393 protein-coding genes, 11 tRNA genes, 3 rRNA genes, 1 other RNA gene and 6 pseudogenes (2 of these 414 only partly in view) are annotated in these 461,373 nt (G+C 44.0%); 149 read left to right on the plus strand and 265 right to left on the minus strand.

Annotated elements, in window-relative coordinates:
- A protein-coding gene (locus JMX03_RS10395; RefSeq protein ID WP_201596620.1) for a glutamine--tRNA ligase/YqeY domain fusion protein crosses the window boundary here: on the minus strand, positions 1–32 show its start. 1,696 nt of this gene lie to the left of the window's left edge; only the first 32 of its 1,728 coding nucleotides appear in the window; its start codon is at positions 30–32; the stop codon falls past the left edge of the window.
- A 238-nt stretch (positions 33–270) separates the two neighbouring features.
- Between JMX03_RS10395 and JMX03_RS10400 the strand changes: the two genes are divergently transcribed.
- Positions 271–786: a peptidylprolyl isomerase gene (locus JMX03_RS10400; protein ID WP_201596622.1), complete on the plus strand. Its 516-nt coding sequence runs from the start codon at positions 271–273 to the stop codon at positions 784–786.
- Positions 787–1,047: 261 nt separating this feature from the next.
- Complete coding sequence (locus JMX03_RS10405; RefSeq protein WP_201596624.1) at positions 1,048–1,887, plus strand: UDP-2,3-diacylglucosamine diphosphatase; 840 nt, start codon at positions 1,048–1,050, stop codon at positions 1,885–1,887.
- Between the two features lie 40 nt (positions 1,888–1,927).
- Here JMX03_RS10405 and orn read toward each other — a convergent pair whose 3' ends face one another.
- Positions 1,928–2,545 (minus strand): oligoribonuclease, encoded by a 618-nt coding sequence (orn, locus tag JMX03_RS10410; protein ID WP_201596626.1) that lies wholly within the window; start codon positions 2,543–2,545, stop codon positions 1,928–1,930.
- 282 nt (positions 2,546–2,827) lie between these two features.
- Between orn and rsgA the strand changes: the two genes are divergently transcribed.
- The 4 genes from rsgA (at position 2,828) to secB (ending at position 5,564) form a co-directional block, all read left to right on the plus strand.
- Positions 2,828–3,931 (plus strand): ribosome small subunit-dependent GTPase A, encoded by a 1,104-nt coding sequence (gene rsgA, locus JMX03_RS10415; RefSeq protein ID WP_201596628.1) that lies wholly within the window; start codon positions 2,828–2,830, stop codon positions 3,929–3,931.
- Between the two features lie 127 nt (positions 3,932–4,058).
- Entirely contained in the window at positions 4,059–4,511 is a 453-nt protein-coding gene (locus tag JMX03_RS10420; RefSeq protein ID WP_201596630.1) for a rhodanese-like domain-containing protein, read from the plus strand.
- 239 nt (positions 4,512–4,750) lie between these two features.
- On the plus strand, positions 4,751–5,014 hold the full coding sequence (grxC, locus tag JMX03_RS10425; RefSeq protein ID WP_201596632.1) for a glutaredoxin 3: 264 nt from the start codon (positions 4,751–4,753) through the stop codon (positions 5,012–5,014).
- A 97-nt stretch (positions 5,015–5,111) separates the two neighbouring features.
- Positions 5,112–5,564: a protein-export chaperone SecB gene (gene secB / locus JMX03_RS10430; protein WP_201574164.1), complete on the plus strand. Its 453-nt coding sequence runs from the start codon at positions 5,112–5,114 to the stop codon at positions 5,562–5,564.
- Between the two features lie 187 nt (positions 5,565–5,751).
- On the opposite strand, the gene adk is transcribed toward secB, so the two are convergent.
- From adk to JMX03_RS10460, 6 genes are all read right to left on the minus strand, one after another.
- A complete protein-coding gene (gene adk, locus JMX03_RS10435) occupies positions 5,752–6,405 on the minus strand; it encodes an adenylate kinase (RefSeq protein WP_201577113.1) in 654 nt (217 codons plus the stop codon).
- A 202-nt stretch (positions 6,406–6,607) separates the two neighbouring features.
- Complete coding sequence (gene ccmI / locus JMX03_RS10440) at positions 6,608–7,891, minus strand: c-type cytochrome biogenesis protein CcmI (RefSeq protein ID WP_201596634.1); 1,284 nt, start codon at positions 7,889–7,891, stop codon at positions 6,608–6,610.
- Positions 7,888–8,397, minus strand: coding sequence for a cytochrome c-type biogenesis protein (locus JMX03_RS10445; protein ID WP_374220355.1), 510 nt, complete (start codon positions 8,395–8,397; stop codon positions 7,888–7,890). Before JMX03_RS10445 ends, ccmI begins: the two co-directional genes overlap by 4 nt.
- 62 nt (positions 8,398–8,459) lie before the next feature.
- A complete protein-coding gene (locus JMX03_RS10450; protein ID WP_201574162.1) occupies positions 8,460–9,119 on the minus strand; it encodes a DsbE family thiol:disulfide interchange protein in 660 nt (219 codons plus the stop codon).
- 1 nt (position 9,120) lies between these two features.
- On the minus strand, positions 9,121–11,142 hold the full coding sequence (locus JMX03_RS10455) for a heme lyase CcmF/NrfE family subunit (protein ID WP_201596636.1): 2,022 nt from the start codon (positions 11,140–11,142) through the stop codon (positions 9,121–9,123).
- 352 nt (positions 11,143–11,494) lie between these two features.
- Positions 11,495–12,826 (minus strand): hypothetical protein, encoded by a 1,332-nt coding sequence (locus JMX03_RS10460; RefSeq protein ID WP_201596638.1) that lies wholly within the window; start codon positions 12,824–12,826, stop codon positions 11,495–11,497.
- 421 nt (positions 12,827–13,247) lie between these two features.
- On the opposite strand from JMX03_RS10460, the gene mrdA reads away from it, so the two are divergent.
- The 9 genes from mrdA to scpB all read left to right on the plus strand — a co-directional run bounded on the left by mrdA (position 13,248) and on the right by scpB (position 22,373).
- The gene (gene mrdA / locus JMX03_RS10465; protein ID WP_201574159.1) at positions 13,248–15,224 is read left to right on the plus strand and encodes a penicillin-binding protein 2; all 1,977 of its coding nucleotides are present in this window, start codon (positions 13,248–13,250) and stop codon (positions 15,222–15,224) included.
- A gap of 43 nt (positions 15,225–15,267) precedes the next feature.
- Positions 15,268–15,975 carry a 16S rRNA (guanine(966)-N(2))-methyltransferase RsmD gene (rsmD, locus tag JMX03_RS10470; RefSeq protein ID WP_201596640.1) on the plus strand — a complete coding sequence of 236 codons (708 nt, stop codon included), beginning with the start codon at positions 15,268–15,270 and terminating at the stop codon, positions 15,973–15,975.
- Positions 15,976–16,171: 196 nt separating this feature from the next.
- Positions 16,172–16,600: a 50S ribosomal protein L13 gene (rplM, locus tag JMX03_RS10475; RefSeq protein ID WP_201596642.1), complete on the plus strand. Its 429-nt coding sequence runs from the start codon at positions 16,172–16,174 to the stop codon at positions 16,598–16,600.
- Positions 16,601–16,610: 10 nt separating this feature from the next.
- Entirely contained in the window at positions 16,611–16,997 is a 387-nt protein-coding gene (rpsI, locus tag JMX03_RS10480; RefSeq protein WP_201574156.1) for a 30S ribosomal protein S9, read from the plus strand.
- Positions 16,998–17,261: 264 nt separating this feature from the next.
- Complete coding sequence (locus JMX03_RS10485) at positions 17,262–18,380, plus strand: lysophospholipid acyltransferase family protein (protein WP_201596644.1); 1,119 nt, start codon at positions 17,262–17,264, stop codon at positions 18,378–18,380.
- 222 nt (positions 18,381–18,602) lie between these two features.
- Positions 18,603–19,694: an LpxL/LpxP family acyltransferase gene (locus JMX03_RS10490; RefSeq protein WP_201596646.1), complete on the plus strand. Its 1,092-nt coding sequence runs from the start codon at positions 18,603–18,605 to the stop codon at positions 19,692–19,694.
- Between the two features lie 125 nt (positions 19,695–19,819).
- On the plus strand, positions 19,820–20,905 hold the full coding sequence (trpS, locus tag JMX03_RS10495; RefSeq protein WP_201596648.1) for a tryptophan--tRNA ligase: 1,086 nt from the start codon (positions 19,820–19,822) through the stop codon (positions 20,903–20,905).
- Between the two features lie 75 nt (positions 20,906–20,980).
- Positions 20,981–21,802 carry a segregation and condensation protein A gene (locus JMX03_RS10500; RefSeq protein ID WP_201596650.1) on the plus strand — a complete coding sequence of 274 codons (822 nt, stop codon included), beginning with the start codon at positions 20,981–20,983 and terminating at the stop codon, positions 21,800–21,802.
- A 25-nt stretch (positions 21,803–21,827) separates the two neighbouring features.
- Complete coding sequence (gene scpB, locus JMX03_RS10505) at positions 21,828–22,373, plus strand: SMC-Scp complex subunit ScpB (protein WP_201596652.1); 546 nt, start codon at positions 21,828–21,830, stop codon at positions 22,371–22,373.
- Between the two features lie 79 nt (positions 22,374–22,452).
- Here scpB and JMX03_RS10510 read toward each other — a convergent pair whose 3' ends face one another.
- The 19 genes from JMX03_RS10510 to JMX03_RS10600 all read right to left on the minus strand — a co-directional run bounded on the left by JMX03_RS10510 (position 22,453) and on the right by JMX03_RS10600 (position 44,713).
- Positions 22,453–23,121, minus strand: coding sequence for a GNAT family N-acetyltransferase (locus JMX03_RS10510; RefSeq protein WP_201596654.1), 669 nt, complete (start codon positions 23,119–23,121; stop codon positions 22,453–22,455).
- A gap of 156 nt (positions 23,122–23,277) precedes the next feature.
- A complete protein-coding gene (locus JMX03_RS10515) occupies positions 23,278–24,489 on the minus strand; it encodes a DegT/DnrJ/EryC1/StrS family aminotransferase (RefSeq protein ID WP_201596656.1) in 1,212 nt (403 codons plus the stop codon).
- 311 nt (positions 24,490–24,800) lie between these two features.
- Positions 24,801–25,766, minus strand: coding sequence for an ATP-grasp domain-containing protein (locus JMX03_RS10520; RefSeq protein ID WP_201596658.1), 966 nt, complete (start codon positions 25,764–25,766; stop codon positions 24,801–24,803).
- 2 nt (positions 25,767–25,768) lie between these two features.
- A complete protein-coding gene (locus JMX03_RS10525) occupies positions 25,769–26,368 on the minus strand; it encodes a sugar transferase (protein ID WP_201596659.1) in 600 nt (199 codons plus the stop codon).
- A gap of 1 nt (position 26,369) precedes the next feature.
- A complete protein-coding gene (locus tag JMX03_RS10530; protein WP_201596660.1) occupies positions 26,370–27,512 on the minus strand; it encodes a glycosyltransferase family 4 protein in 1,143 nt (380 codons plus the stop codon).
- Positions 27,499–28,569, minus strand: a complete 1,071-nt coding sequence (locus tag JMX03_RS10535) for a glycosyltransferase (RefSeq protein WP_201596661.1) — start codon at positions 28,567–28,569, stop codon at positions 27,499–27,501. The genes JMX03_RS10530 and JMX03_RS10535 overlap by 14 nt, the downstream gene beginning before the upstream one ends.
- A 2-nt stretch (positions 28,570–28,571) precedes the next feature.
- Positions 28,572–29,639: an EpsG family protein gene (locus JMX03_RS10540; protein WP_201596662.1), complete on the minus strand. Its 1,068-nt coding sequence runs from the start codon at positions 29,637–29,639 to the stop codon at positions 28,572–28,574.
- A 19-nt stretch (positions 29,640–29,658) separates the two neighbouring features.
- Entirely contained in the window at positions 29,659–30,738 is a 1,080-nt protein-coding gene (locus tag JMX03_RS10545; RefSeq protein WP_201596663.1) for a glycosyltransferase family 4 protein, read from the minus strand.
- A complete protein-coding gene (locus tag JMX03_RS10550; RefSeq protein ID WP_201596664.1) occupies positions 30,735–31,706 on the minus strand; it encodes a glycosyltransferase family 2 protein in 972 nt (323 codons plus the stop codon). Before JMX03_RS10550 ends, JMX03_RS10545 begins: the two co-directional genes overlap by 4 nt.
- The gene (locus JMX03_RS10555; RefSeq protein ID WP_201596665.1) at positions 31,703–33,214 is read right to left on the minus strand and encodes an oligosaccharide flippase family protein; all 1,512 of its coding nucleotides are present in this window, start codon (positions 33,212–33,214) and stop codon (positions 31,703–31,705) included. The genes JMX03_RS10550 and JMX03_RS10555 overlap by 4 nt, the downstream gene beginning before the upstream one ends.
- Positions 33,215–33,778: a GNAT family N-acetyltransferase gene (locus JMX03_RS10560; protein WP_201596666.1), complete on the minus strand. Its 564-nt coding sequence runs from the start codon at positions 33,776–33,778 to the stop codon at positions 33,215–33,217.
- The gene (locus JMX03_RS10565; RefSeq protein WP_201596667.1) at positions 33,778–34,761 is read right to left on the minus strand and encodes a hypothetical protein; all 984 of its coding nucleotides are present in this window, start codon (positions 34,759–34,761) and stop codon (positions 33,778–33,780) included. The genes JMX03_RS10560 and JMX03_RS10565 overlap by 1 nt, the downstream gene beginning before the upstream one ends.
- Complete coding sequence (locus tag JMX03_RS10570; RefSeq protein ID WP_201596668.1) at positions 34,745–35,941, minus strand: ATP-grasp domain-containing protein; 1,197 nt, start codon at positions 35,939–35,941, stop codon at positions 34,745–34,747. Before JMX03_RS10570 ends, JMX03_RS10565 begins: the two co-directional genes overlap by 17 nt.
- Positions 35,942–35,943: 2 nt before the next feature.
- Positions 35,944–37,044, minus strand: coding sequence for a DegT/DnrJ/EryC1/StrS family aminotransferase (locus JMX03_RS10575; RefSeq protein ID WP_201596669.1), 1,101 nt, complete (start codon positions 37,042–37,044; stop codon positions 35,944–35,946).
- Positions 37,041–37,919: a glucose-1-phosphate thymidylyltransferase RfbA gene (gene rfbA, locus JMX03_RS10580; RefSeq protein WP_201596670.1), complete on the minus strand. Its 879-nt coding sequence runs from the start codon at positions 37,917–37,919 to the stop codon at positions 37,041–37,043. The genes JMX03_RS10575 and rfbA overlap by 4 nt, the downstream gene beginning before the upstream one ends.
- The gene (gene rfbB, locus JMX03_RS10585; protein WP_201596671.1) at positions 37,919–38,977 is read right to left on the minus strand and encodes a dTDP-glucose 4,6-dehydratase; all 1,059 of its coding nucleotides are present in this window, start codon (positions 38,975–38,977) and stop codon (positions 37,919–37,921) included. The genes rfbA and rfbB overlap by 1 nt, the downstream gene beginning before the upstream one ends.
- Positions 38,978–39,033: 56 nt before the next feature.
- Positions 39,034–40,992, minus strand: a complete 1,959-nt coding sequence (locus tag JMX03_RS10590; protein WP_201596672.1) for a polysaccharide biosynthesis protein — start codon at positions 40,990–40,992, stop codon at positions 39,034–39,036.
- 24 nt (positions 40,993–41,016) lie between these two features.
- Positions 41,017–43,257, minus strand: coding sequence for a polysaccharide biosynthesis tyrosine autokinase (locus JMX03_RS10595; RefSeq protein ID WP_201596674.1), 2,241 nt, complete (start codon positions 43,255–43,257; stop codon positions 41,017–41,019).
- A 337-nt stretch (positions 43,258–43,594) separates the two neighbouring features.
- On the minus strand, positions 43,595–44,713 hold the full coding sequence (locus JMX03_RS10600; protein ID WP_201596676.1) for a polysaccharide biosynthesis/export family protein: 1,119 nt from the start codon (positions 44,711–44,713) through the stop codon (positions 43,595–43,597).
- A 620-nt stretch (positions 44,714–45,333) separates the two neighbouring features.
- Here JMX03_RS10600 and rluB point away from each other — a divergent pair.
- Entirely contained in the window at positions 45,334–46,248 is a 915-nt protein-coding gene (gene rluB, locus JMX03_RS10605; protein WP_201596678.1) for a 23S rRNA pseudouridine(2605) synthase RluB, read from the plus strand.
- Between the two features lie 122 nt (positions 46,249–46,370).
- Here rluB and JMX03_RS10610 read toward each other — a convergent pair whose 3' ends face one another.
- The 3 genes from JMX03_RS10610 to JMX03_RS10620 form a co-directional block, all read right to left on the minus strand.
- The gene (locus JMX03_RS10610) at positions 46,371–46,934 is read right to left on the minus strand and encodes a hypothetical protein (RefSeq protein WP_201596680.1); all 564 of its coding nucleotides are present in this window, start codon (positions 46,932–46,934) and stop codon (positions 46,371–46,373) included.
- 74 nt (positions 46,935–47,008) lie between these two features.
- Complete coding sequence (locus JMX03_RS10615) at positions 47,009–47,626, minus strand: hypothetical protein (RefSeq protein ID WP_201596682.1); 618 nt, start codon at positions 47,624–47,626, stop codon at positions 47,009–47,011.
- Between the two features lie 142 nt (positions 47,627–47,768).
- Positions 47,769–48,539 carry a hypothetical protein gene (locus tag JMX03_RS10620; RefSeq protein WP_227695640.1) on the minus strand — a complete coding sequence of 257 codons (771 nt, stop codon included), beginning with the start codon at positions 48,537–48,539 and terminating at the stop codon, positions 47,769–47,771.
- A 147-nt stretch (positions 48,540–48,686) separates the two neighbouring features.
- Between JMX03_RS10620 and JMX03_RS10625 the strand changes: the two genes are divergently transcribed.
- On the plus strand, positions 48,687–49,289 hold the full coding sequence (locus JMX03_RS10625) for a LysE/ArgO family amino acid transporter (RefSeq protein WP_201596684.1): 603 nt from the start codon (positions 48,687–48,689) through the stop codon (positions 49,287–49,289).
- 145 nt (positions 49,290–49,434) lie between these two features.
- Here the strand turns inward: JMX03_RS10625 and JMX03_RS10630 are convergent, their stop codons facing one another.
- The 3 genes and pseudogenes from JMX03_RS10630 to nadC all read right to left on the minus strand — a co-directional run.
- Positions 49,435–50,817, minus strand: a complete 1,383-nt coding sequence (locus JMX03_RS10630; RefSeq protein WP_201596686.1) for an NAD(P)-binding domain-containing protein — start codon at positions 50,815–50,817, stop codon at positions 49,435–49,437.
- 276 nt (positions 50,818–51,093) lie between these two features.
- Positions 51,094–51,735, minus strand: coding sequence for a MarC family protein (locus tag JMX03_RS10635; protein ID WP_201596688.1), 642 nt, complete (start codon positions 51,733–51,735; stop codon positions 51,094–51,096).
- Positions 51,736–51,967: 232 nt separating this feature from the next.
- Positions 51,968–52,531: pseudogene (gene nadC, locus JMX03_RS10640) on the minus strand (carboxylating nicotinate-nucleotide diphosphorylase); the annotation flags it as partial.
- Here nadC and JMX03_RS15180 point away from each other — a divergent pair.
- Positions 52,531–52,629 (plus strand): annotated as a pseudogene (locus JMX03_RS15180) (carboxylating nicotinate-nucleotide diphosphorylase); the annotation flags it as partial. The pseudogenes nadC and JMX03_RS15180 sit on opposite strands and share 1 nt — an antisense overlap.
- Before the next feature lie 35 nt (positions 52,630–52,664).
- Here JMX03_RS15180 and JMX03_RS15035 read toward each other — a convergent pair.
- Entirely contained in the window at positions 52,665–52,847 is a 183-nt protein-coding gene (locus tag JMX03_RS15035; RefSeq protein WP_265090502.1) for a hypothetical protein, read from the minus strand.
- 324 nt (positions 52,848–53,171) lie between these two features.
- Complete coding sequence (locus JMX03_RS10650) at positions 53,172–54,221, minus strand: NUDIX hydrolase (RefSeq protein ID WP_201596690.1); 1,050 nt, start codon at positions 54,219–54,221, stop codon at positions 53,172–53,174.
- 487 nt (positions 54,222–54,708) lie between these two features.
- Here JMX03_RS10650 and nadA point away from each other — a divergent pair, with 487 nt between their 5' ends.
- From nadA to JMX03_RS10665, 3 genes are all read left to right on the plus strand, one after another.
- Positions 54,709–55,848, plus strand: coding sequence for a quinolinate synthase NadA (nadA, locus tag JMX03_RS10655; protein ID WP_201596691.1), 1,140 nt, complete (start codon positions 54,709–54,711; stop codon positions 55,846–55,848).
- A 1-nt stretch (position 55,849) separates the two neighbouring features.
- Positions 55,850–57,709 carry an L-aspartate oxidase gene (gene nadB, locus JMX03_RS10660; RefSeq protein WP_201598053.1) on the plus strand — a complete coding sequence of 620 codons (1,860 nt, stop codon included), beginning with the start codon at positions 55,850–55,852 and terminating at the stop codon, positions 57,707–57,709.
- Positions 57,710–57,806: 97 nt separating this feature from the next.
- Positions 57,807–58,748 (plus strand): phosphatidate cytidylyltransferase, encoded by a 942-nt coding sequence (locus JMX03_RS10665; RefSeq protein ID WP_201596692.1) that lies wholly within the window; start codon positions 57,807–57,809, stop codon positions 58,746–58,748.
- A gap of 72 nt (positions 58,749–58,820) precedes the next feature.
- Here JMX03_RS10665 and JMX03_RS10670 read toward each other — a convergent pair whose 3' ends face one another.
- Positions 58,821–59,621 (minus strand): SDR family NAD(P)-dependent oxidoreductase, encoded by an 801-nt coding sequence (locus tag JMX03_RS10670; RefSeq protein WP_201596693.1) that lies wholly within the window; start codon positions 59,619–59,621, stop codon positions 58,821–58,823.
- Between the two features lie 121 nt (positions 59,622–59,742).
- Here JMX03_RS10670 and JMX03_RS10675 point away from each other — a divergent pair, with 121 nt between their 5' ends.
- Entirely contained in the window at positions 59,743–60,654 is a 912-nt protein-coding gene (locus tag JMX03_RS10675) for a lysine exporter LysO family protein (RefSeq protein ID WP_201596694.1), read from the plus strand.
- Positions 60,655–60,680: 26 nt separating this feature from the next.
- Here JMX03_RS10675 and JMX03_RS10680 read toward each other — a convergent pair whose 3' ends face one another.
- The 5 genes from JMX03_RS10680 to JMX03_RS10700 form a co-directional block, all read right to left on the minus strand.
- Positions 60,681–61,322, minus strand: a complete 642-nt coding sequence (locus JMX03_RS10680) for an OmpA family protein (RefSeq protein WP_201574120.1) — start codon at positions 61,320–61,322, stop codon at positions 60,681–60,683.
- 89 nt (positions 61,323–61,411) lie between these two features.
- Positions 61,412–62,608: a hypothetical protein gene (locus tag JMX03_RS10685; RefSeq protein WP_201596695.1), complete on the minus strand. Its 1,197-nt coding sequence runs from the start codon at positions 62,606–62,608 to the stop codon at positions 61,412–61,414.
- Between the two features lie 323 nt (positions 62,609–62,931).
- Positions 62,932–63,546, minus strand: coding sequence for an OmpA family protein (locus tag JMX03_RS10690; protein WP_201596697.1), 615 nt, complete (start codon positions 63,544–63,546; stop codon positions 62,932–62,934).
- A 65-nt stretch (positions 63,547–63,611) separates the two neighbouring features.
- Entirely contained in the window at positions 63,612–64,865 is a 1,254-nt protein-coding gene (locus JMX03_RS10695; protein ID WP_201596699.1) for an FAD-dependent monooxygenase, read from the minus strand.
- Positions 64,866–65,063: 198 nt separating this feature from the next.
- Positions 65,064–66,359 (minus strand): FAD-dependent monooxygenase, encoded by a 1,296-nt coding sequence (locus JMX03_RS10700; protein WP_201596701.1) that lies wholly within the window; start codon positions 66,357–66,359, stop codon positions 65,064–65,066.
- 532 nt (positions 66,360–66,891) lie between these two features.
- Between JMX03_RS10700 and JMX03_RS10705 the strand changes: the two genes are divergently transcribed.
- A complete protein-coding gene (locus JMX03_RS10705) occupies positions 66,892–67,983 on the plus strand; it encodes a PhoH family protein (protein WP_201577100.1) in 1,092 nt (363 codons plus the stop codon).
- A gap of 399 nt (positions 67,984–68,382) precedes the next feature.
- Positions 68,383–69,003: an rRNA maturation RNase YbeY gene (ybeY, locus tag JMX03_RS10710; protein WP_201596703.1), complete on the plus strand. Its 621-nt coding sequence runs from the start codon at positions 68,383–68,385 to the stop codon at positions 69,001–69,003.
- Between the two features lie 62 nt (positions 69,004–69,065).
- On the opposite strand, the gene JMX03_RS10715 is transcribed toward ybeY, so the two are convergent.
- Together JMX03_RS10715 and JMX03_RS10720 are read right to left on the minus strand one after the other, a co-directional pair.
- On the minus strand, positions 69,066–69,941 hold the full coding sequence (locus tag JMX03_RS10715; protein ID WP_201596705.1) for a mechanosensitive ion channel family protein: 876 nt from the start codon (positions 69,939–69,941) through the stop codon (positions 69,066–69,068).
- Between the two features lie 149 nt (positions 69,942–70,090).
- Positions 70,091–70,978 (minus strand): energy transducer TonB, encoded by an 888-nt coding sequence (locus JMX03_RS10720; RefSeq protein WP_227695642.1) that lies wholly within the window; start codon positions 70,976–70,978, stop codon positions 70,091–70,093.
- A gap of 458 nt (positions 70,979–71,436) precedes the next feature.
- Here JMX03_RS10720 and JMX03_RS10725 point away from each other — a divergent pair, with 458 nt between their 5' ends.
- A complete protein-coding gene (locus tag JMX03_RS10725) occupies positions 71,437–72,228 on the plus strand; it encodes a hypothetical protein (protein ID WP_201596707.1) in 792 nt (263 codons plus the stop codon).
- A 120-nt stretch (positions 72,229–72,348) separates the two neighbouring features.
- Here the strand turns inward: JMX03_RS10725 and JMX03_RS10730 are convergent, their stop codons facing one another.
- The 17 genes and pseudogenes from JMX03_RS10730 to rplU all read right to left on the minus strand — a co-directional run bounded on the left by JMX03_RS10730 (position 72,349) and on the right by rplU (position 92,205).
- Entirely contained in the window at positions 72,349–73,167 is an 819-nt protein-coding gene (locus JMX03_RS10730; RefSeq protein WP_201596709.1) for a ferredoxin--NADP reductase, read from the minus strand.
- Between the two features lie 203 nt (positions 73,168–73,370).
- A complete protein-coding gene (locus tag JMX03_RS10735) occupies positions 73,371–74,849 on the minus strand; it encodes an NADH-quinone oxidoreductase subunit N (RefSeq protein WP_201574112.1) in 1,479 nt (492 codons plus the stop codon).
- 3 nt (positions 74,850–74,852) lie between these two features.
- Complete coding sequence (gene nuoM / locus JMX03_RS10740; protein WP_201574111.1) at positions 74,853–76,481, minus strand: NADH-quinone oxidoreductase subunit M; 1,629 nt, start codon at positions 76,479–76,481, stop codon at positions 74,853–74,855.
- A 1-nt stretch (position 76,482) separates the two neighbouring features.
- Positions 76,483–78,357 (minus strand): NADH-quinone oxidoreductase subunit L, encoded by a 1,875-nt coding sequence (nuoL, locus tag JMX03_RS10745; protein WP_201596712.1) that lies wholly within the window; start codon positions 78,355–78,357, stop codon positions 76,483–76,485.
- 4 nt (positions 78,358–78,361) lie between these two features.
- Complete coding sequence (nuoK, locus tag JMX03_RS10750) at positions 78,362–78,670, minus strand: NADH-quinone oxidoreductase subunit NuoK (protein ID WP_058368358.1); 309 nt, start codon at positions 78,668–78,670, stop codon at positions 78,362–78,364.
- A gap of 98 nt (positions 78,671–78,768) precedes the next feature.
- Complete coding sequence (gene nuoJ / locus JMX03_RS10755; RefSeq protein WP_201596714.1) at positions 78,769–79,479, minus strand: NADH-quinone oxidoreductase subunit J; 711 nt, start codon at positions 79,477–79,479, stop codon at positions 78,769–78,771.
- Positions 79,476–80,024, minus strand: coding sequence for an NADH-quinone oxidoreductase subunit NuoI (gene nuoI / locus JMX03_RS10760; RefSeq protein WP_201596716.1), 549 nt, complete (start codon positions 80,022–80,024; stop codon positions 79,476–79,478). The genes nuoJ and nuoI overlap by 4 nt, the downstream gene beginning before the upstream one ends.
- Before the next feature lie 27 nt (positions 80,025–80,051).
- Positions 80,052–81,038 carry an NADH-quinone oxidoreductase subunit NuoH gene (gene nuoH, locus JMX03_RS10765; protein WP_201577096.1) on the minus strand — a complete coding sequence of 329 codons (987 nt, stop codon included), beginning with the start codon at positions 81,036–81,038 and terminating at the stop codon, positions 80,052–80,054.
- Between the two features lie 49 nt (positions 81,039–81,087).
- Positions 81,088–84,195 carry an NADH-quinone oxidoreductase subunit NuoG gene (gene nuoG, locus JMX03_RS10770; protein ID WP_201596718.1) on the minus strand — a complete coding sequence of 1,036 codons (3,108 nt, stop codon included), beginning with the start codon at positions 84,193–84,195 and terminating at the stop codon, positions 81,088–81,090.
- Positions 84,196–84,204: 9 nt separating this feature from the next.
- Positions 84,205–85,628 (minus strand): annotated as a pseudogene (gene nuoF, locus JMX03_RS10775) (NADH-quinone oxidoreductase subunit NuoF).
- The gene (gene nuoE / locus JMX03_RS10780) at positions 85,625–86,134 is read right to left on the minus strand and encodes an NADH-quinone oxidoreductase subunit NuoE (protein ID WP_201574105.1); all 510 of its coding nucleotides are present in this window, start codon (positions 86,132–86,134) and stop codon (positions 85,625–85,627) included. Before nuoE ends, nuoF begins: the two are co-directional and overlap by 4 nt.
- 130 nt (positions 86,135–86,264) lie before the next feature.
- Positions 86,265–88,040, minus strand: coding sequence for an NADH-quinone oxidoreductase subunit C/D (gene nuoC / locus JMX03_RS10785; RefSeq protein ID WP_201596720.1), 1,776 nt, complete (start codon positions 88,038–88,040; stop codon positions 86,265–86,267).
- An 83-nt stretch (positions 88,041–88,123) separates the two neighbouring features.
- Complete coding sequence (locus tag JMX03_RS10790) at positions 88,124–88,792, minus strand: NuoB/complex I 20 kDa subunit family protein (RefSeq protein ID WP_201596722.1); 669 nt, start codon at positions 88,790–88,792, stop codon at positions 88,124–88,126.
- 93 nt (positions 88,793–88,885) lie between these two features.
- A complete protein-coding gene (gene ndhC, locus JMX03_RS10795) occupies positions 88,886–89,509 on the minus strand; it encodes an NADH-quinone oxidoreductase subunit A (protein ID WP_201596724.1) in 624 nt (207 codons plus the stop codon).
- A 794-nt stretch (positions 89,510–90,303) separates the two neighbouring features.
- Positions 90,304–90,993 carry an outer membrane lipoprotein chaperone LolA gene (gene lolA, locus JMX03_RS10800; RefSeq protein WP_201574101.1) on the minus strand — a complete coding sequence of 230 codons (690 nt, stop codon included), beginning with the start codon at positions 90,991–90,993 and terminating at the stop codon, positions 90,304–90,306.
- A 537-nt stretch (positions 90,994–91,530) separates the two neighbouring features.
- Positions 91,531–91,788 (minus strand): 50S ribosomal protein L27, encoded by a 258-nt coding sequence (gene rpmA, locus JMX03_RS10805; RefSeq protein ID WP_201574100.1) that lies wholly within the window; start codon positions 91,786–91,788, stop codon positions 91,531–91,533.
- 105 nt (positions 91,789–91,893) lie between these two features.
- Positions 91,894–92,205: a 50S ribosomal protein L21 gene (gene rplU / locus JMX03_RS10810; protein ID WP_201574099.1), complete on the minus strand. Its 312-nt coding sequence runs from the start codon at positions 92,203–92,205 to the stop codon at positions 91,894–91,896.
- A 490-nt stretch (positions 92,206–92,695) separates the two neighbouring features.
- Between rplU and JMX03_RS10815 the strand changes: the two genes are divergently transcribed.
- The 10 genes from JMX03_RS10815 to argB all read left to right on the plus strand — a co-directional run bounded on the left by JMX03_RS10815 (position 92,696) and on the right by argB (position 109,876).
- Complete coding sequence (locus JMX03_RS10815) at positions 92,696–93,721, plus strand: polyprenyl synthetase family protein (RefSeq protein ID WP_201574098.1); 1,026 nt, start codon at positions 92,696–92,698, stop codon at positions 93,719–93,721.
- Between the two features lie 763 nt (positions 93,722–94,484).
- Positions 94,485–95,876, plus strand: a complete 1,392-nt coding sequence (locus tag JMX03_RS10820) for an efflux RND transporter periplasmic adaptor subunit (RefSeq protein WP_201596725.1) — start codon at positions 94,485–94,487, stop codon at positions 95,874–95,876.
- Positions 95,877–95,911: 35 nt separating this feature from the next.
- Positions 95,912–99,142 carry an efflux RND transporter permease subunit gene (locus JMX03_RS10825; RefSeq protein ID WP_201596726.1) on the plus strand — a complete coding sequence of 1,077 codons (3,231 nt, stop codon included), beginning with the start codon at positions 95,912–95,914 and terminating at the stop codon, positions 99,140–99,142.
- Positions 99,139–100,977: an efflux transporter outer membrane subunit gene (locus JMX03_RS10830; RefSeq protein ID WP_201596727.1), complete on the plus strand. Its 1,839-nt coding sequence runs from the start codon at positions 99,139–99,141 to the stop codon at positions 100,975–100,977. The genes JMX03_RS10825 and JMX03_RS10830 overlap by 4 nt, the downstream gene beginning before the upstream one ends.
- A 229-nt stretch (positions 100,978–101,206) precedes the next feature.
- Complete coding sequence (gene hemB / locus JMX03_RS10835; RefSeq protein WP_201574094.1) at positions 101,207–102,214, plus strand: porphobilinogen synthase; 1,008 nt, start codon at positions 101,207–101,209, stop codon at positions 102,212–102,214.
- 326 nt (positions 102,215–102,540) lie between these two features.
- Positions 102,541–104,574 carry a UvrD-helicase domain-containing protein gene (locus tag JMX03_RS10840; protein WP_201596728.1) on the plus strand — a complete coding sequence of 678 codons (2,034 nt, stop codon included), beginning with the start codon at positions 102,541–102,543 and terminating at the stop codon, positions 104,572–104,574.
- Between the two features lie 236 nt (positions 104,575–104,810).
- Positions 104,811–106,214: a magnesium transporter gene (locus tag JMX03_RS10845; RefSeq protein ID WP_201596729.1), complete on the plus strand. Its 1,404-nt coding sequence runs from the start codon at positions 104,811–104,813 to the stop codon at positions 106,212–106,214.
- A gap of 87 nt (positions 106,215–106,301) precedes the next feature.
- Positions 106,302–106,766 carry a dUTP diphosphatase gene (gene dut / locus JMX03_RS10850; protein WP_201596731.1) on the plus strand — a complete coding sequence of 155 codons (465 nt, stop codon included), beginning with the start codon at positions 106,302–106,304 and terminating at the stop codon, positions 106,764–106,766.
- A gap of 138 nt (positions 106,767–106,904) precedes the next feature.
- Complete coding sequence (locus JMX03_RS10855) at positions 106,905–108,833, plus strand: phosphohexomutase domain-containing protein (RefSeq protein ID WP_201596733.1); 1,929 nt, start codon at positions 106,905–106,907, stop codon at positions 108,831–108,833.
- A gap of 131 nt (positions 108,834–108,964) precedes the next feature.
- Positions 108,965–109,876: an acetylglutamate kinase gene (argB, locus tag JMX03_RS10860; protein ID WP_201598055.1), complete on the plus strand. Its 912-nt coding sequence runs from the start codon at positions 108,965–108,967 to the stop codon at positions 109,874–109,876.
- Between the two features lie 86 nt (positions 109,877–109,962).
- On the opposite strand, the gene JMX03_RS10865 is transcribed toward argB, so the two are convergent.
- Complete coding sequence (locus JMX03_RS10865) at positions 109,963–110,328, minus strand: Spx/MgsR family RNA polymerase-binding regulatory protein (RefSeq protein WP_201596734.1); 366 nt, start codon at positions 110,326–110,328, stop codon at positions 109,963–109,965.
- A gap of 207 nt (positions 110,329–110,535) precedes the next feature.
- On the opposite strand from JMX03_RS10865, the gene leuS reads away from it, so the two are divergent.
- From leuS to JMX03_RS10900, 7 genes are all read left to right on the plus strand, one after another.
- Positions 110,536–113,250, plus strand: a complete 2,715-nt coding sequence (leuS, locus tag JMX03_RS10870; RefSeq protein WP_201596736.1) for a leucine--tRNA ligase — start codon at positions 110,536–110,538, stop codon at positions 113,248–113,250.
- A gap of 70 nt (positions 113,251–113,320) precedes the next feature.
- On the plus strand, positions 113,321–114,031 hold the full coding sequence (locus JMX03_RS10875) for an LPS-assembly lipoprotein LptE (RefSeq protein WP_227695644.1): 711 nt from the start codon (positions 113,321–113,323) through the stop codon (positions 114,029–114,031).
- A gap of 88 nt (positions 114,032–114,119) precedes the next feature.
- A complete protein-coding gene (gene holA, locus JMX03_RS10880) occupies positions 114,120–115,196 on the plus strand; it encodes a DNA polymerase III subunit delta (RefSeq protein WP_201596738.1) in 1,077 nt (358 codons plus the stop codon).
- Between the two features lie 255 nt (positions 115,197–115,451).
- Positions 115,452–116,786 carry an efflux RND transporter periplasmic adaptor subunit gene (locus JMX03_RS10885; protein ID WP_201596740.1) on the plus strand — a complete coding sequence of 445 codons (1,335 nt, stop codon included), beginning with the start codon at positions 115,452–115,454 and terminating at the stop codon, positions 116,784–116,786.
- An 89-nt stretch (positions 116,787–116,875) separates the two neighbouring features.
- A complete protein-coding gene (locus JMX03_RS10890) occupies positions 116,876–118,873 on the plus strand; it encodes a MacB family efflux pump subunit (RefSeq protein ID WP_201596742.1) in 1,998 nt (665 codons plus the stop codon).
- Between the two features lie 442 nt (positions 118,874–119,315).
- A tRNA-Lys gene (locus tag JMX03_RS10895) sits at positions 119,316–119,391 on the plus strand.
- Positions 119,392–119,679: 288 nt separating this feature from the next.
- A tRNA-Lys gene (locus JMX03_RS10900) sits at positions 119,680–119,755 on the plus strand.
- Between the two features lie 53 nt (positions 119,756–119,808).
- On the opposite strand, the gene JMX03_RS10905 is transcribed toward JMX03_RS10900, so the two are convergent.
- Positions 119,809–120,603 carry an MBL fold metallo-hydrolase gene (locus tag JMX03_RS10905; protein WP_201596744.1) on the minus strand — a complete coding sequence of 265 codons (795 nt, stop codon included), beginning with the start codon at positions 120,601–120,603 and terminating at the stop codon, positions 119,809–119,811.
- A 286-nt stretch (positions 120,604–120,889) separates the two neighbouring features.
- Positions 120,890–122,977, minus strand: coding sequence for a catalase (locus JMX03_RS10910; RefSeq protein ID WP_201596746.1), 2,088 nt, complete (start codon positions 122,975–122,977; stop codon positions 120,890–120,892).
- A gap of 407 nt (positions 122,978–123,384) precedes the next feature.
- On the opposite strand from JMX03_RS10910, the gene JMX03_RS10915 reads away from it, so the two are divergent.
- Together JMX03_RS10915 and ppc are read left to right on the plus strand one after the other, a co-directional pair.
- Positions 123,385–124,212, plus strand: a complete 828-nt coding sequence (locus tag JMX03_RS10915; protein ID WP_201596748.1) for a dienelactone hydrolase family protein — start codon at positions 123,385–123,387, stop codon at positions 124,210–124,212.
- A 73-nt stretch (positions 124,213–124,285) separates the two neighbouring features.
- A complete protein-coding gene (gene ppc, locus JMX03_RS10920; RefSeq protein WP_201596750.1) occupies positions 124,286–127,054 on the plus strand; it encodes a phosphoenolpyruvate carboxylase in 2,769 nt (922 codons plus the stop codon).
- Between the two features lie 114 nt (positions 127,055–127,168).
- Here the strand turns inward: ppc and JMX03_RS10925 are convergent, their stop codons facing one another.
- The 13 genes from JMX03_RS10925 to JMX03_RS10980 form a co-directional block, all read right to left on the minus strand.
- Positions 127,169–127,792, minus strand: a complete 624-nt coding sequence (locus tag JMX03_RS10925) for a DUF938 domain-containing protein (protein ID WP_201596752.1) — start codon at positions 127,790–127,792, stop codon at positions 127,169–127,171.
- A gap of 1 nt (position 127,793) precedes the next feature.
- The gene (locus tag JMX03_RS15410; protein ID WP_265090476.1) at positions 127,794–127,994 is read right to left on the minus strand and encodes a hypothetical protein; all 201 of its coding nucleotides are present in this window, start codon (positions 127,992–127,994) and stop codon (positions 127,794–127,796) included.
- A 14-nt stretch (positions 127,995–128,008) separates the two neighbouring features.
- Positions 128,009–128,257 (minus strand): NADPH-dependent FMN reductase family protein, encoded by a 249-nt coding sequence (locus tag JMX03_RS15415; RefSeq protein ID WP_265090477.1) that lies wholly within the window; start codon positions 128,255–128,257, stop codon positions 128,009–128,011.
- Positions 128,258–128,280: 23 nt separating this feature from the next.
- Complete coding sequence (locus tag JMX03_RS10935; protein WP_201596754.1) at positions 128,281–128,688, minus strand: OsmC family protein; 408 nt, start codon at positions 128,686–128,688, stop codon at positions 128,281–128,283.
- A gap of 120 nt (positions 128,689–128,808) precedes the next feature.
- On the minus strand, positions 128,809–130,137 hold the full coding sequence (locus tag JMX03_RS10940) for a hypothetical protein (RefSeq protein ID WP_201596756.1): 1,329 nt from the start codon (positions 130,135–130,137) through the stop codon (positions 128,809–128,811).
- A gap of 119 nt (positions 130,138–130,256) precedes the next feature.
- Positions 130,257–130,371, minus strand: a 5S ribosomal RNA gene (gene rrf / locus JMX03_RS10945).
- 116 nt (positions 130,372–130,487) lie between these two features.
- Positions 130,488–133,344: ribosomal RNA gene (locus JMX03_RS10950) — 23S ribosomal RNA — on the minus strand.
- Positions 133,345–133,699: 355 nt separating this feature from the next.
- A tRNA-Ala gene (locus JMX03_RS10955) sits at positions 133,700–133,775 on the minus strand.
- 7 nt (positions 133,776–133,782) lie between these two features.
- Positions 133,783–133,859 (minus strand) — tRNA-Ile (locus JMX03_RS10960).
- Positions 133,860–134,018: 159 nt separating this feature from the next.
- Positions 134,019–135,557: ribosomal RNA gene (locus tag JMX03_RS10965) — 16S ribosomal RNA — on the minus strand.
- The 16S, 23S and 5S rRNA genes sit together here with 2 tRNA genes alongside, the layout of an rRNA operon.
- A gap of 748 nt (positions 135,558–136,305) precedes the next feature.
- A complete protein-coding gene (locus JMX03_RS10970) occupies positions 136,306–136,788 on the minus strand; it encodes a hypothetical protein (RefSeq protein ID WP_201596758.1) in 483 nt (160 codons plus the stop codon).
- A gap of 240 nt (positions 136,789–137,028) precedes the next feature.
- Positions 137,029–137,931 (minus strand): CDP-diacylglycerol--serine O-phosphatidyltransferase, encoded by a 903-nt coding sequence (gene pssA, locus JMX03_RS10975; protein ID WP_201596760.1) that lies wholly within the window; start codon positions 137,929–137,931, stop codon positions 137,029–137,031.
- Positions 137,932–137,941: 10 nt separating this feature from the next.
- Positions 137,942–138,826, minus strand: coding sequence for a 23S rRNA (adenine(2030)-N(6))-methyltransferase RlmJ (locus JMX03_RS10980; protein WP_201596762.1), 885 nt, complete (start codon positions 138,824–138,826; stop codon positions 137,942–137,944).
- Between the two features lie 128 nt (positions 138,827–138,954).
- Between JMX03_RS10980 and JMX03_RS10985 the strand changes: the two genes are divergently transcribed.
- Positions 138,955–139,710, plus strand: a complete 756-nt coding sequence (locus tag JMX03_RS10985; protein ID WP_201574075.1) for a 2OG-Fe(II) oxygenase — start codon at positions 138,955–138,957, stop codon at positions 139,708–139,710.
- 41 nt (positions 139,711–139,751) lie between these two features.
- Positions 139,752–140,969 carry a succinyl-diaminopimelate desuccinylase gene (dapE, locus tag JMX03_RS10990; RefSeq protein WP_201596764.1) on the plus strand — a complete coding sequence of 406 codons (1,218 nt, stop codon included), beginning with the start codon at positions 139,752–139,754 and terminating at the stop codon, positions 140,967–140,969.
- Between the two features lie 82 nt (positions 140,970–141,051).
- Here the strand turns inward: dapE and JMX03_RS10995 are convergent, their stop codons facing one another.
- The 7 genes from JMX03_RS10995 to JMX03_RS11025 form a co-directional block, all read right to left on the minus strand.
- Positions 141,052–141,519 (minus strand): GyrI-like domain-containing protein, encoded by a 468-nt coding sequence (locus tag JMX03_RS10995; RefSeq protein ID WP_201596766.1) that lies wholly within the window; start codon positions 141,517–141,519, stop codon positions 141,052–141,054.
- Between the two features lie 72 nt (positions 141,520–141,591).
- On the minus strand, positions 141,592–142,143 hold the full coding sequence (locus JMX03_RS11000; RefSeq protein WP_201596768.1) for a GyrI-like domain-containing protein: 552 nt from the start codon (positions 142,141–142,143) through the stop codon (positions 141,592–141,594).
- A 66-nt stretch (positions 142,144–142,209) separates the two neighbouring features.
- Positions 142,210–142,419 (minus strand): Fe-S cluster assembly protein IscX, encoded by a 210-nt coding sequence (gene iscX / locus JMX03_RS11005; protein WP_201574071.1) that lies wholly within the window; start codon positions 142,417–142,419, stop codon positions 142,210–142,212.
- A gap of 161 nt (positions 142,420–142,580) precedes the next feature.
- On the minus strand, positions 142,581–143,108 hold the full coding sequence (locus JMX03_RS11010; RefSeq protein WP_201596770.1) for an acyl-CoA thioesterase: 528 nt from the start codon (positions 143,106–143,108) through the stop codon (positions 142,581–142,583).
- 140 nt (positions 143,109–143,248) lie between these two features.
- Entirely contained in the window at positions 143,249–144,649 is a 1,401-nt protein-coding gene (locus JMX03_RS11015; protein ID WP_201574069.1) for an NAD(P)(+) transhydrogenase (Re/Si-specific) subunit beta, read from the minus strand.
- On the minus strand, positions 144,646–144,984 hold the full coding sequence (locus JMX03_RS11020; RefSeq protein ID WP_201598058.1) for a proton-translocating transhydrogenase family protein: 339 nt from the start codon (positions 144,982–144,984) through the stop codon (positions 144,646–144,648). The genes JMX03_RS11015 and JMX03_RS11020 overlap by 4 nt, the downstream gene beginning before the upstream one ends.
- A gap of 100 nt (positions 144,985–145,084) precedes the next feature.
- A complete protein-coding gene (locus JMX03_RS11025; RefSeq protein ID WP_201596772.1) occupies positions 145,085–146,254 on the minus strand; it encodes an NAD(P) transhydrogenase subunit alpha in 1,170 nt (389 codons plus the stop codon).
- 410 nt (positions 146,255–146,664) lie between these two features.
- Between JMX03_RS11025 and yaaA the strand changes: the two genes are divergently transcribed.
- Positions 146,665–147,465, plus strand: coding sequence for a peroxide stress protein YaaA (gene yaaA / locus JMX03_RS11030; RefSeq protein ID WP_201596774.1), 801 nt, complete (start codon positions 146,665–146,667; stop codon positions 147,463–147,465).
- 230 nt (positions 147,466–147,695) lie between these two features.
- On the opposite strand, the gene groL is transcribed toward yaaA, so the two are convergent.
- Positions 147,696–149,345 carry a chaperonin GroEL gene (groL, locus tag JMX03_RS11035; RefSeq protein WP_201596776.1) on the minus strand — a complete coding sequence of 550 codons (1,650 nt, stop codon included), beginning with the start codon at positions 149,343–149,345 and terminating at the stop codon, positions 147,696–147,698.
- 111 nt (positions 149,346–149,456) lie between these two features.
- A complete protein-coding gene (locus tag JMX03_RS11040; RefSeq protein ID WP_201574065.1) occupies positions 149,457–149,747 on the minus strand; it encodes a co-chaperone GroES in 291 nt (96 codons plus the stop codon).
- Between the two features lie 587 nt (positions 149,748–150,334).
- On the opposite strand from JMX03_RS11040, the gene JMX03_RS11045 reads away from it, so the two are divergent.
- Positions 150,335–151,093 carry a DUF3108 domain-containing protein gene (locus JMX03_RS11045; RefSeq protein ID WP_201596778.1) on the plus strand — a complete coding sequence of 253 codons (759 nt, stop codon included), beginning with the start codon at positions 150,335–150,337 and terminating at the stop codon, positions 151,091–151,093.
- 106 nt (positions 151,094–151,199) lie between these two features.
- On the opposite strand, the gene JMX03_RS11050 is transcribed toward JMX03_RS11045, so the two are convergent.
- The gene (locus JMX03_RS11050) at positions 151,200–151,745 is read right to left on the minus strand and encodes a hypothetical protein (protein ID WP_227677631.1); all 546 of its coding nucleotides are present in this window, start codon (positions 151,743–151,745) and stop codon (positions 151,200–151,202) included.
- A 48-nt stretch (positions 151,746–151,793) separates the two neighbouring features.
- The gene (gene wrbA / locus JMX03_RS11055; protein WP_201596780.1) at positions 151,794–152,411 is read right to left on the minus strand and encodes an NAD(P)H:quinone oxidoreductase; all 618 of its coding nucleotides are present in this window, start codon (positions 152,409–152,411) and stop codon (positions 151,794–151,796) included.
- 214 nt (positions 152,412–152,625) lie between these two features.
- Here wrbA and JMX03_RS11060 point away from each other — a divergent pair, with 214 nt between their 5' ends.
- From JMX03_RS11060 to JMX03_RS11070, 3 genes are all read left to right on the plus strand, one after another.
- Entirely contained in the window at positions 152,626–154,230 is a 1,605-nt protein-coding gene (locus tag JMX03_RS11060) for a YihY/virulence factor BrkB family protein (RefSeq protein ID WP_201596782.1), read from the plus strand.
- A gap of 104 nt (positions 154,231–154,334) precedes the next feature.
- On the plus strand, positions 154,335–155,969 hold the full coding sequence (locus JMX03_RS11065) for a DUF2254 domain-containing protein (protein ID WP_201596784.1): 1,635 nt from the start codon (positions 154,335–154,337) through the stop codon (positions 155,967–155,969).
- A 66-nt stretch (positions 155,970–156,035) separates the two neighbouring features.
- Positions 156,036–157,307, plus strand: coding sequence for a cation:proton antiporter (locus JMX03_RS11070; protein ID WP_201596786.1), 1,272 nt, complete (start codon positions 156,036–156,038; stop codon positions 157,305–157,307).
- A gap of 121 nt (positions 157,308–157,428) precedes the next feature.
- Here JMX03_RS11070 and JMX03_RS11075 read toward each other — a convergent pair whose 3' ends face one another.
- From JMX03_RS11075 to JMX03_RS11085, 3 genes are all read right to left on the minus strand, one after another.
- Positions 157,429–157,947 carry a DUF2127 domain-containing protein gene (locus tag JMX03_RS11075; RefSeq protein WP_406947722.1) on the minus strand — a complete coding sequence of 173 codons (519 nt, stop codon included), beginning with the start codon at positions 157,945–157,947 and terminating at the stop codon, positions 157,429–157,431.
- Positions 157,940–159,121 carry a dihydroorotase gene (locus JMX03_RS11080; RefSeq protein WP_201598067.1) on the minus strand — a complete coding sequence of 394 codons (1,182 nt, stop codon included), beginning with the start codon at positions 159,119–159,121 and terminating at the stop codon, positions 157,940–157,942. The genes JMX03_RS11075 and JMX03_RS11080 overlap by 8 nt, the downstream gene beginning before the upstream one ends.
- 84 nt (positions 159,122–159,205) lie before the next feature.
- Positions 159,206–160,282 carry an aspartate carbamoyltransferase catalytic subunit gene (locus JMX03_RS11085; protein WP_201574059.1) on the minus strand — a complete coding sequence of 359 codons (1,077 nt, stop codon included), beginning with the start codon at positions 160,280–160,282 and terminating at the stop codon, positions 159,206–159,208.
- 353 nt (positions 160,283–160,635) lie between these two features.
- Here JMX03_RS11085 and JMX03_RS11090 point away from each other — a divergent pair.
- The 3 genes and pseudogenes from JMX03_RS11090 to JMX03_RS11100 all read left to right on the plus strand — a co-directional run bounded on the left by JMX03_RS11090 (position 160,636) and on the right by JMX03_RS11100 (position 163,441).
- Positions 160,636–161,384 (plus strand): annotated as a pseudogene (locus tag JMX03_RS11090) (IS5 family transposase).
- A 145-nt stretch (positions 161,385–161,529) separates the two neighbouring features.
- Positions 161,530–162,513 (plus strand): class 1 fructose-bisphosphatase, encoded by a 984-nt coding sequence (locus JMX03_RS11095; RefSeq protein WP_201596789.1) that lies wholly within the window; start codon positions 161,530–161,532, stop codon positions 162,511–162,513.
- A gap of 118 nt (positions 162,514–162,631) precedes the next feature.
- Positions 162,632–163,441 (plus strand): TrmH family RNA methyltransferase, encoded by an 810-nt coding sequence (locus JMX03_RS11100; RefSeq protein WP_201596790.1) that lies wholly within the window; start codon positions 162,632–162,634, stop codon positions 163,439–163,441.
- 103 nt (positions 163,442–163,544) lie between these two features.
- Here JMX03_RS11100 and JMX03_RS11105 read toward each other — a convergent pair whose 3' ends face one another.
- The 8 genes from JMX03_RS11105 to JMX03_RS11140 all read right to left on the minus strand — a co-directional run bounded on the left by JMX03_RS11105 (position 163,545) and on the right by JMX03_RS11140 (position 171,379).
- Complete coding sequence (locus JMX03_RS11105; protein WP_201574056.1) at positions 163,545–164,477, minus strand: electron transfer flavoprotein subunit alpha/FixB family protein; 933 nt, start codon at positions 164,475–164,477, stop codon at positions 163,545–163,547.
- 103 nt (positions 164,478–164,580) lie between these two features.
- On the minus strand, positions 164,581–165,330 hold the full coding sequence (locus JMX03_RS11110) for an electron transfer flavoprotein subunit beta/FixA family protein (RefSeq protein WP_201574055.1): 750 nt from the start codon (positions 165,328–165,330) through the stop codon (positions 164,581–164,583).
- Between the two features lie 418 nt (positions 165,331–165,748).
- Entirely contained in the window at positions 165,749–166,321 is a 573-nt protein-coding gene (locus JMX03_RS11115; protein WP_201596791.1) for a DUF421 domain-containing protein, read from the minus strand.
- Between the two features lie 373 nt (positions 166,322–166,694).
- Positions 166,695–166,907: a cold-shock protein gene (locus tag JMX03_RS11120; RefSeq protein WP_058368296.1), complete on the minus strand. Its 213-nt coding sequence runs from the start codon at positions 166,905–166,907 to the stop codon at positions 166,695–166,697.
- A gap of 347 nt (positions 166,908–167,254) precedes the next feature.
- Positions 167,255–167,680: a hypothetical protein gene (locus JMX03_RS11125; protein WP_201574054.1), complete on the minus strand. Its 426-nt coding sequence runs from the start codon at positions 167,678–167,680 to the stop codon at positions 167,255–167,257.
- A gap of 300 nt (positions 167,681–167,980) precedes the next feature.
- Positions 167,981–168,997 (minus strand): ketol-acid reductoisomerase, encoded by a 1,017-nt coding sequence (gene ilvC, locus JMX03_RS11130; protein WP_201596792.1) that lies wholly within the window; start codon positions 168,995–168,997, stop codon positions 167,981–167,983.
- 169 nt (positions 168,998–169,166) lie between these two features.
- On the minus strand, positions 169,167–169,667 hold the full coding sequence (ilvN, locus tag JMX03_RS11135) for an acetolactate synthase small subunit (protein ID WP_201574052.1): 501 nt from the start codon (positions 169,665–169,667) through the stop codon (positions 169,167–169,169).
- On the minus strand, positions 169,667–171,379 hold the full coding sequence (locus tag JMX03_RS11140) for an acetolactate synthase 3 large subunit (RefSeq protein WP_201577067.1): 1,713 nt from the start codon (positions 171,377–171,379) through the stop codon (positions 169,667–169,669). The genes ilvN and JMX03_RS11140 overlap by 1 nt, the downstream gene beginning before the upstream one ends.
- Positions 171,380–172,459: 1,080 nt before the next feature.
- Here JMX03_RS11140 and JMX03_RS11145 point away from each other — a divergent pair.
- Complete coding sequence (locus JMX03_RS11145) at positions 172,460–172,960, plus strand: DUF4124 domain-containing protein (RefSeq protein WP_201596793.1); 501 nt, start codon at positions 172,460–172,462, stop codon at positions 172,958–172,960.
- 57 nt (positions 172,961–173,017) lie between these two features.
- Here JMX03_RS11145 and JMX03_RS11150 read toward each other — a convergent pair whose 3' ends face one another.
- Positions 173,018–174,793, minus strand: a complete 1,776-nt coding sequence (locus tag JMX03_RS11150) for an NAD(P)H-hydrate dehydratase (protein WP_201596794.1) — start codon at positions 174,791–174,793, stop codon at positions 173,018–173,020.
- A 158-nt stretch (positions 174,794–174,951) separates the two neighbouring features.
- Between JMX03_RS11150 and queG the strand changes: the two genes are divergently transcribed.
- Entirely contained in the window at positions 174,952–176,199 is a 1,248-nt protein-coding gene (gene queG / locus JMX03_RS11155; protein WP_201596796.1) for a tRNA epoxyqueuosine(34) reductase QueG, read from the plus strand.
- Between the two features lie 134 nt (positions 176,200–176,333).
- Here queG and lysM read toward each other — a convergent pair whose 3' ends face one another.
- The 6 genes from lysM to JMX03_RS11185 all read right to left on the minus strand — a co-directional run bounded on the left by lysM (position 176,334) and on the right by JMX03_RS11185 (position 181,000).
- A complete protein-coding gene (lysM, locus tag JMX03_RS11160; RefSeq protein ID WP_201574048.1) occupies positions 176,334–176,843 on the minus strand; it encodes a peptidoglycan-binding protein LysM in 510 nt (169 codons plus the stop codon).
- A gap of 400 nt (positions 176,844–177,243) precedes the next feature.
- Positions 177,244–177,480 (minus strand): acyl carrier protein, encoded by a 237-nt coding sequence (gene acpP, locus JMX03_RS11165; RefSeq protein ID WP_195206327.1) that lies wholly within the window; start codon positions 177,478–177,480, stop codon positions 177,244–177,246.
- Positions 177,481–177,775: 295 nt separating this feature from the next.
- A complete protein-coding gene (gene fabG, locus JMX03_RS11170; RefSeq protein WP_201574047.1) occupies positions 177,776–178,504 on the minus strand; it encodes a 3-oxoacyl-ACP reductase FabG in 729 nt (242 codons plus the stop codon).
- Complete coding sequence (gene fabD, locus JMX03_RS11175; RefSeq protein ID WP_201596798.1) at positions 178,501–179,469, minus strand: ACP S-malonyltransferase; 969 nt, start codon at positions 179,467–179,469, stop codon at positions 178,501–178,503. The genes fabG and fabD overlap by 4 nt, the downstream gene beginning before the upstream one ends.
- 436 nt (positions 179,470–179,905) lie before the next feature.
- Positions 179,906–180,088 carry a 50S ribosomal protein L32 gene (gene rpmF / locus JMX03_RS11180; RefSeq protein WP_199507791.1) on the minus strand — a complete coding sequence of 61 codons (183 nt, stop codon included), beginning with the start codon at positions 180,086–180,088 and terminating at the stop codon, positions 179,906–179,908.
- A gap of 318 nt (positions 180,089–180,406) precedes the next feature.
- On the minus strand, positions 180,407–181,000 hold the full coding sequence (locus JMX03_RS11185) for a YceD family protein (RefSeq protein WP_201596800.1): 594 nt from the start codon (positions 180,998–181,000) through the stop codon (positions 180,407–180,409).
- A gap of 162 nt (positions 181,001–181,162) precedes the next feature.
- Here JMX03_RS11185 and JMX03_RS11190 point away from each other — a divergent pair, with 162 nt between their 5' ends.
- Together JMX03_RS11190 and JMX03_RS11195 are read left to right on the plus strand one after the other, a co-directional pair.
- The gene (locus tag JMX03_RS11190; protein ID WP_201596801.1) at positions 181,163–181,936 is read left to right on the plus strand and encodes an elongation factor P hydroxylase; all 774 of its coding nucleotides are present in this window, start codon (positions 181,163–181,165) and stop codon (positions 181,934–181,936) included.
- 356 nt (positions 181,937–182,292) lie between these two features.
- Complete coding sequence (locus JMX03_RS11195) at positions 182,293–182,913, plus strand: L-threonylcarbamoyladenylate synthase (RefSeq protein ID WP_201596802.1); 621 nt, start codon at positions 182,293–182,295, stop codon at positions 182,911–182,913.
- A 132-nt stretch (positions 182,914–183,045) separates the two neighbouring features.
- On the opposite strand, the gene rplQ is transcribed toward JMX03_RS11195, so the two are convergent.
- The 33 genes from rplQ to JMX03_RS11360 all read right to left on the minus strand — a co-directional run bounded on the left by rplQ (position 183,046) and on the right by JMX03_RS11360 (position 202,991).
- On the minus strand, positions 183,046–183,405 hold the full coding sequence (gene rplQ, locus JMX03_RS11200) for a 50S ribosomal protein L17 (RefSeq protein ID WP_201574042.1): 360 nt from the start codon (positions 183,403–183,405) through the stop codon (positions 183,046–183,048).
- 19 nt (positions 183,406–183,424) lie between these two features.
- Positions 183,425–184,432 (minus strand): DNA-directed RNA polymerase subunit alpha, encoded by a 1,008-nt coding sequence (locus tag JMX03_RS11205; RefSeq protein WP_201574041.1) that lies wholly within the window; start codon positions 184,430–184,432, stop codon positions 183,425–183,427.
- An 80-nt stretch (positions 184,433–184,512) separates the two neighbouring features.
- Entirely contained in the window at positions 184,513–185,154 is a 642-nt protein-coding gene (rpsD, locus tag JMX03_RS11210) for a 30S ribosomal protein S4 (RefSeq protein ID WP_201574040.1), read from the minus strand.
- Positions 185,155–185,202: 48 nt separating this feature from the next.
- Complete coding sequence (rpsK, locus tag JMX03_RS11215) at positions 185,203–185,592, minus strand: 30S ribosomal protein S11 (RefSeq protein WP_058368279.1); 390 nt, start codon at positions 185,590–185,592, stop codon at positions 185,203–185,205.
- Between the two features lie 20 nt (positions 185,593–185,612).
- Complete coding sequence (gene rpsM, locus JMX03_RS11220; protein WP_201574039.1) at positions 185,613–185,969, minus strand: 30S ribosomal protein S13; 357 nt, start codon at positions 185,967–185,969, stop codon at positions 185,613–185,615.
- A 259-nt stretch (positions 185,970–186,228) separates the two neighbouring features.
- Positions 186,229–186,345 carry a 50S ribosomal protein L36 gene (gene rpmJ, locus JMX03_RS11225; protein WP_025644371.1) on the minus strand — a complete coding sequence of 39 codons (117 nt, stop codon included), beginning with the start codon at positions 186,343–186,345 and terminating at the stop codon, positions 186,229–186,231.
- A gap of 31 nt (positions 186,346–186,376) precedes the next feature.
- Positions 186,377–187,708: a preprotein translocase subunit SecY gene (secY, locus tag JMX03_RS11230; RefSeq protein ID WP_201577064.1), complete on the minus strand. Its 1,332-nt coding sequence runs from the start codon at positions 187,706–187,708 to the stop codon at positions 186,377–186,379.
- Between the two features lie 19 nt (positions 187,709–187,727).
- The gene (gene rplO / locus JMX03_RS11235) at positions 187,728–188,168 is read right to left on the minus strand and encodes a 50S ribosomal protein L15 (RefSeq protein WP_201574038.1); all 441 of its coding nucleotides are present in this window, start codon (positions 188,166–188,168) and stop codon (positions 187,728–187,730) included.
- Complete coding sequence (rpmD, locus tag JMX03_RS11240) at positions 188,168–188,347, minus strand: 50S ribosomal protein L30 (RefSeq protein WP_201574037.1); 180 nt, start codon at positions 188,345–188,347, stop codon at positions 188,168–188,170. Before rpmD ends, rplO begins: the two co-directional genes overlap by 1 nt.
- Before the next feature lie 20 nt (positions 188,348–188,367).
- Complete coding sequence (gene rpsE / locus JMX03_RS11245) at positions 188,368–188,883, minus strand: 30S ribosomal protein S5 (RefSeq protein WP_201574036.1); 516 nt, start codon at positions 188,881–188,883, stop codon at positions 188,368–188,370.
- Between the two features lie 2 nt (positions 188,884–188,885).
- Positions 188,886–189,236, minus strand: coding sequence for a 50S ribosomal protein L18 (gene rplR, locus JMX03_RS11250; protein WP_201574035.1), 351 nt, complete (start codon positions 189,234–189,236; stop codon positions 188,886–188,888).
- Between the two features lie 11 nt (positions 189,237–189,247).
- Positions 189,248–189,781: a 50S ribosomal protein L6 gene (gene rplF, locus JMX03_RS11255; RefSeq protein ID WP_201574034.1), complete on the minus strand. Its 534-nt coding sequence runs from the start codon at positions 189,779–189,781 to the stop codon at positions 189,248–189,250.
- A 236-nt stretch (positions 189,782–190,017) separates the two neighbouring features.
- Positions 190,018–190,416 (minus strand): 30S ribosomal protein S8, encoded by a 399-nt coding sequence (gene rpsH, locus JMX03_RS11260; RefSeq protein ID WP_201574033.1) that lies wholly within the window; start codon positions 190,414–190,416, stop codon positions 190,018–190,020.
- An 11-nt stretch (positions 190,417–190,427) separates the two neighbouring features.
- Positions 190,428–190,733, minus strand: a complete 306-nt coding sequence (rpsN, locus tag JMX03_RS11265; protein WP_201574032.1) for a 30S ribosomal protein S14 — start codon at positions 190,731–190,733, stop codon at positions 190,428–190,430.
- Positions 190,734–190,745: 12 nt separating this feature from the next.
- Positions 190,746–191,273 carry a 50S ribosomal protein L5 gene (gene rplE, locus JMX03_RS11270; RefSeq protein WP_201598079.1) on the minus strand — a complete coding sequence of 176 codons (528 nt, stop codon included), beginning with the start codon at positions 191,271–191,273 and terminating at the stop codon, positions 190,746–190,748.
- Positions 191,246–191,620, minus strand: a complete 375-nt coding sequence (rplX, locus tag JMX03_RS11275; protein WP_201596803.1) for a 50S ribosomal protein L24 — start codon at positions 191,618–191,620, stop codon at positions 191,246–191,248. Before rplX ends, rplE begins: the two co-directional genes overlap by 28 nt.
- A gap of 8 nt (positions 191,621–191,628) precedes the next feature.
- On the minus strand, positions 191,629–191,997 hold the full coding sequence (rplN, locus tag JMX03_RS11280) for a 50S ribosomal protein L14 (RefSeq protein WP_010196702.1): 369 nt from the start codon (positions 191,995–191,997) through the stop codon (positions 191,629–191,631).
- Positions 191,998–192,180: 183 nt separating this feature from the next.
- The gene (gene rpsQ, locus JMX03_RS11285) at positions 192,181–192,456 is read right to left on the minus strand and encodes a 30S ribosomal protein S17 (protein ID WP_201574029.1); all 276 of its coding nucleotides are present in this window, start codon (positions 192,454–192,456) and stop codon (positions 192,181–192,183) included.
- Positions 192,453–192,650, minus strand: coding sequence for a 50S ribosomal protein L29 (gene rpmC, locus JMX03_RS11290; RefSeq protein WP_201574028.1), 198 nt, complete (start codon positions 192,648–192,650; stop codon positions 192,453–192,455). Before rpmC ends, rpsQ begins: the two co-directional genes overlap by 4 nt.
- A complete protein-coding gene (gene rplP, locus JMX03_RS11295; RefSeq protein ID WP_201574027.1) occupies positions 192,650–193,063 on the minus strand; it encodes a 50S ribosomal protein L16 in 414 nt (137 codons plus the stop codon). Before rplP ends, rpmC begins: the two co-directional genes overlap by 1 nt.
- Positions 193,064–193,066: 3 nt before the next feature.
- Positions 193,067–193,792, minus strand: a complete 726-nt coding sequence (rpsC, locus tag JMX03_RS11300) for a 30S ribosomal protein S3 (RefSeq protein ID WP_201574026.1) — start codon at positions 193,790–193,792, stop codon at positions 193,067–193,069.
- Positions 193,793–193,795: 3 nt separating this feature from the next.
- Positions 193,796–194,125, minus strand: a complete 330-nt coding sequence (rplV, locus tag JMX03_RS11305; protein ID WP_021813373.1) for a 50S ribosomal protein L22 — start codon at positions 194,123–194,125, stop codon at positions 193,796–193,798.
- 10 nt (positions 194,126–194,135) lie between these two features.
- Positions 194,136–194,411: a 30S ribosomal protein S19 gene (rpsS, locus tag JMX03_RS11310; RefSeq protein ID WP_025644410.1), complete on the minus strand. Its 276-nt coding sequence runs from the start codon at positions 194,409–194,411 to the stop codon at positions 194,136–194,138.
- A 12-nt stretch (positions 194,412–194,423) separates the two neighbouring features.
- Positions 194,424–195,254, minus strand: a complete 831-nt coding sequence (rplB, locus tag JMX03_RS11315) for a 50S ribosomal protein L2 (protein ID WP_201574025.1) — start codon at positions 195,252–195,254, stop codon at positions 194,424–194,426.
- 11 nt (positions 195,255–195,265) lie between these two features.
- The gene (rplW, locus tag JMX03_RS11320) at positions 195,266–195,616 is read right to left on the minus strand and encodes a 50S ribosomal protein L23 (RefSeq protein ID WP_201574024.1); all 351 of its coding nucleotides are present in this window, start codon (positions 195,614–195,616) and stop codon (positions 195,266–195,268) included.
- Positions 195,613–196,215, minus strand: a complete 603-nt coding sequence (gene rplD / locus JMX03_RS11325; protein ID WP_201574023.1) for a 50S ribosomal protein L4 — start codon at positions 196,213–196,215, stop codon at positions 195,613–195,615. The genes rplW and rplD overlap by 4 nt, the downstream gene beginning before the upstream one ends.
- A 14-nt stretch (positions 196,216–196,229) precedes the next feature.
- Complete coding sequence (rplC, locus tag JMX03_RS11330; RefSeq protein WP_201596804.1) at positions 196,230–196,868, minus strand: 50S ribosomal protein L3; 639 nt, start codon at positions 196,866–196,868, stop codon at positions 196,230–196,232.
- A gap of 48 nt (positions 196,869–196,916) precedes the next feature.
- On the minus strand, positions 196,917–197,228 hold the full coding sequence (rpsJ, locus tag JMX03_RS11335; RefSeq protein ID WP_169393475.1) for a 30S ribosomal protein S10: 312 nt from the start codon (positions 197,226–197,228) through the stop codon (positions 196,917–196,919).
- Positions 197,229–197,608: 380 nt separating this feature from the next.
- Positions 197,609–199,219, minus strand: coding sequence for an Rne/Rng family ribonuclease (locus tag JMX03_RS11340; RefSeq protein ID WP_201596805.1), 1,611 nt, complete (start codon positions 199,217–199,219; stop codon positions 197,609–197,611).
- Between the two features lie 173 nt (positions 199,220–199,392).
- Positions 199,393–200,091, minus strand: a complete 699-nt coding sequence (locus JMX03_RS11345; RefSeq protein ID WP_201596806.1) for a Maf family protein — start codon at positions 200,089–200,091, stop codon at positions 199,393–199,395.
- A gap of 237 nt (positions 200,092–200,328) precedes the next feature.
- Positions 200,329–200,814, minus strand: coding sequence for a rod shape-determining protein MreD (mreD, locus tag JMX03_RS11350; RefSeq protein ID WP_201596808.1), 486 nt, complete (start codon positions 200,812–200,814; stop codon positions 200,329–200,331).
- A gap of 36 nt (positions 200,815–200,850) precedes the next feature.
- Positions 200,851–201,819: a rod shape-determining protein MreC gene (gene mreC / locus JMX03_RS11355; protein WP_227695648.1), complete on the minus strand. Its 969-nt coding sequence runs from the start codon at positions 201,817–201,819 to the stop codon at positions 200,851–200,853.
- Positions 201,820–201,962: 143 nt separating this feature from the next.
- Positions 201,963–202,991 carry a rod shape-determining protein gene (locus JMX03_RS11360; protein WP_201574018.1) on the minus strand — a complete coding sequence of 343 codons (1,029 nt, stop codon included), beginning with the start codon at positions 202,989–202,991 and terminating at the stop codon, positions 201,963–201,965.
- Between the two features lie 943 nt (positions 202,992–203,934).
- Here JMX03_RS11360 and gatC point away from each other — a divergent pair.
- From gatC to JMX03_RS11385, 5 genes are all read left to right on the plus strand, one after another.
- A complete protein-coding gene (gene gatC, locus JMX03_RS11365; protein WP_201574017.1) occupies positions 203,935–204,249 on the plus strand; it encodes an Asp-tRNA(Asn)/Glu-tRNA(Gln) amidotransferase subunit GatC in 315 nt (104 codons plus the stop codon).
- Positions 204,250–204,316: 67 nt separating this feature from the next.
- Complete coding sequence (gene gatA / locus JMX03_RS11370; RefSeq protein ID WP_201596810.1) at positions 204,317–205,813, plus strand: Asp-tRNA(Asn)/Glu-tRNA(Gln) amidotransferase subunit GatA; 1,497 nt, start codon at positions 204,317–204,319, stop codon at positions 205,811–205,813.
- Complete coding sequence (gene gatB / locus JMX03_RS11375; protein WP_201596812.1) at positions 205,813–207,321, plus strand: Asp-tRNA(Asn)/Glu-tRNA(Gln) amidotransferase subunit GatB; 1,509 nt, start codon at positions 205,813–205,815, stop codon at positions 207,319–207,321. The genes gatA and gatB overlap by 1 nt, the downstream gene beginning before the upstream one ends.
- 112 nt (positions 207,322–207,433) lie before the next feature.
- A tRNA-Pro gene (locus tag JMX03_RS11380) sits at positions 207,434–207,510 on the plus strand.
- Positions 207,511–207,824: 314 nt separating this feature from the next.
- On the plus strand, positions 207,825–208,070 hold the full coding sequence (locus JMX03_RS11385) for a hypothetical protein (RefSeq protein ID WP_201574011.1): 246 nt from the start codon (positions 207,825–207,827) through the stop codon (positions 208,068–208,070).
- A gap of 427 nt (positions 208,071–208,497) precedes the next feature.
- Here the strand turns inward: JMX03_RS11385 and JMX03_RS11390 are convergent, their stop codons facing one another.
- Positions 208,498–208,800, minus strand: coding sequence for a monooxygenase (locus JMX03_RS11390; RefSeq protein ID WP_201596814.1), 303 nt, complete (start codon positions 208,798–208,800; stop codon positions 208,498–208,500).
- A gap of 212 nt (positions 208,801–209,012) precedes the next feature.
- Between JMX03_RS11390 and JMX03_RS11395 the strand changes: the two genes are divergently transcribed.
- Positions 209,013–210,101, plus strand: coding sequence for a DUF1853 family protein (locus JMX03_RS11395; protein ID WP_201596816.1), 1,089 nt, complete (start codon positions 209,013–209,015; stop codon positions 210,099–210,101).
- Between the two features lie 58 nt (positions 210,102–210,159).
- Here JMX03_RS11395 and JMX03_RS11400 read toward each other — a convergent pair whose 3' ends face one another.
- From JMX03_RS11400 to JMX03_RS11430, 7 genes are all read right to left on the minus strand, one after another.
- On the minus strand, positions 210,160–210,693 hold the full coding sequence (locus JMX03_RS11400; RefSeq protein WP_201596818.1) for a DUF2726 domain-containing protein: 534 nt from the start codon (positions 210,691–210,693) through the stop codon (positions 210,160–210,162).
- Positions 210,694–210,992: 299 nt separating this feature from the next.
- Positions 210,993–212,228, minus strand: a complete 1,236-nt coding sequence (locus JMX03_RS11405) for an SPOR and LysM peptidoglycan-binding domain-containing protein (protein ID WP_201596820.1) — start codon at positions 212,226–212,228, stop codon at positions 210,993–210,995.
- Positions 212,229–212,432: 204 nt separating this feature from the next.
- The gene (gene folC / locus JMX03_RS11410) at positions 212,433–213,815 is read right to left on the minus strand and encodes a bifunctional tetrahydrofolate synthase/dihydrofolate synthase (protein ID WP_201596822.1); all 1,383 of its coding nucleotides are present in this window, start codon (positions 213,813–213,815) and stop codon (positions 212,433–212,435) included.
- 207 nt (positions 213,816–214,022) lie between these two features.
- On the minus strand, positions 214,023–214,970 hold the full coding sequence (gene accD / locus JMX03_RS11415; RefSeq protein WP_201596824.1) for an acetyl-CoA carboxylase, carboxyltransferase subunit beta: 948 nt from the start codon (positions 214,968–214,970) through the stop codon (positions 214,023–214,025).
- 282 nt (positions 214,971–215,252) lie between these two features.
- On the minus strand, positions 215,253–216,077 hold the full coding sequence (gene trpA / locus JMX03_RS11420) for a tryptophan synthase subunit alpha (RefSeq protein ID WP_201596826.1): 825 nt from the start codon (positions 216,075–216,077) through the stop codon (positions 215,253–215,255).
- A gap of 116 nt (positions 216,078–216,193) precedes the next feature.
- Entirely contained in the window at positions 216,194–217,468 is a 1,275-nt protein-coding gene (trpB, locus tag JMX03_RS11425) for a tryptophan synthase subunit beta (RefSeq protein WP_227695650.1), read from the minus strand.
- A gap of 136 nt (positions 217,469–217,604) precedes the next feature.
- Entirely contained in the window at positions 217,605–218,276 is a 672-nt protein-coding gene (locus JMX03_RS11430) for a phosphoribosylanthranilate isomerase (RefSeq protein WP_201596828.1), read from the minus strand.
- A 203-nt stretch (positions 218,277–218,479) separates the two neighbouring features.
- Between JMX03_RS11430 and JMX03_RS11435 the strand changes: the two genes are divergently transcribed.
- Positions 218,480–220,111: a cryptochrome/photolyase family protein gene (locus JMX03_RS11435; protein ID WP_201596830.1), complete on the plus strand. Its 1,632-nt coding sequence runs from the start codon at positions 218,480–218,482 to the stop codon at positions 220,109–220,111.
- A gap of 103 nt (positions 220,112–220,214) precedes the next feature.
- Here the strand turns inward: JMX03_RS11435 and JMX03_RS11440 are convergent, their stop codons facing one another.
- The 4 genes from JMX03_RS11440 to JMX03_RS11455 all read right to left on the minus strand — a co-directional run bounded on the left by JMX03_RS11440 (position 220,215) and on the right by JMX03_RS11455 (position 224,134).
- A complete protein-coding gene (locus JMX03_RS11440) occupies positions 220,215–220,655 on the minus strand; it encodes a roadblock/LC7 domain-containing protein (protein ID WP_201596832.1) in 441 nt (146 codons plus the stop codon).
- A 99-nt stretch (positions 220,656–220,754) separates the two neighbouring features.
- Positions 220,755–221,285: a GTP-binding protein gene (locus tag JMX03_RS11445; protein WP_201598083.1), complete on the minus strand. Its 531-nt coding sequence runs from the start codon at positions 221,283–221,285 to the stop codon at positions 220,755–220,757.
- 129 nt (positions 221,286–221,414) lie between these two features.
- A complete protein-coding gene (locus JMX03_RS11450) occupies positions 221,415–222,839 on the minus strand; it encodes a hypothetical protein (RefSeq protein ID WP_201596834.1) in 1,425 nt (474 codons plus the stop codon).
- Positions 222,840–223,363: 524 nt separating this feature from the next.
- Entirely contained in the window at positions 223,364–224,134 is a 771-nt protein-coding gene (locus tag JMX03_RS11455) for a DUF4230 domain-containing protein (protein ID WP_201596836.1), read from the minus strand.
- Between the two features lie 549 nt (positions 224,135–224,683).
- Between JMX03_RS11455 and JMX03_RS11460 the strand changes: the two genes are divergently transcribed.
- Positions 224,684–226,402 carry a proline--tRNA ligase gene (locus tag JMX03_RS11460; protein ID WP_201596838.1) on the plus strand — a complete coding sequence of 573 codons (1,719 nt, stop codon included), beginning with the start codon at positions 224,684–224,686 and terminating at the stop codon, positions 226,400–226,402.
- A 111-nt stretch (positions 226,403–226,513) separates the two neighbouring features.
- On the opposite strand, the gene queF is transcribed toward JMX03_RS11460, so the two are convergent.
- From queF to JMX03_RS11480, 4 genes are all read right to left on the minus strand, one after another.
- Positions 226,514–227,383 (minus strand): NADPH-dependent 7-cyano-7-deazaguanine reductase QueF, encoded by an 870-nt coding sequence (gene queF / locus JMX03_RS11465; protein WP_201596840.1) that lies wholly within the window; start codon positions 227,381–227,383, stop codon positions 226,514–226,516.
- 102 nt (positions 227,384–227,485) lie between these two features.
- Complete coding sequence (locus tag JMX03_RS11470) at positions 227,486–228,259, minus strand: ABC transporter permease (RefSeq protein ID WP_201577055.1); 774 nt, start codon at positions 228,257–228,259, stop codon at positions 227,486–227,488.
- A 32-nt stretch (positions 228,260–228,291) separates the two neighbouring features.
- Positions 228,292–229,254 carry an ABC transporter ATP-binding protein gene (locus JMX03_RS11475; protein ID WP_201596842.1) on the minus strand — a complete coding sequence of 321 codons (963 nt, stop codon included), beginning with the start codon at positions 229,252–229,254 and terminating at the stop codon, positions 228,292–228,294.
- A gap of 269 nt (positions 229,255–229,523) precedes the next feature.
- Positions 229,524–230,180 (minus strand): c-type cytochrome, encoded by a 657-nt coding sequence (locus JMX03_RS11480; protein ID WP_201596843.1) that lies wholly within the window; start codon positions 230,178–230,180, stop codon positions 229,524–229,526.
- A gap of 372 nt (positions 230,181–230,552) precedes the next feature.
- Between JMX03_RS11480 and JMX03_RS11485 the strand changes: the two genes are divergently transcribed.
- A tRNA-Arg gene (locus JMX03_RS11485) sits at positions 230,553–230,629 on the plus strand.
- Positions 230,630–231,704: 1,075 nt separating this feature from the next.
- Here the strand turns inward: JMX03_RS11485 and JMX03_RS11490 are convergent.
- Positions 231,705–232,073, minus strand: coding sequence for a hypothetical protein (locus JMX03_RS11490; RefSeq protein WP_201596844.1), 369 nt, complete (start codon positions 232,071–232,073; stop codon positions 231,705–231,707).
- Positions 232,074–232,108: 35 nt separating this feature from the next.
- Here JMX03_RS11490 and JMX03_RS11495 point away from each other — a divergent pair, with 35 nt between their 5' ends.
- Positions 232,109–232,933: an SIR2 family NAD-dependent protein deacylase gene (locus tag JMX03_RS11495; RefSeq protein WP_201596845.1), complete on the plus strand. Its 825-nt coding sequence runs from the start codon at positions 232,109–232,111 to the stop codon at positions 232,931–232,933.
- On the opposite strand, the gene JMX03_RS11500 is transcribed toward JMX03_RS11495, so the two are convergent.
- The 5 genes from JMX03_RS11500 to JMX03_RS11520 form a co-directional block, all read right to left on the minus strand.
- A complete protein-coding gene (locus JMX03_RS11500; RefSeq protein ID WP_201596846.1) occupies positions 232,896–233,906 on the minus strand; it encodes an adenosine deaminase in 1,011 nt (336 codons plus the stop codon). The genes JMX03_RS11495 and JMX03_RS11500 overlap by 38 nt on opposite strands.
- Positions 233,907–234,000: 94 nt before the next feature.
- Positions 234,001–234,531, minus strand: a complete 531-nt coding sequence (locus JMX03_RS11505; protein WP_201596847.1) for a TPM domain-containing protein — start codon at positions 234,529–234,531, stop codon at positions 234,001–234,003.
- A gap of 142 nt (positions 234,532–234,673) precedes the next feature.
- Positions 234,674–235,849 carry a TPM domain-containing protein gene (locus tag JMX03_RS11510; protein WP_201596848.1) on the minus strand — a complete coding sequence of 392 codons (1,176 nt, stop codon included), beginning with the start codon at positions 235,847–235,849 and terminating at the stop codon, positions 234,674–234,676.
- A gap of 65 nt (positions 235,850–235,914) precedes the next feature.
- Complete coding sequence (locus JMX03_RS11515) at positions 235,915–236,550, minus strand: TPM domain-containing protein (protein ID WP_201596849.1); 636 nt, start codon at positions 236,548–236,550, stop codon at positions 235,915–235,917.
- Between the two features lie 6 nt (positions 236,551–236,556).
- Positions 236,557–237,168, minus strand: coding sequence for a LemA family protein (locus tag JMX03_RS11520; protein ID WP_201573990.1), 612 nt, complete (start codon positions 237,166–237,168; stop codon positions 236,557–236,559).
- 1,068 nt (positions 237,169–238,236) lie between these two features.
- Here JMX03_RS11520 and JMX03_RS11525 point away from each other — a divergent pair.
- Positions 238,237–239,799, plus strand: coding sequence for an alanine/glycine:cation symporter family protein (locus tag JMX03_RS11525; RefSeq protein WP_201573989.1), 1,563 nt, complete (start codon positions 238,237–238,239; stop codon positions 239,797–239,799).
- Positions 239,800–240,085: 286 nt separating this feature from the next.
- Here the strand turns inward: JMX03_RS11525 and JMX03_RS11530 are convergent, their stop codons facing one another.
- Entirely contained in the window at positions 240,086–240,712 is a 627-nt protein-coding gene (locus JMX03_RS11530; RefSeq protein ID WP_201596851.1) for a fasciclin domain-containing protein, read from the minus strand.
- A gap of 94 nt (positions 240,713–240,806) precedes the next feature.
- Positions 240,807–241,397, minus strand: a complete 591-nt coding sequence (locus tag JMX03_RS11535) for a fasciclin domain-containing protein (RefSeq protein WP_201596853.1) — start codon at positions 241,395–241,397, stop codon at positions 240,807–240,809.
- A 668-nt stretch (positions 241,398–242,065) separates the two neighbouring features.
- Between JMX03_RS11535 and metH the strand changes: the two genes are divergently transcribed.
- From metH to JMX03_RS15375, 4 genes and pseudogenes are all read left to right on the plus strand, one after another.
- Positions 242,066–245,845 carry a methionine synthase gene (metH, locus tag JMX03_RS11540; protein WP_201596855.1) on the plus strand — a complete coding sequence of 1,260 codons (3,780 nt, stop codon included), beginning with the start codon at positions 242,066–242,068 and terminating at the stop codon, positions 245,843–245,845.
- Between the two features lie 115 nt (positions 245,846–245,960).
- Positions 245,961–246,197 (plus strand): hypothetical protein, encoded by a 237-nt coding sequence (locus JMX03_RS11545; protein WP_201573985.1) that lies wholly within the window; start codon positions 245,961–245,963, stop codon positions 246,195–246,197.
- Complete coding sequence (locus JMX03_RS11550) at positions 246,194–246,589, plus strand: type II toxin-antitoxin system VapC family toxin (protein WP_201596857.1); 396 nt, start codon at positions 246,194–246,196, stop codon at positions 246,587–246,589. The genes JMX03_RS11545 and JMX03_RS11550 overlap by 4 nt, the downstream gene beginning before the upstream one ends.
- Positions 246,590–246,703: pseudogene (locus JMX03_RS15375) on the plus strand (vitamin B12 dependent-methionine synthase activation domain-containing protein); the annotation flags it as partial.
- A gap of 116 nt (positions 246,704–246,819) precedes the next feature.
- Here JMX03_RS15375 and JMX03_RS11560 read toward each other — a convergent pair.
- The 3 genes from JMX03_RS11560 to JMX03_RS11570 form a co-directional block, all read right to left on the minus strand.
- Entirely contained in the window at positions 246,820–247,608 is a 789-nt protein-coding gene (locus JMX03_RS11560) for a reverse transcriptase family protein (protein ID WP_227695930.1), read from the minus strand.
- Between the two features lie 139 nt (positions 247,609–247,747).
- Complete coding sequence (locus JMX03_RS11565; protein WP_201573982.1) at positions 247,748–248,056, minus strand: helix-turn-helix domain-containing protein; 309 nt, start codon at positions 248,054–248,056, stop codon at positions 247,748–247,750.
- Positions 248,057–248,099: 43 nt separating this feature from the next.
- A complete protein-coding gene (locus JMX03_RS11570; RefSeq protein ID WP_201596861.1) occupies positions 248,100–248,246 on the minus strand; it encodes a hypothetical protein in 147 nt (48 codons plus the stop codon).
- 663 nt (positions 248,247–248,909) lie between these two features.
- On the opposite strand from JMX03_RS11570, the gene JMX03_RS11575 reads away from it, so the two are divergent.
- Positions 248,910–249,077, plus strand: coding sequence for a hypothetical protein (locus JMX03_RS11575; RefSeq protein ID WP_201596863.1), 168 nt, complete (start codon positions 248,910–248,912; stop codon positions 249,075–249,077).
- 199 nt (positions 249,078–249,276) lie between these two features.
- Here the strand turns inward: JMX03_RS11575 and JMX03_RS11580 are convergent, their stop codons facing one another.
- Entirely contained in the window at positions 249,277–249,945 is a 669-nt protein-coding gene (locus JMX03_RS11580) for a class I SAM-dependent methyltransferase (protein ID WP_201596865.1), read from the minus strand.
- A 144-nt stretch (positions 249,946–250,089) separates the two neighbouring features.
- On the opposite strand from JMX03_RS11580, the gene JMX03_RS11585 reads away from it, so the two are divergent.
- Complete coding sequence (locus JMX03_RS11585; protein WP_201596867.1) at positions 250,090–250,506, plus strand: GIY-YIG nuclease family protein; 417 nt, start codon at positions 250,090–250,092, stop codon at positions 250,504–250,506.
- 41 nt (positions 250,507–250,547) lie between these two features.
- The gene (locus tag JMX03_RS11590) at positions 250,548–250,922 is read left to right on the plus strand and encodes a hypothetical protein (RefSeq protein WP_201596869.1); all 375 of its coding nucleotides are present in this window, start codon (positions 250,548–250,550) and stop codon (positions 250,920–250,922) included.
- Between the two features lie 199 nt (positions 250,923–251,121).
- On the opposite strand, the gene JMX03_RS11595 is transcribed toward JMX03_RS11590, so the two are convergent.
- The 7 genes from JMX03_RS11595 to JMX03_RS11625 form a co-directional block, all read right to left on the minus strand.
- Positions 251,122–251,262 (minus strand): DUF2256 domain-containing protein, encoded by a 141-nt coding sequence (locus JMX03_RS11595; protein WP_201596871.1) that lies wholly within the window; start codon positions 251,260–251,262, stop codon positions 251,122–251,124.
- Positions 251,263–251,274: 12 nt separating this feature from the next.
- Positions 251,275–251,436, minus strand: a complete 162-nt coding sequence (locus JMX03_RS11600; RefSeq protein WP_201596873.1) for a DUF2256 domain-containing protein — start codon at positions 251,434–251,436, stop codon at positions 251,275–251,277.
- Between the two features lie 74 nt (positions 251,437–251,510).
- A complete protein-coding gene (locus JMX03_RS11605) occupies positions 251,511–257,639 on the minus strand; it encodes a DNA repair ATPase (RefSeq protein WP_201596875.1) in 6,129 nt (2,042 codons plus the stop codon).
- 314 nt (positions 257,640–257,953) lie between these two features.
- Positions 257,954–259,975 carry a flotillin family protein gene (locus JMX03_RS11610; protein ID WP_201596877.1) on the minus strand — a complete coding sequence of 674 codons (2,022 nt, stop codon included), beginning with the start codon at positions 259,973–259,975 and terminating at the stop codon, positions 257,954–257,956.
- A 114-nt stretch (positions 259,976–260,089) separates the two neighbouring features.
- Complete coding sequence (locus JMX03_RS11615; RefSeq protein ID WP_201596879.1) at positions 260,090–260,752, minus strand: OB-fold-containig protein; 663 nt, start codon at positions 260,750–260,752, stop codon at positions 260,090–260,092.
- A gap of 225 nt (positions 260,753–260,977) precedes the next feature.
- Entirely contained in the window at positions 260,978–261,958 is a 981-nt protein-coding gene (locus JMX03_RS11620) for a PD40 domain-containing protein (protein ID WP_201596881.1), read from the minus strand.
- Positions 261,959–262,213: 255 nt separating this feature from the next.
- Positions 262,214–262,702, minus strand: coding sequence for an META domain-containing protein (locus JMX03_RS11625; protein ID WP_201596883.1), 489 nt, complete (start codon positions 262,700–262,702; stop codon positions 262,214–262,216).
- Between the two features lie 365 nt (positions 262,703–263,067).
- Here JMX03_RS11625 and map point away from each other — a divergent pair, with 365 nt between their 5' ends.
- Positions 263,068–263,862: a type I methionyl aminopeptidase gene (gene map, locus JMX03_RS11630; protein WP_201573970.1), complete on the plus strand. Its 795-nt coding sequence runs from the start codon at positions 263,068–263,070 to the stop codon at positions 263,860–263,862.
- Between the two features lie 204 nt (positions 263,863–264,066).
- Complete coding sequence (gene glnD / locus JMX03_RS11635) at positions 264,067–266,796, plus strand: [protein-PII] uridylyltransferase (RefSeq protein WP_201596885.1); 2,730 nt, start codon at positions 264,067–264,069, stop codon at positions 266,794–266,796.
- Between the two features lie 40 nt (positions 266,797–266,836).
- Here the strand turns inward: glnD and JMX03_RS11640 are convergent, their stop codons facing one another.
- Complete coding sequence (locus tag JMX03_RS11640) at positions 266,837–267,511, minus strand: hypothetical protein (RefSeq protein WP_201596887.1); 675 nt, start codon at positions 267,509–267,511, stop codon at positions 266,837–266,839.
- A 190-nt stretch (positions 267,512–267,701) separates the two neighbouring features.
- On the opposite strand from JMX03_RS11640, the gene dapC reads away from it, so the two are divergent.
- From dapC to JMX03_RS11680, 8 genes are all read left to right on the plus strand, one after another.
- Positions 267,702–268,952: a succinyldiaminopimelate transaminase gene (dapC, locus tag JMX03_RS11645; RefSeq protein ID WP_201596889.1), complete on the plus strand. Its 1,251-nt coding sequence runs from the start codon at positions 267,702–267,704 to the stop codon at positions 268,950–268,952.
- A gap of 130 nt (positions 268,953–269,082) precedes the next feature.
- Positions 269,083–271,065 carry a DUF294 nucleotidyltransferase-like domain-containing protein gene (locus tag JMX03_RS11650; protein ID WP_201596891.1) on the plus strand — a complete coding sequence of 661 codons (1,983 nt, stop codon included), beginning with the start codon at positions 269,083–269,085 and terminating at the stop codon, positions 271,063–271,065.
- A gap of 17 nt (positions 271,066–271,082) precedes the next feature.
- Positions 271,083–271,688, plus strand: a complete 606-nt coding sequence (locus JMX03_RS11655; RefSeq protein WP_201596893.1) for a 3'-5' exonuclease — start codon at positions 271,083–271,085, stop codon at positions 271,686–271,688.
- A 135-nt stretch (positions 271,689–271,823) separates the two neighbouring features.
- Positions 271,824–273,815 carry a D-alanyl-D-alanine carboxypeptidase/D-alanyl-D-alanine-endopeptidase gene (locus JMX03_RS11660; RefSeq protein ID WP_227695656.1) on the plus strand — a complete coding sequence of 664 codons (1,992 nt, stop codon included), beginning with the start codon at positions 271,824–271,826 and terminating at the stop codon, positions 273,813–273,815.
- 72 nt (positions 273,816–273,887) lie between these two features.
- Positions 273,888–274,388, plus strand: coding sequence for an ABZJ_00895 family protein (locus JMX03_RS11665; protein WP_201596897.1), 501 nt, complete (start codon positions 273,888–273,890; stop codon positions 274,386–274,388).
- 121 nt (positions 274,389–274,509) lie between these two features.
- Positions 274,510–275,040 (plus strand): DUF421 domain-containing protein, encoded by a 531-nt coding sequence (locus JMX03_RS11670; RefSeq protein ID WP_201596899.1) that lies wholly within the window; start codon positions 274,510–274,512, stop codon positions 275,038–275,040.
- A gap of 72 nt (positions 275,041–275,112) precedes the next feature.
- Complete coding sequence (rlmH, locus tag JMX03_RS11675; protein ID WP_201596901.1) at positions 275,113–275,601, plus strand: 23S rRNA (pseudouridine(1915)-N(3))-methyltransferase RlmH; 489 nt, start codon at positions 275,113–275,115, stop codon at positions 275,599–275,601.
- Between the two features lie 89 nt (positions 275,602–275,690).
- A complete protein-coding gene (locus tag JMX03_RS11680) occupies positions 275,691–276,572 on the plus strand; it encodes a DODA-type extradiol aromatic ring-opening family dioxygenase (protein WP_201596903.1) in 882 nt (293 codons plus the stop codon).
- A gap of 141 nt (positions 276,573–276,713) precedes the next feature.
- On the opposite strand, the gene JMX03_RS11685 is transcribed toward JMX03_RS11680, so the two are convergent.
- The gene (locus JMX03_RS11685) at positions 276,714–278,207 is read right to left on the minus strand and encodes an amidase (protein ID WP_201596905.1); all 1,494 of its coding nucleotides are present in this window, start codon (positions 278,205–278,207) and stop codon (positions 276,714–276,716) included.
- A 144-nt stretch (positions 278,208–278,351) separates the two neighbouring features.
- Positions 278,352–281,678: a DNA translocase FtsK gene (locus JMX03_RS11690; RefSeq protein WP_201596906.1), complete on the minus strand. Its 3,327-nt coding sequence runs from the start codon at positions 281,676–281,678 to the stop codon at positions 278,352–278,354.
- Positions 281,679–282,139: 461 nt separating this feature from the next.
- On the opposite strand from JMX03_RS11690, the gene trxB reads away from it, so the two are divergent.
- From trxB to JMX03_RS11705, 3 genes are read left to right on the plus strand one after another with little or no spacing between them, the layout of a single operon-like run.
- Entirely contained in the window at positions 282,140–283,174 is a 1,035-nt protein-coding gene (trxB, locus tag JMX03_RS11695; protein WP_201596907.1) for a thioredoxin-disulfide reductase, read from the plus strand.
- The gene (aat, locus tag JMX03_RS11700) at positions 283,175–283,969 is read left to right on the plus strand and encodes a leucyl/phenylalanyl-tRNA--protein transferase (RefSeq protein WP_201596908.1); all 795 of its coding nucleotides are present in this window, start codon (positions 283,175–283,177) and stop codon (positions 283,967–283,969) included.
- A gap of 15 nt (positions 283,970–283,984) precedes the next feature.
- Positions 283,985–284,434: a MerR family transcriptional regulator gene (locus JMX03_RS11705; RefSeq protein WP_201596909.1), complete on the plus strand. Its 450-nt coding sequence runs from the start codon at positions 283,985–283,987 to the stop codon at positions 284,432–284,434.
- A 17-nt stretch (positions 284,435–284,451) separates the two neighbouring features.
- Here JMX03_RS11705 and rimI read toward each other — a convergent pair whose 3' ends face one another.
- Positions 284,452–284,955 (minus strand): ribosomal protein S18-alanine N-acetyltransferase, encoded by a 504-nt coding sequence (gene rimI / locus JMX03_RS11710; RefSeq protein WP_201596910.1) that lies wholly within the window; start codon positions 284,953–284,955, stop codon positions 284,452–284,454.
- A gap of 122 nt (positions 284,956–285,077) precedes the next feature.
- On the opposite strand from rimI, the gene JMX03_RS11715 reads away from it, so the two are divergent.
- The gene (locus tag JMX03_RS11715; protein ID WP_455233747.1) at positions 285,078–286,025 is read left to right on the plus strand and encodes an IS256 family transposase, variant Zn-binding type; all 948 of its coding nucleotides are present in this window, start codon (positions 285,078–285,080) and stop codon (positions 286,023–286,025) included.
- 191 nt (positions 286,026–286,216) lie between these two features.
- On the opposite strand, the gene tuf is transcribed toward JMX03_RS11715, so the two are convergent.
- The 9 genes from tuf to JMX03_RS11760 form a co-directional block, all read right to left on the minus strand.
- On the minus strand, positions 286,217–287,407 hold the full coding sequence (gene tuf / locus JMX03_RS11720; RefSeq protein WP_201573650.1) for an elongation factor Tu: 1,191 nt from the start codon (positions 287,405–287,407) through the stop codon (positions 286,217–286,219).
- Between the two features lie 413 nt (positions 287,408–287,820).
- A tRNA-Thr gene (locus JMX03_RS11725) sits at positions 287,821–287,895 on the minus strand.
- A 121-nt stretch (positions 287,896–288,016) separates the two neighbouring features.
- A tRNA-Gly gene (locus JMX03_RS11730) sits at positions 288,017–288,090 on the minus strand.
- A 99-nt stretch (positions 288,091–288,189) separates the two neighbouring features.
- A tRNA-Tyr gene (locus JMX03_RS11735) sits at positions 288,190–288,273 on the minus strand.
- A 67-nt stretch (positions 288,274–288,340) separates the two neighbouring features.
- Positions 288,341–288,416 (minus strand) — tRNA-Thr (locus JMX03_RS11740).
- Positions 288,417–288,597: 181 nt separating this feature from the next.
- Positions 288,598–290,094 carry an anthranilate synthase component I family protein gene (locus JMX03_RS11745; RefSeq protein ID WP_201596911.1) on the minus strand — a complete coding sequence of 499 codons (1,497 nt, stop codon included), beginning with the start codon at positions 290,092–290,094 and terminating at the stop codon, positions 288,598–288,600.
- Between the two features lie 500 nt (positions 290,095–290,594).
- Complete coding sequence (locus tag JMX03_RS11750) at positions 290,595–291,803, minus strand: FHA domain-containing protein (RefSeq protein ID WP_201596913.1); 1,209 nt, start codon at positions 291,801–291,803, stop codon at positions 290,595–290,597.
- Between the two features lie 275 nt (positions 291,804–292,078).
- On the minus strand, positions 292,079–292,939 hold the full coding sequence (locus JMX03_RS11755; RefSeq protein ID WP_201596915.1) for an RsiV family protein: 861 nt from the start codon (positions 292,937–292,939) through the stop codon (positions 292,079–292,081).
- A 221-nt stretch (positions 292,940–293,160) separates the two neighbouring features.
- Positions 293,161–294,771, minus strand: coding sequence for a peptide chain release factor 3 (locus tag JMX03_RS11760; protein ID WP_201596917.1), 1,611 nt, complete (start codon positions 294,769–294,771; stop codon positions 293,161–293,163).
- Between the two features lie 451 nt (positions 294,772–295,222).
- Here JMX03_RS11760 and JMX03_RS11765 point away from each other — a divergent pair, with 451 nt between their 5' ends.
- From JMX03_RS11765 to JMX03_RS11815, 11 genes are all read left to right on the plus strand, one after another.
- Positions 295,223–295,636 (plus strand): organic hydroperoxide resistance protein, encoded by a 414-nt coding sequence (locus JMX03_RS11765; protein WP_201573948.1) that lies wholly within the window; start codon positions 295,223–295,225, stop codon positions 295,634–295,636.
- A 342-nt stretch (positions 295,637–295,978) separates the two neighbouring features.
- Positions 295,979–298,933 (plus strand): DNA polymerase I, encoded by a 2,955-nt coding sequence (gene polA / locus JMX03_RS11770; RefSeq protein WP_201596919.1) that lies wholly within the window; start codon positions 295,979–295,981, stop codon positions 298,931–298,933.
- 345 nt (positions 298,934–299,278) lie between these two features.
- Entirely contained in the window at positions 299,279–299,692 is a 414-nt protein-coding gene (gene nikR / locus JMX03_RS11775; RefSeq protein ID WP_201596921.1) for a nickel-responsive transcriptional regulator NikR, read from the plus strand.
- 95 nt (positions 299,693–299,787) lie between these two features.
- Entirely contained in the window at positions 299,788–301,413 is a 1,626-nt protein-coding gene (locus JMX03_RS11780; protein ID WP_201596923.1) for an ABC transporter substrate-binding protein, read from the plus strand.
- Between the two features lies 1 nt (position 301,414).
- Positions 301,415–302,353 (plus strand): ABC transporter permease, encoded by a 939-nt coding sequence (locus JMX03_RS11785; RefSeq protein WP_265090478.1) that lies wholly within the window; start codon positions 301,415–301,417, stop codon positions 302,351–302,353.
- Positions 302,354–302,408: 55 nt separating this feature from the next.
- The gene (locus tag JMX03_RS11790; protein WP_201596925.1) at positions 302,409–303,296 is read left to right on the plus strand and encodes an ABC transporter permease; all 888 of its coding nucleotides are present in this window, start codon (positions 302,409–302,411) and stop codon (positions 303,294–303,296) included.
- A gap of 26 nt (positions 303,297–303,322) precedes the next feature.
- Positions 303,323–304,246 (plus strand): ABC transporter ATP-binding protein, encoded by a 924-nt coding sequence (locus JMX03_RS11795; protein WP_201596928.1) that lies wholly within the window; start codon positions 303,323–303,325, stop codon positions 304,244–304,246.
- Complete coding sequence (locus JMX03_RS11800; RefSeq protein WP_201596930.1) at positions 304,236–304,844, plus strand: ABC transporter ATP-binding protein; 609 nt, start codon at positions 304,236–304,238, stop codon at positions 304,842–304,844. Before JMX03_RS11795 ends, JMX03_RS11800 begins: the two co-directional genes overlap by 11 nt.
- A gap of 244 nt (positions 304,845–305,088) precedes the next feature.
- On the plus strand, positions 305,089–306,249 hold the full coding sequence (locus tag JMX03_RS11805; RefSeq protein WP_201596932.1) for a hypothetical protein: 1,161 nt from the start codon (positions 305,089–305,091) through the stop codon (positions 306,247–306,249).
- Positions 306,250–306,551: 302 nt separating this feature from the next.
- A complete protein-coding gene (locus tag JMX03_RS11810; protein ID WP_227695663.1) occupies positions 306,552–307,004 on the plus strand; it encodes a hypothetical protein in 453 nt (150 codons plus the stop codon).
- 208 nt (positions 307,005–307,212) lie between these two features.
- Positions 307,213–307,998, plus strand: a complete 786-nt coding sequence (locus tag JMX03_RS11815) for an SDR family NAD(P)-dependent oxidoreductase (RefSeq protein WP_201596933.1) — start codon at positions 307,213–307,215, stop codon at positions 307,996–307,998.
- Positions 307,999–308,206: 208 nt separating this feature from the next.
- Here the strand turns inward: JMX03_RS11815 and JMX03_RS11820 are convergent, their stop codons facing one another.
- Positions 308,207–309,508 carry a right-handed parallel beta-helix repeat-containing protein gene (locus JMX03_RS11820; RefSeq protein ID WP_201596934.1) on the minus strand — a complete coding sequence of 434 codons (1,302 nt, stop codon included), beginning with the start codon at positions 309,506–309,508 and terminating at the stop codon, positions 308,207–308,209.
- 142 nt (positions 309,509–309,650) lie between these two features.
- On the opposite strand from JMX03_RS11820, the gene JMX03_RS11825 reads away from it, so the two are divergent.
- Positions 309,651–309,968, plus strand: a complete 318-nt coding sequence (locus JMX03_RS11825; RefSeq protein WP_201596935.1) for a hypothetical protein — start codon at positions 309,651–309,653, stop codon at positions 309,966–309,968.
- Between the two features lie 97 nt (positions 309,969–310,065).
- On the opposite strand, the gene hemH is transcribed toward JMX03_RS11825, so the two are convergent.
- Positions 310,066–311,085, minus strand: coding sequence for a ferrochelatase (gene hemH / locus JMX03_RS11830; protein WP_201596936.1), 1,020 nt, complete (start codon positions 311,083–311,085; stop codon positions 310,066–310,068).
- Positions 311,086–311,447: 362 nt separating this feature from the next.
- Between hemH and metX the strand changes: the two genes are divergently transcribed.
- The 3 genes from metX (at position 311,448) to JMX03_RS11845 (ending at position 314,441) form a co-directional block, all read left to right on the plus strand.
- The gene (gene metX / locus JMX03_RS11835) at positions 311,448–312,770 is read left to right on the plus strand and encodes a homoserine O-acetyltransferase MetX (protein WP_227695932.1); all 1,323 of its coding nucleotides are present in this window, start codon (positions 311,448–311,450) and stop codon (positions 312,768–312,770) included.
- Positions 312,767–313,378, plus strand: coding sequence for a methionine biosynthesis protein MetW (gene metW / locus JMX03_RS11840; protein WP_201596939.1), 612 nt, complete (start codon positions 312,767–312,769; stop codon positions 313,376–313,378). Before metX ends, metW begins: the two co-directional genes overlap by 4 nt.
- 481 nt (positions 313,379–313,859) lie before the next feature.
- Entirely contained in the window at positions 313,860–314,441 is a 582-nt protein-coding gene (locus tag JMX03_RS11845) for a tetratricopeptide repeat protein (protein WP_201573934.1), read from the plus strand.
- 153 nt (positions 314,442–314,594) lie between these two features.
- Here the strand turns inward: JMX03_RS11845 and JMX03_RS11850 are convergent, their stop codons facing one another.
- On the minus strand, positions 314,595–315,191 hold the full coding sequence (locus JMX03_RS11850; protein WP_201596941.1) for a peroxidase-related enzyme: 597 nt from the start codon (positions 315,189–315,191) through the stop codon (positions 314,595–314,597).
- Between the two features lie 273 nt (positions 315,192–315,464).
- Between JMX03_RS11850 and trhO the strand changes: the two genes are divergently transcribed.
- Positions 315,465–316,526 (plus strand): oxygen-dependent tRNA uridine(34) hydroxylase TrhO, encoded by a 1,062-nt coding sequence (gene trhO / locus JMX03_RS11855; protein ID WP_201596943.1) that lies wholly within the window; start codon positions 315,465–315,467, stop codon positions 316,524–316,526.
- A 269-nt stretch (positions 316,527–316,795) separates the two neighbouring features.
- Here the strand turns inward: trhO and serA are convergent, their stop codons facing one another.
- On the minus strand, positions 316,796–318,022 hold the full coding sequence (gene serA, locus JMX03_RS11860; RefSeq protein WP_201573931.1) for a phosphoglycerate dehydrogenase: 1,227 nt from the start codon (positions 318,020–318,022) through the stop codon (positions 316,796–316,798).
- Positions 318,023–318,529: 507 nt separating this feature from the next.
- Here serA and JMX03_RS11865 point away from each other — a divergent pair.
- Positions 318,530–319,975, plus strand: a complete 1,446-nt coding sequence (locus tag JMX03_RS11865; protein ID WP_201596945.1) for an FAD-binding oxidoreductase — start codon at positions 318,530–318,532, stop codon at positions 319,973–319,975.
- A gap of 91 nt (positions 319,976–320,066) precedes the next feature.
- Here JMX03_RS11865 and JMX03_RS11870 read toward each other — a convergent pair whose 3' ends face one another.
- The gene (locus JMX03_RS11870) at positions 320,067–320,702 is read right to left on the minus strand and encodes a BLUF domain-containing protein (protein ID WP_201596947.1); all 636 of its coding nucleotides are present in this window, start codon (positions 320,700–320,702) and stop codon (positions 320,067–320,069) included.
- Positions 320,703–321,318: 616 nt separating this feature from the next.
- On the opposite strand from JMX03_RS11870, the gene JMX03_RS11875 reads away from it, so the two are divergent.
- Complete coding sequence (locus JMX03_RS11875; protein WP_201596949.1) at positions 321,319–322,956, plus strand: carbon-nitrogen hydrolase family protein; 1,638 nt, start codon at positions 321,319–321,321, stop codon at positions 322,954–322,956.
- A 190-nt stretch (positions 322,957–323,146) separates the two neighbouring features.
- Positions 323,147–323,716 (plus strand): protein disulfide oxidoreductase, encoded by a 570-nt coding sequence (locus tag JMX03_RS11880; RefSeq protein ID WP_201596951.1) that lies wholly within the window; start codon positions 323,147–323,149, stop codon positions 323,714–323,716.
- A gap of 164 nt (positions 323,717–323,880) precedes the next feature.
- On the opposite strand, the gene ald is transcribed toward JMX03_RS11880, so the two are convergent.
- Positions 323,881–324,996: an alanine dehydrogenase gene (gene ald / locus JMX03_RS11885; RefSeq protein ID WP_201596953.1), complete on the minus strand. Its 1,116-nt coding sequence runs from the start codon at positions 324,994–324,996 to the stop codon at positions 323,881–323,883.
- Between the two features lie 473 nt (positions 324,997–325,469).
- Between ald and ileS the strand changes: the two genes are divergently transcribed.
- The 3 genes from ileS (at position 325,470) to JMX03_RS11900 (ending at position 329,802) form a co-directional block, all read left to right on the plus strand.
- The gene (gene ileS, locus JMX03_RS11890) at positions 325,470–328,319 is read left to right on the plus strand and encodes an isoleucine--tRNA ligase (protein WP_201596955.1); all 2,850 of its coding nucleotides are present in this window, start codon (positions 325,470–325,472) and stop codon (positions 328,317–328,319) included.
- Positions 328,312–328,965 carry a signal peptidase II gene (lspA, locus tag JMX03_RS11895; RefSeq protein ID WP_227695677.1) on the plus strand — a complete coding sequence of 218 codons (654 nt, stop codon included), beginning with the start codon at positions 328,312–328,314 and terminating at the stop codon, positions 328,963–328,965. The genes ileS and lspA overlap by 8 nt, the downstream gene beginning before the upstream one ends.
- 225 nt (positions 328,966–329,190) lie before the next feature.
- Positions 329,191–329,802 carry a hypothetical protein gene (locus tag JMX03_RS11900; RefSeq protein WP_201596957.1) on the plus strand — a complete coding sequence of 204 codons (612 nt, stop codon included), beginning with the start codon at positions 329,191–329,193 and terminating at the stop codon, positions 329,800–329,802.
- Positions 329,803–329,942: 140 nt separating this feature from the next.
- Here the strand turns inward: JMX03_RS11900 and JMX03_RS11905 are convergent, their stop codons facing one another.
- Positions 329,943–330,554, minus strand: coding sequence for a glutathione S-transferase family protein (locus tag JMX03_RS11905; RefSeq protein ID WP_201596959.1), 612 nt, complete (start codon positions 330,552–330,554; stop codon positions 329,943–329,945).
- Between the two features lie 136 nt (positions 330,555–330,690).
- Here JMX03_RS11905 and JMX03_RS11910 point away from each other — a divergent pair, with 136 nt between their 5' ends.
- Complete coding sequence (locus tag JMX03_RS11910; protein ID WP_201596961.1) at positions 330,691–331,299, plus strand: O-acetyl-ADP-ribose deacetylase; 609 nt, start codon at positions 330,691–330,693, stop codon at positions 331,297–331,299.
- 98 nt (positions 331,300–331,397) lie between these two features.
- Here JMX03_RS11910 and JMX03_RS11915 read toward each other — a convergent pair whose 3' ends face one another.
- From JMX03_RS11915 to JMX03_RS11930, 4 genes are all read right to left on the minus strand, one after another.
- A complete protein-coding gene (locus JMX03_RS11915; RefSeq protein ID WP_201596963.1) occupies positions 331,398–331,877 on the minus strand; it encodes a hemerythrin domain-containing protein in 480 nt (159 codons plus the stop codon).
- 152 nt (positions 331,878–332,029) lie between these two features.
- A complete protein-coding gene (locus JMX03_RS11920; RefSeq protein WP_201596965.1) occupies positions 332,030–333,448 on the minus strand; it encodes a dihydrolipoyl dehydrogenase in 1,419 nt (472 codons plus the stop codon).
- A gap of 201 nt (positions 333,449–333,649) precedes the next feature.
- Entirely contained in the window at positions 333,650–333,904 is a 255-nt protein-coding gene (locus JMX03_RS11925; protein ID WP_201596967.1) for a hypothetical protein, read from the minus strand.
- Between the two features lie 147 nt (positions 333,905–334,051).
- A complete protein-coding gene (locus tag JMX03_RS11930) occupies positions 334,052–334,711 on the minus strand; it encodes a DUF1294 domain-containing protein (protein WP_201573919.1) in 660 nt (219 codons plus the stop codon).
- A gap of 152 nt (positions 334,712–334,863) precedes the next feature.
- Here JMX03_RS11930 and JMX03_RS11935 point away from each other — a divergent pair, with 152 nt between their 5' ends.
- Together JMX03_RS11935 and JMX03_RS11940 are read left to right on the plus strand one after the other, a co-directional pair.
- Positions 334,864–335,373, plus strand: coding sequence for an FKBP-type peptidyl-prolyl cis-trans isomerase (locus tag JMX03_RS11935; RefSeq protein WP_201596969.1), 510 nt, complete (start codon positions 334,864–334,866; stop codon positions 335,371–335,373).
- A 49-nt stretch (positions 335,374–335,422) separates the two neighbouring features.
- Positions 335,423–336,463: an aldo/keto reductase gene (locus JMX03_RS11940; RefSeq protein WP_201596971.1), complete on the plus strand. Its 1,041-nt coding sequence runs from the start codon at positions 335,423–335,425 to the stop codon at positions 336,461–336,463.
- Between the two features lie 113 nt (positions 336,464–336,576).
- On the opposite strand, the gene JMX03_RS11945 is transcribed toward JMX03_RS11940, so the two are convergent.
- Entirely contained in the window at positions 336,577–337,377 is an 801-nt protein-coding gene (locus tag JMX03_RS11945) for a lysophospholipid acyltransferase family protein (RefSeq protein ID WP_201596973.1), read from the minus strand.
- Positions 337,378–337,919: 542 nt separating this feature from the next.
- Here JMX03_RS11945 and hflX point away from each other — a divergent pair.
- Positions 337,920–339,386, plus strand: a complete 1,467-nt coding sequence (gene hflX, locus JMX03_RS11950) for a ribosome rescue GTPase HflX (RefSeq protein WP_201596975.1) — start codon at positions 337,920–337,922, stop codon at positions 339,384–339,386.
- 37 nt (positions 339,387–339,423) lie between these two features.
- On the opposite strand, the gene JMX03_RS11955 is transcribed toward hflX, so the two are convergent.
- A complete protein-coding gene (locus JMX03_RS11955) occupies positions 339,424–340,074 on the minus strand; it encodes an IS1595-like element ISPssp3 family transposase (RefSeq protein WP_201574297.1) in 651 nt (216 codons plus the stop codon).
- Between the two features lie 73 nt (positions 340,075–340,147).
- Positions 340,148–341,029 (minus strand): IS982 family transposase, encoded by an 882-nt coding sequence (locus JMX03_RS11960; protein ID WP_201594757.1) that lies wholly within the window; start codon positions 341,027–341,029, stop codon positions 340,148–340,150.
- A 428-nt stretch (positions 341,030–341,457) separates the two neighbouring features.
- On the opposite strand from JMX03_RS11960, the gene JMX03_RS11965 reads away from it, so the two are divergent.
- From JMX03_RS11965 to JMX03_RS11975, 3 genes are all read left to right on the plus strand, one after another.
- Positions 341,458–341,892 (plus strand): CidA/LrgA family protein, encoded by a 435-nt coding sequence (locus JMX03_RS11965; RefSeq protein WP_201573915.1) that lies wholly within the window; start codon positions 341,458–341,460, stop codon positions 341,890–341,892.
- Positions 341,893–341,914: 22 nt separating this feature from the next.
- Positions 341,915–342,604, plus strand: coding sequence for an LrgB family protein (locus JMX03_RS11970; RefSeq protein WP_201596977.1), 690 nt, complete (start codon positions 341,915–341,917; stop codon positions 342,602–342,604).
- A gap of 384 nt (positions 342,605–342,988) precedes the next feature.
- The gene (locus JMX03_RS11975; RefSeq protein ID WP_201596979.1) at positions 342,989–343,795 is read left to right on the plus strand and encodes a lytic transglycosylase domain-containing protein; all 807 of its coding nucleotides are present in this window, start codon (positions 342,989–342,991) and stop codon (positions 343,793–343,795) included.
- A gap of 166 nt (positions 343,796–343,961) precedes the next feature.
- On the opposite strand, the gene tsf is transcribed toward JMX03_RS11975, so the two are convergent.
- The 8 genes from tsf to JMX03_RS12015 form a co-directional block, all read right to left on the minus strand.
- A complete protein-coding gene (gene tsf / locus JMX03_RS11980; protein WP_201596981.1) occupies positions 343,962–344,837 on the minus strand; it encodes a translation elongation factor Ts in 876 nt (291 codons plus the stop codon).
- 299 nt (positions 344,838–345,136) lie between these two features.
- Positions 345,137–345,928, minus strand: a complete 792-nt coding sequence (rpsB, locus tag JMX03_RS11985) for a 30S ribosomal protein S2 (protein WP_201596983.1) — start codon at positions 345,926–345,928, stop codon at positions 345,137–345,139.
- Between the two features lie 397 nt (positions 345,929–346,325).
- Positions 346,326–346,775, minus strand: a complete 450-nt coding sequence (locus JMX03_RS11990) for a chemotaxis protein CheX (protein ID WP_201573910.1) — start codon at positions 346,773–346,775, stop codon at positions 346,326–346,328.
- 50 nt (positions 346,776–346,825) lie between these two features.
- Positions 346,826–347,275: a chemotaxis protein CheX gene (locus JMX03_RS11995; protein WP_201573909.1), complete on the minus strand. Its 450-nt coding sequence runs from the start codon at positions 347,273–347,275 to the stop codon at positions 346,826–346,828.
- A gap of 30 nt (positions 347,276–347,305) precedes the next feature.
- On the minus strand, positions 347,306–347,668 hold the full coding sequence (locus JMX03_RS12000; RefSeq protein WP_201573908.1) for a response regulator: 363 nt from the start codon (positions 347,666–347,668) through the stop codon (positions 347,306–347,308).
- Positions 347,669–347,683: 15 nt separating this feature from the next.
- Positions 347,684–349,927: an ATP-binding protein gene (locus JMX03_RS12005; protein ID WP_201596986.1), complete on the minus strand. Its 2,244-nt coding sequence runs from the start codon at positions 349,925–349,927 to the stop codon at positions 347,684–347,686.
- A 12-nt stretch (positions 349,928–349,939) separates the two neighbouring features.
- Positions 349,940–350,812, minus strand: coding sequence for a transporter substrate-binding domain-containing protein (locus tag JMX03_RS12010; protein ID WP_201573906.1), 873 nt, complete (start codon positions 350,810–350,812; stop codon positions 349,940–349,942).
- Positions 350,813–351,124: 312 nt separating this feature from the next.
- Positions 351,125–352,384: a multidrug effflux MFS transporter gene (locus JMX03_RS12015; RefSeq protein ID WP_201596988.1), complete on the minus strand. Its 1,260-nt coding sequence runs from the start codon at positions 352,382–352,384 to the stop codon at positions 351,125–351,127.
- Positions 352,385–352,887: 503 nt separating this feature from the next.
- Here JMX03_RS12015 and JMX03_RS12020 point away from each other — a divergent pair.
- On the plus strand, positions 352,888–354,003 hold the full coding sequence (locus JMX03_RS12020; RefSeq protein WP_227695679.1) for an ABC transporter substrate-binding protein: 1,116 nt from the start codon (positions 352,888–352,890) through the stop codon (positions 354,001–354,003).
- A gap of 145 nt (positions 354,004–354,148) precedes the next feature.
- On the opposite strand, the gene JMX03_RS12025 is transcribed toward JMX03_RS12020, so the two are convergent.
- Positions 354,149–354,961 (minus strand): crotonase/enoyl-CoA hydratase family protein, encoded by an 813-nt coding sequence (locus JMX03_RS12025; protein ID WP_201596990.1) that lies wholly within the window; start codon positions 354,959–354,961, stop codon positions 354,149–354,151.
- A gap of 228 nt (positions 354,962–355,189) precedes the next feature.
- A complete protein-coding gene (locus JMX03_RS12030) occupies positions 355,190–358,801 on the minus strand; it encodes an ATP-binding protein (RefSeq protein WP_227695688.1) in 3,612 nt (1,203 codons plus the stop codon).
- A gap of 362 nt (positions 358,802–359,163) precedes the next feature.
- Between JMX03_RS12030 and cysM the strand changes: the two genes are divergently transcribed.
- The 6 genes from cysM to JMX03_RS12065 all read left to right on the plus strand — a co-directional run bounded on the left by cysM (position 359,164) and on the right by JMX03_RS12065 (position 367,598).
- Positions 359,164–360,147, plus strand: a complete 984-nt coding sequence (gene cysM, locus JMX03_RS12040) for a cysteine synthase CysM (protein ID WP_201596992.1) — start codon at positions 359,164–359,166, stop codon at positions 360,145–360,147.
- 24 nt (positions 360,148–360,171) lie between these two features.
- Positions 360,172–360,996, plus strand: coding sequence for a 3'-5' exonuclease (locus JMX03_RS12045; protein WP_201596994.1), 825 nt, complete (start codon positions 360,172–360,174; stop codon positions 360,994–360,996).
- A 218-nt stretch (positions 360,997–361,214) separates the two neighbouring features.
- Positions 361,215–362,756, plus strand: a complete 1,542-nt coding sequence (gene rlmD / locus JMX03_RS12050) for a 23S rRNA (uracil(1939)-C(5))-methyltransferase RlmD (protein ID WP_201596996.1) — start codon at positions 361,215–361,217, stop codon at positions 362,754–362,756.
- Between the two features lie 617 nt (positions 362,757–363,373).
- On the plus strand, positions 363,374–365,920 hold the full coding sequence (locus tag JMX03_RS12055; protein WP_201596998.1) for a RelA/SpoT family protein: 2,547 nt from the start codon (positions 363,374–363,376) through the stop codon (positions 365,918–365,920).
- Between the two features lie 86 nt (positions 365,921–366,006).
- Positions 366,007–366,939, plus strand: a complete 933-nt coding sequence (gene mutM, locus JMX03_RS12060; RefSeq protein ID WP_201597001.1) for a bifunctional DNA-formamidopyrimidine glycosylase/DNA-(apurinic or apyrimidinic site) lyase — start codon at positions 366,007–366,009, stop codon at positions 366,937–366,939.
- A gap of 215 nt (positions 366,940–367,154) precedes the next feature.
- On the plus strand, positions 367,155–367,598 hold the full coding sequence (locus tag JMX03_RS12065; protein ID WP_201597003.1) for a hypothetical protein: 444 nt from the start codon (positions 367,155–367,157) through the stop codon (positions 367,596–367,598).
- Between the two features lie 185 nt (positions 367,599–367,783).
- Here the strand turns inward: JMX03_RS12065 and typA are convergent, their stop codons facing one another.
- The 4 genes from typA to JMX03_RS12080 form a co-directional block, all read right to left on the minus strand.
- Positions 367,784–369,631: a translational GTPase TypA gene (gene typA / locus JMX03_RS12070; protein ID WP_201597005.1), complete on the minus strand. Its 1,848-nt coding sequence runs from the start codon at positions 369,629–369,631 to the stop codon at positions 367,784–367,786.
- A gap of 319 nt (positions 369,632–369,950) precedes the next feature.
- Positions 369,951–370,229 (minus strand): hypothetical protein, encoded by a 279-nt coding sequence (locus tag JMX03_RS15040; protein WP_227695690.1) that lies wholly within the window; start codon positions 370,227–370,229, stop codon positions 369,951–369,953.
- 44 nt (positions 370,230–370,273) lie between these two features.
- Positions 370,274–371,266, minus strand: a complete 993-nt coding sequence (locus JMX03_RS12075; protein WP_227695698.1) for an IS4 family transposase — start codon at positions 371,264–371,266, stop codon at positions 370,274–370,276.
- 122 nt (positions 371,267–371,388) lie between these two features.
- Positions 371,389–372,666: an OmpA family protein gene (locus JMX03_RS12080; RefSeq protein ID WP_201597007.1), complete on the minus strand. Its 1,278-nt coding sequence runs from the start codon at positions 372,664–372,666 to the stop codon at positions 371,389–371,391.
- A gap of 640 nt (positions 372,667–373,306) precedes the next feature.
- On the opposite strand from JMX03_RS12080, the gene JMX03_RS12085 reads away from it, so the two are divergent.
- A complete protein-coding gene (locus tag JMX03_RS12085; RefSeq protein WP_201597009.1) occupies positions 373,307–373,951 on the plus strand; it encodes a pilus assembly FimT family protein in 645 nt (214 codons plus the stop codon).
- A gap of 35 nt (positions 373,952–373,986) precedes the next feature.
- Here JMX03_RS12085 and JMX03_RS12090 read toward each other — a convergent pair whose 3' ends face one another.
- The 17 genes from JMX03_RS12090 to coaD all read right to left on the minus strand — a co-directional run bounded on the left by JMX03_RS12090 (position 373,987) and on the right by coaD (position 392,401).
- The gene (locus JMX03_RS12090; protein WP_201597011.1) at positions 373,987–374,760 is read right to left on the minus strand and encodes a pyridoxine 5'-phosphate synthase; all 774 of its coding nucleotides are present in this window, start codon (positions 374,758–374,760) and stop codon (positions 373,987–373,989) included.
- Between the two features lie 211 nt (positions 374,761–374,971).
- Positions 374,972–375,787 carry a DNA repair protein RecO gene (gene recO, locus JMX03_RS12095; RefSeq protein WP_201597013.1) on the minus strand — a complete coding sequence of 272 codons (816 nt, stop codon included), beginning with the start codon at positions 375,785–375,787 and terminating at the stop codon, positions 374,972–374,974.
- A 141-nt stretch (positions 375,788–375,928) separates the two neighbouring features.
- On the minus strand, positions 375,929–377,092 hold the full coding sequence (gene era / locus JMX03_RS12100) for a GTPase Era (RefSeq protein ID WP_227695706.1): 1,164 nt from the start codon (positions 377,090–377,092) through the stop codon (positions 375,929–375,931).
- Positions 377,093–377,276: 184 nt separating this feature from the next.
- Positions 377,277–378,074, minus strand: coding sequence for a ribonuclease III (rnc, locus tag JMX03_RS12105; RefSeq protein WP_201597015.1), 798 nt, complete (start codon positions 378,072–378,074; stop codon positions 377,277–377,279).
- Positions 378,075–378,255: 181 nt separating this feature from the next.
- A complete protein-coding gene (locus JMX03_RS12110; protein WP_227677620.1) occupies positions 378,256–378,672 on the minus strand; it encodes a DUF4845 domain-containing protein in 417 nt (138 codons plus the stop codon).
- Positions 378,673–378,806: 134 nt separating this feature from the next.
- The gene (gene lepB / locus JMX03_RS12115; RefSeq protein WP_201597017.1) at positions 378,807–379,709 is read right to left on the minus strand and encodes a signal peptidase I; all 903 of its coding nucleotides are present in this window, start codon (positions 379,707–379,709) and stop codon (positions 378,807–378,809) included.
- Between the two features lie 138 nt (positions 379,710–379,847).
- Positions 379,848–381,698, minus strand: coding sequence for a translation elongation factor 4 (gene lepA / locus JMX03_RS12120; protein WP_406947724.1), 1,851 nt, complete (start codon positions 381,696–381,698; stop codon positions 379,848–379,850).
- A 397-nt stretch (positions 381,699–382,095) separates the two neighbouring features.
- Entirely contained in the window at positions 382,096–383,325 is a 1,230-nt protein-coding gene (locus JMX03_RS12125; protein WP_201597021.1) for a capsule biosynthesis protein, read from the minus strand.
- Positions 383,326–383,474: 149 nt separating this feature from the next.
- On the minus strand, positions 383,475–386,033 hold the full coding sequence (locus tag JMX03_RS12130; protein WP_201597023.1) for a capsular polysaccharide biosynthesis protein: 2,559 nt from the start codon (positions 386,031–386,033) through the stop codon (positions 383,475–383,477).
- Between the two features lie 60 nt (positions 386,034–386,093).
- The gene (locus tag JMX03_RS12135) at positions 386,094–387,872 is read right to left on the minus strand and encodes a polysaccharide biosynthesis/export family protein (protein WP_201597025.1); all 1,779 of its coding nucleotides are present in this window, start codon (positions 387,870–387,872) and stop codon (positions 386,094–386,096) included.
- A gap of 55 nt (positions 387,873–387,927) precedes the next feature.
- Positions 387,928–389,034 carry a capsule biosynthesis protein gene (locus JMX03_RS12140; RefSeq protein ID WP_227695708.1) on the minus strand — a complete coding sequence of 369 codons (1,107 nt, stop codon included), beginning with the start codon at positions 389,032–389,034 and terminating at the stop codon, positions 387,928–387,930.
- Positions 389,012–389,683 carry an ABC transporter ATP-binding protein gene (locus JMX03_RS12145; protein ID WP_201597029.1) on the minus strand — a complete coding sequence of 224 codons (672 nt, stop codon included), beginning with the start codon at positions 389,681–389,683 and terminating at the stop codon, positions 389,012–389,014. The genes JMX03_RS12140 and JMX03_RS12145 overlap by 23 nt, the downstream gene beginning before the upstream one ends.
- A 64-nt stretch (positions 389,684–389,747) precedes the next feature.
- Positions 389,748–390,473 carry an ABC transporter permease gene (locus JMX03_RS12150; RefSeq protein WP_227695722.1) on the minus strand — a complete coding sequence of 242 codons (726 nt, stop codon included), beginning with the start codon at positions 390,471–390,473 and terminating at the stop codon, positions 389,748–389,750.
- Positions 390,474–390,781: 308 nt separating this feature from the next.
- Positions 390,782–390,858: transfer RNA gene (locus tag JMX03_RS12155), tRNA-Met, on the minus strand.
- Positions 390,859–391,050: 192 nt separating this feature from the next.
- Positions 391,051–391,405: RNase P RNA component class A (gene rnpB / locus JMX03_RS12160), an RNA gene on the minus strand.
- A gap of 83 nt (positions 391,406–391,488) precedes the next feature.
- Positions 391,489–391,737: a YfhL family 4Fe-4S dicluster ferredoxin gene (locus tag JMX03_RS12165; RefSeq protein WP_201597033.1), complete on the minus strand. Its 249-nt coding sequence runs from the start codon at positions 391,735–391,737 to the stop codon at positions 391,489–391,491.
- A gap of 139 nt (positions 391,738–391,876) precedes the next feature.
- Positions 391,877–392,401: a pantetheine-phosphate adenylyltransferase gene (gene coaD / locus JMX03_RS12170; protein WP_201597035.1), complete on the minus strand. Its 525-nt coding sequence runs from the start codon at positions 392,399–392,401 to the stop codon at positions 391,877–391,879.
- 183 nt (positions 392,402–392,584) lie between these two features.
- Between coaD and smpB the strand changes: the two genes are divergently transcribed.
- The 5 genes from smpB to JMX03_RS12195 all read left to right on the plus strand — a co-directional run bounded on the left by smpB (position 392,585) and on the right by JMX03_RS12195 (position 398,483).
- Entirely contained in the window at positions 392,585–393,061 is a 477-nt protein-coding gene (gene smpB / locus JMX03_RS12175; RefSeq protein ID WP_201573844.1) for an SsrA-binding protein SmpB, read from the plus strand.
- Positions 393,062–393,428: 367 nt separating this feature from the next.
- On the plus strand, positions 393,429–395,894 hold the full coding sequence (locus JMX03_RS12180) for a YgiQ family radical SAM protein (RefSeq protein ID WP_201597037.1): 2,466 nt from the start codon (positions 393,429–393,431) through the stop codon (positions 395,892–395,894).
- A gap of 314 nt (positions 395,895–396,208) precedes the next feature.
- Positions 396,209–397,156, plus strand: coding sequence for an IS256 family transposase, variant Zn-binding type (locus JMX03_RS12185; protein ID WP_455233748.1), 948 nt, complete (start codon positions 396,209–396,211; stop codon positions 397,154–397,156).
- Positions 397,157–397,255: 99 nt separating this feature from the next.
- Complete coding sequence (locus tag JMX03_RS12190; protein WP_201597039.1) at positions 397,256–397,663, plus strand: hypothetical protein; 408 nt, start codon at positions 397,256–397,258, stop codon at positions 397,661–397,663.
- A gap of 319 nt (positions 397,664–397,982) precedes the next feature.
- Complete coding sequence (locus JMX03_RS12195) at positions 397,983–398,483, plus strand: hypothetical protein (RefSeq protein ID WP_227695732.1); 501 nt, start codon at positions 397,983–397,985, stop codon at positions 398,481–398,483.
- A 38-nt stretch (positions 398,484–398,521) separates the two neighbouring features.
- Here the strand turns inward: JMX03_RS12195 and JMX03_RS12200 are convergent, their stop codons facing one another.
- Positions 398,522–399,646, minus strand: coding sequence for a hypothetical protein (locus JMX03_RS12200; RefSeq protein ID WP_201597043.1), 1,125 nt, complete (start codon positions 399,644–399,646; stop codon positions 398,522–398,524).
- Between the two features lie 70 nt (positions 399,647–399,716).
- On the opposite strand from JMX03_RS12200, the gene JMX03_RS12205 reads away from it, so the two are divergent.
- Entirely contained in the window at positions 399,717–400,202 is a 486-nt protein-coding gene (locus JMX03_RS12205) for a winged helix-turn-helix domain-containing protein (RefSeq protein WP_201597045.1), read from the plus strand.
- 44 nt (positions 400,203–400,246) lie between these two features.
- Positions 400,247–400,753: an IS630 family transposase gene (locus JMX03_RS12210; protein WP_192992684.1), complete on the plus strand. Its 507-nt coding sequence runs from the start codon at positions 400,247–400,249 to the stop codon at positions 400,751–400,753.
- A 241-nt stretch (positions 400,754–400,994) separates the two neighbouring features.
- On the opposite strand, the gene ligA is transcribed toward JMX03_RS12210, so the two are convergent.
- From ligA to JMX03_RS12225, 3 genes are all read right to left on the minus strand, one after another.
- Positions 400,995–403,109 carry an NAD-dependent DNA ligase LigA gene (gene ligA / locus JMX03_RS12215; protein ID WP_201597047.1) on the minus strand — a complete coding sequence of 705 codons (2,115 nt, stop codon included), beginning with the start codon at positions 403,107–403,109 and terminating at the stop codon, positions 400,995–400,997.
- Positions 403,110–403,332: 223 nt separating this feature from the next.
- On the minus strand, positions 403,333–404,352 hold the full coding sequence (locus JMX03_RS12220; protein ID WP_201597049.1) for a cell division protein ZipA: 1,020 nt from the start codon (positions 404,350–404,352) through the stop codon (positions 403,333–403,335).
- 218 nt (positions 404,353–404,570) lie between these two features.
- Positions 404,571–408,527 (minus strand): AAA family ATPase, encoded by a 3,957-nt coding sequence (locus JMX03_RS12225; RefSeq protein WP_201597051.1) that lies wholly within the window; start codon positions 408,525–408,527, stop codon positions 404,571–404,573.
- A gap of 279 nt (positions 408,528–408,806) precedes the next feature.
- On the opposite strand from JMX03_RS12225, the gene JMX03_RS12230 reads away from it, so the two are divergent.
- The gene (locus JMX03_RS12230; protein WP_201597053.1) at positions 408,807–409,106 is read left to right on the plus strand and encodes a DUF4298 domain-containing protein; all 300 of its coding nucleotides are present in this window, start codon (positions 408,807–408,809) and stop codon (positions 409,104–409,106) included.
- Position 409,107: 1 nt separating this feature from the next.
- Here JMX03_RS12230 and JMX03_RS12235 read toward each other — a convergent pair whose 3' ends face one another.
- Positions 409,108–409,911 (minus strand): sulfite exporter TauE/SafE family protein, encoded by an 804-nt coding sequence (locus JMX03_RS12235; RefSeq protein WP_201598113.1) that lies wholly within the window; start codon positions 409,909–409,911, stop codon positions 409,108–409,110.
- Between the two features lie 269 nt (positions 409,912–410,180).
- Between JMX03_RS12235 and JMX03_RS12240 the strand changes: the two genes are divergently transcribed.
- The 4 genes from JMX03_RS12240 (at position 410,181) to JMX03_RS15200 (ending at position 413,046) form a co-directional block, all read left to right on the plus strand.
- On the plus strand, positions 410,181–411,116 hold the full coding sequence (locus JMX03_RS12240; RefSeq protein WP_201597055.1) for a biotin--[acetyl-CoA-carboxylase] ligase: 936 nt from the start codon (positions 410,181–410,183) through the stop codon (positions 411,114–411,116).
- A gap of 37 nt (positions 411,117–411,153) precedes the next feature.
- Positions 411,154–411,876 carry a pantothenate kinase gene (locus JMX03_RS12245; protein WP_201597057.1) on the plus strand — a complete coding sequence of 241 codons (723 nt, stop codon included), beginning with the start codon at positions 411,154–411,156 and terminating at the stop codon, positions 411,874–411,876.
- A 134-nt stretch (positions 411,877–412,010) separates the two neighbouring features.
- A complete protein-coding gene (locus JMX03_RS15195; protein ID WP_201597059.1) occupies positions 412,011–412,505 on the plus strand; it encodes an IS630 family transposase in 495 nt (164 codons plus the stop codon).
- The gene (locus JMX03_RS15200) at positions 412,432–413,046 is read left to right on the plus strand and encodes an IS630 family transposase (protein ID WP_201597061.1); all 615 of its coding nucleotides are present in this window, start codon (positions 412,432–412,434) and stop codon (positions 413,044–413,046) included. The genes JMX03_RS15195 and JMX03_RS15200 overlap by 74 nt, the downstream gene beginning before the upstream one ends.
- Before the next feature lie 129 nt (positions 413,047–413,175).
- On the opposite strand, the gene JMX03_RS12260 is transcribed toward JMX03_RS15200, so the two are convergent.
- The 14 genes from JMX03_RS12260 to JMX03_RS12325 all read right to left on the minus strand — a co-directional run bounded on the left by JMX03_RS12260 (position 413,176) and on the right by JMX03_RS12325 (position 433,877).
- Complete coding sequence (locus JMX03_RS12260) at positions 413,176–414,363, minus strand: isovaleryl-CoA dehydrogenase (protein ID WP_201597063.1); 1,188 nt, start codon at positions 414,361–414,363, stop codon at positions 413,176–413,178.
- A gap of 66 nt (positions 414,364–414,429) precedes the next feature.
- Complete coding sequence (locus JMX03_RS12265; RefSeq protein ID WP_201597065.1) at positions 414,430–415,350, minus strand: hydroxymethylglutaryl-CoA lyase; 921 nt, start codon at positions 415,348–415,350, stop codon at positions 414,430–414,432.
- A 36-nt stretch (positions 415,351–415,386) separates the two neighbouring features.
- Positions 415,387–417,498 carry an acetyl/propionyl/methylcrotonyl-CoA carboxylase subunit alpha gene (locus JMX03_RS12270; RefSeq protein ID WP_201597067.1) on the minus strand — a complete coding sequence of 704 codons (2,112 nt, stop codon included), beginning with the start codon at positions 417,496–417,498 and terminating at the stop codon, positions 415,387–415,389.
- 149 nt (positions 417,499–417,647) lie between these two features.
- Positions 417,648–418,466, minus strand: coding sequence for an enoyl-CoA hydratase/isomerase family protein (locus tag JMX03_RS12275; protein ID WP_201597078.1), 819 nt, complete (start codon positions 418,464–418,466; stop codon positions 417,648–417,650).
- Positions 418,467–418,662: 196 nt separating this feature from the next.
- Positions 418,663–420,273, minus strand: coding sequence for a carboxyl transferase domain-containing protein (locus JMX03_RS12280; protein ID WP_201573804.1), 1,611 nt, complete (start codon positions 420,271–420,273; stop codon positions 418,663–418,665).
- A gap of 199 nt (positions 420,274–420,472) precedes the next feature.
- On the minus strand, positions 420,473–422,242 hold the full coding sequence (locus JMX03_RS12285; protein ID WP_201597080.1) for an AMP-binding protein: 1,770 nt from the start codon (positions 422,240–422,242) through the stop codon (positions 420,473–420,475).
- Positions 422,243–422,746: 504 nt separating this feature from the next.
- Positions 422,747–423,961 carry an FAD-dependent oxidoreductase gene (locus tag JMX03_RS12290; protein WP_201597082.1) on the minus strand — a complete coding sequence of 405 codons (1,215 nt, stop codon included), beginning with the start codon at positions 423,959–423,961 and terminating at the stop codon, positions 422,747–422,749.
- A gap of 205 nt (positions 423,962–424,166) precedes the next feature.
- Positions 424,167–424,886, minus strand: a complete 720-nt coding sequence (locus JMX03_RS12295; protein ID WP_201598116.1) for an amino acid ABC transporter ATP-binding protein — start codon at positions 424,884–424,886, stop codon at positions 424,167–424,169.
- A gap of 302 nt (positions 424,887–425,188) precedes the next feature.
- Positions 425,189–425,860: an ABC transporter permease subunit gene (locus JMX03_RS12300; protein ID WP_201573797.1), complete on the minus strand. Its 672-nt coding sequence runs from the start codon at positions 425,858–425,860 to the stop codon at positions 425,189–425,191.
- Positions 425,857–426,603 carry an amino acid ABC transporter permease gene (locus JMX03_RS12305; protein WP_201573795.1) on the minus strand — a complete coding sequence of 249 codons (747 nt, stop codon included), beginning with the start codon at positions 426,601–426,603 and terminating at the stop codon, positions 425,857–425,859. Before JMX03_RS12305 ends, JMX03_RS12300 begins: the two co-directional genes overlap by 4 nt.
- 100 nt (positions 426,604–426,703) lie before the next feature.
- Positions 426,704–427,681 (minus strand): glutamate/aspartate ABC transporter substrate-binding protein, encoded by a 978-nt coding sequence (locus JMX03_RS12310; protein ID WP_201597083.1) that lies wholly within the window; start codon positions 427,679–427,681, stop codon positions 426,704–426,706.
- Positions 427,682–428,045: 364 nt separating this feature from the next.
- The gene (locus tag JMX03_RS12315; protein WP_201573791.1) at positions 428,046–428,531 is read right to left on the minus strand and encodes a hypothetical protein; all 486 of its coding nucleotides are present in this window, start codon (positions 428,529–428,531) and stop codon (positions 428,046–428,048) included.
- A 540-nt stretch (positions 428,532–429,071) separates the two neighbouring features.
- Positions 429,072–430,670, minus strand: a complete 1,599-nt coding sequence (locus JMX03_RS12320; RefSeq protein WP_201597085.1) for a DUF262 domain-containing protein — start codon at positions 430,668–430,670, stop codon at positions 429,072–429,074.
- 255 nt (positions 430,671–430,925) lie between these two features.
- On the minus strand, positions 430,926–433,877 hold the full coding sequence (locus JMX03_RS12325) for a valine--tRNA ligase (RefSeq protein WP_201597088.1): 2,952 nt from the start codon (positions 433,875–433,877) through the stop codon (positions 430,926–430,928).
- Positions 433,878–434,169: 292 nt separating this feature from the next.
- Between JMX03_RS12325 and JMX03_RS12330 the strand changes: the two genes are divergently transcribed.
- A complete protein-coding gene (locus JMX03_RS12330; RefSeq protein ID WP_227695734.1) occupies positions 434,170–435,267 on the plus strand; it encodes a formate/nitrite transporter family protein in 1,098 nt (365 codons plus the stop codon).
- On the opposite strand, the gene JMX03_RS12335 is transcribed toward JMX03_RS12330, so the two are convergent.
- From JMX03_RS12335 to JMX03_RS12355, 5 genes are all read right to left on the minus strand, one after another.
- Positions 435,264–435,746, minus strand: coding sequence for a YbjQ family protein (locus JMX03_RS12335; RefSeq protein ID WP_201597089.1), 483 nt, complete (start codon positions 435,744–435,746; stop codon positions 435,264–435,266). The two genes, JMX03_RS12330 and JMX03_RS12335, sit on opposite strands and share 4 nt — an antisense overlap.
- Before the next feature lie 89 nt (positions 435,747–435,835).
- Entirely contained in the window at positions 435,836–436,285 is a 450-nt protein-coding gene (locus tag JMX03_RS12340) for a YbjQ family protein (protein ID WP_201597090.1), read from the minus strand.
- Between the two features lie 198 nt (positions 436,286–436,483).
- Complete coding sequence (locus JMX03_RS12345; protein ID WP_201573754.1) at positions 436,484–437,041, minus strand: YecA/YgfB family protein; 558 nt, start codon at positions 437,039–437,041, stop codon at positions 436,484–436,486.
- A 172-nt stretch (positions 437,042–437,213) separates the two neighbouring features.
- Positions 437,214–437,459 carry a PA3496 family putative envelope integrity protein gene (locus JMX03_RS12350; protein ID WP_201597092.1) on the minus strand — a complete coding sequence of 82 codons (246 nt, stop codon included), beginning with the start codon at positions 437,457–437,459 and terminating at the stop codon, positions 437,214–437,216.
- A gap of 150 nt (positions 437,460–437,609) precedes the next feature.
- Positions 437,610–439,148, minus strand: coding sequence for a hypothetical protein (locus JMX03_RS12355; protein WP_201597094.1), 1,539 nt, complete (start codon positions 439,146–439,148; stop codon positions 437,610–437,612).
- A gap of 303 nt (positions 439,149–439,451) precedes the next feature.
- On the opposite strand from JMX03_RS12355, the gene serB reads away from it, so the two are divergent.
- From serB to hemJ, 6 genes are all read left to right on the plus strand, one after another.
- Entirely contained in the window at positions 439,452–440,663 is a 1,212-nt protein-coding gene (gene serB, locus JMX03_RS12360; RefSeq protein ID WP_201573748.1) for a phosphoserine phosphatase SerB, read from the plus strand.
- A 270-nt stretch (positions 440,664–440,933) separates the two neighbouring features.
- Positions 440,934–441,938 (plus strand): DUF368 domain-containing protein, encoded by a 1,005-nt coding sequence (locus JMX03_RS12365; protein ID WP_201597096.1) that lies wholly within the window; start codon positions 440,934–440,936, stop codon positions 441,936–441,938.
- A gap of 231 nt (positions 441,939–442,169) precedes the next feature.
- On the plus strand, positions 442,170–442,559 hold the full coding sequence (aciT, locus tag JMX03_RS12370) for an AciT family ciprofloxacin tolerance protein (RefSeq protein WP_227695736.1): 390 nt from the start codon (positions 442,170–442,172) through the stop codon (positions 442,557–442,559).
- Positions 442,560–442,905: 346 nt separating this feature from the next.
- Complete coding sequence (locus JMX03_RS12375; RefSeq protein WP_201597098.1) at positions 442,906–443,412, plus strand: SCP2 sterol-binding domain-containing protein; 507 nt, start codon at positions 442,906–442,908, stop codon at positions 443,410–443,412.
- 200 nt (positions 443,413–443,612) lie between these two features.
- Positions 443,613–444,803, plus strand: a complete 1,191-nt coding sequence (bioB, locus tag JMX03_RS12380; protein ID WP_201597100.1) for a biotin synthase BioB — start codon at positions 443,613–443,615, stop codon at positions 444,801–444,803.
- A gap of 133 nt (positions 444,804–444,936) precedes the next feature.
- On the plus strand, positions 444,937–445,371 hold the full coding sequence (gene hemJ / locus JMX03_RS12385) for a protoporphyrinogen oxidase HemJ (protein ID WP_201573730.1): 435 nt from the start codon (positions 444,937–444,939) through the stop codon (positions 445,369–445,371).
- Positions 445,372–445,499: 128 nt separating this feature from the next.
- Here the strand turns inward: hemJ and JMX03_RS12390 are convergent, their stop codons facing one another.
- From JMX03_RS12390 to JMX03_RS12410, 5 genes are all read right to left on the minus strand, one after another.
- Positions 445,500–446,369: a hypothetical protein gene (locus JMX03_RS12390; RefSeq protein ID WP_227695738.1), complete on the minus strand. Its 870-nt coding sequence runs from the start codon at positions 446,367–446,369 to the stop codon at positions 445,500–445,502.
- Between the two features lie 168 nt (positions 446,370–446,537).
- A complete protein-coding gene (locus tag JMX03_RS12395; RefSeq protein WP_201597102.1) occupies positions 446,538–447,029 on the minus strand; it encodes a hypothetical protein in 492 nt (163 codons plus the stop codon).
- Positions 447,030–447,142: 113 nt separating this feature from the next.
- Positions 447,143–447,859, minus strand: coding sequence for a ribonuclease PH (rph, locus tag JMX03_RS12400; protein WP_201573719.1), 717 nt, complete (start codon positions 447,857–447,859; stop codon positions 447,143–447,145).
- A 245-nt stretch (positions 447,860–448,104) separates the two neighbouring features.
- Positions 448,105–449,829 carry an AMP-binding protein gene (locus tag JMX03_RS12405; protein WP_406947748.1) on the minus strand — a complete coding sequence of 575 codons (1,725 nt, stop codon included), beginning with the start codon at positions 449,827–449,829 and terminating at the stop codon, positions 448,105–448,107.
- 525 nt (positions 449,830–450,354) lie between these two features.
- Positions 450,355–452,082 carry an AMP-binding protein gene (locus JMX03_RS12410; RefSeq protein WP_201597106.1) on the minus strand — a complete coding sequence of 576 codons (1,728 nt, stop codon included), beginning with the start codon at positions 452,080–452,082 and terminating at the stop codon, positions 450,355–450,357.
- A 618-nt stretch (positions 452,083–452,700) separates the two neighbouring features.
- Here JMX03_RS12410 and parC point away from each other — a divergent pair.
- Positions 452,701–455,013, plus strand: coding sequence for a DNA topoisomerase IV subunit A (gene parC, locus JMX03_RS12415; protein ID WP_201597108.1), 2,313 nt, complete (start codon positions 452,701–452,703; stop codon positions 455,011–455,013).
- A 79-nt stretch (positions 455,014–455,092) separates the two neighbouring features.
- Positions 455,093–455,683 (plus strand): hypothetical protein, encoded by a 591-nt coding sequence (locus tag JMX03_RS12420; RefSeq protein WP_201597110.1) that lies wholly within the window; start codon positions 455,093–455,095, stop codon positions 455,681–455,683.
- 264 nt (positions 455,684–455,947) lie between these two features.
- On the opposite strand, the gene JMX03_RS12425 is transcribed toward JMX03_RS12420, so the two are convergent.
- Both JMX03_RS12425 and JMX03_RS12430 read right to left on the minus strand, forming a co-directional pair.
- A complete protein-coding gene (locus tag JMX03_RS12425; RefSeq protein ID WP_201597112.1) occupies positions 455,948–456,484 on the minus strand; it encodes an REP-associated tyrosine transposase in 537 nt (178 codons plus the stop codon).
- An 89-nt stretch (positions 456,485–456,573) separates the two neighbouring features.
- Positions 456,574–457,176, minus strand: a complete 603-nt coding sequence (locus JMX03_RS12430) for a hemerythrin domain-containing protein (RefSeq protein WP_227695741.1) — start codon at positions 457,174–457,176, stop codon at positions 456,574–456,576.
- A gap of 257 nt (positions 457,177–457,433) precedes the next feature.
- On the opposite strand from JMX03_RS12430, the gene JMX03_RS12435 reads away from it, so the two are divergent.
- Complete coding sequence (locus JMX03_RS12435; RefSeq protein ID WP_227695743.1) at positions 457,434–458,270, plus strand: Cof-type HAD-IIB family hydrolase; 837 nt, start codon at positions 457,434–457,436, stop codon at positions 458,268–458,270.
- Between the two features lie 34 nt (positions 458,271–458,304).
- On the opposite strand, the gene JMX03_RS12440 is transcribed toward JMX03_RS12435, so the two are convergent.
- The 3 genes and pseudogenes from JMX03_RS12440 to JMX03_RS12450 all read right to left on the minus strand — a co-directional run.
- Positions 458,305–458,949: a hemerythrin domain-containing protein gene (locus JMX03_RS12440; RefSeq protein WP_201597114.1), complete on the minus strand. Its 645-nt coding sequence runs from the start codon at positions 458,947–458,949 to the stop codon at positions 458,305–458,307.
- Positions 458,950–459,267: 318 nt separating this feature from the next.
- Positions 459,268–460,415, minus strand: a pseudogene (tnpB, locus tag JMX03_RS12445) (IS200/IS605 family element RNA-guided endonuclease TnpB).
- A gap of 210 nt (positions 460,416–460,625) precedes the next feature.
- Positions 460,626–461,373: the end of an AbgT family transporter gene (locus JMX03_RS12450; protein ID WP_320158306.1), read on the minus strand. The gene runs 872 nt beyond the window's last position; only the last 748 of its 1,620 coding nucleotides appear in the window; its start codon lies beyond the right edge, outside the window — the gene reads right to left on this strand; it ends in the stop codon at positions 460,626–460,628.

Below are 461,373 nucleotides of genomic sequence, written 5' to 3' on the forward strand. Positions count from 1 at the left end.
TTTTGTGCATAGTTGTTTGGGTGCTCACTCATCGGGCATTGCTCCTAGCGCAAGTTTTCAGTATATAGAGCGTGCCATCACGCCTTATAGAAAATTAAAATAATAAATCAAAAATAAAAGATAAAGTTGCGTTATTCTATCAGCTTTTGCAAACGCATTAACAGCCTGATACATGACAGACGACAAAAAAGCCGTTAGACTAGCCATAACTTTTTATCATCCACTCACCACAGTGCCATTTGAGGCGCGACAATTACAAAGGATCACAACATGGTAGACATGCCACCATTAGTAGAACTTGACACCAGTATGGGTGCTATCGTTATCGAACTTAACGAAGAAAAAGCGCCAAAAACGGTAGAAAACTTCTTAAACTATGTAAAGTCTGGTCATTATGACGGTACTATTTTTCATCGCATCATCGATGGTTTTATGATTCAAGGCGGCGGTATGGACGCTGAGATGAATGAAAAATCCACCAATGCACCGATTGAAAATGAAGCTGATAACGGTCTAAAGAATGACGCTGGCACCATTGCTATGGCGCGTACGCAAGACCCACATTCAGCGACCAGTCAGTTCTTTATCAACGTAAAAGATAACGATTTCCTCAACCATTCTGGCAAAAACATGCAAGGTTGGGGCTATACAGTATTTGGTAAAGTCACCAGCGGTATGGACGTCATTGAAAAAATGCGCGGCGTGCCTACTGGTCGTTTCGGTATGCATGCTGATGTGCCAAAAGAAGCCGTCGTTATCAACTCAGCGACCATCGTTACTCAATAATTATTAATAAGTCCTATCTGACTCTCAACTTATTATGACCTATCGTAGGCTAGCGCTTTTAGCGAAACACTGCGACATATTTTTCAAAGTATCTTCCAGAAATTCTATTTAAAGAATTTCTCTTGCGAAACTAAAATTGCAGTGCAATTTTTTAACGTTTCTCAGGGCTAAAACCACAGCCTACAGCAATAGTTTTAGAGTAGTTGAGAGTGTAGTAAGTCTTATAAACTTATAATAAATAGATGATAAGGATCATGACAAATGCAAACGTTTAATCATTTAATAACGACCCGCCCTCATGATGTGCGGCAAGTGTTGATTAGCGATTTGCATTTATCGCCTGAAGAGCCTGCCTTAGTGCAGGCTTTTTTAGCCCTGCTTGATGATTGTCTTGCTCTGCCTGCTCTCAAGCGCCTATTTATTTTGGGTGATTGGTTTGAGGTATGGCTTGGCGATGACGTTTATTTGTCATTGTCAGATGACGCGCGCCAAACCCATTGGCTAACCCCGCTCATCGTTAAATTAAAAAAACTGCGAGTAGCTGGCTGCGAGATTTTGGTGATGCATGGCAACCGTGATTTTCTGTTAGATCAGCCATTTTGTAATTTGTTCGGTGGCGAGCTTATTTATGAGCCATACACTTTAACTGTTGGACAGCAGAATTATCGCTTAGAACACGGCGATGCGTTATGTGTTGATGATAAGAAATATCAGTTTTTTCGCAAAATCATGCGCAATCGGTTAACCCAGTGGTACTTGTTGAATAAATCACTAGAAAAACGCTTGGCTATCGCAGATAAAATGCGTAAAAAAAGCCAACAGAATAATGCCAATAAAGCAGCCTATATTATGGATGTCAATGAAGATGCAGTGATACAAGCAGTGGCTGATAGCGATGCGTTACTACATGGTCATACTCATCGTCCAGATATTCATCAAGCGACCAGTAATAAAAAACGCTACGTGCTGGGCGACTGGCGACTGCTAGATAGCGATACACGCCAGCCAAAAGTCAGCGCGGTAATTGGAGCGGTTATAGCAGAAGACTCAGACAATGATGATTCTGAGTTTGGACTATTTGAATTTAGATATTCAGTGTAGGGTACGACCTGCACACCCTACAACCCTTCTTAGCTTAGTCTTAAGGCATTAGCTTAAAGAAATGCTGACGATAATGCTTAAGCTCACGAATAGAATCACGAATATCGTCTAAGGCTAAATGACTACCGCCTTTTTCAAAATTCTTTAAAATATCGGGACGCCAGCGGAAGCATAGCTCTTTGATTGATGACACATCCAAATTACGATAATGGAAGAATCTTTCTAGCTCAGGCATTTGCCGTGCCAAAAAGCGGCGATCTTGGCAAATAGAGTTGCCGCACATTGGCGACTTGCCGCTATCTACCCACTTATTAAGAAACTTAATGGTTTCAGCTTCGGCTTCGGCCAGTGTCACCGTACTACGGCGCACACGATCAACCAATCCTGACTGCCCATGTTGCTTGGTGTTCCAGTCATCCATTTGGTTTAGCTTTTGATCTGATACCTTGATGGCAAACACTGGCCCTTCTGCCAAAACGTTTAAATCTTCATCAGTGACAACGGTGGCAATCTCGATAATCTCATCATTTAAGGTATCAAGACCTGTCATTTCAAGGTCAATCCATACCAACCCTTTTTTACCTTGGTTTTTAATTTTGATCTTATTGGGATGGTCATCGGTATTTGTATTAGTACTTATATTAGTGTTGCTACTCATCTTGTGTCCTGTAATTAATAAATCTTATAATCATTCCCCCCATTCTCAGCTGACTAAATGTATTGGCGTAGGCTGTGGCTTTAGCCCAGCATTTTGCTTTCGCAAAGACTTAAGCTGGGCTAAAGCCACAGCCTACAATCATACTAAGTTGAGAATCAGGTGATCATTTATATTTCTGACGGCTAAAGGTTACAAAACCCCTATCTGATGCAGTCGCTTTAGGCTGTATGTTAGCAAATTTTCACGCTACACTTAGCAATATTTTCATAATAGGCATCAACCATGGCATTAATCCGGCAACGTAAACTGACCAAACAGCAGATTCGTCGCATCGATAAACAACAACAATCCAATCAAGACAGCATCGATGAGGGCTTGATGGACGGTATTGTCATGGCACATTACGGCAAACAACTAGAAGTGCAGATGACCAGCTTACCGGCTGTCATACCTGTACAACCTGAGATTGCTCCAGATGACCCTGAGCCTTTCTGGCAAGCGCTTGAACTAGGTGATATCTGGCGTTGTCATGTACGCACCAATCTACCCATGCTGGCAACTGGCGATCATGTACGCTGGACGGCAGATCCCAACACTGGGTTTGGACGTATTGAGTCTGTACAGCCGCGCACCTCCTTAGTATCAAGACCTGACCGTTACCATAAGCTCAAGCCAGTTGCCGCCAATGTCGATATTCTTGCCATTGTCTTTGCGCCCTTGCCTGCTGCCGCTCCTACTTTAATAGATCGCTATCTGGTGGTCTGCCACCATGCCGGCGTACAGCCATTATTGGTATTGAATAAAGCAGATTTATTGGCACAAGAAGGGTATGCAGACACTGAGGAGCTGCTGAGGCAATATGCTGCCCTTGGTTATGATAGCGTACTGACCTCAGTCGATTGTCCCGAAAACATCGCCGACATCGCCACGCAGCAAGGCCTTGGCGAACTAAAACGTTATATTGATAAAAAGCTCGTTATTTTTGCTGGTCAGTCAGGTGTCGGTAAAAGCAGCTTAATCAATGCGCTATTGCCCGAATCTGCCCAAAGCGTGAATATCATCTCCGAAAACTCACAGCTTGGGCAGCATACTACTACCACCAGTCGCTTGTTGCCATTCAATCCAGAGGATCTGACACAAGGTGGTATCGTTGATACGCCTGGTATTCGTGAATATGGCATCTGGCATTTAACCCCTGATGACATCATTTCTGGTTTTATTGAGTTGGCACCTTTATCAGGTGACTGTAAGTTCCGTGATTGTAAGCATACGCATAATAGTAAAGGCTGTGCCCTATGGCAGGCCGTCGCTGATGGTGATGTATTGCAGCGCCGTGTTGAAAACCTGATTACGTTACAAGCCGAGGCCGATACAAAGCCTTATTAGAACTTAACCGTTAGGTTGACCATCGCACGTTTACTATGGTCGGGCTAATCGGTATAATAGCGCCTTGTTCGGTAACCCTAAGCTGTATTCGCAGTTTAATAGAACACTTATTTTTTGGAGGTTTGGTTTGGATCGTGCGCTTGAATTCGTGGGCAACCACCCGTTTTTATTTGGCATCTTGGCAGTACTGGCTGTCTTGTTTTTTGCCATTGAAAATAAACGCAGCGGCAAAAAAGTGTCGCCCAATACCCTCGGCATGATGGTCAACTCCCAAAACGCGCAGCTTATTGATATTCGCGCCAAAAAGAAGTTTACCACCGGCTATATCCAAGGCAGCCGTAATATTCCTTTTACTGAGCTCAAAGACCGCTTGGAAGAGATACGCGCTATTGAGCAGCCGATGATAATCATTTGTGACATTGGTGTCCAAGCAGGGGCAGCCGTTCAGATGATTGCCAAAGAAAATGTCTACCGCTTGGAAGGTGGTATTGGTGGCTGGCAAGGTGCTGGCATGCCACTGGTTGGGCTAAAAGACGCTCAGCCCAAAAAAGGTAAAAACAAGCCAAGCTTGCATAAATAAAAGCTCATATAATTTATGGTCGCTATAAAATAAAAAGACATCATTTTATATGGTGTCTTTTTTATGTGATGGCTGTTATTCTTTCATAAGCTTTCAGAGCAGCTGGCTTGAATTCATCATTTAGATCCCCACTTTATAGTTAGCATAATAAAATATATACTTATCTTTAATCTATTTATAACCAAGTTATGAGCGGATAACTGATAAAAAATACATTTAAAATTCACTAAGGATACTTCATGACTGTCTCTGTCAAAGTCTATACCACCCCTATCTGCCCTTATTGTTCACACGCCAAACAACTTCTAAATTCTAAAGGCGTTGCATATGAAGAAATTGGTATGCATGATATGAGCAGCGATGAGCGCCGTGCATTAATGCAACAAACCAATAACTATCGCATGGTGCCACAAATCTTTGTCGGTGATACTTTTGTAGGCGGTTTTAGTGAGCTTAATCAGCTGAACCAACAAGGCAAGCTTGATGAGATGTTAGCAGGCTAATCTAATAGATTATCGCTAGCCAGTCACACTGAGCTTTTAACTAACTATCGCTACTGCGATAACAACGATACATTGCACCATTATTTGAGGAATTATCATGGCTGAAGAACAAGCACAACCACAATTGGCTTTAGAACGTATTTATGTAAAAGACATGTCGCTAGAAGTACCAGGCGCTGGCGTGTTCACTAAAGAGTGGAACCCTGAGCTTGATATCAATCTATCTAGCAATGCTGAAAAGCTTGATGACGATCATTACCAAGTAGTCTTGACAGTCAGTGTGACGGCCAAAAACGCTGAAGAACCCGCCTTTATCGCTGAAGTTCATCAAGCAGGTATCTTCTTACTTAAGCACATTCCAGAAGATCAAATCGGACAAATCCTAGGCGCATACTGCCCTAACGTTTTGTTCCCATATGCCCGCGAAGTCATTAGTGATATCGTTACTCGTGGTAGCTTCCCGCAGTTGTTACTTGCACCAGTGAACTTTGACCAAGCGTACGCACAAAGCCAGCAACAAGCGCAAGTAGATGCTGAAGGTAATGCTTAAGTTTTAGCAGAACAAAGCTACATTGAAATAATAATATCTAAAAGCCGTTTACTTATGATAGTAAGCGGCTTTTTATTGGCTGTATTCTAGAGCTTGTCCTTAACACAAATAATGTTTATTTGGCATAAAAAAACCCTGCCAATCAGCAAGGTCTTCAATTAAATATTAAGTAAACAGACTATAAAAACTAACCTTTTAAGGCAGATAATATTTGCTGCTTCACTTCGTCAATGGCTTGCGTACCATCGAACTTATCATAATTAGGCGCATCACCACCTTCTTTGGCTTTATCTTGATAAAAGCCAACCAGGGCTGATGTCTGCTGATGGTAAGTGGCTAAACGATCACGAATGGTAGACTCTTTATCATCTTCACGCTGGATAAGCGCTTCACCAGTCACGTCATCGATACCTTCTTGCTTAGGTGGATTATGCTCGATATGGTATACGCGGCCTGATCCTGGATGCTGGCGACGACCAGACAAACGCTTCACGATTTCGTCATCAGGTACACTGATTTCGACCACATGATCAATCGCAACATCTGCATCTGCAAGCGCTTGCGCCTGAGGGATAGTGCGCGGGAAACCATCAAGAATACAGCCATTCACACAGTCAGGCTTAGCGATGCGCTCTTTTACTAGATTGATGATAAGATCATCAGAAACCAGTCCGCCTGCATTCATAACACCTTCGGCTTTTTTGCCAAGTTCGCTACCTTCTTTGATCGCTGCACGCAGCATATCGCCAGTTGAGATTTGCGGAATGTCATACTCTTTAGAGATAAACTGTGCTTGGGTGCCCTTACCAGCGCCAGGTGGTCCTAGCAAAATAATACGCATCATAATACGTCTCTCCTCGATAAATGGGATTTAGGGATTGGTTTACTACTCAAATGCCATGACTACCTTACATCGTGCCTTTATAAAGCTCAAGTATTTTTATTATAAGCCTTATGCCAACAGATGACTTATCTGTTCATGTAACAGCATTGCACGCTGCAACATCAGGCGGCAGCATGGACGTCAATGCAAAATTTAAATGTTATGGTATCTGTTGGTTAATCTGCACATTCACTTCGGTTTGATCGCTACCAATGACCACTGGGTTGCCAGATAAGTCTCCTGACTCTGCACCAGCATTGCCACTACGACTGATACGAGCAATGACCGCCAACTGTGTTTTTTCAGCTCGTGCTGACTGTATCGTACGCTCAGGCATCATCGCATCGAGATCACTTAAGCTGACATTGGCTTCACCCTGCCTAATGACACTGATTGGTAAACGCTTGGCCGCATAGGGTGCACCGCCATTGACATCCCGAATCGCGACAAACAACACATCATCACCTTGTACCAATGGCAGCAGGCTTGCGTTGATTGTTATGGTCACATTGACACCTTCAGCCGCTTGCGCTTGCTGTGCGATGACATTGGCGCTTAGCTCATCTAAGCTTGCCAACGCTTGGGTATGATCACCTGGTTTGGCGGCGATACTTTCACGCAGTCTTTGAATCCAGCTCTCGGCCTGATCGAAGTTACTGGCACGTGCTTCGCCCATTGCCATCAGCATTTGCGCGCCTTCATGCTGTGGGTTATTGCGCAAGACCTCTTCTAATACACGGCGACCATCAGCATCCAATTGACCATTGTTTGCAAAAAAGCTGATTTGAGCATAAGTGGTCGCTATCTCTTCATTATCTGGTGATAATCGATAAGCACGAGATAACGCTTCTAGCGCAGAATCAGTTGCTTCTAATGACAAAAACAGCTCTGACAAACGCATCCAGCGATTAGGATCGTCAGCATGACGATGGACGTTGGCTTGCATGGCCGTAATTAATTGCCGTCCATCCTCACCAATTGCCCATTCAGGTGGCTGATCAATTTTACCAGTTAGTAAGTCATCAGCGACTTGACCAACCTTGTCTTCTGCTTCCCAAAACTCAAAGACAGGCTGACGGTCACCGATCAACATATACGCCAGTGCTGCTAATAACGGTACCCAAACAAAAACCATCATTCTGTTCTTGAAACTAGGAGGCACCATTGTAGCTACTTGACGTTGGACATCTAGCAGCTGACGTTCAAGCTCAAGTTTCTGATTTTGATAATGAGCCTCATCAATCGTGCCAGTGTCTTTGTCTGTTTTTAGCTCCGCAAGGCGTTCACGAAACACCGCCACGTTGATATCCAATAATTGGTTATCGACGGGACTGGCTTTGAGCCGCGCTGCACGCATCCACGGTGCAATGACGATGACAGCAAGTATCAAGGCAATAAGTAAGCTTAGGGCAATAAATAAGCCAAAAGTAGAGAATATGGTCATTTTTTGTCCTCTGTGCTGGTGATGTCATGGTCAGCAGTGTCAGTACGCGCTAGCAGTCGATCAAGCTCAGCTCTTTCCGCTGGCGTGAGCGCTTCCACAGTGTTGGCGTCTACCGTCGTACCGCTTTTGCCACTCGCAACTACTTGGCGACGTTTGGTCTGCCAGAACCAACCAACAATCAATGCAATTAATAATAGTGGTGGAAAAAACCATAGAATCCACGTCGATGGGCGTACAGGCGGCTTGTAACTGATAAAGTCGCCATAGCGCTCTTGCATATAGTTACGAATTTCTGTATCGCTGCGGCCGTCTTTTACTAAATCATATGTTCTTTGCTTCAGATCTTGCGCAATGGGCGCATCTGACGCAGCAAGGTTTTGGTTTTGACATTTGGGACAACGTAGCTCCTCAATGAGACCACGGTATTGAGCTTCTTGTCGTTCTGAATCAAAATCGTAGACATCAATAGCGGCATAGCTGGTGATGCTAAGCATACAGGCTAGCATAAAGCCTACCACTTTCCCGACCATGCCCGTCTTTACTAAAAGAGTTTTTATATGGGTGTTTTTCATTGACAAGCCTCCGCAAGCTGACTTGAATCTAAACTGACATTATTCTTATTGGCATCATTGAGCACCATCATGCAAGGGGCAATACGACCTTGCCAGTTGGCCTCATTGATCTCACCAATAATATGTTGACGAATAACACCGTCGCCATCGACTAAAAAGGTCTCAGGCGCGCCAGTCAAACCCAAGTCTAAGGCAAACTGGCCTGATAAATCTTGAACAGACATCGAGAATGGGTCGCCACCTTGATTTAGATAGGTAAACGCATTACCAATCTCGTCTTTGTAGTTTACCCCAACGATATTGACTCCACGACTTTCAAGCTCCATCAAAAAGGGATGCTCAATAATACAAGTTGGGCACCAAGAGCCCCAAACGTTCATTAAAAACGGCTCGTCAGGTAAATTCTCATTGGTCATGATACGCGAGGTATCTGATAATAATGGCAACTCAAAAGCCGGTACAGGCCGCTCAAGTGCCGTACTGGGTATGATATCTGTTGGCTTGCCCAAACGCATATACAGTATTACTATCAAACCAAAAAACACAATGAGCGGGATTAAAAACCATATTTTCATTTGCTTTTTGTTCATCGTTTGGCTACGACCTGTATTATCCCCTTTATCACTTTGGTTAGGGGTGTTATTAGATGTGCTCATACTACCCCTCCTTCACAGTCGTTACTGAATCTACCGCTGCTGGATCTAACGCATGGTCAATCGTAATCTCACGCGGCTCTTTGGTCTTTTTGATACGGTAGCGTCTATCAAACATACTGAGCAATGCGCCCAAAGCCATAATAATCGATCCCAACCAAATCCAGCGAATTAAAGGCTTCACATAGATGCGTACTGCCCACTGATTACTATCTTCTGCGATAGGCTCACCAAGTGCGACGTACAAATCACGCATGAAGCTTGCGTCAATCGACGCCTCTGTCATTGGCATCATACTAATGATATAAGTCCGTTTTTCAGGATATAAAGTCGTGACCTCGCGGCCATCTTTCGTTATATCGACCTGTGCTTGCATGCCATCATAGTTACTACCTTTGACTTCATGAAAATCCGATACTGTAAAGTCATAACCTTGTACATGCACTGTGTCTCCAAGCCCCATCGCCACATCGCGCTCAATATCTAAGCTAGTGACAAAAGCAACACCTATACAGGCGATAATCACACCTACATGTGCCGTTTGCTGACCCCAATAGCTAAGACGCAACTGACGCAGACCTTTAAAGAAATTAGGGGCGTTCTTAGTTTTGTCTCTAAAGTCAACGATCATCCATAGCAGTACCCAAAAGCTCACCGCTAAAGTCACGCCAATATTGAACATAGCAGATGGACTGGTAAAGTAGGCGATAATAGCAGCCAATACGATACTACTAGCGGCAATGGCGATACCCACCCCTAGTAACGGACGCTTATCTTGTTTCCAGCGAATGTTAGAGCCCATACCCATCGCGATTAACAACAGCCATGTCAAAGGCACAAACAGCGCATTGAAGTATGGAGGCCCTACAGATACCTGACCGAGACTAAAGGCATCAGCGATAATAGGATAAAGTGTACCGAGCAATACCACGAGCGTTGCAATCAAGATAATAGCGTTATTAATGACTAAGAAAGACTCGCGCGAAACCAGCTGATACTGACTCTCAACCGTCAAACGCCAACCACGGACAGCGAACATCAGCAGACCGCCACCAACGATGATACCAAGAATGATTAGGATAATCAGACCACGGGTTGGATCGGCTGCGAACGAGTGTACAGAGGTGATTACCCCAGAGCGTACTAAGAAAGTACCGAGCAGACTGAGTGCAAAAGCAAAAATTGCCAGCATAATGGTCCAAGCTTTAAACACACCACGCTTTTCGGTGACTGCTAAAGAATGTATCAATGCGGTCCCAGCAAGCCATGGCATCAATGACGCGTTCTCTACTGGATCCCAAAACCACCAACCACCCCAGCCAAGCTCATAATATGCCCACCACGAACCAAGAGAGATACCGATGGTCAAAAAGCCCCAAGCCGCCAGTGCCCAAGGACGTGACCAGCGCGTCCAGACCGCGTCCAAACGTCCTGCCCACAATGCCGCCATACAAAAAGCAAACGGCACCACCATACCCACATAGCCCATATACAGCATCGGTGGATGGAAAATCAATCCAGGATCCTGCAGTAAAGGGTTTAAGTCAGCGCCATCAACGATCAGATTTGGTAATGTGCGCTCAAAAGGTGATGAAGTAAAGATCATCATCGCCATCATCATCAGCTGCACGCCAGCTAAGATCACCAGTACCCGCGCGCGCATCGACAGCGGCAGACCTCGACTGAAATATGATACCAGCGCACACCATGTCGCCATGATCGTCATCCACAACAATAGCGAGCCTTCATGACCGCCCCATGTCGCTGATAACTTATAATACCAAGGCAACAAGCTGTTAGAGTGCTGCGCAACATAAACAAGACTAAAGTCGTTATAGTAAAAGCCTGCCATCGGTGCGCCAAATGATAATATCATTGCCACAAACTGCGCCCAAGCCAAGCTTGGCGCTAAGCGCTGCAATGAGACTTGGCCACGCATGACCCCAACGGACGGTAATACCACCTGCAAAATCGCCAGCACAAAGGCGGCGAGCAAGGCAAAATAACCCAATTCTGTGATTAACATACGGTCTAACCTTGTTTACCTTAATACGGTCATAGTTTAAATACAGTCATAGCTTACGGTTACAGATTAGGTGTTTAAATATCATCACTCGCCCCCTACTATCTGTCTATGTATGACTCATTATATTTTTAACAGGATATTTATCTAAGCATCATCTAACTAGGTTTTGTCTAACTAGGTTTCTTCTAGTTTCTAAACTCTGAGGTTTATAGGATTTACATTGGCGTACATTAACGTCAACTTGTCACGGTGTTGTATCTGCCCTGTATGCGCAGTGTAGTAGCAACTTATAAAAACCCATCATCTAATAGCGACAGCGAATGAAGATACGCGTCTTTTACTGAGCACCCTACTACATAGTTGGATAGAACACTAAAACCAAATGCAACCAACCCGCCAAAAAGCCAGTCAAACCACCCAGTACAATCAGCGTCAACTCATCTTCACGAAACGCAGGGCGCAATAAGTTTTGGAACTCATGCGGTGATAGCGCACGCAATCTATCACGGAACATCCCAAATATTTTACTTGCACGACTCTCATTTAGCTCAGGATCACGTATTGGCACCATGGTGGCGGAGATTGATTTATCAATAATGGTATTTTTGAGTTGACCGAACTCTCGGCGACCAAGACTTAAACGCAAAGTCGTTCTCACCACCGGAGATTCTAAAATTTGATAAAGATGCGACTTCATCAGCTCGCGGGTTTGCGCAGCACGAGCACCATACATCATCTCATTCATGATGTTTTCTAAGGTCACCAAATCATTGACCACAATTTCAGCAAAAACATCAGATACTTCATCCTGGCGCTTCATAAAGCCGCCCTGCCAACGAAAGTGCGCCACATGTGGCAACTGCAGCTTAATAAACGGAAAGGCTTTACTTATTGATAAAAACTTAATGTAAGGTATCAATCGCGGCTCAACAGGATTGAACACCATCCAAATCGCGATCCAGTTAGTAAGCAGCCCCCAAACGGCAGCAAAAAACGGTACGGTCCAATGCTGTGGCACGACTAAGAATATGAACATCTGGATAATACCAAAAGCCAAACCAATCAGCGCACTGATGTGCCAGATAAAATCTATCTCTTTTTGGCCAACTTTCAAAAACATATTGACCATCAAACGCCGATCGCCTTCCATCTTGTTGACAATCATCTGACGCATATCGACCAATTCTTCTACTTGGTAGGTCAGATCCGTCACCATCGACTGCATGATTTCAGGTAACACTTCATGAGCTTGTGCATAAATACGGCGTTTTATTGCATAAGGCATATTGGCCCATAACACATCTGAACGCTCGAGCATGATCTCATCCATTAAGGACTCTAGATTCTCATCAACAGCCTCGGTGATAAACACTGCCATCTGCTCGGGTTCCATCGCTTGTACAAACTCATCAAGTGAGCCAAGCTTTGAGAGCGTTTGATCAACGATCACCCCTGATATCTTACCCGCTTTACGCGGCACAATACCTTGCCAGCCTATGCCAGGCAATCCAAAAAACGGAAAATTAGGTATGCGGATACCCCAAAACTTAATGGGATAAAACAACATTTTTAGTGCCATCCACACATGTGCCCACGTAACAAATGCAGTCACTGGCGGAATGGTCAGCATAGCAAAAAATTCTGGGTGTTCAGCGAACGTCTGCCATATTGAAGTTGCGTCCATGAATCTGTATGCCCCTGACGTAATCGTTATTGTTGCTTAAGCTATCATCGTTGTTGCTACTAACCAATTGGCGTACTACTTAGCGCTTGGCAAACGTTTGTAGAACAACGTTTTACCCATAAAAGATGCTAGTAAACAAATCGCCTGATTTTAGCATACTTGCCATTTATTAGCACATAATGAGCCTATCCAAGTTGTGACTATAAGTGACAGATTTAGCATTTGCTTTTATCATTCTATGTTTTAAGATACTATTTGCCTAATTCTTGTATGGCACACACGCTGGCAATGTCAATGTGAGCAGACAAAATCAGCGACAGTGACTCTATTCTGTTATAATTTATCGTTGCCTCAATCATTCTTTTTTTTTGCAAATCTATACAGCCGCTATTATCTACTGTGCTCATTGGTACCGCTTTACATGAATAAAACCCTCTCCTCAGATACCGACCAAAGCACTCGTGTTTTTATGCAGCGTATCCTTATTTTTGGTCTACTGATCTTTTTAGGTCTGGGTGGGTTACTGCTGCGTTATGGCTATTTGCAAGTGTACGAGCACGATAAATATAAGACGCAAGCTGACAATAACCGCATTAAATTAATATCAGCGCCGCCAAGCCGTGGTTATATCTATGATCGCAACGGTATCTTACTCGCTGATAACCAACCTGTTTTTACCGCTATGCTCAGTCCGGATGCCGTAGAAGATCCCGAGCGCACGTTAAACCTACTTGCTCCTATTTTTGAGTTGACAGAAAAAGACATCACCGATATTTTGGCACGCTTGAATAAAAGCAACAATGACCCTGTCACCATCAAGATCGATTTAACCGATGCACAACTGGCACAGTTCAGTGAGCGTAAACCCTTTTTTCGCGGCGTCACAATTCAAAGCAAACTGACTCGCGCCTACCCTTACGATGAGCTATTTGCCCACGTCATTGGCTATGTTGGGCGTATTAACGATAAAGAAACCAAGCAAATTGACAAAGATCGTTATGCTGGGACTGACCTTATCGGTAAAATTGGTATCGAACAAAACTATGAAGATATTTTACTTGGACAGCCTGGTTATCAGTCAGTAGAAACAGACGCTCATGGCAATATTTTGCGGCAATTAGAAACCAAACCACCGATTGCGGGTAATGACATTACCTTAAGCTTGGACTACGGTTTGCAGACCGTTGCCCAGCAGCAGCTAGATGGCCGTCGCGGCGCTATTGTGGCGATAGACCCCAAGACTGGCGATGTGCTAGCGTTTGTCAGCAATCCAAGTTACGATCCCAACCCCTTTATCTCTGGTATCTCCTTCAAAGATTATGGCGCGCTACGAGATGACATTGACCAACCTCTGTACAATCGTGCGCTGCAAGGTATGTATCCGCCTGCTTCTACAATCAAGCCCTTTGAAGGCTTAGGTGCGCTACATTATGGCTTGCGCGATTGGAACACCTCTATTTATGATCCAGGTTATTTTAGCTTACCAGGAGACAACCATCGGTTTCGTGACTGGAAAAGAGGCGGTCACGGCTCAGTAAATCTTGAAAAATCTATCGTTATGTCTGTCGATACTTACTATTATAAACTGGCTTACGAGATGGGCATCCAACGCCTGCATGATTGGATGGTGCGCTTTGGTTTTGGTGAAAAGACAGGTATTGATTTGCCGAATGAAAAATCCGGTCTTATGCCCTCGCCAAAATGGAAAAAAGAGACGTATGATAAAAACTGGCTACCAGGTGAGACCATTTCAGTCAGTATTGGTCAGGGTTACTTTTTGGCCACACCGTTACAGATTGCCAATGCGACCGCGATGACTGCTAGCAAAGGACAGCATATTACGCCGCACCTACTAAAGAGCAGTGATGGCGCAGCAGAAATCGATATCATTACCAAGCCTGACGGCAAAATCGACTTCGATGGCAAACCTTCTGACTGGACTCGTATGCATGATGCCATGGAAGAAACCGTCAAACGCGGCACCGCTCGTGGTATTTATACCCCGCGCTATCGCATCGCTGGCAAAACAGGTACAGCACAGGTCAAGTCTATCGCTCAAGGTAAGAGCTATGATAAGTCAGCGATAGATAAGCGCCATTGGGACCATGCTTGGTTCAACGGTTTTGCACCGGTAGAGGATCCACAGATTGCGCTTGCGGTACTGGTTGAGAATGGTGGTGGCGGTAGTGCCGTCGCTGCGCCCATCGGACGGGCACTATTTGATTATTGGGTGTTACAACGTCCAACGGATCCTATATTGCCACCGACCGCTGATGAGCTAAAAGCCATCAAACGCCAAAAAGCGTTCGAAAAAGCAGAAAGAGACGCGATACGCGATCAAGAGCAAGCGCTAAAAGAACAGGCAGAAGCCGAAGCAGCGACTAATACTACTGAATAAAGATACCGAATCATCTGGTCATGACTGGTCAAAAAATCAAACTATGAAAAAAACTTCTAAGCAGCGTAAAGATAATTCACTTACAACTAAGCCACGTAGAGCCAAGCCAAAAACGACCGCTAACTCTAAACCGACTGCTGCAGGCAGTGTGCGTATTATTGGTGGTCAGTTTAAACGCCGCAGCGTGACTTTCATTGACGCAGACGGCTTACGACCAACACCAGATCGCCTGCGTGAGACCTTATTTAATTGGCTAATTGCGGATATCTATAGCGCGCGCGTGCTTGATAGCTGCGCAGGAAGCGGGGTGCTCGGCTTCGAAGCGTTATCACGCGGAGCCGCTCACTGTACCTTTATTGAAGCCAGTCACCCTCAAAGCCAAATGATCCAACAAAGCGCACGGCTGTTAAGCGTTGCTACTGATAACTATCAAATTTTTCATGGTATGGCCGAAAAAGTCTTAACTCAAGCTGGGCACTTTCAACATCTCTTTGATATTGTGTTTATCGACCCACCCTATGCTGAAGATCTGTGGAAACCCATTCTAACGACTTTGATACTACAAGACTTAATTTCTGCCAACACTCTTATTTATTTAGAAGCAGATAAAGATTTGGACGATCAATTAGCCGAACTGGCCACCTCACTGCAAATAAAATTGACGACACAAGGAGCGAGTAGCTTTGAGTGTGTCAAACAAACCAAAGTTGGACAAGTTGTCGCTGGACTTTATCGGCTCGCACCGTCATAATTAGCCCACTCGCCTTAAGAAATGCCAAAAACTGCTAAAAACCTATCTAGATATTGATATTTAATGCTTAGCAGGCAAAAATAAACCACAATCCAGCTTGCAAGCGTAAGCTCTACTGCTTATAATGTGCAGTCTGTTTTTTGAGAGCCCCGTTCCCAGACAAACTCTCAACGAATTTTAATTTTAAGGTTTTATCATGAAAACACTTAGTGCAAAACCAGCTGAAGTGACCCATGACTGGTATGTCGTAGATGCTAACGGCAAAACCCTTGGTCGCTTAGCCACTCAAATTGCTACTCGCTTACGTGGCAAGCATAAGACTTGTTACACTCCTCACGTTGATACTGGCGACTTCATTGTTGTCATCAATGCTGAGAAAATCGCGGTAACAGGCAAAAAAGCACAAGATAAAAAGTACTATCGTCACAGTGGCTACCCAGGCGGTATTAAAGAAACCAACTTCACTAAGCTGCTTGCACATAAGCCTGAAGATGTTCTACACAAAGCAGTTAAGGGTATGCTTCCAAAAGGTCCTCTTGGCTACGCGATGATCAAGAAGCTGAAACTATATGCGGGTACAGAGCACCCACATACTGCTCAGCAACCTAAAGAACTAGACATCTAAGGAGTCACTTATGGAACGCAATTACGGAACAGGTCGCCGCAAGACTTCTACTGCACGTGTCTTTTTAGCGAAAGGTACTGGTAGCATCGTTGTTAACGGCAAGCCACTTGATGAATATTTCAGCCGCGAAACGTCACGTATGGTTGTTCGTCAGCCTCTAGAACTACTAGAATCTGCTAACGAATACGACTTATACATTACAGTTGCAGGCGGTGGTATTAGTGGTCAAGCTGGCGCAATCCGCCACGGTATCACTCGCGCGCTTATCGAAGCTGACGAAACCTTAAAGCCTGCCCTAAAAGCAGCTGGTTTTGTTACTCGTGACTCGCGTAAAGTTGAACGTAAGAAACTGGGTCTACGTAAAGCACGTAAGCGTCCTCAGTTCTCAAAACGTTAATCAAAGCTATTACTTATCTCTATGCTATTACTGTATTTATCGTAAATACGCAGTAGCAACTTTAGATAAATTAATAGATTTGCGAAACCTTACAAGTTGTTTACAGCTTGTAAGGTTTTTTTTGTGCCTGAGTTTTTATGGAATTAATCATTGATATGCATTCGCCTTATGGGCTTGTTAATTGATATAGATGCAAAACCTCCCTTGTAAAACCCTTCTCTCTACTTCATCATGACAGCAATCTTTATAATTAGCCTTGATGCCATGAAAGCGCCTGAACGATTTGACCCCAGCAAACCTGATGCTCAGGATGATGGACCACCGCCAAACATTGAACACCATGACAACCCTTCTAAACTTACAACACCACCTTCATCACTAGCACCTACCAAAGACACACCTACCATTAAGCAGACCCAAAAGCGCGATACATCGATAGATAAAAAACCATTCCAATGGGCTTTCTTGCTGCCCAAATATTGGGGAATATGGTTGATAATGGCAGTAGTTTTACCCCTTATTTACCTACCGCTACGTTGGCAGTTTTGGTTAGGGCACAAGTTAGGTATCACTCTATATAAGATGGCCAACTCGCGGCGGCGTGATACCTTGATTAACCTTAGGCTTGCCTTTCCTGAGAAGTCAGAAGCAGAGCGTGAGGCGATGGCTAAGCAAGTCTTTGTCAATCAAAGTATCGGCGCTTTTGAGACCCTATGTGCCTGGTTTCGACCCAACATATTTACACGCACCGTTACGATTTCAGGTCTGCAACATGTGGTGAATGCACAAAATGAAGGGCGAGCAGTGATACTATTGGGAGCACATTACACCATGCTTGATCTAGGTGGTTTGCTGTGCTCACAGTTTTTTACGTTGGATTGTATGTACCGCCCGCAGAATAATGCATTCCTTGACTGGTTTATCTATAATGCTCGCTCATCTATGTGTAGCAAGCTCATCTCAAGTCGTAACATGAACAGCTTAGTCGACTCAGTGAGAGAAGGACGTATCGTCTGGTACTCGCCCGACCAAGATTATGGCCTTAAGTATGGAGTGATGGCACCCTTTTTCGGTGTTCCCGCAGCGACAATTACTGCCACGCGGCGACTGGCGACCGTTGGTAGTAAGGAGCATATGCCAGCGGTGATGGGACTACATACTTATCGGCAGAGCCCTGATAGTTTGTCACGCGGCAAACGTCCCCATTACCATATAACCATCACGCCAGCACTAGATAACTACCCTAGTGATAATGAAGTGGTAGATGCAACGCGAGTTAATGAGATGTTAGAGGATCTCATTCGTATTGATCCCACCCAATGGATGTGGTTTCATCGACGCTTTAAAAACGGCCCCGTTGGTCGTACTGATATCTATAAGTAGCCTTTTCAATCTAAAACAATAGCTGCTTATAATTTTGCTATACTTTGCTGTAAAAGCTACTCAATGCCAAGCCCATTCAACTCTAATTTTAACTACCTAACTTTGTTGGTGTAGACTGATACCAATACGCCCTAACAGTAGTAACTTTTCATTCTCAAATAAAGATCATGATAAGATGAAAACTCGCCCAAAAAATAAGACGTATTGCGATGAAAGGATCTTATGAAAGCGCCAGAACAATTTGACCCTAGTAAGCCCGACTCTCAAACTAATGTTGCACCCGTGCAGCAAAGCAGTTCGAGCAAATCACCTGCGCTTGCAAAAGGCACACCAACGATTACCCAAACTCATAAACAAACGGCACAAGCAGATAAAAAAGCCTTTCAGTGGCAGTTTTTACTTCCTAAATACTGGGGTATCTGGCTTCTGATGGCCTTGGTTATGCCGATGATATATCTACCATTACGATGGCAATTTTGGCTAGGTCGTAAGCTGGGTATTTTTATTTATAAGGTAGCTGGCTCGCGGCGACGTGATACTTTGACCAATCTGAGACTGGCCTTTCCTGACAAGCCCGAAGCTGAGCGTGAGCTAATGGCAAAACAAGTTTTTGTCAATCAAGGCATTGGTATGTTTGAAACTTTGTGCGCTTGGTTTCGCCCCAATGTTTTTACCCGTACAGTATCTATATCAGGTCTACAACATCTGGTTAATGCACAAAACGAAGGGCGTGCCGTTATTTTATTGGGCGCTCACTATACGATGCTGGATCTAGGTGGTAGACTCTGTACGCAGTTTTTTGCCACTGATTGTATGTATCGGCCACAGAACAATGAGCTTTTAGAATGGTTCATCTATAATGGTCGCACCAACATCTTTGGCAAACAAATCTCCAGTCGTGATATGCGCAGTCTGGTGAACTCTATCAATGATGGACACGTTATTTGGTACTCTCCTGACCAAGACTATGGTTTAAAACAAGGAGTTATGGCACCCTTCTTTGGCGTTCCTGCCGCAACGATTACCATGTCTAGACGACTGGCAAAGCTTGGTAGTAAGGAACACCCGCCAGCGGTCATGGCGCTGCATACTTACAGGCAGACACCAGACAACCTTCCGCGTGGCAAACGTCCGCATTATCACCTGACCATTACTCCCAAACTGGATAACTATCCTAGTGATGACGAGGTCGCTGATGCTACCCGGGTGAATGAAATCCTAGAAGGATTAATTCGTATTGATCCGACTCAATGGATGTGGTTTCATCGTCGTTTTAAAAATGGGCCTGAGGGTCGTACTGATATTTATAAGTAGGTTTTATTCCCAAGAAAAACAGCAGGGGAATTTGCTATACTTTACCGCTAATATTTTGCGCTATTGCCAACCCATAAATAACAACGCATTTATAATCACTTGATAAACAAAATAACGGATTTTTCATGAGTAATAATCAAAATTCTGACAGTCAAACCTCTGGTGACTCAGCAGCCACCAAACGCATTCTCACTGGCATAAAACCCACAGGTATTCCCCATTTGGGTAATTATGTTGGGGCAATTCGTCCAGCCATTCAGTCTATTCAAAATAGTGATAATGAAGCATTTTTCTTTTTGGCAGATTATCATGGCATTATCGGCTGTTACGATCCTGCTATCATTCATGAGTCCACTAAAGCGATTGCTGCCACGTGGATTGCTTGTGGTCTCGATCCTGAACGCGTGACCTTCTATCGCCAATCAGATGTGCCTGAGATTCCAGAGCTGGCTTGGATTTTGAATTGTTCATGTGCCAAGGGTTTGATGAACCGTGCACACGCCTATAAAGCAGCTGTCGACGTCAACATGGAAAAAAGCGATGTCGACCCTGATCAGGGCGTTACCATGGGTCTATTTGGCTACCCAGTCCTCATGGCTGCTGATATTTTGATGTTTAATGCTACCCACGTTCCTGTAGGCCGTGATCAAGTGCAGCACATTGAGATGGCACGTGATATCGCTGGGACTTTTAATCACAGATACAAGCCACTATTCACGCTACCCGATGCCGTTGTAGACGAGGATATACCGCTACTGACAGGGCTTGATGGCCGTAAAATGAGTAAGAGCTATAGCAATACCATTCCACTGTTTGGTGAGCCCAACCCACAAGTAAGCTCCGAAAAACAAATGCACAAAGCTATCATGAGAATTGTGACCAACTCACAACTACCAGATGAGCCAAAAAATCCTGATGACTCGGCTATCTTTGAGATTTACAAAGCCTTTGCAACACCTGATGAGATTGCTGATATGCGCGCACAATATGCGGCAGGTATTGGCTGGGGCGATGCCAAACAAACTTTATTTGATAAAATTAATGCTGAGATTGCCCCATTCCGTGCACGTTACGAAGAGCTAATGGCAAATCCAAAAGAGCTCGAAGAGATATTACTTATGGGCGCAGAAAAAGCCCGTCGTCATAGCCGTAAACAGCTAGACAAGACCCGCCGCGCGATTGGTATTCGTCCGCTTGCTAAGCTTAAGTAACCCTCTTAACTTGTTTAAGTTTATAAGCATAACATGCTGGGCTAAAGCGCCAGCCTACAACTTGTTTATGATGATATGAGCTTACGTATTTATCAAACGCCAATCGCCAACCTGCCAGAAGACTTGTATGTGCCACCTGCGGCCTTTGCTATTTGGTTAGAACAATTTGCGGGGCCACTGGACTTTTTGTTGTATCTGGTCAAAAAAAACAACGTCGATTTGACACAAATGCCGATACTGCCCATTACTGAGCAGTATTTGGCTTATATCAGCGAGTTGGACACTGATCATTTTGAGCTAGCTGGTGACTATCTATTGATGGCATCGACGTTGATAGCCATCAAAACTGAGCTGCTACTGCCTGCGCCTGAAATGCCGAGCGATGAGCGCGACCCAAAAGCTGAGCTGACCCGTCGCCTTGAAGAGTATGCGCAAATCAAGATTGCCAGCCAGCGCTTGGATAACTTGGTGCGTCTTGAGCGTGATGTGTTCTTAGCGATGGTCAGTATGCCCAATCAAGACATTATGAATGCCGAGCTACCAAACTATTCACCAAATTTATTGGTTGATAGTTTATTCAAGATGCAATTGCAGCCCGACTATCAGATGCATAGCGTCAAGGTTGATGCGGTACCGCTCGCTGATCGTATTGCTAGTATCAGCAGACAACTGAGTACACATGGATCAGGCTCGTTTTATGACTTGCTTGATAAAAAGCAAGGTAAGATTGGCGTGGTGGTAAGTTTTGTGGCGGTGCTTGAATTGATGAAGCGGCAGCTCGTTGGTGTAGTGAACACAGAGTTAACAGACAGTACTCCTACTAATGATACTTCTGCTCATAATGAGTCTGCGGAAGACAATCAGATTGACCAGCTAACCTTACAGTGGCTAGCTTAATGACTTTCAACAGAGAATATTTCTAATGACAGACTCTCAAAGTCCATATCTTGAAGAGATGAGCAGACATATAGAAGTGCTGTTGCACGCATCAGAAGCCTCGCTCACTACAAGCGCTATTAAAAAGCATTTATCTTTATCTACCAAAGAGCTAGAACAGGCTTTAGAGATATTACGACAACGCTTGGACAATGGAGTGCTTAGCTTACATGAGACCGCCGGTGGATATCGCCTGCAAATTGCAGATAGTTATAGCACGCTAATACAACGGGTCTTCCCGCAGCGCCAAGAGCGTCTCAGCCAAGCGTTACTGGAGACTCTGAGCGTCATAGCCTACAAGCAACCAGTAACTCGTAGTGATATTGAATATGTGCGCGGTGTGAGCTTATCGAGTAATATACTACGGCAATTGTTTGATAAAGGCTGGATCATCGAGGACGGTTACAAAGAGACGTTAGGTCGTCCAGCCCTCCTCCATACGACACCGCAGTTTTTGGATGCTTTTGGACTGACTCATTTGGATGAGCTGCCCCCGGTGCCTGACTTGGCAGCGATTAATAGGATGAGCTAAAATTTCCGATTTTAAAGATAACAGCTGATTATCAATTCATATGTTTTATCATGCCAATCATTACTATTATCGTACGTATTCAACTTGAGAGAATACTTTCGGGTAAGGTATCTGAGTTTACAACTAGCAAACCGTTGATAGCATCATGTGACTTATCTAAAACATCGTCTTCTAGCTTTGGCATATTTTTTAGCAATAAAGTGTTGGGCTCTACAAAGTAAAACTCTAAGCCTTCAAGCCCTTCAATATTGGCATTAGAAAACCCAAAGTTAGCAAGGTTTTCCTTATCATGATAGACAATAGTGCTAGGATTTGGACTTTTTAAGTCTAAAATAGAGGTTTTTGTTTCACTATCAATTTTAAAGCCGCTAGCTAAATACCAATCAAAAGCTTTCTTATTAATTAAATCTACATCTAAAGAGACATCAAGGTTATTCAGCTCAGCTTGTTTGAATGCCCAGAACAGCAGTTTCTTGCCCAAACCAAGCCCTTGGTGAGAAGCAGTGACTACCATATGGTTGATGTGCAAGTAGTCGCCAGGCTTTCTATACTGAATGACAGCAACCAACTCATCGCCATCAATCACCCCATAAAACTCTTCTAGCTTTTCTTCGCAGATAAACTTCAAATAATTGCTTAACTTTGAACTTTGATATGCCGTGCCCAAAAGATAAAGCTGATCAAGCTCTTGGTTGTATAAATCACTGATTTTATTAGCATAATCAGAAGATAGCTTTGTAACTTTCATCATTATTTCCTAGTTGCCTACACTACATATATTTGCGATTATCGTTAAAAATAGCGCATATATTAAATGATTTTAATTAAAGTTAGACAAACTATCTTCAGGCTTCTTGATAAATACCAATTTAGTACATACCAATTTAGCCAAAACTAATGCTACCTAACTTGCGGTAGTATTACACATCTTAGAAAAAGTCATGTTTATGGCCTGTAACGTTTCTGCAATTTCTTTGTCAGTAAGTGTAGGATGTACTAAGAACATCAAACTGGTGTCTCCAAGTTGCTTGGCAACGGGTAATCTCTTCTCAGGACGCAATCCTGTGCCATCAAAAGCTTTTTCTAAATAAACCTCAGAAGCAGAGCCAGAAAAGCATGGCACTCCTAACTGATTGATTTCTTCAATAATACGATCACGTGACCAACCGTTTGGTAAGCCATCGGAATTAACATATATATACAACTTATAATAGGCATGTTTGCAGTCTGCAAACTGCTGTGATGTTTCTAATTGCGGCACATGCAGATAACCTTTATCCACCCATTGACTACAAGCCTGTAAGATTGCGTGTGCATTGGCTGTACGTTTGGCGGTCCATTCAGGTATTCTCTCAAGTTGAATACGTCCGATAACCCCTTGCATCTCAGTCATGCGCCAATTAGTGCCAAAGCTCTCATGTAACCAACGATAACCAGGTGGATGCTCTTTTTCATACACAGCAGCATAGCTCTTACCATGATCTTTATATGCCCACATCTTGCGCCATAGTTGCTCATCATTAGTAGTGACCATGCCGCCCTCACCACCAGTAGTCATTATCTTATCTTGGCAAAAGCTCCATGCACCAATATGACCAATACTACCAACGCTACGACCTTTATAAAGCGCCCCATGAGCTTGTGCACAGTCTTCGATGACATACAAATCATGTTTGTCTGCCAATGTCATGATGCCATCCATGTCACATGGCCAGCCTGCCAAATGCACACAAATGACCGCTTTAGTTTTGTCCGTTATAACAGCCGCTATACTCTCTGCCGTAATATTTCCTGTTGCTTCATCAACATCTGCAAAGACAGGAGTTGCCCCCACATTGACTACACAAGAGATACTCGCAATGAAGGTACGTGGAGTCACGACGACTTCATCGCCTGCACCTATTCCCAACGCGATTAAAGCCACATCTAGCGCTAGAGTACCATTACCTAATGTAATGGCATACTTACTATCTGCCCAATCAGCGAATTCTTTTTCAAATTGACGGCACTCAGTACCTGTCCAGTAATTGACTTTATTAGATAACAGTACTTGGCTAACAGCATCGGCTTCTTCTTGGGTGAAACTTGGCCATGGTGAAAAATTGGTATTTAGCATATCGCTTCCTCAGCTTATTATTGAGCAATTAATTATTAGGTTCTGTTGAGTAGTTTGATTTTTTATAATACTACCTATTACTTAAACTTTAATTTGAGCTGTTATATCGTTAATTATGATGAGCTACTATATACTTTTGTAGAGACTGAGTAAGAGTGTAAGCAGCAGGTGGTAAAAGAGATGGCCGTTTTATTTAGAATTGATTATCAAATGATGATGTTGGTAAGTAATGCCTGACCATGCAACCAACTACTAGCAGGCTATATTTTTGACAGAATATGCTTTTTTAAATAGAGTGTTATTTATCACAACTATTTATCATAGTTACTGACTAAAACTTCTGCATCATAACGTAGCATGAGTAAGTTATCTTCCCAATCATCGAAGTCGGCGATTTGTTTATTTAAGAGATATTCTTCAATGATCCACTTCGTATAGTTTGCCCCTGATAAATAAGTCAAAGGATAACCACCACCGAATCTTGGATTAATCTCAATACCTTTCATAATATCTTTGGTCTTGTGAAGGAATACCTGAATGGTTAAGCAGCCTCTAGCACCTTCTAGTTTGGCAAGTTTCTTTGTAAACTCATCTACGATGATATTTTTCTTAGTAAGCCCTTTATTGACTTCACCAGCTCTCACCAAAATACGCTTACGCGGCACCACACATTTTAGGTTAGAGCTTTTATCATAATAACAATCTATGGTAAATTCGTCGTAATCTTTATCAGAGACATACTCCATATACATGAGCTTTTCATTCTCTAAATGCTCATCCTTGATATCATCAGGAGAAAAAGCTGTAAATATACCCTTGCTTCGACTGCCATCATAGGGCTTGACAAATACAGGAAACTCAAGATTATCTTGATCGAACTGTCTGGGAGTCTCTATACCATACTTTGTAAACACCTCATTGGTCTGTCTTTTATCACGGCATTTTTTTATAAAGGCAATATCACTAATAACTATATGAATGCCCTTCTTTTCGAACTTTGAAATGTTGGTACTAAGAATACTCAATTCAGTATCTATGGTAGGAATCACTAGTTTTATGTCATGGTCTAAACAGTTTTTTAATAAACAGCTGATGTAGTTTTCATCTGTCACTCTTGGTACCGCAAAAAACCCATCTGAGACATGGCAAGCTGGCGCTAATATTGGATTAAGATCTGTCGTAAAGACTTTTGCTTTTTCATAGATGTTAGTTAACTCCTTCTGAAAAGACCTCACTAAGGAAACTCTTTGTCCAGCAGAAGTTATCAAAATATTCATCATTACTCTCCGGTATTGCCTTTGAATTTATCTGATATTTTATCACCTTCAGCATTAATTCCGTCTTTAATAAGTACTTTTTTTACTGTTTTGAATAAGATTTTGATATCTAACCACAACGATTGGTTATCGACGTACCAAGTATCAAGTTTAAACTTATCATCCCAACCTATGGCATTGCGACCATTGACTTGGGCATGACCAGTAATACCAGGACGAACTAGGTGACGGCGTGCCTGCTCTTCATTATAAAGCGGTAAGTACTCCATTAGCAGAGGCCTAGGGCCAACCAAACTCATATCTCCTTTGACCACATTCCATAGCTCTGGCAACTCATCCAAACTACTAGCACGTAGCTTTTTACCAAATGGTGTTAGTCGCTCATCGCTGGGCAGAAGGTTGCCATCAGCATCGGTCGCATCAATCATCGAACGAAACTTAACCATCTTAAATGGTTCACCATGTAAGCCTGGACGCACTTGTCGGAACAATACCGGCGACCCAAGATGCTTCTTAACCTTATATGCTGTAAGTGCATATACTGGAGATAGAATCACTATAGCCGCACTGGCAGCGGTAATATCAAAAAGTCGTTTAATCATTTTATAAGCCTAAAATATCTAAGAGTCGTTTGTTTACTATATTGGCATCAAATTTTTCTTGCGCCATTTGATAACTTTCTAAACCCATCCTTTCTATCTGCTCAGGATGTTCGATAAAGTAAATCATCTTTTCAGCCAATGCTTGTGGCTGCCATTTTTCAACTAAAAAACCATTTACCCCGTCTATAACTGTTTCACGGCAGCCTGGAACATCCGTCGTAATGACAGGTCGCCCAATAGCCATTGCCTCTTGCGTACTACGTGGTACGCCTTCACGATAAGAAGGCAAAACAAATACATGGCTCTTTGCTATCCATTCTTTTACGTTATTGACATGACCAGGATAGTTTATTAACTCTGTTGATATTAACTCATCTAATTCTGATTGCTGTAGCGCACCTGGGTTAGAGGTATCTATGCGTCCCAAAACAGTAAACTCACTTTCAGGATATGTTGTCTTAACTATTTTGGCAGCTGACACAAAGTTATGAATACCCTTTTCTTTTAGCAAACGGCCGATGAACAAGAAGTTAATAGGTGATTCAGTTTTTTCTACAGGCCTATACTCATATTTTGCTAAATCTAGACCGATACCACCTAGAATCTGTACTTCCTTCACTGTTATTGAGTATTTTTCTAACAAATCTTTAGGGTCATCAGGATTTAAAAATATTAATTTATCCAATTGAGGCAGTGCTAGCTTATAAAGAATAACTTGAATATTTTTTATAAGCTTTGTTCTTTTACTTAATCCTTCAGGTTGTTCAGTAAAAGTATAGCCGAGCCCTTCTAGCATTCCTACTACCTGCGGAACTTTAGCAAGCTTTGCCGCTATCGTGCCAAAGATAACGGGTTTTGAAAAATAAGAGAACACCATAATAGGGTCTATTTCTGCAATTTTTTTTGACAGCAAATAAGTTGCCTTTATATCTTTTAAAGGATTTAGTCCCCCGCGATTTGAGCGGTAAGTAACGGGCACCACGCCCAAGCTTTCTAGCTGCTTTAGATCACTTTTGGTATATTCAGAGGTAAAAGCATAGACTTGATAACCTTTATGCAACAGCAGCTCAATGAGTTCAGCGCGAAAGCCATAGAAGCTTGAAGCAACAGTGCCTATTATCACGATTTTTTTATTTTTTTTCATATATTTTCAACCATTTATCAACCGAGGCTTCTAAAGAAAAACGCGCTTTAACCCTGGCTTCTGCTTGATTGTTATTGCGAACGATTGCAGACTTTTCTAACGCAATAACGTCATTTAGAGCTTGAGCCAAAGCTCGACTGTTTTGCGGAGGAACAAGTTTACCTGTATCGCCCATGACTTCGGCGACCCCGCCTGAGTCCGTTGCTACTACATAACATTCACAGGCCATAGCTTCAGCAACAACCAAGCCAAAACCCTCATATTTCGAAGCTAAGACAAAAATATCAGCTTGACTTAACAGTTCTGGAACATCTGAACGTCTGCCTAGTAGCACGATATTGTCAGTTAAATCCAGCTCTTGGATCAACGCCTCAATCTGAGGTCTTAACTCGCCATCACCGACAATGGTCAGCTTTACACTTTGATCGATCTCTTTTTTTAGTAAAGCGAAAGCGTGAATCAAATTAGGATAGTCCTTTTGATCACTAAACCTCCCCACTGCGATAAGGTTTACGGTATCTTTCTCTAAGGTCGAATCTTCTGAGCGCTTGGCAAACTTGCTCAGATCAATCCCGTTATAGACAGTTATTAAGTTGTTTTTGCTAAAAGCACCTTTAGCAATAAGCGCTTCCGTTGCTTCATTACTAACATTGGTATTGGCATCTGATAAAGTGTTGGTTATCCGATAAGCAAACATTCTCGCTCTGCCACCTTCATTGGAATTATGGGCGGTACAGATCAACTTTGGCACCCTACAACCAATACGATTTAGACGAGTAAAAATATTGGCGTGCACCATATGAGCATGGACAACGTCGGGTCGAAAACGGCCAATGAGCTTTCTATACTTGTTAGACGCTGATAAAAACTCACTCACCGAATTTAAGTTTAGTGCAATGACTTCTATCTCTGCTGATGCTGGTGTAACCGCCACATCCCCAGTTAGATAAGCTATCTTGACCGTATGACCTAAAGTATGCATTTTCTCAGCCAAATCAGCGACCACTCTTTCAGCGCCACCCAAACCCAAACCTGTAATCACATATAATATTTTCATAATTATCTAAACCTATAAGGAACGACTTCAGGGCCTGCATTAGAAAGATAGTAAGCAGTAAAAGAAAATAAGAACAGATAATAAATACAGCTGACAATATATCTCATATTGATATTAAAAATATTCTTAATGATGATTAGTACTAAAAATACTGCTGGCCATATAAAATACAAAGACGCTCTTACCATACCCTGATTAAGGGCGTCTGCTACCATAAAATACAAGCTCAATGAAACAAAGAAACCATAAGTCGCCAAGAAAAAGTAAAAATCAGATTTTAAAAATGAAATATACTTCTTCAAATAAAGCGCTATAAAGAATATTGAGATATAAAATAAATTTAATAGGGTACCAACTGGGCTTGTTACCTCATCTACCCCAGCATAACCAGAGTACTTATCAAAGCTACTGACGATATACCCAAAGAACACGTAAACTACCGCAAAAGCGCCAAAAACTGCCAAATACCAAAGCTTAACTATGAGATACCTAAGCTGGTAAATAAAATAGAATAAAATGACAAAAACACTCGAATAGTGGAACAAAAAAGCAAGAAAGCAAAATAGAAAAAAACGTTTGTTCTTTTCTCTGAGTAAGAAACTAACAGCCAATATTACAAAAGATACAGCTATCATCTGACGTAATATATTAAATGAGTAAAAATATGCTGGAAACACACAAAACAGTGAAGCAAAAAACAAAGTAGCACTTAATTTATATCTATAAAAAGCAGCAAGTAAATTAATATAAATAATAGCTGTTAAAGTTACAAAGATAAAAAAGTGATCTTTAGAGAACAAGCTTAAAAAATAAACAGCTGCAGTAAACCCGAACTCAATGCCAGATATTACTGTATACTCTAAAAGATTACTCGTCCTAAATATATCCTCAAAAATAGGAACATAGTTTAATGTGTCTGTTCCAATATTGTAGTCTCTATAGTAATACAAGGACAAAAAGGCGATTAGTGTGAAAAATAAAGCAAACAGTTTTACATATTGAGATTTCACAAAATCAATAATAAAGCCAAATACAGAGACGGCAACAAACACAATAAGATATGGAATCATATAAATACCTGAGGATTATTTAAATTATTTTCTTCCACCTAAGTACGATCTTATCTATCATAAACATACTACTTTTTAGATGACTATTTTTTACAAGGCTGGCATAATTATCGTTAGAAATAGAGATAGACTGCAAGATTGTATCTCTCAAACTTTCGATATCTTGAGAAGGCACTAACCATCCATTGATATCATGATCTACTATTTCACTAGGGCCTGTATCACAATCAAAGGCTATGATAGGTAAGCCAAAAGCTTGAGCTTCCAGCAATACCATAGGCAACCCTTCAAAACGCGAACTCAAACAATAGAATGAACTGGTTTTATAATAATGTTCTATATTCTTTGTAGCAGGAACGAAGTCTACTCTCTCACTGATACCTAAACGACTGACCTGCTCTTTTAGATTGGCTTCTTCTTCACCACCACCTACTATGCGCAGCTGCCAGTCAGAGTTGAATTCGCAAACTTGCGCCCAAGCGTCAAGCAATATATCAAAGCCTTTAACATGAGTGAGACGACCGACAGAAAGTAAAACTTTAAAGTCTAAACTGGGTACGTGCTTGTTATTTTCATAGGGAGAGGGATTTGCAATCGGCACAATTTGGGCATTGATGTTTTTTAACTTTAATCCCTGCTCCCATAGCTCTTTATCACGTTTGGTGAGCGTCACGATATAATCGCAATATTTTGCTGCCCACTGACGTCCTATTTCACGTAACTTAACGCCATTATTATTTTTAAAATTAAAATGCTCCCAGCAGATATGATTAACTTTCAGGCCATATAGCGCGGGCACGGTAAACAAACATGAAATACTATCTACAATAATTAAAGTATCTATGTTTTGCCTTTTAACAAACTTACGGATTTTCCAAATGGCGCCGATATAATTCTTTTTAAAAGAGATACTCTTAGAATATAGAGAATATGTTCTTACAGTGTCATGTAGATCAAAAAAAGGCTCGGATCCATCGTTTAAGTTCAAGACACAAACTTCATAGTGCTGTCTAGCAAGCTCATTAACAATAAGCGTAGTGACTCTTTCAGTACCACCAGACTTATTAAGATTACCAATCAAAAAACCGACTTTTTTCATGTCACATTCCTTGAGCTTGCAGTCCTTGATTCATGTCTTCTTTTAAGAATAGATATGCCAATACTAGGGAACAAAATCAATAAAATCATGATCAGTTGTTTTATAGAAAAAAACTTTTGATTGATTGATCTGATGGCATATTCTCGCATTTTATTACTGTTAGACTCGATAACCGCAAAACTACTGGCTGTCCCTAGTAAGTAAGAGGCGTATGATTCCTTAATTGCTTCTGTCTTATCAGGGTAAGACCTAAATAAGGTCTCATAGATACTTTCTACTTTTTGTATCATGCCGTGATTTAATTTATTGCCTTTCATAGCAGAAATACCGACATCCGCTCTATATCTACCAAGATATTCTTCTAAATGGATGATTGTACCCATAGATGCTTGATACAAATGCAGCTCTATATCCAAAACCATTTCACTAGACATAAGCTTGTTCCAGCCTGCGTCATTAGTGACTTTAAACATCTTTGAAGAATGTGCAAAAAAGGGTAGCTTCTTTAATAAATCTTCAAATGTATACTCACCTGCAGGGTAGTACCAATGATGCTCGCTACTGATGGTATCGTTTAATATACCTTCCACATTATGACTACAAATCATAGCTTGTGGATTGGCTTCTAATATATCAAATTGTTTTTGCAGCTTTCCTGGTAATGCCATATCATCACCATCGACATGCGCAATATACTTGCCTCTGGCTTTCTCATAAACCTGCCTGGCATTTTCGGACGGACCTACATTATTCTGATGAAAAATTGGCACAATTAAGTCAGGGTACTGATCTACATACTGGCGTAAAACGGCGCGAGTATTATCAGTCGAGCAATCCTCGCCAACAATGATTTCAAATTTAAAGTCCGTTTCTTGACTAACCAAGCTATCTAAACAATCAACAATATATTCTTGTTGATTATATGTCACGATACACACTGAGACTTGGATTTCATCGTTATTATTCATACTACCCTCTTCAAAAACTTGACCTTAAATATACTAAGAACCCTAGGAGAGCTTAGCATTGCAACAATGAGACTCAAGAAACTCATAACGATAACTTCAACTAATACAATTAAGCGATTGCCTGAATAATCTATTCTTGAAGATAACAATAATACAAAAACAGAGACTGCCGCTACACTAGGTAAAAAAGTTTTAAACCATAGCCAATTAATATTTGGCTCAATCTTTATATGGATATAACTGACCCAGAATGTTAGATAAAAGACTTGCATTAAAAACCAAACCCAACCAGCACCTATAGCCCCATATTCTGTCGCAGCCCAAATTACAGTAGGGATTAGTATAAACACACTGACAATATTACCTATCAAATGATATCTTAGATTACCTTTTGCATACTGCAAGTAATAGGGAAAGGCTGTCAGTGCCAAAACAGCATTACCCAAGGCGTACAGGGTTAAAACTGGCGCTGCTTGATTAGCAAGCTCGGTATCACCCGTCCACGCATATAATACTGGTTTGGCAACACCTGCAAGTACAATACCTGCAGTCACCACTAACACCGCTATGAACTGGGTCGCATTTAGATAAACTTGCCTTAATTGCTCATACTCTTGCTCAGCTTCTAAACGCGCCATGCGTGGCATGATAGGTGCACTAATTGGGGAGCTAAGCTGTAAGACTCCACCCGCTACTAGTACTGCTAACGTAAAATAGCCATAGTCCGCTAAAGATAAAATACCAGAAAGCACGAACTTATCTAATTGAGTAAATAGCACCCAAATTGAAGAGGTCAATGCAATCGTTAATGCAAACCCTAGTAAAGGTTTCACCGGCTTAATAGACCAACCGATTGATTCTTGTAATGACGGCTTAGGTAACAATAAATAAGTTTTTGTCATATAAATAGCAAACTCTATAAGCGCTAGCATTAGCTGAAAAACAAAAAAACTTTTTATCGTAAAGCCAAAAAAATACATATATAGCAGTACACCTGGAAATCTAAGAGTAGCGTTTATGCTACTCATTACACTCAGCCATACTATTTGCTCAAAGCCAGATATTACCCCGCGATATAAACCCGCCATCCAGCGTAAAGACACACTTACAGCCATCACTTGCAGACAGAACAAAACATCTTCAACACTTAAGCTTTCTAAGTTTAGCCACTGTGCAGCGATATAATCATCTAATGAAAGTAAAATACCTCCACCTAAAACTGCAATAAACAGAAATATTAAGCTGAGAGCTCTAAATAGCTGTCTAAAATCTAAAGCAGATTCTTTACCAGCATTATATTGTGCAGTTTGTCGACTAATCGTGGGCGTTAGACCAAAATCAAGCAGAGCAAATAGCCCTTGTAGCATGGCAAAAAAGCCGACTAAACCATAAGCCTCTGCTCCCATATATTTTATATATAAAGGTAGAATTGCTACACTAATAATGATTGTATAAACCTGACTAGTGTAGCTAGCTATGACATTGAGCTTTAATGAAGGTCTTAACACTTAGCTATCCCAGTAGTTATTATCTTTCATGAATTCATCATATTGTTTATGAGTAATACCAATCAAGATTTCATCATGAAACTTACCATTGCGATAGATAGATTCAATTCTTCTGCCCTCAATTTGCCATCCGAGTTTTTTAGTAGACAAACCAAGAGATCTAGCATTGTATTCTATTATTTCTCCACCTAAACGGTTTAACCCCAGCTCTTTAAAAACATAACGCATCATTGTCATGCCCACATCATAAGCGTAGTTTTTCCCTCTACTACTAACTTCACCTAACATACCACCACTTTCAGCATTTCTATTTTTCCAATCAATGTCAGACAACACATATGTACCGATCAATCCAATATCATGCGCCTCTACAGCAAACATTTGTCTATTCATGCTAGCATGATCTATATTTTTAATGTAAGCTTCCGTACTTCTTTTAGAGTATGGGAAATGCCATCCACCCAAATGCTGCCAAAGCTCAGGAGAGTTTGACCATTTTACTAACAGATCTAAATCTTCCAGCTCTATAGCACGTAGCGTCACTAACTTACCTTCAATATTCATTATAAGTACTCCTTTACTATGTTTAATTGAATTTGCATCTCTTGTTCCGAATATCTATGGTCACACACTAAGTGAGTAGTACATGAAGTCAATCTATACTCGAAACTATCTACTGTCAGTCTTGGCAAACTATCTAGCCAATAGGTAGGGGTGAACACATTATTGCTAATTAACTCATTAGAGATTTTCTTGTCTAACAACAATGGATAAGTTAAAGGCGACTCAACTTCATCAATATCTATTTTTAACTGATTTATGCTTTCTAACTGCTCGTGTAGAAACTTAAAATTTTCCAATCTTTTTAACTTCGAGTTTTTATAATCGAAGCATTCGATTAAGTCTTCAGTAATTCCTGAAATGTTTGTCGGTATACAATTATTTAGCGAGTTTTCGTTCTTTTTAAAGGTTTCATACGCATGAGCTGAGTCTGATAACCGCCGTGCAAACACATGGTTATATTGCTGAATCATATCCTCTACGCTTCTGCTATGGTGATTTGGCGTAGTAACCGCGTTGCTAATTAACAACCCACCTTCAGCAACAGGTAAAAATTTTCTCAAAGAATATATGGTGCCAAAACACTCAAAAGGTTCAACGAAAAGAGCCTGCGAATGATCAAATATGATATTTTCTTTAGGATAGCTATTAAGCAGCTTTTTTTGGACGGAAGTACAGAGTCCAAAGTAATTAACATAAAAAAGGTACTCATCTTCTCTTAGTGTGCTTGGTACCTTTGGATAGAAGTCTTTAGTTAAGTCATAATACTGAATATCTATATCTAATAAGAATAATGGCTCAAGCATAGAGTTACATATAAACTTGGGCATCCAAACTTTTTTTATATCATTCTGATCGAGCAAATCAAAAAAAGCCGAGCGTGCAGAGCCATACTTTTTTGACTGAGGGTAAGGAAACTGTCCAAGGTTGGGCAGACTAAATTCCAAATAGCCACCGATTCCTCTATTTTTATTCAACGATGACATAAATATCGTGCTCCATGTTATCCAGCATATCTAACATCTCCTGCATGGATGGGAACTTAATGATCATGGTGCCTAAAGTATCGTGAGAGCCACTGAACTTATTCACCTTATCGCCAGGCTTAACTTGAATATCCTGCTCTACGATATATTTCTTTACTCTATCTGACAGCCACAACTCTTTAAAGACACCATCTTCACGGGCATGGACGATATAACTTGCCCAGTATCCATTTAGATCATACTCTTTGCTTTCATTGAAATTAAGACCAATGGCTTCATCAACCGTTGCGGCAATAGTATCTACATCTGAGACGTACTTAATCACTTGTGGAATTAGATTACCCCCGTTTCTGGGCCCAATCTCAATAACCCAAACCTCACCATTTGTATCAACGACAAACTCAACGTTAAATGCCCCTGTTTTAAAGCCTAGCTTTATTAAAATGGATTCAACTTGATTTTTTGCTTTTTGTTGTAACTCATTATCTAATACCGAAGGAAAACTAATAGCAATAGGCGCATAAGGATGGCACAGTGTATCCTGATGCTGATCACCCCAGATCCAAAAAGCTACTTTCCCAGCACTCATAAAGATATCGCTGTCTATCTGATAGCCAGTTCTCGGTATTACTTGCTCTACAACCACTTTCTTTTCACGCGAAAAAGACGAGGCGTATTCAAAGGCACTGTCTAAATCCTTATGATCTGCTATGTGTGTCACCCCTTTACTGCCCGAAGAGTCGATAGGCTTTATAAATGCAGGAACGCCGATTTCATTTAACCATTCACGAGCTTTTTCTAACTCATAAAACGACTCTGAGCGAGGAACATTGAATCCGTTCTCTGCCAAAAAAGTCCTAAAGTAGTCTTTACGGGCAAGTACCTCTACAGCCTCATAAGGATTACCTGGTAGCCCCATTGTCTCAGCTACATAGGCGGCTGTAGGTGCGGCAGGATCAGAAGCATAGGCCACAATTCCGTCTATTTTTAACTTTTGGGCTAGTGCCAATACTGCGTTTTTGTCAGTGGTAGAGACATTATGATATTCGTGCGCAAGTTTGTGTCCTGGGTTTTCAGGTAGATAGTCACAAGTGATGACATAATGGCCCTGTTCTAGCGCATATTTGATTGGTGGTATTTGGGTTGGCGCTCCCCCTAAGAAAAGAATTCGTTTAGACATAATTAAGCACCTTCTTTAATAATTTTTACAATTTTTTCAATATTATCAGTACTCAAATTTGGATACATAGGCAAACACAGTACCTGTTCAGAGAGTAACTTTGCATTTGGTGTATCAGATCGGTACTGCTCATAAACACTAAATTCAGTCATGAGAGGATAAAAGTATTTACGAGCATAAATATTATGTTGTTTCAATTTCTCAAAGAGCTCATCACGGCTCAGAGAAAAAGAGGAGGATATTATGACTGGAAAATATGAGTAGTTGTCTTTATCTAAATTGAGTCGCTGGATACAAGTTATACCCTCTATATCCGCTAACAGCTCACGATAATGGCTATCAACTTTTTGACGAGCTTGTAAGGTTTGATCAATGGTCTTTAACTGCAGTAAACCTAAAGCAGCATGTACTTCACTCAGCTTACCGTTCATTGATACATCATTCACCGTCGTTTCATTAACGATACCGAAGTTTTTTAGCTGGTCGATATGCTGTTTCATTTCAGCACTATGGCAAACGATAGCACCACCTTCAAAGGTATTGAAGACTTTGGTTGCATGAAAGCTAACCATGCTTAAATCACCATAACTTAATAGGCTCTGTCCTTTGTATTTCGCACCAAATGCATGCGCAGCATCATAGATAAGCTTCAGATTATGCTTATCTGCAATAGTTTGTAATGCATCTACTTCGCATGGAATGCCATAGCAATGTACCGGTAAAATAGCGACAGTATTTTCCGTGACAGCTTTTTCTACTGCTTGTGGATCAATATTTGATGTGACAGGATCAATATCTACAAAAACAGGGGTCAGGTTGTTCCAAACGATAGCATGAGCAGTCGCAATGAAAGTATAAGGAGTAGTGATAACCTCCCCTTCTTTTAAACCTAATGCTTGTAGAGCTGTAATCAGAGCGATCGTACCGTTATTGAATAATGAAATATAATCAACGCCAAGGTACTCACATAGCTCTTTTTCTAACTGTTGATGCAGTGGACCACCGTTGGTCAATATTTTATTCTCCCAAATTTGTTCTAAATAAGGGATGAAATCTTTGAGGTCTGGTAGCACAGACTGAGTAACATAAATGGGCTTATTCATAACTCACCCTCTGCCAATGAGATTAAATACTGACCATAGCCATTCTTACTCATGCTATTGCCAATCTCTAGTACTTGTTGTTTGCTTAACCAGCCATTATTTAGAGCAATTTCTTCTAAACACGCCACTTTATAGCCTTGTCGTTTTTCAATGGTTTCTACAAAATGTGCCGCTTCTAGCAAGCTTTCATGCGTCCCCGTATCTAACCAGGCAAACCCACGACCTAACAGCTCTACATTTAAGTCACCACGTTCAAGATACATCTGGTTGACTGTAGTGATTTCCACTTCACCTCGTTCTGAGGGCTTTACTTGCTTGGCAATTTCGATGACATCATTGTCATAAAAATATAAACCTGTGACTGCGAAATTAGACTTAGGCTTTTTAGGCTTTTCTTCTAGTGAGACTGCACGTAGCTCTTCGTTGAACTCTACCACACCAAAGCGCTCAGGGTCTTTTACTTGATAACCAAAAACGGTTGCCCCTGTTGCGCGATTAACTGCTTTTCGCAACATGGTTGTAAACCCTAGCCCATAAAAAATATTGTCACCTAAGACCAAGCAGACATTACTATCGCCAATGAACTCTTCACCAATAATAAAGGCCTGAGCCAAGCCATCTGGACTTGGCTGAGTGGCATAACTGAGATTGATACCGAAATCACTACCGTCTCCAAGCAAACGTTGAAAGCCTTCTATGTCTTCTGGCGTGCTAATAATCAGCACATCACGAATACCTGCTAGCATAAGCACAGATAAAGGATAATAAACCATAGGCTTATCATAGATAGGAAGCATTTGCTTAGACACGCCTTTAGTGATTGGGTATAACCGCGTCCCTGAACCACCTGCTAAAATAATACCTTTAGTGTCCATTATTCACTTACTCCTAATCTTTCGCGTTGATAGCTGCCATCCTGCACTCGGCGGCACCATTCTAAATTATTCAAATACCACTTAACTGTTTTGCGAATACCAGTCTCAAAAGTCTCTTCTGGTGTCCACCCTAACTCACTTTCAATTTTTCTAGCGTCAATCGCATAACGTAAGTCATGTCCTGGGCGGTCTTTTACAAAAGCAATTAACGATTCATAAGAGACATTATCTGTTTGAGGCTTAAGGTCATCTAAAATTTTACAAATAGATCTGACCACTTCGATATTCTGTTTTTCGTTATGACCACCAATATTATAGGTTTCACCTACCACTCCTTCGGTGACAACTTTATATAGCGCACGGGCATGATCTTCTACATACAGCCAGTCACGAATCTGATCTCCTTTACCATAAATCGGTAATTCCTTACCATCTAATGCATTTAAAATAACGAGAGGAATCAGTTTTTCAGGAAAATGATAGGGCCCATAATTATTAGAACAATTCGTAATCAAAACTGGAAAATCATAGGTACGATGCCATGCTCGCACTAAATGATCAGAACTTGCTTTAGAGGCCGAGTAAGGGGAACTAGGGGCATAAGGTGTGGACTCTGTAAATAAGTCTGTCGTTCCTGCCAAATCGCCATATACTTCATCTGTAGAAATATGATGAAATCTAAATGCAGATTTCTCCTCAGCATTCAGACCTTGCCAATACTTACGTGCAACTTCTAACAATGTATAAGTACCAACGATATTTGTGTTAATAAACTCTGCAGGTCCATCAATAGAACGGTCCACATGCGATTCTGCTGCCAAATGCATCACTAGATTTGGTTTAAAACTCTCAAAAGCTGACTCTAAATCCTCTGCATCGCAAATATCGACCCTCTTAAACTGATACCTACTGCTATCTTCGATTTCTTTAAGTGACTCTAAATTGCCAGCGTAGGTCAGTTTGTCGATATTTAAGACTTCATCATCGGTATGTTTAATAATATGGCGAATCACAGCAGAACCGATAAAACCTGCACCACCAGTAATTAGTATTCTCATAACAATTCCATTGAACCTTTGGTTTTTGGCTAAAAAATCTGTTTCGGGTAATGAACTTAGGTAGTCATAGAACCTGCGTTATATCCCTCTACAAAGTAAGCAAGTTCCTGCTTAAGCCATTCAACATCATGTGGCTGCGCTCTGTGTATCAGCTGCGACAGCATATTTTCGATATCCATTAATGGAAAACTATCTTCGATTGCTTGTCTAATCAAAGGATGATAGGTGGTCTCAACATTACCATCACCAATAATAAGCTCTTCGTAAAGCTTTTCACCTGGTCTAAGCCCAGTAAAAATAATTTCAATATCACCTTCAGGATTGGTTTTGTCTTTTAGCTTGTACCCTGTTAGAAAAATCATACGTTTGGCTAAATCTACAATCTTGACTGACTCACCCATATCAAGCACAAACACTTCACCACCTTTCGCCATTGCGCCAGCTTGAATAACTAGACTTGCTGCTTCAGGGATGGTCATAAAATAACGTGTTACCTCTGGGTGAGTAACAGTGATAGGGCCACCTTTCTCGATTTGCTTAGTAAACAAGGGAATAACAGAACCAGACGAACCCAACACATTACCGAAACGCACCATACTGAAACAGGTCTTACTGTTCATTTGGCTGAGCCCTTGACATACCAGCTCAGCTAAACGTTTGGAAGCTCCCATTACATTTGTAGGTCTAACTGCTTTATCAGTAGAGACGAGTACAAATGTCTCTACCTCAGCCTGCATGGCTGCATAAGCACAGTGATAAGTGCCTTTAGAATTATTAATAACACCCTCAAATGGATTACTTTCTACGATAGGCACATGTTTGTAAGCGGCTGCATGATATACCGTGTTCACGCGATATTCTTCGAATACTTTCAGCAGCTTATCTTCATTAGTGACATTACCAATCATCGCTACAATTTTAATGTCTTCATAAGCCGGGTTATTTGTTTGTTGTATCGTTAACTCTTGATGAATGGCATACAGAGCGTATTCAGAAAGCTCATAAAGTATCAAACACTGAGGCTTATTTTTAATGATTTGACGACACAGCTCACCTCCAATAGATCCACCAGCGCCAGTAACAAGGATATTTTTACTTGTGATATTTTTACTTAACAACATATCATCAGCTTCAACAGTTTGACGATCTAATACGTCAAGGATGTTGACTCGACGCATATGACTCACTGTGACTTTTCCATCAGCGATTTCATGCAGGCTTGGTAGCTGCTTAATCTTTACAGGTACCTCTGAAAAATCATTAATGATCTGACGGCGACGATCGCGACTTACAGATGGTAATGCCAAAAATATCTGTGCAATGTTTCTCTTATTTATGATTCCCAAGACTTCATTAGCAGCATATATTTTTTTACCAAATAAGTAACCACCTGCAACTTCCAGATTATCATCGATGAAAGCCACGACACGGTACTTATCAGAGCGCTCTAGACCTTCAAACAATTCTCTGCCAGCTGAACCTACACCGTAGATAATGACATTTTCACGGATATTTCCATGACGGTTTCTGTAATTACCTTTGCTAAGCTCTAATATCTCTCTGATACTTAAGCGAATACCCCATAACCATATATAAAAGAAAAACAAATATAGAATAGGTACTGAACGTGGAATATACGCTAAGGAGTCGAATGAATAGATGACTTCATAAACAATGATAAGAACAACAAACATCTGCAATACTTTACGCATTGCTGTATCAGAGAATATTCTTGATAGACCTTTATAAAACCCAATATAGTACAGGCCAATTACAGGAGGTAAGGCAAAAATACATAGAGCAAATAAGCTGATGTGGTTATCGATATAGCCGTATCTTAAGGATAATGCAAAAAACAAGCACACTACTGACATCAAGAAGTCTGCACTAATTAGGATACTACGTTTAACCCCTCGTGGTAGAGACAGCAAACGTCTAGCGTTACGCTGATACCAACTGTCATCAGCGTTGCTAGTTACAGAATAAGTGCTCTTAGGCTTTTGCTTCATAGACATAAACTTCAACTTATCAAGTTATTACTACTTACTATGGCCATACGTATAGGCATAGTTATAGCTATTTTTGTCAAGCATTCCTTGCTGAACATCATTTAGTACAATACCATCGATCTCAATATTGGCTTTTTCCATCTGTTCAATGGCATAAGCCAACTGCCCTTCTAGTGAATCATTGTGCTTAGTTACCATCAACACCTGGTCTGCGTGCAGCGACAGAATGACAGCATCTGTAGTAGCTAATACAGGAGGCGTATTAACGATAATATAATCATAGTGATCCTTTAGCTCAGTCATCAGCTCACCAAATCTCTCACTGGCAAGCAGCGAAGACGGATTAGATACCTGCTCTCCACGAGGAATCAGATCAAGGTTATCTATGCTAGTAGGGTGAGTAATATTAGCGATTGTCGGGCTCTCTGGTGAAAAATAATCAGCAAGGCCTGTAGGCTGCTCTACATTGAAAGTCTTGTGCAAGCTTCCTAAGTGCATATCAGCATCGATAATAAGTATTTTCTTATCTAACTGCGCAAAAACTTCTGCTAAATTGGCACCAATGAAAGACTTGCCTACTTCTGGACTTTCAGAGGTCAATACAATCACTTGGCCACGCTGCTCAGCAGCGCCTTGAGAGAGCCCTAACATCAAGAATGTTCTAAGACCCTTGATGGCTTCATAACTTAAACTATTATGGTCGGCGTACGACAATAAGGGACTCGTACTGCGCTTGCTATTACTCAATCCTTTTAATGACTTGGATCTTGGAATAGTAGCAATGACCGGAACTCCCATTTTTGCTTCAATGCTTTTAGGGTCTCTGATAACATTTCTCAATAGACCTTTAAGCAGCACTAACATCGTACCCAACATGCCACCAAGCACTATACCTAGCAGTAATATCACTAACTTTCTTGGAGCAATAGGTCTAAAGTTGCTACTAGGAAAGTCAATGACACGTGCAAAACCAATCTGACCAGCTTCGACAATTTTCATTTGTTCATAGTTCCTAAGCAGAGTCAGATATATCTCTTTATTAATATTGGCATCTTCTGCCAACTTCAAAAACTCTCTTTGTACTTCAGGCAAGCGCTCAACATTTTGGGCTATTTCATTCTTCCTAGCATTTAAGGTTCTAAGCTGATCATTAATCTGAATAACAAGCGGGTGCTCTTCAGTGTAATAAGTAGTAAGCTCTGCTTTTTGTAGTTTTAGCTCGTTGAGCTGAGCATCAATCTGATAGTTTTCAGTGACTAAAAGCTCAGCTTCTTTTGCGACATCAATGGTGCCAGATTGTTCACGGAACTCATTATATGCAGCCTCAGAGGTCTCAAGTTTTGCCCTAAGTTCAGGAATCTGCGTTTCCATAAACTGCAGGGTTTTGGTTATCTCTTCAGAGCCACGAGATTGGTTTTGGTCTAAGTAAGACTTAACAATCTCGCTTAATATTAGGCTAACTTGCTCTTGATCAGCGCCTTTTAAAGAAACTTCAATAATCCCGGTTAATCTACCTACCTCAGCAACTGACAAAGCTTTACTGATACTATCAGTGGTATTCTTAAATATGTGTCTGGTTATTTCTATCGGGTGGTTCTCAGCAGGTAAGTCAGCCACCATAATTTCGATATTACCATCGGGTGTGGCAAAACTATTTAGCTGATTTAGGCGTCCTTTAAAACTCAAATCGTTACTGCTATCTTTTTTGTCTTCATAGCCAAGCTCAAAGCCTGTTTTGGTTCTCACTAAAGTAAACTTCTTACCCAAATATGCTAACGGCGCATCAAAATTAATAATCTGAGCCGAACCATCCTCAGTTTTTAGTGAGACACCATCCACTGTGTTGATTTGAGTATTGATTCGATCATTTAGTAATCTATCCAAATGACCGACTTCAGGATCAGATAGCTGAATAGTTAAGTGTAGCAACTCTATGACTGGCTCTAAGACCATTCGCGACTTTATCAACTCTGACTCTGTTTGAGCTTGCGTCAATGTCGGTTGAATGGTTCCAGTAGGCTGGGAGATACTAGCAAGTGCCGACACCCCTTGAGAGTTTTCCTCTTCAATTTGGATGAGAGCATCTGCTTCGTAGGTAGGTGAAACATAGCGGATATATAGCAATGCTAATATCAGGCCTAATGCAGCTAGCAGAACGATGGTTTTCCAGCCACGCAACAGCATTAACGCTAACGTTAATAAACTTATATCGTTACTGTCTTTATCGGCCGCAGTTTCTGATACATTCTGTCTGTCTTTATATTTGCTCATAAATACCTGCTACTCAAATTTATCATCTTATTAATAAAGGCCTTCAAAACAGTATCTTCCGCTGCCTTAAAAACTGAATGATCATCTTGGTATGAAGACACCTTACACATACCAATTTCATGACCCGTTTAATAACTTTTGCTTTTTATAACTTTTTATAGCTTTATTCGCTGCTATATATTAGATAAGACTTATACATAACCAGCTTATAAAGCTTTACTGCAACTCAAAGACAGCACCAAGACTCAAGGGTTGAGCCGTTCAACGAAACCTGCGATAGAGCTACAGTAATCCTCAAAACACGCATTATTAAGATATTAATAAACAACTTAATAACCTATAGATCTGATAATAAACTGATAGTAGTAGTAGACGGCAATAGCAAGCTAATAATACGGTTCCAACGAGCCAGTCCTGTTGGATCGACATAAACGATATCGTTAGGATGCATCTCAAAGCGATTAGCTAAAGCAAAGTTCGTTACCGTCTGCATATCAATGTAGTAGATATTCGTCAGCACAGACTGAGGATTGTCTCTAACAATATAAACTTTGGCTGCATTAGCAGTGGTAGCATCCAGTCCACCCGTCTCTCCTAATACATGAGCTAAATTAAGTCCTTGCTCTGGTATCGGCACGGGCGCCACTCTGCCAAGCTCACCCAACACATAGACTTTTTTACGACTTTGACTATTTACATGAATAGAGTCACCATCTTGTAAATAAATTTGGTTAGCTGATATACCAAATTGTTGCAGTGACTGTAACCCTAGTGAATACTCCTTACCGTTTCGGCTAAACACTATGTTATCTGAGTCGCCTGTAGGCGTTGCTCCACCTGCTCTAGAAATAGCACTCAATAACGAAACAGGTGTGTCTGCAATAGCAAACTCCCCTGGCTGTCTGACCTCTCCATCAATAAAGAACTTATTACCACGGTAATTGATTACTTTGACTTGAGGGTCAGAGTGTTTTAAGTAGCGTTGTAATCGAGCTCGTAGATTGGCTGTAAACTGCGGCACACTTAAACCGCTGGCTTGAATACGGCCAATTAATGGAAACTGGATAAATCCTTGTTGGTCCACAGGAAATCCAGATTCATACGGGTTATTACTCTCACTAGCTGTAGGAGGGGTTATTTCTGGATAGCCTATAAGATTAATACCCAAAATATCGCCTTCAGAAATGCGATATTCAGCCCTACTTGAAGTCTTGACAAGTTGATATACATCGTTGTCAGGTGCAGTGACCTGGGGTGGTGGTAGAGTAGCTAGGCTTAACGGTTGAATATTAAACTCTAAGCCGTTGTCTGCCGTAAAATACCCAGTGGGAGGTAAACTTCCCGTCTGAAATCCAGAGTTAATGGCACAGCCAGAGAGTAATCCTATAGATAACAAGCATGAAACGCTCAATAACCTAGCGGACTTATATGTAGAAAAAAAATATCTATAGACCATAATAGTCTCTCAAGTTAACGTTCAAAAAAGCAGGTTAGTATACCCTACATTCATAAAAGCGAATTAACACTCACCAAATATACACGCAAAACAAACGTACCGCAATATTAAGAACTTTTGTAGACAGTAAAAACCAACCTCTACATAATATCTTTATAAACAAGAGCTTGCCAGTCCACCTATCTATTTTATTAAAACAAAAGCAAACAAAAGACAGGTAGTTTAGAGTAGTTTTATAGGGTAAATGGTGCTTATTTAAGTTTAAACGGTATAAAATGATATAAAAAAATAAAAAACCTTCTTTTTAACGTATATATTAGCGAAACATAATCAAACTTTTGGATACAAAAAAACTGGCTATATCTCTACTTTATTAAACTCAAAATTCTGAATTAGCTAATTAGAAATGATATGCAACATGAAGTTTCTCATTGTTATTCGAAAAAAATAGATGGACTTTTGTTTTCTTGTTGAGACAACCAATCACAATGTAACTCTAGTGTTATTACGTAGAAGAAAAAGTGCTGATTTTCGCGCTAAACATCGTAAAATAGCGTAGAATATACAGTCCAAATTTCTTACATTGCGAAATGTAAACCAACCGATTCAAGGTAATCCTTATGAAAGATGAAAAACTACAAAAAGCCCTTGCCCGTATGGGTTTAGGCTCACGCCGTCAGATGGAAGAAGTCATTAAGTCTGGCCGTGTCTCAGTCAATAGTGGCCCTGCTACGATTGGTGATCGCGTGAGCCAAGGCGATGAGATTCGCGTCGATGGTCGCTTGATTAAATATACTGCGGAAAACGAGAAGCGCCGCCGAGTATTGGCTTACTATAAGCCTGAAGGTGAGATCTGCTCTGCTAATGATCCTGAAGGTCGTCCAACCGTGTTTGAGCGCTTGCCAAAGCTGACGCATGACCGCTGGGTGATGGTGGGGCGTTTGGACATCAACTCCTCGGGACTATTATTATTTACCAATGATGGTGAAATGGCACATCGCTTGATGCATCCGTCCAATGAGATTACTCGTGAGTATGCTGTACGTGTGCTGGGTGAAGTGACCTCTGATATCGCTCGCAATCTGACTGCGGGTGTCATGCTAGAAGATGGTATGGCACAGTTTGAAGATATAAAAGACGGCGGCGGCGAAGGCGTCAATAAATGGTATCACGTCAAACTCAAAGAAGGTCGTAATCGTGAAGTGCGCCGCTTATTTGAGTCGCAAGGCCTTAAGGTAAGCCGTCTACTACGTACGCGTTATGGCAGTATTGCACTACCGAAAGAACTGCGTACTGGTCGTTTCTTGGAGCTGGACAAAAAAGACATCAATACCCTAACTGATTTGGTCAGTCTGCGTCCACGTCATGGTACTGGTTTACATGGTGCCGCCAAAGAAAAGCAAGAGCGCATCAAAAACAAGCCACTAAAAGCGCGTCGTACGGATAGTCGTAGTAATAGTGCCAAGCCTAAGAGTAGCGCAAGCCCAGCCAGTCGTGGTTCACGCAATACTCGTGATCGCAACAATAAGCGTTAAAATGCACTTATTCTAAAACTGCTATCCGTTTCATATTTGTATTAAAAAAGCTGCCAGTGAATTCACTGGCAGCTTTTTTGATTCATATTTTGAACCGTTGATAGTAATTTAATCTACTTTTATCATGACTGGCTGTCTATATAACGCTTCATAACTCGTAGATCTTGCAAGTTTTGAGTGTCTATTTGCCTGATAAAACCATCTAAACGTCCCTCAATACTATCCAATGCTTGTTGCAACACCTCAGCAGCCTCGATTTGTTTGTCATTATGAGTCGTTTGCTGGTTAGTGCCTGTGCCTGTACTCATTAAACGATAATGGCTGTCCAGTATTTCAGGCAAGCGCGTATAAATAAGCTTATGTAGAATAAAATGCTCTTCACTGATAATTGGGGTTTTATTTTGTTGTTTTAAATTCTGCTGATAATTTTGGTAAATCGCTACCTTTTCATCGATACTTTGTAATTGGCGTAGCTGCCTGTCTGTTAGTACCTTAAGATGACTCTTATGTAAACTCAGCTGCTGCCAACTCAATTTAGACAAAGTTAATGGTGCACTAGAATCTTGATAGATGAGCACACCTGGGGTGATGCCAACCGCTTTATGGAAAGCATGCCAGCCCTTTCTGCCTAAATAAATGGCGGTAATGGTAGTAGCCGCTACGCCAATACCCAGTATGATACTCATATCCAGTTATTCCTTATCCACTATCCATCTCTTCCCTACTGACTACCATTAACCTCTAAGGCTACAATGAAACTCTAAGGCTTGTTTTCATCAGCCATTGGTCTATCACTGGTATCAATACGGGTAGTCTCTAGTATTTGCACCTCAGACGCAGGGTTATCAAAGCGCTGCTGCAAATATCGCTTGGTAACCAGCAGTTTTTGCCCGTCTTGATGATAAGAAGCATCCAGTAAATCATCGAACTGGGTGTTAATGGTTCTAAGCACCTCAAGCAAAGCTTCTTTACCAGTGACATCGGAGTGTTTAATTTTGGTATTGTCGGCACGTGCACCATCTAAATCATGCAGACGACGATAGTCAGCCACTGCTTGTGGAATATGCTTATCCATCAAGTTTTGAATCATGATATAGGTTTCACTGACGGTATCAGTATCGTCTATCTTGCCATCATTATTGGTATCACCATAAATTACTCGTAGCTTTTCGCCTTTTTGGTTAATCTGAGTAAGCGCTGTTTTGACTTCAGCAGGTAAGCTTTTTTCAGGAATATAACCCAGTTGCGGCATGGCTTCATAGGCAAGCATTTTGGGTGCAGTGAGTTTTTTGACACCACGATAGCCCAGATATAACCCTGCTGCTGGTAGTACCCCATATAAAATAAACATCACTAACATAGCCGTTGCTTGGGTCATTATCTCATCCTCATGTTTGATAGATTTATTATTATTATTGATTGCATTGTTAATATTAAACAAAAAAATAAGGCTCTATGAAAGCCTTATATTGTTATGTATTGAGCCGTCTGTATTTAATCACAATGATTTAGAGCAGAAACTAGCTTTTGGTACGGCTCTTAACATAACGATGTGTCGAAGCAAGTTTGTTCATGACCGTTTGATGTAATTCATCGAGCAATTCGTCCAATTCATAATCAATCTCCAAAAACAGATCGGTAAGCATATCGCCTGCAGTCATATTGCCTTGTGCCATGTTGTTCTTAGTGCGATGCGGACTAAAGCGCTGTAGCTGCTCGTAATGATGTAGCGCTTCTGGAATGCTCTCTGACACCAACTTATCAATGACAAACTGGCGCTCATTGTGCTGTTGTTGCTGCTGCTCGTTTAGCTCACCGCTCCAGTCACGGTAGCGTTTCAGTTTGCCATTAATCCGGTCAAGAATAGCCACCGCTTCGATGGGCATGGCATTTAGGGTGGCCTCGTCGACCACATCAACAAGTTCAGTCATAATCGGACAGCGTCCATGTTTGAGATACCATAAAGTATCAGGGTCAAAAGGAGGGCGATTGGTCGGGCGCAACTGCGCGCGATTGGATAGATATCGATCAGTCAGCGGCGTTGGTGAGTGTATATCATTAACCCGCGCCAAAGCGTCACAGATACGATCAGCACGCGCAGGAGGTGTCAGTACAGAACCTTTATGACTCTCCAAATTGCTGTTGGAATCGCTGTTATCGGAATTACTGTTATCAGCACCTTCTGTGTCACAGCTGACAGCCGCTTGCTGAGCGCTCTTTGCAGCTTGCGTTGGCAGATCATCATGAGCTTGCCCAAATGACTGTAGCATTCTTGTCAAACTTACGACCATGACCTACTCTACTCCTCATCCGTTGCTTTCGGTATCGTGCTGGTATTGCGTACATTCATTCAATAGCGTATCTTAACAGCTTTTTATCTGTCTGCCAGTAAGCAAAATGTCACCATACTCTCTCTACAACACTGTAAGCACAATATTATGAATGCTCCCGATTATATTTCTGGCTTCTTGCTTGGGCTGTCTCTCATTATCGCAATTGGTTCACAAAACGCATTTGTGCTCAAACAAGGTCTGAGACGCGAACATATATTCTTTATTTGTCTGTTCTGTGCGCTCAGCGATGCGTTTTTGATCACTGCTGGCGTCGCTGGTTTTGGTGCAGTGACCGCTCAATACCCACAAGTTATCAATGTTGCTAAGTTCGCGGGCATAGTATTCTTGCTCGGTTACGGATTACAGAGCCTATATGCTAGTGTGCGTTTATCTCATGCTCTGACTGTTGATGGACAAACTGTAACCAGCTTAAAAAAAGCACTGTTATTGTGTTTTGGCTTTACTTGGCTCAATCCTCATGTCTATCTAGATACATTGGTGCTAGTGGGGATGGTTTCAACAGGAGCAAGCAGCAAACTGGCATTCGCAACTGGTGCGGTGAGCGCTTCATTCTTTTTCTTCTTTGCACTTGGCTATGGCGCAAGGCTATTAAAACCATTATTTGCAAAGCCTAAAGCTCGGAACATACTTGATGCATTGATAGGTATTCTGATGTTTTATTTGGCTTGGCACTTATATCAAAGTTAAATAAAAAAGAAACAAAAAAACCAAACACACTCATTGAGCATGTTTGGTTTGGACAGTCTATGTTGTTGCCTTTAATATTACCTTTAATTTAGCTACTAATAATCTTACTATTAGCAAAAGCAACTATGAAACAGCTTGTTTCGGTTTATGATGTTTTTTTGCGCTTCTTAGGCTTAACGAAGGTTAAGTTCAAAAAGTGCTCTAGCGAGTCATCAAGGATATCTAGCCACGGCTCTGGAAGCTCAGGAGATAAGGTCCCAGTCAAAGTAGAACGATAGGCCTTTTCTCTAAAGGTCATGATGTTCTCGGCTTTGTCTTTTTGCCATTCCTTCAAGATCTCGCCCTGTTCTTCTACCGCGAACTCTGGATAATCCGTTGCATTCGTTAAATCACGGATATAAGCAGCTTGAAAATCAATTGAATCGCTGACTGTGACGCACTTAGCATAGGTTGCCAACCATTCTTGCTCGTCTTTTTCACGAGTGGCTAGATCCGGCAATTCAATATCGCCCATGATTACATCGCGGGCATACCATGCTTGCGCATCAAACATATTAAAGGTGAAGTACTGATCTTGCATGCCCAAATAAATCAGTTTTGGATTCGGCTGCCAGAAAATACCTTTATACAAGTTGGCTGGATACAAGCAGTTGTGCGTCTGCAAGCGTAGCTCATCAGGCATGAATGGGAAGTGGAACAAGTAACCCGTACACATAATGATGGCATCAAAGCTTTGGCTAGTACCGTCAGCAAAATGTGCCACATCATCTTCAAAGTGAGTCACTAGTGGTACTTCTTTAATACCATCAGGCCAGTCGTAGCCAAGCGCTTGTGTGCGGTAGCTGATCGTCACTGATTTGGTACCGTACTTGTAGCACTGCGTGCCTATGTCTTCGGCAGAATAACTGCTACCGATAAGTAAGATATCTTCGTCTTTAAACTCTAGTGCATCACGGAAGTCATGAGCATGTAGAATACGACCTGGGAACGCTTCTAAACCTTCAAAGTATGGCATGTTTGGCGTGGAGAAATGGCCTGTCGCAACCACGACATAATCAAACTCTTCAACTTCTTGCTCACCGCTTTTATGATTCATCACCGTAACGGTGAATTTTTGCGTCTCATCATCAAATGATACCCAACGTACTGGGCACTCAAAGCGGATGTATTTTTGAATATCTTGCTTATCGATACGACCCATGATGTAGTCTTTTAGGACTTCACGTGGTGGGTATGATGGGATAGGTTCACCAAAATGTTCATCGAACGAATAATCTGCGAACTCTAAACATTCTTTAGGGCCATTTGACCATAAATAACGATACATACTACCGTGGACAGGCTCACCATTTCTATCTAGACCTGTGCGCCAGCTATAGTTCCACATACCACCGATAGCATTTTGTTTTTCATAACAAACTATTTCCGGTAAGTCTTTAGCACCGGCTAAACGAGCTGCTTCAAAAGCACGTAATTGCGCCAGACCACTTGGACCTGCACCTAAAATAGCAATTCTTTTCTTACTCAAGATTAACTCCTGCTAAAATTAATGGAAGCCCATTATAACATAATTTTATTAATGACTTTTAAACGCGGTGGTTCTTGGTTATCTATAGGCGATTAGACGCTGCAAAGATAGTTGTTAAGGCTATTTGAATGTGGCGCTGAGTAGTGATGATTTGAGAAGCTTAATATTTAGAAACGACAGGCCTGTTAGTTTTATTGCCTGCCACTGATTCAGAGGGAGTGTGTATGGATGGAGAATAGAACATAGTAAAAAAGAGAGCGATAAAGCTTTTAATGGCTATACCAAACCAGGAAACAAAGTACGCAAGCCGCTAACAATAATCTCAATAGAAACAGCAGCCAACAACATACCCATGATTCGGCTCATAATGTTTAGCCCTGTATCACCAAGCAAACGGCTGATACGTCCTGCTGCCATCAGCGCTAAGTAACAAAAAAGACTGATCAATAAGCCTGCAATAATAACCGCAGAAACACGCAATATGCCCGAGACTTGCGAAGAGTAGATAATGACCGTTGAGATACCACCAGGACCAATCATCATAGGAATAGCCAGTGGTACTACCGCTGAAGCGGTGCTTGGAGGGGCATACCTGTCAAATTCGACATCGAAGTTTTCTTGGTCAGGCTTGGCTGGATTACCCTCACCATTCATCATATTAAGGGCAATTAAGAATACTAAAATCCCACCTGCCAGCTGGAACGAGCCTATAGAGATACCAAGTGCCTTTAGCAGTACTTCGCCTACTACCGTAAAAAAACTGATCGTAATAAAAATAGTCAAACAGGCAACGCGGGCAACTTTGCGTCGATTAACCATCGAGTAGCCGCGCGTCAAGTCTAAAAATAGCGTCAAGGCACTAAATGGATTGATCAATACCACAAAGGCCAAGATGATTTTAATGATTTCAGTATCCACTGAGCACTCGCTTATTCATCGGTAAAAATAAAGCAAAAAATAAGGTCATCGTGCGCGTGCAACAATGACCCAGTAGGCGTTTAATAGCGGCATTGTAGCATAGGCAGATATGCTAATAAAATCATTAACTTCGATTGATTTTATCTTATAAAAACACCAGTCAACAAAACACTATTTAGTCCTCTTAAGACGCTACCATATATAAATTATCTTGATGCAAACCTCTGCAAGGCTAAGCACTAAAATCAAGGCCAATATCGAGCGCGGTGGTGCTGTGCGTCAGATAACCCATGGCGATAAAATCAACGCCTGTTTCTGCCACCGCTCGCACGCTTTCAGGCGTGATTCCGCCAGAAGCTTCCGTCTTTGCACGTCCTTGGCACATGATGACCGCTTGTCGTAGCAGCTTGGGTGCCATATTATCCAATAATACTAAGTTTGCGCCCGCATCCAAAGCCAGCTCCAATTGCGCTAAGGTATCGACCTCGACTTCAATTGGCATCAGATGACCTGCAAAATCTTGCGCTTGTTGAATAGCAGTGGTGATATCACCCGCAATCGCAATGTGATTGTCTTTTATCAAAATCGCATCGTCGAGTCCCAGACGATGATTACGTCCACCACCGCAGCGTACCGCATACTTCTGTACTGTACGTAGTCCTGGAATGGTCTTGCGTGTACAAGTAATCTGCGCTGGATACTCTGCAACACTATCGACGATCTGTCTGGTGGCGGTCGCTATGCCACTGAGATGAGTCATAAAGTTCAGTGCTGTACGCTCAGCAGTAAGCAGGGGTGATATGCGGTATAGACTTAGCGCGCTTAGCTTTTGAGTTAATTGATGCGCAAATTGAGTTTGTGGCACAAGTGGCTGATGGAGAATCTGTCGCGTCGGGTAGTGTACTGGCGACAGTGCGGGGCAATGCCCGTCATCTGCTTACTGCTGAGCGTGCCCGAATCTGTAATTGCGCCTGCATCTCAGCTGGAATAGTCGCTTGCGACGTCACATCACCGCGTCTACCTAAGTCTTCTGCCAATGCCACCTCAACCAGTGGCTTGAGTAATACTTGATCTAATTTTGGCTCTGATGTTGACTGTGCTTTAAACGTCATATCCACCCCTAGTTTGGACGATTACTGATAGTATTTATTTAAACTCAAAATGAGCATAAATATAGCGTAAAGTAGCTAAGCCCGCAACATAAAGTCGCAATTATATTGATTGTATAAAATTATTAGCTGAATAAAGTTCTATAGTTAATGCTAAATAAAACTGGCACGCTCTATGTCACGTGCTGCTGGTATTAATTTTTCGCAGCCTCTGTCGGCGTAGGCACAGCACGCAAGGAAAATTAGTACCAGCAGCACTGTACCTATTTTAAAGTGAGTTAACTATATACAAATTAGAGAAGGCTGAAATCAAAAAATGATTGATATTTATTTCCGTTTAGGTAATTTACTGTCCATGAGTAAGCTTTGTAATTCAATGTCATGACGGAAACGATAAAGCTTGGCAGGTCGCCCACGCTGAGCACTGCTACTCTCACCTGTTGGCTGCACTAAGTTTTGTGAATCCAGTAACCGACGGAAGTTTTGCTTGTGTAGCCTTACTCCCGACAGCGCCTCAATGCTTTGCTGCAACTGCAGCAAAGTGAACACTTCTGGCATCAAGCCAAATATCAAGGGACGATATTCTATCTTGGCACGCAATCTGGAGATGGCTGTCGCAATCACACGGCGATGGTCATAATACATGGGTGTGCCTATCATCTGAGTCCAGTTGTCAGGCAATTTACTAGGCTGATAACTTGGAGCCTCAGGGATAAGTCCTGCTTCATAAAGCATCTCGTAGCGCAGGAGGAGATGCTCTGCAACCCACTCACTACTGCTGTCATTGTAATTTTCAGATATTTCTGGATAGTCTTTTAACAAACTATGCGTATTATTATGCGTAAACGTGACAGCATCTATCACGCCTTCACTTAACCCCCAACATAAGCGGATTCGTTGACGCCGTCGATGCTGCAAAACGTCATCTTCCGCAGCATCTGCCCAAACCAATAGCTCAGGCACAATAGAGGTCATAATAATACTCGGCATACCCTCTAGGTGGTTTTCCCATGGAAAGTAGTCGTACCAATCTCGCCAAATTGCTTGGCTTGGCAACTCTGGCACTTGCGCCTCTTGCACCAACCCGAGATAGCTAACATAAACCAATGCATGGCCATCGCTATTGCGGCGACTGGTATCCACAAAGGTATATAACTGCTCAAGATAACCAAGTGGTTGCCGAGTTTGCTCTTCCACCCACTGGCGCACACCTGCTTGTAGTGAGCGATGCAACGGCATCAGTGGCCCATTGGGCAGCAGCTTGCCTTGGTCTACCGTCAAAACCCGCGCTGTATGATCCGTGATGGCAATCAATACCGCCACCACTTCCGTGGTACCACTACCCTGCTGATGCGCATGTGAATAAGACAACGTCATGGCTATTTATGATCATCCTTAGTTATAGGCAAAATAGTTAAAACAAAACTCAGTATAGCGCGAATTAGGATTTATCGTAAAAACTGGATGCAATTAATAGCTCAACAGTAGCCACTACTCTTTTCATTAAAACGCTTAATTACCTCATATAGTTGATTCACTCTAGAAACGATACAGTGCTGCTAGGGTAAATTTTGTGCAGCCTCTGTCGGCGTAGGCACAGCAAGCAAGTAAAATTTATACCAGTAGCACGTGACTATTAATAATGTATCGATTTTATTTAGTATTGACTATATGAGCACCTAAATAACAGTAAAAAACCTCCTATCTCTATCAGCCTAAATGATAAACTTCAAAAAAATACTTGTTTTTATGCTCAAAATGAGCATAATTAAAACACGTTATTTTTTAACAGCTCTATTCACTCTGTTTAACTCTCTCGACATGCGCACTTTTATTATTGCTATCGCACCGGAGGCTTGCCCCAATGAAAATCTATCCTTATGACGCACCAACCTTAAGCGCTGATAATAGCAGCACCACTCAGTTCAATATTGAATATGCCAAGGCAAAGATACCAGCCGAGCTTCCCCGCGATAAGCGTCTGGCAGTAGAAGCCAATATCAAGCAGCTACTGCAAGATCATAACGCGGTATTGGTCGCGCATTATTATGTTGACCCTTTTATCCAAGATTTGGCATTGGCAACAGGTGGCTGTGTCGGTGACTCACTCGAGATGGCACGGTTCGGTCAAGCGCATAGCGCCCAGACTCTAGTGGTGGCAGGCGTACGCTTCATGGGCGAATCAGCCAAAATATTAAGTATGGAAAAAACGGTACTAATGCCAGATTTGGAAGCTGAGTGTTCATTAGACTTAGGCTGTCCTGCCGATGAGTTTTCCGCCTTCTGTGATGCCCATCCTGAACGTACGGTGGTGGTTTATGCCAATACCAGTGCAGCGGTAAAAGCGCGTGCTGACTGGGTGGTGACCTCATCAGTAGGCATCGACATCGTCCGTCATCTACATGAGCAAGGCGAGCCGATTATCTGGGGGCCTGACCGCCATTTGGGTAAATACATTGCACAAGAGACTGGTGCCGACATGTTGCTCTGGCAAGGGTCGTGCTTGGTGCACAATGAGTTTAAAGCAACGGAGCTTATGCAATTAAAAGAGGAACACCCACAGGCAAAAGTCTTGGTACACCCTGAATCCCCTGATAGTGTGGTGGCACTGGCCGATGTGGTCGGCTCAACCAGTAAGCTACTGAAGTCAACTTATGAGATGGATGCCGATACCTTTATCGTAGCGACCGACCTTGGCATATTGCACGAGATGCAAAAGCGCTCACCGCATAAGCGTTTCTTAGCAGCGCCGACGGCTGGTGAGAGTGCCAGCTGTAAGAGCTGTGCGTTTTGCCCGTGGATGGCGATGAATGGCTTGCAAGGTATTGAACAATGCTTGATGCATCACAGCGGTGAAGTACTCATGACCCCAGAGCTGGCAGCAGCCGCAAAAAAACCATTACAACGCATGCTTGATTTTGCCGAATCACAAAAACAACGCGTACAAGCCAGTGGCGATATCGTCAAAGACCGTGCGCTATTTGCCAATGTGGGAGCGGCGTAATATGAATGAGGCGTGCGCAGCTGATAGAGCAAGCTATAACGCTGATGATGCTAGGCAAACAGACGTACTTATCATTGGTGCTGGCCTTGCAGGGTTAACGACCGCTTTAGCATTACCAAAATCGCTAAACGTAACCGTATTAAGTAAAGCGGCAATGGAAGTTTGCTCAAGTCATTACGCCCAAGGCGGTATCGCAGCCAGCCTAGATAAAAATGACTGCGTCGCTGATCATATCGCTGATACGCTCATCGCTGGTGCAGGGCTATGTGAAACGGATAATACGGCTCATATCCTCAGTGCCGGTCAACAAGCTGTGCAGTGGCTATGCGAGCAAGGCGTGCCCTTTACTCAGACTGCACAAACACACACTGCTAAAAAAGCCGCTGAGCAAACCTTAGATACAACCTCCATGGCATTAAATACTAGCGATTTGCATCTAACCAAAGAAGGCGGCCATGGCTGTAGGCGGGTTGCCCACGCTGATGATGCGACTGGTCGTCATATCATGCAAGCCTTGGTCATAAAAGCGCAGTCTGCGGCTAATATTACCATCTTGCCCTACCATGAGGCGCTAAGCTTATTAAAAGACAATAGTGATAGCCAATGCCAAGGAGCACTCGTTTTTGATCATCATAATCAACGGCAAGTGACGTTCCATAGTCGTGCAGTCGTATTAGCCAGTGGCGGCTTAGGACAGCTGTTTAAACGTGCCAGCGCGCCAAATGTCTGTATTGGTGATGGGGTAATGATGGCGTGGCAGGCAGGTTGCCGTCTCGCAAATTTGGAGTTTATCCAATTTCATCCAACAGGACTAGCACTGGACGACAGTAGCTTTTTGATATCCGAAGCCCTGCGCGGTGAAGGAGGACGGCTATATTGTCCTTTGACGGGCAAGCGATTTATGCTCGATATAGACGATCGTGCTGAGCTAGCGCCACGAGACATCGTCGCCCGTGCCATCGCTGAGCAAATTAATAATAATGGTTTGGGCTACGTGCATCTCGATGTCAGCCACTTGCCAGCCAAGTTTTTACAAGAGCATTTTCCGCAGATTTATCAGACACTATTAGACCTCGGTGTTGATATTACTACCGACCCTATTCCAGTCGCTCCTACTGCACACTATAGCTGTGGCGGCGTGGTCACTTGCGCTAATGGCTTAACAGATATCGCAGGGCTCTATGCCGCTGGTGAAGTCGCTTATACTGGTCTGCATGGTGCAAACCGCTTGGCCAGTAACTCTTTATTAGAGTGTGTGGTGGTTGGGCGTCATATCGCTGCGCATTTGCCACGTTATTTGTCTGATAAGACTTGGAGCACGCCCAACCTTTTTGACACTCAAGCTATCTCTCTCACAACACCTCTCTGTTCTGAGTCTGTCTCTGCTGCTGAAAACCTTACTACTAAAAACCTTGATGGCAATTTTGATGGTAGCTTTGATAGCAATGCTAATATCGATATTGATAACATGACTGCTCAATTAAAAACCTTGATGAGTAGCCACATGGGTATTGTGCGTAGCGCTGAGCAGTTAGAAAGCGCCTTGGTTCAAATACAACAGTGGCAAGGGAGTATCCATACGCTACACATATCTGACAATCCTGCTTTGTTTAACGACTTGGCTCATTGGCAATTATCACGGCAATTACAGCTGGCCTCTCTCATTGTGCAGTCAGCTTACCAACGCTATGAAAGCCGTGGCGGTCACTATCGACAGGATTATCCTACTCTAGCAACCGAGCCAAGGATTAGTGTCATTGAGCCCTTGATAGCTACTAAGTTTGATAGTGAGAGCTTGCGATATGAGCTCGCAAACTCTACTGAAAGGACTGACGGGCTAAAACTGGCTGCTACTGTTTGAGTTTAAAAAACCTTCTTTTTGTAGGTTGTTTTGTAGACTTTCAGCTCGAGAACTTATAGCATTCTAATACTCTAAAACCTTTGACCAGAGCCTAACCATGATAGCTACAGATACGCTATTTGTGATCGGACTGATGACCATCGTTAGTATGGTTTGGAGCATGCTTGCTCTGCCGCGTTTGCGTGCTCGTTTGCCCACCATTTATCTGATTGCACGCTCATGGTGGTGGATGCTAGCACTGCTCTGTAGCTGCTATCTGCTTGCCAAGATATCTGATAAGAGTCAATTCATCGATAATCAGCATCCTTATCAATGGCTCCTCGCTGCTTTTTTCATTGTCATTGGGCTGCGTGGTAGCTATGAGGTTAGCCGTCTTTGGCGCTCTGAGAGTAAAGCGCGACTGATTAGCAAGCTCCAAGCGCGCGGACTACAAGCGCATACGTTAGCCTTCGCTATTCCCCAAAGACATGGCACAGAAAAATATCGCTCAGAAGAACATCACACCGACCTGCAAGACAACCTTCAACCCTATATCTATCTGAATATTTTAGATGCATTATTTAGCGTCGCCTTCATTTTACTCATTGTCAGTTTGGTTTTTTTGCAGCAATTAACGTGGCATCGTGAACAATACGGCGTGTTACTGTTCGTATTATTTGCCAGTCAGTTTAATGATATCGCGCAATATTTATGCGGCAAGCTGCTCAAAGGTAGATTATTCAAACGTGGTCTTGCACCCAAAATAAGCCCCAATAAAAGTATTGAAGGCGCTGTCTTTGGGAGTTTGTTATCCGCCCTCTTGGCAACATTACTGGGAATTTGGTTGACGCCGTTTAGCTGGTGGGTATGCCTGCTTGCCGCCTATATGCTCGCAGTCAGCGGTATCACTGGCGACTTATTAGAATCAGCGTTCAAACGTCAACACGGGGTAAAAGATACTGGTACTTTATTGGCGGGACATGGTGGCGTGCTTGATAGAATAGATAGCTTACTGATTGGCGTGCCTTTATTTACCCTATTGTATTGGGCTCTAGGTTAGGCAGGCTTTTGGATATAAATAAGTCTAGCCAAGACGGACTTTAATCAATGCATCATAAAAAACCGACAACCACTAAAGGCTTTTATCAAGTTTGCTCCGTAGCAACCAATTTAACATGGGTTTGGGCAACTGGTTAAGTGCGCGAGTGATATAGCGCATTGAGCGCGGAAACACTGCCAACCCAACATCATCGGCAAGCGCCTGCATCGTGTATCTAACGGCAGTTTGGATGCTGATGATAAAAGGCTTATGACTGGCATCACCCCCATTTAAATCACGTAATGCTTGAGTATCGATATAGCCTGAGGCAATGCAAGTCACTTGGATATCGTAAGGAGCGAGAGCACAGCGATAGGCACTGGCAGTCGCGATCATTGCGCGCTTACTCTTTGCATAAAGGCTCGAGTAAGGATAGTCGATGATACCCGCAATTGAGGCGATACAGACAAGGCTTGGCTTTATGGAACCCACTCCTGTATTTGCTTCAACCTGCTGCATTAACTGTGCACTTGCCCACATAAAGACATACTCAAAGGCCTGCAGATTGATGGCCAGCATCTGAGTACTGGTCGCTTTATCAAGCTGCTGTACACGCTCATTGAAATAACTGCCTGCACTATAGATAAGTCGCTGAAACTGGCTAGCTGACAATGTATTCAGTAACGTTTGGCGCTGGGTAAAATCCGTCAAATCACAGTGATGAGTGGTGATATCAGGATGCTGAGCATTGATACGATCAATTTTGGCCTGATTATGACCGACAACACTCACTTGCCAGCCCAACTGCTGGTGCGCTAAAGCAAGCGCCAATCCTAGCCCACTGGTGCCGCCAATGACAATCACGTGCGCTCGATTATTCTTTTTATCATTCATAGTATTAATGGCTTTATCCTTACAATGCTGATTTGGGAGTTATGGCCGCTTTTATCAGCTGTAATTCCACCTTGATATGATACAATCGTCGGCTTGTTAAAAACTGACGAGTCTGCCGACCATGGAAAGCCTAGTTACCCTTGTTCTGGTATTAATGCCAATGTTTATTGGCTTTGCCATCCCTTCTAATCCCAAAATGACTAAGCTTGCCGATAAGGGTCTGTCTTATTTGGTTTATGTCATCTTAACTCTCATCGGTATTGAGCTGTCACAGGTCGAAGGTCTGGGTAGTCAAATAGGCGAAATCGCCCTTTATGTCACTATCCTATCGATTTTGACGATTGGTAGTGGCCTGTTTGCGCTTATGCTTTTTGATTACTGGCGTCCATGGCAGGCAAAGAAGCCGAGCGTCAAGTCTAAAGAGCATCGCGTCAGTATCCGTGGCAGCTTGGCACAAGTGATTTGTGTGGTGATTGGCATGGTGATTGGCTACTTCTTGCCAGTAGATTATATGCCACCTGACAACACCATGACGGCTATGCTGATGATATTAATACTGCTGGTCGGTATTGGGTTAAAAGGCTCAGGGATTACCCTCAAAGAAGTGCTGCTCAATAAACGCGGCGTTGAGATGAGTATTATCTTTACCCTCTCGATATTGGTTGGCGGGCTGATCTTTGCGCTGATGTTCAGCGATGTGTCATGGACAAAAGGCTTGGCACTGGCATCAGGGTTTGGTTGGTATTCACTATCAGCGATTATCATGACCGATGCTTATGGTGCCGTTTGGGGCAGTGTGGCGCTATTTAATGACTTGGTACGTGAGTTTTTTGCATTGATATTTATTCCCGTCTTTATGCGCAAATATCCATCAGCTGCGGTCGGTCTTGGCGGCGCGACCAGTCTTGACTTTACCCTGCCTATTATTCAACAATCTGGTGGTCTAAAAGTCGTGCCACTGGCGATTAGCTTTGGCTTTATTATTAATATCGTCTCGCCAATTCTGATGGTAGTGTTTTCGGCGTTGGGGTAAGTATAATTTAAATAATTAGCTATTACTTAAAACTCGATACATATATTTGAATTTGAGTCGTCTGGATAGTTGTAGGCTATTTCAGGCTCCATAGCTAGTCCATAAACTCGGCGATTCATGGCTTTACCCTCTTCAGTATCAGAAGATGCAATAGGCGCGTCATCACCGCAATCAAAAGTACTTAAACGATCAGCGTCAATTTGATGCTTTAGTAGTAAGTAGTTTTTGATCATCAGCGCTCTATTTTTGGCTAAAGAATTTAACCCTCCATTAACTTCATCTTCTGAAGTATGGGCTTCGATTCTAAAAGTGGACGTATCATACTCCTTCATTTTTGTTGCTACTCTATCAAGCTCAAGCTGATACTCTTTTGATAACTCACTGCTGCCCTTGGCAAAAAAGGCACGATATTCCATTTTTAGACCTACCCCAGGCATCGTAAAAGGGCAGCCTCTGTCATCTACCATTACGTTTTCTGGCGTATTTGGGCACTGATCTAATTTATCAGGAACGCCATCACCATCTGAATCAATCTCTGCTTGCATTGTTCTGATATTTTCATATTGGGGTACATCTTTAGACGATGCGATTGTAATAGTCTGGCAGCCGGTTAGAGTTATAGATGCTGCTAACAAAAAAATGCTGTAGAATTTCAGTTTCGTAGTCATTGTTTATCTTCCCTAATGTAGTAAAAATCCTGATCTAAGTTATGCCCAATGACTAGCGGCTACGTAACAATTTTGCAAAAATATACGTTTTAAGCCATCACTAGCTCTTTTTCTACCTGACAAACCCTATCATGCCACTCAATAAAATCACTGATAGCAGCTGGCGCGGGTTCGCTATTACCAACTTCCCTACCTTTAAAACTCTCAATATAACGGCAAGCGCGATAGCCTTTTGCAAAGCTCTCATAATCAGCAACCCACTGCTTGCGTGCAGTTAAAGCAGCCTGTTGTGCATTATCATAACTGAATTCAGGGCTGCCATCATCAGCGAACCAAAACTCTTTAGCAGGGATGCTTTTTTCCAACATACGCTGTTCGTTGACCTCAGCCATGCGCCACGGCTTGGCAGTGAGCCGCGCTCGAAAGCACTGCTGTGCCTGACTCAGACGCACATAATTGTCATCGGCATGGAAGTACTCAAACCACTCTGCTACTAACTCATCACTTGGCGCGATGGTATCGTGAGTGGCAATAATGCGAAAGCCTGCAGGCGTCTCATACAAACGGAAGCGCTCTTTTGGATGTTTGACAACTCGCTTTTGTAGTCGCTCAGTCATATAAGGCAGCAACGAGGCGATATCATCAGCATATTTTTGCGCGCGTGCTTTGTCTCTTTGGCTGGCTTGTTGCCACAAATAAGCAGTCACACCAATCATAACCACCAATAGCCATAACCATGACAATCCGAGCCAAGCGATGACACTGGCGATAAGTATAAACACCAGTACAAAAAACCACACTTTTAACTTCGGCGAAGGCTGGCTTTGATTGCTTATTAATACAGTCATATAGCCATGACTACCATAGCTATCAGGATAATTGTGGTGCAATAATTCATCATTATCGACATCAATGATGGCGATGTTATCAACGTTAGCGACCTGCGCGCCATAGCTATTACGCGTAGTGATAACCTGCGTTTGGTATGATGAGCTGTCAGATAAATCTGAGCTAGGAAAAGTTTGCTCAGAGATGATTTGCTCACGAATGGGAATGCCGTTACTTGCGTTATACTCTTCCCTGCGTTCACGGCGTACGATATCCTCACCTGCCAGCCAACGATTATGCGCCTCAGTCACACGCGTTCTAGCATGGTTTAATGCTTCGCTTTGACTGATATCTGACCAGCCATAACGCTTGATGGTGGCTTGCTTAACTGCGCTATCAGAGGTTGCCGATGATTTAAAGCGCTGCTTATACTGCGCCCAGTATTTGGGGATGAGCATGGGTTTTGCCTTTTACTCTCAATATTCATAGTAATTTTTTGTGTGTTTGCTAAAAAATATAACATGCCTTATTTTTATATGGTAATATAGATATCAATATGACCGTAACCTCTGCTTTTGCAAGTGGCGGTTCTCTATTTATAGCTTCTTGTTTTCTCTGCATCAATTCATATTATTGCCATAAGACCCAATCTTCTATATTCACCGTTAGACCAAAGTCTGCAAGTTTAACAGTATCCTCATGTACAGTAGAAAACTCGTTTAATAAACTTTTAAAGCGTTGATTTCAACCAAATGCGTACACCAAGCCTATCTTTGCCATTTTATTCTAAAATTTCTTTACAGTTTACTAAAGTATCATTGTATCTATCTCGCGCTGATATCCAACCAAATACTCGCTGATTCATGGTTGCACCCTCCTCAGTATCATTACGAGCAATTGGATCATCAGAACTACAATTAAAGGTTCGGACTCTATTTGCTGGCAAGCCAAGATTAACCAAATAGTCTTTGATACTTTGCGCGCGAGCACCTGCTAATGAGACAGGTATTAATTGCTGAGACGAGTCTTTGATATGTGCAACCTTGTTATCAACGGATTGTTGTTCGATTTTAGAAGTATGGCCTTGGACAAAAAGCGTCAGATTAGAACAGCGAGCCGCGAACTCTATAATCTTGTTTAACTCTGAAACGTACTTATCTTTTATTTCAGCGCTATCTCTATCGAAAAATACTCGCAACTCCATGGATAACATATCCTCCAAAGTCACCGTCATAGGTTTACCATTTTTATCAACAGGTGGCGGCTCAGCTATGCAGGTGGAAGGCACTAAAGTTTCTTGGCTAATACTATTGCCTACAGTCGCTGATTGACATCCTGATACTAAGCCTATAATTAATAAAGCAATAGTGACTTTTGTTGCTCCAAACTTAGTCATAGAGTATTCCTAATTAGTGATAGTAAATCACACTATATCTAACGTATCTTTTTAAGAAAAACACCCTAGACCCCACTTGCCTGCTTGGCAAACAGGCGCATCAAGGGTTTAATTTTGCTGACGCGATACATACCTTCATTGCGAAGTTGTTGGATGGGACGCATTTGAGCAAGCGAGCCTGCAAACAGCCAATTAAGCGCCGAAAAACTGTGCATCATCATGCTATTATGCGGACGACGCAGACGCTCATAGCTACGCAAGGTTTGGTTCGTACCCCACAGTTTGTTGCCACTGCGCGCATAGTCATGGGTGAGTTGTTCACTTAATGCCTTCACATCGAGCATGCCCAAATTCAGCCCCTGACCTGCCAGCGGATGCACGCCATGTGCCGCATCACCGATTAATACTAAGTTATCCGCGACGTAGCTTTTTGCTTGCTGCGCTGCTAATGGAAAGCTGGCGATTGATTCAATGTCGCGGATAGCACCCAGCTCATAATTGCTGGCAGCAGCCAATTTATCAGCGATATAGCGCGGCGTTTCTTCCAACAATGCCAATGCTTGGTTGCGTGGCAGTGTCCATACAATCGACTGCCAATGTTGTGGATTGGCCTTGTCCTCATCAGTGATATCGGCTAACGGTAATAACGCTAGCGTCCCAGTAGGTAGCATGGCTTGCCGAGCAGTCGCTCGGTGCGGCTTGTCGGTTTGAATGGCACAACAAATCGCCGTTTGCTTATAATCAAGCGTATCCAGCTCAATTCCTGCCTGCTGGCGCACAAACGAGCCGCGGCCATCCGCACCGACTAACAGACGCGCATCAATAACCGCACCCTCCTCTAACGTCACGCGGTAGCCTTGTTCTGTCCCCAACCAATCCATATCGACTACTTTTTGCCCAGCGATGACGGTCAGATAGTCACTGACATCATCCTCAGAGAGACGCTGCGATAATGCATACTCAATAACTGCAGGCTCAACCATGCTCCCAAGCAGTTCTGGCGTACTGCTTTCACTATCACCAAATAATAGCTCGCCCATACCGTTCAGTTGCCATACCTGCATTTGTGAATAGTCGGCCTTACGCCCAGATAGCGCAATCTTTTGCCAAGCGCCCACGTCTTTGAGTAAGTTTATACTGGCTAGGCTAAGCGCATAAACACGGGCATCGCGCCTGCTTAGTACTGCTTGCCACCCTAACTCATCACGTGCAGGCCGTGCATCAATCAAAGTCACGGGCATTTTGGCTTGCGCCAGTTTTAGAGCCAGCGTCGCACCGACGATACCGCTGCCAATAATGAGCGTATGGTTGTTTTTCATAAGTTATCTCTCAATGTTAGAACGCTTGTCAGGCTAGAACGCTTATTATCAACTGAAATTACACATTAACACGGATTTAATATCTCTAAAGCGCTCGGAAATTATTTGGCACAGCCTCTGGAACTACTGTACAGCCAGCGAGACAAATGATTACCGAGCGCCAAACATGATGGTTTTGCATAATATCAGTTATCAATACTATGATTTTAAGCCCATTGCATAGTTAGCGACTAATGGCTTAATGTTTGGTAATTTATCAAAGGCAACCAAAGCCACGTTACGTGCCAGCTTTACCGCTGGGTTCGGATGCGTAAAGCCATGTACGACGGCATCACAAAAGCGGATGACACGTTTTTGATCGCTTAGACGCGCTTTTTCATAGCGTTTTAATAACTGCGGATCACCAATATCTGCGCCCTTAAGTACTTGCGCACTCATCATCTGCGCCAGGACATGCGCATCACGCATACATAGGTTGAAGCCCTGACCCGCCACAGGGTGCAAAGTATGAGCTGCGTTGCCCATGATGACGCAGCGACCATCTGCCTGCTTGTCTGCCAGCACGCGTGTCAATGGATAAGCACCGCGGCGACCGGCAGCGACAAACTTGCCAGCACGCTGACCAAACGCCTGTTGCAAAGTCGCCAGAAAATGCGCATCATCGTCTAAATATTTATTTTCTTCACCCGTTGGACAGACCCAGACTACCGATCGGCGATAGCCGTTTTGATAGTCATTATTGCCATCCCCTTCTGGATCGGTCAATGGCAACACAGCAAGCGGGCCTGCTGGACTAAAACGCTCAATGGCGATGTGCTCGTGAGGCTTATCCGTCTCTACCACGCCAACGATAGCGGTTTGCTGATAGTCATAAGTCGTAGTGCCGATATCCAATAACTGACGCACTGTAGAGTCGCGACCGTCACAAGCGACCAAAACGCTGGCTTGCAATTGCTGCTCATGCTCCTCTTCACCATAGTAGCTAAAGCTGAGCGTCACCCCATCCGTTTGTTGTACATCGATGACATTGGCATTGTCAATCAAAGTAATCAGTGGTTCTTGCTGTGCGGCCAGTAATAGCTTGCGCCCTAGCCACGCATTTTCCATGACTTGTCCAAATGAGTCGACTTGCTCCTCAGCTTTGTTTAACTGCGCGCGCCCAAAGCTGCCTTGCTCACTGATCTGTACCGCATCAATGCGACAAGCATGACTTTGCAGCTCATCCCATAGCCCAATCTCTTGATAAATCTGTACCGTGCGTCGTGATAATGCCGTATTTCGACTGTCTAAATAATGGCTACGCGTACTATCATCATTTGGGCTGATTTTTGGATAGCTCATCTTTTCTAGCAAGGTACTGGCAATACCATGATGCGCAAGCAACAATGCAAAAGATAAGCCCACGTGACCACCACCAGCGATCAGCACCTGCTGCTCGGTGATTGCCGCTTTTTTTCCTACATTTGATAAATCTGAATCAGTGTTTTGCATCATTATTATTCCCAATTATTATTTCTACTGCGATTTGTTGAGATTGCTTACGATAGACGGTGAATAGCTGCTCAAAACTACCTTTATTTTATAATATTTATCATTTGATGCGTGCTCTAAGCTGAGTTATTGGCCGTTATAATATAAGCCATAGATTACCACAAATTGCGCAAACTTCCGTGTCCTTCACTATAGGTATAACGCTGACTCAACCTTTAGGACCCCTTATGGTCACAAAGCAAAGTATTGATAGCAGGAGTAGCAAACTCCAGGATTGCAATCGTCATACAAAACAAAACTATCCACCTCTGTCTATGGCTTGAAATTTAAAAACTATCAACCATAATGGAAGTAAGATGTTTACTTGTCATCACCCATATAATCAATAACTATTTTTCCGTCATTTTTACTTTTATTTTCTAAAAGCTATAAACCCTTACTGACTATTTTATTTTATCTATTAAGCCCGCTCACCTATTAAAACCTACCAATAGTAGCGGGCACCTAATATAAGGATAATCGCTTGACTGACTCCATGAGCCGCCGTATAAAGTTTGAATCACTGACCCCAGCACAGCTCAAAACCGTGCTTGGCGAATATAATAATCACATGAAATACATTCAAGAACGTCTCAATATTAAGATAAGCCAGCGTCAAGGCGACTTTTGCCTTAGCGGTGATATAAGGGATGTTGAGCGCGGCGAACGTATCATATATAAGCTCGTTGACGAAACCCAAAATTCAAAAGATATCAGTGCAGCAGAGTTACACCTTATCATTCAATCAAGCATCTCACGTGATGAAGACGTAGAAGACGATGAGCAGGTCACGGATAGTAAAGAAGACGCCAATGATTTGGATTCGGCAAGTGACTTTACGCCCGTAAGTTTGCGTACGCGCAAAGGTAAAATCATCCCGCGTGGTGGCAATCAACAGCGTTATGTAAAAAACGTGCTGAGCTCTGATGTGTCATTCGGTATTGGCCCTGCTGGTACTGGTAAGACCTACTTGGCAGTCGCTTGTGCGGTCGACATGCTTGAGCGCAATGAGATTGAGCGTATCTTACTGGTGCGCCCTGCGGTAGAAGCAGGCGAGAAGCTAGGATTTTTGCCTGGCGACTTGACGCAAAAGATTGATCCATATTTACGTCCTTTGTACGATGCGCTATACGAGATGATAGGTTTTGAGAAGGTCGGAAAAATGCTAGAGCGTCAGATCATTGAGGTTGCGCCACTTGCGTACATGCGAGGGCGGACTTTGAACAACTCGTTTGTGATCTTGGATGAGGCGCAGAATACTACGCCTGAACAGATGAAAATGTTTTTGACACGCTTAGGCTTTGGGTCACGCGCTGTCATCACTGGTGACATCACTCAGGTCGACCTGCCACGCGGTCATAAGTCAGGTCTGGCACAAGCGATGGATATCTTAAGTGATATTGAAGAGATTCATATCACCAAGTTTGATTCAAAAGATGTGGTACGCCATCAGCTGGTACAAAAAATCGTCGAAGCCTATGATGTGTTTGATGAGGAGCAAGTAGCGCTACAAGAAAAACGTAAGTTTGAGCGTATGAAGGAGCAAGAGCGCAAACAAGCAGTCGCTGATGCGGCCGCTAAGTTATAGCTAACTGTCGCACGCTAGTTTTGAAATCAGAAAACCGGATTACTGCTCGTAATCCGGTTTTTTTGCTAAGTACCATATATAAGAGTAGTACCTACTCAACTAGCAACTTATATGGACTACCCTAGGCTGTGGCTTTAGCCCTGAGAAACGTTAAAAAATTGCACTGCAATTTTAGTTTCGCAAGAGAAATTCTTTAAATAGAATTTCTGTAAGATAGTTTGCAGCACTTCGCCACCAACCACAGCCTACACCAATACATTTAGATATTTAAAAATGGGGCAATCAATATAAGTTTTGATCTTAACATTACCTCAGCTGCTATAGTAGCTTTAACAAGATAATTAAAGATTAAAGACAGCAAGGCTTAATCAGACTCAAAATTCTTAATAGGATAAAAATATGAATCAACCTAACAATAATAAAACAGCGGATGAAATCGCTAGTAGTGTCAATAATAACAATGCCAGTTTAGCGGCACTCGACATTAGCGCAACTGACAGTATTGATAATACTTTGGTCGACAGTTTTTATGGTGAAGACAGTCTCTTGCCAATCATGAGGGCGACACTTGATTATATGAATGAGCGCATCAAAAACGGTCTCACGTTACCCTACTTTGCCGACATCAATCCTGAGCTGTGGCAAAAGAAACCTAAAGCGCTGGATATATATATCACTGATGAAAGCGAAGGTCGCGAGTTGAATCTGGAAGCACGTGGCAAGGATTATGCGACCAATATTTTATCTTACCCAAGCGACTTGCCTGCCTCCACCATAGAGCTGATGCCGACGTTGCCACTGGGTGAGCTAATTATCTGTCATGCAGTGGTGGTGCGAGAAGCCGCGGAACAGGAAAAAACAGTAGTACAGCACATCAGCCATTTACTGGTACATGGTGTGCTGCATCTATTGGGTTTTGATCATGAGCTCGGACAGGCTGAGCAAGATGAGATGGAAAGCTTTGAAATTGAGATTTTGGCAGGTTTACATCTACCAAACCCCTATCTTCCCAACGCTTAAGTTTGATGTAGCCAGTTTTTTACCTAGCCAATCATTTAAGATAGCCAGTCTTTTTAAGGTGATTAGTCTTTGGCCATGGGCAGTTTTTGTGACTGACCCATTTGGTTAATCATCTGATCCAGTCCTTTGACATGGACACTACGCTGCGGGAATGGAATCTCAATCTTCTCATCATCCAGCGCATGCTTGAACTGCTCTAGCAAATCGCATTGCATCGTCCACCAGTCGGCATTGGTCGTCCAAACGTTTAAGGTCAGATCTACTGAGTTATCGCCCAGATTGGTGACACGCACGATAGGCTCAGGGTCGGTAAAGGCCAGTGGATTGTTCTTTGCCAAGCTGAGCATGACGTTTTTGGCGACCTTAATATCCGCATCGTAGCCAATACCGACCGTGATATCGACGCGGCGGTTGGGCAGCGCGGTATAGTTGGTGACGGCTGAGGTGGTGATATCGCTGTTAGGGATGATGATGTCGTGATTGTTAATCGTCGTCAGGTGGGTGTTGATTAAGGTAATCTCTGTCACTGTCCCTGTGTAGCTACTGATTTGAACATAATCACCGCGTACAAACGGGCGGAAGGTCACAATCATAATGCCAGCCGCGAAGTTTGACAGCTGATCCTTTAATGACAGACCAATGGCTACCGCGGCGCCACCCAATATAGCGACGACTGACGTGGTCTGCACGCCAACTTTGCTAAGGGCTGCTAGAGCAACCACGACTAACAATACGCCATATAACAAGCGACCTAAGAAGTTAGCGACGGTATCATCTAAGTGGCTACGCAACATAATACCGTGAGCGAACGTGACTGCTTTTTTGGCAAGCCAACGCCCTACCACGAATATCAATATCGCTAGAGCAATCTTAATAACTAAGCTGAATGCGTTACTGGTAAGGGTAGCAACATCTACTGTAAAACCTAAAAATTCCATACTGACTCTTTATTTTATAGCTTGATTGACTTGATAGCTTGATTGGCTATCTGGTTTGACGTCACAATCGAATGTCGATCATCACTCTAATGGTTGAGCATTTTAACGCAAGCATCGTTTTGGGTTGTTCGTATTTTAGTAACTTATACTTAATAAGTCACATCTACTTTGTCGCTGTAACGATAGGTACGTATCAGACGCAGCTCGACAATATCACTCATGTCTTCGGTAAACTTACCAAAAGGTGCGGCTTGTCGTACTGATTGCTTCGCAGCTTCGTCTAATATCGTTGAGCCTGAGCTTTCTAGCAGGCGAATGGCTTTAATATTCCCATCATTACTGATAATGACCATCAGGCGCACTTCGCCAGTGATTCCCTGCGCCCGTGCCTGTACCGGATAGTGTAAGTTACCGATACGCTCGACATGCTCACGAAAGGTTTCAATATAGTCCGCTGCTGCCCCGCGCGTGGTTGAGTTGCTATCCACGGTGACGACTTTAGACTTGGTGGCATAGACTTGTTGGCGCTGTGATAGCTGCGCCTCTAAAGTTGCAATCTGCTTACGCAGGCGCTCTTCTTGCGCTTGCATGTCATCTTGCGCTTGTTTGCTGTCGTTATCAGACTCTACGGTCGCTTGACGCCAACTCAAGGTCGTACGCAAATAGCTTTCTTGGTAGCGCTGCTGACGCACCTTACGCTGCATATTGATCACATCTTGGGTTTCGCTGATTTGCTCTGCAGTCAATGGGCTGGTTTGCGCACTTTCTTGTCTTACTTTTTGAAGTACCGAACCGCCGCCTTCTTGTGAAGCATTGGCGATATAGTGCGCATCTTCATTGGGCTTCATATTATCAGTCAAAGCCTTGGCAACATCTTGCATCAACGCTGCAGGATCTTTGCCCATAGAAAAGCTCACGCCAAAAATGATCACCACGTGCACCACTAAGGCAATGATAATAGCGACAGGCATGCTAAAATCGCGCTTTGGTGCTTGCGCAGAAAAGTGATAGCTTTGGGAGTCTTTAATATGGGCCACAATGGGTCTCAACTTTCAGCATAAGTATGGCGGCCATCGCCTTGATCTTGATAATTGGCTGCTATTTTACATGGTTCACACTCATAATGGCAGTTGCAATAATGACTGCTCTTTCAAGCTACGTCTGATACTCGAGCCTTGCTTTGAAATATACTATTTTCGACGTCATCATATAGTCGACGCACTGTAAAAAGAACCTAGCGCTACTGGGATGAATGTTGCGTAGCCTCTGTGAACGCAGCACGCAAGTAAAATTTGTACCAGTAGGGCGTTTAAATTTAGATAACAGTTTTATTTTCAACTGACTACAACATGACCAATGTCTGATTCAAATCAACTCTACTGGTTATGTTGGTTGGTTTATTTGCTACAATATGACGCCCTTAGCTTTTCGCTACGCTGTTTTGCTATATACTATTTTAGGGTGTTGAACCCCTACTTAGTATTGACACCCTATAATGATAAGGATAACCAGTTTGCGCAACTTCGATAACTTTGATGACTTCACTGATAATCTTGGCTATCGCTTTAGCGAGTCATTTAGCGATGGCTGGGAGAGCTTAAGCCAAACCATCAAAAAGCTCTATGACAGAAGCATTGATAAGCTCGATGATGAGCTGGCTTTACCAGTTGCCCAAACCTACGTCAATGATGCCTTGCAAAAGTTCGTCACTGATAATGTCGGAGCTATCTTGGAGCTACGCGTTGAGCTGCATGACGATTGGTTCCGCTTGTACTGTACCTTAAATATTGCAGGTATTTATGCTGAAGTCGCCAGTAACTTTAGTCTCGTGCACGTGCAGCTCGATCGTAACGTACAGCGCTTTGTTTTTGGTCAGCAGACTTATACTGACGTACTCAACTTACGCTGCGAGTCATTTATTAAACGCCAAGGCATCAAGCTTTTTATTTGGTTTTATCATAGCGTGCTCAAAAAAGATCCGTTAGGCTTCATTCTGACTTATATCAATATAGCCCGCGCAAAAGAAGAGATTATCTACCTTGATATTAATCGTTGGCTAAAAAAGAATAAAAAAATCATGAGTGGCTTACACAAAGTACAGGTTAATTATGGTGAGCTCGAAGAAGAACAGCTGGTGCTAAAAACACAGGTAAACTACCGTGACTTGATAGGTGCCAGTAGCATCGATGATATTATTACTGAAGATGACGCGAGCGAAGATGAACCTGAGCTCATGAAAGGTCCTATCAACCCAATCGCTGATGCGGCCAAACCAAGCCAAGTCTAATAGCCAAACACAGGGGCGATTATTGCTCTAACGAATGAAAACGCCGCTGCCTTAAATGAAGGTAGCGGCGTTTTTTGTGGCCGTTTGAATATAGCCATACGTTTAGCAGTAATTTTTAGCTTACCAATAGTTCTCTACAGCGATATTGCCTTCACCGCGGCGATTCATGACTAGCCCCAGATCTTTGAGCGTCTCTTTGGTATCTTCTACCATCTCAGGGTTGCCACATAGCATTACATGGGCGCTGTCTATATCTAGCTTGATACCTGCACGCTCTTCTAACTTACCATTAACCAGCAACTTTGGTAAGCGCTCAGTTAAGGCATCTGCCATCGGCTCGCGGGTGACGATTGGGACAAATATCAATTTGGCTGGATTGTCGACCAATGAGCCAAAATCTTCTTGCAAGGTTTTAATCAATTCGAGATAGGCAAGCTCTTCCTTCGACCGTGCACTGTAGGCAAGTACGATGTGTTCGTAATCCTCCCAAGTTTGTAGATCTTGTAGCATCGACAAAAACGGCGCCAACCCTGTCCCTGTGGCTAGCAACCACAAATCCTTGGGCAATGGCTTTTGATAACGTGCTAAGGTCAAAAACCCAAATGGCATAGTATTCAATAGTAACTCATCACCGACTTGCAAATGCTGCAACTGCGAGGTAAACGCCCCATCAGGAATGACAATCGAGAAGAACTCTAGCACCTCGTCAAAAGGCGAAGACACAATAGAATACGCACGGTAGATATCTTCATTCAAGGAGTCGTCCAATGCGACATCTTGAGCTTTATAGTGTTGTAATTGACTGGGATTGACACCCAAACGCACGAACTGACCAGCAGTAAACTTAAAGCTGTCTGGACGGGTAACCGTAAAACTAAACAAGCCTGGTGTCCATGTGGTTTTGTTCAGCACCGTTACTTTTTGAATATTGTCACTCATAATAATTAATCACTCTCATTTTTATTAATAGTCTTTTATTGATGGTTGTTTTTATAAGTTTTTAAAGGATACAAACCAAAAGATGCGCCAAGCTTAGCATAAACTTGGCGCATCTTGGTTTTCTAACAGTAACAGCGGATAAGTAACCCACATCGTTAGCCGTTACTTATCCTATCTCTATACGGCTTCTTATACGGCTTGTGTTACCAAATACGCGCCATACCTGACCAAACGATCAAGCTATTTGGCAGTACACCAAAGTAGATAATCACTATGGTGACACCAATCACCATGAGCCCGCCCATACGAATGCCCCACTGCCCTGCTACATCAAACTCAATAAACTGCTTAGGACGTTTAAACAATGTCAGCATCACGCGCAGGTAATAGAACAGACCGATGGCACTGCCCAAGATAATCATCGCTGCTAAGAACCAGTTGGTTCCTTGCACAGCGGCTAAAATCGCAAACAGCTTAGTAATAAAGCCTGCTGTCAGTGGAATACCCGCTAAGGACAACATCATAATGGTCATCACCGCGGTAATCACCGGACGACGCCAAAATAGCCCTTGATAGTGTGATAAATCATCCGCTTCACCAGATTGACGATAAGGACTCGACATCAGCGTTACGACGCCAAAAGCACCAACAGAGGTCAAGGCATAAGCTGCCATATACATGCTAGAGATGCTATCAGCGGCAGCACCAATACTGACAATGACAATCAATACGTAACCCATATGGGCAATGGAAGAATACCCTAATAGGCGCTTAAGGTTGGTCTGACGGACAGCCAATAAGTTACCAACTAGGATAGACAAGGTTGCCATAACCATCAGTAGCATTTGTACCGACGGCAATGCCAACAAAGCGCTATCAATTAAAAAACGCACTGCCAGTGCCATCATCGCCACTTTAGACACCGAAGCTAAGTAAGTCGCTATAGGAGCGGGTGCGCCTTCATAGACATCTGGTGTCCATGCATGAAAGGGTGCCGCAGACAGTTTGAAAGCAACCCCAAACAGCATAAGTGCTGCCCCTAGTATCAGCAGTGGCGACTCAAACATACTGCCTAGCACCAGGCTAATCGGCTTGAATGCCAGTGAGCCAACCTGAGCATAAATAAACGCCATACCCATTAAGATAGTTGCAGAGGCGGTCGCTGAGAGCACCAAATACTTAAGACCTGACTCCAAAGAGCGGCTGCGCAAAAAGGTATAAGACAGCAAGCCGTATAGCGGTATAGAAAGCAGCTCAAGACTCATAAAGAATGCCGCCATATGCTGCGCTGATACCATTAATAAAGCACCAGTCGTCGATAACAATAGCAGCAAATACAGCTCGTCCTTATTATCTTTAAGATTTGCCAAATAGGCGTATGCCAAGGTACAGCAAGCCAAGGCACAGATAAAGATAACCACCATATTAAACTTGGCAAAGCTATCAATCACAAATAGCTGCTCAGCGTTTGGCACTACTGAGCCACTACTTATCACACCCGTGATCTGTCCAATCAAGGTAAACAGGCCGACGTTCAGACCCAAAACACTGATGGTAGCAGTGACAAAATGTGAGCGCTTAATAGTGATAGCAATCATGGCCAATAAAGACGTAATCGCTACTGCAATGATCGGCGCATAAGGCATTAACCCCATCAAATCATTCATCGTAAATTCATTCATGACTTAACGTGCCTCCATTGCATCAAGTAACGGCGACATATCGACCTGCGTCACCTGACTGTAAATATATGCATTATTGATCCACTGCATAGCGTGACTTGATGTATCCAAAAACGGCTGCGGATACAGTCCGAGCCATACTAGCCCTGCTGCCAACATCAATAATAATGACAGCTCGCGCTTACCCAAATCTTTCACTCTACGCGGTGGTAAGCCATGCGACTTGGTCTCATGCAGTGCCACTGCTTCAATGTTATTGGCACCAAATAGCGCACGGTAAATCAATATTAATGAGTACAGACCTGCTAGTACCAAACTAAACGTCGCTAGCACCACAAATACGGGATACTGCGCAAACGCACCAAACAAAATCATGAACTCACCGATGAAGTTACCAGTACCAGGAATACCTAGCAACGCGGCACTAAAGAACATCAGCATAGGCGCGTAGTAACGGAACTGCCCCCACATACCGCCCATCAAGGTCAGGTCACGAGTATGCAAGCGCTCATAGAGCTGACCTGCCATGATGAACAGCGCGGCTGAGCTAAGACCATGTGCTAGCATTTGGATCATCAAGCCTTGTAGGCTGAGTAAAGTACCCGCATAAATCGCCAACACCACAAAACCCATGTGCGAGATACTGGTATAGGCCAATAGACGCTTCATGTCTGTTTGCATAAAGGCGAGCCATGCGCCATAAAAAATACCAATGGTGCCCAAAGTGATGGCAATCGGTGCAAACTCTTGCGATGCTGCAGGAAATAACGGCAGCACAAAACGAATCAAACCATAGGCAGCTGTCTTAATCAGCACCCCTGCCAAATCCACCGAACCTGCTGTTGGTGCCTGCGCATGTGCATCAGGTAACCAACCGTGGAACGGCATAACTGGCAACTTGACGGCAAAGCCGATAAAGAAGCACAGCATGATCGGATATTCCCAGCCGCCAAGTGGCGTACCGAGCAAGTCATTATAGTTAAAGCTCACCACACCGCTATTAGCGTAGCTGAACAGCACTAATAACAACACGCCAATGAGCATAATAAGCCCAGAAGCTTGGGTATAAATAAAGAACTTAGTTGCTGCGTATTCTTTTGTCTTACCACCAACGACATCATGACCCCAAATGGCAATCAAGAAGTAGATAGGAACCAGCATCATCTCCCAAAAGAAGAAGAATAAAAACAGGTCAATGGCTAAGAAAACACCAATAACGCCGCCTAAGCTCCATAGCAAGTTCAGATGAAAGAAGCCAACACGGCGCTGGATTTCATTCCATGAACACGCAACGGCAGCGACACCAAGCAGCCCTGTCAATGCAACCATCATTAGCGACAGACCATCTAGCGCTAAGTGAAAGCTGATACCGAAGCTTGGTATCCACGGCACACTAAATTCAGCAATCCAAGGCACCGCCGCTGCAGGCGCAATCACTTGCTTACTCATGCCAGCAAAGTCGCCATACTGCCAAAGCACCATAGACAGCCCAAAGGTCAACATCATACCAATTAAGGCAATCCACCGTGGTAGGCGCTTATTAAAGCGCTCAACCAACCAACATAGCAATCCGGCAATAAACGGAATAGCAATCAATGCCGGTAGCATCCACGTTTGTTGTAACTCAATCATTTTACACCACCGTAATCATTACCAGCACCAGCAATACAGCTACTCCCAAGCCAAAGCTTGCAGCATAACCTCGAAGTGACCCAGTTTGCGTTGCAGACAAGGCTTTATTACCTGCTGACGCCAACATTGGCAATATATTCCACGTCTTATCAACAGGGTCGGCTTTAAATAAACGGCCAATCAACAAGAAGGGTTTTACAAATACCAAATCGTATAAAGCGTCAAAGCCCATACCGTGATAGCACCAATGGTATAGCGCCCCACCGATTCGCGTCTGCTTAAAGCGTGAGAGCATCCGGCCCTTATCAACTACATAAAATAGCGCTGCCAATATTAGTCCTGCTAGCATCGCACCCATAGCGATATATTCGGCCGTATGTTTGTCATCGGCTTGGTTGGCCACTTCTAATAGATGCCCAACGCTTTCTGGCAACACGCCTTGTAATGGCGGTGTAATCCACGCCCCTACGGCGGTTGATAGCACGAGTAACACCGTAAGCGGCAACCAATACGACACGCCAGATAGCTTGTGCGCTGGGGTTTTTTCTTCACCAAAAAAGATAATCCAAATCATACGGATGGTATAAATGGCAGTTAAGAATGCACCGAATACCCCCATATAAAATAAGACTTGATGACCCGTCGCAAACGCTTCCCAAAGGATGGCTTCTTTTGAATAAAAGCCAACCGTTACCCAAGGTATCGCTGCAAGCGCGCCGCCACCGACGATATAACACCAGAATACTAACGGTATTTTCTTACGCAGTCCGCCCATCTTGAAAATGTTTTGCTCATGATGCACGGCAAGAATGACCGCACCTGAAGATAAGAACAATAAGGCCTTAAAGAACGCGTGAGTCATCAGATGGAAGACAGCGCCTTGCCATGCCCCCACGCCCAATGCTAAGAACATATAGCCGATTTGACTCATGGTCGAATACGCTAAAATGCGCTTAATGTCTGTCTGTACCAACGCACAAAATCCAGCGACCACCAGCGTCAAGGCACCCACAGCACCGACCCAGTACAACAAAATACCTGGGGTCAAAATAAACAATGGATGTAGGCGCGCGATTAAATAAACACCTGCGGTAACCATCGTTGCCGCGTGAATCAACGCTGATACTGGCGTTGGACCTGCCATCGCATCAGCAAGCCACGTATGTAGTGGAATCTGTGCCGACTTACCCATTGCTCCACCAACAAGCATCATGGTGGTTAGGATCATCGTTGGATTATTCACATCGAACACCTCAGGCGCACGGGTGATGATCTCTTGGATATTCAGCGTGCCAAACTCACGGAACAGTAAGAATAGACCAAACGCCAAAAACACATCGCCGATACGGGTCACGGTAAAGGCTTTCATCGCCGCACGGCCATTGGCTCTGTCTTCAAAATAAAAACCAATCAGCAAGTACGAACAAATACCCACACCTTCCCAACCAAGATATAGCAGTAACAAATCATCCGCGAGCACCAGCAATAACATACTGGCGACGAACAAATTCATATAGCTAAAGAAACGGGCAAAACCCTTATCACCCTTCATGTACCAAGCAGCAAACAAATGAATCAAAAAGCCCACGCCAGTAATCACACCTGTCATGGTCAAGGCTAAGCCATCAAAGCTGAGCCCAAAGCTTGGCGCAAAGTCTCCCACTTGAAACCATGTCCACAGTGGCACTTGTACGACCGTACCTGCGGGATGTGTGCTCAAAAAGGTATAGCTGGCAACCAATGTACATAGCGCTGATAGCCCCATGCTACCAACACCAACCATCGCTGCCGCCTGTTCAGTTAACCTGTCGCGCATAAAGGCTAAGATCAAAAAGCCAATGAGCGGGAGTATAAAGGTTAATGGTAATAAACTCATGACATCATCCTTTCATCTCATTGGCGCTATCGACATCGAGATGCCCACGCTTATGATAAAACTGCAATAATATTGCTAAGCCAATGGCTGCTTCAGCGGCCGCCAAGGTCAAAATAAAGATAAACATAATCTGTCCATCTGGGTCGACCCAGCGGCTGCCTGCCACCACGAACGCCAAAGCTGCCGCATTCATCATGATCTCAAGGCTCATCAGCATGAATAAAAAGTTACGTCTGACCATCACACCGCACAGACCAATTGCAAATAAGATACCTGCCAATATCAATCCATGGCTCATAGGTATCATACCCAATACACTCTGCGCCTCAGCAGCAGGCTGTACTAAGCCTGCAACCTCATGGGCAAACGGCACATTTGACACCTCTTGTGCCACGCTTGCTGCTAGTACCATCAGTCTGACTCCTTGCGCGTAGCTTTCTGCGTACCTACCTGCATACCCACATAGTCATGTGGATCTACATCTTTATATTCGTAGGGTTCTGCCATTTCCACAGCGTCGGTAGCACTGCTATTGTCATATTCGCTCATACTGCCAATACTTGGCTGGAAATCCTGACTATCGTTTCCGATAACCTCATCATCTATAGACTCTTTGCCTAAATGATAGGCTGCGACCAGTGCCGCGAGTAACAATAATGCAGCCACTTCTACTAGCAGCACATATTTGGTAAATAAGACTGTACCCACTGCTTTGGCAGACACCGTCGTTCCACCAATAACAGCAGCCTCGTCATGATTGAGACCGATCATCGCATAGAGCACAACCGCGATAACAATCGTCAGCCCTGTCGGCAGCGCCCAAGTCTTGGCATCAAGCCAGCGCTCTTCACGGGCATCGTTAGCCATACCCAGATTGAGCATCATGATAACGAAAACAAACAGCACCATAATCGCGCCAGCGTATACCACAATCTCAAGCGCACCAGCAAAAGGCGCACCCAATATAAAAAATATGCCAGATATGGCCAACAGTGACACGATCATCGATAAGATGGCATGTACTGGATTGGCATGAATGACCACGCGCAAACTGGCAAAGATAGCCACTGCCGCCAGTGCATAAAACCCTGTCAAATCTGGGCTATTTAAGATAGTCATCATGGTAGCAAGCTCCTTAGATCCACAGGCTCAGCTTCATTCTGCGCTAAACCTTTTGGTTTGTCCGCTACCGCCATACCTGTCACGCGATAATAGTTATAATCAGGATATTTACCTGGTCCTGAAATCAGCAGATGCTCTTTTTCGTAGACCAGATCTTGACGCACGTATTCGCCCATCTCAAAGTCAGGGGTCATTTGAATGGCCGTCGTTGGGCAAGCTTCTTCACACATCCCGCAAAAAATACAGCGCGAGAAGTTAATACGGAAAAACTCTGGGTACCAACGTCCATCATCACGCTCCGCTTTTTGTAGCGAAATACAGCCAACTGGACAGGCCACTGCACATAGGTTACAAGCGACGCAGCGTTCATCCCCATCAGGGTCACGAGTGAGGACAATACGTCCGCGAAACCGTGGCGGTACGGGTACGGGTACTTCAGGGTAAAGAATCGTATCTCGTGGACGAATCGCATGACTGTTCACCATCCACATGCTGCGAACAATGGTAAACATGCCTATTACTATCTTTTTTATCGAAGTTAACATGGGGTTATTATCCTTTTCAGCATTGCCTTAGCTCATCAGCAGAATTACCGCGGCGGTAACCAGCAGATTAATTAAGGTCACTGGCAAGCAAACCTTCCAGCCAAAATTCATCACCTGATCATAGCGCGGACGCATGAGAGAGCCTCGAGCCAAAATGAACATGGTCATAAAGAACAGCGTCTTAATCATGAACCAAAAAGCTGGCGGAATAAACGGAATATCTAAATTGAAAGGTGCAAGCCAACCACCAAAGAACAAACAGGTCATCAATGCTGAGATTAATACGACGTTGACATATTCACCGATAAAAAACATACCAAACTTCATGCCTGAATATTCAACATGGTACCCTTCAGCAAGCTCCTGCTCTGCTTCTGGTTGGTCAAATGGATGTCTGTGAGTAACGGCAACACCAGCAACCACAAAAGTCAAAAACCCAAAAAACTGCGGGATGATGTACCATCCGTCAGCCTGTGCTTCGACAATGGCACGTAAATTAAACGAGCCTGTCAAGGCGACAACACCCATCAATGACAGACCTAAGAAGACTTCGTAACTGATGGTTTGTGCTGCTGAACGCAGACCACCCAGTAGCGAGAACTTGTTTGCTGATGCCCAGCCGCCGAACAGTACTGCATAGACTGCAATGCCCGCCATGGCAAAGAAGAACAAAATACCAATATCCCAATCTGCCACACCAAGCGTTGGTGATACTGGGATAATGGCAAATGAGGCCAATGCCGTAAACATTGCGACTGCTGGCGCAAGGATAAAGATAAATTTATCAGTAAAGTTTGGCGTCCAATCTTCTTTAAAGAAGATTTTTAGCATATCAGCAACCAACTGCAAGGAGCCAAAAGGCCCGACACGGTTTGGCCCATAGCGATCTTGCCACAGCGCCAGCATTCGACGCTCATAGACAATCATCAACGCCGCGACAATGACCACCACCAAAAAGATGACAATCGATTGCACAACCATAAATAAAATGGACCAAGTATCATACGTCATCATACCAGCCAAAAAGCTTGGCACATCAGGAATAATACGAGTAAATGACATATTAGATCTCCTGCGTGTTGGTCGGCGCGGCAGTCGCGCGGTTAGAGGTAGCCTCACCTTCTAAGACTGAATCATCAGCCATAGCACCTGTCATGCTGACCGGCGCATCAACCTTGCGTACTGAGGCTGGCATTGACGGATGAATAATACTCACCTGACCAACTGGATAGCCAATACAGCCCTCCGCTAAATAATATACTACTTGCACTGGCAACGTGATTTGCTGATTATCGATCTCGATAGCCAAATAATCACCCTCACTCACACCCCAGTCTTTAGCATCGTCAATACCAACACGCCAAGTAGCAACCGGCAGCTGTGCGGCGACGATTGGGCTACGTGACGCCATGATTGAACTGGCATAGATATTATAAATAGGAACCAGCTTAGCTTGTCCTTTCTCGATATCAGTCGTCGCGGTAGACAAAGTCTCTGGCGCCACATACTGACGCAGTGTCAAACGCTCTAACTGATCAAATAAGCGTATCCCAGGATCGCCACCTTTTAGGCCACCCCCAACTTTGTCTTGATATTTATTCCACGCTTGCGGTGAGTTCCAGCCCGCTGCATTGGCGAATGGAATCATTGAGCCTTTGGCTTGTTTGCCGCTATAACCTTCCATCGAAAAGGTCAAACCTGTGTCCAAATCTTTTGGTTGCATCGGCTCGTGGACAGATATCGGTGCGCGCATCGCCGTACGACCCGAATAACGACGAGGCTGACGGGCAATCTTGAGACCAGTAATGCGATAATCAGCATCAGGAGCAGCACCCTTGATAGCAGCAAGCTTAGGATGAGTCGCTACCAAAGCATTGATGACATCATCAAGCTGTGTCCAGTCGACATCACGACCCTCTATGCTGCTGTGAACTGCATGCAACCAACGCCAACCTTCTTTGATACTACTAAGCGGATGGTAATATTCGTTATCATAAACTTGGAAGAATCGCTGAGCTCGGCCTTCAGCAGATATCAATGTGCCATCTGCTTCTGCAAAGCTGGCAGCCGGCAGGACGATATCGACATCTTTATGCCAATCCAGTAGCTGATGATCCAAGGCGATGACGGTTTTATCTACCAATAGCTGAGTCAACTTGTGACCATCAATGGCATCTGTCAGCTGGTTTTCAGCGACAATTACCACATCAAAATCAGTGGCAAGCAATTCTTCGACTGATTGACCGCCAAGCAAGCAGACGCCTATGCTATTAGCCTCAGGAACCGTTAAATAGATACCCGCTTGCGCATAGTAGTTTTCATTAACTGTTTTTAGCTCAAGGCTGTCTTCTCTTAGCTCTTGACTGTCCGCAGGCTCGCGCTCTACATCATCTTGCGCATCTTTATTGGTACCCGTTTCAGGCTTAGCTGGTTTGGCTGATAGCTCTTTATCTTCTTCAGGCTGATCATTAGCAGACTGCGCTTGCGCTTTTACTTTGGCATTGTGCGCGTCTACTTGCTGCTGTTCCGTTGCTTTAATAGCTGCACGTTTTTGCGTGAGTACTTGAGTAATTTGCGCGGCTGCCTCTATCATGGCGGTTGATGACAAACTGCTGCCCGATACAATCAACGGCTTATCAGCTTGCACCAAATCATAAGCGATTTGCTGAGCCAACGCTTGCATAGCATCCGTATTAGCATTGACATCAGCATCTGATTGCTCGGCTGATTGTGGTTCTGCTACTTCTGCTAAATCATCAGCAAGTTTGGTAATCTCATCAGCCACTTTAAAACCAAGCATCGTGATGTCTTCTGGTGTGGCGACCACGCTGACTTTGCTGATATCTTCTAGTTTGGTTTGAGCAACGTCGATGACATAGACTGGGCTCAAGGCATCTTGAGCAATACGTTTGACAGGCTCTGCAAGCCACGGCTGAGTTTGGAGCGCCGCCGCCATTTTCAGGCCTTCATTTTTTGCCGATTGGCGCACTGATAGTGCCAAGCGTGGTGAGGTTTGGGTAATGTCTTCACCCAATATCAGCACTGCATCATGGCTTTCAACATCAGTCATACCAGGGTTATAGATACCTTCAGTGCTCAGCACTTCGATGCATTTATTGACCAGTGCTTGCTGCTGGTGATTGAGACCTGTTGAGAAGTTATCAAAGCCAACGAGGTTTTTTAGGGCAAAGTTGGTTTCCAAACTGGCACGTGGAGAGCCAATACCAATGACCTTCTTATCTTTTATACGTTTGATGGTCTCATCAAGTGCATAGTCAATATTAATTTTGACGTGTTTTTCATTGATACGCTCAAGCGCTTGGGTTGGGCGATCAGCGCGATTGACATAGCCGTAACCAAAGCGACCACGGTCACATAGGAAGTAACGGTTTACTTCGCCGTTATAGCGGTTCTCGATACGGCGCAATTCACCATAGCGCTCACCCGGTGAGATGTTACAACCAGCCGAACAGCCATGACAGATGCTAGGCGCATATTGCATGTCCCATTTACGGTTGTAACGCTCAGAGTGGGTTTGGTCAGTAAAAACCCCAGTTGGACATACTTCGGTTAAGTTGCCTGAAAACTCACTTTCAAGCTGACCGTCTTTATCACGACCGAAATACACGCGGTTATTGGAGGCGTAAACCCCCAAGTCTTCGCCGCCTGCATAGTCTTTATAAAAACGTACGCAGCGATAGCAGGCGATACAGCGGTTCATCTCATGAGCGATAAAAGGCCCAAGCTCTTGGTTATGATGCGTGCGTTTGGTAAAGCGATAGCGACGACGGCTATGGCCTGACATATAGGTCATGTCTTGTAAGTGACAGTGCCCACCCTCTTCACAGGTTGGACAATCGTGCGGGTGGTTGGTCATAAGGAGCTCAACCATCGACTTACGAAACGCTTTTGCTTCATCGTCAGTAACAGATATGTACATATCATCGTCGGGAGCGACCATACAAGACATCACCAGACGTCCGCGACCTGCTTCCATATCATCGAAATTTTGATACTGCTTGACCGCACACTGACGGCAAGAACCGACTGAACCTAAAGCTGGATGATAACAAAAATACGGCACATCAATGCCGAGTGATAAACATGCCTGCAGCAAGTTATCAGCGCTATCTACCTCGACAGTGGTTCCATCAATATGTATGACTGCCATGCCGCTCTCCTATTTCACTTCTGGCTGTTGATTGGCTGCAGCATCAATGACATCTACGCCAACCGCCTGCGCGATTTTTTGATCAAACTCAGGACGGAAGTATTTTATCGCACTCATCAGTGGTTCCATCGCACCTGGAGCATGCGCACAAAAGGTTTTGCCAATCCACAAGTCGCGCGTGAGTCCCTCTAACTTCTCAACATCGCCTATTTGCCCCTCGCCATCATTAATGGCGGTCAGCAGTTTGACACCCCAAGGTAGGCCGTCACGACATGGTGTACAAAAGCCGCATGATTCACGCTGAAAGAAGATCTCAAGATTGCGCAATAACGGCACCATATCTTGCTCTTCATCGACGACCATGATCAAACCTGTACCCATACGGCTACCGGCTTTTTGAATGGTATCAAAATCCATGACAACGTCTAAATGATCAGCCGTCAAAAAGTCCGTTGATGCGCCGCCGGGTAGCCAAGCTTTGAGGGTACGGCCATCAATCATACCACCAGCGAAATCCTCAATGATTTCGCGAGCGGTATAACCAAATGGCAATTCCCACAATCCAGGATCATTGACCAAGCCTGAGCAACCAAATAGCTTAGTGCCTGGCGTTTCACTATTGCCTTTTATTTGCGCTAGCGACTGATACCATTCCACGCCGTTGTTTAGGATGGCTGGCATGTTACATAAGGTCTCAACGTTGTTGACGACCGTTGGGCGACCCCATGCCCCAGAAACTTGTGGAAATGGTGGTTTGGTACGAGGATTGGCGCGGCGACCTTCCAAGCAGTTAATCAGCGCCGTCTCTTCACCGCAAATATAGCGTCCAGCGCCCGTATGCACATGTAGATGAAAGCTAAAGTCTGAACCCAGAATGTTGTCGCCCATTAGATTATTGGCCAGACATTCTTCAATGGCTGCGACCAAGCGCTGGGCGGCTAAAATATATTCACCGCGAATAAAGATATAACCATCGGTGGCACCAATGGCATGGGCAGTGATCAGCATACCTTCGATCAACTGAAAAGGCAGACGCTCCATGAGCAAACGGTCTTTAAAAGTACCTGGCTCCATCTCGTCGGCATTACAGATGAGGTAGCGCGGCAGACCATCAGGAGGAATCATAAACGACCACTTTAGGCCTGCGTAAAACCTGCACCGCCACGACCTCTGACGTTGGCCGCTTTAATCATATTTTGTACGTCTATGGCAGGCTTGTCTAACGCCGTCTTCAAACCTGCAAAACCATTTAAAGACTCATAGGTCGCTAAGTCCAATATGGCATCGTGGTGTGCAAGCCGCCATGTCAGCGGTCTTGTCTCACTGGTAGCCGTGGCTTTATCACCATAGACAGGAATACGTTGATCATTGAGTTGGCTGGGTGCTTTACCTTGACCACGACGAGCAATCTGCTCAGAAACTGTTAATCTCATGCGTATAGCTCCAATAACTGGGCGACTTCATCAGGCTGGACAGGGCCATAGGTATCTTCATCAATCAGTACCGCAGGGCCTTTGTCACAGTTACCTAAGCAGCAAATCGGCAGCAACGTAAAGCGACCATCTACTGTCGTCTGGCCATACTCGATACCTAATTGTGAGCGTATCTCAGCAGACAGCGCCTCATAGCCAGTCAAATAACACGCCACTGAATCACAAATCAAAATCACATGGCGGCCGACAGGTTGGCGGTAAATACGGTTAAAGAAAGTTGCGACCCCGTCGATATCAGTGACTGGAATATCTAGGATATTAGCAATCGCATTTACCTGTGCGTCATCAACCCAGCCATTGCGCTTTTGCACGATCTTTAGCGCATCTAATGAGGCTGCGCGCGCATGTGGATAATGCTGTACAAACTCATCAATGGCTGCAATTTCAGCAGCGGTCAAGATGCTTGCTACATCTACTTTTGGCGCTTTATCGGAAACAATCTTCATAATCTTTTTTTCTTTCCTCACTCATCACGTAGTCATGCTTGGCGCTGATCGCGCAGTGACTACGATTTGGTGTGCCAGTTGGCGCTCACATTTACATGAGCTTTCTTAAGCTTTGATAATGACAGCCGCTTTAACGATCACAGTCTGCCATCACAATATCAATCGACGCCAAATACATAATGGCATCAGAGACCAGCGAGCCATTAATTACCGACGGCATCTGCTGCAGATGCGCGAATGTCGGCGTACGAATACGCGTACGATAACTCATCGTGGCGCGATCTGAGGTAATGTAATAGCTATTGATACCTTTAGTAGCCTCTACCATCGTTGAGCATTCACCCGCTGGCATCACAGGACCCCAAGACACGGATATAAAGTGATTGATTAGGGTTTCAATGTCATTTAAAGTACGGTCTTTTGGTGGCGGTACTGCTAGTGGGTGATCGGCTTTATAAGGGCCTTGCGGCATATTATCCATACACTGACGGATGATACGCATGGATTGGCGTATTTCCTCAATCTTGATCATACAGCGATCATAAGCATCGCCATTGTAGCCGACAGGTACTTCAAAGTCGTAGTTTTCATAGCCCATATATGGACGCGCTTTACGTAAATCAAAATCAACACCTGTAGCACGTAAGCCTGCACCCGTCACGCCCCAAGCTAATGCTTGCTTGGCATTATACTGCGCAACGCCTTGGCTACGACCCTTCAGCACACTGTTCTGCAGAGCTGCTTTGACATATTCATCCAAGCGCTTTGGCATCCAGTCCAAAAACTCACGTACCAGACGTTGCCAGCCACGTGGTAAGTCATGCGCTGTACCGCCAATACGAAACCAAGCTGGATGCATGCGATAACCAGTCACGGCTTCGATGACGTCATAAGCTTTTTGGCGGTCGGTAAACATATAGAATACTGGCGTCATACCCCCAGCATCTTGGATAAAGGTACCGACGTATAGCAGGTTGTTGGTAATACGGAAAAACTCACTCATCATCACGCGAATAGTTTCAGCACGCGGTGGAATGGTAATTCCCGCCAGCTTTTCGACCGACATGATATATGGTAGCTCATTCATCACACCGCCAAGATAATCAATCCGGTCGGTATAAGGAATATAAGAATGCCATGTTTGACGCTCAGCCATCTTTTCGGCGCCGCGGTGGTGATAACCAATATCTGGAATACAGTCAATGACCTCTTCGCCATCAAGCTGTAAAACCAATCTAAAAGCACCATGAGCTGAAGGATGGTTGGGACCAATGTTCAAAAACATAAAGTCTTCATCACGCCCTGAGCGCTTCATACCCCACTCTTCGGGGACAAAGCGCAAGTTTTCTTGCTCGTATTGTTGTTTGGCAGTATTCAAAAAATACGGGGTAAACTCAGTCGCGCGCGCGTGATACTCCTTGCGCAGTGGATGACCTTCCCAGTATTTAGGCAGTAGGATACGCGTCAGATGCGGATGACCGTCAAAGACAATCCCAAACATATCCCACACTTCGCGCTCATACCAGTTGGCATTTGGCCACACTTTGGTCGCACTGGGGATATTGAGATCTTCTTCGCTCAGCGCAACTTTGATACGTACATCGCTATTACGCTCAAGAGACATTAAGTGATAGAACACCGTAAAGTCACTGGCTGGCAGACCCGCGCGATGTTGACGCAAGCGCTCATCCATCGCCGACAAGTCATATAGCATGACATAAGGCTTTGGCAACGTGCGCAAGAACAACAAAATATCCAACAGGTCAGCACGCGCAACCCAAACAGTCGGAATCTCATCGACGGTCTGCTGCACGACAAACTTGCCAGCATACTTGTGTTCCAGCTCTCTGATGACTGCTGGTACGGGTTTGATCTTAGGATCTTTGTTTTCGACTACCGTGACCATGAATGATGTATTCCTTCATTAATCATAACTAAACTGAGATAGAGGCTCTAATCTACTGACGAAATAATACTTATCAATAAAAACTAAATACTATCTGGGCTACGCAAGTTTTTTACCGCGATACGATCTGCTTGCTTACGGTCACGCTCAGGCGTCATCTGTGGCTGATAGACGCCTTGATCATTGACGTGAATCCCTAGTGGACGACGCTCTTTGGTGATGGACTCTTGCAACAACATCAACCCTTGAATAAGCGCTTCTGGACGCGGCGGACAGCCAGGCACATACACATCTACTGGAATGATTTTATCTACGCCTTGTACCACAGAATAAATATCGTACATACCACCAGAGTTGGCGCAAGCACCCATAGATATGACCCATTTTGGCTCAAGCATTTGCTCATACAGACGCTGAATCACAGGCGCCATTTTGACAAAGCAAGTCCCTGCTACGATCATCACATCCGCCTGACGCGGCGACGCTCGAATCACTTCTGCACCGAAACGCGATAAATCGTGTACCGCTGTCAAGGTCGTCGCATACTCAACGTAGCAACAAGAAGTACCAAAGTTAAATGGCCATAAAGAGTGCTTGCGACCCCAGTTAGCCGTCGAATGTACAAGGTCTTCGAGACGACCCATAAAGACGTTTTTATTGACTTCATCTTCTAGCGGATCATTAACAGTTTGGCGAGTCTGTGCAGGATACTGATCTGCATCAGGATTGGCTTTGGTTATTGTGTACTTCATAACATACAACCTTTAAATTAAGCGCAGCGTAGCGACCATGTTTTCAATAATTTACGTAGCATACGACAATAAAACTTATCAGTATATTGCGTGCTAACTTTCTTTATTGTCATGATGCGCAGACGCAGAGAAATCCACAGAAGTAATATTGCCCGTGGTATTAATATGATCAATATTTTTTAGATGACGGCGGTTCTCTTCAATACTATTTGAGACATTAATTTGCCCTGAAGACTGTGCTGGCACCTTCCCAGTAGGATCTACCATTAGCTCTTCCACACCATCGAACTTGGTAATGTCTGCCAAATTAAAACCGATAGGAGCCGTTTTTAGACGGGGCTTTTTGCGTAGCTTGTCAGCAGGCGACCAATTCATCGCACCTAAGCTAAGCTCGTATATCAAGCCAATAATCAAGATGCCAATAAATATCGTAGCCGCTGCAAATCCAAGCCAACTGGCCTCGCGAACTGAGACCGCATAAGCATATAAATACAAGGCTTCTAAATCGAAGATAACAAAAAAGATAGCCACCAAATAGAATTTTGCAGACAAACGAATACGGGCATTGCCAGCTCCGACAACACCCGCTTCAAATATCTCTTCTTTTTGTAAGCCATGAGAGCGTCCGCCGAGTAAGCGCGGGACGACCAGCATAAATACAACCAAGCCGATAGCGGCTAAAATAAAAGCTACTGCTGACCAATCAAAGGCAGACATGATAATACGTGCTCCTCACCCAATCGAGTGTCATAAGTAGTGCAAGACATAATGATTTAAAAAATATTTTAAAACATGATGGCATCACAATACCTGACGCAGACGAAAACACAGATCGACTGTGCTGGTAATGGCCAATTATCAAGATTATTGACAAGAGTATTGTTGACAAGAACACTACTGACAACATAGTAAGACGGCACCAACCGTAACGAATATCTAAGGCGCAAGCTATGTAGGTGGTCATCAACCTAGTCATGACAGCTATTGTTACTCTAAATAAATCATAGCAATAGCGCCAATAGACACATGACGTTAATCTTATACACCCAATTATTAACTATGGTTGGTTAATAGTAGCTGACGCAGATAAGGGCTGGTCGTCGAACCTATCTGACTAAAATGCTGACTGAAACGTAAGACAAACTTATTAAATCAATATCATACGTACACATTTAATTGATTTAATAACTCATTGCACGTAGTCAATAATAGCGTGACAACTGGCATAAACTGTTTGCCTACTATACGCCTATAGATAGTCAAAATCCAGTTTGTTACTGCATTGAATGGTCATTTTATATGCTACAAAGTATGTATTTTTTGACATAAAGTTTACTACACCTCAAATGAGTGATGACTTTGCAAGCAAATACACCAAACCATTATCTGTTATCCAACAGTCTCACACATTACTTTTATCGGTAAACAGAGCCTAACATTATGATTTTATAATAAAAAAGGACAAACCACATGATGGCTTGTCCTTTTGGTTTTTATTAAGTTATAAGAAATTACTGATCAATCACATCAACACCTTGTGGCGGTGTAAATTTAAACTGACTACTGCTGATACTTGGGTTCATCTTAATACCGCTAAACTTGATAGAAGTGGTCTGACCTAGCGTATCGTTCAATACCATCATCACAGGTTTGCCACCGTTAAAGCTCATAGATAGACTTTTAAAGCTAGCATCGCCTGATTTAGGGTAAAGCACATAGTAGTTTTTGTTGGCATAAGGCTGAGTAATCTTAAAGTTTTTATCGATTTTGCTAGGATCACCTGATAAAAGTAGCGCTGGAGTATTACCTACCTGCGTGTCCACCCCTTGTTTGGTTGCTTGCTCCAAATCTTTGTCATATATCCACATTGAATTGCCATTCGCAACAATCAACTGCTCAGACGGTGATTTGGTCTCCCAGCGGAAGTTATTTGGACGCTGCACACTCATCGAGCCTTTAAAGGTACCACTACTAGCGCCCTTAGTCGTTTGAGTAAAGTTGGCCGTCATACTTTTGGTATTCGTCAGCAGCTTATTCAAACGCTTAGCAGCAACCAAGTTATCAGCAGGAGCAGCTGTTGCTGATTGCGTCAATGCCATCATGGGTGCAGCCACACCCAAACTGGTCATCAGTACGCCTGCTAACGCACCACTCATTATTTTTTGCTTTACGGTCATTGTGTTCTTAGTAGATAAAGTCATCGTTGTTCCTCTAATAATAGTCATAAAATGTCGTTCAGTGAATGGTCAGGTTAGATCATCGCGCTATTGTTGTGTTCATCTGGTGCACAGTTCAAACTCCGTGCATGGTGAGTTATCGCGATACATTAACAGACTCTCTCTATCGAGCTAATCATTGATTCTAACCTTAAACCTTTGGTTCTAAACCCTAGCTCTAAAATTTAGTCATGCAGTGCTTATTTATTAAAAGTGCTTATTTTACATGTTAATAAAATAGCGCTGCCAACCAATGACCACAGTGTGCCAGTTTTTTTATTACGCGCCTAGTCATGAATTGCAATCAATACTACACCTGCCATACGCGCTTGTAACGCATACCGTTACACCAGTTTTTTTGATCATATTTTGCACTTTGCTAAAACGTGTTGAACATCCAACGACTCAGAATCAGGCACAAAAAATCCCTACTGCCAAATAGCAATAGGGATTTTTGTATGTTTCAAGCTGTCTTACTTTATATAATATAAATTATAACATAAGACAAATTGAGAGCGAAAACTACTCGCTTTCAACCATCACATAGCGGCGGTTAAATTTACCTTTGGTCGTAAACTTCACTACACCGTCATTAAGTGCAAATAAAGTATGATCACGACCCATGCCAACGCCTTCGCCTGCGTGGAATTCTGTACCACGTTGACGAACGATGATGTTACCAGCGACAATGGCTTGACCGCCAAAGATTTTTACGCCGAGCATTTTTGGGTTTGAATCACGACCGTTACGTGTCGAGCCGGCAGCTTTTTTATGTGCCATGAGAAAATCTCCTTGTTAATGTGACTTATCGCTATGGCGATAACTCTTGAGCTTTTAGTGCGCTATTGTGTATGAGTAGCTAAAAGTTAACAGCTACGCTAATAATTAGGCATTAATCGCTTTGATTTTTAACAAGGTGTACCATTGGCGGTGACCTTGCTCTTTGTGATAATGCTTACGACGGTTGTGCTTGACGATACGGATTTTTTCGCCGCGACCATGTTCAACCACTTCCACTTCTACGCTAGCACCTTCTACGACTGGCTGACCGATTTTTACATCATCGCCGTTAACAACCATCAACACGTCTTCGAACTTGATAGTTTCGCCTTTTTCTGCTTTTAGTAATTCTACTTTTAAAAGCTCATCGACGACTACACGGTGCTGTTTACCACCACTTTTGATTACTGCGTACATTGTCTGACTCCGTTTAACCCGTGTGCCGTGGCTGATATTATACCAACACTTCGACGACGAACACGACAGGGAAAAATTAAAGGCAAGATTTTACGGCTTTTTGCTCATAAAAGCAAGCCGTTCTTCTTGTTTTTAAAGTTGGTGATAGTATCTAAAAAGTACCTAAAACTAACTAGGATTTGCTAAAACCTTACTACAGGATATCTTGAGTTTAAAGACATCCAACGCTTGCTTAAGCGCACAAAGACTAAGCAAACGCAGGGTAATATAAACGCCAAAGCCAGTTTAGTAAAAACTTTGACTATAAACCCAAGCTTAGGTGTGGCTATTATAGCTCATATAATCAGTAACTTACAATGTACTATTAATCTAAGCATCATTTTAATCACCGAATTGATAACGCAGCTATGCTACTATAAGCACACTGACAGTCTTATAAAAGACTATTATCAAACCATTATTTTATCCTTTATTGATACGACTATCTATTATGACCATCACTTCTTTATCAAGCGCATCTACTTCTTCTGTACCCACGCCAAGCTACGCCGACATCCAAAGCATCGTCGCTGATGATTTTGAGATTATGGACAAACAAGTCTTTGGCAGCCTCAATTCCAAAGTTCAGCTGGTAATGAACGTCTCGCAGCACGTCATTAATGCTGGCGGCAAACGCATGCGCCCGCTGATTACTCTATTGTGTGCCCGCATGTTTGAGGATGCTCCCTCCAAGCAGGCTATGCATCTGGCTGCCATCACAGAGATGTTGCACACCGCAACCTTGGTTCATGACGATGTGATTGATGAGTCAGGTCAACGCCGTGGTAAACCTACGGCAAACGCCACTTGGGACAATGCCACTGCGGTATTGGTCGGTGACTATCTGATTGCCCGTGCCTTTAACTTACTGGTCGGTTTCCAAAGCTTGCCGTTGCTACAAGTATTCTCAGATGGTACTTGTGATATCGCAGAGGGCGAAGTATTGCAGCTGCAACATCAGCATAATCCTGCGGCAACCGAAGAGGATTACTTGCGGATTATCGATGGAAAAACCTCACGTCTGTTTATGATGGCGACTCAAGGCGCGGCGATACTGCAGGACAAAACAGAATACTTGCAGGCGTTGGGTGATTTTGGTCAGCATTTTGGTAATGCTTTCCAGATTATCGATGACGTCCTCGACTACAGCGGTGACAGTGAGCTCATGGGCAAAAACCTTGGTGACGATCTGGCTGAAGGTAAGCCTACTCTGCCTACGATCAAAGCGCTTGAACTTCTAAAAGACAGTGACAAAGACGGCTACAACCAGCTTCGAGTCGCTGTGCAAACGGGTAAAACGCCAAACGCTGAGCAGCTGATCGAACTGGTTCGGGGTTCAGGGTCGTTAGATTATTGTAAAAAGCGCGCCTTGGAAGAAACCGCGCTGGCACAGCAGGCACTAAGCACCCTGCCTGACAATCGCTACCGTCAAGGTCTGTATCAATTGACTGAACTTGCTAGCGCGCGTTTATTGTAATTTAATACGATATTAAGCCAAGAATGATAGCTTGAAACTAAATCAAGAATAATAGCTTATGGCTGGATGTAATAGCGAAAATACTTAGATGTTGCTAAAACATCTGTTTTCTGTACGATGAGGTTTTTGCTAAAAATCAGGCTCAAAACTATAAAAAAATGTCAGTTAATGAATCAATATAACAAAAATTAACAATTTTTAAGGCGGTCAATCGTAGAAAATTCAAGCCACTATTGTTTCCTGTATCACTTGTACTGTCTATGTTCCTCTTCGCTTACAAAGAGTTGCAAGATGGTTTTGAGGCATAAAGAGCTGTCTTTTTGTGCTTGACTGTAGGGTACACCCCATAGTTTATAATAATCGATTGAATTTATTTATCTAAAACTACTATATGGTTGCTTTTTTAGTACCATGACTCTGTTTCATAACCTTCTATTCTGATTTTGGTTTGATTGATAAACTGCGGATCAGATGTCAACTGCTTAAAATATAATGTGGTTTGACCTATTATATAGAGTATGCAACAGTTTTTTGGCGCTAGAATTTTTTATGATATTGAATATCAGCATCCTTAACCTGCTCTGAGTATGTATATTTATTATGTACGGTTATATTGGTCTGAATATTACCAATATTTATCTTAAGAGCAGATCACTAATTGAATATGCTCAATTAGTTAATAACGAACAACCCTATCCATGACGTTAAGATTGACCTTTAAACTTTTACTTATACCGCATCTATATTATTGACGAGGACATTGATGAAGCACTCTTATCTTGCGCTTGTAATAGCATCTGTACTATCTGGAGCTGTACTGGTTGGCTGTGACAAAAACGAGGGCGCCGCTGGTGAGCAAGCACAGCAGCAGATGCCGCCTGCCGTCGTCAACGTCCAGACCGTTACCTTTGATACTGTCCCCCAAGTACATACTTTTTCTGGACGTACTGCCGCCTATCAAACTGCAGACGTCCGTCCACAGGTGAATGGGGTTATTGAAGAAATCTTGTTCCGTGAAGGCAGCAATGTCAAAAAGAATCAGCCGCTTTATCGAATCAACACCGACAACTATACTTCGTCTGTTGCTAGCGGTGAAGCAGCGGTACAGCAAGCTCAGGCCAACTATCAAACTGCGATGGCCAACAACGCCAATGCAAAAGCTGAGCTGGCCAGTCGTCAAGCATCACTTGCACAAGCACAGAACGATCTACAACGCCTAGAAGGGCTTGTCGATATCGATGCGATCTCCAAACAACAATATGACCAAGCGGTGACGCAAGTGCGTACGGCGCAAGCGGCTGTTCAGAGCGCCCAAGCAGCGGTCGGACAAACCCAAGCAGGCATTGAAAGCTCAAAAGCCAACATTCAGGCTGCACAAGCCAACTTGAATGCCAGTGCTCTAAATCTCAATCGTACTATCGTTCGTGCCCCGCTCACAGGTCGTAGTGGTCGCTCAAGCGTGACCGCTGGTACGTTGGTCAGCTCTGGTCAGCCTGATCCCTTAGTTACCATCTCGCGCTTAGATCCCATCTATGTCGATATCAGCCAGTCATCTTCTGAGCTGCTCAAACTGCGTCAACAAATCTCTGAAGGCAAGGCACAAGCAGGAATGAATACTGTTGAGCTAGTATTAGAAGATGGCTCAGTGTATCCAGTCCGTGGTCAACTCGCCTTGTCTGAGGCCAGGGTTGATGAGTCAACTGGTGCGGTGACCTTACGCGCGGTATTCCCTAACAATAACAATACCTTACTGCCAGGCATGTATGTCACTGCACGCTTAACGCAAAGCGTGATTACCAACGCTGCTTTGGTACCGCAAAGTGCGGTAATGCGTACACCTAAGAGTGAAACGCAAGTATATATCGTTGATGAAAACAACAAAATTCAAGTACGTCCTGTCACTATTAATGGTACTTATGAGGGACAGTGGGTTGTCACAGATGGCCTGAAAGCTGGGGATAAAGTGGTGGTGATTGGCGGTTCGAAGGTCAAACCTGAACAAGAGGTGGTCGTCAAACCATTAGAAGATCCGAACCCTGCGCCATCCGCCCAAGGTGCGCCTACGGCAAAAACACCGCAGCAAGCCGCAAACACAGCGGATACGCCTGATGATGACACTTCCGCTAAAGAACCTGCAGAAGCAGCCACCAACTAATTCCATTCAAAGATAGGAAGACTTAGGGATATACTATGTCACGTTTTTTTATTGATCGCCCTATTTTTGCATGGGTATTGGCTATTTTAGTCATGCTCGTCGGGGTGATATCGGTCGTTAGTTTACCGATTGAGCAGTACCCACGCATCGCACCACCAACCGTTTCAGTGAGCGCAAGCTATCCTGGTGCTAACGCCCAAACCGTTGAGAACTCGGTTGTTCAGATCATTGAGCAGCGTATGAAAGGTCTCGATGGTTTGATGTATATGTCGTCGTCGAGCTCTTCAAACGGCAGCGCCTCTGTCACTCTGACTTTTGAGAACGGTACCGACTCTGATACCGCGCAAGTACAGGTACAGAATAAGCTACAAGCGGCCATGAGCTCGCTACCCGAGTCCGTTCAGCGTCAAGGCGTCAACGTCAATAAATCCTCTAGCAGCTTTTTAATGGTGCAAGGTTTTATTTCTGAAGATGGCGCTATGGATCGCGCGGATATCGCTGACTATGTCAACTCAAACGTCGTCGATCAACTTAGCCGAGTCGAGGGTGTCGGTGAAGTTCAGGTGTTTGGTTCCGCTTATGCTATGCGTATTTGGCTAGATCCATCACGCCTGCGTAGCTATAACATGGTGCCATCTGATGTCGTTAATGCAGTACGTGCGCAAAACGCGCAAGTCTCTGCTGGTCAGCTCGGCCAAGCGCCTGCTGATACCGATCAACAGGTGATTAACGCCACAGTAACCGTCCAAAGCTATCTACAAACACCTGATGAGTTCAAAGACATCTTATTAAAAACAGACAGCTCTGGTGCCCAAGTGCGCTTGGGTGATGTCGCAGATGTCGAGATTGGTAGTGAAAACTACAGCGTTATCTCACTCTATAATGGTCAAGAAGCAGCTGGTCTAGGTATCTCTCTGGCTGGCGGAGCGAACGCGCTTGAGACTCGTGAAGCTGTCGGCGCGCGTATGGCTGAGCTAGAAGCTAACTTCCCAGCTGGTCTGATCTCAGTTGTACCATATGATACGACACCGTTTGTACGCTTATCTATTCAGCAAGTCGTATACACACTGCTAGAAGCGATCGCACTGGTGTTTATCGTCATGTACATCTTTTTGCAGAACTGGCGTGCAACCATTATTCCAACCCTTGCCGTACCTGTCGTCTTACTTGGTACCTTTGCTGTACTCTATGTTGCAGGCTTTAGTATCAACGTACTGACCATGTTCGCCATGGTACTGTCCATTGGTCTGCTGGTCGATGACGCTATCGTCGTCGTCGAAAACGTCGAGCGTATCTTGGAGGAAGACCCTGATATCTCCATCAAGGCCGCCACCATTCAATCAATGAAAGAGATCAGTAAGATTGTTATTGGTATTGCACTGATTCTATCAGCAGTATTCGTACCGATGGCCTTCTTTGGTGGTTCAACGGGCGTGATTTATCGCCAGTTCTCCATCACTTTGATTACCGCGATGGTACTCTCGGCACTGGTCGCGCTTATCTTCACGCCTGCTCTCTGTGTGACCTTGCTAAAACGTAGTAAGAGTCATGAGAAAGGTAACGAAGAAAATCAAAAAGGTTTCTTTGGTTGGTTTAACCGTAGCTTCTTCAAAATGAGCCGCTCTTATGAAAACACGGTTGGTAAGAGCTTTCGCTTCAAATGGTTATATCTGATTGGCTATGCTGCCATCATTGGTATCATGGCGGTGGTCTTCTTACGCATTCCTGGCTCATTCTTACCAGAAGAAGATCAGGGTATTATGTTTACCTTGGTACAGCTTCCAGCAGGTGCGACACTTGATGAAACTCAAGATGTGCTCGATAAAGTCAGTGACTACTATGACTCTCAAGAAGAAGACAATATCGCTTCCGTCTTCACTATCGCAGGCTTCAGCTTTGCTGGTAGTGGTCAAAACATGGGACTGGCATTCGTCCGTTTGACGGATTGGGATGCACGACCAGGCAAAGAAAATACTGCCCAAGCTGTTGCTGATCGGGCCATGGGTTACTTCTTTACTCAGCTCAACGAAGCGCAGGTGTTTGCCATTGTACCGCCAGCGATTACCGAACTTGGTAACGCCAGTGGTTTTGACTTGATGCTACAGGATACAGGTGGTATCGGACATGAGGCACTGGTTGAAGCGCGTAATATGCTCCTTGGCATGTCTGCACAAAACGAGCAAGTCGCTGGTGTGCGTCCAAACGGTCAAGAAGATGCCCCGCAATTAAAAGTCAATATCAACCAAGAACAAGCCGCTGCTTATGGCTTATCTATGGGTAACATTAATAGCGTTATTTCTACGGCTTGGGGCTCAAGCTACATTAATGACTTCATTGATCGTGGCCGTATTAAACGTGTATTTGTTCAAGGTGAGCCGAGCAGCCGTACCAATCCTGATGATATCGGTAAATGGTATGTGCGTAATGATGTCGGTAACATGATCTCATTTGATGCGTTCTCTAGTAGTGAGTGGCAATCAGGCTCGCCGCGCTTGACTCGCTATAACAGCTTGCCGTCTATGAACATTCAGGGTAGCGCAGCACCAGGATTGAGTACTGGTGAAGCGATGAGTGCAATGGAGGGGATGGTAGAGCAACTCCCTGAAGGTGTCGGCTTTGAATGGACAGGTATGTCACTTGAAGAGCAAAAGTCAGGTGCACAGGCGCCAATGCTATATGCACTATCGATTTTAGTAGTATTCTTATGTCTAGCAGCCTTGTATGAAAGCTGGTCTGTGCCCTTCTCCGTCCTACTAGTGATCCCGCTTGGGGTCTTGGGTGCGGTGATATTTACTTGGCTACGAGGCTTTGAAAACGACATTTACTTGCAAGTAGGTCTACTCACGGTGGTTGGTCTGTCTGCCAAAAACGCCATTCTAATTATTGAGTTTGCCAAAGAACACCAAGAGCAAGGCTATAGTCTAAAAGAGGCGGTCATGACAGCAGCAAGGCAACGTCTACGTCCTATTATCATGACCTCGCTTGCGTTTGGCCTTGGTGTTGTGCCATTATTCATAGCGACTGGCGCAGGCTCAGGTAGTCAGAATGCTATCGGTACCAGTGTGGTTGGTGGTGTTATTACTGCGACGTTCTTAGGTATCTTCTTTATTCCTATGTTCTATATCTGGGTGCGCAGCATGTTCCCGCATAAGTATGAGAACAATGAGCCAAACAATAGAGATGATGACAACGGTACGTCTGGCCCACAAAGTCCAACGCCCCCTGAGAGTTATCAGCCTGTAAGCCTTGGAGATAATACACAATGAGTTTTCGTTCCATTTTTACCAGCAAGTCAGCTGCAGCAGTAGTGACTACTGCTAGCATGCCGACTATGAGCAATCTACAGGAAGTATCCTCCTCCGCACAGATGCGCAAAAACGGTGGACGCCTGCTTGGCCTGACAGTATTGGCGATGAGCATGGCGGCCTGTAATACCATTCCCAAAGCGGATATGCGCCCCGTCCTTGCTGAGCCTAACATTCCTATCGAACAGGCCTACGGAGCGTTTGATAAAGAAACCGTTAGCACCTCTGAACAGCCAAGTCTTGCCAGTCAGCGTTGGCAAAACTTCTATAGCGATGAGCGCCTAAAAGGGCTGATTGCAATAGGTCTAGAAAACAACAAAGACTTTGAAAGTGCCCGCCTCGCGATCGAAAAAGCGCGCGCACAATATCAAATCACTGATATTAATGATCTGCCTAGAATCGATGGCAGTGGTGGCTACACTCGCTCAGCACAAAACCGTGTTGATAAGAACTCTAGTGGCTCTTATAACGTCAATTTAGGTCTTGCTAACTATGAGCTAGACTTTTGGGGTAAGATTTCTAGCCTAAAAGATCAAGCATTGCAGAACTTTTTGGCAACGACTGCGGCAAAAGACTCTACCCAGATCAGCTTGATTAGTAATATTGCTCAAAGCTACGCCAATCTAAGCTATAGCATGGCACAGCTTAAGTTAGCTGAAGCCACAGTTGAGAGTCGTGAGAGATCGCTATTCATCGCTGACAAGCGCTTTGAAGCAGGCATTGACCCTAAGCTACCGTCATTACAAGCCAGTGCTTCTTTAGAAAACGCCAAGCTTGCCGTACTGCGTGCACAAAGCAGCATTTTGAAATCACGTAACGCGCTGCAATTCTTGGTCGGTGGCCCTATTCCAGGTGAGCTTATTCCAGCGCCTGCAGTCAGTAATATCACCACCCATGAAGTCTTTAGTGCTGGTCTACCAAGTGAGCTCCTACGCTATCGTCCAGATGTACTGCAAGCTGAGTACAACCTCAAAGCGGCTGGCGCTAACATCGCCGTCGCACGTGCCTCTTACTTTCCTTCTATTAGCCTTGCTAGTAGTGTTGGGGTGAGTAGTGGCAGTTTGGACGACTTGTTCAAGAGTGGCTCAGTCGGTTGGTCGTTCGGTCCAAGCATCAGTGTGCCAATCTTTGATGCTGGCCGCTTAGACGCCAATTATGACGTGGCAAAAATCGAACGTGAGCAAACCCTTGCAAACTACGAAAAGTCTATCCAAACGGCATTCCGTGAAGTGTCGGATGTGCTTGCTACCCGAGCGACATTAGGAGATCAGCTACAAGCACAGTATCGTCTGCAAGATAACTTTGAGCAGACTTATCAGATAGCAGATGCGCGCTTCAAAGCAGGTATCTCAAACTATCTAGATGTGCTCGATGCGCAGCGCTCGTTGTTCTCAACTCAGCAAGGTATTTTAGATTTGGAACTACAGAAAATCGTCAGCCAAATTGAGCTATACCAAGCGCTTGGTGGCGGTGCCAATCTTGATGTGCCAGAAGTTATTCCTGCGGCGCAGTATACCAACCTCGCCCAAATTGCAAACTTGCCTGCAAACAGTGCAGAAGCGAAAGCCGCTTATGTCATTGATGCAGCAAGCTCAGCACGGGTAGCGTCTCCACAAGAAGCTCAGGCCATTAAACAGTCTGAAACAGTGACCAAGTCGACCTTTAGACCGACTGCTGCCGTTGATATTAATCAGGATGGCCAAGCAGATGCGGCTGTTGGAGTGGTCACTGAAGAAGTTACTCTGAAAGAGAATACTGTTGAACAGGTACCAGTAACGCAGATCATCGAACCTTAGGTAGTCGTAAAATGCTTGGTAGATGAGAAATACCTGACAACTAGCCCTGCCGCCTTGGTGGGGCTTTTTGCTTTAGTAGGCTGCTTTTGGTTATAGTAGTCTCACTCTATTGAAATACTCTTTGATGCACATTCATTTTATAAAAAATGCCACGCTTTTAAGATGCTTGATTTAATGAAAGCAAAGATGTTGGAAATGACAATTATTGAAAATATAATAAGGAACGATTATGTCTTATACCTTTAACCGCCAATTCCCCGAAACTCGCCTACGCCGCCTGCGTTATAACGATAGTGTACGGGCGATGATCAGAGAAGTTGAACTTCATCCCAAGCATTTTATCGCGCCAGTATTTGTGTTAGAAGGTGATAACCAGCGCGAAAAGATAGCCAGTATGCCAGGGGTTGAACGCTTATCAATCGACTTGCTGATTGACTATGCCAAAGAGCTATTGAGCGAAGGCGTGCTGACCATCGACATCTTCCCAGTCATTGATAACGCATTAAAAACACCAGATGGCAAAGCGGCCTACGATGAAAACGGCCTAACCGCACGTGCAGTGAAAGCAGTCAAAGATGCCGTGCCAGAAATGGTAGTGATGACAGATGTGGCGCTCGACCCTTATACGTCACACGGCCAAGATGGCTTACTCGATGACAGCGGCTACGTGGTAAACGACGCCACTGTTGAAGTACTCGTCAAACAAGCTCTCGTCCATGCGCGTGCTGGGGCTGATATCATCTCTCCTAGCGATATGATGGATGGCCGTATCAGAGCCATGCGCGATGCTTTTGAGAGCGAGGGCTTTGTCAATACCGCTCTTATGGCCTACTCTGCCAAATATGCGTCTGCTTATTATGGTCCATTCCGTGATGCGGTCGGTAGTGCTGGCAATTTAAAAGGTGGGCACAAAAAACAGTATCAGATGGACTTTGGTAACCGCGCCGAAGCATTACATGAAGTGGCGATGGACATTAACGAAGGTGCAGATATGGTGATGATTAAGCCTGGTCAGCCGTATCTAGATCTGATTCGTGAAGTCAAAGATACCTTTGGTGTACCGACCTTTGCTTATCAAGTCTCTGGTGAATATGCGATGCACATGGCCGCTATCCAAAACGGCTGGCTCAGCGATGCGGTCATTTTAGAATCATTAATTGGTTTCCGCCGTGCGGGTGCCGATGGTATTTTGACCTATTTTGCCCTTGAAGCAGCACGTCAGTTAAATAACGCTTAGTGTTGTGTTAATTTTTTAGAAATATTACCTTCTCTCGTCTACAAGTGTCTGTCCGTAGACGAGATTTTAGGGTCTGTCAGTGCCAAGGTCGAATAATCAAACAGACCCTAATATCCTTAGCGACACCTTAATGTGAATAGCCATTCTCCATCTCCTGCCCAAAAGTATCCATTTTGCTTTATAATAACCAACCTAATTTTGATGGCGACCTTACGCTATCTGCCGAATTTTCTTACTAATATTAAGGCGTGATCAACCCTCTCGCCTCAGTTTATACTTTCCTTTAGATTATATTTCCCTTTAGCTTTTGCCTTACAGGTCATTTTATGAGTCAACTCAATCCTAGACAACAAGAAGCCATGCTCTACGTATCCGGACCTCTGCTCGTCTTGGCTGGGGCAGGCTCGGGTAAAACCTCAGTCATCACCCGCAAAATTGCCTATCTTATCGAAGAGTGCAACATGCCAGCCGAGCGCATCACGGCGGTGACTTTTACCAACAAAGCCGCCCGTGAAATGAAAGCGCGGGTCAGCAAGCTCCTGCCTAGCGAAAAGACCCGCGGATTAACGGTATCAACCTTTCACCAGTTCGGACTACAGTTTTTACGTTATGAGCTGATTCACACGCCTTTAAAGGGCAACTTCTCCATCATGGACAGCGATGACAGCAAGCGCTTGTTGATGGAGCTGATGATGCGTGACAATTTAAGCGGTGCTGAAAGTCGCGAACTGGTCGGCAAAGCCATTAAGATGATTTCTGACTGGAAGAACGATCTCATTGAGCCAGATCAAGCGATGGAGACCTTAGAAGATCCAGAAGACATGATTTTTGCCACCTTGTATGCGCTATATGAGCGCAATCTACGCGCTTATAATGCCGTCGATTTTGATGACTTAATTGTGCTACCGACTAAGATTTTGCGTGAAAACAGAGAGCTACGCGATAAGTGGCAGAACCGTATCCGCTACTTGCTAGTCGATGAATATCAAGATACCAATACCGCACAATATGAAATGATTAAGTATTTGGTCGGACCGCAAGGACGCTTTACTGTCGTTGGCGATGACGACCAATCTATCTATGCGTGGCGCGGTGCCAAACCTGAAAACATGGCATTACTCAAAGAAGACTTCCCTAAGCTTAAAATTGTGATGCTTGAGCAAAACTACCGCTCAACTACGCGTATTTTGACCTCTGCCAACGCGGTCATTACCAACAATGAGCATTTATTTGAAAAAAAGCTCTGGTCAGATAAAGGTCAAGGCGAAAAAATCCGTATTATTAACTGCCGTAATGACGACGATGAGTCCGAGCGCGTGGCAAAAGAGATCGTCACTCATAAACTGCGCTTTGGTAATGAATGGGAGCAATACGCCGTCCTTTATCGCAGTAACTTTCAGGCGCGGATGTTAGAAGCACAGCTGCGTCAGCTGCAAGTGCCTTATAAGCTTTCTGGCGGTCAGTCGTTTTTTGCCCGTAGTGAAATCAAAGACATCATGGGCTATCTGCGTCTGATATTGAACCCTGAAGATGACAGTGCTTTTTTGCGCATTATCAACACGCCCAAACGCGGAATGGGACCAGCGACTCTAGAAAAATTAGGACTGTTCTCACAAGAGCACAGCATTTCTCTGCTAGCGTCCTGTACGCATGGTGGTTTGAGCCATGTATTACCGAGCAAAGCTTATGGTACCTTAAAAGAGTTTGGCGATTTTATTGAGCACTATACCCGTGAGCTAGATCAGCACCCTGATCCAGTCCCTATCGTGCGCCAGATGATTGATGAGACCGGTTATATCGACTTTGTACGCAGCGACTCAAAAACGCCGCAACAAGAAAAAAACCGTATTGATAATATCGATATGCTCTATACCAGTATTCAGTCTCTGATTAACCGCGCTGAAGAAGACGAAGATCGTACCATCGATACCATCATTCGTAAGCTGGTGCTGCTCGATATGCTCGAGCAGCAGCAAGAAGAAGAAAATACCAATAAAGTAAACCTCATGACTTTGCATGCAGCAAAAGGCTTGGAGTTTGACTTTGTCTATATCATGGGCTTAGAGGAAGAGATGCTACCGCACCGAAACTCTATCCTAAGCGAGACAGTCGAAGAAGAACGGCGCTTGATGTACGTGGGTATTACCCGCGCCCGTCGTGAGCTCACTCTCACTCTCGCCACTCAGCGCCGTGCTGGTGGTCAGATGCGCGTGACCTCGGAGTCAAGGTTTTTAGATGAGTTACCAGAAGACCATATCGACTGGCCAGCCAAAGCCAAAAAGAAAAAAGCCACCAAAAACCCAGAAGCCGTCGCTGATGAGTATTTGGCGAATATTCGAGCGTTATTGGGTAATCGCTAGCATTTGCTCTCAGGCGTGTCCTTATAGGTTGACGCTTTAGCCTAGTAGGGTCTATTGATATAGTCAGTTGAAAAAACTGGCATAATTTTAAAAGTGCTACTGGAATGCTTTCTTTTTAAAATATGGGTTACGCAGCCTCTGAGAACGCAGCAAGCAAGGAAAATTTATACCAGTAGCGCTGTAACACTTTTAAACTGAATCTACTATATTCATAATTTTATATTTTTGGAAAGCCTATGTCTGCTCCCACGCCTAGCTCAGAACAACCGCCTAAAGTGCAGACAGAGTATAATCCGGCAGAATATAGCGCTGAAGACAAGCTCATTTATTTGCAGACCTTGGTTGCAGAAAACGACTCGCCGATGATGGCTGAGTTTTTGGCGGAACAATCTGAGTATGAAATTGCCAACCTGCTTGAGTCCTTCCCTGGTAACGACAGGCGGCTAATTTGGCAGCAAGTTCCTTTAGATATCAAAGGTGAGGTACTTGCCGAGGTTGAGGATGATATCCGTCCCTCGTTAATGGAAAACATGCAAGCGGGCGAGATTGAAACGCTGGCAGAAGACCTTGATGCACGTGACATCGCTGAGATTTTGGATACGGTAGAAGAAGATGTCCGTACCGAAGTCATGGCCAACCTTGACGATGACATTCGTGTACAGGTCAACCAATTAAATACCTATGAGGACTGGGAAGTCGGTGACTATATGGATCCCGACACCATTCAGATTCAGGGCAATATCAGCCTTGAGCAGGTACAAAACTGGCTACGCGGCGAAGAGGATCTGCTCGATGACCAAACTCAAGAGCTCATTGTGGTGGATCAAAGCTATCAGCTTATGGGGTTACTGAGCTTGGTTGACCTGATCAAATACCCGCAAAGCTCCTTAGTTGAGCAATGGATAGACCCTGCCATTACTATCAATGATCGCATGGATATCCAAGACGCCGCCGCAGTGTTTCGCTCAGCAGATATCAGCTTTGCGCCAGTTGTGAACGACTTTGGCGAGTTGGTAGGCCAGCTAAATGCTGAAGACATCATGGAGATTATCCAAGATGATGTCGATAGTACGATGAAGCACTTGGCTGGTGTCAGTGATGATGAAGAATTGTTTGCGCCTATCTTGACCAGCGCCAAAAGTCGTAGTATCTGGCTGGGCATTAACCTCTGTACTGCACTATTAGCAGCAGCTGTGATCGGTCAGTTCGAAGCAGTACTGGCAAAGGTCGTAGCACTGGCGATCCTGATGCCAGTAGTGGCGAGTATGGGCGGTATTGCGGGCTCGCAAACATTGACCGTGGTGATACGCGGTATGGCCATGGGTCAAATCGGTGGTTCCAACCGACTGTGGCTGCTCAACAAAGAGCTGTGGGTCGGCGCGATAAACGGTATCATATGGGCAGTGATCATGGCGTTTATTGCGCAGCTGTGGTTCCAAGATGTCAAAATCAGTGCAGTGATTGGCTTTGCAATCGCGATTAATATGACCGCTGCTAATGTCTCTGGCATCAGTATACCCTTGATGCTGAAGCGCATGGATATCGACCCTGCCTTATCAGCCTCAGTGATATTGACCACCGTGACCGATATCGTCGGCTTTATGTCGTTCTTGGGACTGGCCAGCGTATTAATCCTATAACTCTCATAACCAATGACAAATAGCCAATATCAGAATCAACATTTACCCCAATTTATCTAACCTGCTAAAACCTAAAGTGAGTGTGTTATGCAAGCTGTACAAGTCAAAGTTCTGAATCCAAAACTTACCCAAGATGAGGCTTTTTCTCTACCAACACGGGCGACCGATGGCTCGGCTGGTATAGATTTGCGCGCCTGTATTGATGAGCCGCTAACGATTAAGGCAGGCGCGACGCATTTAGTAGGCACAGGTCTGGCAGTGTACATCCAAGATCCTAACTATGCTGGCATGATTCTGCCACGCTCAGGCCTTGGTCATAAACATGGAATCGTACTAGGCAATCTAGTGGGACTTATCGATGCAGACTATCAAGGCGAGCTGATGGTCAGTATTTGGAACCGCAGTAGTCAAGATTTTATACTTAATCCTGCGGAACGTATGGCACAATACATTGTAGTGCCAGTCGCTCGCCCTGAGTTTGAAGTGGTCTCAGAATTCAGCGATAAAAGCGCGCGTGGTGCAGGCGGTTTTGGCCACTCAGGTCGTCAATAAGCTAAAAACAGTTATATTAAAGCCTTTATATCAAAACCGTTATCTTGCAGCAATAATACTGAACATTCGCAGCAGCGGCAGGCTATTTGATTGCTTTGCCGCTTTACTCTTACATAGGGAAATAAGGAGATTGTAGTCATGCCGACCTTTGCTGCACAGCTCCCCCTATTTCGTGCTTATGACATTCGCGGTGATCGTCACTACTTTACAACTGAATTTATTCAAGCGCTGGGAATGGCTTTCGCGCATCTCTATAAAACGCAACACAGCCACTCACAAACAAGGCATAAAGAAAAAAAACAGCTTAAAAACAGTGCATTGGCTCATACAAACTCTCAATCCAATGATACTAAACGTGCAACCACGACTGTAGTCATTGGTTATGATGTCCGCTTTGGTAGTGACGATATTGCGCACATGCTTGCCAATATTTTGAGCCAAAACGGATTGACCGTTGTACAATTGGGACTCATTACCACGCCGATGATGGTGTTTTGGGCACAGCGATATGATGGCCACGGCATTATGGTGACTGCCAGCCATTCAGAAAAAAACACCCTAGGTATCAAATGGCTAGTGAATAAAAGCTCTCCTAGTAGCGAAGATATTCAAGACTTCTATCATAGTTTAACGGTTATTAACCCATCAAAACCCAACATTTCTCAGAAAAAAAACAAGTCGAAACTCCTGTCTTTAGAGTCAAGTGATGAATGCTCCTCTAGTTCCCTTACTAGCAGCATTGTTAACTTACCGTCCGATATTGTGGTGGACACTTATATTGAAGCGATTACACAAGTATTTGCACATATCAAACAACAAAATAGCAGTACAAACCAGCACAACAGCTCACCTGACAAGCTCGATTTGACGGTCGTTATTGACTGTATGCATGGCGCAACCAGCAATATCGCTCAACCATTATTCGCACAGTTTTGCCAGCGAGTTATCATACTCAATGATACGCCTGACGGCAGTTTCCCCGCTGGTAACCCCGACCCTACTGAGCCCAACCGTCTGGCCGAGCTGCAACAAACTGTCATTGTCAACGAAGCCGATATCGGTCTGGCGTTTGATGGTGATGGTGACAGACTAATGGTCGTTGATAATAGAGGCAAGGTCGTCACCCCTGATCATCTGTTATATCTATTAGCACAAGTAGCAATCTCTGAACGCCCTAACCCATCTCAAACATCAGACGCACCGCAGGTTTTATTTGATGTTAAATGCTCTCATCATCTGCCACGCCTACTCAAAAAAAATGGCGCGCTGCCAACGATGAGCAAGACCGGCAGCAGTATTATGCGGCAGCAGCTACAGTCTGATTATAGCCAAGCGATATTTGCTGGTGAATTATCAGGTCATTTTATTTTTAATGACAGTTACTTCATTGTTTATGATGATGCAATGTATGCTGGACTACGGCTAATACATTGGTTAGTATCGACTATGGTAGAATCCAATATCACTGCCTTTTTTCATGCAAATATTAACACCTCTAGTCATTCTACTTTACCTCTCAACGCCGATTCATGGGGTGCACCTAAAAGAGCAAGCCTGCCTTATCGGCTGACGGATATCACGCAGTATCTACCCGTTTTGGTCAATACTTCTGACACTTATTTGCCATTGCCAGAAAACCCTTCCAGCTCTTGCTCGCTCATTGAGCATTTGGCAACGCTTTGTCATTATTTACAGTCTCTGAATGAGGGTGCTGGCGCTCAACCTGCTGTGATACCTGCCGATCATTCGCAGAAACTCGCACTACCAACCGCGGCTTTGGACAATTCAGCATGCCAGTGTTTTAAGGGGCTACAGCCAATCACAAAAGCACAAGCGCAGCAACTATTACCAGCAGGAACGCGCCTGTCTCGTATTGATGGGGTGCGCTTAGACTTCACCCGTGGGTTTGGTGTCGTACGTCAGTCAAATACCAGCCACAGTCTCACAGTGCGCTTTGCAGGAGATAGCTTAGCAGATATGCAATATGTACAATCACGCTTTGTAGAGTTATGCCAAGTGTTCGACAGTCAAATAGCTGAGCAGATTGCAACTGTCCGACCTGAATAATGTAATAATAATGATTCGCATAAATGATTCTTATATATAATGCTATTTACTAGCTTGCATGGATACTTTAAATACTTACTCTAAACCCTTACTTTTGACCTGTTTTTATACCAATGTTCTAGGAGAGCATGATGTCGCTTAATTTAGATGACGCCAAGATTACCGCTGAAGTGTTAACCACAGCCTTGCCTTATATCCAACGCTTTGTTGGCAAGTTGATCGTGGTAAAATATGGCGGTAATGCGATGGCCGACCCTGCTCTAGAAAGCTCGTTTGCACGCGATATAGTGCTGTTAAAAACGGTCGGTCTCCATCCAGTAGTCGTACATGGCGGTGGCCCGCAAGTTGACAACTTACTAAAAGAGCTGGGGCGCCAGTCTGACCGTATTGACGGCATGCGCGTGACGGATAAACGCACCATGGACATCGTCGAGATGGTACTGGGCGGCGGAGTTAATAAATCTATCGTTAGCCTCATCAACAAGCATGGTGGCAGCGCCATTGGGCTGACGGGTAAAGATGCTAACCTTATTCAAGCCAAAAAGCTTATGGTAGAAAAAACTGATGAAAAAGGCATGACGACGCCTATAGATTTAGGCTTTGTCGGTGAGGTGGTCAGCGTCAATAAAGATGTGATTAATATGCTCATCGCTTCTAACTTCATTCCAGTGATTGCACCGCTTGGGGTTGATGAAGACGGCAATACCTATAATATCAATGCTGACTTGGTCGCTGGGAAAGTTGCGGAGTTTTTGCAAGCAGAAAAGCTGATGCTATTAACCAATATCAAAGGCGTTTTGGGTCGTGATGGCAAAGTCGTGACCGGCCTAACGCCAAAGAAAGTCGATAGCCTAATCGAAGATGGTACGATCTCAGGTGGCATGATTCCTAAGATTCAGTGCGCGCTTGATGCGGTACGTAGTGGCGTCAAAAGCGCCGTCATTGTCGATGGCCGTGTGCCACATGCAACGCTATTAGAGATTTTCACCAACGAAGGGGTTGGTACGCTTATCAGCCGTGATTTGGATACTTCGTTAAGCTAGAAATATCGAATAAAGCATGTAACACGAAAATCCCGAACTTAAGACCTAAGCTCGGGATTTTTTATAGTCGACTAAAACAGCATCTTTTATGAAAAAGCTTTATGGTATTCGGCTTCGTCAAAGCCACACAATAGTATCGACTGGTTTTCGACCTCGCCTTCTACAATTGGTCGTTTAATCATACTGGTATTCTCTACCAGCAAATCAATGGCGGTGTCTACACTTGCATCAGCTGCCTGCTTTTGCTCATCGGTTAGTTTGCGCCATGTGGTGCCGCGCTTATTCAATACTTTATCAATACCAAGCTCCTCTACCCAGCGTTGTATGCTAGATTTCTCGATACCTTGTTTTTTATAATCATGAAAATCATAGCTTACGTCCAGCTCGTCAAGGGTAGTAAAGGCCTTTTTCATCGTGCCGCATGATTTGATACCGTAAATAGTGATGGTCATATAAACTCCAAGTCAATTATCATTATTCATCTCATTATACCTAACACTGGCGAAATGTAGACGCTAACGTCAACCATAGGCCATTTTTAACAACAAACTTATCGAGCAGGCAAACCATCATATCATCGCAATTTTTGCCGAATTACGCTATGCTATGGCATTGTAAAAATTCACCCTTTTATCTGTGTTAACCAATTTGAGCCGACAATGAGCAACTTGCAAACCACCCAAACCAATAATCAACAATCAAACATCACTGATGCAGGTATTGAGTCTTATCAACCGCAGCTAATCGAAGCGCAGCAGCAAGCCAAGTGGGCGACTGACAAACGCTTTGACGTGAGTAATGAGCCAAGCGATAAGCCAAGCCGTTATATGCTCTCCATGTTCCCTTATCCAAGCGGTAAGCTACATATGGGGCACGTGCGTAACTATACGATCTCTGACGTACTGAGCCGTTATTATCGCCTCAAAGGCTATGATGTCATGCAGCCAATGGGCTGGGATGGCTTTGGCTTGCCAGCCGAAAACGCTGCCATTGCCAACCAGACGCCACCTGCCGAATGGACGTTTGCAAATATTGGTAGCATGCGTGCACAGCTCAAGTTGTTGGGTCTATCCATTGACTGGTCACGTGAATTTGCTACCTGTGGCCCTGAGTATTATCAGTGGGAGCAGTGGTTGTTTTTGCAATTGTACAAAAAAGGCTTGGTCTACAAAAAGCTTGCCACGGTCAACTGGGATCCCATTGACAATACTGTATTAGCCAACGAGCAGGTCATTGACGGTAAAGGCTGGCGTAGTGGTGCGCTTGTCGAAAAGCGCGACATCCCTATGTACTACTTCAATATCACCGATTATGCTGATGAGCTACTTGATGATCTAGATCAACTTGAAGGCCACTGGCCCTCTGAAGTACTCACCATGCAGCGCAATTGGATTGGCCGTAGCGCGGGTATGGAAGTTCATTTCCCATACAATATTGCAGGTGAAACGAACACCTTAGATGTCTTTACTACTCGTCCTGACACCCTGATGGGTGTGACCTATGTCGCTGTCGCAGCAGAGCATTCTTTGGCTGAATATGCGGCTGAAAACAACAAAGCCATCGCTGATTTTTGTACTGCTTGCAAAAAAGGCTCAGTGGCTGAGGCTGATCTTGCCAAAGCGGATAAAGTAGGCATGGACACGGGCCTTACGGTTACCCATCCGCTAACGGGTGAAGAAATACCTGTTTGGGTCGCAAACTACGTACTGATGAGCTATGGTTCAGGCGCAGTGATGGCCGTTCCTGCTCATGATGAACGTGATTATGAGTTTGCAACCAAATACAACTTACCTATCAAACAAGTTATTCAGTCCCCTGATGGTTATGCTGAGTCTATTATCGCCGAAGCCAAGGCGGATGGTTCTGAGCCAAACCTTGCTTATACAGAACGCAATACTTTAATAAACTCAGGCGAGTTCGATGGAATGGACTTTGAGCAAGTCTTTGAGGCCATGCTCGCCAAACTTGAGCCGCAAGGTCTTGCCAATCAAAAAATCCAATATCGCCTGCGGGATTGGGGTGTATCTCGCCAGCGCTATTGGGGCTGCCCTATCCCAATGGTTAACTGTGAGCATTGCGGCAACGTACCTGTCGAAGAGCAGGACTTGCCCGTCGTACTACCGACTGACGTCGTCCCTGATGGTCGTGGCAACCCTCTAAAAAACATGCCAGAGTTTGTAAATACCACTTGCCCAAAATGTGGCAATCCAGCTGAGCGTGAAACTGACACCTTTGATACCTTCGTTGAATCGAGCTGGTACTATGCTCGTTTTGCCAGTCCACAAGACACTCAAAACATGGTCAACAAGTCTGCTGCTAATAAGTGGTTGCCAGTCGATCAGTACGTCGGCGGTGTAGAGCACGCCGTTATGCATCTGCTTTATGCGCGTTTTTTCCATAAGTTGATGCGTGATGAATCACTGGTCTCAGGTGATGAGCCATTTGCCAACTTAATGACTCAAGGTATGGTATTGGCTGGTACTTTCTATCGTGTCAATGCAGATGGTAGTACCACTTACTACTTCCCAGCTGATATCGATATTGACTACAACGAGCGTGGACAACCGATTAAGGCCATCCTAAAAGCAGATGGACAGCCAGTGACTATCGGTAAAATCGAAAAGATGTCGAAGTCAAAAAACAACGGCGTCGACCCACAAACGACGATTGATCAATACGGCGCTGATACGGTGCGTCTATATACGCTATTTACCGCGCCCGCAGATCAGACGCTTGAATGGTCGGATGATGCCCTAAAAGGCCCTTATAACTTCGTCAAAAAAGTGTGGCGTATCGCTACTGACCATATGCAAGCATTAGCTACTGCAAACCTAGCGCTTGATACACTAAATACGACTGCATTAGACACCAACGGCTTAAGCAAAGCTGCCAAAAACTTGCGCCGTAAGACTCATGAGACCGTAGCCAAGATTGATAGCGATTTGGGCGAGCGCTTGGCACTCAACACGCCAGTCTCCAGTTTAATGGAGCTTGCCAACGAGCTGGGCAGCTTTAAAGCCAGTAACGAGCAAGACCTGCAAGTACAGCACGAAGCACTTGTCGACTTGCTCATTATGCTATCAGCTTATGCCCCGCACGTTGGTGAGTACTTACTTGAGCAGCTAGGTATCGACACTGTCACCATGCTTTATCCAGAAGTTGATGCTAGCGCTTTGGTACAGGATACGGTGACCATGGTGGTACAGGTCAATGGTAAGGTACGCGGTAAGATGGATGTGGCGCCTAATAGCGACCCTGAACAGCTAAAAGCTCAGGCGCGCGCTATTGAGAGTGTGGCAAAATTCCTTACGGGTGAGATCAAAAAAGAAATCGTCGTGCCAAATAAGCTGGTAAACATTGTGGTTGCAGGCTAGGCTAATTGAAGCATCGAAACATTGACACTTAGTGTTTCTAGCCTTTTTATCAAAAATAAGGATAGCGATTATGTCGTACAAGCATCGAGCTGTGCCGCCACAGCAAGTGCAAACACAGGCACAAAGCAATGTAGCAAAGAAACATCGTGGGCAAAAACTGGCAACGATACTCCTCGCCTCCCTGCCGATGTTTGCAGTGCTTGGTACGGCAGCTACGCTAAGTGGTTGCGGTTTTCAGCTGCGTGGCTATGATGCACCCCTGAAATTTGATGTAGACAAGACAGCGGTCATCATTGAGGACAATCGCACCTCGTTTCCACTAAAACTGCCGTTAACGCGAAGCCTAGAGGCTTTAGGTATCGAAGTAGTTGATAGTATCGCAGTGATAGAGAATGCCAACCGTGCGACTGCTGATCAGATTGCCACTATTACTGTCAATAATGTACGCTTTAAACGTTATGAGCTGGTCGGCGTCTTAACAGAAATCCGCTTGGTGTTATCAGCAGATGTCAGCTATCAGACTTTGGAAAACGGTAAACCTGTGACGCTCACCAATCCTATCCAAGTTGAGCGTAGCTACCAATATAACGAGGCCTCAGTCAGTACCGATGATCAACAAGGTACTCAAATTCGTGATTGGCTCTATGATAGCTTGGCACGCCGTATCACAGATCAATATGTCGCTATTGCACTGCCTAAAGTAGCTCCAAGCAGCGCCAACAAATCAGTGCAAATGATTAAAAGCTCGGAGACAACAACTGTCATTGCGCCAAGTCCATAGCGAAACCTTTACAAGCTCTTAATAGATATTATTACTTACCTTTATTTTATAATCTTTCTTAACCTTAAAAGATGATAGCTCATTACTGATGCAAGATACCTTTATTCAAGCCTACCCAAAACTATTGCAACCTTCCGTTGCAGTAGCGGGCTTGTGGCTGGCGCATGGTGATGAGCCACTACTGAGTCAATGGCTTATCGATGCCATGCGTCCGCATTGGCGCGCACAAAATTACGCCATCAAGCGCATTGAGCTGATATCCGTTAAAAGCTGGCAAGAGGTTTTGTCAGAGCTAGGTAGCCAGTCTTTGTTTGATGATGCAAGCGCGCTTATCGTGACTGGCAATCATAAACCTGACAAAGCCGTGATCGCTGAGTTAGAGCGCTTCGCCCAGGATGCGCAGACGGGTGCACACAGTCATAGTTTATTATGGCTAACGCCCAAACAAGACAAGCGTTCTCAAAGCAGTAAATGGTTTGCGCCGTTTGCTCAATATGGCCACGTCATTGACTGCAACTTATATAACGAACAGCAACGTCAGCAGCTGTTGCAAATACGTGCGCAGCAGTTTGGGTTACGACTGTCTCAAGATGCTTGGCAACTGCTCATGTCACATACTGAGCATCATCTCTTAAGTGCTTACCAGACGTTATGGCGGCTATCTTATCTATTTGCTCCAGAGCTGATGGCCAATAGCGTTGATACCAATAATGACAGCCACGCCTCTGCCAAGCCTTCTACGGAAGTGGCCTTGGATATCAAAGACTTACAGGCAGCCTTGGTCAGTGACGCTCAATTTAGCGTCTTTGATTTATCAGATGCGATGCTGGCAGGTAATAGCGCGCAAGTGGCAAAGATCATCTTTCAACTCAAAGCCACTGATGAGCCGACGACCTTAGTACTCTGGGCAATCAGCAAAGACATGCGTCAGATTATGCAATTGATGGATGGGCAAGACCCGCAAGTGCTAGGTATTTGGCGTAGCAAGCAAAGCTTATATCAAGGGGCATGCCGCCGTCAGTCAAAAGCGCAAACTGCACAGTGGCCTGCCCTACTGTATCGCTGTGATCAAGCGATCAAAGGCCTTGTCCGCCAGCCAGCGTGGGAGTTGCTATTGCAGGCAGCGCTTGAGTTATCTGGAAAACGCTTGTTTACGGCTCGATAAGTATCTCTTGTTTTTGCTATCTAAGCTTTACCATCTCTATTCTTTGATCAGCTATGCCAACACCCCCTCCTATCTAAAGTTGATTTTCTTATCATCTCTAAAATGAACTGTCTTCCCCAATCATGACGCTTAGCCTGTGCTTCTCTTACCTTCTCCAAAGACACCTTAACCTTTCGTAAACTAATTGCTATTCCCTTTTGCCCCTGAACTCTCTACTATAGCTACACTTGATTTAATTGTGATTGGATTGTTGTCATGCGCAAAATAAGCAAAAAGTCTGCTATTAAATGGGCTGTCATCGCCTTAATTATCCTAGCTTTAGGGGCTTTAGCCTATACCTTCTTTAAACCAAAAGATGCCACACCCAACTATCTGACAGCGATAGCTGAGATTGGCGATATAGAAAATAACGTCATGGCCTCTGGTAAAGTCAAAGCGTTAAATACCGTGGATGTCGGTGCGCAGGTATCTGGTGAGGTAAAGCGTCTATACGTAGAAGTGGGTGATCAAGTACAGCAAGGCGACCTCATCGCACAAATCGACCAAGTCACACAAAAGAACAACTTAAGCAATCAACAAGCCAGCCTCGAGCAAAGTGAAGCGGCCATACAAAGCGCACAAGCAGAGTCATTAAGCCGTCAAGCCAGCCTAAAGAGCGCGTATGCTGACCTTGCTAGCCGCCAGTCTGAGCTTAAGCAAGCACAGTCTGATTTTACCCGCCTGCAGTCTTTGGTCGCCATTGATGCGATCTCGCAGCAAGAGTATGACACGCAAGCGACCCGCGTTGAGACCGCCAAGGCCGCCGTTGCCAATGCGCGCGCCGCCATCGATAATGCCAAAGCCGCCATTGCCACGACACAAGCCAACATAAACAGTCAACAAGCGGCGCTACGCAAAGCACAGACTAACGTCAGCACTGCTGAGGAAGATCTCAGCTACACCACCATTCGTGCGCCTATCTCAGGCACGGTGGTTTCCATTACTACCGAACAAGGCACTACCGTCAACGCCAACCAAACGGCTCCAACCATCGTGACATTAGCAGATTTATCAACGGTACGTATTAACGCGCAAATCTCCGAAGCCGATGTCATCAACGTCGATGCTGGTATGCCCGTTTACTTCAATGTCATCGGTAATCCTGATCAAAAGTTTGATGCAGTTCTCAAAGCCATCGAGCCAGCACCTGAACGCATCAGTGATACCAGCTCGACTGATTCTGCGATTTATTATGTCGGCTATATCGAAGTACCAAATACCGATCGCCGCTTTCGTATTGACATGACTGCCCAAGTTTATATTGTCATTAATGAAGCAAAAGACACCTTACTGATTCCAGCGGCTGCATTACAGCCTGCGGGTAAAACCAAAAAACCTGATGTTGCCAATGAAGATCCTAGCGTAAAAACAGCCATGGTTCGCGTGCTACAAGCAGATGGTGAGGTCACTGAACAAATAGTAAAAGTCGGTATTAATAACCGTGTCGATGCCCAAATCTTAAGCGGTTTGAATGAAGGTGATGAGGTGATTTTGAGCGAAGAAGGCTCAGCACTTAGCAGTCAAGGCAGAAGTGGCAGACGCCCATTTTAATGCTAAGCACTAATCTTAGCGTACCGCCAACACAGATAACACTCTGACATTGATTTATATAAGCAGTATTGATATAGGCAGCATCACCAATGAACAGCAAAAACACCACCTCTACTACCTCAGCAGACATCCCCTTGATGCAGGTCAAGGGACTGAATAAAGAGTTTAAAGCTGGTGAGCAGACTATTCGTGTGCTACATGATATTGAGCTGAGTATCAATCAAGGCGAGATGGTCGCCATCATTGGCCAGTCGGGCTCAGGCAAGTCTACTTTGATGAATATCTTGGGCTGCCTAGACCAAGCCAGTAGTGGTGATTACAAAGTGTTTGGACAGTCTGTCAGCCGCTTAGAAGCAGACGATCTGGCCAAGCTGCGCCGCGAGCACTTTGGTTTTATTTTTCAACGTTATCATTTACTTGGTGACATTAGTGCAAGAGATAACGTCGCTGTTCCGGCCGTTTATGCAGGTATGGACGGACAAGCCCGTAGCGAGCGTGCCGAAAAGCTGCTAGTAGACTTAGGACTGGCGGATAAAGTCAATAACCGCCCAAACCAGCTGTCAGGTGGACAACAGCAACGTGTGTCCATCGCACGCGCACTGATGAACGGTGGCGATGTTATCTTAGCTGATGAGCCGACAGGTGCGCTCGATAGCAAGTCAGGCGACGATGTGATGCAAATACTGCATGACTTGAATGCTCAAGGGCACACTATCATCATGGTCACTCACGACCCCAACCTTGCCGCGCAAGCCGAGCGGGTGATCGAGCTAAAAGACGGCTACGTGATCGCTGATTATAAAAACGAACCGTATCAGAAAAAACCAACGCAACCAAAAGCCGCCGTCAACAAACATCGCAAGAGTGCTTTTAGTAGCTTTCTTGACCGTCTATCTGAAGCATTTAAGATGTCACTGTTAGCGATGCGCGCTCACAAAATGCGCACCTTGCTTACCATGCTTGGCATCATCATCGGTATCGCTTCAGTCGTATCGGTCGTGGGTCTCGGTAAAGGCTCACAGGAGCAAATACTGGCCAATATCAGCTCACTTGGCACCAATACCATCACCGTTATTGATGGTTATCCTTGGGGTGACCCTAGGCGAAATTATGGTGATGACAATCTAACACCTGATGACGCACAAGCAGTTGCAGATCAGCCTTATGTCGTCAGTGTCAGCCCTCAGCTCGATAGCAATATGAATGTGCGTTACCGTAACGTACAAGAAGCCGCTAGCGTTAGCGGTGTGGGCAAAGACTACCTAGCGGTCACAGGTGAGACCCTAATCCGAGGTCAAGGCTTCGATGAGCAAAGCATCTTACGACGTACCCAAGACATTATTATTGATGACAACGCCAAGCAGACCTTTTTCCCTGATACTGCCAACCCCATCGGCGAGGTTGTGCTCATTGGTAATGTACCTGGGCGCATCATTGGCGTGCTTGCGCCTAATGATGGCGGATTTGGTGGGCAGGTGGACTCTCCAACCCTATATATGCCCTACACAACGATGATGTCACGTCTGGTAGGTAGTCCCAATATCCAACGCTTCGTCGCTTTGATTGATGATAGTATTTCATCCTCTGCTGCAGAATCGGCAATCTCCACACTGATGATAAGTCGCCATGGTACCGACGATTTTCGCATACGCAATTCAGACTCTATCCGTCAAACCATTGAGTCTACCACCACAGCCATGACTTTATTGATCTCATCCATCGCAATTATATCTCTAGTGGTTGGTGGTATTGGCGTCATGAATATCATGTTAGTCTCAGTCACTGAGCGCACCAATGAGATTGGGGTACGTATGGCAGTCGGTGCACGCCAAAGCGATATCTTACAACAGTTTTTAATAGAAGCTATTTTGGTATGTATTCTAGGTGGACTACTTGGGATTGGACTGGCATTTGCCATTGGTGAGCTAATCAACCGCGTTGGCGGTGAGAGTTTTAAAGTTATCTACTCCCCGACCTCTATTATTGCTGCATTTGTATGCTCAACACTCATCGGTGTCATTTTCGGCTTTTTACCGGCGCGTAATGCGGCCAAACTGGATCCTGTTGAAGCCCTTTCGAGAGATTAACGACCGATTACTGATACGATGTGCCAGTTATAAAGTGCCAAAAATATATAAAATGATGAAAAACTGAAGAAATATACTATTTTCCTTAAGATTTGCACTTTTTTGATGAAGTGGGGTTGTAATTGTCATAATTATATATATAATGTGCTCTCACGTTTAGAGATACAAACAATCTAAACGAGAGAACAAGCTTGATGCCTCTGTTGATATCGATAAGTCGATATAAAGAGAATTTAAGTTATTAGAATTTACGAAAATGTAAGTTCGCTTGTATACGATCAGATACATTGATTATATGCATAAGTATTAGAAAATCCTATTTAAAGGATTTTCTCTTGCGAATAATTGCAACCCTTAGTTTGGATACATAGCTTTTAGAATTTACGAAAATGTAAATTCTCTTGCGCTCGGATGAAGTAGTACTTCATTTTATCCTCGCTCAGGACCGATAGCTCAGTTGGTAGAGCAGTTGACTTTTAATCAATTGGTCCCGCGTTCGAGTCGCGGTCGGTCCACCATATTTAATTTAGTTCTTGTTATTCGTTCTGCCCTATCCGGTAGTTGTTTAATAAGTTTAAAAGACATCATTATGATGTTTAGTTTTTAGAATTTCCCCTTTAAGGGAAATTCTCTTGCATACAGTCAGATACATTGATTATATGCATAAGTATTAGAAAATCCTATTTAAAGGATTTTCTCTTGCGAATAATTGCAACCCTTAGTTTGGATACATAGCTTTTAGAATTTACGAAAATGTAAATTCTCTTGCGCTCGGATGAAGTAGTACTTCATTTTATCCTCGCTCAGGACCGATAGCTCAGTTGGTAGAGCAGTTGACTTTTAATCAATTGGTCCCGCGTTCGAGTCGCGGTCGGTCCACCATATTCCAAAAGCCCAGTCATTAATTATAATGACTGGGCTTTTTTTATGACTTTTTAACGCTTAGCTTTACGGTTGCGCTTAAAAATACTAAAGTCAGCATCTTTTCGCCACAGCAACTTATGCTTGATGGTATCTTTGATCGTACGTGGATGCTTAGGCGCTTGAGTAATCAGCATATCAAAAGTCGCTTCATCTATCGCCAGCTCACGTCCATGTGCCATCATGACTACTGATGGCTTTAACGCTTTTATTTTTTGCAGCGACTGAATATAGACTTTAGGATCATAGATGGGAAACGGTGCCACGAATTTATGACGTAGCTTAATAATCAAATCTGCCGTATATACTTTGCGACTCGGCACATGAAACAAAGATAAATCACGATCTGTATGTCCTGGCGTTTCAAGCACTTGCCATTCATCAAATCCTGGCACACAATCTCTATCTTTAACGACAAAATCAGGATTAAGATGGGCTGGATAGTACAAGTTTCTAGGTGAGCGCCCTTGACGCCTTGCCACGTAATGCGCCAGACTCATATCTACCAGATGCATGGCTCGCCCGCCAAGCCCTTTATACCACTGATCCTTCTTATCTGCAGATACAATCAGGCAGCCTGTCGCTTCTCTAAATTTTTGCGCCCCGCCTGCATGATCAGGATGCATATGGGTGACCACGACTACTTTTAGATCGGTTATTGGCCGCTGTAATATTGTCTTAATATAGTCTAGCACCATTGCTACATCAGGGCGGCAACCACCGTCCAGTAACATAATTTTATCTGGATATACCGCAAGGTACGTACTCTGAATATATCCATCTAGGCGTACAATTTCACATAAACTCATTTGTATTCCCTGCCCCACTATCGTTGTGAGACTTCCTTTCAATGTAAGCAATGAGCTTTAGTATAGCGCTCAGTAATTTTAAATAAACGACTTTGAGTGAACGCTTGTGACCATAGATAATAAAACCTATATGATACTTGAACGAAAAACTTATAAATTTATTATCAAAAAAAGCAAAAACTCAGCACAGAGGCTGAGTTTAAGATAATGTATTTGATAATTGGGATTGTAGTCAGCATTTTTTAATCAATGCTGAACTTTGCTAAGCTAGCCATTACTGATTTAACTAGGCAAGATCACGAACCTTTGGCTCACGTTCCCACAGACGTGATTTGGCGTTTTCAATAAAGCTATCTAACTCAGCCAATGGCGTAACAAAGCTGTCTTTTTCGATAGGTAGCTTACTTAAGATAAATTCATCGGTCGCACCGCAATAAGAAATCGCCTTACAATGTCCATAAGCATCGTTAAACCAATCCAATGCTGAGCTGTCTTTGGCAAGCTTCTTAGCTTGATCAGGCATGATGATACTAACTACTGCATCAAACATCACTGAAGGACCACCAGCGAGACGCTCATCTGCTTGTATGCGTGTATCGTCATCCAACACAACTTCCTTATTAGGTGCAACAATTTTTACGCTAGCGCCCTGCTCTTTTGCCGCATCTTCAAACTTTTGGATTTCACTGTGTTTGGATCCATCAGCAACCAAGATACCAATCAAACGCCCTTTTAAACTCTTAGGCGTCAGACCAATCGTTTGTAAGGCATCGGAAGTCGCCATATCTTGTACTGGAGCGGCTGCATCAGCGGGTTCTGGCAACTCCATACCAAGCGCTTTTGCCACCCGATTTGCCAAGTCTTCATCGATATGAGGCAGATGACTTAGCATACGAGTACGTACATGTGCCGTATCCACCTTACCAAGCTCAAACGCGTAAGCAGAAGCAATATGTGCTTGCTCAGCTGGTGTCTGACTACGGTAGAACATACGCGGTTGGCTATAATGATCGGCGAAGCTCTCCGCACGTACGCGCCCTTTTACGCCATCATCTAACTGCTCATGGAATGACTCAAAGCCACGTTTGGCGCTCTCACGTGGTCTGGTTGGATCTAAGCTTTGCGGCTCATAAAGAGTTCGTGTTTTAGGCACTTGCATCTGCATATGACCGTCTTGCTGATTGTTAGCAAACGGACATTTTGGTGCATTGATAGGAATTTGGGCAAAGTTTGGCGAGCCTAAACGTGACAGCTGAGTATCTAAGTAGCTAAATAGACGACCTTGTAGTAATGGATCATTACTGAAGTCGATACCAGGTGGCAAGTGTGATGGACAGAACGCAACCTGCTCCGTTTCCGCAAAGAAATTATCCGGATAACGATTGAGTACCATTTTACCGACTACTTTCACTGGTACCATTTCTTCTGGAATCAGTTTAGTTGCGTCTAAATGGTCAAATGGGAATTCATTGGCTTCTTCTTCGGTAAATAACTGGACGCCAAACTCCCACTCAGGATAGTCGCCGTTATTTATTGATTCAAACAAATCACGACGATGATAGTCAGGGTCAGCACCTGAGATTTTTACTGCCTCATCCCATGTGGTTGACTGCACACCAAGTACTGGCTTCCAATGGAAACGCACAAAGGTACTCTTACCATCTTTATTAATCAAACGATAGCTGTGAATGCCAAAACCTTCCATCATGCGTAAGCTACGTGGCAGAGCGCGATCACTCATCAGCCAGATTAGATTATGCATAGTCTCAGGACTTAACGACACAAAATCCCAGAACGTATCATGGGCAGATGCTGCTTGCGGGAAGCCGCGATCAGGCTCTGGTTTTACCGCATGGATAAGGTCTGGGAATTTCATCGCATCTTGAATAAAGAAGATTGGCATGTTGTTACCAACGATATCCCAGTTACCTTCTTCGGTATAGATCTTCACGGCAAAACCGCGTACATCACGTGGTGTATCTTTTGAGCCCTTATTACCAGCAACCGTAGAAAAGCGCGTAAACAATGGCGTCTGTTTACCTGTTTCGTTCAAAATTTTCGCAGTGGTATATTCTTCTAATGACTCTGTTAGTTCAAAATAACCGTGCGCAGCACTACCACGCGCATGAACGATACGCTCAGGAATACGCTCATGGTCAAAATGATGAATCTTTTCACGTAATACAAAATCTTCCAATAGAGTTGGCCCTCGTGCGCCTACTTTTAGAGAGTTTTGATTATCTGAAATCACGACACCTTGCTGGGTCGTTAAAACTGTACTGTCATCCCCTGCGCGCTGATGGGTCTCGCCTCCATTGCCACGTTCCGTATTCATACTCTTGGCGGGGTCGGTATGATCTAAATCCTTTTTCATAATATATCCTAGCTGATGAGTAAAATGGACTCTGATGAGACCATCAAAAAGCCATTACACAGTATTTTTATCCTTGGAGCTTCATAGTGACTTCAACTGTCAATTGCTTATCTGTGTATTAGCACTGTTTGATTTGAAAAATATGCTCATCAATTATATTACTTAAAAAAACCAATCATTTATGTCACATATATCGTTAAGCGTGTTGATATTTGGTTAAATTCTATACACTTAACATCGAGTCTGTAGCCGTCTTTGAAATTGTAGGTATTAATAATGAGTTATTGTCATGCAGACATTCTTTCAGGTATGCTTTGATAAAGGCTTACACATCGATGATAAATAAATGGACAGTGTCTTTAGCCACATATTTATCTCTCTTCTATTAAATTATGAGGCTAACTATTATGTTACTTAAATCATTGACCACATCTAACTTATCATCCGATTCTCCATCCAACTCTTCACCTAAGCGAATCTGCTCATTAATGCTTGCAACCTCGATGGGCTTGATGGCACTGAGCTTTAGCCAAACGGCGGCCGCAATTACTACCAAAGATATTACCTATACGGTGGACGAGCAGCCTTACCAAGGCTATTATGCAAAAGCAGATAAAGCCAATGCGCCTTTTATCTTGCTCATTCATGATTGGGATGGGCTAACAGACTATGAGCGCAAACGTGCCGACATGTTGGCTAAGCAAGGCTACAACGTGTTCGCAGCAGATATGTTTGGCACTGGTGTTCGTCCCACTGAGTTGGCAGATAAGAAGCGCCTAACCGCAGCGCTATATGATGACCGCAGCAAAATGCGCCGTTTACTGCAAGGGGCATTAAATGCAGGGCAAGAGCAAGGTAATAACGTCCGTGAAGGCGTGACGATGGGCTATTGTTTTGGTGGTAGTGTGGCCTTAGAGCTTGCGCGTTCAGGATTTCCGCAAAAAGCGTTTGTGCCTTTTCATGGGGGGCCTGAGCTGCCAGCGGGTCAAACTTATGATAAAACGAAGGGTGAGATTTTAGTCTTTCATGGCAGTGCCGACGAAGCCGTGCCGTTTGAGGATTTTACCGCCCTTGGTAAGACGTTAGAAACCAGTGGAGTACCCCATGAGATGCTGACTTATAGCGGTGCAGTCCATGCCTTTACTGACTTCAATAATCCTGATAGATACAATGCTCGTGCCGATGAGCGCTCTTGGAGACGTTATACAGATTTTTTAGCCAATGCATATAAATAACTTTAGTTTGTACCCTATAAGAAGAGCGAACCTTATTTATTAACCAGTCTGTTAGAAGACAAGGAAGACATTCATGTTACTAAAGAACGAATTATTGCGTACACGTGTTAGATTGTTAGGATCATTTTTGGGTGAGGCCATTTCTCGCCAATCTGGGGAAGACACTGTCCATACCATTGAGACCTTGCGTAAAGGCTTTATTCAGGAGCGTCGCGAGCACAATGCAGCGCACAAACAGCAGCTCATCGACCTCATTGCCTCGTTAGACAATCAAACATTAAAAAACGTCATTCGTGCGTTCTCTATATACTTTTTTCTTGCAAACTTGACTGAAGAAAACTACCTACGTGAGCAGCGCCGTGCCATGCGTGCCGAGTCCAACCAAAGCTGGGAAGGCTCATTTCGCCGCACTTTACTAGAGTGCCGTGAACGTAACATTGAGCCTGATCAAATAAAAGAGCTCATCGACGATCTTAAATTTATTCCCGTTTTTACGGCACATCCCACCGAAGCTCGTAGACGCACCACCATGAATATCTTGCAAACGCTATACGAGCATACAGATGCCATGAGCGATTATCCCGAAGGCAGCCTAGCCTTTGAGCAAGCCAAACAAAAAACCGCAGAAACCATTGATTTGCTTTGGTCGTCAGACGAAGTCCGTACTCGCAAACCATTGGTTTATGATGAAATAAACAACGGCTTGCACTATTTTGATGCCAGTTTATTCACCGCCATTCCAAAGGTGTATCGTAATACCAAAGATGCCATAGTCGAAGTCTACCCAGAACTCACCGACTATCCCCTACCCGCTTTTGTCAGCTTTGGCTCTTGGATTGGTGGCGATAGAGATGGTAATCCCTTCGTCACTCACGAAACTACCGAGATGGCAGTACTGATGCATGCCAATACGGTGCTCCGTCATTACCAAGTCCTCATCAGAAAGCTGCGCCGCGAGCTTATTCATAGCAACACGATTGTCGACATTGCCCCAGATATTTATGCCCGCATCAAAGACTACAGCGAGCTTGATCAAAAAGTCTTCTTCTATAATCCTGAAGATTATCATAACGAGCCGTACCGAAGACTACTGTCCATCATTCTTGCCAAAATAAAAGCGACCAACCAGCATATCCAAAGCCAAGGAACAGATAGTGAGGCCGGAAAAGATGCCTATTCAACCCCCCAAGCCTTGTTAGATGACTTACGACTCATTCGCCAAAGTGTGAACACCCATGACCAGGCTCATGGCGAAGGTTTGCTGCTTGATACCATTCGCTTGGTAAAAACCTGCGGATTTCACTTGGCATCTCTCGATATTCGCCAAGATTCAGGATATCACGGCGAAGTCATTGCTGACATTTTTGCCAGTGCTTCCAATCTACCAGACTATCAATCACTCAGCGAAACAGAGCGCCAACAGTGGTTAACACGTTTATTAGAAAACCCTGGCACACCGCTTATTTATAGCGATAATTTAAGCGAGCAGACGCGTGAACAGCTTAACTTGATGAACTCTGTGGCGAAATTACGCAAACTGGTTGGCGAAGATACTTTTGGTAGCTATGTTATCTCCATGACCAATAACGCCAGTCAACTGTTAGAAGTGCTTCTACTGATGCGTTTTGCGGGCTTATCTGGCATCAATAATGAAGGTCATTTATTTGCTGCCTTACCTGTTGCCCCCTTATTTGAAACCATTGAAGATCTTAAAAATATTGACAAGATCATGCCTACGATTCTAGAAAACCCACTATATCGTGAGCTACTCGAGCACTCAGGGAACCTGCAAGAAATCATGCTTGGCTACTCAGATTCTTCAAAAGATGGCGGCATTATTACCTCGGCTTGGCAGCTGTATAGCGCTCAGCAAACCATTACCAATATTGCCAATAAATATGGCATCAGTACACGGCTGTTCCATGGCCGCGGTGGCTCTGTCAGTCGCGGGGGCGGCTCCACCCATCAAGCCATCGCCGCCCAACCTGCGGGCACCTTAAACGGGCAAATCAAGTTCACTGAGCAAGGTGAAGTACTTTACGCTAAGTATGCCAATCCAGATACGGCGGTCTTTGAATTAACCATGGGCATCACTGGTGCGCTAAAAGCCAGTTCGTCACGATTTGTGGCACAACCAACACAGCTTGATAGGTATGAAACCCTATTTGCTCGATTGGCAGATGCTGGTGATCAGCAATACCGTGCCCTGACTGATAACACAGAAGGCTTCTATAAATTTTATTCTGAAGCCACACCTGTTCAAGAGATTTCATTGCTCAATATTGGCTCACGTCCTGCCCATCGTAAAAAAGGACTGCCAAGTAAGTCTACCATTCGGGCGATACCTTGGGTATTTGGCTGGTCATTGGCGCGCTTCACCCTCCCTGCTTGGTACGGAGTGGGCAGCGCTTTAGATAGTGTCAAACAAGATGAAGACTTGATGAAGGAAATGAATAAAAACTGGCCGTTTTTCAGTGCCTTTATCAGCAATATTGAAATGGCCTTTACCAAATCTGAGATGAGTATTGCCCGTGCATACAGCCAATTATGTGAGGATGAAACCTTACGCGAGCAAATAATGCAGGCAGTCATTGATGAGCATGAACTTACCAACGCAGGTCTTAACTCATTGCTAGATCAGGAGTCTTTACTTGCAAATCAACAAGACTTGGCTCATTCCTTGGAGTGGCGTAATGCCTACTTAGACCCGATTAATTATATTCAAATCGAGCTACTCAAACGCATGCGCCAAAAAGACACAGCAGAGGATAAACTCGCTGTAGAAGACCCATTGATTCGTAGTATCAACGCCCTAGCGGCAGGATTACGCAATACAGGTTAGCGTTAAGAATAGCAATATCCTTAATGGTTTGAACTAGTTTTCTAACTGAGTTGATTTCATTGTTTTATTGCAGTGAGTCAACTCAGTTTTTTATGCCTAGTTTGAAAATAACTTTTAGTCTAATGATAACTTTTGAAAGACTAATATTTGATTGTTCGCAGGCATCGCATATCTCTCATTTAATGTTAAACGATGTTGTTCTGCTAATTCTATGATGTCTTCTAAATTACGAATGCCGCTGTTTGCATCACGCTGCCGTAAGCTAATATCAAACTGCTGGTTACTCCCACTGGTATAGTGTCCGTTTTCGTTAAATGGCCCGTATACGATCAGCTTTCCGTGTGCAGGTAGTACGCCTCCAACCAAGTTAAATAATTGCTCAACCAAAGGCCAAGAGATTATATGCAGAGTATTGGCCGTAAATACCGCATCATAAGGTGCAGCAACGGCCTCATTCACTGGCACGGGATCGTGAGCTAAATCAAAAGCAAGCGGTGCATATAAGTTAGCGGCAGGATGAGCAGCGTGCCACGCATTGATACTTGCATGATTATTGACAACATCACTGGTTTGCCATGTCAAATGCGCTAATCTGGGTGCAAAATAGACGCTATGCTGACCAGTGCCTGAGCCAACTTCTAACACATGCAGGGAGTCTTTTAGCTCTTTTTGCAAAACAGATAAGGTTGGCTGTTTATTATTTTCGCAAGCTTGTGAAAAGGGTAAGTTGGCTATCATATTAATAAATACCTGCTTCTAATCCAGCGGCAAGTGTCATGGCAAGTTCTTCGACTTGCTCAGTAAATACCTCTTGCCAATCACCTTGTAAAATCAGCGCTTCTTGAATCCATTCCCAGCGCAATCCAGTGGTAATGGTCTTTATGGCAAGCTTGGTACCCGTACCGTCAAACCCAGCTCGAATATAAAGCGCAAACGGCATGCCCTGCTTTTTCTCTAAAACTGGATAATAACAGCGATCAAAAAGTCTTTGGTCAGTCCCGCCATATAAGCCAAGTTCTCAGTCGTGCCTAATAATAATGCATCGGCTGCCAACACATCTTCAGGTTGCGTATCTTGAGGCGATTTGAGTATGACGTTGATATCTAACTCAGGGTGATTAGCGCCATCATAGGCTGCTTGCGCTAGCTTTTTGGTATTCGGTGATGGCGCATGCGCGACAATAAGTAAGGTTTTGCTAGCCATTTCAATCACCTTTATAGAGGTTACTAGTTTTTGGAATTAATAGTCACCTTTTGAATGATATCAGGATGGATACTTTTCGCAACCGGACAAGTAAGCGCAGTGTTATAAAATATTTTTTGCGTTTTATCGTCTAACGCTTGATTAAAAGTAATCTCGACATGTATTTCACTGACACGTCTTGGCTCAGCAGCCATTATTTTAGTCACCTCAGCTGTGGTACCTGCAATGTCGATTTTCATATCACGGGCTTTAATACCAATGATCGTTAGCATACAGCTGGCTAAGCTTGTCGCTAATAGATCAGTCGGTGAAAAAGCCTCACCCTTGCCCTGATTATCTGTTGGCGCATCCGTAATAATGTCATTGTTTGATTGCAAGTGAATAGCACTAGTACGCAAGTCGCCTTGGTAGGTTACTTTTGAAGTTGTCATAGATTTCTCTTATATAGTTATCAATATTAAATATATATTTAAAAATATCTTCCTTCATCTAAATAATATATTTTATTTGTATAATAAAGCTATGGTAGTTAATAGTATTTCTTACCACTTTCATAAAGCAGATTTAGTAAATGGCTTATGGAATAAAGAAGGCATTTGATCTTGTTTTAAATAGAATTTAGGCATTTGATCTTCTTCAATCCAAGCATATCCATTTAGGCGATCTTTTAAAGCACCATATTGTGAAGGCATTGACAACTCATTCATAATCTTTCTCACGAATGAGCGATACCTCCTTCCAACAAAATATTGTTTATATAAGTAAGAAGGAATTGGAAGCTTTACAGCATCATCTCCAGAAACTGAAATACCAAGAATTTTCGTTGGAGGAGCTAACTTTATAAATCTAAGATCTACACCTTTAGACTTTAAAAGATTATCTCCAACAGACATGATTTCACTAACCATTTTAGAATGCTTCTGATATCGTCCTTGTTCCATATCTCTTTCTATTTCAGTAATTCTCTCTCGTATTTCCTGCACTTCTGAATTACTCCGGTAATAAGAAAGTGCTTCGAGATATTCTTGTCCATCAGTACATTCTTTCACTAGCATAGGTATGAAATTAGGAAGCTGAAGTTCGTCTGAGCTAGGAACTAAATCTAAGTCGCTATATGTTTGAAGCATACTCTTTTTAAACCCCTTCATACCGACATTGAAAGATTTAGCAAAATCAGTAGAGTTGTTTGAGCCAGAATTCAAACGATCAAGGAAGTCATACGAAAAAAAATCTCTTAGTGGATGGGACATGTAGGTCAAGTTTAGTTTTGCAGCATATACTTGGTGCCATATATACTGAGTTCCTAACCACGCCATAACTGAAAGCATTCGCTTAACGTGTGGTGATAACTTTCTCCAGCTGACAGGTCTTCCGTCAATACCATGAATTTCAAAATCTTCACCTAGCTTATAATCAGCTGGACTCGCTAAAAAAGCCTCAATTAAAGGGTTCTCTTTTTCAATACCCATAGTCCGAAAAACTAAATAAAATTCCGAACTCGAGTGCTCCCAAATGAATTTACTAAAAGCATTAGCTTGTTCGAAATATTGAGAAAATAAACTTCTGTCAGATCCACTCTTAAATGCTGTAGTCCATGCTTCAGAAAGGGACTTAGAAATAGTCAATAAGTCATTATCTTCTTCTTTAAGAACAGTTTTAAAAGAAAACACAGGATCAGATAACATTTTTTTTCTAGCAGATGTTAAAGATGCTTTATAGGTATCTGGAACAACTATGTTATCACTTAATAAAAAAGCCTCACTAAAGCGTTCAAGAGCAACATGTTCCATATCAAGTAAAGCTGGTTCTTTAGTTGGAGCTTTCCCCAGTGCCCGTTGCACGCTTGAGATTGTTGCATTATCCAATAAAATAGAAGACATTAAAATTATCCCTAGGAAAGTATATAACCCTTAATCTTTAATAATACCATTAAAATAATAAATCTCCACGCAAAAAAAAGCCCCCTCAACAATATTGAGGGGGCTTTTTAGGAATAGAGAGCTGACGATGACCTACTCTCACATGGCCGGAGCCACACTACCATCGGCGCTATGATGTTTCACTTCTGAGTTCGAGAAGGGATCAGGTGGTTCCATCATGCTATTGTCGTCAGCAAAGGGGGTTAGATATGAGTCTGTTGTTTTATGTGACTTATCACACTACTTGACTGAATCAAGCAATAGGTGATATCGAAATAATTAGACTTGTATACAAACCACTTGGGTGTTGTATGGTCAAGCCAAACGAGCAATTAGTACAGGTTAGCTACACGCATCGCTGCGCTTCCACACCCTGCCTATCAACGTCCTAGTCTTGAACGGCTCTTTAGGGAAATCTTATCTTGAGGTAGGCTTCCCGCTTAGATGCTTTCAGCGGTTATCCCATCCGAACGTAGCTACCGGGCAATGCCATTGGCATGACAACCCGAACACCAGTGGTTCGTCCACTCTGGTCCTCTCGTACTAGGAGCAGCTCCTCTCAAATTTCCAACGCCCACGGTAGATAGGGACCGAACTGTCTCACGACGTTCTAAACCCAGCTCGCGTACCTCTTTAAATGGCGAACAGCCATACCCTTAGGACCTGCTTCAGCCCTAGGATGAGATGAGCCGACATCGAGGTGCCAAACACCGCCGTCGATATGAACTCTTGGGCGGTATCAGCCTGTTATCCCCAGAGTACCTTTTATCCGTTGAGCGATGGCCCTTCCATACAGAACCACCGGATCACTAAGACCTACTTTCGTACCTGCTCGACTTGTGGGTCTCGCAGTTAAGCGCGCTTTTGCCTTTATACTCTATGAACGATTTCCGACCGTTCTGAGCGCACCTTCGTACTCCTCCGTTACTCTTTAGGAGGAGACCGCCCCAGTCAAACTACCCACCATACATTGTCCTCGGTACTGTTATACCTGAGTTAGAACCCCGACATGACCAGGGTGGTATTTCAAGATTGGCTCCACAAACACTAGCGTGTCTGCTTCAAAGCCTCCCACCTATCCTGCACAAGTCAGGTCAAAGTTCAATGTAAAGCTGTAGTAAAGGTTCACGGGGTCTTTCCGTCTAGCCGCGGGTACACAGCATCTTCACTGCGATTTCGATTTCACTGAGTCTCTGCTGGAGACAGCGCTGCCATCATTATGTCATTCGTGCAGGTCGGAACTTACCCGACAAGGAATTTCGCTACCTTAGGACCGTTATAGTTACGGCCGCCGTTTACTGGGGCTTCGATCAAGAGCTTCGCTTACGCTAACCCCATCAATTAACCTTCCAGCACCGGGCAGACATCACACCCTATACGTCCACTTTCGTGTTTGCAGAGTGCTGTGTTTTTAATAAACAGTTGCAGCAGCCTGGTATCTGCGACTGCCAATAGCTTACGGAGCAAGTCCTTCACCATCAGCAGCGTACCTTCTCCCGAAGTTACGGTACCATTTTGCCTAGTTCCTTCAGCAGAGTTCTCTCAAGCGCCTTGGTATTCTCTACCTGATCACCTGTGTCGGTTTAGGGTACGATTCGTTTATGACTATCGCTTAGAAGCTTTTCCTGGAAGCATGGTATTTGCCACTTCGCTGTACAAGTACAGCTTGCTATCAGATCTCGGTATGAAATAGCCCGGATTTACCTAAGCTATAAACCTACATCCTTCCACCTGGACAACCATCGCCAGGCTGGCATAACCTTCTCCGTCCCTCCATCGCATCATAAACAAGTATCGGAATATTAACCGATTTCCCATCGACTACGCCTTTCGGCCTCGCCTTAGGGGTCGACTCACCCAGCCCCGATTAACGTTGGACTGGAACCCTTGATCTTCCGGCGTGCGAGCTTTTCACTCGCATTATCGTTACTCACGTCAGCATTCGCTCTTGTGATACCTCCAGCATGCCTTACGACACACCTTCACAGGCTTACACAACGCTCCCCTACCACTTGAAAACAAATTCAAATCCGCAGCTTCGGCTCCTAGTTTGAGCCCCGTTACATCTTCCGCGCGGGCCGACTCGACTAGTGAGCTATTACGCTTTCTTTAAAGGATGGCTGCTTCTAAGCCAACCTCCTAGCTGTCTATGCCTTCCCACCTCGTTTCCCACTTAACTAGGAATTTGGGGCCTTAGCTGGCGGTCTGGGTTGTTTCCCTCTCCACAATGGACGTTAGCACCCACTGTGTGTCTCCCGGATATCACTCATCGGTATTCGGAGTTTGCATCGGTTTGGTAAGTCGGTATGACCCCCTAGCCGAAACAGTGCTCTACCCCCAATGGTGTTCGTCCGAGGCGCTACCTAAATAGCTTTCGGGGAGAACCAGCTATCACCGAGTTTGATTAGCCTTTCACCCCTATCCACAAGTCATCCCCTGGCTTTTCAACGACAGTGGGTTCGGTCCTCCGGTGCCTGTTACGGCACTTTCAACCTGCTCATGGATAGATCACTCGGTTTCGGGTCTATACCCTGCAACTAGACGCCCTATTAAGACTCGGTTTCCCTACGGCTCCCCTAAATGGTTAACCTTGCTACAGAATATAAGTCGCTGACCCATTATACAAAAGGTACGCGGTCACCACGCAAGGTGGCTCCCACTGCTTGTACGCACACGGTTTCAGGTTCTATTTCACTCCCCTCACAGGGGTTCTTTTCGCCTTTCCCTCACGGTACTGGTTCACTATCGGTCAGTCAGGAGTATTTAGCCTTGGAGGATGGTCCCCCCATCTTCAAACAGGATTTCTCGTGCCCCGCTCTACTTAATATGTTAACGCTAATGTTTCGAATACAGGACTATCACCTACTATGGTCAGCTTTCCCACGCTGTTCTTCTACATTAGCATTAATCGGCTTCTCCCCGTTCGCTCGCCGCTACTAGGGGAATCTCAATTGATGTCTCTTCCTAAGGGTACTGAGATGTTTCACTTCCCCTCGTTCGCTTCTTGTACAAGTACAAGATACCTACCTTATGGTAAGTGGGTTTCCCCATTCAGAAATCTCCGGATCACAGGATATTGCCGCCTCCCCGAAGCTTATCGCAGGCTGTCACGTCTTTCATCGCCTCTGACTGCCAAGGCATCCACCATGTGCGCTTAATTACTTGACCATACAACCCCAAGTAGTCTTACTCTTAAAGAGTTTGATTACTAAGTGTTGTCTGTCGTAATTATAACGATATCACCTATGTTTACGCTTGATTCAGTTCTCTTTACTTTTTTAATAACTCACTACTGGGATAACAACTGATGTCGTTAAGTAGTGAGTTATTAAGGTTAATGACGACACGTGAACATGTCATCACTAACCCAGACTCATATCTATGTTTTTAAATAGTCTCTGTGCTCTCGTCAAGTCACAGATTCTGTATAAAACAGAAAGAAGTAATCAATGCCGTCTCGGCTGAATCACTTGTTTCTATTTATACGTATTTAAATATTCTATCTAAAGCATGTCGTTTATAGTGGTGGAGCCAAACGGAGTCGAACCGTTGACCTCCTGCGTGCAAGGCAGGCGCTCTACCAACTGAGCTATGGCCCCATATATATGGTGGGTCTAAGTGGACTTGAACCACTGACCCCCGCGTTATCAACACGGTGCTCTAACCAGCTGAGCTACAGACCCTGAGAAGCGTGTAAAAAAAGCACTGCTTTTTTAGCTTCGCAAGGAGAATCCTTTAAATAGGATTCTCTATAAGCTTGGCTAGCAGTACCTTACATACTAAGCTAATAAACTAAACTAAAGAACAACTTGTTGTGAATTCTTGCTGACCGAATGCGTCTATAAGGAGGTGATCCAGCCGCAGGTTCCCCTACGGCTACCTTGTTACGACTTCACCCCAGTCATCAACCACACCGTGGTGATCGCCTCCCCGAAGGTTAGGCTAACCACTTCTGGTGCAATCAACTCCCATGGTGTGACGGGCGGTGTGTACAAGGCCCGGGAACGTATTCACCGCGGCATTCTGATCCGCGATTACTAGCGATTCCTACTTCATGGAGTCGAGTTGCAGACTCCAATCCGGACTACGATAGGCTTTAAAAGATTCGCATCACATCGCTGTGTAGCTGCCCTCTGTACCTACCATTGTAGCACGTGTGTAGCCCTGGTCGTAAGGGCCATGATGACTTGACGTCGTCCCCGCCTTCCTCCAGTTTGTCACTGGCAGTATCCCTAGAGTTCCCGGCTTAACCCGCTGGTAACTAAGGAAAGGGGTTGCGCTCGTTGCGGGACTTAACCCAACATCTCACGACACGAGCTGACGACAGCCATGCAGCACCTGTATTCTAATTCCCGAAGGCACTCCCGCATCTCTGCAGGATTCTAGATATGTCAAGACCAGGTAAGGTTCTTCGCGTTGCATCGAATTAAACCACATGCTCCACCGCTTGTGCGGGCCCCCGTCAATTCATTTGAGTTTTAACCTTGCGGCCGTACTCCCCAGGCGGTCTACTTATTGCGTTAGCTGCGTCACTAAGTCCTCAAGGGACCCAACGACTAGTAGACATCGTTTACGGCGTGGACTACCAGGGTATCTAATCCTGTTTGCTACCCACGCTTTCGAGCCTCAGTGTCAGTATGATGCCAGGAAGCTGCCTTCGCCATCGGTATTCCTCCAGATCTCTACGCATTTCACCGCTACACCTGGAATTCTACTTCCCTCTCACCTACTCTAGCTCAACAGTATCAGATGCAGTTCCCAGGTTAAGCCCGGGGATTTCACATCTGACTTATCAAGCCACCTACGCTCGCTTTACGCCCAGTAATTCCGATTAACGCTTGCACCCTCTGTATTACCGCGGCTGCTGGCACAGAGTTAGCCGGTGCTTATTCTGCAGCTAATGTCATCGTCTAGGGGTATTAACCCTAGAGTCTTCTTCACTGCTTAAAGTGCTTTACAACCAAAAGGCCTTCTTCACACACGCGGCATGGCTGGATCAGGGTTGCCCCCATTGTCCAATATTCCCCACTGCTGCCTCCCGTAGGAGTCCGGGCCGTGTCTCAGTCCCGGTGTGGCTGATCATCCTCTCAGACCAGCTACAGATCGTCGCCATGGTAGGCCTTTACCCCACCATCTAGCTAATCCGACTTAGGCTCATCTAATAGCGAGAGCAGTAAACTGCCCCCTTTCTCCCGTAGGTCGTATGCGGTATTAATTCGAGTTTCCCCGAGCTATCCCCCACTACTAGGTAGATTCCTAAGTATTACTCACCCGTCCGCCGCTCGTCAGCGAGAAGCAAGCTTCTCCTGTTACCGCTCGACTTGCATGTGTTAAGCCTGCCGCCAGCGTTCAATCTGAGCCATGATCAAACTCTTCAGTTTAATCTTGCTTGAAGTCTTCACTATAAATAGTAAGATGACTCCTAATCTTGGCTCATTCTTTTCTGGCTCGTCGCTCTAAATTATGTTCGTAATGAATTAACTTTGAGTTTTCTTGCTTTAAAGAATGATAATTTTTATAGTTATAAGTCCCCAGATAAACGAGGTCTCACAACTTTATTTTTTAGCATTCTGTGTCAGCAAAAATCCACACAAGTTGTTCTTTAGTTATGCTTTTAAATAGTGTCAAGCTACTGTCGTCCAGTAGATAAGTGTTCTGTATAAAATATCTGACCAATTATTACTTAGACAATACGTCTTTTCTTGATTGGCGAGCCGACTATCATATCACAATGGATTGGGTTGTCAAGCTGTTATTTTATTTAACTTCAACAGGTTAGACGGTTATTAGCTCTCGCTTCTACCATTGCCCTGTCCTGATGAGCTGCGTATTATAGACGTTTAAATGGTTAAGTCAAGGGGTAATTTTATTTAGTTTGAAAGTTTTTATCCAACTACCTAGGTAGTTCAGATAAAACTGCAAACTATCAGCTGATTGGGCAATAGCTACGCTATTATTAATAAGTGGTAATCCACTCCAATCTGCCTTCCCTTTCGACTGGGTGGCATTATACTCGGTTTTAATAGGGGGTCAAGGGGTAACCTCTAAATAATTCAGATTACTCTACTATAACGATGAGGTTTTCCGCTAACTGCTTGTTATAGCTAACAAATCCTCACCTTAACTATTTTAAAGACAAAGGCTTTTCGTCCATTGGCCTGCGTTGTCACCACGCGCGCACTTATACTGCACGCCGTACTGCACCCAGTTCCAATCCAATCCCAATGGTTTCTCTTCTGACTTAAAGCTTATCCGGTAGCGCTCGGCACTAACACTGTCATCCATCAGATCAGAACGAGTAATTATCACCACTGCTACGCCTGGCTGCGATTTTGATGGGAACAAAAAGGTTTGTGCCAAGTCGTAGTCAGCATCCACTTCTGCAGCACCGCCATTAATCAAATGCAGCTTTTGCAGACCACAAGCAATCAGTCCCGTTTCTACAGGACAGGGAGCTGAGGCATAAGTGGCCGTGCGACCATTGACACTTATAAATTTAAAATTGTTAGGATTAGCCGCTTCTGCCCGTGTGATCAGATTCGAGGGTTTGGAAGTTGGCTGATAACTTGCTGATGCCTGAGCATTACCAGCATAAATAGAGGCAGACGCCATAGATAGCATTAGCAGTGATGTATATAACCACTTTGAATGGCAAAAAAGTCCGCGATGGGTTTTAGGTATAGTCATAGTAACCTCGGCTGTCAAAATAAGTAGCAACAGATCCTAATAGTATGTCTCAGATTCTCAATGGAAGCACCTTCAGTTTATATCAGATAGTAATATTGACAACCATAAAAAAAGGGGCTCACCTATTGGTAAGCCCCTTTCTATAATCATTTGCTGTCTATAATTTTAGCTCTTCACTTTAGACTTAATTGTGGTGATGATTCCTGATAACGCATAAATGATGCCAATGGCTAAAATACCCACAGGAATATCGTACAATACAATACTCATCACCAATACCCCAATGATAAGCACGACAAACGGTACTCGTTTTTTATCGAACTCTTTAAAGCTATAATATTTTACATTACTGACCATGAGCAGACCACAGACAACTATCCACATAGCGAACAAGCCCATTACCAGCGCATCGTATTGCCCAACCCACTCATTATGGTCAACCGCGACCATCACGGCAGCCGTCACCAAGATTGCTGCCAGAGGACTTGCCAGCCCAACGAAGTACTCTTTATCGACCTCACCAATCTGCACGTTGAAACGGGCGAGACGGAAAGCTGCGCAAGCGGTGAAAACAAAAGCACAACCAAGACCAAGGCGACCTAATGGCTGCAAAGCGAAACTATAAACCAAAATAGCTGGAGCAACGCCAAAAGCCAACATGTCAGCTAGAGAGTCGTACTGCTCGCCGAATGGGCTTTGAGCATTGAGCATTCGTGCAACTCTACCATCAGCACCGTCAAGGATGGCTGATAAAAAGATCGCCAATGATGCCTTGTAAAACTCGCCTTGAGTACTGGCTAAAATAGAATAAAACCCTGACAACAATGACAAAGTAGTGATCAAGTTAGGTGCCAGATAAACCCCTCGACTGACCACTTGCTTACCTTCAGCGACCTCTGTTTCGATTACCTCAAACGTCAAGCCTTCATAGTCATCATTATCTGCTAAGCGTAGATTGAACTCATGCTCATCAGCAAAAGGTGGCTGAGTCGCAGCGCTCTCCTGTAACAAAAGATCATGTGACGCGCTATCTTTTGGCAGCTTGTTTGATGGATGCTCAGTGGTCATAACAGTTTCCTTATTCTCCAACCAACCAGCGCACATTGGTGGCACTATCAGGAGTCAAATCTGGAGCATCCGCAACTTTGAGATAGGGTTGCAAAAAGCGTAAAATTTCACGGGCATGATTATCAAACTGCCATGGCGGATTGATAATCAGCATGCCAGTACCATTAAGACCGACAGCGATATCATTCGGATAGATATTAAGCTCGCAAACCAACTGACGTCTCATCTCAGTACGTTTAAGCTTTTTGTAAAACAACTCTACCGCATCGATATTCTTGATTGGGAACCAAAGCGCATAAGTACCTTGTGGCCATTTATTATAAGCCGCGACCAACAGATTGATAAGACGGGTAAAGTCTTTGTGCTCTTGCTCGTACGGAGGGTCTAAAAATATTAACCCACGGCGCTCAGCTGGTGGAACCACTGCCGTAATCCCTTCAAACGCATCACGATGATGAATACCAATCGGTAGCTTGTATAGCTGATAGTTAAGCGCATCATATTCACTGGCTTTGGCTTCAAAGGCTTCACCGCGTACGCCTGCATCTGGGTTTTTTTCGACATGATGGGCAATCCACCATGGTGAACCAGGATAGACTTTACTATCATAGGTGAATCTGGCTTGCTTCATGCCTTCCATATAATCTTTGACAGCGGCTGGCGCTTTCGCCATATCGGCATCGTCGATTTGTGACAAAGCTTTGATGCCGCCTTCGGCTTCTCCAGTTTTGCGCGCCTCTTCACTGCTAAGTGAATACAGTCCACGGCCACCATAGGCGTCGAGAACATAAAAAGGTTTGTTTTTTTGCCCTAATTGGTTCAATAGTTGTACTAATAAAATGTGTTTAACCACATCAGCAAAGTTACCAGCGTGGTAGGCGTGTTTATAGTTCATAATTATTCATAATCTGAAAAGTTTAAGTGAGAAAAATTGCATCTATGGTAGCATAGGCAGAGTAAAAGATAACGATGGTTTTGGTAAAAAGGCGTTGATTGATCACTAATCGACAATGGCGAGGTGAAATGACACAGATTAATAGCAACCTTAATGTGACAGACCTAGTGGTTGATAATCCGATAGGTCTAGATAATCCACCATTACTTATGCCTCCTGTAGATGAGGCGAAGGACGAGCCACTTACCCAAGATACGCTTACTTTATCTGATTTTGCAGTGAACTGGGAAAATAGGCTGACTGACTCACAGCTTGATAAGTTGGTGAACGACGGCTGGATAGTTATTGATGACGTATTTGACAATACGGCACTATTAGCCCTACAAGCGGAAAGCGGCTTTATAGACTACCGTGATGCAGAGTTAACGACGGGTGTACGTGTTAGTGATATTCGCGGTGATAAAATCCGCTGGATCACAGAAAACTTCTTTGCTGGCTATTTTTATATGCAGAGTATCAATGCGCTTGGTGTGCTGTTGAATCGTAGCTTGTTCGCTGGTATTCGCCATAGTGAAGCGCATTACGCTTGTTATCCCATTGGCTTTGGCTATCAATGGCATAGTGACAATCCTGCTGGACGTGATGAACGCGTTATTTCGGCAGTGTTTTATCTCAATGATGACTGGACAGCTGATGATGGCGGCGCAGTAGAAATCATTGATAATCACGGGGCCCACCATACGATTATGCCAGTCGCCAATCGCTTAATCATATTCAATAGTGACCTGCAGCATCAAGTGCAAATTGCCCATCGCCAGCGCTACTCTATCGCGACATGGATGCGCCGAGATGGTTTGGTGCCCTTTGTCGAAAATGATAATTAATAAATAACCCTAATACAGTTTAAAAGATAAAAGGTTCATTCATGTCCGACTCTAATAGCCAATCAGCGACCTATCAACAAGCAACCCATCAACAAGCAGCACTGGATTTAAGCATCGCTCTACTCGAACGCCCCTCAGTCACGCCAAATGATGATGGCTGCCAAGACATATTGTCAGCGCGACTAGAGCAAGCAGGCTTTGACTGTGAGTTTATGTATTTTGGTGAGAGAGATAAGACTGGTGAACATGCTGAAGTTAAGAACTTATGGGCGCGCCGTGGTACAGCCGACCCGGTTATTTGCTTCGCTGGTCATACTGATGTCGTGCCAACTGGCGATGTCGATAATTGGACCTATCCGCCATTTACGCCAACCCTCAAAGATGGCTACCTATGGGCTCGCGGCGCTGCTGACATGAAAACAGGCATTGCCGCTTTTACCATCGCAGCCGAACGTTTCGTCGCTAACCACCCTGAACACAACGGCTCTATCGCCTTTTTAATCACCTCAGATGAAGAAGGCCCGTCCATTAATGGGACGGTCAGAGTCATAGAAACCTTGGAAGCGCGTAACGAAAAAATCACGTACTGTCTCGTTGGTGAACCATCAAGTACCGACACTCTTGGCGACATTATCAAAAACGGTCGCCGCGGCTCGTTGGGCGCAGTGCTCACCGTCACTGGCAAGCAAGGTCACGTCGCCTATCCGCACCTTGCGTCTAATCCTATCCATGCCGCTACCTCAGCATTGGCTGAATTAACGGCTGCGACATGGGATGCTGGTAACGATTACTTCCCTGCGACTTCACTTCAAATCTCAAATATCAATGGTGGCACGGGCGCAACCAATGTCATTCCTGAGACGCTTGAAGTTATCTTTAACTTCCGCTTTTCTACTGAAACGACGGAAGATGAATTAAAAGCAAAAACTCACGCCATCTTTGACAAGCACTTCAAAGACAGCAAAGCCAGTTATGACATTGATTGGAAATTATCTGGTCAACCGTTTTTAACCGCTGAAGGTAAATTGGTTTCAGCATGCCAGCAAGCGATTAAAAAGGTGATTGACATTGACACTACCTTGTCAACCTCTGGCGGTACATCGGACGGACGCTTTATCGCGCCGACTGGTGCACAAGTCGTTGAGCTTGGTGTGCGTAATGCCACCATCCATCAGGTTGATGAAAAAGTAGAGGTCGATGATTTGGGTAAATTGGCACAAATATATGAAGGAATTTTGGAGCATTTATTGCTGGATTAACTCTGTGTCACTCTAACAAAAAAGCGTTACTTATTGGATAAGTAACGCTTTTTTCGTTCTAAAACCTTGTGTTTTGATAATTTTATTCTATACCAATATAGACATCTACTTGTGATTGGCTGACATAGTGTTCAAAATCGACGTTATACAATCGATTATGCTCACAACTTGGGTCATTAAAATAAGCACATGCCTTTTGCCAAGCAGTAATCACAGCGATAGGCATCGCCCCTTGCTCACTAAATACCACGTACTTGCCTGCTGGAATGGTCACGACTGTTAAATCTAAACTTCCATCACTAGTCAACGCTGTATGTTGCTCACAACTGGCAGTCACATCAAAGGCACCATGCGCATCGCTCTCGTAATTATGATAAATACCATAAGCGGCGCTACCTGCTGGTAGTTTAGAGAAAATATTTTGATAGAATGATAGCCATAATGTGCCAAGTTTCGCAGTAACTGGGTTCAATTCTTGTTGATTGGTGGTTCTGATAGTTAAGCCTTGGCATGCTATCGTTTCAGTGAGCGTTTTGATATTAATGGTCATTAGAGTCTCTATTGTAGTATTTGTCTAAAGTGTAAGGTGTGTTGCTTATCAGGGTCTGTTTTTTTAATACCTTTATTCGATACCAATATAAAGATCCACTTGCCCATACTCTAGATTGCCACCGATATAATGTTCAAAATCGACATTATAAGACCGTGTATGCTCACAGCTAGGGTTATTAAAATATTCCCAAGCTTTTTCCCAAGCATCCATGACCGTATCTGGCATGCTGCCCTTTTCTGAGAAGACCAGATACCTCCCTGCAGGAATAGCCACTGTTACGACGTCGCTAGAATGAGCAGCGCTAAGGATGTTTTCAGCACTAAGAACGTTACTGTCTTCATTACTGTCTTCGTCACTATCCTGCCCTTCTACTGGCTCACTTTTTACTTTCCAGCTGGCCACTACATCGAAAGCGCCTACTAGATCATCACTCTCGTAGTTATGATAAACACCGTAAATATCCTCACCTTCAGAGAGATGCTCCACATGGTTTTGATAAAACTTTTGCCACAACCCACCCAATTTAGCAGTGTCAAAGCTGATTTCTGCGTTATTCGTGGTACGAACACTGATACCTTTACAAACTATCGCTTCGGATAGCTCTTTGGTTTGTGAAGTCATGTGCTTCCTATCCTATTTATTTATATAGTTTTTATTTGATATTTTAGGCAAGTTAGAAGAGTCGAACTAGTCGGCTTCATCAATCCAATTCATTTGAATCGCCTCTAAAATGCCTTCATTTGATCTTTGTGGGTCATCATCAAAGTTTTCAAGCTCTGTCACCCAGCGATGCAAATCGGTAAAACGAATGTACTGCGGGTCTGTCTCTGGGAACTTTTCATAAAGCTCAATAGCGATATCTAAGCTGTCTGTCCATTTTAATTTTTGCGGGTTCATAGTAGCTCCTTATTTGTTGATATTAACTCTTAATGTTAGTTCTTAATGGTTTTCTAAAAAACGTTATCGACTTAATTGTCAATTTGACAGCCCCTATCCTATCAAACTTCGCCAGATGATTATAGCCAAGTTCGTTATACCGTCTCTGTTGCTGTAGGCGGCTAGGCAGATTTGACAGCCACTTGATGTTTATTCCACGTAGTAATGACATCGGTCAGCTGCTCACCTGTCATATCTAATATATCTGGTGTGCATTTACCCTTTTTATCCATCAACACAAACTTACTCATACCGACACTCATAAGTTGGTCTTTGACAAAAAATCGATGCTCAAAATACACATATTTTTTATCCCAACCGACAAGCTGACTGTTCAGCGTCATTTTGTCCAAAAACTTAATCTCTTTAAGATAAACCATCTCTTGCATGGCGATTACCCAGTCTAGGGTTTTGATGCCTTTTTGGTGACAGCAAGCGATTAGCCAGCGCGTGACATTAAGCTCAATAAAAGACAAATAGCGATAATTGGGCAGATGATCACGAAAGCCCATATCATGTGGCAGCACCCGATAACGACGACTAACTGGCGCGCTTAATGTCTCGATACTAAGACGCTCACTCAGCGACTGGCGTTTGAGCTGCTGCTGGAGCAGACCGTACATAATAAAAAAACGCAGTAACATGTTCATAGATAGCTCTCTTAACTGTTATTTCTCTAAAGGATGGTTGAATATAAACGCTGTCTACCTTAACGCAAAAAAGCCACCCCAGTGACTTTTTTATTTGCAAGATTGTCGTGAATACCTATGTTTAAAACCCATTTTGAAGATTAATGACCAGCGCCATTGATACTACGCACCATCTCTTCCACCATCTTTTTGGCATCGCCAAAGATCATCATGGTTTTGTCCATGTAAAACAAGCTGTTATCAAGTCCTGCATAACCCGTGCTCATCGAACGCTTGATAACCATGACGGTTTGCGCCTTTGTCACCTCTAGGATGGGCATACCAAATATCGGTGAAGTCGGATCATCTTTGGCAGAGGGGTTGACGACATCATTGGCACCTATCACTAACACCACATCGGTACTAGCAAAGTCTGAGTTAATCTCATCCATTTCCATAATGTCATCATAAGGCACATCCGCTTCTGCCAATAGTACGTTCATATGACCAGGCATACGGCCAGCCACTGGATGAATGGCAAAACGAACGTTTACGCCTTCTTCTTTTAAGAGCTCATATAACTCTTTGACCGCATTTTGTGCTCGGCCTTGTGCCATACCATAGCCAGGGACGATAATAACATCGCTCGCATTGGCCATTAAGAATCCAGCATCTTCTGCTGAGCCTGACTTATAGGTTTTAGGAGCGCCATCGCCATCATCTGCGGCGACTGCAGCAGTGCCCATACCACCAAACAAGACATTAAGCAGTGAGCGGTTCATGGCTTTACACATGATGTAAGATAGAATGGCACCTGATGAACCGACCAGCGAACCTGCGATAATCAGCATCGAGTTGCCAAGGGTAAAACCAATACCTGCAGCCGCCCAACCTGAGAATGAGTTCAATAGTGACACAACCACTGGCATATCACCGCCACCGATTGGCGCAATCCACATCCAACCAAAGATAACCGCAATCACTGCCATGGCATAAAAAGCAGGCAATGAATCAGTGACAAAATACACGCCACCAAAGGCAATCATCGCAATGAATAAAATAGCCTGTACTGGTTTAACCCAGCTACCAACCAGTGTCTTCGCCCAGCTCTTCGCCGCCAACTTACCAAAAGCAAAGACTGACGCTGAAAAGGTAATCGCACCGATGAAGCAACCGATGAATAGCTCTACTCGAGCAACCGCACCATGCTGTTGTTCAGTATGTAGTACCGTGGCAAGCGCAATCGCTACCGCAGCCAGACCGACAAATGAATGCATCAAGGCGACCGTTTCTGGCATTTGAGTCATGGCGACTGTTTTTGCCTTCCACATACCAACGATAGCCCCCAAAATCATGGCACCAATAATCATCCACAGTACTGGGCCTTCCGCTAAGAAGAACGTAGTGACAACGGCAATCGCCATTGCTGCCATACCAAAGCGGTTACCGCGAATGGCTGTTTTTGGACTAGAGAGACCGCGCAGGGTCAAGACAAATAATATCGCACCGATTAGATAGAACCAGTCAGCATTACTCGCAATTATATTGGTAAAATCACTCATGCGTCACCCCCAGCTTCTTTTGTTACCACTGGTGCTTTTTTCTCTTTGGGCTTAAACATTGCGAGCATACGTTCAGTCACAGCAAAGCCACCAAAAATGTTAACGCTGGCCAAAAATACCGCAAATGCACCGAGCAAACTGGTTGGCGTAAATACAGAGCCATCAATAGTCACGGTCTGCAGCATGGCGCCCACAATGACGATACTCGATAGGGCGTTGGTTACGGCCATCAATGGCGTGTGCAGGGCTGGTGTTACTCCCCAAACCACGTAATACCCGACAAATATAGCGAGTACAAACACGGTAAAAATTGCTACAAATGGCGTGCTACTCATAGCATCTCCAACTTGAGCTGCTGCTAAAACAGTGGCAATCATCTTATCCTCCTAAAAATTTATTCGTTACTGGCAAAGCAATATGGTAAGTATTCAATATTTAGCGTTTAGCAAGGCGTACCTGACCCTCGTGGGTCATTGCTAGCGCGCCTTGAATCTCATCTTCCATATCTAAGTGGAGAGCCAGTTTGTTGGATGCAGCCTTGTCTGTCGCTTCTGTCGCTTCATCAGAGGCAATTAAGGTGGTGATAAAATTGACCAGATTATTGGCATACAAATCTGAAGACTGTGCCGCTAGCATTGAAGGTATATTGGCAGCGCCAACAATACGCACTCCATTTGGAGTAGTAATGGTTTCATTGGCCACGCTACCCTCGACATTACCGCCCGTCGCTGCCGCCATATCAATGAGTACCGAACCCGCTTTCATTTTGGCAAGCGTTGCTCCATGTACCAAGCGCGGGGCGTTACGACCAGGAATCTGGGCCGTTGTGATGACGATGTCAGCAGCGCTTAAGGCTTTATCCACTACCGCTGCTTGGTCTTTGATATACTGCTCTGATGGTGTCCACGCATAGCCGCCAGTCGCTTTGGCTTTTTGTGCTTCGTCTTCGCTCATCGGCACATCCAGCCATTTACCACCAAGCGACTCTACCTGCTCTTTGGCAGCAGGACGTAAGTCACTGGCTTCGACGACTGCGCCCAAGCGCTTGGCAGTAGCGATCGCTTGCAAGCCTGCAACTCCGACGCCTAAGATGACGACTTTGGCAGGTTTAACCGTACCCGCTGAGGTCATAAACATCGGAAACGGACGCGAATATTCGTTGGCCGCCAGCAATACCGCCTTGTAACCTGCAAGGTTGGCTTGTGAAGACAAGACGTCCATATTTTGCGCACGCGATAAGGTACGTGGTAATAACTCCATGGCAAAAGCGGTGGCACCTTTGGCAGCGTAAGTATCGATCTGAGTATTACGGTAAGGGTCGAGCATACCAATGACTATCTGACCAGAAGCCAAGCTGTCAGTCACCTCAGTAGGCAAATCATTCACCGTTGTGATAATTTGAGACTGGTTGACTACTTCAGCGCTACTATTTGCAATATCGGCACCAGCAGCCTGATACAATTCATCAGCATAATACGCTGCTTGACCGGCACCGGACTGGATGACGACCTCAAACCCGAGTTTACGCAGTTTTTTCACCGCGTCTGGGGTTAGCGCTACGCGGCTCTCGCTTGCGATATCTGCGCTGATTACACCGATTTTCATACCGTCTCCTTACGTCTGAATACATTACTGGCCCATACACATGTCATTTGAATCACAAGACGTACAGGGCAAAAAAATTTGATCCGCTCTATATCATAAAGTTGAATCAAAGGTTATCAATTTAATAAATGATAGAGTGTTCTTCATCAAGTCTTTTTATTATAGAGACATCGTTTACTAATTTTCATTGTCTATTGATGACCAACTAGTAAATAAAAAGTTATGGATTTATGCCATACATATAAACTTTGTTGTTATGTTGGCAGTTTTTATCACTCATACCGTCCATTCTAGTAGCGCCTGAACGATAAAGCTTGATGCAGATGTTTCGATAATACTGCAAACACGATTGATAATGTTACAATTTTGATGTGAATTGACCAAAATCTCATGAACTATAAGGAATAACTATGTATTTTTTACTTTCCCCTGCCAAGTCTTTGAATGAAACAGATCAAGTACCTGTCAATCTTGGGAATTATTACAGCCAACCTGAGCTTATAGAGCACTCGCAAGCACTAATGAAGATACTGAAGTCCAAAGAGCCAATAGATCTGCAAGAGCTGATGAGCATCTCTGATGATCTTGCCCAACTCAATGCTGAACGCAATCAACAATGGAGCTGGAGCGAGGATAAACCGTTTGATGATCAGAATGCCAAACCAGCGGGTTATTTGTTCGATGGTGATGTGTACACTGGTCTGGATATGTATCACATGGATAAAGAAACAGCCATTTATGTCAATGAGCATCTAGGCATTTTATCGGGTCTTTATGGCGTCATAAAACCGCTGGATTTGATTCAGCCGTATCGCTTAGAGATGGGCACCAAGCTAAAAAACGAGCGCGGTGATAACTTATATGAGTTTTGGGGCGAAGAAGTCACTGACGTAATCAACGCCCGCATGGCTGATAGCGATAACAAGGTCTTGGTTAACTTGGCCTCTAATGAATATTTTAAATCGGTAAAAAAGAAAGCGTTAAATGCTGAGATTATCACGCCACGATTTGAAGATGAAAAAAACGGCAACTATAAAGTGATTGCCTTTTATGCCAAAAAAGCCCGTGGGCTAATGGTGAAGTATGCTGCGGATAATAAACTCACCAATGCTGAGCAATTAAAGCAGTTTGACCTGGCGGGATATTATTATGTCGATGAGCTGTCTGATGATAAGACTTGGACATTTAGGCGCGATGAGGCAGATGCGTAATCATTACGCTAAAACAGACTGAAATTGTATAACAAAACCCCGATAAGCTTAGCCTATCGGGGTTTTGTTTGAACTAGGTTTAACAAGTACGTTATGACAAAGTCATACTTCTAGCGAAAAGCGTTTTATGGATTGACTAAAGCAGTACGACTAGGCAACCAAGTGAAGATTGTACTTATAGTACATCGAACGAGGTTAACAACGTCGTACAAACTTAGTCGAGGCATAAATTACATCATACCGCCCATTCCACCCATACCGCCCATTCCACCGGCACCGCCCATAGCAGCCATACCATCATCACTCTCAGGTAGATCAGTGATCATGGCTTCAGTGGTCAGCATGAGACCTGCGACAGAGGCAGCGTTCTCAAGTGCTGAACGTGCTACTTTGGCAGGATCTAGGATACCCATCTCTAGCATATCGCCATATACGCCAGTCGCTGCGTTGTAACCATAGTTACCGCTACCGCTCTTCACTTCGTTGACCACAACTGAAGCTTCTTCGCCTGAGTTGGTCACGATTTGACGTAATGGTGCTTCCATTGCGCGACGTAAGATATTCATACCAGCGTTTTGGTCGTCGTTATCACCACGTAGCTCAGACAAGGCACTCATCGCACGTACTAATGCAACACCGCCACCAGGGACAACGCCTTCTTCAACCGCTGCACGAGTCGCATGTAGCGCATCATCAACACGGTCTTTTTTCTCTTTCATTTCTGTTTCAGTCGCTGCGCCAACTTTGATAACGGCAACGCCGCCAGCTAGTTTTGCAACACGCTCTTGTAGCTTTTCTTTATCGTAGTCAGAAGTAGACTCTTCGATTTGACGGTTGATAGACTCAACACGCGCTTCGATGTCAGCTTTTTGACCAGCGCCATCAACGATGACGGTGTTTTCTTTACCGACAGTGACTTTCTTCGCAGTACCAAGTTGCTCAATTGTCGCTTCTTCTAGGCTTAGGCCAATCTCTTCAGAGATAACCGTACCGCCTGTTAGGATTGCGATGTCTTGTAGCATGGCTTTACGACGATCGCCAAAACCTGGTGCTTTAACCGCACAAGTTTTTAGGCCGCCACGCATGTTGTTTACAACCAAGGTAGCCAATGCTTCGTTTTCTACGTCTTCAGCGATGATTAGCAGTGGTTTGCTTTGCTGCATGACTTGCTCAAGTAGTGGCACGATCTCACGGATGTTGCTGATTTTTTTATCAACCAGTAGGATATACGGGTTTTCAAACTCAGCGGTTAAGCTGTCTTGCTTGTTCGCAAAGTACGGGCTGATATAACCACGGTCAAACTGCATACCTTCCACAACTTCTAAGGTATCTTCAAAGCTTGAACCTTCTTCAACAGTGATAACGCCTTGCTTACCCACTTTTTCCATCGCTTGCGAAATCAACTCACCGATTTTGGTGTCTGAGTTTGCAGAGATAGAACCAACCTGAGCAATCGCTTTATGATCATCAGCTGGGGTCGATAGCTTATGGATTTCTTTAACCGCTTCGCGTACTGCTTTGTCGATACCGCGCTTTAGATCCATTGGATTCATGCCAGCGGCAACTGACTTCATGCCTTCTTGCAAGATTGACTGAGCCAATACTGTTGCGGTTGTCGTACCATCACCAGCGACATCATTGGTGCGGCTAGCGACTTCGCGAACGAGCTGTGCGCCCATGTTTTCAAACTTATTTTCAAGCTCAATTTCTTTGGCAACTGATACACCATCTTTGGTGATGGTTGGCGCGCCGAAAGATTTGTCAATTACCACGTTACGACCTTTAGGGCCTAAAGTAACTTTTACTGCGTTTGCTAGAACGTTGACACCGTCCATCATTTGTTTACGGGCATCAATGCCGAATTTTACGTCTTTTGCCATGTTAAATTACTCCACTATTATAAGTATGAGAATGCAATTGAATGATTTGCTTATATTGTTATAAATGTACTGAGCTAAAAATGCGCTTAGCATAAAACATGCCTAAAGCGATTAGCCTTCTAGCACACCCAATACATCAGATTCTTTCATAATAAGTAGTTCATCACCGTCAACTTTTACGGTTTGACCAGCATACTGACCGAACAAAATTTTGTCGCCAACTTTTACATCTAACGCGCGAATCTCGCCGTTGTCACGAATCTGGCCGTTGCCAGTTGCCAACACTTCACCTTGTGAGGGTTTTTCTTGTGCTGAACCTGGTAGTAAAATACCACCGGCAGTTTTTTGCTCTTCTTCTACGCGGCGGACAACAATACGGTCATGTAAAGGACGAATGTTCATCGATATGACTCCAAAAGGTTAGTTAAATTGATTGGTTAAATAAAAAATCACTTGGTTTAATGGTCTCAACGGACATTATCTTAACAACTCGCTTTCGTTTAAAAAACATCTTCTAAGATAAGCCTTGAGCTTGTATCAAAAAGTGGGGGCAAGAGGAGTTTGCTTCAAGTGTAAACTCAAAAAATATTACAAGAATACCCTGAAAAATGAATTATTGTGGCATTGGATGCCTTGTTTCATCGAATCATAACCATGATTATCAAATACTTGTGCATAGAACCAATAGTCTGAGGCTGCGAATATTAGATCATTAACAGTGCATAATCAGGCTTAGCGTTTGCGGTTGTTGTTTTGAAGCACAGATTTTGAAGGATAGGTTTTAAAGGATAGAAAATACCGACTAACCAGTACCTTTGGCAACATAGGGTTACCTAGCTTGAGAGTTGAGCGTTTTTAGCAACATTGGCTACAAGACCCAAACGGCCAAAACCACCCCAGCCCTTGAAAATGTAACAGAGTATGACCATTATAAGTACTGACAACATAATAATAGCTAATAAGTATCCAAACCAAATTAAGGAATCTACATGACCGCATTATTTTCTATAAAAAATAATTCTAACAATACAAATCGCAGCAAGCCCAAATTTCTATCTATGTTTACCACGGGAGTTGGTATTGCCGCTATTGGAGCCCTAAGTATGACAGCCCCTACCCTTGCCAGTGCCAAAGTGGTGCAGCCCTCCAGTGCTAACTACAACTTTACTGTAGAAGACAAATACAAAGGTACCGCTACTCGCACACTAAGCAAGTCAGGTAGTACGTGGAAGTATGATGTTAGGGCTCGCGTCGCTGGTGTCGCTAGTGCCTCGCAAAGTAGTACTTTTACACTTTCAGGAAATAACGTCACGCCAGCTCAAGCCAGTACTACCTATAAATTATTTGGCATTGGACGCACTCATAACCTCAATTATAATAGTGGTAAAAAACAAGTCGCCAGTACTTATAGAGGTAAAACAGTCAATTTGAATATGGCGCAACAAGCCTTTGATGACTTGAGCCTTGAGGTACAAATTCGCCAAGATCTACTTAACGGTAAGTTCTCTGGTAATTACTATATGGCCAGAAAAGACAAGATTGAAAAGACACCTTTTAAAAGGTCTGGTAACACCAAGGTCACTGTCCCAGCTGGAACCTTTGATACCGTGCGTGTCGACCGTGTCCATGATGACAATAGCCGCTCAACCAGTTTTTGGCTTGCTCCTAGCTTAGATTATCTGCCTGTGAAAGTTATGCAGGTAAACGATGGCAAAAAAATGGACTTGGAACTAACCAAAGTAAACTAAGCGACTGCTTATAAGCTGCTGGTTAATAGTTGATGGTTAACACAAAGAAGGCGGCGCTCTCTCATTAGAGCGCCGCCTTCTTTTGCTTTCAAGATAGGAGACTCGTCTAGCGAGAACGTGGCTGCTTCACGACATTATTCATCGATGGCAGGCGTTTTAGCAGTATAAATAGCCAAACGTTTATCATGAGTAACAAAGTAAAATCAATCAGATAAACTACCAGTTCTGCCCAGCTGCTGCCATAGGCACGAGTGAAGAGCACCACACCGCTAGCGCCCAGATACACCAAGGTCAACATACTGCCCACTAGCAGGGCATAAGGTGAGCGTCCACGTAGTACCCAAGGGGTCAGGATAAATGCTGGTAGCAGCCATAATGCTTGCCATGCCACGCCGCCGACAACATCAGGGTTCATAGGATTAAAAACACTGATCAGCACAGGCAACCCAAGCAAGCGGTAGATTACCCACGCCAGCCAAGTAACCATCAAGCGTTGACGGATGGGTGCAATAGGCTTTTGGGGCTTAGCAGCTTTGCTAGGATTTTTGGCAGACACAGGCTTAGATGGCGCTGCTATAGGTGCTACGTCATTATCGGTAATTAATGACGGCGAGGTACTGGCTTTATCGCTATTATCATGACTATTAGACATCAGATGGGGTGTTTTCCTAATTTATAACGTTATGCTAAAAGTGACAGCTTAGCGGTTCCAGTTGGCTTGCGCTAAGGCCTTGGCACTAATAGCGAGACGACGACCTTGGCCGATGGCAATCTCACGTTCATCATCAGAGACTGGCTGATCATGCGCGACGCCACTGACATGACTGGCACCATAAGGCGTACCGCCACGATGGGTACGGTTTAGAGCAGGCTCAGCATAAGGCACACCGACGATAATCATGCCGTGATGCATTAATGGCAACATCATCGTCAGCAAAGTCGTTTCTTGGCCGCCATGCATAGTGCCTGTCGCTGTGAATACTGACGCGGGTTTGTTTTGTAGATTACCTGCCAGCCATAGCGTGACAGTACTGTCCCAAAAATATTTCATTGGCGCGGCCATATTGCCAAAATACGCCGGGCTACCTAGCGCCAACCCCAAGCAGTCTTTTAAATCATCCATGGTGCAGTATAGATCACCTTCATCAGGAATCGCAGGCTTGATAGTGGTGGTTTCTGCTGCAACCGTCGGCACCGTACGAATACGCGCTGACATACCAGCCTCTTCAATACCTTGAGCGATAGCATACGCTAAAGTCTTAGTCGCACCATGAGTAGAGTAATAAAGCACTAAGATATAAGGGTTTGTTTGGCTCATTGACAGCGTTTCCTTGTAAAATCATTAAAATACTGATTGAAAGCAATTGGCAGTATGAATATATACGCACATTATGCCCGAGTCGTCAGCTGACATGCAAACAAAGCCTAATATCCCTCACAGAGCCATATGTATTTTGACACAAAAATTTGGCAGATGCTGACTGCTCATTTTGTTACACTATTGGCACTCTTATCGCTGCTAGATGAATGACATGGAAAACCTATTAAAAAAACTCCCATTTGCACACAAACACTGGTTCAGTTTTTTGCGTTTTTTAACCCGGCACTTCTTCGAGGACAACTGTCAACAAAAAGCAGCCTCTCTAACTTACACCACCATGTTGTCAATTGTCCCTATATTGACGGTGCTGTTGATGATATTGTCCTCTGTGCCAGCACTTGCCTCGGTCAGGGCGCAGATTTATGAAGTGATCTATAGCAACTTGCTACCCCAATCAAGTCTGCAGGTTAGTGAATATATCAATAGCTTTGCTGAAAAATCCACCAATTTAACCGCTATCGGCGCAATGATACTGTTTGTCACGACCATCATGACGCTTACTACCATTGAGCGCGCATTCAATCAAATTTGGCGAGTAGAAGACCGTTCAGGTGGTCTCAGAAGCATGCTGCGCTACTGGACTATCGTTACTCTAGGGCCTTTGGTTTTAGGGACTGCATTTATCGTTTCAAGTACCGTACAGAGTCTTAGCTTCTTAAACCGACAATTTGCTGGCTATGGTATTGATTGGTCATTTTGGGTACAGATAGTATCTATTGGGGTCACCGTGACTGGCTTTATCGCTATGTATTGGTTTATCCCTAAAGCCCGAGTGCCTGCAAAAAACGCCGCCATTGCTGGGGTTTTTGTGGCGATCGTCTTTGAGCTACTAAAGCATGTGTTCGGTACAGTCATGACCAACTTCACCAGCTATGAAGCTATTTACGGCGCGTTTGCCGCTTTGCCGATTTTCTTGTTATGGATTTATCTCTCTTGGAATCTGATTTTATTAGGTGTTGAGATTAGCTACACCCTAACCATCTTTGAAACTGAAGAGGTGTATCCGCGTCATCCACTACTTAGCTTGCTCGATATGCTCAATTTGGTCTATCGCAATCACTTAGAAGGCCATGCTGTCAGTGAGCAAGAGCTACGTAGTGTGCTTGGCCGCAAAGAGCTACCCAAGTGGTATACCTATATCAACTACTTAAAAGACAGCAATCTCATCACCACCACGGACAATGACGAGTACGTACTAAAAAAAGACCTCAGTCGCATGAGTTTATGGGACTTTTATCGTACCTTACCGTATCCGCTACCGATCAAAGATGAGCTGGACGAGATGAGCCCAGAAGATCAAAAACCTTGGCTAAGCTTATTGGTCAATCGCTTTGAAAATACGGAAGCTTATGCTAGAGAGCAATTAGATGTGCCGTTAAATACCATCTTTGCGCATAGCCAGCCCCGACGAAAAACATCTGAGCCAAAGTCCTCTAAGGCAAAATTATCTGCTGCTGATATCAATGGTCGTGTGATAAATAATAACAGTAGTATGAATAGCTCAGACCAAGACACTGACACTGACTCTGTGCCAGACTTTGAGCCGGCAGCCTATGATAAAGACAGCAAGATAGAGTGCGACAATAATAACCAAGAAATATTGATTCCAGAGGACAACATTTCAGATAATGACGTTCCAAATAGCCATGCTATAGATGACGATGGCTATAAGACCAGATCAACAGCTAAGCGCATTTTTAATGATGATAAAGGTAATATTATTACCGAAGCGGATAACCCACAAGCTAATAAATAGACAAGCTGCATAAAATCCGCTGCTGATGTTTTGTTATCTTACTGATATTAAAAACAAAAGCTTATTAAAAAACTTATCAACAATATCAAAACACCTTGGAGGCGATGGCAGTGAGTGACATCCAAAAAAAATCCCTGCCGACACGTACGCTGACAGCAACCCTGTACTGGCTCAAACAGCTGACACAGCTATGGTCGTTAAAGACACTCACTGACCTGCCTGATCGCCTAAAAAATATATGGCAACAGCTGATGGGTTCCTATTGGTTTATACCCACCGCTTGTGTGCTGATAGGCATACTTTTAGCGCCGCTGTTGGTGACCATTGATCAGCATTTTGACCGCAAAACTGTCAGGGATCTAAGCTTTGCCTTTACTGGTGACGACGATGCCGCACGCGCCATCATGACCACGATCGCAGGTGCGGTGTTAGGAGTGGCAGGTACCACTTTCTCTATTACCATTGCCGTACTCTCAATGGCCTCATCACAGTTTGGCCCACGCTTGCTACGCAACTTTTTGACTGACACCTCAAACCAGCTGGTACTCGGTGCATTTATCGGTACTTTTAGCTATAGTTTGTTGGTTTTAAAGTCTATCCATAAGCATGATGTTGATTTTGGTGTGCCACAGTTGGCGGTTACCTTCGCTATTATCATGGCGATCATCTGTGCGTTACTACTGGTCTACTTCATCCAGCACATGGTGCATGCCATTCAAGCGTCACACGTGATCCAAGGCGCAAGCAATGAAGCCATTAGGAACATTAATTATTGGTATCATGATCACTGCGACCTACAGCATCAACGTGATATAGACTTGGCGCAGCCAGATATTGAACACTATCAAACATGGGCAACGACTCCTATTTATGCACCGCTCTCAGGTTATCTGCAGCAGATTTATATAGAGTCATTAATGACTCTAGCGCTCGATTATGGCGGAATAATAAAGCTCCATACCAATCTCGGTGACTTCGTTACTAATAAAAACGTTATTGGTTACTTTTATCAGCGCCCAGCAAATCATCCTAGCCTTTTACAGAAGACCAAAACCTCTCATCTAGCAATAATGCCAAGCGCTCCAGATGGATTGTTCTGGCAGCGACTGGCTACCTGTATCCATATCGAGCGCCGGTCATCGCATTCCAATGATATATCCTACAGTTTGGGGCAGATGACTGAGATTGCGGTACGTGCCTTATCACCTGGGATTAATGATCCAAAAACAGCGGTAAACTGTGTGCAATCACTCACCACTTGTTTGAGTGTCATGATACGCAGGCAGCCGCCCAGTCCTTATCATTTTTATACACCACCATCTGAAAACGCTGATTCTAATAAAGATGATGCTAATACCTCAACCGAGCAGCACCGAGTAGCGATCTTGTCGGTTATCACCAAGACACCTACGATTTCTGACTTTATTGATACCTCGCTCGGTGAAGTACGTCGTTACGCTACTAGTGATCTCATGGTGCTAAAGGCCTTATGTCAGGCTCTAACGAACCTCAACTATGCACGGGTGAATGACGCTCAGAGACAGATCTTGCTGCACGAGCTAAAGCTGATTGAGCGTACGGGAGAAGAAAATTTAAGTTATAGCGAGCTAATCGCAGATCTACTCGCCATGACTCAGCAGGCAGGATACTTTATCAATAGCGAAGACTCCAAATTTCAGTACTTCGAATATGTCAGTGAGTTTGCCGCTCATATTCGCCAAACCTTAAAAACAGAATAACTACGGTATAAGAACCTAGGCTCTTTTAAAACTGCACTAATTCCCAAACAATCTGAGAAATTTTTTATGGTAACTGCAACCAGCCTGACCGTCCTTGAAGTCGGCGCAGTGTTTTTATCGATTACTGCCCTTTTATCCTATGTAAATCATCGTTTTATTGGACTACCGACCACCATTGGCGTGATGGTTATCTCGATAATATTATCTATGGTGGCGATATTTTTAGGATTTTTGGGATTTGATCAACTGATTGATTATGAGATTAGTTTATTAAACCAGTTAGATTTCACCGAAGTTTTACTCGATGGCATGCTTTCTATGCTGCTATTTGCGGGTGCTTTACATGTCAATATTAGCGATCTGAAACGTTATAGACTACCCATTGGTATCCTTGCTTGTGTTGGTACCGTCGTATCAGCCGTGCTTATCGCCACTGCACTTTACTTTATGCTGCCGCTGCTGGGTTTTGGGTTGCCTTATATCTGGTGTTTGCTATTTGGGGCTTTGATATCGCCTACTGATCCCATTGCTGTCATGGGAATTTTATCGTCAGCAGGTGCGCCAAAAAGTATTGAAACGGTCATTGCGGGTGAGTCATTATTCAATGACGGCCTTGGTGTTGTTATCTTTGTACTATTGCTTGGCATTTTATCCAGTGGCGATATCCCTACTGCAAATTATGTCGCGCATACCCTAGCGGTAGAAGCAGGTGGCGGTATAGTCTTTGGTTTGGTACTTGGCGCTATCTTGTACTATATGATTAAGAGTATTGATAGCTATCAAGAAGAAGTGCTATTGACACTTGCAGGCGTGATAGGTGGTTACGCGCTTGCCAGCCATTGGCACTTATCAGGGCCACTGGCTATGGTAATGATGGGGCTGATGCTTGGCAACCAAGGACGAGAATGGGCCATGAGCGATGAGACGCGCAATTATATTGATTTATTTTGGGAGTTAATCGATGAAATCTTAAACGCTATCTTATTTGTTTTGATTGGACTGGAAGTGGTGATGATCGCTTATTCAGGGAGCTTGTTTGTCGCTGGCGGTCTGGCTATTATTATTGCCCTGTTTGCTCGTTTTATCGTCGTTGGCATGACCACCAAGACCTTTAGTAAACAGTTAAAGCTACCAGACGGTGCATGGAAAGTCTTGACGTGGGGCGGGCTACGAGGCGGTATTTCTGTCGCATTGGTATTACAACTACCTTCAGGATATGAGCGCGATATATTATTGGCACTCACTTATGCGGTGGTGGTATTCTCGATCTTAGTTCAAGGCTTAAGTATTGGTAAAGTCGCTAGGACCATACAACCTACTAAAGAGAAAACACTATAGATTTCATGAGTAGGCAGATGAGTAATAAAATAGCCAGTACAAAGATATTTTTTAATCTTGGCTTTGATGCTGGCTGTTTTTTGCAGCATATATAGTGCAGTCATACGCTTTTACATAAACGTCAAATCAAACCTTTGCGCTTCATATTACGATAGACCACAATGACAATAATAATATTCAAGATAAGGATGAGCAGTTTAAACCAGTCAAATGGTGCAGTAATTAAGTAATACAGCTCAATGGGTATGAATATCCCGTAGCCGATGACGCTAAACCAGTAAGCCCACGTTTTATCCTTCCATAAACCATAAGCTTCAATGAAACGTAAGCTGACATAGGCAAATATCAGCAACATAAACACTGACCAATTCTTGCTGGCTTGCTGGGCAACATGAACGGCACTCTCAATCTGCGGCGTTAGTAGCTTACCAAAATAGTGTCGCCACGAGTCTGTAGCAGTCTCTAGCCACTGCTCAAGGTCCTTGTGCCAGCGCCACAACGCGCCGGCTCCTAGCATTGCCACAGAACCTTTTACTATCTCATAGATAGCCACTGCCTTGATGGAGTCACTAGACTCGCTAGCTCTATCTATGGGGCTAGACGGCTGCGAGCGCCCCTCCTGCAGAGGCACCTTAGCCAAAGAAAGTCTCCACCACTCGTCCATGTAGATGTTGGTTAAAGAAAGGCGTGTTTTTGCCGTCTGACAACATGGTCTTCGTAGTCACCTGCCAGTCAATATTAGGGTCAACCAACACCGCCCCGCCAAGACTTTCATATTGAGTGCTAATACCTGCAATCTTTGCAGGGTTTAGGCAGATTTTATCTACCAACTGCTCCAAAGTTAACACTTCATCATGTACCAGCTGACATGCCAACGCCATAAAAGTATCGAAGTTTGAGATGCCTGGCGTGCTCTCAGCAAAAGGCGCCTTTTTAGCCGTACTGTTTAGAGGCTCATGATGACTACAAATGGCATCGATCGTGCCGTCTTTGAGACCGCGACGCAGTGCTTGCTGATCGGTATTACTACGCAGTGGTGGCAATACATAGGCTTGAGCATTAAAGCCTTCTAAATTATCGTCCGTCAAGTACAGCTGATGCATGGCGACATCACAAGTGACTGGCAGGCCTTTGTCTTTGGCCCAGCGCATCAGCTCCACTGAAGACTTACAACTTAGTTGACTAAAGTGTGCCGCAATTCCCGTCTCTTCCACCATCAAAAGCTGGGTCGATAATGCCACCGTCTCTGCAATCCAAGGAATACCTTGCAAACCATGATAAGAAGCAATATAGCCTTCATGCGCCACGCCGTCGTTAGATAAAGTCGGCTCATCAGGATAAAAAAATACTTTCATACCAAAGGTTGCCGCGTACTCTAAAGTACGTAGCAATACTAAGTCATTTTTAAAAGGTCTACGCGCATTCGAGACAGCAATACAGCCGCCCTTTTTTAGGCCTGCGATATTAGAAGGCCGCTCCCCTTCTAGGCCTGCGGTCAGTGCTCCTAACACATGCAGATAGATGCCACCATCACCCAAGGCACGCTCGCGCAAACCTTTGAGTAGTGAGCCATTTTCTAATATAGGAGTGGTGTCTGGCGGAATAACCACATGCAAAAAGCCATTAGCACGCGCCGCGCGACCTTCAGATACCAAAGTACCATGCTGCTGCTGACCAGGTTCACGCAAGCGCGCACACAAGTCTACCAAAGGCGGTAGCAACCATGTTTCTCGGTCAGCATCGAGGCTTGCCAGCTTATCCGTTGCTGCCTTAGAGAGTGTATTCTTGAATACATCAGGGAGCAAGTCAATCATCTGTGTATCCATCGTGGTAGGGTTCGTCATGAGCTATATTACCGTATCAATAAATTATAAGAATAAAATAACCAAGGTTAAAAGCTATCCGTTACGCGCGGCTTGATGCGCGCGCTGCCCTTCCATGGCAAGTGCCAACACCGCCATCCGAATAGCAACACCATTACTGACCTGCTTCAAAATCAATGACTGGTCGCCATCCGCCACACTTGAGGCAATTTCAATGCCACGGTTCATAGGCCCTGGATGCATCACCAACGCATCAGGCTTGGCGAGTGCTAAGCGCTCAGGTGTGATGCCATAATGTTTGTAGTATTCACTCGATGATGCCAAAAGTGGCGAACCAATACGTTCATTTTGGATACGCAGACCCATGATGACATCACAGTCCGTCACACAGCTATTCATATCTTCATATACTGTCACACCAAAGCGCTTAATACCTTTGGGTAATAAAGTCCGCGGTGCAATCACCCGTATGTCTTTCACTCCTAATGTCTGTAGTGCGCTAATGTCCGAGCGCGCCACACGTGAATGCTTTATATCACCGACGATAGCGACAGACAGCTCTTCAAAGGGACGCGGTGCCTCACGATGAATGGTGAGCATATCAAGCATACCTTGGGTTGGATGCGCATGCCAACCATCACCAGCATTGATGATAGCAATATCAGGCGTGACCTCAGTCGCCATAAAGTGCGCCGCCCCTGATGCCGAATGTCTTACCACAAAGATATCAGCCGTCATGGCTTGCAAATTCCACAGCGTATCGCGTAAGCTTTCGCCCTTCTTGGTACTAGAGCGGCCAATATCGATGTTTAGCACATTGGCACCCAGACGCTTTTGCGCGACCTCAAAGGTGGTACGAGTGCGGGTTGATGGTTCAAAAAACAAGTTCATCACGGTACAACCATCAAGCTCAGGCCGATTAATCAGTTGACCATTTTCATCAATAAAAGTCTCTGCTTTGGCTATAATGGTTTGCAGCTGTGATTTATTTAGCCCTTCAACACCCAAAAAGTGGCGCAGGCTACCATCAGCATTTAATTGCGGTCGGCTAAGGGAAGTATTAAGCTTTCGGTGAATAACATCATGATCGAATTTGGCGTACTTGGATGGTGAGACTGTGTTCGTTGAATTAGTACTGGTAGAATTTGGCATAATACGAATCTTTATCAGGAGTTTATATTGAGTTAATCATATTTTTTATAGTGATTTCATTGCAACCATGAATACAGATACAGGGACATTTTGACACTTATTTGCTACACTTTGCTCTAGTGATATAAGTTGCCTGATGTTTATAAAATAACCAGAACTGTATGAGACATGATGAGCGACAAGCCTTCTTAAATGATGGATATAATAATGGATATAGTGTAGCTGATTTTGCAGTCAGGACAAAGACACCGCCTGCGCTATTTATATATTTATTAGGGCGTGTCATCAATTAGCATAGATATTTCAGAATAAGCTATACTTAGATCGTATTTAGGAATTTGAGCTCAATGACTATGACAAGACGACATGCCCTACGTGATGACCAATGGGAGAGAATTAAAGCCATTCTACCTGGTAAACCAAGTGACGTTGGTGTTACTGCAAAGGATAACCACTTGTTCGTAGAAGCGGTTCTGTACCGTTACAAGACCGGCATACCCTGGCGTGACCTACCTGAACGCTTTGGCGCCTTCAGAGTGATTCATTCTCGTTTTAGTCGCTGGTCAAAAAAAGGCGTATGGGAGCAGGTTTTTAATCAACTCTCTGAACAATCCGATGACGAATATGCCATGCTAGATGCCACGATTGTTAAAGCCCACCAGCACAGTGCTGGAAAAAAAGGGATCAAGCCATTGGACGCAGCAAAGGTGGACTGACGACTAAAATACATACTCGAACAGATGCGCTAGGCAATCCTACTGGCTTTTATCTAACAGGTGGGGCAGCTCATGACCTGTGTGGCTCAGATGAATTGCTTGATGTCAGTATTAGCCAAACGTGGCTTGCCGATAAAGCTTACGATGCTGATGCCCGCGTTATTGAACCGATTAAAGCAGTGCAAGGTAATGCAGTTATACCATCTAAGTGTCATCGGCTGCAGCCAAGAGACTTCGATAAAGAGCTTTATAAAGCGAGGCACCTAATAGAAAACTTCTTTGCCAAGATTAAGCAGTATCGTGCGATTGCCACTCGCTATGATAAGTTAGCCAGTCATTTCCTTAGTGCCATTCACTTAGTTTCTTGTGTCGTTTGGCTTAATTGATGACACGCCCTAGTTATATGTTTATCAACACCGCGACTTATTTGATATTTTAAACTGCTTATTGAACCTGACAGATGAGCTGTTATTTTTAAACAACCATTTCTCCCCTACTTTTTACGACCTCCATTACCTACTAGGAAGGACTATGACGACCTTAGCACACTATCTAAAAGAGCACGCAGCCGATTCTGCAATCAGTGATGTCATTACCACGATTACTGATGTGGGTAAAACCATCTCCCAGCTCCTGAGAAAAGGCGCATTAGCAGACATTCTAGGGGAAGCTGGCAATCAAAACGTCCAAGGCGAAGACCAAAAAAAGCTCGACGTACTGGCAAATGATTTATTATTAGAGGCTTTGGCGCAAAACGCACATTGTGCTGGCGTCGCCTCAGAAGAGCTAGATGATGCCACACCTGCCAACGCCGATGGCAGCTTACTGGTACTGTTTGATCCACTTGATGGTTCATCAAATATCGATATCAATATGGCAGTTGGCACCATTTTTTCTATTTTGCTGTATCAGCGCCAAGGCCAAACCAGTGAAAACAGCGATTTTTTGCAGGCGGGTAATAAGCAACTGGCAGCAGGTTATCTATTATACGGCACCTCTACCGTCTTAGCGCTAACAATAGCAGATAACGTAGTGATGTTTAGTTTAGATCCAGACACAGGCGATTATGTACTGATAGAAGATAACGTGCAAATCGACGCAGATACCAGTGAATACGCCATCAACAGCTCAAACTACCGTTATTGGCGCGCGCCGATGCAACAGTATATTGATGAGCTTATCGCAGGAGAAGACGGTGTCCGTGGTCGCGACTTTAATACACGCTGGGTAGCAGCCATGGTCGGTGACGTCCATCGTATCTTATGCCGCGGCGGTCTATTCACTTATCCGTTTGATACCAAGTATGCGCACAAAGCAGGTAAGTTACGCTTAATGTATGAAGCCAATCCGATGAGTTTGCTCATTGAGCGTGCGGGCGGCGGCGCCACTGATGCGACAAACCGTATCTTAGACATAACACCGACAGACATTCATCAGCGCGTCCCTGTGGTGCTTGGTAGTAAAAATGAAGTGGATTACATCAAAGACCTACATGTAAACCATGCAGATAAATAAGTATCTTCAACACAAAAGCAAATAACTGATAACCACCGTCTTAACGTAGATAAATAATACACTTTAAGACGGCTATCTTAATACCTTCACCTCTACACTCTTCTCGAAGCGGTCCATTATGGTATCAAACCCAACCGAACTGATTACCTCAGATAAAAACGTCACTGTAAAACTGGTTAAGGCGTTACTTACTCAGGCTCGCCAACGTAAAAAACACGGTCAGACAGTACTCGAGGGTGTGCACCTTCTCGATGCCGCCTTACGCAGTAGTTTTCAGACTGAGCAAGTTCCTTTTAGCCAAGTATTACTAGCAGAGTCAGCGTCAGCGCATGCGGAAGTACGGCAGATTTTAACGCGGCTGCCAACTCATATCCCTGTGCTTATCTTGTCAGACACGCTATATCAAAGCATCCGTAGCCTAGGGACAGGTGTTGATATCATGGCGATTATCAAAGTACCAACACCAAGCCTAACAACGATAAACGATGATTGCTTAATTCTAAATGACGTACAAGATAGCGGCAATGTCGGCACCCTCCTACGCACCGCAGCGGCCGTTGGTATCCATCACATACTTTGTACCAATGCCACCGCTCAAGCATGGTCACCTAAGACGCTACGAGCAGGTATGGGCGCACAGTTTGCCCTCACTATCTATGAAGGCCTGAGCACCCAAGATATTTTAGACCATGTACAAATCCCTTTGCTTGCGACCAGCTCACATACCGACACCCTAATCTATGAGCATGATCTACGAGCGCCGATTGCTTGGGTCATGGGGCACGAAGGACAAGGAGTTTGTGATGAGCTAATGCAATGCGCCACTCCAATTGCTCTCCCGCAACCGAACGGACAAGAGAGCCTTAATGTCGCCATTGCAGGATCACTCTGTCTATATGAAACACTGCGTCAGCGTCAATACAGTTAAGACAGCTCCCTATAAACAACGTATATTTTAAGCATAAAAATCCCGCCATCGTTCATCGTCGATAGCGGGATTTTTTATTATGTATCACTATGCCAACTGTGACTTAGATTTTGCTAGTTAGCTCAGGTACCGCTTCAAACAAGTCAGCTTCTAAGAAGTAATCAGCAACGCTGGCGATAGGCGCTTCTGGGTCATTGTTGATAGCAACGATAACCTTAGAGTCCTTCATACCTGCCAAATGCTGAATAGCACCAGAGATACCAGCTGCAATATACAACTGCGGCGCAACGATTTTACCCGTTTGACCGACTTGCATATCGTTAGGTACATAGCCTGCATCAACTGCTGCACGTGACGCACCAATTGCAGCGCCTAGCTTGTCTGCTAATGGCTCGATGTATTTGGTGAAATTTTCACCATTTGCTAACGCACGGCCACCAGACACAACGATTTCAGCTGACGTCAGCTCAGGACGATCAGATTTTGCCATCTCTTCATTAACAAAGCTTGATTTTCCAGACTCCTGCACACTATCAACCGCTTCGATAGTCGCTGAACCACCTTCAGCAGCCACTGGGTCAAAAGCTGTCGCACGTACTGTCAATACAACTTTGTCTTCTGTTGTTTTTACAGTAGCAGTAGCGTTACCAGCATAAATTGGACGCTCAAAGGTCTGCGGATCTATCACTGCAGAGATCTCAGACATCATGCTTACGTCTAGTAGTGCTGCAGTACGGGGCATGAAGTTTTTGCCAGTTGTGGTCGCAGCTGCAACGATATGACTATAGTCACCAGCGATATCTGCAACCAATAGCGAGATGTTTTCTGCCATTTGATGCTCATAAGCAGCGTTGTCTGCTAGCAATACTTTGCTTACGCCTTCAACTTTTGCCGCTTCGTCGGCGACTGCTTGATTACCACTACCAGCAACCAATACATGGACTTCGTCGCCCATTTGCTTTGCAGCAGCGATAGTGTTTAGAGTTGCCTTTTTTAGACTGGCATTGTCATGTTCTGCATATACCAAAATTGCCATTGTTTTTATCCTTTATTTGTTTGTTCACGTAGTCATGGATTCACACAGCTTTCAAAACCTAGCGCCAAAAGTCTAATAACTCTATAGACGCTCTAGCAAAGTATTAAATAACTTTCGCTTCGTTTTTTAGCTTATCGACCAATTCATCAACTGAACCCACCTTGATACCAGCTTTACGCTCAGCAGGTGGCACAACTTTGATAATCTCTTGCTTAGAAGTCATCTCGACGCCAAAATCAGCTGGTGTTTTTTCATCAAGTGGTTTTTTCTTCGCTTTCATGATGTTTGGCAACTTCGCATAACGCGGCTCATTCAGGCGTAGATCAGTGGTGATGACCGCAGGCAAGGACAGTGCTACAGTTTGTAGACCACCATCAACTTCACGAGTAACATTGACTTTATCGCCTTCAACGGTAACTTCTGAAGCAAACGTACCTTGACCGATACCCATTAGAGCAGCAAGCATTTGACCGGTTTGGTTGTTATCGTCATCAATAGCCTGTTTACCCAAAAGAATAATATCAGTGCTCTCAGATTCAGCGATGCTCTTCAAAATCTTTGCTACTTGTAATGGATACGGTTTGGCATCGGTTTGTACCAAAACACCACGATCAGCACCTAGTGCTAGAGCGGCACGAATCTGCTCTTGTGATTCTTTTGGCCCGATTGAAGCAACAATGATCTCATCAATCACACCCGCTTCTTTTAGACGTACCGCTTCTTCTACAGCGATTTCATCAAACGGGTTAATAGACATCTTGGTGTTAGATAAATCCACACCAGAGTTATCAGCTTTTACACGAACTTTTACGTTATAATCAATGACACGCTTGACCGCGACTAATGCTTTCATACGTTCCTCGTTTATTAGTGTTATGAATTAAAAAATTGTAAATCATGGGCCCATTGTCGTTCAAAATCTTACCTAAAAGGTAGCAGCTCAGTGAGCAAAGACTCATTAACATGATAATATATCAGAGCTGAGCACAGATACATAGTACTAGCTATCAAAAGACCCCACTACATCAAAAATTATCATTATTTAATAGACAGATATATCTTGCGTGACCACACAGGTAAGGTCAAGGCAACGCCGTGAATAATGGGTCATAAATTTGTCACCAACTCCCTCTAAAGTTACAATTCAGCTAAAAAAATAGTCATTTATGCTGTAAAACTTCCATTTTATTACTTCATAGTCTCATTGGTTCTTTATTTTATAGCCATTTTTACTCAAACTACTTTTACTGAATAAATTGGGTATAGATCACTTATAGTATTTGCTTTGAATTTCTCATTACAGGTCCCATCAATAGCTCACTGTCACGTACATCATTAAATAATGACTGATCTGGTACAACGTTATTGTTCTTTATCACACTCATATCGCCAGTCGTTTCCATAATCACCACAAACACTTCTGATTTTGATTTAATGCCGTTTTTACGTAATACTTGTTGTACATCACTGGTGCTTAAGTTGGACTCTTTAAGATTATCTAATAGGTACTCACCATGAGCCATTAAAATAATAGGTTGGTTGTCGATCAGTGCTTTTAAAGGCTTAGCTTTACGTCTTACCAGGGAGACTACTGCCTGAATCACAAACAGCACCGCTACTGCAAACAGGCCTTGCAATAGTGAAGGAGAGTCAGATAATACCGTTGACGCTAAGATACTCCCTATACCTACCGTCATCGCAAAGTCATGACTTGATAGCTTGGAAAAACTACGCAGACCCATAAAGCGTGTAAATACCATCAAGCCAATATAAAATCCCACCGCAGATAATGATATTCCGATCACTTGTTGCCAATCAATGGCAAACCACGCTTCCCACTTCATACTTTTCCTTATGACTCTGCATTACCTGTCTTTAACGACATACTATAGTAGATTCAATTTAAAAAGGTTATAGCGCTACTGGGGTGAATTTTGCGCAGCCTCTGTGAATGCAGCAAGCAAGCGAAATTTATATCAGCAGCGCTTTTGAACTTATGAAAGTTTTGTTTTCAACTGACTATATATATTGTCACTAAAGCCATTAAACTTTTAAAACCCATTTTTTGCCACAAAAAAAGCAACCTGATAAGAGGTTGCTTTTAATATACAGTCTAAACAATAGTCTTGTTGTTAACACAACAATATAATCTACGCTTATAATATCTATTAGCCATAAAGAATCTTGATAAATCAAGCTTGCTTTAAAGCAGTAAAATTATAGAGCTTCGATTTGCTCAGCTTGTGGGCCTTTTTTACCATCACCTAAGATGAAAGACACTTTTTGGCCTTCGGCTAAAGTTTTGAAACCGTTACCTTGGATAGCGCTGTAGTGAGCGAATACATCTTGTCCGCCGTTATCTTGAGCGATAAAACCAAAACCTTTAGCTTCATTAAACCACTTTACAGTGCCTTCAACTTTATCTGACATAATTTTTCCTAACTCTTTAACTGTTGGCAAGACGTATGTCTGTACCGATTAATTGACAAATACTCATTAGAATCTTGAGCTTATGCTCAAACTAAATAGATGATAGACCTCGATGGTCACTCATTATTGTCGTCTAAAACCCTATGAGTACAAGTGTAGTATAGCAGTTTTTATGGTCATTAGTAGACTAAATTATAGAGTTTTGTAAATTTCTGACAGATTATAACAAGCTCTATCTATATGAATAATCAAACAATTTAATCAAAAACCTAGCTAATAATATTGAATTCAGGACATTGAAACATACAATATAAAGATAAGCTAAAGCACCAGTCTTCATCAAAACATTAATTAGGTAATGGTAACCATGGCGACGCTAATACCAATAAACATAATGCAAAAAATATTAATGCAAACGACTGACTGTAAGCAATATACTTAGCTGGAATAACTAAATCTTCGGGTGAATCTGGTATGCCTTTCTTCCTCAGCAGCCGTGTACCGTATACCCAACCAAACATAGTATAAATACCATAGGCCGCTGGTACAGTGATTGCTAAGGGTGTTAAATCAATCACATACAGCATAACGACAGAGACAAAGAACCATGAGGTGTCCAGTAATGAGCTGATCTTAAATAAAGGCGACTTCGGCAGCTTGCCACCAGTACGCTTAAGCATCTCACCCTCTATCCAAATCAAAACAGCCACCACAGCGCTGAAGGCAAGATATGCGAATTGCGGCGTTAGCCAGTCTGGAAAAGATATTTGCAAAACAAACAACCTATTATATAAGAAGAATTAAGGGCAGGATCTACCTACTGTTGATGGTAAACATCCATACTGTATGTGTAAAAACCACTTAATGTGTAAAAACTACTTGCTGACTAAAATACGTTTGAGTTACGTATGTTGGGTAACTGTCACTGATTTTCAAGCCCACCATGGCACTATCATCAAATCCAGCAGAGCAGAAACTCTAAGCAACAAAAAACCCATGCTATCTGTCGACAACATGGGCAATTATTAATGAAGGTAGCATAGAACTATTTATAACTGAGCTTAATGGCTAAATTAGTTCTTTTCTTTATCAATGATTTTGTTACCACCGATCCAAGGCATCATTGCACGTAGCTTAGCACCTGTTTTCTCAATTTCGTGCTCAGCATTGTTACGACGACGCGCAGTCATTGATGGGTAGTTAGTTGCACCTTCACTGATGAACATCTTCGCGTATTCACCTGATTGAATGCGCTTTAGAGCATTACGCATGGCTTCACGTGATTGCTCGTTGATTACCTCAGTACCAGTCACATACTCGCCATATTCAGCGTTGTTACTGATTGAGTAGTTCATGTCAGCGATACCACCTTCATACATGAGATCTACGATGAGCTTGAGCTCATGTAAGCACTCAAAGTAAGCCATTTCTGGTGCATAACCCGCTTCTGTTAGGGTTTCAAAGCCCATTTTTACTAGCTCAACAGCGCCGCCACATAGTACTGCTTGCTCACCAAATAAGTCTGTTTCGGTTTCGTCTTTGAAGGTCGTTTCGATAATACCTGAACGACCACCACCAACACCCGCAGCGTAAGATAACGCTACTTGCTTCGCTTGACCTGAAGCATCTTGATAGATAGCGATGAGGTCAGGGATACCACCACCTTTGGCGAATTCAGAACGTACGGTATGACCTGGTGCTTTCGGAGCAACCATGATGACATCTAGGTCGCTACGTGGTACTACTTGATTATAGTGAATGGCAAAACCATGAGCAAAAGCAAGCGTTGCACCTTCTTTGATATTTGGCTCAATCACATCGCTATACAGCTCTTTTTGGAACTCATCAGGCGTCAAAATCATGACGATATCAGCTGCTTTTACCGCATCTTCCACTTCAGAGACTTTTAGGCCAGCATTTTCAGCTTTTTTCCATGAGCCTGAGTTAGCACGTAGACCGACAGTAACGTCTACACCAGAGTCTTGTAAGTTTAGCGCATGCGCGTGACCTTGTGAGCCGTAGCCAATAATGGCAACTTTTTTGCCTTGGATGATAGATAAATCACAGTCTTTATCGTAATAAACACTCATAGGTAGAGCCCTTTTCCTTCATCATGGATGAGCCATGGCTTGTAAGCGCTTATGTCACAGCCATTTTATTAAAATGGCTTGTCAGCATAAGCTTCGTTTAAGTTTGAAAATTAAATTTAATAATAGTGTAAGGTCATTACTATGGAGAAACCAGCTATGACATATCTAGCTACACACTCAGAGTCTTCTCACCGCGAGCGATACCAATGACACCTGAACGCACTACTTCTAAAATACGCTCACGACCAATCACATCGATGAAACCATCAAGCTTCGCTGTATCACCAACGATTTGAATGGTATATAGATTGGCAGTGACATCGACAATCTGGGCACGGAAGATATCAGCACTACGCTTAACCTCTTCACGGACGCCACCAGTGGCACGAACCTTAATAAGCATCAGCTCACGCTCAACGTGTACGCTGTCAGACAAATTGAGTACTTTGACCACTTCGATTAGCTTATGCAGCTGCTTGGTAATTTGCTCAATCTTTTCAGGTGACGTAATGGTCGTTAGCGTCAGACGTGAAATGGTTGGATCGTCTGTTGGTGCGACGTTTAGGGTCTCAATGTTATAGCCTCGCTGAGAAAATAAGCCGACTAACCGTGACAACGACCCCGCTTCGTTTTCCATCAATACAGAAATTAGATGTTTTTGTTGTTGCATTAGGTACGCTCCCCCTTGGCTAACCACATATCACGCATTGTTTGTCCAGCGATTTGCATTGGATACACATGCTCATCGGGATCAATGATGACATCAATAAATACCAGCTTATCTTTGATAGCCATTGCTTCAGCTAACTGCTCTTCCATTTTTTCAGGATCAGTGATCTTGATACCCACATGACCATAGCTTTCTGCCAACTTGACAAAATCTGGTAATGATTCCATATAAGAGTGTGCACGGCGGCCTTCATAAAGCATGTCTTGCCACTGGCTTACCATGCCAAGTTGCGCATTATTTAAGTTTAGAATCTTAACAGGCAAACTGTACTGGAAGCAGGTAGAAAGCTCTTGAATATTCATTTGAATCGAGCCCTCACCTGTAATACATACGACATCTCGCTCAGGTCTAACAAGCTTGGCTGCCATTGCATAAGGTAAACCAACACCCATGGTACCAAGGCCACCTGAGTTAAGCCACTGACGCGGCTCATTATACGTGTAGTACAGCGCAGCAAACATTTGATGCTGTCCGACATCACTGGTAATAATCGCATTACTTTCAGTGATCTTACATAAGGTCTGAACAACGTTTTGTGGCTTAATACCATTCTCAGTATTGGTGTCATAGCGTAGACCATGGCGCTTGCGCCATTCATTAATCTGCGCCCACCAATCCAACAACGCGTGTTGATCTAACTCTTTATCATCGCCAACTATCTCTAACATATCAGTAAGGACAGATTTGACGTCACCAACGATAGGAATGTGCGCCGTAACCGTTTTGGAGATCGAAGTTGGATCAATATCAATATGAATGATGGTAGCGTTTGGACAGAATTTTTTGACGTTATTGGTCACGCGGTCATCAAAGCGCGCCCCAACTGCCAAGATAACGTCCGAATGGTGCATAGTCATGTTAGCTTCATAAGTGCCATGCATTCCTAGCATACCTACGAACTGACGATCAGAGCCTGGAAAGGCACCAAGTCCCATCAGAGTATTGGTCACTGGCAAGTTCAACTTATGAGCAAGGCTTGTCAGTTCTTTATGGGCGTTACCCAAAACCACACCGCCGCCCGAATAAATTATTGGGCGCTTAGCAGCCAATAGCGTTTCAATGGCTTTTTTGATCTGACCACCATGACCCTTAACTGATGGCTGATAAGAGCGCATGAATACTTCTTTTGGATATTCGTAAGCGTACTTTTCGTTAGGCGCTGTCATATCCTTAGGTACATCAATCATGACAGGACCTGGACGGCCAGACTGCGCAATGTGAAAGGCTTTTTTTACGATCGTTGGGATTTCACTAGCATGGCGCACCTGAAAACTGTGCTTAACGATAGGACGCGAAACACCAACCATGTCAGTTTCTTGGAAAGCATCTTCACCAATTAAGCTACTAGGCACCTGCCCTGCAATCACAACCATCGGAATTGAATCCATAAAGGCCGTAGCAATAGCAGTTACTGTATTGGTAGCGCCTGGTCCAGAGGTCGCTAATACAACGCCAGTGTTGCCCGTTACTCGTGAGTAAGCATCTGCCATATGACCAGCAGCTTGCTCATGGCGCACTAAGATGTGCTCAATGTCATCCTGCTGGAATAGAGCATCATAAATATGTAATACAGCACCGCCTGGATAACCAAAGATATACTCGACACCTTCATCGGTTAACGACTGGACCAGCATTTCAGCGCCGGATAGCATCACAGGCTCTGCACTACCCTCTGCAATCAGCTGTTGTTTTTTATCGAAATTTTTGGCGGCATTACCCGTCTGGGGATGTCCGGTCATGTTCGGACTCTGCGTGGTTTGCGTCACTGTCATCACCTTTTTTTGCGGCGCGAACAGGCATCAGGTTTATTAAGTTTCAGTGTTTACGACAGAGCGTAACCTTCTACTTATAAAAGCTGTTTACCGGTTGTTGTCCATATCAAGAATATGTGCCCACTAAGCCAAAGTACAGCTGACAAGGCAGCAGAATACTTAAACATAGCAATTTAGATGGTCAGCGTTAGCTTTGATAGGAGTACAGGAGTTTATCGACATACAGTGACAAGATGCGGGTGCATCTGCAAAAAGGAAGTTATTATCTCTCATAAGCGCCGAAGCGCATAATGATGCATATATGACAACAAGCTAAGACTGATATAAAAAAATAGCACTGAGCAAACATCACTCAATGTAGCGTGGATTAACTTAACTCGCCCGCTTTCACTATCTATTTATATTTAAAACATCTTAGAAGTATCACCCAAGCTTAAATGGCACCTGAGCTACCTTATCAGGATAGCGCCTTGTCAGGATAGCGATTGGTAAAAAGCATATTTAGCGTCGCCTTTTACCTATCAACAGGTTTTATGCTTGGTACATCAAAAATAATAAGTTTACCTTAGTCATTGTAGACCGATAAGTCCGGAGACAATAAGCACTACTTCAGACAGCTGCCGTGATGACCGCTATCCTTGCAATGTCATTATCACAAAGAAAATAAAACTACAAAGCTACTGATAAGCAACCAGTAGTGGTTATTTTCAAGTGCTACGGCAATATCATAAAAGCCGCTCACTGACCAATCAACTGCTATTATCTTCGATGGTTTTGACCCTATTGTCAAGAAAAACTTGTGAATCCCATTACTAACTATTGGTTATTAAATAATATGCATTCATAAGCATTTTTTGCTAGAATCACCCTATATTGTATTATCATTGTAAGTTTACATAGCAAGACGTTTATGAAGTGTTAAGAACGCTTGTTCTTTAATCGGTCAAAAGGATTATTAGCATGACTTCTCTATCTATGTTAAATACCGCCACCAAGCTGTTTGTTGGATTTATAGCTGCCTGCATGTTCGCTCTTTCCATGAATGCCAGTCATGCCATTCAGGTTTATAAATCTATTGGCGCCCATGGTGAAGTAAAATACAGCCAACATGCGCCGTTAAATGGCAATAATGTTGAAGTCATCGAGTTTCGTAGTGATGGTCGTCAAACGAGTCCTGGACAAATGGCTGGCAAGACAGATCCTAATCAAGGCAATGCACCAAACGCAGAAGAACAACGAGTGGCGCAGCTAGAGGCGCGTATTAAAGAGCAAGAAGCACAAGCTAATGCTCAGCGCTGTCAGTCGCTACGTAGTAACTTAACCAATCTTAACGTTGGTGGACGCATTTATGAGATGGATGCCAATGGTAAGCGCCAGTATCTAGATAGCCGTGAGATTGAGCTTAAGCGTGAGCGCGTACAACAGGCGATCAACCAGTACTGCACAGGCTCTACGACTTAATAGCTGATTAAACCCTCACTGCCACTGCTAAAATCAGTTGCCGTTAATTAACTCACTTTACGTGGTTATTAATTGCATAACATGACGAATGGCGGCGGGCATATCTTGTGCTTGCAGCCCACGTTGCCCCACTAATAAAGGTAAATGATTACTAATACTGTTATTAGAATCAACATCCTGTTGATTGACCAGTATATCTCCTGCTAATCCATGAATGAGTACCGCTTGCTGTAAGCTGCCCTGTTCAGCACTGAAGTCTTTCTGAGCCAACAAGCCAGCAATCACTCCAGATAGCACATCCCCCATACCAGCAGAGGCCATGCCAGCATTACCGACAGCGCTGACGTAGATTTCATTTTGCGTCAGTACTAATGACCCCGCTCCCTTCAGCACCCAATGACCACCATAGATATCAGCACACTGCTGTATGGCAGACAGCCGATCATTCTCTATGGTACTAATCTTTTGATCTAACAGCCTTGCTGCCTCGCCGCTATGCGGGGTTAAGCAAACTGGATACTCTCTACTGTAGTCTCGCAATTGAGCGACCAACGCATGATCATTTCTTTGCAATGAAGCTAAGTGATATAGTCCATCAGCATCAATGACTATGGACTTTTTTTCTTCTATGGCAGCTTGCAAGTAACTGATAAATAAAGCTTGTGCAGTGTCATCACGGCCAAATCCCATACCAATAGCAATCACATTAACCTCTGTAAGCAGGTTTTTGACACCATCCTGATCGTGCAAGTCAATCGTCATAGCATCAGGCAACGAGGTAAGCAGCGCCCCATGGAAGGCATCATGACAGGCGACCGTTATCTTGCCAGCCCCAGTAGCCATTGCACTGGCAGAGGATAGAATTGCTGCACCGCCCATACCTTGCGATCCATCAATCCGATTGCCTCCAATGATCAACACATGACCATAGCTGCCCTTATAGCTGTTTTGTCGACGCGGAGATAAAGGCTGAGGCTCAGTCAGTAAGGTGGCGACCGGCTTAGTGTGATTATTGATGTCATAAGGTATCAGAGGTATATCAATGACCTCGCCAGCATAGTCCATCCCATCCTTGGTATGCAGACCAAACTTACGTGCTATCAAGCATAATGTCACATCGGCCTGAATGGCAAGATGCCCAAAGACTTGTCCTGTAGACGCCACTAAGCCACTAGGAACATCTACAGCAACGACCAACGCACCAGCTTGCTGAGCAGCATTATTGAATGTTTTGATGGCTTGCTCGTAGATTCCAGTCGGTGCGCGTTTTAATCCTATCCCAAATATGGCGTCTATATAAAAATCTGCTTGTAACGCTTGCTGACAATCATCGCTCTCAGAGTAAGGGCTGTCTTCAAAACGCTGGTAAACGCTATTGGCAGCTAATGCGATATACTGTGCTTTGACTGAATCAGGTACTGAGGTATCTGTATCGTCTTTAGATGTTTTATTATGATTAATATCGTCGATACCAACGGTTATGATTTGCACCCGCCAACCAGCCTGCTGTAGGTAATGAGCGATCAACCAGCCATCACCGCCATTATTACCATGACCTACCCATACACAGGCTCGTGGCTGTCGATTTGAGTCTCGATACCTATTACCTGTACCTGTCGCCCAATTTTTTTGCTTGCATGATAGTGGCCAATGATGATTGAGCTTTATAATATGCTGCGTCATTTGCCATGCCGCTTGTTGCATGAGTGCAAAGCTACTATACCCTTGCGCAAACCAGTCTTGCTCTATAGCATATACTTGCTGGCTGCTATATAAAGCGATGGGCTGTGATGCACGATTAGCGTCTGCAAAGAGTGACATTTGTGTTAGCATAATTATTCCTTTTTTATCGCTTTAATTTATATATATGCTCTTAGTCATCTAGCTTATCATAATGATATTCATCTCATATTCTTTCTTGAGAGCTCACCGCTTAAATTTAGTTTCTTGAACATAACTGCCCTCTCTTCACAATATTAGTAAAAACCTTTATGAATAAAAAAACTCAAGTGCCTAATAAATCGAGCGATATTCATCCAGATAGTTTTCGGGATAATATTCATGACAGCTCTCAGGATGACGCTCACGACAATATCTCTGTCGTTAATATTCATAATCCAACTTTTACCACGGCAGAAGACGTTAAGCACTGGATTAAGGCACAAGCAAAATTACTGGGGTTTGCAGATTGCGGCTTTCTATCCGTACATCATCCTTTATTCCAACAGCAAATCGAACCGTTACAGCGCTGGCTAGACAAAGGCTATGAAGGCCAATTGCAGTTTATGCATAACAACCACGAACTCAGAGCACATCCAGAGCAGTTGGTTGCAGGTGCTAAAACCATTATCAGCGTCCGTATGGACTATCTAACCCAAACGCCCAAACCACGATCCGTCACAGACAATGACCTACCCAACAATGCCATTATCGCTCGCTACGCTCGGGGACGTGACTATCATAAAACCATGCGGGGTCGCTTGAAGCAGTTGGCCTTAAAAATCGAGGAAATGCTTCCTGAGTGGCAACAGTTAAATATAGGCGCGAAGACGGACTTTGTCTTTCGGCCATTTAGTGACTCTGCACCCATTTTTGAGCGTCCAATAGCAGATGCAGTGGGACTTGGCTGGACCGGTAAGCACACTCTATTACTCAACAAACAAGCTGGCTCGTTTTTTGTCTTAGGTGAGCTGTTTACCAGTCTAGAATTACCTGACGATGAGCCTGTCGCTGCTCACTGCGGTAGTTGTAGCGCTTGTATTGATATTTGCCCTACTCAAGCCATTGTTGCACCTTACGAGCTCAATGCCGCTGCCTGCATCTCTTATTTGACCATAGAACATAAAGGATCTATTGACACAAAATATCGCCGCGCCATAGGTAATCGTGTTTTTGGCTGTGATGATTGTCAGCTCATCTGCCCATGGAATCGCTATGCTAGAATAACTTCAGTAGAGGATTTCGCGCCCAGACATAAGCTTGATGATATCAGCCTACTTGAGCTATGGCAGTGGAAAGAGTCTGACTTTCTGAACAACACCCAAGGTAGCCCTCTCAGGCGCACAGGTTATGTGAGTTTTTTACGCAATATTGCGATTGGTCTTGGCAACGCGAATGCCAGTTTTGAAGTTATTGCTCAATTACAATCAAAGCTAGGCTTACATAGTGCCATGCTTGACGAACACATTAACTGGGCTTTAGCTGAGCAACGCGAGAAACTAAAAACTGCCAACCTATAGTTTTATTTTTACAAAAGTTTTAAGTCTTCATAGTAAATCAGCCAATAAAAAACGCCTCTTATCTAAGAAGCGTTTTGATTAAGATGTATTCTTATGCGTATAAAGCAGTATTTTATAAATTAATCCAACTCATATTATGGCTTTGGAATACGCAATACTTGGCCAGGATAAATCTTATCTGGATCAGATAGCATCGGCTTATTGGCTTCAAATATCTTCATATAATCATTCGCTGAACCATAAACTTCTTGGGCAATCTTTGACAGACTATCACCAGATTTCACAGTATACATGGTAGATTCAGGTGCATCTTCTTCAATATCGATATTATCAATAACTTTTGCTACGTGCTGGACGTTACCGATAGCAATAATGGCTTTTTCGCGATCCGCTTGTGTCTTAGCATTACCACTAATCTCCGCGGTATCAGTAGAACCATTATATTTAACTTTTAAGTTTTTGATATTGAGGTTTTGCTGTTGAATGCGACGCAGTAAGACATTGGCCACTGACTGTGCTGACGGCTCGCTGTCTTTCACCTGTGTATCAGCGGACGCCTTAGTTTCTGATTTTGCGTCATGTTTAGCATCATCACGGTTAAAAACCTTATCACCAATATCTTTTGCAAAACTAAATATACCCATATAACCACTCCTTAAAGTATTATTATTTATCGATTTTCATTGTTGTTGACTGTAATAGGGATAACTTTTATTTATCGCTATTCATTACGAGTATAACAAAGCTAGGACGTTTGCATAGTAGAGGGTATGTTGAATAATGTTAAATTTACATAATATATGTTAATAGCTTGGGTCACAGAGTATAGAAACTGGCTAACCAATATTCGTTGTACTAAAATATTCATTATACTAAACAGGTAGACTGCATAGTTGAGATCATGGCTATACAACCCATAAAAAAAACCGCCTATCTCCAAAGATAAGCGGTTTAATAAAATCTGCTATAACTGATTCACTATTTTATTACTACTAAATATGCTGTAGTTATTTTATTGCGAAAAAGCTATATGACAACAGCCAATTATAACTGGGCTTGTACGTAGTCAATTGCTTTTTGAACAGTAGTCAATTCTGCTGAATCTTCATCAGGAATAGTGATACCAAAATCACTTTCAAATGACATAACCAGCTCTACCAAATCTAGTGAGTCTGCACCTAAGTCTTCCATAAAAGAAGCATCATTGTTGACGTCTTCGACGTTCATGCCCAATTGCTCTGCTACAGCAGACTTTACTCTTAGCTCAGTATCATTACTCATAAAGATTACTCCCTTTTTATATATTAATTTTAAAGTTGCTATTTTAGCTATATTATCAGCTGATGACGTGATATAGAATGCGGTTTATTATGTCAGCAGTTTGACTCTAACACACTATAACCAGTGTTGCATTTCATTTGATGTCTAATAGAGCCCTAATACAATACAGGCTGACGACATAAAAGCATTCATTATTATAACAGTATTTATTAGAGTTTACACTCGTTCACACAGTTTTTTATTAACCAAATGTAAAGCTGTCTTTTATAGCCATACGTTTTATATGCGTATGGTGCTACATGTACATACCACCATTTACGGGTATCACTGCCCCTGTAATATAACTGGCTTCATCACTTGCCAAAAACAGTACGGCTGCAGCGATATCTTCTGGTTGTCCCAAACGTCCGATAGGGACAGCATCAAGCATCGAATTGAGCAGACGCTCGTCTAGCTCATCTGTCATATCGGTCTCGATTAGACCAGGAGCGACACAGTTGATAGTGACTTGGCGTGAGCCTATCTCGCGCGCGAGCGTACGACTAAAGCCTTCGACACCAGCCTTGGTAGCCGCATAGTTAGACTGCCCAGCATTACCCATTTGCGCAACGACTGAACTGATATTGATAATGCGACCACGGCGCGCTTTCATCATCCCGCGTACCGCCCGCTTACTCATCCGATAGACTGAAGTTAAGTTGGTATCGACCACACTGTCCCAGTCCTCGTCTTTCATACGCATCAGCAGCCCATCTTGCGTGATACCAGCGTTGTTTACCAATACTTGTACCGCACCATAGACGCTTTCAATCTCTTCAAACAGCTTATCAATTTGCGCGCCATCGCGAACGTCTAATACCCGTCCAATACCGCCAGCATCATGCAAATATTCATCAATAAGCGCAGCGCCTTTTTCTGTGGTCGCCGTACCAATCACAAAATGCCCTTCTTTGGCAAAGCGTTTGGCCACTGCCTTGCCAATACCGCGACTTGCGCCAGATACTAAAACAATCGTTCGGCTCATGATAACACCTCCATCAGTTTGTCCATTCGGGCAGGTTTGTCTACAGGATAGCTGGTAATTGGCTGCGCTTGACGCTTGGCCAGATTACTTAATACGTTACCACTGCCACATTCAATTAAAATATTTATTTGCTTATCCGCCAACTCTTGCATGGTTTTTGACCATAGTACGGGTTCACTCAGCTGCTCAGTTAGAGCCTGTTTGATGCCTTGAGTACTGGTCTCAACACGCGCATGGCGATTTTGAATAACAGGAATAGCTGCCTGATCAAACTGGATTTCTGCTAATGCATCAGCCAATGCTTGGCTAGCAGGCTCCATCAACGCACAATGAGAAGGTACGCTAACTTTTAGAGGAATGGCTTTTTTGCCCGTATTTTGTACTTTATCAATGACAGCATCAACACCGACCGCATTGCCAGATATCACTACTTGACCTGGGCTATTAAAATTCGCGGCACCAACAATAGCATCATCAACATGCTCAGTCGCCTGCTCACATAGGGTCTCAACTCGGCTGTCTTCTAGTCCCAATACCGCCGCCATAGCAGTATCAATACCCACAACAGCCTCTTGCATCAATTGCCCACGCTTATGTACCAATCGCACAGCATCAGCAAAAGAGATGACGCCAGCAGCACAAAGCGCACTATATTCACCCAAAGAATGTCCCGCTAGGTAGTGAGGCGCTTTATCCAGCTTTTGTTGTAGAATACGCCATATCGCAATACTGGCTGTCAATAGTGCTGGCTGAGTATACTGTGTTTGGTTCAGTCGCTCTTCATCCTGACAGATTGCCCAAAGGTCTTCGCCCAAAGCCTCACTAGCCTCAGCAAACGTATCACGAATCTCTGGATAAAGCTCAGCAAGCTCAGAGGTCATGCCGACCACTTGCGATCCTTGCCCAGGAAAAATCACTGCAATACGAGGTAGCTGCGCGGTGGTTGTATCGGGTGCAGATGCCATAGCCAATATTCCTTAAATAATTGGAAATACCCTAAAGTTAATTAGGTGTTGTTGCATAATATTATTTTAATAAGCCATCAATCATAGCTGATTACTGTCAAACTATACACTGCTGCATGAAGTTTTTACAGCCAATATCATCATGATGGCACAACTAATGTGGAGAATCATTACAGCTATAGTATAGCCATTTAAGCGCTAAATTAAAGCTTATAGCATAAATATTAAAATCTTTTCTCAGATACATAAATAGCGTGCAAAGGTAAATTGCAAATAACAAAAAGCCAAGTTATCTGGCTACCGTTAAGTAGCAAAACAACTTGGCTCTTGTTAGCTTAATATTTATTGCCTATTGATGATAATGCATAAGTGCTGATAGATAGCTGGGCGATTGCTTCCTAGCTCTATCACACCTTTACACTAGTCAGTCAATAGCTTAAGCGTCTTGACTAACTTTGAACAACTGACGACCACGATAAAAACCATCTTTAGTCATATGATGACGACGATGCTTTTCACCAGTGGTGGCATCTACGCTTAGCTCAGCCACAGTCATATGGTGGTGTGAACGGCGCATGTCACGACGCGAACGGCTTTTACGACTTTTTTGAACAGCCATGATATAGCTCCTATACTTAAAGGGATAAGCTTAAAATTCAGCTTTAATCGATACTGACAGAGGCTATATAATCACCACAACCTAAGTCCTACGCATCATTAAATAGTTTGCCAAATGCATTAATAAATGACTAACCAAGGCAGAAATTTATGGATAATTTGCTCAGTCAGCTTTTATCTGCAAGCAGCTTGTTGCCAGAATGCAATAAACCGGACATTATACGCATGTTTGATGAATTAATAAAGCCCTGCCTGTCACTCTTGTGTACAAAGCCAATAAAAAAACATGACTACGTGATACGCTAATACACACTTAAAATTATAACTTACCTTTTAATGCTGCTAATGCCGCAAAAGGGTTTTCGCTTTCTGCTTCTTCAGGTATCTCACCAAACTGAGTAGTAGCCATCTCGCAATCATCATGCTTTGGTGCCATTGGCACTTTTAGCAGAATTTCATCCTCAACTAACTTTTTTAGAGGTAGTAGACGCTCGGGTGTCTGCTCAGTAATGATCTCATCTAATAACAAATGATCTTGCTCATCGTCAATCAAGCGTATTTGGCTATCATCATTGAGTAAGGCAATATCATAATCATCAGTCAGCTCAATCAACACTGGTTGCAAGCAGCGCTGACAGGTCAGCCAAACCTCTCCTACTAATTTAAAAGACAAGTGCAGGACACTATTGTGACGATATAAATGCGTACTTAACTGCAGACTTTGCTGCTCACGCTCTGTACTTAGTAGTGTCATTAAGCGCTCAAAGCTCACAGGAACAACCTCACCCTGCCACTCAAATCCGCTATCAGCCCACTTATCTAAGGAGATGCTTTCAGGCATGTTCACTGAATTAGAAGAGACAGTATCAGCAGCGTGATCAGATGATACTATGTTTTCTGTATTGTTTGACATGCGATACCTCATTGATCAAAACGGTGTATAATATTGCCTGCCATACTAACGGAAAGCTTGATATGACGCTAGCGCTAGTATGTTACGATTGTTGATGTTTCATACTTACTTGCAAAACACTTCTTTATAATGACATCCTTGCTCAATGAGTTCACTCACTTTATGACCTCTAAATTTTCCAGTCCTGATTTTTCTACGTTGTTGACTCCAGATAGTGCCTTAGCCTTGCTGACTCAGCTGACTGAATTACAAAGCCATAGCCTTACTGACTCGCCTAAAGCTGATAAAGCCCTAAATACTACTGCTTCCACCAACACTCAATCAAAACTTTGCTTAAAACAAGCACAGCAGCAATGGCAGAAAATTCATAGCCATTATGAGCAGAGAGCCATAAGTGCTACAACAGGCAGCGACAAAGCGCAATACGATTACGAACACGCCATTACCGATTGGCTAATCTCACTCTTTAATGCTCTGTTCTTTGAGCAAAATGTTCGGCTAGTACGCGGCAAACATGATCCAGAGTACTTTCCTGCACAGGACGACAAACCTGCACGTATTGAGTTCGCTCATGGATTTTTTTCTAGCGCTTTGCATGAATTAAGTCACTGGTGTATCGCCGGTATGAAACGCAGACAGCTGCCTGATTTCGGCTATTGGTACGCGCCAGATGGTCGTACAGCGACCCAGCAGCAGGCCTTTGAGCAAATGGAGATTAGACCGCAAGCGCTAGAGTGTTTGTTCACGCTTGCGTGTAGGAGACCCTTCCAAGTCTCACAAGATAACCTGTTTGCCGACTTTGACACTTCCTCGAGCACCTTTGGTGCTGACGTTTACGAGCAGGCTTCTTACTATATCAACGTACCACAAACCTTACCTCGTGACGCTAAGACCTTGCTACGAGCATTATTGACCATTCATAATGATCTAAGCTAAATCTACTGCTTAGCTTTTATGACTCTTCTCGAGACTCTCTTTTAGCCAATAACGCTTGTTTAAAATTTTCGTACCTTTATTAACGGCACTTCTCTATATCTCACGTGTTTTTTACCGCTATACTGTATAAGTAATTGAGGGCAACTAAACGTCAAAAACTAGAAGCATTCTTCACTTGAAAGCTTTTTTCTCATTTTATAAAGGTACTGACAACAACTATTTTTCAGCGATAAAAAATTCAAATAAACGTTTAATTTATAAATTTTAAAACCTAACTAAACACTGATCAATAACGCTCAGTTATACTGAAAACATAATACTAATTAAAATGAAAAAATATTAAACAAGGAGCTATTATGCAAACATTCTACATTCACCCAGACAACCCTCAGCATCGTCTCATTGAGCAAGCAGCAGACTTGCTGCGCAATGATAAGCTACTGATCTACCCTACAGATACTAGCTATGCTTTTGGTTGCCGTCTAGGCGCAAAGGACGCACTTGAGAAGCTCAAGCTCATACGCGAGCTTGATGATAAACATCAATTTACCCTACTCTGCCGTGATTTGAGCGAGATTGCGACTTATGCAACCGTTGACAACGTACAGTTCAAACAATTAAAAGCGCATACTCCAGCACCCATCACTTTTATTTTAAACGCCACTAAAGATGTACCCAAAAAACTTGCTCATGCTAAGAAAAAAACCATTGGCATTCGCGTTCCAAGCAACCCAATTGCTCAAGCACTATTAGAAGCGATGGATGAGCCTATCTTGACCAGTTCGCTCATACTTCCAATGCATGACGATATCTTAGATGATCCATTTGAAATAGAAGATTTGCTCAGTAATCAGATAGACGGCCTCATCAATGCGGGTATTAAAACCACTAAGCTAACTACTATCGTCGATATGACCAGTGGTCATCCTGAAGTCATTCGACAAGGTGCTGCTGATGTCGAGTCATTACTGCTATAACAATCTACTAATCAGATAATAACTATTAGTACGTACTTCTATTAGTAAACACCTTAAATCCAAGCATTTAAAACGCAAAAAAAGCTCCAATTAATTGGAGCTTTTTTAGTATATACAGTTAGCGTTGTAAAACTAGTCACGATCAACCAATTCTACATAAGCCATTGGTGCATTATCACCGTCACGAAAACCACATTTTACAATGCGTAAGTAGCCACCTGGACGCGTCTGGTAACGAGGACCTAACGTGCCAAATAGTTTGCCTACCATTGCTTTGCTACGCATGCGGCTAAATGCCAAACGGCGGTTAGCAACGCTGTCTTCTTTAGCCAAAGTGATCAATGGCTCAGCAACGCGGCGTAACTCTTTAGCTTTTGGTAATGTTGTTTTGATCAGTTCATGCTCAAATAATGAGTTAGTCATGTTCTGGAACATTGCCTTACGATGACTGCCGGTACGACCCAGCTTGACTCCACTCTTACGATGGCGCATAGTCAAATATCCTTAAAGTTTAACGGCTACGATAAGAGAAACGATCATCAACACGTAAGTCAGCGGGTGGCCAGTTATCTAGGCGCATACCGAGCTCTAAATCTTTAGACGCTAGTACGTCCTTGATTTCCGTCAATGATTTCTTACCAAGATTTGGGGTTTTTAGTAGTTCAGTCTCTGAACGTTGTACCAAATCACCGATATAGTAAATGTTTTCAGCTTTTAAACAGTTGGCTGAGCGAACCGTTAGTTCAAGATCATCCACAGGGCGTAATAGCACTGGGTCAACCTCTTCTTTTTCTTTCACAGGCTCAGGCGCTTCTTCAGCTTCTAGGTCAACAAAGATAGAAATCTGCTGTTGTAAAATAGTCGCTGCTTTACGAATTGCTTCTTCCGGATCAATAGTGCCATTGGTTTCAAGCTCAATGATAAGACGGTCAAGATCGGTACGCTGTTCTACACGTGCGTTCTCAACATCATAAGCAACACGAAGTACTGGGCTAAAGCTTGCATCAAGCTTCAAACGGCCAATCGCTTTGGTGTCGCCATCTTCACGGCGCTGATTTGCTGGCTCGTATCCACGACCCATGACCACACGCAGACGCATTTTTAGATGCCCACGTTCGCTTAATGTACCCAATACCAATTCTGGATTGATAATGTCCACATTATGCGGCAACGTGATGTCTGCGGCAGTGATGGTGCCTGGACCTTGTTTATCCAAGGTCAAAAATACTTCATTTTGGTCATGAAGCGTAATGGCCAAGCCTTTTAAATTCAAAAGTAGGTCAAGTACGTCTTCTTGCATGCCTTCAAGCGTTGAGTATTCATGGTCAACACCATCAATCTCAGCTTCAATGACTGCAGCGCCAGGTAATGAAGATAACAAGATGCGACGCAAGGCATTCCCTAAGGTATGCCCAAAGCCGCGTTCTAACGGTTCGAGCGTGACTTTCGCAATCGTTTCATTAACCGTATCCACGTTAATGGCATTTGGCGTTAGAAACTCAGTTGCATTTAGCATCATGTTGTCACCTCGAATTATTTAACTGGTTTAATTAACATTACATATATGATGTTATCTGTATAACATCAATCATAACGTCATTATTTAGAGTACAGCTCAACGATCAAGCTTTCGTTGATTTCAGCAGGTAGATCAATACGATCAGGCGCTTGTTTAAATGTGCCTTGTAGTTTGCTGTGATCAACATCTAGCCATTCTGGAATGCCACGTTGTGACGCCAGTTCAATAGCGTTTTTAATACGCAATTGTTCGCGAGATTTCTCTTGGATAGCAATAACATCACCATCTTGCAGCTGAATTGAAGGAATGTTCACACGAACAAACTCATCACGGCCGGCTTTTTTTACCATAACAGCACGATGGCTGACTAGCTGACGTGCTTCAGCGCGAGTTGAGCCAAAGCCCATGCGATAGACAACGTTATCTAGACGGCTTTCTAGCATGGCTAGTAGGTTTTCACCAGTAGCACCACGCTTGCGAGCAGCTTCTTTATAGTAGTTAGCAAACTGACGCTCAAGTACACCATAAATACGCTTAACTTTCTGCTTTTCACGCAACTGTAAAGAGTATTCTGAGCTCTTGTTACGGCTCACACCGTGTTGACCTGGTGGACGTCCAGCTTTTTTCGTTTTTACGTCGTATGGTTTAACACCAGACTTAAGGCCTAAGTCTGTACCTTCGCGACGTGATAATTTGAGTTTTGGTCCAATATAGCGGGCCATCTTTATGTCTCCTATAAGCTTCTGGGATAAAAAGCTTCGTCTTTAATATTAGACGCGGCGCTTTTTCGGCGCACGGCAACCATTGTGTGGGATTGGGGTTACATCAGAGATACTGTTAACTTTATAACCCAATGCACCTAGTGCTCTTACCGCAGACTCACGACCCGGTCCTGGTCCTTTAACCAAAACGTCGATATTCTTAACACCATATTCTTGAGCCGCTTTACCAGCGACTTCAGCTGCAACCTGAGCTGCGAATGGTGTAGATTTACGTGAACCACGGAAGCCTTGTCCACCTGAAGTGGCCCAAGCCAATGCATTACCTTGACGATCGGTAATCGTAACAATGGTGTTATTAAAAGACGCATGGATATGGGCTACGCCCTCCGATACTGAACGACGAGTCACTTTCTTGCGACTACGAGTGTCTTTAGCCATCTTTTAGCTTCCTAAGTTAATTATCTTTTAAGTGCTTTACGTGGACCCTTGCGAGTACGCGCATTGTTTTTCGTGTGTTGGCCACGAACAGGTAAATTGCGACGATGGCGGATACCACGGTAACAACCTAAATCGACCAAACGCTTAATGTTCATTGAAACTTCACGACGAAGGTCACCTTCAGTCATAAAATTAGCAACTTGTGCACGGATAGCATCTAACTGTGTATCATCTAACTGACTGATTTTGGTAGTAGGGGCGATGCCAACTGCTTCTAAGATTTTCTCAGCAGTGGTACGGCCTACACCAAAGATGTAAGTTAGTGAAATAACAGCATGCTTATTATCCGGAATGTTAACACCGGCAATACGAGCCATTGATTTCTCTCCATTAAAAAAAATAAGCGTTATTTGTTATAAATAATGCGTTATTTTTCAGATTCATTGCTGTCGATACTAGTATATTTATTGCTATTATTATCACATCGACTTGGCGAACAAGTTAGGCAATAAGGCTAAACTATAAAATATATCAGTATAAACTACGGCAAGTGGCGGATGATATCGCATCCGCCGTTTTTTTTCAAGTATTATTTAAACATATAGCTTAGGCGCAAGGCCATCCTCTATTTATTTATTAACCTTGACGTTGCTTGTGGCGGGGTTCAGCTGTGCAAATAACATGTACACGGCCTTTACGGCGTACAATTTTGCAGCTACCACAAATCTTCTTAACTGATGCTTGAACTTTCATAGCATGCTCCTTGAGATATCACACCGCTCATTTAAGGTTGAGTGGGCGACTGAATTAATGTCTGATCATGATATTGGTGGGTCATCAAATGCGCCTGAATCTGCGAAATGAAGTCCATTACCACAACCACCATAATCAGTAACGACGTACCACCGAGATTAAACGGCACACCAAATGCTGATTGTATGACCATGGGCATTAAACAAATAACCGTCATGTATATCGCGCCAATAAAGGTTAATCGATTTAATACATGATCAAGGTAACGCTGAGTTTGTTGTCCGGGGCGAATACCTGGGATATACGCACCACTACGTTTAAGGTTTTCAGCAACTTCACGAGGACTAAAGACTAATGCAGTATAAAAATAGCAGAAGAAAATAATCATTGCACCAAACAGGACTAAATATAGCGGCTGTCCTGGAGACAACACCAAAGCCATATTTTGTAATATCTTTTGCGTGAAGGTTGGATCTGTCGAATGACCGACCCACTGTCCCAAACTTGCTGGAAAGAGCAACAACGAGCTGGCAAAAATAGCTGGGATAACCCCTGCCATGTTAATTTTCAGCGGCAAGTGTGACTGCTGCTGAGCATATATTTTGCGACCCTGTTGCTGCTTTTGCGCATAGTTTACAGGTACACGGCGCTGAGCACGTTCAATATAAACAATACCCGCAGTAACCGCGACACCTAATACCACAAAGATAAATAACACAATCAGGTTCATCTGACCCTGACTGACCTGCTCGATAGACTGCGAAATCATGCCTGGCATACCGGCGACAATACTGGCAAAAATCAGCATTGAAATACCATTACCAACACCGCGTTCTGTAATCTGCTCACCAAGCCACATTAAGAACATTGCACCCGCTACTAGCGAGGTAACTGCTGGAATATAAAAGGTAAGACCGGTTGACAACGTCAGGTTTTGACTGATTAGACCTGCACTCATTCCTAATGACTGTACCAAAGCTAAAGCAAGTGTCCCTTGACGGGTATATTTGTTTAGCTTACGTCGTCCTGCTTCGCCCTCTTTTTTGAGTGCTTCAAGCGACGGTAGTACTGCTGACATCATCTGCACAATAATTGACGCTGAAATATAAGGCATAATGCCAAGCGCCATAATTGACATACGTTCAAGCGCACCACCTGAGAACATGTTAAACATGCTTAAGATGGTATTTTCGTTACGCGAGAATAAGTCTGCCAAATTAACCGGATTAATACCGGGAACAGGAATGTGTGACCCTAAACGATAAACAATCAATGCGCCGATTAAAAACAGTAAACGCGACCATAATTCATCATACTTACGTATAAATGCAAAAGGGTTAAGCGGAATACCAGCCGATGACATTGATTGCTTTGACACGTTACTACTCCTCGATGCTACCACCAGCAGCTTCGATTGCTTGCTTGGCACCTTTAGTCACTTTAACACCTTTAAAGGTATAAGCTTTGGTGACATCGCCTGATAAAATAACACGAGCACGTTTCATATCGTGACGAATAATGTTAGCAGCTTTAAGCGTTTCAACACTAACCACGTCGCCTTCAACTTTATTTAGCTCAGACAGACGAACTTCTGCAGTCGTCATTGCCATTCTGCTGGTAAAGCCAAATTTTGGTAGACGGCGATATAGTGGCATTTGGCCACCTTCAAATCCTGAGCGTACGCTAGAACCTGAACGTGATTTCTGACCTTTTACACCACGACCACCAGTTTTGCCAAGACCTGAACCGATACCACGACCACGACGTTTAGCGGTTTTTTTCGCGCCAACGCCTGGTGATAATTCATTTAATCTAAGTCCCATTACGCTTCCTCCACTTTTACCATGTAGTTGACGCGATTTACCATACCACGGTTTGAAGGAGTATCCTCTACTTCAACAGTATGATTAATTCGGCGCAAACCCAATCCTTTCAAGCTCGCTTTGTGGCTCTTAAGGCGATGGGCACCGGATTTTACTTGAGTGACTTTCATTTTTTTCATCGTAACTCACCTAGTCTAAGTTAGCCCAAAATTTCGTCTACAGATTTACCACGTTTAGCTGCCATCTTTTCTGGAGTTGACATATCACGTAAACCGTTAAACGTTGCACGTACAACGTTTGCAGTGTTGGTAGAACCATGAGATTTCGTTAAAACATCTTTAACACCCGCAACTTCTAATACAGCACGCATTGCGCCACCAGCGATTACGCCAGTACCTTCAGATGCAGGCTGCATGTAAACTTTACTAGCACCATGACGTGCTTTGATCGGGTGAAATAAAGTTGCACCATCAAGCTCAACAGTAATCATATTACGTTTAGCAGCTTCTAGCGCTTTTTGGATAGCAGCTGGCACTTCACGTGCTTTACCGCGACCAAAACCAACACGACCATTACCGTCGCCCACTACTGTTAAAGCAGTGAAAGAGAAAATACGACCACCCTTGACTACTTTTGCAACACGGTCAACGGTAACTAGGCGTTCTACTAAACCATCGCTTTGTTCATTTTTATCATTTCTATCGTTTCTAGCCATGATTAAAACTCCAATCCATTTTCGCGAGCAGCTTCAGCTAAAGCTTTTACTCGACCATGATATTTAAAACCACTACGGTCAAAGGCAACTTTAGTAATGCCAGCTGCTTTTGCGCGTTCTGCGATCATTTGGCCTACAGACGTCGCTGCATCAGCGTTGCCAGTCGCGCCTGAGCGCAAGCTGCCGTCTAAGGTAGATGCCTGAGCAATCACTTCACCACCGTTCGGAGAGATAATCTGGGCATATATGTGCTTTGGCGTGCGATTAACCGTAAGGCGATGAACACCCAAATGACGGATATGCGCGCGGGTTTTCTTAGCTCGACGCAGACGAGCTGCTTTTTTATCAAACATTTCAACTCACCTTATTTTTTCTTAGCTTCTTTACGAATCACATGTTCGTCGCTATAGCGAATACCTTTACCTTTGTAAGGCTCTGGTGGGCGGAAACCACGGATTTTAGCCGCTGCTTGACCAAGCTGCTGCTTATCGTTTGATTTTAGAACGATTTCAGTTTGCGTTGGGGTTTCAGCAGTCACACCTTCAGGTAGCGTATAGTCTACTGGGTGAGAGTAACCAACGTTTAAGGTTACTTTATTACCAGCAACTTGCGCGCGATAACCAACACCGATCAACTGAAGACGTCTTTCGAAGCCTTCGTTTACGCCAATTACTAAATTATTTAGTAAAGAGCGCATGGTGCCAGTGTGCATCATGGCTTCTTTTGAATCGGCTACAGGTGAGAGAAGAATTGCATCATCTTCCTGTTTTAGCTCGACCAATTCATGCAGGCGTAAAGACAAATTGCCGTTCTTGCCTTTCACTTCGACCTGCCGATCGTTCAAAGTAACACTTACGCCATTTGGCAGCGCTACTGGGGCTTTAGCCACACGAGACATAGGAATATTCCTTAAAAAATTAACAACTTATATTGGCGAAAAAACTAACAGGCTAAAAAGCCTGCTAGTTTAGCATAATTGACCCTATTTAACACTAGCAAATTTATACAATCTGCAGGGCGTTTCATTATCTTTCAAATTAAGTATGACTCGTTGTTAAATAATTAAAGTCATACTAATTTAAAATGGGACAAGTAGACTGTTATCGTCTCATTACTCGTAAGCAAAAAATGCTATTAAGCAACGAATGCGACGATTTCACCACCGATACCAGCAGCGCGTGCAGCACGATCACTCATGATGCCTTGACTGGTAGATACGATAGCAACACCCATACCTTGCTTAACAGTAGGGATAGCGTCTTTACCGCGATGCTGGCGTAAACCAGGACGGCTAAAACGTTGGATAGTTTCGATGACAGGTTTGCCTTCGAAGTATTTTAATTCGATAGATAGTGTCGCTTTATTGTTGTCTTCTGCTTTAACAACAGCGCTAGCCACATAACCTTCGCTAACTAATAGATCAGCGATTGATTTGCGTAGTTTTGAACTTGGCATATCTACTGATACTTTATTCGCCATTTGCGCATTGCGAATGCGGGTTAGCATATCCGCAACGGTATCTTGCATACTCATGTAGTTACTCCTTACCAGCTTGCTTTACGAACACCAGGTACATCACCTTGCATGACTCGCTCACGCAATATATTGCGCGATAAGCCAAACTTACGGTAGTAACCATGAGGGCGACCAGTGACAGCACAGCGATTGCGCAGACGAACTGGCGATGCGTTGCGTGGAAGAGCTTGTAGCTCTAACATCGCTTCCATACGCTCTTCGTCACTTGCATTCATATCACTGATGATTTCTTTTAACTTAATACGCTTTTCAGCATATTTAGCAACCATTTTTTCGCGCTTCAATTCGCGATTAATCATGCTCTTCTTTGCCATAACGTCTTTACCTTATTTAAATGGGAAGCCGAAAGCTTTAAGCAACGCACGACCTTCATCATCAGTATTAGCTGACGTAGTGATCGTCACATCCATACCGCGGATACGATCAATCTTATCAAAATCTACTTCTGGGAATACGATTTGCTCTTTGATGCCCAATGAGTAGTTACCACGTCCGTCAAAGGCTTTTGGTGAAAAACCACGGAAGTCACGAATACGAGGAATCGCAATGGCAATGAGACGATCTAAAAATTCGTACATTTGCTCACCGCGCAGCGTTACTTTACAGCCAATTGGCCATTCTTCACGAATTTTAAAACCAGCAACTGATTTACGTGCTTTGGTGACAACAGGCTTTTGACCAGCAATTGCGGTCATGTCTGCTACTGCACCTTCAAGAATTTTCTTATCTTGAGACGCACCGCCAACACCCATGTTGATTGTGATTTTAGTGACTTTAGGCACTTGCATCACGTTGTCTAAACCAAGCTCTTCTTTGATTTGCTGCTTTAGCTTATCGTTATATAAAGATTTAATCTTGCCATTACCATTACACCCTTAGTGTCTTTCGCAGTCGCCACTACTTCACCAGTTGAACGATAGACGCGTTGTTTAACGCCTTCATCATTCGTCTGATAAGTAATACGGTCTGCTTTTTGGGTTTGCGCATTTAAGATTGCGACATTTGAAATATGCAGAAAAGCTTCTTGCTTAACGATGCCACCTTCAACGCCAGTCGCCTGATTTGGCTTCTGATGTTTAGTGACAATATTAATACCTTCTACTTTAATACGATCGTTTTTTACGGCTTGTACAGTACCTTGCTTGCCTTTATCTTTACCAGCAATCACGATAACTGTATCGCCTTTACGTAATTTTGACATGGATTACCTCACAATACTTCTGGTGCTAGTGATACAATTTTCATAAACTGATCACCACGTAGTTCACGAGTTACCGGTCCAAAAATACGAGTTGCAATCGGTGCTTTGTTTTGGTTTAACAATACCGCAGCATTGTCATCAAAACGCAGAACAGAACCATCGGGACGACGAACGCCTTTTTTGGTGCGTACAACTACAGCATTCATCACGTCGCCTTTTTTGACACGACCACGCGGAATGGCTTCTTTAACCGTTACTTTAATAATGTCGCCAACTGATGCATAACGACGATGAGAACCACCCAGTACTTTAATGCACTGAACTCGCCTTGCACCGCTATTGTCTGCAACTTCCAGCATTGACTCAACCTGAATCATAGCGTTACTCCACACGTATGAGCAATAATAAACCAGTTGCTGCCGCTAGCACAGTATGAGTAGTCGGCATTTTAATATAAATAACCGCAACCTACTCTTAATGTAGTTGATATACGCTCGGCGCAATCAGCATCCTTAAAAAGGCGGCTATTTTAACAGCTTCTGGCTTTTAATGCAATTTACTTAGATTTTTTCTACTTTTTCAACCACATCAACTAAAGTCCATGACTTAGTTTTTGAGATTGGACGCGTTTCTTTGATGCGGACAAGGTCGCCTTGTTGGCAAACATTGTTTTCATCATGGGCTTTGATTTTAGTAGAACGACGAAGCTGCTTGCCATACAAAGGATGACGAACCAGACGTTCAATCAAAACCGTGATGGACTTGTCCATCTTGTCGCTGACAACTCGTCCTGTCAATATGCTAACATTGGTAGCTGTTTGATTGTTATCGCTCATGCGTCGCCTCGTTGTTTCTCGTTAATCAAAGTCTGAATCTGAGCAATCGTACGACGATTGCCTCTGACTTCATGAGTATTACCCAACTGACCGGTTGCTTTAGCCATACGAATACGGAAAGCATCAAGTTGCTTTTCATCAAGTAACTGGGTCAGCTCTTCTAATGATTTATCACGTAATTCACTGATCTTCATTACATTATCGTCCGCTTAACAATGGTAGTTTTAAAGGGCAGTTTTGCTGCAGCAAGCGTTAAAGCTTCGCGAGCAAGCTCTTCTGAGACCCCTTCGAGTTCATACAGCACTTTACCAGGTTTGACTTCGCATACCCAATATTCGACTGGACCTTTACCTTTACCCATACGTACTTCTAATGGCTTGTTGGTAATTGGTTTGTCTGGGAATACACGAATCCAGATTTTACCGCCACGCTTAATTTTACGCGTAATGGTACGACGTGCTGCTTCAATTTGACGGGCAGTCATACGACCACGAGTCAAAGATTTTAGACCAATTTGTCCGAATGCAACGGTGCTTCCACGATGAGCAAGCCCAGTGTTACGACCTTTATGCATTTTACGAAACTTGGTACGTTTTGGCTGTAACATAGTTTAACCTCTGTCTGAGTTTCGACGGTTTCCACCACGACCACGGCGTTTTGGCGCACGAGTCTGCTCTTCTTTGACGGGATTGTATACGCTGTTCATACCGTCAAGGATTTCTCCGCGGAAAATCCAAACTTTTACACCAATGGTGCCGTAAGTGGTTTCTGCACGGACTGACGCATAGTCAATATCAGCGCGGAATGTATGCAGTGGCACACGACCTTCACGATACCATTCAGTACGAGCAATCTCAGCGCCACCAAGACGACCAGACAACTCAACTTTGATACCTTTAGCACCAGAGCGCATGCTGTTCTGTACGGCGCGCTTCATCGCACGGCGAAACATAACACGACGCTCAAGTTGGCTAGCAATACCATCTGCTACTAAACGTGCATCAAGATCAGGTGAAGTGATTTCTTCAATGTTGACCTGAGCAGGTACGCCCATCATTTTGGTCAATTCTTTTTGAAGTCTTTCAATATCTTCGCCTTTTTTGCCAATAACAATACCAGGACGCGCAGTGGCGATGGTAATCTTAGCAGCACCAGTAGGACGCTCAATCGTAATGTTGCTGATCATAGCGTTGTCTAGCTTTTTGCGTAGATACTCACGAACTTGAATGTCGTTGATCAGGTATTCTGAATACTGTTTAGGATCAGCATACCAGTTAGCATTATGCTTTTTGATAACACCAAGACGAATTCCGATTGGATGTACTTTTTGACCCATAACTTATTCTCCTACCTTTATAGTGATGTGACAGGTACGCTTGCTGATACGATCAGCGCGACCTTTTGCACGTGGTAGGATACGCTTTAGCGTGATGCCTTCATCAACATAGATAGTTGCGACTTTTAGGTCGTCAATATCTAGGCCGTGATTATGTTCGGCATTGGCGATGGCTGAGTTAAGGCATTTCTTAACAAACACAGCGCCTTTTTTATTGCTATACGTTAAGATATCCAAAGCACGCTCAATCGATTTGCCACGAACTTCATCAGCAACGAGTCTAACTTTTTGTGCCGAGATGGCGGCACCGCGTAATTTTGCAGTTACTTCCATGGTAAGCACCTTATCTCTTAGCTTTTCTGTCAATGCCATGACCACGATATGTACGAGTCGGGGCAAATTCACCTAGTTTATGACCAACCATCTGCTCACTTATGATAACCGGTACATGAGTACGGCCATTATGAACAGATAGGGTTAGGCCAACCATTTGTGGCAGGATCATCGAGCGGCGCGACCAAGTCTTAATGGGTTTGCGTGAGTTGGTGTCAATTGCATTCTCAACTTTGGCAAACAAGTGCGCGTCTATGAATGGACCTTTTTTCAATGAACGAGGCATGAAATTCTTCCTTTATTTCTTCTTGGCGCGACGGCGACGGATGATCATACTGTCAGTACGCTTATTATGACGCGTTTTAAGTCCTTTAGACTTCTGACCCCAAGGGCTGGTTGGATGGCGACCTTTGTTACGACCTTCACCACCACCATGCGGGTGATCAACTGGGTTCATTGCCACACCACGAACTGATGGGCGAACACCGCGCCAACGAGAAGCACCGGCTTTACCAAGTGATTTCAAGTTATTTTCAGTATTTGATACTTCACCAATAACTGCACGGCAGTTGACGTGTACACGACGTGTCTCGCCTGAACGTAGACGAAGAATAGCATAAATACCGTCACGACCTAGTAGCTGTACACCAGCACCCGCTGAACGAGCAATCTGTGCGCCTTTACCGATTTTAAGTTCGATATTATGGATCACAGTACCCAATGGGATGTTTTTAAGTGGTAAACAGTTACCTGGGCGAATTGGAGAGTTTTCACCTGACATTACTGTATCGCCAACTGCTTGTTTTTTAGCAGCGATGATATAACGACGCTCACCATCAGCATACTTAAGCAATGCAATATGTGCAGTACGGTTAGGATCGTATTCAATACGCTCGACCGTGGCTGGGATATTGTCTTTGGTGCGTTTAAAATCAATAATACGGTAATGGTGCTTATGACCGCCGCCAATATGACGAGTCGTTATACGACCGTTATTATTACGACCACCTGACTTACTTTTTGATTCGAGAAGCGCTGCAAAAGGACGACCTTTGTAAAGGTGTGGATGCACCACTTTTTCAACAAAACGACGGCCTGGTGATGTTGGCTTTGCTTTTACGATAGGCATGAGTGTAATCCTTATTCGTTGTTCGCTGTTTCACTAGTAGAATCAGTCGTGTTTGCGACTTCTTCACCAGCATCAGCCATTTGTACATCTTGACCAGCTTTTAAGGTAACATAGGCTTTTTTATAGTCATTACGACGGCCGATGCTCTTACCAAAACGCTTTGTCTTACCTTTAACATTCAAGGTGTTCACTCTAGTGACTTCAACACCTTCAAACATTAACTCAACTGCTTTTTTGATTTCACGCTTAGTAGCTTCAGTATCAACTTTGAATACTTGCACGCCAAGTGAGTCACCAAGCATTTGAGATTTTTCTGAGAAGACAGGTCCTCTTAAGACCTGATAAAGTCTTGCGTTATTCATGCTAGTGCTTCCTCAAATTGTTTCGCAGCTTCGACTGTCATGACCACTTTATCAAAGGCGATCAAGCTCACTGGATCCACTTCGTTTGTACCTAGTACATTGACGTGTGGAATATTGCGGGCTGCTAAGTATAAGTTTTCGTCAACTTCTTTGGTGACGATCAATGCACGCGGTGCATTTAAATCACTTAACTTCGCGATCAGCTCTTTGGTCTTAGGTGCAGAAACACTCAACTCTTCAACCAAGATTAGACGCTCTTGACGTACTAATTCGGCTAGGATGCACTGCATAGCACCGCGGTACATTTTACGGTTTACTTTTTGTGACCAGTCTTGTGGTTTTGCAGCGAATGCACGACCACCACCACGCCAGATTGGGCTACGAATTGAGCCTGCACGAGCGCGACCAGTACCTTTTTGGCGCCATGGCTTAATACCACCGCCAGAAACTTCGGCACGGGTTTTTTGTGCACGTGTACCTTGGCGAGCACCAGCAAGATATGCGGTGACGACTTGATGCACTAATGCTTCGTTGAATTCACGACCAAATGCCGTATCAGAAAGCTCAACCGCCGCACCTGTAACTGTTTTTAAATCCACGTTAATCCCCTTGCTTAGGCTTTGATTGACGGACGTACGATAACATCGCCACCGGTGGCACCTGGGATAGCGCCTTTGATGACAAGTAACCCTTTTTCTGAATCAACCGAGACCACTTCTAGGCCTTGAACGGTTACACGCTTATTACCCATCTGACCCGGCATCTTTTTACCTTTAAACACCTTGCCTGGTGACTGGTTTTGACCAGTTGAACCAAGGGCACGATGAGATACTGAGTTACCATGAGTAGCGTCTTGCATACTAAAGTTATGACGCTTTACGCCGCCTTGGAAGCCTTTACCTTTACTCTGTCCTGTGACATCAACCATCTGACCTTCTTCAAACAGGTCAGCTAGGATCTCACCGCCAATCTCACGACCTTCAAGATCGCTTTCATTGGCACGAAATTCCCAAACACCACGGCCAGCTTTAACGCCAGCTTTCGCGAAGTGACCTTTTTGTGCGGCTGTTACGCGGCTGTCACGACGTGTACCTGTAGTGATTTGGATGGCTTGATAGCCATCTGTATCAGTGTTTTTTACTTGAGTAATGCGGTTTGCATCGACCTCAACCACTGTAACAGGGATAGATGCGCCTGTTTCAGTGAAGACACGGGTCATGCCGCATTTTTTACCGACTAAACCGATCGCCATTTTTAACCTCTTTATATCTTCTATTAATGGATTGGGTGTTTATGGGCATTAACCCAAAGCAATTTGAACGTCAACACCCGCCGCTAGATCTAACTTCATCAACGCGTCCACAGTTTTGTCAGTAGGCTGAACGATATCAACCATGCGCTTGTGAGTACGGATTTCGTACTGGTCACGAGCGTCTTTATTGACGTGTGGCGAGGTTAGAACGTTGAAGCGCTCAATGCGAGTCGGCAACGGTACAGGACCACAAATTTGCGCACCAGTGCGCTTTGCAGTATCGACAATCTCTTGCGCCGACTGATCAATCAGACGATGATCAAAAGATTTGAGTCGGATACGGATTCTCTGGTTAGCCATGCCAGCAAGCTCCTAATATGTGCTTTCGTCATTCTTGCTGTGCAAGTGGATGACCAAAAGCCGTTTGGTTAAAGATTCACTTCAAGCGGCTTAATATTCTTTTAATAGAACGAGCAGCGTGCTAAAAGCAAAATAATTTAAAGCCCCGCCAACCCTCCCACTTTTATGGATGTCAGCAAAGGCATAATGAAATAGTGCTAGAAACGATGCTCTAGCTGTAACAGCGACCGCTTTTACTTAGGCGGAAGCTTATAATTCAGTGGTGTATATTATACAGACAATTCATCTGATTGCAACGCCAATATTTAGAACCTTTATCAAAGATAATATGCCCAAAAACCCCTTTTTTATATAGAGATTCGTCATGTTTATAAATGCTCTTAGTCTAATACAATATCATATTGTTCTTGAGTATATAGATTTTCTACTTCAAAAGTAATCACTCTGCCTAATAGGTATTCTAAATCTGCAACCGTATCAGCCTCTGTAGTCAGCAATAAGTCAATAACAGCTGCATGAGCCACGACGGTGAATTTTTTGGGTGAGTTATAAGTACGGGCACAGCGCATAATTTCACGAAATATCTCAAAGCATACCGTTTCAGCGGTTTTGACAAACCCTCGACCCTGACAAGTGGAGCAGGGTTCGCACAGCTGCTGACCAAGCGACTCACGAGTACGCTTACGAGTCATTTCAACCAGCCCAAGCTCGCTGACCTGCGTGATATTAGTCTTAGCATAATCTTGCGCCAGCTGCTCTTGCAGACTTGTCAGCACATCATCTTTGTGCTCTTGCTCTAACATATCAATGAAATCTAAAATGATGATTCCACCTAAGTTGCGCAAGCGCAGTTGGCGTGCAATCGCATGCGTCGCTTCTAGATTGGTCTTATAGACGGTATCTTCTAATGAGCGGCCACCGACAAAAGAGCCCGTATTGACATCAATGGTGGTCATAGCTTCTGTTTGATCAATGATCAAGTATCCACCAGACTTTAGGTCCACGCGGCGCTTAAGTGCATCACGCAGATCTTCCTCAACGCGGTGCACATCAAACAGTGACTGCTCAGCAGTATAATGCACAATGCGATCATAGACGAAAGGCACGAACTCTTTGGCAAAGTAGCGAACTTGCTCATAGATTTGCGCGTTATCGATAATGACCTTTTCAGTATCAGCATGCACTAAGTCGCGAATGGAGCGCAGTGGCAGTGACAACTCTTGATAGATAAGCTCTGAGCTTTGATGGTGGGTAATTTCTTGACGACGAGCGCAGATAGTGCGCCATAGCTGTACCAGATAATAGATGTCTTCTTCTAGTTTAGCCATCGGTACTTTCTCAGCAGCGGTACGAGCTATCAGACCGCCTTGCAGATTCACTGTTTGCATAAGGCTTGTCAGCTCAGTTTTGAGACGTAGGCGCTCCTCTTCTCCATCAATACGTTGTGAGATACCAACGTGGTCGCTGGACGGTAGATAAACCAAATAGCGTGAAGGCAGTGAAATATTGGTGGTTAAGCGTGCCCCTTTACTGCCCAATTGATCTTTTGTCACTTGCACCAAAATACGTTGACCTTCGTGCAGGCGATGCTGAATCAAGGTTTTGCTAGCAACAACCATTTCCTTTGCTTGGGTACTGACAACAGGCGGTGTCGGCGCCAGACTGTCAGCTGATGGTTGTTCACTCTTTATATCAGAATCTGTATCAGAAACGGTGATAAGGTCTTCGGCTGATTTATTTTTATTTTTTGCAACGGGCCTTGGTTCACGCTGCATATCATTGACATGCAAAAATGCGGTTCTTGATTGACCGATATCGACAAAAGCAGCCTGCATACCTGGTAATACACGCACGACTGTACCCATGTAAATATTACCTACCAAGCCTAGCTTATGATGACGCTCAATATAAATCTCACCAAGCACACCATTATCCAAGACTGCCACACGGGATTCCATCGGACTGACATTAATCAGCAGCTCTTCAGACATAGTGCCTCTTCTTATATTGCTTATCTTTATTAATAATCATTGGTTTTATTAATAAATAATAGAAAACAACTCAATTAAGTTGATGATTTTTTGTGACTGTACAACAGTGTAACAAATGCACCTCTACCCTGCCCACTGTCCTGCCGTATCATTATGTGTCTTAACTGTCTCTGTTATACCTCATCAGCGCTAGCGCTATCCCGCGCAGCATCAATCAAGGCCAGTGTTTGCGCCAATGGTAGCCCTACCACATTGGTGTAGCTACCATTAATACGTGTCACCCATGCTGCGGCTAAGCCTTGAATACCGTAACCACCTGCTTTATCGGTAGGCTCGCCGCTATCCCAATAGCCTTCCATCATTGCCTGTGTTAAAGGCACAAAACTCACTTCTGTACTTTCGATAATTTGTTTTTGCCACACTACTGGTAATGGCTCATTGTTTATGGCTCTACCAGCAACTTTCGTCTGCTTATCAAGTGATGAAGTTGAGACCAAGGTAGCTTGTACAGCAGTCCATACTTGATGAGTGCTGTCAGACATTTGTTGCCACATGCTTTGAGCGTGCTTGAAGTCTGTAGGCTTAACCAGTACCGTTTTGCCATCGGGCAACACCCCAATCGTATCAGCAGTGAGAATAAGAAACGATTCACCATCAATTATGCTGTGAGAGTTATTATCTGCAAATTCTAAACTTATCTGGCTAACAGCAGCTGCAGCTTTGGCCGCGACCATACGTTGAATGTAATCTTTTGGATGCTCATCGTCATACGGTGTTTCATTTATATCAACACCCATGATAGTGAAGTCTACTTGTGCACGCGTCAGTAGCTCGCGCCGACGCGGTGAGCCTGATGCAAGAATGATGTTCATTATTACTCTCTTATTATACCAATCTCAAAAAAGTTCGATTAGCGACGTCAAACTCGCTGAGCCTATGTAAGTATAGTGCTTACACTCCTTTTCCTAGCTACTGTAATTTTTGGAAATGGTATGTCTTATCATTGACTTAGAATTTATCTATGACTTAGGAGCTGTGTAAATTAGAAAGTCATCGGCAAGGATAAAGCCAAGCACTTGGCAGACTTTCATTTACTATCTACCGAAATTTTAGCGAGTAAATTTACGCAGTGTCAACAGCACAAGCGGCCAACTGATGATGCTCATAAGTAAAGACAGACCTGACTGAGCAACAAACTGACTTTGCGTAATAAGCTGTAATATCCATAACGTTAACTGAAAGGCCAGTAACCCTATTGTTGCTATCAACCAAGCGCTAGCCGCATTTAGCTGCTTGATATAAATACTGCTAAACTTGATCACCATGGCAACGATTACAGCTGAAAAGGCTTGTTGGCCAAGGCGAGTATCCATCAATAAATCAGCAATAATACCAATCACAAAAGCGATAATGATTCCGACATACCGTGGCTGAAATAGTAGCCAAAAAATGAGCACCATGATCATGACCATTGGACGCAGTGTCGCCATGCTAGGACTTAGTGGATAGACGTTGAGTGAAGAGGATATGACGAAGCTGAATGCAATCGTCATCAATAATATGCCAGTTGCATGCTCGGAGTTGGAATTCGTCATGAATATTACCTTAACGATTATTTGGCAGCTGCTACTTTAATGCTGAGTAGGATACGCTGCTGCTGATAAGGTCTCAGAGCTCACCTCACTAGGCGAGTGTGGCCGCAGCACTTCCGTATCGCTGGCCAAGTCGCTGAGCTTGGAGGACAAAAATCCTGACGGCTTAGTTTGATTGCTTATCACTTTATCTTGTAAGATCAATACATAAGCATTATCGACAAAGTTCGCTGCTGGAGTCACATCGATACTTCTAAAGTTGTCCGCTTGCGTGTCTTTGATGTGAGCGATGCGCCCAACTCTATAGCCTGCTGGAATACGTCCACCAAGTCCTGATGAGATTAACTCATCGCCAACTCGTACGTCTGAGGTTTTGAATACGTAATTGAGACGTAATGAGGTCGGTATACCTTCTCCAGTAACGATGCCGCGTTGACCAGTCCGTTTGATGGTCACGGCAACCGACTGCTGATCATCAGTGATCAATAACAAGCGACTGGTATTTGGATAAACATTGATAATCTGCCCCAAGATACCATCTTCGTCGATGACCGTTTGCCCAACTTGTACGCCATCTTGCGCGCCTTTGTTAAGCACCACGATTTGCTTTAATAAGTTAGTATCCGTACCAATAACTTGAGCCAGATTCAAATCGAACAACTCAGGTTTGGTAGTCGATAAGATACCTTGCAAACGCGCATTCTGTGCCAAGATATAATCCTGCTGCTGCAGTTTCGCTTGTGCATGGATCAGCTGTGATCTCAATTGTACGTTTTCACGACGTAAGGCTTCTTTTGATTGCGCGCTCCCTTTCGCCCAATGTGCAGCATAGCTTGGCAATAAAGAGAACTGATAAATCGGCTGCATGGCAGCATGGCTAGTATTGCGTACGGGATTAAACCATTCTGGATTTTTGCTATCGAACCACATCAATATCAGCGCCACTATCAAAGCGATAGCAGTCCTGCGAAGTGCGAGCGGTTGGCGGGCAAAAATACTTGGGATCATAGGGTATCTAATAAGAGCAGTAGCCAGTACTGGGTATAAAGGTATTATATGAATTGAGGAGTCAAATGCCAGTAGTTGATGCAATAAAGGCAGTCTATTGACCGCCTTTATTTATATCACTCTCATTTAAACGTCAGTCAAACTTATACAAAAATCATATTTAGGCTTTTATTATTAATAAAATCAAGCGCCATACCACCGCCGCGGCTGACACAGGTAAGCGGATCTTCGGCAACGGTGACTGGTAGACCCGTCTCTTGTGAGATCAGCTTATCTAAATCACGTAATAGAGCGCCGCCGCCAGTCAATACGATCCCGCGCTCGGCAATATCGGATGACAGCTCAGGTGGGGTTTGCTCTAACGCGGCTTTCACTGCGCTTACGATACCACTTAAAGGATCACTCAGTGCTTTTTGAATTTCGTCTGAATTGACCGTAAAAGTCTTAGGTACCCCTTCAGCCATACTGCGGCCGCGCACTTCTACTTCTAGCTGTTCATCGTTGCTCAGTGCTGAGCCCACTTCTTGCTTGATACGCTCAGCGGTCGTCTCACCGATGACACAACCATGTGTCCGGCGTACATGGGTAATGATGGCATCATCAAACATATCACCGCCAATGCGAATCGACTCTGCATACACACAGCCTGACAAGGCAATAACCGCAATCTCAGTGGTACCGCCACCAATATCCACCACCATAGAACCACTGGCCTCATGAACGGGCATTCCTGCACCGATAGCAGCTGCCATTGGCTCTTCTAGCAGCATTACTTTGTTTGCTCCTGCTGATGAGACCGCTTCACGGATGGCTTTACGCTCAACCAAGGTAGACTTGCACGGCACACAAACCACGACATTTGGCTGCGCCATAAACCGTCTGGCTTTTACCTTGGTAATGAAATGCTTGAGCATCTTTTGCGTGACTTCAAAGTCCGCAATCACGCCATCTTTTAGAGGACGAATGGCAGTAATATTGGCAGGCGTACGACCAAGCATCTGCTTGGCATCGATACCAACAGCAGCAACCGTAGGGTTTTGCGTGCGATTACTACGTAGGGCGACTACTGTAGGCTCATCGAGCACCACGCCTCTATTAGGAATAAAGATTAAGGTATTCGCAGTACCAAGGTCGATAGCGATGTTATTTGATAAAAATCCAAACGGGTTCATTAATATATCCAGCGTCTTACAAATGAGGCGAATGAGGGTGACTGAGGTGATACTCGTCGGCGTTGATTAGATCAATCTGTCGCGCTCACGTTAACAAAAGCTTAACCGTGCGACAAGTCAAAACTAAACAATAATGGCTGTAGCTATAATGACAGTATATAGAAACAGGGCTAAATTATACCGATTTAGCTCAAAAAAAACACAGGTATTTGCATGGTTAAGCAAGGATTTCAAATTTAAATGCTAGAATTTGTTACAGAAACAGAAATGTCATTATTAAACCCAATTAAGGATTTAATAATAAACTCTTGTATCTATGCCGTGCCTTCCTTATCGATATACCCTGTTGGTATGCAGGATACTGTAACGCATTTGACGCTTTATTTGTTAAGCAATTGATAATACATCAATAACTATAGTCAAGGAATTTTAAAATCGCTACAAGGCAACCGACCGCAGATAGTACACTAAGTACATCTAGGGCGGATAACACCGTAGCGATTTAAAAGTGCTCCGACCATACAACGTCACTTTATCATGACTCGCTATAATAAGTGCTAACCAAATCTTAGGTTTTTATAATGAATGCTCTTAAGCTTGACGCCACCATTGGATAGTATGACGGTTGATTTTTCATCAAGTTCCATGAAAACACATGCGCTATTATTACTGATAGAGTACACACCTGCTAAGATTATGCTGCAATCGACCCCCTCCTCTGTAAACTTGGCACAGATGCTTTATAATAAAGCGGCTCAAATGCTTTATAATCAATCATCCAAATTAAGTCAAAATATTATAAAAAATATTAGCATTGTTAAACCATAGGCTTAAATCAGGCATAAATCATGCCAAACGTATTTATCATCGATAATCTATAAGCAGCTTGGTCATTATTAGCAAGCGCTTACACCAACAGAAACTGTCCTTCACTGGAGAAATTATGTCACAGCAACCGTCAACGTCTGACAGTAGTGTCAGCCGTCAGGAAATTCTAGAAGTAGCTAAGCTTGCACGCCTAGGTGTCGATGAGGACACTGCTAGCAGCTATGCCGATGATATCAGTAAGGTATTAACATTGATGGACACCTTAGCTGCTGTCGATACTGCCGATCTCACTCCGCTAGCGAACATTCACGAAGTTTGCCAAGAGCTGCGTGCTGATGTGGCAAAACACGATATCAACCGTGAGCGCAATCAATCAATGGCACCTGCTGTTGAGCAAGGCTTGTACTTGGTGCCACAGGTCATTGAATAACCTCTTACGCTTGTATTTTTCATTATCTTTTATTTTATGCAATTAACATTTTGACGGACGACACCTTATGTCTGAACTTCATCATTTAAGTACCCAGCAGCTGGTTACCGGCTTGCAAGACAAACAATTTAGCAGCCTTGAGCTGACTGAGCACTTTCTCAAGCGCATCGACGCTTTTGATAACAAGATTAATAGCTTTATCACTCATACTTCTGAGACAGCACGCGCGCAAGCGCAAGCGGCTGACGAGATGCGTGCGCAAGGCGATAAGCGACCACTACTGGGCGTGCCTATGGCGCACAAAGATATCTTTTGTACCCAAGGCGTGTTGACCACTTGTGGCTCTAAAATGCTGCATAACTTCATCTCACCTTATAACGCCACTATCGTGAGCAATATTGATAAAGCTGGCATGATTAGCCTTGGCAAACTCAATATGGATGAGTTTGCGATGGGCTCGGATAACGTTAGCTCTTATTATGGCGCAGTACATAACCCTTGGAAGCTTGATCATGTCCCTGGCGGCTCATCTGGTGGTAGCGCGGCGGCCGTTGCGGCAGGCTTTGTACCGGTAGCCACTGGTAGTGATACGGGTGGCTCTATTCGTCAGCCAGCATCATTCTGTGGCTTGACGGGTATTAAGCCTACCTATGGCCGCGTCTCACGCTTTGGCATGATTGCCTATGCATCGAGTCTCGACCAAGCTGGCAGTATGGGCCGCAGCGCAAAAGACTGTGCGTACCTGCTACAGCCTATGGTCGGCCATGATCCGCGCGACGCTACTTCTATCAAACATGATATCCCTGACTATGTACAAGACATCAATGATGCCGAAGCAATCGCTGGTGATAAGCCACTCGCAGGTCTGCGTATCGGTGTGGCAAAAGAGTATTTCAGTCAGGGCTTGAACGCTGAAGTCGAGCAAGCAGTTCGCTCAGCACTACAAAAATATGAAGAGCTTGGTGCAACGATTGTGGAAGTAAACATTACTGATCCTGAGATCACCCTTGCAACTTACTATATGCTCGCACCAGCTGAAGCCTCTTCTAACCTATCACGCTTCGATGGCGTACGCTTTGGTTATCGCTGTGAAAACCCAACAGATCTAATAGACCTATATACACGCTCACGCTCTGAAGGCTTTGGTCCTGAAGTACAGCGCCGTATATTGATGGGTACTTATGCGTTGTCTGCAGGTTATTTTGATGCTTACTACACCAAAGCTCAAAAAATCCGCCGTTTGATTATCAAAGACTTTGATGATGCCTTTGCCAATTGCGATGTCATCGCCAGTCCAACGGCACCAACGCCCGCTTATAAGCTTAGTGAAAATCTGGATCCTACTTCGATGTATCTGGGTGACGTCTACACTATCGCTGTCAACCTTGCAGGTCTGCCTGCCATCAGTCAGCCAGTTGGTTTATCAAAAGACGGGTTACCAATAGGTCTACAGCTAATCGGTCAGCATTGGCAAGAGAGCAAATTGCTCACCACTGCGCATCTATTTCAGCAGCATACTGACCATCACTTACAACACTCTGCTATTGCACAGGAGACGGTATAATGAATACAGTCACTGATAACAACGCCGTTCGTACTGACTTACTCGTCGATGGCTATGAAGTGGTCATCGGTATTGAGATTCACTGCCAACTAAATACAGACAGTAAAATATTCTCAAGCGCGCCGACGGATTTTGGTCATGAGCCAAACACCCAAGCCAGTATCGTTGATTTGGGCCTGCCTGGTGTGTTGCCTGTCCTTAATAGCGGCGTCGTTGATCGCGCTCTAAAGTTTGGTATTGGTGTCAATGCTGAGCTAGGTTTATTCAACACCTTTGACCGTAAAAACTACTTTTATCCTGACCTGCCTAATGGCTATCAAATCACTCAAATGGCTAACCCGATCGTGGGCAAAGGCTATACCGATGTGGTAGTCAATGAAGGTGAGAAGAGTGAGTATCCCAAACGCATGGGAGTCACTCGCGCGCATTTAGAAGAAGATGCTGGCAAGTCAGTACATGATGCCGTCGATGGCATGACTGGCGTCGACCTCAACCGTGCTGGTACACCGCTGATTGAGATTGTCTCTGAACCTGATATGCGCTCAGCCAATGAAGCCCTTGCTTATATCAAAGCCATTCATCAACTGGTCACTTGGCTTGGGATTTCTGATGCCGTGATGGCTGAAGGCTCGTTCCGCTGTGATTGTAACGTCTCGGTGCGCAAACCTGGTGCAGAATTGGGTACGCGTACGGAATTGAAAAACCTGAACTCGTTCCGCTTCATTGAGCGCGCAATCAATCGTGAAATCGAGCGTCAAATCGATATCATCGAAGACGGTGGTAAAATCGTACAAGCAACGATGCTTTATGATCCAGAGCGCGACGAAACCCGCTCGATGCGTACTAAAGAAGACGCCAACGATTATCGCTATTTCCCTGACCCTGACCTGCTACCTGTACATATTGAGCAGCATACAGTTGATGCCATTAAGGCCGCGATGCCTGAGTTACCAGTTGCTCGCCGTGCACGCTTTGAAGAAGCGCTTGGGCTGTCAGAATATGATGCGCGTATCTTGACTGGTAGCCGTCAGCTGGCTGATTACTTCGAAGATGTGGTCGCAGAAGTTGGTCAGCAAGACGCCAAGATGGCGGCAAACTGGGTCATGGGTGACTTACTGGGTGCGCTTAACAAGGACGATCAAGACATCATTGATTCCCCAATTAGCGCCAAGCAGTTAGCTGGCATGCTAAAACGCATTAAAGATGACACCTTATCAGGTAAGCTTGCCAAAAAAGTCTTTAGCGCCCTGTATGAGCGCGAAGGCGGTAACGATGATGATGCAGCCGACAAGATCATCGAAGCCAAAGGCCTTAAGCAAGAAACTGATACTGGCGCGATTAAGGCCATGGTAGAAGAAGTGATTGCAAATAATCAGACCATGGTTGAAGAGTATAAGGGCGGTAAGCAAAAAGCCTTTAATGGTCTGGTCGGACAAGTAATGAAAGCTAGCCGCGGTAGCGCCAACCCACAACAGGTCAATCAGATCCTAAAAGAGCTATTAGACTAAGGTTTATTGCTAATAGAGCGCACTGACTGCTCTCCCTAAAGTTTGCTTGCGTATAGAAGGAGATAATTAACCCTTGCAATGTGTACGATTTTGGGTAGAATAGTCAGTCATTCGGGGCGTAGCGCAGTCTGGTAGCGCACTACACTGGGGGTGTAGGGGTCGCAGGTTCAAATCCTGCCGTTCCGACCAAACATAACATTAGGGCTGACCGTCATTGACCGTCAGCCCTTTATTTTGGGCGTTTTTTAGGTTTTTAAGACAACCACCCTTTTTTCTTGGACATTTATTGAGTTTTTAAGACAATATATATAAAACATCCTGCACTCTATATATAAATTACAATAAAAAAGCGGTGAAAAATCATACTTTTACTCAGAAAATAACCCTAATCTGACAGGCAAACCCTCACAACAACCGTTCGTCTATAAATACTGGCAAAGAAAACTATTTATTTGCTAAATTGAAACCTGGAAAATTTTTTGATCCGTCTTTAGGAGGTTAATATGGATAATGAGTTGAAAGGTAGTAATCTGGCTATTGTCATGCTAAAACGTGGTGACAAAAAAATATGGTGTGCCGTTAGTGACAATAGTGATGAAGAAGCAATGACAGATCATGATGGCAATGACTTCACTGCTTATATAGTAGCATTTGAGGACGGTTATTTTTATTGTACTGGCGGTATGCAATGGTTATATGCTGTTCCAATCCAGATAAATGAAATAGTTCATCAAGAAATAATGTGTTAACTCATATCCTTTACATAAACCTGATAATCATTACAGGTTTTTTCTTGCCTAAGACCCTGTTAAAACCAAAAAAATAATAATAGCATCCATACCAATCCCACCTACGAAAGTTTAAAAAGTGTTCATAACGCCCTTTTAATAGCTACTTAATCAACCTCAGCGACAAGTTACTTTAGCTATCAAAAAATGTATGAAGCAGTAGAACTATCTAAGCTAGTCGCAAAAATAATACCAACAAAACCACGAGATCTCTGTAGTATTTTGCACATAATGTCGAAACTTGCGAGCCTATTCGTTATCGCTAGTCCACAGTATGGGAGCCAGTTAAACCTATCGAATAGGGACAAAAAAGCCAGCCATTGATATGTCAATGGCTGGCTTTTACAGGTATATTTAAGTTCTAAATAGAATCTATATTAATTTTCTATTAAACAGACGCTTTAGTAATCTTGCTGAGCTCTTCATTGATTTTGAAGGTTTTTGCTTTGATATCGGTAAATCCAAAAGACTCTAGTCTTTGAGTGTGTTTTGCTAAATATCTATTGGCATCGTCTAAGTTATCAAAAACATAAATACCACCCGCTTCTTGAGTCTCTTCATTCTCTGTCCATATTTTTGAGACCAGACCTTCTTCTGTTGCGATATCTTCTGCCAGCTCTTTCATCGCTGTAAAGAACTCATCACCAAAAGGTCCACTATATGGAAAGTCGATCTGCAAAAGGTATTTCATGTTAGCTTCCTAAGTTGTCTATAATATACTAAATTATATATTGTATACAGGTTTTGTCAACCTGCTAAAACCCAAATCCATCTATATAAAAAGCTTATTTAAAACAAACCCTACTTATCGCACACTTAGAACCGAAACATCATAACGGTATATAGACTTTTTCTTATGAAGCAGTTAGGGTATTTATTAATCCAATTATGATGGTTCAAATTATGACCGAGCCAACTGCTCGTCCGTCTCCTGATCTCATACAGGCTAACACTGTAAATACCGCTCCGTGGGAGCGCTATCGACGCCCTTATGTGCGCGATTTGGCTTATGTATTAGCATGCCCCACTGTCTTGACTAAGTGGGTAGACTTTGCGCCGCATGAGCTTACACAAGCCGTGACAGTCCATCATAGCAGCTTTTGGCATATGCAATACGAGGCTTACCGCGCGCGCCTAATTGAGTTAGAGAACACCTCTGCTTATCAAGAGCTGACCCGCTACTTACTTGCACGTCCCAGTCCCAATCGCTTGGGCTTTCATTTTGAAGGATTATTGTCTTTTTGGCTAGAAGACGGCTTTGCGAAAAAACTACATCCGTATGAGATATTGGCAAGTAATGTGCAATTGTTTCGCGGCAAGCAAACTGCTGGTGAGCTAGATTTGGTTTTATACAATCATCAAGACAGTCGCACCGAGCATTGGGAATTAGCCATCAAATTCTTTATGGGATCAGCACCTTTTGAGCCTATCAATTGGGTGGGTATCAACTCTAGGGACAACCTGCAGCGCAAAATGACACACATGCAGATCAAGCAGTTTTGCGCACTACGAGTAGATACCAAAGATCATGGACAAGTAAAGATCGATAAGCGTTTTGCGGTGATAAAGGGGCGATTCTTTTTGCCCATGAACTGCGCTGACTTTCATTATCCTGATTGGCTTGAACCTGAATTTCCTATGCATCGATGGCTAGCAGCATCCAATAATCAGGGCGACAATGGTAACGATAATCAATATCGCGATAATCAACACACGCAGCATGAATGCCTCGCTGAGCGGTTATCTGATGTGACGGCCTTTCGCCGTGCTCACTATATAGAATGGTTCACTCAGCGGCGCTTTTATAATAAAAATGACAATATCATCAAAGCAGCACCCGCTTTGGCAACACTGCAACAAGGTTTGTACTTTGTCAAATCAACTGCACAGCCTTCTTTTAATCAGCACAATACACCCTATCCAAATTCTTACGCAGATTATGAGCCTGTTGTCATCTTGCGAACTGACGCCCATACTGGTCAAACTAAATAACCTAGCCTAGTTTGGGTTGGTTTTAGTAAAGCACTTAGCCTATTTAGACTTAATTTATCTAGTAAGTTTCTATCACTTGCATCAGCTCATATCTGAGCATATCAGCACTGGGTAAGCGCTCGGCATGAAACCGCACAATAGGTATGCCAGCACTGGCGAGTGCTTTGTCTTTTTTATCATCGGCTTTTTGGCGAGTTTTACTACTGTGAGTCCAATCATCAAGCTCAATAGCGACTAAGGTTGTCTGTGCATCATTATCGACGATCACATAATCGACACTTTGACGGCAAATACGGTTGAACCAAAAGCTACGCTCAGAAGCCTCGTCGCTATTGCTTTGGATAACGCGTGAGAGCTGAACTTGGACAAATATATGATATTCTGGTAGCGCATTTTTGAGCTTGTGAAAAAATATGACTTCCGTATCTGTCATGATGGGCATCGGCTCAAAAGGCCAGATAGCCAAATCATCACCACGCACTGGCTGCGGGTCAGGCTCGGTACTCCTACCAGATACTGCCAATAACTTTGGTAATGTAATTAGCCCTAAAAAACCGACGGCTAATACCAAAAAAACAACGCCAAACGACATAGCTTTACCTTATACGATATTTAGGATGACGGTATTTAAAGTCTCTATACCGTCAATCACAGCGTGACAACCATTGATGGCTAGCACGTGATACAGGGAAAAAATAAAGGAATAGTAAATCGACCTCATACTATCCGAGCTGATGGCTATCTACAACTCATAAACCACAAAACACGACAATATATGTCGTGTTTTGAAAATTAACTGATTTAAAGTCAGAGAGCGTATAATTTTTAGAGACTACTTCTTAAAGGCTTATAAGTTACTTTTGGGTATTAGTCATGATTCAAGTGAGCATATCAACGCCAGTATAGTACCCAAGCGCCAGTGGTATTCACTTTAGGGTCAGTATTGATCTTATCCTTCAGGGCTAACGCAGCAACCTTACCGCGCTCAGGGCCAACGATGACACGTACGCCGCGACTGGTAGCACTGGTTTTGACTTGATAGCCCGCTGACTTAAACTTCTTCGCCACCTCGTCAGCAGACGCCTGATTGCCTGCTAAGGCAACTTGTACACCAAAGTCGCCTTTGGCATCCGTTTGCTTTACTTCTTGACGTGCTTCACGTAGCTTTTGCTGCGCTTCTCGTTTTGCTTCAGCTGACTTTTTCGCCTGCTCCGCTTCCTTTTTCCTTTTTTCCTCGGCTGCCGCCGCTTCACGCTCTAAACGCTCAACTTGCTTACGTGAAGGAATGGTCAGAGTTTGACCTAACTGTAGGGAGGCTGAAGGTGATAAATCATTGGCTTGTGCTAACGCTGCAACTGGTACGTTGTACTGGCGTGCTAACCTTAACAAACCATCACCGCGCTTAACATCATAGTCGATCGGTGCTGTCGGTGGAGCGCTTTTTGCAGCTTCAGCTGCTGCTTTTACTTCAGCCTGTTTTTTCTGTTCGGCTGCGGCCTGCTCTTCTGCCTTTTTCTGAGCTTCGGCTTTTTTCTTAGCGTCTGCCTCAGCTTGTTTTTTGGCTTCTTCTTGTTTCTTAGCCTCTGCTAGCTTTTTGGCCTCAGCTTCAGGCTGTTTTTTTGCTTGCGCTTGTGCAGCAGCTTCCTGTGCTTTTTTCTCAGCTTGGGCAGCGCTATTGCTATCGGCGACATTGGTAGCAGTCACCTCAGTATCTGTTCGTGGTTGGACTGCTGGCGTGGCAATAGCATTCTGTGCGGCTTCTGGACTGTCTTCATCGCCGCCTGTAGATGTCATATTTGCTCTATATTGCTGATTCTCCGCCCGAGCTTTGGCCAATGCTTGCGCTTCAGCGCTTTCTTGCTCTGCCAAAAACTCCTGTGCCCGCTTCTCTTGCTCAGCAACACGCGCTGCACGCTCTTTTTGTTTTTGCGCCAATATACGTTTTTCTGTATCAATATCTGTGGTCAATGGTGCGCTTACTGCTTGCTGAGTAGAGGTTTGATCGACGATGGCAGGCGCTGCCGTTTGGCCATCACCAGAACCAATTTGCTGTACCATAGCGTATAGCATCACGCTACCACCTATAATCATCCCGATGCCCAATAAGGCTTGTCTCGAAAAATTCATCCGTTTACGTCTCTTAGTTGGTAAAAAGGTTGATTGCTAGGCGCGACTACAACAGTCTGCCCACTATAAATCAGATAGCAAAAGTCATCTCATTTTTATGAAAGTGCTTTGATTATAAAACATATTTTTTGCGCTGTCTGCTACCGCACACTTCTTAACATGATGTTGAGACATTATTTAATAACTCATAAACCTCATTAAGTACTACGATACTTCAAGTGCTGCAAGTGCCTCGCCAATCGTATGAAAAGATCCACAAACGACTATCAAGTCTTGAGGTGCGCTGTCATTAATCACAGCGTAAGTTGCCTGCTGTAGATTTTGATGGGTGTGTATAGAGATATCTGTCACCTGCTTAGCCAGTGCCGTTTGCAGCTGCTCAGCACTTGCTGCTCGTGGATGGTCAATCTCTGCAATATACCAGTCTGTAATCGGCAAACCAGCAGCCATCAAACGCTGTATAACCATCGCAATGTCTTTATCACCTAACATAGAGAACAGCATCTTGATAGTCGCTTGAGGTGCAGACGATTCAGGCAATTTAGACTGCTGACGCTTGCTATGCGCTTGCCATAATGGCAGTAATTGTGCCAATAAAAAATCCACCCCTTGCTCATTATGTGCTACATCAAATAGCCAATGGCGCTTGGCAACCTCACGATAATCAAAGCGACCTGCTAGCTTTACAGTACCTAGTGCTTGCTCAATAGCGGCAGTATCAATCTTCAGTGGGCTTGCCAGCACTGCAGACAGGGCGTTAGCGGTATTCATAAGTGACAGCGCGGGGCGCGGCAAGCTCAAGGTAATGGCGGCATTACTATACTGCCATGTCTGCGTGTCCTGTGCCCGATAACTAAAATCCTGTCCTACCTGATAGCAAGTCGCCTGATGATGCTTAATAAGCTGCTGTACGCTATCTGGCATATCAGCTGCCCCATAGACTAGGGTAATACCGTCACGTAAGATACCGGCCTTTTCTGCACCAATCTGTTCAACATTATCACCCAACCAATCTACGTGATCGATGCCAATATTAGTGATGACAGCCATATCTGGATCTATGATATTCACTACATCGAGGCGACCACCTAGCCCCACCTCTAACACCCAAACATCACACTCTGCTTCCGCAAATATCAATAACGCAGCAAGTGTAGTCATCTCAAAAAACGATAACGTTAATTCACACTCTAGTCGCGCCGCTTCCACCTTATTAAAAGCATCTATCAGCGTCTGATCACTGACCATCTCACCATTAATACGCACGCGCTCATTAAACACACTGAGATGCGGTGACTGATATAACGCCGTCTTGTAGCCAGCTGCTTGGCACAACTCATTGATAACAGCAGTCGTTGAGCCTTTGCCATTGGTCCCTGCTACGGTAAACACATAGGTATCTTCCTGAGCAGACTGCACCACACCCAAATATTCAGCGACTGGCAGTACTCGTGACAGCCCCATATCTATCGCTGAGACATGAATCTGCTGCATATAATCCAGCCATTCAGTTAGGGTGGCTTCACTATGAGGACTATTATTAGCAATATTATTATTAACCAGATCAGAAGGTGCCGATGCAGACATAGAAAAACCTATTAAAAAACTCAAATTAAAAGAAGGATAGTGTTAACGACTCGGCTTTCAACAAATAGAGAGGTAAATAAAAGCAGTGTATAACACCCTTACTAAAAACCAAAATTAAATTGTTAAAGTCCAAACTAAAAATAGCATTTACCGCCATTGACGATAAATGCTATTAGAGTGAACCATTAGGACAGAAAGGACTATTGACTAGGCATCAACGTTTGGCTGACCGCACAGCTTGGCCAGTAGTCGATAGGTCGTATCTACCAGCTGATGGCGATGGACGACTTCATCCACTACCCCATGCTCTAATAAAAACTCGGCACGTTGGAATGGCTCTTGTAGCGTTTCCCGTACTGTCTGCTCAATAACGCGCTTACCAGCGAAGCCAATCATCGCTTTTGGCTCTGCCAAATGAATATCACCAAGCATAGCAAGTGATGCTGTCACGCCGCCATAGACAGGGTTGGTCAGCACCACAATATAAGGTACACCAGCAATTCTCAAACGCTCGACTGCTGCTGCGGTACGTGCCATCTGCATCAACGACAGCAAGCCTTCTTGCATACGAGCACCACCAGATGCCGCAAAACATACCAAGGGTATTTTTCTCTCTAGCGCTGTTTCAGCTGCTTGCACGAAGCGATCGCCAACCACTGAACCCATTGAACCACCCATAAAGCGGAAGTCAAAAGCACAGGCGACCACATCAAGGTTGCGCAGCTTGCCATACATGACGAGCAAGGCTTCTGTTTCATTGGTTTTGGTTTGTGCTTCAAGCATCCGATCTGGATAAGGCTTGCTATCGACAAACTTGAGCGGATCCTTGGCACTAAATTCCTGCCCAAGCTCACCATCTACTTGATCCAAAAACCATTGTAAACGCTCACGCGCAGACATTGGCATATGATGATCACAATGTGGGCAAATATAACAGTTAAAGATCAGCGCCGTATTGGTAATCATCGAGTGACAGCTCGTACACTCGGTTGATGGCTCAGTCTCTACCGCCGTTAGCGGCGCCGTCAATTGCTGCTTGATGCCTGGTACTGGGCGCTCAAACCATGAATGACGCGTCGGATCAGCGGCACTTTCTTTGAGAACACATGAGGCACCAGCGTTTGGAGTATCGGGTTTTTTTATCGTATCAGTCATATTTATTCGCCATTGTCGAAGGCTTATCGGCAAGTTTGCTCATACACTTGTCCCTAAGAGTCTAATTATTATTTAAACTGTGAGTCAAATACAGTCATAACATGAGCGGTTATGAAGCACGTATACCCATCCAAAATATGCTCTATATTTGCTGAAGAGGCTATAGCGTGTAATTGTAACAATTTATACGTGATATTAGTTTACACACGTAAACTAAATTTAGCAAAGTCATTTGGCTTTGTCACTGACAATATTGTTATTAGAGCATGCTTCTTTTATAACTTAAGCGCACAAGCTATCGAGTGCATCTCGTAACTCATCCATCTTAGCCATTATCTTTTTCTGAGCGGTCGCGACCGCAGCGACATCTTTGGCATCTATATCGGCAAAATTTTGTACCAACGCACTACCCACAATAATACCGTCCGCATGCTGACCAATCGCTTTGGCTGATGCTGCATCACGAATACCAAAGCCCACACATACTGGCAAGTCTGTCTCTGCTTTGATGGCTTGCACATGGGTCGCGACATCATCAGTATTGAGCGTTGCCGAGCCTGTCACCCCTTTGAGTGACACGTAATAGATAAAGCCACCACAATGCGTCAATACTTGCTCACGGCGTTCAGGCAAAGTGGTCGGTGACAATAAGAAAATCTCGTTCATCGCATGCTCAGTTAAATGCTGAGTAAAGCTACCTGCCTCTGCTGGCGGCAAATCAACCATCAATATGCCATCAACGCCTGACTGCTCACATAAAGCGACAAAGTTATCATAACCGATGATTTCAACAGGATTGAGGTAACCCATTAGAATAATTGGCGTTTGCGTATCTTGCTTGCGGAACTCTGCAACCATATTTAGCGCATCACGCGTACTGGTACCTGCGGCTAATGCACGCTCGCCAGCCAATGCAACGGTTGGACCATCTGCCATGGGATCAGAGAATGGCAAACCCACTTCAATCATATCTGCGCCGTGTTTGACTAAGTCATGTAGCAGGCCGACAAAGTTATCAGGGGTTGGATCGCCTGCCATCACATAAGGAATCAGGGCTTTTTTATTTTGGGCTTTCAAGGTTTCAAATGTGCTTTCAATTCGGGTCATAGTGGCCTCTAATATTAATGTAAACTGGTTTGATTAGTCTTCTGCTGAATGCATAATCAAAGACTAATCAATTTGTATTATAAATACAGGTTAATAGCATGTAAAAATAGGGGCTATTACAACTCAATCCCTTCCGCCTTCATCACTGAATGCAGATCCTTATCACCGCGACCTGACATATTGACGATAATGCTTTGCTCAGGGGTCATGGTCTTCGCAAGCTTAAGCGCGTAGGCAACCGCGTGAGCAGACTCTAATGCAGGGATAATACCTTCTTTGCGCGTGGCTTCATGGAAGGCTTCCAACGACTCTTTATCGGTACAACCAACATACTCAACACGCTTCATATCTTTTAAGAAACTGTGCTCAGGACCGGCACCAGGATAATCAAGTCCCGCTGAGATAGAGTGCGTCTCTTGAATTTGGCCTTCATCGTCCGCCATCAGGTAGGTACGATTACCGTGTAGGACGCCGATACGACCAGCGGCCAATGGCGCCGAATGACGACCTGACTCAATACCGTCACCTGTCGCTTCCACACCATACATTTTGACTTCTGTATCATTGAGGAAATCAAAAAACAGACCAATAGCGTTCGAGCCACCGCCAACACAAGCAACCAGAGCATCAGGCAGCTTGCCCGTTTTTTCTAAATGTTGGATACGTGCTTCCTTGCCAATGATCGCTTGGAAGTCACGTACCAGTAACGGATAAGGATGCGGGCCTGCAACCGTACCGATGATGTAATAAGTGCTGTCCACATTGGTCACCCAATCACGCATGGCTTCATTCATTGCATCTTTTAGCGTGCGTGAGCCTGAGGTGACAGCAACTACCGTTGCACCAAGTAGGCGCATACGGTAAACGTTCATCTTTTGGCGCTCGACATCATCCGCACCCATATAAATAATGCATTCTAGACCTAGGCGTGCGGCAATCGTTGCCGTCGCCACGCCATGTTGCCCTGCGCCGGTCTCAGCGATGATGCGTTTTTTACCACACATCTTGGCAAGCAGTGCCTGTCCGATGGTGTTGTTAACTTTGTGCGCGCCAGTGTGGTTTAAGTCTTCACGTTTAAAGTAAATCTGCGCGCCGCCTATCTCATCACTCAAACGCTTGGCATGGTATAGCGGGGTTGGACGACCAACATAATTGACCAAATCATTGTGATACTCTTCCCAAAATGCAGGATCGGCTTTTACTTTGGTATATAGCGTCTCCAGCTCTTCTAAGGCGGCCATCAGCGTTTCAGAGACAAAACGGCCGCCATGGACACCAAAATGTCCGCGCGCATCGGGATATTGGTTAAAGTCTTGCACGTCTGTTGGGTTGGTAAAGGTGTTGATAGATTGTACAGTCGCAGAGGGTGCTTTGCTTGTGACATTACTCATGATAATTCCTACGATAATTAATATCTTTTAATATAAGTATGGGTGGTATAAGTATTTTGCTAATGAAAATAAGGCTCAATCAGGAAGTCGGAATAACGATCAAATAAGAAAAGATGGCATAAATATCACAGTGATCTTAGATAGCGTCAGTGACCGTCTCGTTTTGCCATCGGTCACGCTTTACGGCTTTCATAAAGGCACGCATCTTATCAGCGTCTTTTTTACCTTTATCAATTTCAATGCCACCGCTGACATCGACGCCATAAATAGGTAAATCAAGCGTGGCAGCGACATTGTCGGCATCCAGTCCGCCCGCTAAGATAATCGGCAAAGAGCTGTGATGAGGAATAAGGCTCCAGTCAAAGCGCACGCCCGTACCGCCATATTTATGCTGATGATAGGCATCGAGCAAAATACTACTCGCCCCTGCTGCGGCAAAGCTATCTATACATGCATGCACGCTCTCTACTGTATCTTGCTCAGCATTGATACGTAACGCTTTCATCCAGCGTTTATTGACCACGCTTGCCAGCTGCTGGCACTGCTCAGGCGTTTCATCACCGTGGAATTGAATGATATCAAAAGCGACGTTATTTGCCAGTTCGATCAGCTCATCTTCAGGCATATTGACCACTAACGCCACGACACTGACAAAAGCAGGCAAGGCCGCACTTAATGTCTGTGCCTGTACTAGCGTCACAGCACGTGGACTTGGCGGATAAAACACCAAACCAACCGCATCGACACCCAGCTGGGCAGCTGTATTGACATCACTAAGCCGGGTAAAGCCGCAAAACTTAACGTGCATTAGGTGACCTTAAAAGGTTAAATATTTAGTATTGTACTGAGAGTTTGATGACAATAGACAAGTTCGCGCTCAACTCTAATCGTTAGATATGATGCTGATTTGTTAATCCATTGGCAAATCGATTGCATCCAAAAACTTATCCTAGCATACTTTTATTCATAGTTTTGTTTATGATTACGATTGATAAAAATAGGGATTCCTGAATGTCTAAACAGACAGCTACAACTGACAGTAATAATAGCCAAGATAATAACAGCAATAACCAAGACAACGATAGTAGCACAAGCCAGCCGCATTACTTAATGTGGTTCCGTCGTGATTTGCGCCTACATGATAATACGGCATTGGCGGCACTTTGTGAACGGGCGAACGCAGATAATGCGCAAGTCAGCGCTATATACTTCCTCACGCCAGAGCAGTGGCAAGCGCATGATACTTCACTGCTACAGGTCGATCACATCGTTCGTACTTTGCCGATACTGGCGAAGGATTTGCAAGCGCAGTTGAATATTACCTTGAGTGTACAGGTCTGCCCCAGTTTTGCTGATTGTGTCGATGCGCTCAGCGCATTATGTGAGGAGAATAATGTCAGCCTTGTCATAGCCAATCATGAGTACGAGGGCAATGAGATTGACCGTGATGAACAACTCAGCAAACAACTGGCAAAAGCCGATATCGAGTTTGTCCGCTGGCATGACCAGTGCATTTTGCCACCGCAAAGCATCACCACCAATGATGGCGACAGCATGTATCAAGTATTTACCCCGTTTTATAAAAAATGGCAGCATACCTTAGATGTCAGCGCTTTGCAAATGCATGACGCAGCAGCGGTAAGCAATAACAAAGCCCAGCTAAAAGCCTCAAAAGCCAGTGCTGCTACTATCAACGATATAGAAAACCTGGTTCAAGACACGGTCAGCGACTATCAAAAGACCTTACAAGACACTGGATTGTTAGCACATATCGATATGGGTGCACAGCTTGATTACGCTCGGACAGCGTATCCTGCGGGTGAAGATGCCGCTTGCCAGCGTTTAGAGGATTTTATCGCTGACGATATTGATCACTACGATGTCAGTCGCGATGTGCCCAGTCTACAAGCAACCAGTCAGCTCTCAGCCTATCTTACCATTGGCTCAATCAGCCCCAGACTTTGCTACCTACAAGCAGCGAAAGCGCAAGAAAAGCTACATGGTAATGATGGCGACAATGATGATATCAATCGCTGGATAAGCGAGCTGGCGTGGCGTGATTTTTATCGTCATGTCTTAGTAGATAAGCCAGCACTTATTCGCCACAAGGCTTATAAGGAAGAAACAGACACCAAGATTAATTGGTCCTATGACAAGGATGATTTTGAGAAATGGTGTACTGGCATGACGGGCGTGCCGTTAGTCGATGCGGCGATGCGCTGTCTCAATGCGACAGGCTTTATGCATAATCGCCTACGCATGGTTACGGCGATGTTTTTGACCAAGGATTTACTGATTGATTGGCGCTTAGGCGAGCGTTATTTTATGCTGCAGCTGATAGACGGTGATTTTGCGTCTAACAACGGTGGCTGGCAATGGAGCGCATCCACAGGCACGGACGCTGCCCCTTACTTCCGTATTATGAATCCCTTTAGCCAAGGCAAAACTCATGACCCAGAGGCCGTATTCATCAAGACTTGGCTGCCTGAGCTAAAGGACATTCCTGCTAGCATCCTGCACAGCGAGGACAAAATGCGTAAAGCACTAGCAAAGGGTGGCAAACTTGCCAAAACTGACTACCCTGTACCGATGGTCGAGCACAAAGCAGCGCGGCAACTGGCCATTGCAGAATTTAAAAAATAATAATTCAAATCTATTGATCTAGGTGCTGCGTATCATCAGTATTACCTATCAGCTATCAGCACCTAGACCTTTTATCATCAACTCTCATCATACAATCATGCTATTATTTTTCGTTATTCTGTTGATCTAGCGCCACCAACCGATTAATCGCTTTATTCATACCGTGCATGATCTGCCCTAATAGTACTTGTTGCTTGGTCACGACGATGACAATCATCGGCTGGTTTTTATTAGGGACAGCACTGATCATAATCTTACCGTCTTGCGCATCCAAGATCACAGAACGACAACCAGTGAGCTGTGCCTCATTGGTTAATGCCTGAACCAGCGCCAAAATCGAGCTGCCGACGGCAGATAACTTACCTGCATCATATTCTTTTTGAAAAATAGAGCTGACCTCAAAACCATCTGTTGAAGCAAGTAACACCCCATCAATACCACTGGTGCTATGCACCAAATCATGGAGCACCTCTTTTGATGTCACTACAAAGAGCTCTGAAGGCTTAAGACGACTTGAATTCGTCTGAAACAGTTTGTCATTCATTATATGTTTCCATTGTCACTGAGTTTTAATGTATTATATATTAAGTGCAATTTTTAGTTTAAATAAAAACCAGAAATTAGCACATTACAACTTTACTTATTAACCTTGCTCAAGCGCGGTAATAATGGTTTCAACCAATAAAAGCACATCATCCTTTTTACGCATATCAACAGGAAAAATGGGGATAATCCGGTTGTTTTCACGTAACCACTCACGATAAATATCAAACTCACGCTCAGGTTTTTTGTCAATTTGACTGACCCCAACGATAATCCGACCTTGATATATCTTGTCAAACTTATCCAGATAGGTTGCCATATCTTGAACAGGGTCAGCGGCTGAATGATCAATCAAAATAATCACCCCAAGCGCGCCCTGCGCTAGAATCGGCCAAATAAAATCAAAACGCTCCTGCCCAGGTGTACCATATAACCCAATACCTGTCGCATCATCAAAGGTAAGCTCACCATAATCCATCCCAACAGTGGTCAAGGCCTTAGTGTGTGCATCCAAATCTGTATTTTGCACTTCTGTAGAGACCACTGGTATATCAGAAAGGCTTGCGATTGCTTGAGTTTTTCCCGCACCCATTGGGCCACTAAAAACAATTTTTAGACGTTGCATAATAATTGACTACCTAGCGCTTAACAGCGCATTTAAAAAATTTAATGATATAGAGGTTAAAGTCCATTTACAAAAACAACCACTTTTGACTCGTACTTTACGATTTCAAAGTCTCTACCCTACAGACCTAGAAAACTAAAGACCTAGCTTTTGGCGTAGTCGCGCTAAAAACCCACGCTTTTCTTGCTGGGCAGCAGTCGTTTCGACAGTAGCTTTATTTGTCTCAATATCGGGAGTGATAGTAGGGCTTGAAGTGGTAGGCGCTACCGCCTCTCCTCGAGCGCGTCTCTCTAGCAAGGCTTCAAGCGCTGTCTGCTTAGTATTACTCGCAGTAGGCTCGATAGGCTTATCTGATATGATTGCTACACTCTCTACTGTGTCATTTATAGTGTGCACAGTATCTATAGGCTTATTTTGCTGCGTCATACGCGACGAGCGACCAACCAATGTATCCAGATACTCATAGCTTTCAGCTTTTAAACTTCCTGAAAACAATAGACCAGCTATTATCTTTTTGACGTTTTTCACCGAAATAGCTACTAACCTTGTCAAGTCATTGACATCACAAGCTGTATTTTCTAATGCATTCATCACTTGCAACAGCTCACGTCGATCTTCATTTGCCACTTTGCGTTTGCCATTGGCGCTATATTTAGTTGCACTTATAGGTTTTATCCAATAGCTCAACCGATAAGGTGTGTCATCATTAATTAAGGGCAATAACACATCTATCTGCCTCCAGGCACAGCGCCAGAGCCACTGCATTAGATCTTGCGCTGCTGTTTCTGCTGGGTACTCACCTTCATAGCTTTGTAATCGCCAATCATAACTGGTAGGCAATACCTGATCTTCCTCAGACTGCTTTAACCAAACACGCGCGCGACTAGGCTCAGCAATGGCAATAGCTTGATTATTAACGATGATCTGATAAATACCTAGCGGACGCTTATGCACTGCCTTAATAAAGGCAATGATGCTCTCATAGTTATCGGGAGAGAAGCTAGAGCCCTTAGTATATGTCACATCGGGATAAGCGCTATTAATGCCATTATTCACATTTGACTGCAGTATCTCATTACTAGATGCTTGATCACGAGAAATACTGTCACTGGATGATGACGGGGTTTGGTTGTTAAGAGCAGTGCTGGCTAGCGTTTCATTACTTTGAAGACTGGTCGCACTTTCTTCTGTCACCTTAGCAAGTAAAGGCACGGTACTAGTTAACCATTTTTCGAGTCCATTAAGGCACTTTAAGGGTAAGACAAGCCTATCGTCGACTAACTGGCCCTCTCCTGTATCGGTACGGCTAGTGTAAAGTACAGGCTTATGCTGCTGACCTTGTAGGATTTTTGCATTAGCAGCATGACGAAAATCATTGCTGATCAAAAACAGGTCAACTTGTGGGTGTTTCGCTGATACCCATTCAAGCTCAACATCTAAGCGTAATAAAACTCGCAGATAGCCCTTGAGCATAATTTGGTCAGCAGGCCTTACCCCTACTATCGCTGTACGTAGGACTTTTTTTAGATTCTCTTGAGTACCTTGTTCGAGACTACTCATATAAACTCTCCAAACCGCACTATTTGCTAGCAACTTTATTTTGAGTCCGCAATTTTAAAATTTTCAAAGCCACTATCGCTCTGCTTTTTCGCCTTGCAACAACTCCTGAGTAATCCCACTAAACCAAGCACTCTTTAAGACTAAGGTCTGTTGAAATAAAATAATATCTCATGACCTTCATAATACTTATCTTATATAGTGCTGATCTTATAGACAGAGCCAACTCTCTATCTTTACTGCTCGCTAAATAGCTTTAGATAGCCAAGATACTGGCGCTCAGGGATTGTAGAGTAGATTAGCGCTGAAAACTATGCCTATTCGCTCTTTCTTTCAATGCATAATGCAAAATCCGTACCACCTCCCTCTAAATTATAGAGATTTCTACAAAAAAGCGCTTTTAGCCTGTAGACTAAAAGCGCTCAAAGTAAGTTACTTGAAAAAGTTACTTGCTATAATAGTTGTTATATATTCAGCCGTGCTGCGTAGCGAAGATCAGACTAACCTATTGGCTTTTGTCATTTTGGCTACGCCGTTTTGGATGGTATCTGACACGCTCCAGCCCCTTGGGTCGTGACCGTCACGACTGCACCCGTCAAAGAAAACAGCTGCTGCAGCTGAGTTTGCGCATTCTTTAGCGCAATATTCATCACATCACCACGGCAAGCGCGCTCGATGACTTCTGCTTTGGCCATACTCTGCGCTTGTGCCAGTATTTTTGGATCCACTTGCATCAAGCCAAAAGCACCCGTTTGCCAATCATAAATCTCAATATCATCGAGATAGACTGAAAATATCTCTGATGGCGGCAAGGTAATATTAATTTGCGGCATAACGGAAACAGGTACATTGGCATTGACCTCCTGCCCATCCGCTACATTAGAATTAAGCTGATCAGCAGCTTGCACCACTTGTACCATATCGGGTGACAACTCGCTTAGGTCAATACCAGCCTCCACGCGACCACGGGCAATAAACAGCCCTTTTTGCTCATCTTGCCACAGTTTCATCCAGCTCCCCTCACGTTGACTGGTAATCACCGTATCGACGTTAAAAGCAACCGTTTGCAAGCGGTTTAGTTGCTGTATTTGAGTGACAACTCCTTCGCGAGTGATGGTCTCAATGGGCTCATCAATAATACGGGTCTGAATGGTATAAACAGCAAAGGCCAATGCGGTAAAACTTAAGATTAGAAGTATCCATGTCGCCATCCCGATGGACTGCTTCTGTTTTGGCTTAGGACGCTTACTAAGGGTTTCATCTGGATTAATAGGAGGCTGGTTATCAGGAGTTGTCATATTCGCTACCTTTATTTGTTATCAACTACATTCATAAAGCCATTACGAATGAGAAAGACACTGGTTTATAATGCTATAGATGACGCTTTTTATGCCTAACTTCAAGTATTAACTACCAACCCACTACACAACTTTTTATCCCTTGTTTTTGAGAATGGCCATCCTTTCAAAATCACTCTGATTTTTATTATCTATCTACGTTAAAGCTGTCAGATGGTTGCTTTTTTCATACTATTTTGTAGTTTCTGCGTCGTTCTGCTGCAAAAGACAAAAAACCATTGCGTCTTAGGCAAACTTTACCTAACATAGTCAGATTGCGTCGATAAAATGTCACCCTGTATTGGCTATCTCATATTAGCTTACGATTATTAGCCTACTATGAGCTGGTTTCTAAACAGAAAACAGACTCTAAATAGCCAGTCTAGTCATTACATCGAGCAAATCACTAGTGTCATCAGGTTATATATAAAGGCCGTCTTGTAGCAATTACTATATGCTCAGTGCCTTATTTATTATTTATTTTATCGTTGATAAGGTTCCGCTTTATTTATGAAAGCCAGTCAATTCTTGTTCGCTACGCTAAAAGAAACTCCAAGTGATGCCGATATCGCCTCAAGCCAACTGATGGTACGTGCTGGCCTTATTCGCAAAATCGCTTCTGGATTATATGTTTGGTTGCCCATGGGGCTACGCATCTTGCAAAAAGTCGAGCGTATCGTTCGCGAAGAGATGCAAAATATCGGTGCTCAAGAAGTGCTGATGCCCATGACCCAGCCCGCTGAGCTGTGGCAAACCACCGGCCGTTTTGATGACTATGGTCCTGAGCTATTACGTTTCAAAGACCGTCATGATCGTGACTTTGTCTTGGGCCCGACTCATGAAGAGGTCATTACCAATTTGGCGCAAGGTGAACTGCGTAGTTATAAGCAGCTACCCATCACTTTCTTCCAAATCCAAGGTAAGTTCCGTGATGAGATTCGCCCGCGTTTTGGGGTGATGCGTGCACGCGAATTCACCATGAAAGACGCCTACTCCTTCCACGTAGATCAAGCGTCATTGGCTAAGACCTATGACGATATGTACGATGCTTATACACGCATTTTTACTCGCTTAGGTTTGGACTTCCGTGCCGTGCAAGCAGATACTGGATCCATCGGTGGCTTTGCCTCCCATGAGTTTCATGTATTGACCAGTAGTGGTGAAGACGATATTGCCTTCTCAGACTCTTCTGATTATGCCGCCAACGTAGAGCTGGCAGAATCGGTTAGCACCGCTGAGCGTCAGCCCCCTAAAATGGCGCGTGAAGACGTGCTGACAGAAGAGATGACCACCTGTAAGATGGTAGCTGAGCATCTAGATGTGCCACTAGCAACCACCGTCAAAACCCTGATTGTACATGGTCATAAAGAAGATGATACCCCGCAGCTCATCGCTATTGTGTTACGTGGTGACCATCAACTCAATCATGTCAAAGCAGAAAAAATAGAAGAAGCCAACGTGCCACTGACTATGGCCTCTGATGAAGAGCTAAAAGCCGCGGGTCTACATAAAGGCTATATTGGTGTTGACTTAGATATGCCAGTTTTTGTCGATCGCTCCGCAGCAGCTTTATCAGATTTCGTCACCGGTGCCAATAAGGTCAATAAGCACACGATCGGTATGAACTGGGCACGTGATGCAAGCATTACTCGCATTGTTGATGTACGTAACGTGATCGAGGGCGACCCTTCTCCAGATGGTAAAGGCACTCTAAAAATAAAACGCGGCATCGAAGTCGGTCATATCTTCCAGTTGGGTGATAAGTACTCACAAGCGATGGGCTGTAGTGTCTCAGGTGAAGATGGCAAGCCAGTCACCTTGATGATGGGCTGCTACGGTATTGGCGTTAGCCGTATTATCGCGGCCGCCATCGAGCAAAACAACGATGAAAACGGCATTATGTGGCCAAAAACACCGAGCGTTGATGATTCGATTGCACCTTTTGAAGTGGCCATCATACCGATGAAATCGAAAGAAGATACTGTCATGCAGACAGCTACCGCGTTGTATGAAGAGTTAAAGTCTCAAGGCATCAATGTGCTACTTGACGACCGTAACGAACGTCCAGGCGTTAAGTTTGCTGATCTTGAGCTGATTGGTATTCCGCATCGCATTGTGGTTTCTGATCGCAACCTGGCTGAAGACAAGTACGAATACGTCAATCGCCGTGAAGCAGAAAAGCAGATGCTAAGCCGTGAAGAGGTCGTTGCAAAAGTCAGTAGAAAATAGTCTTCTTGGTAAAGATTGTGTCATAAAAAGCGCCCATCTCATTGAATGAGGTGGGCGCTTTTTGCTGTATAAGCTAAACGATAGCGAACTGAGTTAAATCAGTCCTATGGCTTACTGCCGAATCAGTCGACTCGGCTGCGGCAACAAGCTTAAGTCACTAACGCGACAAGGGTTGATATCGATACCACCACGGCGCGTATACCAGGCACGCACCATAAGCGCACTTGGCTGATAATACTGGGATAGATCAGCAAATATCTGCTCTACACATTGCTCATGAAAGCCATTATGCTGACGAAAGCTTAATATATAACGCAGCATACTGGCATTATCAATGACTTGCGAGCTGCTGATAGAGACGCCTAGAGTGCCCCAATCAGGTTGATTGGTCACCGGACAGTTACTGCGCAGTAAGTTACAATAAAAGCTATATGGCTGACCTGAATTACTATCAGCGCTATGGGTTGCTGCTATTGTAGAGCCTTTGAGCAGCGACGCATCAGGATGCGCACTTAACAATACTTTATCGCTACTATCCGCGAGTGCGTTGTCAATACAAACCCCGTCTGGCTGGGTAATCAGTAGTCTTGAATTCTTATCTTCTAACGCAAATAATTCAACTTGTACTTGTGCTTGCAAGCACTTAGATAGGTCTTTAGCAATCAGCGTTTCTACTTCTTGCCAGCTTGCAAACTCTGTAAAGTTAAGGCTATTTAAATACAGTTTTAGCGACTTCGACTCAATGATAGACGGTGAGCTGGCTGGAATACTTAAGCGTGCCATCGCTACTTGCGATATGCCTTGAGAGTTGAGCCATGACACCTCAAAAGCCTGCCACCAGTCTATGCCAACGGCCAACTTGTCATCCTGCCAGCCAATCGCCGCGCGTCCCATACTGCGGGCAATAGGATATAGTGTTTCTGGACTATACTCTGTGGGATAGTCATTGGTTTGCTGACCTAAGATACCGTGAATACTCATTGGCCCTTCCTAATACTAAACAATTGAAACTGATCATGCTTAACATAAATGAGCCAATCTGGCAGTTTAACCAGATCAGCTCATCTTCTTAAATAACGAGTATTACAAACGAATTCGTGACCCATCATCGAGCAATCGATAAGCAATGATATAAAACACCACACAAAAGGCAAAGATAGCCGCCATTGAATAAAACACATTGACATCAGAGTAGCCTAAAATGCCATAACGGAACGAATTCACCATATAGACAATGGGGTTCAGTAGCGATACGTTTTGCCAAAATGTTGACAAGTCTTCCATCGAGTAAAACACACCACCGAGGAAGGTCAAAGGCGTTAACACAAAACTTGGAATGATTGAGATGTCATCGAATGAGCGCGCAAAAACCGCATTGATAAAGCCGCCAAGCGAAAACAGAATCGACGTGCCCAGTACCGTAAAAACTGTCACAAACAAATGCTCAATACCAAGATCGGTAAAAAACAGCGCTACTATCGAAACGATTAGTGCAATGACCAGACCACGAAAGATACCGCCACTGACATAACCCGCTAATATGGCATGTTTGGAGACAGGGGATACCAGCAGCTCCTCAATACTAGAGGTAAACTTGGCACTAAAGAAGCTCGATACCACGTTAGAGTAACTGTTGGTAATCACCGCCATCATGATGAGACCAGGCACGATAAACTGCATATAAGGCACTCCGCCCATCTCGCCCACTCTATCACCTATCATTCGGCCAAAGATGACAAAATAGAGCGTCATCGTAATAACTGGCGGCAATAATGTCTGCGGCCAAATTCGCAGAATACGGCGAATCTCTTTCAGCAAAATCGTTTGAAAAGCAATCCATCTTTTAGACCATGACATGGTTTCGTTTGGGTCTGCTTGTATTTTCTGACTCATAACCCTGACTCCTTCATACTGTCTTCATTTTGAATATTTTGGTCTACCAGACGCATAAACAGCTCTTCTAAACGATTGGACTTATTGCGCATACTAGCAATCGCGATACCTTGATCTGATAACTGTGTGAAAACAGTGTTCAGTGACTCACCTTCTGTTAGTGTCACCTCCAGCGTCATATCATCTGGCTGTGCAACCTCTGTCACTCCGACTAGCTGTACTGAACGCTCAAGTGGCTTACTGACATCAAGCACAAAAGTCTCGACAGACAACTGTGCAAGCAAGTCTTTCATTTCAGTATTAATACGTATCTCACCATGATCTAAAATAGCAATGCGCTTACAAAGCTGCTCCGCCTCTTCTAAATAGTGCGTCGTCAGAATGATCGTGGTATTTTCTTCAATATTAATTTGCTGCATGAAATCCCACATAGAACGGCGCAGCTCAATGTCGACGCCAGCGGTCGGCTCATCTAGAATCAATAGCTTCGGCTTATGAATCAGTGCACGCGCAATCATCAAACGCCGCTTCATACCACCTGACAACTCTCGCGACATGTTATTACGCTTATCCCACAGCCCCAACGCTTTTAATAAGCGCTCAGCACGCGGTTTAGACTCTTTCGCAGAAATCCCAAAATAGCCTGCTTGAGTAATCAAGATATCCTCAACTTTTTCAAACTGGTTAAAGTTGAACTCTTGTGGCACAACGCCAAGATACTGCTTAGCAATCGAAGGATTATCTAATAGGTCAGTACCAAATATATGCACACTACCAGTCGTCGGCTTAAATAGTGAGCTAATAATACCAATCATTGTCGATTTACCAGCACCATTTGGCCCCAACAAGGCAAAAAACCCACCTTGAGGGACGATTAAGTCAACTCCCTTGAGTGCGGTAAAACCATTGTCATAAGTTTTGGATAAGTTTTTGACAACCAGCGCTGGTACCTCTGACATGAAGACCTCTTTATTTGTTGTAGATTTATGTGAACAGCAATGTTTAGAATAAATACAAAAGATGATGTAATTTCATAAAATGAGGCTGCTAATGATGAATTTCAACTGCATCCTATTAGAAGTATCATATTGATAATACTCATCATCAAAAAAAACGCCTACCTCAATAAATGAAATAGGCGTCTTATCATGCTACATAATAAACGATAGGCTAACTGATGGCGCTATAAAGTGAGAAACTCAAATATAGATTTCTCTCACTATGTCAGTTAGCTTGCTTCGCTGATCATATAATCCACAGCGTTTTGGACTTCTTCGTCAGGGATGTCAGCACCACCCTTCGCAGGCATCGCATTGAAACCATTGATTGAGTGATCATAAAGAGTATCAGTACCCTTAGCGATACGAGGTCCCCATGCACCAGCATCTCCGAATACTGGAGCGCCAAGTAGGCCGGCACCGTGGCAAGTCTGACAGACAGCATTGTAGACAGTAGCGCCATCGCGTGGACCACCATCAGCTGAGACACTCGCAGCGCGTGTGGCTACGTCACAAGTCTCGCCTTCAATACATACACGGCCAACAGGCTGAATACGGGCGATTAGATTTGGATATAATGCGATTAGCTTCTGTACTTGCGGGGTATCTTGTGGCACAGGCACTTCTTCAGTAGCAGCGGCTTGCACAGTCTCAGTTTCTTCTGCATCAGCAGACGCTTCTTCAGTGGCATCAGCATCATCTGTGGTCTCAGCAGCAACTTCTGTCTCGTCAGCGAGCGCTTCAGCAGGTGCGTCTTCAACGACTTCTTGCGCCTCAACGACTTCAGTGGTGGCTACAGGTGTGTCTGCGGCATCTTCAGCTTGGCTCACCGCGATACTAGCGATTCCTAGAATGGCAGCTGCCGTTAACATAACTACTTTTCTCATTCGTCACGTTCTCTTATTACATATACAAATGGCTGACACAAATTAGCCATGCCGTCTATCCTCCTTTGAAAACCTATGGTTATCAATAGTAAACGTCACTTAACTTGTGAGCACATCTGTAATCGGTGATTATAAATGTATATTCTCCCTGACATTATAAGGGAAAAGACAGGTAGATTGCCATGCCTGTTTGCTGACTATCTTGTTTTTTCTTAAAAAATACGATGAGTTCGCTTTGAACATTGGCTTTTTGATGTTTATTTGTTAGACTAAGCGGTCTCAATTTTGACACGTTGAACTGCTGCTGACACTTGCTTCAATATAGCTCCTGCCTAAAGGTGTTTACCAAAAATAGCAGCTAACTCAATTTATGCGCTCGTAGCTCAGTTGGATAGAGTATCGGTTTCCGAAACCGAGGGTCGTGGGTTCGATCCCCGCCGAGCGCACCAATCATTGTACTTCTCTGCTTATGTATCTCTCTGTTTAATAGTCTACTTTCTGTCTAAATCTTTCCCGCGCCAACCTTCCTGCTCTCATACCTTTTATTCAAGTGCTATAATTTGTCTCTTTAGCGCTCTTTTTTCGTCTCTCTGCTTTTTCTATACTGCCAAATATTGTCCTACTGCCAAATATCGTCTTTTTGATACTGTCAATTATCTTTTTTCATCTTCGTGGATGTTCAGTTTCTGACTATCTCACCTATTGTCGTGCTTAAGTAACAGAACCATCGTCAATTATTTTATGAAAACAGTTGCTTAACAATACAGAAGGAAATACTATACGCTGTAGTAACCTTTAGTCTGATATAAAGACCGTTTATCTAAAAACCTGCGATAATACTTGCATTATTTATCCCTTTATTTATGTATTACCCCTTTTATCTATGATGTTGGCATAGTAATTGCTACTACTTAAGTAAATAAAGACACAAAGCGGCAACAAATTTATTTTAGCCATGTCATGTACTTATAGGGAACTTAAGTCTGACAGTCTGTAAAACTTTTACTATACATCATATATAACAGGGGAAAACCATGAACGTCTTCTATATCACCGCATTGACAATTGCATTCACTTTTTGGGCTTTCATGACCGTTTGGCTGTTCAAGGTAAAAAGATAAACCATTTTGAGCACTTTTAATAACACAAAGCGTCTAAGCTTCGTTAAATTAAACTCGTTAATTTTTGCGCTTAATACTCATTCGCAGTTTATGAAAAATTATTTAAAAAGTTCTTTTTAAAAGATAATTTCATAATAGCTCATATGCTGCCAATGAGGCCAAAGCCATACGTTTATTAACCTTCCCAGTCCTAAACAGTCATGTGACAAGTCCAAGATCAGGAGAGGTAATGAGTATCTTTTATATGGCTGCATTGGCAGTTGCATCTATGTTTTGGACTGTCGTCATTATTTGGCTCATAATAAGACGCTAAAAGACCTTAAGCTAAGATACTTCTCAACATCATAGAATAGCCCTCGGCCCACTCTACGCTTTACTCAAACCCTTTCTGATATTACTCCCTTTATTCCGCAAATTGCAGGCTTGCGGCCAGCTGCGCACGATTGGGTACCCGATGATAGTTGATAATAGGCACTTCCCCCAAACGTCGCTGCCCTACTGCAACACTTTTATCAATGGTAATCATCGCAATCTTCTTATCCAGTTTTGCAATGAGTAAATGATTTGCCCTACGAGTGACACTGTAACTAGGGAAGTGCCGCTTGAGTAGGGCTGCTGTCTTTTGCAAAGCATCATTAGGTAGCGATTTTGCACTTGTTGATTTGTAATTATTATGTGCGCTACTTTCTTTTTTGCCGCGAAGATGTGCCACAATCCACAGTATCGCGACTACTGCCAACAATATGACAAGCCACCAAATTCCGTCTATCATAGGAAGAGATTTCCATTATTAGCAAGGGTTATGTCATGTTAGCAGAATTGTCACCAAAGTTAATAGCCGAAGTGCAGCTTGCGGCTGAATTACTGGCTACTCAATCACGTATTTGTATCTTGACTGGTGCCGGTATATCAGCTGAAAGCGGTATTCCTACTTTTCGCGACAAACAGACTGGTCTCTGGCAGCAGTATCGCGCTGAAGATTTGGCCACACCGACTGCCTTCGAGCGTGACCCAAAGCTGGTCTGGTCATGGTATCAGTGGCGTAGACAGCTAGTGCATGAGAAAAAACCCAACCCAGCCCACCTCGCTCTAGCCGAGTGGCAACAAGCCGCGGATAAAAACAAGCAGAACGTCACTTTAGTCACGCAAAACGTCGATGACTTACATGAACAGGCTGGTAGTCGCGTTACGCACCTGCATGGTCACCTGTGGCGCAACCGCTGTCATGACTGTGGTACGGCTTTCGAGAATGAAACAAAAGCTGCAGACAGTAGCAAAGCCGCTCTCAACTTCGATGATGAATTAATAAACTGTCAGCACTGTAGTGGTTATATCAGACCTGATATTGTTTGGTTTGGTGAGTCTTTGCCCGAGCAAGCATGGCAGACAGCAGAAGATGCCGCCGCCAACTGTGAGGTGTTTATCAGTATAGGCACATCAAGCTTGGTCTATCCTGCTGCAGGTCTAGCACATTTGGCAAAACAAAATGGTGCAAAACTTATCGAGATAAACCCTGATCCAACACCTAACACCATCGTTGATATTACATTAGCTGCAAACGCTGGAGTGGTCATGCCATTATTAATGCAGCAAATCACTGCGCTATCGTCTCAAGCGCAAGATCAACTTTAGCTAGGTACGCTTCTTTTAGGTCATCGTCTATAAATGATGATCTAAAAGAGTTTTTAACCAAAGTGATGATGTCGTCTTCCGATAAGGGTAGGTTTTCATATAAATTAATAAAGTTCTGATTGATATAGCCTTTGAAATAAGCAGGGTCATCTGAATGAACACTGATATTTAAGCCGAAGTCCAAAAGCTCTTTTATATTATGCTCACTATAGGTATCAAAAACCTTAAGCTCAATATTTGAGTTGGGGCAGACGGTGAGTGGTATTTGCTCTTCTTTTAGTCTTTGCATAAGCGCTGCGCTATGGATAGATTGCACTCCATGATCTATTCTATTGATATCCAATAAATCTAGCGCTTCATAAATATACGAAAAGTCCGCCTCTTCACCTGCATGAGCCACCAATTTAAAGCCTTCATCTTTTGCTTTTTTGAATACTTCTGTGAATTTGGATGGCGGGTTGCCCAGCTCTGAAGAATCAAGGCCGACGCCCATGATATCTTCCTTAAATGCCAAAGCTTGTTCTAACGTCTCAAAAGCATCCTGTTGTGATAAATGTCTCAAAAAGCACATGATGATACAAGAGGTGATGCCGTATTGCTCTTTGGCATCAACCAAAGCCTCTTTTATTCCTGTTATCACTGTTTCAAAAGCAATACCTCTTGCAGTATGCGTCTGTGGATCAAAGAATATTTCCGTATGAATGACGTTGTCTTCCACGCACTTCAGAACGTACTCCCACGTCAAATCATAAAAGTCATCTTTGGTGATGAGCACATTGGCACCAGCATAATAGATGTCTAAAAAGGTCTGTAGATTGGTAAAGTTATAGGCGTTACGTACGTCTTCGATGTCTTTGTAGGGAATCTCTATATTGTTTTTCTTAGCCAACCTGAACATAAGCTCAGGTTCTAATGAGCCTTCGATATGTAAGTGCAGCTCAGCTTTTGGTAGTTTTTTTATCAAATCAATCATCATATTCCCGTTAATATATGTGTCATCTAAAACAGCTTCTAAAAATCGTTTTAGAAGCTGTTTTAAAGGTTACTTTAAAAGCTAAAGTAAAGAACTACTTTAAAAATACCACCGTATCCGACAGCTCATTGCCTGCTGGATCATGCTCTAGGTGATAATACTGACGTAGCAACTGCCCTACTTCATCGAGCAATTCACTTAAGCTTTCTTCCATTTTTTGATTGGCGATACCTGCCACTACTTTTTCGCACATCGCTTGCCAGACAGTGGGACTCACATGAGCGCTGATGCCACGATCGGCGACAATCTCTAACTTATGCTCACAGATGTTGACGTAGACTAAGACGCCAGTATTTTCTTCGGTATCCCATACGCGGTACTCGCTAAACAAGTCAACGGCGCGCTCACGGCAGTCGATGTGATAAGCAGCTTGAATGGGCAGCTGGTTTTCTATAATCAAAAATACCTCGCCGCGATGGCCGCGCTCTGCCTCTGTTACTTTTGCCGTGAGGCGTGCCTTAGCCTCTGATGTTAGCCATTTGCTGTGCAGCATAGGAACAAACAAGACTTGACGCCACCAACGAGCAAGGCTTGCCTGTGATGTGGGTGCGTTGTTTTGTGCCATGATATTATATCCTCAAGTGCGCTATTGCTGACTGTCATCTGATAGGTATTGAACCATTTTTATTGGTTATATTTTTAGTGCTGAGCACTCTTTAGTTCTGAGCCATCAACCATCATTGATTTGGCTGTCATCAGTGGATAGGTTACCACGAACCGCCTGCACCACCACCACCAAAACCGCCACCGCCGCCGCCAAAGCCGCCACTACCAAAACCGCCACCACTACTACCCCCGCCCATACCCGGCAGGAATACCATTCCACCTCCACCGCCGCGTCCACCACGACCGCCGCCACCTGAGCCGCGAGAGATCAAGAACATCCAGATAAATATGGCCATAATGAGGGTCATAAAGAAGCCACCCCCCAAGGCTAAGGAACCTGCAAAAAACCCACCTGCCGTTATGATAGAGCCAAAGACCCGTCCAAAGATATTGGTGATAAAGCTACCAAATATCATCGCCATAATAAACAAGAAAACAGGGGTTGGCAGCTCATCAGACCCTTGTTGAGCACTACGTTCGGCTGCTAAGGCGTCGGACTGAGCTAACACCTCAGGGTCTGCTAGCAAACGCTCCTCAATGCGGTTAATCCCTCGTATTAAGCCACCCGCATAATCGTCCTGCTTAAAGTTAGGGGTGATATCTTCATCAATAATACGATTAACCGCAGCGTCAGGTAGCACGCCCTCTAACCCATATCCCGTTAGTATGTACATATCACGATCTTCTTTAGCAACTAATATCAGCAAGCCATCATCGGTATCTTTATTACCAAGTCCTTCTTTTTCAGCTATCTGTAAAGCATAGTCAAATATAGGAACACGATTAGTGCTGTCTACAATAACCAGCGCTATATTTGCTAAACCTTGATAATATATATTTTGTAATTGTGCTTCTAGACGCTGCTTCTCTTGCGGATTTAAAGCGCCAGCTTGATCGTCTACTAACGTAACATTAGATCTAATAGGTACTGTATTTATATTAGGCGCTTGAGTAGCAGCGCTACTATTCACAGCACTATTATTAATAGAATCAGCATTTGCCGCATTAGGATTAAGCGCCTCATTCCCTAATATCGCCTCATTAATAGCTTCGTTACCGAGTACCGCGTCATTGATGGCTTCATTAGACTCACCCGCTTTAGCGATAGCGACTAATTCTTCAACGCTACGGTTTTGCATGCTCGATGCGCTACTGTCAGTCGCGACAGCAATATCATCCGCAGCGGTATTGTTATGATTTTCTGCAAAACTTATTGGCGCATATAAGGTACCCCACGCTAAGAGTATTGCAGTTAGGCATGGTTTAAAGTTTTGCATATTGGTCTCTACCACCTAATATTTTACTTAAAATTATAATGTAGTTTTCTATCTATCTATTTTAGTTACTGATGTTGACGCATCTTCCAAACCAATGCATCAATACCAGCTGATAAACCAGTCACATAATTCGCCTTGCGAAAATGTGGCGTAATGTCTTTATCAATAATCTGAGCAACAGTCTCGTTTGTGAGGGTCTCTTCAATATCAAGGCCAGTCAGGATATACATCTGTCTATCATCCAAAGCCAAAAGAATCACCAAACCATTATTATTATCAGGACTGCCTAGCGCCCAACTCTTTGCCACCGTCATCGCATAATCGAAGATTGGCATATCCTCTGTGGTTGCTACAAGGACAACTCCCATTTGTAGCAACCCTTCTTTATCAACCTCTTTGAGCTTTTCATTTAAAAACTCAATTTCAGCATTGCTCAGCGTTGCAGTGAAGTCATTAACAGGGCTTTTAAGCTGCTCTCCTAACGTTTCTGGCGCAATATAACGTGATTCAGACTGTTCATCTATTAAAGATACTGGAATATAAGGCTCTGCTGTTAAAGCCTGAGCCTTGCTAGTTTTATTTTCAGTATTTTGAATCGAGTCAGCGGCACTGTTGCAACCACTTACAGCTAAATGAGCCATTAAAAAAGTGGTTAGAACAATACCTTTCCCAAGCTTAATCCATGTATTATATGACTTCATTAAGACCTACTCACCAAAATCAACCGTTGGGGCAGTCGATATCGCTTCTTCATTATCTACATTGAAGTTTGGCTTGGTATCCATACCGAATACTTTTGCCGTGATATTGGTTGGGAATTGACGTACGGTGGTGTTGTAACCCTGTACTTCTTGGATATAACGATTACGTGCAACGGTAATGCGGTTTTCAGTGCCTTCTAGCTGCGCCTGCAAATCTTGGAACAAAGCATCAGACTTTAGCTCAGGGTAACGCTCAGAGACTGCCATCAAGCGTGATAACGCGCCGCCCATCTGCGCTTGTGCTTCTGCATAACGCTCCATCGCTTGTGGGTCATTGAGCACTTCTGGCGTTATGTTGATGCTACCTGCACGCGAGCGCGCTTCAGCCACTTGAGTGAATACTTCTTGTTCTTGATCCGCATACTGCTGCACAACTTTTACCAAGTTTGGTACCAAGTCCGAACGACGCTGATATTGGTTGACCACTTCTGACCAAGCTGCGGTTACTTGCTCGTCTTGCGCCTGTAAATTGTTATAGCCACAACCTGTCAAGCCGACTGTTGATGTTGCTAATACTGCTGATAGTAGCATGGGTTTTAAAATAGATTTACGCGTCATATGTGTTTCTCCTAATAAAAATAAATATCTCTAGGTAGTAAAAAATAATGAACTACTTATCCATATAGTGAGTCCTAAATAAAAAGAGTACAGCTTTTACAGCGTGCTACTGGTATAAATTTTCTCTGCTTGCTCTGCGACTTCGTCACTGTTCGATGCTGCATAAAATTCATCCCAGTAGCACTGTATTTATTTTATAGTGGATCGACTATACAAGGTTTTATATTTGCAATAGCATTTACCTCTAACCATGCTGCTAATAATGGCGTTATCGTAGTGGCTTTACAATTCACCGTTACCAAAACACAACCACTGAGCCAATTATAAGGCTCAAAAAGACTCATTTGACTTCGCTTGCTAATACCTTCATATCTTATCATCGTTAGTGATACTTTCTTGCATCGCAACCCTTGGTCGCCATTTTACACCATCTCATCGAAGAGCTGACTATGATTAGCTTTAGTCGAAAAACAGCCTATAACCACACATCCGTTTACTAACTTAAAAATAAATAAACTAAACACTCTATAATCATAAAAATCTCTAGTAATTGCTATGAAATTATGGCAAATTGCAGTTACGTAGCCGTATGGTTTGCATACAATTAGTAGTGGACTTATCTTTTAGTTAGTATAGTCCCCTTATAGATTGGCAAACTTCCTTCTTAGTTTATAACTCTCTAACGTGTAGGATGCTATAAGCTTCAAGGATTTTCGCTCAATCAGCACAACCAAAGCAGCTAATTTTAGTTTGAATGCTATCAGTATATTGATTGGTATTTAATTATAATAACCACCTGTTTTATCCGCTGGGCTATTTATTATTTACCTATTCTGATTGCGACATGTCATCATACCGTAATGACCAGAAAGGCAAAAGGAATTGCGACCGCAGCTAGATCTACATGAACGCTGGTAGCGTTGATGATCAGCCAAGCGGATAAACATAGACAACTACAATCTATCCTAAGTGCTTAAAATGATGTTGTTAGAGTGGATTGACTATATCGGTTTAGAAACCTGTCAATACTGAATATCAGCACTTTGAGATAGTTTGAGGAATAACAATATGGAAGGTTTAGTCAATTTAGCAAACTCAATTATCTGGAGTCCGGCACTGATCTATCTGTGCTTGGGTGCAGGTCTGTTTTATTCTATTATGACGCGCTTTGTACAAGTGCGCCTGTTCAAAGAGATGCTTAGACTGCTATTTAGAGGTAAGCCTGATAACGATGGTATCTCATCATTTCAGGCACTTGCCGTTTCATTAGCAGGACGTGTGGGAATGGGTAACATCGCAGGTGTCGCAGCTGCTATCGGTTTCGGTGGCCCAGGTGCGGTATTTTGGATGTGGGTTGTGGCATTCTTAGGTGCCTCTACCGCTTACGTCGAGTCCACACTCGGTCAGATTTATAAAGAGCGCGATGTCATCACTGGCGAATATCGCGGTGGCCCTGCTTATTATTTTGAGCGGGCACTTGGTCAAAAGTGGTATGGCATTTTATTTGCTATTGCTTCTATTATTGCGTGTGGTGTGTTCTTACCAGGCGTACAAGCAAACGGTGTGATAAACGCGGTCGCTCAGGTCGCTGGTGAAGGTTCAGTCATCAACTTAGCAGGCATGGACGTTGGTTCAACTCGTCTTTTCGCATTGGTCATTATCTTAGCTGTTTTAGGCTTTATCATTTTTGGTGGTATTAAGCGTATTGCAACCTTTACTGAATATGCTGTACCGTTTATGGCGTTGGGTTACATTTTACTTGCGCTACTCATCATGTTTACCAACTTCAGCATGATCCCACAAGTATTCGGTATGATCATCGGTGATGCCTTTACTGCACAAGCAGGCTTCGGTGCTGCAATCGGTTGGGGTGTCAAACGTGGTATTTACTCCAACGAAGCTGGTCAAGGTACAGGCCCTCACGCTGCTGCGGCAGCTGCTGTTGATCATCCAGCACAGCAAGGCTTGGTTCAGGCGTTCTCTGTCTATGTCGATACGCTTTTAGTTTGTTCTGCTACTGCCTTTATGATCTTATCTACAGGTATGTACAACATTCAGGGCACTCTGGCTGATGGTCAATTCATCGTCCAAAATGTAGCCGCTGATATCGAGATTAACTCACCATCATTCACCCAAATGGCGATGGAATCTGTATACGGTAATTTTGGTGATACCTTTATTGCTGTAGCCGTATTCTTCTTTGCCTTTACGACCATCTTAGCGTACTACTATATCGCTGAAGTGAATATCTCCTACCTCACCCGCTCTATGGGTAAGGGCGCGTCTAAAGTTGGTCTGTTTGTCGTAAAATTAGTCATCATGTTTATGGTTGCTTATGGTGCGCTTAATAGTTCAGGCTACATCTGGGGACTTGGCGATGTTGGCGTTGGCTTGATGGCATGGCTCAACATTGTTGGTATTATCATTATCTTCTTTGTAGCACGCCCAGCCATTGATATTTTACGTGACTATGAAGCACAGCTCAAAGCTGGTGGCGGTACGAGTTATAATAGATTCACGTTTGATCCTAAGAAGTTCGGCATCAAAAATGCCACTTATTGGGAAGAGCGTCATCTACAAGAGCAAGAAATGCTAAAGCGCGAAGCGCTAGATAAAGAGCCTAGAGTGTAATAGCACTTTGTTAAAAGCTCTGTATTACTAGCCTTCAGACAATAGTACTGAAATAAAATCAAGAAAAGCCCGTGACATCTATCACGGGCTTTTTTGTGGTTTGCTATTTTTGCTTAGCTTCTAGTGTATGTCTAACTCCTATAACTTATGCATAAATCCCATCACCATATAGTTGTCTAGTTGTCTGTTAATAGCTCCCACACACAAATAAGCCCAGCGCTTAGGGCTGGGCTTATGAATTATATACGTTAAATTAGTAGCACGTATTTACTCTGGTAGCGCTTATTTACTCTGGTAGTAGGACAGCATCGATAACATGAACCACACCATTTGTCGCCATAATATCTGTGGCTGCGATGTTCGCAGTGCCACCGTTGGCAGCAGTAATGACATTGGCATCACTGATCATAAAGGCTTTACCGTTAACGGTCGTGATGTCAGTACCATAAGGAATATCTGCTGCTTTTACCACTGCATCAGGAACAACATGATACGTCAGTACGCTGGTGAGTAATTCTTTATCTGCTAAGAGCTCGTCTTGCGTGATACCTAGAGTCTCCAATAACTTAGCAAAAGCGTCATTGGTCGGAGCAAAGACCGTGAATTGACCATCAGAGGCCAGTGTCTGGTCAAGATCAGCAGCCTGCAAAGCTGCTACTAAGGTAGATAAGTCTTCATTGCCAGCCGCAAGCTCAGTGATATTTTGGTTAGCGACCACTTCAGCATTTGCCATATCAGTATCCGCCGTAGGCTCAGCGTCAACCATAGGTTCTGCATCGACCATAGGCTCTGTCATCACTTCGGTCGTGGCTTCAGGCTCGACTGGCTCAGTCACTGTCTCGGTGTCATTACAAGCTGCTAATGAGACTGCTGCTGTAACAACGGCGATAGATAATAAATTCTTCTTTAACATAGGTATTTCCTTATATCGACTTGAACTAGCTGTGACTAAAAAGTATTTAAGATCACAGCCAGATGTGGGTTTTCAATCTGTTGGCTGTTAAGCTTTATTTTGGTAATAGCACTTTATCAATCACGTGTACCACGCCATTTGTCGCGGCAAGATCGGTTTTGACAATGTTAGCAGTACGGCCATTTTCATCCATCAATGTACCTTGCGGAGTGACAGTCAATGTATCTTCGCTTAGCATCATGACATTGCCCGCCTGCACATTTTTAGCATATACTGGCATCTCGGCGCTGATCACGTGGTAGCCTAATATTTTGGTTAATAGCGGCTTGTTGGCAAACAGCTGCTCTTTACTCAAGTTAGTCTCTTGTAATACTTGTGCAAAGGCGGCGTTGGTTGGTGCAAAAATAGTGAAATTTGCATTAGGGTCAGAGAGAGCACCAGCGATACCTGCTGCTTGCACAGCTTCGACCAATAGCGAAAAGTCTGCATTACTCTGAGCAATCTGTACCACGTTCATCTCAGCGACAGGTTTACTCGTAGTTGATGCTACTTGAGCTGGTGCTGATTGAGTGGCAGTCGTGGCTTTGATCGATGCATCTTTGTTTGGCATCATGTTATTACAAGCGCTTAAGCCAGCGATTGAAACTGCCAATGTGCCAAGGGTTGCAAGTTTGGTAAACTTCATATTCATATCCTTGATAATGAAAGGTATATTGCTTTTAAGTAAGCAATTAAATGAGCTAATAAGTTTTTCGTCAGAACCCCTATGCATTTTTGAAAAACTAGGCTTCTTTAATCAGGTTTCTTTAATTAGGTTTCTTTATAAGACTATTAAAAAAGCAGCAATTAAAAAATGACTCTCAACCACTGCCTGTGATAATTGATTGACTACCAATAGCTAGCCATTTGTAAACAATACTTATAAAAGAACAAATCTAGTAAAATCAAGTTAGCATATAAAAAAACTTTAACTATTTGCTTTTACGCGCTTTTTGTCACCAACTTGTAAGTTTTGTCAGTTTTATAAGTACAGTATCGTTTTTTAGAAACTTAATATAATTTCATTTATAATCAGCGAGTTAACGATAAAATCCAAACCTAGCATAAGCATATCTAACGCAAGGTCGAGTATTGTGATAATAGAGTAGTGACAGAATACGTCACGCAAACAGTAGATTGATGTCTTGTTTGGTTATTGCCAAGCATGGATAGCGACATCACTCAGAGAGACGCAGTTTTCATGCTAGAATATTGCAGATTTGTGCCTCTATGTTTTTATCATTTTTATAACTTTTAGTATGGCTTTTAACGTTTTTCCTTTCATTCAATATTGATAATATAAGCAGTGTTCCCATGACGCAAAAGACGACTTCTCCAACCTCTCCTCAAGCTGTCGATGGCTTTGTCCTAACACCACCTGCAGTATTTCCTTATAAAGAACAGCAACTAAGCGCACGCGCCCGAATCGTTGAGCAAATGCAAAAGCGCATCCTGATGCTTGATGGCGCGATGGGTACGCATATTCAGAACTATAAGCTAGAAGAAGCGGACTATCGCGGCGAGCGCTTTGCTGATATTAGCCAAGACGTGCGCGGTAATAACGATTTGCTTGTGCTAACACAGCTGCACATGATTAAAGAGATTCACAGTGACCACCTAACGGCTGGTGCAGATATCATCGAGACCAATACCTTTAATGGCACGCGCCTATCGATGTCTGACTACGATATGGAATATCTGGTGCCAGAGCTGAACAAGACTGCGGCCAAGATTGCCCGCGAAGCTGCTGATGAATTTACTGCTAAGACCCCTGACAAGCCACGCTTCGTCGCTGGAGTCGTTGGCCCAACGTCTCGTACTTGCTCGCTATCCCCTGATGTCAATGACCCTGCCTTTCGTAACATTACTTTTGATGAGCTGGTGCTGAACTATCGTGAAGCGACGCTGGCGCTGATAGAAGGCGGTGTCGATATCATCTTGATTGAGACCATATTTGATACGCTTAATGCTAAAGCAGCGATATTTGCCATCACTGGCGTATTCGATGATATCGGCTTTGAATTACCGATTATGATTTCGGGTACAATTACCGATGCCTCAGGCCGCACACTATCTGGTCAAACAGCTGAAGCGTTTTATAACTCGATTCGCCATGCCAAGCCGTTATCTGTTGGTTTCAACTGCGCGCTCGGTGCTGATGCGCTGCGCCCGCATATCCAAACGCTGTCTAATATCGCCAATATGTATGTCTCCGCGCATCCAAATGCGGGTCTGCCGAATGAGTTTGGTGAATACGATGAAACTGCCGAAGAAACCACTGCCCTGCTTGAAGGCTTTGCCAAAGCGGGTATCTTAAACATCGTCGGCGGCTGCTGCGGTACGACGCCTGAGCATATCCGCCAAATAGCCAACATGGTGGCAAACTACCCACCGCGCGAGATTCCTGAAATAGCACCTGCTTGTCGTCTGTCTGGGCTTGAGCCATTTAACATCACGTCTGACAGCCTATTCGTCAACGTCGGTGAGCGTACCAACGTCACTGGCTCTAAAAAATTCTTACGTTTGATTAAAACCGAAGCCTATACCGAAGCACTCGATGTCGCCCGTGATCAGGTTGAGGGCGGCGCACAAATCGTCGATATCAACATGGATGAGGGCATGCTCGACTCCAAGCAAGCGATGATTCATTTCGTCAACTTGGTCTCTGGTGAGCCTGATATTAGCCGTGTACCCTTGATGCTAGACTCATCTAAATGGGACATCATCGAAGAAGGCCTGAAGCGTACGCAAGGTAAATGTGTCGTCAACTCTATCTCCTTAAAAGAAGGCTACGATGAGTTCGTCGAACATGCCAAGCTCTGTATGCGCTACGGTGCCGCAGTCATTGTTATGGCCTTTGATGAAGACGGACAAGCAGACACCTTTGAACGCAAAATCCAGATCTGTCAGCGCAGCTATGACGTACTGGTCAACGAAGTTGGCTTCCCGTCTGAGGATATCATCTTTGACCCCAACGTCTTTGCGGTCGCCACAGGTATCACTGAACACAATAACTACGGCGCTGACTTTATCAATGCCACTAAGTGGATTACGGATAACTTGCCTAATGCGATGGTATCAGGCGGCGTATCTAACGTCTCGTTTAGCTTCCGTGGTAACCCCATCCGTGAAGCCATTAACTCTGTATTCCTTTACCATGCGATTCAAAACGGTCTGACGATGGGTATCGTCAACCCTGCCATGCTGGAGATATATGACGACATCCCGAAGGAAGCACGCGATGCGATCGAAGATGTGATGCTCAATCGCAACCAAGGCGAGACGGGGCAAGACGCTACCGAACGCCTAATGACCGTCGCTGAGAGCTTCCAAGGAGATGGGAAAAAAAAAGACAGCACTGTCGATATGAGCTGGCGCGAAGGCACGGTGGAAGAGCGCATCGCTCATGCACTCGTCAAAGGTATCACTACCTTTATCGAAGCCGATACCAAAGAGGCATGGGAGAAATACCCGAAACCGCTAGAAGTCATCGAAGGGCCGCTGATGGACGGCATGAACATCGTCGGTGATTTATTTGGCGCGGGTAAAATGTTCTTACCGCAAGTAGTGAAGTCTGCACGTGTGATGAAGCAATCGGTGGCCTGGCTAAACCCGTACATCGAAGCGGAAAAAGTCGAGGGTGAGGTCAAAGGTAAAATCCTCATGGCGACCGTCAAAGGTGACGTCCATGACATCGGTAAAAACATCGTCGGTGTGGTACTCGGCTGTAATGGCTATGACATCGTCGACTTGGGCGTGATGGTACCGTGTGAAAAAATCCTCGATACTGCTATTGCTGAAAAAGTCGATATCATCGGCTTATCTGGTCTGATTACCCCGAGTCTCGATGAGATGGTCTATGTCGCCAAGCAAATGCAAGAGCGCGGCATGAACCTGCCATTGATGATCGGCGGAGCAACGACCTCTAAAGCCCATACGGCTGTCAAAGTAGAACCACAATATCAAAACAGTGGCGTTATCTATGTAGCGGATGCCTCACGTTCGGTCGGCGTGGTGACTAAGCTGCTCTCTAAAGAACACCGTCAAGGCTTGATTGATGAGACCCGCGAAGAGTACATAACAGTCCGTGAGCGTCTCGCCAAACGCCAACCAAAAGCGGCAAAGCTGTCTTATGCCGAATCTATCAAGCTTGGCTTTGATTATGACTGGGAAAATTATGTACCGCCTGTACCTAACACCCTAGGCCAAGTGATATTTGACGATTATCCCATCACCAACCTACTGCCATACATCGACTGGACACCGTTCTTTATCTCTTGGGGTCTGGCAGGTAAATATCCGAAAATCTTGCAAGATGATGTGGTCGGTGAAGCGGCACGAGACTTGTTTGAAAATGCAGAAGACATGCTGCAAAAAATGATCGATGAAAAGTTAATCGTTGCCAAGGGTGTGTTTAAACTGATGCCAGCCAAACGCACTGGCGCAGATACGGTCACTGTCTATGATAACAGTCCAGCTGATGACGGCAAACCGACTTATCAGTTTGAGCATTTGCGTCAACAAAGCGACAAAGCCAGTGGCAAGCCGAACTTTAGCTTGGCGGATTTTATCTCGCCATCGGACACCCATACTGATTATCTTGGCGGCTTTACCGTCTCTATAGCGGGTACCGAAGCGCTCGCTGAAGACTATAAAGCGGCTGGTGATGATTATAACGCCATTATGGTACAGGCTTTGTCTGACCGCTTAGCCGAAGCCTTTGCCGAGCACTTGCATGAGCTGATTCGTAAAGACTATTGGGGCTATCAAGCTGATGAGACCCTCACCAACGAAGACCTCATCAAAGAAAAATATGTCGGTATCCGCCCTGCACCGGGCTACCCTGCCTGTCCTGAGCATACGGAAAAAGGCAAACTGTTTGACTGGCTCGGTACGGTTGAGGCTATCGGTACTAGATTGACTGAAAGCTATGCGATGTGGCCTGCGTCGTCCGTTAGCGGCTTCTATTACTCGCACCCTGATAGTGAATACTTCAACGTCGGTAAAATCAGTACGGATCAGTTAGAGAGCTATGCTGAGCGTAAAGGTTGGGATATGAAGACTGCTGAGAAGTGGTTAAATCCGAATTTGTAGACCGCTACAAAATCTCTATTGGCAGACTTTATTTGTCGCAGGTATTGCACAGCATTAGACAATGAAGTCTGCTAATATAATCCTATATCCTTAAATAGAGATAAGGGGTAAGCAGATGCAAAAAATTACGTTAACGCTCGATGAAGAGGTTCAAGCCATTATTTATGAGATGGCGCAGGCTGAAAACTTACCACCCAGTCTTTGGTTAAGCCAATTCGTTGAGCGTCAGGTTAAACAGCATCAAGACTGGTCGCCAGAAGTCAAAGCACTGGCTGGCAGCTGGACGGACTTTCCGAGTTTGGATGAGATTCGGGGTGCTCAAGGGGATGATGCCGAGCGTGAGCCTTTATGAGCTATGTTTTAGATACCAATACGCTGATTTACTTTTTCAAAGGTGCGGGGCAAGTTGCCTCGCATCTTTATGCCTGTGACCCGTATGAGATTATTATTCCTACTATTGTTCTCTACGAGCTAAACGTCGGAATCCAAAAATCTACTCATCCTGCTAAACGTCTGGCTCAATTATCTACCCTATTAGAGCAAGTTCAAATCTTATCGTTTGGTCGCAGAGAGGCAGAAGTGGCAGCACAGATTCGAGCAACACTTGAGCGTCAGGGCAAACCTATCGGTCCTTATGACATTCAAATTGCAGGTTGTGCGCTTGCTAACAATGCCACTTTAGTAACGCATAATACAAAAGAGTTTGAACGTGTAGAGGGTTTACAAATTGTTGACTGGTTTTAGTTTTATTACTCGCATCCGGATAGCGAATACTTCAACGTCGGTAAAATCGACCGCGACCAGTTGGAGGATTATGCTGCCTGTAAGGATTTGAATATCAAAATAGATAAGAATTGATTGAATCTGAATATATAGATTTAATGCTGTTTATACAAAAGTTTACTTCTAGTAGGAAGTTCTATTTTTTATTAGTCCTAGTACGTATGGGGAACAATGTCATTGTTGATAATAAGTTAGAGCTGACCCTCAAGTTTCTTTTCTAACTTAGCTTGAGTTTGAAATACGAACTTTGGTATCTTTTGATTTAATTGTTTTACATATTGAGCTTTGCCTTTAAGAGAGTAATACTCATCCTTGAGTTGAGCATAAGATGCATCATCTATATGAATATCAATACCTTCACATAACTGCCTTAGCTCCATATAAAAGCTATTCTTAACGTCTGAAGTTTTTTTAAGAGCTATACCTGTGACAACTGGAATTTCGTTTGAAGTAAATCGTTTAGTTTTGCTTTCTTTAATTTCATAACCATGACGCTCTAAAATCTTACTCATTACGTTGTAGTGACTTTTATTTACAGACTTTCCTGATATCGTTATATCATCAGCATAAACCGTAAATTTCTGCTCAAACATTTCACATTGTAGCTTCATTTCATCGAACATATCTAAATTTACCAAATTACATAGATAGACACTAATCTGACTGCCTGTAGGTAGTGAGCCATTAAGAGTACATAATTTTGACAAGAGGTACGCTATATCTTGCTCGCACTGTAATTTATGTCTAAAGAATACTCTTATTGATTCACTACTTATATTTGAATAATAAGACTTAATATCAAAGGTCATCAATTGCTTTGAGTGTAAATGAACTTCGGCATTACTAATATGGGAGTGTCCTTTTTTTGAATAGTGGACATACTCAGGTGTTTCAATTCTTGATAATAAGTTAGCTATTCGATTGTGTACACGATACATCAGTTTTTTAGGTTCTTGGATTGGACGTCCATCTTTGTTGATACAACAATTATAAAAATCGCTATTTTCTTAACTCTCAACCAATAAACTTAGCTCTTCTTCAGTTATTTTAAGAATTGAGCAGAGTTTTTTCAAGCTTGTAACTTTATATAGCCTACATTGGTTCAAAGAGTAAACTTTATTAGCCTTTACCTTCTTTTTGCTCATTTTTAATACTCCAGTCCAACAACTTTAAAATAAAGCCTGCTGATTTTATTCTAAAGCTCTTAGATATTTTACCTTCACTTTCTAGTTGTTCTGAGAAATACAAGAGAGAAGAGACAGGTATATCAAAGATAACTGCATAATTCTGTAAAAGCTCAATGCTTGGAGACTTTTTGCCACTTTCGATTTCAGAAAGATAAGAGTTAGAAATGTTAAGTTGTTGAGAAAGCTCATTTTGCTTCATATTGTGAAACAAACGGATTTTTTTTAATGCATTATTAAGCATGATTAGACTCCATAACAAAACTGTTAAGGACAACGCCTAAGGGCTACTCATCAAAGAATCTTTCAATAAATTTAAAAATATTGAGGATACTTGATATAACCTTAAAAGCTTCTAATAACCAAAAAGGAAATCTTTTAGACCATTTTTTACTTTTCTTAGGCGGGTGCTGATTATCAGTTGATTCTTTCATAACGTTTTCTCCTAGTCGATACTAGTGGAATTACTAGTATCCTCATCGCAACTAGAAAAATAGACTTAATCAGCGGTCAATCCTTACAGGTGCTTGCTTGCTCTCATTGCAAGCAAGCACCATACCGAACCATTGTAATACGTCGAGTCGAGAACGCATGAGCCCAGTAGGAGGTAGAGAAAACTAATTCTCCGCAGGTAAAATTTTACCTAATATTCATGATGAGTTATTCGTCTGTACATCAACTAACATTCAAGATTATACAATTAAGAGAAAGGCTAATCAATATTTATTTCGCTTATAGCGAAATAAATATTAGCAAATAGCGAATTTTACTATTTAGGTACATATAGTATTAAGTTAGAAATCTACGTGCTATGGCTGTCCTTGTATAATATATAGCTGAGCTAAAGCATAAATGTTGTAAGGTGTGCTTCATGCACCTTTAACAGTGACAATTTATAAATTGGTGCGTGGAACGTACCCTACGCCAAATTTTGCATTGCATATGCTATTTGAAGGGTTGGTTTGTTGTAGGTTGGTGTCGAGGCACGAGACCCAACAATTTATGAACCAAAAATGTTGGGGGTCGCAAGCTCCGTTCAACCTATCCGAACCTTGTTCTATAGCAAAACTTAGTTATTATTTAATGGTTGCCTTGGGATGCGGTTTAGCCCTGATTGCAGCGGTTATCCTGCTTGGCTGGGCGAGTTGCAATGGCTTGGTTTGGGGTGGCGCGCGGAGCAGGCGACGCACCAAACCTTAGCCAATGCCTCGCCTAGACCAGCAGATATGAGCAAAAAGCAGGATTGGCTGCTTATTATTCTTTAGGTTTTAAATAAGCTATAAACATTCTAACAGCACCGCCTCCTCTACTTTTTGAGCATGTCTCAATAAGAAATGTGGCGGTCTTCTTTTGTCTTGATTTCGGCTTATATTACTGAAGGTTGGTCACTCACCATTTAAATTCAGCATATTCCACATTCTCTACGAGAATTTGACCAGTCTAACGCCACACTACCTCAAGTTGTTAATCCAAAATAGCAGGCATCGCCTCGCCCCAATAGTGATAACCCACGATATTGACGCCCTGAGTAAATCCTTGCTGACCCGCCACCTCAAACCCCGCCTGTGCTATCAGCTGTTCGATATTCCTATCCAGATGACAGCCGCCCGCTATCGGCTTCCATGCTGGGGTGATGAGCTGTTGTATTTTGCCCACCCATTTGGGCTGCGGCGCTAATCCGTGCTCGGCATAATATAGGGTGCCAGTCGGTTTTAGCACGCGTCTCATCTCAGTTAGCGCTTGAATAGGATTAGGGATAGAGCACAGGGTAAAAGTCATGACGACACTGTCAACGCTATTGTCCTCAAGAGGTAGCGTCTCAGCGGAGAGCGGTTGCGAGATAAAGTCGATGCCAGCGTTGGCAAAGCGCTCTGCTGCCAATGGATGCAGGTGCGGGTCGACGCCTATCACTTGTTTAACGGTTTGTGAGTTATAAAATCTGGCATTAAGCCCACTGCCAACACCGACCTCTAGCACTATGCCGTGGGCTTTTGGAACGATAAGCGCTCTTTGCTCGCTCACAACGTCTAATGCGCAGGCTTTGTCGATTAAGACAGGCAGGACTTTATTATTGTAGATGCTTTTGAGGCTGGGCAATTTGAAAGTTGGCTTTGAGGTTGGCTTTGATTTCATGGCGGTCTCGGTGGGATTTGTTTCGTTTTTATACGACAATGGTTGACGTCTGTAGATCAATTCGTATTGCAAGCCCAATTAGTATCATATAATTTGAACTACCAGTAAGTACATATTTAAATCTACAAAAAATAAGGAATAGCCATGAAAAATAGTTTTTTATACATCTTAGTATATAGCAATTTAAAAGTAGTGAAAATTGGTAAATCAGACAATATATCAAATAGAATTAAGACTTTGAAAAGATTCTGGGGTGAACCTGACTTTGATAGATCATACTCTCTTGAGTTATGTGAAAGTAAAGTTTATAAAATAGAGAAAGCTATGCATGCTTTATTTATTGACTATCAAGTCCCATATAATGATGGCGATGGTAAGACAGAATTTTTTAATTTGGACATTTTACCTAATATTATTGATATTCTTAACTACTATATAAATTTTCTAACAGATGGAAGCACACTAAAATATGGAATTGACCCAATTATTTCTAATGAAATTAAAAAAACAAATAACAAAGATCGAATAGTTATTAAATTTAAAAAAACCAGAGGCAGTTAACTACTACATTAGAGCAAATACATTTCAAATTAGAGAAAATAATGAGAATTATATCTATTCTATTGAAATTTAGATACCAAATAGGATACAAATATCATATAGAAGATAATCATATGATATTCTCCATAATCAACGAAAAGCTAGCAAAAAGCATAGATTTTGCAAAAACCTCTGATTTATTCGGTATTAATTATGGTGGTTTTGATGAAAATATTTCAGGAGGAACCAGTTTTTTGAACTCAATGAGGCCTTCAATATTTAATGAACACAACATGTTAACTTTTGAAGTTCGTATTAGTAATCTAGGGCATTCTAGCGATTCTGCATATTTTTTATCGAAACTTAAGCCAATCCTGCTTTCATTACCAGAGCGTTCACCTGCATTAGATTCGTTTGAAGCGCCTGTGAAGAATTAGCTAGTAGTGATACAATACCTTTCGTAGCGTTATTAAAACATAGTGAAATCTAAGAATTTCTAGCCAAAACATTTCGTGTTTTATCTAGATTCTTACGTGGCTCAGAGCAGATTTTTTGAATTTAGCAGAGCTTTCAAGTGGTAATATCTTGACGGTCTTCTCTATGAGAATTTGGCAAGGCTAAAAGGCTAACACCACTCTACTTATTTTTCACCCGCCGACACCGCTCAGAACAATAAACCACATTGTCCCAATCTTTTTCCCATTTCTTACGCCATGTGAAGGGTCGCTGGCAAATGGGGCAAATCTTCTCAGGTAAGTTTGGTTTTTTGTGTGCCATGGTTATTTCATCTCACTTCTGATGTTCTAAACCCTCATACTTTTTGACTCGGCGGCATTGGTCTGAGCAGTACACTATGCTATCCCAGTTTTTATCTAGCTTTTTGCTCCAGCTAAATTCGCGCGCGCAGACTGGGCATTCTTTTTTGCGTACATTTTTCTTTTTGTGCGCCATTGTTTTCCTTATCGTACTATATGTTTACCAATTGGGGTGTGGAACGCGCCTTACGCCTGCTTGTCACTATTACCCTACTCATGATCATCAAATATTTTATTAAGCCTGTTTAAGCTATTGACGATGAGCTTGCCCGATTGGTCGGTACTGGTATCAAGGGCAAGCTTTTCATCCATGCGTATGGTCAGCGGCTCTAGCGCTTGCTTGAGAGCATTTGCCATGAGCGCGGTTTTCTCAGTGAGCTCGCTGTCAGATGTATGATCTTCAGCCCTGTTGGACAAGCTTTCCGCCATTTGCTGTGCCAACTGTTCAACCGCGCTGACCAATTGCACCATGAGAGACTTTTGCATGTCTTGGTTTTGCTTGAGGTACTCGCTTTCCGTCTTGTGGTCGTGCTTATAGATTTGCATCAGCTGATTCATGCTCTTCTCAAAGCCATTATCGATACTGTCGCTGACGACTTTGGCATTATCTACAAAACCCGTGATAAAGCTGTCGGCGAGCAGTTTTTGGGACTCAATCTGCGCGTCTCGTTTGGCTTGCTCTGCTGATTCATTTAAACGTGCCAGTTGCTCAGGATCGTTTTGGTTAAGGTATTTATCAAACTGACTGCTGATGGCATTGAAGCCGCTGGCTAGGTCAACAAGCTGCGCGACGATACGTGCGCCAGTGTCGCCATCTTCGCCGCCCATGGCTTTGTTACGCAAAAAGTCAGCTTTGATTTGCTCCCAGCGCTCTTTTTCTGCATCGTCAAGTACGCCGCGCATCTCGCCAAGCTTAAGTAAGTTACTCTCTGCACCTGAAGTCAGTAGCTGCGACTCGCCGAGATAGTGATCGTCTATCAGCTGGTTAAGCTCCTCTTTATTCATGACCGCTGAGAGCTTTTCGGTCATTTTGTTCATGTTCCGGTAGCTGCCTTGCAACTTAAATATCGGCTCGACGCGATATTTATCATCTTGCGAAGCCGAGGCGATGTAAGCTTGGTTGACATCAAGGATGACTTCTTGCACGGTAAACATATGGCGCAAGATGGCGATAATTTCGTTAATCTCTGAGGTGCTGTAAGGATAAGTCAAGTCGCTTGCTTGCGCGAGATTTTCGCTATTGGAACCAACGGCTTTTGCCATTCTAATCAGACGATGGACGTCACTCAAATCACGGTTGGCAAGCGGTGCTAGCACAGCATTGGAGGTTAACGAGTTTTCAATATAGCTGAGCGCAAAGACGTCTTCCATCCCACTCATGATATCGCCCAAGTTATAGATGTCAGCGCGGTTGGCGAGCATGTCAGGGACTTTGAAGGCTTCGCCGCTTTCGGTGTACGGGTTACCTGCCATGACCACGCAGAACTTCTTGCCGCGCATGTCGTAGGTTTTGGTTTTGCCTTGCCAGACGCCATCGACGCGGCGCGTACCATCACCAAGTGAGATAAACTTCTGTAAAAATTCGGCATGAGTATGCTGGATATCATCCAGATAAAGCATGACGTTATTGCCCATCTCAAAGGCTAGGTTAATTTTATTCAGCTCTTCTCGTGCGGTAGCGTTGGGCGCTTTTTCGGGGTCTAAAGAGGTGACGTCATGACCGAGGGAAGGACAATTAATCTTCATAAAGATAAGGCCGAGACGGTTTGCCACATACTCCATCAAGGTGGTTTTACCGTAACCTGGTGGCGATATCATCATCAGGATACCCATCAGATCGGTACGTTTATCTTCGCCGACCGTGCCCATTTGCTTAGCAAGGTTGTCACCGATAAGCGGCAGATAGCTCTCATTAATCAGACGGTTACGCACAAAGGATGACAGTGGACGCGGCATAAATTCGTCGAGCCGCAGCGCCTCGCGGGCATCATGCAAAATCTCGGAGCGCATAGCCAGATAGCGTCTATAAGCGGGTATGACCTGTGTGTCATGATGGTGCAAACGATTTAAGAAATCATCGACAGCAAAGGTCAAAGTCTGCTGATGAATGCGCTCATGTTCGCCTAGTAAGTTATTGACTTGTATTTCAAGCGACACTTTACCTATGCTGCGCTCAAAGCTCTGCACTTGATTGAGTGGATTATTGAGACTGGTCAGCGAGGTAGTGGCTGAGAATGACAAAGTAGACGGCGTGCCAGTGGCGCTCTTATCGAAGCTGACACCTGAGTCAATAAGACGCTGTACCAAGGCTTCACGTTGCCCATCATCTAATTGGGTGAGTAAGACCGCAATGGCCTCGGGTACATAATGGCGACCGATGGCTAACTGCTGCTGACGTAGCGCTTCTGCTTCTTCAAGCTGAGCACGCTGCTCTTCACTAAGCGTATTGTCGTCGCTATTTGCTTGCTCGCTACTGTTTTTACTATTGGCGTAGGCTTTATCGAGCAGGGCATGAAACCAAGTTGCCAATAGCTCATAGGCAGATTTGGGCTGCAAGGTCAGCTTGCCGATTGAAGATTGTAATTGCTCAAAACTGGCAGCGTTCTGCGTACTGCCTGACGAACTATTTAGCGCTTGCATCAGCTGCTCGCACAACTGCTGCGCTTGCTGGCTAGTTTGCCATTCTGTTTTGACGTCTAAGCTACTCGCCTGCCCCATGACACTGACCAAGTATTCGCTGGCAAGCTGCACGTAGCTTTGCTTAAAAATATTGGCATTATGAATGTCGCTAGTATCGTTTTCTGTTTCTAATTTCTTATTAGAATCACTTTCGAGACCAAAGTTATCATCATTATAAGCAAAGACAAAGTTATGCATAACCTCCGCCATATCTTCAACCAGCAAGGCTTTGGCGGTATCACTACCTAAGCTGCGACGCAACTGCTCAGCGGTAACGGCTCTATCCGACCAGTTACTCACGCGCGTTAGTACGGACTCATTTAACCAGTTATCGTAACCAAATTGACGTAACCCATTTAAACCAAGCGCTTTTACTAGGCTTAATTGCCAATAGAAAACTTGTGCCAAGGCGCGAACTTGCGGAGTATAAATCAGCAAGCCAGCTTCGCGCAGTGTCGGCAATATCTGCCTTAGCAAAAGTGTCGCATCATGGTCATGAATACCTTTTTCAAACCCAAGCTGATAGCGCGGGGTAGCGTAAGTTTTGACCAGTTTGGCAAGAGGGCTACTGTCATCGATGTCGCCATTGCTATCAATAGTGCTGCTTATGGTGCTAACAGTCTCATCATAAGCTTGATACAGACGCGCTTCGGTTAGGCCATCTTGGCTGTTTTTGGCGCTCTCGATAATGCTATAAGCCAAGTATTCGGCGCGGTAGACGGTATCAGACTCGGAGGCGATATTCATATCCCAGTACGGACGCAAAGCGTTTAATTCGGCATTGTCCAATACTTCATAATAATCTGTGCCCGTTAGATGTAGATTAAGGACGCGTTTGCCGTCTGTCTGCCCGCGACTTAGTAAGGTCAAATCCAGCGGCTGAGTATTGACCGAAAAGCGATGGCGGCCTAACTTAATAATCTGACCGCCCTCTTCAAACAAGTCTGACTTGTCTTTTAGACTCTTATAACTCTCAACTTGAATGGCTTTGAGACGCGCATCGATATCATCTGCTTTGACGCTAAAGCCCATCTCTTGCAACTCTTTGGCGATGCTACGCACTTTTTGCACTAGGCCATCTGAGGCAAAGTAAGTATTTAAAGCTTCTTCCTCGCTAAAACCCGTGACACCTGTGCTTTGGGTACGCCTTTTGATGCTCTCTAGCATCCGTAGTGCGCCATCACCTAAGTTTTGTGCCTTACGGTTACGCGCATCAAGCAATTGCTGCTTATGGTTTTCAAAAACCTCATAAATCTCTTCACGCTTGCTGATAATGTCAGCTAAAAACTGATCGCCACTATTGGTCTCTGGGTCAGCAAACTGGCTCTCTAACTCTTCTAACTGCACCAGCAATTTTGCCATTTGCTCGTCTGACTTCTCAGGCGTATTGGCAATGGATAAAGCATTGGCAATGGACTGACCAAACAGTCTAAACTGCGCACCAAATTGCGCTACTGCTTCAGCTGAACCTAAGTTTTTGCGTTTATGATTGAGCTTGGCTTTGCTTTGATTGAGACTCGCATAGATGGTCGAGATGTCATCGATAATTTGCGTACGTACCGTGGCATCGGCGACGTCTAGTGTACCTAGCAGCTCGGTCAACAAGTCTAGACCTTGAGCGGTCTCATCGATTTTTTCTAATACTGGCTTGAGCTCGGCATTGGTCTCGCTCGTATTTAAACGCTCATTAACATCTGCTAATACCCCTTCGTAGCTTGATAGCGCCTCTTCACCACTTAGAAATAGTACGGTTTTTTCGGCAAGCTCGCTCTCTGCTGCTTCTAGTTGTGTTTGTAGCGCTACTAATTTATCGCTATCTAAATAACGTAAATCTTCCAAGCTGACCAAGCGGCCTTTTTGCCGTCTCAACGCAGACAATTGATCAACATAGTCACTGGCGGACTCAAAAGTAGTGACTCGTATCTGCCGTAAGATTTCATTTTGCTGGGCTTCGGCATCGGCTATAGCCGTTTGGGTTTGCTTTTGGATACTTTGTACTTTGGCAAACTCATCAATGACCAACTCAGCAGTAGCCGTCACTTCTTTAATGCTACCAGCAATCTCAGTCAGCTCAGGCTCAGACAGCCAATAATAGCTATCAAACAGGCGGCTGGTATTATCCGCCAGCTCTTCATAGAGCTTTTGCGACACGCTTTGATTGTCAATCAGGCGGGTGATGCTATAGAGGTCTGAGATGCCGCGCACCAATTCCTTATTGCCAATTTTGCCATAGAAGCTCGTACTTTCAGGCAATTCATTCACATATTCTGGAGAGGCATAAGGGGTATGCCATATCTGCATCGGGTGAATGCGTGACGGCTCACTTTGAGCGCTGAACAGTACTAAGCGGCCGTTCTCAGCCAACGCCATACCATTACAGTAAATGGTATTTGCCAGTTGTTTTTTGATCAAGTTATAAGGGAATAACCCTGTGATGCCTAAATCTCTATCGTAAAATAAAAACAGCACATCTTCACCGTTTGGCGAGACGATTCGGCGTTTAAACTTTAAGTTCTTTTTATTGCCGTTGCTGGTGCTAGTATTGGCATCGCCATTGTTAGCATCGAACAGCTTATACTCGCCCGTTTGTAAGTAATAACCTCCTGGGAAAATAATGCCGTGATCTTCAGGCAGCTGCACGCACGACTGCCCGATAGCATCCAGTCGCAGCACTTCTTCCGTCAAGGTGTTGTAGACAAAGTAACGATGGCTGTCTTCACGATACGGCAATACCTTTAGCAAGATTAAGCTACCAACTTTGGCATAAGCAATATCAGCATCGGTCAGAGACTGCGTGCTGTCACTGACAGGCTCGCTATAGATTCCTAGCCCTGACTCAGTATTATCTTCTATCTTAATGGTCAAACTACCGCCTACCGTCTCCACAAACACCGTATCTAAGATGTTCATATGCGGATATTTGCCGTTGATCATCTGCTCACGCGTGGTCTCAGTCCACTCAAAATCGTAGGCTGGCGGCAATTCAATATCGCGCTCACCGCGATTGTCTACATAGACGACTTGGGCAGACTCTGGTGTGCCTTCGCTAAAATCTAAGGCGAAACGAAACACCCGAATATCAGTGATACGCTCACCAATCTGAAACGCCAACAGCAGTTTGCTGTCTTTAACGGTCAGCTGAATCAGCCGTGTTTGCTTGTAGTAGCGATACAGCTCATCAAAGTCTTGTATAAAACCCTGTTGATCTAAAAAGGTACCTGCCAGATCTATTTCTTCTAACTGATAGTCTTGCTCAGCGTTGCCCTCGCCGCTCTTATTATCAGGGTCAGCAGACTCTATCAAACGATATAACGACAGCACATCTTTGATACTGCTCGCACGCTTAAGACCCATAAACACGTTGTAGCCAAACAATAGATAGTCGCCGACCTGCACCATATCCTGCGCCACACAGTTGTGTTCGGTACGAATACGGGTACGCGCAATGACCTGCATCTGAGTGCTGCCAAACTCTTCTAGACGCGCATTATTAAGAGTAGCGGTCTGCGCTTGTAGACGGCTGCCTTGTTCGCTAAGACGTCTTTTGATGAGCTCATAGGCATTACCAGAAGCCACCGCCTGATCGGTTTGTTCAGCTTGATGCGCTTGGCCATTATTATCTAGGCTATTTGGATTATTTGAATTTTGCGTATCCGCCATCGTTGTTCGTCCACTTCTGTTTTTATATAGTAAGAGAGTTTTGCGCAATAAGAAAAGGTGAGAAGGTTAAATGTGGCTAGTCTAAAGAAACGCAGATAAGACATCTAAAACATTTTTTTAGAACAGCCAACTCGGTGTTGCTTGAAATTTGAGTAGACGTAGATTGTGGTTAGCGCAGTGTAACCCGCCTAATGTATAATCCCAACAGCCAAAGGTGGGTTACGTTTTATCCTCACTCTCTACGAGAGTTTGGTAAAACTAACCCACCCTACGCTAAATCAGAGAAATCAACACTATATTGAGTTTATTAATAATTAGTCATTATGTTTAACAGACTGATCACTAGACTTATTGGTCTTATTCATCACCTGACTGGCCATCATAGTATTGATAATACCGCTCAAGGTATCTGACTTGCCCGCAAGGCCATCAATGGCTTTACCGATAGAAAGCGACTTGGCAAAGTTATCAAAGAAGTGCGCTTCACCGCCGACAATATCGATTTTGGCTTTTTGTAGCGCCACTGCCAATACTTCCGCGTTTTCTTTGGCAATCTCTTTACCTGCTTCAATCGACGCCATCGCTTCTTGCAAGGCAGTCTCAAGACCCATACGGAACTCTTCGTGCTCGCGTGCCTCTTTGCTCATGCTGCCCATAGCATTGAACTTCTCGACCAGACCATCGGCCTCGGCTTGGAAGTGCGCGCGGGTAACTTCGGCTTTTGCCAAGCCAACTTCACGCTCTGCCTTGGCATTTGACTCACCACGAGCGGCAATAATCTCTGCTTCTGCCATACCGATGTCACGCTCAGCTCTTGCTTTAGATTCACCGCGAGCAGCGATGACCTCAGCATCAGCCATGCCTTTTTCGCGCTCAGATTGCGCTTCAGCTTGTCCAGTAGCTTTGATGATATTGGCTTTAGCAATGCCTTCTTTTTCAAGCGATACTGACTTGGCTTCTTGAATGGCTGCTTCAGCGAATCCATGTGCCGACTCCTCGGCTTTGATACCTTCAGCAAGCTTGATTTTGGCTTCTGACTCTTTGGCAGACGCTTCAAGATTGGCCGTGGCAAGCGTGGTGATTTCCACCGCTTTATGCTTGGCTGACAGCTCTTCTGCTTCCGCCTTTTTGACCTGACGCACTTTGATTTCTTCAGCGTCGGCTTCAGCTGCCAATACGCGTGTCTGCTTAGAGCGTTCTGCTTCGCTGACTTCGCGGACTTCTTTGATGCGCTCTTCTTCTTGCGCGACCGTTTTGTCCACTGCGATACGTTCGCGAATGACGTTAGCGATTTCTTTTTTCTCAAGTTCAATCGCGCGCTCTGCTTCGATACGTTGCAGATCTACTTCACGCTCACGCGAGACGATTTCAAGATCACGAGCACGAGTCACTTTCTCTTCTTCGATGACGACCGCACGCAGACGGTTTTGTTCGGCGACTTCGATTTCACGCTGCTGATTTTCACGCTGAATCGCCAAATCTTGTTCGACCATGATAATCGCGGTTTCAGACTTTTTACGCTCTTCTTCTTCGATCTTGCGGGTCTCCGCGGTCTCACGTGCAATGACAGAAGAGATTTCACGGTTTTGCTTGGCTTCAGCATCTGCTTGTTGACGCTCAAGCTCGAGCATGGCTTCGACGGTTTCGACGTTTTTCTTCTTAACCGCTAGCTCTTCGTCGCGCTCAAGCTCATTGGTGATGACGTTTTGGAAGGCCGTTAGCTGAGTAATCTTTTTGATACCTTCGGCATCCAAGATATTGCTTGAATCTAAGGACGCTTTTGGGGTTTGCTCCAAGTAATCAATTGCCACGTCTTCTAGCACATAGCCATTTAGATCGTTGCCGATTTCCTTGACGATACTGTCACGAAACTCACTGCGGTTTTCAAACAATTTAACAAAATCAATTTGCTTACCGACCGTCTTTAGGGCTTCTGAGAACTTGGCATTAAACAGCTCATTCACTGCAACCTTGTCCGAGGCTCTATCAACTCCAACTGATTTAGCAACTTTTAGTACGTCTTCGTCGGTCTCATTGACACGCAAATAAAACGCCACCGTAATATCGGCACGCATGTTATCGGCGCAAATCAATCCTTCTTTACCACGTCTATCCACCTCTAAGGTGATGAGCGAGATGCGCATCAATTCTTTTTTGTTGATAATCGGCCAAACAAAACCACCATCAAAACGTACAGCTATTTTATTAACCCCGTTAATGATGAGTGCGGTGCCTTGATCCACCTTAAAATAAAAGGCTTTGAGCATCAAAAGCGCTGCCATGATGAAAACAAACGCCAGCACTACAACCACGCCGACGATGATGAGTATGTCCATATTTATTCCTCTAATTAAAACAGTTGCTACAATGCCTGCCAATAGATGACTTATCGTTTATACATTGCCCAATCGTTATGCCGCTGCTATTCTTGAGTTAAGTTTTGCCAAAATTTATTTGTCTTTAACAGAAGCAACACGGTATGCATTGGCTTCTTCTAGATACTCAACCAATACCACTTTGTCGCCTTGTTTTAGGGGTTGTTCGACAGTGTCGCTATCTGGTCGTATTCTGAGTATCAAACCTGCACCGCCATCATTCAGCTCAGCTTCGCCATGTTTGTCTGTCACACTCAGCGTCCTTACTATCGCCGTCTTACCTAGGTTACTTGAGGCATTGCGCTTAGGGATTTTGGCGATGTTTTTGCGGATGGGTGAAATAATGACACCCGTCAACCACATCGACACCACCAATACTAAAAGTAGCGCCCCTGTGCCAAACACATAATAGAAAATGCCAGCATCCAAGTATTGGTGTAGCAAACTGGTATAGAGATAGCTGAGTATCCAACCGATTAAGCTGACCAAGGTTAGTATGATGATTAAAGGCACGCCATAAAGACCAAACTTAAGCATAAGACCCGTAAAAAAGCCTGTTGACGATAAGTTAGAGACATCCACATCAGCGCCTGAGTCGCCAAGGTCTACAGTGTCCATATCTGCCATCCCGAGTAAAGACACTACCCAATATAAAGTGACAAACATCACCAGACCCGTAAAGACAATAGTGGGATATAAGCTGATTTTAATGATGAATATTGCAAAAGATTCTTGCATCGATCGCTCTCTCCTTTTAACCACTGAATTCAGTAGCTTTTATAACTGCCACATACATGGCTTGGCGCTATATCATTTGGTTTTTATAGTATGAAAGCTCAACACGCCCTCATAAAATATTGCAAAAGGTCAAATAACCCAGAATCAACTTATGTTTCTGGATTATTGATTATATATACATTTCATTACATATTATATAAATATCCCCATTAATGACCCCATCCATTAACGACCCCATATCGGTGAGCGCACCACCCCGCCCGCCTGACTGCTAATGGTATAGCTTGTATTACCTGATAGTGAATATACAACCAAACTTCCAACACCTTGCGCAGTGCGTGTGGGATAAAGCGCATAGTGACCAGATGGCGATAGACGTGCTGGCTCATCCAGACCTGTCTCTGCCAAGTTCATTATCTGCCTAGTGGCGAGGGTCATAATCGCGGCTTGGCGACCATTCAGATACGCCAAACGCTGGTTGTCAAAGCTGAGCTGAGGACTGGCTGCATAGTCTTCTGTGCTTATTTGAGTCGCTCTAGCAGTGGCAAAGTCATAGCGATATATGCGAGGACGCCCAGCGCGTTTTTTATCACTAGTATAGACGAAGCTTTGCCCATCACTGGCATAGCTTGGCTGCACTTCGGTACTCGGCAGCGTAGTGAGCTGTATAGTACTACCCTCATCCAAGTGCAGCTCATAGATATCGGCATTGCCACCGACTGTTGAGCTATAGAGCAACTTTTGCCCATCGGGTGAGAAGGATGGAGACAGATTACTGCCATTTGTATCGACGATCAGACTATGCTTTTTGCTTTTGCGGTCATAGATATAAATCTTGGGTTGCTCGCGTGGGGATTGCTTACTATAAGCCAGTAGCTGTCCATCGGCTGACCATGCCGGCGCATAGATGTAGCCATTTAGCTGATCTATGAGCTGCCTGTCACTGCCATCAGGACGAACACTGTACAGGCTAGAGACTTTGGCAGATCCCGCCCCTTGCTCCTCTACATAGGCAATCAGCCCTTGGCGATCTACTATTGGCATCTTTGCAGTCAGTGGATTGCTAACCATGCTACTAGCGGAACTCTGAACGCCAGTCGTGGGCAGTGTATTACAAGCACTCAAAAAAATACTGAGCGCAGCAGTAAGACCAGTGATAGCGTTGCGTTTGCTCAGCAAACGCTGACTGATGGTAAAGTTAAACATAACAATGAACTCAATTAAATATTGGCTAAAGACAGTTATTAAGATGTATGGATAAATCTGGAAAGCTCTAGGGCGTGTCCTCATTTTTAAAACTAAGAACACGCTCTAGTGTAGCTGAATCTGTATTGGAGTTTTAGATAAAATAAGCCAAAAAAAACCTCACTACCTAATAGTGAGGTTTTTACATTGCTGGCTATTTGTTTTTAATCATGGTCATTTTAAAAAATTACGATTAATAATTGAAATAATGACAGCTTATTTATCGACTGCTTTGAAGTGCGCCACTTGATTGTCATTTTTGATCGTCAAGATAGGTAGATTGTCCGCATTTTTGCTCATGCTATATTTGCCTTGCACCGTTGCCAAAGTCGCGGTATCAAAGCTGGCTTGTGGCTCAGGGCAAGCCATCATCGTGGCCATGACGTTATTAAGCTGTACGTTGCCATTTACCACACTGTATTCTGCAGCAAGATTATTGCAAGTATTCACAAAGGCCACGCGATCAGTGCCGTTATCATTCATAAAGTTTAGCGTCAAAGGCTTGGCGGGATCAAAGAATAGCTGAGTCACTTTTTCGCCATTGCTGCGCTTGGCATCGACAAGCTGCCAATTATGGGCTTGTAATGCTTCGGTAGTAATCGGTTGGCTCACTGGAGCAGTGACGCTTGGAGTCGTCTGGCAACCGGCAGCAAAGGTACCGACAGCTAGCGTTGTCGCCATCATTAGTTTGGTAATGTTTTTCATATAAGCTCCTACAAGGGTTAAATTAGACCTTAATATAAAGATAAGGTTTAAGATTCTGGTTTTTATGATGCTTGATTTATTGTTTTAATCGTTTATTTAAGGTTTTAATCATTTATATAAACAACACTATTATTATGCATGACAAACAGGCGCTTGTCATGACAGATTAGGTATATGCTTCAGCCATACTTTGTGCTGCGATCTGTCCTATACGTTTATTTTTCTAAAGCTATTTACGTACTTATTAAATCAAACCACCCTACTGTTCAGATAAACAAATTATCACAATGACTTATAGCAAAACCGTCAATCCTGCATTTATGATATAATTCGCCTAAATTAACCACATAACTATAAGTACAGAGATGATGACTAACAAATCCCTTATCCAATCCCCTGAAGCCATAGAAAAAATGCGTGTGGCTGGTAAACTTGCTAGCGATGTATTGGTGATGCTCGATGAGCATGTGCAAGTCGGTATCAGTACTGAAGCTCTGAATCAAATTGCTCATGACTATATCGTCAATGTGCAAGATGCCATTCCAGCACCGCTTAACTACAATGGCTTCCCCAAATCAATCTGCACCTCGGTCAACCATGTCGTCTGTCATGGCATCCCAACTGAGAACAAACTGCTCAAAGATGGCGACATCATCAATATCGATGTGACTGTCATTAAAGACGGCTATTATGGCGATACCTCAAAGATGTGGATCGTTGGTGATGGCTCTATCATGGCACAGCGTATCTGCAAAGTGGCACAAGACGCTCTCTATGCTGGCATGAGCGTGGTAAAAGATGGCGCCCGCTTAGGTGACATCGGTGCCGCTATCCAAGAAGTGGTAGAGCCTGAGCGTTTCAGTATCGTGCGTGAGTTCTGTGGTCACGGTATCAGTGACACCTTTCACCATGAGCCGCAAGTGATGCATTATGGCAAAAAAGGCACAGGCATGGAGCTTAAGACTGGCATGACCTTTACCATCGAGCCCATGATTAACCAAGGCACATGGAAGACTAAAATCCTGCCAGATGAATGGACAGCCATCACCAAAGATCGCAAGCTCTCGGCACAGTGGGAGCATACCATGGTGGTGACGGATAATGGCTGCGAAGTATTTACCACTCGCCCCGAAGAAGATTTAAGCTTTTTGACTCAGTAATATAATGAAAGACCGCTTAGGCGGTCTTTTTTTTGGTCATTTTATTAGGCCGTGTTGCACATCCTCTAATAGCTTTTACCACTCGTATTCAGATATTATAGCTTATGCTTGGTATTCGTTTATGTATTGCTTCTATACTCTTAGTAACTAATAATCTATCATTTTTAATACCCTTATTTTTAAATTCTCAATTGGATAACTCTCATGTTTACTTGCGATGTCGCCTCCATTTATATCACTCCGCTGCCGCCATTATTGACATCAGAGGCGACAGTATCGGAAGGCTCAGATAAGTCTTTGCTCGGTATTCCAGAGTGGTTGGCGCAGATCAATGAGGATATCAATCGGGCGCTTGAGCGCGGAGCCAATATTCGTCAGTTAGTGGCAGCACGTGCCTGTGCGATTGATGGTTTGCTTATCGCTTTGTTTGAGTGGTTTGAGCTTGATCAGACAGATTTGGCGTTGTTTGCCAGTGGCGGTTATGGTCGTGGTGAGCTGTCGTTATATTCAGATGTCGATATTTTATTGATGTCGCCTGAAGAGATACAATCTGACGCTAGCGCTAAGATTGATGGCTTGGTGGCGATGCTGTGGGATATTGGACTTGAGCCTGCGCTGTCTGTACGGACTATCGATGACAGCCTAGAGGCTGCTCGTGATCACACCGTTGCCAGCACCTTGCTAGAAGCACGGCTATTGACCGGTAATGAAGCATTGCAAGAAGTACCCATCGATATCGTCAATCAGCTGTGGTCACAACGGGATTTTTATGAAGTAAAGATTAAAGAAGCCAAAGCCCGTTACCTACGCCACAACGCCACTGAGTACAATCTAGAGCCAAATATCAAAACAGCACCCGGTGGCCTACGTGATATTCATATCATCGGTTGGGTGACCAAACGCTACTTTCGGGTTGGCAAGCTGTATGACTTGGTACAACAAGACTTTTTGACCGAAAAAGAATTTGATGAATTAAGCTTTGCTGAGAGTTTCTTATGGCAGATACGTCATTACCTGCATGAGCTGACTGGCCGCAATGAAAACAAGCTGCTGTTTGATTATCAACGTGATATTGCTCAGCGCATGGGCTATGAATCGCAGCCAGATGATCAACCCAATGCGGCTGTTGAGCGTTTTATGCGCGACTACTACCGCTGTGCGATGCAGATATCAACCCTCTCTGAGATGCTGATTAACCATTACTATGAAACCATCATCGAGCCAGAGTTGCCAGAGAACGAGCAGCCTAGCAAACGCCCACTGAACTCGCATTTCAATAGAATCGGAGATCAGATTGCCATTGCCCATCATCGTGTATTTGCTCAGCATCCCGAAGCTATTTTGGAGATGTTTTTGCTTATGGGGCAATACGGCATCAAAAAAGTGCGTACCCGTACCCTGCGGGCGCTAAAAATCGCTGCACGCGGTATTGACCAGACTTATCGTGACAACCCAGAGCACCAAGCGCTGTTTTTAGCCAACCTCAAAGAACAAAATTATCTCTTCCATCGTCTGCGTGCCATGAATCGCTATGGTGTCTTAAGTAACTATGTTCCTGCCTTTGCACAAGTCACTGGACTCATGCAATACGACTTATTTCATCGTTATACTGTGGATGCGCATACGCTGTTTTTGATTCGCATCTTACATCGCTTTACCGATGCCCGCTACTATGACGATTTTCCGCTGGTCAGCGCTATCTATCAAAGAATTGAGCGCAAAGAGATTTTGGTATTGGCGGCGATGTTCCATGATATCGCCAAAGGTCGCGGCGGCAATCACAGTGAGCTTGGAGAGACTGAATCTATTGCCTTTTGTTTGGCGCATGGTATGAGTAAAGCTGATGCTCATTTGGTTGGTTGGTTGACGCGCCACCATCTGTTGATGTCGATGACCGCGCAGAAAAAAGACATCTCAGATCCTGAGGTCGTGACTGTGTTTGCTGACTTGGTCGGTAATGTCACCCACCTCAATCATCTGTATGTATTGACAGTTGCCGACATGAACGCGACCAATCCACAGCTATGGAACAGCTGGCGGGCGACCTTGATGAAGCAGCTCTACTCACAAACACGGCGCATCTTGCGCGCTGATATTGATGCACCTACCAATCGCCAAGACATGATCCATACCACCCGTAAACAAGCTCTACAGATGCTAGATAATGTCGACAACCAGCATATGGATCGCGATGCGGTGCTCAAACTCTGGGATGACTTGGGAGATGAATATTTCTTACGAGAGATTGCCGAGGATATCTTATGGCATACCGAAGCCATCTTGAACCATCCACCTATCGGTCTGGCCTCTGACGCTGACAGTGCGCCTTTGGTGGTGCTACGCGAGCATAGAGAGCTGGCGCTTGATGCGGTACAAGTCTTTGTGTATACCCACAATCAGACCAATTTATTTGCTGTGACCATGGCGGTGTTTGATCAGATGAATCTAGATGTGCTCGACGCTCGCATCATTACTGCGACTCGTGACTTTGCTTTGGATTCTTATGTATTGCTTGATCGTAGCGGCACATTATTGAGAGATGAGAACAGTCAACAAGAGCTCAAACAACGCCTGATTGATGCCTTTAAAAACCCCACGGTGCCAAAGCTTGCACAGAAGCGCATTCCACGCCAGCTCAGACATTTCAACGTACCAACCGTGATAAGCTTTGAGTTTAATGAGGCCTCAGGTCAGCATATCATGAGCTTGCAAACGCTGGATCAGCCAGGACTACTGGCACGTGTCGGACAAGTGTTTTTGCAGCACAAGATTGAGGTGCATGCCGCCCGTATTACCACCTTAGGCGAGCGCGCAGAAGACATGTTTTATATCAGCGATCAAAATGATGCGCCATTATCGCAAGCCAAACTCGATATCTTGCAGGAAGCTATAACCACCACTTTAAGTGTACGCAGCGACGGCAGCCATGCTTAGATCAGCCTAGGCCAATATATTTAGAGGGTATGGAGAGAGGTTAAGCAGGATGAATCAAGCTTCTATATACCATCTCCCCAGTATGGGGTAACAAACCATCTTCGACAAGCTCAGGCGGTAATACTTCGGACTCGATTTGATGCTGCGCGAGTATCAAGCGTCCAGCATCGATCTCTTCTTGCAATAATTTTTGCAAGCTGGCCATGCGAAATTGCGCATCGTAGCGCTCATAAACTTGTTGCAAAGAAATAGGTGCGTTGGCATGTATCTCAGGAATAATACTATCTGACGCTAAGATAATCATTTCATTCAAGGCTTGCTCACGTGCCAAATCTGCCTGATCAATCTTAGTTTGCAGATGAGCAGCTAGCTTTCCTCGCGAGGCAAACATCATTACAAAAATCAGCGTTTGCACCCCGAACACAGCACTATACTGCCATACACTTAACTCTATATTTAGCACTCTGACCAAGAGCAGCAGTGCAATAGCTACTACCACGTAGCTGGCCATTTGCCATAAAAACCACATGATGGCCCTACTCTCTCCATACCAAAATATCTTGCGCTCTTTAAGAGTAATGAGCTGCTGACGTGCTTGCCACCACTGCTGCTCACGCTGTTTTAACGACTCATGAGACTCAGCGCTCAGTACATTGCTGTCACTTTTATGGAAGTCTTTGGTGTTAAGGTTATTAACTTTGGGCGCATTGAGCATATTCATTATCCTGACCAGCACCAGCCATCAATCATGGCGGTGATAGACTACATCATCAAAAAGGAAAATAGGTAAAAATAGTGGTAAGTAGGAGAAGAAAAGGACAAAAAATAAGAGAAGTGCTACACTGCTTGAATGTAATTTTTCTTTATACATTTATTATCAACTGCCTATTATAGTTACTATACTTATGAATCACAACTTAGCACACCTGCACCCCTACCCATTTGCAAAGATGGCTACCTTACTTGCCGACAGTACGCCTGCAGCCGCCTACTCTGAGATCAAGCTTGGTATCGGTGAGCCAAAACACGAGCCGCCAGCCTTTGTACTGGATGTCTTGCAAAAAAACCTAGACAAGCTGTCTCGCTATCCAACCACCAATGGCACCTTTGAGCTGCGTCAAACCATTGCCCATTGGCTTGAAAAAAGGTTTTTCTTAACTCATGTCGATGCCAACTCTGAAGTATTACCTGTGATGGGTACACGCGAGGCTATTTTTAGCTTCGTACAAGCGGTGATCAATCATGGCGAAAGCAAAGAGACAGAAACAGAGACAGAGCTTCAAAACAGTACCGACAAGGCTCCGCGCGCTCCGACTGTGGTCATGCCCAATCCGTTTTATCAAATCTATGAGGGGGCGGCAATACTTGCGCAAGCGACGCCGTACTTTGTCCCTTGCACCTCAGAAAATGGCTATAAAGGCGATTATCGTACTGTTCCCAAAGATGTCTGGCAACAAACACAGTTACTGTTTGTCTGTAGTCCAAACAATCCTACTGGCTCAGTGATGACGATGGATGACTGGGAGGCGCTCATTCGCCTATCGGATCAATATGGCTTTATCATTGCCAGCGATGAGTGCTATAGCGAGCTGTATTTTGACAAAGCGCCCGTTGGCTTACTACAAGCATGTGCAGCGCTCGGTCGTCATGACTTTAAGAACTGCGTGGTATTTCACTCTTTATCCAAACGTTCAAACTTACCTGGACTACGCTCAGGCTTCATCGCAGGTGATGCATCCCTCTTAAAGCCATATCTGCAATATCGCACCTACCAAGGCTGTGCGATGCCGATACCGCATCAAATAGCTTCTATCGCCGCTTGGCAAGATGAAAAGCATGTGGCACATAATCGCGCCCTGTATCAAGAAAAGTTTGCATTATGGATGGCTGAGCTGGGCGAGCTATTAGACTTACGCATGCCAGAAGCTGGGTTTTACTTTTGGATAAAAGCACCTGAGAAATTCAACGGTGATGACGAGGTTTTTGTGAAAGCCTTATACGAGCAAGCCAACATTCATGCGCTTGCAGGACGCTACCTATCGCGTGAAATAAATGGCAAAAACCCTGGCAAAGGTTATGTTCGCATCGCTTTGGTCGCCAGTGTCGAAGAGAGTCGCGAGGCGATTGCGCGTATTAAAAAAATGCTTGGAAAGTAAGGTATGTTTACCATATTACGCTAATTTAGGGCAATGGCACCAAAACCATAAATTTATTGGGGATATGAACCTTAATTAATGCTATATTAAAAATGTACTTTTATTGCATAAGTTTATCAAGGATGATGCCATGCCCCATCTTGACTTTACCCAACCTCCATTTGATGTGTTACGACAGGCTGAACGCCAAAGCCTCAAAAAACACACCCAAGTTCGCTATCTTGCTGCCGATGAAACCCTGCCTGCCGAAGATTTAAATCATTTTTTTGTGGTGTTAAAAGGACAAGTTGAGCAAACACTGGATGGGGAGTTTGTTGGTTTTTATCTAGGCAGCAAACACTCATCTGAGCAGCTCAATAATAATGACTGGTTTGATAGTCGCCGCACCCCTGACTCACAGGATATTGGCAACACTGATACTAAGTCATATCAATATCGAGCGCTAGAAGATAGCTTATTGCTGCAAGTAGCAGGAGAGGCCATCGACAAAATCAGCGCACAAAACCATCTGGTGCGCCAGTTACTATCCGACAGTCTACCTGAGCGCTTAAAAGCGCTACAACAGCGGCGTAGCAATCAAAGCCCAGCATTAGGATTGCGCAAAGAAGACTATAATGAGCAGCAAGAAGTACAGCAAATCATGCTGCAACCTGTGACTGACGTCACTTTGTTACCTGTCCGTGTTATCGATGCTGATAGCAGCCTATATCATGCTGCGCATACCATGATCGAAGCAGGACTGAAACACGTCTTGATACGTCCAGCAAGCAATCCATCAGTCTCATCTTCAGATACCAATGATTCAGAAGGCGGTGCCAAAAATAGTGAAGCACAGTATTCAGATCATGACTTAGGTATGTTGAGTGACGCTGATATTTGCCGCGCTGTTAGTGAAAAGCAAGATCCAGCCACGACTCCTTGCCAGCACTTTGCAAACTTTAATCTGCGTACTGTCAATACCGATAAGGAGATTGGCGAAGCGTTAATGATCATGACCCGCTACCGCATTCATCGCTTACCAGTCATCGATGATGGCGGGAAAGTCGTTGGCATACTGGCACTACGTGATTTGCTGGCGTATCTCGGTCAACACTCACAGCTAATTAGTATTCAAATCGAACAAGCGAAAGACTTAAACAGTCTAGATACGGCAGTCGAGCTAATTGGCCGCTATATTCGTGCGCAGCACCAAAACGGCGTCAAGATAGGTATCGTCAGTCGCATGGTTCAGACGCTAAATGCGCAAGTTTTTACCAAGCTTTGGCAACTGATCGTCCCTGAGGAAGTACTAAAAAATACCTGCGTGATTGTGATGGGATCAGAAGGCCGCGGTGAGCAAATCATGCGTACCGACCAAGATAATGCGCTTATCATTCGTGATGGCTACTCTCATCCTGATCTGGCCGAGTTTGCTGAGACCTTCAATAATCAGCTAGCCACTCTGGGTTATCCACTGTGTGATGGCAATATCATGATGACCAATCCAATGTGGCGGCTACCGCTTAAAGAGTTCAAGTCACAAATCAGCTTATGGTTCAAAAACACCGACCCCATGCACAGTATTTATATCTCCGCCATCCTCGACGGCGAATACGTCTGCGGTGATGAGTCGCTATTGACTGAAGTGCGTGAGCATCTAAAAACTGCCCATAGACAATCAGACCCTATGTTTGTCCGTCAGTTCGCACGTGCAGCGCTGCAGTTCGGTGATATCAATCAATGGTGGCAAAAACTGGTACCCTTATTGGGTGGCAAGCCAAGCTCTCATGATGTCGATCTAAAAAAAGCGGGCATTTTTCCACTGGTACACGGTATCCGTGCCATGGCTTTGGAACACGATATTTTACAAGTACCCAGTACCAAAGATCGACTCAAAGCTTTGGTGCAAGTGCGCGCCTTGAGCAAAGATCGTGCGAATACTTTAGAAGAAGCCTTAGAGTTCTTTATGGCGCAGCGGCTATCCGTTGCACTATCTACCAACGATAAACATGCTAAGCAAATCGACCCCACTACTTTGTCCGCGCTTGAGCGTGACTTATTTAAAGAATGTCTGGCAGTGGTCAAAAGCTTTAAAATGCAGCTACAACAGCATTATCATTTAGAAATATCATAAAGGAATTATAGACTGATATGAGTTGGCTTAAGCAGTTATCCTCTTCTTGGCAAAAGTCGCAACTACAGCGCCCAGAGCTGAAGTCGATGTTTACAAAACCAGCTGCCAATCAATGGGTAGCGATCGACTGTGAGATGACAGGGCTCAACCCAAAAAAGCACCATCTATTATCGGTTGCCGCTATTCATATTAACGGTGATACTATCGATACTGGTAATGGCATGCATTTGGTTTGCCGGCCACCTGTGATGCCTGATCGCGATACCATTGTGATTCACGGCCTGCGCACCGCTGATGTTGAGAACGGCATGAGCTATGATGAGATGCTGGCGCTGCTGTTACCTTTCATTGATAATCGGCCGATAGTGGGGTTCTGTCCGCAGATAGACATCGGCTTTTTAAATCCTCTGGTCAAACGTTATATGGGCGCTACTTTACCCAACGAGGTCATTGATGTGCGCCACTTATACAGTCGGCGTATGAGCGGCCAAACTCAAGGCCTCCCCAATCAATCGCAGCACCTAAACAACATCCTTGCGCATTATAATATTCCTGAACTCGGCACCCACGATGCTTATAACGATGCCGTCATGACCGCAATGGCATTTTTGCATGTACGCTAAAACCTGTCATTAATGGTGACTGAGGCTTCATCAAAATGCTACAAGAACAGCAACTCATGATACCATAGGCTGTTTTTGCCACCTGATGATAGGTTGCTCATGCAACTCATCTCCAAACCTAATAATGACCCTACAATGACTACCAAACCCACACCTCTTTGCACGCACTTACGAGCACTTAAGCAGCATTACAAGCCATTACCAACATTAGCATTATTTGCAGCAACCACTTTAGCATCGCTACAGACGCAAGCAGCCTTACCAGCCGCCATCGAAGCGGCGTTATTACGTGCAGAATTGACACCCGCTGATATCAGTATCATCATCACACCAGTGGGCGATAAAAGCGCCAGTCGATTGCCGCCGCCTATCGAAGTTGTTGATAGTATGAGAGCGACTACTGTATCGAACACTGGCGATCAAAAAGTGACTCAAAACGATGATATGGATAATAAAAAAGCATCAAGCCATCCTATCGCCCCTAGTACATTAGTCACTATCGAAAAGCGCACCATCAAAAAACATGAGCAAAGCCTACAGGCATATACCGATGATGTTTATACTTATCTAAGCTTAGAGAGCGTACCATCACTGCTACCAGATGAAGCCAAATCAGCAACTGCAAGCAGCAACAGCCATAGCAATGTAAGCAGTAAGGATAACGCTAAGACCTCCTCTATCAAAATCTCATTTTCACCCATACTGCAGCATCAAGCGACACTCCCGCGCACGCCTGCCAGCACTATGAAACTCGTCCCTAGCTTTATCGCGCTAGATACCTTGGGTGGCGACTTTGTCTGGCATACACGGGTTTATCATACAGGAATTATCATTGGCGAGCGCTTACATGGCGACTTGATCGTCCAAGGTAGCGGTGATCCCAAGATGACGCATGAGCGCTTACAGCAGCTGCTTTATCAGGTGCAAAAAGCAGGTATCCGTCATATCAACGGTGACATCATTATCGATAGCGCTATCTTTGACAAGGTTAGTAAAGATCCTGCGGCATTTGACAACTCACCACTGCGTCCTTATAACGCCAGTCCTGATGGGTTTTTGGTCAGCTTTAGTACCATAGGTATCCAAAGCCAGCCCCTAAATGAGGGACAAGCACAGCTAACCTACACCCCAAAACTGGCCAATTACCAATTGCCAAACACTGTCAATATACGCTCTGCTGCTTGCGGTCAAGCGCTCTACAGCCTAGCGCCGCAGTGGCAAAGCACAAAACTAACCCTTAATAACGACTTGCCAAATAGCTGCGGTGAGCATATGTTTTATGTCGCCTACCCAGATGCCAAAGACTTTGCTACCCGTGTGCTCGCTGGCAAATGGCAAGAGCTTGGCAACACGCTGAGCGGTAAAGTCATCGCCCAAGAAGCACCTTATCAGTCTAGTAAAAAAGCTAAAGCAACTCGCGGCTTAGCGGCACTACCTGTCTCTCCTCTACCCCTCGTCAGCTATCCTTCTTTGAGTTTGACTAAGCAGATTTATGACATTAACCATTTTTCTAATAACGTCATGACCGAACAAGTTGCTCTGTCATTAGATGCTTATGGTCATGGCAAAGCAAACGTCAGTAACCCTAAAATAACTGGCAATAATGAAACAAATAAAACAGCGGCTGAAATGGTCGATAGTAAAACCTCTGCAAAGAAAACAACCAGCTTATACCAATTTGGACAGCCTGCATCAACGAACTACCCTACTGCCCTACAAACCATGACTCAGTGGTGGCAGAATAACTTGAGCACGCCGCCGCCACATCTGACCAATGGCTCAGGACTTTGTCGAGACTGTACGGTAACGGCAGAAAACCTAAACGAGCTACTGACTTACGCCTATAGTCATCCAAGCTTCGGCGCTTACGTCAACTCACTAGGCATCGCTGGTGTCAGTGGAACCATTGCCGCTCATAGCGAACGCTTACCCGAGTCGGCAGCGACTGGGCGTGCATGGATAAAGACTGGCACGCTAAACAACGTCACCTCGATGGCAGGCTACGTCAAAGGACTGTCTGGGCAAGACTATGTGGTGGTTGGACTCATCAATAGCGAGCAAGCATTGAACGCTTATACTGCCAGACCCGTACTGGATGCGATGCTCGACTGGACCGCTCAGCAATGATAATGAATAGCCAGTGCACTGGCTATTCTCTTATTATTTATGTCATTTTTTACCTTTTATAAAGGCCAGCTTATGTCACGCACGACGCCCAATCTCAGCAAGCATGATGCCCGACCAACACATTCTCAGCCAGAGTTAGCCATCAAATTGGCGAGATATGTGGGATATTTTGCGATCGGTTATGTGCTTGCTAGCACCTTATTTATGATGATTCAGACCAAAGTTGCCCTCAACTCGCAACTGGTCACGGCGCTTTCCATCTTTTTGGGCGCTTATATAGCAGTCAATAAATTCATTAAGCACCAACAGCGGGCGCTAAATAGAGAGGAGATCAATCGCTTGATGTTCGGCGGTATCCTTGTCGTTTGGTTACTAACGGCTATTTACTTTTTGGCTCTGTGGGTATGGCTCTTTGATGACGCCAATCGTGAAGTATTGATTGAGATGACTCTGCAACAACCCCTGCCATTAGTGTCGGCACTGGTGATGATATTGGTGCTGACCTTAGTCAGTGCCCGAATCAGTATTTGGGCAGTGAATCGCTTACTTGATCCACAACGCAAGATGTCTTAAGTCCATAACTCCTACAAGGTGCTACAAAAATTTTTCACTATTAACAAATAAAATCCGTTAGGCTAACTTTAGAGCGTATTTTAAATAGTGAGTTATTTTGTACTCTTAAGGAGCTTTTATCATGGATATGATTTTTTTTGACAATATAGACAAACTTGGGCGTATTGTCCTAACAGCAGTGATGGTATATGTGCTGATTGTTCTGGCGACCAAGGTATCGGGCAAACGCTCAACCTCGCAGTTGAACAACTTTGATTGGATCGTGACGGTAATGATTGGCTCATTGGGTGCCAGTACTATCTTGCTCGAAAACATCCCCTTCATCGAAGGTGCTGCTTCTATCATAGTGCTCTATGTGTTGCAGTTTTTGGTCACCAAGTACGCTTCTATCTCGCCAGCCTTTAGCAGCGTTATTTTATCAGAGCCACGTATCGTGTTTTATCAAGGGCAGTTTTTGCCAGATGCCATGCGTGCTGAGCGCCTGACTCGCCAAGAGCTTGAATGTGCCATGCGCTCTGAGGGCGTGCACAGCTTAAGTGAGATTGAAGCCATTGTTTTTGAATCTGATGCCAAGCTCACCATTATTACTAAGCCTGACAGCGAGCAAGCGACAGATACAGTGTCTGAAACCCTCGCACCGCTCACGGATTGATGAATTTAAAAATATTTAAAGTGTTATTTATGACAAGATAAACTGCATATAGAAATTGAGGAATAAGCGCCGATGAAAGTACGACTCCTAACCGTTGGTAACAAGATGCCTAATTGGGTACAAACAGGATTTAATGAATACTACAAACGTATTCAGCCCATGCTCAGTACCGAAATCATTGAGCTTGCCGCAGCCAAACGTGCAAAAAACCCTTCTGATGCCAATTTGGCTCAGTATCGGGAACAAGAAGGTCAGACGATATTGGCAGCCCATGCGGCGGCTGGACGTGAACGTCTGTGGGTGCTAGATGTCAAAGGGAAGATGCTGTCGACGGAAGGGCTAGCAGATAAATTGGCCGACGCCATGCAACAAGGGGATGACATTGCCTTGGTCATCGGCGGCGCGGATGGCGTCTCACAAGAGGTGCTGGCGCAGGCAGATATGAAATGGTCATTGTCAGCACTGACTCTACCGCATCCTTTGGTACGGGTGGTATTGATGGAGCAGCTTTATAGAGCCATGAGCATCAACCACAATCACCCTTATCATCGTGGTAGTTAGATCATGTTGCATAATTATGCTGACAGTGAAAAATATTCTATATAAGCACAAGAGATTGAAATAACACCAAACGCCCTAATACAGGGTGAATGAGCTATCCAAAACCTATCGAATCGATTCCGTCCTATCAGCACCCTGATGATGCCAATGCTACCTCGCCAATTACTGCGGCAGTAGCATGGGAAGATGCGCCTGCTGGACTGACCAATGCCGCCTCGTTACCAGCGCTGTTCATCTCTCATGGCGCACCAACCTTTGCCATTGAGCAATCCGCAACCACCAGCGCCCTTGCGCGCATCGGTCAAAACCTGCCGAAACCGCGCGCCATCGTGATCATGTCTGCGCATTGGATATCAGCTAAGCTTGAGATTAGCAGTAATCCGAAGCCCAAAACTTGGCATGACTTTTCGGGGTTTGACCCCAAGCTTCATGAGCTGCAATATCCAGTGGCAGGCCATCCAGCGCTCGCTGAGTCATTAGCGCAGCAGCTGAGCGCACGTGATATTGCCTGTAGTGTCAATCCAATGCGGGTCTGCGATCACGGTGTCTGGTCACCCCTGCGACACCTGTATCCAGCAGCGGATGTACCTATCGTACAGATATCCCTGCCGCAGCATTACGACAGTGTCGCCTGCTATCAGTTAGGAGCGCAGCTTGCTCGCCTGCGTAATGAGCAAATACTTATTATCGGCTCAGGTAATATTACCCACAACTTGCAAGCGCTACGTTGGCAGGCTGACAGTATCGATGACGACGCCAAAGACTTTAAACTCTGGCTACTACAACAGCTGAAATCAGATATTCCATCAGCGCTCGATTGGCAACAATATCCCAATTATCAAAACATTCATCCAAGTGATGAGCATTTGCTGCCTTTATTTTTTGCGTTAGGTGCAGGACAGCGCGTCTCTGTCGTCCATGAAAGCATGGCGCATCATAGCTTAGGCATGGACATTTATCGCTTTGATTAAATAAACCCTAAAACTATAATGTCAATAATGTGGGCTATTGCTGTATCCTTGCAAAATTATAATGCTGGGCTAAAAGCCTCAGCCTACAAACAATTATTTTTATCTGGATGTTTATCTAAAAATAGAGTGAATTGATTAAAACTATTTTTCAAAAGCATGCTTGGTAAATAAACCCGCCCGCTCCATTTCGCCCGCCAAGCTCAATAGCGTCGTCTCATCATTCATCCGTCCAATCAGCTGCATCCCGATCGGTAGGCCTTTTTTACTCATATCAACTGGCACTGACATTGCCGGCAGACCGGTAATATTGCCCAATAAAGTAAAGGCCATTTTGCCCAGCACCGGGTTACTTAGCTTCTCGATCATCCCTGAGCTAAAAGCATATTTACCCATATTAATGCCTTTGTTGAGCACCTCGGCACTACGCATTAGCATCTCATCCATACGGCTTGGTGGTAGCACGCCATGTTTGACCGCAGGCGTAGGTACCGTCGGACACAGGATCATATCGTAAGTCTCAAGCAGCAAGCCCGTTTGATACTGGCATTCATGCCAACCTTGCTTAGCATGCACCAAATCAACCGCTGACAATGAACGTCCAAGTAGCGCCATATTATAAGTTTGCGGCTCAAGGTTTTGTACATGCTCAGCACCAAAGCAGCGCTCAACATTATCAATGGTAAAAGCCGTGTGTGCACAAACCACCACCATAAAGTCATGCCAAAACTTCTCAATATTAATGTTAGGCTCAGCAAGGGTGACTCGATGACCCATGGCTTCGAGCTGCTTAGCCGTTTGCTCTAGTACCGCCAGTACTTCTTTATCCACCACAGTATTGGCAACCAGTGGCTGCTGATGCAGCGCGATGTTTAGCGGCCGCGGCGCTCGCATTGCCGCCTCCAAGAAGGTCCCGTCAGGTGGTGCGATAACGTAGGGTGAACCGATCTCGCTACCACTGGTTGCATCGAGCATCGCCGCGCTATCTCGGACGCTACGGGTAATGACATGATCGGCAACCGCACCATCCCACCCCTCTGCCAATGCTGGCCCTAATGGGTTGCGACCACGACTTGGTTTGAGCCCGAAGGTACCGCACCATGCAGCGGGAAAGCGTATCGAGCCGCCACCATCGCCTGCTCCTGCCATCGGTACAATACCACTGGCAACGACAGCCGCACTGCCTCCAGAGGAGCCGCCTGAGCTATAGCCTTTTTTGAACGGATTATGTGTCGGGCCATGTGCTTTTGGCTCAGTCGTGATGATTAAACCGAACTCAGCAGTGTTGGTTTTACCAAAGGTATTAACCCCCGTCGCTTTCATGCGTTTGACGATTTCACTATCATAAGTATTGACCACATTGACACTACGGCTGCCCATGGTGATAGGCTCACCTGCAAAGTAAAATGACAGATCTTTTAGCAGATACGGCACACCATTGAATACGCCTGCTGGCAATCCTGCCTGCGCCGCTTGATAAGCGCGCTCATCAAAACGATGAATAATAGCGTTCAATTTAGGGTCTAGCTTATTGGCGCGGGCGATTGCCGCCTCTAGCATCTCTTTAGCACTGACCTCGCCAGCATTGACAAGCGCCGCCAGCCCTAGCGCATCATATTGGGTGTATTCTTTGAACATTTTTGCATCCTTACTTAGAATTATTTATGACTCAGTATATCGCTTTACTGAAAGGATAGACAAACACCCTTTTAGGACGTGTAATAAAAAAACGAGCTGCTCTCGCAACTCGCTTTTTCTTGTATTAATAAAATCTACTAATCTCTACATCAGCAGCTCACGCTTGCCGCTTTTGCCCATGGAGCTGACCAGTCCAGCCTCCTCCATTGAGTCGACAATACGCGCGGCGCGGTTATAGCCGATGCTAAATTTACGCTGAATACTGGAAGCCGACACTTTGCGAGTCTCCATGATAAAAGCCACCGCATCATTATAAAGATCATCATCTTCACCAGATGCACTGCCAGTGCTACCACCGCCAGGACTAGACAATTCAAAATTGCCTGCCATATTATCGATATAGTCAGGTGCGCCGCGCTCACGCCAAGCGTCACAAACGCGGTTGACTTCTTCATCGCTGACGTAGGCCCCGTGCACACGGTCAGGCTCAATCTGCCCTGGCCCTAAGAACAGCATATCACCATTACCTAGCATATCCTCTGCACCGCCACTATCCAAGATGGTGCGCGAGTCTACTTTTGAGTTGACTCGTAACGCCGCTCGTACGGGAATATTGGCTTTAATCAAACCTGTGATTACATCTACCGATGGACGCTGAGTGGCCAGCATCAAGTGGATACCTGCCGCCCGCGATTTTTGTGCAAGGCGGGTGATAAGCTCTTCGGCTTGCTTGCCGACTTGCATGATCATATCGGCAAATTCATCAGCGACAATGACAATCATGGGTAAGGTTTTAAGCTTGGGGGCTTGGTCAATGCTGACATTGTCATTCGGTCGCCATAAAGGATCGAGCATTGGCTTGCCAGCTTTTTCAGCCGCGCGCACTTTCTTATTAAACTCGTCTAGCTTTCGCACTTTGAGCAGACTCATCAACTGATAACGGCGCTCCATCTCTGCCACACACCATGACAGACTACTCGCCGCCTCGGTCATATCTGTCACCACTGGCGTCAGCAAATGCGGTATATCATTGTAGTTGGCAAGCTCTAGCTGCTTTGGATCAATCAAAATAAGGCGCAGCTCATTGGGTGTATATTTGAGCAGCATCGATAGCAGCATGGAGTTGACCAATACCGACTTACCAGAGCCTGTGGTACCTGCAACGAGCATATGCGGCGCACGGGCAAGATCAGTAATGATCGGATTACCACCGATATCTTTACCCATTGCCATGCTGATTTGGGCTTTTGGATCTTTATACTTCTCGGTATTCAGCAGCTCAATGAGGCGTACCATTTCACGCTGCTTGTTAGGCACCTCAATACCGATATATGGCTTACCAGGTATGACCTCCACCACACGCAAAGACGCCATCGATAGCGAGCGCGCCAAGTCACGTGAGATGCCAGTGACCTTACTGGCTTTGACCCCTGCGGCAAGCTCGACCTCAAAACGGGTTACCACAGGCCCTGGAATGGCATTGACCACTTCAGCTTTGACATTGAATTCTTGTAGCTTAATCTCTAACAGCTCTGACAGCTGCTCAAGCTCAGAAACAGTATAGCTTGGCTCACGATTGGGATCTGGCTTGTCGAGAATGGACAACTCTGGAATCGCTGATAGACTGCCACGATACTCCGCTGTTTGCATGGCGCGTGAGCGCTGAGCAAAGGCTGCATCATCGTGAATGTCTGGCATGACAGGTGTGTTTGTATCATCATACTTACTGTCATCGTCTGGCATCATGTCAGTGATGAGATTGCCGCTACCGTCTTCTGGCACAGCAAAGCTAATCGTTGGTTTGGACGAGGTTGCCGACTCAGCACTGTTAGTAGGACTGGCAGTTTCTACCGTTGGCGCTGCTTTTGGGTCAGCAGGTGGGGTATTGGTAGGTGTCATATCGACAGATTCAGCAACAGCGGATGTCGGCGTTACGGCAGATTGAACGTCCTGAGCTTGTGCTTCGTTATTACCTGTTGGTTGCTTCGCCAGCACTTGCTGCTGATCATCGGCTTGGCTCGCATCTGAAAAAGCGGTGTTGCGTACGGCTTCATCTACCTCAGCGACAGGCTTGCTCTCAGCTTGAGTGTTACTTTCAGCTTGAGTGGCACTTAGAGTGTTGTCAGTAGCTGCTGATGAAACTTCATGCTCTGCCAACCAAGTACTCGCTAACTCGTCAACTTTGGATGTCATATCGACAGAACTGCTATCTGCGACATTGGTTGCCGCACTAGATTTAGCCACTTCGTTAATTACAGGATTTTGTATGGTTTGAGCGCTGGCTACTTGCTGACCATCATTAAGCGCAACATTCGGCACAGCATTTGTCTCAATCACTGGCGTTATTTGCATGTCAAGAGTATCAGACTGGGCAGCGTCAGCAGGTATTGGATCAGACGCACTATGACTAGATGCTTGAGCAGCCATCAACTCATTTGACAACAAATCATCAACCATATTGTCATCATTCCAGGCAAAGCTGGGCTCTACTTTGAATGCAGCTGTCGTGGCAGCCGCCTCAGACATGGCAGCTACGCGCGCTGTGTTACTGGTATTAGGGGCAGTCTCAGTTGTACTAGCCGCTGATGTGTGCGGCGTATCATTCATGGATTTTTTAAGAGTCTTTTGAGCGGCGGCAGCCTCAGCCGCAGCATCGGCAGCAAGAGAAGCTTTCACGCTTGCTCCGAGTCCCGACTTTGCCAAAAAATCCGTCAAGACACCACTAAAGCGTCCACTCATGTCTGCTGTTTGGTTATGACTGGCAACTGGCAGCTCAAGTGGTAATTGCTCAAACTCGTTTGCATGCGCCTGAGCATCAGCCGTCTCTGCCTCTGATAAGCTTTGGCTCGCTTGCGAATTGTCATACTGACTCTGAGATCTTTCGTCTCTGACCCCAGAGCCAAGCCAAGATAGCGCCGTGAACTTACGATATAGTGCAGTCCAATGGATATTAAAAGCAAAGGTTGCAGTAATAATGACAAACACTGTCAAAAACAACACACTGCCCCACTGGGATAACAGCTGGGCAAGCCGTGCCTGCAACTCAAGCCCGATGATACCTCCCGCCACGCCTTGCAAGCCTGTAACCATCGGATTGGCTACTTGTTGAATGATGGCAACCAGCTGTGCAAATAGAGCACTACTACTCAATAATAAAAACACGTAAGAGACCAGTCGCAGTAGCCAAAACGTCGGTTTATTGTCCCACCAAATCAAGATAGATTCGTATACCAAAAAAACCAACAACCACCAAGCGCCAAAGCCAAAAAAGCTATACAGCAAATCAGACAGCCATGCGCCAGTAGAGCCTCCCATATTGTTAATGGTGGTCATGTCACTACTAATATGTGACCAACTAGGATCGTTACCGGTATAGGTTAGTAAAATAACAAATAGGTATACTGCTACAATTACCCCAAGAAAGGTAAATATTCCTTTTTTCAAATATTCAATAAGCGCTGCTGATATCACGTAAGATCTACCTTGTTATAAATACTAAATTTTTACCACTTCATGCTGACATAAAGTGTCAATATAGAAAGTGCTGGCTAAAAAAGCTGAATAGAAAGCGCCGACATATTAAGTGTTAGCATAACTTCTTATAATAACAAATACATAGGTCAAGTGGCGACAGTGATATAAAGAAACTGTGCAATAAAACACATCAATAACGAATTTATGAGTGAGCGGCAACGTTAAATCCATAAAGTAGCATTATCACCTGATATGTTATTTGACATCCGCTGTTTAAAACTCGCTGTTTAAAAACAGTACTATAGCCACCATCAATAGAGTGATACCAAGTATGCTTTGATTCTAATAATACCCATATTCGTTTTAGCTAACTTGCGCTTTGTGGTGGCTAGCCTTATGTTAGTATCACTAATTATTAGAACAATACACCAACCCTCTACTTTTAATAAGGAAAATTTATGGCAACTCACAACCTTAGCGCCCCTCAAGAAGCGCGCCACGAAAAACTCATTATTTTAGGCTCAGGCCCTGCAGGCTACGCCGCTGCCGTCTATGCGGCACGCGCCAATCTAAAGCCTGTCATGGTGACTGGTATGGAAGTGGGTGGTCAGCTAACCACAACTACTGATGTCGATAACTGGCCAGGCGACGCTTATGATTTGACAGGTCCTGCCTTGATGGAGCGTATGAAAAACCATGCAGAACGCTTCGGTACCGAACTGGTCTATGATCATATCAATGAAGTGAACCTAAATGAGCGCCCTTTTCAACTAACGGGTAATAATGGCAGCTATACTTGTGATGCATTGATTATCTCAACTGGCGCTTCTGCTCAGTACTTGGGACTTGAGTCAGAAGAAAAGTTCAGAGGTTTAGGCGTCTCGGCGTGTGCCACTTGTGATGGTTTTTTCTATAAAGACCAAAAAGTTGCGGTCATCGGTGGCGGTAATACTGCCGTTGAAGAAGCTTTATACCTATCAAACATTGCTTCTGAAGTCACCTTAGTGCATCGCCGTGACAGCTTACGCTCAGAGAAAATACTGCAAGACAAGCTGTTTGAAAAAGCCAAAAATGGCAACGTCAAAATCGAATGGAACCACCAAGTAAAAGAAGTGGTCGGTGATGACATGGGTGTCAATGGCGTAGTGATTGAGTCTACTGAAGATGGCAGCACTAAGCAGTTAGACGTGTTCGGCATGTTCGTTGCGATCGGTCACAAGCCCAATACCGATTTGTTCCAAGATCAGCTAGATATGAAAGATGGCTACATCATTGTCAATAGTGGCCTGAATGGTAATGCGACTGAGACTAGCATTGAAGGGGTATTTGCAGCAGGTGACGTTGCAGATCACGTCTACCGTCAAGCCATCACCTCAGCAGGTACTGGCTGTATGGCCGCGCTTGATGCTGAGAAATACCTAGATGCTATCGGTGAAGCGACTGCCACCGATCATACCTACACCTCCACGTTAACCGCTGATAAGCAAGTCTAAATGGGCGATTTTTCGAACATCAATAGCACCCATATCACGCCTGAGACCTTAAGAAGTCTTGGGCGTTATGACTTTCCAAATCCTGAATCTATCGATCCTGACGGGATTGGGATTGTCGCCATGGGCGGTGATCTGGCACCTGAAACTCTGATTTCAGCCTATGCTCAAGGGCTCTTTCCTTGGTTTAATGAAGATGAGCCGATCGCATGGTGGTGCCCTGAGCCGCGTTGTGTGATGGTGCCAAGCGACTATCAACCGAGTAAATCATTACGTCGCCAAGCCAAAAATGAACGTTGGAAATTAACCCTCAATGAGGCGTTTGACAAAGTTATACACGCTTGTAGCTTACCGCGTAGTAATGGACTGCCTGAGGGCGAACATAATTGGATTCATGATGAAATGATCGAAGCCTACACCGAGCTTCATGCTCATGGCTTTGCTCATAGTATTGAAGTTTGGGATGGTGCTGGTCAGCTCATTGGCGGCTTATATGGGCTAAAAATAGGCAATATATACTTTGGTGAGTCGATGTTTCACCGTGCTTCCAACGCTTCCAAACTGGCATTTTGGGGCTTGATGCGCTTGTGCGAGCAAAGCAATGTGGCACTGGTAGATTGCCAATTGCCTAATGAGCATTTGATGAGCTTGGGCGCCACAACGATGCCACGTGCTCAGTTTTTAACGCAGCTAAATAGCTTGATAAGTGGTCGTTCTAGCAGATGGCAGCCACATTCTCATAAACCATTGGCGGTTGCTATGCTTAGTACCTCAGAGCCTTGGCAGTCGCAGACTTAGACATGAGATTATATTATGACCGCTGACACCTCGTTTTTGTTGATTGGCGCGCTAGCAAAGCAGGCCAATACTACCAAGGATACCGTTCGTCATTATGACCAATTAGGGCTACTGCGCTCACGCAAACGCCAAGCAGGGTCTCGTTTTTATACCGAGTATCATCCTGAATGTATTGAGCGTATCAAACTGATTAAAAGCGCGCAAATCGTCGGTTTCACTCTCAATGAAATCAAAGACGGTTTCAATGACTATTACACAGGCAAGATCGGTCTTGATGAGCAGTTATGCTTCACGCAGCAAAAGCTAGAGCAAGTCAAAAAACAGCAAGCCAATATCAATCTCATGGTACAGATGCTGACTGACCGCATACACATGCTAGAAGCCTTAAAAGCAGACAACACCGACACTCTTAGCGCCAATTCGCTTAATAACGATTCGCTTAATAACAAGGAAAGCAATATTTAGTCTCAACCATAAGTTGCTCATAAACGACTGCTATACAATTTTTGCATGATTAACGCATCAATCGCTGGTTGCCGCGGCTGCTGATAATATCCTGAGCGCCGATGAATAACGGTAAACCCATGCTGCTCATATAACGCGATTGCAGGGTCATTATCTGCCCGCACCTCTAATAATAAAGTCTCAACCTTGCAAGCTTGCAACTGCTTATTCAATACAGTAAAAAGCTGTGAGGCAACCCCTTGGCGTTGATAGTCAGGGTGAGTACCAATACGCAAGATTTCTGCTTGCTCAAAGACCACTTGATACAAACAGTAGCCAATCATCTTATTGTTGAAAGCCTTTTCTTCATGCTGTTGAGCATAAACAACAAGCATATTAATACTATCTTGCTCAAGTAATTCAATCAACGTCTGATAAGTCCACGCATCTTGCGGCTGAACAATATCTTCGATAGTCGCTACTGCTTGAATCGTTTGTTCTAGCTCTGATGGTTTGGTTGGTAGCTTTTCGATAGTGAACACAGCTTTTCCTTTTATTATTCTTATTCAAGCACAATTAGGTTCAATAGCGCCTTATTTTATCGTAAATGTGGTGTAATGGACAAAATTCATGCTGGTGTAGGGTCTAACGCTATATACTGTCTATATTTGCAAGGAATCAACGCTATGAATCAAAAAACTGCCCTTTTTGTAGTGATAAACACACTAAAAAGAATGGACGCAAACTAGGCAAACAACAGTACCAATGCCTATCTTGCAAACGGCAGTTTTTAGGGGGCACAAGACTCAATAACCAAATGCTTTGGACTGAATATACGCAAGGGAAACAGACGTATAAACAACTGGCTGACAAGTACCACTGTAGTCTTAAAACCATTCAAAGACGCTTAGACAAAGTGAGTATTGAGTACCAAATCAAACGACCTAAGCGTGCTAATATCATCATGGACACGACCTATTTTGGCCGTGGGTTTGGTCTCATGGTATTTATGGACAACGCCACTAGAATGGTTCTCCATTACGCTATAGTCAGTCATGAAACCAATAGTGCCTATAAGCAAGGGGTTGATTACTTAAAGGTGCTAGGCATTGATATACAAAGCATCACCTGTGATGGTAGACGAGGACTTAGAACGCTATTTACCAGTACTCCTTGTCAGATGTGCCAGTTTCATCAGATACAAATAGTGACTCGCTACCTGACTCGTCGCCCTAAGAATATCGCTAGCATTGAGCTTAGGCAGCTTACTTTGACCCTAACACAGCTTGATAAAGCCGCGTTCATAAAGTGCTTAGATCACTGGTACCTGACTTACGAAGCCTATCTCAGTGAACGTAGTACCAATGAGGATACGGGTAGAACTTGGTACACGCATAAGCGTCTTAGAAGTGCTTATCGTAGCCTGCGAACCAACAGTGATTGGTTGTTTACTTATCAAGAATATGAGCACTTAGATATACCAAATACAACCAATACGCTTGAAGGTTTATTTAGTAAGCTCAAGCGGCAATTACACAGTCATCATGGCTTAAATGAGCACCGTAAGTTACGGTTTATTAAAGACTTTTTACTCTCAAAGTCACGCAAATAGCATGAATTATGTCCATTAGCGACTACCTTCTACTTTTTAGCATGAATTTTGTCCATTACACCGTAAATGTTAATCGTTATTCACTTATAGCATTTACCCCTACCCACCTGCATAAAAAAAGCCACCCTTAATCAAGGATGGCTTTTGTTTCGCTACATAACCTCTGTCAGATTACTCTGACTTGGTTAAACTTAGCTAAGTACGTTAGCAACAACACCAGCACCTACAGTACGGCCGCCTTCACGAATAGCGAAGCGTAGGCCTTTGTCCATAGCGATTGGGTGGATAAGCTCTACGCCCATCTCAACGTTGTCACCAGGCATAACCATTTCTGTACCGTCTTGTAATTGGATTGCGCCAGTTACGTCAGTGGTACGGAAGTAGAACTGTGGACGATAGCCGTTTAGGAACGGAGTATGACGACCACCTTCTTCTTTTGACAGTACGTATACTTCTGCGTCAAATTTGGTGTGCGGGGTGATTGAACCTGGCTTCGCTAGTACTTGGCCACGTTGTACGTCTTCACGCTTGGTACCACGTAGTAGTACGCCACAGTTTTCGCCTGCACGACCTTCGTCTAGCAGTTTACGGAACATCTCTACACCAGTACAGGTGGTTTTTTGGGTGTCACGAATACCGACGATTTCGATTTCGTCGCCAACGCGGACGATACCTGATTCAACACGGCCGGTAACAACGGTACCACGACCTGAGATTGAGAATACGTCTTCGATTGGCATTAGGAATGCTTTGTCGACGTCACGCTCTGGCTCTGGGATGTAGGTGTCTAGGATACCTAATAACTCTACAACAGCTGGTTGGCCGTATTTGCCTTCGTCGCCTTTTAGGGCTTGGGTGGCTGAGCCTTTTACGATTGGGGTGTCGTCACCTGGGAAGTCGTAGTCGTTAAGAAGTTCGCGAACTTCCATTTCTACGAGCTCTAGTAGCTCTTCGTCGTCAACTAGGTCGCATTTGTTCATGAATACGATGATGTACGGTACGCCAACCTGACGTGATAGCAGGATGTGCTCACGGGTTTGTGGCATTGGGCCGTCAGTCGCTGATACGACTAAGATTGCGCCGTCCATTTGGGCAGCACCAGTGATCATGTTTTTAACATAGTCGGCGTGACCTGGGCAATCAACGTGGGCGTAGTGACGGGTTTCGGTGTCATATTCTACGTGTGAGGTGTTGATGGTGATGCCACGCGCTTTTTCTTCTGGGGCGCTGTCGATGGCTGCGTAGTCTTTGGCTTCGCCGCCAGAGGTGATGGCTGCTACGGTTGCGATAGCGGCTGTTAGGGTTGTTTTACCATGGTCAACGTGTCCGATGGTGCCGACGTTGACGTGTGGCTTGTTGCGTTCAAACTTGGCCTTTGCCATGGGGTTTTCCTCTTTATTGGTTAATCTTCAATTATCAAAGATTGGTAAATAGCTGTTTGACGGCTTATGACAGAATTAAAACCATCAAACCGTTGACGCTAGGGTGAAACTACTAAATATCGTCTGTTAGATTAATCTATATGGTGCGTTACTGTCTTTTTTCAATCAACTCATCTGTTAAAATATTTTATATGTTTAATAAGCATATAATAACTAATTAACAAACTGACAGCACTAAAAGGCAACACCTCGGTGTTACCTTTGAGTCATTACTTGCCGAGTTAGCGTTATGTTATTCAATATCGGCCAAAACTCTATATCGTTATCCAAGAGGGCTGTTATCAATCTGGTGCCGCTAACTTTTTAGCACAGCGTTTATATCACACCTGAACAACACAAACTTGAACAATAAATGGAGCTCATATTGAGAATTGAACTCAAGACCTCTCCCTTACCAAGGGAGTGCTCTACCGCTGAGCTATATGAGCGTATTTTACACAAACCCGTAGGCTTTACTAAAAAAAATATCACGAAACAACATATAATAATTGGTTGTCGTGATGAGTTATTTAATTATTCAATAATGCTTTGCAGTCGATGCCACATATATGGAGCGGGTGGCGGGAATCGAACCCGCGTCATTAGCTTGGAAGGCTAAGGTGTTACCATTATACCACACCCGCAATAACTCTTGCGCAGGGTGTCTCTTATAAAAAATATCTTTTATAAAGATTAGCTCTGTAGTCAGAGTATGCTTGGCGCTATAACAAACTTAAAATATATGGTGGTGGGAGAAGGATTCGAACCTTCGAAGCTTTCGCGACAGATTTACAGTCTGTTGGGTTTGACCGCTCCCCAATCCCACCTAAGGGTGCTTTGAACAAAGTTGACTTTAATATAAAGCAAATTCATAAAAAGCGACTTCGAAAGAAATGGTGCCGACTGCCGGGATCGAACTGGCGACCTACTGATTACAAGTCAGTTGCTCTACCAACTGAGCTAAGTCGGCTTATCTCTTCAAAGTGGTGGCTATTCTATCAAATATTTTGACAGACGCAAGCCCTTTTTTGGTTTTTTCGAGTCTATTTCAATAAAAAAACCTAGACACTTGATTATATTGCCATTTTTTTATCTGATAAACAACACTTTATCTCATTGTTGTCATGTTTTGAATTTTTTTGATCGAGTGCTTAGCGAATACGCAAGCCATCACAGGCCATTTTTACGGCTTTGACCAATGCTAATGCTTTTTTGTTGGTTTCTTCCCACTCAGCTTCTGGCACCGAATCAGCAACCACCCCAGCACCTGCTTGGATATGTATCTTACCGCGGCGCATCACAGCCGTACGAATGGCGATGGCGGTATCCATATTACCATGCCAGCCTAGATACCCTACTGAGCCACCAAACACGGTACGGCGCACTGGCTCAACCTCATCGATGATTTGCATGGCTCGGATTTTGGGCGCACCAGATAAGGTACCTGCTGGAAAAGTGGCACAAAAAACATCAAGCGCATCTTTATCCGCTAAGACAGTACCTTCGACGTTAGAGGCGATATGCATCACCTGAGAATAGCGCTCAATAAACATCTTTTCGGTGACTTTTACGCTACCATATTCACAGACACGGCCAATGTCATTACGCCCTAAATCAATCAGCATAAGATGCTCAGCGATTTCTTTTTTATCTGCGAGTAGTTCTTTCTCAAGCGCTAAGTCTTCTGCTTCATCACGTCCACGCTTACGCGTGCCAGCGAGTGGGCGCACGGTTACTTTTCCATCTTCAATACGCGATAAGATTTCAGGCGACGCACCTATGATATCAAAACGCTTGTGGTCATCTAAGGTATAGCCATGAACCAAAAACAGATACGGCGATGGATTTAAAAACCGCAATGCGCGATAGACAGCCAGTGAATCGCCTGTATAGTCAGCAGTCAAGCGCTGGGCAGGAACTACCTGCATCACATCCCCTGCTAAGATGTAGTCTTTAATTTTATTGACGTCGCTACAGTATTTCTCTTCACCTGTTTGCGATTTGAACTTTGGCGTCGGCATGATCGGTGCGCTTAAATCTGGCATCTCAGCGAGCTTGTCTTCTATTTTTTCCAGCTCGCGGATAGCAGCTCCATAGCCGTCTTCAGTATGACAATCGGCATACACGATGATAGATAAGGTGTTTTCTAGTCTATCAAAGACAATGACGCTCATCGACAGCATCAGCCACATATCGGGTAGTGACATAGTATTTGGCGCATCAGATAGTCCGACACTGGGCTCAATCACCCGCACCATGTCATAACCAAAGTAGCCAACCAAGCCGCCGCTAAAGCTGGGCAAAGACTTGATGTCTGCAGCTGTTGGCATCTTGTATTCAGCCATCAGTTGACGAATGTAGTCAAAAGGATCCTCAACGGGATTGGTATCAATATGATTGTCTTTTTTGGTGGTCATATTGCCATCTGCATACTGCAAAATAAGATCACTGCCGAGACCAATCATTGAATATCGAGCCCAGCGCTCACCGCCTACCACTGACTCAAACAAATAGGCCGAACCACTCAAATCACGTACCTTTGAAAATACAGACACTGGGGTCTGAGCATCCATCAGGCGTTTTTTAATAAGAGGTGCGTGGCTAAAGCCTTGGGCTTTAAAGGCTTTGTATTCTTCAAAAGTCATCATAATTAAGGCGTCTCTTAGAACAATATGGGCACAAAAACTGTGAAAAAACAGAAAGGACAAGGCAATAACGACCGTCAATATCTCAAATATTGAAAGTACTCAATCGATGAATCAACTGTGTTTAGGTCATTGCTTTGATATTAATAATAACTTATGAGTAGCGTATTAAATAATTGTCGGCTACAGGCTATGTTTTGAGCCTTTTCAAAGTGCTGGTTCAAAACCTATAGTCAAGGAATTTTAAAATCGCTACAAGGCGACCGACCGCAGATAGTACACTGAGTACATCTAGGGCGGGTAACACCGTAGCGGTTTAAAAGTACTCCGACTATAGTCTACGACAACAAAGTCAAATAGTTAAGAGTGGAATAAAAATGCTTGCCAGTATATCAAAGCCAGCAAGCATTATAAATAATTAGGATGACTCAGTCATGTACAGTAAAGCCACTTATCAAAAGATCACTTATCAAAAAGTCACTTCAACGTTAAATGAGACTGTTTTAGACAGAGCCTGTGTTAAATAACCATAACGCCAAAGCAATAATGATAATAATCGCAAACACCCAAACAAACCAGCTGCCACTTGATTTTTTCTGTGGCTGCCCAGCATTAGTAGCAGGGTTGTTGAGGGCTTGATCTAGAGCATTATTACCTTCGGTACCAATATCCCGAGGCTGTCCTAGATTTGCCGTGCCCGAAAACTGTGCTGTCGCTGCTTGCTTGGCACGCAACACATCAGGATCCGCCTCTTCTTGTAGGGTCGTTGTGGTGGTTTTATCTTGCTCTGGGCTGATTGTAGGCTGCTCAGTACTGGCTTTCTCAGTCACCAACTCTTCGTCTACACTCTTCTCAATGCTGGCTTCAGGCGTCACAACTGCTTGCTCGGTCGTGGTACTTGCGGCAGCAGCTGGCTCTGTTTCGACAGGAGTCGTATCGCGCTTATCAGCCAACACTTCTTCAATCCCAGTTTCTTTAACTACTGGTTCTTCAACAGCTGATTTTTCAACAACAGGATCTGGAGAAACTGGTTCTTCAACCATTGGCTTATCCGCATGAGCATTGCCGACTGGCTCTGCTTTGACCTCATCTACAATAGGCGTGGTCTCTAAACTATCATCAGTTGGTAGGATTTCTTCTACTACTGTTTTTTTAACCACAGGCTCTGGAGAAACAGGCTCTTGTACCACTGGCTCAACATCTATAGGAGCAGTAGGCTTGAGCGCTACTTGCGACTCGTCAACCACAACATCAGCTACTTCTGTTGGTTGAGCAGCGGTATCAGATTCCGCAGCAGGTGCTATCTCAGTAGCAGGCTCTACCTCAGGCATTGTCTCATCTGATACGATAGGCGCTGGCTGCTGAGTCTCAGTAGCAGCTACAGGCTTACTGACCACAAAGCTAAAGCTTGCAAATCCAACCTTATCATCAGTTTTTAGCTGCTTGGACTTATTGCCTTCGAGACGCTCATCATTAATAAAAGTACCATTGGATGACCCTAAGTCTTTGAGGTATAAATTGCCATTTAATACGCTTAGCAGAGCATGATTACGCGATACCTGCTTACTACCTAGTACCACATTGTTATCACTACCTCGTCCGACTGTGAGGCTGTCACTGACGGTCAAAGTTAGATCGCCAAGCGCTTCTGTTAAGGCGTTGAGCTGCCAAGTCGTTGATTTTGCTACGACATCTTCTGAGTTATTTGTCATGCTACTGCTCCTTATTATCCATAAATATTTTAAGCTACGATTACTATAACTTTGTAAAACAGTGCTGGCCTACTTCAACTTATAATATTGTTATTGGCGGCTTTTTTTCAGGCTGTCTATCATATCGCCCACACTATTTAATGCTTTTTATCTTAGCAGCTTTACCTTAAAAGTTAAGATTATTACTGCTGTTTTATCGTATCATTCGTATAAACAGCGAATCGCTGCCAAACCAAAACACTTACCTATACTGTTACTTTGTCTGCTTCAGGCTATTACTTTGATATAGGGAAAAACTGCGGTTTAATAATGCCATGTAATTTATCATAGGGAATGCTTAACACTGGCATGCCGTAAGCGTAAGGGCTAATGGCATAATGCTGATAGCGCAGATTAATCCCTTTGTCAGTCAATGTAACATCATCACTGAGAGTAAACGGCCAGCTTTTCTCATAGCTGCTAGGATCTTCGGCAACTGTTTTTACCCACTCTGCATAGGCATCATAAGCAACTGCTTTAAAACGAGCTTTCACACCATAGCGCAGGATTTGCTCTAGCTGTATTTGTCTTTTCGTGTTTTGATCGAATATCAAGTATTCGCTGTAAGGCATGCCATGAGCGCCACCGGTAAAGACATAAGAGTCTATCTCAAACAGTTCATAGTCATCGACATGACCTAAATAGCTAGGCTTTACCATCAAACTATAAACGAACACGCTGTCATCTGGCAGATCGTTGAACTGAGAGGCTGCAAACTCATCTAGCGCTGTTTTGACACTGTTTTTGTGGTCAACGCTAACGGGAGCCGACTCAGTTGGCTTGCTGTTCACCACTATCTCATCGATACGAGCATTGGTGAGTGTATTCATCCAATCGTGATTGCTATTAAGATACTGTACTTCGATATCTGGACAGTTTTGGCGCGCGTCACAGCGCTCCTGTATCTCTTGCGGAAGCTCATACTGCAGATAGTCTGTGGCATTAATGAGAGTACTGGCATGAGCCGTGAGGGTGGTTGCACTAAGCAAAGCTACCCCAAGCATTGCCGTACCAATAGACACAGTCGGTATATGCAGGCGCTGCTGCAGGTCTGCTAAGTGAAAACCTAATATATCTAAGCTTGGTGACTGAGTCATGGCCGTACGTCCTTATTATTAAACGGATAAGTTCTCCTATGTATTCTACCGTAACTGTTGCGTTATATTGTTGAAACACTGTTTTTCTTATCAACTGTTTTTTATAAGCTGTTTTTTTATAAAGTTTTAGACAATAAAAAAGACACGTCGAGCGTGTCTTTTTAAATTTATAAAGATGATTTGATGACCCTGTTCAATATAGTGGCTTGACTATAAGTCGTTTACTGCTCGCGGGTATTACTCTCACGGGTATTACTAAAGGTCACTTCTGGATAGCGCTCTTGCATCAGTTGCAAGTTCACACGGCTAGGTGCAAGATAAGTCAGATAGCCACCACCATCGATTGATAACTGATCATGGGCTTTCTTCTTAAACTTCGCTAGCACTGCCTCGTCATCGCAATGAATCCAGCGTACCGTGGCGATAGAGACAGGCTCAAAGGTACACTGTACTTTGTACTCTTCTTTGAGTCGATGGGCGACCACTTCAAACTGTAGTACCCCTACTGCACCTAGGATAAGGTCATTATTAATCTGCGGCATAAATACTTGGGTAGCACCCTCTTCACTCAATTGCTGCAGGCCTTTTTGTAAGGCTTTTGACTTCAGGGGATCTCGTAATACCACACGGCGGAACAGCTCAGGCGCGAAGTGCGGAATACCTGTAAAGTTCAGATCTTCGCCTTCAGTGAAGCTATCCCCAATAGAGATAGTGCCGTGATTGTGCAAACCAATGATATCCCCTGGATAAGCTTCTTCTAAGGCTTCACGGTCACCTGCCAAAAAGGTCAACGCATCGGCAATGCGTACGTCTTTCCCCAGACGCACATGCTTCATTTTCATGCCCTTTTCGTATTTACCTGAGCAGACGCGTAAAAATGCAATACGGTCACGGTGGCGTGGATCCATGTTGGCCTGAATTTTGAAAACAAAACCGCTAAAGCTGGTTTCAGTCGCTGCAACTTCACGCTCATGGGTAGGATGCGCTTTTGGTGGCGGTGAATATTTAACTAAAGTATCTAGTACCATGTTGACACCGAAGTTACCCAGTGCTGTACCAAATAATACTGGCGTCATCTCGCCCGCTAAAAACTCTTCGACCGTGAAGTCCTCTAACGCCATTTGCACCAGCTCAAGCGACTCTTCAAAAGCATCAAACATCAGCTTACCTAAGCGCTCACGTATATCAGGATAGTCATAGCCTTCACGAGTCTCGGCGACAGTAATCTCGCCACCGTGGCCTTTTTCATACAGGTAGGTTTTGTCTTCTGCAAGGTGATAGACCCCAACGAAATCCTGTCCCATACCGATCGGCCAAGTGACTGGAATACACTTAATCTTCAGTACGTCTTCGATTTCACTGAGCAGCTCAAGTGGCTCTCGAATTTGGCGATCCAGCTTGTTTACAAAAGATATAATCGGTGTATCACGCATCCGGCACACTTCCATCAACTTGATGGTACGTTCTTCAACGCCTTTTGCCCCGTCGACCATCATCAGCGCACTGTCTACTGCTGTCAATGTGCGATAGGTGTCCTCACTGAAGTCAGCGTGACCTGGGGTGTCTAGTAAGTTGACGATATGATCTTGATATGGAAACTGCATGACCGAGGTAGTGATTGAAATCCCACGCTCTTGCTCCATGCTCATCCAATCGGAAGTCGCATGGCGATCGGTTTTGCGACCTTTGACTTCGCCTACCACCTGAATGGCTTGACCCCATAGCAGTAGCTTTTCGGTCATGGTGGTTTTACCAGCATCAGGATGCGAGATGATGGCGAAGGTGCGACGTTTGGCAACTTCTTTGTTCAATGTTTTTGAATCTACGCTCATAATTTTGGGCTTCAACGGTTGTGTGATTGAGAAATCAATCTAAATAAATAGAATAAATAGTGCGCGTATTGTAGCGGATTTAGCGTAAAGGTGCAGAGTTAGAGAGCAAAAACACGCTTTAGTCATCTACTAAGGAACACTCTTTTCAAAATAAGGCTTAAATATCTAGACAAGTAACACCTTAGTATTTTAGTCTCTTAAAAGTTAACAGCCATCTCATTAGCTAGCCTGCAGTCATGATAATCGGCCTCTTAAACAGGATAAATCGTACTTACAAATCCATAGCACACTCTTACTCGCCCCATATAGTTTCAGGCTTATAATCTGTTATGCTAAATAAGCAACTCGATGAGGCTTTGTCATACACAGCATCATTTAAAGCATAGACAGATAGTTATATATAAAAATGATCAATCGATCACTTGTAAAAATTTATAAATAAGGACATATTATGAAAACTTTATATTCTACTAAAGGTACTACTACTGGTGGCCGTGCAGGTTCAGCGAGCTTAGCTGATAGCGACCTGAGCATCAATATGGTGCCACCAGGTTCTGGCAAAGAAGGCAACAATCCAGAACAACTATTTGCGATGGGTTATAGCGCCTGTTTTGATGGTGCACTGGGCGCGGTCAAACAAATGGAAAAAGCCAAATTCGACTCAACGACTGAAGTAGAAGTGGACCTCATGCAGGGCGAAGGACATGATTACAAGCTGGCGGCAAAAATTCATGTGATTGGTAAGAATACGGATCTATCTGCTGATGAGTTTCAAAAGCTTGTCGATAAGGCACATCAGGTTTGCCCGTACTCGAAAGCGACGCGTGGCAACATCGACGTCGAAGTAACCTCTGAAGTAAAGTAATGAAAAGCAGCTGGTCATTAATTGGCGATTAGAATAGCCAATCGCACCCAGTGTTATAAAGGAGAATCTAGCAAGCGCTGGATTCTCCTTTTTATTACTCGTATTTTGGTCGTGCCCATCATCGCTGTTTATCAATTGGTCATCAGTTCGGCAAGGACGGATTTTATCGTTATAATAAGGGCACCTCTTCTCTTAATTTAAGCTTTCTTATATTTAGCTCAATTGTGTGATTTTAAGCCATGTATGGCATAAACATTGAATAATCGCGCATATTATTTTTATATACTTCATAACAATACTATTATTACTTTACTAATATTTGCTACCAGATAAGTGACCTCTATGACTGATAATGACCACAACTCGCACTCGCCTATTAATCCCAATGCGCTGCCAAATTTTAATACCATGCCTAATGTGGCAACGATGGATACCAGCCACGTGGACAAGGATCAGCCGCCTTTCATCTTAGTGGATGGATCTTATTACCTGTTTCGTACCTATCATGCGCTACCCAAGACCATGACAAACACTCAAGGGCTGACCACCAACGCCATCCGTGGCACGCTCAATGCGCTGCTCAAAGTGATGCGCCGTTACCATCCAACCCATATGGCCGTTTGTTTTGATACCAAGTCGCCGACTTTCCGTCATGCCATGTCCTCTGATTACAAAGCAGCGCGTCCGCCCATGGATGTTGAGCTGATAGAGCAAATTCCTTATATTCACCATTTGGTAGCGGCGCTAGGTATTCCTTTATTGCGTATAGAAGGCGCAGAAGCCGATGATATCATCGGTACGCTTGCCTATCGCGCGGTCGAGCAAGGCCATCATGTGGTCATCTCGACTGGTGACAAAGACATGATGCAGCTGGTCAATGATTGTGTGATATTGGAAGACAGCTTCACGGGTAAAATCGTTGATAGCCAAGCGGTGGTTGATAAGTATGGTATCAACCCGAGCCAAATGATTGACTTTTTGACACTAATGGGCGATTCATCTGACGGCATCAAAGGCGTACCTGGTATCGGCAAAAAGACCGCCAAAGATCTGCTTAATGAGTACGGCAGTATCGATAATATGCTAAAGAACATTGGCTATATAAAAGGCCGCGGTGCAAAAGGCTTAATCGAGCATGCGGATACCATTCCGTTCAATGCTCAACTAGCAACCATCGTCACAGACTTAGAGATTGGACAAGATTGGGACGACTTAAAAATCAATACCGACCCTTGCGCTCATATAGATAAGCTCCGCGCGCTGTACACTGAGCTTGAATTTAAGAACGAGCTGGCCTCTCTGGATCATCCTAACCATCCAGCGAACGGCTCACAAAGTGTCGCAGATAGTCAAGCGGATGCTGAATCACAAGCGCAAGTCGCTAAATCTTTGCAATCGACCAAAATTGATAATATCAAAGACAGTAAAAGTCATGATAAAGCGTGGCATACCATCCTCGACATGCCCGCTTTTGATAGCTTGATTGCCCAATTGGAAGCCGCGCCGCATTTTGTCATTGATACCGAAACGACCAGCATTTATTGGCGTCAGGCCGAGCTTGTTGGCTTGTCTTTTGCCGTGCAAGCGCATGAAGCTTATTATGTGCCGTTAGCTCATAGCCTAGAGGACGATGAGCTGAGCGCAAAGCAGCTTGACCGCGACACAGTACTTGCCAAGCTCAAACCCATCCTAGAAAATCCAAAAGTTGGCAAAATAGGTCAACATCTCAAATACGATGCCCATATCCTCAGTCTGTATGATATCGACCTAGTCGGCGCGATACATGAGCGTCCTAACAATTGGGCGATGGATACCATGCTCGCAAGCTACGTGATTAATGCCGCAGTGACTCGTCATAGCATGGATGAACTAGCACGGTATTACTTACAAACCCAGACCATCAGTTTCGAGGATGTCGCTGGCAAAGGCGCCAAACAAGTTAGCTTTGACAAAGTAGCCATCGATATCGCTAGCGACTACGCTTGTGAAGATGCCGACATTACCTATCAGCTATTTGACATCTTCCGTGACAAGCTTGCGGATGACGACACTAATTTTAGACTGCTGCATGAGTTGGAGATTCCAACTGCCGAAATCCTCTGCCAAATGGAAGCGCATGGTATTTTGATTAAGCGCTCATTCTTAAATGAGCTGTCAAAACGCTTTGATGAAGAAATCATTGCGCTTGAAAAACGCGCTTATGAAGTGGCTGGAGAAGAGTTTAACTTAGGCTCACCGAAACAGCTTGGCGAGATGCTGTTTGAGAAGCTTGGCGTCCCTGGTGGTAAAAAAACCAAGTCTGGTCAATACTCAACTGGTGAAGCCGTACTCTCAAAAGTCGACCACCCTTTGGTCGATATTACCTTGGAGTATCGCGGGCTTTCTAAGCTAAAAAGCACCTATACCGATGCACTTGATAATGTGGCAGATAGCGAAACTGACCGTGTGCACACCAGCTATCATCAAGCGCTGACCAGTACTGGCAGACTGTCATCGACAGATCCTAACTTACAAAACATCCCTATCCGTACCGCCACTGGGCGTCTGATCCGCCAAGCCTTTATCGCACCAGAAGGCCGCGTCATCTTGGCAGCGGATTACTCGCAAATTGAATTGCGACTGATGGCGCACTTCTCAGGCGATAAAAACTTAACACGTGCTTTTAACGACGGGCTAGATATTCATGCCGCCACCGCTGCTGAGGTACTTGGCAAAGATGTCGCTGATGTCACTCCAACTGAGCGCCGCAATGCCAAAGCCATTAACTTTGGCCTACTCTACGGCATGAGCGCCTTTGGTCTTGCCAAGCAGTTGCAGATGAGTCGCGGTGAAGCGCAAGACTATATCGATATGTACTTTGATCGTTATCCTGGGGTCAAAGACTATATGATCAATACTCGCGCCAGCGCTCATGAAAAAGGCTATGTCGAAACCATATTAGGTCGCAAGCTCTACACACCTGATATTAGCCACAGCAATCGTATGGTTCAACAAGGCGCTGAGCGTGCTGCGATCAACGCACCACTACAAGGTTCGGCCGCCGATCTAATCAAACTTGCCATGATTGCCGTCGATAAAGTACTACCGAAAGCTGACGCAAAAATGCTGCTACAAGTCCATGATGAGCTGGTGTTTGAGGTAGATACAGATAAGGCTGATGACATTGCCAAGCTGATTACTAACGCGATGCAAGACATCCTGACAGTAACTGCTGCTGATAAAGGCTGGGAAGTTGACTTTGCTGTGCCGCTACTGATTGAGATTGGTTTTGGGAAAAATTGGGATGAGGCGCATTAAACGCTGATTTAGTTTAGATTTTTGGCTTAGGGTGCGCCCAGCGCACCCGTTTTGAGAGATATTTATCTTATCGGTGCGCTGGGCGCACCCTACTTGCTTATAGCCGAAGATATTATAAGTACTCATCCCACTACGAGAACTCCTTATTCTAAAAAAAAGTTGGGAAATAGGTAGGAAGACTGTATAATAAAAAATACCTACCTATTGTAGGGAATTCATTTTCATAATAGATTTAAAGCGTCATCGCGTCATATTTGTATGTGACGCTTTTTTTAGGCTACCGCGTGACACGTTTTTTAACTAACGTGTTACTATCTAAGTAATAGCCAGATAGGAAGCGTGTTTATGCAGGATTCAAATTTAAAAAGATTCGGCGTCTCTATGGAGGAAGGCTTACTCAAGAAGTTTGATAGGTTAGTTGCTCTAAAGGGCTATAGTAACCGCTCTGAAGCATTCCGCGATTTAGTACGCGAATCCATTATGCAACACATCTATGAAGACAGTGAACAAATAATCGCTGGCAGTATTTTGTTGTTCTACAATCACGATCAGCGAAAACTGGTTGAGGAGATGACTAGAATTCAACATGAACATCATGATTTGATCCTAGCGACCACGCATTTTCATATCAGTGAAGCAAACTGTCTTGAGATCATCGTGGTAAAAGGTAAAGTCAAAGCGGTGCAAAAGCTTAGCCATGCGTTAACCACGCTAAAGGGTGTGAGTCATGGCAATTTTTCACTCGCACCTGCTGAATAATTTGAAGTTGCTTTTCGAATAAGGTAGTCGAATAAGTCAGTTGGATAATGAGCATTTTTTAAATACCATTTTATTTTAAGAAGGGGCATACACCCATGGATAGAAAGTCTATTGGAGTGATTGGGTTATTAGCGTTGTTCATAGTGTTAATAACAGGATGTTCATCACCGACGAACAATACAGCTGAAAACAATGCTGGAGATAATGCAGCAGCTCAAGAGACAAAAAACGAGCTGGTCTTAGCGTTTGCATCAGAGCCAGAAGCAGGGTTTGATCCGATTACAGGATGGGGACGCTATGGATCACCATTATTTCAGAGTACCTTACTTAAAAGAGATGATGACCTCAATATTGTGGGTGATCTGGCGACAGATTATGCAGTAAGCGCGGATGGTAAAGTCTGGACGGTAATGTTACGTGACGACGTTAAATTTGCCGATGGTGAGCGGTTAACGGCTGAAGACGTTAAGTTTACCTTTGAAAAAGCTTTGCAAAGTGCGTCAGTGGTGGATTTAAACATCCTAGAAAAAGTGGAAGCGCTTGACGAGACAACGGTTCAGTTCACATTAAAGAACGTACAATCAACATTTGTTAACAGTTTGGTTGCGACAGGGATTGTGCCAGAGCATGCTTATGATGACAATTATGCTGCCAACCCTTTAGGGTCAGGGCCTTTTCAATTAGTGCAGTGGGATAAAGGGCAACAACTTATTGTAGAAGCCAATCCTGAGTACTATGAAGATCAGCCTCATTTTAAAAAGTTAACGTTTGTGTTTTTAAGCGAAGACGCCGCCTTTGCAGCAGCGCAAACAGGAACTGTTGATATCACTTATCTTCCCGCCGCTTTTAGTAATAAAGAAGTTGCTGGCATGAAACTTGAAGCCGTGAAAACAGTGGATAACCGCGGCATTGCGTTTCCTTATGTTAAGTCCGGTGCAGTGACCAAAGAGGGTTTGGCTATTGGTAACGACGTCACCGCTGACCCAGCGATTCGTCATGCTATCGATATTGCAGTAGACCGTGAAGCGTTAATTGAAGGGGTGTTAGAAGGCTATGGTTCACCCGCTTATACCTCGGTCGATGGTCTGCCATGGTGGAATCCAGAAACTGTGATTGATGATGCCGACATGGATGGCGCTCGTAAGATACTAGCCGATGCAGGCTGGGAAGATACCAATGGCGACGGCGTGCTTGAAAAGAATGGACTAAAAGCCGAATTTACCCTGCATTACTTAGCAAATGACGTCATCAGACAGTCACTTGCCATTGCCGTTGCCGATATGATGAAGCCCTTGGGCATTCAGATCAATATCAAAGGCGGCAGCTGGGATATCATTGGCAAAAAAATGCATTCTGACGCCGTGTTGATGGGCTGGGGCAGCCATAATCCACATGAGATGGTCAATATTTATGGCAGTGAAAACGCGGGCATTGATTACAACAATACGGGCTATTACAGCAATAAAACCGTAGATAAATATTTTGAACAAGCGCTGCAAGCAAAGAGTGAAAAGGAAGCGCTTGAGTATTGGAAAAAAGCGCAATGGGACGGGACGACTGGTTTGAGCGGCAAAGGTGACGCGGCTTGGGCTTGGCTTGTGAACGTTGATCACTTGTATTTGATGAAAGACAATCTCGATATTGGTAAGCAAAGAATCCATGTCCATGGACACGGTTGGCCTGCGACTGACAATATCGTAGATTGGAAATGGGCTAACTAAGGTGCATAAAAATAAGGGAGAAACGGCACGCTTTTTTATGTTTAAAGGCCTAAGAATGGCGTCATTGCTGATTGCCATTAGCTTTATTTCCTTTATTTTAATGAAAAACTCTCCCATAGATCCCGTGCAAGCTTACATTGGCGCGGATATGTTAAATGTAGGACCTGAACAGCGTGAACGGATAGCGGAGTATTGGGGACTGAATGAACCTGTTTTAGTGCAGTATGCCAATTGGGCTTCTGCTGTACTGCAAGGGGATTTGGGCACCTCCATGATTCATCGTCGCCCCGTTAGTGAGATTATAGGTGAACGCTTTATGAGTTCACTGGCACTCATGATTGTTGCGTGGACGTTATCTGGGGTGATGGGCTTTGTGCTTGGTGTGGTTGCCGCCATGAAACAAGGCACATGGATTGATCGCGCTATTCAGTGGTACTGCTATACCCTAGCCTCCACCCCTACTTTTTGGATGGGGCTGCTCGTGCTTATTATTTTTGCGGTATGGCTTGGCTGGTTTCCGATCGGTTTAGGAGTGCCAGCAGGAGTTTTAGCGGAGGATGTGGTGTTTTTAGATCGAGTAAAACACCTTGTGCTTCCGGCATTGACGCTCAGTATCCTCGGGGTTGCGAACGTGGCACTGCATACCCGTCAAAAGCTCATTGAGGTTCTATCAAGCGACTACGTCTTATTTGCAAGGGCTCGCGGTGAAAAAGGTTTTTCTTTGTTTTGGAGGCATGGCCTACGCAATATTGCTTTACCCGCAGTTACCCTACAGTTCGCTGCGTTTAGTGAGTTGTTTGGCGGCGCTATTCTTGCCGAGCAAGTGTTTTCTTATCCAGGACTTGGCAAAGCAACGATAGACGCAGGTTTACGGGGAGACGTGCCACTGTTATTAGGCATCGTTTTATTTAGCACATCTTTGTCTTTGCAGGCAATTTAATTGCCAATCTGATTTACTACTTCGTCGATCCGAGGACGAGGGAAAGTAGAATGATATGATGCCAAGTAGCCCCAATACACAAAGCAGCTCAAGTAGCATGGTCAATAAGAACAATAAGCGGTTTGGACTCAACCTCAGACAACGAACGCTGCTGATTATTATACTCGCCAGTTTATTTCTTACCAGTGTCATACTCGGTGGCATTTTTATAGATGAAGGCAGAATTGCGACAAATTTAACGCAGCGTAACCTGTCCCCTTCACTCGAGCATCTCTTTGGCACAGATTGGCTGGGCCGAGATATGTTTGCACGCACGATTAAGGGTTTGAAGCTAAGTATCGGAGTGGGATTGTTGGGTGCGGTAGGCAGCGCTTTTATAGCACTCGTGCTAGGTATGGCAGCCGCAACAATGGGCCGTATGACTGATCGCGTGATTACGTGGGTTATTGACCTGTTTTTGAGTGTGCCTCATTTGGTGACGCTCATCCTTATCTCATTTATGCTAGGCGGCGGTTTTAAAGGCATCGTGGTTGGTTTGATGCTGACGCACTGGCCAAGTCTGGCACGGGTGATTAGAGCCGAAGTCATGCAAATACGCTCTGCTGACTATGTTCAAGTCTCGCAGCAAATGGGCAAATCGCGGTGGTGGATTGCGACTAATCATATATTCCCGCATCTCATCCCGCAGCTTTTAGTGGGGTTTATGCTCATGTTCCCGCACGTTATCTTACACGAAGCGTCCGTGACGTTTTTAGGATTAGGCTTATCGCCTCATGAACCGGCGATCGGTATTATTTTATCAGAGTCGATGAAATATTTATCCTCTGGTCTTTGGTGGTTAGCCTTTTTCCCCGGAGTGTCCTTGCTTATCGTGGTGCGCACATTTGAGACTATTGGCGAGAATATAAGAAAACTCATTGACCCTACCCAAGCGAATCAGTAAAACCACTAAAAAAAGAGAGAAAATAGATGGACATTCTAGAAGTAAACGATTTATCGATATCGTTTAACCAATATACAGGTGGGTTAAAACAAAGGGAGCTTAATGTCGTCTCAGGTTTAGATGTGAGCCTAAAAAAGGGTGAAATACTAGCGATTGTTGGAGCAAGTGGCTCAGGAAAGAGTTTACTTGCCCACTCCATTTTGGGTATTTTGCCGTCTAATGCGAACGTGAGTGGCAGCATTAAATATAAGGGTGAAGCCTTGACGGCTGAGCGCCAAGAATTATTACGTGCCAGCGAGATTGCCTTGATTCCGCAATCCGTTAATTTTCTCAATCCCCTTATGCGCATAGGTAAGCAAGTCAGATCGCCTGCAAACGATAAAGCAACCATTAAGGCGCAAAGAGAAACGTTTGAGCGCCTGCATTTAGCCCCAGAAGTTGAAGACATGTACCCTTTTGAGCTCTCTGGCGGTATGGCGCGCAGAACCCTGTTATCGACTGCCATTGTCAGAGATGCTAAGCTTATTATTGCCGATGAACCAACGCCCGGACTTGATCCTGTGGTCATCAAGGAGGCGCTGCAAAGCTTTCGAGATCTGGCTGACGAGGGGCGCACCATTATGTTCATTACCCACGACATTGAAGCGGCGCTGCAAATCGCCGATCGAATCGCTGTTTTTTATGCAGGGACGACGCTTGAAGTCGCATCAGTAGAAGATTTTACGGGAGACGGTAGCAGACTGCGTCACCCTTACAGCAGAGCATTATGGCGTGCATTGCCACAAAACGATTTTATACCCATTGCAGGTTCGCAGCCTAAAGCAACTGGCCTTCCGCCCGGTTGCTTATTTGCGCCGCGCTGTGCGCTTATGATACCTGACTGCAGCGAAGTACAGCCAGACATGCGAGATCTTCGTGAAGGAAAAGTAAGGTGTCTGCATGCGACTTGAAGCTAAAAATATTGGATTTCGCTACGAAGATAGCCCTTGGTTATTTCGAGGAGTGAATATAACGATAAAGTCAGGTGAAATAGTGGGGCTGGTGGGGCCTAGTGGCTCAGGTAAAACAACTCTTTGTCGCATTTTATCGGGTTATGAAGCGGCCTTAGAAGGAAGCGTCACGCTGAATGGGTCAGCTATCTCTAAAAAAGCCTATCATCCTGTGCAATTGGTTTTTCAGCATCCTGAAAAAGCGGTGAACCCACGCTGGAAAATGTGGAAAGTGCTTAATGAAGGTTGGGAACCTAATAAAGAATTGTTAGATTTATTAGGGATTGAAGAAGAATGGTTTACGCGCTTTCCGAGGGAGCTATCAGGAGGCGAGCTGCAGCGGTTCTGTGTGGCAAGGGCGCTTGGGCCAAAGACGAAGTTTCTCATTGCTGACGAGATGACAACCATGCTTGATGCGATTACGCAAGCGCAGATTTGGCAAGCGGTGCTTGAGAGGTTTGAGCATAGTGACGTCGGTATACTGGTCGTGAGTCATGACGCCGCTCTGGTCGCTAGGCTTTGTCATCGTGTGATCAACTTGAAAGATCTTAGTTTATAATCATTTAAAAACTCGTTATATCTCATTCTTCCACACCATCCCATCCTCAATTCCCCGTCAATGTATGCCATAATCGCTTCTTATATCATTTCCAAAAATTAGAGTAACGCGGAAAACTTGTGCAAGTACTACACCTAGTAGACTTAGCAAGTTTGACAAAGTTAATCGCACTTTTTGGGTTTGGTATTATTTATTCATATCAGTCTGAAAGAAACCGATATCAGAGAAGCAAACGAACCTCGCTATGACCAAATTATTTTCTATCAGTATTCTGTGCTGTTTCAGCATTGGTCTATTGACTCCTGCAATTGCTGAAACTTCTGTCAATACTAACGCAGCAGCAGAAGCTGACACCACAAACGAATCATCAGTGCAAGCAGCCTCTGACACTTTATCTGAAGAAGCGACAGCAGAAATAGACACCCTTTTAACGTCTGCTCATTTCGACGATAAGACTGCAGATTTGTCTCCTGAGCCAAATAGTGAAAAATGGGGATGGACGGACGACAAACGAAAAGACGTCAAAGATAAATTGAATGAATGTGCAAACAATATGGATGGTTGGTTCGGCGAGCCAGAGCCAGAGAAACCAGCCAGAGCCAGCTTACGACTGGTGCTAGATACGCGCTGGGCCAATGACCCCAAAATGGGCAGTGACGTCACAGTAGAACCTAGAGTTCGTGGTCGCTTACGACTACCAGTGCTAGAAGAACGCTTCAGCCTAATCATTGGTGATGAAGACCTAGATGATGATACCTTCTTAAAACAAAGTGCAGCAGGAGACACCGACCAAGCAGCCACCAACCGCCAAGATAGACTCGTTAATACCAGACAGACTCGAGACGATAATGCTTCTCTCGCCCTACGTTGGTCACGTTTTGATGACGAGATCGAAAAGCAGCTGGGTGTAAAAACAGATGTAGACCTTGGCGTTCGCTCTGTTGACGATATTTATGTCAAGATTAGCGTGGATAAAAACTGGTATGAGGGCGATAGGCTCACTGTCAGCAACGACAACTTCTATCGCTATGGTCTCGATAGTAAGCACTATGTCAGAGGTGGTCTCACTCTAAAATACGGCTCGGATGCCAACCGCTTTATCAATAATCGCACGACCATTCGCTATCGCAATCGAGACGATGAGGAAAGCACAGATTGGGGCAACGATCTCAGACAAGTACATTATATGGGTAATGAAAAGCAGCTGGCCTACGGTATCTCTACCAGTGGTTACTTTGATACAGATAAAAAGTTGCTCAACAGTTACGGCCCGGCTATCAGCTACCGCCAGCCAGTTTGGCGCGAATGGCTTTATGTGCAAACAGAGCTAAATTATTACAATGATAAAACTGAGGACAAAGACCATTTCCTCTCTGCCCTGCTGCGCATGGAAGCTTTGTTTTAGGATTCTATGGCGCTGTCAGGTTAAAGACAATAGTATGCAACTTTAGAATGACTCAGAATAGATTGACTACATTGATAGTGTTTTCTGACTAGATAGTTATATTCCATAACGATACTACCCTGAAATTCACGGTATAATAGCGACCTATTAAATTTATTTTTTAAATGATTTAGTGAGCCTTTGCGCTCACTTTTTTATTATTTGTGTATTAGGAGTTCAGCATTTTTACTGAAAATGGCATTATCGAAATCGCTAGCACTATTATCTTAATAGTCTGTTTATTACGCTGTACACAGTATATAGTGCAGAGCCGTATCAAGTTGGGTCGTTACTTTTGGCTGGCCTCAGTCTTGGTTTTCTTCGCTGTTATTCGTAGAGAGTTAAACCATCTGCCAGATTTGTTTATTTCTAGTGACTTCTTATTACTAAACCATTCCTATGACTGGTGGGAAGATATCGTACTCACAATTGTCTATATTCTTATGGTGGGCTTACTCGTTTATTCATGGCGTTATTGTTGGACAGTGCTAAAAAACACTCCTATCACGTTATATCTCGTGGTGGCAGTATTAGCCACAGTTCAATATATGGGAGAGAACGCCATCGTGTTCCCTCATGCCTTTGGCGCGATAATCGAAGAGCTGACCGAAGCAACTATTTATAGTATTGCTTTGGTTTATTTGTGGAATTTCAAATTAATAGACTTTGAAGCCTGCTTATCAAATAAGCTAAATTTTGAGACAGTGACGCAGTAACAGTAGATACTTTATAGGGGCAAACTCGATGAGTGGCTAGCTAAACTACCTTAGCCATATAAATACAAGCGGATAGTAGCGTTAACAACCGTATTTATCTCCACAACAATCCTTTACTGTTAATTTGCTATACTCAAAGTAAGTATCAATCATGACAATTAAATATCTATTCGTCATCATCAAGTTAATAACCATCAAGTGAGTCATTATGAATATATTAATTACTGGCGCATCACGCGGTATCGGTCTAGCGACTGCCAAAAAAATGGCATTAAAGGGACACAATGTAGGGCTATTCGCGACTAACACCGCTACGCTTGAAGACGCTATCAAGGATAAAGCCTTTAAAAAAGCATTGAAAAAAAAGCGCATTGTCACTGGTCAGCTTGATGTGATCCAACCTGACTCGTGGGATGATGCTATTGAAAAAATGATAGATAACTTTGGTGGTATTGATATCTTAATCAATAACGCTGGCGTACTCGTCAGTGGTGTACTGCCAACTACAGATTTAGAGGAACAGTTGTCTTTGATTGACGTCAACTGTAAGGGCGTACTCATTGGCTGTCATAAGCTTGCGCCTTATCTGGCTGATAGTAAAGAGGGTAAAATTATCAACGTCTCTTCTGCTTCTGCTATTTACGGACAACCGGAAGTCGCCGCTTATTCTGCCAGTAAGTTTTTTGTGCGCGGCTTGACTGAAGGGCTCAATATTGAATATGCCAAACTTGGCATTAAGGTCATCGATGTGATGCCGCTGTGGGTCAAATCCGATATGACCAAAGGCATTGAGGTCAAGAGTATTGGGCGTTTAGGTATTAACTTAACGGTCAATGATGTGGCGAAAACCTTGTACAAGTTAAGCACCAGCTCCAATCGTAAAATCAAAGGGATACACTACTCTGTTGGCCTGCCAGCGAAAGTATTTCAGACCTTGGCACAAGTCACGCCTGATCCTATCATACGCTTCGTGAACCGTAAAATTGGTGGGTAGCATCTTATTAAATATAGTCGATCCACTTTAAGATAAATACAGTGCTACTGGTATTCATTTCGCGCAGCCTCTGTCGGCGTAGGCACAGCACGCAAGGGAAATGAATACCAGTAGCACGCGACATAGAGCGTGGCAGTTTTATTTAGGATTAACTATAGTAACCTGTTAAGAAAAATTGCTTTTTAACAAAGTATGATAAATAAAACGGCTACCGAATTTCGGTGGCCGTTTTGCTTGCGGCTCGAATCTTGATGGCTTGCTTAGTCGTTTTATCGGTGAAAATATTATCTATAATAACCGTGCCTGTTATCGCCCCTGCCGAGCTGTCTTCACGAATTTTGGAGCCGACAACGATAGGTGTCCCTACTGTCGCGGCAAACTGATTGCCGCTAATAAGCGTACCGTCATCCTCGACGATAATGCCCTGCTCTACTTGCTCAAAACGATTATCGATAATCTGATTATCTTTGGCGCTGTCTAAATGATAGCTGGCAAAGAGCGTTTTCTTAACCAAATAAGCACCGCAATTAAATCCCTTTAGGTTGCGCGACTGCCTTGACGCCACCCAAACACCGACTGGCTCATCTTTAAAAATATTGCCGCGTATAACATTGTCACGGCTCGATTCGGTACGCTTAAAATGGTTGCTGCGCGTCGGATCATCGGCATGCTCAAAGCAATTGCGATACAGCAATACACTACCTGCGCCATTATGAATAAACTCATTATTCTCAATGCGATTATTACTCGAAGAATCAATCGCAATGGCCTCGCGATTGGGCTTAAAGCTGCGAAAGCCATTTCCGACAAACACCGAGTTTTTGATCACATTATCACGGCTACCAAACTCTAAATATAGTCCGAAAGTCCCTGCGTTTTGAATATATACTTTATCAAAAGTAACGCCATGCACATGATCACCGACAAACATACCACTATTGATACTATTACGACTACTGACATTCATCACCTGAATGTCTCTTGGGGCAAGTGCGCGATTGGCAGCAGGGTCTATAAAGCCGCTCGCGTAACGCTGATTGGGGTTGCTATATTGACGAATATGCAGCGCGTGTCCGTAGCCATCCACATGACAGTTGGCAACCGCAATGTCTTTGATAGCCATATCTGTCTTGGGCTTAATGGTAATCGCACTGGCCTTTGATGGATCATCAGCCATGGTACTGAGCGCTGCCCCCTGACAGTCGAGCGAGCTGTGTGACTCATTAAGCTCAAAGCGTATCGACTGGCCTGTTAAATCACAGCCTTTGCTCAGTGCGCTATGACCTTTTACTGTTACCGTCTGCTTGGGAGTCAATTGTGTACAATCTATCGTTGTGGTGGCTGCCGGTAGCTTGGCATCAATGGTGATTGGCTGATTGAGTGTTACTTCATCGAAGTTGCTATCACTATTGGCAAAAGGCAGACGTTCGCAAGCTGTCAGCCCTAAAACCAAGCCTGCCATCCCACTCATCAAAGACGCTTTGAGAAATAATTTATAGATTGCTAACATTTACTTGCCCTCGATATTGGCTGTCTTACATTTTTTGAACATCCTGTGACACCTTACCACTATTAGAACCTATCATAACGCGGCACACTGTTAGCCAAGATATAAATAACAATCAACGCTAATAATATAAAAGGAATGATTTATGGATAACTCAAAAACCCCACTTCCAGATGAGCAAGACCGTATCGATAGCAATGACAATCAACGAGTCGATCTGGACAATCCAATGCTACACACGATTGATAATCAAGATGTGATTGACAATAGCGCAGGATTCGATAATTCAGAAGTTGGCAGTGACGCAACCCAAGGCCTCACCCCCATGCATCGTCAAAACGTTGATGAGGCGCAAGTGGATGAATTGTTGGTGGAAGGCAATCTCGATGACAGCGACTATCCTGATATCGTCGATATTGCCGATAAAGAAGCGGCAGAACGTAGCAATAGTGATGACTTATAAATCAGTCGTTCAATGATAATAAAGTAGAAAAGAATTTAGACAAAAAAATACCGAACGTGATGTTCGGTATTTTTTATCATTTAGATAAATCATTTAATTAAGCCCAACCATCCAGCGTGCCCGCCCAGCCTTGTACCAAGGGCTTACTTAACGCTTCCAATAAATCAATATGTGCGTCATCGGCATTGAGTGCAGGAATATAATGATACTCCTTCCCGCCAGCATTAATGAAGTTATCACGGTTTTCAATGGCCAACTCTTCTAGCGTCTCCAGACAATCAGCGGAGAATGCAGGACTGATGACTTGAACTGAATTCACACCAGACTTGCCCCAGTCCTCTAGCACCACATCGGTATAAGGCTTGACCCACTCTTGCTTACCAAAGCGCGACTGAAAGCTGATGATCCATTCATCGTCTTGCAATCCTAGCGCATGCGCGACTTGCGCGGCGGTACATTTACAACGTTTGGGATACGGATCGCCTTTATCAGCATAGGGCTGCGGAATACCGTGAAAGCTAAACATCAACTTTTCAGGCTTGCCATGCTCAGCTTGGAAACGGCGAATCGAGTTTGCCAATGCCTGAATATAAAGCGGATGGGCAAAGTAATCCTTCACTATTGTATAATTGGGCAAATTACGCTGCTTCAGTGTCCACTTCGTCAAAGCGTCATATACTGCGCCGCCTGATGTCGCTGAGTATTGTGGGAATAACGGCAAGATGACGAAATGATCAACGCCCTCAGCACGCAAAGTATCCATCACATCAGGCAGGCCTGGATTACCATAGCTCATTGCAGGATGCACGGACACCCGAAATGGCGCGGCACTATCCGCCAAACGCGGCTGCAATAGCTCTACTTGTTTTTTTAGGATGTTACGAATCGGCGAGTCACCTTCCCAAATACTGGCATAAGCTTCTGCCACTCGCTTGGGGCGGCTTGGCAATACAAACAGGTTAAGGATGATCGCCCATAAGAATTGCGGGATTTCAATCACACGTGGGTCTGATAAAAACTGTTTTAGATAGCGGCGGACGGCAGGCGCTGTTGGCTCATCTGGCGTGCCGAGGTTCACTAATAGGACGGCAATACGTGGGGGCAGTTCAGGTTTCATAAGAGCACTATTTTATTAATAAGTTATTAGAGAAAATGACTAAAAAATATCAAAAACTATGAGATAAAAGACTATTAAGGCATTGTTAATTTAAACGCTTATTAGTGTAGCATTTTATCCCTTGATAACGCACCGTAAAAGCCGCGCTTATACAATTTGATACTTCTATAAAAATAAAGTCTGAGCATGACGGTTGTACTCATACGCGCATCGCCCTACAATAGACGCACATAGTGTGTAGGCAGAGTGCAGATACGCACATTGCCGTCTATTTATTTTATTGATAACTGTTGTCTTGCGAGGTAGCCTTGAGAGCACGTACTGATAGTACCAATGACAATTCACCCAAAGACCACCCTAACTTGGATGACTCCGCCAATACAGTTGACTTAGTTGGTTCAGTTGGCATTGTTACCCCCCAAACACTGCACTTTGCAGAGCCATTGACGTTGGAGTGCAATCGCACTTTATCCTCGTTTGACTTGGTCATCGAAACTTACGGGTCGCTCAACGAAGATAAATCCAATGCCATTCTGATCTGCCACGCCTTATCTGGCAGTCATCATGCGGCAGGCTTCCATAGCAGCGACGATAAAAAACCAGGCTGGTGGGACAATATGATTGGCCCCAATAAAGCCATCGACACCAATCGCTTTTTTGTGGTTTGTGTCAATAATATCGGCAGCTGCTTTGGCTCTACGGGTCCGACGACCATCAACCCTGATAGCAGCAAAAATGGCGGCGAACCACAAGTTTATGGTCCTGATTTTCCCTTAGTGACGATAAAAGACTGGGTAAAAACCCAAGCCATGCTCTCAGATCGTCTTGGCATTGACGTCTGGCATGCCATCGTTGGTGGCTCGATGGGCGGTATGCAAGCGCTGCAATGGTCGGTCGATTATCCCGATCGGCTAAAGCGCTGCGTGGTCATCGCCTGTACACCCAAATTATCAGCACAGAATATTGGCTTTAATGAGGTCGCGCGGCAGTCGATATTATCTGACCCTGACTTCAAAGATGGACGTTACCTGCAAGCAGACACTTATCCACGTCGCGGACTGATATTGGCACGCATGGTTGGTCATATTACTTATTTGACCGATGATGCGATGAAAGCCAAGTTTGGCCGTGATCTAAAGTCTGGCAAGTTCATGTATGGCTATGATGTCGAGTTCCAAGTCGAAAGCTACCTGCGCTATCAAGGCGAACGCTTTAGCAAAAACTTCGACGCCAACACTTACCTGCTGATGACCAAAGCCTTAGATTATTTCGATCCGACCCGTGGCTATGCTGAGCAAGTTGTTGACCGCGATGTCGATGACAACAGTCAAAATCATAATGGTATTGATCAACATAATGACACTGATAAACAAGACATTGATAAACAAGACACCGATGAAAGCCAACGTGAGCTGAGCGCTCTAAAAGCCGCATTTGCACATACCAAGTGTCAGTATCTAGTCGTGTCATTTACCACTGACTGGCGCTTCGCCCCTGAACGCTCACAAGAAATCGTCGATGCACTGATGGCAACTGGTAAACCTGTCAGCTATATCAATGTCGATGCGCCACATGGCCACGATTCCTTTTTATTCGATATTCCCCGCTATATGGTCGCCGTTGAAGGCTTTTTGACCGCGCCGTTTATCACGAACAGCCTGACAGCTAGAGGAGAACGCTCATGAGAATGGATCATCAGCTGGCCGAACGCTGGATTGCTCCCAAGTCACATATTCTAGATTTGGGTTGTGGCAATGGTGATTTGCTCGCACATTTGCAGCAAAACCTAGGCGTGACGGGCTATGGACTTGAGATTGACGAAGACAAAATCAATGAAGCCATCGCTAAAGGCTTATCCATCGTCGAGCAAGACCTCAATGATGGACTTGGCCGATTTGCCGATGACAGCTTTGATACCGTGGTCATGGCACGGGCGCTACAGGCAGTCAAAGCACCTGACGTGCTCTTGCTCGATATGCTACGAGTTGCCCGCGAGGCCGTCATTACCTTCCCGAACTTTGCGCATTGGCAAAACCGTCTGCACTTAGGCCTAAAGGGGCTGATGCCAGTGTCAGAAGCATTGCCTTATGAATGGTATAACACCCCCAATATTCATCTGTGTACCTTTAAAGACTTTGAAGAGCTATGCGCGCAGCATGATATTGATATCATCAATCGCTTCGCCGTCAGTGATTCTAATAAAGGTCATTCACCGCTGATGACCACGTTGATACGACAAGCGCCCAACTTATTGGCGGATGTCGCTATCTATCGGGTAACCAAGCACAAATAGAATATAATGCAGGAAACAAAGGCAAAAGTAAGGCGAACATAGAACATAAGTCCAGCAGCTCATTCGCCTTACTGGCTTTTTGCTGAGTTAATTGACAGCTTAATAAATAGCCATCTATCGTATAGGTTTACTTACTATCTGGTAACTGCATGATTTTGTTACATACTATTATCGTCAAAATCGCGTTAAACTGGGTAATTAGTATTTGAGTTTCGTAACTTCGGGTGTTAAGCTTACGAAATATTGTCAATGGCATCCTTCTTGCAACCTATTTATCTGTTGATATTAGATAACGACTATTAAACAAAATAGATAAATGCTGATAACAACATATGGTTTAATCACTAGCATCTGACCATGACTCTTTAACTATTATTTTTTAGTAGTTACTATCGACTCATCATTGCCGTATAGACTTACTGTTCTGCAGGCATTGTTTTATCGTTTAGCTACTTATCAACTGCCTATCTTTGGAGCTGCTATGAAACTGTTAAAAGCTGCATTATTTACCGCTGCATTCTCTTGCGCTGGTCTTGCCAATGCTGAATTGATTTCAAACGTACCATTAGATGTCTCACGTTTTGAGATCATGAGTGTCAGTGAGCTGACCGCCCGTGCCAACCAAGGCAATGATCATGCTCAGTTCTATCTTGCTAAGCGCCTACAAAAAGGCCAGGATATCACCAAAAACACTCAGCAAGCGGTGCAATGGTACACACGCGCAGCAGAACAAGGCGTAGCCCCTGCTCAGCTGAACCTTGCAATCATGTACTTACGTGGCGAAGGTGTACAACCCAACTTGCAACAAGCTCGTCACTGGTTAGAAAAAGCCGCCATGCGTGGTGATAACCGTGCCAGCTATACGCTTGCACTGCTCGACGAGAAACAAAAAAACCTAGTCGACGCCTATAAATGGTATGACTTAGCAGCGCGTGATGGCATGCTCGACGACAAAGTACGCAATAAAGCTCGCGGTAAGATTGGTCAATTGGCATTGAACTTATCGAGCTCAGACATCGCGAGTGCTCGTAGCCAAGCGGATAGCTGGTTCCAGAGTAGATAAGCTAGAGCAGATAAAATAAAAACAGTTTTGATTTGAAGTAAAAAATTTGAGAGTGAAAAATCCAGCTGATTGGCTGGATTTTTTGTGTTTACATGATGAACAATTTATATGATGAATACTTACGTTAACTGGTTACCATAGTTCCTTAATCCTTTACTCCCTCGGCGTGCGCGCCATGGTATAGAACTCTGCATTCGACTGCATACTCATCACAATTGCCATTCTATTAGACAAGCCAAAAAACGCGGTGATACCAGCAATGTCCAAGATATCTTCCTCATCATAACCGTGCTCTCGAAGTGCAGCATAGTCTGTCTCTTGAACAAGTTCCGGGGTGCGACAGAGCTTGACTGAAAACGCCAGCATGGCTTTTTGTTTAGGGCTGATCGGCGCATGCAAGTAATTGATTGCTATTTGATCTGCTAGCAGCGGCTCTTTTGCAAACACTCGCAGTAGCGCACCATGAGCGATAACGCAGTATTGGCAACCATTAGCGGCACTGGTAGCAACAATGATCATCTCCTTTTCGGCTGGGCTTAGCGTGCTGTCCTCTCGCTCCATCACGGCATCATAATAAGCAAAGAACGCTCTGAACTCTGCTGGGCGATACGCCAGCGCTAAAAACACGTTTGGAATGAATTTGGCTTTTTCTTGTACTGCTAAGATACGTTCAAGGATATCAGCAGGCAGGCTATCTAAATCAGGAACAGGATAGCTGCTGATGGGCGTGCTTGTAGAAGCGTTACTCATATGTCATCTCCATTGACAGGGTTTTATTGTTATATAGTCTACCTTTATAAATCAGTAATAAACAGTCAAAAAACATCTCAATTGATATGGGTCAGCTTAGGGCGTATCGTCATTTAGATGGATTGGTGACACGCTTTGATAAAACATTCAAAAACCGCGCTAAATTTGCTACACTGCGCCAACATTTGGCCAAATCCACAACTGTGCCAATGTTATAGACAACACTTTTAACCCATTGCACTAGGTTTGCGACCTAGCCAGCAGGAGACACCCATGAGCACCATCAACACTGCACCACCATCAGCCACACCCAAAAAAGCCACCGAATATGATAGCGTGACCAACAATATCGTCGTTGCCGCGCTCTATAAATTTACCCGTTTTGCCGACTTCGAGCAGTATCGTCAGCCTATCTTAAACGCCATGCTCGATAATGAAGTAAAAGGCACTTTACTATTGGCTTCAGAAGGTATTAACGGGACTATCTCAGGTAGCCGCCAAGGTATCGACAACGTCCTTGAGTACCTACGGAGCATTGAAGCGATTGGTAACTTTGAGTTTAAAGAATCCTATACGGATGCTCAGCCTTTTTACCGTACCAAAGTAAAGCTCAAAAAAGAAATCGTCACCATGGGTGTGGAGGATATCGATCCGCTACAGTCAGTCGGTCGTTATGTAAAACCAAGCGAGTGGAATGCGCTAATTTCAGACCCTGACATTATCTTGATCGATACCCGTAACGACTATGAAGTACAAATCGGCACCTTTGAAAATGCCGTCAATCCAAACACTGAGACCTTTCGTGAGTTCCCAGATTACGTCGCCAAAGAGCTGGATCCTAGCAAGCATAAAAAAGTAGCGATGTTCTGTACTGGCGGTATTCGCTGCGAAAAATCAACCGCCTTTATGCGTCAGCAAGGCTTTGAAGAGGTCTATCATTTAGAGGGCGGTATCCTAAAATACCTAGAAGAAGTACCTGCTAGCGACTCTATGTGGCAAGGCGAATGCTTCGTTTTTGATAATCGCGTCTCAGTCAATCACGATTTAGAAAAAGGGGATTATGATCAGTGCTTTGCCTGCCGTATGCCCATCACTGAAGAAGATAAGCAAACGCCTGCTTATATCAAAGGCGAGTCTTGCCCGCACTGTATAGGTAAGGCTACTGAAGAGCAAAAAGCGCGTTTCCGTGAGCGCGAGCATCAAATGCAACTGGCCAAGCAGCGCGGTGAAACGCATATCGGCAGCGAAGTCATTGAGGTGATTGAAAAACGCAAAGCGGCTAAGCTTGAAGCGCGTCGTCAGGCAGATGCAGCCAATAAAGAAAAAGCAGGTTAAATTAAGAGCCTACTATTTGAGTTGTTAAACTTTTAAATGATTAACCATAAAAAAGAGATGCCCTATTAATAGAGCATCTCTTTTTATTGATATAGTCGAGCTAATTCAAAAAGAATACAGTGCTGCTGGGATGAACTTTTCGAAGCCTCTGGAGTGCATAGCGCACAGCAAGCAAGGAAAGGTTTATACCAGCAGAACGCTTTTTGACTGTCTCTTTTTTATTTTGGACGAATTACATCTGCCATAAAGTTAAACGATAAAGCTTTACTCTAGAACAAGATACGCACGCGGATGGTTTCTTCCACGTCTTTTAGCTGATCTAGAGCAGCTGTGGAATCGTGATAATCCACGTCCATCACTAGATAACCCACATCGCCTTCAGTCATGAGGCTCTGCGCCAAAATGTTGATATGCGCTTCTGCAAACAGACGGTTGATCTGTGACAAGACACCTGGCACGTTTTTGTGGATATGTAGTAAGCGATGCGTGCCTTCCTTGAACGGAATCGAAACTTCTGGGAAGTTCACCGCAGTAACAGTATCGCCTTGATCAGAGTATTTAACGAACTTCTCTGCGACTTCTAGACCGATATTGGCCTGCGCTTCTTGCGTAGAACCACCAATGTGCGGCGTCAAGATGACATTATCAAACTTACGTAGCGGTGACTCAAACTCTTCATCAGCAGATTTTGGCTCTTTCGGGAACACATCGATTGCTGCGCCCAAGACTTTACCTGATTCTAATGCTGCTGCTAGATCGTCAATCTCAACACAAGTACCACGTGCCGCGTTGATAAAGTAGCTGCCTTCTTTCATCTGCGCGAACTGCTCTGCTTTCATCATATAGCGAGTGCTTGGTACGTCAGGCACATGCAAGGTCACGATGTCAGCAGTTGATAGCAGCTCCTCTAAGCTCCCTACTTGATGAGCGTTACCGAGCGGTAGTTTGGTCACAACATCATGATAGATGACTTTCATACCGAAGCTCTCTGCCAATACAGACAGCTGTGAGCCAATAGAGCCGTAACCTACGATACCGATGGTTTTACCACGCACTTCATGCGAGTTTTTGGCAGACTTACCCCAGCCGCCACGATGGACAACGGCATTTTTTTCAGGGATACCGCGATACAGCATGATCGCTTCAGCCAATACCAACTCAGCCACTGAACGGGTATTAGAGTATGGCGCGTTAAAGACTGGAATACCCAGCTCACGAGCCGCGTCCAAATCTACTTGGTTGGTACCGATACAAAAACAGCCGATGCCAGTCAGTTTTTTGGCGTGCTCAAGCACTTCACGCGTCAGCTGAGTACGCGAACGAATACCGACGAAATGGGCGTCTTTGATCTTTTCGATCAGCTCATCTTGATCCAGCGCGTGGCTGAGATATTCGATGTTTTGGTAGCCCGCTTTTTCTAGTACTTTGAGTGCATTTTCGTGCACGCCTTCGAGTAATAAAAACCGAATCTTGTCTTTTTGCAGTGATAGCGCCATGTGAGAACTGTCCTATAATTGTCTTTTAAAAAATCTACGATAGGTGAAACGAAAACAGTGCGGTTATCTTACACAAAATTTCACAATGATGTTAGGGGCATTAGGTGAATTATTGCTTATCAAGCCTGAAATTTATTTATGATATTGTGAACGATGATGTCTGAATCTTTGATGCACCCTTTTTTATGGTGTTTATAGTACCTAAAGACTCACAATAGGCGCTCTTGTCTTGCTAACATCATATACTGCTGATTCTTGCACCATACTTATATGTTAAACTTTGCCTTATATAATCAGTTCGAAATAAAATCGATATGTTTATATTGTCATGCTACTGGTACAAATTTTCCTTGCTTGCTGTGCGCTTCGCACTCCAGAGGCTGCACAAAGTTTATACCAGTAGCACGGTATCGGTTTTAAAGTGTATCAACTATATTACTCAGCTCGCAGTTATTAAAGCACCAAAATAAATAAGCACCGTATTAACGTTTTTATAGAGATCTGACCATGACCCCATATCCATCACAACCTACCACTCCTGCTACTGGCACTGACGCTGTGACTACGATTCTAAGCAGCCTTATAGACATTCATCAGTTCGACCCCAGCCAAATCAAAACTGATGCTGAGAGCCTAGAGCACTGGGGCAAAGACTGGACCAAACACTTCGCTCCTGCTGCGTCTGCCATCGTCTTTCCAAAGACCACCGAGCAAGTACAAGCGATTGTACTCCTTGCCAATGAGCACAACATCGTATTGACCCCAAGTGGCGGCCGTACGGGTCTCTCTGCAGGCGCAGTCGCGTCTAACGGTGAGATTGTCGTCAGCATGGATAAGATGAACCGTATCGGACAGTTCTATCCTGCTGATCGCATGGTTGAGATTGAAGCTGGCGTCATCACCCAGCAGCTGCAAGAGTTCGCCGAGTCAAAAGACCTCTACTATCCTGTCGACTTTGCTTCCGCTGGCTCTAGTCAAATGGGCGGTAATATCGGTACCAATGCCGGCGGTATCAAAGTCATTCGTTACGGCATGACCCGTCAATGGATCATGGGATTGACCGTGGTCACTGGTAAAGGCGATATTCTGCATCTGAATCGCGGTATGATTAAGAACGCCACCGGTTACGACTTACGTCAATTGTTTATCGGTTCTGAGGGCACGCTTGGACTCGTCACTCACGCGCAGGTCAAGCTTGAGCGTCAGCCCCAAGACTTAAACGTCATGGTGCTGGGTATGGACAACTTTAGTGATGTCATGAATGTGCTGTCTGCCTTTCAAGCGCAGATTGATTTGACGGCGTTTGAATTCTTTGATGACGTGGCAGTTGATAAGCTGATGGCGCATGGTCAAGTACAAGAGCCATTTGAATCACGCACCAAGTTCTATACCTTACTAGAGTTTGAAGCACCGTATGAGCCCATCATGGATAAAGCCATGGCCATCTTTGAGCATTGCATGGAGCAAGGCTGGGTCGTTGATGGGGTGATGAGTCAGAGTCTGACGCAAGCTGAAGAGCTGTGGAAGCTACGAGAATATATCTCTGAGACCATCTCAGTCTTTACCCCGTACAAAAACGATGTATCAGTACTGATAAGCCATGTACCTGACTTTATCGATGAGATTGACCACATTGTCAGCAGTAACTATCCTGACTTTGAGGTGTGCTGGTTCGGTCATATCGGTGATGGCAACTTGCATCTGAATATCTTGAAGCCTGAAACTTTAAGCAAGGATGACTTTTTTGCCGCTTGTCAGGTAGTGAATAAACAGGTGTTTGAGACGGTACAAAAGTACGGCGGTTCCGTGTCTGCTGAGCATGGCGTTGGCATGACTAAAAAGCCGTATCTGCATTATAGCCGCAGTGAGACTGAGATTGAGTATCTGAAGCAAATTAAGCAGGTGTTTGATCCGAACAATATTATGAATCGTGGCAAGATTTTTGATATGTAATGACTGACCTTGCATGACTGAAATAAACAAAAGGCGCTAAGTAGATAAACTTAGCGCCTTTTTTATTATGAACCGCCCTGCTATATGGCGTTTATAACTGGAAATACACCAATATTATAGCAATGACGAGAAGTATCGCTAAACACCCCTGGATAAGCAAAAAAGCTTGGTGTGGAGCGATGATATGACGAAACTTGCTTGCTAGTGCACTATAAGTAAGGCGTGCGGCCTTGATATGGGGCGGGTTATCGAATTTTTTGATGACCTGTAAAAACTGCTGCGTACGCTCAGGCTCCCAGTCGTATGGTTTGAATGGCAAAAAAACGGCCAATTGCGACGCCTGCTGCTTGGTATCAGGTGACCATAACCAGCGCTCCAAAAACAACGAGCGCATACGCCAATCAACAAATCTGCGTTGATCTATCGCTTGGAGTAACAGCACCTTTATATTCTTGTGGCGCTCATCAGAAAATATACGCTGCTGTAGCGCCAATACTTTTGCTTTTTCGCCTTCAATACATTGCAAAAAATGACCATTGCCATAACATAGAATACCTGTGATACCACGCTCTGTATTATAAACACGTGCATGTCTCTCCAAATCGACAAATATTGATGAGCTCAAGCGTCCTTTTAGACTCAAACTACTGACATACACCAGTTGCATGAGTGCGGTGTCTGCTATTGTATCTAAGACTCTAACGGTATCCGTGTGCTGCAGTGGCATAAAAAAACAATCCTGAATAGCCGCATTGATCGTCGGCAAAAATAAAAAACAACTCACTTAAGGCGTGTCATCAACGTGCTAATGAGGTCAAAATACAAACACTCTAAAATAGGTCGCACTGCACATTTATAAGTATATGGTCGTGAATTAAATAGAGAGACAAGACAGCTGAGTGTAGATGTGTAGAACACTTCAAATAAAGTTAACGCTGTCACTCTTTTATAGTAGATTGACTACAAGTGACAAAAACGTAGCATATTTTTACCATGCTAGGCTGTCATTACCCATTTAGATTGATAGAATAGCGAACCTAATAAACATCAATCTTAATAAGTAGTTAAGTAGTAATATAGATCATGCAAATCTTTGCATGGCTCATTCATTTAAGGGCTATTACCTAATAATATCTGGGCCAACCATAAAGCATGACTGACTAACTTAGATTCGATAACTCATTGTAAATACAAAGATAAATAATTGTAACCGTTATATAACACCATTGCTAGACTTTTGTAGATTTTGTCACATTAAATTCAGGTTTATGAATATTAAGCAAACCTGATACCACTTAATATGCAGCAAACCAATACCCGCAAATAACTTCAACAGGACTATTATGAGTAAGATAGAAAAACTAGACGATTTTCACCTAACGATTGCCGAAATTAAGAAAAAAGACTATCCGCAATTAAAGGCATTAATGGATCGTGTTTACGCCAACTTGGGCGGGTCTTGGTCAAAAACTACTATTAACACCTTGATTGATGCCTTTCCTGAAGGGCAAATCGCCTTGTTTGATCATGATCAATTGATCGGTATTGTGCTCTCCATGCGCGTTGACTATGCCAAGTTTTCTAACCCGCACACTTATGATGATCTGATTGGGCAAAGAGAAATCATCAAAGACGACCCTAAAGGTGATGCCATCTATGGTCTTGATGCACTGATTGATCCAGACTACCGTGGTTATCGCTTAGGCCGTAGATTGTATGATGCCCGTAAAGAGCTGTGCCGCCAGCTCAACCTGCGTGCCATTCTCGCTGGTGGCCGTATTCCCAAGTATCAAGACCATCAAGACTTGACCCCTGGTGAATATATCGAAGCCGTTGAATCTCGCGAGATTCATGATCCAGCCTTGACCTTTCAGTTATCAAATGGCTTTATCGTCAAGCGTATCTTAACTGGCTATCTGCCTGATGATACCCAATCCAAAGGTTTTGCCACCCTACTCGAGTGGGCAAATATTTACTATGAACCAAAGGACTATAAGCCCAATACCCGTAAGTCTGAGGTGCGCATTGGCGGTATTCAATGGCAAATGCGTGAGGTCGAATCCCCTGAAGAGCTACTACAGCAAGTAGAGTTTTTCGTTGATATCATGGCTGACTACAACTCTGACTTTGCCTGCTTGCCAGAGTTCTTTAACGCACCTTTGATGGGACTGTGTGAATCTACTGATCAAAACATCGCCATTCGCTTTTTGGCAGGGTATACCGAATGGTTCAAAAACGAGATCTCACACCTAGCGGTCAGCTATAACGTCAACGTCATCACTGGCTCTATGCCTATTTTGGATGAAGACGATACTTTGTATAACATCAGCTACCTATGCCGCCGTGATGGTACGGTCGAAGAGCAGCGCAAAATCCATATCACGCCGCATGAGCGTAGTGCTTGGGTGATCGAGGGCGGTGATAAAGTACAGGTATTTGATACCGACTCTGGCCGTATCGGCATTTTGATCTGTTATGACGTTGAGTTTCCAGAGCTGGCGCGCCTGATGGCACTTGATGATATGGATATCTTGTTTGTGCCGTTTTGGACAGATACTCAAAATGGTTATTTGCGTGTGCGTCACTGTGCTCAAGCGCGTGCCATCGAAAACGAATGCTATGTGATGATTTGCGGCTCGGTTGGTAACCTACCGCAAGTTGAGAGCCTCGATATTCAATACGCTCAGTCGTCTATCTTCTCGCCTTCTGACTTTGCTTTTCCGCATGATGCGATTATGGCAGAGACGACAGCGAACACTGAGATGGTATTCTTCTCTGACGTCAACCTTGATAAGCTCATTCATGTGCGCAACGAAGGCTCTGTACACAATCTGATGGATCGCCGTGACGATTTGTTCAGTCTCAAATGGAAGCAAAAATCCAAAATCTCAGCCAGCAAGCTTAGTGATAAAGAGCGTCGTGAAAATACGGGCAGCGTATTAACAGGGGATGCCCTACAAGATCGCGCAGAAAAATCTTAACGCTATCCTTCATATCTGTTGCACCAAGACAAGATACTTAATCACTGCATTAGCGATAGAGTCCATCATCAATCCAATGCTATGCTGACTAAGGTCTATACAACAGATCCTAAATAAACGGTTGATAATTTCAGCCGTTTATTTTTATCCACCTGATATCTAAATTTTTCTTAAAATCAAAGTAAATACTATGACGACTGATGCTAATTCCAGTAAAACAGACAGGAAAGCTAAAAGTTCTGTAAAGAAAACCCCAAAACAAAAAGCCTTATCTTTATTAAAGACCGTATTATTGTATGGCATGGTTTTTTTGGTGGTATATAGCGTGATTAACTGGTGGCGGCAACCCGTCATGCCAGCCAACCCACAGCTACAATTGACTGATTATCAAGGCCAGACCATTGACTTGGCTAGCATGAGTGCTGAGCAGCCGACGCTGGTTTATTTTTGGGGTACTTGGTGTCCGATTTGTAGCGTGACCTCGCCGACTATCGACAAACTTGCTACAGCAAATAACTATCCCGTGGTCACTATTGCGATTAAATCAGGCTCTGACCAAGAGTTAGAGAGCTATCTCAAAGAAAACAATTTCCGCTTTACCACTGTCAATGACCAAGAAGGTAAGATATTCGCCGATTGGCAAGGACAAGTCACGCCATCGTATGTGGTATTAAAAGATGGTGAGATGACCCAAGGACTGACAGGTATTCAGCCGCTTTGGTCATTGAAGCTACGCTTGTGGCTCAGTTCAATCTGGTAACTTAATTTCTGAAGAGATTAAAAAAGCTCGTATCCCACTCGTTGATTCGTCACAACAAGTAGGATACGAGCTTTCATCTTTGTAGCTATAAAGAAATCAGTAACTGATTTTAACACCTAAGATTAACAATCTGGTTTTTAAAAAATACTTTTAATGAGACAGTCTTAAGCAATCAACTCATCCAGTACCTTATACTCATAATCTAACGCCTCGGCTACTGCTTCATAAGTCATATAGCCCTGAGTGGTATTGACACCTTTCGCCAGTGCTGAGTCATCAAGGCAAGCCTGCTTATAGCCTTTTTCAGCCAGTGCTTGTATATACGACAAGGTGACGTTAGACAATGCCATCGTTGAGGTGCGGGGCACTGCGCCTGGGATATTGGCAACGGCATAATGAGTGACGCCATGCTTGATATAGATAGGATCAGCGTGGGTGGTAATACGATCTGTGGTCTCAAATAGACCGCCCTGATCAATAGCAATATCAATGACCACGCCACCATCATCCATGGATTTAATCATCTCTTCGGTGACCAGTTTCGGCGTTGCCGCACCTGGAATCAATACGGCACCGATCACAAGATCACTTGCTTTGACACTCTTAGCAATATTGACTTTGTTCGACACCAAGGTCTGCACATTGTTGCCAAACATCTCAGACAGTTGTTTTAAGCGTTTAGGATCGAGATCTAAAATCGTCACATCAGCACGTAAACCAATCGCAATCTTAGCCGCTTCGGTACCTGATACACCGCCACCGATAATGGTAACTCTGCCTTTTTGGACTCCTGGCACACCGCCGAGCAATATGCCTTTGCCGCCATAAAAGGATTGTAAGTACTGCGCGCCAATTTGGGTACTCATACGCCCTGCAATCTCACTCATCGGCGTCAGCAGTGGCAGAGACTTATCGTTCAATTGCACTGTTTCATAACCGATTGCCGTGACTTTATTGTCGATGAGCACTTTAGCAAGCTCAGGCTCATTGGCCAAATGCAAATGAGTGAATAAAATTAAATCCTCAGTTAGATATTGATACTCATCCTCTTGCGGCTCTTTTACTTTAACCACCAGCTCTGCATCCCATGCTTCAGCAGCGCTATTAACGATGGTTGCGCCTGCCTCTTTGTAATCATCGTCCGTAAACTGTGAGCCTATGCCAGCCTTGGTTTCGACGAGCACCTTGTGTCCTTCATCGACCAGCACACTAACCCCACTTGGGGTCAAGCCAACTCGATCTTCATTGTTTTTCGTTTCTCTTGGAATACCTATTTTCATAATTGCCCCTTAATTTTAATTATTGATGTTCATTAGTGTCTGGTGGTGTTCATTAATGGTCAGTATTATCAATGGTTGCTATCGGTTATTAACAAGATAAATAAGAGTAATGCTTTATCATCGATGATTTATAGTAAACTAACAGCCAGTTTTATACACGCCCTAATCCTTTTACAGTACCACAGGCACCAAGGTCATTATAATATTACGAGAAAAAGTTACGAGAATTAACAGCAAGCTGTCTAGCCCTTTTTACCCTACTCGTTTTGTCATATAATGGCTGACGTTCTAAGCACATCTTTTAGTTACTCATTTTTATAGACGTTTTCTATATTATTGCATTCGTCTTGTGACAACTTACTATAAACATACTCCTTAAGTAACCATTAAGCAGTTATTAAACGACCAACATAGCTATCATCGCCTACTATTTTCTTAAACATTAAACTTAATCATTAAATAAGAAACCTTCTATGACTGATAAAGCGACAGACACTCCTAGCCAAGACTACAAAGACACCTTGAACCTTGCCGATACCGTATTTCCAATGCGTGCTAACTTGGCCAAACGTGAGCCAGATTGGCTCGCTGCATGGGAAGCGGATGAGATCTATGGCAAGATTCGTCAAGCGCGCGAGGGTGCACCTAAATATATATTGCACGATGGCCCTCCGTACGCCAACGGGCAGATTCACTTAGGCCATGCCGTAAACAAAGTCATTAAAGACATTATCGTCAAGTCAAAAACCTTGTCAGGCTTTGATGCGCCTTATGTACCTGGTTGGGACTGTCATGGTTTGCCTATTGAGCAAAAGGTAGAAGCCAAAGTTGGAAAAGTCGGACAAAAAGTCTCTGCGACCGAGTTTCGTGGTCTCTGCCGTGAATATGCCAGCACTCAAATTGAGCTGCAAAAAGCCGACTTTAAACGCCTCGGTATCTTCGGTGATTGGGACAACCCTTATCTCACCATGAACTTTGCGCAGGAAGCCAATATCGTCCGCGCACTGGCGAAAATCTATGACAATGGTCACGTGACTCGCGGCATGAAACCTGTCAACTGGTGCCTAGACTGTACCTCGGCACTGGCTGAAGCCGAAGTGGAATATCAAGACAAAGTCTCAGATGCTATCTACGTTAGCTTTGATGTGCTCGATACCGACAAAGTCGCAGCACTAGCCAATCTCGAAGGCAAAATCGGGGCAGTGATTTGGACGACAACGCCGTGGACACTGCCTGCCAACCAAGCCATCTCAGTGCATCCTGAGCATGACTATAGCGTGGTCGCGACTGCAAAAGGCAACTTATTATTCGCAACTGACCTCGTTGAGACCGCCTTAACCGAACTAAAACTGGACAATAACGGAGTATTGGCCACGGTATCAGGGCGCGAGCTTGAAGGTTTGCGAGCTCAGCATCCACTCATTAGCGATCGCCAAGTGCCACTTATCTTAGGCGAGCACGTGACCACTGATAGTGGTACTGGTCTGGTACATACCGCTCCTGGTCACGGTCTCGACGATTACATCGTTGCCTTGAAGTATGATTTACCTGTTGAAAACCCTGTTGGCGGTACTGGCGTCTATCTAGACAGCGCAGCGGTATTTGCCGGTGAGCATATCTATAAAGCCAATCCAAAAATCATCGCTACCTTGCATGAGAATGGTCATTTAATCAGTCACACCAAGATTGAGCACAGCTATCCGCATTGCTGGCGTCATAAGTCGCCGATTATCTTCCGTGCAACACCGCAATGGTTTATCAGCATGGAAGCCAAAGGCTTACGCGCGCGTGCGTTGGCTGACATTCCATCCGTGACATGGACGCCATCATGGGGTCAAAACCGTATTGAAGCGATGATGAATGGGCGTCCTGACTGGTGTATCTCACGCCAGCGTACTTGGGGCGTGCCAATTCCTTTCTTTATTCATAAAGAGACGGGTGAGCTGCATCCAAATACGCTTGAGCTGATGGAAACTGCTGCACAAAAAATTGATGCAGGCGGGGTTGAAGCTTGGTTTGATGCCAGCTGTGAAGACTATTTAGGTAGCGAGGCTGCTGATTATGATAAAGCTACTGATACGCTAGATGTCTGGTTTGATTCAGGAACGACGCATTTTGCCGTGCTTGAGCAGCGCGATGAGTTGACCAATCCAGCTGATATGTATTTAGAAGGCTCAGACCAACATCGCGGTTGGTTCCAAACCTCGCTATTAACTTCGGAAGCGATGTACGAGCGCCCACCATTTAAGCAAGTACTGACCCATGGCTTTGTGGTTGATGAAAATGGTCGCAAGATGAGTAAATCACTTGGCAATATCATCACGCCGCAAGATGAAATCAATAAAACAGGCGCGGACATGCTGCGCTTATGGATCGCCTCTAGCGATTATCGTTATGAGATGAACGCTGGCAAATCAGCCTTTAAAGGCGCGATCGATATGTATCGCCGTATCCGTAATACCTTGCGCTTTTTGCTCGCCAATACTGATGACTTTGACCCTGCTAGCAACAGCGTCGATATCAACGAACTGGTCAGCCTTGATAAGTTCATCATCGAGCGTGCACAAACGGTACAAGCGCAAATCATCACGGCTTATGATGCGATGGACTTTCACCAAGTCACCCAGCACATCACCGCGTTTTGCTCACAGGACTTGGGCAGCTTCTATTTAGACATTATCAAAGACCGTCAATACACCACCCAAACCGATGGCAAACCACGTCGCTCTGCACAAACGGCCATTTATCATATTGCCCAAGCGCTTATTCGTTGGATAGCACCGATTTTGTCGTTTACCGCACAAGAAGCGTGGGAAGTGCTGCATGGTAATGATGACCATAAAGGTGGCTACGTCTTTACTGAAGAATGGTACGAGTTCCCAGCGTTTGAGCTTAGCACTATCAGTAATGATGACTGGCAGCACATCATGCGCGCCAAAGATGTGGTGAACAAACATATCGAAACCGCACGTGGCGAAAAATTGATTAATGCGAACCTATCCGCTGATGCGACTATCTATGCTGATGGTGCGATGTATGATAGCTTAGCTAAGCTTGGCGAGGAGCTACGTTTTGTCTTGATTACCAGTAAAGCCACGCTTGCACCCATGAGCGCCGCCCCTGCTGATAGCAACACCCAAACAACGGACGACTCAGAACAATCAGCCGACCTAAAAGCAACCATTAGCGCTGCTACTGGTACCAAGTGCGTGCGCTGCTGGCATATCCGTGATGACATTGGAGTTGATGCCGCACACCCTGAACTTTGCGCGCGCTGCGTGACCAACGTCAGCGGCACAGGCGAGGTGCGCCACTATGCCTAACCCACCTGACTCATCTAAGCATGAGCAGCCAATTGCTGGTGCAGATGGTATGAATAGCAGCCCCAAACCTGCACATGTGACGAGTGGCAGCTCACTGACGCCTAAAGGTCGCTTGGTTAAAACGCCAAAAATGATCGCCAATGGCAGCCGTGCTTTTATGTGGTACTTGCTGTCACTGGTCATTATTATTGTTGATCAATGGACGAAGTGGCTGGCGCAAACCAAGCTTACTTTTCATGAGCCTGTGCCTGTGATTGAGCCTTTCTTAAACTGGACATTGGCCTATAACTATGGCGCAGCCTTTAGCTTTTTGGCTGATGCAGGCGGTTGGCAAAAGTGGTTTTTTTCAGGGCTAGCTTTGCTGATGTCGCTATTTTTGATTGGTTATCTTGTCAAAGCTCCACGCCAAGCCAAACTACTCTCTGTCGGTCTCGCCATGGTGCTTGGCGGTGCGATTGGTAACTTAATCGATCGTCTCATGCTGGGCAAAGTCGTGGATTTCATCCATGTGCATTATGCTGATGCTTGGCATTATCCAATTTTTAATATCGCTGATATTGCTATTAGCGTTGGTGTGGCGATGATTGTCATTGATATGCTGTTTTTTGAAAAGAAGCGTGAAGCTTATACCATTTCCAAAAATTAGAGTAGCACGAAAAACTTGTGCAAGTACTACTCCTAGTAGGGTTAGCAAGTTTGACAAAGTTAATCGCACTTTTTGGGTTTGGTATTAGTTAGCAATTTTTCTACAAAAAGGGTCTGCATGAGCACGACCCTTTTTTATTGATTCGTTTCGCTGAGTTATTCACTGGGATCATGGTTACTTCTGGTCGGTGCGCTTGGCATATCCTAAAAAAACTGTGAAAGAATTATGACGAAATATCCAGCATTAGAAGTTGAACGAAAGTCAGGGGAAGAGGTTTTCCATATTGAAGGAAAGCCTCTTGGTGAAAACTTGTTGTCGTTTTGGCAATGGTCTAGCTCTGATCTTATAACTAATGCAATGAGAGGTATCTTAGCAGAATATATTGTTGCTTCTGCTCTTGGTGAAAACCGTAGCCACAGAACAGAATGGGATGCATTTGATATTGAAACTAAAGAAGGAATAAAAATTGAAGTAAAATCTGGTGCTTTTATTCAAACATGGCATCAAAAAAAGTTATCATCCATTCAGTTTAGTATCCGCCCTACTGTAAGCTGGGACTCTCAAGCAACTACCTGCTCAACTGAAGTGATAAGACAGGCGGATATTTACGTATTTTGCTTGTTAACTCACAAAGAGCAAGACACCATTGACCCACTTAACATGAACCAATGGCAGTTCTATGTTTTGTCTTCTGATAGACTAAATCAGTCTGTCGGGGCACAAAAGACTATTGTGCTTTCTAGTTTACTTCGACTTAACCCAATCGCTGCTACTTACTCAGAACTACCTTCTGCAATAGAAAAGTCAGCTAACAAAGTCGTTAAAAACCACCTATAAAAAGCACAAATCGTAGGGTAGGTAGAGCTTGCGATACCTAGAAAGTATGGTATCAGATGCAATCAATCGCAAAGTTTATCTCAAAGAGATAGCCATCATTATTAGTGTGCTGAACGCACCCTACTTGAAAGCCCACACCCTTACCTTTTAGGAAACCTCTCTCGCGTAGACAACTTTTTAAGATACCTCTCAACCTGCTCAGGCAACTCAACGCCAAGCATCTTTAGCCAATTAAAAAGGTGATGATAATAAATGTCTGCCAGCGTAAAACTATCCCCTGCTATATATTCTTGGCTCTCTAACCAAGCGTAAGCAATTGGTAGCGCATTTTGAATACACTTCATGCAATTCTCAGCCGTACCTTCGGGCCAGTTCTCAAAGTTTTGTAGGACTTTAATTTTGGTTAGTATCCATAGATAACTTTCCATCTCAATCATGCCAAAGGAGATGACTTGTCGCAGTTTATAATTTTTCTCCGCATAATTCTCATCGTCTAAACTTGGGGTTAGCGGCTTATCGGTATGCAAGTCATTTAGATATTCAATAATAGCCAATGATTCAGTGAAGTGTTTGCCATTATGGGTCAGCGCTGGGATTTTACCAAAGGGATTAATTGCCAAAAACTCAGGGCTTCTTTGCTCACCTTTTTTGGCGTCTATTGCTTTAACTTCATAATCAAAGCCAAGCTCTTGTAGTGCCCAAACGACAGTTTCTGCTCGACTTGGATGAGTATATTTATAAAGTGTAATCACTAGAATTTTCCTTTTCATAGTTTATTTAGAATTTAATCAATGACAACTTATTATACTCACATCATATACAAGTCATCGACTGCAAATCACTTAGAATAAATAAAACTCAGTACCGAATATTCAAAAGGATTCTGCTATGTTAAATAGTCAAACCAAGCCACTTTTTCAAAAGCAAATATCAGTGTCCGACAATTCTAATGACAATACTGCTAGTCGCACGGTTACCTTATCAGTATTACAGGCGGATATCACCACGTTAAACGCTGACGCAATTGTGAACGCCGCCAATTCTAGCTTGCTTGGTGGCGGCGGTGTCGATGGCGCGATTCATCGAGCGGCGGGGCCTGAATTACTTGAGTATTGCCGTACACTAAATGGCTGCGTAACAGGCGATGCTAAAATCAGTCCGGCGTTTAAGTTGCCCTCTCAGTATGTGATTCATACCGTAGGGCCTGTTTGGCATGGTGGCAATGATAATGAGGCAGCGTTATTAGCGAGTTGCTATCAAAGCTCGTTAGATTTAGCAGTTGAAAATGATGTGACCAGCATTGCCTTTCCAGCGATTAGCACTGGTGTCTATGGCTATCCGCTGGAGCAAGCGACTAAAATTGCGATTGATACGGTTGAGGCATATGTACAAAGTGGCTTAGAGAAGAAAGCTGACTTTTCAATCCGTGAAATAATCTTTTGCTGTTTTTCAGCGACCGATGCCGCTGTTTATAAACAAATATTAGAGTCAAAATAACGTAAACTTTATGATATTGTGCAAAATAAAAAAATAGCCACTATCTACAGTGGCTATTTTTGTGCGCTAACTTTGCAATTTATCAAAACATTTAGCAATTAATCATCTGCATGGGTTTGCTCAAACTCAGCATGCTCAACTTGGTACAAAGCACCAAGACGCTGCTGCAAATCCGTATCCAAGATCTTCTTTGCTTGTTTGAAAAACTCATTTTCCTCTTCTTCTAAATGATGACGTACCTTATGAATCAAATCTGCACAAGTCTTATCCCACTTTTCTTGTCCAATACGGCCATCATCTAAAGTCTCCATCATCTCATCCATTTCATGATGCTCAGTGATGGCATGACGCGACAAATCCAGACCTTTATCATGCTGCATGACTGGCACATAGAGATGCCGCTCTTCCGCAGCGGCATGCGCCTGTAGCTCTAGCTTAAGGTCTTCATATACGGCTTTACGTTGGGCTTCACCTTCTGTTTTTTCGAGCTTATCGCATAGCGCACGTTGTACTTCGTGCTTTTCAATTAAGGCATCAAAAATATCTTTTTTTAAGTCAACATCGGTATCGTTACTCATCATTTATTTCCTTTAATTATTAAGGTTTTGATTTTTAGTTTTCCAAATATTTTTTCAAACACCCCAACATCATAACAATATTAAAAAAGCCCATTGTCAACTTTCAGTTAGCAATGGGCTATATTTAGTTAAAACTATTGATTAAACATTGATCATTCGGCCAAAGCCAAACCAAAGGGCAATCCTGCCGCTTCGGGGATGTGCTTGGCGATATCTTGCAGCGCGCTTTGAATAATTTCCTCCACGACGGGATGATAAAAAGCCAGCTGTAGTAGCGAGTGCGCTGTCTCCCCGCGCTCAATTGCCAAGGCTAATAGCTGCGCCACATGCTCGCCGCACACGCCTATCATGCTGGCGCCCAATAATTTTCCGCTACTTTTATCAGCGTAGAGTCGCAAGACGCCTTCTCGATCAGTCAACACACGGCTGCGACCATTGGCTTGACTCGACGCTGTGCCAATCAAAACCTCATTCTCATTCAGCTCGTCAAAGCGCTTACCAACGCTAATCACGTCTGGGTTGGTAAAGGCAATCGCCAGTGGGGTTTTACGTTTAAAAGCCACTGGCTCAGGCTGTACCGCGTTATAACCAGCTATAGCGCCTTCATCCGCAGCTTCGTGCATGAGTGGACGATAGCCATTCACGTCTCCCACGATAAAGACAGGATGCGAGCCTACTTGCAGGGTGTTGATATCAAACAGCGGCTGTCCACGCTCATCCAACTCAAACCCAGCTTCAGCTAAATTCAGCTGATCAGTATTGGGTCGTCGACCTAAAGCCACCAGCACTTTGTCTACCTGAACCTGCTTATCTCCTGCTTTGAGCAGTACACCTTGCTCAGCGCTAGCCAGTTCTGCTGGAGCGCCCAAATACAAGTGTATTTCTTTGGCAAATTCAGCCAGAGCAACCTCGCTTACCTCAGGGTCACTGATGCCAGCGACGGTATGTGCCATATCCGCGCCATGCACTTCGACACCTAAACGAGCCAGCGCCAAACCCATCTCTAACCCAATCGCACCCAAACCCAATATGCCAATGGACTCGGGCAAGTCCTGCATCTCAAAAAACTCATCGGTAGTGATACAATGTTCGCTAAATGGCTTTAGAAACGCTGGCATCACAGGACGCGAGCCATTGGCAATAATCACTGCCTTAGCTCTGACTTGCTGCGTGCCTGATGCTTGCTCAACTTCTAATAAGGTTGGCTCCAAAAAGCGCGCCCGTCCCATCATGAGATGCTCACCAGCGCCTTTCTTAGCATTCCCAGCTGCACTATTGGCAAACTGGTCACGCTGCTCGCGTAGCGCTTGCCAAGCCGCAGCACCATCTAAACGTAAATGCTCTGCACCGCTTATCCCATAGCGGGGAAACTCTTTTTGTGAGTGCCAAAACTCAGCGATGTGTAGCGCCACTTTTGAGGGCATACAGCCCACTCGTGCACAGGTTGTCCCAAGCGGACCACTATCAATCAACACAAAGCTTTTATTGCGACGGCGTATCTCTCTTAATGCATACATCCCGCCTGTACCAGCACCGATAATCGCCACATCCACATTCATCAACTTGGCCATATTCATCTCCAGTCACTTTACGAACAGCTCTAGATGCCAACAAAAGCATCGTTAGCATTTTTTATATTTATAAACACATCACTAAATATACCATACTTACAAACATAATATTTTAACGTATATTGTATACAGAACAAATTATACTAGCGTCTCACGCACTCTCTTAAATAGTGACAGTCAATTCGGAGATTACTTTTATCTTTATGAAAATAAACCTTGCAGTAAAATGGCGATAAAAAACCCACCCTGCACTGCGTAGGCAAACTGACAGCCCTTGAAGTTGAAACCTTCAGACTCATCAATATGACCACGAAAATAAACCCTTCCATATTTAATGCTTCTGACTAGCTGATATTCAACAAACAGTAGTAGCACAATTAATGCTAAATACACTATTGCCTCTCCACCAAAACCAGATGGTGTTATCTTTATATTTTTAAAAATAAATAGAGGCATAATAACCCCTAACAGATGACCCACAATAATTGTTAACATATATTTAAACTCAAACAAACCTGCAAATGTAAAGCGCTGAACGTATCAATAAGCATTTAAGCTAAACGGCAGTTACACAGATTCTGGGACACCCTTGACCCCTTCAATCTACAATAACCCTGCCAAAAATTTCAAATCCTCCCCCATCATAACGAACAACAATCCCGCCATATTAATCACCACGGTCAAATAATACGCCATGCGAAATTCAGGCTTTTGTGACTTATGACGCAGATAAGTCTGCGCGACCATTGCGCCAACCCAGCCACCAAGCGCACTGAGCAAATGCAGCGTTGATTCAGGCGTACGCCAGTCATTGCTCTGTGCAGCGGCTTTGTCTTTGGCATACATCGCATAGGTGATGACTCCTAATGCTATATACCAACCTATCACTAGCCAGCTCAGTTTATCTGTCGCCGCTAATAAGATTAAGACGCCATAAAAGCCCACGCCCATAAACAAACGTTTTCTCTGTCCTGCTTCAAAGTCCGCTTGCGCACTGCGTTTGTGATTACGCTGACGGATTTGCTGGTTTTTTTGTGTCATTTTTTGCTGTACAAAGGCCAGCTCTTGTACCTGTTTGGCTTGCATACGCCCTTGGCTGTCTTGCCTGATAATAAAAACCACTTGCTCGCCCACCTCAGGACGGCGCTGCGCTTTAAACTCGCTGACATGAAAGAATACTGACTCGCCAGCTTCAGTTTCAATAAAACCAAAGCCTTTATCGTCTTGCCATTTTTTAATTTGGCCTTGTTGTCTGTTTGCCATTTCGCCTCCAGTTCCTCTTTAGATACGGCTGATATCTTACCCTATTTGCGTTACACTATTGACGCTTACATACTTGCGCATTTAGCTTATCATTTCTTAACGTTTATCAATTTAACAACCCATCTCTACCTTATTAAAAATGGCTATTAATTATGACCCAACCTAAAAACTCACCCCAATTTATCAATCCCAATGAAGACACGCGCATCGCTTATGGCAGCCTTGTTAAGCTACATTTTGAAGTATCGCTAGAAAACGGCACCGTCATTGACTCAACATTTAGCCGTGATGCACCCGTTACTTTAACCATTGGCGACGAGAGCTTATTGCCTGGTTTTGAGCAGGTGCTGATGAACCTACGTGCTGGCGACACTCGCTCCGCTCACCTAGATCCTGAACAAGCCTTTGGTGACTGGAACCCCGAAAACGTACAACACTTCAGCCATGCTCAGTTTGCCCTGGCCGCTGATAAGCCTGAAATCGGCATGTTGATCGAGTTTGAAGACAAAGGTAAAAACACTCTACCAGGGACAGTTAGTGCCATCACTGAAGATGAAATCGAGGTAGATTTTAATCATCCACTGGCTGGACAGTCAGTATTATTCAAAGTACAAATTTTTCAAGTCACACCACCAGGTGTCACCGGCGTGCAACTCATGTAGTTTTTAAAAACGCTGCAAGTACCAAACCAACATCAGAAAGGATACTCATATGCAATATCAATCGCTGCCGCAACTGAATGAAAAAGTCTCCAAAATCTGTTTGGGCACCATGACTTGGGCACAGCAAAACACCGAAGACCAAGCCCACGCCCAAATGGATATGGCGCTCAGTGAGGGCGTTAACTTTTGGGATACGGCCGAGATGTATCCTTCACCTGTAGATGAAGACAAGCAAGGCGACACCGAGCGTTACATCGGCAGTTGGTTTAAAAAGACGCAGCAGCGCGATAAAGTCATCCTTGCCAGCAAAATATCACCAGCAAGCTTTTTGCGTGACGGACAAACGCGTTATAACGCCAAGCATATCAGCGCTGCCCTTGATGACAATCTTCAGCGGCTACAAACCGATTATATTGATCTTTATCAGCTGCATTGGCCTGAGCGTCAAACCAATTTTTTTAGTCAGCGTGGCTATAACGAAGACATGGCAGCGCAGCCTTTAGAGGGCTTAACATCATTTTTGGAAACCATTCAAGCACTTAACGATGAAATCAAAAAAGGCCGTATTCGCGCTTATGGTCTATCTAATGAGACGGCTTGGGGACTGATGCGCTACCTTTGCGAAGCGGAGAAAAATGGTTTAAAAGCGCCGATTACGGTACAAAATCCGTATAGCCTACTAAACCGCTTATATGAAGTGGGGATGGCAGAGATAGCCCATCGCGAAAACGTTGGCTTACTTGCCTACTCGCCGCTAGGGTTTGGGGTGTTGTCTGGCAAGTATCTTGGGGGCAAACGCCCAGCTGGTGCACGCTTAACCAAGTACGATTACTTTCAGCGTTATATCAATGAGCAAGCAAAATCAGCCACTGAACAATATGCAAAAATCGCCGATGACGCTGGTTTGGATATGGCACAAATGGCCTTGGCCTTTGTCAACTCGCGCTCGTTTGTCACCAGTAATATCATTGGCGCGACCACGCTTGAGCAGCTAAAGTCTAATATCGACAGTGTGCATCTGACCTTGAGCACTGATGTGTTAGACGCCATCGAAGCGGTGCACACACGCCAGCCCAATCCATCGCCTTAGATTGATACCAAATAAGCTTTTATATTTATAAAAAAAGGCGCAAATCATAACGATTTGCGCCTTTTCTCAGTTGTCGTGACCATCTAACCTATCTTTACGATGCGTCTAAAGCTTTAAGCTTCAGGTGGCGTACTTAATACACGGCTATGTAGCTCTGCCAGACCTTCTTGCATACGCTTTTGCAGCATATTGGTCATTTCACTCTTACTAAATCCGTTAGGATCTAACGGCTCAAGTGGTAGTACATAAGCGGTCACATCTTTACTATCGAGTACCTTTTTTATACTCTCTTTCATCGTCAGCTTGCCATAATACGGCAGCTCCTCACTGAGCGTGCCATCTTTATTGACATAAGCCAAGACCATTGGCTGTACAGGCACGCCAGCATCAATAGCAGCTTGCAGTAGCGTACCATGGATGCGTTTGACCTTTTTGCCATCAGTGGTAGTCGCTTCAGGGAAAAACACTACCGAAAATCCTTCATTCAAAAAACTGGCAATTTGTGTCGCTACTGAACCTACGTCACCAGAGCCACGCTTGATAAACACAGTCCCTGCTGCGTGAGCAAGCTTACCAAATACTGGCCAATCACCTATCTCTGCCTTCGATAAGAAAAAGGCTGGGCTTACTGAACCCACGATAGGTATATCCATCCATGAGACGTGATTGGAGACCCAGAGACCATGATGCTGCGGCACAGGTTCAACTTGCACGATTTTAACGCCAAATGAGCCTGCCATCTTGCGACAAAAGGTCTGAATATAACGTGGCAGTGTCTCGCGTGGTGGCTCACGGAAGGCGCCAATACGTTGAGCTGTGCGTAGTCCGCCCGCAATGGTGGTACCCATGCCAGCGATTTGCTTACCACGGCCTAACTGTTTTCTGAGTGAAAAGCCTGACTTAGATTGGCTCATCTGTATCCCTCACGATTAGATAACTGTTGGATAACTATATAAGTAACTATAAAAAGCTTGCTTCCAGCTTAGCGTTAAAAATCGCTATTTTAGCAGCAAAAAACGAGACAAGTATAACAAAATTATGGCAGCTGAGTGACTATTTGTTCACTGAATTTTGGTTTACTAAGATTCTACTACCACAGCTTTCTACTTTTTGGGTTACGCTTTTGGGTCACGTTGCATCAAATAGTCATCGGCAGCACAGATAATTGTCTGAATCTAAATGGAGTACCTTTCATAGCGAACGTTTCATATTCGCACACTTGTTACTTGTTACTTTATACTTGATACTAGCCCATCCAATGGTCTACTCTGTAACATAAAGCCATCGATAATTATAATTATACGCTTTAATATCAGCCTACAAGACCGCATATAAACAGCTAACTGAACGCTACTACCACATTATAATTTAAGCTTGATTGAACTCTTAAAGCTTGATTGAACTTTTAAAAATAGAACCGTAGCGACTTATTTATTTTATTCATAGGTGATACTCTTTGGAATATTTTGAAAGACATGAAGGTGGCGAGCGCGCCATTATCGTACATTTAGACATCCGCCAAATCCAAGATCCTGACGATCTTGGTGAATTTGAGCTGCTAGCAGACTCTGCAGGCGCAGACCGCTTAGCACTGGTCACAGGATCACGCGCGAAGCCTGATGCCAAATACTTCGTTGGCAGTGGTAAAGCTGAAGAAATTGCCGAATTGGTTCGTGAGCATGATGCCGACATCGTTCTCTTTAACCACAGCTTGTCGCCCTCACAAGAGCGTAACATTGAGAGACTGGTACAGTGCCGAGTGCTTGACCGTACGGGATTGATTTTAGACATTTTCGCTCAGCGTGCGCGTACTTACGAAGGTAAACTACAAGTCGAGCTGGCACAATTAAACCATCTTTCTACTCGTTTAGTACGCGGTTGGACGCATTTGGAGCGTCAAAAAGGGGGTATCGGTCTGCGTGGTCCAGGTGAAACTCAGCTTGAGACGGATCGCCGCTTACTACAGACGCGTGTCAACCAACTCAAAAACAAGCTAGATAAAGTACGCCAAACTCGCGCGCAAGGGCGAGCCCGTCGTCAAAAGTCGGATGTACCGACTATCTCCTTGGTTGGCTATACCAACGCTGGCAAATCAACCTTGTTCAATCGCTTAGTCGATGAAAACATCTATGCTGCAGATCAGCTATTTGCCACTCTGGACCCCACCCTACGCCGTTTAGATTGGCAAGGTGTTGGTCGTGTGGTTCTGGTCGATACAGTGGGTTTTGTGCGTCACTTACCGCATGAGTTGGTTGAGTCGTTTCACGCCACACTTGAGGAAACACTGGAAGCAGACTTGCTATTACACGTCATCGATTCATCTAGCGAGGATATGCATGAGCAAATCCAAGCAGTCAAAGATGTACTGGCTGAGATTAATAATGATGTGCCTGTACTCAATGTCTATAATAAGATTGATCTGACTGGTGAATCTGCTCATATCGGTTACGCTAGCGATGGCGAACCTAATCGTGTCTATGTGTCTTCTAAAGACAACCTAGGCATGGAAAAGCTGTCATTGGCAGTGCAGCAGCTATTGACTGGTACGCTGACTACGTTTGATCTGACCTTACCTTATGAAGCCGGTCAGCTCAAAAACACTTTATATGAGTTAGGCGTTATTTTGGAAGAGAGCTATGATGAGACTGGGCATGAATGCTTAACCATTCGTCTACCAAGTGAACGGCTGAAACAATTATTGGGGCAAGCCAATTTAGATCCTTTAGAAGTATTACCGTTAGCTCAAGCGACCTTGCTGATGCCAATACTTGAAGAGTTTGAAAAGCATGATGACAATGATGAGCAACCCATGACTGAAGCGCAAGAAAAAGCCTTTGATGAGTTTAAGGCTTTAAATTCTGGAGAGGTAAGCTCAGAAGAGTTAGAGCCTGAAGCACAGGCTTCTGATGACTTAAAAAGCTAAACGGCTTGGTTATAACATAAGGGGCTGTCCTAGATAATTAGCTCAAACCCTGTTTAACCCATTGTTTTAATTGTAGTAATTGCGACTTTGGGTCACTGTGATTAAAACGCCACTCACATTCCTTTAAATAGAGGTGAAAATGCTCTTTTGGGACCCCGTTAAACTTACGTAGATGCCGTTTAGCTTGGTTCCAGAAGTTCTCTATACCGTTAATATGATTCTTGTCATTAACAAAGGTTTTAGAGTGGTTGATACGATAATGAGTAAACTCACTGACATCTAATGCGTTATAGCTTTTAAATGAGTCAGTATAAACAATGCTATCAGGCTTCACTTTTTCTCTTATGATGGGGATCAAAGTATCTGCTTTAGCATTGGGTATAATACAAGCGTAGACCTTGCCATTACGCTTTAGTAGGCCAAACACGGGCACTTTGCTACCAGCACCTCGCCCTCGCTTGCCTTTACGAGTTCCACCAAAGTATGATTCGTCTACTTCGATTTCGCCTTCAAATAGACCAGGGTCTTGGCTATTCTCGTAAATAAGTAGTCGTAGCCTATGAAAGTAATAACTGGCTGTAGTTTTATTAACACCAACTAGGCTTGCTGCTGTTCTGGCGGTAGAACCGGCAACAAATAACTCGATTAGTCTGCTTTGTTTATACCAACTTAGTTTGCTTTTTCTCATAGTGCTATCCTAAATAATTTTACTTATCTGACCCCAGTTCGGGATAAGCCCCATTGTAACTCATTGATACTATTTACAATGTTGCTACCTGTCCCTGCTGAGGCATATTTTTGATGGTGGGTTTATAGGGAAACCAGCAATAAGCAATTAAACCTGACAGCAAGTTTGTGATAAACCCCGTGACACTACGATGGCGTGAGTGTTCAATTTGGCACAAGTTTTTAAGCTCTCCAAACACCGTTTCAACCAAAGAGCGATGATTGAGTAGTGCCTCATCCATAGGCTCAAGTAATTGGGGTTTCATATTACGCCGAAGTTTGGTTATCAACGTGGTATCACTGTGTTTTGTGAGCCACTCGTTTAGGGCTTTACTGATATAGCCTCTATCCCCAAACACCTTGCCAAACACAGGCGTTGCCATATCCTTAACAGGCACTCTGTCATCCGTATTACCCGCAGTGACTTTAACAGATACAAGCTCGCCCTTATGATTGATAATGGCGTGCAGCTTAAAGCCATAGAACCAGCCCATGCTGCTTTTGCCTCGGGTTGCAAGTCCCTTAAAGACTTTATGACGGTAGATACGCTTGTTATGACAAACTGCTATCTTGGTTGAATCAATATAGCTGATACCCGTACAGTCGCCCATCATGCTTTGCAAGTAGCTGCACAGTGGCATGATACTGCGCGGCACAAGCTCTATAAATCGCGAGTAGCTCGGCAGATTTGGAAACTCCCGTTTCATCATGCCAAGCATATGGTGGTAGTAAAACGCCTTAAACTGTCGATACCGCAGTTGATGAAACAGTACCAAGATGGTCATAATCTCTGCTACACTTATCTGGCATGCTCTTAACCTTTGGTGTCCCGTTGCGATTAAATGAGCGTCAAACTCAGGTTTGAATTGCTGATAAAAGTCGTCAATATGGCAGTATAGTTCGGTTAGGTTGTCCATGTAAGAAGTCCTTTTTGCTTAAGTGGTCTTGGTAAACTTACTTTAGCAACTTCGGACTTCTTTTTTTATCTTTTTTTTGAGCCCTTATCCCGAACTGGGGTTATCTAGGACAGCCCCTAACATAATGTTTTAAGCTACTGCTGCAAACTAAAAACGGACGATATCTTTGATATTGTCCGTTTTTTTTGATTTCACCTCATAGTATGCTGCAAACTAATACCATTCCCAAAAATTAGAGTAACGCGGAAAACTTGTGCAAGTACTACTCCTAGTAGACTTAGCGAGTTTGACAAAGTTAATCGTACTTTTTGGGCTTGGTATAAAAACTGACAAGCATGGCAATCAACTCTCTCATGCGATAGGCTTTATTAGTTGCGTTACTCTCTATATAATCGCCTCATCTCACTCTGACTTGGCCAAAATTATTTATGAAGTCTACTCACTCCCCTAATATGCCCCTATGGCTGGCGTTAATTCTGACTTTGGCAATGGTCATCATTGTCCGTGAGTCAGCGGTTATTATTTGTCAGTGGGCAGGTATCGAAAAGGCTGCCAACATCGTTGGTCTACTAGCCATGTTTGTGATTCTGATTGTTTGGCGACTTGTGAAGGGCTTACCTATTTGGCTAACCCAAGCCAGTAACACACTACTGGTCGATAGTGGCTTTGCTTTTTTACCCGTATCGGCGGGTGCAGGTTTACTGCTATTTGCGTTAGGAGATGAGTTTTGGGGAGTGATGCTGACCATGCTCATCAGTACGCTCATACCACTTTGGGGACTTGCTATACTGGCCAATCGTTGGCTAAATCACGATGCTGATATCGACAGCGACACTATTAACAAGCAGAAGGGACAGCTCTAAGCTGTTTGTACAAGGAAACGTTATGACTTTTGATAGTGTATTTATGGCTACCCTTGCCGCGATATTACTAACTTTGGCGGCGCACGTGATTGCACGTGTGTTGGCACGCAAGCTATCGTGGCTTCCTATGGTTATCACCGCCTTGGTTTTGGTGCTGCTGTTTTTGTTCATGCTGCAATGGGATTATGAACATTATTACAGTGTTGCTAAGCCAGTGTTCGACCGTCTATTGGGCTACGTGACGGTATTGCTAGCAGTACCACTGGCAGCGATGAACTTCAAAGGCCTACCAGTCAAAAAACTCACCCTGATTGTGGTCATCGCTAGTGTGGTTGGTGCTTTACTACCCATGTCATTAGCCTATCTGTTTTCATTGAGTCACGACACCATATTGGCTTTTGCCACTCGCTCTGTCACCACTCCGATCGGTCTGAGCGTGGCAGATTTGATTCAAGCACCACTCGCGATGGCCAACTTGATTATCATTGTCTCAGGGCTTATCGGTGGTGCTGTAGCGCGGTTCTTATTTCGCGGTATCGATGATGACCGTGCCAAAGGCTTAGCGCTCGGACTTGCTGCCCATGCCTTTGGTACCGTAGAAGCTTGGCAGATTAGCCAGACGGCTGGACGTTACGCAGCATTTGGACTGGCAGTAAATGGTTTGGTCACTGCCATTTGGGTACCTATTTTTATCAGCGCGATGGGAATATAAGACAGCTTTATAGAAGTATCGTTAAGTGTTTAATTAAGTAGGGTCTGTTAAAATACAGGCCATGCAATCAAAACCAATTATATATTATCGACAGATAAGTCACAGAAATCGTTCATATTTTTATTTGTTGCAACTTCTTTATAGTAAAACCTCAATTCTCACCTTCTTTTTATCAATCAAATGGGTATAAAAGCGATTGTATGCTATAGTAAGAAAATATTATTTTTTGTATCTTTTGCAAATGGTTTTATGAGTCTTAGGTTTTTGATAAGCCACTGACATGCCGTAAAAGAATCTGACCGTAATACAGACTGCTTTAACGAGTAAGACGACCTGCCTATAGGCAATGCAATTTGCTATTATTCGATAAAAAGTGATACCTCTATGATAAATACTTCTCCTTTCATTAATCGCTATCTATCCCCTATTCTGTTGACCGCTGTTGCCGCATTATCCACTTTGTCTATCAGCGCCCAAGCTGGCAACATGTATATTTATAAAGATAAGGCTGGACAAGTACTGCTTACCAACGTCAGCCCAAGTGGTAACTTTGACAAATTTACCAAAAAAGTAAAAGTCACTTACTACAAAGACTCAAAAATGTACGATGGTAGCTCTGCGAGCAATAATTATGGTAGCAGCTCTGCCAGTAGTAGCGGTACTCGTGATGCCTACGACAGCTATATTCGCGCCTCTGCGGCACGCCACGGTGTCGACCCTGCGCTCATGAAAGCCATGATGCATACCGAATCTGCATTTAACCCAAATGCCCGCTCTCCAGTAGGCGCGCAAGGCTTAATGCAATTGATGCCCGCTACTGCCAGTCGTTTCAAAGTCAGTAACCCATGGAACCCTGCCGAAAATATCGAAGGCTCGGCCAAATATATCGCATGGCTGATGCGTCGTTTTAACAACAATGTCGAATATGCGGTGGCTGGTTATAATGCCGGTGAAGGGAACGTGGATAAATATAATGGTATCCCGCCGTTTAAAGAGACTCGTAACTACGTCAAAAGAGTGATGAGCCGCTATCATAGCCTCTATAAAAATGATGCGGGTCTGTCTGACGGTACGATGAATGCCAGCAATGCCTCTATTAATAGCAATGGTATGCAAACGGTTAGTTATGGTACTAGCAATAATGGTGCTAGCGCCAGCTACGCTAACTCAGCATATGCCGCATTACGCTGATTCTTTCAATAAATCTCCAAGCACAAAAAAACCCCGTTATTTAATAACGGGGTTTTTTTGTGCTTGGAGATTCTATCTAACCTCTTATAATGTAGGCGATAGAATCAGACTATGAATGTTGAATAAAACCTTACTCTACACTCACAGCCATTCCTAATATAAAAACTTACTTGTTAGCAGCCTGAGCAGCAGCAACTTCAGCGGCAAAGTCTTCTTGCTTTTTCTCGATACCTTCGCCCACTTCTAAACGTCTAAAGCTAAGTACTTTTACGCCCTCACTTTTTAGGACGTCACCAACTTTTTTGTCATTGTCCATGACGTATGGCTGGCGTAGCAAGGTTACTTCGTCTAGGTACTTACGTAGGCCACCTTCGATCATTTTTTCAACGATATTATCAGGCTTGCCAGATTCACGAGCTTTGGCTTCGATGATGTCTTTTTCGCGTGCTAGTACGTCCGCATCGACACTTTCGTCATCGACAGCAACAGGGTTGAATGCAGCAATGTGCATAGCAAGGTTCTTACCTGTTTCTTCAGTACCGCCTTCATAAGATACGACTACGCCAATACGTAGACCATGACGGTATGACGCTAGGTTCGCACCTTCGATGGTTTCAACGCGGCGGATTTGAATGTTTTCGCCGATTTTTTGAACCAAAGAGACACGTGCTTCTTCGATGGTTTGACCATCGCCATAAGGCAATTCAGAGATAGCAGCAACGTCAGTCGTGTTGTTTTCTAGCGCAATGTTAGCAACTTTTTCTGCAAATGCAGTGAAGTTATCATCTTTTGCAACGAAATCAGTCTGACAGTTAACTTCTAATAAAAATGCTTTGTCAGCGCCATGAGCAATGATGATAGCGCCGTCAGCTGCGATGTTACCCGCTTTTTTAGCTGCTTTTGCTTGACCAGATTTGCGTAGGTTATCAATGGCAACTTCGACATCACCATTTGACTCTTCTAACGCTTTTTTACATTCCATCATGCCAAGACCAGTACGGTCGCGTAATTCTTTTACCATTTTGGCAGTTACTTGTACCATGGAAATCACCTTAATATTGTAATGTATGGGAGTGCTTAAAAATCTACTGTAGAGATCAATAACAGCCTATTGTAGAGACTAATAACAATGCAGGCTTTGACCGTTTCACTGTTAGGAACATGGATAATAATAGTTATCCAATAACCACTTGTCTAATAATAGCTTGGCTCATAACAACCAATAAAAACAAGGCATGACGAGTAACACTACATCATGCCTGTTATACGCTTATCTGTTGTTATTACACTATATGGACACTGATAGACACTATATCAAGTCATCCATATGCGCTAATAATATTACTCAGCAGGCGTTTCTTCTGTCTGGGCAGCAGCTGGTGCTTCTTCAGCAGCAGGCGCTTCTTGCTCAGCTTTACCACCAGCTTGGGTCTGTGCATACTCTTTACCAGCGATGATAGCGTCAGCCATAGCAGTCACATATAGAGTAACAGCACGGATAGCATCATCGTTTGCTGGGATGATGTATTCGACGTTATCTGGGTTAGAGTTGGTATCAACGATACCGATTACTGGAATACCTAGGTTTTTAGCTTCTTTGATAGCAATCGCTTCATGATCAACGTCAACAACGAAGATTGCGTCAGGTAGGCCGCCCATGTCTTTGATACCACCTAGTGAACGCTCAAGCTTTTCCATATCACGAGTACGCTCTAGCGCTTCACGTTTCGTTAGCTTGGCAAACGTACCGTCTTCTGCTTGTTTTTCAAGCTCTTTTAGACGGTTGATTGACTGGCGTAATGTTTTCCAGTTAGTCAACATACCACCTAACCAGCGATGGTCAACATACGGCATGCCAGCACGTTGTGCTTGCTCACGGATCACACCGCTAGCAGCGCGCTTAGTACCAACGAATAGTACTTTGTTTTTCTTAGCCGCTAAGCCGTTTACGTAAGTCAATGCTTCGTTAAACGCTTTGACAGTGTGCTCTAGGTTAATGATGTGAATCTTGTTACGCGCACCAAAGATATATGGACCCATTTTTGGGTTCCAAAAACGCGTTTGGTGACCAAAGTGAGCGCCCGCTTGTAGCAAGTCGCGCATTTCCATTTTTGTAGGGTTTGAATTAGCCATGTTAAATGTCCTGTTGGTTGGGTTATGCCTCCACATCACAAAAACTGCCTATTTAGCAACACGCATCTGCTGACGGTTGATGCTGAGTACTGCTGCACCGTACGCTTGCAAATTAATCAAGTCGCCAAACACCCAGCAATTTTTTGCCATGATGTGTGTGTCATTGGTTGGTTAAAGAAATTGAACTATAATTGAAACTTAATTATTGAAATCAAATTATAAAAATAGCTGCGCTGTATTCTACCATAGACTGCAGTCTATGCTCCAGTATTATTAATGATTGCCTAAACAAACCATATATAGCAGATGTTTAAAGTTTTAGGCATAAAAAAACGACGTTGACACGCCGCTTTTATTCTAACAATTTTATTCTAAAAATAAGCATCAAGCCCATAGCTCAAGCAATACAAATACCTATCACCGCTTCATAACCACGCCACGTAAACGGGGTAATGTAACTATGACGCTCTTTTGGTAAATAAGAAATACTTGGCGCACCTTCAACAATCTGCGGGGGCGATATAATAAACTCAGAACCAAACTCAGTACGAGCATTACCTGATATGGTATTGGCCATCTCACCCAATAAGTCTTTCATCATCGTGATGGATGAATCGGGTTCTCCTATCACTTTGATGACTTCTCGCAACATGACAGTGGGAGCGCTGACATAGACACAACCTTTTAATGGGCCTGATATCTTGATAATACCGCTATAGTCATAACCAATGGCGCTTCTGTTGTTATTCAAGTAAGGCGTATCAAGAGCCACTTGTGTGTCGTCAATCTGAGCAAAAAATGCGTTGATTGAGCTTAAAAACACACCTAACTTCTCTACTTTAACCATAATATATTAACATCCATATTGATTACGTTGCTCACAGACCTACTGACTGATCAATCCTGCAAACAGACCACAATCTCACCCACTTGCGACAGCCAAGTAATAGGAATGATGAAAGACCGCTCGTCGCTGGGTAACACGATACCTTGCGGTGACCCCTTAAATACGAACGGTACGGAGATATGAAACTCTGCGCCAAACTCGGTACGAGCATTACCTGCGATGGTATTGGCTACTTCGCCGGCGAGATCCACATACATCTCTTCACTCTTATCGGTCTCGCCCATACTGTCTAGGATAGAAGACAACAAGCCCCGTGTTGCTGAAAAATACACCACCCCTTTTTGCACCCCTGATATACCAATGACACCAGTATAGTCATGGACTTTGGGCTGTTTATTCTCTAGCAAGTAAGGCGTATCAGCGACAATCTCTTCTCTACCGAACTGATCAAAATAATTACTAATGATATTCAAAAAAATTTGTAGCTTTTGTTCTTTCATAATGACATCTACTTAAGTCGTTGGATAGGGTTAGTCTTGCATTAACTCATACAAAGACTCTATAAGTTCTTCTTCAGAAAAAGGCTTACATAAAAACCCACTGGCACCCAACGATAAGGCTTCAATCCCTGTAGATTTGTCAGACAGTGCCGATACCACCAAAATGCGCACATTAGGATCAATAGCAACGATTTTTTCGATACATTCAAGCCCATCCATTTGTGGCATAGTCAAATCCATCGTAATAACGTCAGGACGGTGGATATTGAACTTTTCAAGGGCATGGACACCGCTGGTTGCCGTAGCAACCAACATGAACTTACCTGAATCATAGGCCCGCTGAATTCGGTTGCGAATGATGTTCGAGTCATCAACAATCATTAATTTATACATAGCTCACTTATGTCCTTATGATGCTTTAGGTAAAGTAATGACAAAACGCGTCATTTCACCAAGCTCACTATTTACGTTGAGCTTACCATTAGATTCTTTTACCTGAGTTTTGATAATATCTAAGCCAACACCGCGGCCACCATCTTCATCGGCCTCATCTTTGGTAGAGAACCCAGAAGAAAACAACTGCTTCAGTAGCTGGTTATGGTCTAGCTGTTGAGCTTCTTCAGCACTAAAACGACCCAAGGCGACTAGCTTGTCACGGATACCATCATAATTGATGCCTTGACCATCATCTTGTAAGCTGACGATGAAATCTTGGCCAATGCTTTGCATCTCTAAGCTGATTTTACCCACGCTAGGCTTGCCTGCGGAGCGGCGATCTGTAGGTGGCTCGATACCATGTACAACGGCATTCCGTACCAATTGAACACTGATTTCTTTAACGGCTTTTTTTAGTCGCTCAGGTATCTTTACTTGCTCTAAAGTAGAGCTGTTTAACTGTACTTCTTTACCTTGTCTGGCCGCGATGTCTTTCGCGAAGTCTTGATAGTAGGCTAGTAGATGAGCATCTGACTCATCATCTAAATCTATATCTTCACCGTCTGCAAGGCTCAAACCATCCAGCATCGGAGTAACCGTCTGGCCACTACTCTCCACTATTTCTGCGGCACTAGCGTCTGCTGCCATCGTAGTTGGTACTGAGTCGCTGGTTACTGAAGTAGTCGGCTCTGAGTTTGCTTTTGCACTGGCTGGCGATGTCTGATTGATACGCTCACCTAGCATCTCGATGGTATTCGACAAACTTAACAAGTCATCCAAATGTACCGCCAACTGCAAAAAGTCATTACCAGATAGCTTGCCTTGGTTTTGTAGTGCGCTAAGCTTGTCCTCAGCATCACTAGCAATTTTGGTAAAGCTATGCAGTTTGAGCGCAGAAGCATCACCTTTTAAGCTATGCATATCACGATAAATAGCTTTCAACTTGCCTTCAAGCTCATATTGCGAGCTGCCAGGGTTTTTCAAAATGTTATTCATTTTTTCGATATGAGTTTTGGTATTGCTAATAAACTCATAAATAATTTTTGGTTTTACATTTAGGATGGTGGTCAACATCTCAATCTGCATGTCGTTTTGTGAGCGTTCTTTCTCTAAGCGCTGCTCTAGCTGAACGGCCTCTGATACATCGTTCACGTTGACCAAAATACGTGCGATGTCTTTATCTTCATAAACTCGTGAGAACTTAAAGTCCAAGAAGCGGCTTTCTGAACCTTGATCGGCAGAAGTGTTATGCAGTAAGACTTTGGTTAATGGATTGAGGGCATCGACAAGTTTTTCTTTGACGCGCGGGTTATAGAGCTGTTCGATGAACTGCTGTGTGGTCTTCAAGTCTTTATCAGAAATACGACCACGTAAGACGTTGGTAAAGTTTTCTCCTGCCAAACGCTCTGCGCCGACAATCTTATTGAGTGCACGAGAATGCTGCTGACCAATTTTCAAGTCTTTATCAAGCAAGAATAGACCGGTATTAACCGTTTGCATAATCTCTTGAGTTTCACGACGAGCAGCTGCTGCTTCGGCATCCGTCTCACGTAACCTGCGAACAAAGAAGAATACAAAGATTAAGAAGTAAGCGAAGATAGCGGCAACACCAAGAACCTGAATCAAACGAATGGTACTAGCTTGACGCTCTGCACTGTTAAATACGTCCTTAGTAAGACTCTCTAATGAATCGTTAATAAATAAACTTGAAGTCTTCGCTTGCTCAACTGCTTGAGTCAAATCATCTGCAGAAGATACCATAACGTTATCAGCGTCTTTCAGATAAGCTTGAATTTTAGGTTCTAAAACTTTCCATTGTTCGTTAGCTGCACCAATATCTGCTTTTGCATCGCTATTAATCTTCGGCAAGTTATAACTATTACCTGCAGTGTCAGTGATACTACCACCTTGCTCAATAGCAGAAATAGACCTAGTAATTAACGCAGTATTTTGCTCCAAACGGCTTAGCACCCGCTGTATATGTGGAGAGTTAGTATCCTCACCATAGCTATTGTCCAAATCAAACAAGTCTTTAATTACTGCTTGCGCGCTGTTAGCGACTTGGTTAGTTTGATCAATAAGGGCAGTGTTTCTTTCTAATAAGTTCGAGGTATAAAAAGTAAAAGCCAGCAAAGCACCGATTAATGATAAAAATAGGGCAATCGAAACGATTAAGCCTTGATAGCGTTTGTTATCTATATTATTTGTAGTTGCCATTTTCAGAAATCCTTAGTTCGCTTGAGTGGAAGTAGATTTACTGTCAATGGCTGGCTCTGTCGCACCCAACCATTTCTCCTCAATTTCTTTGAAGGTACCTTTGGTTTTTAACTTTGTAATACCCTCATTTATTGTATTAATGAGCTGAGTATTCTCTTTTGCCATTAGTACCACTTGCTGCGCTGATGGAGCATCATCGGCTTCATAAGGGACAATGTTGACTTCATACTCTGGATAGCCTTTTACGATATATTGTAAAACTGGTAAGTCATACAAAAGAACATCCGTCTTCCCCTGAACTAAGTCTTCATATGCCAAAAATACAGTAGGTCTTGAAACTAATTCCACATCAGACCCCATTTCCTTCAAGGTATCTTCTTCTTTTGAGCCTTCTAAAGTACCTGTCTTTAAACCTTTTATATCTTCCAAACCTTTTATTTCTGCATGACCCTTTAAATACATTATGGTAGCTGGGTTAAAGAAATAAGGGGTCGATAAACCATACTTTATAGCACGATCATCTTTATAAGAAATACCTGATATCGCTAAGTCACGATCACCTGACTCCACACTATCGAACATATTCTGCCAAGTCTCTTTATAAAACTCGACCTTAAAACCCTGCTCTTCACCAATAGCTCGAATTGAGTCAACATCAGTACCTTGCATATTTCCATAATCGTCTTGAAACGAGAAAGGCGGTAAGTCACCGGTCATTGCAACTTTCAGTACTGGCGCTGAATCAGGCAGCTTACTAATGAAACTGTCTTTATTCTCTATTTTTTTAGTGCTATTTGTATTAGCATTTTCTTGAGTGCTTGAGTTGCCACACCCAAACAGGCCAACGCTTAACACGATTGGAAGTACCCGAAATAGCGGTTTCATAATCCATCCTTGATTTTAGATAACTTAGCATTCGCAATTGTGAATATATAGATAATCTTGATTTTATCTATATACCAAATTGAGTTTAAATGTGAAACATGAATAAAGTGCGACCCTATCGCTCAGTAGGCCGATAAAGACCAAAACTTATAAGTAATATTATGCAATATACATACCAATATTTGATAGAGCGTTGCAATTACTCCTCAAACGGTGCAATTATTATGTAAAAAAAAACATTCGATACGTATCAAACGTATCGAATGCTTTTTGGCGTCACCATATACTTTATATTTTGACCTTTTTGGTCAATTATCCAACATCATCAAGATCTAAGTTACGATCTATTTTCCATATCAAGAAGCTACCAAGGCTCATCAGCGCAAATATAGCGATACCGATTTTGAGCACAGGATTGACAGGAAACAGGTTTAATAATAGACCGCCAAATATCCCCACGGAAAACATCAGCGAACCTTGCAACGCACTTGCCATACCAGCACGATGCTTTTGAAAGGCCAGTGCGATGGCTGAGGCGTTCGGCTGGGTCAAGCCCAAACCTGCGATACAAAAGAAAATACAGGCTAATACTAGAGGCAGCCAAGCATCCACACCAAAAACAAGACCCGTTATAAATAACGCTGCAGAAGAGATTACCTGCATCATCGCACCAAAGCGCAATATACTCAGAATACGAAAACGGTTGGTGAGCCATTGGTTAAGCTGAGTCAACGCCACAAATCCTGCGGCGTTCATTCCAAACAGCCACCCAAAATCTGTCGCAGAGATATTATAAGTATCCATGATCAGCTCAGAGGCCGAGCTGATATAAACAAACATCGCCCCCATCAGCAGACCACCACCAATGGCTGGATAGTTAAAGCTTGGGTCTTTTAACAAATCCCAGTACTGGCTGAGTACTTCTTTAGCTGGGCGTGCATTGCGGTTTTCTTCAGTGAGGGTTTCAAAGAAGAAAAACTTGGTCAGCAATAGATTAAGCACCCCAAAAGCGGTCAAAAACCAAAAGATAGAGCGCCAGTCAAAGAAGCGCAAAAACAGCGCGCCAAGGGATGGAGCTAGTATCGGCGCTAGCCCCATGACCAAAATCATGATAGAAAAAGCCTTGGCAGTCTGCCTTGCTGTAAGGCGATCACGAATGGCGGCGCGAGTGACTACCGCTCCCACACAGGCTCCAAGTGCTTGCAGCATACGTCCCAAAAACAACACATATTCGTTGTCCGTAGTCGCACAGGCTATGGAAGCAACCACGTACAAGCTCATGCCGATATATAAGGGTTTGACTCGTCCGACACGATCACTAAACGGGCCATAGAATAATTGCCCAAATACCAAGCCGACAAAATAGGCAGGAACGGAGTTGGCCATAAATGCAGTAGATACGCCAAAATCCTCTGCCATTGACGGCAACGCAGGCAAATACATATCAATAGACAATGGTCCCACTGCTACGATCAGCCCAAGCATCATAATCCATGCAACAGGCAAATCCGCTGAGCGTACTCGTTCAGAAGCAATAGGTTTATTAGGCAAAGAAGAGTTAGGGGCAGACATAGTTCAGACCATTTTATTTATATAAGAATTATTATTTTATAACTGAGATGCTCAGCATGTTTTGTTTTATACAAACCAAAAGACAATAGTGCAGCATTTGCGTACGACTATGCAAGCAGACAGTGTTATATCGTACTGTCCGCTTGTATTTCAATAGTGGCATGTTTTTAGAATGACAAATAGCAGGTGCTAGGGGCTGTTGACTATAAGATAAAACATAGCAGTGATAATGTTTTGTTGCGTACAAACAACTTCTTTAAAACTGACATTAATAATACTGCTTGACAGCCCATTATTTCTTCACTGTAACTATATATAGTCAGCTGAATGTAAAACTGTTATGGATTTAAACGCGCTACTGGTATAAATTTTACTTGCGTGCTGCGTACCCAGAGGCTGCGCAAAATTCATCCCAGTAGCGCTATGACATTTTTAGAGTGTATCGACTATATACAGTTCATATACTATAAAGTAACTTTTATTTTATTTGTAGGAGAAATATCTTGTCTTACTTACCTTGGCTCCGCTTAGCATCACAAGCTGCTACTAAGCGTACTATGAGAATCATTCCAAAATCACTACTCTGTGTCGCTATTGGACTTACTCTTGCCAGCTGTAGCAACACCAAAGACGACAAGACGCTCAACTTGTATAATTGGGAAGAGTATATGCCCCAAAAGATTCTTGATGGTTTTGAAAAAGAGACAGGTATTAGCGTTAACTATATCAAGTTCGAATCTAATGAGGTTATGTATGACAATCTAAAAACAGCCGACAATGCGAACCCATACGACATTGCTATGCCATCCAGCTATTTCGTTGATAAAATGGCGAAAGAAGGTCTATTACAAGAATTAGATAAAGCGAAATTAAGTAACTTTAAAAACCTTGAAGCTTCATTTACCAATACCGAGTTTGATCCTGATAATAAATATTCCGTCCCCTATGTTTGGGGAAGTACGGGTCTCATCATCAATGGTGCGGCTATCGACCCGCAAACTGTAAACAGCTGGGAAGATCTCTGGCGACCTGAATACAAAAATCAAGTGATGTTAGTGAACGATATGCGCGATGTGTTCGGTATGTCGTTATTGACACTGGGCTACTCGGTGAATAGCCGCAACCCTGATGAAATCAAGGCCGCTTATGCTAAGCTCACGACTTTAATACCTAATATCGAAAGCTTCAATGAAAATGATGTGCCACTTACTTCTTATCTAGCAACAAGCGATGCTACTCTTGGTATGACATATAACGGTAAGACATTAATAGCCAATAATGAAGGTGTCAGTACTCTACTCTATAAATACCCAACTGAAGGGGCTATCTTATGGATGGACAATTTGGTCATTCCTAAAGACGCCAAGAATGTAGACGCTGCACATCAATTTATCAATTACTTACTACTGCCTGAGAATGCCAAAATTATTAGTGAAGAGATTGGATATGCTGCACCAAATAAGGCTGCACTGGAATTGATACAATATCAGTTAAAAAATAATCCAATTGTTTATCCCTCTCAAGAAGCGGTAGAACAAGGAGATTTCCTCGCAGACGTGGGTGATGAAGCCTTGAAAGTCTACGAGCAATATTGGGAGCAGCTTAAAAACAGTCTCTAATATGAAAATTAAAATACCTATAGCAAGCAACATATGACAATAGACAGTACAACGCAGCACTTTCTATTGTTAGCTCAATGGTATTAAGACTTTAGATAAAAGCTTTCGATCAAACTTTAATAGAGATGCGCTTTACCCGCTTAATTTAACCAAACTGGCGTTTCGCAAACTCCACACTGGCATCTTTTGCTTTTTTTAGCGCAAACTTACGGTTACGCCCCATCATCATCTTTAATTGCCACATTTTTTCTTTATATAAGGTGATAGCTGACTGCTGATGCATGGCATTGATCACGCGTTTACTGGCCAGCACTGCGTCAGGAGAGCGCTGTGCAAACTCAGCGGCAAGTGCCTGAGCGTCTTCTAACGGCGTCTCGCTACAATGACTGACCAAGCCCAACTTCTCGCCTTCTACTGCGTCGACGATACGCGCGCTCATGGCCAGCTCTTTTAACACATCTTCTCGCACCACCCCAAACGCTGATTGAGTCAAGCCCATATCTGGCACCAAGCCCCACTTCGCCTCCATAATGGATAGTTTACAGTCAGGACGGCTGATACGCACATCGCAAGCCAATGCCAATTGTAGACCTGCACCAATACAATACCCTTCAAGCACGGCAATGACTGGTACTGGCACATCACGCCACACCAGACAAACACGTTGGAACAAGCTCTGCCATGGCTTCACCAGCTCCCAAAATGCGAACGCTTGGTTTTTTGGATGATTTAAGTCTCCCAAATCTATGCCCGCACAAAACGTTCCTTCAGCGCCATTAAGAATGACCGCTCGTAAGGCTTTGTCTTTGCTGACACGCTCTGCAACTGCAATCAGCTCCTCTACCACCTTAAAACTCATGGCATTCTTTTTCTCTGGTCGATTGATCGTAACGGTGGCGATATTTTCAGTAACACTGACTTGCAAAGTTTCATATTGATAAGCGGCGATAGCGTGCATAACAATCCTTAATAATAGATAAGAGCGATAAGATACTATTCATCATGACTTTTAATGACGTCAATGTGGCTTCAATCTTAACAGTCTTATATCCACTGTACCGTATCAAAAACTGACTGTCGCGGTGGCATTTAGTTTATAAAAACACTGCTCTGTCATATTGCAGTATGTCGAACAGACAGCTAATCACTGTTTATGATTTAACATGCGCTCATCAAAGCACTGCACTTAAATCATCTTCCATGTCATGTCATTTTCGCTTAATCGATGATAATTTAACTGTGGGTATGGCGACAGATCCAACGTTTGCAAATTGCTCAAAGCAAGCAGTAAAGCTTCATAATACGGCTTGAGCATGGCAAATTGTGCAGGCGTTGTATGCTGTACATTCAACAAACATTTATCTTCCAAGTCTTGGCTGGCTTGGCGTATTTGCGGGACACCCGTATAACGACTGGCGCCTAATATACGATGCGAGATTTGCGCAAGCATATTGCGATCACGTGCTTGCCATGCCTGCTCTAAGGCTTCCTTTTCATCAGCGATGGTATCTATCATCATCATGATGAGCTTGGCTGCCAAGTCCGGCTTATTAGCAGAGCGGGTCAGGGCATCCTGCCAGTCTAGTATCTCCATTTCATCCATAGCAGCGCTCTTTGCGCTACTGTCTATTGACTGCTGCGCTAGCGAACGCTCCTGTTGCTCCATGCCAGCGTCTGGCTGTTGCTCTTGATATTGCAAGCGTTGATATTGCATGTTTTGATAACGTGGCTGAGTAGCGCGTTGCGGCTCTCGCATGTGATCGTCGCGTAGTTGGCTATCTCGCAAGTAATCATCGCGGATCTTTTTGAGCGATAAAGGTCGTGAGACTCTTTTGGCAGCAGACATTGGGACAGGCTTAGTATTGCTGACATTATCGATGGTGGTATTGGTGATGAAGGTATCTTCGCGAATATCAGTGTTAGTAGCAACAGGAATATCAGCGCCTGTAATTGGGCTTTGCGCTGTGGCTTGTCGACCGAGCCACTTTTGTAGTACTTGTAATAGTTGCGGTTGACTAATCGGCTTACCAACATAATCATCTATACCGCTTGCGAGTAGCTTGTCACGCTCATCAGACAATCCATGCGCAGTCAGGGCGATAATAGGAATATGACTGTCAGCCGCTTCGATTTTTCGTATTTGCTGCGCCGCTTCACGTCCTGACATACGCGGCATTTGAATATCCATAAAGATTAAATCAATACTGTCATAATCTTGTTGGTTTTCTGATTTAGCTGCCGTTGATTTTTCTTCCTCAGTGGTGTTTATAGTCAAGGCCGTGTTAGAAGCAGCTTTATTCAACTGGGCACGGTCTTGCGCTTTTGAAATTTGCGTCTTGTTGGTGAGAGTTTTTGCAGCAGGTTTAGCGCTTTTTATATTTTTGGTTTGCTGCTTACTCATCAATTCAATAGCGTCAAAGCCACTGTTAGCAGTAATCACATGAATACCAAGCTCACTCAGTAGCGCGTCTAATACCAACAGGTTTGGCAGATGATCATCTACAGCCAGCACCGTCACGCCCTGCCAGCGCAGCGCTTGAGACTTAACTGGCGCGCTTTTCTTTTGGGTATCGAGCATGGTATATAACTGACGCTTATCTAGCGGCTCATACAGGATATTGGCGTGATAACGGTTTAATAATGCTTGATCGGCAGCGACCTGATAACCAAAGACGGCAAGCTTACCTTGATAGTGTAGACGAATTTGTTTGAGCAATGCCATCATGTCATCTTGAGTATCATTATCGACTATGACCCAATCCCAGTAGTTACCATGCTCTTTGAGTGATTCAAGTACACCAGGCAAAGAGTTGGCATGGGTGAGCTTGATCGGCAACGTTTGCAGACTGGCTTTGAGCACCTGTCTTGACGCCATATGATTGATCCAAACCAAGACATTGAACTCATCACTCTCGCTTGCAAGTGGCGCCAACACCGGTAGTGCAATGGTCTGGCCAGTGGCAGCTTCTAGAACATCGACATGAGCTGGCATGCGGAACCAAAAGGTCGCTCCTTGATTGGCGATATTCTCTTGCGCATTGTCATAAAAGCCAATATCACCGCCCATAAGCCGTGTAAGCTGCTTGGATATCACAAGTCCAAGCCCAGTACCACCATATTGACGAGTGATAGACGGATCACCTTGGCTAAAGCTTTGAAACAGCATTTTTTGATCTTCAAGAGAGATGCCTTTGCCGCTATCTTGAATGCTGATCATCAAGTAGTTATCGCGGTGTTCATCCAAACTAACTCGCACCACCACATCACCACTGTCAGTGAACTTAATAGCATTACCGACTAGATTGGTCAGTACCTGCTTGAGACGCAGAGCATCACCGACGATACGCATCGGCACATCGTTGTAAAACAGCACTGCCATGCGCAGACCTTTTTCTGCTGACACGGGTGAGAGCATATCAACCACATCATAGATGGTGTCATACAGGTCAAACTCATGACGATCTAGCACCAACTTGCCCGCTTCTATCTTAGAAAAATCTAAAACATCGTTCACCAGTGCCAACAGATGCGCAGACGACTTGCGAATCGTATGCACATATAAATCTTGCTCAGGGTTCAGCTCGCCATGACGTGCCAGCAAATTAATAAAACCATCAATACTGTTCAGCGGTGTGCGTAGCTCATGACTGATATTGGCTAAGAATGCAGACTTGGCTTGACTGGTTGAGATCGCCGCATCACGTGCATTTCTGATAGAGATATTTTGCATCTCCATCTCATCAAACGCCAAACGCAAGTCATCTTCGGTTTGCTCCGCATGATCTTTCAGCTCTTGAAAACTGCTGTGCAGACGGCGTAAGGTCTTTACCAAGTCCTGCTGCAAGAGATTTAGCTCACCGTCAGATTCAACAGGAATGGGTTTGTATAAATTATCTACGTGGGTACGCTGTAGCTGCAGACGTAGCTCATAAATAGGTGCAATCCAGCGCTTGGCATAAATATTCAGGCTCAAAAGTAAGATCAAAATAGTGAATAGCCCAGTGATGGCCAGTGCCATAGCGATACGATAGCGGGCAATATACAGTGGCTCATTGTCCATATCGACAAGTAACCACAGTTTTTGCCCTTCAAAATCACCCAGCAAGCTGCCATAAGCAGTACCAATAGTAGTAGATTGCTGCGACAGGAAGTTTTGTGACTTATCGATACGAGGCCAGCTTTCATTAACACCGTAACCTACTGTCGCAAGTACGTGATTGTCTTCACTAATAATCGCTATACGCTGTACATGTTGTTCAGAATGCATACGGCTGAGTCTATCGCGAATCGTTAGCAGGGTTGCCATAGCACCTTGCGGATCAACGCCTGTGTCGACACCATCTTCGTCAGCGATTGACATACCAATCAGTGCTGGCACCGTTACCCCACCGAGCGTCTCTTCTGAAAGCACTGCACCGTCAAGGCTTCTAGCGCCTAATCTGCCATAATTATCAGAATGTACCTGTGATACTGGAAGCTGAGACTTTTCTAAGCGGGTCTCAAGTGCTGCCTGATCGGCAGAATTGACCCCATCAGTGATTTGCTGCGCTGTCCTTTTATTGTTTTCTAATAACTGACGCTCTTGCTCAAGTAAGGCTGGAATCAGGTCAGTAACCATCGGCTTATAACGAATCAACACCGCTTCAGCTAGAGCCTCTTGCTCTGACTCACTCGCTCGCATGGTTTCATAAAACACTAAAATCCCACCGACCGCCGCCAGTACAGATATCGGTAGGAAAACCAATATAATCAACTGACCATAAGCACTACTGGTATCAAAGCGTTTTCTATATGCCATGCTAGCTCTACTCTCTACTGAATTTTGCGATGTATAAATAGTGACTGTAAACTGTCTTGGTGAATAATAAAACTTCTAAACATTGCAGGTATTTTAACAGCATTCTATGACGCAACCCATCATTCAATAATGACCAGATTAATAGACGGGATTCTTTTGAATATAGTGGCTGCTTTTGAGCCTATCTGTTTTACCAATATATCTTGATGCCATCAGCGCAGCCAAAAACAAAATGATATAATGACGCATTATTTTATTTGCTGGTCTATTTATAACCAAAATCAGTTTATGACCAAAATCAGTATAAGCTTTAGAATACAAACATGAAGATACCCTCTTTAAGAAAATAACAAGGATTTCCTATGTCCGCTACGACCAACCCCAACTTTATCTCTCAAGTCACCGTCCTGGCCGATTGCGTCGGTCAAACGCCGTTGGTTAAATTACAACGCTTGCCTGAACAAGAGCAAATTGCCAATGGTGCCACCTTATTGGCCAAGCTTGAGGGTAACAATCCAGCGGGCTCCGTCAAAGACCGCCCTGCTTTTAATATGATTTATCAAGCAGAGCAGCGCGGCGATATCAAGCCTGGTGATATGCTGATTGAAGCCACCAGCGGCAATACTGGCATTGCCTTGGCCATGGTCGCTGCAATGCGCGGCTATCCGATGACGCTACTGATGCCCACCAACTCAACCCAAGAGCGCAAAGACGCCATGACAGCTTACGGTGCAACGTTAATCGAAGTTGATGAAGGCATGGAAGCGGCACGCGATATGGCATTGCAAATGCAGGCGGACGGTAAAGGCATTGTGCTGGATCAGTTTAACAACCCTGACAATAACCAAGCGCATTATCTAACCACAGGCCCTGAACTTTGGACACAAACTGACGGCAAAATTACCCACTTTATCAGCTCAATGGGCACTACCGGCACCATCACAGGAGTGTCGCAATACTTAAAAGAGCAAAACCCTGACGTCAAGGTTATCGGTTTACAGCCTGATGAAGAGGCATCTATTGCGGGTATCCGCCGCTGGCCTGCCGCTTATATGCCAGGTATTTTTGATGCAGACTTGGTCGATGAAGTCATGGATGTTGATCAGCATGACGCTGAAGTTTATATGCGCAAACTGGCCAAAACCGAAGGCATTTTTGCTGGCGTATCTTCTGGTGCCGCAGCATGGGCGGCAGTACAAGTCGCCAAAGAAAACCCTAATGCCGTCATCGCCTTTATCGTCTGCGACCGTGGTGATCGTTATTTATCGACTGGTTTATACAGTGTTAATGACGAAAATGTTAATGATGACAATGTTGTTAACGGTACAGAAAACGCAGCACAATAAGCTAACAATTAATTAGGTTTACCTATGTCACAAGCCTTACCGTCCGACCCGATACTGGTCTTTGATATCGAAACTGTTGCCGATACTGATGCGGCGCGCCGTATCTATCCGCAGTTGGCTGAGCTTAACGATGCTGATGCCCTAAGCGCACTGACAGCGATACGCACACAAGAGGCAGGACATGACTTTATGCGCTTGCCGCTGCAGCGTATCGTCTGTATCTCAGCGTTATATATCAAAAACGGCACGTTTTCTTTATTTTCTCTAACCGCAGATAAATTTAGCGAAAAAGACATTTTGTCTAAGTTTTTTCGGGCGTTTAGTGATCTTGAAAAACTACCTCAGCTAATTAGTTGGAATGGCTCTGGCTTTGATATTCCCGTGCTTATTTACCGTGCCATGCAGTATGACTTGTCAGCACCGTGGCTATTTGAAGAAGGCGAGCGCATCAAAAACATGCGTTTTGATAATTACGTAAATCGCTTCCACACTCGCCATCTGGACTTAATGGACAGATTTAGCCAATACGGTGCCAGTCGCCGCGAGGCCATGGATGTGGTCGCAAGCCTTTATGGTCTACCTGGAAAAACGGACGTCGATGGCAGCATGGTTGGGGGTCTCGTCAAAAATGGCGACTGGCAGACGCTGTCCATTTACTGCGAGTCTGATGTCATGAATACTTGGCTGATTTATTTGCGCTGGTTGCGTCTGACGGGTCAATTATCCTCACAGGACTTTAACGCTTGGCAGCAGCAAAGCCATGATTATTTGGCACAGTATACCCAAGCGGATGGCAGTCCACGCCATCATGAGTTTATCGCTGACTGGTCATCTGCGCCCAAATCTTAAAAAGCCCAAGCTATAAAGCGGTGCTATAAATAAGATGGTCAGTTGAAAGTAAATTTGTTATAGGTTTAAGTACGCTACTGGTATAAATTTTACTTGCGTGCTGCGTTCACAGAGGCTGCGCAAAATTCATCCCAGTAGCGCTTGTGCTATTTTTTGAGTGAATTTATAGCACTCACCCTTATTTTTAGTTATTTATCATTTATTATTAAGGCAGGTTTATGCAACCCACCGATTCAAAGACATCTACAGCAGCTGATACTATGCCACAAACGAGCGATACCCAGACGATTACCATACCGCCCAATAAGAAGAAGTCCAAACCTTCTTCTAAGACCCGTCGTCGTCTAAAAGAAGCAGAGCCGCTGCCTTTTACTATTGATGGCTTATCACATGATGGTCGCGGCGTTGCGATATACGGCAATGGCTTTGGCGTAGATGATGGTCATATCGAGGACAAACATGGCAAAAAAGTCTTTGTCAGCTTTGCCTTGCCCGGTGAAAGCGCTTTGGTTAAATTGACCAACAGCCGTGCCAGCTTTGAGGAAGGCGATGCGATTAGCATCACGGCCAACCCAAACCCTGAGCGTGCTGTACCACCCTGCCCGCATTTTGGTGTCTGCGGTGGTTGTAACTTGCAACATTGGCAGCCAGATGGTCAAATCAATTTTAAACAGTCTGTATTGGCTGAAATGCTGATACATCAGGCCAACGTCGAGCCTGATACTTGGCTTGCACCCGTGGTCGGTGATCGCCTTGGCTATCGGACCAAAGCACGATTGGGCGTGCGCTATGTCGCTAAAAAAGAAACGGCCTTGGTCGGTTTCCGTGAGCGCTCTAGTAACTTTTTGGCGGAGTTAAACGAGTGTCACATCTTAGACCCACGAATCGGTTTTGAGATTGAGAACCTAAAAGCGCTTATCAGCACTTTAGAGAGTCGTAACAAGATTGCTCAGCTTGAATTGGCCATGGGCGAGCAAATAGATGAGCTGCCAGATGGCAATCAGCCTGTTGCCCTTATCGTGCGCAACTTGGAGCCATTATCAGACGCTGATGTAGAGAAACTAAAAGTATTTTTTGCCGCACGCAACTGGCAGTTATATCTACAATCTAAAGGTGCTGACAGCATCCAACGTATTGCCTTGACTGACAATGATGACATGAGCCAGCAGTTTGGACGCTTATACTATCAATTGCCAGAATTTGATCTTACTTTTGAATTTATCCCGACTGACTTTACCCAAGTCAACCTGTCGGTGAACCGTCAGATGACCAAGCTGGCTTGTGATTTGCTAGATTTAAAAGCAGGCGAACGGGTACTGGATTTATTCAGTGGTCTTGGTAACTTTAGCTTGCCACTTGCGCGCCTCGTTGGTGAAACAGGCTCCGTGGTAGGCGTAGAAGGTAGCGATGCAATGACCGCACGCGCCGCTGATAACGCACGTCGTAACGGTATCCATAACACTGAATTTTATACTCAAGACTTGACGCATGATTGTTCAGACCAACCTTGGGCCAATCAGGGTTTTGATGCACTATTGATTGATCCACCACGCTCTGGCGCGTGGGAGATTATGCAGTACTTGCCAAAGTTTAACGCTGAGCGCATCGTTTATGTTTCTTGTAATCCTGCCACGCTCGCCCGCGATACCAAGGCGTTATTGGAGCAAGGCTATCGTTTGACTCATGCTGGGGTGATGGATATGTTCTGCCATACGGGTCATGTTGAATCAATCGCTCGATTTGAAAAGTTATCAGCGTAAAGATAAACCTTTGAACTCAGTTAATATTTATATCGTCACACAGCTAGGGGATGACTTTGAATGAACGATAGCTGACGATAATTGCCGACTAAAGTCAGTTATTAAGTTACGCTATGCTTACCCTAATTACAGATCCTAGCTTGAATTACGGTTCAAAAATGATATAACTATAGATATAAATATAATGCTTTTTTAAACTAGTTAACTTGATTCATTTTTGATTTAGAGTGGCTATTAAGCATAGTTAAATAAAGAAATCAGCATGCCGTTTTTATAAAAAACGACTTTGCAAGTTAACAGTACAAATAACCTAACTACTTAAAGAGCAATATGTTAGCCATATTGCTCTTGCTGCTATCATTTTGACAGCTTTAAGCATTAAATATAATAACGATAAAATAAATGGACTTTTGTTTATTATAACGAGTTGTAAAACTCACCTAATAGATTGGGTGTTGTGCGTAATTCAACATAATAGATGCTAGAAATATAAATAGAGTGTTTTCCCTAGATCGAACTGCCGAGAGTATGACTTTATATCAATAGAATAAATAACAAGCATCTTTGATTGCAGACGGGGCAAAAACATTTTTGAAAATAGCTAAGAGGAGCAGGCTATGGTAAAAATCCGCGAAGGATTACCATTGATAGATGGACAAACCACGGAAACCGATAGTGCATCATTAGCAGCGCAGCTGGTTGCCAGTCAGCGCTCTCATCAATCTGCCAACAGCTATGCTCAATTACCGCTAGATATAAAACAGCAGCTAGAAACTCATAAGCTACACACTACTTTTGATCGCTCCGCACAGTACTCTTATCACAGTCATGATCCAAAACTAGAGAACGAGTCTCTAAAAAGCACTTTTACAGACGAAGAGAAAATCTCATCAGAAGCTTCTAATAATACCGACTTAGATCAGGCCAATATTGATGTGCCTGTTTGGCTTGATAATGTCGCAAAACGTATCGGTCAGGACTCTGTACCCAATCTGGCTATTGCCTGTGAGTTTATTCGTAGTCGCATGAATACGAGTGAATCTGAACGCTCTGGCGCATATGTCACTGGCATTGGCATGACTGATATTTTGACCTATTTATATCAAGACGAAAACGCCTTAGTCGCTGCCATGCTCTATCGTAGTGCACGCAAATCCATGGTAAGTTTGGCTGATATTGAAAAAAACTTTGGTACTGATGTCCATGTCTTAGTAAAAGACGCTTTGGCTCTGGGGAAGCTGTCTGCCATTATCGAGAGCAACAAACGTTTAGAAGATCACTTTGTCAATAACCAGCGCGATCAGTTATCAAATATCTATAGCATGCTCATTTCTGTCACCAATGACGTACGTGTCGTGCTAATTAAGCTAGCTGAACGTACTTTTGCCATGCGTGAGTTGTCTTTTTCTAACACTGAACGGCAACAGCGCGTTGCTCGTGAAGTAATGACTATTTATGCGCCACTCGCCCACCGCTTGGGTATTGCACAGCTAAAATGGGAGCTTGAAGACCTAGCTTTTCGCTACCTCGCTCCAGATCGTTATAAAGAGATTGCCAAGTTATTATCCGAAAAACGCAGCGAGCGCGAAGAGTACATTCAGCGTATGCAAGATAAGCTCAACCAATCTTTAGCAGACGCTGGAATTTGCGCGGATGTCTCAGGACGAGTAAAGCATATTTACTCTATTTATCGCAAAATGAAACTCAAAGGTTTGTCGTTTCACCAACTTTATGATATTCGTGCATTGCGCGTCCTAGTCGAAAACCCATCAGACTGCTATCACGTATTAGGACTGGTGCATGGCTTATGGCGGTATATTCCAGAACAGTTTGACGACTATATTACCAATCCAAATCCCAATGGCTATCGCTCTTTGCATACTGCCGTTATCGCCGAAAATAAATCGCTAGAGGTGCAAATTCGTACTCACAGTATGCACTTTGAAGCCGAGCTTGGTATGTGTGCTCATGTGAATTATAAAGAAGGCGGTAAAGGCAAAAAAGACAATTACTTAAACCAAAAAATCAGCTCATTGCGCCACCTACTCTCTATCAACAACCCAGTACACTCAAACTTAACAGGCGATGAAGATAACGATAATCAAGACATAAGCGAGTTTGAAGACGAAGAACAAATCGTTAACTTTGACGAGCTTGAGCGCATCTATGTCTTTAGCCGTGATGGTGATATCACCGAACTGCCAAAAGGTGCAACCGTCCTCGATTTTGCCTATTACGTGCATACACAAGTCGGTAATCGCGCCCAAGCCGCACGGGTTAATCAGCGCTATGTGCCTCTAACCTATCAGCTAAAAACGGGTGAGCAAGTAGAAATCATCACTAAAGCATCACGTGAGCCCAATCGTGATTGGCTAGTGGCGTCACTGGGCTATATTCATACCAATCGTGCACGCTCAAAACTACGTCAGTGGTTCAATAAGCAAGACCGTGATAAGAATATTGAGATTGGTCGGCAGATGCTCAAAAAAGAGCTTGAGCGCTTATCTGTACATCCAAACAGTATTGATTTGAACGACTATACACAGTTTTTTCATGTCAATAATACTGATGATATCGTCGTTGGCTTGGTAACGGGTGATATCGGACTACATCAGCTTACTGGACATATTTCCCGTCAGCTGCGTCTAGAGCCTGAAAAAGAACAAGAAGAGTATGCACCTAGCATTGATCCAAAATCTACAGGCTCGCTTGATGCTTATAAAATCAGCATCGATGGTCTAGATAATATTGAAGTCAATCTGGCCGGCTGCTGCCACCCTGTACATGGTGAACCTATCTCTGGTTATATCACCCAATCTCGCGGTGTCAGTGTACATAACCGTGGCTGCCCTGAATATATACGTCTGGTTGAACGTGATCCTGAACGCCAAATTAGCGCTGCTTGGAAGTCAAAGTCTGGTCGTTATCAGCCCGTAGATATTCATATTGAAGCTTATGATCGGCGTGGGTTATTACGAGACCTAACCCAAGTTATTGATAAAGAAAGCGTCAATATTCGTCAAGTTGAAACCTTAAGTACCGATGATAATATCGCTTCTTTGAAGTTTCATATTGAAGTCTCGGGTTTGGCACATTTGTCTAAACTGCTCGCCAAACTTGAGCAGCAGCCAGGAATTTTGCATGCACGTCGCGCTATTACCTAATGCCGGTCAGACCTCACATTTATTATTAATATCAAATCTCTTATCAATAAGGTTATAGTCAACCCACTATATTATAAAAGACCATTATGCCTGAGCTACCCGAAGTTGAAGCTACCAAAACCAGTCTTAAGCCGCTGTCAGGTCAAAAGCTTAACGCTATACAAGTATTCCAACCAAAGCTACGTTGGCCCATGCCTGATGATTTAGATACTCTGGTTGGCTATACTTTGCAGAGCATAGAACGCCGTGCAAAGTATCTGATATTAGATTTTTCTGCTAACACTGAGCGTTTAAACAACGCGCAAACAGTGAGTAAGGATTCCGTCATACAAGATACGCGGCAGTTGCTTGTTCATCTAGGAATGTCTGGAAGCCTACAACAATACCCTGTTGATACGGATAAGCGAAAACATGACCATTTAGTGATGACTTTTAGCGCTACCGATGGCAAGCACACACAGCTACACTATCATGACCCTAGACGCTTCGGTGCGGTATTATGGTGTGCAGACTATGGCGATAAACTACTCAATCATCTGGGTCCCGAACCTTTATCACACGAATTCACTGCTGAGTATTTATATCATCTCATTCAACGTACGACCGACAACAAAGACTCGCTAAATAAAAAAGCCAAAAGACGCCCTATCGCACGCCCCATTAAGTCCGTCATTATGGAACAGCAAATTGTGGTAGGTGTAGGCAATATTTATGCTACTGAAAGCTTATATTTAGCAGGTATTCATCCAGCTACCCCAGCGCATCAACTCACTCATGCGCAGATAGTAATGTTGGTCGATCATATTAAAACCATCTTACACAAAGCCATTGAGCTTGGAGGCTCAACTTTACGTGACTTTACTGTCGCCAGTGGACAAACAGGCTACTTTCAACAAACTCTAAATGTCTATGGCAGACAAGGTGAGTCATGTCCAAATTGTGATACGACACTTGATAATATCAAGCTAAATGGTCGTGCGAGCGTGTACTGCTCAAGCTGTCAGCCAGTTAACACATAAAAACCTGACACAACAATGCGTCATGCATTTATGTTGCTAATTGGCGCGCATCTTGCTTTAATAGTACCAACACTTACATAAATAGTGCACAGCATTTATTTATCTGTAATATTCAATCTAATTATCGTTGCTGCATTGTTCTATGGAGAAATTGTCTCTGTGTGAAAATAGCAGCAGCCATTCATCATACTAATTATGAGTTTTAGGATATCATTATGACTGTTAAAGCCAAGACCCAGCGCACCGCTAAGCGGAAGTTTTTTACGCTAGTTACAAGCTTAGGTTTAATGGCTGCCAGCATGCAGCCTGCCTTGGCAGCAATAGAAATAGATGAGACTGACTTCGGTCCTTCTTATGAAACGATGGTGGTTGATACCGTTGTAGGTAAGCCCTTACAGCTCGTAAATGCTGTTGCAGGCACTGCAGCCTACCTCGTTAGTCTGCCCTTCTCACTGATTGGTGGTAACGCAGATCAAGCGCAGCAGAAGCTATTCGTTGAGCCTTGGGATGCTATGGGACGTTGCCTAGGTTGCACCGTTGCAGAAGACAATTATTACAAAACACAGGCCGTTGATGATAACGTAGTACGTATTGTGGTTGACCAACCGTCAGAGATTTTAATTAATACTAATGACTATGTCATAGTTAACCAACCATAATACCAAGCCCAAAAAGTACGATTAGCAGTGTCAAACTCGCTAAGCCTACTAAGTGTAGTACTTGCACTCGTTTTCCTAGCCAATCTAATTTTTGGAAATGGTATAGCCATAAAATCAACGCAATAAAAAAGGCTAACTGAGGTTAGCCTTTTTTATTGGAAAATCATTGCTCGCTAAAGTTACTCTTATGCACCTTTTTTGCGACCATGACGCTTACGCTCACTTTCCGTCAAGTAGCGCTTACGAAGACGAATTGCCTTTGGTGTTACTTCTACTAGCTCATCATCTTGAATAAATTCAAGCGCCTGCTCAAGAGTAAACTTAATCGCAGGGGTCAAAGTCAAGGCTTCATCAGTACCACTAGCACGGACGTTAGTCAGCTGTTTAGCCGTTGTTGGGTTCACAGCCATATCATCGCTGCGTGAGTTCAGACCAACTATCATTCCTTCATAGACTTCAAGCTGTGGCTCAGCAAACAGTTTGCCGCGCTTTTGTAGGTTAAACAAAGCGAAACCTAAACATACGCCTTTTGCCATAGATACCAATACACCATTGGCACGGCCGCCGACATCACCGATTTTTTGTGGTCCATAATGAGAGAAGCTTGACGTCAAGATACCTGTACCTGAAGTCAGAGTCAAAAACTCAGAACGGAAGCCGATAAGACCACGAGCTGGCATCGTTGCTTCAATACGCATGCGACCTTTACCATCAAGTTGCATGTCAGTCATCTCACCTTTACGCAGACCCACTTGCTCCATGATAGCGCCTTGATGCTCTTCTTCAATATCAAAAATGACGTTTTCATACGGTTCTTGGAGCTTACCATCAACTTCTTTGACGATAACTTCTGGACCTGATACGCCAAGCTCAAAACCTTCACGGCGCATGTTTTCGATAAGTACTGATAAGTGCAGCTCACCGCGACCTGACACTTTAAATTTATCAGGAGACTCGGTATCTTCTACACGCAAGGCGACGTTATGAATCAGCTCACGCTCTAAACGCTCACGAATATTACGTGACGTCACAAACTTACCTTCACGACCAGCAAACGGTGAGTTATTAACCTGAAAGTTCATAGATACAGTTGGCTCATCGACCGTTAATGGTGGCAATGCTTCAACATGATTGGGATCACAGATAGTATCAGAGATATTAAGTGCATCGATACCTGTGATACAGATAATATCACCCGCTTGTGCATCTTCTACTTCGATACGCTCAAGACCATGATAGCCCATAATTTTTAAAATACGACCATTACGTGTTTTGCCGTCTTTATCAACCACAGTCACTGGCGTATTGGTTTTTACTCTACCACGCTGAATACGACCAATACCAATAACACCAACGAAGCTATTATAGTCAAGGCTTGATATTTGCATGCGGAATGGCGCATCTGCATCAACTTGAGGTGGTTGTACAACATCAACGATGGTTTTGAACAATGGCGTCATATCTTCAGCTAGGTTATCTGCTTCTAAACCAGCAATGCCATTGAGTGCTGAAGCATAAACAACTGGGAAATCAAGCTGTTCATCCGTGGCACCTAAGTTATCAAATAAATCAAAAATCTGATCCATTACCCAATCAGGGCGCGAACCTGGGCGGTCAATTTTGTTAATAACAACAATCGGCTTTAGGCCTTGTTCAAAGGCTTTTTGAGTCACAAAACGTGTCTGTGGCATTGGGCCGTCGACACCATCAACGACCAGTAGTACGCAGTCAACCATCGACATAACACGCTCTACTTCTCCACCAAAGTCGGCGTGACCTGGGGTGTCTACAATATTAATGCGGTATTCAGTATTATCAGTGCTATCCGTCCAGCGGATGGCTGTGTTTTTTGCCAAAATAGTAATGCCACGTTCTTGTTCAATATCACCTGAATCCATTGCACGTTCTGCAATGTTTGCACGATCGCCAAAAGTACCAGACTGATGTAATAATTTATCAACCAAGGTCGTTTTACCGTGATCAACGTGGGCAATGATTGCAATGTTACGCAGGTGTTTGATGTCGTTCGCCATATAAAATGCTCGTTTTATCTTAAAAAAATGCAGTAGCTGTAAGCGCCGCTGGATAAACTTTTATCGTAATGCAGATAGATATTATCACCATACTCTCATATCACTACACAATAGGCACAGTGAAATAATAACTAATGGTGAATCAAATTATCTATACTGATAAATCCATCGTACAGATAGCCATGCTAATGTACACTTTGTCAACTTACAAAGTGTTTGGGCAGCTAGTATAACATTATTGCATGATAATTTTATGCAATAACTTGTTATCTAAGAACATAAATAAAAAAAAGCCACCCATTGGGCTAATGCCAGTCAGTTAAGGCTGACTGGTATTTTTTTTGGGATATTTTTGTGGTTTACCCTTAACCACCCTCGGGCAAGATCGCTTTCTGCGTTCAGGAATGACAAACAATTTTCCTTCCTCTAAAACTGCATCTAACAACTTAGGGAAGAGTCCTGCAGCCTGTAAAGGCGCAAACCGTAAAAGATCAACAATCGTAATAGACACCATATGAAAGCTAATTCGTAGAGGGCTAACCTTAGCTCTAACTGCCATATATCGCATCAAACGTCTTATCAGATTATAAGCAATCATAAGCCCCCAGAACTCTTGTAACACAAGCTGTGGCAGCTTACTTCTTAACAACAGCCCCTGCTGTAGATCAGACTTAATTTCCTAAAAGCCATCTCGATCTCCCAGCGCTGCAAGTACAGCTGTGCCACTTTATCCTTAGTAAAGCGTTTATCATCTATTAAAGAGGTGATGTATCGTCTTATCTTACCCTCATAACGACACTCAATTAATCGAGCTTGCCAAGTATCGGGTAGGTTTGGATTTTTCTTTTGAGCTTGGGGAGAAACCGGCATTTGTATCAAGTAGTCCCCTTCACTAAAGGTTTCAATCACAGTGTAACGCAGATTATCTTTAGCCCGCATGAGCCAGTGACTGTTTGGATGGGTTTGTTGCCAACTAATCAGTAGGTCTGCTGAGAAATAGGCTCTATCAAAGAGCGTAATGCTGTTGTCTTGAATATTTAGCTGACGGGCTAATGTGATCTCTCCTTGACCCATATCTCCAAGGGTTGTGTCAATGATCTCATGCGTGTCAGTATTGATCAGGCATACCGAACGCATTTGGGGATAGGGCGCCTCTTTAGTTCTGCCTTTGCTTGAACTAAAGTACTGAAGGTTCTCATCAGTATAGGGTAGTGAGTATACGACACCGTCTACAGCTTGGACGCTAAGTCCCATAAAGTCTTGCTGCTGGGCTCGTGATTCTGTTTGGTAGTGAGCACTTAGTTGATGAAATAGCTGCTTTAGAGGCTCATGCCCGAGGCGTTGTCTTGCTTGTACCACTGCACTGGGTACGCAGGCCTGTGAGTCTATATTAAGCCGCATCTGCTCTGTGATATACCAAATTGAACGGTTTCGATATAAAGCTGTGCCGATGACTATCCAAACAACGTGTTCGGCAGGTAGCTTACGCCTTCTAATGCTCGCCTTGCCGGTATACTCTAAAGCTTGCTGTATCCACTCAGGATCTATTAATTCACTAAATTGTTCTAGGGTGTCTGGAATCCTTTTATGCGTCTCATTAATAGCGTCTTGTAGTCTCATAGTAAAATAGCCCATCTACTTATTAGATGGGCTATTTTATTACTTTTATTGAGTTTTTGCCTTAACTGACTGGCATTAGCACACTGGCGGGATTTTTTGTAACTCAAAAGAGTTTAACTTAACCAATAAGCGACTACTTACTGAACAACCATATCTTTAGTTTGTTCAACAGTCATTGTTTTGTCACCAGTGATGATGGCATAAACACGACGGTTCATAGCGCGACCTTCTTCAGTGTTGTTGTCTGCGATTGGACGGTCATAACCGTAACCAACAGTTGATAGACGGTTTGGAGCGATACCAAATTCGTTAGTCAACATAGATTTCACAGCAACCGCACGAGCTTCTGATAGACGTTGGTTGTAAGCGGCTGATGGGCCAGTCTTAGAAGCATGACCTTCAACGCGAGCGGTAGAGTTAGGATACTCACGCATCTTCTCTGCTACTTTAGCGATTTCAGGCTGGTATTGAGCTTTGATAGCTGACTTGTCGTTATCAAAGAATACACGTAGTTCCATTTTCAGCTCATCAGTAATATCTACTGCTACTGGGCAACCGCGCTCATCTACAACAACGTTCATTGGGGTGCCTGGACACTCATCGATGCTATCAGGTACACCATCACCGTCAGAATCAATGTCTTGCTCAACCACTACTACTGGTGGAGCAGTTACGCCTGGCTCTACTTGTGGTGGTACTGCTACTGTTGGTGCTAAGTGGCCACCAAGTACAACTTCTAGACCAGCTAGAGCCATACCTTCCCACCAGTTGTTATCAAAGTTGTGGATAGCACGTGCTTCACCACGTAAGCTTAGTGCATCGTTGATACGATACATAGCACCTAGACCTAGGTTACCGATGGTGTCTTTTGATTCTGACACTTCAGTACCAGCAGGCACATTGCTACCATCTGATGACCTATTATAGGCTTCTTGGTTTTCTACTTTGATTTTAGATTGACCAACACCAACTAGTGCATAGGACTTGAATGCACTATCAGTATAACCAGTGAACTCTTCAGTACCGATTAAAAAGTTACCAGAAATCATGGTTTGTTCAATGTCAAAACGGTTAGCACTTAGTGCTGCAGAATCATCAGATGCTTGGCCATCAGTATTTGATACACCGTACTCTACTTGGAACTGTGTAGAAGGCGTCAATTCAATACCTAGTGCGGCACCAGTGTACAGACCACTCTCTTTAGCAACACCACCGTTAGGACCACCGCGAGAACCGGCATTCGGAACACCAGCATACAAGTCTTTATCAGTACGTAGGATCTCACGCTGCTCATCATGCGCTTCGCCAGTGTAATGATAACCTAATAGTAATGGGCTAATAGTAACGCCAGCGTTTGCCGCTAGTGGCGCAGCTGCTACAGCAACTATAGCTAAAGCAATTTTATTCAATTTCATGGACTTCCTCCAAAGGATTATTTAAGTGATGCGTTAAGCATAACCACTTCCCAGATGAACTAAAAAACAGACATCGTTTACGGTTGTATAATTATACAACAAAACCAATTAGGGAGTAGCTTATCGATTATTAATTCAGTTTACAACTTTTTTCGTTATACAGCTACACATTATTACACGATAGTGTTGTAACTAAAACACAATAATCAACTCATTTTACTAAGAACAAACATAGTTTGCACTTATGTTCTTTTAAAAGCCCGCTCTTAATCTGATTAAGAACAGATTTTGTCTATTGCTTATTATCATTTTAGTACAACTAATTTTTTTTCTCTATTACAAAAACTTATCATTCACTAATTGAAACATATTTTGACAGTTGGCTTATATTCTGTTTATATAAAATAGTGAACATTATTTCAATGACTCATAGTTTGGTCCATAGTTGGTTCAATTTGCAATAAAACTAAAATAGCCGAGTTCAGATTCCATCAAACAGCATCACTAAGACTTAAGAGCTGGTTATAGACACACGAAAGATAAAAAGTATCAATACCACTAAAATACTGACTATAGGTAATAACAGCATATGACCACGTCACATAAGTCTTTATTAAGGAATCGGCAGATAGTTATCATTATGACACGTGTCTACTTGGCATTAGTAAATAATACTTCTATTAATAAGCCGGCATTAAAAGCCACTATTACAAAAAACAACTCTCACACGGGTAAAAAAGACTCTCTGGCTCATCCAGAACAAGGCTTCACTCTTACAGAGGTTATCGTAACCACTCTAGTTTTAGCCATTATAGCCACTATCGCTGTCCCAGCGATATTGACACAGCTCGCTAATATGGAAGCAAAGCGCGTCAGACACACCCTAATGAATACTTTTAGTACTGCGAAAGCTGAAAGCTATATTCGCAGGCAAAACCTAGTGGTCTGTTTGTCAGACTCAGGTGGCCGCTGTCATAAAGACAGTAATAAAGCACTGCTCTTATTCATCGATAACAATGACAACAAACATTTTGATCAGACCACAGACCACTTACTTAGTGAGCAGCATATCAATCCTAAATACGGCACTTTGCATCTAAGGGCTGGCAAGCGCCACTATGTCAGGTTTTATGGTGACTCAGGTAAACCACGTGGTCATTTTGGTCATATCAAATACTGTCCTAACAAAAGCTATAATCAAGCCATGTATCAAGTGTCTTTTAATCAAGTAGGTATCATTAAATACAAGCCCAACAGCGTACATGACACTGGATGCGCCGGTTAGTCTTTATTCAATGTTTCTTAATAGAGCACCTTGCATCATTTACGCATGGCTGCTTTCATCTGTTTTACTGCTTGCTCTAGACCCATAAACACAGCATCCGCTATCAGTGCATGCCCGATATTTAGCTCGTAGATACCGTCGATTTGAGCGATGGCATTGACATTGTCACGAGTAAGACCATGCCCTGCATTGATGAGTAGCTTATCATCCAGACGCTGTGCAGTGGCAGCCGCTTGTTGAATACGCTGTAACTCAGCATTTTGGGCGGTGACATCCTCTGCTAATCCCGCTTCTGCATAAGCCCCAGTATGGATCTCAATCGCATCAGCATGACAGTCAATGGCTGCTTGAATCTGCGTCTCATCCGGATCGACGAATAAAGAAACCTTGATACCTGCTGCATGTAGCTCATTGATATACTCTGTCAAATAAGCAGTTTGTTCTGCAATATCCAGACCACCTTCTGTAGTAAGCTCAGCGCGCTTTTCTGGCACTAAACATACCCAGTACGGCTTTACTTCACAGGCAATCGCCAACATTTCAGCCGTTGCCGCTATCTCTAAGTTAAGCCTGGTGGTGATTTTTTCTGCTATCTCATAGACATCAGCGTCTTGGATATGGCGACGATCTTCACGTAGATGAATCGTGATGCCATCAGCGCCCGCTTGCTCACATAATAATGCAGCTGCTACAGGGCTAGGATAGCTGACGCCGCGAGCTTGACGTAACGTTGCGACGTGATCGATATTAACGCCTAATAAAGGTGTATTTGCTGAATTTTTTGTTGAATGTTGTTGCATGGTCGTCATAAGAAATCCTTTGAATAATTTTTTATAGTTTTTTATAACTTATACCATTTGCAAAAATTAGAGTAACACGGAAAACTTGTGCAAGCACTACACCCAGTAGGCTTAACAAGTTTGACAAAGTTAATCGTACTTTTTGGATTTGGTATTATTTTGAATGTTGGTAAATCGAACATAGACTTAGATAAGAAAACATTGCCAAAAATAAACTCTATCATTGATAGCGCTGTTGCTGTTGCCATAGAAGACGGCTTTGCAGAGGTTGATAGTCAAGCAAATGATCTATCAAATGACGATGTAAGCGTGACCACGAGTTCAGGGTAGTATTAGCGATACCTATCTCTGCCATCTCGACAATCTCAGCGCCGCTAAACAAGGCTTGTGATGTAGGTATGATGCTTTTATCATCTTTAATAATAGGGGTAAATCCAACATCAGGTAAAAACCGATATTCACTGTCAGAGTTAATAGGCGCGAGTGTACTATCATGCGCCAATGTTAGCGCAAAGCCAAGCTCATTAAATAGATGTTGTTCAAATTGACGTAAACATAATCTCAGCTCATCGGCTGATAATGGCTGCTTCAGCTGTAGCAAGCTGTCTTGATAGTGCTGCCATAATACGGGCATTGCATCTTCAGTAGGCAGTAGCTTCCACAATATCTCGTTTAAATATAACGCAGCATATTGTTGTTGCCCTTTGATCTGCTTATAACGCGCTTGCTCTATACTAGCGATATTATTTGGCGTCGTTTCTTGAGCTAGTTGTGTTTGTTGTGGGGCTTCTTGGGAATGATTGCTCTGAGTATCAGCTGATTGAATAAACTGAGCTTGCGTAATATTGATTTGAGTAAATGTCTTCAGCTCACGCTTGCCTGTTGCAAACAACTGTAGCGGCTCAAACAGCGGCGCGCCTTTTTTACCAATACCATGTACAACTCCATGCTGCTGGGAGAACAAATAATAAAGGGCGCGCTTTTCTTGATAAGGACGCTGATGTAATAAATAACCCACTAATGCTTCATTGCGCATATATTATCACCTCAGCATCCGTTTGCTATTTATTACCTTTAACTGTATTTTCACTTTGAGCCGCCAAAACTACAGTTTTTATTAGAGCCTTATCTGATGCCTAAGTCAAATCCCAAATATGATCTGACTATTAATTATTAACTAATAACCCAGGCTTGTCAGCGCACGCTCATCATCTGACCAACCGCGCTTAACTTTCACCCACAGCGTTAACATGATTTTTTTGTCAAACAGCTGTTCCATATCTTTGCGGGCATCCATACCAACTTGCTTGATACGTTGACCTTTATCGCCAATAACAATGGCTTTTTGACCATTTCTCTCGACATAAATAGTCGCATCGATAAACGTACAGGCTTTACGTGGACGACCTGTCTTTGGATCAGTATGCGCCGGCTCATCTTTAAACTCATCAATCTGTACCGTTAAATCATAAGGTACCTCATCACCCGCACTACGCATGATTTTTTCACGAATGATTTCGCTGGCCAAAAACCTTTCAGAGCGATCAGTGATTTGTTCAGTGTCATAAATCGGTGATGCTTTTGGCAGGTGTGATGCAATAACCTCTTCTAAACGATCAAGGTTTTGGCTCTTGAGTGCCGAAACAGGGACAATATCAGCAAAGTCAAAGCTATCACTAAAAGTCTCAATGAGCGGTAAAAGTGTGCCTTTATCTTTCAAAGTATCCGCTTTATTGATAACCAATACCACAGTTAGATTGGTCTCACCAAGCTTTTGTAATGTCAATAAGTCGTCATCACGCCATTGATCAGAATCCACCACAAACAGCACCAAATCTACGTCCACTAACGCAGATACTGCAGCTTTATTCATACGCTCATTGATGGCACGCACTTCATTACGATGAATGCCAGGCGTATCTACAAACACCGCCTGCATCTCATTCGTACTTAAAATACCATGGATACGATGACGGGTAGTTTGTGGTTTGCGTGAAGTAATCGATAGCTTCTGACCCAACAAATGATTCATTAGGGTGGACTTACCAACGTTCGGGCGACCAACGATTGCTACATAACCCGCTTTAAAACCATCTGCAATTGGCGTACTGCCACTAGGCGCAAAAAAACTATCGATGGCATCATTGTTTTCAATCGCAGTGTCGTTGTCCGATTCAATATCAGCTTGTTGCTGAGTTGTAGTCAATGACTCTCCTATCTTTCTACTTTCTGAGGTTGCTTTCGCTTGTTCTGCGTTATTCATTTGGTTTGTGTTCGTATCTTCTGTCATATTATTGAGGTTATCTTCTGTATTAGATGGCAAGTCAGGGTGATTGCTCATAGGGTAATCCTGTGGGGTTTATCGGCTGAATCTAGCAGCCAACATGATGAAATCACTATATTAGTGAAAACCATATGGGCTAGACTATTATGTAGTTGGCAGTATATTGCTGAATATTTTGAAACGTATGCGTTATTTGTCATGAGTAATATCTAAAAAGATATGCCTTAAGACCAGCACTAATTTAAGGACGCTTTTTATATATTCCTGGTAGCTTATGCAATTGATTTATCATCAATTCAGCTGCTTTTTGCTCAGCGATACGGCGACTCTCACCAGACTCAGTAATATCAGGACAATTGTTAATATTGACCTGACAACGTACAACAAATATCTGATGCGGCGCATTACCACGCGTCTCTACCAGTTCATAGTGCGGCAAATCAAACTGCTTGGACTGCAGCCACTCTTGCAAACGGCTTTTGGCATCTTTGAGAACACGCTGTTCGTTGACGTTATCTATTAAGTCACCATACCAAGCAAGTACGCAGTTGCGTGTCACTTCCATGTCTTGACTGTCGAGATAAATAGCACCAATAAGCGACTCTACTGCATCAGCCAAGATCGAGGCACGATTACGTCCACCACCTTTGCGCTCACCAACACCCAGTATCAAATGGTTTGACAGCTCTAGCTTTTGTGCAATCGTCACCAATGACTCTTGGCGCACCAAAGTAGCACGCATACGAGTTAAACGGCCTTCATTTTGCGCAGGATAGCGGTGATATAACGCTTCACCGACAATCATACCTAACAGCGCGTCCCCTAAAAACTCCAAGCGTTCATAGTTTTTTTTGCTATCGAATGAGCGATGGGTCAAGGCGAGCTTTGGTAAGCTTAAATCGCCAAACTTATAACCTAGCTTGCGTGTCAATACTTCCAGACGTTGAATAAAGTCTAAGCTGATGGGCAAAGTCTCCATAGTTGCGCTATTTTTTTTGGTCGCAGGCAGCGCTTGGTACTGTTTTGGAGTTGATTTCATGCGTGGCTTTTGGCTATCCTTTTTTACGGCATTTTTGAAGATATTTAATATGTATTTGAGACAATTTTTATAATATCAGCTGACTGAGGATATAAATTGAGGTTACAAATTAAGCGCTCATCTGAATGTTCAATAGACCTTAGTTAAGGCTAATAAAAACTAGTTTTTGACAAAAGAGCCATTAGTCATTTTCTGCCATCTCAATCTCACCTTCAAAACGATTAACAATATCGACATTAGCAAAGAAATTATTGGTGACGTTATATTCTTTGTGGATAGCTAATTGGCCCGCTTTTTTATTTGTAAAGGTAAAGATATCTTCTGCATTGGTATCATAATGCGCATTAACCGAAAGCTGTCGATTGACACGCTCAACGAATTGTTTCGCTGTCTCGTTATTATTATTGGATTCTTTTAGCTGAGAGCTGAGTAACTTGGTGAGCTGATAATCACCGACTTGTGCCGGCGCAATCGCGATGACCAACTTCCCTGCAACGACTAAAAAGATCAATAGTAACACTATACCAGTCACACTAGCGCCACGCTGCGAATGCAAGCCCGTTATCTGCTGCACCATAACACCTCCTAATGGGTTCATATCCTAATATCTTCAATACTGTAATAGCAGTTATTAATTATTTTATACTCTGCTGCATATTTTATGTATTTAATATTTTATAAACAGAGCAGTATGATTGATATTAGCATAATATTCGCCTGACAAAACATCTACTAATCAATAGAGCCATTACGTGCAAAAGTTGGAAGGTTGAGACCTGGTGGCTTGTGCATCCAAGTATAGACAGCCTTGCCAGCTAAGTTATCATCAGGTACAAAGCCCCAAAAACGACCATCAGCACTCCGATCTCTGTTGTCACCCATGACGAAATAATTATCTTCAGGCACAGTAATACGCCACTGTGTCCCTGCTGAGCTGACGACTTCTGGTGATTCTTGCTGCAAAAACGGGGCATACTGCGCGCTGTTCATATTTGGTAGATAGCGAACTAAATGCGTATTATCGCCTTGAGTTTCTTCAAAGTATTGCGCTTGCGCTTCTTCTTCTTGTCCTACCTGCGCAGCCTCAGCTTCAGTCAATACTTGACCTGGCGCAATCTGCCCTGCTGGATATAACTGTGACGTAAGCTCAGCACTCGCTTTGAAACTGACTGGCTTGGTGTCGACTGGTACATCATTAATTGCAAGCTGACCATCGCTATAGCTGACGGTATCACCAGGTAAGCCAATGACCCGTTTTATATAATAAATACTAGGGTTATCAGGATAACGAAAGACGGCGACATCGCCATGCTCAGGACTGCCAGTATCCAAAACTTTATTATATGTCAATGGCAGACGCACGCCATAGGCGTATTTGTTGACGGCAATGAAATCGCCAGTGTATAAAGTTGGCACCATAGAAGATGACGGAATATTGAAAGGTTCAATCAAGAATGAACGTACCACTAATACGACAGCTAAGACGGGGAAAAAATCATATGCCCAACGCACCAACAAGCTTTCTTTGCCATGGCCACGAGTTTTGCGCTGTTTTAATGTCAGCTTATCTAACAGCCAAACTAGCCCTAAGCCTAGAGTTAATGGCACCAAAATCAAATTAAAATCAAAATCCATACTAAACTGCCTATTAACGCACTGCCTATCTAATGACCTTATAACTTGCACCGATCATAAGGATTTACTGATTCTCATAACATCGCTTACCAGCTAATCATAAATAGTGACAATCGCTGTCATGAGAAATTTAATCAGTTATTGATTATCGACCTGCAAGACTGCCAAGAAGGCTTCTTGTGGAATCTCCACGTTGCCGACCTGCTTCATGCGTTTTTTACCTTCTTTTTGCTTAGACAGCAGTTTTTTCTTACGAGAGATATCACCGCCATAACACTTCGCCAGTACATCTTTGCGCATGGCTTTGACCGTACTACGACCAATGATTTGACTACCAATCGCTGCTTGAATCGCAACATCAAACATCTGACGTGGAATCAGCTCTTTCATTTTAGTCACTAATTGATTGCCGCGATAGCGTGCTTGCTCTTGGTGCACAATCATCGCTAATGCGTCGACCTTATCACCGTTAATAAGCACATCGACTTTGACCAATTTATCCGCTTGGTAGCGCTCAAAATTATAGTCAAGTGACGCAAAACCGCGAGAGACTGATTTGAGGCGATCAAAGAAGTCCATCACCACTTCGCCCATAGGAATATCAAATATAAGCTGTACTTGTTTACCCATAAAGCGCATATCAACCTGCACACCGCGGCGCTCAATACAAAGCGTCATGACATTACCTAGATAGTCTTGCGGCACTAAAATTTGACAGCGAGCAATTGGCTCACGAAACTCTTCAATGTTGTTGGGCTCGGGCAGCTTTGATGGGTTATCCACATGAATAATATCGCCATTCTTTTTTTCAATCTCATAGATTACAGAAGGCGCAGTAGTGATGAGATCCAAGCCATATTCGCGCTCAAGCCGCTCTTGGATGATTTCCATGTGCAGCATTCCTAGGAAGCCACACCGAAAACCAAACCCTAATGCATCTGAAGTATCTGGTTCAAAAAACAGTGAGGCATCATTGATCTGTAGCTTTTGTAAGGCTTCACGGAATTTTTCAAAATCATTGGCATCGACAGGGAACAGACCTGAATAAACCTGTGGGGTAATTTGCTTAAACCCAGGAATACGCTCAACGTCAGGTGTCTTAGCATGCGTAATAGTGTCACCGACTGGCGCACCAGCAATGTCTTTGATACCCGCAATGATAAAACCAACCTCGCCTGCCTGCAAGATACCAGTATCTAAAGGCTTGGGAGTAAAAACACCAATCGAGCTAACTGGATGCGCTTCTTTGGTCGATTTGATATAAACTTTGTCGCCTTTCTTCACAGTGCCTTCACGTACACGCACTAAAGAGACAACACCCAAATAACTATCAAACCATGAGTCAATGATTAGCGCCTGCAGCGGTGCTTCACGATCACCAGTCGGTGCAGGGATAAACTCAACCAACGCCTCAAGTAGTTTATCGACACCCAAGCCGGATTTGGCTGATACTCGCGGGGCATCTACTGCATCAATTCCAATGATATCTTCAATCTCTTGAATGACGCGTTCAGGCTCAACCTGTGGCAAATCAATCTTATTTAAGACGGCCATTACTTCTAGGCCTTGATCGACCGCGGTATAACAGTTGGCTACGGACTGTGCTTCAACACCTTGTGCCGCATCAACCACCAATAGCGCACCTTCACAAGCCGCTAAGGAACGTGACACTTCATAAGAAAAATCGACGTGACCTGGCGTATCGATAAAGTTAAGCTGATAACGCTCACCATTGAGATGATCATAATAGAGAGTGACCGATTGCGCTTTAATAGTGATACCACGCTCACGTTCAATATCCATGGAATCCAGTACTTGTGCCTGCATCTCACGGTCTTGCAGGGCACCGCACATTTGAATAAAACGATCGGCAAGCGTCGACTTACCATGATCAATGTGGGCAATGATAGAAAAGTTACGAATATTGGCTAATGCAGTCACAAAGCGCCTACTAAATAAAAGGTGATTGGATAATCGTTCGTCGCCCATTTGGTTCAAGGAACAAGGGCCATATAACGGTTATTGGATAAATTTATCAACAAAAACTATAAATAAAATCTTAATAAATATATTGGTAATGCAACTGTGCTATTAAAATTAGCCATATCAGTTGCTACATATAGGACGTGTGCAAACTGTGCTCATTTGATAGCCTTCAATAATAAACATTGCTATCGATAACAGTGACTGCAACACGCAGGCATGTGTGCGTATTCTAGCAGTTTTCTGCTATAAAGTAAGGCGATTTATTAGCAAGTACTTGATTTACAGATGATGTTAAAGCTTGATTGTAACTGGCTTTAGCAAAGAAGCGCTTTTGAACAAACAAACTAATGCTTAAGCGTGATACCGTCATATGTTTCGACGACTAAAGCTGCGAGCCTTTTTACTTAGCAATATCGATGTCTACTCTTGTATTATCTATCTGTTGCAGGTGCTTGTACATCCATGGCGACTTACCATAAAAGGCGCCATTTAATTGCGTTTGTTCAATCAAGTACTCACGAAAGCGTAGATAAAACTCATTGTCTGGAGACTTAGGCTGCTGCCAAAACTGTTCGAGCGGCTTTGAGTCTGTCAACTTGGGCGTATTATAAATAGCACGCCCCATTACTTTGGTTGGTTTTTTGTGGTAAACCGATTGTAGCCCAGTGGTGCTGTTGATCGTTATCATCCCAATACTATGTTTCATGAGGGTTGGCAAGTGCATATCACAACCATAAAACACTCTTGACTCAACTTGGTAGCGCGATGCTAAGCTTGCCACCAACTCACGATAATCTCGATGACCGCGATCTAGAGGGTGATGTTTAAAGACCAATTTGTGGCTAGTATCTGCATGCTCGGAGAAGCTGGCTATAATCTCATCAATGAATTGTACAACATCACGGTAACCACTATGATGGGTGATTTGTGAGTCATTATGCACTTGCAAGCTAACCAAAAAGTAATTGTTATCTGCTTGAGTAGTGAGATGTTTCTGTAGTTTTTTATCTGGTAAGTAACCACGTAGCTTTCGCCACGGTGCTTTCAACCATGCTATGGCTTCTTGCCACGCTGTCATTCCACGGTAATGATAATAGTGCGGATAGCGCGACTTGTACAAGCGTGTAGTTACATAATAAACAATAGCAGCAATACTCAATCGATAAAAACGGTTATGTGTATACAAGGGCTTATCGTTGGCTTTTTTGAGCGCTTTAATATCAGCGATACTTAAGCGCGAATTACCATTGATGCCATATTCTTGTAAAGTGATGTAGTCAGGCCGTAGGTAACCTTCTTCAAAGACAAAAAAGGATATGCCTAGTTTCTCACTTAAGCAGGCAGCTTGGGTATGATGCGGTCGGCAGTCGCCAAAACAAACAATCGCGTCTATATCATATTCTACAATAAAATCTTGCAGCCACGATGAGAAGTCCGCGAGCGTTCCCGTATAATCATGAGCACCAGCATGCCGATAAAAAAATGCGTCACCTGCATTAAAATTAATTTTACTAACCTCAATGTTTTGAGTTTCTAAGAATGTAGCAAAGCGGCTAAAAAACCCTCCCATCTTCCCTTGTAACAGCAGGACGTGTCGATGAGTGAGTAATTGATGCATCGAAGCTGCCATAATATTACATACCATTTTTCAAGCGGAATAGGTTATCAAAATAAGCAATCAAAAGAGATACTTATGCATAACGAATCTTTAAATTTGCATAAATTATACCTAAAAAGCGGCTAAATGTCGTGAAGTATTGATAGGAACAAGGTTTGAATCTACAAACGAGGTATTATCTTACGCAGATGCTGCTGCCATTGATGCCTTAGCTGCATAAAACGCGTAGCAGCTCGGCGCTGCAACTGCTTGGATAGCTTTGACAGATTTTGCGAAGTTATCATTGTATCCGTTGATTCACTAGGATTTTGAGTGGTTCCCGTAGATTGTGTGGACGGGTATAAATAATCAATCACCTGCTCTACTTGAGCCAACCCATAACCGTCAGGCAGGCGATATAATGGATAGCGTATCAGTGCACAATGGAGCAATTGCTCAAGCGATAATGCTGTGTCTCGCGTGCGTCTTTGTAGATACTCAGCTTTTGGTGATTGATTTGCATCAATATCAGTCGTCAAGCCCCAACCTGCATAAAATGGCAAGCCATAACAAGTCACTTTTAAACCCCGCAGTAAGGCCTCAAAACCCGTTAGCGAACTAATCGTATGCACCGCATCGACGCATGCTAAACAATCGGGCATCGCCGTATCATAAGCGACCGCTTGTACCTGCTGTAAGCACCCTGCTTCGACTTTGCCAGCTCGTAGTCCAGCTTCAACATCTGGATGGGGTTTATAAATAAGATAAGCATTTGGGTTGTCTCGTCTTACACGTTCAATCAAACCTCGATTGGTCTTAATCTCTGAACCGCAATACTGCACCGATAAATCATCTTCTACTTGCCCAACGATGAGTAAACGCGGCTTGCCCGATCGCTTTGCATCCTGCATCCATTGCATTTTTGCACTGATAGCGCCTTGCTTATTATCAGAACTAACTTCAGCACCGACATTGTACTTACTCACTCGCTGAGTCAGTAGCTTGTCTCGCAGCACTTTTACTCGCACACTTTGCTTTGATGTTAAATCCTCGCAGCTACGTAATAATGTCTCTAAGTCTGACGGCTGAGTGGCATCATAGTAGATACCTTGCTGGTCTATCATCACCGATAGTGGTGCGAGTAGCGTTGCACCCAAACCGTTTGAGCGGATAAAACCATCTTCCATACAGTGAATGGCTGGTATGTCCGATATCTGCTGCTTTGCAAGTTTACGTTGTAGTTGTTTTTGCACTTGTTGCCGCTTAGCTAAACCCCACACCAATAAGGGCTGCTGATAGTTCACTCGGAAATGATCTGGATGCAGTAAATTTTTTAAGCGCGGCTTGGGTTTGATAAATAATGACGTACGCGGCAAATTAACAAAGGCCTTCACAAAAGGCAGCTTCCAACGGCTGAATTCATATACTGTTAAACCTCCCTCAAGCCGTGCTTGCCAATAGCGATTGGTCTCTAGCCATGCAATCGCCGTTTCAATCTCACAAGCCTGCTTGGTTGCGGGATCTACATAGTGACTATAATCAATATAAGCACTATAAAATAGCGTGTCTAACGTCGCATTAAGAGTAGTGTTAGCGGCGATTGAAGATTGTTTTTTTCGCAAGTTGCGCAGTCGCTGGGCAATTGTCACTCGTTTAGAAGATGGCTTTGAGTGTTTTGATAGTTTGGATGACTCTGCAACCGTTGGCAGTGTTGCTGCAAATGCTAGACGACGCTGTTTGACGGTTTCAAGCAAATGTTTTGGTGCACCGCTATCATCGGTAAGACCCCAACCACTATACCAATTGACGCCAAAGCAATGCACCGTTTTACCCAGCATTAAGGCTTCAAAACCCATATGTGAGCTGACCGTATAGACATGATTTACTTGCGCAAGCAGTGCAATTGGATTGAGCGCTTGGGTTAATAGTCGAACGTTTTTGGGCAGTTTTAAATCAGTAAGATAGCCTGACTTTGCTGCTGGATGAGCCTTGATCCAAATGTGCGCATCAGGATGGTTACGGCAGGCGGTCTTTAACATCTGCTTAAACTGACGTTTATCCGCACCGGCACCTTTGATGGAGGCATCGCCTGCGACTTGATCAATTAATAGTACGTGCGATTTTGACGAGTGTTCTTTTAGGTGATTGACACTTGCTTCAGCAGCCAGCTTATCCAATGATGGGCAAGACATGACAGCATTATATTTACTCAGTTTCTCTTCACAAATACGTGTCATTAACTGCTGCGCATGTTTTTTGTCGAAAATCTTGCTATCAGAGTTTGAGCATTCTTTGGCACGCGCAACAATTATTTGCTCAAGGCGTGAACTATGGGTCAGATCAAAATAAATACCCACATCATCGACGATCACACTTAGTCCATAACGGCTACTGGTGCCTGAATCTAATGAGCGCAAAAAGCCATCTTCGATACTTAAGGCCGTAAGATTTTGATGATCAGCAGTCTTTTTCGCTCGTCGATAGCTTTTTTTATGACCCCAGCCAATGAAAGCTTCAGGTGTCTCAAAATCTGAACTAAAACGCTGCGTTAATCCTGACCACGGATACCAGCGCTGAATATTTGCTTGCATGATATCTGATAGCAGTAAATTATTATGGAGCATGCCCTTGCCAACCACTGCCAAATGGTTTGGTATCTTGGACTGCAAAGATGACAAAAGGATGTCATCAGAAGTAGACGCAACAGCCACTCTACTTTGACTATCCGTACTTTTTGCCATCTTTAATATCCTTTTTGATTATTTACGACTTAACTTACGTATCTAGCATGGACAGATTAGTTACAAGTCTAAAATAACTTTAGCTGCGACTGCTAACTGATAAACAATCTGTGATATTCCACGTGTGATTTCTACACGTTTGGTTTTGACCTTTGGCAACACCATGATCTCGTCGCCTTGCTGAATGCGATAAGCGGTATTGACCACTTCATTCGCCCCATTTTGATGAATAATCAGAATCTCTTTGGTGTCGGCATTATCACCAAAGCCACCTGAATTGGCAATATAATCGCCAACCGTAAAGTCTGGATTATACGTCAATGCGCCTTGTGCTCGCACCTGACCATTGACGGTAATCACTGAGGTTTGCGCCGGTATTTCAATAACGTCGCCCTGCTGTAAAATGATGTCCTGCCAAGAATTTGGTACGACCACTATTTGACCATCAGGGTTTACATTACGCGCTTTCGCCACGAACTGTTTAACCAAATTGGCGTCATCTTGGCGTAATGCTGCCTCTTCGCGCGTCGTTGATTGAGTCGCAAGCGTTAACTCTTCCAAGCGATCAAGCGACTCATTAATCATGCGTTTTTGCTGCTCAGCCACTGACTCACGGTAAATAGTCAAATGAGTGAGCTTGGCTAATGGGCTTGGTTGTAATTGCGGTACAATGTCTTTCAAACGCGCACCATAGGGTACGACCATAGCGCCATTACCTGTATGTGCACCTTTAACTTGTACCGCGATAGTGCCTGCATAGCGGTCTGAGGTGACAACCATCTGGTCGCCATTATACACAGGAACGTTTTGTGCCTCGGCAAGCGAATAGTACTCTGCAGTTTGCGCGCGCCCTGCACTACGAGTGATACTTACGTTGGTTGCATTGGCGGCTGGATTGGCAACCTGTAATACATCTCCAATCGTCAAGTCGCTCACATCAAACTCGAAAGTATATTCGTTCTGAACTTGCCCGCCGACTGCAAAGGTTTTTTTCTGCGGAGCGACAGTGATCACATCGCCATCACGGAAAGAAAAAGGCTGCAATTTACCTGCTAATAAAAAGTCATATAAGTTGACTTGCTGTAGCAGTTGACCATTACGTTTTATTTGAATATCGATATAACTACCGCGAGTTGGATCAACGCCGCCTGCCCGATCTAGATACGACAGTACAGAGTCTGCGGCAAGACCGCCATAATAACCTGGTTGCTTGACAAAACCAGTGACAAACACCTTAACGGGCTGCGCCTGCTCTAATGAGGCGTACACGCCAACGTTTGAGCGATAAATTCGGCTAACAGCACTTTTGACCACGTTTTGTAGATTGCCGTTCTGTACACCAGAGACACGAACTGGACCGACGTTAGGCAAGAAAATATTACCCTGCGGGTCGACGGTCATAGTCGAAGCAAACTGATAAGCACCCCACATACGTACCTGCACGTTATCACCAGGATTGATGATGTAGCTGTCATTGAAGGTGGAACCAGAAGTGGTAGAAAATGCCCCGCGAAATAGTTGCTCACCGAACATCAGATCTTGAGTGTTAATATCTTGGTAAGGACGCGTGGTATTAATCACCGATTGACTTGGCAAACTTGCCGCATTCACAGCCTCTTGCGTCGTGGCCTGTCCAGGCACGCCGCCTGCAAATGCTTGCGTCGAGACATTGATATTACTTCGGTTCTGATTCTGACTACTATTGGCACTGGTACCAAAACTCGACCCTGCTATCTGATCAGCGTAGCTGGTTGCTGCTAACGCTGAGATACTAGTCGCAGCCATCGTCAAACTGATCACTTTGATCATCGTCACGAGCGGACGTGGTTTCATGTTCATGAGCGGTATTCCTTTGCTGATCTGTCGATCATTGCTGATATCTGGGGTATTAGAACTAGCTACGATGGTCACGTATCACAGCCATGACCAAACGTACAAAACCATAAAGCATCAAGAGTAGCGCCAAAGACGTCCAAATAATATAAGCACGACGCGGATACAATGCCTCTTCCGCCTCATAAGGCGTTGAGATGACAATCAGGTTTTTCATCTTTTTAAAGGCTTCTAAGCGTGCCTTTTCAAGCGATGATAGTGATAGTTTGTATAACTCGGTAGCAAAATCGACATCCGCTTTAATCGTTTCAAACTGCACGGCTTGACGGTTAAGCTTGGTGGTGTTCGGTGAGGTCAGTTTGGTTTGCTCTTGGCGAATTTGCTCTTCAACCGCTTTTATCTGGCTTCTTAACGACACCACTTGTGGCGCATCAGGATTCAAATAGCTGAGCAGTTGGCGCTCTTCAGTACGCAGTGAGCTTAATTGTGCCTGTAAGCTGCCAATCAGTTGGTTCACTATCTGCGCATTGGCTTGCGGATCATAAATCTCATTGGTGTTTTGATAAGTAAGCAGCTGCTCTTTCGCTTCGTTTAAGCGATCTTGCGATTCATCTAGCTGAGTCTCAGCGAACACCAACTGATCGCGAGCAACCTCTTGCGAGATACGGTTCACAAACTGCTCAGACTCACCTAAGATGGCTTTATTAAGCTCAAAAGCATAAGCGGAGTCAAAGGCTTCTGTTGAGACCGATAAAATATAGCTTTGCTCATCAAGATTAATATGCACCCGCTTTTTGAAGTACTCAAGCAGTTCTTCTTGTGAAGCTTCTGGATCTATCTCGTTAATAGGGTCTGAGCCATCAACATGATAAGCCTCACGAAACTTGAATTTATTATCAAGACGTTTGACCATATCATTAGACAAGATATATTCTGTCAGATAGGTCGCATCTTCTTTACTGGTACTATTTACACCCAATAGAGCCGATAGACCACCACCAGCTGGCACGCCCGACTCACTAACTTGTTTCACCACCACTTCAGCGGTTGATATAAAGCGTGGATGTGCAAGTGTCATCACATAAAAGATCACCAGCACCCAAGGGAGGATCACCAAGCCGATAAACAGCGAGAAGTTAATGATCTTATTTTTTTGCTTTGTGGACATGCTCTTCATATACTTCAATCGCTTCTTTTGTATCGTTAAACACATGTGCTGTTTGATCCATTAACACAATACCAATATCGCAGTTACGCTTAATGTCACCAATATTATGCGACACTATCAAAAACCCTGCTTGCTCACGGCGAGCCGCAAGAATCGCTTCACTGCGCTTTCGGAATGCAGCATCACCCACAGCGCCAGCCTCATCAAGCATATAATAATCAAAATCAAACGCTAAACTTAAACCAAAGGTTAAGCGTGCCTTCATACCTGATGAGTAGCTTTTAACCGGCATGTCAAAGTAATTGCCAATATCAGCAAACTCTTCAACAAAGCGAATCTTTTCGTCAATGTAAGGACCGCTAGAGTAAAGACGACAAACAAAACGGACGTTTTGGCGACCAGTCAAACTGCCTTGGAAGCCCCCTGCCACGCCTACTGGCCATGATATCGTTGAGTCAGTGATGATCTCACCATGATCTGGCTCATCAAGCCCGCAAATAATACGCAGCAACGTTGATTTACCCGCGCCATTACGGCCGAGCAAACCAACACTTTGTTTATCACCAATGGTCAGGTTTAAATCTTTAAATAGATAATGCCGACCTTGCTTGGTCATAAATGATTTAGAAATATTTCTAATTTCAATCAATTACTTACCTTTGTTATATCTTATACGATTAAACCTAACGAGAGCGAATCATGTCGCGCTCAGCTTATTTATAGAGCAATAACCCGAAAAAATTTACCGCGAACATCCACTTTAAAAAATACCCTATATCTACATGGTAGACGGGATAGTTAGGAGCAAATGCGTGACGTATCAGCTCAATATTATGAATAAATGGGTTATAGAGCAGATAACTAAAGTAAGGCTCAGGAATAATATGGATAGGATAAATAATACCTGAGGTAAAATATAATATAGTAAAAAATATTGTAATTACCTTTGATATTTCACCGCCATAGAATCCAACTACCATCATAATTAATGCAACGCCAAAACTGAATATAAAGAGGGTAGCCCAACAAAATAAGACAATGTGTAGGTTTTCTAAACTGGCATATATATCAAAAAAAGCCAAGCCAAATAGTAATAATATTGAAGTGAAAAAATAAATAACCAGTTCTAAGAAAGAACGCGCAATAATCACATCAATGTGCTTAATTGAGCGATACATTAATAAGCCTTTATTAGCTTCAACTGCTCCCAAAGCTCTTGTTGCTATCTTTTGGAACATCCGGAACGGAACCATGCCAGCGACTAAAAACAATGAAAAATCCATTCCAGGTACTAAGCGCTCACGAATGGCACCAAATATCACAAGGAAAATCAGTACTTGAAAAAGAACTTCTAACGGCGCCCATAGGTAGCCCAAACGATAGCCACCAAAGCGCGTCTGCAGCTCTCGCATCAGCAAAGCATGAAATGCTGCGCCCATGACTTTGAGGCCACTACGGCGCTTAACAGGACGATAAGGAGGGAGCTGTATAGACATAGCGTTACAGGACTTCACTAAAAATAGTCCCTATGATAAGTAAGCGGGACATAAGTTACAACAATTAATCTGTGAGTAAACAGATAAACCTATGATTTAGCAAGAAATGAGTAAGTTTAAGAGGGACAGGCGCGAGTCAGTTTTTAGACCATATCACTATTACACGTTGTCTTTAGCGGTTTTCTTTAGGCAAAAAAAAACCAATCGCAAAGGATTGGGTTTTTAAGTAGTATGAGCTACTACGATATAAATGGTGGCGATGGAGAGACTTGAACTCTCGACCTCACGATTATGAGTCGTGCGCTCTAACCAGCTGAGCTACATCGCCATTTAAGGCTCGGTATAATACCGATACAGGTGACTATCGTCAACCCCTAAACAGCATTATTTCAAAAAAACTTATTATTTTTATCAAAATAACGTCTAACCAACATTCACAGTCTGTAATCAGCGATTAAAAACCGAATGCTTTGATAGCTATTGCTGCTGTCTTTATGCATTAAACTTTAAATACTAAAAAAGGTTTGGTAAACCGATAAGCCGGGTTCTGTCGTGGACGATCATTCCTCTAGGCGTATCATCGCTAATACGCTCAAGCAACCTACCCGCATCGAACGCGGGCCGCGCCATGCCGATGCCTATTTGGTCTTGCTACGCGTGGAGTTTACCGTGCCGTGAAATGTTGCCATCCACGCGGTGCGCTCTTACCGCACCCTTTCACCCTTACCCTGCTTACGCAAGGCGGTCTACTCTCTGCTGCACTGGTCGTCGGGTTACCCCGCCCAGCCGTTAGCTGGCACGCTGCCCTATGTAGCCCGGACTTTCCTCCCCTGCCACTGTTGCCAGTGTGCAGCGGCGATCGCCTAGTCTACCAAGCGGGCTAGTATAGCAAACCTAATACCTGTGTGGAAACTTCTTTTGGGGTTATTTGTATTTTGTGGATGCCTATTACACAGAGTTATTGACCAGTGATACGTTTGTACTTTGCTAATAAGTCACTTTCGGTCTCGATGTGATTGGGATCTTGAGGGATACAATCTATTGGACAAATCACCACGCATTGCGGTTCATCAAAATGTCCAACGCACTCCGTACACAGATCAGGGTCGATAACATAGATATCTTCCCCTTCTGAGATTGCCTCATTGGGGCAGACAGGCTCGCATACGTCACAATTGATGCATTCGTCAGTGATCAACAGTGCCATGATCTGCTCCTTATGATTTGGTTTATTGAGTCGTGTGATTAAGTAGTCTTATTTAATAACACTATTTTATTTAAAAACACTATAGTCCGTTAATCAAAATAGTCCGTCAGCCAAAATGCCACTAACGAATTTTAAATATTTAGTCTTTTATCGAACCCAATTTTTCTGTAAAGGCATGAGCGACACAAGGCGGCACGAATTTGTTGATATCACCGCCAAGCTTGGCAATTTCACGAATCATGGTCGATGAGATAAACGAGTAATTCTGTGACGGGGTCAAAAATACCGCCTCAAAATTTTCATCGAGCTCACGGTTCATATTAGCCAGTTGAAACTCATACTCAAAATCCGACATCGCACGCAGACCGCGTAATACCGCAGTGGCGTTTTTTTCGCGCATAAAGTCCACTAACAGACCTTCAAAGCCAATTACTGATACTTGCGGTAAATCAGCAAATACTGATTTAACTAAGCCGACGCGCTCATCAAAATCAAATAAAGGCTTTTTATGATGGCCTGAGGCCACCGCAATCACTACTTCATCAAACAGCTTTACCGCGCGTTTGACTAAATCGATATGGCCATTAGTGATTGGATCAAAGGTACCAGGATATAAAATCTTGGTATGTAACTTTGAGGATTTGGAGGTATTGGCTGGGTTCATGTCAAGGCTAATATAATCGGTGGTATTGCTGCATATGCTAGCAAATTTTGCTCGAACTTAACACTTATCTGCTACATTTGTTATAACACCCAATTTACATTTGCGCTGCATGCTTTGCTACAATACTCGGTTCGACTCATCTCGTACTTAAGATGAGGAACCAGTCAGACGAGGACAGACATTATGTCAAAGAGATCAAAAAAACCTGACAATCAAATCTGTGCCAACAAAAAGGCTCGTCACGAGTACTTTATTGAAGAGACTTTTGAGGCAGGATTGTCACTGCAAGGTTGGGAAGTAAAAGCCATTCGTGCAGGTAAAATGTCGATTACCGAAGCGTATATCATATTCCGTAATGGTGAGGCATTCTTATTTGGGGCACATATTCAGCCGCTGTTATCGAGCTCGACCCATGTCAGCCCTGATAGTATTCGTACCCGCAAGCTGCTACTCAATCGCCGCGAAATCGATAAGCTGTATGGCGCAGTCAACCAAAAAGGCTATGCCTGCGTACCGCTGTCTTGCTATTGGAAACGTTCGATGGTGAAGTGTCAGATTGCGCTGGCTGTCGGTAAAAAACAACACGATAAACGCAAAACCCTAAAAGATCGTGATTGGGAACGTGATAAGCAGCGCGGCTTTAAGCAGCATTTAGACTAAAACCAATTAGATGAAAACTAAGCCGTTAAATCTAATAGCCTGCAACTAAAACGGACGATTCAATCTAGGTTGAGTCGTCCGTTTTTTTATTATAAACACTTCTTAAGAGGCTTTTCTGACCGCGTTTGGTGTAGATATGGATATTTCTAGCCCGTTATAGTTAATCCTAAATAAAAGAATAACGCCTACTAACGCGTGCGACTGGTATAAACACTAGCAGATTATCTTACGCTATCAATAACTTATCGCTACCTGAGGGCAATTCATGTTAAGATGAGCGGTTTTTGAAGATATGGGAAAACTCCTATATTTATCTTTAAAAAGCCCTAACGATTTACAGCCACATTCTTAGCTAATAGGTCCGCCCATGTCTGCCGATACCATCGCTCATACCGCCTTTAAACAAGGTACCAAACCACTTTACGACTATGATAAACATTGGGCGAGCTGCTACGAGCCAGCGCCTTATCTGCCCATGAGCCGTAAAGAAATGGACGATTTGGGCTGGGATGCTTGTGATGTCATCATCATTTCAGGTGATGCTTATGTCGATCACCCAAGCTTCGGTATGGCGATTATCGGGCGTCTATTAGAGTCGCAAGGCTTTCGCGTCGGTATCATTGCGCAGCCAGATTGGAAGAGTAAAGACGCTTTTATGGAGCTTGGCAAACCTGTTTATGCTTATGGCGTGACCGCTGGCAACATGGACAGTATGATCAACCGCTACACTGCTGATCGCAAGATTCGTAGTGATGATGCTTACTCTCCGGGTAATGTCGCCAACAAACGCCCTGACCGCGCCGCTATCGTCTATAGTCAGCGCCGCCGCGAAGCCTATCCAGATGTACCAATTATCCTAGGCGGTATCGAAGGCAGTCTACGCCGTATCGCTCATTATGATTATTGGTCAGACAAAGTTCGCCGCAGTATCCTTCTTGACTCTCGTGCTGACGTTTTATTATATGGTAATGCTGAGCGTGCCATCGTCGATGTGGTACATGGATTGTCAAAAGGCTACACTTTTGAGCAAATGAGTAAGTTACGTGGTACCGCATATTTGCTGTCACCTAGCCGTCGCCATTGGCAAGCAGACATGATCGAAGTCGCCAGTAATGATGTTGATACTGTCGGCCGTGTCGATCCTATTATCAACCCTTATGTGATGACCGAAGACGTCGATAGCTGCAAGATTGAACAAGAAAAGCCCAGCGACTCCCCCGTTGGTCAAGCGATGACAGGAATGTCAGCCCAGTATCAGGGTTTTGTCGCCGAGCCCGTCACTAATAAAGTTATCAATGCTGATCAAGTTGATACTGATACACAAGTGGTGCAAATGCGCGGTTTTGATACGCCAAATATCGAAGACACTGTAAAAGAGAGACCTAAGACCGCGCGCAAATATAAACTAAAGCTGCCAGCCCGTGAACAAACTGTCATTCGACTACCTGATTACGAGCAGGTCAAATCTGACCCTGTGCTTTATGCGCACGCTAGCCGTATCCTGCATCTTGAGACCAACCCCGGTAACGCTCGTGCGCTCGTACAGCGTCATGGTAGCGGTGCGGGTAACTCGCATACTGCTATCGATGTGTGGCTCAACCCACCACCGATTCCGCTCTCAACCGAAGAGATGGACTATGTGTTTGACTTGCCTTATGCACGCTTGCCACACCCAAGCTACGGCGATGCGCGCATTCCTGCATATGACATGATTAAGTTTTCGGTCAATATCATGCGCGGCTGCTTTGGCGGCTGTACCTTCTGCTCTATCACCGAGCACGAAGGGCGCATTATCCAAAACCGTTCTGAAGAGTCTATCTTGCGCGAAGTAGAAGCCATCCGCGATACCGCACCGAACTTTACTGGCGTGATATCTGATCTTGGTGGCCCAACCGCCAATATGTATCGTCTCAACTGTAAAGATGAGACCATTGAAAAGAATTGCCGTAAGCCATCATGCGTCTATCCTGATGTCTGTGAAAACCTCATTACCGATCACAGCAACTTGACTCAGCTCTACCGTAAAGCACGTGATATCAAAGGGGTCAAAAAAATCCTGATTGCTTCTGGTCTGCGTTACGACTTAGCGATTAAAGACCCTGAATACGTCAAAGAACTGGTCAGCCATCATGTCGGCGGTTACCTAAAGATTGCTCCTGAACATTCAGAAGAAGGCGTGCTGTCGAAGATGATGAAGCCTGGCATGGGCAACTATGACGCTTTTAAAGCCATGTTTGAACAATACAGCCAAGAAGCCGGCAAAGAGCAGTACCTTATCCCTTACTTTATCGCCGCGCATCCGGGCACGAAAGATGAAGATATGATGAACCTTGCGCTTTGGCTAAAACGCAATGGCTACCGCGCTGACCAAGTACAGGCGTTTTATCCTAGCCCGATGGCGACCGCAACCACCATGTACCACACTCATAAAGACCCGCTACATAAGGTCAGCCGCAGTGAAGGTGATATGGATATCGTCAAATCTGGCAAGCAGCGCAAACTGCACAAAGCTTTCTTACGTTTTCATGATCCCAAGAACTGGGTATTATTGCGTAAAGCATTGCAAGATATGGGACGCAGTGACTTGATTGGCAAAAACCGTGGCTGCTTAATCCCGCCATATAATGCGCATTTAGAAGGACGTGATGCCGCGCAGGATAGCTATCAGTCAGCACGTAAAAAGAACAGCCGCCTTGGTAATGACTCAGTGAAGCGTAGTAATACTTCATCTACCAAAGCGAACAAATCTGCGGGTAAAAATACCAAAAAGAGAGTGAGCAAAGGTAACTTCCAGACTCAGCATACTGGTCTACCACCACGCAAAACCAAGTAACCAAACTTACTCATCAGAGTAGAAACAAACCTATAAAAAGCGCGCATCGGCCATCAGTCGATGCGCGCTTTTTTTGTTTAGCCAATCTATTAGCTGAACTGATCTAACGTCTAAGGTAGAAGTAATAGACAAGATTAAAATTACATTGGTCGGTTTTTAAGTAACCAAGCTAACAGGTAACAAACAATTTCTAACATTGACCAGCCGTCATTTTGGTTATTATATCGTCAGATGCTTAGCGCATCGTCAAAAACAATTAAAGGTGTAATGGACAAAATTCATGCTGGTGTAGGGTCTAACGCTATATACTGTCTATATTTGCAAGGAATCAACGCTATGAATCAAAAAACTGCCCTTTTTGTAGTAATAAACACACTAAAAAGAATGGACGCAAACTAGGCAAACAACAGTACCAATGCCTATCTTGCAAACGGCAGTTTTTAGGGGGCACAAGACTCAATAACCAAATGCTTTGGACTGAATATACGCAAGGGAAACAGACGTATAAACAACTGGCTGACAAGTACCACTGTAGTCTTAAAACCATTCAAAGACGCTTAGACAAAGTGAGTATTGAGTACCAAATCAAACGACCTAAGCGTGCTAATATCATCATGGACACGACCTATTTTGGCCGTGGGTTTGGTCTCATGGTATTTATGGACAACGCCACTAGAATGGTTCTCCATTACGCTATAGTCAGTCATGAAACCAATAGTGCCTATAAGCAAGGGGTTGATTACTTAAAGGTGCTAGGCATTGATATACAAAGCATCACCTGTGATGGTAGACGAGGACTTAGAACGCTATTTACCAGTACTCCTTGTCAGATGTGCCAGTTTCATCAGATACAAATAGTGACTCGCTACCTGACTCGTCGCCCTAAGAATATCGCTAGCATTGAGCTTAGGCAGCTTACTTTGACCCTAACACAGCTTGATAAAGCCGCGTTCATAAAGTGCTTAGATCACTGGTACCTGACTCACGAAGCCTATCTCAGTGAACGTAGTACCAATGAGGATACGGGTAGAACTTGGTACACGCATAAGCGTCTTAGAAGTGCTTATCGTAGCCTGCGAACCAACAGTGATTGGTTGTTTACTTATCAAGAATATGAGCACTTAGATATACCAAATACAACCAATACGCTTGAAGGTTTATTTAGTGAGCTCAAGCGGCAATTACACAGTCATCATGGCTTAAATGAGAACCGTAAGTTACGGTTTATTAAAGACTTTTTACTCTCAAAGTCACGCAAATAGCATGAATTATGTCCATTAGCGACTACCTTCTACTTTTTAGCATGAATTTTGTCCATTACACCCAATTAAATAATGATTTTTATACTTTTGGAGACTACTATGAACACCTTAACCAAATTGGCTACTGCATTACCCGCTCTTGCACTACTTAGTGCTTGCGCCACAACTGCCCCCACTGCTCCGAGCACCCCTACTGACACCATGCCAAATTCAGCCTATGACCGTATGGCACCAACGCCTTATACTTGTACTGATGACAGTCAAATCTTGGCAAAACAATCCATCAATAAAAAACAAGCCACGATCACTGCGACTGTGCCTCAGTTAGGTTGGACAGAGCAAGCTGTCATTTTAAATGGCGGCGTAGAAGGTAATACTGCCAGCTATGTAAACGACTCTAACCCAGATATCATCTATGCTTGGCACATGAAAGAAGATCAAGGTATCCTAGCTATGAAATGGGCTAATGGTAAAGAGTACCAAGTAAACTGTCAGATAGGCAGATAATGCTATCGGTTTAGTCATTGATCAATAATGATAACCTATCACTGAGAAGCTTAGCATTACAATAAACAGTCATCCATTGGTGGCTGTTTTTTTTATGCGTGTTCTTTATGAAAGTATCTCGCTGCTTTATAGGGCAACTCCAGAGTATTCGATATTGCCAAAGTTTTTGCTTTTAATTGACGCCACGCCCTAGAGAAGCACAGGGAAAACTGTCAAAATAGCGTTTATCTTATATAACGCACGATTTATGATCGACAGTAAAGAGGACATATCAATGAGCAAGCGCCTGATAAGTACGATAATAATAACGACAGCAAGCATGTGGGCGTTCACAGGCTGTGCGGATGGCTCTGACAAAACCTCTGAAGAAGCTACAACTACCGAACCTGTGTCAGAGTCAGCACAGTCATCGACGACAGCAAAAACAATCGATTGGTCAATAGTAAAAAGCAGTGAATCACCTGCCGACCTCGCTGACTACGACTATCCGTTTGCACTCGATAGCCAAAACGTCCGCGACTATGCTGAGTATTTCAAAGTGGATAATGCTATTGCTCAGCATAATCTAACCGTGAGCATGGCCAGTAACGAAGCACTGTCTAAGGTGCTCGATCAGGTCAGTGACAGCTATACCTCGCATGAGCTGACCGATGGCAAAGATATGAAGCTTATCATTCATACCACACCTGATGTCGCTGCCAGCAGCTATGATTATGTGCTGTCCGATGACTTTGCTAAAGGGCTGGTGCTGCCTATCGTAATTTTGCCCGATGATAAGAAAGATGAGGTTGAGGGGCATGGTGAGTTGGGGGAGAATTAGATAATATTCTGGAAGCTCATCTTGAAATTAATAAGGCATTAGAACTCTATATGATTGAGCCTAAAAGTATCTTTTTTTAAATTAAAGAAAACTTCTATCTTTAGAGTAATATTTTCAATAACTATGTCTAATTGCCTTTGCATTTCTTCGAGACCCATATTACCGCTTAGTCTGTACAATACATCTTCTCGAGTAAATGTTAATGGCATTTTCTTAAGTTGTTTGTCATCTAACAAATAATGTACGAATACATTCCTTAATGAGAGTTGTTTCAATAGCCATTTAGCCTCTTTATTGCCGAAAATACCTTTGAAAAAATAAGCCTCAAGCTCTGAGGGTTGTCCCTTCATAATTATTGATTGTATTTTCTGAAGAGATTTTAAAGCGTGGTAGGTATTAATAAACTTTATTCTAATCAAGGACTCACTAGATTTTGGTAAAAGCTGAGGCATAATAAGTCTTGTGTAATTTGACCTCATTAAGATTAAAATCAGACTCGGTGAGAACCTCTTATCTTTAGTAGAGAAGCTACTACGCTTAAATAACTTATTACTTTTAATATCTATAAGTTGATATTTATTGGGGTTAACCTTAGAGTTTTGACAAGTCACCGACTCATTAAGATTAAAGATATTGAACAATGTTTGTAAATACCTACCAACTATCTCGCCTATATTATAGCCATATTCTCTTTCAGGTAAATCAGATATACCTAGCTCAAAAAGAGTAGAGTGAGTAGTTGTTATAAAATGTCCTCTATATTTAGTTAAGCCAAGGTCAGGCTGAATTAATTTCTTTAATTGAGACAACCATCCTTTATAGTCACTCTGAAACCTATCAACTTGACTAGTATTTATACCGTCTAAATTTGCTACGCCATCGTTAATATCTTGAGCATATTCAAGTAACTTGGCTCGGTGGCGCATATTTCTCAATTGCTCAATATTTTGTGTTTCAAAAGACAACTTAAACTTTGGATTAATTTTGACTAACGTATCGTAGCTTTCGATCACAAACATTGTTAATTCAGACATTAGCCCATTTATAATCATACCTTGTTCTGGAAGTTTATTTACTTGAACCACTATATCTTTAAAATATACTGCATCTAGTAATAATGCTTTTAAAGCTTGAGACTCGTTAGCTAAGTATGCGTTATTCAATTTAATACATCACCCCTTTTATAACTGAAAGAACTAATACCAAACCCAAAATATATAGTATCATCCACTTATGACTATACCAATACATAACCTAGAAGACCATGACTTTGGCAAACACTCAAAGACTGAGAGTAACCCCAGAGCCCGCCTACGCCTGCTCATCTTATACCAATATAGTATAGGCAAAGCCACCAACGATATTGCCAAAGACCTCTGCATACATCCTGAAACTGCCAGATGGACATTGAAGCGATATTATGAACGAGGACTTGAAAGTCTCTACGATCGTCATCGTCGAGGTCGTCGCAGCAAATTGGCAGAAGCAGACACAGCCGCTTTTAAAGCCATGATAGTCTCTGAACAAGAAAAGCGCGCTGGCGGTCGTCTAACCGGCAAAGACATTCAGCAATTGGCTAAAGAACACTACAACGCTCACTACACCGTTAACGGTATCTACGAGCTACTCAAGCGTATTGATATGAGTTGGATAAGTGCTCGTAGTCAGCATCCAAAAGCCGACCCACAAGCTCAAGACGCTTTTAAAAAAACTTTATAGCACAGGTTAAGGCGTCACTGCCTACTGATGTGAGCCTAGATCAAGTGGACATCTGGTTTCAAGATGAAACTCGAATAGGACAACAAGGCTCATTGACCAGAGTTTGGCATTACCGCGGTGGGCGACCTCGACTGATCAAGCAGCAACAGTTTCATTCCGCTTATCTGTTTGGTGCCTTTTGTCCAGCGACAAAGAAGGCTGTCGGCTTAGTACTGCCTTTCGTTAATAAACACACCATGTTATTGCATATGCAAGAGATTAGTAAAGCCGTTCCAAAAGGACGTCATGCGGTGGTGGTGATGGACGGCGCATTATGGCATCAACCAAGCTTGAATCAGGCTAATGTCACTATGCTTAAACTACCGCCTTATTCACCTGAGCTTAATCCCTCTGAGAGGGTATGGCAGTACCTTAAGCAAAATGAGCTATCTAATCGTTGTTATGACAGTTATGAGGCTATTGTCGATGCCGCATGCTTGGCTTGGAATAATTTGCTTAAACAGCCACAAAGAATTCGGTCGTTAACTGCTCGTGCTTGGGCGCAACTTTAATTGTTGGGTTTGGTATAATTTTTGCTTGCGAGTAATCTACCAATCTATACTCGAATAAAGCGCCATAGCATGAACAACCACTATAATAGCCTGTTGCGCGAGGGACGAGCGCCGAGTGAGTCTTTAAAGAAAAACGGCTCATGACGGGCATATTTGCCCCCTATTAAAGGAAGCGATGCTGAGGCCATGCTTTTGCGCTTCTGTCTTTTCTTCTAAATAAGACTCACTCTACCGCTCAAACTTAATCCTCTTCCAACATCGCCAAAAACGCTTCCTCATCTACTATCTTCACACCTAAGCTTTCCGCTTTGGTCAATTTAGAACCAGCCTTGTCACCTGCCAACAGTGCGGTAGTTTTTGCTGAAACACTACCAACCACCTTTGCACCAAGCGCTTGCAGCTTAGCTTTGGCTTCATCGCGTGCCATGCTATCGAGTGCGCCCGTAATCACCCACGTTTGCCCATCGAGTGGTTGATCAGCCGATGCGGCTTGCTCGACCTTATCCCAATGCACGCCAGCTTCTCGTAACGCGGTGATGACTTCGGTATTATGCGGTGCGCGGAAGAATTCATGCGCAAGCTCAGCAGTGATCGTGCCGACGTCTGGGGTTTGCAGTAACGCATCGATATCCGCCGCCATCAGGCTATCAAGATCACCAAACTGCTGAGCAAAGTTTTGCGCCGTACCTTCACCTACACCGCGAATACCGAGCGCATAGATGAAGCGTGGCAAGGTGGTCTTTTTACTGGCTTCAATAGCGCTGATGATGTTTTGTACAGACTTTTCACCCAGCTTTTCAAGGGTGATAAGCTCTTCTTGATGGTTATGCAATTGATAAATATCAGCGACCGTTTTGATGAGTCCATGCTCAAAGAAACTGATGAGCCAACGCTCGCCTAAGCCATCGATATCCATCGCTCGACGTGAGACAAAGTGAATGAGCGCCTCGACCTGCTGCGCGGGACAAAACAACCCTCCCGTACAACGCGCCAAGGCTTCACCTTCGGGCAGTAACACAGGAGAGTCGCATACTGGGCAGTTGCTAGGTAAAGTCACTGGCTCGCTATCGGCTGGACGCTGATCATGCCAGACACGGGTGACTTTTGGGATGACGTCACCTGCGCGGTGCACGCTGACCATATCACCTGCGCGCACATCTAAGCGCTGAATCTCGCCAAAGTTATGCAAGGTGACATTGCTGACGGTGACGCCGCCGACTTGTACAGGCTCAAGCTTGCCAACTGGCGTGATTTGTCCGGTACGTCCCACTTGCCACTCGATAGCGTGCAAGCGGGTCATGACGGTTTGGGCAGGGAATTTATAAGCGGTTGCCCAGCGCGGCTCACGAGATAAGTAGCCAAGCTGCTGCTGCAATGCTAAGTTATTGACCTTTATCACCATACCGTCAATTTCAAACGGTAGTTCATCACGCATCTCGATCGCTGACTCATAGTAAGCTTGTGCAGCGCGCGGGTTTTGCACGACCTCAAAGTCACTGACCGTAAAGCCAATCTCTTTTAGCCATTCCAAAGCAGCTGATTGGGTCTCGATTGAGCTGGGCAACCCTTGATTGACTGAATAAGCGTAGAAAGCTAACGGACGACTGGCTGCCACACTTGGGTCTAGCTGACGCAAGCTGCCAGCTGCCGCATTACGAGGATTGGCAAAGGTCTTTTCCTCTTTTTCTACTGCCAAACGGTTGAGACGCTCAAACCCTGCCTTGGGCATCAATACTTCACCGCGTACTTCTAATAGCTCGATATCAGCGGCCTCAGCTAGCCAAAGTGGCAAGTTACGAATGGTTTTGACATTTTGGGTGATGTCCTCACCCGTTTGCCCGTCACCGCGCGTCACCGCTTGGACAAACGCACCCTGCTCATATTTAAGCGAGACGGCGAGACCATCAAGCTTTAGCTCCATCTCATACTCAGCATTGCGCTGAGCCTCACTCAGACGGTCGTTGACGCGGCGCATAAAGCTGCGCATACCATCATAGTCGAACACATTACCCAGCGACAACATCGGTACATCATGAGTGACTTGGGTAAAGGCAGATAGCGGCACATCACCGACTTGATTGATCGGGCTGTCTGACTGTATCAGGTCTGGAGACGCTTCTTCGAGCTCTAACAGTGAACGACGCAATTGATCGTATTCACTGTCTTCTAGGATAGGGTTGTCGAGCACATAATAGGCGTAGTTATGCTTTTTAATGGCATCAATAAGCGCTCGCATTTGCACGACAATATCTGTATTGCCATCAGCTGAATTTGGCGTATTGGAAGTCGTTAGTTGAGGGCTTTCTGATTGCGGAGTTTGGTTTTTAGAGTTATTTGGTGAGAGAGAGTCAGTCATAGTTGGCGTCTTTTTTTGCAATTCAAGATGCCGATATGATAACAAGTTTGCAGGTTGCTCGGATATAATTTTGCAGCAAATTAGGACAATTGAAAAAGGCAAATAACGTAAACAGATGACGTTATTTGCCTTTGACAGTATTTAGCTATGATAATGAGATGATAGGGAGTGACAGTTTTTATAACTGATAACATTAAGATAGTGTTTTTAAAATTTATTGCAGTTAGATACCATAATCGCGAACTTGATTGCGCAGCTGCTGCTTATACTCAGGCGTGATCGGCTCATTACTTTCATCAAGTATCATCGCATTTAGGTCATCAGCCATCATGTAAGCAATGCTCATCATACTATCGAAACTGCGCAGCGCTTGTGGGTGCGGCAGTGATAAAAAAACCACCACACCGTCATAAGTGTTGGTCGCTACGTTATGTGGATCAAAAGGTGCGATACCGCTATCCGTGATGCCCATCATACTAAACCACAGCATACCCGTGCCGTCTTTTTGTTCATAGCGATGGAACATATTCATCGCCCCAAAGCGCAGACCATATTTATCAATTAACGTGAGCAAGTCACGACCTCGAATAACCATTGGCGGACGGTCACGATACTGATGCGGCAAGATGGTGATATTGATGTTGTCTTTGGCATTAATGAGTGGACCGTTTTGCGCTTGGTCAACTGGCTCTAGCAGATGTTGGTCAAGTATCGGGCTATTATCGTCGAAGCTTGGCTCCTCTGCCGTATCAATGACTGGCATCAAGCTGTCAGTGGCGGACATAAGGCTAGAAAACGCATCAGGCTCTTGCTCACTATCAGTCTGTAGTTGGCTAGCCACTTCTACAAACTCAGCATCGTCTTCACGACGTTGCTCAGCCTGCCAGCGTACATAATCCTCATCATCTACGTGCTCATTGGCGTGATTCATATCGCCGCGACCTTGCGTCAATTGTGCATCGACATTGGTATGAGCCTCGGTGACTGGCTCACCTTCGATGACCGCATTCAGATAGTCGCGGTTGGGAGCTATGGTCGTCTCGCCAGCGACTGTATCTTCTAGATCTGGTTGATCGACGATATTGCGCTCATGGCGCGGTATGATTGGAATGCCGTTTTTATCATAATTGACCACCAAAGGCTCAGGGCTATTGCGACGCTTAAAGCTGCGAATGACCATAAACAGGCCTGCAAGCACAATAAAGGCAGCAATGGCAATCAATACAAACTGAATAGCGGTCATGAGAAACACATCCTAATAACTATGATAAAAGGGAATACACAAGAGGTTATAAACGGCAATAGTCTAGCATGGCTGACTATCATCGTCACCATATAGCAGCCGTTTATAGTACGCTATTTATTATGGCATTTATTACAATAAATGTTGTTATATCAACGTTAACGTCAGTGCCATGTTCATTAATCCTTATAAACATGCTCTAACCTCAATTACTAATCCTAACCCTCAACATAACTTGCAGCTTCATCAAGTGAGACGCTGACCAAGGTAGAAATGCCAGCGCTTGGCATCGTGACGCCTTTTAGCTCATCAGCAATCTGCGTCGTCAGCTTATTATGGCTGATAAATATAAACTGCAAATCGTCTGCTAGTTCATGAATGAGACTGGTAAAGCGGGCAACGTTGGCATCATCAAGGGGTGCATCGACTTCATCAAGTACACAAAAGGGTGCGGGATGCTGCTTAAATATCGCAAAAATTAAACTCAGCGCTGTCAGGGTTTTTTCACCGCCTGAGAGTACGGCCAGGCGACTATTACGCTTGCCTTTTGGCTGCGCCATCAAGGTTAGCCCTGCCCGCCACTGCTCTGATTTTGGTGCATGAGCAGGCATATCGTCAGTATTTAGCGTTAGGCTGGCTTGCCCACCACCAAAGACTTTGGCAAATAAGTTGGCGAGCTCATTATTGACCGCGTCAAGTGTCTGCATAAATAGCGTCTTAGTGGTCTCATCAATAGAGGCAATTGCTTCCGTCAACGTTTCCATACTAGCAGCAATGTCTGACGTCTGCTGCGCTAGCGGCTCTAAGCGTTCATTGACCTCAGCTAGCTCTGCAACTGCCGCTAGATTAACCGCGCCAATTTTACTTAGCTGCTGGTCAAGCTTAGCATGCTCGCTCTCAAGCTCAGCGACTTTATCTGGGCGTACACGGCGATCATGGGCGATAAAATCCGCTAATAAATTTGAGACACTAATCGGTTGCTGTGGTAACTCTTCATCAGTTTTATATCTATGCCTAATGCTATAGTAAGCTTCTAAAGCCTCTTGCGTATGAGTACTAGCATCGTCTAAACGTGCCGCGCTTAATGCCAGCTCGGTAGCGTGATGTGCAAGCTCGCTTTGCTGAGTCTGCAATGCGTTTTGCAAACTGTCTAGCTCGACCTGTTGCTGACTATATTCCTCTTTAATCGCCGTTAATGCTGTCTCACGCTCTGCTAATACTGCCTGTTGTTCATCGCGTACTGTCTGCGCTGTGTGCAATGCTGCTTGCAGTGCTGGCATCTTGTTTTGCTGCTGCTCATGACGCGCCTTTAGACTTTGCTCATTTTGTAGTGACTTGTCATGTTGCTCAGTCGCACGGGTAAGGCTACTAACACTATGCTCTAAACGCATCTCGCTTTGTTGAATACGCAGCTGCAATGCTTGCCAAGCGTCATCATCTGCCTGTCGTGTGCGGGCAAGCTCACTACGTTCGGACTGCAACTGCTGACTCAATGCCCGAGCATCCACTATTTGTGGCGTTAGCGCCGCTATCTCGCTTTGAATATGCTGCTGCTCATGATTGAGGGTTTGCAATTCTTGCTCAAGCTCTTGTTGTTCCTGCTCAAGGGCTTCTTTATCAGCATTTAGACGCTGGCTGTCTGCTTGTAGACGTTCAGCGTTGGCGCGCTGCGTAGTAAGCTGCTGCTGGTATTGATGCTTATCACGGGTCAATTGCTCCGCTTGCGCACGAGTTTCTTCCAAGCTGATCGTTAACGCATCATAGTTGCGCTGATTATTAGCGATGGTCTTTTGTTGATCTTGTATTTTGGTTTCAAACTCATCAAGCAAATCTTCTAACGCTTGTAGACGGCTACGTTGCTGTAAGCGCTGCGTTAAGAATTGGTTATTGCTATCGTTTTGACCATCTTGCGCACCAATAAACTTATTGAGACTTATCGTACCCTGACAACTGATAATCCAGCCGTCCGAGGTTAGCAGGATGGCTGATAATGGCAGTGCTTTTAAAATATCGGCAAGCGCGTCAAGAGTCTGCTTATTAGTAGCCTCAGATTGTGCGACATATAAATAACATTGTTGCCAAAGCGCTAAGTTAGGTGCAGTAATCAGCTGTGTTAAAGGCAGTACTGTATCAGTCAAACTGTCAGGCAATGGGCTAACAAATAAATTATCTCTAACCTCACTTTGCTTAGCAGATAGCCACAGGCTATGGCCTGTTTCTATTGAAGAATTGTCCTTTTTATTAATCTGTTCGTTTTGCGCATTCTGATAAGTAAACAAATCCGTTAAGTCATGCTTAAGCGCTTGCCATAAGCTATTTGTTTGCTCAGAATCATCACCCGCGTTATCAACGCTTGGTTGATTGGCTTGCTTAGAAACCAGCACATGACTATCGAGCCATAACGCCAATACGCTATCAAGTAACTCTGCGTGCTGCTGACCTTTCGCGCTTAACTCAATCTGCTCACGTAAGGTGGTGATAGCTAATTGGTCATAGTTATTTAATACTTGATTATCTAAGTCAGTTTTTACTACATTGCTAGTTTTTACGTTAGCAGACTGTTGCGATTTTGGTGTGGGTTTAGGATGTAATATCTGATGTAGAGTATCGTACTCACCTGCTAAGACTGCGTGACGTTTTTCATCCTCGCTCAACTCGCGTTGCTGAGTTATCAAGCGTTGTTGTAAATCATGCGCTTGCGGTTGTAGCTCAGACAGGCGTTCATCAACGCTATCTTGTTGACGCTCAATCTGCTGCAATTGTTTATTTAGCTCAGTCACTTGCGTCTGTAATGTCTGCTGTAAATTATTCGCAACAGCCTGCTCTTGCCCATCATCATCAGCCCTGTCAGTATTGGCAGCTGGTGCTAGTGACTGTTGTAGTTGCTGCCATAGATTCTGCCAGTTTTGCTGGCGACGCTGCCATTTCTCATGGTTTTGCTGATGACGTTTTTGCGCTTGGCTATTAATCGCTTGCTGTTGCTCAAGCGCACGCGCATTATCTTGCAGGCGTGACAGCTTGTTTTGCGCTTCATGCCATGCGCGCTGCAACGGTTGCTCATTGCGTTTATACGCTTCACGTTTATTTGTCAGTTCAATTAGCTGCGGACGCAATTCTTCTAGCACGTTTTGCTGCTCAGCTTGCTCAGCTTTTAAACGCTCAATCTCATCGACTGCTTGCTCACGCTGCTGCTCTAAACTGACTAGTTGCTGTTCAATAACGGTTAGCTGCGACTTTGCATCACTTAGCTGGTGCTCAGCTTGTTGATAGCTTAGCTGCTGCTGATAATGGCTGCTTTGGGCATAGTCTTTTAGCCACTGTTCTTGATTGATATGGGCAGCAAGCTTATCTTGTTTGGCTTTTAGAGCCTCATAGCTGGCTTGTAATGTTGCGACCTCACTAGCGCTACGCTCATGCGCTATTTTTTGCTGCTGCTGATTATGCTTGGCTTGATACAGTTGCTGAATGGCAAGTTGCTGCTTGATATCAGCAAGTGTTAACGCTAGCTCTTCGTAACGCTGAGCGCTTTCTGCTTGCTTAGATAAGCGTTTTTGTTGGCTGACCAGCTCGCTTTGCATATCATGCAGACGCGCTAAGTTGTCTTGCGTTTTCTCTAACTTCTTTTGCGTCTCTATCCTACGCGCTTGATAGCGAGAAACCCCTGCCGCCTCTTCGATAAATTCACGCAGCTGCATGGGGCTAGATTCAACAATTCGCCCAATCATACCCTGCTCGATGACTGCATAACTGCGCGCGCCAAGCCCCGTTCCCAAGAATACATCGACCACATCACGGCGACGGCAGCGCGTGCCATTAATGAAATAATCTGAGCGTCCCTCTTTATTTACCTGTCGGCGGACGGACAGCTCTTGATATAAATTAAATTCATGGCGAATACCTGTCTGCTCGTCTTGCGTATGCTCAAAAGTCAGCTCGACACTGGCAACACTTTTGGCGGATTTATCTTGCGTGCCGGCAAAGATGACATCACTCATAGCTCCGCCACGTAACTGCTTGGCAGAGGTCTCACCCAGCACCCAGCGAATGGCATCAATCACGTTGGATTTGCCACAGCCGTTTGGCCCGACGATGGCGGTGATACCATGACGGAAGGTAAAAGTCGTTGGATTGGCAAAGGATTTAAAGCCTGCCAGCTTTAGAGATTTTAGACGCATGAATAATCAATAAACTTAGCGAAAACAGGCGGCTATTCTACCTGAAATTGTGCTAGGTTTTTAGGGTTTGTGAGGAATGCTATAATATGTTCACTTTAAAAAGTATATAGTGCTACTGGGATGAATTTTATGTAGCATCGAACAGTGACGAAGTCGCACAGCAAGCAAGGATAATTTATACCAGTAGCACATTCAAATCTATATACTAGTTTTATTTCAATTCATTATATGATACTGCTCAAAAGCTAAATTATTAATTACTAAAAAAAGAGAGTTAAAATGGCAGAATATAACCCGCAAGAACTACAACAAAAATATGAAGAATGGTGTGAGCTACATCGTAAACAGCTTGAGGCGCAACAGCAGTTCTTAAAAGCTGCAGCATTGCAAAATGAGTTGAAAGATTACTATCTAAACCCGCAATGGATGACGGATCGTGAAGCTGATCTGCCAATTGAACACTCAGGTAAAGAGTACTCAATCTTTAGTGAAGATGCGCTATGGAGTATGCTCAGCGACCATGATGAGTTAGCAAAAAAGTGGATGCGTTTGGGGCTTGATGCGATTGATAAGAAGTAACTTAAATCACCCCAATCCCACTCAACAATAATTGCCCGCCTGCAAATAATAACAACACCCCAAAGGCACGCTTAAGTGTTAGCGCAGGCAATACATGGGCAAGCTTGGCGCCAACTTTTGCCATCGCGAAACTGACAACTGAAATGCATAAAAATCCTGTGATATGCACAAATCCTATCGTACCTTCTGGCAAATTGACAACATCTTGCCCGAACCATGCAAATCCTGCTGCGCCTGCCAATGCAATCGGTAGGCCGCAAGCTGCTGAAGTACCAACTGACTGTTTCATCGGCAGTCCAGCCCAGTTTAAAAACGGCACGGTTAAGCTGCCACCGCCAATCCCGAAAATAGACGACGCCATCCCAATACCTGTACCCGCGCCAAACTGTACCCCAGCGGATGGTAACGGCCTGCCTAGCTGCTCTTTGTTTGATAAGAACAACATCTTTAAAGCAACCAATAATGCACCGACACCGATAATGGCCTGCAATACTTTGCCATCAATCATGTCAGCGATGCCTGCACCCACTAGACTGCCGATGACCAAACCCAATGCCATTTTGCGCCATACTTCCCAGCGCACGCCGCCACGCTTATTATGTGCAGTCAATGAGCTAATAGAGGTCACTACAATGGTCGCAAGAGAAGTACCAATCGCTAAATGCGTGACCACTTCGGGAGGAAAATCATAGGCGATAAAAATCCACACCAATGCCGGTACGATAATCATGCCGCCGCCGACGCCAAACAGACCCGCACTGACGCCCGCAAACGCACCTGCCAAGACAAACCACACATATAGCATCATAGAGCTACCTTTTATAATGGTTATTTAGATATAATAACCAGCGCATTCGCATCATTATACCAAACCTAAAAAATGCGATTAACTTTGTCAAACTTGCTAAGCCTACTAGGTGTAGGACTTGCGCAAGTTTTCCGCGTTACTCTAATTTTTGGAAATGGTATTAGTATTCAAAATACTATAATAATCTGATGACTGTCACTCTTAACAATCGCCTCAGTATAGCAAAGACTATATAAAAGATTGTATCAACCACATCGAATAAATTTATGCCCTCACCTGCCCACTTATCTGTTCACCTATCTGAACTTAGCCATCGTCATGTTGCCAGTAGTGTCTCTACCAATAGCGAGCTGATAGCGGCTATACAAAATAGCGCGCTAAATGCAGCACAGATGCACCTATTAACGGCTGAGACCCAAAGCGCTGGACGCGGACAGCGAGGACGCTCATGGCAATCACCGCGTGGTAATGTTTACCTGTCGCTCTATCATCCAGTGCACATGCCCATTAGTGGCTTGTTGTCACTAATCATCGGCGTTGCGTTGGCAAAGATGCCTATTATTCAAACGCTTAACGAGCAATTACGTGCGCAAGCGTTGGTACCTATCGGTGTAAAATGGGCCAATGATTTGGGATTTTATCACCCTCCATCTGAAGCAAATGAGTCCGTATCAGGCACGCAGGTTATTCAATTTAGTAAGCTTGCTGGTATCTTAATTGAGCCAGTAACCCAAGCTGGCAAGCTAGTAGGCGTAGTGATGGGAGTGGGTCTTAATGTACAAGCTGCGCCAAAATTAACCGCACAAACATGTGAAGGCATGAGCTATCAAGCCATCAGCTTGCAAGATATTTATGCAATGCTGACGCCTGATAAACAAGCTGCTAACCTGCCAAGTCTGCAAACGCTGTATCAGCAGATGAGTGAAGCACTGGTTGCTGCCATCAGCCGCTTCGAACACTTGCATATAGAGAAGCCAACAGGTCACACGTATTATTTGCAAGGCTTCTTACAGCAGTTTGACTCGATGGATGCGCTGTCAGGTCTGCGACTGCGTGTCACCCAGGATCATAGCGGAGATACCGATGTCATAACTGGTCACGCCTGCGGTATTAATGAACATGGATGTTTGCAATTACGCCAAGATAACGGTAATATTTCTACGCTTTTTACTGGTCGCATTGATGTTCTTCATAAGGCTTAAACCATAGACCCAACAGGCACGATATAAAAGGATTTTTATGCTCTGGTTAGATCTTGGCAACACCCGTCTTAAATACTGGCTGACCGATGATATTGGTCAGATAGTCGCACACGATGCCAAGCAGCATCTGCAAGCACCTGCGGAACTATTAATGGGTCTGACCGATCGATTTGAGCGCTATGCGCCTGACTTTATCGGCATCTCATCAGTGCTAGGTGATGAGCTAAACGTAAAAGTATCAGAGACTTTAAGTCGGCTAGATATACCCTTTGAGTTTGTCCATGTTGATGCTGCACACCCTTTGATGAAGAGCGTTTATGACTCCAACCAATTAGGCTGCGACCGCTGGTTACAAATGCTTGGCGCCGTCGATAAACAAAAGCGCCAATGTGTGATTGGCTGTGGTACGGCGGTGACTATCGACTTGATTGATCATGCTGAGCATTTAGGGGGCTATATCTTCCCTAGCATTTATCTGCAACGTGACTCGCTGTTTTCAGGTACCAAACAAATCACCATCTCTAATGGTACTTTTGATAGTGTCGGCCAAGGCGTAACCACCCAAGATGCGGTTCATCGCGGGATATTATTGTCTATCGTCGGTGCAGTGAATGAAATCAGCAGCCGTCATCCAAATTTTGAACTGATTATGACGGGTGGCGATGCTCATATCATTGCTCAGCACGTCAATCGTTCTGTCCGCATCCGTGATGATTTATTATTAAATGGTCTATCTCGCTATTTCGATCATAGAAAATAGTTATAATAAATAAGCAGGGTCATTTTAATGACTTTATACAATAGAAATAAAAAAGCAGTACGTTTTTAGCGTACTGCTTTTTTGGTTCCATCTAAACGTAATACCAAACCCAAAATATATAGTATAATCCACTTATGACTATACCAATACATAACCTAGAAGACCATGACTTTGGCAAACACTCAAAGACTGAGCGCAATCCCAGAGCCCGACTACGCCTGCTCATCTTATACCAATACAGTATGGGCAAAGCCACTAACGATATTGCCAAAGATCTTTGTATTCACCCTCAAACTGCCAGGCGCACCTTGAAACGATATCAGGAACGAGGACTTGAGAGTCTCTATGATCGTCATCGTCGAGGTCGTCACAGCAAATTGGCAGAAGCAGACATAGCCGCTTTTAAAGCCATGATAGTCTCTGAACAAGACAAGCGAGCTGGCGGTCGTTTGACCGGTAAAGATATTCAGCAATTGGCTAAAGAACACTACAACGCCCACTATACCGTCAATGGTATCTACGAGCTGCTTAAACGTATTGATATGAGTTGGATAAGTGCTCGTAGTCAGCATCCAAAAGCCGACCCACAAGCTCAAGACGCTTTTAAAAAACTTTATAGCACAGGTTAAGGCGTCACTGCCTACTGATGTGAGCCTAGATCAAGTGGACATCTGGTTTCAAGATGAAACTCGAATAGGACAACAAGGCTCATTGACCAGAGTTTGGCATTACCGCGGTGGGCGACCTCGACTGATCAAGCAGCAACAGTTTCATTCCGCTTATCTGTTTGGTGCCTTTTGTCCAGCGACAAAGAAGGCTGTCGGCTTAGTACTGCCTTTCGTTAATAAACACACCATGTTATTGCATATGCAAGAGATTAGTAAAGCCGTTCCAAAAGGACGTCATGCGGTGGTGGTGATGGACGGCGCATTATGGCATCAACCAAGCTTGAATCAGGCTAATGTCACTATGCTTAAACTACCGCCTTATTCACCTGAGCTCAATCCCTCTGAGAGAGTATGGCAGTACCTTAAGCAAAATGAGCTATCTAATCGTTGTTATGACAGTTATGAGGCTATTGTCGATGCCACTTGCTTGGCTTGGAATAATTTGCTTAAACAGCCACAAAGAATTCGGTCGTTAACTGCTCGTACCTGGGCGCAACTTTAATTGTTGGGTTTGGTATAAGTATGTTTATACCATTTCCAAAAGTTAGAGTAACGCGGAAAACTTGTGCAAGCACTACATCATGTAGGCTTAGCAAGTTTGACAAAGTTAATCGAATTTTGGGAGTTGGTATTATTTGGTCTCGTTAAATAATTCACGACCAACCAACATACGGCGAATTTCACTGGTGCCTGCGCCGATTTCATATAGCTTGGCATCACGCCAGAAACGACCAAGTGGATACTCATTGGTATAGCCATTTCCGCCAAAGATTTGAATGCCCTCGCCTGCCATCCATGTGGCTTTTTCGGCACACCACAGGATCACACTGGCGCAATCTTTGCGTACTTCTCTACTATGACCGGCGCCGCGCTGATCTAACATGTCTAAATTCTTGCCGACGGTATATAAGAAGCTACGCCCCGCTTGCAATATAGTATACATATCCGCAACTTTACCTTGAATGAGCTGGAACTCACCGATGGCTTGACCAAACTGTTTACGGTCATGAATATAAGGAACGACGTTATCCATCACTGCCTGCATGATACCGATAGGCCCTGCTGCCAATACCGCGCGCTCATAATCGAGACCACTCATAAGCACTTTAACACCTTCGTTTAAGTTACCTAAGATGTTTTCGCTTGGGACTTCAACATTGTTAAAGGTCATCTCACCTGTATGGCTACCGCGCATACCGAGTTTATCCAGCTTTTGCGCTGTACCAAAGCCTTCCATGCCTTTTTCAACGATAAATGCCGTCATGCCTTTCGCACCCATCTCTGGATTGGTCTTCGCATAAACCACCATCACGTCAGCATCAGGACCATTGGTAATCCACATTTTGCTGCCGTTTAGAATATACTTACCGTCTTTTTCTTCGGCTTTTAGTTTCATACTGACCACGTCTGAGCCAGCGCCCGTTTCACTCATCGCTAGCGCACCAATGAATTCACCGCTAATGAGTTTCGGCAGATATTTTTGTTTCTGTTCCTCTGAGCCATTACGTTTGATTTGGTTGATACACAGATTAGAGTGCGCACCATAGCTAAGGGCAACGGAAGCAGAAGCACGGCTAATTTCTTCCATCGCGACCATATGCGCGACGTAGCCCATATCAGCACCACCGTACTCTTCAGGAACAGTGATGCCATGTAGACCTAGGTCGCCCATCTTTTGCCATAAATCCATTGGGAACTCATCGCTGCTGTCAATTTCAGCCGCACGCGGAGCGATTTCTTTCGCTGCAAACTGCTGCACCACATCACGTAATGCGTCGATATCTTCGCCAAGCTGAAAATTTAATCCAGGTAAACTCATAACCATTCCTTGTATTTTGATGTTTTAAATCTTGAATTTTAATCTGTTTTTTTAAAGTAGTGCTAGTTAAGACTGACGTTTATTGATAATGGCACGTGCCACGCTTGAACCATTGCGGCGACCCAAAAACTCACTGATACGCTCACCTGCCACGACCAATTTATCCAAATCAATACCAGTGTTGATACCCATACCGTGCAGCATATAAACAACGTCTTCGGTGGCGACATTACCCGTTGCGCCCTTGGCATACGGACAACCGCCAAGTCCCGCCACTGAGGTATCAAATTCACTGACGCCCATTTGTAAAGCCGCTAAAGTATTACTGACTGCTTGTCCATAAGTATCATGGAAATGACCTGATAACATGGCGATATCAGCATACTCTAAAGCAGCTTGTAGCGCGCGCTGTACTTTGAGCGGGGTACCAACACCAATGGTATCAGCAATACCAATCTGCTCTGAGCCAATCTCAACTAAGCGCTTAGTCACATAAGCCACTTGGCTAGGATCAATCTCGCCCTCGTAAGGGCAACCGACCGTACAAGAGATGACGCCGCGTACTTTGATGCCTTGTGCTTTTGCCGCAGCGGCAACAGGGGCAAAACGCTCAATGCTTTCATCGATACTGCAATTGATGTTTTTTTGGCTAAAGGTCTCACTGGCTGAGCCAAAGATAACGATTTCATCAGGACGGTGTACGATGGCGTTTTCAAAACCGCGCATATTTGGCACGAGTACCGAATAAATAACGTCATCACGCCTATGATCTGCAAGCACGGTCATCAGCTCACTGTTGTCGCCCATTTGCGGCACCCATTTTGGCGACACAAAGCTGGTCGCCTCAAGCTTTTTGATGCCTGCTGCGATTAAATCGTTGATAAGCGTTTGCTTAACCGCAGTTGGCACTGTCATGGACTCGTTTTGTAAGCCATCACGTGGGCTGACATCCACGATGGTGACGTGCTCTGGATACGAATGGCTCATGGTTATTATCCTTTCATTGTTCTTATGCTTCGGTTCTTATGCTTCGCTAGCTTCCGTGTCAATACGCAGCAGCTCATCACCATCGGCAACCAAGTCGCCCGCCGCAAATAATAACTCTGCCACCACGCCATCAGTCGGTGCGGTAATGGTATGTTCGATTTTCATCGCTTCGATAACGGCAAGTGGCTCACCTTTTTTCACGCTATCGCCGACAGCCACTTTAAAGGCAACGACTTGTCCTGGCATTGGCGATTTTAAACTACCAACAGCCGCGGACTCTTCGCCTACGTGTGCCATGATATCAATCAGCGTAATCTCATCACGCCCTCTATCAGTGAACACATAGACAGTCTCATTATTTACCCAGCTCTGGGCGCTGATGCGGGCGCCATCTAACCAGACAGTATGATTGTGTGCGTCACTGCTGGCGTAGCTAACTTCACCTTTATAGACCGTTTCTGTCTGAGCGGCGACATTGACATTCTCTTGAGTATCACTACTCGCGACCTCTTTTTCAATGACCAGGCTAAAGCTACTGAGAGTATCGCTACCCTTTTTGCTATCAGCACCATTCGCATTGTGCCAATTACTAATGCGGGCGCTGTAAGCTTGCTCATCATAAATCAAGCTAAACGATCTTGTATAGTCGCTATAAGCACGGAAGCCAGTAGGCTTACTAAATGGATCTACATCTGTGTTTTGTGCTGTGTCTTCACTGGCAAGCTGCTGAGCAATAGCAGTCACCGCAAGCGTCGATAACTGCAGAGGATGCTGATTAAACAGCTCGTCCGCCTCACGCTCTATCAGTGCGGTATCGAGATTGGCCTGACTAAATGACTCAGTGTTGAGAACGTAGCGCAAAAACGCCACGTTAGTCGGTAAGCCAACAATACGTGTTTGTCCCAGTGCTCGATCAAGCTTAGCCAATGCTTGCGCGCGGGTGGGCGCATGAACGATAAGCTTGGCAATCATAGAATCATAGAACGGGCTAATCACATCGCCCTCACGTACGCCATCATCGATACGCACACCTGCGACATTAAAGGTGCTGTGCTCAGGCTTTTGATAAGTAAATAAAGAACCTGTCGCAGGTAAAAAACCATTGTCAGGGTTTTCAGCGCAAATACGTGCTTCAATCGCATGACCATTGATAGCCAGCTCATCTTGAGACTTTGGTAATGACTTACCCGCTGCAACAAGCAACTGCCATTCAACCAAATCCACACCAGTGATGGCTTCACTGACCGGGTGCTCAACTTGCAGACGGGTATTCATTTCCATGAAATAAAAATTCATTTTGCCTTCGCGCTGCTCAACGATGAACTCTACCGTGCCTGCATTCACATAACTGACCGCTCGTGCGGCTTCTATCGCGGCCGTCCCCATCGCTTCACGCATCTCAGCATCGACACCAGGCGCAGGGGATTCTTCTAGTACCTTTTGATGGCGACGCTGTACCGAGCAATCGCGCTCAAACAGATGCACATAGTTGCCATGCGTGTCACCGAATACTTGGATTTCAATATGGCGTGGTTTTAGGGCGTACTTTTCGATGAGTACCTGATCGTTACCAAAACTGGTAATCGCTTCACGGCGGCATGAGTCTAATAGCCCCATAAAGTCGCTGCTCTGCTCAACGATACGCATGCCTTTACCGCCACCGCCAGCACTGGCTTTAATCAGTACAGGATAGCCTATACTATCTGCTTGCTGCTGCAAGAACTCTGCATCTTGATTGTCACCATGATAACCAGGTATCAGTGGCACACCAGCCGCTTCCATCAAGCGCTTGGACTCAGACTTGCCGCCCATCGCACGAATAGCGTCAGCTGAGGGACCTATAAACACTAGCCCTGCATCCTGACAGGCTTGGGCAAAGTCCGCGTTTTCACTCAAAAACCCATAACCTGGATGGATCGCTTGGGCGCCAACCTCAAGAGCAATCGCAATGATAGCGTCGCCTTTCAGATAGCTGTCTTTGGGAGATGATCCGCCCAAATAAACCGCTTCATCACAGACAGCGACATGCTTAGCCTCACGGTCAGCATCAGAATAAACAGCGACGGTATTTACACCCAGACGCTTGGCAGTGGCTGCAACACGGCAGGCGATTTCACCACGGTTGGCAATTAGAATTTTAGAAAACATAACTATCCCTGTGTCTTGTCGTTTTTATCATTTTTATCATTGATAAATAATAAAAATATAGGCTGATGTTGACCTGTGACTGTTTTAATTTAAACGCAATTATTGTTCATTTATCGAAAACTTGTTTATCAAAAGTCTCTTTTTTAGTCTTAACTTATTGTCAGCCAATCAGGCTTGCGCTTTTGCAAAAAGGCTTGTACGCCCTCGCGGCCTTGCTCTGATGAGCGGATATCAGCGATGCCTTTAACCGTATCGGCAATCAACTCATCGCTAATGGCTGCGCCCGCTACTTCATGTAATAAGCGTTTGCAGGTCTTCACCGCATCTGGGCTGTTTTTGACTATCTTTGAGCAAAACGCAGCAACTGCATCATCAAGCGATTCTTCACTGACACGCTCATGAATAAAGCCCAACTGACGTGCTTTTTTGGCATCAAAAACCTCAGCGCTTAAGAAATAACGCTGTGATGCTCTCGCCCCTAGCGCTCGTATGACATAAGGGCTAATCGTTGCAGGGGCTAACCCTAAACGCACTTCACTGAGGCAGAAATTGGCAATTTTCACAGCTATAGCCACATCACATACCGCAACTAGACCCATGCCACCGGCATAGACGTCACCTTGAATAGCGGCAACCGTTGGCTTAGGGCATTCATAAATGGTCTTCAGCATTTGCGCGAGCTTATCCGCATCGGCTAGGTTTTCTTCATAGCTATAATCTGCCATCGCGCGCATCCAGTTCAGATCCGCACCAGCACAGAATGCTTTACCCGCTGCCGCTAAGACGATGACTCGGACATTATCATCAGTGCCAAGCTTGGTAAAAACCTCCGTCAGCTCGGCAATCGTTTCATCATTAAAGGCATTACGTATCTCAGGACGATTTAATGTCACCGTAGCAACATGCTGCTCGATATCAACCAGTAGGCTTTTATAATTCTCAGACTTTTTATCACTGTCTTTTTTCATAACTTTCTCTATATTTTTTATATCGGTGTCTTTTTATAGGCACTAAATTAAAAAGCACTTAATTAAAAACAACTTAATCAAAATTCCAGTCAATCCATAATAATATTAATACAAGGAAACCGAATGCAGATGTACAAATCGTACTTCAAATGAGGTTGACGCAGTAGTAAATTATTATGGGCAGACCTTAAAATCCTTACATTCTAAAGACACCATAAGTTGTCTCTTCAATCGGGGCGTTATAGGCAGCGCTTAGGCCTAATGCCAGCACATTACGAGTGTCAGCAGGATCAATCACCCCATCATCCCAGAGACGTGCCGTCGCATAATATGGATGACCTTGCTCTTCATACATATCAAGAATAGGCGCTTTAAATGCGGCCTCATCTTCTGCACTCCACTCCTCGCCTTTACGGTCGAAGTTGTCACGTTTAACGGTTGCAAGTACCGAGGCTGCTTGCTCACCGCCCATCACCGAGATACGCGCATTTGGCCACATCCACAAGAAACGTGGGCTATAAGCACGGCCACACATGCCGTAGTTACCAGCACCAAATGAGCCACCAACGATGACAGTAAATTTCGGTACTTTCGCGTTAGCCACCGCCATCACCATCTTGGCACCATGACGGGCAATACCTTCGTTTTCGTATTTACGGCCGACCATAAAGCCGGTGATGTTTTGTAAGAATATTAGTGGAATTTTACGCTTACAGCACAGCTCAATAAAGTGCGTGCCTTTTTGCGCCGACTCACTGAATAAAATACCGTTGTTGGCGATAATACCGACTGGCATACCCTCGATATGAGCAAAACCACAAACCAGCGTGGTACCAAAGCGCGCTTTAAACTCATCAAAGGCACTGTCATCGACGATACGAGCAATGATTTCTTTGATATCAAAGGGCTTGCGCTTATCCGTTGGAATGACGCCGTATAGCTCTTTAGCATCATAGCGTGGTGGACGTGGTTTGATTTGATTTGGGATTTGTTTAGCAGGACGGTTGAGATGACTGACGATATTACGCGCAATCGATAACGCATGAGTGTCGTTTTGCGCCAAGTGATCCACTACCCCTGACAGACGGGTATGCACATCACCGCCGCCCAAGTCTTCAGCAGTGACCTCTTCGCCAGTTGCCGCTTTTACGAGTGGCGGACCACCCAAAAAGATGGTGCCTTGGTCTTTAACGATGATAGACTCATCACTCATCGCTGGTACATAAGCACCGCCTGCCGTACAGCTACCCATGACCACTGCTATCTGTGGAATACCCGCAGCACTCATATTGGCCTGATTAAAAAAGATACGCCCAAAATGCTCTTTATCTGGGAACACGTCATCTTGGTTGGGCAAGTTCGCACCACCTGAGTCCACCAAATACACACAAGGCAAGTTGTTTTCTTGGGCGATTTCTTGCGCACGTAGATGTTTTTTGACCGTCAATGGATAATAGGTGCCGCCTTTTACCGTGGCATCATTACAGACGATCATACACTCAGTGCCGTTAATACGGCCGATACCCGCAATCACGCCAGCAGCAGGAATATCTTCGCCATACATATCGTGCGCCGCCATCGGAGCCACTTCTAAAAATGGCGTACCCACATCAAGCAAACGCTCGACACGCTCGCGAGGCAGCAGCTTGCCACGTGCTAAATGCTTGGCGCGTGCACGCTCTGAGCCGCCTTGGACGACCTTACGCAAGTGCACATATAAGTCATCGACCACCGCTTGCATAGCGGCACTGTTTTGCTGAAATTCAGCAGCATTTGGACTCAGTTTACTGGTTATGATAGCGCTCATGATATCCCTTTTTATACTTTTATATCTAACTCTCAACCATCTAAATAAGTTGGCGTAGGCTAGGTCTTTTACCTAATCTATAAAAACGCCAATGCTAAATAATTGAGAATGAAGTTTTTATTTAATAGTTAACAGCTTTTTTTAATAACTCTCTGAATCAATAACTCTTTTAATACTGACATTAAACCTTGAGCAGTCATCACTCTAAGCCCAGCTCATCTTTCATCATCTCAACGATTTTATACTTTTGAATTTTACCCGTAATGGTCATTGGGTACTCTTCAACGAAACGATAGTGAGTCGGTATTTTATAGTGAGCAATGTTATTACGGCAGAACTCCTTAACCTCTTCTTCAGTTAAGCAATCAGGCTCTTTGGGAATGATCCATGCCGCCAATACTTCACCATACTTCTCATCAGGTATGCCAACGATTTGCACATCGCGAATCTTGGGATGGCGATATAGATAGTTTTCAATCTCTACTGGATAGACGTTCTCGCCGCCGCGAATGATCATATCTTTGCTACGACCAACCACTTTGACATAACCATCTTCATCCATGGTTGCCAAATCCCCGGTATGCATCCAATTATCTTGAATAGACTCGCGGGTTTTGAAGCGGTCACCCCAATAGCCTTTCATCACCGAATAGCCGCGCGTGAGTAGCTCACCTGTCTCTCCTAGCGGCACAATCTCGCCCGTTTCTGTATCGACAACTTTGACTTCAAGCGCTGGTTGCACCAGTCCTACGGTAGAAACTTGCTTTTCAAGCGGTGTGTGTTTGTTGGTCTGACAAGACACTGGACTGGTCTCAGTCATGCCATAAGCAATAGTTATCTCACTTAAGTGCATTTTATCTATGACACGGCGCATCAGCTCAATAGGACAGCTAGAGCCTGCCATAATACCAGTGCGCAACGTGGATAAATCGTATTGGTCAAAGTCTGGATGATCAAGCATCGCGATAAACATCGTTGGCACCCCATGCAGACCCGTACATTTTTCTTCTTCGACCGCTTGCAGGACACTCAATGGCTCAAAACCATCGTTGGGATAAACGATACAACCACCATGGGTCAAAATAGCTAAGTTGCCGAGTACCATACCAAAGCAGTGATAAAGCGGCACAGGAATACACAAGATATCCTCTTCAGTGAGATTCATCGCCTCACCGATAAAGTAGCCGTTGTTTAAGATATTACGGTGGGTTAAGGTCGCACCTTTTGGCGTGCCAGTCGTACCACTGGTAAATTGCACATTGATAGCGTCAGTATTTTTGAGTTGTGCTTGCCGTTCAGCGACGCGTGGGTCGTTAGGATCACCCTCACTTATCCAGTCAGAGAATCTTTGCATGTAGCTAAAGGTGTCATCATTACCCGGCTCATCAATCCAAATAATACGCTCAATCGTCGGTATCTCGACCAAATCCAGCTGATTATAAGTTTTGTGATAAATCTCTGGACAGAGCTCACGCACCATTTGCGTATAGTCGCTGGTTTTGAAGTGGCGCATGAGAACCAGTGCCGAGCAGCCTAGTTTATTGAGAGAATATTGCAACTCAAAGGTACGATAAGCGGGATTGATATTGACTAGAATAATGCCCACTTTGGCGGTTGCCAATTGCATCAGTAGCCACTCAGTATTATTGTGCGACCAAATACCGATACGATCGCCAATCTCTAGCCCCATCTCTATGATGGCGCTTGCCAGCTGATTTACTTTTTGTTGTAGCTGTTTATAAGTCCAGCGAATGTCTTGATGGCGGGAGACTAGCGCCATGCGATCTGGATATTTGTGGACAATAGCATCAAAGAAATCACCGATGGTGGCTTCAATCAGCGGTACCTCGGGACCTTTGTCATAGCTTTGGGTGAGCGGCGCGTTGGCAGATTTTGCGCCCATATTGATGGTTGGTGCTTTGTCTAAAATATCATTGTAAATGATGTCAAAATCAATGGATTGAGTCATAACGAGTCCTTTCGTTCTTTACTTTTTATGGCCTATCAGCGTTTTATTCTTCCTTAAATATAAACTACTATACCGCTTCAAATGAAAGGCTGTCAATAACAATGATACAATATGTATCATTTAAAAAGAATAATTCAAGATCATTCATTTGTTTGGTAAAAGCCGATAGGTATGTGATGCACGACAAAATATAAAGCCTATCTATACCATAATAGTATCTAGTCAACTTTACCAGTGTTTAAATTTTTGATTGTGGATTTCTATAGCCAGCTCGAAGAAGACAGCCTTTTTACTAGCCTGCTACTGGTATGAGTGAGAATAAAAATAAAAAAGCCAGCCACACATTTCAACATGTATGGCTGGCTTAGAAGTCAAACATTAGACATTAGACATTAGACATTAGACATTAGACATTAGACATTAGACATCAAACGGTAGAATTCAAAAGCCTATAGTCAAACCAAACTCTATTAATCTCGCAGTGCCCTTACAAAATTCTTATCACTAGGCTTTAGGCGTTACTGGCGCTTTCATAGATAGCGTCGCGCTGACTTTATTATTATTATCAAGCAACTCCATGATGAGCTCATCCTCACTTTCGGTCTTGACCTGCCAATTACCCGCAGCTTGCGGCACACCAGTGACCATGACCGAGATGGCTTTGTTTTTTAGGCGAATCATAGGTGGCTTATGATCATAGCCTTCGTGATCATGACCCAAGATGTCATCAGCAATGGTTGCTGCCTGCGCCCTTAGCGGGGCGACATAACGACAGGCGACCCCATTAATAGACATGCAATCACCAATGGCATAAATATTGGAAGCATTGGTACGTAGCGTTGTCGCATCGACCACGATACCGGTGCGACGATCAAACTCAACACCAGCGGCAGCGGGTAATTTGTCATCGACGAGCAATCCCGTACTGGCAATCACATGATCGACGATCAGTGGCTCAGGTTGCTGATCGCTGCTTTCTTTAGCGGATGCTATTGGCTCATAGCTGACCTGCAGTTTACCTTCATTATTGCGAGTAATACTAGAGACTTGGCAACCGCCCAAAAAGTTAATGCCTTGTGACTTGACCGCTTGCGCAATACGCGCCGTCGCTTTTGGCGGTAGCATTTGCGCAAGTGGTGCATCATTTAAATCAATCAGCGTCACTTCATGCCCAGCCTTGAGCAAGTCCTCTGCGATTTCTGTCCCAACCATGCCAGCACCGACGATAGCGACACTCTGACTGCCCGTTGCCAATTGCTCTTGCAGCTGCCCAAAGCGCTCGATATGATTGACGTGCCAGACCAAGTCCTCTGGCAAGCTCTTTGGAAAGATTGGATGTGCGCCCATTGCGAGTACCAGCTTGTCATAGCTGATCGTGGCATAGTTGGTATACACTGGATCCGAGCGCAGCGCAGAGATCAGATGTAATTGCTGACTGGCAGCATTGACATCACTGACTTGCGTATTGGCGTGTAAATTGACATTCGCCGCCGCCGCCGCATCAGCCCCAGTCGCGCGTACCAGATCTGTGGCGCTTTTATTTTGGCTAATAGCCATCGTCAGCATCGGCTTGTGATAACGGTCGCCATTATCAGCAGTGATTAAGGTAATTGGAATGTCTTTGTCTTTAGCACGAATGGCATCGATGACATGCCAACCTGCCAACCCTGCGCCAACAATGACCACCCCATTCGATGTAGATGAACGTTCTGCACTCATACAAGCTCCAATTAAGTTAAAAATTGTGTTTATTAGATTTTGCCAAAATTAATTTTTTAAACGCTTACCTTTATTGTATCAGTAAACAGATGGTCACTCACCTTACATTAACCCCGACTTCGACATAAACAGGTAAAATCATTGCCATAAAAAAAGCGCCTAATAATAGACGCTTAAAAAATGATTCGAAATAGAGTGCTGTATGCTAGTGATTGAGAATCTTCGATAAGAACATCTGTGCGCGATCGCTTTTTGCCCCTTCAAAAAACTCATTTTTACTACAATTTTCGACGATATAACCTTCATCCATAAAGATAATGCGATTGGCCACCTGACTGGCAAAGCCCATTTCATGCGTCACACACATCATGGTCATGCCATCGTGGGTCAGCTCTACCATCACATCAAGCACTTCTTGAATCATCTCTGGATCAAGCGCTGAGGTTGGCTCATCAAACAGCATCGCCACTGGATCCATCGCCAGTGCCCGCGCAATCGCTACCCGCTGCTGCTGCCCACCAGATAGTTCAGCAGGATACTTTGCCGCTTGTACCGTTAGTCCTACCCGATCCAAATACGCCATTGCTTTGCGCTTGGCTTCATCTTCTTTACGGCCCAATACTTTGATCTGCGCCACCGTCAGGTTATCAATAATGGTGAGATGCGGAAACAGCTCAAAATGCTGAAACACCATGCCGACACTACTACGCAGCTTGGGCAGATTGGTCTTTGGTGCCCCAACTGAGATGCCATTGACCATGATTTCGCCCTTTTGAAAAGGCTCCAGTCCATTGACCGTTTTGATCAACGTGGACTTACCACTGCCTGAGGGACCACAGACCACCACCACGTCACCTTTATGCACGTGCGCGCTACAGTCAGTCAATACTTGAAAGTCGCCATACCATTTGCTGACATCCGTCATTTTGATGACTATCTCATCGCTAGCATGGCCATTATCTGTGACCAATCCGCCAAAGCTATTTATATACGTATCAGCATTACTCATCACTGGCTCCTAACCGTTTTCATTCGTTAATTGTTACGAAAAACTGTTATTAGATAATCGTTAAATTCACTCTCAATAATTTAACTTTTATGCGAGTAGGCTGTGGCTTTAGCCCAGCTTAAACCTTTGCGAAAGCAAAATGCTGGGCTAAAGCCACAGCCTACAATAGTTCATAATAAGTTGAGAATCAGGTAATCGTTTTTTAGCAAATATTCACATTAAAAGCGTAGGCGTTTTTGTACTTGCTGTACGCCAATAGAGGCACTCAAACTGATGATAAAATACACCGCTCCTGCTCCCAAAATATAAGGCGTAAGTAAACCCATCAGCTCGCCACGGACATAAGCGGCGCGGAAAAAGTCCGTCAAACCGATAGCGAATACCAATGTCGTATCTTGGAATAAAATAATACACTGCTGCAAAATAAGCGGCAGCATCTTGCGAAAGGCTTGCGGCAAAATCACCAAGCGCATGGTTTGCCCGTACGTCATACCGAGCGCTTTGGCAGCATTGACCTGCCCACTACCGATAGACTGAATACCCGCACGCACGACTTCTGAGAAATAGGCCGCCTCAAACATCATAAAGGCGACGACACAGGAAGCAAAAGCGGCATCAAGTTGCAAGTATTTACCTGCTATCCAAAAATAAATCATAGGGACAGCAAAGTAAAACCACAGCAATACTAATAGGAGTGGCACGGAACGAAAGTAATTGACGTATAACTTGGCTGGCACTTCTAAAGCTTTGATCCCAGACAAGCGCATCAGAGCCAGTATCGTTCCTAAACTGATGCCCCCAAGAATCGCTAAAAACAACACCTTTAGAGTGGTAATCATGCCACCCATCAAACCAGGGTAAGCTGTCGCGAGTTCAGTCATCATATTCATTTCTGACTCCCTGCAATAAGCCCTGGCACACGCAGTTTGCGTTCAATCAAGCCCATAATAGCGATCAAGGACAAATTGAATACCAAGTATATAACCGTGGCGTAAGTATAGATCTCAAGGTTGTTTTGAGTATACTCACTGATGGTTTTGGTTTGGCTGATCAGCTCCATGACTCCAACTAAGGAGGCAACAGAAGCGTTTTTGAAGCAGTTGGTCAGCTCTGAGCTAAGGGGCGGCAGTATGATACGAAAGGCTTGCGGCAACAGCACTTCTTTATAAGCCTGCGGAACCGTAAAGCCCAGTGCGTAAGCGGCATTGATTTGGCCTTGTGGTAAGGATTCAATACCCGTACGTACTTGTTCCACGATACGTGCGGCAGTGAACAGTCCAAGGCCAATACTCGCGGAGAGCATAGCAGAAGTGTTTGGCGATAAGTCCTTGTACCACCATTCTTGTAAGGCAGGAGTCAGCCAACCAGGGGCGACATAGAACCAAAAGAATAACTGTACCAACAGTGGAATATTACGAAAGAACGTCACATAAGCAGTACCAATACTGCGTGCGGTTTTGTTTGGTAAGGTGCGCATGATACCGAAGACAGTACCAATGACCATGGCGATTGCCCATGCAATACTACCAATCAATAACAACCAGCCAAGGCCAGTGATCATCCAATGGATGTACAGCTCATTACCAACGCCGGTCTGCTCAAAGAGCACACCCCAGTTCCAGCTATAGTTCATTGTTGTCTCTCCGAGCAGCGAGCGCTAAGCTCACGGCTCAGATCAACGTTAACTGCCGTTCTGAGCGCATGAGCAATCTATTTTGAGGGACAAACAATCGTTACTGTACCGCGTCTTTTGGTTGAGCACTGTCATGTGGATCGGCAATTAACGCTTTTAAGTTATCTGACATCTCAAAGTTTAGGTTGACGTTTTTCGGTGGGATAGGATTCATGAACCACTTGTCATAGATGGCATTGATTTCACCTGAACTAAAGACATTAACCAAAGCTTCATCGACGACGGCTTTAAACTCAGGATCGTCTTTACGCATCATACAGCCATAGATCTCAAATGACTGCGGTGTACCAACGATTACCCAGTCATCAGGATTTTTTGCTTTGGCTTGTTCGCCTGCGAGCAGGACATCATCCATCATAAAGGCATCAGCGCGGCCGTTCTCTAACATAAGGAAACCTTCGCCGTGATCTTTGGCAGAGATCAGATCGGTATCCATCTGATTATCATCAATATATTGACGAATATAGCGCTCTGATGTCGTCCCAGCTGTGGTCACTAAGGTTTTGTCTGCTAGGTCTTCAAAGTCATTAATACCAGAGTCGGTACCGGTTAGCAGTCGCGTACCAATCTCAAAGAAACCATTAGAGAAAGCCACTTGCTTTTGACGCTCTTCGTTGTTGGTGGTTGAGCCACACTCAAAGTCGATGGTGCCGTTTTGTACTAATGGAATACGAGTTTGTGAAGTGATTAGGTTATAGCGAATATTTAGGTCTGGCATATTTAGCTTTTGTTTCACTGCTTCGACCACTTTCATTTCCAAATCATGGGCATAACCCATCGGCTGATTGGGATCATCAGCAATATATGAAAACGGAATGGAAGAATCGCGGTAGCCAACGACGATGGTGCCTGAGTCTTTTATTTTTTGTAGGGTAGCGCTGAGGCTGGCTGCAGTGTCTGTCGCTGCGCCGTCGGCTGGCATGTCATCAGTAGCAGTCTGGCTACTGTTGTTACAGCCAGCTAGGCCTAACGCCATAAAGGCAACTAAGGTTAAGGGCTTGGAGATAGAGTGAATCATGAGATATATCCTTTTATCACATCATTACAAATTTAGGAGAGAAACTTAAATACGACAGCTAAATAAGACAGTTGAGTAGGACTGTCAGATATCATCGTTAAGTTTTAATGGCGCTTGTCAAGTGAGCGCCATGCATCCATGCTGTTACTATGAGTTATCATAATGCAACTAAACCTTACTGTACAACAATTTAACTCATGTTAATAATTTTTTTGTATGGATGGTTGTTTTTAATGATTGGGATGGGGTGTTAGAACCCCTTATTACTCGGATCACTCTTAATTTGGCTTGATAAAAAAAGAAAACCGCTCACAGCTAGAGTGTGAGCGGTTTTTACTGTATTAGGTTTTCCGATAGATGGGCTTTAGGCCAGTATCAATGCAATAATCGGGAATATCAAAAAATAACCAAAGACAGCCAAAACTGCGTGCTTGGTCTCAATGGCTTTACCCTTGATCTGCATTCTAGCCAACGTATCGCCAAGTTTCAAAATCGAGATGCTATAAAAGTAAAAGGCAAATAACAGTAGCACAATGCTAATAGTAAATATCGCGATGGAAGACAGGGGACCAAACAGGACAACCGTTCCAGGGAATAAAACCTCACCTTTGATGATTAATACCAATAAGACGATAGCAGCGCCAGATGCCGACGCGTGAAAGAATATAATATCGTGCAAGGTCGCATCCGCTCTATAAAAACTGCTCTCAATATTAAGCTTATCGCTACTGAGCGCTCTTGGAGTAGCGTCTCTAGCAGTGAGGGATTTATGACCTTTTATATTACTTCTAGTCACAAGGAAGGTAAAAAACGTCAGGGCGACCCAAAAGACGACATGTATATTTATCATAGTAATTATTCCTAAATCCATGGAAACATCACTTAAAAATATCTGGTATAGCAATAAAACCAAACATAATGCTTTCTATTTATAGACCCAACTCTCATCAAAGTTAATGCTGTCAGAGTCGGTGCGCTTATATTTATATTATCAGCCCTATCACTTTGATTTGTAATAAAATGTCTAAGGTACAGCTTTGTTGTGGCGGTGTGAGTGACTGGCAGGCGGACTGCTGTGTTTGGGTATTGGTCTGGCGTAGAGCATCTGACTTGATTTTTTGACGTAAAAAAACCGCTCATAGTTTTGTGAGCGGTTTTTATTTTTGATGATATATTCTGACTAATTTATTTCGTTATCAATCCTATCTTGCCTGCTTCTTTGATCCAACTTGGAAACTGAAGTTATTAATCAGTAGTTAAAACTTATGATAAAAAACTCTATTTAATGGCTTTCATATCTTGTGCCTAGATAACAGCCTGCTAATAGCTTATTAACAATGTTGCTTAGTGGCTTTAAAGATTAAATATTTTTTTACCTAAATTAATTTAGTTACATTGCGATGATATGATTAAGCTTGTCCATCAAACTATCAGCACGACTTTCAATAAACAGATCAAACTCATCTTTAATAAATGCCTCTTTATTTATAAAGTTGGAATCAAATACATCATCAGATACGTTTGTCATGTGTTTTCTGTAATATTTTGATGGCTTATCATCTCTAATTAAATTATTTTCTGCTTTAGATAAGATGCAATAGTTTGCTAAACAATTTTTATCATTTTCTTTAGTATCATCACCTAAACCATCTAAATAAGACTTTGGGAAAATATGATGAAACTCGTTCTTATTATATTCTTTCAATACCTTACTCAAAGATATTTTACTACCTGAAACTAGGTTTTTAGGGTTATTCTGAACTAGTAGCAAAATAAAAGCTTTTGAGGTGACGCGATTCATCGCAAACATATCTTCTTTGAATAACTCTTTATCTACATTACCAAAAGGCACTTGTTCAATCTTAGAATTTATAGCATCGTTTTTTAATACTACCATTTCGCTTATATCATGATTAATTTTCTTATTCGTACTTGATGCATACCTTTTATTGAATGAACTCTTCCAGAACCAAGAAGTGATTTTTTTATATTGTATACTGTCTGTCCTTAATTGTTTATTACCCTCAATTGAAAAAAATACAGACATAGGAATAAGAAAATGCTCGTAAGGCAGATTTTTTATAGATTCGATATGAAAATTTGTCTTCAGAAAATCAATACTACCTAGGATACCATTTCTTATCTCTTCGAACCTATTCCTCACTGTTTCACCATTCAATGAAATCAATTCATCTGTATTGGAATTATTATTTATTACTGCAGAAGTTATTTTTAATAATAGGTCAACATTAGATCCTACACTGTCGAAACCATAAGGCTCTAGTTCCTGCTTCAAACCTTCAAACTTACTTTGTAAGTCAAACTCTTCACTCCAAGTCCAAGCTGTTAAAAGCTGAAGAGTATCTAATTCAACTCCTCTTCGATTAATCCTTTCAAAAACAATTGCAACTTTTGATTTGTCATTTGTTTCTAAGGTTTGACATGGAATAGAAACCTCTTTGAACTTTTCTTGCAGCTTATCTATTTTATTTATAGTTTCAGGATCTAAAAAATGTTCAGTAGCATTTCTATATTTGACCGTATCAAACAAACAATTCAGTGGAAAGTGACGCTCTTTATCCACTTCATCTAAATCACTAAAGGCGAGAAACTGTGAGTCCTGAGAATTGTCCTCTATATTTAAATCAAAATAAATATTAAAAGGATTATCAGCTTCGCTTGAGATCGGCATCTCTGTTTGGAATACTCCAAAAATCGAGGTTAATCTTTGTTGTCCATCAAGAACGTAGTCTATAGGATAATCTGTATCTCTATTAAATATATCAAAATTTCCAATTTTCTTTTCACAGCTTAACTGCTCTTTGGTTCTCCATAACTGAATGGTTCCGAAAGGATAACCTTTATAAATACTATCCATTAAAAAAGCTACAGATTCAGGCTCCCAAACAAAACCTCTTTGAAATGCAGGGATTCTAATATTTCCATTTGAAATATTATCTAAAACTTTTCGAATATTCAAATCGCTCATAATTCTCTCTCAAGTATATATTTAGTTTATAAAATAAGTTAATACTACTAATACCCGATATTTTTCTAAGCTTATCCTTTGGTCTAGCTCTTTAACTTTACACTTCCTACATTATTTGCCAAATGAGCTTTTGGTATCGCGCGAGGGACGAGCGCCGAGCGAAGCTTTTAAAAAACACCGAGCAATGACCCGCATATTTACCCCCTATTAAAGGACTTCAATGCTGAGGCCATGCTCTTTAGTTTTTTACTTTTTTTACAACGCCTTCAACTGCTCCATCTGCCCCGCCATAGTAGCCAACTGCCCTTCTAGCTCTTCAAGCTTCACCTTCTCAGCTTCTACTACTTCTGCAGGCGCTTTACTGACAAAGCCTTCATTACCCAGCTTACGCGAGATACCATCGGCTTGCTTTTGCAGCTTCTCTTGGGCTTTACTCAGACGGCTTAACTCAGCAGTCGGATCGATGAGACCTTTCATCGGGACGAGTACCCGCAAGCGACCAACCATACTCGATGACGATAGCGGCACTTCGTCGCCTTCTTTTAAGATGGTTAAGCTCTCAACTTTGGCAAGCGCTTTAAACTGGTTTTCAATACGATTTAAACGCTCGATTTTTTCGCTCGTGATATTCTCCAGCAGCACTGGCAAGCGTATCGCATTGCCCAGTTTCATCTCACCACGGATATTACGCACGCCAGCGATGAGCTCTTGCAGCCAGTCCATATCAGCTTCGACTTGCGCATTGATTTGTGCCTCGTCTACTTGTGGATAATCGGCAATGACGATGCTGTCGGTGTTTTTACGATCTAGTAATGGCGCGATGGTCTGCCAGATTTGCTCGGTCAGATATGGCATGATTGGGTGGCTAAAGCGCAATGCCGTCTCAAGGACGTGCAGCAGTACATAACGGATTTGCGCTTTACGCTCATCCGATACTGAGTCATCATTGAGACTGGCTTTGGCAAGCTCGACATACCAGTCACAGTATTCGTTCCAGATAAACTCATAAATATCATGGCTGACCATGTCCAAGCGATACTGGGCAAAATGCTGATGGATATTTTTGATGCTTGAGTTTAGGCGACTCATAATCCATTTTTCGGGTAATTCCCATACCTCAGGATTAGGCGCTTGGTCGATAGGCAACGCGTTGCTGTCTTTATCCACACAGTTCATCAGCACAAAACGGCTGGCGTTCCAGATTTTATTACAGAAGTTGCGATAGCCTTCGACACGTTTTAGATCAAAATTAATATCACGGCCGGTACTGGCTAATGATGTGAAAGTAAAGCGCAGCGCATCGGTACCGTACGCTGGGATACCTTCTGGAAACTCTTTACGCGTTTGCTTTTCGATTTTGGCAGCGTCTTTTGGGTTCATCATGTTGCTAGTACGCTTTTCGACCAGCGCTTCTAGATCGATACCATCGATGAGGTCAATAGGATCTAGGACGTTGCCCTTGGATTTAGACATCTTTTGACCATTACCATCACGCACCAGACCATGTACATAGACAGTCTTGAACGGTACTTGCGGCGTGCCATCGTCGTTTTTGACGAAGTGCAAGGTCAGCATAATCATGCGCGCGACCCAGAAGAAAATGATGTCAAAGCCAGTGACCAATACGCTGGTCGGGTGGAAGGTTTCTAGTACGCGTGGATCAGCGTTTGGGTCTGCCCAGTCAAGCGTACTAAAGGTCCAAAGACCAGAGCTAAACCATGTATCGAGCACATCATCATCTTGGCGTAGCTTTACGTCGTCGCTGAGATTATATTTGCTACGGACTTCGGCCTCATCACGCGCCACATAGATGCCGCCTGTCGCATCGTCATACCACGCTGGGATACGATGTCCCCACCACAGCTGACGGCTGATGCACCAGTCCTGCAAGTTAGTCATCCATGCCATGTACATGTTTTTGTACTGGGCAGGGACAAACTCGATGCTGCCGTCTTCTACCGCGTCAATCGCAGGACCAGCCAGCTTATTAACCGCGACATACCACTGATCGGTCAACCATGGCTCAACGACGGTACCGCCACGCTCAGCACGCGGTGCTTTCAGCGCGTAATCTTCGACTTCTTCTAACCAACCTTGCTCGCCTGCTTGCTCAACCAGATACTTACGCGCAGCGAAACGCTCAAGTCCTGCATAGTCGCTTGGCGTGGTCTCAAGCGTAGGCTCACGCGTTTGCAGATCAGGATAGACTTCCATCGCAGGCAAGATATTGGCGCGTTCATCAAGGATATTGATTAATGGCAAGCTATGACGACGACCAAGCTCATAGTCATTAAAGTCATGCGCTGGAGTAATTTTTACACAGCCAGTCCCAAAGTCGCTCTCCACATAATCATCAGCGACGATAGGCACGATACGACCGGTCACTGGTAAAGTAATGGTCTTGCCAATCAAATGCGTATAACGCTCATCGCTAGGATTGACCGCAACGGCAGTATCGCCAAGTAAGGTTTCAGGGCGCGTGGTCGCGACCACCAGATAGTTTTTACCATCTTGAGTGGTTAGGTCTTTATCGGTGAAATGATAGCGGAAGTGCCATAGGCTGCCCTTTTCATCGACGTTCTCAACTTCCAGATCAGACAGTGCAGTTTGGAACTTTGGATCCCAATTCACCAAACGCTTACCACGATAGATAAGACCATCATCGAACAAACGCACGAATACTTCTTTGACCGCATTGGATAAGCCATCGTCCATCGTGAAGCGCTCACGTGACCAATCGACCGAGCTACCCAGACGACGAATCTGACGGGTAATATTATCACCCGACTCTTCTTTCCACTCCCAGACTTTATCGATGAAGTCTTCACGAGTCATATCACGGCGGCGGATACCCTCAGCTTCTAAACGACGCTCAACGACCATTTGCGTGGCAATACCAGCGTGATCGGTACCCGGTTGCCACAGTGTATTGTCGCCATCCATACGGTGATAACGCGTTAGCGCATCCATAATGGCGTTATTGAAACCATGCCCCATGTGCAAGCTACCCGTCACGTTTGGCGGCGGCAGTGCTATAGAGAACGACTCATCCTTATCAAACGTCGGCTGAAAATAACCACTGTCTTCCCACCCTTGATACATGCCCGCCTCGACTTCGCTTGGGTTATGGGCATTTTCTAATTGGTTAAGGGCAGCTTGGATAGACTGGGTCAGGTTGGCATTAGTATTGGTATTAGAATTACTCATAATAGAAGGATCTTTTGTTAATAATGAATGTGGTCAGACAAATACGTCGAAAAATAGGCGAAATAGTTAATAGAGTGATTTTAACGCAGATAGCCAGATTTTGTTAGAGCTAAGGTGATTTATAAGGCTTGAACAAACCTTATTAAACAATTAACAACATCAATCAGCTGAATGCTAAATATAATAAGCTATAGTCTTATTATAAATTGCGTCTGTACATCAAAGCCAACTATCAAAACCAACTATCGAAATTATCCATAAAAATCATAACCTTATAAACAGTGAGCTTACCGTGACCCAAGGCATCGAACCTAAAGACTCCGAACATAAAAACGACCCTCAAACGAACGTTGCAGATGATGAGCGCTTAGCTGACAACAATGCTCAGCATAACGATAAACAGAGTAACGACGAAAGTGAGGACAGTCATGACCAAAAAGACAGTGATATACAGGCGACTAAAAACCTAGAGGACGAGGACTTTCCTGAAGAGTTTAGCGATGAAGACAAAGAGAGCATCAAAAAAGTCGCCAGCGATGACAATTTGAGTCAAGCAAAAAGCTACGCCAGTATCTTGGTCGAACAAGTCATCCATGCCAAAGAAACCTTTGACCGCTCCTTGGGGTCGCTGTTTACCAGTGCTTTCACTGCAGGGCTTGAAATAGGTATCAGCTTTTTTATGATTTTGGCCGCCTTTGCACTGCTCAGTGGTCTACTCCCCAGCGAATATGCAATCGTTTTATCCTCGCTACTGTATCCCATCGGCTTTATCATCGTCGTGATTGGCCAATCGTTACTCTTCACAGAGCAGACATCACTTTTGAGCTTGCCCGTCCTCAATAAAATTGAGCCGTTAAGTAAGTTGCTGCGCTTATGGGGTATCGTCATTGCTGGTAATATCATTGGCGGGTGTATATTTGCCGCCTTGATGATAGGTCTTGGCATTAAGATGCAGTTATTTAGCGCCGCCGATGTAGACACTTATGCGCACCATGTTTTAGATTATGAATGGTGGATAATCTTTGGCAGCTCAATACTGGCGGGCTGGATGATGGGGGTGGCGGCGTGGTTGGTGACTTCGGCACGCGACACGCTCAGCCGTATCGTCTTGGTCACTTTGATTACGGGTAGTATTGGATTTTTGGGCTTACATCACAGCATCGTCGGCAATATCGAAGTATTTGCCGCTTTGATATATGGCAGTAGCGTCAGCTTATTGAGTTATTTGACATTTCTATTGGTGGTCTTGGTGGGCAATACTGTGGGCGGTGTGGTGTTTGTCGCTGTACTGAAAAACCGAACTTTCTTATTTGAAATCGAAAAAGTAAAAGAACAAGCGGCAGATGAGAAAAGTAATAACATCATGCGCATCAACGACCGTCGTCCTTAATGAGGTTTGCGTCTCTCAGTACTGATGACGGCAGTGCCGTAAGCAATGGCTTCCACCATGCTGCCCAGCTGGTTAATATTACTGACTTCTAAGCGTAAGCCGTAGATATGATTGTAGCCTTTTTCATACGCTTGTGTGCGCATACGTACCACAGCCTCACGGCGGGCACGATCTAACAAGGTCTCATAAGTGGTTAGGTTTTTGCCAAATAAGTTAAGGACGCGTGCCACCACCATCTTAAAGTAGTCTTGCGCGATAACCACACTGCCGAGCACTAGCTCACCTTCACTATTGGCCTCAAGAGTAGGCTTATAAAAACGTTCACTCGATACGACAATATGAGCCAATGATTTTTCTGAAACTGCCAAGCGCGCCAAGTGCTGACGCTCATGACGCGACCCAAAAAACCAACCGATGACAAACAGTATAATGAGCGGTGCGTAGTTGATGAGCATCTGCGTAACAGATTGGTTGTTCATGACACGTCTCTTATCGTAGAAAGGCTTTTTGTACTAGGGTCTGTTGAATATTTAAATATTAAGAACGCTCATATCTAGCGTTTATATAATCAACCAAAAGGATTAAAACGTGGCAAGTCATCAGCGGGTGTTGGTGCTGCGCTCGGTTGAGGTTGATCCGATGGAGGGTGGCCAGACTGGTCATGCGGCGGTTGGTAGTATGTCGGCTGTTGTTGTATAGGAATAGCTTTGACAGCAGTGCCATATACAAACAGCTCTGAGGCACCTTGGGCAATACTAGAGGTTGAAAAACGCAGTCCCACAACCGCATCTGCGCCCAATGCTTCTGCCTTGACGATCATGCGATCTATCGCCTCTTTGCGCGACTCTTCTAGCAGCTCGGTATAAGCCGTTAGCTCACCACCGACGATGTTTTTAAGCCCCGCAAACAAGTCTTTTCCGACATGTTTTGAGCGGACGGTACTGCCATATACCACATCTAGGCGCTCAGTGATTTGATAGTTGGGCAAGTGCTCAAGGTTAGATAGTTGCACAGTCATGATGTTACCTTACTTGGTGACTTACAAAGAAGCTGGTTTTAGCACAGGCTAGTTTAAAAAAGCCAGCTTAAAAAATCTGGTCTGATAAGCTCAGATTGGTCTGCAATGTCGATAAACGATGCTCATAGGATACTCATAGACAGCCAGCGTTGCTATGGGGTAATAAACACTGTCTACGAATATGCTACAGGGATTGCGTTAGTCGTTGGTATGGAACAATAAAAACAGCTCGGTTAAATTTCCTTCGATGCTATTGGCCATTTGTGCCATCTTGTCTTCGTCGCTACGCATCTGCGCAAGCTCTGGATCTTCGTCATCGATACCGCTTAGCACGATCATTGGTAAGGTCAATACAGCCACATCTTCTGCGGTGTCTTCATCTTCGAACCAGTCGCTGGCTTCGTCGCCATACATAGCATCTACAAACCCAATCGACCACGCCACAATATCTGACTCATCTGAAAAGTCGACAGCAACTTCTGCATCGCCAGCATCTTCACCAAACGGCAGCTCGATAGGCGTCTCGTTCTTTAGCTCAGCAATGATGGCGTCGCGCCAACGGCGAATACCGTCAATGACGTTTTCTGGAATCTCTGCCACATGACCTTCAAACAGCGCGTCTATCCAATTTGGTAGTGGGCGTCCAATGACGGTGGCCGTCAAGAACCCATGGGTCGCGACACTATCGAGCACATACTGGCTCTCTTGGCTGTCTAAATAATCCAATAGTTCGTCGAAGCTTAAGGGGTTACTCATAAGGTATTTTTCCTTGGTCGATAGGTGATGTAATGACTGACTTTATAACGATTGATGTCATAATCTCTGGTTTCAGCTTAGCACAGTTAGACGGCGACAATATGTTTTGGTGGGGCTTGTAAGCCTGCTCTGACTCGCTCGCGATTCATTTACGCACACTCTAAGCTAAGACTTAGATATCGTCATCGTCGTCCCAGTCATCATCAAAGTCATCGTCGTCATCTTCGCCTAAGTCATCCAAATCATCTTTTAACGCTTTTGCCAGACGCTTTTCTTCTAGCAGGTTATCAATCAAACGGCGCTTTTCAAGACTGCTTAAGCGAGTACGGACACTACTCTCTGCTTCTTCGACCATTTTTGCGTCATCATCATCACCAAAATCATCATCAAAATCATCATCGATATCAGAATCACTCATGACAAACTCCTATATATGGGGCAACAAATTCAAAATATATTGATATACCTATGCCTTATAAAGTCTATAACGTGCCTTGTCAATCCTTTTTACTCAAATGAGCAGTTTAGTCTGATTTTTGTGGACATTAACAGGCAAATAGCGAGGCGATTACTCTTCTTCATTTCCAGTCATGAGTACCGCATTACGCACTTCTGCCAAACGCTGTATCATCGAGTCATTAGCACCATCGAATATCGCGCACTCACGCTCATACACAGTCGTTGGCCGCTTTAGGCTCTGCACTTGTACATAATTGCCAATTTGCTTCAGTCCAGCATTCGGTAATAGAATCAGCATCTGCTCTTTTTTACCCACACTCTTTAGCAGCTGCTTCATAGCATCACTTTGAGCATCGTCACTGACGCCAGCCTTGGCAGGCAAGGCAAAACGTGACAGCTCAATATGCTTATCATGGATGATTTTATTGAGCATAAGATAAAGCTTGCCCAACATCACCCCTGCCAGCGCCACCTTAGCATGGCTATTATCTGCCTTTAAGACTGCATAGGCGCCGCTCTCATCAAAACGAGGCTCATTCATGGCGCTAACACCAAGTAGGAGGGGCTGCTGCAGTAGCTCAGTCAGCGCTTGGTTCAATAACTGTGTACATAAAGCCAAATATGGCATGCGCATCTCAGGGGCGAGGCGCTCTAACATATTAAACTCATCATGGAACAGGATCTGCACCTGAACGGTGTCAAAAGTACGTGTAGCAGATAGTTTGGACGCAGAGCTGGTGAATTTATTCTTGCTGGCGCTATCAGTACTTGCTGCCAAATTTTCGGTACTGCTAGAGCGGTTACTATCGGTTACACTCTTATCAATATCAGAGCCATCACTCGGATGCTGTGTACTGCTGACGGGATCAACGCTCTCGGTATCAGCCGTAGCATTACTGGCTTGCTGTTGCCCTCTCAAGTAAGCATTCACCTCGTCATGAATACCCGCAGTGCTGATGGGCTTTTTAACCTGGTTGTGAGCTGCAATATCAGCCGCATCTTTGTCACTATTATTCGCCGCCAAATTATTAACGTCACTCGTCCCTGACTCGCTGTCTGCTACATAACTCTCATTGGCCCCGCGACCATAAGCCAATTGGCCTGACTGTAGATAGCGTTCGCGATGCAAGTCTTGAATATCACGGCTTAAGGCATTGATCTGCTCTTTGGTCGGACGCGCAACATAGCCATATAGCAACCACAAGAATAGATGGAGAATCAGGGAGCCAATGACAAACGGCCACTGCATGGTGATAATCTCACCCTTGCTAATATCCTTTAGCGTCAGCGCCACGCTACCAATGACGGCGTCACCTTTAGTCGCCATTTGCTCAATGGTGTCGCCTTGTTGCATAGGAGCATTGCCTACTGGCACGAGCAGCTCGTCGTTATTATCTTTGATTAAGATCCGTGCAACGTCCTGCTCGCTGGTATAACGATTGGCAATGACACTGAGACTTACGCGATCCTTGTTCTCCAAAGATAGGCGCGCCTCATCGATGAGCTGAGCCACCATCTGTTGGCCTTTTTGCTCACGGATTTTGGTCAGTTGCTGATCAGTACTGATGACCAGCAATAGGGTCTGCAGAAAAAAACTGATCAGAATGATAATGGCAAACAACCCTTGCCGCGGCGCTAAATACGTCATGATATGTTAAACTTTTTTGAATAAAGGAAATTAAAAAAACGAGACAGTCGCTCATTTTTCACAAAAGTGTACTGTTATGTTAGGGCATGTTGAACATTCGACCATCTTTACTATATCACCATAGTGGTCGTCATAGGTTTGGCTATGCGCATATTTTTAATTATCCGCCAAACTCGCCTATTATCCTAGTGATTATATTCGCTATTATCCAACTGTTTTACTTTGTGCGTCATGTATAGGCGACAGACGGTAAAACTGTTATTATTCCTAATCTTATCTGAGCATACAAGGGACAATTGAGCCATGCCAAAAAATACGCCTTATTCGTTACCAAAAGACAGCAAAGCATGGCAACAAGCCGTTGATTCTGTTGCTTCATTGCTGCCCGATGGTACCAACCTGCAAGACTTTGATGCACTGCAATCACTGCCAGTATTTGCACTGATTGTCGTATTGCCCGCGCATGTACCCGCGCTCGACATTCATCAATATGTGCAGTCTTGGGTCGATGAGCAGCCAAACTGGCATTTGGTCACGGTAGCAGAAGACACCGAAGCAACCTTTGTTGATATTGCTGTCCCTGATGTGGCCAATGACAGCGACCCTACTGCAAACACGGGCAACGTACCTTATCAGCCATTTGTTCCTGCACAAGTATTCCGCTATCTATTGGTACCTGTGACCGATACCTTGATGCACCCTGGTAAAAAGACAGCCGCAGCCCACATCATTGATGATCAGCTAACGACTCGCCTGCGTCATGATTTGGCTGAAAACTATAGAGCTCAAGGGGATGAGAACCCCACTATAGACAGCTCAAAACTGGTGGATTGTCACATCCTCTCTGTCGGTCATATGCTGCGTACACACAAACTTGCCTGCTTTGATATGGATTCAACCTTGATTGAACAAGAAGTCATCGTTGAGCTGGCAAAAACTGCTGGCATCGGCGAGCAAGTCGAAACCATCACTGAGGCGGCGATGCGCGGTGAGATTGACTTTGATGAGTCTTTTGCTCAGCGTGTAGCGCTTTTAGAGGGTATTCCAACTTCAGTACTGGACGAGATTTGTGCGCGTTTGACGCTATCTACAGGGGCGCGCACGATTATCAGCGCCCTAAAGACTTTGGGCTACCATACTGTGCTCGTCTCTGGTGGCTTTACTTATTTTGCCAACTATATCGCTGAGCAGCTCGGTATCGATGAAGTCCATGCCAATCACTTAGACATCGATGAAGGTGAAGTGACTGGCCACATACAGCTGCCAATCGTGAATGGTGCCAAAAAAGCCGCCATCGTCGCTCACACTGCTGAGCGTATGGGCATAGAGATGTCACAAGTTGTCTGTGTAGGTGATGGCGCCAACGACTTGCCGATGATGGCCATTGCTGATTTGGGCGTTGCTTATCACGCCAAGCCTATCGTAGAGGCGCGTGCGGATGCGGCGGTTAATGTCACAGGCCTTGAGGGTGTACTCTATGCACTTGGCTATCCAGCACTTATCCCAGTACAGTAAGACAATATAACCAATCCGCTTTTTATCCTATCCAAACGAAAAAAGCGGCTTTCAGACAATAAAATTGCGATAAGCTAGATTGACACAAATAGCGTTAATCTGGCTTTTATCGTTAGTGGCTTTATTATTCAAGAGTACCATTTGCAAAAACCAGAGTAACGCGAAAAACTTGCACAAGCACTACATCCAGTAGGCTTAGCAAGTTTGACAAGGTTAATCGTACTTTTTGGGTTTGGTATCATTCATTTTAGCCTTTAGAAAGGAATGTCCATGACGGCATCACAATCACAGCGGCCGGATGCGTCGTCTTCAAATAAAAAACCTGAGGAAAAAAAGATAGAAACAGACAAGCCAAAACAGCTAATAGGCGTCTATATCAAAGGCATGGCAATGGGCGCGGCTGACATCGTTCCTGGTGTATCAGGCGGTACCATTGCCCTTATCGCCGGTATTTATGAGCGTTTAATCAATGCTTTGGGTAGCATCGGGCCGAGTCTGTGGCGAGTATTTCGCCAAGAGGGTGGAGTCAAAGGCTTGCTTGCTGTTTGGCGGCAGGTCGATGCAACGTTTTTATTGTGCTTGCTGCTTGGCATTGCAACCAGCTTTGCGACCTTAGCAGGTATTATCAAACACCTATTAGACAATCAGCCGCTACTGATTTGGTCATTCTTCTTTGGGCTGGTCATCGCTACTGTTGTGCTTTTATTGAGCGAGATCAAACACTGGAACGCAGCGCGCGTAGCATTGTTTATTACTGGTATCATCACAGCCGTAACGATTAGCAGTCTGCCAATACTGACCACCGCGCCAAGCTTGCCTTATTTATTCTTTGCAGGCGCCATTGCTATTTGTGCGATGATATTGCCTGGTGTCTCAGGATCTTTTATCTTATTGTTATTGGGTGCTTATAATGCTGTCTTAGAGGCAGTTAATACCATGAATCTAAGCGTAATCTTTACGGTTATGGCGGGTATGGCCACTGGACTATTATTGTTCACACGGGCGTTAAAATGGCTATTGTCACATTATTACCAAGGTACATTAGCGCTGTTGACTGGATTTATCGCAGGTTCGCTAGTCAAAGTATGGCCGTGGAAAGTAGACGCTTTAGGCACTCTAAATAGCGAGGCCGTTCATAACGTCGCACCGTGGCAGTATCCGACTGGTGCACAGTGGTTGGTGACCTTGAGCCTGATGCTACTCGGTGCTGTTTTGGTATCTGCACTGTCGTGGTGGGGACATCAAAGCAAGCGTACCAAAAGCACTGATGCCTAAAATAATATTATTAAAATCAATGCCTTATAAAAACATCTGTTCTTTGCCGTTATAATACAGTGACCAAAATCAGGTAAATATGACGCAAGCCTTGCTGCCTATAGCACCTAAGTATAAGCAGCAAAACTAGGCGTCAACTGTTGTCGCAAAGTCGCCACTACCCCCTTCAGCTTTGCACATTTTGCTTTCATAATGAAGTCATTGAAATTCACCTTATGAATAGCGAGATGAATGATGCTTTTAACCATATTTTCTATTATCGGTACCGATGCATGGAGCAGTAGCGCACTCCTTGGTTGTGTTATTTTATTAGCCGTTATTGCTGTCATCGCTCTGTCTTCACAGCGCTGGCTACTGTGGTATGTCCTTGGCGGCATTATTTATTTTCTGTCAGTGGAAGTTACCCATAACCTGATACTCAACTGGTTTGCCCTCTCAGATTGGCACAGTTATGTCGCAGCGCTTGCCATCAGCTGGCTACCGTTAGCAGTTTGGGTATTATATCGCGCGCTACGTTACGATGACGTGAGCCAAGCCTTGCAACAAGAGCGCAAGCGGGCTGCAGCACGCTATATCGAGCACACCCCTATCTATGATGACAACTATCAACCGCGTTTTTGATAGCGCCTTATTTTATGAGCCAAAACAACCTTTCTGTTGACACAGCCTTAACCGACTGACACCATCGTCCTTTGCAAAGTAGATATTAACTCTATAAAAAATGCGCCCAATCTTGGCGCATTTTTTGATTCTGATATTCGCTAGCCACTAAACATTAACCGTTATATTGTTACACGATGCTTAACAGCTTCTACGTAACTACTAAAGAGTTGAAGGTGACTCATGGTTTATAATTTACTTATATAATTGTCGTGAAAATTACTATAAAGTAGCGTCTATTCTCATCAAATCTTTTTTATCAATCCCTTTATATTTATATTTCATGTTCGTTTTTAGGAATTTTACTATGTTCAATATCCCTGTGTTAAATATCAAATCTGATCCATTAGACGTACTACTGGCTGTGGTTGGTTATCGCTTGTCTATGCTTGCTGATAGCGACAACGAAGAAGTACAAAAGCTACTAGCCAATCGTCAAGTAACCATCGAATTTACCAGCGAAGAATCTGACGTTGTCCGTCACTTTACTTTTGACAATGGCAAATTCAGCCAAGACAGCGGCAGCGCTGAAAAGGCTGACTTGAGTATTAAGTTCAAGGACTCTATGACTGGTGTGAAGCTACTCACTAAAGGTAGCCTGCCTGCATTTATGACTGCCGTTCAAGAAGGCAAACTAAGCATAGATGGCGATTACAGCCTTATGATGTGGTTCAACAAACTTGCCAAACACATCGTGCCAGAGGTTCCAGAAAAGTGTGAACCTTATATCCAAAAAATGAAGCCTTATACTTACAAAGCACAGCAGTTTGCTGAGCATTGGATTGGCGTTGCTAAGCATAAACTTGGTAAGTAGTTAGCGGAGCTAACGATTATTTAACGGTATAAAATTCATAAATGTGGATTTAAACGCCAATTAATCGCACTCTGGTTTTCTAAAAGGGTTACGGTATACTACGGTTACCGTAACCTTTTTTATTGTCTACTTTATAATACAAACATTTGTAATTTATCTGATTTTATTATCGTCTCATGCTTTTTAAAAGGATTTAACTCATGGCAGGATTGTTTTCCATCTCCGAACCCACAGCCCAAACGGCAGAAGATACATTAATAAAAAACACCGAAAATAACAATCATAAATCTTTTGCGACAGATCTGCTAAACGCAGACTCTGCAAGCACAGAAACAACCTCACCATCGAGCAGACATAGCCGTGAACAGATTGCACAGTTGTTTGATTTGCCATTAATGGATTTATTACTACAAGCGCAAACCATTCATCGGCAGAATTTCCCTGCCGACGAAGTGCAAATCAGCACCTTACTGTCTATCAAAACAGGTAATTGTCCTGAAGATTGTGGTTACTGCTCACAATCAGGGCATCATCGTGATAAGACCAAATTGCAAGCAGAAAAGCGGCTGGAGGTAGATAAGGTGATCGCAGCTGCTAAGCGTGCTAAAGCAAGCGGCTCATCGCGGTTTTGTATGGGCGCGGCTTGGAAGCATCCTAGCGCCAAAGACATGCCTTATGTGGTTGAGCTCATTAAAGAAGTAAAAGAGCTGGGTCTTGAGACTTGCATGACCCTTGGTATGCTCAATCCCCAGCAGGCGACGCAATTGGCTGACGCAGGGCTTGATTATTACAACCATAATCTAGATACCTCGCGGAACTACTATGAGCAAGTGGTTAGTACCCGCAGCTATGACGAGCGACTTGATACACTGGCATATGTACGTAACTCAGGTATCAATGTCTGTAGCGGTAATATCGTCGGTATGGGTGAGAGCCGTGAGGATCGCATCGACTGGGTACATGAGCTGCTAAAGATGCCAAAAGCCCCTGAATCTATCCCGGTCAATCTACTTGTCCCTATCTCTGGTACGCCACTTGGTGACAAAGTCTTGGCAGAAGGTCAGCTATCCGTCTTAGAGTGGATTCGTACGATTGCAGTGACACGTATTTGCTGCCCAAGCAGTTATGTGCGCTTATCTGCAGGCCGCGAAAGCTTATCGGATGCTGAGCAAGCATTGGCCTTTATGGCTGGTGCAAACTCGTTCTTTTATGGTGATAAACTCCTAACAACGGGGAATGCTAGCCAATCAAATGATGACAGGCTAATGCGCGAGCTCGGATTAAGTGCGCAATACGCCACGCCAAAAGCGCCAAAGCAGCTACCTGTTATCGATGCCATGAGCGGTCATCAGTCGCAAGTCATTCTTGCAAGCCATGACCAAGTAGTTTAATCAAGTCAGCTACCATTACTGCATAATCTGCGTTAAGCTTGCCAGCATTAAAATGAATGAAACTTGAATTTAAAGCTATCAGCACTTATAAAGTATAGATGCTGATTACTAAAAACAGTAAAGAGAACCTACTATGGCAGATTATTTTAACTGGATTAAAGCAGCGCATATTATCTCAATGGTCTGTTGGTTTGCGGCTATTTTTTATCTGCCCCGTCTGTTTGTTTATCATGCGATGAGTGATGATCTGGTCAGTCAAGAGCGTTTCATCGTCATGGAGCGCAAGCTCTATCGCGGCATCATGACGCCCTCTATGATAGCGACATGGATCTTTGGTCTATGGATGCTTGGACTGGGATGGGAAGTGTATAAGACGCAAGGCTGGTTACACGTAAAACTACTATTGGTGGTACTACTGTCAGCCTATCATGGCGCGTGCGGCTTTTATCGTAAGAAGCTCGTTAACGACCCGCATTACAAAACCCATGTGTTTTGGCGCTGGTTTAATGAAGTACCTGTATTTGCCTTGGTAATTATTGTCATTTTAGTGGTGGTCAAGCCGTTCTAAAAGCGTCTACTGCATAAAAAACAAAAGCGTCTGCAACTTAATAAGTGGCAGACGCTTTTTTGTGGGTGTCTATATATTAGACATAAAGACTACTAAAAATAAAGAGCCTGAAACAGTGAACCGCTTACCTAAAATGCAGGACGCATAATCTGATACACATTACTCAAATCGTAGACTCGATAGCGTGCAGGCTCACGCCGATTCTCGCCAGCATAGCTGAGCATCAGCGCTTGCTTGGCTGCTTCATCGACCCAACCGACAAACAGTCCACTATGCTCAACGCCATTGTAACCATGATTGATATAATACAACCAATCACCTGCCTCAATCTCACTGCTGTTGGCATAAGGCCCTTGTCTATATGCGCCCTTATGCACCGTATCACGCGTCACCCCTGCCCGCTTGAATACCGCATCAAGATAATCCCAGCAGCCGCCCTGAATGATGGTACGCTCATTGAGCGCCATCTTACGTGCCGTGCTGATCACCTCACGCGCGGCTGTATGGCTCTGTGACTCTGCTTGAGTAAGAAGGGGCAGATACTCGCTATCAACATTGTCATAACTGCCTGATAAAAATGCCGGCGATATGGCGAGCGGTTGTCTTTGCACTTCAGGGTAACGATAGGCGGTATTCGGTGCAGGGTTGTGTAGCGTAGAATTGTTTGCAGGCATCTGCTTGTAAGCGTACCAATTGGTATTGGCTTGGGTATTGCTCGTTGGGTTAGTGTTTGCCTGACTGATTTGATTAGCTTGATTGCTGCGCACCCGCTGAATAGTAGAGCGTGTACTGATTTTGGCACTGGGCACTGCTGGCTCAAACTGGGCTGACTTTTGCGCGATAAGCGCGCTCATACTATCGGCATGCACGTAACTTGTGCTGCCCAATAGCACCATGAATAATGACACAACCGGTGTTTTTATTACCATAGAATATTTTTTAGTAGTAAAACGGATGGGTCGAGTGTCACGTGAGGCAATAATCGGCAATGGTAACATGACTAACTCCTTGTCAATACAGCAATCGTTGTCGTTGTTGTTATTAAGCTATCAAACTCTAGTTATAGTACATTTGAGTAGGAGTCTGCAAGTATTATTACCGATATGTGAGCGACAAAAGGAGGGGTTGGGGGTTTAAAAGGTAGGTTAAATCTATATAAAAAAAACTCAGTTGCTGTTCATTTTTATATTGGCATGGCGTTTATTTAGGGTTTGACCTACTAGTATTGCCTTGGTCGCTTGTGCTTCCTGCAACGTCTCAAAGCCACTGATATCATATTTGCGTACGTTATCGGCATCAATGATTTGTAGCTTGCTACCAACCAGTGTGACTTTATCACCATCAGTCAGCTTAATACTCTCGCGCTTGCCATGATTATCATGTACCAGCTCACCTGTGCGTACCCAAAGGATGCCACTGCTTATTTTGCCACTCATGGCTTTTTTGTGCTGTTGCCGCTTATTATTAAAGATAAAGCTGCCAACAATAAGTAAGGCAAGCGCGCCAATCGCTAGGCGCTCTGGTAGGATACTCATTGCCATAGCGACAGCGACTGCGCCTACCAGTAATGCCGAGCCAAACCAAAACATACCATTGTCGCCTGCTGGTGGCTGGCCCTGCAAGGTAATCTTGGCACCTTCATCTGTTAGCTTTAACATGCGTCAATACCTGTTGGTTGCTCTGCATTATTTGACAGAAAAATTGGCAGACAAATCAAATAGCTGCTCATTGAACAGCTATTTAATATTAAGAGTATTATCTTATTATAAACCTACCATCCAAGTGCTGTTTGTTGCATTTTAATAAGCTCAGCAATGCCTTTTTCGGCCAATGTCAGCATTTTATCGGCTTCAGCGCGAGTAAAGGGCTTTTCTTCTGCCGTTCCTTGAATCTCGATGTACTCGCCTTTTTGCGTCATGACCACATTTAGGTCTGTATCACAGCTGACGTCTTCTTCGTAGTTTAAGTCCAAGTAAGCTTCGCCGTTTTTGATACCGACAGAGACGGCGGCGACCAAACCAATCAAGGGATCAGCCTTTAGCTTTTTGGTCTTTTGAATGCTTTCTAGAGCATCAATGAGCGCAATGGCTGCACCAGTGATACTCGCGGTACGTGTACCACCATCCGCCTGCAAGACATCACAGTCTAAATAGATGGTGTTTTCGCCAAGCTTGCTGAGATCAATCATCGCACGTAGGCTACGGCCGATGAGACGCTGAATCTCTTGGGTGCGACCAGATTGCTTGCCGCGTGCGGCCTCACGTTGATTACGGGTATTGGTGGCACGTGGTAGCATGCCGTACTCAGAAGTGATCCAACCTTTACCCTTGCCTTTCAACCAACGTGGCACGCCTGACTCAACACTGGCTGTACACAATACTTTGGTATCACCAAAGCTGACCAACACTGAGCCTTCGGCATGCTTGGTATAGTTGCGCTCAAAAGTAATTGAACGAAGTTGGTCTAGCTCACGGTTATCAATACGCATAAATTTTCCTAGTACGGTGTCATAAAAAGGTTTTGTGAAAAAGTAATCTAAAAAAGGGTTTGGTAAAACCAGTTGCGGTTTTCATAGGTTTTTATAAGTAGGTTGTGATAAGTAAGTACTCATACCTACAAACCTAACTATTCAGCACGCCCTAATCTCGAGATATCCTAACGTGACAGCGGCGCAATAGCAAGATTCGCGCCCGCTATTACGCCACTGATTTTTATAAGGTTTAGTCACAGCAACTATTCTAAACCTTCCATCTTACGCAGTTCTTTGCGCAGGATTTTACCCACGTTTGATTTTGGTAGCTCATCAACGAATTGGATATGACGTGGACGCTTATAACCCGTCAGCTGTTTTTTGCCAAAGTCGAGCAACTCTTTTTCGGTTACGTTACCTTTTTTGACCACAAACAGCTTCGGATCTTCACCGCGCTCATCATTTGGTATGCCAATCGCGCCGCACTCCACGATACCTGGATGCTCACTCATGGCAGCTTCAATCTCATTTGGATAGACATTAAAGCCCGATACTATAATCATATCTTTTTTGCGATCAACGATTTTGATAAAGCCTTTTTCGTCCATGATACCTATGTCACCTGTTTTCAGATAACCAGATGCAGTAAATGTTTCTTCCGTATCTTTTGCACGGTTCTGATAGCCAATCATGACTTGTGGGCCTTTGACACAAATTTCACCACGCTCACCGATGGCTACTTCATTGTCTTCTTCGTCAATTAGGATAATATCAGTGCTGGATGCTGGGATACCGATCTTGCCAGTGAACTCAGCAATTGTCATCGGGTTAAAAGCAACAACAGGTGAGGTCTCAGACAAACCATAACCTTCTACGATAGGCAGACCCGTGATTTTGTGCCACTCTTTTGCCACACTAGGCATGACTGACATACCGCCGCCAATAGAGGCTTTTAGGTTAGAGAAGTCCAAGTCAGCAAAGCCTTCTTTGTGTACTAAGCCATTAAACAAAGTATTGACTGCGGGAATAAAAGATGGCTTATATTTGGCCATTTCTTTGATTAAACCATCCAAATCACGTGGGTTGGGAATCAGCAAGCCTGCATAGCCTTGATACATACCATACATCCCGCAAACCATAAATGAGAACACATGGTATAGCGGCAATGCGGTCAAAATCACATCATCAGCATTGGCATCATCTTCAAAAGCGCTTTTCATCAGCACGCTAATCTGCAGCATATTAGCAACTAGGTTTCCGTGACTGAGCATCGCTCCTTTAGCCACACCAGTGGTACCGCCCGTATACTGCAACAAAGCCACATCACTTAAGGTCAGATCTGGACGCTTATATTTACTCGCAGACACAGCACTTAATGCTTGTTTGAAGCTGGTGCTACCTGGCAAGCTATAAGCAGGAATCATCTTTTTGATATGACGCGCAACGAGATTGACCACGCGGCCTTTGATAGCTCCTAGCATGTCGCCAACCTTACAGACAATCACATGCTCCACTTGACCTTTATCTTCGGCTTCTTGATAAGTCTTAGCAAAATTTTCGACGATAAATAACGCTTTTGTGCCACTGTCATGTAGTTGGTGCGATAGCTCACGACTGGTATATAGCGGATTGACGTTGACCAACACCATGCCAGCACGGATGATACCAAGCGCGACGATAGGATACTGCAACAAGTTGGGCATCATCACGGCTACTTTATCGCCTTTGACTAACCCTAACGACTGTAAATAACTGGCAATCTGACGACTATATAAATCCAGTTGCTTATAACTGATCGACGCACCCATACAAATATACGCTGGCTTTTGTCCATAGCGGCGAAAGTTACGCTCAAACACTTCTAATAAAGACGTCTCATCATCTGGCATCTCAATCGTTGCGTTGATGCCATAGCGCTCGTAGGCATCTAGCCAAGGCCGGTCACTTGGAATCGTCGGCATGGTCGGAAATGCTGTCATATTTGCCATTGTCTGTCCGTCTTTTTTTGGCTGATCTTTTTGCACGTGCTTATTGTCATTGCTGTTAGAGCTTTGGTCTGGCGCTTTATTATCGGTGCTGTCTCTATTGATGTTATCAGTCATAACTTTTCCTAAATACTAGATTTAAAGACGTAGAGTAATCTAATGATGTTATAAATAGGGCATATTGAGTCAGGTTCTCGGTATCTTGGTCATTTTTATCATTAATTATGGGACTCAAAAACCACTCTATTTAATGTTTTTATAAGCCAGTAATACTGAGTAATGCTCTCCTACATAAGCCTTTACTATAGCAGTTTTGCCAAAAACTCTCTATATCTGCCTGTGTCTATCATGACAGAGCCTCTTAAAATACTGATGCTGACCATCAATAACATCCAAGAAGCAGGCGAGCTGTACTAAAAACTGACCATAAAAAATGATAAGGCCGCCTCTCGACAACCTTATCATTATTGGTAACTTTATCGTTATGAGTGTCAATAAACAGCCTTAACGCAAAATTAATCCTCAGTCTTACGCTTTGCTTTTCTCTTCAAGTTTACGCAGGTCTTTATGCAAGATTTTACCAACGTTCGACTTTGGTAGCTCATCAAGGAACTCGACATAACGTGGACGCTTATAACCGGTCAAATGCTCTTTAGCATAATCAAGGACTTCTTCGGCGGTCAAACTGTTGTCTTTACGCACGATAAATATCTTTGGAATCTCACCACTTTTTTCATCTTCAACGCCAATGACACCGCACTCCAAAATCTTTGGATGGCCTGCCATGACTTCTTCCACTTCGTTTGGATACACGTTAAAGCCTGAAACAATAATCATATTCTTTTTGCGATCGACAATGGTCATGTAACCTTTTTCGTCCATGATACCGATATCGCCTGTTAAGAAAAACCCATCGGGTGTCATGACTTCTTTAGTAGCTTCTTCGCGCTTCCAATAGCCTTTCATTACCTGTGGCCCACGCACCGCAATCTCGCCGCGCTCGCCCAGTGGTACTTCGTTGCCATCTTCATCCAACATTGCAATGTCAGTGCCTGGCATCGGCAAGCCAATATTGCCGCTAAAGCTCGAGCTATTGATAGGGTTGGCAGTTGCGACGGGTGAGGTCTCTGACAGACCATAGCCTTGAACCACGACATTGCCTGTGACTTGCATCCATTTTTCTGCTGTGGAACTCAATACCGCCATGCCGCCGCCCATTGATACGCGCAGCTTGCTGTGATCCAAAGTTTTAAACTCTTCGTTATTGGCAAGCGCATTAAACAAGGTATTGACTGCGGGGAACAGCGCAGGTGGATGGCCTTTATAAGCTTTCATTAAGCTATCAAGGTCACGCGGATTAGGTACTAATAGCCCAATACAACCACGATGCAGACCGAACATACCGCAAAGCGTGAATGAGAAAATATGATACAGTGGCAAAGCTGTCATAATAACTGGCTGCTCATTACTGCGATCAAACTCGTCAAAAGCACTGCCCAAGAATGTATTGCACTGAATAAGGTTGCCAACTAAGTTTTTGTGAGTCAGCATGGCACCTTTGGCAACTCCAGTCGTGCCACCGGTATACTGTAAAACAGCAATATCATCAAGACCGATATTTTTGGGGCGCTTGTATTTGCTTGCTGAGCTTTGCTTGAGCATGCTTTTAAAGCTAACGCTATTAGCAATACTATAATCTGGCACCATCTTTTTGACGTGACGGACAACCGTATTAACCATAAAGCCTTTGAGCGTGCCCATCAAGTCACCCATACCAGTGATGACCACATGGTCAACCAACTGACGGCCAATGTCTTGATAAGTTCTCGCGAAGTTTTCAACTAAGATAAGCGCTTTGGCTTCAGAATCGGTTAATTGATGCTCAAGCTCTTTGGCAGTATATAGTGGGTTGACGTTGACTAAGGTTAGGCCCGCACGCAATACACCAAGCACAGTGACAGGTAGCTGTAAGACGTTGGGCATCATGACCGCGACTTTATCGCCTTTGACTAGCCCAAGCGACTGCAAATACGCAGCGACTTGACGGCTATATAAATCTACTTCTTGGAAGCTGATTGACGCGCCCATACATACAAATGCGGTTTTTCCACTATGTTCAGCAAAGCTTTGTTCAAAGATATCGATCAGTGAGGTATCATCAGCAGGCATATCAATTTCGTAAGTCAGTCCAAGCTCTTTGTAACTATCTAGCCAGACTTTATCATCACGACGGGTGAAACTAACTTGATTATCCATAATCTTTTTTCTCCTAATAGGTGTGCGCAATCAATGGTAAATACCCCGTTATTCTTTAACATACACACTTTATACAGACTACTCAATATAAAAAATAAGCACTAGAGTTCGCAAAAACACTTGACGGGCTTTATTACTATTAATATCAACTAGATAACTAGCATACACCCTCATTTATTAGCGTGTTTTTTAGCAGTGTACGGCTGTTCACCGCGCATTATTGTTACGCAATTGTTTCTATAATCGCGTTGATATAAAGTGCTCTCATTCATTATTTATCATAACTTTATGGCTTATATAATTACGGTCAGCTGGTTAAGTTTGTGTCTAAGACATGACTTAAATTACCATTATACTTTACCTTTTGACTGTCACTCTATAAGAGATTTTACCCAACAAAAAACTACTTATAAGAAATCGTTATTTCTTATTAAACGTCATGCACTGTCGTCTATTCTGGCTTATACCTTTTTTATTGACACAATATCCTTTACGATAGCGCTATCTAATTTTTATTTTATGTTCGCCACCTAAATACATGACGGTGCATACTAGGGTCTGTTGAATAACAATTCTACCAACCATACCAATTAAAAACCCAAAAGCGAAACCTATCCTATGTCCGATGTTATTGATAATACCATTGCCCCCACTCTCTCAAGCGACCCGATGGATACCCGCTCTGTGGCAGAGTTCACTGAGCAAGCTTATCTCAACTATGCCATGTACGTCATCATGGATCGTGCGTTGCCCAATATCGCTGACGGTCTCAAGCCCGTACAGCGCCGCATCGTCTATGCCATGAGCGAGCTGGGTCTCAAATCTACTGCCAAGCCCAAAAAGTCAGCGCGTACCGTCGGTGACGTGCTGGGTAAATATCATCCACATGGCGACAGTGCCTGTTATAAAGCCATGGTATTGATGGCGCAGCCATTCAGCTATCGCTATCCGCTGATTACGGGACAAGGTAACTGGGGTAGCCCAGATGATCCCAAATCCTTTGCCGCCATGCGTTATACCGAAGCCAAAATGTCCGCTTATGCCAATACTTTGCTTGCAGAACTAGGACAAGGCACGGTCGATTGGCAAGATAACTTTGACGGCTCCATGCAAGAACCTGTGACCTTGCCTGCACGCTTGCCCAATATTTTACTCAATGGCACCACAGGCATCGCTGTCGGTATGGCAACAGACATCCCGCCGCATAACCTCAATGAAGTGGTACGCGCGGCTATTCGTCTGCTAAAAAATCCTGAGCTATCGGTGAAGCAGCTCACCCAGTCGATACCAGCGCCTGATTTGCCAACCCCAGCTGAAATCATCACCAGTAAAAAAGACTTGCAAGCCATGTATGAGAGCGGTCGTGGCAGCTATAAAATGCGCGCGACTTTTCATGTAGATCCTAAAGAAAAAAACCTTGTCATCATCGATGCGCTCCCCTACCAAGTCTCAGGTAATAAGATTCAAGAGCAAATCGCCAAGCTCATGACCGACAAAAAGCTGCCATGGATTACTGATATTCATGATGAATCAGATCATGAAAACGCCTGCCGTATCGTACTCGAGCTGCGCTCAAGTCGCGTCGATGTCGAGCGTGTCATGAGCCATCTGTTTGCCAGTACCGACCTAGAAAGCAATTACCGCGTCAATATGAATATGATCGGCCTAAACGGTAAGCCGCAAGTCAAAAACCTAAAAGAAATATTAGAAGAATGGCTGGTAAGCCGCCGTTCAGTGGTCACGCGCCGATTACAATATCGTCTCGACAAAATCGATAAGCGTTTGCATATCCTCGCAGGCTTATTGATTGCCTATCTAAATATCGATGAAGTGATACGCATCATCCGTGAAGAAGACGATCCAAAATTATCATTAATGCAAGGCTATGATCTGACTGAGATACAGGCCAATGCTATCTTGGATATTCGTCTGCGTCAGTTAGCCAAGCTAGAAGAGATTGAGCTGCGCCGTGAGCAAGATGAGCTTGCTGCCGAACGCGCCATTATTCAAGAGTATTTGGACAATCCAGACAGCTTAACCAATCTGATGATTGATGAGCTGACTGCCGACATGAAAGAGCACGGCAACGAGCGCGTCTCGCCACTAGCAGAACGCGAAGAAGCGCAAGCTTTGAAAGAATCTGATCTGGTGCCAAGCGAGCCAATTACCGCGATACTATCAAAAGCAGGTTGGATACGCGCCGCCAAAGGTCACGACGTCGATGCCACTGGAATGACCTACCGTTCAGGCGATGGGTATCAGGCACACGTGCGCGGTAAATCCAATGAAAAAATCTACGTGCTCGATAGCACAGGCCGCAGCTATAGTATCGAGGCGCACAATTTGGCCTCTGCCCGTGGTCAAGGCGATCCACTCACCAGCGTACTCAAACCGCCAGCGGGTGCCAGCTTCGAGCAGTTATTAACCGGTGCTGATAATCAACGCATCATCCTTGCCAGCTCGGCAGGTTATGGCTTTATCAATACACTTGGCAATCTCGATAGTACGCAAAAAGCAGGCAAAAATATCATTAACTTTGCCGCTGATAGTCGGCTGTTGCCTGTCACGCGTATCGACGCACCAACAGCTACTGAAGCTACATCAGAAGATGGCAACGGTACAGAAGCCGCTAGCCTGACACCAGACCATGTCGCCGTGGTGACCAATGCGGGATACTTACTGATATTTGAGTTGAGCGATTTGCCTGAGCAGGCACGTGGTAAGGGCAATAAGATGATTAATCTCAAAGGTGATGAAGAAGTGCTCGCCATTACGCCATTACGTCAGCAAGACAGCTTAGTCATTACTGCGGGTAAGCGTCATGTGACCTTAAAACCAATGGACTTGGCGAACTATACTGGCAAACGTGGCAATCGCGGTGGGCAGTTGCCAAGAGGCTTTCAGAATGTGACGAGTGTTGAGGTTGGGTGATTGGTATGGTTTTTGCACTAAAAAACTGGAGGATATACCCATATTACACTTTCAATTTCAGAGTATCTAAGGAGTTGTTTTGAAAAAGATAATAGTACTTTCAAGTATATTACTGTGCAATCTAGCGATAGCATATGATGAAAACACAGAATATCAAGTAAGTCAGTATGAATTAGATGAAACCAAATATGAAGTTTTGGAGAAAGCGAAACAATACGCACAGTCAGTAGCTTGCATGACAACATTTGATGATGACTCAGAAGAAAACCTCGCCTCAGTAAATAATGTTTACCCTATTAACTATTATAAAATGTTCGATGACAGCAAGGTTGCAGGTAATTTTTTAGTGCTATGGGGCGGTGATGTAGGCTGTGCTGGCGGTAGTGGCACTTATGGATATTCATTAACCGAGTTTCAAAGAATATCTGATAGTAGACCCTTCACTATGTCGAATTCAGATTTATTAATGGACTTATATGAAGTCAGTGAAATAAATACAAGGTTTATTCAAGACATCAGCTACAACAATAGAACAAATACACTAGAAGTGGTGTCTTTTGAATTTGCACCTAAAGATAGTAACTGTTGCCCTAGCTTAAAATACCGATATAATTTCAAAAACTCTGATTATGGTAACTGGAAGCTTTCAGAAAAAGTTAGATTGAATTAACACAGCAGTTTGCGTAGGGTGGGTTAGTTTTATTAAACTCTCGCAGAGAGTGCGGATAAAACTAACCCACCATTTAAGTTTGAAAAACCTTGGTGGGTTACGCTATCGCTAACCCACCCTACCCCAAAGCTTCATTTCTTAATAGCAAAGAAAACCCAAACTACGACCAATAATGAAAAAATCATAAGCTCACCGCTAGCTAACGTAGGCTGGGCTTTTAGCCCAGCAAAACTATGCCAAAAAAAATAACTCTCAAATCAAGAATCAATCATAATCAACTTCAATCCCATCTATACCCGCCCAACCCCAATCAGACGAATAAAGCCCTTCTTCCACACATTTTTGAAACGTCGAATACGGCCAATCAATAGGACGCGCGATATAACCATGTTTCACCGCGTTGTAATGAATATAATCCATGTGGCGCTGATAATCTAACTCATCTCTAATTCTATGCTCCCAATATCGCCGTTGCCAAATACCTCGCTCTCTTCTTCTTATTCTAGAATGGTTAATGAATTCACTAGCAGACTTTTTGATTTGACGAGAAAAATGCGTTTTTATACTGGCGATAATGACAGCGTAATTGTCGCTATCCTCTGCTAAAGTAATGAGCATATGAACATGATCAGGCAACAATACCATCGCGTTAAGTTGAAAATTATGGTTTTGTTTGGTCAGTCGATAGGCTTGACGAAATTCATTGATATGCTTTGTGAGCAGCTCACTTTTGCGGTTTGATAGATTCATAGTCAGAAAGTAAGTGCCACCTTTAGTCTTATCTCTGATGTAAGTTCGCATGGATTATGCCTACAAGGTATTTAAAGAGTTTAAATGCTGGGCTAAAAGCCCAGCCTACGGTCTAAGTTGATGTTCTAGAGCCAATAGCCCTAACCCTGCCGTAACCCCAAAATAGGAATAACCAGATCTTCCTCATCGGTCAAGTGTTGCGAGAGCAAATTGGTTGCATCCACCAAAGTCTGATGCAATTGCTCGGCAAGCGCTTTATCTTCGACCTCACTTCTTGCCAGCAAGTCATTTTGCGCTTGCAATTCATCAAGTAGCGCATCCAAACGCTTATGATCACGCCCTAATATCTCAAAGGCAGGCGCAAGCTTGGGGTACATAGCGATAAACTCTGGAAAAAACCCTGCGTCCTCTACCCCGTGATGCTGATGTAATTTGAGAATATGCATACTGACGCGCTTGCGATACTCGCTCCAGTCAAACTCCCCTGACTGATAGGCTGTACTAATCTGTAGCAAGATACGCTGGCGTTTGCGTATGTTAGTATGTACCTTTATCCATCCTGATGTCTTATAGGCATAGTCTGCGCCAAACCATTGATCTGGTGGCAGCTTGTGGTACAAAAACAACCAGCCTACCTCAAGCCGACTGTCAGGATGACGCGGGGTAATGCTAAACAGATCGTCGTCTGCAGCGTCTTTATTTACCATATCTTTACGAGCCGTGTTTTGAGATGAGTTATTCATCAGATAATCCTTATTGCTTACTTTTACGGGTGCTATTGGCTTTCTTGACTGTTATGCCCTGATGGTACAATCATGAGCAAGTCTGTTACACAATTTAGTCACAACCAACCCATGCTATGCCAGTCGTCATGTAGAATGAAGTGACTCATAATAAACAACAATACTGCTTAGACTCTACTACCCAAACCATATCACTTGAGATAGGCCAATCATTTTTGGCACAGATTAATAATAGAATTTAAATATAAAGGACCATTATGTTTATCATAGATAAAGCCAGCAATACCTATATGAACCATAGAATACCGACACCTAAAATCATGTTTTTTGACATTGACGATACCTTAAGTCGTAACGGTATCATTGCCGAACATAACAAAGCGACACTTGAGCAGCTTGCTGAGGCTGATATTAAACTGGTCATTGCGACAGGACGCTCCAAAGCCATTATCCCAGCAGATATTTTGGCGTTATTGGCTGACGATATATTGGATGCCATCATTTGTATGAATGGACAATACAGCTTTAATAAAGACGGCGTCATCAGTCACTACCCTTTATCAGATGAGCAAACCGATAAAGTCGTTCATCTTTGCAAACAAAGCGGTCTCATTTATAAGTTTGACTCTGCGACTCACATCGCTTGGTCAAGTGAAAACGAGCGCATACGCGAGTATAACGCCAAGACTCCAACCTCTATCCTTGATCCTGAGTATTACCGCTCAAACCCTGTTTATCAATGCTCGGTATTTTTTAATAATCAAGAAGATAAAATGCAAGACGTCGATTTTGCTAAGTATGATTTAAAGCTGGTGCATTGGCACAATACAGGTGCAGACATCTTGCCGATAGAAGCGTCTAAAGCGCGAGGTATCAAAGATCTCTGCCAGTATTACGCAGTCGATGTAAAAGAGTGCATGGCGTTTGGTGACGGTATGAATGACTTAGAGATGTTTGACTTGGTCGGTTATGCCGTCGCAATGGGCGACTCTCAGCCTGCACTCATAGAACGCGCGGATTATGTCACTGGTACTATCGAGGAGCATGGCATACAAGCGATACTTGAACGCTTATCGATAGCGGTGCAGTCCTAAACAACTTATAAAGTATGACAGACGCTAATAGCCTTTACTCTGGGCGCAAGCCTAAGATAGGAATGACCAAGTCCTCCTCATCGCTCAAATGATGCGAGAGTAAAGTGCTACTGGCAACCAAAGTATGATGCAAGCGCTCTGCAAGTGCCTTGTCCTCATCTTCACTGTTTGCCAAGGCATTATTGAGCGTTTGCAGCTCATCCAGTAGCGCGTCCAAACGCAGATGGTCGCGCTCTAATATCGCAAACCCTGCTTTTAACTGCGGGTACAGGCTCAAAAAATACGGAAAATATCTTCTGTCCTCAATACTGTGGTGCTGATGCACTTTAAAAACGTGATCCTCGATACGTGGTAATATCTGCAAGCGATAGTTCGACCAGTTCAGTGCGCCCATTTGATACTCTGCACTTAGCTGCTCTAAGACTCGTTGACGTTTGCGTATACTGCGATGTATTCCAAGCCAGCTAGCGGTTTTGTACGCATAGTCAGTATCGTACCATTGACTGGCGGGCAGTTTTTCGTATAGAAATAGCCAGTCTGATTTGAGCCGACTATCAGGATGACGCGGCAACACTTTTACCAAGCTCTCATCCAAATTGCATTGAGTGGCTGTATTTTTAATAGTGCTGTTCTGACTGGTGCTGTTTTGAACCCTGTTATTTTCAGTACAAGCATCCATCGTATCGTCCTTATGCAGTATTCTTGCATCTTCTGTTTTTTCTATTTCTGTCGTTGAGCCTTATCTTAATCTTATTGATGACCACTTATGAATCAAGATGGCTAAAAACTAAAGCAGCTCGAATAGCTTATTAATAAAATTAAATGCAAACAATCAATTATGTAGCTTATATATAAGGCTATTTGATTGAATAACAACCTATCCCTTGGCTATCATTGATCATCCCATATGAACTACCCACCACCTATAGAGGTGGCGGTTTCTTAGGTAATACCCCTACTTGATACGATGTTTTGTATCAGCGGTTAGGTAAATTGACTAAGCTAACCCCGTCGCACCGACGGTTTTGAGTGTTGCCAGCTTCAATCCTTCGTTTAGGATATTGATACTGGCGTTGATGTCTCTATCATTGTCCTGCAAGCAACTTGGGCAATTCCATGTCCTCACCTGTAATGGTAGCTCAGCTTTAGTCAGTAAGTGCCCACAGCCTGAGCAGGTCTTAGAAGATGGATACCATCTATCAACTTTGACTAGCTTTTTACCGTACCAGTCCGCTTTATAAGCCAGCATGGTAGTAAAGGCTGACCATGAGCTGTCTGATATGGCTTTGGACAGTTTTTTGTTCTTGACCATACCCTTACATTCAAATCCTCTATGGCAATCACATCGTGGTTTTCGATGAGATTGAATGAGAGTTTGTGTAGAAAGTCTTTTCGGCAATTGGTGATACGCTCGTAGACTTTGGCGACATTGATTTTTTGCTTTTGGTAGTTGCGACTGTCTGATAATTTGCGATTGGCGGCTTTAGCACCCTCTCGTCGTTTGGCTAAAATCTTTTGTTCCCGCGCAAGCTTATTTTGCAGCTTTGATAGAAACTTAGGATTAGCCACTTTTGTGCCATCCGATAAGACGATAAAGTCGGTTAAGCCTAAATCAATACCTACTTTTGAGTGTGTTTTAGTGAATGGTTCGACAACCGTTTCAACCAATAAACTGACAAAATACTTACCTGTAGGCTCTTTACTGATGGTCGCTGACTTGATTAAGCCATTAATAACACTTGGGAATTTGGCGTTGATATGACCAATCTTAGGCAGTTTGACGCTGTTAGCTGTGACCGCTACTGTGCCTTTTTGATTATTGGTGGTGTAGCTATCGCGTTGTCCTTTTTTTTTGAATTTTGGGAAGCCAAAACCTTTGAAGAATTTACTATAAGCGGCTCTAAGATTTTGCTGGACGTTAGCCAGTGCCAGACTATCGACTTCTTTTAGCCATTCAAACTCTTTTTTGTATTGTGCAGGAGTGTTTTTAAGCTCGGTCTTATGCTCGTTGTAATGATCAATCTTGTCACTAAGCATCCTATTCCACATAAAGCGTGTGCAGCCGAATGATTTGGCAAAGAATATTTGCTGCGCTTCATTGGGGTACAGCCTGACTTTATAGGCCTTTAGGATTTGCTTGGTCATAAGGAGCTTGTTGTTAATTGGCGTTATAATTATTAATTATAATACCATAGGGAGTAAGGGTAGTTACCAATAACACATTCATACCACTACTTTAGAAGTAGGGGAATTCTGCGCTGAAATGTTAAAAAACCCCTTGTCAGCTATGAACTGACAAGGGGTTTTAGTTTTTAAATAACGCCTGAACCTTATTAGCGATTATTTACATAGCAATTACCGAGCAGGATAGAAGGTTTCTGCACCAGGTCCTACAGGGAGACCCAGTACGAACACCCAAATAGAGAACAAGATGGTCCAACCAATCAAGAAGGCCATAGAGTATGGCAACATCATCGCCATCAGTGTGCCGACCCCTGTGTCTTTTTTATAGCGCATTGCTACTGCCAAAATAAGACCAAAATAGCTCATCATAGGAGTAATAATATTGGTGGTCGAATCACCAATACGGTATGCCGCTTGAATCATCTCTGGCGCATAACCCGTAAGCATGAGCATCGGTACAAAGATCGGAGCGGTCACTGCCCACTGTGCAGACGCCGAACCAAGCATCAAGTTGACCAGACCACAAATAATGATAAAACCAACTAGCAATAAAGGCCCAGTGAGACCTATATCACTTAAGAAGGTCGCACCAGATACTGCCATTACCGAGCCAAGATTCGACCATTTAAAGAATGCGGTAAACTGTGCCGCAAAGAATACCAGCACAATATAAATACTCAATGAGCTCATGGCGTTACTCATGGCATCGACCACATCTTGGTTGCTCTTGATGCTACCCGTAATTTTACCGTAGATATAACCTGGTACCGCAAAGAACACAAAAATAAAGACCACAATGCCTTTTAAGAATGGCGAGCCCGATACCAGACCAGTCTCTGCATTACGCAAGATGCCATCTGCAGGCACCACTGTCCAAGCCAGCAATAAGCAAAATATGAGCATGCTTAACCCTGCCCAC

Origin of the sequence: Psychrobacter fulvigenes (assembly GCF_904846155.1) — a bacterium.
GTDB lineage: Bacteria > Pseudomonadota > Gammaproteobacteria > Pseudomonadales > Moraxellaceae > Psychrobacter > Psychrobacter fulvigenes.

Excerpts from the sequence above, each read along its gene's own strand:
- JMX03_RS10400 (WP_201596622.1), top strand. The coding sequence starts at position 271 with ATGGTAGACATGCCACCATTAGTAGAACTTGACACCAGTATGGGTGCT.
- JMX03_RS10405 (WP_201596624.1), top strand. The coding sequence starts at position 1,048 with ATGCAAACGTTTAATCATTTAATAACGACCCGCCCTCATGATGTGCGG.
- orn (WP_201596626.1), bottom strand. The coding sequence starts at position 2,545 with ATGAGTAGCAACACTAATATAAGTACTAATACAAATACCGATGACCAT.
- rsgA (WP_201596628.1), top strand. The coding sequence starts at position 2,828 with ATGGCATTAATCCGGCAACGTAAACTGACCAAACAGCAGATTCGTCGC.
- grxC (WP_201596632.1), top strand. The coding sequence starts at position 4,751 with ATGACTGTCTCTGTCAAAGTCTATACCACCCCTATCTGCCCTTATTGT.
- secB (WP_201574164.1), top strand. The coding sequence starts at position 5,112 with ATGGCTGAAGAACAAGCACAACCACAATTGGCTTTAGAACGTATTTAT.
- adk (WP_201577113.1), bottom strand. The coding sequence starts at position 6,405 with ATGCGTATTATTTTGCTAGGACCACCTGGCGCTGGTAAGGGCACCCAA.
- ccmI (WP_201596634.1), bottom strand. The coding sequence starts at position 7,891 with ATGACCATATTCTCTACTTTTGGCTTATTTATTGCCCTAAGCTTACTT.
- JMX03_RS10445 (WP_374220355.1), bottom strand. The coding sequence starts at position 8,397 with ATGCTAGCCTGTATGCTTAGCATCACCAGCTATGCCGCTATTGATGTC.
- JMX03_RS10450 (WP_201574162.1), bottom strand. The coding sequence starts at position 9,119 with ATGAGCACATCTAATAACACCCCTAACCAAAGTGATAAAGGGGATAAT.
- JMX03_RS10455 (WP_201596636.1), bottom strand. The coding sequence starts at position 11,142 with ATGTTAATCACAGAATTGGGTTATTTTGCCTTGCTCGCCGCCTTTGTG.
- JMX03_RS10460 (WP_201596638.1), bottom strand. The coding sequence starts at position 12,826 with ATGGACGCAACTTCAATATGGCAGACGTTCGCTGAACACCCAGAATTT.
- mrdA (WP_201574159.1), top strand. The coding sequence starts at position 13,248 with ATGAATAAAACCCTCTCCTCAGATACCGACCAAAGCACTCGTGTTTTT.
- rsmD (WP_201596640.1), top strand. The coding sequence starts at position 15,268 with ATGAAAAAAACTTCTAAGCAGCGTAAAGATAATTCACTTACAACTAAG.
- rplM (WP_201596642.1), top strand. The coding sequence starts at position 16,172 with ATGAAAACACTTAGTGCAAAACCAGCTGAAGTGACCCATGACTGGTAT.
- rpsI (WP_201574156.1), top strand. The coding sequence starts at position 16,611 with ATGGAACGCAATTACGGAACAGGTCGCCGCAAGACTTCTACTGCACGT.
- JMX03_RS10485 (WP_201596644.1), top strand. The coding sequence starts at position 17,262 with ATGAAAGCGCCTGAACGATTTGACCCCAGCAAACCTGATGCTCAGGAT.
- JMX03_RS10490 (WP_201596646.1), top strand. The coding sequence starts at position 18,603 with ATGAAAGCGCCAGAACAATTTGACCCTAGTAAGCCCGACTCTCAAACT.
- trpS (WP_201596648.1), top strand. The coding sequence starts at position 19,820 with ATGAGTAATAATCAAAATTCTGACAGTCAAACCTCTGGTGACTCAGCA.
- JMX03_RS10500 (WP_201596650.1), top strand. The coding sequence starts at position 20,981 with ATGAGCTTACGTATTTATCAAACGCCAATCGCCAACCTGCCAGAAGAC.
- scpB (WP_201596652.1), top strand. The coding sequence starts at position 21,828 with ATGACAGACTCTCAAAGTCCATATCTTGAAGAGATGAGCAGACATATA.
- JMX03_RS10510 (WP_201596654.1), bottom strand. The coding sequence starts at position 23,121 with ATGAAAGTTACAAAGCTATCTTCTGATTATGCTAATAAAATCAGTGAT.
- JMX03_RS10515 (WP_201596656.1), bottom strand. The coding sequence starts at position 24,489 with ATGCTAAATACCAATTTTTCACCATGGCCAAGTTTCACCCAAGAAGAA.
- JMX03_RS10520 (WP_201596658.1), bottom strand. The coding sequence starts at position 25,766 with ATGAATATTTTGATAACTTCTGCTGGACAAAGAGTTTCCTTAGTGAGG.
- JMX03_RS10525 (WP_201596659.1), bottom strand. The coding sequence starts at position 26,368 with ATGATTAAACGACTTTTTGATATTACCGCTGCCAGTGCGGCTATAGTG.
- JMX03_RS10530 (WP_201596660.1), bottom strand. The coding sequence starts at position 27,512 with ATGAAAAAAAATAAAAAAATCGTGATAATAGGCACTGTTGCTTCAAGC.
- JMX03_RS10535 (WP_201596661.1), bottom strand. The coding sequence starts at position 28,569 with ATGAAAATATTATATGTGATTACAGGTTTGGGTTTGGGTGGCGCTGAA.
- JMX03_RS10540 (WP_201596662.1), bottom strand. The coding sequence starts at position 29,639 with ATGATTCCATATCTTATTGTGTTTGTTGCCGTCTCTGTATTTGGCTTT.
- JMX03_RS10545 (WP_201596663.1), bottom strand. The coding sequence starts at position 30,738 with ATGAAAAAAGTCGGTTTTTTGATTGGTAATCTTAATAAGTCTGGTGGT.
- JMX03_RS10550 (WP_201596664.1), bottom strand. The coding sequence starts at position 31,706 with ATGAATAATAACGATGAAATCCAAGTCTCAGTGTGTATCGTGACATAT.
- JMX03_RS10560 (WP_201596666.1), bottom strand. The coding sequence starts at position 33,778 with ATGAATATTGAAGGTAAGTTAGTGACGCTACGTGCTATAGAGCTGGAA.
- JMX03_RS10565 (WP_201596667.1), bottom strand. The coding sequence starts at position 34,761 with ATGTCATCGTTGAATAAAAATAGAGGAATCGGTGGCTATTTGGAATTT.
- JMX03_RS10570 (WP_201596668.1), bottom strand. The coding sequence starts at position 35,941 with ATGTCTAAACGAATTCTTTTCTTAGGGGGAGCGCCAACCCAAATACCA.
- JMX03_RS10575 (WP_201596669.1), bottom strand. The coding sequence starts at position 37,044 with ATGAATAAGCCCATTTATGTTACTCAGTCTGTGCTACCAGACCTCAAA.
- rfbA (WP_201596670.1), bottom strand. The coding sequence starts at position 37,919 with ATGGACACTAAAGGTATTATTTTAGCAGGTGGTTCAGGGACGCGGTTA.
- rfbB (WP_201596671.1), bottom strand. The coding sequence starts at position 38,977 with ATGAGAATACTAATTACTGGTGGTGCAGGTTTTATCGGTTCTGCTGTG.
- JMX03_RS10590 (WP_201596672.1), bottom strand. The coding sequence starts at position 40,992 with ATGTCTATGAAGCAAAAGCCTAAGAGCACTTATTCTGTAACTAGCAAC.
- JMX03_RS10595 (WP_201596674.1), bottom strand. The coding sequence starts at position 43,257 with ATGAGCAAATATAAAGACAGACAGAATGTATCAGAAACTGCGGCCGAT.
- JMX03_RS10600 (WP_201596676.1), bottom strand. The coding sequence starts at position 44,713 with ATGGTCTATAGATATTTTTTTTCTACATATAAGTCCGCTAGGTTATTG.
- rluB (WP_201596678.1), top strand. The coding sequence starts at position 45,334 with ATGAAAGATGAAAAACTACAAAAAGCCCTTGCCCGTATGGGTTTAGGC.
- JMX03_RS10610 (WP_201596680.1), bottom strand. The coding sequence starts at position 46,934 with ATGAGTATCATACTGGGTATTGGCGTAGCGGCTACTACCATTACCGCC.
- JMX03_RS10615 (WP_201596682.1), bottom strand. The coding sequence starts at position 47,626 with ATGACCCAAGCAACGGCTATGTTAGTGATGTTTATTTTATATGGGGTA.
- JMX03_RS10620 (WP_227695640.1), bottom strand. The coding sequence starts at position 48,539 with ATGGTCGTAAGTTTGACAAGAATGCTACAGTCATTTGGGCAAGCTCAT.
- JMX03_RS10625 (WP_201596684.1), top strand. The coding sequence starts at position 48,687 with ATGAATGCTCCCGATTATATTTCTGGCTTCTTGCTTGGGCTGTCTCTC.
- JMX03_RS15035 (WP_265090502.1), bottom strand. The coding sequence starts at position 52,847 with ATGACGTTTAAAGCACAGTCAACATCAGAGCCAAAATTAGATCAAGTA.
- JMX03_RS10650 (WP_201596690.1), bottom strand. The coding sequence starts at position 54,221 with ATGACGTTGTCTTATTCACATGCGCATCAGCAGGGTAGTGGTACCACG.
- nadA (WP_201596691.1), top strand. The coding sequence starts at position 54,709 with ATGAAAATCTATCCTTATGACGCACCAACCTTAAGCGCTGATAATAGC.
- nadB (WP_201598053.1), top strand. The coding sequence starts at position 55,850 with ATGAATGAGGCGTGCGCAGCTGATAGAGCAAGCTATAACGCTGATGAT.
- JMX03_RS10665 (WP_201596692.1), top strand. The coding sequence starts at position 57,807 with ATGATAGCTACAGATACGCTATTTGTGATCGGACTGATGACCATCGTT.
- JMX03_RS10670 (WP_201596693.1), bottom strand. The coding sequence starts at position 59,621 with ATGAATGATAAAAAGAATAATCGAGCGCACGTGATTGTCATTGGCGGC.
- JMX03_RS10675 (WP_201596694.1), top strand. The coding sequence starts at position 59,743 with ATGGAAAGCCTAGTTACCCTTGTTCTGGTATTAATGCCAATGTTTATT.
- JMX03_RS10680 (WP_201574120.1), bottom strand. The coding sequence starts at position 61,322 with ATGACTACGAAACTGAAATTCTACAGCATTTTTTTGTTAGCAGCATCT.
- JMX03_RS10685 (WP_201596695.1), bottom strand. The coding sequence starts at position 62,608 with ATGCTCATCCCCAAATACTGGGCGCAGTATAAGCAGCGCTTTAAATCA.
- JMX03_RS10690 (WP_201596697.1), bottom strand. The coding sequence starts at position 63,546 with ATGACTAAGTTTGGAGCAACAAAAGTCACTATTGCTTTATTAATTATA.
- JMX03_RS10695 (WP_201596699.1), bottom strand. The coding sequence starts at position 64,865 with ATGAAAAACAACCATACGCTCATTATTGGCAGCGGTATCGTCGGTGCG.
- JMX03_RS10700 (WP_201596701.1), bottom strand. The coding sequence starts at position 66,359 with ATGATGCAAAACACTGATTCAGATTTATCAAATGTAGGAAAAAAAGCG.
- JMX03_RS10705 (WP_201577100.1), top strand. The coding sequence starts at position 66,892 with ATGAGCCGCCGTATAAAGTTTGAATCACTGACCCCAGCACAGCTCAAA.
- ybeY (WP_201596703.1), top strand. The coding sequence starts at position 68,383 with ATGAATCAACCTAACAATAATAAAACAGCGGATGAAATCGCTAGTAGT.
- JMX03_RS10715 (WP_201596705.1), bottom strand. The coding sequence starts at position 69,941 with ATGGAATTTTTAGGTTTTACAGTAGATGTTGCTACCCTTACCAGTAAC.
- JMX03_RS10725 (WP_201596707.1), top strand. The coding sequence starts at position 71,437 with ATGATAAGGATAACCAGTTTGCGCAACTTCGATAACTTTGATGACTTC.
- JMX03_RS10730 (WP_201596709.1), bottom strand. The coding sequence starts at position 73,167 with ATGAGTGACAATATTCAAAAAGTAACGGTGCTGAACAAAACCACATGG.
- JMX03_RS10735 (WP_201574112.1), bottom strand. The coding sequence starts at position 74,849 with ATGAATGAATTTACGATGAATGATTTGATGGGGTTAATGCCTTATGCG.
- nuoM (WP_201574111.1), bottom strand. The coding sequence starts at position 76,481 with ATGATTGAGTTACAACAAACGTGGATGCTACCGGCATTGATTGCTATT.
- nuoL (WP_201596712.1), bottom strand. The coding sequence starts at position 78,357 with ATGAGTTTATTACCATTAACCTTTATACTCCCGCTCATTGGCTTTTTG.
- nuoJ (WP_201596714.1), bottom strand. The coding sequence starts at position 79,479 with ATGATGACTATCTTAAATAGCCCAGATTTGACAGGGTTTTATGCACTG.
- nuoI (WP_201596716.1), bottom strand. The coding sequence starts at position 80,024 with ATGTTAACTTCGATAAAAAAGATAGTAATAGGCATGTTTACCATTGTT.
- nuoH (WP_201577096.1), bottom strand. The coding sequence starts at position 81,038 with ATGATGACGTATGATACTTGGTCCATTTTATTTATGGTTGTGCAATCG.
- nuoG (WP_201596718.1), bottom strand. The coding sequence starts at position 84,195 with ATGGCAGTCATACATATTGATGGAACCACTGTCGAGGTAGATAGCGCT.
- nuoE (WP_201574105.1), bottom strand. The coding sequence starts at position 86,134 with ATGAAGATTGTTTCCGATAAAGCGCCAAAAGTAGATGTAGCAAGCATC.
- nuoC (WP_201596720.1), bottom strand. The coding sequence starts at position 88,040 with ATGGTCACGGTAGTCGAAAACAAAGATCCTAAGATCAAACCCGTACCA.
- JMX03_RS10790 (WP_201596722.1), bottom strand. The coding sequence starts at position 88,792 with ATGAAGTACACAATAACCAAAGCCAATCCTGATGCAGATCAGTATCCT.
- ndhC (WP_201596724.1), bottom strand. The coding sequence starts at position 89,509 with ATGTCTGCCTTTGATTGGTCAGCAGTAGCTTTTATTTTAGCCGCTATC.
- lolA (WP_201574101.1), bottom strand. The coding sequence starts at position 90,993 with ATGACTTTATCTACTAAGAACACAATGACCGTAAAGCAAAAAATAATG.
- rpmA (WP_201574100.1), bottom strand. The coding sequence starts at position 91,788 with ATGGCACATAAAAAAGCTGCCGGCTCGACACGTAACGGTCGTGATTCA.
- rplU (WP_201574099.1), bottom strand. The coding sequence starts at position 92,205 with ATGTACGCAGTAATCAAAAGTGGTGGTAAACAGCACCGTGTAGTCGTC.
- JMX03_RS10815 (WP_201574098.1), top strand. The coding sequence starts at position 92,696 with ATGACCATCACTTCTTTATCAAGCGCATCTACTTCTTCTGTACCCACG.
- JMX03_RS10820 (WP_201596725.1), top strand. The coding sequence starts at position 94,485 with ATGAAGCACTCTTATCTTGCGCTTGTAATAGCATCTGTACTATCTGGA.
- JMX03_RS10825 (WP_201596726.1), top strand. The coding sequence starts at position 95,912 with ATGTCACGTTTTTTTATTGATCGCCCTATTTTTGCATGGGTATTGGCT.
- JMX03_RS10830 (WP_201596727.1), top strand. The coding sequence starts at position 99,139 with ATGAGTTTTCGTTCCATTTTTACCAGCAAGTCAGCTGCAGCAGTAGTG.
- hemB (WP_201574094.1), top strand. The coding sequence starts at position 101,207 with ATGTCTTATACCTTTAACCGCCAATTCCCCGAAACTCGCCTACGCCGC.
- JMX03_RS10840 (WP_201596728.1), top strand. The coding sequence starts at position 102,541 with ATGAGTCAACTCAATCCTAGACAACAAGAAGCCATGCTCTACGTATCC.
- JMX03_RS10845 (WP_201596729.1), top strand. The coding sequence starts at position 104,811 with ATGTCTGCTCCCACGCCTAGCTCAGAACAACCGCCTAAAGTGCAGACA.
- dut (WP_201596731.1), top strand. The coding sequence starts at position 106,302 with ATGCAAGCTGTACAAGTCAAAGTTCTGAATCCAAAACTTACCCAAGAT.
- JMX03_RS10855 (WP_201596733.1), top strand. The coding sequence starts at position 106,905 with ATGCCGACCTTTGCTGCACAGCTCCCCCTATTTCGTGCTTATGACATT.
- argB (WP_201598055.1), top strand. The coding sequence starts at position 108,965 with ATGTCGCTTAATTTAGATGACGCCAAGATTACCGCTGAAGTGTTAACC.
- JMX03_RS10865 (WP_201596734.1), bottom strand. The coding sequence starts at position 110,328 with ATGACCATCACTATTTACGGTATCAAATCATGCGGCACGATGAAAAAG.
- leuS (WP_201596736.1), top strand. The coding sequence starts at position 110,536 with ATGAGCAACTTGCAAACCACCCAAACCAATAATCAACAATCAAACATC.
- JMX03_RS10875 (WP_227695644.1), top strand. The coding sequence starts at position 113,321 with ATGTCGTACAAGCATCGAGCTGTGCCGCCACAGCAAGTGCAAACACAG.
- holA (WP_201596738.1), top strand. The coding sequence starts at position 114,120 with ATGCAAGATACCTTTATTCAAGCCTACCCAAAACTATTGCAACCTTCC.
- JMX03_RS10885 (WP_201596740.1), top strand. The coding sequence starts at position 115,452 with ATGCGCAAAATAAGCAAAAAGTCTGCTATTAAATGGGCTGTCATCGCC.
- JMX03_RS10890 (WP_201596742.1), top strand. The coding sequence starts at position 116,876 with ATGAACAGCAAAAACACCACCTCTACTACCTCAGCAGACATCCCCTTG.
- JMX03_RS10905 (WP_201596744.1), bottom strand. The coding sequence starts at position 120,603 with ATGAGTTTATGTGAAATTGTACGCCTAGATGGATATATTCAGAGTACG.
- JMX03_RS10910 (WP_201596746.1), bottom strand. The coding sequence starts at position 122,977 with ATGAAAAAGGATTTAGATCATACCGACCCCGCCAAGAGTATGAATACG.
- JMX03_RS10915 (WP_201596748.1), top strand. The coding sequence starts at position 123,385 with ATGTTACTTAAATCATTGACCACATCTAACTTATCATCCGATTCTCCA.
- ppc (WP_201596750.1), top strand. The coding sequence starts at position 124,286 with ATGTTACTAAAGAACGAATTATTGCGTACACGTGTTAGATTGTTAGGA.
- JMX03_RS10925 (WP_201596752.1), bottom strand. The coding sequence starts at position 127,792 with ATGATAGCCAACTTACCCTTTTCACAAGCTTGCGAAAATAATAAACAG.
- JMX03_RS15410 (WP_265090476.1), bottom strand. The coding sequence starts at position 127,994 with ATGCCGTTTGCGCTTTATATTCGAGCTGGGTTTGACGGTACGGGTACC.
- JMX03_RS15415 (WP_265090477.1), bottom strand. The coding sequence starts at position 128,257 with ATGGCTAGCAAAACCTTACTTATTGTCGCGCATGCGCCATCACCGAAT.
- JMX03_RS10935 (WP_201596754.1), bottom strand. The coding sequence starts at position 128,688 with ATGACAACTTCAAAAGTAACCTACCAAGGCGACTTGCGTACTAGTGCT.
- JMX03_RS10940 (WP_201596756.1), bottom strand. The coding sequence starts at position 130,137 with ATGTCTTCTATTTTATTGGATAATGCAACAATCTCAAGCGTGCAACGG.
- JMX03_RS10970 (WP_201596758.1), bottom strand. The coding sequence starts at position 136,788 with ATGGCGTCTGCCTCTATTTATGCTGGTAATGCTCAGGCATCAGCAAGT.
- pssA (WP_201596760.1), bottom strand. The coding sequence starts at position 137,931 with ATGACCACTGAGCATCCATCAAACAAGCTGCCAAAAGATAGCGCGTCA.
- JMX03_RS10980 (WP_201596762.1), bottom strand. The coding sequence starts at position 138,826 with ATGAACTATAAACACGCCTACCACGCTGGTAACTTTGCTGATGTGGTT.
- JMX03_RS10985 (WP_201574075.1), top strand. The coding sequence starts at position 138,955 with ATGACACAGATTAATAGCAACCTTAATGTGACAGACCTAGTGGTTGAT.
- dapE (WP_201596764.1), top strand. The coding sequence starts at position 139,752 with ATGTCCGACTCTAATAGCCAATCAGCGACCTATCAACAAGCAACCCAT.
- JMX03_RS10995 (WP_201596766.1), bottom strand. The coding sequence starts at position 141,519 with ATGACCATTAATATCAAAACGCTCACTGAAACGATAGCATGCCAAGGC.
- JMX03_RS11000 (WP_201596768.1), bottom strand. The coding sequence starts at position 142,143 with ATGACTTCACAAACCAAAGAGCTATCCGAAGCGATAGTTTGTAAAGGT.
- iscX (WP_201574071.1), bottom strand. The coding sequence starts at position 142,419 with ATGAACCCGCAAAAATTAAAATGGACAGACAGCTTAGATATCGCTATT.
- JMX03_RS11010 (WP_201596770.1), bottom strand. The coding sequence starts at position 143,108 with ATGAACATGTTACTGCGTTTTTTTATTATGTACGGTCTGCTCCAGCAG.
- JMX03_RS11015 (WP_201574069.1), bottom strand. The coding sequence starts at position 144,649 with ATGAGTGATTTTACCAATATAATTGCGAGTAATGCTGACTGGTTCTAT.
- JMX03_RS11020 (WP_201598058.1), bottom strand. The coding sequence starts at position 144,984 with ATGAGTAGCACGCCATTTGTAGCAATTTTTACCGTGTTTGTACTCGCT.
- JMX03_RS11025 (WP_201596772.1), bottom strand. The coding sequence starts at position 146,254 with ATGAAAATCGGTGTAATCAGCGCAGATATCGCAAGCGAGAGCCGCGTA.
- yaaA (WP_201596774.1), top strand. The coding sequence starts at position 146,665 with ATGTATTTTTTACTTTCCCCTGCCAAGTCTTTGAATGAAACAGATCAA.
- groL (WP_201596776.1), bottom strand. The coding sequence starts at position 149,345 with ATGGCAAAAGACGTAAAATTCGGCATTGATGCCCGTAAACAAATGATG.
- JMX03_RS11040 (WP_201574065.1), bottom strand. The coding sequence starts at position 149,747 with ATGAACATTCGTCCTTTACATGACCGTATTGTTGTCCGCCGCGTAGAA.
- JMX03_RS11045 (WP_201596778.1), top strand. The coding sequence starts at position 150,335 with ATGACCGCATTATTTTCTATAAAAAATAATTCTAACAATACAAATCGC.
- JMX03_RS11050 (WP_227677631.1), bottom strand. The coding sequence starts at position 151,745 with ATGTCTAATAGTCATGATAATAGCGATAAAGCCAGTACCTCGCCGTCA.
- wrbA (WP_201596780.1), bottom strand. The coding sequence starts at position 152,411 with ATGAGCCAAACAAACCCTTATATCTTAGTGCTTTATTACTCTACTCAT.
- JMX03_RS11060 (WP_201596782.1), top strand. The coding sequence starts at position 152,626 with ATGGAAAACCTATTAAAAAAACTCCCATTTGCACACAAACACTGGTTC.
- JMX03_RS11065 (WP_201596784.1), top strand. The coding sequence starts at position 154,335 with ATGGCAGTGAGTGACATCCAAAAAAAATCCCTGCCGACACGTACGCTG.
- JMX03_RS11070 (WP_201596786.1), top strand. The coding sequence starts at position 156,036 with ATGGTAACTGCAACCAGCCTGACCGTCCTTGAAGTCGGCGCAGTGTTT.
- JMX03_RS11080 (WP_201598067.1), bottom strand. The coding sequence starts at position 159,121 with ATGATTGACTTGCTCCCTGATGTATTCAAGAATACACTCTCTAAGGCA.
- JMX03_RS11085 (WP_201574059.1), bottom strand. The coding sequence starts at position 160,282 with ATGCCAAATTCTACCAGTACTAATTCAACGAACACAGTCTCACCATCC.
- JMX03_RS11095 (WP_201596789.1), top strand. The coding sequence starts at position 161,530 with ATGACGACCTTAGCACACTATCTAAAAGAGCACGCAGCCGATTCTGCA.
- JMX03_RS11100 (WP_201596790.1), top strand. The coding sequence starts at position 162,632 with ATGGTATCAAACCCAACCGAACTGATTACCTCAGATAAAAACGTCACT.
- JMX03_RS11105 (WP_201574056.1), bottom strand. The coding sequence starts at position 164,477 with ATGGCAATTTTGGTATATGCAGAACATGACAATGCCAGTCTAAAAAAG.
- JMX03_RS11110 (WP_201574055.1), bottom strand. The coding sequence starts at position 165,330 with ATGAAAGCATTAGTCGCGGTCAAGCGTGTCATTGATTATAACGTAAAA.
- JMX03_RS11115 (WP_201596791.1), bottom strand. The coding sequence starts at position 166,321 with ATGAAGTGGGAAGCGTGGTTTGCCATTGATTGGCAACAAGTGATCGGA.
- JMX03_RS11120 (WP_058368296.1), bottom strand. The coding sequence starts at position 166,907 with ATGTCAGATAAAGTTGAAGGCACTGTAAAGTGGTTTAATGAAGCTAAA.
- ilvC (WP_201596792.1), bottom strand. The coding sequence starts at position 168,997 with ATGAGTGTTTATTACGATAAAGACTGTGATTTATCTATCATCCAAGGC.
- ilvN (WP_201574052.1), bottom strand. The coding sequence starts at position 169,667 with ATGCAACAACAAAAACATCTAATTTCTGTATTGATGGAAAACGAAGCG.
- JMX03_RS11140 (WP_201577067.1), bottom strand. The coding sequence starts at position 171,379 with ATGCTATCCGGCGCTGAAATGCTGGTCCAGTCGTTAACCGATGAAGGT.
- JMX03_RS11145 (WP_201596793.1), top strand. The coding sequence starts at position 172,460 with ATGACTTCTCTATCTATGTTAAATACCGCCACCAAGCTGTTTGTTGGA.
- JMX03_RS11150 (WP_201596794.1), bottom strand. The coding sequence starts at position 174,793 with ATGCTAACACAAATGTCACTCTTTGCAGACGCTAATCGTGCATCACAG.
- queG (WP_201596796.1), top strand. The coding sequence starts at position 174,952 with ATGAATAAAAAAACTCAAGTGCCTAATAAATCGAGCGATATTCATCCA.
- lysM (WP_201574048.1), bottom strand. The coding sequence starts at position 176,843 with ATGGGTATATTTAGTTTTGCAAAAGATATTGGTGATAAGGTTTTTAAC.
- acpP (WP_195206327.1), bottom strand. The coding sequence starts at position 177,480 with ATGAGTAATGATACTGAGCTAAGAGTAAAGTCTGCTGTAGCAGAGCAA.
- fabG (WP_201574047.1), bottom strand. The coding sequence starts at position 178,504 with ATGAGCCGAACGATTGTTTTAGTATCTGGCGCAAGTCGCGGTATTGGC.
- fabD (WP_201596798.1), bottom strand. The coding sequence starts at position 179,469 with ATGGCATCTGCACCCGATACAACCACCGCGCAGCTACCTCGTATTGCA.
- rpmF (WP_199507791.1), bottom strand. The coding sequence starts at position 180,088 with ATGGCTGTTCAAAAAAGTCGTAAAAGCCGTTCGCGTCGTGACATGCGC.
- JMX03_RS11185 (WP_201596800.1), bottom strand. The coding sequence starts at position 181,000 with ATGTCAAACAATACAGAAAACATAGTATCATCTGATCACGCTGCTGAT.
- JMX03_RS11190 (WP_201596801.1), top strand. The coding sequence starts at position 181,163 with ATGACCTCTAAATTTTCCAGTCCTGATTTTTCTACGTTGTTGACTCCA.
- JMX03_RS11195 (WP_201596802.1), top strand. The coding sequence starts at position 182,293 with ATGCAAACATTCTACATTCACCCAGACAACCCTCAGCATCGTCTCATT.
- rplQ (WP_201574042.1), bottom strand. The coding sequence starts at position 183,405 with ATGCGCCATCGTAAGAGTGGAGTCAAGCTGGGTCGTACCGGCAGTCAT.
- JMX03_RS11205 (WP_201574041.1), bottom strand. The coding sequence starts at position 184,432 with ATGATGCTAAATGCAACTGAGTTTCTAACGCCAAATGCCATTAACGTG.
- rpsD (WP_201574040.1), bottom strand. The coding sequence starts at position 185,154 with ATGGCCCGCTATATTGGACCAAAACTCAAATTATCACGTCGCGAAGGT.
- rpsK (WP_058368279.1), bottom strand. The coding sequence starts at position 185,592 with ATGGCTAAAGACACTCGTAGTCGCAAGAAAGTGACTCGTCGTTCAGTA.
- rpsM (WP_201574039.1), bottom strand. The coding sequence starts at position 185,969 with ATGGCTCGTATTGCCGGTGTTAACATTCCGGATAATAAGCATGCTGTT.
- rpmJ (WP_025644371.1), bottom strand. The coding sequence starts at position 186,345 with ATGAAAGTTCAAGCATCAGTTAAGAAGATTTGTGGTAGCTGCAAAATT.
- secY (WP_201577064.1), bottom strand. The coding sequence starts at position 187,708 with ATGTCATCGGCTGGTATTCCGCTTAACCCTTTTGCATTTATACGTAAG.
- rplO (WP_201574038.1), bottom strand. The coding sequence starts at position 188,168 with ATGGGACTTAGATTAAATGAATTATCACCAGGCGTTGGCGCGAAAAAA.
- rpmD (WP_201574037.1), bottom strand. The coding sequence starts at position 188,347 with ATGAAAAAAATGAAAGTCACTCAAGTAAAATCCGGTGCCCATCGCCTT.
- rpsE (WP_201574036.1), bottom strand. The coding sequence starts at position 188,883 with ATGGCTAGAAACGATAGAAATGATAAAAATGAACAAAGCGATGGTTTA.
- rplR (WP_201574035.1), bottom strand. The coding sequence starts at position 189,236 with ATGTTTGATAAAAAAGCAGCTCGTCTGCGTCGAGCTAAGAAAACCCGC.
- rplF (WP_201574034.1), bottom strand. The coding sequence starts at position 189,781 with ATGTCTCGTGTGGCTAAAGCCCCAGTAGCGCTGCCAAATGGCGTAAGT.
- rpsH (WP_201574033.1), bottom strand. The coding sequence starts at position 190,416 with ATGAGTATGCAAGATACCGTTGCGGATATGCTAACCCGCATTCGCAAT.
- rpsN (WP_201574032.1), bottom strand. The coding sequence starts at position 190,733 with ATGGCAAAGAAGAGCATGATTAATCGCGAATTGAAGCGCGAAAAAATG.
- rplX (WP_201596803.1), bottom strand. The coding sequence starts at position 191,620 with ATGTCAAAATTACGTAAAGGCGATACAGTTATCGTGATTGCTGGTAAA.
- rplN (WP_010196702.1), bottom strand. The coding sequence starts at position 191,997 with ATGATTCAGGTTGAGTCAATGCTGGAAGTTGCAGACAATAGCGGTGCA.
- rpsQ (WP_201574029.1), bottom strand. The coding sequence starts at position 192,456 with ATGAGCGATAACAATCAAACAGCTACCAATGTTAGCATATTGACAGGA.
- rpmC (WP_201574028.1), bottom strand. The coding sequence starts at position 192,650 with ATGAAGATCAGTGAATTACGTGATAAATCATTAGAAGAGCTGACCCAG.
- rplP (WP_201574027.1), bottom strand. The coding sequence starts at position 193,063 with ATGTTACAGCCAAAACGTACCAAGTTTCGTAAAATGCATAAAGGTCGT.
- rpsC (WP_201574026.1), bottom strand. The coding sequence starts at position 193,792 with ATGGGTCAAAAAGTACATCCAATCGGAATTCGTCTTGGTGTTATCAAA.
- rplV (WP_021813373.1), bottom strand. The coding sequence starts at position 194,125 with ATGGAAGTAACTGCAAAATTACGCGGTGCCGCCATCTCGGCACAAAAA.
- rpsS (WP_025644410.1), bottom strand. The coding sequence starts at position 194,411 with ATGCCTCGTTCATTGAAAAAAGGTCCATTCATAGACGCGCACTTGTTT.
- rplB (WP_201574025.1), bottom strand. The coding sequence starts at position 195,254 with ATGCCTATCGTAAAAGCAAAGCCAACATCACCAGGCCGTCGTTTTGTT.
- rplW (WP_201574024.1), bottom strand. The coding sequence starts at position 195,616 with ATGAATAACGCAAGACTTTATCAGGTCTTAAGAGGACCTGTCTTCTCA.
- rplC (WP_201596804.1), bottom strand. The coding sequence starts at position 196,868 with ATGGCGATCGGTTTAGTCGGTAAAAAATGCGGCATGACCCGTGTCTTC.
- rpsJ (WP_169393475.1), bottom strand. The coding sequence starts at position 197,228 with ATGGCTAACCAGAGAATCCGTATCCGACTCAAATCTTTTGATCATCGT.
- JMX03_RS11340 (WP_201596805.1), bottom strand. The coding sequence starts at position 199,219 with ATGTCTGAAGAGCTGCTGATTAATGTCAGTCCGATGGAATCCCGTGTG.
- JMX03_RS11345 (WP_201596806.1), bottom strand. The coding sequence starts at position 200,091 with ATGAACATCATTCTTGCATCAGGCTCACCGCGTCGGCGCGAGCTACTG.
- mreD (WP_201596808.1), bottom strand. The coding sequence starts at position 200,814 with ATGACGAATTCCAACTCCGAGCATGCAACTGGCATATTATTGATGACG.
- mreC (WP_227695648.1), bottom strand. The coding sequence starts at position 201,819 with ATGATCCCAAGTATTTTTGCCCGCCAACCGCTCGCACTTCGCAGGACT.
- JMX03_RS11360 (WP_201574018.1), bottom strand. The coding sequence starts at position 202,991 with ATGAACCCGTTTGGATTTTTATCAAATAACATCGCTATCGACCTTGGT.
- gatC (WP_201574017.1), top strand. The coding sequence starts at position 203,935 with ATGTCACAGCAACCGTCAACGTCTGACAGTAGTGTCAGCCGTCAGGAA.
- gatA (WP_201596810.1), top strand. The coding sequence starts at position 204,317 with ATGTCTGAACTTCATCATTTAAGTACCCAGCAGCTGGTTACCGGCTTG.
- gatB (WP_201596812.1), top strand. The coding sequence starts at position 205,813 with ATGAATACAGTCACTGATAACAACGCCGTTCGTACTGACTTACTCGTC.
- JMX03_RS11385 (WP_201574011.1), top strand. The coding sequence starts at position 207,825 with ATGGATAATGAGTTGAAAGGTAGTAATCTGGCTATTGTCATGCTAAAA.
- JMX03_RS11390 (WP_201596814.1), bottom strand. The coding sequence starts at position 208,800 with ATGAAATACCTTTTGCAGATCGACTTTCCATATAGTGGACCTTTTGGT.
- JMX03_RS11395 (WP_201596816.1), top strand. The coding sequence starts at position 209,013 with ATGACCGAGCCAACTGCTCGTCCGTCTCCTGATCTCATACAGGCTAAC.
- JMX03_RS11400 (WP_201596818.1), bottom strand. The coding sequence starts at position 210,693 with ATGTCGTTTGGCGTTGTTTTTTTGGTATTAGCCGTCGGTTTTTTAGGG.
- JMX03_RS11405 (WP_201596820.1), bottom strand. The coding sequence starts at position 212,228 with ATGAATTTTTCGAGACAAGCCTTATTGGGCATCGGGATGATTATAGGT.
- folC (WP_201596822.1), bottom strand. The coding sequence starts at position 213,815 with ATGTCTGCATCGGCACCTTCTGATCTGGTTAATAATAATATTGCTAAT.
- accD (WP_201596824.1), bottom strand. The coding sequence starts at position 214,970 with ATGACTGATACGATAAAAAAACCCGATACTCCAAACGCTGGTGCCTCA.
- trpA (WP_201596826.1), bottom strand. The coding sequence starts at position 216,077 with ATGACCCGAATTGAAAGCACATTTGAAACCTTGAAAGCCCAAAATAAA.
- trpB (WP_227695650.1), bottom strand. The coding sequence starts at position 217,468 with ATGAGTAATGTCACAAGCAAAGCACCCTCTGCGACTGTACAATCTATC.
- JMX03_RS11430 (WP_201596828.1), bottom strand. The coding sequence starts at position 218,276 with ATGCACGTTAAGTTTTGCGGCTTTACCCGGCTTAGTGATGTCAATACA.
- JMX03_RS11435 (WP_201596830.1), top strand. The coding sequence starts at position 218,480 with ATGTCTAAACAGACAGCTACAACTGACAGTAATAATAGCCAAGATAAT.
- JMX03_RS11440 (WP_201596832.1), bottom strand. The coding sequence starts at position 220,655 with ATGAATGACAAACTGTTTCAGACGAATTCAAGTCGTCTTAAGCCTTCA.
- JMX03_RS11450 (WP_201596834.1), bottom strand. The coding sequence starts at position 222,839 with ATGAGTAGTCTCGAACAAGGTACTCAAGAGAATCTAAAAAAAGTCCTA.
- JMX03_RS11455 (WP_201596836.1), bottom strand. The coding sequence starts at position 224,134 with ATGACAACTCCTGATAACCAGCCTCCTATTAATCCAGATGAAACCCTT.
- JMX03_RS11460 (WP_201596838.1), top strand. The coding sequence starts at position 224,684 with ATGAAAGCCAGTCAATTCTTGTTCGCTACGCTAAAAGAAACTCCAAGT.
- queF (WP_201596840.1), bottom strand. The coding sequence starts at position 227,383 with ATGAGTATTCACGGTATCTTAGGTCAGCAAACCAATGACTATCCCACA.
- JMX03_RS11470 (WP_201577055.1), bottom strand. The coding sequence starts at position 228,259 with ATGTCATGGTCTAAAAGATGGATTGCTTTTCAAACGATTTTGCTGAAA.
- JMX03_RS11475 (WP_201596842.1), bottom strand. The coding sequence starts at position 229,254 with ATGTCAGAGGTACCAGCGCTGGTTGTCAAAAACTTATCCAAAACTTAT.
- JMX03_RS11480 (WP_201596843.1), bottom strand. The coding sequence starts at position 230,180 with ATGAGAAAAGTAGTTATGTTAACGGCAGCTGCCATTCTAGGAATCGCT.
- JMX03_RS11490 (WP_201596844.1), bottom strand. The coding sequence starts at position 232,073 with ATGATAGACGGAATTTGGTGGCTTGTCATATTGTTGGCAGTAGTCGCG.
- JMX03_RS11495 (WP_201596845.1), top strand. The coding sequence starts at position 232,109 with ATGTTAGCAGAATTGTCACCAAAGTTAATAGCCGAAGTGCAGCTTGCG.
- JMX03_RS11500 (WP_201596846.1), bottom strand. The coding sequence starts at position 233,906 with ATGATTGATTTGATAAAAAAACTACCAAAAGCTGAGCTGCACTTACAT.
- JMX03_RS11505 (WP_201596847.1), bottom strand. The coding sequence starts at position 234,531 with ATGGCACAAAACAACGCACCCACATCACAGGCAAGCCTTGCTCGTTGG.
- JMX03_RS11510 (WP_201596848.1), bottom strand. The coding sequence starts at position 235,849 with ATGCAAAACTTTAAACCATGCCTAACTGCAATACTCTTAGCGTGGGGT.
- JMX03_RS11515 (WP_201596849.1), bottom strand. The coding sequence starts at position 236,550 with ATGAAGTCATATAATACATGGATTAAGCTTGGGAAAGGTATTGTTCTA.
- JMX03_RS11520 (WP_201573990.1), bottom strand. The coding sequence starts at position 237,168 with ATGACGCGTAAATCTATTTTAAAACCCATGCTACTATCAGCAGTATTA.
- JMX03_RS11525 (WP_201573989.1), top strand. The coding sequence starts at position 238,237 with ATGGAAGGTTTAGTCAATTTAGCAAACTCAATTATCTGGAGTCCGGCA.
- JMX03_RS11530 (WP_201596851.1), bottom strand. The coding sequence starts at position 240,712 with ATGTTAAAGAAGAATTTATTATCTATCGCCGTTGTTACAGCAGCAGTC.
- JMX03_RS11535 (WP_201596853.1), bottom strand. The coding sequence starts at position 241,397 with ATGAAGTTTACCAAACTTGCAACCCTTGGCACATTGGCAGTTTCAATC.
- metH (WP_201596855.1), top strand. The coding sequence starts at position 242,066 with ATGACGCAAAAGACGACTTCTCCAACCTCTCCTCAAGCTGTCGATGGC.
- JMX03_RS11545 (WP_201573985.1), top strand. The coding sequence starts at position 245,961 with ATGCAAAAAATTACGTTAACGCTCGATGAAGAGGTTCAAGCCATTATT.
- JMX03_RS11550 (WP_201596857.1), top strand. The coding sequence starts at position 246,194 with ATGAGCTATGTTTTAGATACCAATACGCTGATTTACTTTTTCAAAGGT.
- JMX03_RS11565 (WP_201573982.1), bottom strand. The coding sequence starts at position 248,056 with ATGCTTAATAATGCATTAAAAAAAATCCGTTTGTTTCACAATATGAAG.
- JMX03_RS11570 (WP_201596861.1), bottom strand. The coding sequence starts at position 248,246 with ATGAAAGAATCAACTGATAATCAGCACCCGCCTAAGAAAAGTAAAAAA.
- JMX03_RS11575 (WP_201596863.1), top strand. The coding sequence starts at position 248,910 with ATGCGGTTTAGCCCTGATTGCAGCGGTTATCCTGCTTGGCTGGGCGAG.
- JMX03_RS11580 (WP_201596865.1), bottom strand. The coding sequence starts at position 249,945 with ATGAAATCAAAGCCAACCTCAAAGCCAACTTTCAAATTGCCCAGCCTC.
- JMX03_RS11585 (WP_201596867.1), top strand. The coding sequence starts at position 250,090 with ATGAAAAATAGTTTTTTATACATCTTAGTATATAGCAATTTAAAAGTA.
- JMX03_RS11590 (WP_201596869.1), top strand. The coding sequence starts at position 250,548 with ATGAGAATTATATCTATTCTATTGAAATTTAGATACCAAATAGGATAC.
- JMX03_RS11595 (WP_201596871.1), bottom strand. The coding sequence starts at position 251,262 with ATGGCACACAAAAAACCAAACTTACCTGAGAAGATTTGCCCCATTTGC.
- JMX03_RS11600 (WP_201596873.1), bottom strand. The coding sequence starts at position 251,436 with ATGGCGCACAAAAAGAAAAATGTACGCAAAAAAGAATGCCCAGTCTGC.
- JMX03_RS11605 (WP_201596875.1), bottom strand. The coding sequence starts at position 257,639 with ATGGCGGATACGCAAAATTCAAATAATCCAAATAGCCTAGATAATAAT.
- JMX03_RS11610 (WP_201596877.1), bottom strand. The coding sequence starts at position 259,975 with ATGGACATACTCATCATCGTCGGCGTGGTTGTAGTGCTGGCGTTTGTT.
- JMX03_RS11615 (WP_201596879.1), bottom strand. The coding sequence starts at position 260,752 with ATGCAAGAATCTTTTGCAATATTCATCATTAAAATCAGCTTATATCCC.
- JMX03_RS11620 (WP_201596881.1), bottom strand. The coding sequence starts at position 261,958 with ATGTTTAACTTTACCATCAGTCAGCGTTTGCTGAGCAAACGCAACGCT.
- JMX03_RS11625 (WP_201596883.1), bottom strand. The coding sequence starts at position 262,702 with ATGAAAAACATTACCAAACTAATGATGGCGACAACGCTAGCTGTCGGT.
- map (WP_201573970.1), top strand. The coding sequence starts at position 263,068 with ATGATGACTAACAAATCCCTTATCCAATCCCCTGAAGCCATAGAAAAA.
- glnD (WP_201596885.1), top strand. The coding sequence starts at position 264,067 with ATGTTTACTTGCGATGTCGCCTCCATTTATATCACTCCGCTGCCGCCA.
- JMX03_RS11640 (WP_201596887.1), bottom strand. The coding sequence starts at position 267,511 with ATGCTCAATGCGCCCAAAGTTAATAACCTTAACACCAAAGACTTCCAT.
- dapC (WP_201596889.1), top strand. The coding sequence starts at position 267,702 with ATGAATCACAACTTAGCACACCTGCACCCCTACCCATTTGCAAAGATG.
- JMX03_RS11650 (WP_201596891.1), top strand. The coding sequence starts at position 269,083 with ATGCCCCATCTTGACTTTACCCAACCTCCATTTGATGTGTTACGACAG.
- JMX03_RS11655 (WP_201596893.1), top strand. The coding sequence starts at position 271,083 with ATGAGTTGGCTTAAGCAGTTATCCTCTTCTTGGCAAAAGTCGCAACTA.
- JMX03_RS11660 (WP_227695656.1), top strand. The coding sequence starts at position 271,824 with ATGACTACCAAACCCACACCTCTTTGCACGCACTTACGAGCACTTAAG.
- JMX03_RS11665 (WP_201596897.1), top strand. The coding sequence starts at position 273,888 with ATGTCACGCACGACGCCCAATCTCAGCAAGCATGATGCCCGACCAACA.
- JMX03_RS11670 (WP_201596899.1), top strand. The coding sequence starts at position 274,510 with ATGGATATGATTTTTTTTGACAATATAGACAAACTTGGGCGTATTGTC.
- rlmH (WP_201596901.1), top strand. The coding sequence starts at position 275,113 with ATGAAAGTACGACTCCTAACCGTTGGTAACAAGATGCCTAATTGGGTA.
- JMX03_RS11680 (WP_201596903.1), top strand. The coding sequence starts at position 275,691 with ATGAGCTATCCAAAACCTATCGAATCGATTCCGTCCTATCAGCACCCT.
- JMX03_RS11685 (WP_201596905.1), bottom strand. The coding sequence starts at position 278,207 with ATGTTCAAAGAATACACCCAATATGATGCGCTAGGGCTGGCGGCGCTT.
- trxB (WP_201596907.1), top strand. The coding sequence starts at position 282,140 with ATGGCAACTCACAACCTTAGCGCCCCTCAAGAAGCGCGCCACGAAAAA.
- aat (WP_201596908.1), top strand. The coding sequence starts at position 283,175 with ATGGGCGATTTTTCGAACATCAATAGCACCCATATCACGCCTGAGACC.
- JMX03_RS11705 (WP_201596909.1), top strand. The coding sequence starts at position 283,985 with ATGACCGCTGACACCTCGTTTTTGTTGATTGGCGCGCTAGCAAAGCAG.
- tuf (WP_201573650.1), bottom strand. The coding sequence starts at position 287,407 with ATGGCAAAGGCCAAGTTTGAACGCAACAAGCCACACGTCAACGTCGGC.
- JMX03_RS11745 (WP_201596911.1), bottom strand. The coding sequence starts at position 290,094 with ATGATGACTTTTGAAGAATACAAAGCCTTTAAAGCCCAAGGCTTTAGC.
- JMX03_RS11750 (WP_201596913.1), bottom strand. The coding sequence starts at position 291,803 with ATGACAAATAACTCAGAAGATGTCGTAGCAAAATCAACGACTTGGCAG.
- JMX03_RS11755 (WP_201596915.1), bottom strand. The coding sequence starts at position 292,939 with ATGACTCAGTCACCAAGCTTAGATATATTAGGTTTTCACTTAGCAGAC.
- JMX03_RS11760 (WP_201596917.1), bottom strand. The coding sequence starts at position 294,771 with ATGAGCGTAGATTCAAAAACATTGAACAAAGAAGTTGCCAAACGTCGC.
- JMX03_RS11765 (WP_201573948.1), top strand. The coding sequence starts at position 295,223 with ATGAAAACTTTATATTCTACTAAAGGTACTACTACTGGTGGCCGTGCA.
- polA (WP_201596919.1), top strand. The coding sequence starts at position 295,979 with ATGACTGATAATGACCACAACTCGCACTCGCCTATTAATCCCAATGCG.
- nikR (WP_201596921.1), top strand. The coding sequence starts at position 299,279 with ATGCAGGATTCAAATTTAAAAAGATTCGGCGTCTCTATGGAGGAAGGC.
- JMX03_RS11780 (WP_201596923.1), top strand. The coding sequence starts at position 299,788 with ATGGATAGAAAGTCTATTGGAGTGATTGGGTTATTAGCGTTGTTCATA.
- JMX03_RS11790 (WP_201596925.1), top strand. The coding sequence starts at position 302,409 with ATGATGCCAAGTAGCCCCAATACACAAAGCAGCTCAAGTAGCATGGTC.
- JMX03_RS11795 (WP_201596928.1), top strand. The coding sequence starts at position 303,323 with ATGGACATTCTAGAAGTAAACGATTTATCGATATCGTTTAACCAATAT.
- JMX03_RS11800 (WP_201596930.1), top strand. The coding sequence starts at position 304,236 with ATGCGACTTGAAGCTAAAAATATTGGATTTCGCTACGAAGATAGCCCT.
- JMX03_RS11805 (WP_201596932.1), top strand. The coding sequence starts at position 305,089 with ATGACCAAATTATTTTCTATCAGTATTCTGTGCTGTTTCAGCATTGGT.
- JMX03_RS11815 (WP_201596933.1), top strand. The coding sequence starts at position 307,213 with ATGAATATATTAATTACTGGCGCATCACGCGGTATCGGTCTAGCGACT.
- JMX03_RS11820 (WP_201596934.1), bottom strand. The coding sequence starts at position 309,508 with ATGTTAGCAATCTATAAATTATTTCTCAAAGCGTCTTTGATGAGTGGG.
- JMX03_RS11825 (WP_201596935.1), top strand. The coding sequence starts at position 309,651 with ATGGATAACTCAAAAACCCCACTTCCAGATGAGCAAGACCGTATCGAT.
- hemH (WP_201596936.1), bottom strand. The coding sequence starts at position 311,085 with ATGAAACCTGAACTGCCCCCACGTATTGCCGTCCTATTAGTGAACCTC.
- metW (WP_201596939.1), top strand. The coding sequence starts at position 312,767 with ATGAGAATGGATCATCAGCTGGCCGAACGCTGGATTGCTCCCAAGTCA.
- JMX03_RS11845 (WP_201573934.1), top strand. The coding sequence starts at position 313,860 with ATGAAACTGTTAAAAGCTGCATTATTTACCGCTGCATTCTCTTGCGCT.
- JMX03_RS11850 (WP_201596941.1), bottom strand. The coding sequence starts at position 315,191 with ATGAGTAACGCTTCTACAAGCACGCCCATCAGCAGCTATCCTGTTCCT.
- trhO (WP_201596943.1), top strand. The coding sequence starts at position 315,465 with ATGAGCACCATCAACACTGCACCACCATCAGCCACACCCAAAAAAGCC.
- serA (WP_201573931.1), bottom strand. The coding sequence starts at position 318,022 with ATGGCGCTATCACTGCAAAAAGACAAGATTCGGTTTTTATTACTCGAA.
- JMX03_RS11865 (WP_201596945.1), top strand. The coding sequence starts at position 318,530 with ATGACCCCATATCCATCACAACCTACCACTCCTGCTACTGGCACTGAC.
- JMX03_RS11870 (WP_201596947.1), bottom strand. The coding sequence starts at position 320,702 with ATGCCACTGCAGCACACGGATACCGTTAGAGTCTTAGATACAATAGCA.
- JMX03_RS11875 (WP_201596949.1), top strand. The coding sequence starts at position 321,319 with ATGAGTAAGATAGAAAAACTAGACGATTTTCACCTAACGATTGCCGAA.
- JMX03_RS11880 (WP_201596951.1), top strand. The coding sequence starts at position 323,147 with ATGACGACTGATGCTAATTCCAGTAAAACAGACAGGAAAGCTAAAAGT.
- ald (WP_201596953.1), bottom strand. The coding sequence starts at position 324,996 with ATGAAAATAGGTATTCCAAGAGAAACGAAAAACAATGAAGATCGAGTT.
- ileS (WP_201596955.1), top strand. The coding sequence starts at position 325,470 with ATGACTGATAAAGCGACAGACACTCCTAGCCAAGACTACAAAGACACC.
- lspA (WP_227695677.1), top strand. The coding sequence starts at position 328,312 with ATGCCTAACCCACCTGACTCATCTAAGCATGAGCAGCCAATTGCTGGT.
- JMX03_RS11900 (WP_201596957.1), top strand. The coding sequence starts at position 329,191 with ATGACGAAATATCCAGCATTAGAAGTTGAACGAAAGTCAGGGGAAGAG.
- JMX03_RS11910 (WP_201596961.1), top strand. The coding sequence starts at position 330,691 with ATGTTAAATAGTCAAACCAAGCCACTTTTTCAAAAGCAAATATCAGTG.
- JMX03_RS11915 (WP_201596963.1), bottom strand. The coding sequence starts at position 331,877 with ATGAGTAACGATACCGATGTTGACTTAAAAAAAGATATTTTTGATGCC.
- JMX03_RS11920 (WP_201596965.1), bottom strand. The coding sequence starts at position 333,448 with ATGGCCAAGTTGATGAATGTGGATGTGGCGATTATCGGTGCTGGTACA.
- JMX03_RS11925 (WP_201596967.1), bottom strand. The coding sequence starts at position 333,904 with ATGCCTCTATTTATTTTTAAAAATATAAAGATAACACCATCTGGTTTT.
- JMX03_RS11930 (WP_201573919.1), bottom strand. The coding sequence starts at position 334,711 with ATGGCAAACAGACAACAAGGCCAAATTAAAAAATGGCAAGACGATAAA.
- JMX03_RS11935 (WP_201596969.1), top strand. The coding sequence starts at position 334,864 with ATGACCCAACCTAAAAACTCACCCCAATTTATCAATCCCAATGAAGAC.
- JMX03_RS11940 (WP_201596971.1), top strand. The coding sequence starts at position 335,423 with ATGCAATATCAATCGCTGCCGCAACTGAATGAAAAAGTCTCCAAAATC.
- JMX03_RS11945 (WP_201596973.1), bottom strand. The coding sequence starts at position 337,377 with ATGAGCCAATCTAAGTCAGGCTTTTCACTCAGAAAACAGTTAGGCCGT.
- JMX03_RS11955 (WP_201574297.1), bottom strand. The coding sequence starts at position 340,074 with ATGAGAAAAAGCAAACTAAGTTGGTATAAACAAAGCAGACTAATCGAG.
- JMX03_RS11960 (WP_201594757.1), bottom strand. The coding sequence starts at position 341,029 with ATGGACAACCTAACCGAACTATACTGCCATATTGACGACTTTTATCAG.
- JMX03_RS11965 (WP_201573915.1), top strand. The coding sequence starts at position 341,458 with ATGAAGTCTACTCACTCCCCTAATATGCCCCTATGGCTGGCGTTAATT.
- JMX03_RS11970 (WP_201596977.1), top strand. The coding sequence starts at position 341,915 with ATGACTTTTGATAGTGTATTTATGGCTACCCTTGCCGCGATATTACTA.
- JMX03_RS11975 (WP_201596979.1), top strand. The coding sequence starts at position 342,989 with ATGATAAATACTTCTCCTTTCATTAATCGCTATCTATCCCCTATTCTG.
- tsf (WP_201596981.1), bottom strand. The coding sequence starts at position 344,837 with ATGGTACAAGTAACTGCCAAAATGGTAAAAGAATTACGCGACCGTACT.
- rpsB (WP_201596983.1), bottom strand. The coding sequence starts at position 345,928 with ATGGCTAATTCAAACCCTACAAAAATGGAAATGCGCGACTTGCTACAA.
- JMX03_RS11990 (WP_201573910.1), bottom strand. The coding sequence starts at position 346,775 with ATGGTTAAAGTAGAGAAGTTAGGTGTGTTTTTAAGCTCAATCAACGCA.
- JMX03_RS11995 (WP_201573909.1), bottom strand. The coding sequence starts at position 347,275 with ATGAAAGAACAAAAGCTACAAATTTTTTTGAATATCATTAGTAATTAT.
- JMX03_RS12000 (WP_201573908.1), bottom strand. The coding sequence starts at position 347,668 with ATGTATAAATTAATGATTGTTGATGACTCGAACATCATTCGCAACCGA.
- JMX03_RS12005 (WP_201596986.1), bottom strand. The coding sequence starts at position 349,927 with ATGGCAACTACAAATAATATAGATAACAAACGCTATCAAGGCTTAATC.
- JMX03_RS12010 (WP_201573906.1), bottom strand. The coding sequence starts at position 350,812 with ATGAAACCGCTATTTCGGGTACTTCCAATCGTGTTAAGCGTTGGCCTG.
- JMX03_RS12015 (WP_201596988.1), bottom strand. The coding sequence starts at position 352,384 with ATGTCTGCCCCTAACTCTTCTTTGCCTAATAAACCTATTGCTTCTGAA.
- JMX03_RS12025 (WP_201596990.1), bottom strand. The coding sequence starts at position 354,961 with ATGCACGCTATCGCCGCTTATCAATATGAAACTTTGCAAGTCAGTGTT.
- JMX03_RS12030 (WP_227695688.1), bottom strand. The coding sequence starts at position 358,801 with ATGGCATATAGAAAACGCTTTGATACCAGTAGTGCTTATGGTCAGTTG.
- cysM (WP_201596992.1), top strand. The coding sequence starts at position 359,164 with ATGTCCGCTACGACCAACCCCAACTTTATCTCTCAAGTCACCGTCCTG.
- JMX03_RS12045 (WP_201596994.1), top strand. The coding sequence starts at position 360,172 with ATGTCACAAGCCTTACCGTCCGACCCGATACTGGTCTTTGATATCGAA.
- rlmD (WP_201596996.1), top strand. The coding sequence starts at position 361,215 with ATGCAACCCACCGATTCAAAGACATCTACAGCAGCTGATACTATGCCA.
- JMX03_RS12055 (WP_201596998.1), top strand. The coding sequence starts at position 363,374 with ATGGTAAAAATCCGCGAAGGATTACCATTGATAGATGGACAAACCACG.
- mutM (WP_201597001.1), top strand. The coding sequence starts at position 366,007 with ATGCCTGAGCTACCCGAAGTTGAAGCTACCAAAACCAGTCTTAAGCCG.
- JMX03_RS12065 (WP_201597003.1), top strand. The coding sequence starts at position 367,155 with ATGACTGTTAAAGCCAAGACCCAGCGCACCGCTAAGCGGAAGTTTTTT.
- typA (WP_201597005.1), bottom strand. The coding sequence starts at position 369,631 with ATGGCGAACGACATCAAACACCTGCGTAACATTGCAATCATTGCCCAC.
- JMX03_RS15040 (WP_227695690.1), bottom strand. The coding sequence starts at position 370,229 with ATGATTGCTTATAATCTGATAAGACGTTTGATGCGATATATGGCAGTT.
- JMX03_RS12075 (WP_227695698.1), bottom strand. The coding sequence starts at position 371,266 with ATGGGCTATTTTACTATGAGACTACAAGACGCTATTAATGAGACGCAT.
- JMX03_RS12080 (WP_201597007.1), bottom strand. The coding sequence starts at position 372,666 with ATGAAATTGAATAAAATTGCTTTAGCTATAGTTGCTGTAGCAGCTGCG.
- JMX03_RS12085 (WP_201597009.1), top strand. The coding sequence starts at position 373,307 with ATGACACGTGTCTACTTGGCATTAGTAAATAATACTTCTATTAATAAG.
- JMX03_RS12090 (WP_201597011.1), bottom strand. The coding sequence starts at position 374,760 with ATGACGACCATGCAACAACATTCAACAAAAAATTCAGCAAATACACCT.
- recO (WP_201597013.1), bottom strand. The coding sequence starts at position 375,787 with ATGCGCAATGAAGCATTAGTGGGTTATTTATTACATCAGCGTCCTTAT.
- era (WP_227695706.1), bottom strand. The coding sequence starts at position 377,092 with ATGAGCAATCACCCTGACTTGCCATCTAATACAGAAGATAACCTCAAT.
- rnc (WP_201597015.1), bottom strand. The coding sequence starts at position 378,074 with ATGAAATCAACTCCAAAACAGTACCAAGCGCTGCCTGCGACCAAAAAA.
- JMX03_RS12110 (WP_227677620.1), bottom strand. The coding sequence starts at position 378,672 with ATGAACCCATTAGGAGGTGTTATGGTGCAGCAGATAACGGGCTTGCAT.
- lepB (WP_201597017.1), bottom strand. The coding sequence starts at position 379,709 with ATGGATTTTGATTTTAATTTGATTTTGGTGCCATTAACTCTAGGCTTA.
- lepA (WP_406947724.1), bottom strand. The coding sequence starts at position 381,698 with ATGGGCGACGAACGATTATCCAATCACCTTTTATTTAGTAGGCGCTTT.
- JMX03_RS12125 (WP_201597021.1), bottom strand. The coding sequence starts at position 383,325 with ATGGCAGCTTCGATGCATCAATTACTCACTCATCGACACGTCCTGCTG.
- JMX03_RS12130 (WP_201597023.1), bottom strand. The coding sequence starts at position 386,033 with ATGGCAAAAAGTACGGATAGTCAAAGTAGAGTGGCTGTTGCGTCTACT.
- JMX03_RS12135 (WP_201597025.1), bottom strand. The coding sequence starts at position 387,872 with ATGAACATGAAACCACGTCCGCTCGTGACGATGATCAAAGTGATCAGT.
- JMX03_RS12140 (WP_227695708.1), bottom strand. The coding sequence starts at position 389,034 with ATGTCCACAAAGCAAAAAAATAAGATCATTAACTTCTCGCTGTTTATC.
- JMX03_RS12150 (WP_227695722.1), bottom strand. The coding sequence starts at position 390,473 with ATGGGCGCAGCATTTCATGCTTTGCTGATGCGAGAGCTGCAGACGCGC.
- JMX03_RS12165 (WP_201597033.1), bottom strand. The coding sequence starts at position 391,737 with ATGGCACTGTTGATCACTGACGAATGCATCAATTGTGACGTATGCGAG.
- coaD (WP_201597035.1), bottom strand. The coding sequence starts at position 392,401 with ATGAACCCAGCCAATACCTCCAAATCCTCAAAGTTACATACCAAGATT.
- smpB (WP_201573844.1), top strand. The coding sequence starts at position 392,585 with ATGTCAAAGAGATCAAAAAAACCTGACAATCAAATCTGTGCCAACAAA.
- JMX03_RS12180 (WP_201597037.1), top strand. The coding sequence starts at position 393,429 with ATGTCTGCCGATACCATCGCTCATACCGCCTTTAAACAAGGTACCAAA.
- JMX03_RS12190 (WP_201597039.1), top strand. The coding sequence starts at position 397,256 with ATGAACACCTTAACCAAATTGGCTACTGCATTACCCGCTCTTGCACTA.
- JMX03_RS12195 (WP_227695732.1), top strand. The coding sequence starts at position 397,983 with ATGTGGGCGTTCACAGGCTGTGCGGATGGCTCTGACAAAACCTCTGAA.
- JMX03_RS12205 (WP_201597045.1), top strand. The coding sequence starts at position 399,717 with ATGACTATACCAATACATAACCTAGAAGACCATGACTTTGGCAAACAC.
- ligA (WP_201597047.1), bottom strand. The coding sequence starts at position 403,109 with ATGACTGACTCTCTCTCACCAAATAACTCTAAAAACCAAACTCCGCAA.
- JMX03_RS12220 (WP_201597049.1), bottom strand. The coding sequence starts at position 404,352 with ATGACCGCTATTCAGTTTGTATTGATTGCCATTGCTGCCTTTATTGTG.
- JMX03_RS12225 (WP_201597051.1), bottom strand. The coding sequence starts at position 408,527 with ATGCGTCTAAAATCTCTAAAGCTGGCAGGCTTTAAATCCTTTGCCAAT.
- JMX03_RS12230 (WP_201597053.1), top strand. The coding sequence starts at position 408,807 with ATGGCAGAATATAACCCGCAAGAACTACAACAAAAATATGAAGAATGG.
- JMX03_RS12235 (WP_201598113.1), bottom strand. The coding sequence starts at position 409,911 with ATGCTATATGTGTGGTTTGTCTTGGCAGGTGCGTTTGCGGGCGTCAGT.
- JMX03_RS12240 (WP_201597055.1), top strand. The coding sequence starts at position 410,181 with ATGCCCTCACCTGCCCACTTATCTGTTCACCTATCTGAACTTAGCCAT.
- JMX03_RS12245 (WP_201597057.1), top strand. The coding sequence starts at position 411,154 with ATGCTCTGGTTAGATCTTGGCAACACCCGTCTTAAATACTGGCTGACC.
- JMX03_RS15195 (WP_201597059.1), top strand. The coding sequence starts at position 412,011 with ATGACTATACCAATACATAACCTAGAAGACCATGACTTTGGCAAACAC.
- JMX03_RS12260 (WP_201597063.1), bottom strand. The coding sequence starts at position 414,363 with ATGAGTTTACCTGGATTAAATTTTCAGCTTGGCGAAGATATCGACGCA.
- JMX03_RS12265 (WP_201597065.1), bottom strand. The coding sequence starts at position 415,350 with ATGAGCCATTCGTATCCAGAGCACGTCACCATCGTGGATGTCAGCCCA.
- JMX03_RS12270 (WP_201597067.1), bottom strand. The coding sequence starts at position 417,498 with ATGTTTTCTAAAATTCTAATTGCCAACCGTGGTGAAATCGCCTGCCGT.
- JMX03_RS12275 (WP_201597078.1), bottom strand. The coding sequence starts at position 418,466 with ATGAAAAAAGACAGTGATAAAAAGTCTGAGAATTATAAAAGCCTACTG.
- JMX03_RS12280 (WP_201573804.1), bottom strand. The coding sequence starts at position 420,273 with ATGAGCGCTATCATAACCAGTAAACTGAGTCCAAATGCTGCTGAATTT.
- JMX03_RS12285 (WP_201597080.1), bottom strand. The coding sequence starts at position 422,242 with ATGACTCAATCCATTGATTTTGACATCATTTACAATGATATTTTAGAC.
- JMX03_RS12290 (WP_201597082.1), bottom strand. The coding sequence starts at position 423,961 with ATGAGTGCAGAACGTTCATCTACATCGAATGGGGTGGTCATTGTTGGC.
- JMX03_RS12295 (WP_201598116.1), bottom strand. The coding sequence starts at position 424,886 with ATGACGGATGTCAGCAAATGGTATGGCGACTTTCAAGTATTGACTGAC.
- JMX03_RS12300 (WP_201573797.1), bottom strand. The coding sequence starts at position 425,860 with ATGAATATGATGACTGAACTCGCGACAGCTTACCCTGGTTTGATGGGT.
- JMX03_RS12305 (WP_201573795.1), bottom strand. The coding sequence starts at position 426,603 with ATGAACTATAGCTGGAACTGGGGTGTGCTCTTTGAGCAGACCGGCGTT.
- JMX03_RS12310 (WP_201597083.1), bottom strand. The coding sequence starts at position 427,681 with ATGATTCACTCTATCTCCAAGCCCTTAACCTTAGTTGCCTTTATGGCG.
- JMX03_RS12315 (WP_201573791.1), bottom strand. The coding sequence starts at position 428,531 with ATGATAAATATACATGTCGTCTTTTGGGTCGCCCTGACGTTTTTTACC.
- JMX03_RS12320 (WP_201597085.1), bottom strand. The coding sequence starts at position 430,670 with ATGAGCGATTTGAATATTCGAAAAGTTTTAGATAATATTTCAAATGGA.
- JMX03_RS12325 (WP_201597088.1), bottom strand. The coding sequence starts at position 433,877 with ATGAGTAATTCTAATACCAATACTAATGCCAACCTGACCCAGTCTATC.
- JMX03_RS12335 (WP_201597089.1), bottom strand. The coding sequence starts at position 435,746 with ATGAACAACCAATCTGTTACGCAGATGCTCATCAACTACGCACCGCTC.
- JMX03_RS12340 (WP_201597090.1), bottom strand. The coding sequence starts at position 436,285 with ATGACTGTGCAACTATCTAACCTTGAGCACTTGCCCAACTATCAAATC.
- JMX03_RS12345 (WP_201573754.1), bottom strand. The coding sequence starts at position 437,041 with ATGAGTAACCCCTTAAGCTTCGACGAACTATTGGATTATTTAGACAGC.
- JMX03_RS12350 (WP_201597092.1), bottom strand. The coding sequence starts at position 437,459 with ATGAGTGATTCTGATATCGATGATGATTTTGATGATGATTTTGGTGAT.
- JMX03_RS12355 (WP_201597094.1), bottom strand. The coding sequence starts at position 439,148 with ATGACGTATTTAGCGCCGCGGCAAGGGTTGTTTGCCATTATCATTCTG.
- serB (WP_201573748.1), top strand. The coding sequence starts at position 439,452 with ATGCCAAAAAATACGCCTTATTCGTTACCAAAAGACAGCAAAGCATGG.
- JMX03_RS12365 (WP_201597096.1), top strand. The coding sequence starts at position 440,934 with ATGACGGCATCACAATCACAGCGGCCGGATGCGTCGTCTTCAAATAAA.
- aciT (WP_227695736.1), top strand. The coding sequence starts at position 442,170 with ATGATGCTTTTAACCATATTTTCTATTATCGGTACCGATGCATGGAGC.
- JMX03_RS12375 (WP_201597098.1), top strand. The coding sequence starts at position 442,906 with ATGTTCAATATCCCTGTGTTAAATATCAAATCTGATCCATTAGACGTA.
- bioB (WP_201597100.1), top strand. The coding sequence starts at position 443,613 with ATGGCAGGATTGTTTTCCATCTCCGAACCCACAGCCCAAACGGCAGAA.
- hemJ (WP_201573730.1), top strand. The coding sequence starts at position 444,937 with ATGGCAGATTATTTTAACTGGATTAAAGCAGCGCATATTATCTCAATG.
- JMX03_RS12390 (WP_227695738.1), bottom strand. The coding sequence starts at position 446,369 with ATGTTACCATTGCCGATTATTGCCTCACGTGACACTCGACCCATCCGT.
- JMX03_RS12395 (WP_201597102.1), bottom strand. The coding sequence starts at position 447,029 with ATGTTAAAGCTAACAGATGAAGGTGCCAAGATTACCTTGCAGGGCCAG.
- rph (WP_201573719.1), bottom strand. The coding sequence starts at position 447,859 with ATGCGTATTGATAACCGTGAGCTAGACCAACTTCGTTCAATTACTTTT.
- JMX03_RS12405 (WP_406947748.1), bottom strand. The coding sequence starts at position 449,829 with ATGGCAAATATGACAGCATTTCCGACCATGCCGACGATTCCAAGTGAC.
- JMX03_RS12410 (WP_201597106.1), bottom strand. The coding sequence starts at position 452,082 with ATGGATAATCAAGTTAGTTTCACCCGTCGTGATGATAAAGTCTGGCTA.
- parC (WP_201597108.1), top strand. The coding sequence starts at position 452,701 with ATGTCCGATGTTATTGATAATACCATTGCCCCCACTCTCTCAAGCGAC.
- JMX03_RS12425 (WP_201597112.1), bottom strand. The coding sequence starts at position 456,484 with ATGCGAACTTACATCAGAGATAAGACTAAAGGTGGCACTTACTTTCTG.
- JMX03_RS12430 (WP_227695741.1), bottom strand. The coding sequence starts at position 457,176 with ATGAATAACTCATCTCAAAACACGGCTCGTAAAGATATGGTAAATAAA.
- JMX03_RS12435 (WP_227695743.1), top strand. The coding sequence starts at position 457,434 with ATGTTTATCATAGATAAAGCCAGCAATACCTATATGAACCATAGAATA.
- JMX03_RS12440 (WP_201597114.1), bottom strand. The coding sequence starts at position 458,949 with ATGGATGCTTGTACTGAAAATAACAGGGTTCAAAACAGCACCAGTCAG.